At 41.7% G+C, this 461,373-nt stretch carries 347 protein-coding genes, 3 tRNA genes and 1 pseudogene (2 of these 351 cut by a window edge); 159 read left to right on the top strand and 192 right to left on the bottom strand.

Annotated features, from left to right (window positions below; all coding sequences use genetic code 11):
• A protein-coding gene (gene bioA, locus D7Z94_RS04610) for an adenosylmethionine--8-amino-7-oxononanoate transaminase (protein ID WP_120710333.1) crosses the window boundary here: on the bottom strand, positions 1–521 show its 5' end (the start). Its footprint begins 754 nt before the window's first position; only the first 521 of its 1,275 coding nucleotides appear in the window; it begins with the start codon at positions 519–521; its stop codon lies off the left edge, out of view.
• Between the two features lie 59 nt (positions 522–580).
• Here bioA and D7Z94_RS04605 point away from each other — a divergent pair, with 59 nt between their 5' ends.
• Positions 581–2,068, top strand: coding sequence for an ArnT family glycosyltransferase (locus D7Z94_RS04605; protein WP_120710866.1), 1,488 nt, complete (start codon positions 581–583; stop codon positions 2,066–2,068).
• On the opposite strand, the gene bioD is transcribed toward D7Z94_RS04605, so the two are convergent.
• The 3 genes from bioD to D7Z94_RS04590 are packed head-to-tail and all read right to left on the bottom strand — an operon-like array spanning position 2,060 to position 4,222.
• Positions 2,060–2,677 (bottom strand): dethiobiotin synthase, encoded by a 618-nt coding sequence (bioD, locus tag D7Z94_RS04600; protein WP_120710332.1) that lies wholly within the window; start codon positions 2,675–2,677, stop codon positions 2,060–2,062. The genes D7Z94_RS04605 and bioD overlap by 9 nt on opposite strands.
• A 2-nt stretch (positions 2,678–2,679) precedes the next feature.
• Entirely contained in the window at positions 2,680–3,060 is a 381-nt protein-coding gene (locus D7Z94_RS04595) for a putative signal transducing protein (RefSeq protein ID WP_120710331.1), read from the bottom strand.
• A complete protein-coding gene (locus D7Z94_RS04590) occupies positions 3,053–4,222 on the bottom strand; it encodes an aminotransferase class I/II-fold pyridoxal phosphate-dependent enzyme (protein ID WP_120710330.1) in 1,170 nt (389 codons plus the stop codon). Before D7Z94_RS04590 ends, D7Z94_RS04595 begins: the two co-directional genes overlap by 8 nt.
• Before the next feature lie 35 nt (positions 4,223–4,257).
• Between D7Z94_RS04590 and D7Z94_RS04585 the strand changes: the two genes are divergently transcribed.
• Positions 4,258–4,788: a GNAT family N-acetyltransferase gene (locus D7Z94_RS04585; protein ID WP_120710329.1), complete on the top strand. Its 531-nt coding sequence runs from the start codon at positions 4,258–4,260 to the stop codon at positions 4,786–4,788.
• A 64-nt stretch (positions 4,789–4,852) separates the two neighbouring features.
• Here D7Z94_RS04585 and D7Z94_RS04580 read toward each other — a convergent pair whose 3' ends face one another.
• The 6 genes from D7Z94_RS04580 to D7Z94_RS04555 form a co-directional block, all read right to left on the bottom strand.
• The gene (locus tag D7Z94_RS04580; RefSeq protein WP_120710328.1) at positions 4,853–5,131 is read right to left on the bottom strand and encodes a F0F1 ATP synthase subunit epsilon; all 279 of its coding nucleotides are present in this window, start codon (positions 5,129–5,131) and stop codon (positions 4,853–4,855) included.
• A gap of 73 nt (positions 5,132–5,204) precedes the next feature.
• Positions 5,205–6,713: a F0F1 ATP synthase subunit beta gene (atpD, locus tag D7Z94_RS04575; RefSeq protein WP_120710327.1), complete on the bottom strand. Its 1,509-nt coding sequence runs from the start codon at positions 6,711–6,713 to the stop codon at positions 5,205–5,207.
• 168 nt (positions 6,714–6,881) lie between these two features.
• The gene (locus D7Z94_RS04570) at positions 6,882–9,641 is read right to left on the bottom strand and encodes a TonB-dependent receptor (protein WP_120710326.1); all 2,760 of its coding nucleotides are present in this window, start codon (positions 9,639–9,641) and stop codon (positions 6,882–6,884) included.
• A 198-nt stretch (positions 9,642–9,839) separates the two neighbouring features.
• Complete coding sequence (glmS, locus tag D7Z94_RS04565) at positions 9,840–11,687, bottom strand: glutamine--fructose-6-phosphate transaminase (isomerizing) (RefSeq protein ID WP_120710325.1); 1,848 nt, start codon at positions 11,685–11,687, stop codon at positions 9,840–9,842.
• Positions 11,688–11,862: 175 nt separating this feature from the next.
• Positions 11,863–13,758 (bottom strand): DUF4270 domain-containing protein, encoded by a 1,896-nt coding sequence (locus D7Z94_RS04560; RefSeq protein WP_120710324.1) that lies wholly within the window; start codon positions 13,756–13,758, stop codon positions 11,863–11,865.
• 6 nt (positions 13,759–13,764) lie between these two features.
• A complete protein-coding gene (locus D7Z94_RS04555; protein WP_120710323.1) occupies positions 13,765–14,574 on the bottom strand; it encodes a glycogen/starch synthase in 810 nt (269 codons plus the stop codon).
• 104 nt (positions 14,575–14,678) lie between these two features.
• Here D7Z94_RS04555 and panC point away from each other — a divergent pair, with 104 nt between their 5' ends.
• From panC to radA, 5 genes are all read left to right on the top strand, one after another.
• Positions 14,679–15,524: a pantoate--beta-alanine ligase gene (panC, locus tag D7Z94_RS04550; RefSeq protein WP_120710322.1), complete on the top strand. Its 846-nt coding sequence runs from the start codon at positions 14,679–14,681 to the stop codon at positions 15,522–15,524.
• 13 nt (positions 15,525–15,537) lie between these two features.
• Positions 15,538–15,888 (top strand): aspartate 1-decarboxylase, encoded by a 351-nt coding sequence (gene panD, locus D7Z94_RS04545; protein WP_120710321.1) that lies wholly within the window; start codon positions 15,538–15,540, stop codon positions 15,886–15,888.
• Between the two features lie 2 nt (positions 15,889–15,890).
• Positions 15,891–16,856 (top strand): lysylphosphatidylglycerol synthase transmembrane domain-containing protein, encoded by a 966-nt coding sequence (locus tag D7Z94_RS04540; RefSeq protein ID WP_120710320.1) that lies wholly within the window; start codon positions 15,891–15,893, stop codon positions 16,854–16,856.
• Positions 16,857–16,883: 27 nt separating this feature from the next.
• Positions 16,884–18,017, top strand: a complete 1,134-nt coding sequence (locus D7Z94_RS04535; RefSeq protein ID WP_120710319.1) for an alpha/beta hydrolase — start codon at positions 16,884–16,886, stop codon at positions 18,015–18,017.
• Positions 18,018–18,179: 162 nt separating this feature from the next.
• Positions 18,180–19,541: a DNA repair protein RadA gene (gene radA / locus D7Z94_RS04530; protein WP_120710318.1), complete on the top strand. Its 1,362-nt coding sequence runs from the start codon at positions 18,180–18,182 to the stop codon at positions 19,539–19,541.
• A 3-nt stretch (positions 19,542–19,544) separates the two neighbouring features.
• Here radA and D7Z94_RS04525 read toward each other — a convergent pair whose 3' ends face one another.
• Together D7Z94_RS04525 and D7Z94_RS04520 are read right to left on the bottom strand one after the other, a co-directional pair.
• Positions 19,545–20,585 carry an NADP(H)-dependent aldo-keto reductase gene (locus D7Z94_RS04525; RefSeq protein WP_120710317.1) on the bottom strand — a complete coding sequence of 347 codons (1,041 nt, stop codon included), beginning with the start codon at positions 20,583–20,585 and terminating at the stop codon, positions 19,545–19,547.
• Between the two features lie 69 nt (positions 20,586–20,654).
• Complete coding sequence (locus tag D7Z94_RS04520) at positions 20,655–21,419, bottom strand: exodeoxyribonuclease III (RefSeq protein ID WP_120710316.1); 765 nt, start codon at positions 21,417–21,419, stop codon at positions 20,655–20,657.
• 130 nt (positions 21,420–21,549) lie between these two features.
• Here D7Z94_RS04520 and D7Z94_RS04515 point away from each other — a divergent pair, with 130 nt between their 5' ends.
• Both D7Z94_RS04515 and D7Z94_RS04510 read left to right on the top strand, forming a co-directional pair.
• Positions 21,550–22,068 (top strand): DUF3575 domain-containing protein, encoded by a 519-nt coding sequence (locus D7Z94_RS04515; protein WP_120710315.1) that lies wholly within the window; start codon positions 21,550–21,552, stop codon positions 22,066–22,068.
• A gap of 30 nt (positions 22,069–22,098) precedes the next feature.
• Complete coding sequence (locus tag D7Z94_RS04510; RefSeq protein ID WP_120710314.1) at positions 22,099–24,177, top strand: TonB-dependent receptor family protein; 2,079 nt, start codon at positions 22,099–22,101, stop codon at positions 24,175–24,177.
• A 182-nt stretch (positions 24,178–24,359) separates the two neighbouring features.
• On the opposite strand, the gene katG is transcribed toward D7Z94_RS04510, so the two are convergent.
• Complete coding sequence (gene katG / locus D7Z94_RS04505) at positions 24,360–26,582, bottom strand: catalase/peroxidase HPI (protein WP_120710313.1); 2,223 nt, start codon at positions 26,580–26,582, stop codon at positions 24,360–24,362.
• A gap of 257 nt (positions 26,583–26,839) precedes the next feature.
• Here katG and D7Z94_RS04495 point away from each other — a divergent pair, with 257 nt between their 5' ends.
• From D7Z94_RS04495 to D7Z94_RS04485, 3 genes are all read left to right on the top strand, one after another.
• Complete coding sequence (locus D7Z94_RS04495; RefSeq protein WP_120710311.1) at positions 26,840–27,613, top strand: abortive infection family protein; 774 nt, start codon at positions 26,840–26,842, stop codon at positions 27,611–27,613.
• 131 nt (positions 27,614–27,744) lie between these two features.
• Entirely contained in the window at positions 27,745–28,647 is a 903-nt protein-coding gene (locus D7Z94_RS04490; RefSeq protein ID WP_120710310.1) for a sugar phosphate isomerase/epimerase family protein, read from the top strand.
• 378 nt (positions 28,648–29,025) lie between these two features.
• Positions 29,026–29,784 (top strand): DUF6090 family protein, encoded by a 759-nt coding sequence (locus D7Z94_RS04485; protein ID WP_120710309.1) that lies wholly within the window; start codon positions 29,026–29,028, stop codon positions 29,782–29,784.
• Positions 29,785–29,873: 89 nt separating this feature from the next.
• Here D7Z94_RS04485 and D7Z94_RS04480 read toward each other — a convergent pair whose 3' ends face one another.
• On the bottom strand, positions 29,874–31,415 hold the full coding sequence (locus D7Z94_RS04480; protein ID WP_120710308.1) for a glycine--tRNA ligase: 1,542 nt from the start codon (positions 31,413–31,415) through the stop codon (positions 29,874–29,876).
• Between the two features lie 37 nt (positions 31,416–31,452).
• Positions 31,453–32,349, bottom strand: coding sequence for a hypothetical protein (locus D7Z94_RS04475; RefSeq protein WP_120710307.1), 897 nt, complete (start codon positions 32,347–32,349; stop codon positions 31,453–31,455).
• A 39-nt stretch (positions 32,350–32,388) separates the two neighbouring features.
• Here D7Z94_RS04475 and D7Z94_RS04470 point away from each other — a divergent pair, with 39 nt between their 5' ends.
• Together D7Z94_RS04470 and D7Z94_RS04465 are read left to right on the top strand one after the other, a co-directional pair.
• Positions 32,389–33,093: a ComF family protein gene (locus D7Z94_RS04470; RefSeq protein ID WP_245967134.1), complete on the top strand. Its 705-nt coding sequence runs from the start codon at positions 32,389–32,391 to the stop codon at positions 33,091–33,093.
• A gap of 39 nt (positions 33,094–33,132) precedes the next feature.
• Positions 33,133–34,749: an Ig-like domain-containing protein gene (locus tag D7Z94_RS04465; protein WP_120710306.1), complete on the top strand. Its 1,617-nt coding sequence runs from the start codon at positions 33,133–33,135 to the stop codon at positions 34,747–34,749.
• Here D7Z94_RS04465 and D7Z94_RS04460 read toward each other — a convergent pair.
• Genes D7Z94_RS04460 through D7Z94_RS04450 form a run of 3 tightly spaced genes read right to left on the bottom strand, consistent with a single transcriptional unit; the run spans position 34,736 to position 36,617 of the window.
• Positions 34,736–35,509, bottom strand: coding sequence for an amidohydrolase (locus D7Z94_RS04460; protein ID WP_120710305.1), 774 nt, complete (start codon positions 35,507–35,509; stop codon positions 34,736–34,738). The genes D7Z94_RS04465 and D7Z94_RS04460 overlap by 14 nt on opposite strands.
• A 5-nt stretch (positions 35,510–35,514) precedes the next feature.
• Positions 35,515–36,138: an NUDIX hydrolase gene (locus tag D7Z94_RS04455; protein ID WP_120710304.1), complete on the bottom strand. Its 624-nt coding sequence runs from the start codon at positions 36,136–36,138 to the stop codon at positions 35,515–35,517.
• Positions 36,135–36,617: an ankyrin repeat domain-containing protein gene (locus D7Z94_RS04450; RefSeq protein ID WP_120710303.1), complete on the bottom strand. Its 483-nt coding sequence runs from the start codon at positions 36,615–36,617 to the stop codon at positions 36,135–36,137. Before D7Z94_RS04450 ends, D7Z94_RS04455 begins: the two co-directional genes overlap by 4 nt.
• Before the next feature lie 218 nt (positions 36,618–36,835).
• Here D7Z94_RS04450 and D7Z94_RS04445 point away from each other — a divergent pair, with 218 nt between their 5' ends.
• From D7Z94_RS04445 to D7Z94_RS04435, 3 genes are all read left to right on the top strand, one after another.
• On the top strand, positions 36,836–39,031 hold the full coding sequence (locus D7Z94_RS04445) for a PAS domain-containing sensor histidine kinase (RefSeq protein ID WP_120710302.1): 2,196 nt from the start codon (positions 36,836–36,838) through the stop codon (positions 39,029–39,031).
• A gap of 11 nt (positions 39,032–39,042) precedes the next feature.
• Complete coding sequence (locus D7Z94_RS04440; RefSeq protein ID WP_245967133.1) at positions 39,043–39,453, top strand: response regulator; 411 nt, start codon at positions 39,043–39,045, stop codon at positions 39,451–39,453.
• A 174-nt stretch (positions 39,454–39,627) separates the two neighbouring features.
• Positions 39,628–40,233: a DinB family protein gene (locus D7Z94_RS04435; protein WP_120710301.1), complete on the top strand. Its 606-nt coding sequence runs from the start codon at positions 39,628–39,630 to the stop codon at positions 40,231–40,233.
• A gap of 103 nt (positions 40,234–40,336) precedes the next feature.
• On the opposite strand, the gene D7Z94_RS04430 is transcribed toward D7Z94_RS04435, so the two are convergent.
• The gene (locus D7Z94_RS04430; RefSeq protein ID WP_120710300.1) at positions 40,337–41,689 is read right to left on the bottom strand and encodes a DUF5689 domain-containing protein; all 1,353 of its coding nucleotides are present in this window, start codon (positions 41,687–41,689) and stop codon (positions 40,337–40,339) included.
• 45 nt (positions 41,690–41,734) lie between these two features.
• Entirely contained in the window at positions 41,735–44,425 is a 2,691-nt protein-coding gene (locus D7Z94_RS04425) for a carboxypeptidase-like regulatory domain-containing protein (protein ID WP_245967132.1), read from the bottom strand.
• A 144-nt stretch (positions 44,426–44,569) separates the two neighbouring features.
• On the opposite strand from D7Z94_RS04425, the gene D7Z94_RS04420 reads away from it, so the two are divergent.
• Positions 44,570–45,634 carry an endonuclease/exonuclease/phosphatase family protein gene (locus tag D7Z94_RS04420; RefSeq protein WP_120710298.1) on the top strand — a complete coding sequence of 355 codons (1,065 nt, stop codon included), beginning with the start codon at positions 44,570–44,572 and terminating at the stop codon, positions 45,632–45,634.
• A gap of 21 nt (positions 45,635–45,655) precedes the next feature.
• Here D7Z94_RS04420 and D7Z94_RS04415 read toward each other — a convergent pair whose 3' ends face one another.
• From D7Z94_RS04415 to uvrC, 10 genes are all read right to left on the bottom strand, one after another.
• The gene (locus tag D7Z94_RS04415) at positions 45,656–46,249 is read right to left on the bottom strand and encodes a 3-keto-disaccharide hydrolase (protein WP_120710297.1); all 594 of its coding nucleotides are present in this window, start codon (positions 46,247–46,249) and stop codon (positions 45,656–45,658) included.
• A gap of 145 nt (positions 46,250–46,394) precedes the next feature.
• Positions 46,395–46,835 carry a hypothetical protein gene (locus D7Z94_RS04410; protein WP_120710296.1) on the bottom strand — a complete coding sequence of 147 codons (441 nt, stop codon included), beginning with the start codon at positions 46,833–46,835 and terminating at the stop codon, positions 46,395–46,397.
• An 89-nt stretch (positions 46,836–46,924) separates the two neighbouring features.
• The gene (locus tag D7Z94_RS04405; RefSeq protein WP_120710295.1) at positions 46,925–49,510 is read right to left on the bottom strand and encodes a TonB-dependent receptor; all 2,586 of its coding nucleotides are present in this window, start codon (positions 49,508–49,510) and stop codon (positions 46,925–46,927) included.
• A 172-nt stretch (positions 49,511–49,682) separates the two neighbouring features.
• Positions 49,683–51,323 carry a glucose-6-phosphate isomerase gene (gene pgi, locus D7Z94_RS04400; protein WP_120710294.1) on the bottom strand — a complete coding sequence of 547 codons (1,641 nt, stop codon included), beginning with the start codon at positions 51,321–51,323 and terminating at the stop codon, positions 49,683–49,685.
• Between the two features lie 100 nt (positions 51,324–51,423).
• A complete protein-coding gene (locus D7Z94_RS04395; RefSeq protein ID WP_120710293.1) occupies positions 51,424–52,710 on the bottom strand; it encodes a M23 family metallopeptidase in 1,287 nt (428 codons plus the stop codon).
• A gap of 1 nt (position 52,711) precedes the next feature.
• Positions 52,712–53,680 carry a tryptophan 2,3-dioxygenase family protein gene (locus D7Z94_RS04390; protein WP_120710292.1) on the bottom strand — a complete coding sequence of 323 codons (969 nt, stop codon included), beginning with the start codon at positions 53,678–53,680 and terminating at the stop codon, positions 52,712–52,714.
• 8 nt (positions 53,681–53,688) lie between these two features.
• Positions 53,689–54,468, bottom strand: coding sequence for a DUF3108 domain-containing protein (locus D7Z94_RS04385; protein WP_120710291.1), 780 nt, complete (start codon positions 54,466–54,468; stop codon positions 53,689–53,691).
• A 319-nt stretch (positions 54,469–54,787) separates the two neighbouring features.
• Positions 54,788–55,930, bottom strand: coding sequence for a 4-hydroxyphenylpyruvate dioxygenase (gene hppD / locus D7Z94_RS04380; protein WP_120710863.1), 1,143 nt, complete (start codon positions 55,928–55,930; stop codon positions 54,788–54,790).
• 294 nt (positions 55,931–56,224) lie between these two features.
• On the bottom strand, positions 56,225–58,489 hold the full coding sequence (locus D7Z94_RS04375; protein ID WP_120710290.1) for a patatin-like phospholipase family protein: 2,265 nt from the start codon (positions 58,487–58,489) through the stop codon (positions 56,225–56,227).
• 21 nt (positions 58,490–58,510) lie between these two features.
• Positions 58,511–60,298: an excinuclease ABC subunit UvrC gene (uvrC, locus tag D7Z94_RS04370; protein WP_120710289.1), complete on the bottom strand. Its 1,788-nt coding sequence runs from the start codon at positions 60,296–60,298 to the stop codon at positions 58,511–58,513.
• Positions 60,299–60,830: 532 nt separating this feature from the next.
• On the opposite strand from uvrC, the gene D7Z94_RS04365 reads away from it, so the two are divergent.
• Positions 60,831–61,400: a 5-formyltetrahydrofolate cyclo-ligase gene (locus D7Z94_RS04365; protein WP_120710288.1), complete on the top strand. Its 570-nt coding sequence runs from the start codon at positions 60,831–60,833 to the stop codon at positions 61,398–61,400.
• On the opposite strand, the gene D7Z94_RS04360 is transcribed toward D7Z94_RS04365, so the two are convergent.
• The 3 genes from D7Z94_RS04360 to ileS form a co-directional block, all read right to left on the bottom strand.
• Positions 61,397–62,041: a lipoprotein signal peptidase gene (locus tag D7Z94_RS04360; RefSeq protein ID WP_120710287.1), complete on the bottom strand. Its 645-nt coding sequence runs from the start codon at positions 62,039–62,041 to the stop codon at positions 61,397–61,399. The two genes, D7Z94_RS04365 and D7Z94_RS04360, sit on opposite strands and share 4 nt — an antisense overlap.
• Before the next feature lie 297 nt (positions 62,042–62,338).
• Positions 62,339–62,722 carry a TraR/DksA family transcriptional regulator gene (locus tag D7Z94_RS04355; protein WP_120710286.1) on the bottom strand — a complete coding sequence of 128 codons (384 nt, stop codon included), beginning with the start codon at positions 62,720–62,722 and terminating at the stop codon, positions 62,339–62,341.
• Positions 62,723–62,727: 5 nt separating this feature from the next.
• Positions 62,728–66,180: an isoleucine--tRNA ligase gene (gene ileS / locus D7Z94_RS04350; RefSeq protein WP_120710285.1), complete on the bottom strand. Its 3,453-nt coding sequence runs from the start codon at positions 66,178–66,180 to the stop codon at positions 62,728–62,730.
• Positions 66,181–66,368: 188 nt separating this feature from the next.
• On the opposite strand from ileS, the gene D7Z94_RS04345 reads away from it, so the two are divergent.
• Positions 66,369–66,710 (top strand): YtxH domain-containing protein, encoded by a 342-nt coding sequence (locus D7Z94_RS04345; RefSeq protein WP_120710284.1) that lies wholly within the window; start codon positions 66,369–66,371, stop codon positions 66,708–66,710.
• A gap of 53 nt (positions 66,711–66,763) precedes the next feature.
• On the opposite strand, the gene D7Z94_RS04340 is transcribed toward D7Z94_RS04345, so the two are convergent.
• The 4 genes from D7Z94_RS04340 to D7Z94_RS04320 all read right to left on the bottom strand — a co-directional run bounded on the left by D7Z94_RS04340 (position 66,764) and on the right by D7Z94_RS04320 (position 72,747).
• On the bottom strand, positions 66,764–69,193 hold the full coding sequence (locus tag D7Z94_RS04340; RefSeq protein ID WP_120710283.1) for a TonB-dependent receptor: 2,430 nt from the start codon (positions 69,191–69,193) through the stop codon (positions 66,764–66,766).
• On the bottom strand, positions 69,177–69,896 hold the full coding sequence (recO, locus tag D7Z94_RS04335) for a DNA repair protein RecO (protein WP_120710282.1): 720 nt from the start codon (positions 69,894–69,896) through the stop codon (positions 69,177–69,179). Before recO ends, D7Z94_RS04340 begins: the two co-directional genes overlap by 17 nt.
• Positions 69,897–70,022: 126 nt before the next feature.
• On the bottom strand, positions 70,023–71,366 hold the full coding sequence (gdhA, locus tag D7Z94_RS04330; protein WP_120710281.1) for an NADP-specific glutamate dehydrogenase: 1,344 nt from the start codon (positions 71,364–71,366) through the stop codon (positions 70,023–70,025).
• A 226-nt stretch (positions 71,367–71,592) separates the two neighbouring features.
• Positions 71,593–72,747 carry a cystathionine gamma-synthase gene (locus D7Z94_RS04320; RefSeq protein WP_120710279.1) on the bottom strand — a complete coding sequence of 385 codons (1,155 nt, stop codon included), beginning with the start codon at positions 72,745–72,747 and terminating at the stop codon, positions 71,593–71,595.
• Positions 72,748–72,828: 81 nt separating this feature from the next.
• On the opposite strand from D7Z94_RS04320, the gene D7Z94_RS04315 reads away from it, so the two are divergent.
• Positions 72,829–73,572, top strand: coding sequence for a DUF3298 and DUF4163 domain-containing protein (locus D7Z94_RS04315; RefSeq protein WP_120710278.1), 744 nt, complete (start codon positions 72,829–72,831; stop codon positions 73,570–73,572).
• A gap of 1 nt (position 73,573) precedes the next feature.
• On the opposite strand, the gene D7Z94_RS04310 is transcribed toward D7Z94_RS04315, so the two are convergent.
• Complete coding sequence (locus D7Z94_RS04310) at positions 73,574–74,035, bottom strand: DinB family protein (RefSeq protein WP_120710277.1); 462 nt, start codon at positions 74,033–74,035, stop codon at positions 73,574–73,576.
• A 60-nt stretch (positions 74,036–74,095) separates the two neighbouring features.
• Here D7Z94_RS04310 and D7Z94_RS04305 point away from each other — a divergent pair, with 60 nt between their 5' ends.
• From D7Z94_RS04305 to D7Z94_RS04290, 4 genes are all read left to right on the top strand, one after another.
• On the top strand, positions 74,096–74,416 hold the full coding sequence (locus D7Z94_RS04305; RefSeq protein WP_317125761.1) for an ArsR/SmtB family transcription factor: 321 nt from the start codon (positions 74,096–74,098) through the stop codon (positions 74,414–74,416).
• A gap of 211 nt (positions 74,417–74,627) precedes the next feature.
• On the top strand, positions 74,628–75,326 hold the full coding sequence (locus tag D7Z94_RS04300) for an aspartate/glutamate racemase family protein (protein ID WP_120710275.1): 699 nt from the start codon (positions 74,628–74,630) through the stop codon (positions 75,324–75,326).
• Between the two features lie 149 nt (positions 75,327–75,475).
• The gene (locus D7Z94_RS04295) at positions 75,476–75,829 is read left to right on the top strand and encodes an arsenate reductase family protein (protein WP_120710862.1); all 354 of its coding nucleotides are present in this window, start codon (positions 75,476–75,478) and stop codon (positions 75,827–75,829) included.
• On the top strand, positions 75,826–76,722 hold the full coding sequence (locus tag D7Z94_RS04290; protein ID WP_120710274.1) for a DMT family transporter: 897 nt from the start codon (positions 75,826–75,828) through the stop codon (positions 76,720–76,722). Before D7Z94_RS04295 ends, D7Z94_RS04290 begins: the two co-directional genes overlap by 4 nt.
• Before the next feature lie 43 nt (positions 76,723–76,765).
• Here the strand turns inward: D7Z94_RS04290 and D7Z94_RS04285 are convergent, their stop codons facing one another.
• The 8 genes from D7Z94_RS04285 to D7Z94_RS04250 form a co-directional block, all read right to left on the bottom strand.
• Entirely contained in the window at positions 76,766–77,725 is a 960-nt protein-coding gene (locus tag D7Z94_RS04285) for a sugar phosphate isomerase/epimerase family protein (RefSeq protein WP_120710273.1), read from the bottom strand.
• A 77-nt stretch (positions 77,726–77,802) separates the two neighbouring features.
• Positions 77,803–78,345 carry a cupin domain-containing protein gene (locus D7Z94_RS04280; RefSeq protein ID WP_147415825.1) on the bottom strand — a complete coding sequence of 181 codons (543 nt, stop codon included), beginning with the start codon at positions 78,343–78,345 and terminating at the stop codon, positions 77,803–77,805.
• 13 nt (positions 78,346–78,358) lie between these two features.
• Entirely contained in the window at positions 78,359–78,775 is a 417-nt protein-coding gene (locus D7Z94_RS04275; RefSeq protein WP_120710271.1) for a VOC family protein, read from the bottom strand.
• Between the two features lie 57 nt (positions 78,776–78,832).
• A complete protein-coding gene (locus D7Z94_RS04270; RefSeq protein WP_120710270.1) occupies positions 78,833–80,116 on the bottom strand; it encodes an MFS transporter in 1,284 nt (427 codons plus the stop codon).
• Complete coding sequence (locus D7Z94_RS04265) at positions 80,106–80,744, bottom strand: GntR family transcriptional regulator (RefSeq protein WP_120710269.1); 639 nt, start codon at positions 80,742–80,744, stop codon at positions 80,106–80,108. The genes D7Z94_RS04270 and D7Z94_RS04265 overlap by 11 nt, the downstream gene beginning before the upstream one ends.
• A gap of 106 nt (positions 80,745–80,850) precedes the next feature.
• Positions 80,851–82,068 carry a DUF763 domain-containing protein gene (locus D7Z94_RS04260; RefSeq protein WP_245967131.1) on the bottom strand — a complete coding sequence of 406 codons (1,218 nt, stop codon included), beginning with the start codon at positions 82,066–82,068 and terminating at the stop codon, positions 80,851–80,853.
• A gap of 62 nt (positions 82,069–82,130) precedes the next feature.
• Complete coding sequence (locus D7Z94_RS04255; RefSeq protein ID WP_120710267.1) at positions 82,131–82,604, bottom strand: acyl-CoA thioesterase; 474 nt, start codon at positions 82,602–82,604, stop codon at positions 82,131–82,133.
• A 71-nt stretch (positions 82,605–82,675) separates the two neighbouring features.
• Entirely contained in the window at positions 82,676–83,764 is a 1,089-nt protein-coding gene (locus D7Z94_RS04250; protein ID WP_120710266.1) for a Gfo/Idh/MocA family protein, read from the bottom strand.
• A 149-nt stretch (positions 83,765–83,913) separates the two neighbouring features.
• Between D7Z94_RS04250 and D7Z94_RS04245 the strand changes: the two genes are divergently transcribed.
• The gene (locus tag D7Z94_RS04245) at positions 83,914–84,888 is read left to right on the top strand and encodes an NAD(P)H-dependent flavin oxidoreductase (protein WP_120710265.1); all 975 of its coding nucleotides are present in this window, start codon (positions 83,914–83,916) and stop codon (positions 84,886–84,888) included.
• Between the two features lie 3 nt (positions 84,889–84,891).
• On the opposite strand, the gene D7Z94_RS04240 is transcribed toward D7Z94_RS04245, so the two are convergent.
• Together D7Z94_RS04240 and D7Z94_RS04235 are read right to left on the bottom strand one after the other, a co-directional pair.
• Positions 84,892–86,550: an FAD-dependent oxidoreductase gene (locus D7Z94_RS04240; protein ID WP_120710264.1), complete on the bottom strand. Its 1,659-nt coding sequence runs from the start codon at positions 86,548–86,550 to the stop codon at positions 84,892–84,894.
• Between the two features lie 6 nt (positions 86,551–86,556).
• Positions 86,557–86,832 carry a UBP-type zinc finger domain-containing protein gene (locus tag D7Z94_RS04235; RefSeq protein ID WP_120710263.1) on the bottom strand — a complete coding sequence of 92 codons (276 nt, stop codon included), beginning with the start codon at positions 86,830–86,832 and terminating at the stop codon, positions 86,557–86,559.
• A gap of 134 nt (positions 86,833–86,966) precedes the next feature.
• Here D7Z94_RS04235 and D7Z94_RS04230 point away from each other — a divergent pair, with 134 nt between their 5' ends.
• From D7Z94_RS04230 to D7Z94_RS25590, 4 genes are all read left to right on the top strand, one after another.
• Complete coding sequence (locus D7Z94_RS04230; RefSeq protein WP_120710262.1) at positions 86,967–87,971, top strand: bestrophin family protein; 1,005 nt, start codon at positions 86,967–86,969, stop codon at positions 87,969–87,971.
• Positions 87,971–88,933, top strand: a complete 963-nt coding sequence (locus D7Z94_RS04225) for a YheT family hydrolase (RefSeq protein WP_120710261.1) — start codon at positions 87,971–87,973, stop codon at positions 88,931–88,933. The genes D7Z94_RS04230 and D7Z94_RS04225 overlap by 1 nt, the downstream gene beginning before the upstream one ends.
• A 75-nt stretch (positions 88,934–89,008) precedes the next feature.
• On the top strand, positions 89,009–89,491 hold the full coding sequence (locus tag D7Z94_RS04220) for a c-type cytochrome (RefSeq protein WP_120710260.1): 483 nt from the start codon (positions 89,009–89,011) through the stop codon (positions 89,489–89,491).
• Positions 89,492–89,757: 266 nt separating this feature from the next.
• Positions 89,758–89,895 (top strand): hypothetical protein, encoded by a 138-nt coding sequence (locus tag D7Z94_RS25590; RefSeq protein ID WP_158594582.1) that lies wholly within the window; start codon positions 89,758–89,760, stop codon positions 89,893–89,895.
• Between the two features lie 116 nt (positions 89,896–90,011).
• Here D7Z94_RS25590 and D7Z94_RS04215 read toward each other — a convergent pair whose 3' ends face one another.
• Positions 90,012–91,235, bottom strand: coding sequence for an endonuclease/exonuclease/phosphatase family protein (locus D7Z94_RS04215; RefSeq protein WP_120710259.1), 1,224 nt, complete (start codon positions 91,233–91,235; stop codon positions 90,012–90,014).
• 264 nt (positions 91,236–91,499) lie between these two features.
• On the opposite strand from D7Z94_RS04215, the gene D7Z94_RS04210 reads away from it, so the two are divergent.
• The 5 genes from D7Z94_RS04210 (at position 91,500) to D7Z94_RS04190 (ending at position 96,546) form a co-directional block, all read left to right on the top strand.
• A complete protein-coding gene (locus tag D7Z94_RS04210) occupies positions 91,500–92,237 on the top strand; it encodes a Dph6-related ATP pyrophosphatase (RefSeq protein WP_120710258.1) in 738 nt (245 codons plus the stop codon).
• A gap of 18 nt (positions 92,238–92,255) precedes the next feature.
• Entirely contained in the window at positions 92,256–93,050 is a 795-nt protein-coding gene (locus D7Z94_RS04205; RefSeq protein ID WP_120710257.1) for an alpha/beta hydrolase family protein, read from the top strand.
• A 91-nt stretch (positions 93,051–93,141) separates the two neighbouring features.
• On the top strand, positions 93,142–94,491 hold the full coding sequence (locus D7Z94_RS04200; protein WP_120710256.1) for an amidohydrolase family protein: 1,350 nt from the start codon (positions 93,142–93,144) through the stop codon (positions 94,489–94,491).
• A 49-nt stretch (positions 94,492–94,540) separates the two neighbouring features.
• Positions 94,541–94,966, top strand: a complete 426-nt coding sequence (locus D7Z94_RS04195; protein ID WP_120710255.1) for a VOC family protein — start codon at positions 94,541–94,543, stop codon at positions 94,964–94,966.
• A 38-nt stretch (positions 94,967–95,004) separates the two neighbouring features.
• Positions 95,005–96,546, top strand: coding sequence for a family 20 glycosylhydrolase (locus D7Z94_RS04190; protein WP_120710254.1), 1,542 nt, complete (start codon positions 95,005–95,007; stop codon positions 96,544–96,546).
• Between the two features lie 365 nt (positions 96,547–96,911).
• Here D7Z94_RS04190 and D7Z94_RS04185 read toward each other — a convergent pair whose 3' ends face one another.
• Positions 96,912–98,444 (bottom strand): SulP family inorganic anion transporter, encoded by a 1,533-nt coding sequence (locus D7Z94_RS04185; protein ID WP_120710253.1) that lies wholly within the window; start codon positions 98,442–98,444, stop codon positions 96,912–96,914.
• Between the two features lie 158 nt (positions 98,445–98,602).
• Between D7Z94_RS04185 and D7Z94_RS04180 the strand changes: the two genes are divergently transcribed.
• On the top strand, positions 98,603–98,959 hold the full coding sequence (locus D7Z94_RS04180; protein ID WP_120710252.1) for a YciI family protein: 357 nt from the start codon (positions 98,603–98,605) through the stop codon (positions 98,957–98,959).
• Between the two features lie 13 nt (positions 98,960–98,972).
• Here the strand turns inward: D7Z94_RS04180 and D7Z94_RS04175 are convergent, their stop codons facing one another.
• Entirely contained in the window at positions 98,973–99,947 is a 975-nt protein-coding gene (locus D7Z94_RS04175; protein WP_120710251.1) for a phytanoyl-CoA dioxygenase family protein, read from the bottom strand.
• Between the two features lie 129 nt (positions 99,948–100,076).
• On the opposite strand from D7Z94_RS04175, the gene D7Z94_RS04170 reads away from it, so the two are divergent.
• Positions 100,077–100,955: an AraC family transcriptional regulator gene (locus tag D7Z94_RS04170; protein WP_245967130.1), complete on the top strand. Its 879-nt coding sequence runs from the start codon at positions 100,077–100,079 to the stop codon at positions 100,953–100,955.
• Positions 100,956–101,022: 67 nt separating this feature from the next.
• Here D7Z94_RS04170 and D7Z94_RS04165 read toward each other — a convergent pair whose 3' ends face one another.
• Positions 101,023–101,934 (bottom strand): nicotinic acid mononucleotide adenyltransferase, encoded by a 912-nt coding sequence (locus D7Z94_RS04165; protein ID WP_120710249.1) that lies wholly within the window; start codon positions 101,932–101,934, stop codon positions 101,023–101,025.
• 147 nt (positions 101,935–102,081) lie between these two features.
• Between D7Z94_RS04165 and D7Z94_RS04160 the strand changes: the two genes are divergently transcribed.
• Entirely contained in the window at positions 102,082–103,083 is a 1,002-nt protein-coding gene (locus tag D7Z94_RS04160) for an NAD(P)H-dependent glycerol-3-phosphate dehydrogenase (protein WP_120710248.1), read from the top strand.
• A 14-nt stretch (positions 103,084–103,097) separates the two neighbouring features.
• On the opposite strand, the gene D7Z94_RS04155 is transcribed toward D7Z94_RS04160, so the two are convergent.
• Positions 103,098–103,850 carry a LytR/AlgR family response regulator transcription factor gene (locus D7Z94_RS04155; protein ID WP_120710247.1) on the bottom strand — a complete coding sequence of 251 codons (753 nt, stop codon included), beginning with the start codon at positions 103,848–103,850 and terminating at the stop codon, positions 103,098–103,100.
• 125 nt (positions 103,851–103,975) lie between these two features.
• On the opposite strand from D7Z94_RS04155, the gene D7Z94_RS04150 reads away from it, so the two are divergent.
• Entirely contained in the window at positions 103,976–105,301 is a 1,326-nt protein-coding gene (locus D7Z94_RS04150) for an alpha/beta fold hydrolase (protein ID WP_120710246.1), read from the top strand.
• Here the strand turns inward: D7Z94_RS04150 and D7Z94_RS04145 are convergent.
• From D7Z94_RS04145 to D7Z94_RS04130, 4 genes are all read right to left on the bottom strand, one after another.
• On the bottom strand, positions 105,298–106,962 hold the full coding sequence (locus D7Z94_RS04145; RefSeq protein ID WP_120710245.1) for a glycerol-3-phosphate dehydrogenase/oxidase: 1,665 nt from the start codon (positions 106,960–106,962) through the stop codon (positions 105,298–105,300). The two genes, D7Z94_RS04150 and D7Z94_RS04145, sit on opposite strands and share 4 nt — an antisense overlap.
• Positions 106,963–107,074: 112 nt before the next feature.
• The gene (gene glpK / locus D7Z94_RS04140) at positions 107,075–108,553 is read right to left on the bottom strand and encodes a glycerol kinase GlpK (RefSeq protein WP_120710861.1); all 1,479 of its coding nucleotides are present in this window, start codon (positions 108,551–108,553) and stop codon (positions 107,075–107,077) included.
• A gap of 189 nt (positions 108,554–108,742) precedes the next feature.
• The gene (locus D7Z94_RS04135) at positions 108,743–109,066 is read right to left on the bottom strand and encodes an antibiotic biosynthesis monooxygenase family protein (protein ID WP_120710244.1); all 324 of its coding nucleotides are present in this window, start codon (positions 109,064–109,066) and stop codon (positions 108,743–108,745) included.
• A gap of 68 nt (positions 109,067–109,134) precedes the next feature.
• Complete coding sequence (locus D7Z94_RS04130) at positions 109,135–109,491, bottom strand: hypothetical protein (protein WP_120710243.1); 357 nt, start codon at positions 109,489–109,491, stop codon at positions 109,135–109,137.
• Between the two features lie 82 nt (positions 109,492–109,573).
• Here D7Z94_RS04130 and D7Z94_RS04125 point away from each other — a divergent pair, with 82 nt between their 5' ends.
• The 5 genes from D7Z94_RS04125 (at position 109,574) to amaB (ending at position 113,525) form a co-directional block, all read left to right on the top strand.
• Positions 109,574–110,152, top strand: coding sequence for a CvpA family protein (locus tag D7Z94_RS04125; RefSeq protein WP_120710242.1), 579 nt, complete (start codon positions 109,574–109,576; stop codon positions 110,150–110,152).
• Between the two features lie 195 nt (positions 110,153–110,347).
• Positions 110,348–110,854 (top strand): CAP domain-containing protein, encoded by a 507-nt coding sequence (locus tag D7Z94_RS04120; protein ID WP_120710860.1) that lies wholly within the window; start codon positions 110,348–110,350, stop codon positions 110,852–110,854.
• A gap of 111 nt (positions 110,855–110,965) precedes the next feature.
• Positions 110,966–111,505 (top strand): 3-hydroxyanthranilate 3,4-dioxygenase, encoded by a 540-nt coding sequence (locus D7Z94_RS04115; RefSeq protein ID WP_120710241.1) that lies wholly within the window; start codon positions 110,966–110,968, stop codon positions 111,503–111,505.
• A 3-nt stretch (positions 111,506–111,508) separates the two neighbouring features.
• The gene (locus tag D7Z94_RS04110) at positions 111,509–111,871 is read left to right on the top strand and encodes a DUF1304 domain-containing protein (protein ID WP_120710240.1); all 363 of its coding nucleotides are present in this window, start codon (positions 111,509–111,511) and stop codon (positions 111,869–111,871) included.
• A gap of 100 nt (positions 111,872–111,971) precedes the next feature.
• Positions 111,972–113,525, top strand: coding sequence for an L-piperidine-6-carboxylate dehydrogenase (amaB, locus tag D7Z94_RS04105; RefSeq protein WP_120710239.1), 1,554 nt, complete (start codon positions 111,972–111,974; stop codon positions 113,523–113,525).
• Positions 113,526–113,726: 201 nt separating this feature from the next.
• Here amaB and D7Z94_RS26070 read toward each other — a convergent pair whose 3' ends face one another.
• Positions 113,727–113,861, bottom strand: a complete 135-nt coding sequence (locus tag D7Z94_RS26070; protein WP_262696922.1) for a hypothetical protein — start codon at positions 113,859–113,861, stop codon at positions 113,727–113,729.
• A 752-nt stretch (positions 113,862–114,613) separates the two neighbouring features.
• On the opposite strand from D7Z94_RS26070, the gene D7Z94_RS04100 reads away from it, so the two are divergent.
• Positions 114,614–115,117, top strand: a complete 504-nt coding sequence (locus D7Z94_RS04100) for a hypothetical protein (protein ID WP_120710238.1) — start codon at positions 114,614–114,616, stop codon at positions 115,115–115,117.
• 51 nt (positions 115,118–115,168) lie between these two features.
• On the opposite strand, the gene D7Z94_RS04095 is transcribed toward D7Z94_RS04100, so the two are convergent.
• The 4 genes from D7Z94_RS04095 to D7Z94_RS04080 form a co-directional block, all read right to left on the bottom strand.
• Positions 115,169–116,164, bottom strand: a complete 996-nt coding sequence (locus D7Z94_RS04095) for an acyl-ACP desaturase (RefSeq protein ID WP_120710237.1) — start codon at positions 116,162–116,164, stop codon at positions 115,169–115,171.
• A 61-nt stretch (positions 116,165–116,225) separates the two neighbouring features.
• The gene (locus tag D7Z94_RS04090; RefSeq protein WP_120710236.1) at positions 116,226–116,960 is read right to left on the bottom strand and encodes a metallophosphoesterase; all 735 of its coding nucleotides are present in this window, start codon (positions 116,958–116,960) and stop codon (positions 116,226–116,228) included.
• Entirely contained in the window at positions 116,957–118,039 is a 1,083-nt protein-coding gene (locus D7Z94_RS04085; protein ID WP_120710235.1) for a DNA helicase PriA, read from the bottom strand. The genes D7Z94_RS04090 and D7Z94_RS04085 overlap by 4 nt, the downstream gene beginning before the upstream one ends.
• A 30-nt stretch (positions 118,040–118,069) precedes the next feature.
• A complete protein-coding gene (locus D7Z94_RS04080; RefSeq protein WP_120710234.1) occupies positions 118,070–119,209 on the bottom strand; it encodes an SPFH domain-containing protein in 1,140 nt (379 codons plus the stop codon).
• Positions 119,210–119,570: 361 nt separating this feature from the next.
• Here D7Z94_RS04080 and D7Z94_RS04075 point away from each other — a divergent pair, with 361 nt between their 5' ends.
• The 5 genes from D7Z94_RS04075 to D7Z94_RS04055 all read left to right on the top strand — a co-directional run bounded on the left by D7Z94_RS04075 (position 119,571) and on the right by D7Z94_RS04055 (position 126,211).
• Positions 119,571–122,120, top strand: coding sequence for an adenosylcobalamin-dependent ribonucleoside-diphosphate reductase (locus tag D7Z94_RS04075; RefSeq protein ID WP_120710233.1), 2,550 nt, complete (start codon positions 119,571–119,573; stop codon positions 122,118–122,120).
• 172 nt (positions 122,121–122,292) lie between these two features.
• Complete coding sequence (locus D7Z94_RS04070; RefSeq protein ID WP_120710232.1) at positions 122,293–123,237, top strand: carbohydrate kinase family protein; 945 nt, start codon at positions 122,293–122,295, stop codon at positions 123,235–123,237.
• Positions 123,238–123,343: 106 nt separating this feature from the next.
• Entirely contained in the window at positions 123,344–123,847 is a 504-nt protein-coding gene (locus D7Z94_RS04065; RefSeq protein ID WP_120710231.1) for an RNA polymerase sigma factor, read from the top strand.
• Positions 123,847–124,440: a hypothetical protein gene (locus tag D7Z94_RS04060; RefSeq protein WP_120710230.1), complete on the top strand. Its 594-nt coding sequence runs from the start codon at positions 123,847–123,849 to the stop codon at positions 124,438–124,440. Before D7Z94_RS04065 ends, D7Z94_RS04060 begins: the two co-directional genes overlap by 1 nt.
• 46 nt (positions 124,441–124,486) lie before the next feature.
• Positions 124,487–126,211, top strand: coding sequence for a serine hydrolase (locus D7Z94_RS04055; protein WP_120710229.1), 1,725 nt, complete (start codon positions 124,487–124,489; stop codon positions 126,209–126,211).
• Between the two features lie 13 nt (positions 126,212–126,224).
• Here the strand turns inward: D7Z94_RS04055 and D7Z94_RS04050 are convergent, their stop codons facing one another.
• The 4 genes from D7Z94_RS04050 to D7Z94_RS04030 form a co-directional block, all read right to left on the bottom strand.
• The gene (locus D7Z94_RS04050) at positions 126,225–127,361 is read right to left on the bottom strand and encodes an ATP-binding protein (protein ID WP_120710228.1); all 1,137 of its coding nucleotides are present in this window, start codon (positions 127,359–127,361) and stop codon (positions 126,225–126,227) included.
• A 142-nt stretch (positions 127,362–127,503) separates the two neighbouring features.
• Positions 127,504–127,893 (bottom strand): four helix bundle protein, encoded by a 390-nt coding sequence (locus tag D7Z94_RS04040; RefSeq protein ID WP_120710859.1) that lies wholly within the window; start codon positions 127,891–127,893, stop codon positions 127,504–127,506.
• Positions 127,894–127,931: 38 nt separating this feature from the next.
• Positions 127,932–128,684, bottom strand: a complete 753-nt coding sequence (locus D7Z94_RS04035) for an SDR family NAD(P)-dependent oxidoreductase (protein ID WP_120710226.1) — start codon at positions 128,682–128,684, stop codon at positions 127,932–127,934.
• Positions 128,685–128,695: 11 nt separating this feature from the next.
• On the bottom strand, positions 128,696–129,571 hold the full coding sequence (locus D7Z94_RS04030) for an aldo/keto reductase (protein ID WP_120710225.1): 876 nt from the start codon (positions 129,569–129,571) through the stop codon (positions 128,696–128,698).
• A gap of 157 nt (positions 129,572–129,728) precedes the next feature.
• Here D7Z94_RS04030 and D7Z94_RS04025 point away from each other — a divergent pair, with 157 nt between their 5' ends.
• The 14 genes from D7Z94_RS04025 to pheS all read left to right on the top strand — a co-directional run bounded on the left by D7Z94_RS04025 (position 129,729) and on the right by pheS (position 145,549).
• Positions 129,729–130,730 (top strand): AAA family ATPase, encoded by a 1,002-nt coding sequence (locus tag D7Z94_RS04025; protein ID WP_120710224.1) that lies wholly within the window; start codon positions 129,729–129,731, stop codon positions 130,728–130,730.
• A 95-nt stretch (positions 130,731–130,825) separates the two neighbouring features.
• Positions 130,826–131,692 (top strand): DUF58 domain-containing protein, encoded by an 867-nt coding sequence (locus tag D7Z94_RS04020; RefSeq protein WP_120710223.1) that lies wholly within the window; start codon positions 130,826–130,828, stop codon positions 131,690–131,692.
• Between the two features lie 4 nt (positions 131,693–131,696).
• A complete protein-coding gene (locus D7Z94_RS04015) occupies positions 131,697–133,355 on the top strand; it encodes a BatD family protein (protein ID WP_245967129.1) in 1,659 nt (552 codons plus the stop codon).
• Entirely contained in the window at positions 133,356–134,354 is a 999-nt protein-coding gene (locus tag D7Z94_RS04010) for a vWA domain-containing protein (protein ID WP_120710222.1), read from the top strand.
• Between the two features lie 57 nt (positions 134,355–134,411).
• Positions 134,412–135,464 (top strand): vWA domain-containing protein, encoded by a 1,053-nt coding sequence (locus D7Z94_RS04005; RefSeq protein ID WP_120710221.1) that lies wholly within the window; start codon positions 134,412–134,414, stop codon positions 135,462–135,464.
• Positions 135,465–135,562: 98 nt separating this feature from the next.
• Positions 135,563–136,393, top strand: coding sequence for a tetratricopeptide repeat protein (locus tag D7Z94_RS04000; RefSeq protein ID WP_120710220.1), 831 nt, complete (start codon positions 135,563–135,565; stop codon positions 136,391–136,393).
• Positions 136,393–138,174, top strand: coding sequence for a BatD family protein (locus D7Z94_RS03995; RefSeq protein ID WP_120710219.1), 1,782 nt, complete (start codon positions 136,393–136,395; stop codon positions 138,172–138,174). Before D7Z94_RS04000 ends, D7Z94_RS03995 begins: the two co-directional genes overlap by 1 nt.
• A gap of 5 nt (positions 138,175–138,179) precedes the next feature.
• Positions 138,180–138,938, top strand: a complete 759-nt coding sequence (locus D7Z94_RS03990; RefSeq protein WP_120710857.1) for a tetratricopeptide repeat protein — start codon at positions 138,180–138,182, stop codon at positions 138,936–138,938.
• Positions 138,939–138,997: 59 nt separating this feature from the next.
• The gene (locus D7Z94_RS03985; RefSeq protein WP_120710218.1) at positions 138,998–139,294 is read left to right on the top strand and encodes a hypothetical protein; all 297 of its coding nucleotides are present in this window, start codon (positions 138,998–139,000) and stop codon (positions 139,292–139,294) included.
• Positions 139,295–139,374: 80 nt separating this feature from the next.
• Positions 139,375–140,967 carry a SulP family inorganic anion transporter gene (locus tag D7Z94_RS03980; protein WP_120710217.1) on the top strand — a complete coding sequence of 531 codons (1,593 nt, stop codon included), beginning with the start codon at positions 139,375–139,377 and terminating at the stop codon, positions 140,965–140,967.
• A gap of 5 nt (positions 140,968–140,972) precedes the next feature.
• Positions 140,973–141,782: a universal stress protein gene (locus tag D7Z94_RS03975; RefSeq protein ID WP_120710216.1), complete on the top strand. Its 810-nt coding sequence runs from the start codon at positions 140,973–140,975 to the stop codon at positions 141,780–141,782.
• A 63-nt stretch (positions 141,783–141,845) separates the two neighbouring features.
• The gene (locus D7Z94_RS03970) at positions 141,846–142,475 is read left to right on the top strand and encodes a carbonic anhydrase family protein (protein WP_120710215.1); all 630 of its coding nucleotides are present in this window, start codon (positions 141,846–141,848) and stop codon (positions 142,473–142,475) included.
• Positions 142,476–142,569: 94 nt separating this feature from the next.
• Positions 142,570–144,435, top strand: a complete 1,866-nt coding sequence (locus D7Z94_RS03965; RefSeq protein ID WP_120710214.1) for a SulP family inorganic anion transporter — start codon at positions 142,570–142,572, stop codon at positions 144,433–144,435.
• A 94-nt stretch (positions 144,436–144,529) separates the two neighbouring features.
• Positions 144,530–145,549, top strand: coding sequence for a phenylalanine--tRNA ligase subunit alpha (gene pheS, locus D7Z94_RS03960; RefSeq protein ID WP_120710213.1), 1,020 nt, complete (start codon positions 144,530–144,532; stop codon positions 145,547–145,549).
• Positions 145,550–145,608: 59 nt separating this feature from the next.
• Here the strand turns inward: pheS and D7Z94_RS03955 are convergent, their stop codons facing one another.
• From D7Z94_RS03955 to D7Z94_RS03925, 7 genes are all read right to left on the bottom strand, one after another.
• The gene (locus D7Z94_RS03955; RefSeq protein WP_120710212.1) at positions 145,609–146,106 is read right to left on the bottom strand and encodes a YciI family protein; all 498 of its coding nucleotides are present in this window, start codon (positions 146,104–146,106) and stop codon (positions 145,609–145,611) included.
• Complete coding sequence (locus D7Z94_RS03950) at positions 146,103–146,579, bottom strand: CYTH domain-containing protein (protein ID WP_120710211.1); 477 nt, start codon at positions 146,577–146,579, stop codon at positions 146,103–146,105. Before D7Z94_RS03950 ends, D7Z94_RS03955 begins: the two co-directional genes overlap by 4 nt.
• Positions 146,580–146,681: 102 nt before the next feature.
• A complete protein-coding gene (locus D7Z94_RS03945; protein WP_120710210.1) occupies positions 146,682–147,617 on the bottom strand; it encodes an ROK family protein in 936 nt (311 codons plus the stop codon).
• A 50-nt stretch (positions 147,618–147,667) separates the two neighbouring features.
• A complete protein-coding gene (locus tag D7Z94_RS03940) occupies positions 147,668–148,405 on the bottom strand; it encodes a GntR family transcriptional regulator (RefSeq protein ID WP_120710209.1) in 738 nt (245 codons plus the stop codon).
• Between the two features lie 47 nt (positions 148,406–148,452).
• Positions 148,453–149,745 carry a glucosidase family protein gene (locus tag D7Z94_RS03935; protein ID WP_120710856.1) on the bottom strand — a complete coding sequence of 431 codons (1,293 nt, stop codon included), beginning with the start codon at positions 149,743–149,745 and terminating at the stop codon, positions 148,453–148,455.
• A 4-nt stretch (positions 149,746–149,749) separates the two neighbouring features.
• Positions 149,750–152,980, bottom strand: coding sequence for a GH92 family glycosyl hydrolase (locus tag D7Z94_RS03930; protein ID WP_120710208.1), 3,231 nt, complete (start codon positions 152,978–152,980; stop codon positions 149,750–149,752).
• A gap of 12 nt (positions 152,981–152,992) precedes the next feature.
• Positions 152,993–154,762 (bottom strand): class I mannose-6-phosphate isomerase, encoded by a 1,770-nt coding sequence (locus D7Z94_RS03925; protein WP_120710207.1) that lies wholly within the window; start codon positions 154,760–154,762, stop codon positions 152,993–152,995.
• 131 nt (positions 154,763–154,893) lie between these two features.
• Here D7Z94_RS03925 and dinB point away from each other — a divergent pair, with 131 nt between their 5' ends.
• The 3 genes from dinB (at position 154,894) to D7Z94_RS03910 (ending at position 157,445) form a co-directional block, all read left to right on the top strand.
• Positions 154,894–155,994 (top strand): DNA polymerase IV, encoded by a 1,101-nt coding sequence (dinB, locus tag D7Z94_RS03920; RefSeq protein WP_120710206.1) that lies wholly within the window; start codon positions 154,894–154,896, stop codon positions 155,992–155,994.
• Positions 155,995–156,071: 77 nt separating this feature from the next.
• Positions 156,072–156,635, top strand: a complete 564-nt coding sequence (locus tag D7Z94_RS03915; RefSeq protein WP_120710205.1) for a TetR/AcrR family transcriptional regulator — start codon at positions 156,072–156,074, stop codon at positions 156,633–156,635.
• A 63-nt stretch (positions 156,636–156,698) separates the two neighbouring features.
• Positions 156,699–157,445 carry an SDR family NAD(P)-dependent oxidoreductase gene (locus tag D7Z94_RS03910; protein WP_120710204.1) on the top strand — a complete coding sequence of 249 codons (747 nt, stop codon included), beginning with the start codon at positions 156,699–156,701 and terminating at the stop codon, positions 157,443–157,445.
• A gap of 67 nt (positions 157,446–157,512) precedes the next feature.
• Here D7Z94_RS03910 and D7Z94_RS03905 read toward each other — a convergent pair whose 3' ends face one another.
• The 3 genes from D7Z94_RS03905 to D7Z94_RS03895 all read right to left on the bottom strand — a co-directional run bounded on the left by D7Z94_RS03905 (position 157,513) and on the right by D7Z94_RS03895 (position 159,688).
• Complete coding sequence (locus D7Z94_RS03905) at positions 157,513–157,902, bottom strand: cupredoxin domain-containing protein (RefSeq protein WP_120710203.1); 390 nt, start codon at positions 157,900–157,902, stop codon at positions 157,513–157,515.
• Between the two features lie 83 nt (positions 157,903–157,985).
• Positions 157,986–158,534, bottom strand: coding sequence for a carboxymuconolactone decarboxylase family protein (locus D7Z94_RS03900; RefSeq protein ID WP_120710202.1), 549 nt, complete (start codon positions 158,532–158,534; stop codon positions 157,986–157,988).
• A gap of 305 nt (positions 158,535–158,839) precedes the next feature.
• Positions 158,840–159,688, bottom strand: coding sequence for a helix-turn-helix domain-containing protein (locus D7Z94_RS03895; RefSeq protein WP_120710201.1), 849 nt, complete (start codon positions 159,686–159,688; stop codon positions 158,840–158,842).
• A 203-nt stretch (positions 159,689–159,891) separates the two neighbouring features.
• Here D7Z94_RS03895 and D7Z94_RS03890 point away from each other — a divergent pair, with 203 nt between their 5' ends.
• A complete protein-coding gene (locus D7Z94_RS03890) occupies positions 159,892–160,413 on the top strand; it encodes a PAS domain-containing protein (RefSeq protein ID WP_120710200.1) in 522 nt (173 codons plus the stop codon).
• A 74-nt stretch (positions 160,414–160,487) separates the two neighbouring features.
• On the opposite strand, the gene pyk is transcribed toward D7Z94_RS03890, so the two are convergent.
• From pyk to D7Z94_RS03865, 5 genes are all read right to left on the bottom strand, one after another.
• Positions 160,488–161,930, bottom strand: a complete 1,443-nt coding sequence (gene pyk / locus D7Z94_RS03885) for a pyruvate kinase (protein ID WP_120710199.1) — start codon at positions 161,928–161,930, stop codon at positions 160,488–160,490.
• Between the two features lie 4 nt (positions 161,931–161,934).
• Positions 161,935–162,399 (bottom strand): IPExxxVDY family protein, encoded by a 465-nt coding sequence (locus D7Z94_RS03880; protein WP_120710198.1) that lies wholly within the window; start codon positions 162,397–162,399, stop codon positions 161,935–161,937.
• Between the two features lie 93 nt (positions 162,400–162,492).
• Positions 162,493–163,233, bottom strand: coding sequence for a ribonuclease III (gene rnc / locus D7Z94_RS03875; RefSeq protein ID WP_120710197.1), 741 nt, complete (start codon positions 163,231–163,233; stop codon positions 162,493–162,495).
• Between the two features lie 8 nt (positions 163,234–163,241).
• Positions 163,242–164,492 carry a beta-ketoacyl-ACP synthase II gene (gene fabF, locus D7Z94_RS03870; RefSeq protein WP_120710196.1) on the bottom strand — a complete coding sequence of 417 codons (1,251 nt, stop codon included), beginning with the start codon at positions 164,490–164,492 and terminating at the stop codon, positions 163,242–163,244.
• 133 nt (positions 164,493–164,625) lie between these two features.
• On the bottom strand, positions 164,626–164,859 hold the full coding sequence (locus tag D7Z94_RS03865; protein ID WP_047247024.1) for an acyl carrier protein: 234 nt from the start codon (positions 164,857–164,859) through the stop codon (positions 164,626–164,628).
• Positions 164,860–165,022: 163 nt separating this feature from the next.
• On the opposite strand from D7Z94_RS03865, the gene purN reads away from it, so the two are divergent.
• From purN to D7Z94_RS03845, 4 genes are all read left to right on the top strand, one after another.
• Positions 165,023–165,592: a phosphoribosylglycinamide formyltransferase gene (gene purN, locus D7Z94_RS03860; protein WP_120710195.1), complete on the top strand. Its 570-nt coding sequence runs from the start codon at positions 165,023–165,025 to the stop codon at positions 165,590–165,592.
• Positions 165,592–166,227 (top strand): ribonuclease H1 domain-containing protein, encoded by a 636-nt coding sequence (locus D7Z94_RS03855; RefSeq protein WP_120710194.1) that lies wholly within the window; start codon positions 165,592–165,594, stop codon positions 166,225–166,227. Before purN ends, D7Z94_RS03855 begins: the two co-directional genes overlap by 1 nt.
• A gap of 122 nt (positions 166,228–166,349) precedes the next feature.
• Positions 166,350–167,276, top strand: coding sequence for a PfkB family carbohydrate kinase (locus tag D7Z94_RS03850; protein WP_120710193.1), 927 nt, complete (start codon positions 166,350–166,352; stop codon positions 167,274–167,276).
• 44 nt (positions 167,277–167,320) lie between these two features.
• Positions 167,321–169,219 carry an amidophosphoribosyltransferase gene (locus D7Z94_RS03845; protein ID WP_120710192.1) on the top strand — a complete coding sequence of 633 codons (1,899 nt, stop codon included), beginning with the start codon at positions 167,321–167,323 and terminating at the stop codon, positions 169,217–169,219.
• Between the two features lie 894 nt (positions 169,220–170,113).
• Here D7Z94_RS03845 and D7Z94_RS03840 read toward each other — a convergent pair.
• Positions 170,114–170,722, bottom strand: coding sequence for a superoxide dismutase (locus D7Z94_RS03840; RefSeq protein ID WP_120710191.1), 609 nt, complete (start codon positions 170,720–170,722; stop codon positions 170,114–170,116).
• 115 nt (positions 170,723–170,837) lie between these two features.
• Between D7Z94_RS03840 and D7Z94_RS03835 the strand changes: the two genes are divergently transcribed.
• From D7Z94_RS03835 to D7Z94_RS03820, 4 genes are all read left to right on the top strand, one after another.
• Positions 170,838–173,930 carry a UvrD-helicase domain-containing protein gene (locus D7Z94_RS03835; protein ID WP_120710190.1) on the top strand — a complete coding sequence of 1,031 codons (3,093 nt, stop codon included), beginning with the start codon at positions 170,838–170,840 and terminating at the stop codon, positions 173,928–173,930.
• A 12-nt stretch (positions 173,931–173,942) separates the two neighbouring features.
• Positions 173,943–175,136 (top strand): glycine C-acetyltransferase, encoded by a 1,194-nt coding sequence (gene kbl / locus D7Z94_RS03830; RefSeq protein ID WP_120710189.1) that lies wholly within the window; start codon positions 173,943–173,945, stop codon positions 175,134–175,136.
• 113 nt (positions 175,137–175,249) lie between these two features.
• A complete protein-coding gene (locus D7Z94_RS03825) occupies positions 175,250–176,590 on the top strand; it encodes an OmpA family protein (protein WP_120710188.1) in 1,341 nt (446 codons plus the stop codon).
• Between the two features lie 73 nt (positions 176,591–176,663).
• A complete protein-coding gene (locus D7Z94_RS03820) occupies positions 176,664–179,414 on the top strand; it encodes a PD-(D/E)XK nuclease family protein (RefSeq protein WP_120710187.1) in 2,751 nt (916 codons plus the stop codon).
• 2 nt (positions 179,415–179,416) lie between these two features.
• Here D7Z94_RS03820 and D7Z94_RS03815 read toward each other — a convergent pair whose 3' ends face one another.
• The 4 genes from D7Z94_RS03815 to D7Z94_RS03800 form a co-directional block, all read right to left on the bottom strand.
• The gene (locus D7Z94_RS03815; protein WP_120710186.1) at positions 179,417–180,127 is read right to left on the bottom strand and encodes an SDR family oxidoreductase; all 711 of its coding nucleotides are present in this window, start codon (positions 180,125–180,127) and stop codon (positions 179,417–179,419) included.
• A gap of 103 nt (positions 180,128–180,230) precedes the next feature.
• Positions 180,231–180,307 (bottom strand) — tRNA-Ala (locus D7Z94_RS03810).
• Positions 180,298–180,537: a GIY-YIG nuclease family protein gene (locus D7Z94_RS03805; protein ID WP_245967128.1), complete on the bottom strand. Its 240-nt coding sequence runs from the start codon at positions 180,535–180,537 to the stop codon at positions 180,298–180,300. Before D7Z94_RS03805 ends, D7Z94_RS03810 begins: the two co-directional genes overlap by 10 nt.
• 142 nt (positions 180,538–180,679) lie before the next feature.
• Positions 180,680–181,477, bottom strand: a complete 798-nt coding sequence (locus D7Z94_RS03800; protein WP_120710184.1) for a universal stress protein — start codon at positions 181,475–181,477, stop codon at positions 180,680–180,682.
• Between the two features lie 50 nt (positions 181,478–181,527).
• Here D7Z94_RS03800 and D7Z94_RS03795 point away from each other — a divergent pair, with 50 nt between their 5' ends.
• The 7 genes from D7Z94_RS03795 (at position 181,528) to D7Z94_RS03765 (ending at position 187,581) form a co-directional block, all read left to right on the top strand.
• Positions 181,528–182,028, top strand: a complete 501-nt coding sequence (locus D7Z94_RS03795) for a GNAT family N-acetyltransferase (RefSeq protein ID WP_120710183.1) — start codon at positions 181,528–181,530, stop codon at positions 182,026–182,028.
• Positions 182,029–182,043: 15 nt separating this feature from the next.
• On the top strand, positions 182,044–183,378 hold the full coding sequence (locus D7Z94_RS03790; protein WP_120710182.1) for an MATE family efflux transporter: 1,335 nt from the start codon (positions 182,044–182,046) through the stop codon (positions 183,376–183,378).
• Positions 183,379–183,399: 21 nt separating this feature from the next.
• Entirely contained in the window at positions 183,400–184,167 is a 768-nt protein-coding gene (locus tag D7Z94_RS03785; RefSeq protein WP_120710181.1) for an enoyl-CoA hydratase/isomerase family protein, read from the top strand.
• Positions 184,168–184,267: 100 nt separating this feature from the next.
• Positions 184,268–185,488, top strand: a complete 1,221-nt coding sequence (locus D7Z94_RS03780; RefSeq protein WP_120710855.1) for a PHP domain-containing protein — start codon at positions 184,268–184,270, stop codon at positions 185,486–185,488.
• Between the two features lie 331 nt (positions 185,489–185,819).
• The gene (locus D7Z94_RS03775) at positions 185,820–186,245 is read left to right on the top strand and encodes a hypothetical protein (RefSeq protein ID WP_147415824.1); all 426 of its coding nucleotides are present in this window, start codon (positions 185,820–185,822) and stop codon (positions 186,243–186,245) included.
• Positions 186,246–186,306: 61 nt separating this feature from the next.
• Positions 186,307–186,768, top strand: a complete 462-nt coding sequence (locus tag D7Z94_RS03770) for a 6-pyruvoyl trahydropterin synthase family protein (protein ID WP_120710179.1) — start codon at positions 186,307–186,309, stop codon at positions 186,766–186,768.
• Between the two features lie 39 nt (positions 186,769–186,807).
• A complete protein-coding gene (locus tag D7Z94_RS03765) occupies positions 186,808–187,581 on the top strand; it encodes a UDP-2,3-diacylglucosamine diphosphatase (protein ID WP_211341740.1) in 774 nt (257 codons plus the stop codon).
• A gap of 1 nt (position 187,582) precedes the next feature.
• On the opposite strand, the gene recJ is transcribed toward D7Z94_RS03765, so the two are convergent.
• Together recJ and D7Z94_RS03755 are read right to left on the bottom strand one after the other, a co-directional pair.
• Complete coding sequence (recJ, locus tag D7Z94_RS03760; protein ID WP_120710178.1) at positions 187,583–189,274, bottom strand: single-stranded-DNA-specific exonuclease RecJ; 1,692 nt, start codon at positions 189,272–189,274, stop codon at positions 187,583–187,585.
• Between the two features lie 195 nt (positions 189,275–189,469).
• Positions 189,470–189,898, bottom strand: coding sequence for an OsmC family protein (locus tag D7Z94_RS03755; protein ID WP_120710177.1), 429 nt, complete (start codon positions 189,896–189,898; stop codon positions 189,470–189,472).
• 113 nt (positions 189,899–190,011) lie between these two features.
• On the opposite strand from D7Z94_RS03755, the gene D7Z94_RS03750 reads away from it, so the two are divergent.
• Genes D7Z94_RS03750 through D7Z94_RS03740 form a run of 3 tightly spaced genes read left to right on the top strand, consistent with a single transcriptional unit; the run spans position 190,012 to position 191,700 of the window.
• Entirely contained in the window at positions 190,012–190,614 is a 603-nt protein-coding gene (locus D7Z94_RS03750; RefSeq protein ID WP_120710176.1) for a carboxymuconolactone decarboxylase family protein, read from the top strand.
• A 21-nt stretch (positions 190,615–190,635) separates the two neighbouring features.
• Positions 190,636–191,202 (top strand): Crp/Fnr family transcriptional regulator, encoded by a 567-nt coding sequence (locus D7Z94_RS03745; protein WP_120710175.1) that lies wholly within the window; start codon positions 190,636–190,638, stop codon positions 191,200–191,202.
• A gap of 45 nt (positions 191,203–191,247) precedes the next feature.
• Positions 191,248–191,700 carry a DoxX family protein gene (locus D7Z94_RS03740; RefSeq protein WP_120710174.1) on the top strand — a complete coding sequence of 151 codons (453 nt, stop codon included), beginning with the start codon at positions 191,248–191,250 and terminating at the stop codon, positions 191,698–191,700.
• Here the strand turns inward: D7Z94_RS03740 and D7Z94_RS03735 are convergent, their stop codons facing one another.
• Entirely contained in the window at positions 191,701–192,273 is a 573-nt protein-coding gene (locus tag D7Z94_RS03735; protein WP_120710173.1) for a uracil-DNA glycosylase family protein, read from the bottom strand.
• Between the two features lie 138 nt (positions 192,274–192,411).
• Here D7Z94_RS03735 and D7Z94_RS03730 point away from each other — a divergent pair, with 138 nt between their 5' ends.
• Together D7Z94_RS03730 and D7Z94_RS03725 are read left to right on the top strand one after the other, a co-directional pair.
• Positions 192,412–192,987 carry a DinB family protein gene (locus D7Z94_RS03730; protein WP_120710172.1) on the top strand — a complete coding sequence of 192 codons (576 nt, stop codon included), beginning with the start codon at positions 192,412–192,414 and terminating at the stop codon, positions 192,985–192,987.
• A gap of 55 nt (positions 192,988–193,042) precedes the next feature.
• A complete protein-coding gene (locus D7Z94_RS03725; protein WP_120710171.1) occupies positions 193,043–193,627 on the top strand; it encodes a Crp/Fnr family transcriptional regulator in 585 nt (194 codons plus the stop codon).
• 3 nt (positions 193,628–193,630) lie between these two features.
• Here the strand turns inward: D7Z94_RS03725 and rsmI are convergent, their stop codons facing one another.
• Positions 193,631–194,302 carry a 16S rRNA (cytidine(1402)-2'-O)-methyltransferase gene (gene rsmI, locus D7Z94_RS03720; RefSeq protein WP_120710170.1) on the bottom strand — a complete coding sequence of 224 codons (672 nt, stop codon included), beginning with the start codon at positions 194,300–194,302 and terminating at the stop codon, positions 193,631–193,633.
• A 74-nt stretch (positions 194,303–194,376) separates the two neighbouring features.
• Positions 194,377–195,066 carry a hypothetical protein gene (locus tag D7Z94_RS03715; protein ID WP_120710169.1) on the bottom strand — a complete coding sequence of 230 codons (690 nt, stop codon included), beginning with the start codon at positions 195,064–195,066 and terminating at the stop codon, positions 194,377–194,379.
• A 105-nt stretch (positions 195,067–195,171) separates the two neighbouring features.
• On the opposite strand from D7Z94_RS03715, the gene D7Z94_RS03710 reads away from it, so the two are divergent.
• The 7 genes from D7Z94_RS03710 (at position 195,172) to arfB (ending at position 202,406) form a co-directional block, all read left to right on the top strand.
• Positions 195,172–195,816, top strand: a complete 645-nt coding sequence (locus tag D7Z94_RS03710; protein ID WP_120710168.1) for a thymidine kinase — start codon at positions 195,172–195,174, stop codon at positions 195,814–195,816.
• Positions 195,809–196,918, top strand: a complete 1,110-nt coding sequence (gene alr, locus D7Z94_RS03705; RefSeq protein WP_120710167.1) for an alanine racemase — start codon at positions 195,809–195,811, stop codon at positions 196,916–196,918. The genes D7Z94_RS03710 and alr overlap by 8 nt, the downstream gene beginning before the upstream one ends.
• Before the next feature lie 85 nt (positions 196,919–197,003).
• Positions 197,004–197,408, top strand: a complete 405-nt coding sequence (gene mscL / locus D7Z94_RS03700) for a large conductance mechanosensitive channel protein MscL (RefSeq protein ID WP_120710166.1) — start codon at positions 197,004–197,006, stop codon at positions 197,406–197,408.
• Positions 197,409–197,609: 201 nt separating this feature from the next.
• Positions 197,610–198,599, top strand: coding sequence for an aspartate-semialdehyde dehydrogenase (locus tag D7Z94_RS03695; protein WP_120710165.1), 990 nt, complete (start codon positions 197,610–197,612; stop codon positions 198,597–198,599).
• 260 nt (positions 198,600–198,859) lie between these two features.
• Positions 198,860–200,935: a prolyl oligopeptidase family serine peptidase gene (locus D7Z94_RS03690; protein ID WP_245967127.1), complete on the top strand. Its 2,076-nt coding sequence runs from the start codon at positions 198,860–198,862 to the stop codon at positions 200,933–200,935.
• 86 nt (positions 200,936–201,021) lie between these two features.
• Complete coding sequence (locus D7Z94_RS03685) at positions 201,022–201,996, top strand: ABC transporter ATP-binding protein (RefSeq protein ID WP_120710164.1); 975 nt, start codon at positions 201,022–201,024, stop codon at positions 201,994–201,996.
• 5 nt (positions 201,997–202,001) lie between these two features.
• Complete coding sequence (arfB, locus tag D7Z94_RS03680; RefSeq protein WP_120710163.1) at positions 202,002–202,406, top strand: alternative ribosome rescue aminoacyl-tRNA hydrolase ArfB; 405 nt, start codon at positions 202,002–202,004, stop codon at positions 202,404–202,406.
• Positions 202,407–202,410: 4 nt separating this feature from the next.
• Here the strand turns inward: arfB and D7Z94_RS03675 are convergent, their stop codons facing one another.
• From D7Z94_RS03675 to pdxA, 10 genes are all read right to left on the bottom strand, one after another.
• Positions 202,411–202,782 (bottom strand): SnoaL-like domain-containing protein, encoded by a 372-nt coding sequence (locus D7Z94_RS03675; RefSeq protein ID WP_120710162.1) that lies wholly within the window; start codon positions 202,780–202,782, stop codon positions 202,411–202,413.
• Positions 202,783–203,021: 239 nt separating this feature from the next.
• Positions 203,022–203,477, bottom strand: coding sequence for a GreA/GreB family elongation factor (locus D7Z94_RS03670; RefSeq protein WP_120710161.1), 456 nt, complete (start codon positions 203,475–203,477; stop codon positions 203,022–203,024).
• Between the two features lie 71 nt (positions 203,478–203,548).
• Positions 203,549–204,196, bottom strand: a complete 648-nt coding sequence (locus tag D7Z94_RS03665; RefSeq protein WP_147415823.1) for a hypothetical protein — start codon at positions 204,194–204,196, stop codon at positions 203,549–203,551.
• 279 nt (positions 204,197–204,475) lie between these two features.
• Entirely contained in the window at positions 204,476–205,588 is a 1,113-nt protein-coding gene (locus D7Z94_RS03660; RefSeq protein WP_120710159.1) for an NAD(P)/FAD-dependent oxidoreductase, read from the bottom strand.
• 37 nt (positions 205,589–205,625) lie between these two features.
• Positions 205,626–206,978, bottom strand: a complete 1,353-nt coding sequence (gene accC, locus D7Z94_RS03655) for an acetyl-CoA carboxylase biotin carboxylase subunit (RefSeq protein WP_120710158.1) — start codon at positions 206,976–206,978, stop codon at positions 205,626–205,628.
• Between the two features lie 79 nt (positions 206,979–207,057).
• Positions 207,058–207,549 carry an acetyl-CoA carboxylase biotin carboxyl carrier protein gene (accB, locus tag D7Z94_RS03650; protein WP_120710157.1) on the bottom strand — a complete coding sequence of 164 codons (492 nt, stop codon included), beginning with the start codon at positions 207,547–207,549 and terminating at the stop codon, positions 207,058–207,060.
• 19 nt (positions 207,550–207,568) lie between these two features.
• Positions 207,569–208,564 carry a beta-ketoacyl-ACP synthase III gene (locus tag D7Z94_RS03645; RefSeq protein WP_120710156.1) on the bottom strand — a complete coding sequence of 332 codons (996 nt, stop codon included), beginning with the start codon at positions 208,562–208,564 and terminating at the stop codon, positions 207,569–207,571.
• A gap of 284 nt (positions 208,565–208,848) precedes the next feature.
• On the bottom strand, positions 208,849–209,046 hold the full coding sequence (gene rpmF / locus D7Z94_RS03640; protein WP_120710155.1) for a 50S ribosomal protein L32: 198 nt from the start codon (positions 209,044–209,046) through the stop codon (positions 208,849–208,851).
• Positions 209,047–209,054: 8 nt separating this feature from the next.
• Complete coding sequence (locus D7Z94_RS03635; RefSeq protein ID WP_120710154.1) at positions 209,055–209,585, bottom strand: YceD family protein; 531 nt, start codon at positions 209,583–209,585, stop codon at positions 209,055–209,057.
• Between the two features lie 162 nt (positions 209,586–209,747).
• Positions 209,748–210,794 (bottom strand): 4-hydroxythreonine-4-phosphate dehydrogenase PdxA, encoded by a 1,047-nt coding sequence (gene pdxA, locus D7Z94_RS03630; RefSeq protein WP_120710153.1) that lies wholly within the window; start codon positions 210,792–210,794, stop codon positions 209,748–209,750.
• Positions 210,795–210,852: 58 nt separating this feature from the next.
• On the opposite strand from pdxA, the gene D7Z94_RS03625 reads away from it, so the two are divergent.
• The gene (locus D7Z94_RS03625; protein WP_120710152.1) at positions 210,853–211,449 is read left to right on the top strand and encodes a riboflavin synthase; all 597 of its coding nucleotides are present in this window, start codon (positions 210,853–210,855) and stop codon (positions 211,447–211,449) included.
• On the opposite strand, the gene D7Z94_RS03620 is transcribed toward D7Z94_RS03625, so the two are convergent.
• Together D7Z94_RS03620 and D7Z94_RS03615 are read right to left on the bottom strand one after the other, a co-directional pair.
• Positions 211,439–212,527, bottom strand: coding sequence for an acyltransferase family protein (locus D7Z94_RS03620; RefSeq protein ID WP_120710151.1), 1,089 nt, complete (start codon positions 212,525–212,527; stop codon positions 211,439–211,441). The two genes, D7Z94_RS03625 and D7Z94_RS03620, sit on opposite strands and share 11 nt — an antisense overlap.
• A gap of 8 nt (positions 212,528–212,535) precedes the next feature.
• A complete protein-coding gene (locus D7Z94_RS03615) occupies positions 212,536–214,347 on the bottom strand; it encodes a sodium:solute symporter family protein (RefSeq protein WP_120710150.1) in 1,812 nt (603 codons plus the stop codon).
• A gap of 75 nt (positions 214,348–214,422) precedes the next feature.
• Here D7Z94_RS03615 and D7Z94_RS03610 point away from each other — a divergent pair, with 75 nt between their 5' ends.
• Positions 214,423–215,178, top strand: a complete 756-nt coding sequence (locus D7Z94_RS03610; protein ID WP_120710149.1) for a sulfite exporter TauE/SafE family protein — start codon at positions 214,423–214,425, stop codon at positions 215,176–215,178.
• 55 nt (positions 215,179–215,233) lie between these two features.
• On the top strand, positions 215,234–216,634 hold the full coding sequence (locus tag D7Z94_RS03605) for an AGE family epimerase/isomerase (RefSeq protein WP_120710148.1): 1,401 nt from the start codon (positions 215,234–215,236) through the stop codon (positions 216,632–216,634).
• 27 nt (positions 216,635–216,661) lie between these two features.
• Here D7Z94_RS03605 and D7Z94_RS03600 read toward each other — a convergent pair whose 3' ends face one another.
• The 52 genes from D7Z94_RS03600 to D7Z94_RS03345 all read right to left on the bottom strand — a co-directional run bounded on the left by D7Z94_RS03600 (position 216,662) and on the right by D7Z94_RS03345 (position 329,249).
• The gene (locus D7Z94_RS03600) at positions 216,662–217,669 is read right to left on the bottom strand and encodes a Kelch repeat-containing protein (RefSeq protein ID WP_120710147.1); all 1,008 of its coding nucleotides are present in this window, start codon (positions 217,667–217,669) and stop codon (positions 216,662–216,664) included.
• A gap of 486 nt (positions 217,670–218,155) precedes the next feature.
• The gene (locus tag D7Z94_RS03595) at positions 218,156–218,821 is read right to left on the bottom strand and encodes an ABC transporter ATP-binding protein (protein ID WP_120710146.1); all 666 of its coding nucleotides are present in this window, start codon (positions 218,819–218,821) and stop codon (positions 218,156–218,158) included.
• A 26-nt stretch (positions 218,822–218,847) separates the two neighbouring features.
• The gene (locus D7Z94_RS03590) at positions 218,848–221,253 is read right to left on the bottom strand and encodes an ABC transporter permease (protein ID WP_120710145.1); all 2,406 of its coding nucleotides are present in this window, start codon (positions 221,251–221,253) and stop codon (positions 218,848–218,850) included.
• Positions 221,254–221,266: 13 nt separating this feature from the next.
• Positions 221,267–223,729 (bottom strand): ABC transporter permease, encoded by a 2,463-nt coding sequence (locus tag D7Z94_RS03585; protein ID WP_120710144.1) that lies wholly within the window; start codon positions 223,727–223,729, stop codon positions 221,267–221,269.
• Between the two features lie 16 nt (positions 223,730–223,745).
• The gene (locus D7Z94_RS03580; RefSeq protein ID WP_120710143.1) at positions 223,746–226,160 is read right to left on the bottom strand and encodes an ABC transporter permease; all 2,415 of its coding nucleotides are present in this window, start codon (positions 226,158–226,160) and stop codon (positions 223,746–223,748) included.
• Between the two features lie 11 nt (positions 226,161–226,171).
• Positions 226,172–227,284 (bottom strand): LamG domain-containing protein, encoded by a 1,113-nt coding sequence (locus D7Z94_RS03575; protein WP_147415822.1) that lies wholly within the window; start codon positions 227,282–227,284, stop codon positions 226,172–226,174.
• A 22-nt stretch (positions 227,285–227,306) separates the two neighbouring features.
• Positions 227,307–229,664: an ABC transporter permease gene (locus D7Z94_RS03570; protein WP_120710141.1), complete on the bottom strand. Its 2,358-nt coding sequence runs from the start codon at positions 229,662–229,664 to the stop codon at positions 227,307–227,309.
• Between the two features lie 52 nt (positions 229,665–229,716).
• Positions 229,717–232,068, bottom strand: coding sequence for an ABC transporter permease (locus tag D7Z94_RS03565; protein ID WP_120710140.1), 2,352 nt, complete (start codon positions 232,066–232,068; stop codon positions 229,717–229,719).
• 39 nt (positions 232,069–232,107) lie between these two features.
• The gene (locus D7Z94_RS03560) at positions 232,108–234,483 is read right to left on the bottom strand and encodes an ABC transporter permease (protein ID WP_120710139.1); all 2,376 of its coding nucleotides are present in this window, start codon (positions 234,481–234,483) and stop codon (positions 232,108–232,110) included.
• A 40-nt stretch (positions 234,484–234,523) separates the two neighbouring features.
• The gene (locus D7Z94_RS03555; RefSeq protein WP_120710138.1) at positions 234,524–236,944 is read right to left on the bottom strand and encodes an ABC transporter permease; all 2,421 of its coding nucleotides are present in this window, start codon (positions 236,942–236,944) and stop codon (positions 234,524–234,526) included.
• Positions 236,945–237,121: 177 nt separating this feature from the next.
• Positions 237,122–237,844: a head GIN domain-containing protein gene (locus D7Z94_RS03550; RefSeq protein WP_120710137.1), complete on the bottom strand. Its 723-nt coding sequence runs from the start codon at positions 237,842–237,844 to the stop codon at positions 237,122–237,124.
• A gap of 50 nt (positions 237,845–237,894) precedes the next feature.
• A complete protein-coding gene (locus D7Z94_RS03545) occupies positions 237,895–240,261 on the bottom strand; it encodes an ABC transporter permease (RefSeq protein WP_120710136.1) in 2,367 nt (788 codons plus the stop codon).
• Between the two features lie 282 nt (positions 240,262–240,543).
• Positions 240,544–242,961, bottom strand: a complete 2,418-nt coding sequence (locus D7Z94_RS03540) for an ABC transporter permease (RefSeq protein WP_120710135.1) — start codon at positions 242,959–242,961, stop codon at positions 240,544–240,546.
• Between the two features lie 11 nt (positions 242,962–242,972).
• Positions 242,973–245,354: an ABC transporter permease gene (locus D7Z94_RS03535; RefSeq protein WP_120710134.1), complete on the bottom strand. Its 2,382-nt coding sequence runs from the start codon at positions 245,352–245,354 to the stop codon at positions 242,973–242,975.
• 17 nt (positions 245,355–245,371) lie between these two features.
• Positions 245,372–247,786 (bottom strand): ABC transporter permease, encoded by a 2,415-nt coding sequence (locus D7Z94_RS03530; protein ID WP_120710133.1) that lies wholly within the window; start codon positions 247,784–247,786, stop codon positions 245,372–245,374.
• A 14-nt stretch (positions 247,787–247,800) separates the two neighbouring features.
• A complete protein-coding gene (locus D7Z94_RS03525; protein ID WP_120710132.1) occupies positions 247,801–250,167 on the bottom strand; it encodes an ABC transporter permease in 2,367 nt (788 codons plus the stop codon).
• 44 nt (positions 250,168–250,211) lie between these two features.
• On the bottom strand, positions 250,212–252,626 hold the full coding sequence (locus D7Z94_RS03520) for an FtsX-like permease family protein (protein ID WP_120710131.1): 2,415 nt from the start codon (positions 252,624–252,626) through the stop codon (positions 250,212–250,214).
• Positions 252,627–252,640: 14 nt separating this feature from the next.
• Positions 252,641–255,043 carry an ABC transporter permease gene (locus D7Z94_RS03515; RefSeq protein ID WP_120710130.1) on the bottom strand — a complete coding sequence of 801 codons (2,403 nt, stop codon included), beginning with the start codon at positions 255,041–255,043 and terminating at the stop codon, positions 252,641–252,643.
• Between the two features lie 40 nt (positions 255,044–255,083).
• Entirely contained in the window at positions 255,084–255,605 is a 522-nt protein-coding gene (locus tag D7Z94_RS03510; protein WP_147415821.1) for an ABC transporter permease, read from the bottom strand.
• Between the two features lie 111 nt (positions 255,606–255,716).
• Positions 255,717–257,465 carry an ABC transporter permease gene (locus D7Z94_RS03505; RefSeq protein WP_120710128.1) on the bottom strand — a complete coding sequence of 583 codons (1,749 nt, stop codon included), beginning with the start codon at positions 257,463–257,465 and terminating at the stop codon, positions 255,717–255,719.
• Positions 257,466–257,501: 36 nt separating this feature from the next.
• Entirely contained in the window at positions 257,502–259,919 is a 2,418-nt protein-coding gene (locus D7Z94_RS03500; protein ID WP_120710127.1) for an ABC transporter permease, read from the bottom strand.
• 36 nt (positions 259,920–259,955) lie between these two features.
• Entirely contained in the window at positions 259,956–262,325 is a 2,370-nt protein-coding gene (locus tag D7Z94_RS03495; protein WP_120710126.1) for an FtsX-like permease family protein, read from the bottom strand.
• Between the two features lie 11 nt (positions 262,326–262,336).
• Positions 262,337–264,721 carry an ABC transporter permease gene (locus D7Z94_RS03490; RefSeq protein WP_120710125.1) on the bottom strand — a complete coding sequence of 795 codons (2,385 nt, stop codon included), beginning with the start codon at positions 264,719–264,721 and terminating at the stop codon, positions 262,337–262,339.
• A gap of 504 nt (positions 264,722–265,225) precedes the next feature.
• Positions 265,226–266,419, bottom strand: coding sequence for a PKD domain-containing protein (locus D7Z94_RS03485; RefSeq protein WP_120710124.1), 1,194 nt, complete (start codon positions 266,417–266,419; stop codon positions 265,226–265,228).
• Positions 266,420–266,823: 404 nt separating this feature from the next.
• Entirely contained in the window at positions 266,824–269,265 is a 2,442-nt protein-coding gene (locus D7Z94_RS03480) for an ABC transporter permease (RefSeq protein WP_120710123.1), read from the bottom strand.
• Between the two features lie 102 nt (positions 269,266–269,367).
• The gene (locus tag D7Z94_RS03475; protein ID WP_120710122.1) at positions 269,368–271,815 is read right to left on the bottom strand and encodes an FtsX-like permease family protein; all 2,448 of its coding nucleotides are present in this window, start codon (positions 271,813–271,815) and stop codon (positions 269,368–269,370) included.
• A 112-nt stretch (positions 271,816–271,927) separates the two neighbouring features.
• The gene (locus D7Z94_RS03470; RefSeq protein WP_120710121.1) at positions 271,928–274,312 is read right to left on the bottom strand and encodes an ABC transporter permease; all 2,385 of its coding nucleotides are present in this window, start codon (positions 274,310–274,312) and stop codon (positions 271,928–271,930) included.
• A gap of 238 nt (positions 274,313–274,550) precedes the next feature.
• Positions 274,551–276,908: an ABC transporter permease gene (locus D7Z94_RS03465; RefSeq protein WP_120710120.1), complete on the bottom strand. Its 2,358-nt coding sequence runs from the start codon at positions 276,906–276,908 to the stop codon at positions 274,551–274,553.
• Between the two features lie 40 nt (positions 276,909–276,948).
• Positions 276,949–279,348 (bottom strand): ABC transporter permease, encoded by a 2,400-nt coding sequence (locus tag D7Z94_RS03460; protein ID WP_120710119.1) that lies wholly within the window; start codon positions 279,346–279,348, stop codon positions 276,949–276,951.
• A 12-nt stretch (positions 279,349–279,360) separates the two neighbouring features.
• A complete protein-coding gene (locus D7Z94_RS03455) occupies positions 279,361–280,467 on the bottom strand; it encodes a DUF2911 domain-containing protein (protein WP_120710118.1) in 1,107 nt (368 codons plus the stop codon).
• A 50-nt stretch (positions 280,468–280,517) separates the two neighbouring features.
• Positions 280,518–282,896, bottom strand: a complete 2,379-nt coding sequence (locus D7Z94_RS03450) for an ABC transporter permease (protein ID WP_158594581.1) — start codon at positions 282,894–282,896, stop codon at positions 280,518–280,520.
• A gap of 2 nt (positions 282,897–282,898) precedes the next feature.
• Positions 282,899–283,729 (bottom strand): alpha/beta fold hydrolase, encoded by an 831-nt coding sequence (locus D7Z94_RS03445; RefSeq protein WP_120710116.1) that lies wholly within the window; start codon positions 283,727–283,729, stop codon positions 282,899–282,901.
• Positions 283,730–283,739: 10 nt separating this feature from the next.
• Positions 283,740–286,169: an ABC transporter permease gene (locus D7Z94_RS03440; protein WP_120710115.1), complete on the bottom strand. Its 2,430-nt coding sequence runs from the start codon at positions 286,167–286,169 to the stop codon at positions 283,740–283,742.
• Positions 286,170–286,224: 55 nt separating this feature from the next.
• The gene (locus D7Z94_RS03435; RefSeq protein ID WP_120710114.1) at positions 286,225–288,654 is read right to left on the bottom strand and encodes an ABC transporter permease; all 2,430 of its coding nucleotides are present in this window, start codon (positions 288,652–288,654) and stop codon (positions 286,225–286,227) included.
• Positions 288,655–288,674: 20 nt separating this feature from the next.
• On the bottom strand, positions 288,675–291,104 hold the full coding sequence (locus D7Z94_RS03430) for an ABC transporter permease (RefSeq protein ID WP_120710113.1): 2,430 nt from the start codon (positions 291,102–291,104) through the stop codon (positions 288,675–288,677).
• A 45-nt stretch (positions 291,105–291,149) separates the two neighbouring features.
• Positions 291,150–293,570: an ABC transporter permease gene (locus D7Z94_RS03425; RefSeq protein ID WP_120710112.1), complete on the bottom strand. Its 2,421-nt coding sequence runs from the start codon at positions 293,568–293,570 to the stop codon at positions 291,150–291,152.
• 64 nt (positions 293,571–293,634) lie between these two features.
• Entirely contained in the window at positions 293,635–296,034 is a 2,400-nt protein-coding gene (locus D7Z94_RS03420) for an ABC transporter permease (RefSeq protein ID WP_120710111.1), read from the bottom strand.
• Between the two features lie 45 nt (positions 296,035–296,079).
• Positions 296,080–298,506, bottom strand: coding sequence for an ABC transporter permease (locus tag D7Z94_RS03415; RefSeq protein ID WP_120710110.1), 2,427 nt, complete (start codon positions 298,504–298,506; stop codon positions 296,080–296,082).
• A 115-nt stretch (positions 298,507–298,621) separates the two neighbouring features.
• Positions 298,622–301,054: an ABC transporter permease gene (locus D7Z94_RS03410; protein WP_120710109.1), complete on the bottom strand. Its 2,433-nt coding sequence runs from the start codon at positions 301,052–301,054 to the stop codon at positions 298,622–298,624.
• A 12-nt stretch (positions 301,055–301,066) separates the two neighbouring features.
• Positions 301,067–303,490: an ABC transporter permease gene (locus D7Z94_RS03405; RefSeq protein WP_120710108.1), complete on the bottom strand. Its 2,424-nt coding sequence runs from the start codon at positions 303,488–303,490 to the stop codon at positions 301,067–301,069.
• Positions 303,491–303,576: 86 nt separating this feature from the next.
• Entirely contained in the window at positions 303,577–305,943 is a 2,367-nt protein-coding gene (locus tag D7Z94_RS03400) for an ABC transporter permease (protein ID WP_120710107.1), read from the bottom strand.
• 65 nt (positions 305,944–306,008) lie between these two features.
• Positions 306,009–308,444, bottom strand: a complete 2,436-nt coding sequence (locus D7Z94_RS03395; protein ID WP_120710106.1) for an ABC transporter permease — start codon at positions 308,442–308,444, stop codon at positions 306,009–306,011.
• Positions 308,445–308,487: 43 nt separating this feature from the next.
• Positions 308,488–310,854: an ABC transporter permease gene (locus tag D7Z94_RS03390; protein WP_120710105.1), complete on the bottom strand. Its 2,367-nt coding sequence runs from the start codon at positions 310,852–310,854 to the stop codon at positions 308,488–308,490.
• A gap of 163 nt (positions 310,855–311,017) precedes the next feature.
• On the bottom strand, positions 311,018–313,507 hold the full coding sequence (locus D7Z94_RS03385; RefSeq protein ID WP_120710104.1) for an ABC transporter permease: 2,490 nt from the start codon (positions 313,505–313,507) through the stop codon (positions 311,018–311,020).
• A 30-nt stretch (positions 313,508–313,537) separates the two neighbouring features.
• Complete coding sequence (locus D7Z94_RS03380) at positions 313,538–315,955, bottom strand: ABC transporter permease (RefSeq protein ID WP_120710103.1); 2,418 nt, start codon at positions 315,953–315,955, stop codon at positions 313,538–313,540.
• Positions 315,956–315,993: 38 nt separating this feature from the next.
• Entirely contained in the window at positions 315,994–318,390 is a 2,397-nt protein-coding gene (locus tag D7Z94_RS03375; RefSeq protein WP_120710102.1) for an ABC transporter permease, read from the bottom strand.
• A 27-nt stretch (positions 318,391–318,417) separates the two neighbouring features.
• A complete protein-coding gene (locus tag D7Z94_RS03370) occupies positions 318,418–320,799 on the bottom strand; it encodes an ABC transporter permease (protein ID WP_120710101.1) in 2,382 nt (793 codons plus the stop codon).
• A 17-nt stretch (positions 320,800–320,816) separates the two neighbouring features.
• A complete protein-coding gene (locus tag D7Z94_RS03365) occupies positions 320,817–323,252 on the bottom strand; it encodes an ABC transporter permease (RefSeq protein ID WP_120710100.1) in 2,436 nt (811 codons plus the stop codon).
• A 32-nt stretch (positions 323,253–323,284) separates the two neighbouring features.
• The gene (locus D7Z94_RS03360) at positions 323,285–325,669 is read right to left on the bottom strand and encodes an ABC transporter permease (protein ID WP_120710099.1); all 2,385 of its coding nucleotides are present in this window, start codon (positions 325,667–325,669) and stop codon (positions 323,285–323,287) included.
• Between the two features lie 100 nt (positions 325,670–325,769).
• On the bottom strand, positions 325,770–326,465 hold the full coding sequence (locus D7Z94_RS03355; protein WP_120710096.1) for an ABC transporter ATP-binding protein: 696 nt from the start codon (positions 326,463–326,465) through the stop codon (positions 325,770–325,772).
• A gap of 169 nt (positions 326,466–326,634) precedes the next feature.
• Positions 326,635–327,885, bottom strand: a complete 1,251-nt coding sequence (locus D7Z94_RS03350) for an efflux RND transporter periplasmic adaptor subunit (RefSeq protein ID WP_120710094.1) — start codon at positions 327,883–327,885, stop codon at positions 326,635–326,637.
• A gap of 14 nt (positions 327,886–327,899) precedes the next feature.
• Positions 327,900–329,249 carry a TolC family protein gene (locus D7Z94_RS03345; protein ID WP_120710093.1) on the bottom strand — a complete coding sequence of 450 codons (1,350 nt, stop codon included), beginning with the start codon at positions 329,247–329,249 and terminating at the stop codon, positions 327,900–327,902.
• 313 nt (positions 329,250–329,562) lie between these two features.
• Between D7Z94_RS03345 and D7Z94_RS03335 the strand changes: the two genes are divergently transcribed.
• Together D7Z94_RS03335 and D7Z94_RS03330 are read left to right on the top strand one after the other, a co-directional pair.
• Positions 329,563–330,927 carry a sigma-54-dependent transcriptional regulator gene (locus D7Z94_RS03335; protein WP_120710090.1) on the top strand — a complete coding sequence of 455 codons (1,365 nt, stop codon included), beginning with the start codon at positions 329,563–329,565 and terminating at the stop codon, positions 330,925–330,927.
• Complete coding sequence (locus tag D7Z94_RS03330) at positions 330,927–332,276, top strand: sensor histidine kinase (RefSeq protein WP_120710088.1); 1,350 nt, start codon at positions 330,927–330,929, stop codon at positions 332,274–332,276. Before D7Z94_RS03335 ends, D7Z94_RS03330 begins: the two co-directional genes overlap by 1 nt.
• Positions 332,277–332,831: 555 nt before the next feature.
• Here D7Z94_RS03330 and D7Z94_RS03320 read toward each other — a convergent pair.
• The 4 genes from D7Z94_RS03320 to D7Z94_RS03300 all read right to left on the bottom strand — a co-directional run bounded on the left by D7Z94_RS03320 (position 332,832) and on the right by D7Z94_RS03300 (position 338,509).
• Positions 332,832–333,140, bottom strand: coding sequence for a hypothetical protein (locus D7Z94_RS03320; RefSeq protein WP_120710085.1), 309 nt, complete (start codon positions 333,138–333,140; stop codon positions 332,832–332,834).
• 268 nt (positions 333,141–333,408) lie between these two features.
• Positions 333,409–335,352 carry a serine hydrolase domain-containing protein gene (locus tag D7Z94_RS03310; RefSeq protein ID WP_120710082.1) on the bottom strand — a complete coding sequence of 648 codons (1,944 nt, stop codon included), beginning with the start codon at positions 335,350–335,352 and terminating at the stop codon, positions 333,409–333,411.
• 12 nt (positions 335,353–335,364) lie between these two features.
• Positions 335,365–337,728, bottom strand: coding sequence for an ABC transporter permease (locus tag D7Z94_RS03305; RefSeq protein WP_158594580.1), 2,364 nt, complete (start codon positions 337,726–337,728; stop codon positions 335,365–335,367).
• 25 nt (positions 337,729–337,753) lie between these two features.
• Positions 337,754–338,509 (bottom strand): ABC transporter ATP-binding protein, encoded by a 756-nt coding sequence (locus D7Z94_RS03300; protein WP_120710080.1) that lies wholly within the window; start codon positions 338,507–338,509, stop codon positions 337,754–337,756.
• A 158-nt stretch (positions 338,510–338,667) separates the two neighbouring features.
• On the opposite strand from D7Z94_RS03300, the gene D7Z94_RS03295 reads away from it, so the two are divergent.
• Positions 338,668–339,792: a helix-turn-helix domain-containing protein gene (locus D7Z94_RS03295; protein WP_120710079.1), complete on the top strand. Its 1,125-nt coding sequence runs from the start codon at positions 338,668–338,670 to the stop codon at positions 339,790–339,792.
• A gap of 31 nt (positions 339,793–339,823) precedes the next feature.
• Here D7Z94_RS03295 and D7Z94_RS03290 read toward each other — a convergent pair whose 3' ends face one another.
• The 5 genes from D7Z94_RS03290 to nirB are packed head-to-tail and all read right to left on the bottom strand — an operon-like array spanning position 339,824 to position 345,612.
• Positions 339,824–340,189, bottom strand: coding sequence for a DUF7009 family protein (locus D7Z94_RS03290; RefSeq protein WP_120710078.1), 366 nt, complete (start codon positions 340,187–340,189; stop codon positions 339,824–339,826).
• 12 nt (positions 340,190–340,201) lie between these two features.
• A complete protein-coding gene (locus tag D7Z94_RS03285) occupies positions 340,202–342,049 on the bottom strand; it encodes a sensor histidine kinase (protein WP_120710077.1) in 1,848 nt (615 codons plus the stop codon).
• Between the two features lie 28 nt (positions 342,050–342,077).
• Positions 342,078–342,668, bottom strand: coding sequence for a DUF4202 domain-containing protein (locus D7Z94_RS03280; RefSeq protein WP_120710075.1), 591 nt, complete (start codon positions 342,666–342,668; stop codon positions 342,078–342,080).
• A gap of 16 nt (positions 342,669–342,684) precedes the next feature.
• Complete coding sequence (nirD, locus tag D7Z94_RS03275; RefSeq protein ID WP_120710073.1) at positions 342,685–343,062, bottom strand: nitrite reductase small subunit NirD; 378 nt, start codon at positions 343,060–343,062, stop codon at positions 342,685–342,687.
• Positions 343,063–343,110: 48 nt separating this feature from the next.
• Positions 343,111–345,612, bottom strand: a complete 2,502-nt coding sequence (gene nirB / locus D7Z94_RS03270; RefSeq protein ID WP_120710072.1) for a nitrite reductase large subunit NirB — start codon at positions 345,610–345,612, stop codon at positions 343,111–343,113.
• 124 nt (positions 345,613–345,736) lie between these two features.
• Between nirB and cobA the strand changes: the two genes are divergently transcribed.
• From cobA to D7Z94_RS03220, 10 genes are all read left to right on the top strand, one after another.
• On the top strand, positions 345,737–346,513 hold the full coding sequence (cobA, locus tag D7Z94_RS03265) for a uroporphyrinogen-III C-methyltransferase (RefSeq protein ID WP_120710071.1): 777 nt from the start codon (positions 345,737–345,739) through the stop codon (positions 346,511–346,513).
• 260 nt (positions 346,514–346,773) lie between these two features.
• Positions 346,774–348,159, top strand: coding sequence for a CmpA/NrtA family ABC transporter substrate-binding protein (locus D7Z94_RS03260; RefSeq protein WP_120710070.1), 1,386 nt, complete (start codon positions 346,774–346,776; stop codon positions 348,157–348,159).
• Positions 348,160–348,181: 22 nt separating this feature from the next.
• Positions 348,182–349,288, top strand: a complete 1,107-nt coding sequence (locus D7Z94_RS03255) for an ABC transporter permease (RefSeq protein WP_120710069.1) — start codon at positions 348,182–348,184, stop codon at positions 349,286–349,288.
• An 11-nt stretch (positions 349,289–349,299) separates the two neighbouring features.
• Positions 349,300–350,139 carry an ABC transporter ATP-binding protein gene (locus tag D7Z94_RS03250; protein WP_120710068.1) on the top strand — a complete coding sequence of 280 codons (840 nt, stop codon included), beginning with the start codon at positions 349,300–349,302 and terminating at the stop codon, positions 350,137–350,139.
• A gap of 11 nt (positions 350,140–350,150) precedes the next feature.
• Entirely contained in the window at positions 350,151–350,978 is an 828-nt protein-coding gene (locus tag D7Z94_RS03245) for an ABC transporter ATP-binding protein (RefSeq protein ID WP_120710066.1), read from the top strand.
• A 29-nt stretch (positions 350,979–351,007) separates the two neighbouring features.
• Positions 351,008–352,324 carry an alginate export family protein gene (locus D7Z94_RS03240; protein WP_120710064.1) on the top strand — a complete coding sequence of 439 codons (1,317 nt, stop codon included), beginning with the start codon at positions 351,008–351,010 and terminating at the stop codon, positions 352,322–352,324.
• Between the two features lie 99 nt (positions 352,325–352,423).
• Complete coding sequence (locus D7Z94_RS03235; protein ID WP_120710062.1) at positions 352,424–353,113, top strand: response regulator transcription factor; 690 nt, start codon at positions 352,424–352,426, stop codon at positions 353,111–353,113.
• Positions 353,114–353,247: 134 nt separating this feature from the next.
• Entirely contained in the window at positions 353,248–356,778 is a 3,531-nt protein-coding gene (locus tag D7Z94_RS03230; RefSeq protein WP_120710060.1) for a nitrate reductase, read from the top strand.
• 10 nt (positions 356,779–356,788) lie between these two features.
• Positions 356,789–358,228 (top strand): rubredoxin, encoded by a 1,440-nt coding sequence (locus D7Z94_RS03225; RefSeq protein WP_120710059.1) that lies wholly within the window; start codon positions 356,789–356,791, stop codon positions 358,226–358,228.
• Positions 358,229–358,559: 331 nt separating this feature from the next.
• Positions 358,560–359,309, top strand: coding sequence for a phosphatase PAP2 family protein (locus tag D7Z94_RS03220; protein ID WP_120710057.1), 750 nt, complete (start codon positions 358,560–358,562; stop codon positions 359,307–359,309).
• A 190-nt stretch (positions 359,310–359,499) separates the two neighbouring features.
• Here the strand turns inward: D7Z94_RS03220 and D7Z94_RS03215 are convergent, their stop codons facing one another.
• Positions 359,500–359,763, bottom strand: coding sequence for a hypothetical protein (locus D7Z94_RS03215; RefSeq protein ID WP_147415820.1), 264 nt, complete (start codon positions 359,761–359,763; stop codon positions 359,500–359,502).
• A 187-nt stretch (positions 359,764–359,950) separates the two neighbouring features.
• Here D7Z94_RS03215 and D7Z94_RS03210 point away from each other — a divergent pair, with 187 nt between their 5' ends.
• The 11 genes and pseudogenes from D7Z94_RS03210 to darG all read left to right on the top strand — a co-directional run bounded on the left by D7Z94_RS03210 (position 359,951) and on the right by darG (position 371,652).
• Positions 359,951–361,201, top strand: coding sequence for a site-specific integrase (locus D7Z94_RS03210; RefSeq protein WP_120710054.1), 1,251 nt, complete (start codon positions 359,951–359,953; stop codon positions 361,199–361,201).
• A gap of 7 nt (positions 361,202–361,208) precedes the next feature.
• Positions 361,209–362,381, top strand: coding sequence for a hypothetical protein (locus tag D7Z94_RS03205; protein ID WP_120710053.1), 1,173 nt, complete (start codon positions 361,209–361,211; stop codon positions 362,379–362,381).
• Positions 362,382–362,519: 138 nt separating this feature from the next.
• Complete coding sequence (locus D7Z94_RS03200; protein ID WP_120710052.1) at positions 362,520–362,822, top strand: helix-turn-helix domain-containing protein; 303 nt, start codon at positions 362,520–362,522, stop codon at positions 362,820–362,822.
• Between the two features lie 8 nt (positions 362,823–362,830).
• Positions 362,831–364,036: a primase-helicase family protein gene (locus D7Z94_RS03195; RefSeq protein ID WP_120710050.1), complete on the top strand. Its 1,206-nt coding sequence runs from the start codon at positions 362,831–362,833 to the stop codon at positions 364,034–364,036.
• 208 nt (positions 364,037–364,244) lie between these two features.
• Positions 364,245–365,021: pseudogene (locus D7Z94_RS03190) on the top strand (toprim domain-containing protein); the annotation flags it as partial.
• Between the two features lie 67 nt (positions 365,022–365,088).
• On the top strand, positions 365,089–365,484 hold the full coding sequence (gene mbpA, locus D7Z94_RS26130; RefSeq protein ID WP_317125769.1) for a mobilization protein MbpA: 396 nt from the start codon (positions 365,089–365,091) through the stop codon (positions 365,482–365,484).
• Entirely contained in the window at positions 365,481–366,350 is an 870-nt protein-coding gene (locus D7Z94_RS03180; protein ID WP_120710048.1) for a relaxase/mobilization nuclease domain-containing protein, read from the top strand. Before mbpA ends, D7Z94_RS03180 begins: the two co-directional genes overlap by 4 nt.
• Before the next feature lie 11 nt (positions 366,351–366,361).
• Positions 366,362–366,844: a DUF6730 family protein gene (locus D7Z94_RS03175; RefSeq protein ID WP_120710047.1), complete on the top strand. Its 483-nt coding sequence runs from the start codon at positions 366,362–366,364 to the stop codon at positions 366,842–366,844.
• 439 nt (positions 366,845–367,283) lie between these two features.
• Positions 367,284–369,653 (top strand): ABC transporter permease, encoded by a 2,370-nt coding sequence (locus tag D7Z94_RS03170; RefSeq protein WP_120710046.1) that lies wholly within the window; start codon positions 367,284–367,286, stop codon positions 369,651–369,653.
• A gap of 293 nt (positions 369,654–369,946) precedes the next feature.
• Positions 369,947–370,609, top strand: coding sequence for a type II toxin-antitoxin system toxin DNA ADP-ribosyl transferase DarT (darT, locus tag D7Z94_RS03165; protein WP_120710045.1), 663 nt, complete (start codon positions 369,947–369,949; stop codon positions 370,607–370,609).
• 5 nt (positions 370,610–370,614) lie between these two features.
• Entirely contained in the window at positions 370,615–371,652 is a 1,038-nt protein-coding gene (gene darG / locus D7Z94_RS03160) for a type II toxin-antitoxin system antitoxin DNA ADP-ribosyl glycohydrolase DarG (RefSeq protein ID WP_120710044.1), read from the top strand.
• 13 nt (positions 371,653–371,665) lie between these two features.
• Here the strand turns inward: darG and D7Z94_RS03155 are convergent, their stop codons facing one another.
• The 3 genes from D7Z94_RS03155 to D7Z94_RS03145 are packed head-to-tail and all read right to left on the bottom strand — an operon-like array spanning position 371,666 to position 374,332.
• The gene (locus D7Z94_RS03155; protein ID WP_120710043.1) at positions 371,666–372,001 is read right to left on the bottom strand and encodes a DUF6527 family protein; all 336 of its coding nucleotides are present in this window, start codon (positions 371,999–372,001) and stop codon (positions 371,666–371,668) included.
• Positions 371,979–373,364 (bottom strand): HesA/MoeB/ThiF family protein, encoded by a 1,386-nt coding sequence (locus D7Z94_RS03150; protein ID WP_147415819.1) that lies wholly within the window; start codon positions 373,362–373,364, stop codon positions 371,979–371,981. The genes D7Z94_RS03155 and D7Z94_RS03150 overlap by 23 nt, the downstream gene beginning before the upstream one ends.
• Before the next feature lie 5 nt (positions 373,365–373,369).
• On the bottom strand, positions 373,370–374,332 hold the full coding sequence (locus D7Z94_RS03145; RefSeq protein WP_120710041.1) for a multiubiquitin domain-containing protein: 963 nt from the start codon (positions 374,330–374,332) through the stop codon (positions 373,370–373,372).
• 585 nt (positions 374,333–374,917) lie between these two features.
• Between D7Z94_RS03145 and D7Z94_RS03140 the strand changes: the two genes are divergently transcribed.
• A complete protein-coding gene (locus D7Z94_RS03140) occupies positions 374,918–376,048 on the top strand; it encodes an ImmA/IrrE family metallo-endopeptidase (protein WP_120710040.1) in 1,131 nt (376 codons plus the stop codon).
• Positions 376,049–376,136: 88 nt separating this feature from the next.
• Here the strand turns inward: D7Z94_RS03140 and D7Z94_RS03135 are convergent.
• Positions 376,137–376,210: transfer RNA gene (locus D7Z94_RS03135), tRNA-Ile, on the bottom strand.
• 60 nt (positions 376,211–376,270) lie between these two features.
• Positions 376,271–376,675: a methylmalonyl-CoA epimerase gene (mce, locus tag D7Z94_RS03130; RefSeq protein ID WP_120710853.1), complete on the bottom strand. Its 405-nt coding sequence runs from the start codon at positions 376,673–376,675 to the stop codon at positions 376,271–376,273.
• Between the two features lie 113 nt (positions 376,676–376,788).
• On the opposite strand from mce, the gene rbfA reads away from it, so the two are divergent.
• Together rbfA and D7Z94_RS03120 are read left to right on the top strand one after the other, a co-directional pair.
• Entirely contained in the window at positions 376,789–377,181 is a 393-nt protein-coding gene (gene rbfA, locus D7Z94_RS03125) for a 30S ribosome-binding factor RbfA (protein ID WP_120710039.1), read from the top strand.
• A gap of 2 nt (positions 377,182–377,183) precedes the next feature.
• Positions 377,184–378,389 (top strand): ABC transporter permease, encoded by a 1,206-nt coding sequence (locus tag D7Z94_RS03120; RefSeq protein ID WP_120710038.1) that lies wholly within the window; start codon positions 377,184–377,186, stop codon positions 378,387–378,389.
• Here the strand turns inward: D7Z94_RS03120 and dusB are convergent.
• On the bottom strand, positions 378,386–379,381 hold the full coding sequence (gene dusB / locus D7Z94_RS03115) for a tRNA dihydrouridine synthase DusB (protein WP_120710037.1): 996 nt from the start codon (positions 379,379–379,381) through the stop codon (positions 378,386–378,388). The two genes, D7Z94_RS03120 and dusB, sit on opposite strands and share 4 nt — an antisense overlap.
• Before the next feature lie 57 nt (positions 379,382–379,438).
• Positions 379,439–381,850: an outer membrane beta-barrel protein gene (locus D7Z94_RS03110; RefSeq protein WP_120710036.1), complete on the bottom strand. Its 2,412-nt coding sequence runs from the start codon at positions 381,848–381,850 to the stop codon at positions 379,439–379,441.
• Positions 381,851–382,083: 233 nt separating this feature from the next.
• Here D7Z94_RS03110 and lepA point away from each other — a divergent pair, with 233 nt between their 5' ends.
• From lepA to D7Z94_RS03095, 3 genes are all read left to right on the top strand, one after another.
• Positions 382,084–383,880: a translation elongation factor 4 gene (lepA, locus tag D7Z94_RS03105; RefSeq protein ID WP_120710035.1), complete on the top strand. Its 1,797-nt coding sequence runs from the start codon at positions 382,084–382,086 to the stop codon at positions 383,878–383,880.
• A gap of 137 nt (positions 383,881–384,017) precedes the next feature.
• Positions 384,018–384,251: a GTP-binding protein LepA gene (locus tag D7Z94_RS03100; protein WP_120710034.1), complete on the top strand. Its 234-nt coding sequence runs from the start codon at positions 384,018–384,020 to the stop codon at positions 384,249–384,251.
• A gap of 45 nt (positions 384,252–384,296) precedes the next feature.
• Positions 384,297–385,940 carry an apiosidase-like domain-containing protein gene (locus D7Z94_RS03095; protein ID WP_120710033.1) on the top strand — a complete coding sequence of 548 codons (1,644 nt, stop codon included), beginning with the start codon at positions 384,297–384,299 and terminating at the stop codon, positions 385,938–385,940.
• Here D7Z94_RS03095 and D7Z94_RS03090 read toward each other — a convergent pair.
• Both D7Z94_RS03090 and D7Z94_RS03085 read right to left on the bottom strand, forming a co-directional pair.
• Positions 385,927–387,783 carry a cation:proton antiporter gene (locus D7Z94_RS03090; protein ID WP_120710032.1) on the bottom strand — a complete coding sequence of 619 codons (1,857 nt, stop codon included), beginning with the start codon at positions 387,781–387,783 and terminating at the stop codon, positions 385,927–385,929. The genes D7Z94_RS03095 and D7Z94_RS03090 overlap by 14 nt on opposite strands.
• Before the next feature lie 28 nt (positions 387,784–387,811).
• Positions 387,812–388,018, bottom strand: coding sequence for a hypothetical protein (locus D7Z94_RS03085; RefSeq protein ID WP_120710031.1), 207 nt, complete (start codon positions 388,016–388,018; stop codon positions 387,812–387,814).
• A 78-nt stretch (positions 388,019–388,096) separates the two neighbouring features.
• Between D7Z94_RS03085 and D7Z94_RS03080 the strand changes: the two genes are divergently transcribed.
• From D7Z94_RS03080 to D7Z94_RS03070, 3 genes are all read left to right on the top strand, one after another.
• Positions 388,097–388,957 carry an MBL fold metallo-hydrolase gene (locus tag D7Z94_RS03080; RefSeq protein WP_120710030.1) on the top strand — a complete coding sequence of 287 codons (861 nt, stop codon included), beginning with the start codon at positions 388,097–388,099 and terminating at the stop codon, positions 388,955–388,957.
• 128 nt (positions 388,958–389,085) lie between these two features.
• Complete coding sequence (locus D7Z94_RS03075) at positions 389,086–390,717, top strand: S8 family peptidase (RefSeq protein ID WP_120710029.1); 1,632 nt, start codon at positions 389,086–389,088, stop codon at positions 390,715–390,717.
• Positions 390,714–392,597: a M1 family metallopeptidase gene (locus D7Z94_RS03070; protein ID WP_120710028.1), complete on the top strand. Its 1,884-nt coding sequence runs from the start codon at positions 390,714–390,716 to the stop codon at positions 392,595–392,597. The genes D7Z94_RS03075 and D7Z94_RS03070 overlap by 4 nt, the downstream gene beginning before the upstream one ends.
• 50 nt (positions 392,598–392,647) lie before the next feature.
• Here D7Z94_RS03070 and D7Z94_RS03065 read toward each other — a convergent pair whose 3' ends face one another.
• Positions 392,648–393,856 (bottom strand): succinylglutamate desuccinylase/aspartoacylase family protein, encoded by a 1,209-nt coding sequence (locus D7Z94_RS03065; RefSeq protein WP_120710027.1) that lies wholly within the window; start codon positions 393,854–393,856, stop codon positions 392,648–392,650.
• A 3-nt stretch (positions 393,857–393,859) separates the two neighbouring features.
• On the bottom strand, positions 393,860–395,710 hold the full coding sequence (locus D7Z94_RS03060) for a CBS domain-containing protein (RefSeq protein ID WP_120710026.1): 1,851 nt from the start codon (positions 395,708–395,710) through the stop codon (positions 393,860–393,862).
• Positions 395,711–395,846: 136 nt separating this feature from the next.
• Here D7Z94_RS03060 and rnpA point away from each other — a divergent pair, with 136 nt between their 5' ends.
• From rnpA to D7Z94_RS03010, 10 genes are all read left to right on the top strand, one after another.
• A complete protein-coding gene (gene rnpA, locus D7Z94_RS03055; RefSeq protein ID WP_120710025.1) occupies positions 395,847–396,224 on the top strand; it encodes a ribonuclease P protein component in 378 nt (125 codons plus the stop codon).
• The gene (locus D7Z94_RS03050; protein ID WP_120710024.1) at positions 396,217–397,845 is read left to right on the top strand and encodes a S41 family peptidase; all 1,629 of its coding nucleotides are present in this window, start codon (positions 396,217–396,219) and stop codon (positions 397,843–397,845) included. Before rnpA ends, D7Z94_RS03050 begins: the two co-directional genes overlap by 8 nt.
• Before the next feature lie 129 nt (positions 397,846–397,974).
• Positions 397,975–398,688 carry a 3-keto-disaccharide hydrolase gene (locus D7Z94_RS03045; RefSeq protein ID WP_120710023.1) on the top strand — a complete coding sequence of 238 codons (714 nt, stop codon included), beginning with the start codon at positions 397,975–397,977 and terminating at the stop codon, positions 398,686–398,688.
• Between the two features lie 184 nt (positions 398,689–398,872).
• Positions 398,873–399,910 (top strand): sugar phosphate isomerase/epimerase family protein, encoded by a 1,038-nt coding sequence (locus tag D7Z94_RS03040; protein WP_317125759.1) that lies wholly within the window; start codon positions 398,873–398,875, stop codon positions 399,908–399,910.
• Positions 399,910–401,031 carry a Gfo/Idh/MocA family protein gene (locus D7Z94_RS03035; protein WP_120710021.1) on the top strand — a complete coding sequence of 374 codons (1,122 nt, stop codon included), beginning with the start codon at positions 399,910–399,912 and terminating at the stop codon, positions 401,029–401,031. The genes D7Z94_RS03040 and D7Z94_RS03035 overlap by 1 nt, the downstream gene beginning before the upstream one ends.
• 34 nt (positions 401,032–401,065) lie before the next feature.
• Positions 401,066–401,884 carry a transketolase gene (locus D7Z94_RS03030; RefSeq protein ID WP_120710020.1) on the top strand — a complete coding sequence of 273 codons (819 nt, stop codon included), beginning with the start codon at positions 401,066–401,068 and terminating at the stop codon, positions 401,882–401,884.
• Between the two features lie 76 nt (positions 401,885–401,960).
• Positions 401,961–402,890 (top strand): transketolase family protein, encoded by a 930-nt coding sequence (locus tag D7Z94_RS03025; protein ID WP_120710019.1) that lies wholly within the window; start codon positions 401,961–401,963, stop codon positions 402,888–402,890.
• A complete protein-coding gene (locus D7Z94_RS03020; RefSeq protein ID WP_120710018.1) occupies positions 402,890–403,921 on the top strand; it encodes a zinc-dependent alcohol dehydrogenase in 1,032 nt (343 codons plus the stop codon). Before D7Z94_RS03025 ends, D7Z94_RS03020 begins: the two co-directional genes overlap by 1 nt.
• A gap of 14 nt (positions 403,922–403,935) precedes the next feature.
• Positions 403,936–404,823, top strand: coding sequence for an SMP-30/gluconolactonase/LRE family protein (locus D7Z94_RS03015; protein ID WP_120710017.1), 888 nt, complete (start codon positions 403,936–403,938; stop codon positions 404,821–404,823).
• On the top strand, positions 404,820–405,602 hold the full coding sequence (locus D7Z94_RS03010; protein WP_120710016.1) for an SDR family NAD(P)-dependent oxidoreductase: 783 nt from the start codon (positions 404,820–404,822) through the stop codon (positions 405,600–405,602). The genes D7Z94_RS03015 and D7Z94_RS03010 overlap by 4 nt, the downstream gene beginning before the upstream one ends.
• A gap of 7 nt (positions 405,603–405,609) precedes the next feature.
• On the opposite strand, the gene D7Z94_RS03005 is transcribed toward D7Z94_RS03010, so the two are convergent.
• Positions 405,610–406,482, bottom strand: coding sequence for a 3-keto-disaccharide hydrolase (locus D7Z94_RS03005; RefSeq protein ID WP_120710015.1), 873 nt, complete (start codon positions 406,480–406,482; stop codon positions 405,610–405,612).
• Between the two features lie 51 nt (positions 406,483–406,533).
• The gene (locus tag D7Z94_RS03000; RefSeq protein ID WP_120710014.1) at positions 406,534–407,640 is read right to left on the bottom strand and encodes an acyltransferase family protein; all 1,107 of its coding nucleotides are present in this window, start codon (positions 407,638–407,640) and stop codon (positions 406,534–406,536) included.
• Between the two features lie 129 nt (positions 407,641–407,769).
• Between D7Z94_RS03000 and D7Z94_RS02995 the strand changes: the two genes are divergently transcribed.
• The 4 genes from D7Z94_RS02995 to D7Z94_RS02980 all read left to right on the top strand — a co-directional run bounded on the left by D7Z94_RS02995 (position 407,770) and on the right by D7Z94_RS02980 (position 414,017).
• Positions 407,770–408,870, top strand: a complete 1,101-nt coding sequence (locus D7Z94_RS02995) for an SGNH/GDSL hydrolase family protein (RefSeq protein WP_120710013.1) — start codon at positions 407,770–407,772, stop codon at positions 408,868–408,870.
• A 1-nt stretch (position 408,871) separates the two neighbouring features.
• A complete protein-coding gene (locus tag D7Z94_RS02990) occupies positions 408,872–410,896 on the top strand; it encodes a six-hairpin glycosidase-like protein (RefSeq protein ID WP_120710012.1) in 2,025 nt (674 codons plus the stop codon).
• A 10-nt stretch (positions 410,897–410,906) separates the two neighbouring features.
• Positions 410,907–411,770 (top strand): fructosamine kinase family protein, encoded by an 864-nt coding sequence (locus D7Z94_RS02985; protein WP_120710011.1) that lies wholly within the window; start codon positions 410,907–410,909, stop codon positions 411,768–411,770.
• Between the two features lie 114 nt (positions 411,771–411,884).
• Positions 411,885–414,017: a pyrroloquinoline quinone-dependent dehydrogenase gene (locus tag D7Z94_RS02980; RefSeq protein WP_120710010.1), complete on the top strand. Its 2,133-nt coding sequence runs from the start codon at positions 411,885–411,887 to the stop codon at positions 414,015–414,017.
• Positions 414,018–414,023: 6 nt separating this feature from the next.
• Here D7Z94_RS02980 and D7Z94_RS02975 read toward each other — a convergent pair whose 3' ends face one another.
• A complete protein-coding gene (locus D7Z94_RS02975; protein ID WP_211341739.1) occupies positions 414,024–415,580 on the bottom strand; it encodes a sulfatase family protein in 1,557 nt (518 codons plus the stop codon).
• Between the two features lie 46 nt (positions 415,581–415,626).
• Here D7Z94_RS02975 and D7Z94_RS02970 point away from each other — a divergent pair, with 46 nt between their 5' ends.
• The 3 genes from D7Z94_RS02970 to D7Z94_RS02960 all read left to right on the top strand — a co-directional run bounded on the left by D7Z94_RS02970 (position 415,627) and on the right by D7Z94_RS02960 (position 419,937).
• Positions 415,627–416,688: a Gfo/Idh/MocA family protein gene (locus D7Z94_RS02970; protein WP_120710009.1), complete on the top strand. Its 1,062-nt coding sequence runs from the start codon at positions 415,627–415,629 to the stop codon at positions 416,686–416,688.
• 61 nt (positions 416,689–416,749) lie between these two features.
• A complete protein-coding gene (locus D7Z94_RS02965; protein WP_120710008.1) occupies positions 416,750–418,228 on the top strand; it encodes an acyl-CoA synthetase in 1,479 nt (492 codons plus the stop codon).
• A gap of 182 nt (positions 418,229–418,410) precedes the next feature.
• Positions 418,411–419,937 (top strand): sodium:solute symporter family protein, encoded by a 1,527-nt coding sequence (locus D7Z94_RS02960; RefSeq protein WP_120710007.1) that lies wholly within the window; start codon positions 418,411–418,413, stop codon positions 419,935–419,937.
• 62 nt (positions 419,938–419,999) lie between these two features.
• Here the strand turns inward: D7Z94_RS02960 and D7Z94_RS02955 are convergent, their stop codons facing one another.
• Positions 420,000–421,184, bottom strand: coding sequence for a C40 family peptidase (locus D7Z94_RS02955; RefSeq protein WP_120710006.1), 1,185 nt, complete (start codon positions 421,182–421,184; stop codon positions 420,000–420,002).
• Positions 421,185–421,292: 108 nt separating this feature from the next.
• Here D7Z94_RS02955 and dcm point away from each other — a divergent pair, with 108 nt between their 5' ends.
• The 3 genes from dcm (at position 421,293) to D7Z94_RS02940 (ending at position 423,380) form a co-directional block, all read left to right on the top strand.
• Positions 421,293–422,525, top strand: a complete 1,233-nt coding sequence (gene dcm, locus D7Z94_RS02950; protein WP_120710005.1) for a DNA (cytosine-5-)-methyltransferase — start codon at positions 421,293–421,295, stop codon at positions 422,523–422,525.
• 42 nt (positions 422,526–422,567) lie between these two features.
• Positions 422,568–422,864, top strand: coding sequence for a putative quinol monooxygenase (locus D7Z94_RS02945; RefSeq protein WP_120710004.1), 297 nt, complete (start codon positions 422,568–422,570; stop codon positions 422,862–422,864).
• A 141-nt stretch (positions 422,865–423,005) separates the two neighbouring features.
• The gene (locus D7Z94_RS02940; protein ID WP_120710003.1) at positions 423,006–423,380 is read left to right on the top strand and encodes a hypothetical protein; all 375 of its coding nucleotides are present in this window, start codon (positions 423,006–423,008) and stop codon (positions 423,378–423,380) included.
• 55 nt (positions 423,381–423,435) lie between these two features.
• Here D7Z94_RS02940 and D7Z94_RS02935 read toward each other — a convergent pair whose 3' ends face one another.
• From D7Z94_RS02935 to D7Z94_RS02925, 3 genes are read right to left on the bottom strand one after another with little or no spacing between them, the layout of a single operon-like run.
• Positions 423,436–423,879 (bottom strand): GNAT family N-acetyltransferase, encoded by a 444-nt coding sequence (locus D7Z94_RS02935; RefSeq protein WP_120710002.1) that lies wholly within the window; start codon positions 423,877–423,879, stop codon positions 423,436–423,438.
• A complete protein-coding gene (locus tag D7Z94_RS02930; RefSeq protein ID WP_120710001.1) occupies positions 423,879–424,793 on the bottom strand; it encodes a cation diffusion facilitator family transporter in 915 nt (304 codons plus the stop codon). The genes D7Z94_RS02935 and D7Z94_RS02930 overlap by 1 nt, the downstream gene beginning before the upstream one ends.
• A gap of 42 nt (positions 424,794–424,835) precedes the next feature.
• Positions 424,836–425,267 (bottom strand): RpiB/LacA/LacB family sugar-phosphate isomerase, encoded by a 432-nt coding sequence (locus tag D7Z94_RS02925; protein ID WP_120710000.1) that lies wholly within the window; start codon positions 425,265–425,267, stop codon positions 424,836–424,838.
• Between the two features lie 576 nt (positions 425,268–425,843).
• On the opposite strand from D7Z94_RS02925, the gene rnr reads away from it, so the two are divergent.
• From rnr to D7Z94_RS02910, 3 genes are read left to right on the top strand one after another with little or no spacing between them, the layout of a single operon-like run.
• A complete protein-coding gene (rnr, locus tag D7Z94_RS02920; protein WP_120709999.1) occupies positions 425,844–428,042 on the top strand; it encodes a ribonuclease R in 2,199 nt (732 codons plus the stop codon).
• Positions 428,043–428,099: 57 nt separating this feature from the next.
• On the top strand, positions 428,100–428,780 hold the full coding sequence (locus D7Z94_RS02915; RefSeq protein WP_120710851.1) for a head GIN domain-containing protein: 681 nt from the start codon (positions 428,100–428,102) through the stop codon (positions 428,778–428,780).
• 9 nt (positions 428,781–428,789) lie between these two features.
• A complete protein-coding gene (locus D7Z94_RS02910; RefSeq protein WP_120709998.1) occupies positions 428,790–429,461 on the top strand; it encodes a LysE family translocator in 672 nt (223 codons plus the stop codon).
• A 44-nt stretch (positions 429,462–429,505) separates the two neighbouring features.
• On the opposite strand, the gene D7Z94_RS02905 is transcribed toward D7Z94_RS02910, so the two are convergent.
• The 7 genes from D7Z94_RS02905 to D7Z94_RS02875 all read right to left on the bottom strand — a co-directional run bounded on the left by D7Z94_RS02905 (position 429,506) and on the right by D7Z94_RS02875 (position 450,559).
• A tRNA-Cys gene (locus D7Z94_RS02905) sits at positions 429,506–429,576 on the bottom strand.
• A gap of 43 nt (positions 429,577–429,619) precedes the next feature.
• Positions 429,620–429,982: a dihydroneopterin aldolase gene (gene folB / locus D7Z94_RS02900; RefSeq protein WP_120709997.1), complete on the bottom strand. Its 363-nt coding sequence runs from the start codon at positions 429,980–429,982 to the stop codon at positions 429,620–429,622.
• 101 nt (positions 429,983–430,083) lie between these two features.
• A complete protein-coding gene (locus D7Z94_RS02895) occupies positions 430,084–431,028 on the bottom strand; it encodes a PorP/SprF family type IX secretion system membrane protein (RefSeq protein ID WP_120709996.1) in 945 nt (314 codons plus the stop codon).
• A 17-nt stretch (positions 431,029–431,045) separates the two neighbouring features.
• On the bottom strand, positions 431,046–445,541 hold the full coding sequence (locus tag D7Z94_RS02890) for a T9SS type B sorting domain-containing protein (protein WP_120709995.1): 14,496 nt from the start codon (positions 445,539–445,541) through the stop codon (positions 431,046–431,048).
• A 44-nt stretch (positions 445,542–445,585) separates the two neighbouring features.
• A complete protein-coding gene (locus tag D7Z94_RS02885; RefSeq protein WP_147415818.1) occupies positions 445,586–446,071 on the bottom strand; it encodes a hypothetical protein in 486 nt (161 codons plus the stop codon).
• Between the two features lie 114 nt (positions 446,072–446,185).
• Complete coding sequence (locus D7Z94_RS02880; RefSeq protein WP_120709993.1) at positions 446,186–448,297, bottom strand: PorP/SprF family type IX secretion system membrane protein; 2,112 nt, start codon at positions 448,295–448,297, stop codon at positions 446,186–446,188.
• 6 nt (positions 448,298–448,303) lie between these two features.
• Positions 448,304–450,559: a T9SS type B sorting domain-containing protein gene (locus D7Z94_RS02875; protein WP_120709992.1), complete on the bottom strand. Its 2,256-nt coding sequence runs from the start codon at positions 450,557–450,559 to the stop codon at positions 448,304–448,306.
• A 285-nt stretch (positions 450,560–450,844) separates the two neighbouring features.
• On the opposite strand from D7Z94_RS02875, the gene D7Z94_RS02870 reads away from it, so the two are divergent.
• Positions 450,845–452,530: a glutamine--tRNA ligase/YqeY domain fusion protein gene (locus tag D7Z94_RS02870; RefSeq protein WP_120709991.1), complete on the top strand. Its 1,686-nt coding sequence runs from the start codon at positions 450,845–450,847 to the stop codon at positions 452,528–452,530.
• Between the two features lie 255 nt (positions 452,531–452,785).
• On the top strand, positions 452,786–454,063 hold the full coding sequence (locus tag D7Z94_RS02865) for a POTRA domain-containing protein (RefSeq protein ID WP_120710850.1): 1,278 nt from the start codon (positions 452,786–452,788) through the stop codon (positions 454,061–454,063).
• A 65-nt stretch (positions 454,064–454,128) separates the two neighbouring features.
• Here the strand turns inward: D7Z94_RS02865 and D7Z94_RS02860 are convergent, their stop codons facing one another.
• Positions 454,129–455,055, bottom strand: a complete 927-nt coding sequence (locus D7Z94_RS02860; protein ID WP_120709990.1) for an SPFH domain-containing protein — start codon at positions 455,053–455,055, stop codon at positions 454,129–454,131.
• A 156-nt stretch (positions 455,056–455,211) separates the two neighbouring features.
• The gene (gene gltX / locus D7Z94_RS02855; protein WP_120709989.1) at positions 455,212–456,717 is read right to left on the bottom strand and encodes a glutamate--tRNA ligase; all 1,506 of its coding nucleotides are present in this window, start codon (positions 456,715–456,717) and stop codon (positions 455,212–455,214) included.
• Positions 456,718–457,078: 361 nt separating this feature from the next.
• Between gltX and D7Z94_RS02850 the strand changes: the two genes are divergently transcribed.
• The 3 genes in view from D7Z94_RS02850 to mnmG are tightly spaced (at most 3 nt apart) and all read left to right on the top strand, a layout consistent with a single transcriptional unit that may run on beyond the window.
• Entirely contained in the window at positions 457,079–460,528 is a 3,450-nt protein-coding gene (locus tag D7Z94_RS02850) for a DUF4175 family protein (protein ID WP_120709988.1), read from the top strand.
• Positions 460,521–460,943, top strand: a complete 423-nt coding sequence (gene ybeY, locus D7Z94_RS02845) for an rRNA maturation RNase YbeY (protein WP_120709987.1) — start codon at positions 460,521–460,523, stop codon at positions 460,941–460,943. The genes D7Z94_RS02850 and ybeY overlap by 8 nt, the downstream gene beginning before the upstream one ends.
• Positions 460,944–460,946: 3 nt before the next feature.
• On the top strand, positions 460,947–461,373 hold the 5' end (the start) of the coding sequence (mnmG, locus tag D7Z94_RS02840) for a tRNA uridine-5-carboxymethylaminomethyl(34) synthesis enzyme MnmG (protein ID WP_120709986.1). 1,442 nt of this gene lie beyond the right edge of the window; 427 of the gene's 1,869 nt are visible here — the first part of the coding sequence; the start codon lies at positions 460,947–460,949; its stop codon lies beyond the right edge, outside the window.

Raw genomic sequence — 461,373 nt, 5'->3', positions numbered from 1 at the left:
CGTTCCACATCAATAAAAAAATCCTCAAAAGGACCATTGTAAACGGATAGCCCGGAAACGGACATTGCACCAAAGGTATCCCCATGGAACCCTTCTTCAAAAGCCAAAAGCACCTTCCTTTTGTCCCCTTTGTTGAAATGGTATTGCAGTGCCATTTTTATCCCAATTTCAACAGCTGTGGACCCGTTATCGGAAAAGAATAATTTTTCCTGATTCCGCGGTAAAATCTTAATCAGTTCCTCGGATAATCCTATGGCCGGCTCATGTGTAAAACCACTAAATACCACTTGGTCCAACCGAGACATCTGTTTTTGTACCTTTTCCAGGATAAAGTCATTGCAATGCCCATACATACAGGTATACCAAGAGGCAATACCATCAATATATTCCTTGCCATTTTCATCGTACAAAATTGCTCCCTTGGCCCTTACAATTCCTAAAGTATTAGGATGGGTCTTGTGCTGGGTCAGTGGATGCCAAATGTGTTTCTGGTCTCTTTTGGAGAGATTTTTAGCTGTCATTGAATTTGATAAATCGCCTTTTTATCTATCTTGCGGTGATGGGAATCAACCCCAAACGGATGCTGCGCAAAGTTATAACATCTCTTACTCCTAAATACCATAAACTCAAAGACAAATCTGTTTTTATTTTGCTGTTCGCAGCTTCGTTTTTTATACGGTTCCCATTTTTCTTTAGGGACTATATAGATCGTGACGAAAGTACCTTTATTCTTATGGGACAATCTTGGGTAGATGGTTATTTACCTTATATGGAACTTTGGGATTTAAAACCGCCCATCACCTACCTTTTTTTTGCCAGTAGTATCTATGCTTTTGGAAAGAGTTTTTTGGCCATCCGTTTCTTAGGCACCCTATTGGTGGTTATTACGGCCTTTTTTACCTACAAAATAGGGAAAGAGGTAAGTTCCAAAAAATTGGGTTTTTGGGCAGCAATGTTGTGTGTTGCCCTACAAAGTCTTTTTGGAAGTTTGCAAGGAGTAATGTCGGAGCACATTTGTATGGCCTTTTTTATGCCGGGACTCTACCTACTTATAAAACAGAAAAAACTATTTTGGGCAGGGCTATCCGGAATCCTTATGGGGCTAACGATCATGACCAAATTGAACATGGCCTATGTTGTGCTCCTCTTAGGGATATACTTTCTTTATAGTTATATAAAAAGAAGGGAGTATCCCAGGGGAATACAATTCTCTTTTTTATTTGCCGGTGGAATTTTTATGGTGGTGTTCCTCACCATATTGCCCTATATTATTACAGGCAACCCGGAAGCTTGGTGGAAATCGGTTATCCTTGCGCCATTGGAATACACGGATGCGCGGCGGTATTCCATTCTTAAGATGGCACCTACATTCCTTCTTATCAGCATCTTTTTCTACTATTCCTGGAAAAAGAAGCTGTTGGACTTTAGAGCCGTAACAATCCAAATTTTGGTTATTGCCATTTTAGGCATACTACTTTCTTTTATCAAAGGTGGAAGAATCAATAGTCACTATTTAATACAGCTACATCCAGTACTGATAGTTCTGGTAAGTATGGTTGTGGGCAAGATCCTCGTATTTCAAAAATTCGATTATAGACCCTATTTGTTCTTTTTTTCATTGATGTTGCCTTTAGAAAGCTATTTGGAGTACTATTCCGTTGCAAGGAACAAAATGGAACGCGGCACTTTCTTTAATGGTGAGGGGTTCACCGTACCTCAATACATTGTCAATAATCAAATGGATACTCAAAATATTCTTTTTCTGGGCTATCACATAGGCTATTGGGTACTGGATGTAAAACCGCCCACAAAAGCCGCTACGCATCCCAGCAATATCTGCAGGGACGAATTATTTCCTTTTTACGACAATCCAAGAAGCTCATCTTTGCAAGAACTACAGTATATACTTGAGGAATTACAACCTAAGACTATTGTTGTACGGAAAAATAGATTGGTGTTCGACAAAAAGGAAGTTGAAGAAAACGAATATATTGATGCCTACCTAAAGAAGCATTATGAGATTTTCGCTACGGTTGACAAAGCGGAAGTACTTAAACGTCTACAGTGATTCCAAGATATGTTGGAATTTATCGGCATACTTTTTAATAGTTTCTTTATCAAAATCGGTTTCTTCTTCAATTCTGCCGATTAAGGATACCCCCGTCTTATGAAGTATTATGTTTTCTGTATGTGGATTGGCATCCCCGCTAAAAATTACCGAAACCTCGTATCCCTTTTGTTGCAACCAACGAATAGTCAACAGGGAATGGTTGATACTTCCCAAATAATGTCGGGAAACCACCACCACCTTATAATTGGGCATTATGATATCTAAAACTGTATCTTCCTCGTTTAAGGGAACCAGTAAGCCTCCTGCACCTTCAATAATTAAATGATTATCTGTTTCCGGCTCAACGATATGTTGCCTATCAATTCGGATATCATCTATTTCGGCTGCAGCATGGGGGCTCATAGGAGACGTTAAATCATAACTGCTTTGATGAATTACACTTTTGGTATTTGAAATAAGTCGATGAATTTTGTGGCTATCTGTATTATCCAATTCCCCTGCCTGAACCGGTTTCCAATAATCTGCCTCTAAGGCCTCCACAATTATGGCCGAAGCGATAGTCTTTCCTACATCGGTAGATATTCCAGTAACAAATATTCTCTGCATTCTTAAGGTTTTGTAATCATACCACAATTTAGGCATTTGTACTTTCTTTTTTCAAAAAAAGGAAAGAGTTTGTGGAAAAGACCTTTGCTTTCATAGTAGGTCTCCGATTTTTGGGCCTTACAATTGGGACAAATAACAGGATTTCCATATTTATCCAAAGCATAGGAACGAATTTCATCATAAATGGCCTTGGCCCTTTCTTTGTCCCTACTGTATACTTGAACCCTAACCCCACCAATGGCACTGCTTATCAATGGATCGGAATTCAAGGTGTTTTCATCTTTTAGAAAAACAGGGACACCCTCCGATTCCAATTTACCTTTCAATACTTGAACATCAGCAGGGAATTCAAAGGAAGCCAACGTGTAAAATTTCTCAGCCATTACCTCGTAAATTATGGGATAGTATTTCCAAACACTTCTTAATTTCCTTCCTGGTGTTGAAACTATGTAAACAGAAACGAAGCCTTTCCTTTCCTTTCGGAACGGTTGGGGAAAAAATGGGTCTCACGTCAAAACCAGTATCTTGTATTTTTTTGGCAACTGACTTCACTTGATGATTTCCCGGTAGTATACAACACTGAATTGCCGAATGGCTCGGTATAAATAGAGAATTAAGCCCTTTCATATGTACCATATCCTTAAAATAAGCAATATTCTTGGTGAGTCTTTGCCTGGCATCAGCTCCTTTAGAAGATTCCAAATGATTGTATGCCTCCATAATCGTTGCCACCGAATGTGGTGACAAGGCGGTTGTATAGATAAAGCTTCGGGCAAAATTTACCAAATAGTCCTTTAGTTCACTACTCCCTAAGACTGCTGCACCGTGACAACCTAAAGCCTTACCGAAAGTAATGATGCGGGCAAATATTTCTTTTTGAAGTCCCAACTCATCAACTTTGCCTTTGCCCATTTCTCCAAAAACACCTATTGCATGTGCCTCATCAATAACAAGATTAAATCCGTTTTGGATACAAAATTCTGAAAACCTCTTCAAATCCGGGGAGTCTCCGTCCATAGAGAAGACCGATTCAGTAACGACATAAATCTGCGGCTCATTAATACTTTGTGGACGCTTGAAATTACATTTACTTTTTAAATCCTCCAGATTATTATGCTTGAACTTATAGCTTTTGGCATTACCCATTTTAATGCCGTCCCGGATACTGGCATGAATAAGTTCGTCATAAAAAACAAAATCGCCACGTTGGGGAATCGAGCTAAAAAATCCTACATTGGCGTCATAGCCAGAACTAAAGACCAGTGCGGAGGACACCTCATGAAATTTTACCAGGGTTTCCTCTAATTCCGCATACAATTTGTGATTACCGGAAAGTAAACGAGATCCCGTAGCACCATTTGATGCCGCTCCCATTTTTTTAAGGAGCTGAAAAGACTTTGAAAAAATCGTCCTGTCCCCGGCAAAACCCAAATAGTCATTGGAGGTAAAATCCACCAAGTCCAAAGGTGCCGTTAAGTTTCTAATGAAGCTTTCTTCCTTTCTTTCTAAAAGTTTCGCCTTTAATTTCAGAGGAAGTTTGACCATATTCAAATTTACTACCTTTATTAAAACTTCTTGACATGGTCATCTACAAAAGGACTTCGAAAGAAGGTGAATTGATTCAGATTTTAGAGCTACAAAGGCAAAACTTACCTGTATCCCTGTCAATGGAAGAAAAGCATAGGGAGGGCTTTGTAACGGTATCCCATTCCCTTGACCAATTAAAGGAGATGCATCAGGTCTGCCCCCACATCATCGCAAAGGACAAGAATAGAGTAATTGGCTATGCCCTATGTATGCATCCGATGTTTGCCGAAACCGTACCTGTTTTGAGACCGATGTTCCACGAAATCGAGACCATGGTTTCTAAAGGTGATAAGTATATGGTGATGGGGCAAATATGCATTCACAAGAAGTATCGTAAAAAGGGTGTTTTCCGAAAATTGTATCAAACTATGAAAAGTGAATTGTCCCCCGAGTATCCAACGATCATTACAGAAGTAGATACAAAGAACGAACGTTCCTTAAAAGCACATTATGCGGTTGGTTTTAAAGATTTAAAAAGGTATCATTCTGTCAATCAGGAATGGCAACTGATTTCACTTGACTAAAAACTTTCTTCGTTTTGGAAAGCTAATTTAGTAAAGTCCATAAACAAGGAAACGAAATAATCTCTTAATCCGCCAAAACGATAATCTTGTTGTCCTTCATTTCTACAGTACCACTGGTAATGGAAAGAACAGTTTTTCCGGTGGCATCTTTGGTAAACTTATCTTGATAGGACTCATCGATGCTTATATTGCCATCAACCTTTACATGTCCTTGTTGCAACAATGAAACGATAGGCGCGTGATCCGTCAACATTTGGAATTCCCCGTTGATGCCTGGGACGGTTACCGAAACAACTTCCCCGGCGAACAATGTAGCTTCAGGTGATACGATTTCTAAATACATCTTTTGTCTGTTAGCAGTTGACAGCGGCAGTTGGCAGTATCTAAACACTGCATACAGCTACTGCTTACTTATTCTAAGCCTCGGCCAGCATCTTTTCACCTGCTTCAATAGCTTCTTCTATAGTTCCTTTAAGGTTAAAGGCAGACTCCGGTAGGTGATCCAATTCACCGTCCATAATCATATTAAAACCTTTTATGGTATCTTTTATATCTACCAAAACCCCAGGTGTGCCAGTAAACTGTTCTGCTACATGGAACGGTTGTGACAAGAAACGTTGTACACGTCTTGCCCTACCCACGGCCAGTTTATCTTCTTCGGAAAGTTCTTCCATTCCCAGGATAGCAATGATATCCTGAAGCTCCTTATAACGCTGTAATAACTCTTTTACCCTTTGGGCACAAGCATAGTGCTCTTTTCCCAAAATTTCAGCAGTCAAAATCCTGGAGGTAGAGTCCAAAGGATCCACAGCCGGATAAATTCCCAATTCCGCTATCTTACGGGACAATACCGTTGTGGCGTCCAAGTGGGCAAATGTCGTAGCCGGAGCAGGATCTGTTAAGTCATCCGCAGGCACATAAACAGCTTGTACGGATGTAATGGAACCTCTTTTTGTAGAGGTGATCCTTTCCTGCATGGCCCCCATCTCCGTGGCCAAAGTTGGCTGGTAACCTACTGCCGAGGGCATACGTCCCAATAGAGCGGATACCTCAGAACCTGCTTGGGTAAATCGGAAAATATTGTCAACAAAGAAAAGCACATCCTTTCCTTGGCCTTCCCCTGCACCATCACGGAAATACTCTGCAATGGTCAATCCGGAAAGAGCTACACGGGCTCGGGCACCTGGAGGTTCGTTCATTTGACCAAAAACAAAGGTAGCCTTGGACTCCTTCATTGCTTTTTTATCTACCTTGGACAAGTCCCATCCTCCTTCTTCCATGGAATGTAGAAAGTCATCCCCATATTTTATAATGCCAGATTCCAACATTTCACGAAGCAAATCATTTCCTTCCCTAGTTCGTTCCCCGACCCCTGCAAAAACAGAAAGTCCGCCATGCCCTTTGGCTATATTGTTAATCAATTCCTGAATCAATACCGTTTTTCCTACCCCTGCACCACCGAACAGTCCAATTTTACCTCCCTTGGCGTAGGGTTCGATCAAATCGATTACCTTGATTCCAGTAAAAAGAACTTCAGTGGAAGTGGAAAGATCTTCAAACTTGGGTGCTTCACGGTGAATGGGCAGACCGTTCTTTCCTTCCTTGGGCAAATCTCCCATACCATCTATAGCATCTCCTATTACATTGAACAAGCGTCCATAAATGTCCTCGCCTATGGGCATTTGAATGGCATTTCCCGTAGCAAGGACCTCAGTGCCCCTACTTAATCCATCCGTAGAATCCATGGAAATGGATCTAACCGTATTTTCCCCAATGTGTGATTGCACCTCCAAAACTAGTTTGGATCCGTCCTTGTTATCGATTTCCAAGGAATCATAAATTTTGGGAAGGTCTGATCCTGATTCAAATTCAACGTCCACTACCGGACCTATGATCTGGGAAACTTTACCTGTAATTTTTGACATTACTTCTATGTTTATGCATTAGGGTTAAAGATGGCTGTACAGGGCCTATGTTTTTCAGGCTGCAAAGATATGGTATTCCGTTTTAATTGAAAACTTCTTCTTATTCTTTTTTGGTCAAAAAAAGGGCGTCCGAAGACACCCTTTTATCCCATATATTTCAGAACAAAATTATGGGTTTATTGTCCAAGACAGATAATAGATGGATCCAACGAGTCCTGTGCCCACAGCAGTGAAATATTCGTTGGCCAGGAGGTTGGATCCCCCAATTTTGAAAACCGATTTTATTTTTGGTATTGAATAATTGATTTGGGCATCCAAAACGGTATATGCCGGCACATCCCCATCCGCAAAGGAGGCCTGCCAGAAAAAGGCATCGCTCCATCTATAATTTACATTGAATCCAAAATTTTTGAACAACTCTTCGTTTCCAAAAGATGCTTTCACTTTATGCTTGGGCGTATTAAAGCCAGGTCGGAAGTCCGGGTCGGAAGCTTCGTCAAAATCAAAATCTGCAAAAGTGTAATTCACTCCCAAATCAAAATTGCCGAGAATCCTTGTATTTACTCCTAAGGTAGCACCATACGAGTTTACATTCGCAGTGGAATTGGTATAGGCCTGAAATTCTTGGCTATCCCCATTTCTTATTTCCGTAGCAGATGCTTGTAGATTGGTCTCATCCTTGGAGAACGTCACAATTACCCTTTCGGTGGCTATGAAATCCTGGAATGTATTGTAATACCCACTTAAATCAATGGTGAATTTTCCGATCTGCCCGCGATACCCCAATTCGAAGGCGGAAATTTGTTCTGGCGTTATGGGATCAGGATTACCTGCTTCCAATAACGAGGTGTCGGCAAAGTTAGAGGCCCTAAAGGCATTTACCGAGCTTTTTGAAAAAGAGTTTTCGTACGTATCCCTAGGTACAAAAACCCCGGTGTTTCCCGTATTGTTATTGGTTACCGAAAATGTACGTTTTTCGAGATTGTCCGGTGCCGAACCTACTAAGATTACGTTCCCCAAATCCAACCCGATAAAAAGATCCTGAGTAGTGGGGTTCCGAAAGCCGGTTTGGAAGGAGGCACGGAAGTTATGGTTTCTTTTGGATCCGGCGGTATAGGCCAATGAAGCCCTTGGGGACAGGAAGCCATCAAAAAATTCATTCTTGTCATATCGTATAGAGCCGGTGAACTTTAATCTTTCATCTAGAAATTGTTTTTGAATCTGCGTATACAGTCCAAATTCCTTATATGGAATGGATCCATCCAAATCCGTAAAGATCGTTCCTTGCGAATTGAGTACATACTCCCTAAAAGAGCCGCCTACCTGAATATCCGCAAAATTCTTGGTCAAATGGCTAAAGTTATAGTTTGCATCAATATGACTCAGTTTTGTATTATCGATGAAGCGTGAACCGGTAGCCAGATCCCCATCTGAAATTACAGCGTTGAACGCGTTTTGAAATTGGGGAGTTCCAGGAACCAATCTTCCGGTATCCGCCGCCTGCCTTGCGGCTGCATGGGCCGCTTCGTCATCTAAAAGCACCCCGGTTCCTACGCCTAATTTAGCCCCGGCAAATGTGGCCACATAGTCCCCAAACCACTGGGTATTGGACTTCCACCTGTTATTGATATTTATTCCCGTGAAACGCATATCGTAGGAGTTACCGGCGTTTTCCGATGTGATATAACCTCTTAGAAAAAAGTTGTTGTTCTTGAACTCCAACTTATGCTGTTGCAGTATAAAATCATCTATATAATATCTACTGGCTCCATGAAAGATAGTGGAACCGCGACCTATCCTACCATTATATATAATCTCGAAATCATCTCCGAATGGCCTGTAGTGCAACGCACCATCAAACTTTACACTTTGGGCACCATAATCGGTCAAATCCTGTTCCGCATAACCCGTCCTGGAAACCACGGCCGAACCTAAGGTTCCGGATGGAAATCCTGTAGCGGCATCAAAGTCTATGGGTATGGCAACCTCATCGCCAAAAACATTTAATCCGTTGTAGGCCGGATTACTTCTGTCGGCTCCAGGAATACTTAAATCTTCTTCATTTACGGCAAACCAGTCCGTACCTTCTAAAATGGAGAAATTGGCCTTTACGGCAAATTTATCGTTAAATGCATGGGCCACCCTTATGCCAATATCATAGTATGAATTGTCTCCAGCGGCCTCCTGGGAAGTAAACCCGGTTTTCCCATAAACGCTTATCCCTTGAAAATCAAAGGGACTTTTACTTCTCATGAATAGGATACCATTAAAGGCATTCGCTCCGTATAATGCCGAAGAAGCTCCTGGTAATATCTCCACACTTTGCACATCCAACTCGTTCATTCCCACCAAATTTCCCAAAGCAAAATTCAAAGCCGGGGAAGAATTATCCATCCCATCTACCAATTGTACAAATCTTGAATTATCCACTGCGGCAAAACCTCTGGTATTCAGGGACTGGAAAGTTAAGCTACTGGTGTTGATATCCACACCTTTTAAATTTTCAAGTCCGCCATAAAATGAGGCGGATGAGGCATTTTTAATATCCTTTATTCCAAAACGCTCCACGGATACCGGGGATTCGAAAATACGTTCTGGTGTTCTGGAGGCAGAGATGACCACTTCATCCAAAAAAGTTTGAGCCTCCGAAAGTACAATAGTCAACGTTTCATTATTTTCTGCAACATTTGCAGAGCCATCCGAATACCCTAAACTCGTAATTCTTAACTGAAAAGGGGGGACTTCCGATGTTTCCAAGGTAAAAAACCCATCAAAATCCGTAACGGTGCCTATTGTCTTATTGACAATAACTACATTGGCCCCCGGTATGGGTTGATCGTTCTGATCTACCACTTTTCCATTTACCGTTGTTTGTGAGAAACCAACCGTCACAAGCATCAGCATGGATAACAATAGTGTTGTTCTCATGTTAACTTTGAGTTAAATTAGTTTGTAGGGCAAGATACAGATTTTTACAAAGGAACAGTCATAAAATGAAAAAAATTATGCATGCATAATATAATTATTGTAAAAAAGTCTTGAGTAAAATAGGAAATCAATAATTTGAAAAGAAAAAAGCCACGGAAATTGTCCGTGGCCTTTTTTAGATATTCTTTCTTAAATCAATCATTCAACAGTAACGGATTTCGCTAAATTACGGGGCTGATCCACATTACAATTTCGCATGACCGCTATATGATAGGATAAAAGTTGTAAGGGTATTGTGGTCAACAAGGGCGTAAGACTTTCTATTGTTTCCGGAATCTCCACTACATGATCCGCCAATTCCTTAACCTGCTCATCGCCTTCGGTTACGATAGCGATGATCTTCCCCTTTCTTGATTTTATTTCTTGAATATTACTTACCACTTTTTCATAATGCCCCTTATTCGTGGCAATTACAATTACAGGCATTTGCTCATCGATCAAGGCGATAGGACCGTGTTTCATTTCCGCAGCAGGATAGCCTTCCGCATGTATATAACTTATTTCCTTTAGCTTTAAAGCTCCTTCAAGAGCTACCGGGAAGTTATAACCTCTGCCCAAGTAAAGACAGTTACTGGAATCCTTGTAGACATCCGCTATAATTTCAATCAATGGATTGGATTCCAAAGCTATTTGTACTTTGGCAGGAATATTTTCCAATTCCGCCAAATACTCATGAAATTTTGATTCTGAAAATTCTCCTTTTTCCTTACCCAATTTAAGGGCCATTAAAGTTAGGATGGTAATTTGAGTGGTGAAAGCCTTGGTCGAAGCTACCCCTATTTCAGGTCCGGCATGGGTATAGGCCCCTGCATGGGTTTCCCTAGCAATGGACGATCCCACAACATTGCATACTCCAAAGACAAAAGCACCCTTTTCCTTGGCCAGTTTAATCGCGGCCAGAGTATCTGCCGTTTCACCGGACTGTGATATGGCAATGAGTACGTCCTTATCCGTAATTATGGGATTGCGATATCGAAACTCCGATGCGTATTCCACCTCAACCGGTACTCTGGCGAGATCCTCAAAAATATACTCTGCTACCAACCCGGCATGCCAAGAAGTTCCACAAGCAACAATTATTATTCTATTGGCATTGACAAATTTTTCCAGATGTTGATCTATTCCTGCCATACGGATAATGCCCTGATCTGCGAGAAGTCTTCCTCTATAGGTATCCAAAATGGCGTGAGGTTGCTCATAAATCTCCTTTAACATGAAATGGTCATAGCCTCCTTTTTCAATTTGCTCTAAGTTTAATTGTAGCTCCAAAATCTTAGGATAGGCAATGGCATCATCCTTTATCTTACGTAATTTGATTTCCTTGCCCAGTCGTACAATAGCCATCTCTTGATCTTCCAGATATACCGCGTTATTGGTAAATTCTATGAAGGGAGAGGCATCCGAAGCAATAAAAAACTCATTTTCGCCAATTCCGATAGCCAAAGGACTACCCAACTTGGCCACTACAATTTCATCCGGCTTTTGTTTATCAAAAACCGCAATAGCATAAGCTCCTACTACCTGATTCAATGCAATTTGCACTGCTTGCCCCAGTTTAACCGCTTCGGTCTTCTTTACCTCCTCAATAAGATTAACTAAAACTTCGGTGTCCGTATCCGATTTAAAGATGTAGCCCCTTTTGGTCAATTCCTTTTTAATGGATTCGTAATTCTCGATTATCCCGTTGTGGATGATTACCAAATCCCCTGAGTTGGAATAATGGGGATGGGAATTTACATCGTTGGGCACCCCATGAGTAGCCCACCGGGTATGCCCTACCCCTAGGTGACCAGCCAAGGAAATAGTATTCTTTGCCTTATTTTTAAGGTCTTCGACCTTACCCTTGGTTTTAGAAAGATTTATGGAAGTACCGTCATACAATGCAATGCCCGCACTATCATATCCTCTATATTCCAAACGTTGCAAACCCTTTACAATAATGGGATATGCATCACGGTGTCCTATATAACCAACTATTCCACACATAGTTAAAAGAGGTTTTTAAATAAGATTGCTTTGAGTATGACACAAATCTAATACGATGTCTCTAAAGTTTATCACTTTTTGGATATAAAACGTATAATCTCTTTATGTGGTATGAAGCGGGAGAAAATATTGCTTGCTTAAAACAGAATTATGGTATTATGGTAAGCCATTGATATTAATTGGTTTCCGTATAGAAAATCTCAAGCTTTAATTTCTTGTCTTCATCCTCAGGAGCAACTTCACTGCCAAAAAGGACTGTACCCAATGGGCTTAATGTAGATGCAAATGGTAGATCTCTTTCTTCATTGGTCAACATTGCGTTTCGCGTTGCACTAGATCTAATATCCGAGGTTATAGTAAGTGCCAAGGTTGCATTAGTAGAATCCCGGAGTACCAAATCATTGATGTAGTCGGTAATCTTTAATTTATATTTGGATCCTTTATTGTTCGATTCCACAACCAACCTTCCATCATAACTCTCGTTTACAGCCGCTACCAATATCTGTCCCGTTCTGGAATCTATAAGTCTCTGTGCACCCGACAAATATACGGGAACATTGGTCTCGGCATTATATAAGTATAACCGTGGAGGCTCTGTTGCTTCTCCTGCCGCATCCAAAGTTTGTCGATCCACATAAAAAATAAGGCTAGCTTCGTTTATTATCCAATTATTAGCTTTTATTTGGTTTAAGATTTCTTCCCCATTTCCCTCCTCAAAAAGATTTATTTCAGTAAAAGATCCCGAGCCTCCCTTTAAATAAATCCTAGAAGCATTTTCCTGAACATCCAAAGCATCTGTTATTTGAGGTGGAAAGGCTTCGTTAATAAATGTATTGACCGCATTGCCACCTATTCCTCCCGTTGCCAAGCGCGTAACCAAATCAATGGAGAAAGTACTTTCCCTTATTTCCCGAACATCGTCCGAAACATCATCTGTAGTTCCATTGATATCTATTGCTTCATATTCATATACGATGTCTAAGGAAACATTGGGATCCGTAAGATCCAACAAAACCATGACATCATCCGAAACCGGAGTTATTGAAAAATGAAGGCCCCTTAAAAATTCATTGAAGTTAGGCTGACTCAACAATTCAGAACCTCCTTCCTTATCCAAAATATTCTCCTGAAAGAAATCAGGATCTAAAGAAATTCTTATTCCCGGGTCTAAACGCTCAAATTGTTCGGATTCATCCACATCTTCCGTAGTTTCGTCGTCTTCCATAGGAATCAATATATGTTCATTACTGACGGTTATCTCTCCATCGAAAATAACATCGGACACAAAAGAGGGTGAAAATCGCTGGGTAGAAAAGTATTCTTGAGATTCCTGAAAATTAGTGTTGGGATCTAAATCCCTCAAGAAAAAAGTAGACCGTTCTATCTTTAAATTAAAAGATACCGGAGTTTCATTATCATATAGTTGACCATTGACATAAATGCTGTCCAGCTCGAATCTTTTTGGAAACTGGTTGGCCAAGGTAGAAGTATCTTCTCCATCATTGATACTATCCCCATCTGTATCAACATTCAAAGGGTCCGTGCCATTGGCCCTTTCCTGATTGTCGTTAACGCCGTCTCCATCCGAGTCACTATTGGGGTCATCCGGATCAACATCAAACTCGTCGTCCACTCCATCCAAATCCCGATCACGCTGTTCATCCCCTGCCCTTAAATAAGGAATATACAGAATGACTTCCTTCACAGTTTCATTTTCAGGTATCTGTGTGGCGGATGAGCTATCTGGGTTATCCTCTGTCTCTTGGGTAAATATCCCAAAAGTAGGGTTCGTAGAAGGTAGTGTTAGTTGAGAGGTTATACGCGCTTCAGTCTTTCCATAAACTGGGTCATTAAAAATGCCCAACTGGTATAGGGGAAGTTTATTGGTCCGTGTTGCCACTATCTTTTTGTTAAAAGCGAAGACATCATAAACGGCCTTATCCGTCGTAAAGGGCTCACCCCCAATAACGTCCGCACCTATTGTGGTCAAGTCTTCTTCACAAGCAATGGAAACTAACACAAGTAAAGCCCCTGCAACGGCAGAAAATTTAAATCTTTTCAAAAAAGTCATTTAGGATTACTTTAAAACTTGTGTGTTATAAAAATTATCATATGCTTCTTCAAATTCTTGCAAGGAAACATAAGGTAACACGGGTTTTTGAAGGTTGGAAATGTGGTTCAACAAATCTTCCGGAATTTCTTCCGCGGCTAAAATAACGGCATCCGAATAATCTACCGCCACTTTTAACAAATTATTATAGTTGGGAGTTTCCAAAGCATTGATATTCTCTTCTGGCACCCCATCGAAGGTAATTTTATTAATCATACTCTCGTCCAATTTACCCTCAAAACTTCTACCATATACCGAAGTTACTATTTTACTGTCTGCAAATAGGGGCTCATCCGCATAGTATTCCCTGAGATAAAGGGGCAATAAAGAAGCCATCCAACCATGAACATGGATAATGTCCGGAGACCAATTTAGTTTCTTAACGGTCTCCACCACCCCTTTGGCAAAGAATATAGCGCGTTGGTCATTGTCGGGAAAAAGATTGCCGTCCTCATCCGAAAAGGTGGATTTTCGCTTAAAATATTCGTCATTGTCAATAAAGTACACCTGGATCCTCTCCCTTGGAATGGAAGCCACCTTAATAATCAAAGGCATATCCATATCATTGATTACCAGGTTCATACCGGACAAACGTATCACCTCATGCAACTGATGTCTACGCTCATTGATATTACCGTACCTTGGCATGAAAATCCGTATTTGGCCACCTTTACTGTTGACCATCCTTGGCGCTTCGTAAGACATTAGGGAAACTTCGTTCTCTGGTAGGTAGGGGACTAATTCTGAAGATACGAACAATATCTTTTTACCATTCATAAAAGTTGTATTTTATTTATCGGACAAGCGTGGCCGCAAAATTACAAAAATTATGCAGATTAGCCGTAATTATAGTAAGTTTGCTGGCTTTTAGCACAAAGACGATGCTAGTAATCAAAACTGAAAAAGAGCTCAAATCGCATCTTTCGTCATTTGGCAATGGGGAGTCCCTTGGGCTCGTCCCAACGATGGGAGCTTTGCACCATGGCCATGTTTCGTTGGTTCGTAGAGCGATTTCCGAAAACGACAACACCGTTGTTAGTATTTTTATTAATCCCACCCAATTCAATAACCGGGAGGACTTGGAAAAGTATCCTCAAAGTTTAATTGCAGACATCGATATTTTGGAAAAACTTTCTAATAAAATTGCTGTCTTTGCACCCTCCGTAGAAGAGATGTATCCAAATGGGGTTGGCTCTACATCCTATATGTTCGATGGTTTGGACCAAGTAATGGAAGGCGCTTTTAGGGAAGGCCATTTTAATGGAGTAGGTACCGTGGTGGAAACCTTATTGAAACTTATAAAGCCGAATAAAGCCTACTTTGGAGAAAAAGACTTTCAACAATTACAAATTATAAGAAAACTGGTAGAAATCAAGGATATCCCGGTGGACATCATAGGCTGTCCTATTGTCAGGGAACCCAATGGACTTGCCATGAGCTCGCGGAATAAAAGGCTCTCAACGACCCTAAGAAAAGAAGCTGGTCTTATCTATAAAACACTGGAGACTGCCAAAAAGAAATTTGGCACGGAAAGTGCTAAATCCATAATGGATTGGGTCAAAGATCAATTTAAAGGACATCCATTTTTAAAGTTGGAATATGTTGAAATAGTGGATGTGGGAACCTTAATGCCCATCAAAAGAAAACAGGATAATATAAAATATAGGGCCTTTATGGCCGTTTATGCCAACGACGTTCGGCTCATAGATAACATAGCCCTGAATTAACTAACTTTGTCAAATGCAAATAGAAGTTGTAAAATCCAAGATTCATCGTGTAAAGGTCACTGGTGCCGACCTTAATTACATAGGGAGTATTACCATTGATGAAGACCTTATGGATGCTGCAAATATCATCCGTGGTGAAAAGGTGCAGATTGTTAACAACAACAATGGGGAACGTTTGGAAACCTATGCTATTCCAGGACCGCGAGGTAGTGGTGAACTTACTTTAAATGGTGCTGCGGCACGAAAGGTCGCTGTTGGGGATGTATTGATATTGATCACCTATGCCTGGATGGGCTTAGAAGAGGCAAAAAACTTTAATCCGGCATTGATCTTCCCCAATGAGGCGAACAATCTGTTAAACTAATCTTGAACAATAAGCTAAAAAAAATACTAAAAACCATACTCCCGATATCCTTGGGAGTTTTTTTGGTCTGGTATTCTTATAGCAGCACTTCACCAGAAGATAGACAACAGATTATCCTACATATAAAGGAAGCCAATATGTTCTGGGTAGGCCTATCCATATTTATAGGTATTGTGAGCCATGTTTCCAGGGCAATACGTTGGAACTATTTGCTAGAACCCTTGGGGTATCGACCAAAGATCATCAATAATGTTTTTATCATACTAATCTCCTACTTTGCCAATTTGTTGATCATACGTTCTGGCGAGATTTTACGGGCTACCGCCCTGAACACCTATGAGGACGTTCCCTTTGAAAAGGGTTTTGGCACTATAGTTACCGAACGGGTTATCGACGTGATTATGTTGCTTTTGGTGATACTTACCGCATTTTTGTTCCAGGCCGAGATAATATTGGGTATTCTTGAAGAAAATGGAATAGGGTTGGTGGGCTCAATTGGGTTGATCGGAGCCGGTATACTAGGACTTGTTATCTCCATCAGGATTATTAGAAAATCCACTTCCGCCTATGCTATGAGAATCAAGGCTTTTTTGAAAGGCCTTTTGGACGGGATTTTGAGTATTTTTAAAATGAAGCAGAAGGGGCGCTTTATATTTCATACCATCCTTATCTGGGCTTGTTATATCGGCATGTTCTGGGTTATAAAATTTACGGTCCCTGAAACTGAAAATCTTTCTTTAGGAGCACTTTTGGTAGCCTTTGTTGCAGGGGCCTTTGCAATGGCTACCACCAATGGCGGTTTGGGTCTTTTCCCTATTGTAGTGACCGCAGCCTTGTCTTTTTTCGGAATAAGCAAAACCTCCGGGGATGCCTATGGGTGGATCATGTGGACGGCACAAAACCTTATGATCGTTATTTTTGGTGCAATATCTTTTCTGGTATTACCGTTATGGAACAGAAACCGGTAATCTGTCCTACGGACCAAAAAGCACCCTATGCAACGTTTAATCCTTACGCTTACCCTACTTTTATGCCTTAGCGTCAATGCCCAGGTGACAAAAGAGATTTTTGAATCCTTTAAACTCCAGGAAAGAAGGGATGTTTCCTACTATTTTCCAGAAAACCTTTCGGAAGAAAAAAAATATCCGCTCATTGTGGTATTGGATGGGGATTATCTATTTGATCAAGTAGTCGCCACCGCTAAGTTCTACAGTACTTTCCAAGGTATGCCGGAATCTATAGTTGTAGGCATCCACCAAAGTAAGGACGACTTACGTTGGGAAGATTGTGCTTTTGAGGAAAATACCGGACTTCCAACGGAAAAGGGGAAAAAGTTCTTTGAATTCTTGGGTATGGAAATCATTCCCTATTTGGATTTGAACTATAATACTGCTCCTTTCAAAATGATCGTGGGTTATGATATTACAGCGAATTTTCAAAACTATTGGCTTTTCAAGGAAAATTCACTGTTCAATGCCTATATAAGCATCTCGCCTTCATTGGCCCCTGAAATGGAAACCAGGGTTCCGGAACGGTTGAATGCCCTAAAGCAGAAGATATTCTATCATCTTATCGTTGAAGGAAAGGCGGATGAAACGATACTCCAAATGGACAGGGCACTTAAGGTCATAGATAAGGAGTCCTTCCACTATTTCTTTGACCAATATCAAGAAGCCAATGAAGTTTCCATAGCCACGTATGGCCTTGGAAAGGCATGGGACCGGACTTTTAACATATTTAAACCGATAAGCCCACAGGAATACAAACAAAAGATATTGACATCGGATGAACCGGTCTACCAATACCTGGAGGACAAATACAATATGATAGAAGATCTTTTTGGGTTCCGTAAATCGGTGGAACTCAATGACGTTATGGCCATTTATGCCGGAACCCGAAAGAAGGAAGACCTGGAGTCCTTAAAATCCCTGTCAGATCTTTGTAAAAAAGAATTTCCGGATACCATGTTGGGTTTTTATTTTGAAGGCGAATATTATGAGCAACTAGGTGAGCCTAAAAAGGCCCTACGCACCTTTGAAAAGGCCTTCGGCATGGACGAAATAGACTTCCTTACCAAGGAAATGGCCTTGGAGAAAATTGATGCGCTCAAGGCAGATTTCGGATATTAACAGAGTTTACGGTTTATCGCTAAACACCGAGCTTGGGTTGAATGATTCACAGTATAGGGTTCGTTCAATCTTGAAATTTCTATTGCGAATCCGAATCGCATCTATAAAAATAATCGTTTTCAAACTTCTTGTTACCTTTAGGGCCAATCTAAACTCCCTTGGATGGCCAAGACAAAAACCGCCTATTTCTGTCAAAATTGTGGTACCCAATTCGCCAAATGGGTAGGACAATGTACCGCCTGTAAGCAATGGAATACCGTTGTGGAGGAAGTCATTCAAAAGGAGGAGAAAAGTGGTTGGAAGACAAGCAGGGGTCCTAGGGAAAAAATCCCCAAACCTTTACGGGTCAGTGAAATAAATACAGAGCGTGAGCTTCGCCTGGATGTATATGACCAAGAATTCAATAGGGTATTGGGTGGCGGACTAGTCCCTGGTTCCATGGTACTTTTAGGTGGAGAGCCCGGTGTGGGCAAGAGTACTTTGTTGCTTCAAATAGCCCTAAAACTTCCTTATAAAACGCTCTATGTTTCTGGGGAGGAAAGCCAAAAACAGATTAAAATGCGAGCAGATCGTATCCATCCGGATACTGAGAACTGTTTTATTCTAACCGAGACCAAAACCCAACATATTTTTCAGCAAATCGAGGCCCTAGGGCCAGATATTGTGGTCATCGATTCAATACAGACCTTGCATTCGGATTATATCGAATCCGCCGCTGGCAGCATTTCACAGATTCGTGAATGTACTGCGGAACTCATCAAATTTGCCAAGGAAACAAATACCCCTGTTGTCCTTATCGGTCATATCACCAAAGACGGTTCCATTGCAGGTCCCAAGATTCTGGAACATATGGTAGACACGGTACTTCAATTTGAAGGTGACCGAAATTATGTATATCGCATCCTAAGAGCTTTAAAGAATAGGTTTGGTTCCACCGCAGAACTGGGTATCTATGAAATGCAGGGAAATGGCCTTCGGGAAGTGAATAACCCATCGGAAATCCTGATTTCAAAAAACGACGAGGGGCTTAGTGGTACGGCCATTGCCTCTACCGTAGAGGGAATGCGGCCTTTGCTCATTGAAATTCAGGCCCTTGTAAGTACCGCAGTCTATGGTACGCCCCAACGTTCCAATACGGGTTACAATGCAAAACGTCTAAATATGCTTTTGGCGGTCTTGGAAAAACGTGCCGGTTTTAAATTGGGGGCCAAAGATGTCTTTTTAAACATTACCGGAGGTATTTCCGTAGATGATCCGGCCATAGATTTGGCCGTAATTGCGGCCATTCTTTCCAGTAATATTGATATTCCTATAGAAAAAGGGATTTGTTTCGCCGCAGAAATTGGTTTGGCTGGAGAAATACGACCGGTGCAACGGGTAGAGCAGCGTATTTTGGAAGCTGAAAAATTGGGCTTTTCTACGATTTATGTTTCCAAACGTAACAAAATTGGCTTGAAAAATACCCAAATTGAAATTGAACTGGTTTCTAAAATCGAAGATGTAATAAGCCGATTATTTGGATAATTCCTACGGTGCCGGATTCGGGATGGCATTATGGATTTCCTCAATACCCTCAAGAACCGAATCGCTCAATTTCACATCAATACTGGCTACATTCTCTTTCAATTGCCGCATAGAAGTGGCCCCGATAATATTACTGGTCAAAAAAGGTCTTGTGTTTACAAAAGCCAAGGCCATCTGCGCCATGGACAAGTCGTTGTCCTGAGCCAATTTATGATATTTTTCCGTGGCCCTCACCGCAGTTTCTGCGCTGTATCGCGTATAGTTAGGAAAAAGGGTAATCCTTGAAGTAGCCGGTTGCATCCCACCCAAATACTTTCCGCTCAAAGTGCCAAAGCCTAAAGGGGAATAGGCCAATAACCCTATTTTCTCCCGATGGGAGACTTCTGCATTACCTATTTCAAACAAACGGTTCAACAGACTATACGGGTTTTGTATGGTAATCATTCTGGGCAGGCTCGGGTGCACCTTACTTTCTTCCAGGTAACGCATAACGCCCCATGGCGTTTCGTTGGAAAGTCCCACATGGCGAATTTTTCCTTCACGTATCAGGTCGCGTAAAGTTTCCAATATCTGGTGGATATTATCCTTCCAATGATCGGTTACATCATAGGCGTATCCCCTTTTGCCAAAATAGTTCGTATTTCGGTCCGGCCAATGCAATTGGTAGAGATCTATATAATCCGTTTGCAAGCGTTTTAAACTCCCTTCCACGGCCTCTGTAATGGATTTTCTGGTAAATCCAGTAGTCCGAATAAACTTGGTGAATTCCGCTTTTCCAGCAATCTTACTGGCCAAAACAATTTTATCCCGGTTCCCGGACTTTTTAAACCAAGTACCAATGATTTTCTCGGTATCCGCATACCGGTCCGCATGTGGAGGTATTGGATATAATTCGGCGGTATCAAAAAAGTTGATGCCTTGATCAAAGGCATAATCCATTTGTTCATGTCCCTCGGCTTCCGTATTCTGCTTGCCCCAGGTCATGGTACCCAAACAAATTTTACTGACTTCAATATCGGAGTGCGGTAAGTTGGTATATTTCATCCTAAGTTCGGCGGTTTTTTTAAAAGCCCAAATTTACAAATTAAAATGCCTTCGAAGTTTAACTAACTATCAATTTTCCAACTCCACAAGAATCGGGCAGTGGTCACTATGTTTTGCTTCGGATAGAATAACGGAACGTTTAAGCCGATTCCCCAACGGTTCACTTACCATACCATAATCCAACCGCCACCCTTTATTGTTGTTTCGGGCATTGGCCCGGTAACTCCACCAGGTATAGTTATGAGGCTCTTTGTTAAAATGACGGAAGCTATCAATAAATCCACTATCCATGAAATTGCCGATCCATTCCCTTTCTACAGGTAAAAAACCGGATACATTTTTATTTCGTACAGGGTCATGAATATCAATGGCCTGATGACAGATGTTATAATCCCCAAGAATGATCAAATTCGGATATTCCTTTTTTAATCCATTGATATAGTCCTGAAAATCGGCCATGTATTGAAGCTTATGCTCCAAACGGGCCAAATTGGTTCCGGAAGGAAGATATAGGCTCATAATCGAAGTTCCGTTGTAATCCGCCCTTAGGTTTCTTCCTTCAAAATCCATATAGTCTATTCCGGTACCAAATTCCACATGATCCGGTTTTTGTTTGGATAAAATAGCGACTCCGCTATAGCCTTTCTTTTGGGCACTGAACCAATAATTATGGGAATAGCCCGCTTTTTCAAAGAGCTCCAGGTCCAGTTGATCTTCCTGAGCTTTTATTTCCTGAAGACAGACCACATCGGGGTCTACAGTATTCAACCATTCCAAAAAACCCTTGTTCAACGCGGCCCGAATACCATTTACGTTATACGAAACTATTTTCATGTATGTAATATTTGGGTCGAAATTAAGGAATGTTATAGGAAATCCATAGTGCCATTGCCAGCTAATATGCCTTTGACTACATTTTTGGAACGCGATTTGATTTACTTCCAATATCCTTTAGCTTTGACACATGAAAAATTTAATTCTTCCCATTCTTTTTCTAAGCTTTCATTTCATGAATGCCCAGGCCTATCCCCGATTAGGTAATGACCATGAAATAAAGTTCAATATTGGACTTTTTTTGGCCACGACCACGGCCGAAGGTTCCTATGAATATTTCCTAAATGAGGACGTTAGTATAGGTGGCACTATATATTTTGATGGCGATGCCGAGGATTACAATGGCAATTTTGGAATTGGACCCAATTTTAGGGCGTATTTTGGTTTTGCCCCAAGAAGTGGCTTTTTTGCAGAGGCCTTTGGATTGTATTACACCGGTGAGGATGAAGTGAATTCGGACAACTTGGGCATTCGCAATAACGATTATAGTACCTTGGCCCTTGGTTTTGGCATTGGTAATAAGTGGGTTACCCGCAGCCAACGTTTTAGTTTGGAGGTAAGCGGAGGGCTTGGAAGGAACGTGAATCCGGAGGACTTTCAGGATTCCTTCATGTATAGGGTGGGACTATCCGTTGGATTTCGATTTTAATCCCTAATTTTAAAGCTTGATCCATAATGAATGAAGGCACCCTTTTTATTTCCCATACTTTTATTGTTTCCTTTCCTTATCAGGGCACAGGAACCGGCCCAAAAAGATAGTATAACCCGCTTGGATGAAGTAGTCCTTACGGATAGTGTCCGAGTTAAAAATGCTGTCGGAATTGTGCCCTCTCGTGTCATAGGTCCTGAAGTCTTTCAAAACTACAGTCCTATCGATGCCGTGTCGGCCATTAACCAAATCCCCGGGGTCTACATCCTTTCCGGAGCATTGAATACCAATAGGATAACCATCCGTGGTGTGGGGGCACGGACTCCTTTCGGCACGGACAAACTACGATTGTATTATAACGATATCCCTGTTACCAACGGTACGGGCTTTTCCACCATTGAGGCATTTGATTTGGAAAACCTTGCCGCCATTGAGGTCATAAAGGGCCCAAAGGGGGTAGCTTTTGGAACCAATTTAGGCGGGGCCATAATACTCGATTCCAGGGAACGAAAGGAAGAATCCACCGAATTCAGGAACAACTCTACCGTAGGTTCCTATGCGCTCCTTAAAAACAACCTGTCTTTTCTACATAAGGAAGGAAAACTGTCCCTGGGCTTTCATTACGGCCATATGGAAACAGATGGTTACCGGGATAACAATCGGTTTGAGCGGGACGGCTTTCTCTTGAATACTTCCTTGAAAATCAGTAAAAAAAATACCATTTCACTATTGGTGAACCATATTGATTATACAGCACAGATTCCGAGTTCCTTGAGTCAAACGGCTTTTGATGAGGACCCGACCCAAGCTGCCTTTACCTGGGCCGCCTCCCAAGGCTTTGAAACCAACAACTATACGTTGTTGGGCCTGTCCTTGAATCATAAATTTTCGGACAAGCTAGAAAACAATACAAGTATCTTCTATACCTATTTAGATCACTTTGAGCCCAGGCCTTTCAATATTTTGGATGAGTTTACCAATGGCTATGGTTTCCGAACACGATTTTCGGGAAGTTTCAGTCTTGGAGGGCAAAATGCCCAGTACACTTTCGGCGGGGAATTGTACAAGGATGAATATCATTGGGGTACATTTGAGAATCTATATCAAGAGAATAATGGCAATGGAAGTCTACAAGGAAATAGACTGAGTAACAATAACGAATTCCGAAGGCAATTTAATGGTTTCGGTTCATTGACCATTCCATTGACCAGTAGGTTGATAGCCCAAGCAGGCCTAAATATCAATAAGACCAAGTATGACTTTCGGGACTTTTTCAATTCAGGTGCCCAAAATACAAGTGCAGAACGTAATTTTAAGGTCATCGTGATGCCAAGCCTTAATCTGGACTATTCCTTTGCATTGGATCAAAAGGTATATGCCAATGTAAGTCGCGGGTTCTCCAACCCAAGTTTGGAAGAAACGCTGACTCCGGACGGGGTCATTAATCCGGATATTGCCCAAGAGACGGGAACAAATTATGAGGTAGGGACATTACTCTCCTTGGCAAACAAAAAGTTAACCATCGATGCCGCCCTATATCGAATGGACATTAAAAATCTTTTGGTGGCACAAAGGGTAGGTGACGATCAATTTGTTGGTAAGAATGCTGGCCAAACCAAACATCAGGGATTGGATCTGGAAATGAACTATGATTGGGAGGTTTCCCAAAAACTTCGGATTTCGCCCTTCGTAAATTATACTTTTAGCGACCATAGCTTTGTGGATTTTGTGGATGGGGAAAACGATTTCTCAGGAAATCCATTGACCGGGGTACCCAAGCACCGTATCAATTCCGGGTTAAGGCTGCAATGGGGCGGATTCTATTGGAATACTACCCACCAGTTTGTGGACGAAATTTCGCTCAGGGATGAAAACACCTTATATAGTGATAGTTTCAATGTTTTTAATTCAAGACTGGGATATCGTACAACATTCCTCCAAAAATTGACCCTTGGACTGGATTTTGGTATGAATAATATCGCAAACACAAGATATGCCCAATCCGTTTTGATCAATGCCGGTAGTTTTGGGGGCAATGAACCACGCTATTTTTATCCGGGAAATGATAGGAATATTTACGGCGGTATTAGACTTAGCTATTTCTTGTGATAATACAAATTCCCTAGGAATTACATGAAGATCCCTCTAAAAACCTGGAGTAAAAAAGTCGGATTCAAGCTTATGAAAATTCTGGTAACCTAGGGTTTTAAGGCCAGACCATTTGTGTCATGATATCAAAAAAACATCCCGCAGTATGGCGGGATGTTTTTTAGGTATATGATTCAATTCTGCTAATTCAAATCAAATCTGTCCAAGTTCATCACCTTGTCCCAAGCTGTCACAAAATCCTTAACAAATTTTTTCTGGGCATCTTCACAACCATAGACCTCGGCAATGGCCCTAAGTTCCGTGTTGGACCCAAAAATAAGGTCTACGCGGGTTGCGGTCCATTTCAATTCGCCACTTTTGCGGTTACGTCCTTCAAATACTTCTTCATCCTCTGAAACCGCTTTCCAAACAGTATTCAAATCCAGTAGATTTACAAAGAAATCATTTGTCAGCGTTTCCGGCTTATGGGTAAATACACCGTTATGAGACTTATCAAAATTGGTGTCCAATACGCGCATTCCACCAACTAAAACACTCATTTCGGGTACGGTCAGCGTCATCAATTGGGCCTTGTCCACCAGCAATTCCTCCGTAGCAACAGAAAACTTGGTCCTTGCATAGTTTCGGAATCCGTCCGCTTGCGGCTCAAGTACTTCAAAAGATTCGGCGTCGGTCTGCTCGGCACTGGCATCGGTTCGTCCGGGAGCAAAAGGTACGGAGATAGCTTCACCAGCATTCTCAGCAGCTTTCTCAACACCGGCACACCCACCTAGAACGATTAAATCCGCCAAGGAAACTTTTTTGCCTCCGGATTGTGAACTATTAAATGTAGCTTGAATGCCTTCCAATACTTCCAACACTTTGGCCAATTGGGCAGGATTATTCACTTTCCAATCCTTTTGGGGTGCCAAACGTATACGGGCACCATTGGCCCCACCTCGGAAGTCGGAACCACGGAAAGTTGATGCCGAGGCCCATGCTGTAGAAACCAATTGTGAAATAGACAAACCAGAATTCAAAATTTTCGCTTTGAGGTCCGAAATGTCATTTGCATCGATCAATTCATGATCAACGGCAGGTACTGGATCTTGCCATATCAATTCTTCTTGCGGCACTTCCGGGCCTAAATAACGGGAAACCGGTCCCATGTCCCTGTGGGTCAACTTAAACCAGGCCTTTGCATAGGCATCGGCGAATTCCTCAGGATTTTCATAGAAGTGCTTCGAAATCTTTTCGTAGTCCGGATCCATACGCAAGGCCAAATCCGTGGTCAGCATAAAGGGAGCGTGCTTTTTCTCGGGATCATGCGCATCCGGTACCGTGCCCGCACCGGCACCATCCTTAGGTTTCCATTGATGTGCGCCAGCTGGGCTCTTTGTCAATTCCCATTCGTAGCCAAAAAGATTCTCAAAAAACTTATGACTCCATTTTGTAGGGGTATTGGTCCATGCGCCTTCCAAACCACTGGTTATGGTATCCGAGCCCACTCCAGTCCCAAAATTGTTCTTCCAGCCCATACTCTGCATTTCTATGGAAGCCCCGGCAGGTTCCGCCTCTACATATTCCGCATCACTAGCAGCGCCATGCGTCTTTCCAAAAGTGTGGCCTCCTGCGATCAAGGCAACGGTCTCATAATCGTTCATAGCCATCCGGCCAAAAGTTTCACGAATATCGTGAGCGGCGGCAACAGGGTCTGGATTGGCATTGGGGCCTTCGGGGTTTACATAGATCAATCCCATATGTGCCGCTCCCAAGGGGTTTTCCAATTCGCCTTCCTCAGAGTAACGCGCCTTATTACCCAACCATTCGGCCTCCGAGCCCCAGTAGATATCTTCTTCGGGTTGCCAGATATCCTCACGACCTCCAGCAAAACCATACATGGGTAAGCCCATGGACTCGTGGGCCACATTACCTGTAAGGATCAACAAATCCGCCCAGGAGATTTTCTTTCCGTATTTCTGTTTAATGGGCCAAAGCAATAGACGCGCCTTGTCCAAATTGGCGTTGTCCGGCCAGCTGTTCAAAGGGGCAAAACGCTGGGCACCGGTACCACCTCCACCGCGACCATCAGCGATACGATAGGTGCCGGCGGCATGCCAGGCCATACGGATAAAAAACGGTCCGTAGTGCCCATAATCCGCTGGCCACCAGTCCTGGCTATTGGTCATTAAATCCGTAAGGTCTTTTTTTACAGCCGCCAAATCCAACGATTTGAATTCCTCGGCATAGTCGAAATCTTCATCCATAGGATCGGCTAAATTGGAATGTTGCCGTAGGATGTTTAGGTTTAAGGAGTTGGGCCACCAGTCCCTGTTGGTGGTACCCCCGCCAGCAGCTTGGTTTAACTCCCCATTTAAAAATGGGCATTTGCTTATGTCGCCCTGACCGTTGTGTGTAGAATCCATCTCTAATTTTATTTTTAAGTGGTTATGTTCCTATTTCTTTCTAAAAGTAGGATTCTTATCCTTATAATTCGGAATGCCATTATTTTTTTGCGTTATGCGGATATTAAGAATTGTTATGGCTTGATGCAAAGCACACAGAATACGGTTTGGTTTTTGATTATCTTAGTTTCATATTTAAAAATTTTTAGGTTAAAAATCCATATTCCCATGTTGCCTAAAAGCCAAACAAAACTCTGAAAAAGACTATTTGAATATCTATGGACGAAATTGTTTCACCAAAATACCAGATGAAACTTGTGAGATCAGTTCACGAAGCTATTTGGGCAGAATACAAAACTTATAGGGAAGTAGGCTTATATATTAACAAATGGCACAATGTAGATGACGATTGGAACAATTATTGGGAAAATTTCCAAATTGTTCAAAAAGAAAGCGGAGATATAGATTTATTGAGGACTTTGCATTCAATGAGCGGAAGTGATTTATTGAAAGTCGCAATAGATATGGGAGTTGACACACCTGGTTTTATACCCTCAATACCAACCTTCAAAAACGAATTAAAATCCGATTATAAAACTGCTTATGACACTTTTACAAAAGCCTTCAAACAAATCGAGTCTGACCCGAGCCTTGCAGTCGGATTAGCCAATTCGGCGTTAGAAAGCATTGTAAAGGAAATTTTAAAAGATGACCGAATAAAAAACAAATTAAAAGGAACTGAAACTCTCTATAAACTGACTTCAAAGATTCTAAAAGAGTTTAATTTTTTGGACAGCAATCACCCTGTCGAAATAAAGACCATAGGGAGTTCACTTCTATCAATAAGTCAGTCAATAGAAAAATTGAGAAGTGAAAAAACTGACTTTCACGGAAAGACAGCGGAGGATTATTTAATTACGGATTCATTGTATACATATTTCGTAGTTAACGCTGTTACAACAGTTGGCCTTTTTTTACAGTCGTATTTTAAAACGAAATTCCCGAAACCACCCGAAGAAATTATTGAAGAACACGATGATTTACCATTTTAGGTTTGACAGAAATAAAAGCCAGCACTTAACTATATACTACCACAATAAATTAACTTTAAATCAGTAACCGACAGTTATGCCAGACCATTAGGGGCAATGATTTGTATAACACTTAAAAATTGATTGCAACTATGGATAAGAAAAGAAGGGATTTTTTACGCAGCCTGACTCTTACACCAATTTTATTAGGGTCTTACAGCCTCTTTGCAAGCCCATTAGGTAAACCAATAGCCGCCTCCAGATTACAATATAGCGTCAATGCATTTTCTTTCAACACCTTGCTTAATAGTGGTGAAATGACATTTTTTGACATGATGGAGTTTGCCTCTACCCTTGGTCTAAATGCAGTTGACTTAACGGGTTATTATTTTTCTGGCTATCCTAATATACCGGATGATAAAACATTGTTTCAGTTAAAGAAGAAAGCATTGCAATTAGGCTTAAATATTTCATGGACAGGGATACGGAATAACTTTGTAAATCTGGATAAGGCATCAAGACAAGCTGATATTGAGATGATAAAAAATTGGTTGCAAGTATCATCAAAACTTGGAGCTTCCATTATGCGAATTTTTCCGGGAAAGGGAGAACACGAAGGTTATTCCAGAACGGAGGTTAAAAACTGGATGGTGTCAGACTTTCAAGAGTGTGCTAAATATGCTGAAGAGACAGGAGTTATTGCTGCCATGCAACATCATAACGATTTTTTATACGAAGCCGATGAGGTCATCGATATTTTTAAAAGAGTTGATTCGGAATGGTTTGGATTAATATTAGATATCGGTAGTTTAAGAAGAGGTGATCCGTATAAAGAAATTGAAAAATTGGCCCCCTATGCAAATTACTGGTTTATAAAAGAACTGGTTTATATAGATGGAATTGCGGAACCTGTTAATATGAAAAAGATTGCCACAATATTAAAAGACATAAACTATACCGGTTACATTTCTTTCGAAAGCTTGAGCGACGGCGACCCAAAACAAATTGTAACTTCTATGTTCAATGATTTTAGAAAAGAGTATGAAAAACTCTAAACGTAGGAATATCATCTTAAAATCAGGAGATTCGAGAAATACCGCTAACAAAAAATAAACGCCATTAAAACGGGTGTTTATTTAGACCAAATCGCACCTAGGGCATCAATCAACTCACAGTTTTGGGCGGACTTCGAGTCCAAACCGTGTTACAATAAGAACTAAAAGCAATTTGGTACGGCAATTTTTATTCCCAATACCACAAAATCCAAAAGATGCGACCGCAAATACGGCCTTCTTATTGAACTATCGTTTGAAATCAATCAACAATTCACAAGTCAGATTTTCAAACGATAGTTGCAGGATTTTGCTATATTTCCTTAAAAATCAACGAACTGCGTTTAGCTGGGCGTTGGGCTTAATTAAAACAAAAAAAGCATGATCAAATTTTTTAGACGTATTCGGCAGCAATTACTCTCTGAAAATAATTTCAAAAAATATCTTCTGTATGCCATCGGAGAAATAGTACTTGTAGTGATTGGAATTCTATTGGCCCTACAGATCAACAATTGGAACGAAGCCCGAAAACGAAGTATTGAAGAAGAAAAGTTGCTTACCGCACTCATCGAAGATTTTAATGAAAATAAAATCAGACTGGAAGAAGCTATTAACAAGGAAATGGATATGGTAAGAATGAGCAAGTCTCTGATCAAAGCCATGCAATCCAACCAAAAAGCAATACCTGCGGACTCTATTCGATTTTGGGTTACCTCAGGAGCCAAATCCTGGTGGAAAACCGAATTTGTAACCGGTACGTACGATGCCATGGTAAGTTCCGGTAGTATCAATATTCTGGAAAACGATAATCTAAAAAGGGTTCTTTCCCAATTTTCAGCTGATATTGATTCCGGATTTGAAGATCATTATGAATCAATGCATTATCTGATCGAAATGAATAAAATATCGGCAGAAATGGCACCTGCATTAATTCATGGTATCCAGCGGGAAGAGCTTGGGGTAATGATGGGCAGCAAAGACATAGACCTATATGTTAAGCAGCTTTTGAACAATGAGGCCTATCTTGGGTTATTGATCTCAAAAACGTGGCTGGAAACACTCAGAATCCTTTATCAGCAGAAGCTGCAAGGTTATATTGATGAAATACTTTCGATCTGTAAATCGGAACTTACTGAATGAGGAAAGCACAACAATTATACGCATAATTTAAGAGGACGGCTATATGAGACCACCATATGCGGTAAGGAAAGAATTTCGCAGTGGGATTGCTAAATCTTCTGCAACCACTCCCTCATATCCACTTCTTGGGCTATAATTGATTTTACCTCGGCCAATTTAATACGTTGCTGTTCCATAGTATCACGATGACGTAGGGTCACCGTGTCATCTTCCAAGGTTTGGTGGTCCACGGTAATACAGAATGGGGTTCCGGCGGCATCCTGTCTTCGATATCTGCGTCCTACGGCATCCTTTTCGTCATAGGCCACATTGAAATCCCATTTTAAATCTGCAATGATCTTGCGGGCAATTTCCGGTAGCCCATCTTTTTTAACCAATGGGAGTACCGCAGCCTTGGTGGGGGCCAGTACCGCCGGAAGTCTTAATACCGTTCGGGTGGTACCATTCTCCAGTTCCTCCTCTTGCAAAGAATTACTAAACACGGATAGGAACATACGGTCCAAGCCTATGGAGGTTTCTATCACATAGGGAACATAGCTCTCTCGGGTATCGTTATCGAAATATTGTAATTTTTTATTTGAATATTTCTCATGACTGCTCAAATCAAAATCCGTTCGGGAATGGATACCTTCCAATTCCTTGAATCCGAAAGGAAAACGAAACTCAATATCTGCAGCGGCATCCGCGTAATGGGCCAATTTTTCATGGTTATGAAAGCGATAGTTCTCCTCTCCCATTCCCAGGGACAAATGCCATTTTAAGCGATTTTCCTTCCACTTTTCATACCATTCCTTTTGGGTGCCCGGTTTAATGAAAAACTGCATTTCCATTTGTTCAAATTCACGCATACGGAAAATGAACTGCCGCGCCACGATCTCATTACGAAAGGCCTTTCCGGTTTGTGCGATTCCAAACGGGATTTTCATACGCCCTGTCTTCTGTACGTTCAAAAAGTTGACAAAGATACCTTGGGCGGTTTCCGGTCGAAGATACAAATCGGTAGCCGTATCCGCGGAAGCACCCAACTTGGTTCCGAACATAAGATTGAACTGTTTTACATCCGTCCAATTTCTTGAGCCGGACATCGGGCAGGCAATTTCCAATTCTTCAATGAGCTTTTTTACATCTGCCAGATCTTCCTTCTCCAAAGATTTCCCCAAACGTTTTAATATGGTCGTAGCCTGCTCCTGATAATCCACCACACGTTGGTTGGTGGCCAAAAATTGTTCCTTATCAAATTTATCTCCAAAACGTTTGGCAGCCTTGGCGACCTCCTTTTCAATTTTGGTCTCAATTTTGGCTACATATTCCTCTACCAAAACATCGGCGCGATACCTTTTTTTTGAATCCTTGTTGTCTATTAAGGGGTCATTAAAAGCATCTACGTGACCAGAAGCCTTCCAAGTGGTAGGGTGCATAAAAATGGCGGCATCCAGACCGACGATGTTTTCATTGAGCTGCACCATGGCCTTCCACCAATACTCCCGTATATTCTTTTTGAGTTCCACGCCATTCTGGGCGTAGTCATAAACCGCGCTTAGGCCATCATATATTTCGCTGGACTGAAATACATAGCCGTATTCCTTAGCATGGGAGATTACCCTTCTTAAATCGTCATCTTGTTTTGCCATTCGGCAAAAATAGAATATTACCCTAAAAAAGTGCTAATTATTTCAATTGAAATTCGGAAGATGCTAGAAGACGCTCATCTTCGAAGACATTTAAGGTATATGTGCCTCCTTCCAAGGATCCTTGAGGCAGCGTTATAAAGTCGCAGATATTTTTCTGTTCCCCTGTAAAAACAACTTCTACACGCTTGCTATAAATATTCCCGTTTACGGAAATGGTATTGGCATTATCCTCAATGACGCCCATGTTGGGACCTAAAAACTGGAAGTAGATTACCTTTTCGGTATTTATAATATTGGGATCTGCCATAATGGTAACACAACCCCGGAGTTTTTCTATAGTAGAAGCCTTATTTGTACGTATGGGCTTCCCGCTCCTTAATCGAAAACCAATTCCCTCTGAACCTCTTAATGTTAAATACCTTTTGCTCTTGAGCTCCTTATTCAATTCTTGGATCTTCCTTCGCTGTAAGGCTTCCGCTTCCGCCAAAGAATTGCTTTTAGTCCTTAATTCCTCTATTTGTTTTCGTGTTTCCTCGTACTTGTCGGATAGCAACATATTGTTGTATCTCAGGAAGTTGTTCTTAAGCTTTAGGCTATCGTTCTTGGCCTCCAATCTGCGAAGTTCCGTCTTGTATTCCCTTAATTTATCAACGGTGAAATTCAACCTCCCCACCGAGTCCAATAATTGTTGTACGCGATATCTGGAATCCTGTAATTCAATTTCATTGACTTCATTGAGCGCGGAAAGTCTATCCACATCCGCCTTCATTAGGGTAAGGTCCTTTACCAAAAGTTCCTTTTCTTGCTCCAAAAAGTCAATTTGGCTTTGGGATTGGGCATAGCTATAATAAAAGGCAATAAGGATGCCTATAATTACCGCCGCAAGTGCAGTAAGGATTATTTTATAGTTGAATTTATTATCTTGACCATCCATCAGAGCAAGTAAGCTTTAGTAGGTTAAAGTAATTAAGATTTGTTACGCGCCAAGCTATCAAATATAATAAATGATATAAACACCCTCCTATTGCCCAAGGTCTGTTTTGGATGTAATGCACATTTATCAGGCGGAGAACAACATCTGTGTACAGTTTGTCGAAACCAAATACCACTCACCGAATACACCTTTAACGCCGAAAATGCCGTTGACCGTATCTTTTATGGCAGAATTAACATAAAAAAGGCCAGTTCTTTTTTGTTTTTTTCGGAAACGGGGATCGTAAAAAATCTGATTCACTATCTGAAATATCGCAACCAGGAACAAATAGGGGATTTCCTGGGCGACTGGTATGGCCAAGCCTTAAAGGAAGACCTACTTAATAAGACCATCCATGCCGTTGTCCCGGTTCCGCTTCATAAAAATAAACTACGCCAACGTGGGTACAACCAGGTGGCCGTTTTCGCAAGAAAAATTGCCCATCACCTCAATGCGGAATACATAGATCATGTGCTCGTTAAAACATCCAATACCAAGACTCAGACCCAAAAAGGAAGAATAGCAAGATGGCAGGCAAACAAAGCACTTTATACCGTTACCCATACTTCCGAACTCGAAAATAAAAATGTGCTTTTGGTGGATGACGTTATTACCACTGGGGCTACAATGGAACTCTGTGCCAAGGCCCTTAAGGAGGCTAAAGGTATTAACATATATCTAACCAGTATCGCCGTTGTACCCTAATGAAATAAATTGTTTCTTTGTTGCGCTATATTATCCCCAATGTTACGACGCATATTGGCTTGTGTTTTTTTGTTCTTTGGCATTGCCGCTTTATGGCAGTGCGCAAGAAGGGGCAATCCCACTGGAGGCCCTAAGGATGAAGACCCTCCCGTATTGTTACGGGCCGAGCCCGAGAATATGACCATCAACTTCGATGCACAGGAAATACGGCTTTATTTTGATGAATATGTGAAGTTGGAGGATGTTCAAGAACAACTCATTGTTTCCCCTCCCCTAAAGTATCTTCCGGAAATATCCCCGCAGGGCGGGGCGGACAGGGTGGTGGAAATAAAATTCAAGGATACCCTAAAGGAAAACACGACCTACACCCTAAATTTTGGGCAAAGTATTACGGATAACAACGAAGGAAATCCGAACAGTTTTCTGACCTATGTATTCTCTACGGGCGATTATATTGATTCTTTGACGGTATTAGGTGTTGTAAAGGACGCTTTTAATAGAAAAGCGGATGAATTCATAAGTGTAATGCTCTACGAATTGGACACCGCCTATACTGATTCAACGGTATATCAAAAACCTCCGAATTATATCACCAATACGTTGGATAGTGCTGTAATCTTTACTTTAAAAAATTTAAAGGAGGGCAAATATGCCTTGTTCGGCCTAAAGGATGAGGGGAAAAACAATCTTTTTGATCAAAACGTGGATAAAATCGCTTTTATCCAGGATACCGTTACCCTACCTACGGATTCTACATACTTGCTTAATATGTTCAAGGAAATACCAAATTATAGCAGTTCCGTACCAAGCTACGCAGCACAGAATAAAATACTTTTTGGATATTATGGTGATGGGAAGGATGTTCATATTGACCTACTAAGCGACCTGCCGGATACCGTTAGAACCAAGATTTTAAAGGATGGGGACAAAGACACCCTCAATTTTTGGTTTACACCGTTTGAAATGGATTCCCTTATCTTCACCGTAACCAACGAAACCCTAAAGGTTGTTGATACGTTCACCGTGAAAAGCCGAAAGGTAGGGATTGATTCCCTGACCCTAAATCCCAATCAAAGGGGATCTCTAGGATTCAATGAGCCTTTTTACATAGATGCCAATACACCGCTTGTAGCCATCGATACTGTACAAATGAGTATGATGAAAAAGGATTCAACCGCGTTATTGTTTACCGCCAAATTGGATAGCGTTGAAAATAAGGTTGATTTTGATTTTGAGGTGGAACCCAATGAAAGTTATGCTTTGACGATGTTACCAGGGGCAATCACCGATTTCTTTGGGCAAGCGAACGATACCTTAAGCTATAACCTTTCTACCAAAAGTTTGGCCGATTATGGAAACCTTAGGTTTACGATTACCGCAGATAGCTTGGCATACCCCTTAATTGTAGAACTAACAGACGAAAAGGGCAAGGCAAAACGTGAGATCTATGCGCCGAAACCGCAGATTTTCGAATTTAATGCCCTGGAACCATCCAAATACCTTGTCCGTATCATTTTTGACGCAAATGGTAACCAAAAATGGGATACAGGAAATTATCTTCAAAGAATACAACCGGAAAAAGTAACCTACTACCCGGATGTAATTGAAGTCAGGGCCAATTGGGAATTGGAGCAGACTTTTATCATTCCAGAATGAAATGATCCCTATCGTCCAAAAATTTTAGCTTGTCCCTTGTAGATTTAATATGTTCCTTGCTTAAAGTAACTTGAAGTACCGCTTCCTTTTCTGAAAACACCAATTGTTCCCCTAAACAATCGTACACGGCGGAATGGCCTATATATTCATGGCCGGTTTTATCTTGCCCAATCCTGTTCACCCCAATACAATAAGCCATATTTTCTATGGCACGTGCCTTTAACAGGGTATCCCAAGCCGTACTTCGAGGTTTGGGCCAATTGGCAACATAGAGAAGTGCATCATAATTTTCTGTATTCCGGCTCCACACCGGGAACCGAAGGTCATAACAGATCAAAGGATACAAGCGGAATCCCTTGTACTCCACCAGAACTTTCTTTTCTCCGGCATTATATACCATATCTTCACCAGCAAGGGTAAAGGTGTGCCTTTTATTATAAATATTGAATCCACTATCGGGTTCCACAAAATGCAAGCGATTATAATACCTCCCATTCTCTTGGAACACCATACTCCCCACTATGGCCGCGTTTTTCTTGGCGGCTTGCCGTTGCATCCATTTCACCGTTTGTATTCCTTCTTTAGCATCAATGTTTTCAGGATGCATGGTAAATCCTGTAGTGAACATTTCGGGGAGAATAATGAGATCCACCTGGTCCGAAATAGTTTCGATTTTTTTCGAGAACATTTTTCTGTTTCGTTCGGGATCTTCCCAAAACAAAGGGGATTGCACTAAGGCGATTATCAGTTCTTTTGCCATTTTATTCAGTCAAAATATACTACATGATCATCATCCATAACCATCTTGTGCAGCTGTTCCAATTGACTTTCGAGAATCCTATCTTCTGATAATTCTGGAAGCTTATCCATAGGAAAGAATCCGACGTCCTTAATATCGAAACTAGGTTTTAACGCTCCACCACAAATGGTACAAAGAAAATTCAACTTATAAATATAAAAGGGCTGAGGAGGATGTGGATGGCATTTTTTATCATAAATCGCCAACAACCGGACTACATTGGTCTTATACCCTGTCTCTTCCTCGATTTCTTTTACCACAACTTCTGAAGGTGAATAGCCCACATCTGCCCACCCCCCGGGAATGGTCCATTTATCATCCTCACTTTCTTTGACCATAAGAATTTCCTTTGCATCATTTAATACAAAACCCCGCACATCCACTTTTGGTGTCGGATAGTCCTTTACGGGCATATAGAAGTTTTGTAATACGGGAAGCGGACAATCGGCCATAGTCGCCAACAGTTTTAGACTTATCTCCTTTAGTTCCTCGTATCTTTCCCTGTCGTACTCGTTTTCCGCATAGACCAGACCAGTATCGGACAATGCCTGTATGCGTTTTACAAGGTTAAGCTGATCGGAACGTTTCATTGCGGTGTATTTTCCAACAAATCTACCAATTCGTTCATTCCCTGCATCTTGGCATGATCCAAAGCTGTATGGCCCCTGTTGTCCTTCACGGAGGGGTCCGCCCCTTGGGCCAACAGCATCTTGGCAATCTCCTTTCGATCAAAGGTGGCGGCATAAATAAGACAAGTGCCCCCCATGGCATTTTGTCGATTTATATCCGCACCTCTTTCTATCAATTTTTTGGCCACAGCTGTAAATCCTTTGAAACACACCCCCATTAAGGCAGTATTTCCCGAGGCATCCTCCGAGTTAATCTTTGCGCCTTGATCCAATAACAAATCAATAATCTCATTTTGATCATAGTAGGTGGCCAAAATCAAAGGAGTGGAACCCCTTTGATCTTTACTATTGACCAAGTCCGGATGTGAAGCTATCATTTTGGTAACTACATCCAGATTACCATTTCGTATTTGGTTAAAAAAAATATCCGTGTTTTCCATGGGTATTAAATGTATAAAAAACTATAAGATCTATGAAAAGATCTGAAGCCGGAAATTAAGCAAAATCATATTCTAATTTATACACCAGCGTAAAATTTAAGCCTTTATTCCGGTGCTTTCCTTCTCATAAAATAACTATTAATAATTCTGACAATTTTTATGTAATTTCTTACGTTATTGAAATAAATTGTATTTTTAACCAACTAAACATCGTTAATTTGGAAACATTACCCTTAAACTTCCTTATTAAAGATTCCCCTGCCTCCATAGCCATAGTAGACCCCAATATGCACTTCATAAGCCATTCCAAAACATGGTTGAATGAATTCGCCAATGGCCACTCCTCTATTATTGGCCAGTCCTATTATGATGTAATTCCCGATACTCCGAAAGAACTAAAAAGAATACACAAAGAGTGCCTTGAAGGAAAGCCAAACGTGAATACGGGCTATAAATTAATACATTCCAATGGGGCCGTACAATGGCTCAAATGGAAAATAAACGCCTGGAGGGAAGAAGATGAAACAGTCGGTGGACTGATTATAGTTCAGGAGGATATCACCGAAGAAAAAAGAAGCCAAGAGTTATTGATGAAGGCCAAGAGTGTGGCACGCATTGGAGGCTGGGAGATGGATATGGTTGCGAATAAGCTTTACTGGACCCAAGTCACTCGGGAAATCCATGAAGTACCTACAGATTATGTTCCAAATCTGGAGGAGGGCATCAATTTTTACAAGCAAGGAAAATCCCGCGATACGATAACCCTTCTGGTCAGTAGGGCTATGAAGGATGGTACACCATGGGATACCGAACTTCAAATTGTCACAGCAAAAGGTAGGGAGCTTTGGGTAAGGGCCAAAGGGGAGGCAGAAGTCATTAATGGTAAATGTATCCGCATTTATGGAACATTCCAGGATATTGACGAAAGTAAACGAACAGCATTGGAATACCAAAAAGTATCTGATAGATTGGCCATTGCCACCAGTGCTGCCAAAATAGGTATTTGGGACTATAATGTTGTAGACAACATACTGGTTTGGGACGACAATATGTATGACTTGTATGGCGTAGCCCAAAAGGATTTTATCGGTGCCTTTGAAGCCTGGGAAGCTTGTGTACATCCTGATGATAAGGAAAAAAGTCTAAAGGAATTGGACATGGCCCTAGCGGGAACAAAGGAATTCAATACTGAATTTCGTGTTGTCCTATCGGATGGGGAGATTAAGCATATCAAGGCGAAATCTACAGTAAAAAGGGATGAAGAAGGCAATCCGTTGCGAATGATAGGTGCCAATTGGGATATTACCAAATTAAAGAACACCCAGTTGGAACTACTTCGTAGCCAAGAGTCTTTTGAAGGTGCTTTTGAAAATTCTGCGGTAGGTATGGCCATTGTGGGACTAGACGGAAAATGGATACAGGTAAACAAAAGCCTGTGCAAAAGCCTAGGGTATCGCAAATCTGAACTTTTGAAACTTACTTTTCAGGATATCACCCACCCAGATGACTTGGACATCGATTTAAAACTGCTACGCAAACTTATTGATGGCAAACGAAAAAGCTATCAAATTGAAAAACGTTATTTTCATAAGAATGGTAGCATCGTTTCCGCAGTGCTTACCGTAACTGCCGTAAAAAACATTAAAGGCGCGTTGTCCCATTTTATTTCCCAGGTTGTGGATATTTCTTCACGGATAGAAGTTCAGGACAAATTGACAAAATTGTTGGACATAACCAGTGAACAGAATGATAGCCTACTGAATTTTGCCCATATCGTATCCCATAACCTTAGGTCACATTCCAGTAATCTTTCCATGTTGGCCGGTTTCTTGAATAAAGAAGAAAACGAGGAGGAGCAAAGAAATCTGATAGGCATGTTATTAGATGCCTCCGAAAGTCTCAATGAAACAGTCCTTCATTTAAATGATGTGGTTCAGGTAAAGGCAGGAACATTGGAAGAAATGATTCCGGTAAATCTTTTCAAGACCATAAAGGACGTAAAGAAGAACTTGGGCGTGTTGCTTCGGGAAAAAAAAGCACGTTGTTCCATTGACGTACCGACCACTCTGGACATTATAGGGATACCGGCCTATTTGGATAGTATTTTTCTCAACTTGTTTACAAATAGTATTAAATACAGTTCCCCCGAAAGGACCCTCATCCTTAAAATTTCGGCATCGAAAATAGATGATACCATACAGGTTTCCTTTTCGGACAACGGTCTGGGTATAGATTTGGATAAACATGGAGACAAGCTTTTTGGCATGTACAAAACTTTTCACAAGCATAAGGATGCCAAAGGGATAGGACTATTTATCACCAAGAACCAAATAGAGGCCATGAACGGGAGAATAGAGGTTGAAAGTAAGGTTGGCATTGGGACAACTTTCAAAATATTTTTTCAAATAAACTAAAAAAGAACGCTATGATGGAGTTAAAAAAAATTCAAAGTACCTGTATTATCGATGATGACCCGATTTTTATTTATGGAACTAGAAGAATTATGAAAGAGGTCGATTTTTGTGATAACATTTTGGTGTTTAATAACGGCCAGGATGCCATAGAAGGCCTAAAGGAACTGATTGACAAAGGAGAAGACCTTCCTGAAGTACTATTTTTGGATTTGAACATGCCCATCATGAACGGTTGGGAGTTTTTGGAGGATTTCGTAAAAATCCCGAACCCCGATGGCAAAAAGGTTATCATTTACATTATTAGCTCGTCCGTTGATCCCAGGGACCTGGAGCGGATACGCAATTACAAGATGGTAAACAATTACATTCTTAAACCGCTATCGCCACAGGATTTGGAAAATGTGCTACAAGATGTAGCCTAATCCCTTTCGAAGCAAAACCGATACTTTTCAATCATTTTATCCGTTATGTCCTCCATTTTTTAGTTAATGGAAGGACTTCTTGTCTTTATTTTATCAAAATTGTCCAAAAAAGACCCCCCTCATTCGTCCTTTGGGCAATAAGTAAGATAATAACAATCTAAAAAGACGTGTAAAATGAAAAAAGTAATCTTATCCATAGTGGTATTGGTTTTGATGGGTTTTGGTCTAACATCCCCAGGACTTACGGATACCGATCAGGAAATGGCAATCAAGGAACTGACCAAGACCCAAAAGCATTTGAAACATGCGATCAAAGGGCTGAGCAATCAACAAATGAATTTTAAACCCTCTTCGGAATCATGGTCCATTGCTGAATGCGTAGAACATTTGGCCATTTCAGAAAACGCTTTCAACGGGATGCTGCAGGGCGCCTTGAAAGCCCCTGCGGACCCTTCCAAACGTGATTCGGTGAAATTGACAGATCAACAATTGTTGGGCATTATTACCGATAGAAGCAAAAAAGTGAAAACCCGGGAGGAATTTGAGCCCAAAGGAAAAATCGGTTCACTTCAGGAAGCTTTGAAGGCCTTTAACACCAAGCGAAAAGAGCATATTACGTATGTTAAGAATACCGAAGATGATCTACGCAATCATTACGGGCAATTGCCTTTTGGCACCATAGATGGCTTACAGATCATCATTTTTATGAGTGGCCATACCGAGCGACATGTTAAACAAATGGAAGAGGTGATGGCCCATACGGATTTTCCAAAAGAATGATTAGGGCCAAATGGCTCTTGCCAATATGAAGTGAAGCAATCCATTTATTCTAAATTGTCATGACTGCAACCCGGATTGCTTCACTTTACCCAAAATGGAACTATCAATCCCGTATCCCAGGACTAAAATCTTCGGGAGCATTTTGAGGTTGGTCAATGGTTCCCGCCTCGCCAGAATCATTGTAAATCGTCCATTCGCCGAAGGTAAACATAGGGTTTCCTTCTGTAACACTTAAGTTACGGACTCCACGTCCGTCCTCAAATTCATGATTGGTCCCGGTACCATCTTCACCTACCTTCCCAAAAATATCTATAATGGTTCCAAAAGGGTCTACCAATTCCAAATTATCATCTCCATTGGAATCGGCAGGACTGTTCGTCCTTACTCCCAAATCGGGCATAAAGCCATATACCCTTTCAAATTCCTCCGCATTTGGGGAAATTACCGAGGTGCTCAACGCTTCAATGGCAAGTTCGGATAAATCCAAGGATGAGCTAACCTCTGTATTGGCATTGGTATAGCGGCGTAATGTCCACCCTTTTAAACTTAAAGCTTCAGTGTCGGAATTGTACAATTCCACAAAACGTGCCCCTATGTTATTATCAGGATCCGCCAGTTCTGAAATAAAAATTTGGGTGGATGTAAACTCATCTATCAAATCTTCACAGCGTTGCTGATTAAAATCAATATCGTTCAAATCACGGATAATCAATTTGAACCCATCCTTATCCTGGACCAGAACTCCTGTAATCCTTCCGTTCCCTTCGGGAAGTATTTCGGACTGAAAATCGGAAAAACCGCTATTCAATACCACAAGTTCTTGATTACTGCAAGTAATTAAGGTGCGTTCGGTTTCCTCTCGTTCAATGGCAAAGGGTTGACCAAGTTCTTCTTCCAAAAATCCTACATCTTCAATAGTAACCAATGTGTTTGCCAGGGCATTATCCAAAGCATCCACAGTGCCTAAAGTAGGCAGTAGTTCAATAATTTCATCACAGGAAACAAAAACGTGGTTTCCTATAGCCGTAGCTGGCAATCGACCAACGGATATATTTCCAAAAGCGATAAAGGTTCCACCCAATTTGAATACTTCCTTACTCTTTCCCAGATAAAGTCCTTTGAGTTTGATAAAGATTTTACTGCCAACCGGATAGAATACATGTGAGTCCCTGAGGTCAATCTCTATCTGCAGTCCTTCGGTAGGATTTGCTGGATTATCCTGAAAATGAAGTACGTTAAAGAAATTACCCGCTTTATCCGATGATATGACATAGCCCTCAATGATCCAATCTTCCAAAATCTGAATGGTCTTATCTACATATAAACTCTTTACTTGGGCATAGGTTACGTTGGCCGTTAAATCCGAGGAGCATATACTTTTTGGTGTATCAAAGTTTTGATCTTTTACACATGAGAACACCAAAATCAAGATCATTGACAGTATATTTTTTTTCATATCTTTTGGGTCCCTTCCTATCCAGGAGAAGGTTTTTTTGAATTCTTAAAAGCTAAAGGCCAGGTTTAAAAAATAGGTGCGTCCATAGCCATACCAATATTTTGGGGCAAACGAGGGCGTACCACTTAGATTATCCTGTTGCAATTGTCCGAAATTACCGTTCCTACTCTGTTCATATCCCCCAGTCCTAAAAACAGTATCGAATAGATTGTTTATGCTCAGAAAAACACTGATATATTTTCCTTTTTTCAGCCAGGATTTTCCTCCCACCATATTCAATAGGTAAAAACTATCCAAAGGGCTTTGTGCCAATAGTTTGTTCACATTCTCTTCCGTTGCTTCCGGAAAGGGTTGCCCAGTTTCAGGGTCAAAGAAGAAGCTTTGTGTTCGGGTTATCTTTGAAATATTTGCGTAATTATTGGTAAGATAATTGGTGGTCGCGGCAATCCACCAATATTTTGGGGCCCTGTATTCTATGCCAAGAGCATAGGCCTGTTGCGGCCCTTGGGCCAATTTATGATCCTTGATATCCGCCGGGCCAAGGTTTACACTTCCTTCAGGATTTATCAAATCTTCCTCGGCACCGGCAGTATCGAAATTAATGGATACTAATGGATTGTTGGCATATAGGTGTTTTCCTATGGAGGCTACTGCCGTAAGTTTTACATCAGAAGATATTTGGTATTCCAGACCCAATTCGACCCCCATATGCAATTGATCTAATTCCGTTGTAACTTCCTGTACAAAATCCGAACCCACTCCTGCATCTACAAAAAAGAAATTAATATCCGTTATATTCTGGAATCGGGTGTAAAACCCGGTAAGCCTTCCAGTTAGTTTCGGGAGTCTTAAAAAGTAATTCAAATCAATTGTAGATATCGTCTCGTTTAAAATATCCGGCACCGTTTCATTGTTTTCCCTTGGATTGATGAACACATTCTGCAAAACTGGTGGACGTGTCAAATATCCGCTATGTACGGTTACCCAATGCCTTCCGGTAATTTTATAATCAAATCCCCCCTTGATGCCGTAATTTGCAAACTTAACTTCATCGCTTTTGCCCAATGAGTTTTCTGGGAAACGTTCATTTAGAAACAAACCCTCTCGTTGGTAACCTATACTGTTGTAGCTTCCTGCCAAAAAAGCATTCCATTTTTTGTGATTGAATTTGAATTGTGCAAACGCCTCGAATAGATTCGCATCCATTCGATAGTGATAATTGAACACATCCCCTTCTCCTTTGTTCAAAGTGCCATTTACGTCATTTTCGGTATCTGAAAAAGGGTCGATATCCGTATGGAAATCAGCGCTCAGGAGATCTTGGATTTGAGCATAGTTATCTGAGGTTAGAATTCTGTATGTGGCCCCAAAATCCATCTTAAACTTATCGTTGATTTTTAAATTCCCAATGGAATTGAAGACGAGTTGCTTGTCGTCCGTGGTATCATTGTAGAGGACATAAGTTGCCATTTCGGTAGTGTTTCCCGTATAAAGTTTAGGCCAATTGATTTGAGGGTTTTCCAAAAATCCTTCCTTGGCGAGATTGGCACTTATAAAATTGGCCCCTATAGGACTGTTCACATAAAAACTGGGTAAATAACGATAATAGGTCGGATCTGGATTAGGGCCATTGTAGTATCCCAATCTTCCTCTGGCATTGGTCCCGAATTGATAAGAAATTCCAGTATTTAACCGAAATTTGTTGGACTCATAATAGTGGTTCAATAGTACGAAAGGTTCTGCGATTTTCCGTTCCCGAGAGTTTCTGATTTCTCCATTTTGATTTCCCCAATACGGATTGTATCGCTTCCCCGCCAATTCAAAAATCTCCTCTGTTATGGCAGAGGATCGCCCTCGACGATTGGAAGCCAAAATCCCGGTTAGACTAATAGCGTTCCTTGTGTCCAAATGATATTCCAAAGCCCCGAAAAGAGAATAGGCATCGTACGATGTACCTTTAATATATCCCTCTGTGGCCCATCTTCTGGAGGACGAAATTGTATAGGCCAGTCCATTTTCTTTTAGACCGGAATTGTAGGTCGCCATTAACCTACCCGCATAGGTCCTATTAGAGAATGAGGAAGACAATCGTGTTCCGGCTCGCAATCCGGAGGGCCTGGTGTCAATATTGGTGTTTCCTAGAATACCTCCAAAAGTATACTCGGAAGCTGACAAACCATTGGTGAATTCCTGATTTCTGGTTACATCGTTTAAGCCGCCCCAATTATTCCACTGAGGACGGCCGTCAAAAAATTTATTCATGGGAATTCCGTTGATGAGTACTTGGCCATTCTGTGAATCGTAACCACGTACGCGAAAGAATGCCTGGCCAAAATCGAAGGCGGCCCGGTTAAGAAATACATCTCGAGTAGCCTGTAAAAATCCAATAGAAACTGCACTTATCCCATCATCCACCAATTCAGAATCGGTTAGGGTAATCAAGTTGTCCGTTTGTTCTAAAGTGATATCACTTTCCAGATATATAATACCCAAATCCAATTGGTCATCAGCAGGGGTGATGGGGATTCTTTGAGTTATAAAATCCACTGCGGAAATATTTAGGATTGCATCGCTCTTTAAAGGGATTTCCAACTGGAACCTTCCCAGTTCATCTGTTTTAGACTTAAAGGCCGTTCCTTCTATGTGTACTATAGCGTCAATTATAGGGGTTTTAATACGTTCATTGAGTACACTTCCACTTATACTATTGGTTTCTTGTCCCAAAAGGGTAGTCATAAATAGAAGCATATAGAGAAACAAGACGCACCGGAACATTTTACTGATTATTTACTATGTTCAATTATAAGTTGATTTTATTTTTTATAAATTGAGTGAATTTTCTTATAAATATAGTATATTTTCTACTTATAAAATCTACTTATGAAGTTTTCAGTCTTGTTTCCATGTTTGATCATAGCCATTTTTGGGTTTTCCCAGCAGTCAAAGAAGTATATGGTAAGAACCATTGCTTTTTACAATGTGGAAAATCTGTTCGATACTAAAAACGATTCCTTAATTTTTGATGATGACCGTACACCGAACGGAAAAGATCGTTGGACAACGGAACGCTATCGTAAAAAATTAAGGAATATCTCTAAAGTGATGGCTAAAATAGGAGCTGATGTCACTAAAACATCTCCCGATCTTATTGGCCTCTGCGAGGTGGAGAACAAACAGGTATTACAAGATTTAATCCATCAACCTGCCCTTTTGGAAAAGGGTTATGGTATCGTTCATTTTGATTCCCCAGATGAGCGCGGTATTGATGTGGCCCTACTTTACAAGAAATCCGTATTTATCCCAAGTTCTTTTGAAAGTCATCGTTTATTACTGTTTAATACTGACGACGAAAGAAATTACACCCGGGACCAATTGGTGGTAGGCGGCCTTCTGGACAATGAAAAAATTCATTTTATCATAAATCACTGGCCATCTAGAAGTGGAGGCGAAAGCCGCAGTAAACCCAATCGTATTGCGGCGGCCCAACTGAATAAGCATATTATGGATTCCCTTATCCGCCTGGATGCCAATTCTAAGATTATCAGTATGGGAGACCTTAACGACGACCCCATAGACGAAAGCCTTAAGAAAATTTTAAAAACCAAGGGAGTCCTAAAAAAGTTGGAAACCGGGGAGCTTTTTAATCCCATGGAAAAAATGTATAAGAAGGGAATAGGCTCTTTGGCCTATAGGGATAAATGGAACTTGTTCGATCAGATTTTTTTTACCTCAAACTTGGTAAATTCCAATGAGGCCACCTATCAGTTTTGGAGGGCAGGGGTTTTTAGCCCTTCTTATCTAATTACACAAAAAGGGCCTTATAAAGGCTATCCCTTCCGAACCTATGCTGGTGGTAATTATACTGGAGGGTATAGTGACCACTTTCCAGTGTATTTGTATTTGATAAAGGCCACTTCCGATACTTTCAATGGGGAAGAGCCATAGTACTAACTAAGGGGCTTTGGGTTAATCCAATTCTGTAATCTGGATGTTCCGCCAGTTTACTTTAATGCCGCCGCCATCATGAATCTGTAGGGCAATGGATCCCTCTCCCTTTCCTATTTTTTCATCGGTAAAGCTTACCATTTCAGTACCATTAAGCCAAGATGTAAGTTTATCCCCTTCCAATCGTATTTTCATCGTGTTCCATTCTCCCATTTTAAGGGCTTTATCCTTCTCCGGATCGGGCTTAACCAACCATCCACGACCATAGGATTCATAAACACCACCTGTATCATGGCCAGGAGGGGCCACTTCTACTTGCCAACCACTGATTTTAGTCCCATCAATAGTTGAACGGATAAAAACACCACTATTACCGTTGGCCTCCTGCTTAAACTCCAGGGTCAATTCAAAATCCTTATAATGCTCATCAGTGGCCAAATATCCATATCCTTTATCAGGACCACTTTCACAAATTAAAAGGCCGTCCGCCACATACCATTTTTCAGTGCCATAAATGGTCCAGCCATCCAGATTTTCTCCATTGAAAAGCGATTTTTGTTGGGCAAGACCAAAGGTGGATACCAGAATTACTAATAGAAATGCTACTCTTGTCATTGTATGATTGTATTTCTTTATTAATTATTTACGCGAATCTTCTTTGAATTTACTTTTTTTGAACCTCTCCGTCTACTCAGCTGTTCAATAATTATACCTCACTTTGCCTTTCGACTACGCTCAGAAAGGTGGCCGAAGCCAGAAATTAATTGAACCATTGTCCCCAAGGGATACGACTTAGAATCAAAATCAATCCCAGCCCATAGAAAATAGCGATGCTTTTGAACTTCTTTTTTCCTTCCATAAATTTTTTGTGCCGGGACCATCCTATGGTAATCAATACGATAGCCACAATATTTATAAAAGGGTGCTCCACGGCCAACAAACGTGCTGCTGAATTCAGTCCGCCCATGCCCAAGGCCTGTATTGCCTTTAGTCCGCTTGGGGAAACAAAAAACAACAAGAGACCGACCAATAATTGGATATGGGATAAAATTAATGCGAAAAGGCTTAGCCGAAGGTCTTTTTGTGGATAGAACATTTTGTTTCCCAACCAACCCATTAGGGCGTTGGCCACCGCCAAAAAAAGAACGGCCAGTACCACATAGGCCAAATAGGAATGTAGAATTTGTATGGTTTCGTACATCATGTTGATTTTAGCTTTCTAAAATACGAATTCTTTGGCATTAAAAAACCCCAACAGTATTGTTGGGGTTTAAACGCAATTTTTTTTCTTTAGAAATTATACCGCAAACTTAAGTTCCAGGTTCTTCCTATTCCCAGATAATATCCGAAGGAATCTCTCTGGTTTATGTAGTCCGCATCAAAAACATTGAAAACATTTCCTCTAAGGACCATTTCATTTGAGCCTCCCAAACTGAAGCTATATGTAGCCCCAGCATCTACCAATGTATAAGCAGGCAACCTCTCCGATTGGAATACCTGGTCGCTAAGGGATGCATCTATAACGTCCTCTACATCCACAAAACCATAGAATTCTGTAAAAATGTTTATGTCCGTATCAAATGAAAATCCTTCACAGATATCTACGTCTATTCCCGCACCAGTAGAAACTTGTGGGGCCTGTCCAATTTTTGTTCCTGTTAAATCTACATTCCCACGAGCGATAAGTTCTGCTGTTTCATTATTTTCCGTTATAAATGGGGTAGTGCCATCATACTCCCAGTTCCCTATAGATCCACGCCATTTCAGCAAAAATGTTGCTGAAGGCCTATATCGAACATCCAATTCCGCTCCCTTATGAACTTGTGCTATATCGGTATAACGCGTCCGAATTTCCACGTCTTCCCCATTAATTTCCCGCTGTCCAAAATCCTGAAGGAATCTGTTTCCCCAAGTTGTATAGTATAGGTTAAAATTTATGACAAAATCGCTTGTAGTTAAACGATATCCCCCTTCTATACCCGTAATTTCCTCATTATCCACCTCCGGTTCCACGATTTCGTTAGAATATCGAATATTAGTAAAAATGTTGTCCAAAAAGGCCTGTCTGGAATATTGTCCAATATTCGCAAAAATCACATGTTTGGAATCAAAAGTATACGATAAACCTCCTTTCATGGTATAACCGAATCGGTTTAACTTTTCGGATTCTCCCAGCCCATCGCCAAAACCGGATAACCGCCCATCTCTTTGATAATTTTGATTGGACATGGCTCCTTGGACGAAAGCAGAGAAAGTATCATTGGAATACTCCGCTTGCCCGAATACGCCTTGGTAATTTACATTCTCAGAGTAATCAAATTCATAACGCTGATCCGGGTCTGCAAAATTGAAAAGGGCCGCCCAGGGATCTGCCTCAAAGGTCTCGGAAATAATATAATCATCTGGTCTATCCGACCTGCGATTATCATTATAACCTTCCAAGCCCAGTTTATCTACCAATTGCCTCCAGTGATCTCCCCGATAGAATCTAAAATCAGCCCCAACGTTCAACGCCCAATTTTCATTGGGGTTGAATTCAAGATTGGTCAACGCACCGTACCAGTTATGGTTGTTGACCGAAGCCCTAAGAACACCCGCACTACCAAAAGAGCCTATCCCATCTGGATTTTCAGCAATATTGTTGTCAACTATAGCATCAAAGTCAACTTGGCCGTCTTCCCGAAAAAAGTTGGTCCCCCTACCCAATGGGCCGGTACCTCCTCCACGTCCCCAGGAAGCATATAGCACTGTTGACAGCGCAGTTTCTTCGTTAAGGGTCCAGTCCCAGTTTAAATTGGCCACAGGTTTATGATAATAATTTCTTCTAAAAGTGAACTGTTCCCCTCTAAGGAACCCGGCATTGTCATTGTACTTTTCGCCAAACTCCTCATACTCCTCCAAATCCTTGGAAAAATTGTTCCCGTGAAATTGTGGGGCACCGGTAATCAAGAAATTAAAATTGTGAGAATCATTGGGTTGAAAGCCTACTCCTATAAAATAGGTCTGTCCCTGACCAAAAGTACCCCCGGCCCATTTTCTATGACCTTGCCAGTGATCCAGTAATATGGAATAGGCCCATTTCCCCTTTAATCCAGAATCGTAGCTTGCCGTTGTCTTACCATAACTGTCGTTTCCGGTCATAACGCGGACAAAACCGCCCTCTTTCCGTCCGGTGGCCCTGGACACAATGTTAATCGTGCCTCCCACCGAGGAAATGGCTAATTTGGAAGAGCCCAAACCTCTTTGTACCTGCACTGCATTAGCCACGTCCGCCATTCCGGACCAATTGGACCAGAATACCCGTCCATCCTCTACACTGTTGATGGGTTGCCCGTTCAAAAGAACCGCTGTGTTGGTCTGATCAAATCCCCTGACGAATATCTGGGAATCTCCGAAACCGCCAGCTTGACTGGATACATATACGTTGGGTGTGTTTTTCATAGTTTCTGGAAACTCCACATTACCCACTCCTTTAGTTTGGATTTCAGCGGCCGGAATACTGGAAACGGCAATTGGCGTTTGTCTATCCCTGGCAAGGTCAATTATTCCCGAGCCCACCACAACAACTCCTTCCAACTCTTCCGCATCAGGAGATAAAACAATCTGACCCAAATTACCTGGGCCATTAAAGGTTGCCCTTGTGGTGATAAATCCCAAATACGATATGACCAATGTCCCCGAATTCTTGGTACTTTCAATCGTGAAATTTCCATCAAAATCCGTAGTGGTACCATTACTAGTGCCCTGTATCACAATATTTGCGCCTGGAAGCGGACTTCCCAAATCCGCATCCAGTACCGTTCCGGTAAGTGTAGTCTGTGAAAATGCAATTGACGCCATTAAAAATGTCATCATCGCTAGATACATTTTTCTCATTTTTTGTAGTGTTTAGTAGTTCTCGTATTTGCCGCAAAAATGCTTTGTTTTTAGGTTTTTTGTATTAAGGCACCGTTAAATTAGTCAAGGCAAATTTAACATAAATTTAGCAAATGAAGTGCTGAAAAACAAGAAGTTACACCCTGTTTGAGAGAAATGAGAAAATGTCTTTTTAACTCTTAAAAACTTGTAAAAGATGTAAGGTTGAGGCATCATGATCCCCAATATCGGAATCATTGATATCATTTAGTATGGTACCTGCCAATTGCTTGCCCAACTCCACGCCCCATTGGTCATAACTGAAGATATTCCAGATAATGCCCTGAACAAAAATTTTGTGCTCATATAACGCTATAAGCGCTCCAAGGCTTTTTGGTGTTAAGCTGTCTATGAGTATGGTATTTGTTGGTTTATTGCCCTCAAACACCTTGTAGGGAACCAATTTTTCCATAGTAGCGCTGGAAAGTCCTTTGGACTCCAATTCCAATCTAACTTCTTTTTCTGTCTTACCATTCATAAGGGCCTCGGTCTGGGCAAAAAAATTGGCCATTAGTTTATGATGATGGTCGGTATCCCCGTAAAGTGATTTCTTAAATCCGATGAAATCCGTAGGAATTAATTTAGTGCCCTGATGTATTAACTGAAAGAAGGCGTGTTGGGAATTTGTACCGGGCTCTCCCCAAATAATCGTACCGGTTTGATAACTTGTTCTGCCTCCTTTTCTATCTACACTTTTGCCATTACTCTCCATAATACCTTGCTGTAGGTAAGCAGAAAATCTAGAAAGGTATTGGGTATAAGGGATGATAGCCTCGGTCTCGGCATCATAAAAATTATTATACCAGATACTTAATAAAGCCAATATTACGGGAATATTCTCTTCGAATTCAGCCGTTTTAAAATGTTGGTCCATACTATTTGCACCCTCTAAAAGAGCGTCAAAGTTTTTAAAGCCAATGGCCAGTGCAATGGAAAGCCCCACCGCACTCCACAAGGAAAATCTCCCTCCGACCCAATCCCACATGGGGAATACATTTTCATCGGCAATACCAAATTCGCTTATGGCTGCGGTATTTGTAGAAACTGCAGCAAAATGTAGGGCAATATCTTTTTGGGTGGCATGTTGCAGGAACCACTTTTTTATGGTCATGGCATTGCTCAGGGTCTCTTGCGTGGTAAATGTCTTGGAGACAACAACAAAAAGTGTCGTTTCGGGATTCACCTCCTTTAAAATCTCACGAACATGGTCCCCGTCCACATTGCTGACAAAATGTGTCCTTAGCTGATTCTTATAAAACCTTAGTGCCTCGGTGACCATGGCAGGACCTAAATCCGATCCGCCGATACCAATGTTCACTACATCGGTAAAGGGCTTTCCGGTAAAGCCTTTTTTGTCACCGGAAATTATAGCATCGGTAAATACCTTAATCTGTTCCTTAACCTTATAAACTTCCGGAATCACATTTTTCCCTTCTACCAATATACTGTCATCTTCCTTGGCGCGAAGAGCGGTATGCAAAACGGCACGGCCTTCCGTTTGGTTGATTAAATCTCCCCTAAAATATTTGTCTATGGCGTCCTTTAGGCCTACTTCCTCCGCTAGTTGTAGCAAAAGCCGTAATGTTTCCCCTGTAATCCTATTCTTGGAAAAATCAATCAGAAAATCTTCCCACTTAAGCGTAAAACTGTCTACTCTATCCTTGCCGTCCTTAGCAAAAAATTCTTTTAAATGAATCCCTTTGGTCTCGCCGAAATGTTGTTCTAGTTTTTTCCAAGCGGCTGTTGCGGTAGGGTCAATATTTTGTAATGGCATTAGGAGGTTATTTCAAGGTTTATGGATTATTCCTGTAAATTTTCAAAAATAAAACATAATCCCGAAACTTTGGGAATAAAGCTTGCTTGTAAAAAAAATCCTATTGGTTTAAGGTAATCAAATCTTCATCCGAAGCGGGAGCTTCGGGAAATTGGATGCAATCCAGTTGATCTTTTTTAGGGTTGATATAGGCATAGTAGGCAGGCCTTAACGGTTCAGGCAATGGTTCTGCTTTGGGTAGTTCTTCACGCAAAGGATCCACTTGTCTTCCGTTCTTCCAAAAACGATAACATACATGTGGGCCACTGGTATTGCCCGTCATTCCTACCCATCCTATGACATCGCCTTGGCGAACAAATTCGCCTCTTTTAACCTTCTGCTTTTTCATATGAAGGTATTGGGTAGAGTAGGTACCGTTGTGCCGTATTTTTACATATCTCCCATTACCTCCCCTTCTTGTAGATTCGGTTACGGTACCATCTGCTGTGGCCATGATGGGTGTTCCAACGGGTGCGGCATAATCTGTTCCTCTATGGGGTCTTATCCTATTGCCATAATATCGGATTCTTCTCTTCAGGTTATACCTGGACGATATCCTACTGAATTTTACTGGTGCCCTCAAAAAAGTCCTTCTTAAGTTATTAGCTTCTTCATCAAAATAGTCGATTATGCTTTTCAGGGAGTCGTTCTCATAGGCAAAGGCATAAATGGGTTTCCCATTATGCTCAAAGTAGGCTGCTTCTATAGGTTCGCAACCAGCATAAATAGAATCATTGATGTACTTTTCCTTGTAAAGTACCTTAAATTTATCTCCTTTTTGAAGTCTAAAGAAATCTATGGTCCAAGCGTATATTTCAGACAAATTATTGGTAACATTGTAGTCTATTCCCTGATCTAAAATGGCCTCGGACAAGGAGGTTTCGATTACACCGGAAGCTTCCCGTTCCACGTACTTTACCTCTTTTTTGTCCTTATAGGCGACCACGCTGTCCCTTAAATCGACTACGGTGTAATTTATACGGTCATTTTCATAAATAAAAAATTGGGCCGCTTCCGCAGTGTCTTTGGACTTTAATATGAGGTAAGGTTTGCCAACACGTATCTTGCGCACATCAAAGGTATCCCTGAAGTCTTGGGATATCTTGGCGATCTTTGGGTAGTCCACCTTATGCTGTAACATGAGCTCTCCAAAACTATCCCCCCTTTTTACGGTATCTTGCTGTACCTTGAAATTGGAAAGATCAAAACCGAATCGTTTAATGGCTACTGGGGTTTCTACGATAGCTACCTCAACGTTATCCATATCCGTTTTAAGCTCTATCGGTTTATCGTCTTTACAAGATGTCAATATGGTAACCAACAATACCAAGCCCCAAAGTATTCGCATTCTATTTTTTTATTTTCTCCGGGTTAAAGATATGGTCAACCCATTGCTTTCCCCAATTTTTTAACTCTTGATTTGTGTACAATTTCGGAAAAAATACAACTTTTTGAAAACTTGGTGGTAAATACTCTTTCCAGTTGGTACCGCCAGTAGCTTCTACCTGCCCCTTTTCACTTCCAAGATACCGATAGGCGGAACCCATATGCATCAAAGGCCAGTTAATATTTGCATTCATGTCCAATGTCTTTAACGCTTTAACCAGCTCTTTATTATGCCGCTTCTCTTCCGGCATTTGTAGGTACTTATGGTAGATGGTAGTATTCTGTAATTGCTTGGCAGTCCGTATTAATCTTGGGGTATATCTATATTCAAACTGCTTTAGGGTGAGTGTCTTTTCGCCAGTGGTAAAATCTGTGGCACCTTTTTTCCAATAGATATGCTCATATAGTTCTTCTATGGTATTTTTTGAGGAAAAACGGTCCCTTTCGGTATGATGTACTAGATTTTCCATGGGGGTGGAATAAAGCTCGATCATCCTATATTGTGCAGATTGAAACCCACTGGAAGGTAATAAGGCCATTCTATATTGAAGGAACTGCTCTTTTTCCATTCCTTTGATCATTATGCTAAAAGAAGATATAAGAGCCTTATAGTAGCTATTTATCCTTTTGGCCTTTTCAATAAAAAAATCTAAATTTTGTGCTTTATCATCTACCAGTTGCTTCTGTTCATGAAGTATCAATTTAAAATACAGCTCGGAAATCTGGTGATACATGATGAAAATCTCCTCATCCGGAAAATAGGTGCGGGGTACTTGTAGACTAAGTAAAGTATCCAAATGAATGTAGTCCCAATACGTTAGGTAGCGTTGATAAAGAAGGCCATCCAAATAGGAGCTTAAGTCTTGTCCGGAATCTTTATATTTTTCTTCTAATTTGGAGATTTGGGATGCAATCTTCTCCTTTTTCTTCATTGATTTGGCTAATCCATTATTATTTTGAACTGGTGTTTAAGCCCATTGTATCCATCCAAATCCGCCTTTATGGAACCTACGGCCAAATCCGCCTTTATGCGTACCGGTATCCGATTCTTATCGGTAGACACCCAAAGCGAAAGACTTTCTTGCTCTTTGAACACGCGACCGGATTGCACGTATGGTCTAAATTTATGACATTCGACTTTTCCGTATTTTGTCTTTAAGACTTCCTTTCCCAAGTATTTGAGCCTGAAATTAAAAATCCCATCATCATCATACAGCATTTTTAAAGTTATCGCCTCACCTTCTACCAAGTCCTTTGCATTATAATTGTTCCTCAGGTAGTAAAACGCGGAAATAAGATCCTGGATACTGTCTTGAAGCGTAAAATTAAGTTTTTTCTTGTTCTTTTTATCGTTGAGGATGGCTTTGTCGTTATCATGATCAAAAATTATCTCCACATCTTTTTTGTATCCTCCCTCATTAATCTTACGGATAAATCTGTACGGCCTGCCATCTTCCTTCCCAAAATAGCTTTCGTAGGTATCATCGACCTTAAAAAAAATACTAGCGAATCCTGTAGTACGTCCTTTCCCAACTACATGATATACCGGCACCCCATCTATCATATCCGAATTGACCTGAAGGGTGGCGTAACTGGCATTTAACCATCCATAGTGCATTCGGAACTTTAACCATTCCCCCGGCTTAAAAGCGGAAGCGTTATCCTGGGCACCAACACCAAGGCTTAAGGAAAGAAAAAGGAGTATGTAAAATTTTCTCATAGCTATTTAATATGGTAAAATTACTAAAAGCCAAGTTAACCCTTGAACCACATAACCATTACTTAAACAAAATTTATTCCAAAGTATTGTGCAGAAAAAAAGCCCTGACGTTCGCGTCAGGGCTTTCCTAAATAACCAACCAAACTTTAAATTATGAAAAACCAATACTTAAAGTTGCAAGGGAACCACCCCTTACACCAACAAATTTAATACATCATATTTATGTAGTAAACGGTTTTAACGTACTTTAACTATTCCCTTAACAATTATTAATATGGTCCTCAGCAAATTGGGAAATCATTAAGAGTAAATCAAGGGTTTAAAGGGTTCCTCTTGATTTTTGCTCTCTTTCAATAGCCTCAAAAAGCGCCTTAAAATTTCCTTTTCCAAATGACTTTGCCCCTTTGCGCTGTATAATCTCTATAAACATGGTTGGCCTATCCAATATGGGCTTGGTGAATATTTGCAGTAGATAGCCTTCATCATCCCTATCCACCAATATACCCAAGTCCCGTAAAGGAGCAAGATCTTCGTCTATTTCCCCGACCCTATCCAAAACATCTTCGTAATAACTTGCCGGGACTGTCAAAAATTCTACTCCTCTATTGTGTAACGAGGTAACCGTCTGAATAATGTTATTGGTCGCCAAGGCCATATGCTGAACTCCGGCACCATTGTAAAACTCAATGTATTCTTCGATTTGTGATTTTTTTCGACCATCAGCAGGCTCGTTGATAGGAAATTTTATCCTTCCATTTCCATTGCTCATCACCTTGCTCATTAAAGCGGTATATTCCGTGGAAATATCGTTATCATCAAAAGAGACCAGTTGGGCAAAGCCCATAACTTCTGCATAAAACTTGCACCATTTGCTCATTTCATTCCAGCCCACATTGCCCACCATATGATCAACATATCTTAACCCTGTGTCTTTTGATGAATAATGGGGTTTCCAAGGCCTGTAACCTGGCATAAATGTCCCATCGTAACCTTTTCGTTCAACAAAGATGTGAACGGTTTCACCGTAGGTGTGGATACCGGAGAGCACAACCTGTCCATGTTCATCCTTAAGTATCTTGGGCTCAAGATAAGCCTTGGCGCCTCTTTTTACAGTTTCCCTATAACTCTTGGTGGCATCATCTACCCATAAGGCGATGACTTTTACACCATCTCCATGAGCGTCCAAATGACGGTTTATTTCACCCCCTGACTTTAAAGGTGATGTTAGGACCAACCTAATCTTGTCCTGTTGGAGCACATAGGAAACCTTATTTTTCAATCCGGTTTCAAGACCGGCGTAGGCCAAAGGTTGAAACCCCCAGGCAGACATGTAGTAATGGGCAGCTTGTTTGGCATTACCCACATAGAGTTCTACATAATCGGTACCCAACAAGGGCAAGAAATCTTCCGCTTCCGGATTTTCCTTCGGCAGTTGTAATGAAGTGTTATCTAAAGTTGACATGATTTTTTTATTGGATTGATTGGAAATACTTGATATGGTGATAAAAAACACTGCTCGGAATAACAAGCAATGTGTCTTGTTTCACTGAAGCAAAATATAAGTTACCTGCTTACCACATGGCCCTAAGATGGGACGTAATATCAATCCTCGACTTTCTCACTATCTCAATAAAAAATTATGGCAAATATCGGAAAAAAGAAGCAAATACTGTGTTAAGGTATTGCCTGTATTTTATTCAAACAAGCGTTCCGGCAAGACCCCTTCGTGCATTTTCCCCATGTGCCATTTGGTCGACTAGAACCAATGACCTACACTAAAAAAGACATTACTAGTGCCTCCTTCGGGAGACCATGAATACATTACTTGTACCGGACCTAAAAAGGATTCCCAACCATAACTGATTCCATATCCTGAAAAACTCGGTGCCGTAAACCACTCTCCCAATCTAAAAATATCATCTTGTACATTGGCAAAATTTGCCGTAAACATCAGATGGTTTTTCCGGGCAAATTCCCAATCGACCCTAGCATAGGATTTTACAAAACTATTGCCTGGTAAACTCAAAAAATCATAGCCGATGAAGGGTATAAAATTGTTGATCAAATCAGTGCCAAAACCTCCCAAAACAAAATCAAATGAAGTTACATTGGACGTTCCCAATTTAAATCCTCCCTCGGACTCAACGTTCAACGATAGATTTTTTAATATGGAGAAGGCCCCGCCCAATTTTGCCTTGGCTATGGAGAACTCCTTAAAGTTGTCATTGAAGTCCGAAGAAAAAACATAAAAATGAAAATCCCCATCAAAGAATAGACCTTTTGACGGAAAATACTTGTCATCATAAGTGTCCAATGTAAGTTGGCCAAAGGCACTATAAAAATTACTCTTTTCAAAAAAGGTCCGTTCCCCGGAGGATCTTACGGCAATTAATGCTTCCGCTGTAGGAACATTGCCCAAGGTCCTTGTGCTATATTTCAAGAATTTATGTTCTATGCCCGTCGTAAAGGCAAATTCTTCCCTTAACACAGTCTGTACATAAACTTGATTGGTAACGTCAGTGATGTCCAGATTAATACTGTTTATATTTGGGTCATTTGGTACATCAAAGTTACCACTGATTAGGTCATAATCTATTTCTTTCTCAAATGCATTGAACCTAGAGTTGATTCCAAAACTCCAATAGGTACCCTTATCAATATAGTATTCAAAATTGTATCGTACATTGTCTCCAAGAATAAGATCAAACGAGGCAAGGTCGTCCTTGGCCAAAAGCCTTTTTTTGGTCAAATTGATTATAGCGGCACTTTTATACAAATCGTCATAATGAGCCCCAAGACGTAATAATGTCCTGTTCGGATCTTCATCCAAATTTAAAATAAGATCCTCACCAATACCATTGGAGGTAAGCCTGTAACGTATTGTCTTGAAATTCCCGGTGGCCGATAAATTACTAATGCCCTGTTGAAACTTTTCAAACTTAAGTTCTTCCCCAAGATCAAATCTTAACTTCCCCTTTACGTAACCTCTCGAATAATTATCATTGTTACCTGAAATGACCAGTCTGTTCACAATGAGCTTATCATTAAGCCCTAAGGAATTTACGGTCTTTTTGGAACTATTTTGATTTATGGAAAGTTCCTTTAATTCCACATATTTTTCACGGGCGGCTATTTCACCTTCATCTATGATATTCTCCCGTTCATCAAAATCGATTACGGAGAAGTCTTCCATTTCGGGTTTTATGTAGATATCGGTCATCCCGGATTTTTCCCCCATATCCTTTACGGTTCTAAAATTGTTTATCTGCAAAAGAATTTCTGTTGCGGAAAGTAATTCTTCCCTATCCGATAGGCCATGCTGAACATCTACCCCGATCATGATATCGGCACCCATTTTCCTAACTTCATCTATCGGGTAATTGTTTACCACACCTCCATCTATCAATATCCTGTCATCAACCGATGCAGGTTCAAAAAGTGAGGGTAGTGCACCACTTGCCATAACGGCCTCCGGCAAATAACCCTCGTTGAGCAGCACTTCTTCTCCTGTCTCGGCATTGGTAGCTATGCATAGAAAGGGAATGGGCAATTTAGAAAAATCCTTAACGTCCCTTACGTGGTACAATAACCTTACCAATTCATTATAGATGTTCTGCCCACCGGAATATGCGGGAGGAACGGAAACCTTAAAATTGTTAAAAGGTAGGGTAATGGCATATCTTTCCGAATCTTCCTTTTCATAAAAAGTCTTGGCATCCCTGGGAAGGTTGTCCCGAATCAAATTAGCAAAATCAATTGCCCTAAATAAGGAATCGAGTTCCATGGCCGAATAACCTGCCGCATATAGCCCCCCAACAATGGCCCCCATACTTGTACCACCGATATAATCTACTTTTACTCCTGCCTCCTCAATTACCTTTAATGCCCCAATATGCGCCATCCCCTTGGCACCTCCACCACTTAATACTACACCCACCTTTACTTTGTCCTCAACTGAATTTTGGGCCGTTAGTAGTAGGGAAAATAAGAAGGTGAATACTATTAGTACAGGTCTTGGCATTATTTTAAGTTAGTTGCCGTATCAGTGAAATGCTTCATAAATTTTCTTGGCTTTGGCCATTCCCACGCTTTTGGCCAAATTATCGATTGAGGCTTCCTTTATACGTTTTACGGATTTAAAATTCCTCAACAGTTCTTGGGCGGTTTTATCCCCAATGCCCTCTATACCCACAAGTTCGGAGTCAATCGCCGATTTGCTCCGTTTATTTCTGTGAAAGGTAATTCCAAAACGGTGAGCCTCGTTCCTAAGTTGCTGAATAATCCTCAAGCTTTCCGATTTTTTATCCAGATACATCGGAACGGGATCTTCGGGAAAATAGATTTCCTCCAACCGCTTAGCTATACCGATAATGGCGATCTTTCCCCTAATACCCAAAACATCCAAACTTTTGAGCGCTGAAGATAATTGTCCCTTACCCCCATCTATAATAATTAGTTGGGGTAACTCAACTTCTTCTGCCAACAGCCTTTTGTATCTTCTATATACCACTTCTTCCATAGAAGCAAAGTCATCAGGACCTTTTACTGTCTTAATATTGTAATGTCTGTATTCTTTTTTGGATGGCTTGCCATTTCTAAAAACCACACAAGCCGCAACTGGATTGCTTCCCTGAATATTACTATTATCAAAACATTCAATATATCTAGGTTCCTTACCCAGCCTAAGGTCTTTCTGCATTTGCGACATAATCCGATTCGTATGCCTATCCGGATCTAATATCTTGATTTGCTTAAACCTTTCCTGTCTGAAAAATTTGGCATTGCGTTCCGAAAGTTCCAGGATTTTTCTTTTATCACCGAGTTTGGGAATCGTGACTTTTAAGTGGGGTTCCACAATTACCTCGAATGGAAGATAAAGCTCCCTCGATTCAGATTTGAATCTTTGGCGTATCTCGACTATGGCCAATTGCAAAAGATCTACATCCTTTTCATTGAGCTTCTTTTTTAGCTCCATGGTATGGGACCTTACTATAGATCCATGGGAAAGCTGCAAAAAATTCACATAGCCAAACGCCTCGTCCGAAATAATGGAAAATACATCCACATTGTTAATCTTAGGGTTTACTATGGTGGATTTTACCTGATAATTTTCCAATACCTGAACTTTATCCTTAATGCGCTGGGCCTCCTCAAACTTCATTTCATCCGCCAAGACCTTCATCTGTCTTTTGAAATACTGAATGGAGGATTTAAAATTGCCTTTTATAATCTCTCGAATATCATCAATTTGTCTGTGGTATTCCTCTGCACTTTGTAATCCCACACAAGGCCCTTTACAATTGCCCAAATGATATTCCAGGCACAACTTATACTTCCCGGCAGCTATCTTTTCCTGGGAGAGGTCATAGTTACAGGTACGCAATGGATAGACACTTTTAACTAGGTCCAACAACGTCCTTACAGTGCCCATACTTGTATATGGGCCGTAGTATTCCGACCCATCTTTGATGAGTTTCCTTGTGGGGAATATTCTTGGAAAACGTTCTTTTTTGATACATATCCAGGGATAGGACTTGTCGTCCTTCAGCATTACGTTGTATCGCGGTCTGTATTTCTTAATTAGGTTATTCTCCAACAATAGCGCATCAGATTCCGTGGGAACGACAATATGTTTTATCCGGTTTATTTTCTTTACTAGCACCCGGGTCTTTCCATATTCATGATTCTTGGTAAAATAAGAGGTCACCCGCTTTTTTAAGTTTTTAGCCTTGCCCACATAAAGCATTTTCTCATCGGAATCGAAAAACTGATAAACCCCCGGATTATTGGGAAGGGTACTTAGTTGTATTTGGATGGGTACCTGGGGCATATTTTGACGTAGAATCGCATTTCTTTGACAAAGTTAAATTACTTTGTTTTATTGAAAGGAGAGGGAGTTTTTATTTTTTTTAACTCCGCCAGAAGAATTGACTCTTTATGTGCAAACTATTTACTACAATAGATCCTGCTTTTCGAAGGAAGCTTTTCAAAACGGAAATAATCTATGGACGACACGGTACTGAATATTTTTATATCCTCCATAACCTAAATCTTTTATAAGTATCTTTAAATCAGTATTTTAGTTTTATTTCCTGTTTAAATTTAAATTATGAGGTCTTTATTAAAATGTTAAAAATTGCCTAAAAATGTGCATTTCATCGGTAAAAAAGTGCATTTTATGGGTTCAATACGTTTTTTTTTAATTACATTTAAAGCACAAAATCAGTGAATGCATGGACAGTTATCTCATTACCCTAGGCACCTACTTAATATTGATGCTTTTCTTTAAAGTTTATTTTGCAGTAGCCACAAAGGACTAATCCTCCTTCTTTCCACACTCGTAGATGTCTTAATCAACCCCAATGTTGAAAAAAGATTTACGAAAACAATATTCTAAATTAAGGGAAGAAATTCCCATTCCATCGCTAGTTAACTCCAGTTTACGTATTTCCAATAGGCTTTTACAACTTCCTATATGGTCGTTTGATTATTACCACATGTTTTTGTCCATTCGAGAGAAAAGGGAAATCGACACCTCTTTTACGCTTTCTATTCTCCAAGGAAGGAATAAAAATGTTGTGGTTCCTAAAGTGGGTTCCAATGGTAAGCTTCTTAACTGCTTATTGTCCAATGAAACAAAATTCAAAAAAAGTGTTTGGCAGATTCCAGAACCTGTACAATGCAATGAAATTGCGTCGAAATTGATAGACGTAGTTTTTATCCCACTTTTGGCCTTTGATACCAAAGGAAATCGTGTAGGGTACGGAAAAGGGTTTTATGATGGGTTTTTAAAAGAGTGCCGTCCAGACGTTATAAAAGTGGGGGTTTCTTTATTTGAGGCAGAAAATAGCATTACCGATGTTAGTATGGAAGACGTCCCCTTGAACTATTGTGTTACCCCGGAAAAAGTCTACACATTTCCTCTTTCCTAATCCTCCTCCGAAGGTCTTGTCATCTCTTCTTTTTTTCCAAAAGCCTTTTTATTGAAGACCAATAGTATTCCCACACCAGTGCTTATTGCGGTGTCCGCAATGTTGAATACAGGCTCAAAGAAGCGGAAGCTGTTTCCTCCAAGATAGGGTACCCATTCCGGCCACGTGGTGTTGATCATGGGAAAATATAGCATGTCCACCACTTTACCGTAGAAAAGACTTCCATAAGGTTCGTTAGAAAACAAAGTAGCTACTTGACCTGTACTATCGTTGAATAAAATACCATAGAATACAGAATCGATAATATTTCCCAAGGCTCCGGCAAAAATCAAGGAAACCGCCAGAATCAAAGTTCTCGAAGAATTCTTCTGAATGGTATCATAGAGCCAGTACCCGATTCCTGCTACGGCGAACAATCTAAAAACGGTCAAGATCAATTTCCCTATGGATTCGGAAATCGGCAAAAAATCACTCAGTTTTGCACCCCAAGCCGCTCCAGAATTTTCAATGAACAATATCTTAAACCAACTAAGAACATCGACCGACTCACCAAGTACAAAATGGGTCTTGATATAAACCTTGCTAAGCTGATCTATTATTAAAATTATCGATATAAGTAAGAGGGATTTTTTTAAGCTCATCGGTTACTTTGCCGTTCGAGTGGGTAAAAATAGTTATATTATTTGATTTTCTTGGGATAGATATTGCCCATGCCCATGCTCATTTGGTTTTTGTCATTTTTAAGATACTTTTCTAAAACCGCTGACATCAGCTTAAAGAGAAAGCATCTTAAGATTAACTATCCAAAAGACCAAAAGGTGGGGCATGCACATTGAAAAATGCAGCAGTCCACATGTGCTTTGTTCATATGCCGAAAAGCCAAAAACCTATGGCATCCAATGAACTCCACAGGTTTATTCTCCCTTGCCCTAGGCCAATTATTTCTGCATATTCTTTGCCTCTATGCTCAACGTGGCATGGGGTACAAGCTTTAATCTTTCCTTATTGATAAGCTTACCGGTTACCCTACAAATACCATACGTTTTGTTCTCAATACGCAAAAGGGCATTCTTAAGGTCTCTGATAAACTTCTCCTGTCTGATGGCCAATTGGGTATTGGCCTCTTTGCTCATTGTTTGCGAGCCTTCTTCAAAAGCTTTAAAGGTAGGTGAAGTATCATCCGTACCATTGTCACCATCGTTCATATAGGAACTCTTTAAGAGATCCAAATGGCTTTGGGCCTTTTCTATTTTTTCTTCTATAAGTGCCTTGAATTCTCCCAAATCCTTGTCAGAATATCTAATTTTTAAATCCTGTGCCATATCCTTTAGTGTTTTTCGATCAATAATTTTGTATTTATTTCGTCAAAGGTCACTTCAGTGCCCTTTTCAAGTTTTTCCTCAAAATCCAGTTCTGCGGTCAAAGTCTCTGTCTTTATATATTTTAAATTGCTTTCCACAGCTTTTTCGACCAATCCATCCTTTAGGATTTTTATATCGATTTTATCGGTAACCTCAAAACCGGACTCTTTGCGCAAGTTTTGTATGCGGTTCACCAATTCCCTAGCGATACCCTCTTTTTTGAGTTCATCGTCTATGGTTACGTCCAAGGCCACCGTTAATGCGCCGGAACTGGCCACAAGCCAGCCTTCTATATCTTGAGAGGAAATCTCTACATCCTCTAACTGTAATTTAATGATTTTATTTTCAATATCAAGGGATATTTCGCCTTCCTGTTCAATTTTTTGGATATCCTCTTGTCCCAAATTGGCAACGGATTGGGCAATGCGCTTCATATCTTTTCCAAATCTGGGGCCCAAGATTTTGAAATTCGGTTTAATTTGCTTTACGAGGATGCCGGAAGCATCATCCAGCAGTTCTATTTCCTTTACATTTACTTCCGATTTTATCAGATCGGACACCGCCTCTATTTCCTGTTTTTGTTTCTCATCCAAAATCGGAATCATAATTCTTTGAAGCGGTTGACGCACCTTAATCCTTTGTTTTTGACGAATAGAAAGCACTAAGGAAGATATATTCTGGGCCTTTTCCATTTTGCTTTCCAACACTTCATCGATCATTGCAGCATCAGATACTGGAAAATTGGCCAAATGAACACTTTCAAAAGCCTCTGTACTTGTGGCAGCTGTTAAATCCTTGTACAAACGATCCATAAAAAATGGGGCTACAGGAGCCGATAATTTAGCTATCGTTTCCAAACAGGTGTACAAGGTTTGATAGGCCGAAATCTTATCTTTCTGATAATCTCCCTTCCAAAAGCGTCTTCTACAGAGACGAACATACCAGTTGCTCAAATTCTCCTGTACATATTCTGATATGGCCCGGGTGGCCCGGGTGGGTTCATAGGCGGCATACGCCTCATCCACTAGTTTGATCAAGGAGTTCAATTCCGAAAGGATCCATCGGTCTATCTCGGGGCGTTCATGTAAAGGTGTTTCCTTTTCCGAATAATCGAACTGGTCTATATTGGCGTAAAGTGCAAAAAAAGAATAGGTATTGTAAAGCGTACCAAAAAACTTGAATTTCACCTCCTCAACGCCCTTTATGTCAAATTTAAGGTTGTCCCAAGGATTGGCATTGGAAATCATGTACCAGCGTGTAGCATCGGGACCATGTTCTTCCATCGTCTCAAAAGGGTCGACCGCGTTTCCGAAGCGCTTGGACATCTTTTTCCCGTCTTTGTCCAATACCAGTCCATTGGACACTACATTCTTGTAAGCTACCGAATCAAAAACCATAGTAGCTATTGCATGTAACGTATAAAACCACCCTCTGGTTTGATCTACGCCTTCTGCAATGAAGTCTGCCGGGAAAGGTATGGCCCCCTTCGGTTCCCGCTCGATATGATGTCCCGGTGTGGTTTCTCCCCCTGTGGGGGAGTTAGAGGGGGCCTTCTCAAAGGGATAATGCCATTGTGCATAGGGCATTGAACCACTATCGAACCAAACATCGATTAAATCGCTTTCCCGCTTCATGGCCTTGCCCGAAAGAGAAATTAGGACGATTTGATCTACGATGTTTTTATGGAGATCTATTTTCTCATAATTTTCCTCGGACATATCTCCGACGATAAAATCATTGAAAAGATCTTTCTCCATCAATCCGGCTTCAACGGATTTGTTCATTTCCAACTTCAGCTGTTCTACTGAACCAATGATAATCTCTTCGCTACCATCCTCCGTTCGCCAAATAGGAAGTGGAATTCCCCAATAACGCGACCTTGATAGGTTCCAGTCATTGGCATTGGCCAGCCAGTTGCCGAACCTGCCCTCTCCCGTGGCCTTGGGCTTCCAATTGATTTGCTGGTTCAACTCATACATTCTGTCCTTTATCTCGGTCACCTTAATGAACCAAGAATCCAAGGGATAATAAAGTATAGGTTTGTCCGTCCGCCAACAATTGGGATAGCTATGTACATATTTCTCTACCTTAAAGGCCTTGTTTTCCTCTTTAAGCTTAATGGCAATCTCCACGTCCACAGATTTTTCGGGAGCTGCACCTTCCTCATAGTATTCGTTCTTTACATATTTGCCCGCCAGTTCTCCCATCTCAGGTCGGAATCTGCCCTGTAAATCTACCAAGGGAACCGGATTGTTGTTTTTGTCCAGAACCAGCATTGGAGGAACGAGAGGTTCCGCTTTTTGGGCCACTTGCATATCATCCGCACCAAAAGTAGGGGCCGTATGTACAATCCCGGTACCGTCTTCTGTGGTTACGAAATCCCCAGCAATGACTCGAAAGGCATTCTCCGGATTTTGATAGGGAAGGGCATAATTCAGCAATTGCTCGTAACCAATGCCTATTAAATCTTTCCCTTTGCTTTCAGCTAATATTGTATACGGAATCTTCTTATCCCCTTTTGTGAAATTGACAAAGTCGCTTTCATCCTTAGCTTCAAAAAACTTCCCTCCAAACTGTTTTCCCACCAGTCCTTTGGCCAAAACCACATGAACGGGTTCAAAAGTGTACTGATTAAATGTCCTAACCAATACGTAATCGATTTTAGATCCTACAGTAAGGGCAGTATTGGAAGGCAACGTCCAAGGTGTGGTCGTCCATGCCAAAAAATAAACGTCTTCCTCAATATTCTTAAAAAAGTCCGGAAGGGTTTCTTTTTTTGTTTTAAACTGTGCAACTACAGTAGTATCCGTAATATCCTGGTACGTACCGGGTTGGTTGAGCTCATGTGAGCTCAATCCGGTCCCTGCCTTTGGAGAATAGGGTTGAATGGTATACCCTTTGTAGATAAGTCCCTTATCATAAATCTGCTTCAACAACCACCATACAGACTCCATGTATTTGGATTTATAGGTGATATAGGGATTGTCCATATCCACCCAATAACCTATTCTTTCGGTCATCTCGTTCCATACATCCGTGTAACGCAAGACAGCCTTTTTACACGCAGCGTTATATTCCTCGATCGTGATTTTTTTACCAATATCCTCCTTAGTAATACCCAATTCCTTTTCAACACCTAATTCAACAGGCAGACCATGGGTATCCCAACCGGCTTTTCGTTTTACCTGAAATCCTTTCATTGTTTGGTAGCGTGGAAAGATATCCTTTATGGTACGTGCCATTACATGGTGAATTCCGGGCATACCATTGGCAGACGGAGGTCCTTCGTAAAACACATAACTTGGCTTCCCTTCCCTGGAAGAAACACTCTTTTCGAAGATATGGTTCTCTTTCCAGTAGTCCAGAACTTCCTTGGCCACTTGTGGCAAATCCAACCCTTTATATTCCGCAAACTTCATAATGGTCCTTACCTATACTACAAATTGAGGCTGCAAAATTAAGAATTTTGATTGGATTAAGTGACTGGTAACCTTATGAAAAACAGGCTCGGACACTGCCTAAATCCCATTTGTTAAAACTTTGGCGTCCATGTAACCTATTTTACCGTATATCAATACATCATTAACTAATAAACAAACATATAAACATGAAAAAGCTAATTGTAAATTCAATTTTGATGCTGGCCCTAAGTTTTTCCTTTGTGTCCTGCAGAGAAACTGCAGATAAGGCCAAGGACGCAGCCGAACAAGCCGGAGAGGCTATGGAAGAAACCGGCGAAGATCTTAAGGAAATGGGCGAAGACATGATGGAAAAGACCAAAGAGGTTGGGGAGGACGTTAAAGAAAGTGCAGAGGACGCCGCGGATAGTGTAAAAGAGGCCGGTGAAAATGCTTTGGACAAAGCTAAGGAAGCTGGAGAAGATGTAAAGGATGCGGCCAAAGATGCAGCTAATAAGGTAAAGGACGCCGTAGACGGTGATTCCAAATAAATCCTTAGTAAAAAGATTGCCGAAACCCTGACCCATGGTCGGGGTTTTTTTATTTAAAAGCGATACCCAAGGCCTAGAACAAAGTTTATACCGGGAGCACTTATTCCCGAAGAATAGGAGCGGTATCGTTGGTCGGTCAGGTTTTCCAAGTTTAGGGAAGCCTTTAAGGCATCGGATACGGAAAACTGAGAACGAAAATTTAAAGTATACCAAGAAGGTGAAAACGGATTTCCGTCGGAATCCGTTGCATAGATATAGGCTTTATTACGTTCAGATGGAGCGAGGTCTTCAAAGGCAATTTCTCCATTGTAGTTTAAAAAAAGATCTGTACGCAATCTTTGGTTTTTCCAAATAACATGAAAATCGCCGAATGTTGGTGCCACATGCCGGGCGGGTGAATCCGTGCCATCCTCTTCTTCTTCTATCCCTTCTGTTATTGTGAGATTTGATATGATGGACCAATGGTCCGACAAAAATGCCTCGAGACCCAATTCAAATCCATAAACATAGGCCTTGGCCGCGTTCTGTATTGCCTGTACATTGCTTAGTTCCCCGTTATAGGTTATCTGGGATTGTCCATTAAATTGATAATCCCTTCGCACCAAGGCATCTACTAGATAAGTATAAAAAGCGGCTCCTTTTAGAACTACCTTATCATCAAAATTCTTTTGTATACCAAGTTCGGTATTGTATGCATACTCCGGTTCCAGATCAGGATTAGGAACTACCACAGATCCAGGTTCGGAATCAAATACTTTTCCAACGTCATCAATATTGGGGGCCCTAAAACCTGTTGATCCGTTCCAGGTTATCTGTAGATTGGCCCTCGGAAACCAACTAAAGCCCAGACTTCCAGTAAGGGCGCCGGTACTTAAATCCGCCGTATCAAAAGGAAATGGGTAAAAGGTCTTGTCAAAAACCGCATCTACCCATACATGGCTATATCGTAGTCCAGAGAGCAAGGTGAAATTTGGTTTGGCCTTGTACTCCCCGTTGATATATGCCGCAGCGGTCTGCCAAGTAGATCCATCCGGATAGCGGGAGGCCGCATTGGATAGTGTATTCGTCTCAATATTCCTTTGGCTGCCATTGGAATTCACTTTATTAAAGATATATCCTGCACCATAATAAAGCCTGAGGTCTCCAATTTTCTTGTTCTCAAAATCGATATTAGCCGATATTGCGTCTACCCTTTCCTTTGTTGTGAATCGAATGGGTTCTCCAAAGTCCCTATTATTTCTACTTTCCTCAAAACGCTGGTATGCAGCGGTTATTTTTAGTCCATCATAGAACTTATTTTGTCCTTTTTTGTCGATTTGCAAATTCCCCATAAACCACTTCTGTGGGCCATAGAACCATTCTGCCGATTGAAATTCGTTTCCATCGTTTCCTGGACGTATCAAACGATCATATCTGGCGTAATCCGAGGTTTCCGAATAATGAAGCCCTAAGTTGTAGTCCCATATTTTGTTGGGCCTGAAGGCAATTTTCTGCATCAGGTTAATCTGATTATACCCGGTCGGTATCTGTTCCCTGGGATTTTGATTGGCGACTACCCCATCCTCACCATTACGCGTAGTTACGTAACTCCGCCTTAAATAAGAATCTGGGCCGTGGGACCCCATTTGTAAATTTCCAAAATCATTAAAGGAAGTACTTGTTAAGAAGGCCCACTTCTGTTTTCCAAAAGTTATGTCCGCATGCAAGGTATTTTCCAAATTGGCGGAAGAAAATCGGTAGTAGGCATTCCCCGAAAGAGAAGTACTGTCCGATTCCCCAAAAACCGGTTTCTTGGTATAAAAGTTCATGACCCCCCCTATGGCATCGCTACCATAAATCACCGATCCAGGACCAAATAGCACCTCCGTATTTTTTATGTTGAACGGATCAATTGAAATTATGTTCTGAATATTGCCCCCCCTAAAAATGGCGTTGTTCATTCGTACCCCATCAACGGAGAGCAATAATCTATTGGTTGCAAAGCCCCGTATCATTGGACTACCCCCGCCCAACTGACTTTTCTGCACAAAAACTTTTCCACTGTTCTGTAAGAGATCCGCTGAAGTTTGTGGATTTACTTGCGCAACTTGTCTAGAATTTATGGAGACTATTTTTTGGGGAACGTCCTTTCTCTGCTGTTCCCATTTGGAAATGGACATCACCACTTCGTCCAATTGCTCCGCCCTAATGGTTAGGTAAACTTTCCCTCCTCGTCTTAAAATTTGTGCCTTGGTAACCTTCCTAACCTCATAGCTTAAATGTTTAAAGGTGATACGCTCGTGCCGATCAAAAATAGTAAGGTCGCACTTCCCGTTATTGTCGGACAGCGCGGTCTTTGACTTGTCCAAGTTATAAACAGCGACATTCAGAACAGGTTCCCTAGTATCCATATCCAAAATGCTAATTTCTTGAGCGGATATAAAATAGGACAGCAAAAAACCACATATGAAGGTTATTCTTTGCATACTAGCGGAATACTTCATTTAGAACGGCAAGCGATTTGGGCCTTCGAAACCCCTGCAAATGTAATTCATAATACAGGACAAGGGATTTTAGGAGTTCTTGTCGGTCGATCTTGTTCATTTTAATCGTATGTATCCCATCAAAATTTATGCCCAAAAACTGTTTGAAGTACTCCAAATTTTTGTCCGTCAAATTAGGGTGAAGCGATGGCATTTTTGTAAACTCCCCTTCCAGAAGATCAAAATAAGCCTCATGCGCATAAGATGTGTCAGGATAGAAGCCTAAATATTTCGTCAAATCCAATAAAAAAAATAGATGAAAGTTGAAGATTTCTTGATGCGTATCCAACCATTGCATAGAAGCTTCCAAAAAATGAAAAAGTCCTTTATTAGGTTCTTCCTCATAAATACTGTTTCCCAGCATTTCCGCTAAAAAAAGGGTCATGGAATTCTTGGAAATATCCGTATGTAATGTTTGGTATGGGTAATAAACCTTGGCTTCTCGAATGCTTTCCAAGGTTCCTTTGTTCTTATGGTTGGCCACCAATTCCAATTGGGTCAAAGGCTGAAAATAGGCCGATTTCAATTTCCCTTTTCTGGAGGCAAGCACTCCTTTTAGCAAATAGGATTTTAACCCATCTGACAAGGTATATGCTCTGACAATCAAGCTAGTATCTCCATACTTAATGGAAGATAAAACTATGGCTTTGGTGGTTACTTGCATCGGTTTTGGTTAGCTAACGGTAAAGATAATCGGAAAAAAAATGAAGTTCGATAAATATATAAGACCTGTCAGGTTTTTGGAAACCTGACAGGTCTTATTTCGATTTCGAACATCTAGCCGGGTACCTTAAATCACACCCTGGGCCAACATGGCATCGGCAACTTTTACAAAACCGGCAATATTTGCTCCTTTTACATAGTTACAATAACCGTCCGCTTCTATGCCATGCTCAATACAGGAATCATGGATGTCCTTCATTATCCCTTTTAATCTTTCGTCCACCTCTTCCCTTGTCCAACTGATACGTAGGGAGTTTTGGGACATTTCCAATCCTGAAGTTGCCACGCCACCAGCGTTGGAGGCCTTACCAGGTGCAAATAGGATTTTGGCATCCTGAAAGGTATGTACAGCATCCAATGTGGAAGGCATATTAGCCCCTTCTGCTACACAAATACACCCATTTTTAATCAAAGTTGTGGCATCTTCCCCGTTAAGCTCATTTTGCGTGGCACAGGGCAATGCAATATCGCAGGGCACTTCCCAAGGTGTTTTCCCTTTGTGATATTCAGCAGATGGATATTGGTCCACATATTCGGAAATTCTTCCCCGTTTGTTATTCTTCAAGTCCATTACAAAGGCTAACTTCTCCTCATCTATGCCTTTCTTGTCATAGATGTATCCTCCAGAATCCGAAAGCGTAACCACTTTGCCTCCAAGCTGTAATGTTTTTTCCGCAGCATATTGGGCCACGTTTCCAGAGCCGGAAATGACCACCGTCTTCCCATCAATATCATCATTTTTAGTCAGCAACATATCCTGCGCAAAATACACGGTTCCGTAACCTGTTGCCTCAGGACGTATTTTTGATCCTCCCCAAGAGAGCCCCTTTCCGGTCAACACTCCGGTAAACTCGTTTTGAATTCTTTTGTACATCCCAAAAAGAAATCCAATTTCCCGGGCACCCACACCAATGTCCCCGGCAGGGATATCCGTGAACGGGCCAATATGCCTAAAGAGCTCCGCCATAAAGGCATGGCAAAACCGCATAACCTCATCATCCGATTTGCCTTTGGGGTCAAAATCAGAGCCTCCTTTTCCACCTCCCATGGGCAAGGTGGTAAGACTATTTTTAAAGACTTGTTCAAAAGCCAAAAACTTTAGAATACTGGCATTTACCGTAGGATGAAAACGAAGTCCACCTTTATATGGCCCGATGGCCGAATTCATTTGTATGCGGTATCCTCGGTTAACATGTATTTCCCCATCATCGTCCACCCAAGCAACCCGAAAAGAAATCAAACGCTCAGGTTCTACCATACGCAACAAAATATTCTTTCCGTTATATATCTCGTTATCCGCAATATATGGAATAACCGTATCGGCAACTTCCTGTACTGCTTGTAAGAATTCCGGCTCATGACCATTCCGGGATCTTACCTCGTCCATAAAGGCTTTTATTTTTTCTTGCATATATTTATTTGTTCACAGATTATTGATGAAAATAAAATTACGGGGCGAAATTATGATATTTCAATAATTTATACCCTCTTTTTTCTAAAATTTGATAATTTTTTTACCTCATATTGCTTTCTTGTTAACTTTCCCACTCTCCATGGAGTGCACAAAATATGGGTATGCTATATCCTTTTAAAGGAGAAATTAGTCACCTTCCTATTTACGAGAAAAAAGGGCGGTACTAGACTATAGCTTGTTGCAAATCCGTAATCAAATCGTCTACATCCTCAATACCTACACTTAACCTGATCAAAGCATCCACAACTCCGCTTTTCTCCCGTTCTTCCTTGGGAATACTGGCATGGGTCATACTTGCAGGGTGACCGGCCAAACTTTCCACCCCTCCCAACGATTCGGCCAATGTAAAGACTTGAAGTCTTTCCACTATCTTAATGGCATCGGCATAATTGCTTCCTTTGGTCACAAAGGAGACCATTCCGCCAAAATCCTTCATCTGATTCTTGGCAATTTCGTGGTTGGGATGATCCACAAAACCAGGCCAATACACTTTTTCAATTTTGGGATGATCCTTTAAAAATTCTGCAATCGCCCTACCATTCTCACAATGGCGTTGCATACGTACATGTAAGGTCTTTATCCCCCTAAGTACCAAAAAGCTATCCATGGGCCCACAAACGGCACCACTGGCATTTTGAAGAAAATAGAGCTTATCCGCCAATTCCTTTTCCTTGACCACTAATGCGCCTACCACAACATCACTATGACCTCCCAAGTATTTAGTTGCCGAGTGCATAACGATATCTGCACCGAGATCTAGGGGTTGTTGTAAATAAGGTGTAGCGAAAGTATTGTCTACGGCTAGCAAAAGATCATGTTTTTTGGCCAAAAGGGAAACCGCTTTGATATCAATAACATTCATCATTGGGTTGGTCGGGGTCTCCACCCAGATAAGCTTCGTCTTATCGTTGATGTATTGTTCGATTGCGTTGGCATCTTGCATCCCTATAAAATGAAACGTAATACCGTATTTTTCAAAAACTTGCTTGAACAAACGGTAACTTCCCCCATAGAGGTCATTTGTGGAAACTACCTCATCCCCCGGGCTCAATAATTTAATGACGGCATCCATAGCCGATAGGCCACTTGCAAAGGCCAATCCATATTTTCCATTTTCTATACTGGCCAAGGAATTCTCCAATGCGGTCCGGGTAGGGTTGGCGCTACGGGAATATTCATAGCCTTGATGTCCTCCCGGAGTGGTCTGCGCATAGGTTGAGGTTTGATATATAGGAGGCATTACGGCGCCATAGGCCTTGTCGGGTTCCTGCCCTCCATGAATGGTCTTACTATTGAACTTTAATTTTTTTTCGCTCATATTATATAATTATCGGTGCAAATGTATCGTTATCTTTGGAAGCATACAATTACACCCCAAACATTGAAACGATAACATTACATGAGACCTATATTTAGCTTTATCTGCCTATTTGTATTGCTTGTAAGTTGTAAAAATCAGGATAAACTAACATTTGAACCCTTTATTTTACATGGCGATGCATGTGCGGACTGCCCCGAAGTATCCGTTTCTTACCCAAAGGCATTGGAAAATACCAAATTGGCATCAACCATCAATACGGCATTGGAAGAGGAAACCATTTCCATTCTAAATTTTGATGAGGACATAGCGGCATCTACTCCGGAAGAGGCCATCAAATCCTTTAAAAATGGCTACCTGGAGCTTAAAAGACTCTATTCCGATGAAACCATAGGTTGGGAAGCCAAAATCGAGGGGAAGGTGATTTATGAAGATAATGCCCTTTTAACCGTGGAACTTGATTCTTACATATTCACGGGAGGTGCCCACGGTTATAGCTCAAAACAGTTCTTAAATTTTGATAAAACTAAAGGGAAAGAGCTTGAAAACCGGCAGCTTTTTATAAATCAAGATGAATTTGAACGTTTCGCGGAAATCAAATTTAGGGAGCAGGAAAAAATTCCTATGGACAAACCCATTAACCATACTGGTTTCATGTTCGAGAAGGATTCCTTCTACCTTCCGGAAAACATTGGCTTCACAGAGAAAGGCATACAACTACGTTACAATCCATATGAAGTTGCCTCATATGCAGATGGCCCGTTGGAATTGACCCTTCCCTATGAGGAGGTAAAAAAATTCTTGGCTAGAAGAGGCAAGTCCTAAATTAATTTACCAGAACTTTTCGCAATGAAAGGATAGCACCCAGGTGCAGTCCTTCATGAAAGACATTAAAGGCAACAGCATCGGCCACTTCCCTTAAGGTTACTTTTGCGCTAGTGGTATATTCGTTAAACTCTTTAAAGGTTCCTTTGTTAAAGTCCTCTTCGGTCCGCTCTATTGTGGAGACCAAAAAGGAGGCTATCGCTTTAATTTCTTCGTCCGTCGCGGTACCGTCAGGTATGGTTCCTTTTCTGAATTTATCCACGAGTCCCTGTGGAACAAGCATGGGCATTTTGCTTAAGTTATATACCAATAATTGTTGGGTGACGGTTACGTGGGCAATGTTCCACCAAATGTTGTTTCGATAACCCTTTGGAATCTTTAACAAGATGTCCTTTGGTGTATTTTCCAAAATGTTGAGGAGGTTTTTTCGGTTTTGCAAGGTAATATTGAATAGTTTCTCCAAAATATGAGCTTTTAAATTAATTTAAAAAATTAACATATCTATTATTCTAGATATGTAAATATGTTATATATTTGCCCTATGGACATCGTCGAAATTAGTAAAGTATTATCAAACGAGACCCGGGTGAACATCTTAAAATGGTTAAAAGATCCAGAATCGAATTTTCCACCGCACCAGGATATCGATCATTTTGACGATGGTGTTTGCGTTGGTTTCATTCAGGACAAAACAGGATTATCACAATCCACCATCTCAACGTATCTCACCGCGATGCAAAATGCGGATTTAATTATCCCTACGAGACATGGGAAATGGACCTATTACAGAAGAAATGAAAAAGTGATCGAAGCCTATATCAACACTTTAAGTAAAGAACTTTAATATTTTTTTAGAACTTCAAATCGATAATTAGCGAAATATAAATATGTTAACCCTTGGCAAACAACGACATGAGAAATAAACTGGAATGTACACTCTCCGATTACGACTATTATTCGGAGAAAAAAAGTGATAAAACAATTCGCCTTATTAAAAACTGGCTATCATCAATAACCATTGACGGAGCCTTAGAAATGTCCAAAACAAAATAACTATGAAAACAATAGGATTAATCGGGGGTATGAGTTGGGAATCCTCCAAGATATATTATGAGTATACCAATTCGATTGTCAAGGAACGTCTAGGAGGTTCCCATTCGGCAAAGAGCATTATGACCTCTGTTGATTTTTCGGAAATCGAAGAGCTTACCTTTCAGGGAAACTGGAACAAAATCGGTGATCTTATGGCCAATCATGCCGTTAAGTTGGAGAAGGCCGGTGCGGACATGACCTTACTTTGTACCAATACCATCCATTTGGTGAGCGACCGTATAACCCAGTCTACGGCTATCCCTTTTTTACATATTGCCGATGCTGCCGGAGAGGCCATCCAGGCCGCGGGCCTAAAAAAGGTGGCCTTGTTAGGCACAAAGTTTACCATGGAAAAGGATTTCTATACCAAGATTTTACAAGATAAATACCATTTAGAGGTAATCATCCCATCTGAAGAGGAAAGGCAAACTGTCCATAGCATTATTTACGATGAGCTGGTCAAGGGGAAATTTGCCGAGGCCTCAAAGCAGGTTTGTATCCAAATCATTGAAAACCTTATCACAAAGGGAGCAGAAGGTGTTATCCTAGGCTGTACAGAATTACCTTTGTTGATTTCGGAATCGGACGTGGCTATCCCAACATTCAATACAACCCTAATCCATGCACAAAAAGCAGTGGATTTTGCGTTGGCGAATTCCTAGATTACTATTGGAAGGTATAGACTATCTTATTAGAAATTGGTTTCTTTGCAATCTATTGGACTTATAAGGTCAATTTGGATTTCTTTCAGCTTGATCTATCCATCGGACAGAGGTTCAAATCTATCATTTGTAAATCAAAAATGTATTCCATGCGGAAAATATACCACCTAAGCACATGCACTACCTGCCAACGTATTCTCAAAGAGTTGGAACCCTTGGACGGAGTAGGGTTACAGGACATAAAAACGGAGTCCATAACTCCTGCACAATTGGAAGAAATGCATAAGCTATCCAGTAGCTATGAGGCTTTGTTTAGCCGTAGGGCCATGCTTTTTCGCCAGCGCAATCTTGGGGAGAAAAACCTGACCGAAAACGACTATAGGGATTTAATTTTGGATCATTACACTTTTTTGAAGCGTCCAGTGATTTTGATTGATGACCAAATCTTTATTGGAAACAGCAAAAAGGTGGTCGAGGCTGCCAAAGGAGCTTTACACTCTTGACCAAGCGAACTCTCGCCATATTAGCCGCCGTAGGCGCCACAACTATCTATGGCCTTAACCATACCATTGCCAAGGGAGCAATGCCCCACTATATACAACCTTTTGCCTTCATTATGTTCCGTGTTGTAGGGGCGGCCATCTTGTTTTGGGTAATTTCAGTTTTTGGCCCTAAGGAAAAAATAGAAAAAAAAGATTATCTACGAATGTTGGTCTGCGCTATTCTGGGAATGGGCGTAAATATGTTGGTCTTTTTTAAGGGGCTCGCCCTATCAACACCAATCAACAGTGCTGTTTTAATCACGATTACACCCATAATTGTTTTAATATTATCGGCTTTGCTCATCAAGGAAAAAATCCTCCCTCAAAAAGTTTTGGGTATTGCCATTGGTCTTCTTGGTGCTCTGGGACTCATCGTATTTGGCTCCGAGATTCGGCAGGATGCGCCCAATATTCCTTTGGGCAACTTTTTAATTTTTATGAACTCGGTTTTCTATGGCTCCTATCTCATTGTGGCAAAAATATTGATCGCCAAATACCATCCATTTACATTTATGAAATGGCTCTTTACGCTTGGAATCCTTATTTGTCTGCCTTTCGGGTATACCGAAGTCACCGAAATCGATTGGGCCAACTTGCCTTTTGATGCAATCTGGCGCATGGCCTTTGTAGTGGTAGGAACCACTTTCTGCACCTATCTTTTTAATATTTTTGCGCTGACACAATTAAAGGCCTCTACCTTGAGTGCCTTTGTATATGTACAACCGCTTATTGGAATTCTATATGCTGTGGCTACAGGAAAAGACAGTTTAACGACCTTGAAAATAGCCGCGGCCTGTTTGGTTCTTTTAGGTGTCTATTTGGCCAGTAGAAAACCCAAGCCCCGTTTGAATTAACGGTTTTGCTTTCCTATCCTAATTTCGCCCAACCACAAAATTTTTACAGTCTGTAAATTTCCTTTCGTACCAATTGCATCAAATCCATATGCCTTTCTTCGTGCATCAGCTTTCGATATTTTTTGCGGTCGAGTTTATCAACCAGATTCCAAATGGCCAAGTTCATTTCAGCATGTTCAGTAAAAAACCCGATCATATCAAAAATACGTGGGGAGGCATCCGCGGTAAAATATTTATCATACCCATACTCCTTAGCGTAGAATAGGAATTCTACAGTATGAAGAAAATTTCGGGAACCTGAAATCAGATCCCAATCAAAGTTAAAATCGTTGTCATTCGTATGGAGGTAGTAATCCGTTCCCGTTTCCTCGCAGAGTGCGATTACTTGGGCCGGATTTTCCTTGGCCAATAAGGCATGGCCAAAATCAACGGTTACTCCTGTGGCTTTGTTGCCTACATCCTTTAAGAATAGGATGGTCTTGGCACAATTATCCAATTGGGCATGCACCCTAGTCTCATTGATTTTATATTCAATAAACAAAGGGATTTCCGGAAGGTAGTCGGCGGCTTCTACAACAGCGTCTACCATATTTCGCCAAGCCTTGGGATAGTCTACCTGAAATAGATTGTCATATCCATCGGACAAGGGACAACAAGTTACCAAAGGCGCGCCAACCGCCTTGGCATAGTTCTTTGCTTCCTTTATAATTTCTATGGCACCTTTTCGTAAATCGGAATCGGGTCTTGAAAGGGCCCCAGGCACCCATTGGGTCTCCTTTTTAATATTGGCATTCACCGCGGCGAAACTCAAGCCCCTATCGCTGAACATTTTCTTTGTAGATTCTGCTTCTTCCGTTTCGTAGGGATACACGATTTCAACTCCGTCCACCCCCGGGATTTTAACCACAAGGTCCAAACGTTCTTCTAAAGAGGTAGGTTCTTGATATTCTGAAAATCGGTCTTGGGTACGGCCCAAAAAAGCTGTTATGATACTTTGCTTCATTTGTGTTGTTTTATAAATGCTTCCCCGTTTGAGCAATTATGATATTCAGGGAGAGCGCAGTTTAAATATATAGTTTACTATTCCTCTATTTTCGTTTCTCTAATAATATTAGGGTCGGTAAACTGATCTAGAAGGTCAGTTACCTTTGTTGAAAACGAGTACATAACCGCCCCTCGTTTTCCTGCCTGAAACCAATGTTTGGTCCCGGGGGGCAATATTAATTGATCCCCTGGGCCAATGGCTATCTCATGGCGCATGGTGTAGCATTTTTCCTTTCCCTCCACAATGAAACCTTCCTTCATATTGTCTTCCCCGGGAATGTAAAAGGTAAGGTCTCCCCAAATACCACGAATAACCTCTTCTTTACCAGGGTCATTGCCTACGGGTGGATGCCAATGTTCGGGTTCTGTCTGGTAAGGAAGCAACACTAGAATCTTTGCTGCCATTCGATCCGTATCAAAAAGGGTAAGGATTTGTACGCCTTCTGTCTTAATTTGGTTTAGGCCAAAATCTGCAGCAGTGATATTCATTTTATCCGTTTCCGTTAAGTATATCCCGGCTGCCTGAATCATCTCCAGGGACTTTTGGCACACATCCTCAAAATCTTTTCTTGTAATCATTGATATTCAGCTTTTACTTGGATAGCAACCCTTTATTAATTTTACTCGGCCCCAATAAATCCCATTGGTTTCCATACAAATCTTCAAATACGGCCACTGTACCATACTCTTCCTCCTTAGGTGGTCTAAGGAATTTTATATTCCGGTCCACCATTTTGTTATAGTCTCTCCAAAAGTCATCCGTAAACAGAAAAAGAAAAACCCTGCCTCCAGCTTGGTTCCCGATACTTTTCCTTTGTTCCTCATTTGCCGCTTTGGCCAATAAAAGGCAGCTCTCCTTTGCACCGGGCGGAGCGACCAAAACCCATCTTTTCTCTTCACTTAGGATAGTATCCTCGAGAAGGATGAAATCCAGTTTTTTGGTGTAAAACGCTATGGCTTCATCATAGTCCTTGACGACCAAGGCAATATGTGCGATTTTTTGTTTCACTTTAGTTTATTAGACCTCCTTATATTTTCTTGGCACGCAATTAATATCCAAATTTTATTAAGAATTTGAAGTGGCAGTTATTTGTAATGGCCGTTGTGGTTTTACCTTCATCCACAAAACTATCGCCAACAGGTTGAGCCCGGCAGCTAGATAGAAAAAAGGGACTTCGGAACCTGTTAGTTCCAATAGATAGGGGAATGCCAAAGCGGTTAAAAACGACCCGATATTTCCCGCCATATTCATAGTACCGCTTACCGCTCCCGAGAATTGTTTTCCAACGTCTACACAAGCTGACCAGGAGGGACTTAAGGTCATATCCGCACCAAAAACTGCAATAGAAATGAGTATTATGGCCGGTGTAACCTCATCCATATACACACTGGCAACTATACCTATGGATGCCAATAAGAACCCAATGATAGCCGGAACCTTTCGAGATAGGGCCCAGCGTTTTTTTTTGTAGATAAAGTCTACCAAAAATCCGGAAAACCAATTTCCAAGGGCTCCAAAAATCAGGGGTGCTGAGGCGTAGAATCCCGCTTCCAGCGCATCCAATCCATATTTTGCCTTTATGTGTGGAAACAACCATGTTAGACAGAAAAAGAAAGTAAAATTACTTGCAAAATACTGTCCCATTAACTGCCACATGGTTTTGGAGCGGAACAGCTTTCCAAAATCAATTGTAACCTTCTCCTCTTCTGCAGTATTCCTATTTGTATGCGCACGAATATAGCTTACTTCGGAAGCGGACATCCCCTTGTGATCTTCCGGGTTATCCCTAAACCAAAGGTACCATACGATGCCCCACAAAATACCAATGGCACCCAACAATACAAAGGTTAAGCGCCATCCGACCAAATCCATCAACCAGGCCACCATAGGCAAGGCAAAAGCGGCCCCAATACGTCCTCCTGAAAAATTAATGCCATTTACGATTCCACGCTCCGATAGGGGAATCCAACTATAAATGGCACGGGCCATACCGGGAAAGGCCCCAGCTTCACCTGCTCCAAAAAGGAAACGAACGATCAATAAGGTAAGGTAGTTCCAGACAGCCCCGGTCAAGGCCGTAAAAATCGACCATAAGGCCACTACTGCGGTCAATATTTTTCTAGGACCATACTTATCCGCGAACAATCCTGCCGGGGTCTGAAACAAGGCATACCCCAGCGCAAAAATACTCATGGCCCACCCCATTTGTTTGTCGCTCAATTGAAGGGATTCGGCTACCGGGTCCTTGGCCACGGAGAGCAATATACGGTCGAACAACACAATCATGGCCAACAGAAAAGTACCGAAAACCATTTTATACCGGGTAGGAAACAGCGTTCTATTTCCCATTTTCCAGTTTTTTAAGAATAAGTTGCTTTGATTTTTCCAGGTGGTCTTTTATCAGATTTTCGGCCAGGTCGGCATCGCGGTAGCGGATGGCCGAAACAATATCCAAATGCTCTTCCAAGGTCTCCTGAGGCGGGCGCACCAAGCCGATCATGTCAATACAAACCAAGAGATTCCCCTTCTGGAACAGGTTGTATAAAAAATCATTTCCAGAGTTTTTTATTAGGGAATTATGGAATTCACTATCTGCCTTTTGATAGGCTTGGGCATTGATTTCCCCTTTCTCGAAGGGTAACAACAAACTTCGTAACCGGTCTATTTCAGGTTGGGCGGCCCTATGCGTAAACAGTCTGGTTGCCGTGCTTTCCAAGGCTATGCGACAATCATAGATTTCAATAATTTCAGCATTGCTAAATTCTCTGACGATGACCCCTCTTCGCGGAATGGATTTGATCAATGATTCGGCTTCAAGCATCTGTAAGGCAGAACGCAAAGGAGTTCTACTGATGCCCAATTTATCCGCCAACTGCTCCTGGACTATTTTTTGACCCGGCAACAGTTTTTTGGAGACAATCATCTTTTTGACCTTCTTGTAGGCCTGTTTGCTCAATTCATCCGCAGTAATACGCATGTTTCAAAAATACTAAATTTTGTATACGGTATACAAAATTTCAATTACTATTTCTATAAAATCACATTTTACATGGAAGCACAAATAGGCCAAAAGCAGTTTATTTTTAGATGTCACCGTGGAATAAATCCAACTGTCCGTTGTTTTTTGGTTTGGCAAACCCATAGATGCTTCTTCCCCCATATTTATAGGATTCCTCTTTTTCCTTTCTGACCAAAGCATCAAAATTTGCATTCGGATGAAAACCCTTTTCTGCCTTTTGTGCCAAATCCGTGAGTTTATGAATGGCCTTGATTTTATCCGTATTGCCAATTTTTGCCTGTTGGACGGCATCCTTCAAACCGGCGATAGTTTCATCGTATACTTTGGTGGGAACGGGAAACGGTGTGGCATCCTTGCCTCCATGCGCAAAAGCAAAACGTGCAGGGTCTGAAAATCGCCATGGCGTTCCGTGTATAACCTCGCTTACCAAGGTTAATGATTGCAAGGTGCGGGGGCCGAGCCCTTTGAGCAACAAAAGCTCCTCAAACGTTTTTGTTTCGTTCTCTTGGGCCAGCCATAGGATGCTGCCTAAACGTTTTAGGTCTACATCCTTTGCTTTCATTTCATGATAAACCGGCACCAAAAGATGTGGCAATTCCTTCAATATCCTATCTGGGTGCTCTTTGGAAATATTCATAATGGAACCTCGGGTAGCCTTGGCCTCCTTATGCACCAAGTTTAGAATAGAACCCTGATTTTCACCACATACCGCCGTATGCGGTTCCTCCACAAAAGAGTTCAGATTTCCGGAATGCCAATGATACCTGCGCGCCATGTCGTTTGAGTTGTGCATCCCTTGCTGGATTACAGACCATTTACCAGTATCGTTCACCACAAAATTATGCAGGTAAAGATTGAACCCATCCTGTAAGGCCGTATTGTCTACCTTGGCACTTAATTTACTACATTGAGCCAAATGGTCACTGTCAAGTCCGGTCTTATAACCTACTTCAAGAAGTTCTGTTGGGGTTTGGAGGGACTTCTTCCCCTTTCCACCGCATATATAGATTCCCAATTCCTTTGAAACGGGATTAATTGCCTGTTTCAATGCGCGCATTACGGCCGTGGTGACCCCGGAGGAGTTCCAATCCATTCCAATGACCGTTCCAAAACTCTGAAACCAAAAAGGGTTCGCCAACCGCTCTAGAAAATCATCTTTCCCGTTTTGGATAATAATGGCCTCGACAAGCGGCAAGGTTAGCTGTTTCATTCTGCTAAAGAGCCAAGGAGGTATGGCTCCTCCATGCAATGCCAAATCTGCCGTACCCGAGCGCTGCATCATGGTTTTGGAATATAGCCAAATATATGGAATTTTTCCAATATTTAATCAGCGCTGAAGAATAATTAAATATCTTTGGGCACCTTGGCAAATTTTCGAGTATCCTCTTTTGTTAGCATTTGAAAGCTCTTTGGTTTTTCTGCTGAATTAAACACTTGAAGCAAATCCCTGGGAAGACCGATCAGTTTCCGGGTCTCCAAGCTCATCCATGCTCCCATCATCTCGCAATGGGCCACATTTCTTCCTTTGGCATCATAAAAATTATGATGGAATTCAAAGAATTTTCCATCCTCGCTTATACCCATTACCTCTAATGAAACCCGTATAGGTTTTCCGGGAAACACTTCCTTAAAATAATACATGTGCTCATAAAAAACGACCGGACCGATTTGATGTTTCGCCATCATCCTTTGGTCAAAACCCAGTTCCAAGAGATAACTCATACGGGTATGGCTCATAAAATTGATATAGGCACTGTTGGCCAAGTGCCTATTGGCATCAACATCGCTCCAACGAACTTCAAATTCCTTTACGTACATTTTTTCAACCTTTTGTTATGCATGCATAAAAGTTTCAAAAATACGCTCTTTTAGAAAAAGAAAAACACCGATTAAGATAACTTTACCGTTCTGCCTGTTTTGGCTGATTCGTTGATGGCCTCCACAATAATGATATCTTTCATACCATCCTCTCCGGGCACCAGTACGTTGGTGTTGTTTAAGATAGCCAGAGCATCGTCGTCCATCTGTTTTGCTTGCTGGTTTTCAATATAGGTATCCAAAAGCGTCCCGTTACTGGCCTTACCTTTTACTCCCCTATAGGATTGAAAAGGTTGCAGTTCATACCATCCCTTTTCACAATCGATCCGAAGAATATTAATACTTTGGGCAGCCGTGGTCTTCCCTTTGGCCTTGATTCCTGACGGAAAATCGATTTCAAAAATACTCGTCTCCGGAACTTCCTTATAAACCTCCGGGCGGGTATTCTCGTGATGTCCATTTACGGAAATAGGTTCTAGTCCCGTGGTATAGCGCATGGCATTTATCACATAGACACCAACATCATAGAGTAGGCCCCCTCCCAACTCGGCATCCATACGCCAATTATTTGGGGGATTAACAATATTGAATCCTACTTCAGCCTTTACTTTTTCAATATTTCCGAATGGTTTGGTTTTGGCCCATTGTATGAGTTGTTGTGTATTGGGTTCGTGCTGCATGCGATACCCAATTGATAGCTTTACCTTATTCTTGGCACAGGCATCCATAATCGATTGACATTCCGATGCCGTCTTGGCCATAGGTTTTTCGCACCAGACGTGCTTTCCCGTGTTAGCAGCTTTTATCGCATATTCGGCATGTAGCCCAGTAGGTAGAACAATATAGATAACGTCAATATCCGGATTATCAGCAATGCCGTCCATGTTTTGATAATTGTACACATTCTTATCGGGGATATCATAGCGCTCCTGCCAGACCGGAACTTTTTCGGGACTCCCTGTAACAATCCCCGTGAGTTGGCAATGCTCGGTAAGTTGTAAGGCCGGGGCCAGTATCGTTGTACTATAATTTCCAAGGCCTACTAGACATACCCCCAGTTTTTCCTTTGTGCGATTTAGCGTAAAGGCGTATTGCGGTAATATCCCGACTCCTCCGAGAAATAACCCTGATTTTTTTAGAAATTCCCTTCTCTTTTGCATTTTCTGAAATTCTTGGGTGCCCTCTAAATTTAATCACATACATGGGAACACCTTCTGCTTTTTACACAACTTTATGAGTTTCTTAGGCCTCCTTTGCATATGAGCGGAATTGAGCGTAGCTTTAAGGGCATAGCTAAAACTCTTGCCTCATGTCGTTAAAACCTGATTTTGTCCATAGCCTTTCCCTTCCTGCCATAGCAGCCCCAATGTTCTTAATCTCAGGACCTAAACTGGTCATTGAGTGCTGCAAAAATGGTATTGTTGGCACTTTTCCTGCGCTCAACCAACGTACCAGCGAAGGCTTCGAGGAATGGCTATTGGAAATAAAATCGGAACTCCAAAAGTTCGAAAAAGAAACAGGCAAGAAACCTGCCCCTTTTGGAGTGAATCTTATTGTACACCCTACCAATCCCAGATTGGAGGCCGATCTAAAACTCTGTGTGAAGCATAAGGTCCCTTTGATCATTACGTCATTGGGGGCCGTTAGTCAAGTTGTGGATGCCGTGCATAGTTACGGCGGGCTGGTGTTCCATGATATCATTAAAAAAAGACATGGGGAAAAGGCCGCACAAGCTGGTGTTGACGGGCTCATATTGGTAGCGGCGGGTGCCGGAGGGCATGCGGGCACTATAAACCCCATGACGCTAGTGGCCGAAATAAAGGCATTTTATCACGGGACTATTATTCTCTCTGGCTGCATTAGTAGCGGAAGGGATATTGCTTCTGCCCTACAAATGGGAGCGGACTTGGCCTATATGGGTACCCGGTTTATTAATACCCAAGAAAGTGAGGCCCCGGAAGCGTATCGAAAAATGATCATTGAAGCGGGGGCCAGTGATGTGGTCTATACCGCAGCCATTTCCGGAGTACACGCTAATTTTTTGGGAGCTAGTTTAAAGGCCGCCGGTTTAAGCGATGCCGATCTAAAAAAGGATACTAAAATAGATTTCGGAAAGGAATTGGATACAGAGGCAAAGGCCTGGAAAACCATATGGTCCGCTGGACAAGGTGCTGCCACCGTAAACAACTCGCCACCAGTATCGGAATTGGTAGACGCCTTAAAATTGGAATTTAAATCGGCAATCGAGGAACAAATTAAGGTTTTGGAAACCTATCCGAAATAAATTCTACGCCTCAACGGACTCCCTAGCATTATTCGATTCTACCAAAAACTGATGAACCTGGCTTACGGCCATGGAGCCTTCTCCCACTGCTGAAGCTACCCGTTTTACAGAACCTTTGCGCACATCACCCACAGCAAAGAAACCTGGAATACTCGTTTCCAGGGACTGTGGTTTTCGTTTTCTGAAAATATCACATCGATATAAATCCTTTTCCGCAATTCCGGGACCGGTGCAGATAAATCCTCTTTCATCGGTTGCCACAAGTCCTTTTAGCCAATCCGTACAAGGCCTGGCACCAATAAAGGTAAAGAGATTAGTAATATTCTTTTTGATTCTTTCGCCATCTTTCGTTTCTAAAACCAGCGATTCCAAATAGTGCTCCCCATGGAGTTCCTTGACCTGGGTATTCAATTGCACATGAATATTAGGGGCCGCTTCGATTCGCTGAACCAGATAGTCGCTCATTTTTGCTCCCAAATCGCCTCCCCTTAAGATTACATGTACTTCCTTGGCATGCTCGGCCAAAAAAAGTGCCGCCTGGCCCGCGGAATTACCGCCCCCTACAACGCCTACCAATTCATCCTTACAAGCGGAAATATTCATTCCTGTTGCAGAATAATAAACACCACTGCCTTCATACTTTTCAATGTTTTCAATAGGCAGTTGCGTATAATTGGCTCCAGTAGCAGCCATAATGGCCTTTGTCTTTATGGCTTTACCATTGGTAGCGTAAAGGATAAAATGTTCCCCGGTATGCTCAATCCTTTCCGCCTTATGTGGAATAGAAATATTACAGCCAAATTTCTGTGCCTGAACATAGGCCTTATTGGCCAGGTCATTTCCTGAAATACCCGTTGGAAAACCGAGATAGTTTTCTATTTTGGAGCTTTTCCCCGCTTGTCCACCGGGAGCATTACTGTCTATGGTAACAACACTAAGCCCTTCTGAGGCAGCATATACGCTTGCCGCCAACCCGGCAGGTCCTGCCCCGATTACCAGCAAGTCAAAAACCTTATCCTCAAAATCCATGAGAACTCCGGCATAACGAGCCAGTTGATCCAAGGATGTTTTCTGACAAATGGCACCATCACTCGCAATAAACAAAGGAAGGTCTTTTTCAGAAAGATTAAAGTTTTGCAGCAATTCCCTTGCTTCCTCGGATACGTCAACGTCCAAGAAATTATGCCAGATATGGTTTTTTTCCATAAAATCCCGTAAGGCATAGGTATGTTTGGAATTACCGGAACCTATGAGTTTCATACCGCCTGTAAATTCATTGAGTACCGTATTCTGCCTTTCCAGGAAAGCATTAAGCAGTACATCGCTAATATCACTATGCTTGGCAATGGCCTCCCTAAGGTGTTGAGGTCTAATACGCAATAAGGTTGTCCCGGATTTTGCGACGGCGTGAAACTGTGCCGCCCTGTTGGAGAGCATTCCGCTATCGCCCGAAAACTCATTTTTACCATGGGCAACGATAACGTAATTATCATTATAGGGATCTTCAATGGAAACCGTTCCATCCAAAACTGCAAAAAAGTCATATTGCAAATCGCCCAAGGAGAACACACGTGTGTCCTTGTCATAGGATTCAATAGTACCGTATTCTTTTAAAATATTAATCTGACGTTGGGTCAATTCGGGAAAACGAGGGTCGTTCATAGGTCTTTAATATCTAGCAATTTGTTCGTGGACATAACACCACATCCATTTTTCGTTCGGCTCCGCAGAAATGATAACCGCATGTTCATGCGAGGCTGCATGCTTACTTGCATGTTTATTGGGCGAACTATCGCAGCACAAGGTAATCCCACAGCTTTGACACGTGCGCAAATGTACCCAGGAATCACCTGTCTTAATACATTCCTCGCACTCATAATCGAGGGGTTTCCTTACCGATTCAATTGCCTGTATGTGTTCACATTTTTTTAATCGCAAAGCCATAACTTAAAATTACAATAAACTTTACAATCCATTTTTATGGGAACATCAATTATGAAAGTTTTAAGTATTTTTAGCCAATATGTTATCCTGGACCTGTGCAGGAAGTTCACTTTCATCCCTTAATCTAGACCAAAATGTATATCAAAAGAAATATTAGCTGGGGCATAATTCTAAGGTATGCCTGGAAAAATCTGATCTTCTTCACCTTATGGGCGGCTATCATTTTTTCTGCCTATTATTATTTAGGATGGAAGCATTTGGATATCCCCTTTCAACCTTTAACCGTAATCGGTGTCGCTGTAGCCTTCTATATAGGTTTTAAAAATAGCCAAAGCTATGATCGTTTTTGGGAAGCTCGGAAAATATGGGGCGGAATTGTCAACTATTCGCGTACATGGGCCAATAATGTATTGAGTTTTGTTGAGGACGATCATGAGACCAAACGTATTCTTATCTATAGACATATCGCCTGGATCAATGCCTTACGAATCCAATTACGCCAACCTACAAGTTTTTCCATTAAAGAGAATAAGTCGGTCGAAAAACTGTTTAAAAGACATGGGGAGCGGAATCCCGTATGTTCGGTTTTGGATAATTTTTTAAGTCCGGAAGAGGATGAGAAATTAGAAAATCGGAAAAATGTAGCTACACACCTTATAAAGAATCAAGGACTACATTTAAAACAATTATTAAACGAAGGGAAAATTACGGAGTTCGATAAACTGGTCTTCCATAACACTTTGGAGGAGCTGTATAACCTGCAGGGAAGGTGCGAACGTATAAAAAATACCCCTTTTCCTAGGCAATATGCCTATTTCAGCACTCTATTTACCTGGATTTTTGTTCTATTGCTTCCTTTTGGCCTGCTTTCCATTTTTGAAGGTGAAATCAAGGAAATACGCACAGATCTGCAACAACAGCTTTTTCTTGGGTTTATGATTCCGTTCTCTGTTTTGATCTCTTGGATATTTACCACTATGGAAAAGATAGGCAGTAATAGTGAAGACCCTTTTGAGGGGCGCATCAATGATGTGCCCATGACAGCACTTTGCCGGACCATTGAAATTGATCTACGCGACATGTTGGATGAAAAGGATTTGCCTAAAAAAGTACAGCCTAAGGATAACATTCTCTATTAATGCCTTTTGTATCGTCCAACTATAATCCGCCCCTTATATTTAGAAACGGGCATTTCTCCACCATTTATTCGGGATTGGTCCGCAGGGTAAACGGATTGGTCCAAGAACGTGAACGATTAGAATTGCCGGATGGTGATTTCTTGGATTTGGATTGGAGCTACGCCCTCAAACCCTCCAGTGGAGTTGTCATTCTTTTACATGGTTTGGAAGGTCATGGCCAACGGCCTTATATAACAGGAAGTGCCAAGCATTTTAACCAGAACGGCTATGATGCCTGTGCAGTGAATTTTCGAGGTTGTGGCGGAGAGACCAATAGGATGTATCGTACCTACCACTCCGGGTCTACCGAAGATTTAGATGCCGTAATACGGCATATTCTGCGTACAAGAAAACATTCTAAAATTTACATCAAAGGTATAAGTCTAGGTGGTAATTTGGCCTTGAAATATGTGGGCGAGAGAAATGAAATTCCGGAAGAAATCAAAGGAGTAATCGGTATTTCCGTCCCCTGCGACCTGTATAGTTCCCTTAAAGAGTTATTGAAGCTTAAGAACTACCTCTATGCCGAACGTTTTAGAAGACATTTAACGGATAAGTTGAGACTAAAACTTCCCCTTTTTCCCGACAAGATTTCTGATGAGGATATCAAAAAAATAAAAACACTGAAGGATTTTGATGACATCTACACCAGTAGAGCGCATGGATTTGCCGATGCCTTGGATTACTATGAAAAATGTAGTTCCCTTCAATTCCTCCCAAATATCAAAATTCCGGCATTGGTCATCAATGCCCAAAACGACTCCTTTTTAGGACCGGAGTGTTTCCCTTATAAAGAAGCCAAAGATAATCCCAAACTCTATTTGGAGGTTCCAAAATATGGTGGCCATGTTGGTTTTTACAAAAGCACCAATATTTATCATAATGAAACAAGAGCAATAAAATTTGTTGAAGAGGTCATTTAAGCCTTGCTATTTTATATATTAGTAGCCCTAAAGTAACAGATGCCGTTAAGGATTCGGCAATAAAATTTGGTATAAATGAAAAAAGTACTCATGTTTTTGGCCTTAGGAGGCCTTATTGTCGGTTGTGGAGGAAAGGAAAAAAAAGAAGAAAGTGGAGGTTTTGAAATGAAACGCTCCAAAACGGAGGAAAAAGCCGCAGATACATCCGAGGGTGTTCCTGTGGATATGAACAATGATGGTGTAGGTCCCTTTAAGGATATTTCTTTCTCCAATGAGGTAGATGCAGAATTGGCAAGTGCCGGAGAGGCCAAGTTCAGTTCCATTTGTGTGGCCTGCCATATGGCCGAACAACGCATGATCGGCCCTGCACTTAAAGGGGTGTATGAAAGGCGAAGTCCTGCATGGGTCATGAATATGATCATTAATCCGGATGTGATGCTCAAAGAAGATCCCATTGCCAAGGCACTTCTTAAGGAATACAACAATGCCATAATGTTAAACCAAAATCTGACCGAAGACGAGACCCGCGCCGTCGCCGAGTATTTAAGGACGTTATAGAGCGTTTCCGAAAATTTAATCTTGCCGTTATCTCTAAATAATCTTGGGATAGCGGCATTTTTTGTGTATTCGTATGGACAGGATAAAGCAGGGAAATCGCAAGGTGAAAATCGTAAAGGCCATAATGTACATGGCTCAGGCGTAGAGAACCAATACTTTTCATAAAACAGTTTTAAGAAACCAAAATCTTTTTTTAACAAAATTTTATCATCTTATCCAGACTGCGGACGTCTTTATAATTGACAGACCGATTAAAGCAGTTCATTATGAAAGAGGATGCATCAGTTTTTGAAAAGAAAAAACCCGCCGAGAAAAAAAGTCATGGTATACGAAAGGATATTTCGCTAAAATATTGGTTGGGATGGTCTGGCGGCTATGGCAATCCCAAAACCGAAAAAACTTGAACTACTTAACAGTATTGCGAAATAATTCCTTTCGTGGAAATAGATATATACTAAAAAAAGCCTGATACAATTTGTTATCAGGCTTTTAAATTTTTAGGCCGTGGTAAGGTTATAGATTAAAGTTCCAAATCCACCCAAACCAATTTATGATCGGAAGCGGCATTCAACTCATTCTGCTCATCTGCCTCGGTGGGCCAAAACACGCCGGAATCTACAACTTTCAAGTTTGCGGATGGGAGAACATAATCTACGCGCAAGTTCCCAGGATTAGTGTCGCCAAAATCCCCGGTATCATAGGCAGGGTCCCCAATATGGGTGTCATTTATCTCTCCTTGAACAATACTGGCCTCGGTACCTCCTTCGCTAGAAGGGACCCTATTTCCTGTAAGTACACTCTGGTTTATTTTGAGGTTACTCTCAAATATGCCAATGGGATGGTTAGTGGAATCGCCATCAAAGGTATCCGCATTCATATCTCCCATCACAACAAAATGTGCACCATAGGCCAACCCTCCGGTAAATCCATTATCATCATAAATGTAGCTCTCGTCATTGATGTAATCACTGATGAAACGTATTTCGTCATGGTTCCTTGTACCGTTCCGATCCTCGGGCCCATCGAATACCGGTGGGGTGGGGTGAGCAATCAAGGCGTGAACAACTTTACTTTCGGAAACTTGAATAGGGATGTCCACATGATTTTTAGAAGATAACCGAAATACTGCCAAAGCTTCTTCGGAATAGTATTGACTATTGTTCTCATTTACGGGCAATAGTGCTTCTGGCATATCTTTCCATAGGAATTGTTGAAATGTACGAATATTCTCTTTCTGGATTTTGTATTTGGATAGTATCGCAAACGCAAACTGGCCAGGAAAGAATCCAAATCCATAGGTGTCCCCGGGAATGGAAACCTCACCATTACCATCCAAATCTACTTCGGCCAAAACCCCTGTATTGGATGATACGGAATAGGCGTATTCGTAAGTAACCGCATCCGCACCGTTTTGGCTTATCCCCAAGTAGTTTTTTTGAAAGAGATCAAGTGCTTCGCCATTTGAATCGTAATCAAACTCCAAAAGGGCAACAACATCCGGGTACTGTCTCTGTATAACCTCCGCTACCAATTTGGCTTGTGGGTTATCCTGTGTGGATAAATCCGAAATCAGTTCTCCTTCGTTGGATCGATTCAAGGAGGCATTGTAACTGGCAAATCGTACTTTAACATCATCGTCTCCTCCTGGGTGACCTATGAAGTCGTCCTTAATACAGGAAGTAACAAGAATTAAGGAAAAAAGGAAAAGAAACTTTGTTCTAGATAATAACTTTTGGGTTTTCATGTTGGAAGTAATTTTGATTAGGATTAAATCTTTAACAGTCTTTTACCTCCTAAATGTAGTTGCTGCGTCTTAAGTACAAATGAACCTAGCGTAAAGATATTGTCCTATTTTTTTGGCGAATGTTAACTTTAGGTTCTTAGATATATTGCGTAGGGATGCATCATAAAAAAACAGAATGATGGAATGGTTTCGTTGCAAAATATCTGTTTTTTTATATGACAGGTTCCCCGTAATTTTAGACAACCTATTTTTACGAGTTACATTGTGCAAAAAAACCCAAAAACCTATTTCAACTGGAGCTCTGGAAAGGATGCCGCGTTGGCATTGTGTTATCTTCAACGGAGTGGAAAATATCATATCGATAGATTGCTTACCACAGTAAACACTCATCACAACCGGGTTTCCATGCATGGCCTAAGAAGGGAACTCTTGGAGAGGCAAGTACAAGAAATTGGTCTACCCCTTACTACTATAGAGCTGCCGGAGGAGCCTACCATGGAAGTTTACAATACCGCAATGGAACGTGTAATTGGAAAACTAAATTCCGAAGGATATACACATTGTGGTTTTGGCGATATTTTTTTAGAAGACCTAAGGATTTATAGGGAAACAAAATTAAGTCCCTATGATATAGAATGTTGCTTTCCGCTTTGGAAAAGAGATTCTAAAGAGCTCATCACTGAATTTTTGGATTTAGGCTTCAGGGCTATAATCATTGCCCTAAATTCCGAAGTATTGGATGTTTCATTTGCCGGACGGGAAATTGATGAAAATTTCCTTAAGGACCTGCCATCCAATGTGGACCCATGTGGTGAAAATGGTGAATTTCATACCTTTTGTTTCGACGGACCCATCTTTACAAATCCAGTGGAGTTTACTTTAGGCGAAAAAGTCTATCGGGAATATAAAAGGCCAAAAGATCAAGATACTAGTACCGTTGGCCATTCTATGGGTTTCTGGTTTTCCGATCTTTTACCGATCGAAAAAAGACAAAACAACTAATCTATTGCGCTACCGAAAATGAAACTACCGTTGTTGCCCTGTATTATACTCATACTCAGCTTAAGCTCGTGTAGAGAGGATAAGGTATTTGCCGAATATGGAATTAAAGAGTTTTCATTTAAGGGACATAAGGCAAAAATCGTATTCCCCCATACAAAAAACGAGAATGGTTTCTGGATCTGGAGGGCCAGGTTTTGGGGTGTTGAACCGCAGGTGGACAAGGCACTCCTGGAAAAAGGGTTTCATGTTGTCTACATTGATGTCGCCGACCTGTTCGGAAATGAGGAAGCTGTTAATCTATGGAACGCTTATTATACCTTCATTTCCAAAAAATACGATCTAAATCAAAAAGTAGTTTTGGAAGGATTAAGTAGGGGCGGATTAATCATTTACAATTGGGCATCCCAAAACACCGAAAAAGTAGCGTGTATTTATGCTGATGCGCCTGTTTGTGATATCAAAAGTTGGCCCGGAGGTCTATTTACAGGAATTGGAAGTCCTAAAGATTGGGAAGCTTGTTTGCAGGCCCATGGTTTGGATGAAAATTCAGTTATGGATTTTGAGGGGAGTCCAATACATACCTGTGTGGATCTTGCTAAGGCCCAAGTCCCGGTCCTACATGTTTTTGGGGATGCCGATAAGGTAGTTCCCCATTTCGAAAATACGGAAGTATTGGCCAAGAATTTTGAGGAAGCAGGTGGAAAAATTAAATTGATCCGCAAGGAAGGTGTGGGTCACCATCCCCATAGCCTGGAAGACCCTGAACCCATAGTGGACTTCATTTTAAGCCATACGGTTAGTAAACCCCGGTAAATACCCAAGAGGATAGGGAACTCTATGGCAGAAAAATCTATTGTATATTTAGGGTACTAGGAATTAGGTTTTGCTACTCATTGCCGCCAATATGAAAAATATATATATCGTAATCCTGCTTTTCCTTTCAACGTGCGCGCCAGAAGAGAATTCTGCATTTGATCTGGTTATTTCCAATGTGAATCTCATTGATGGTACAGGGTCTGGTCTCCAAAAAAATGTAAACATAGGCATCAAAGGAAATAGAATCGTGGCCATTGATGCAAAAGAACTTGTTCAAAAAGCCAAAGTAATTGATGGTAGTGGAAAATTCCTGATTCCCGGACTGTTTGATTGTCATGTACATACCGGGTCCTATAAAAAGGATTTTCCCAAGTTCATCCATTTTGGGGTGACCTCCATATTCATTACCGGGGGTGGTATATGCACCAATAGTTATTACAAGGAAATGCGAGATATGGGAAATCAGGATACCTTGCCTGCTCCCAAGGTGTTTCATACCAGTCAACATTTTACCATGGAGGGGAGACATCCCGTAAAAACCTATGGGTCCAGTCGGTGGCGAGAAGGGAAGACGGTTTTCTTTCTTCGAGACACATTACAAATCGAAGAATTGGTGAAAGAAGTCGCACAGCACCCCATTCAGGGCATAAAACTCACCATAGAAGACGGCCCTCACCCTCCCCTAGTAGAACGGATGCCACAGGAGTTCATTAATAAAGTACAAAAGGAAGCGAACAAAAATGGGTTGGAGGTATTTGTACATGTTAGCGACAATGTTGAACTGCAAATGGCTATCGATGCCAATATCCGAAATATTGTCCATTTTACGGGCGTAGATCTCGATTTTCAAAGAGATGATGCACTTGTAAACAAAATATACCGCGATAGTATTTCTTGGGTGACTACTTTAATGCTGGATAAAAGTTTTTTGTATCCCTTACACCCTGAATGGATCGAGGAACAAAAAGTACAGGAGGTCTATGATAAGAGTTATTTAATGGGCATGGAAGATCCTGGCTTTATATTTCGTGCTAAGGATTATGTTGACTTTATGAGCGATTATCTAAAAACTGAAAATATTGAACTCATTGATGTCATTACGTTTCAAGTTGAAGATATCCAAGAACTTTTTAAGAATGGTGTGAACATGGTACTGGGTACGGACACTGGAAATACCTTTGTTCTACCGGGATATAGTTTACATGAAGAAATGCAGCTTCTTGAAATGGGTGGCATGGAGCCATTGGATATTATTAAAATGGGCACCTTGAACGCTGCAACTATGATGAAGGCTGCCGATAGCCTTGGATCTATTGAAACGGGTAAAATTGCAAATATGGTGCTGTTGGATAAAAACCCCTTGGAGACTATAAAAAATACCTTGGAAATAAATGCGGTAATAAAAAATGGTGTGGTTCAACAGAGAATTGTAGATTAAGCATATAATCCCAAATAGTCTAATTGACAAAACTAGTTTATCCCTAAAAATGGATTTTAAGATTGATTTTTTAGATCACGTGGCCATTCGGGTCAAGGATATTAATGCCTCTGTGGATTGGTATGAAAAAGTACTTGGGTTAAAACGGTACAAGCTTCCAGAGTGGGGGTCTTTCCCAATCTTTATGCTAGCAGGCAAATCCGGTATCGCTTTGTTCCCCGCCAACGAAAAACATAGTGTACTTGATGCGAATTCAAAAAATGTTAAAATAGATCATTTCGCCTTTAATGTAACTCGGGACAACTTTGAAAAGGCAAAAAAGAAATATGACGCATTGAATCTAAAGTACGAATTTCAAGACCATCATTATTTTTACTCCATCTATACCAAAGACCCCGATGGACACACTGTAGAGCTCACTACACTGGTGGTTGACGAGGATGCTTTTTATAGCGACCTATCGAATGCGAAATAACGATTACCGCACCAATACTATGCAACAACCTAAATATTATGAAAAATTACCTATTCGTTTTCTTCGCATTTCTACTTTGTATCTCCTGTCGTCAAGAAAACAATCTTAAAGACCAGCAACTTGATGTAGCCGTAATTCCCGTTCCAAAAGAACTGATTTTGGGAGACAAGGCGTTAATACTCTCAGCAGAAAGTAAGATGTACACTTCCAATGAAAGACTTAAACCTTTGTTATCGCTTTTTGCCGATGAACTCAAAACCTTGACGAATATCGATTTGACGACTAGCACTTCCGAGTTGGCCGATATTCGTTTTGAAATCGATACTGCCTTGGTGAACGATGGTTACCGGATTCATATTGAAAATCGAATCGATGTAACTGCTGGAAGCTATCAGGCTGTGGCTATGGCCCGAACCACCTTGTTGCAAATGGCCCATGTGGAAGGCAAGGAATTGCTATTCCCACAGGTGCAACTGTATGACCATCCAGATACCCAATACCGTGGACTTATGATCGATCTTGCGCGTAATTGGCATAGTATGGAAACGGTAAAAAAGCTAATAGACTTGGCCTCTTATTATAAGACCAATTATGTACAACTCCATTTTACGGACGACCAAAGCTATACATTGCCTTCCAAAAAATATCCTCAGCTTCCAACACCCAATCGACATTATTCCTTTGCCAATTTGGAGGAATTGGAAAGCTACTCACAGAAACGTGGGGTTACCATCATTCCTGAAATAGATATCCCCGGCCACGCCAAATCCTTGGTTACTGCATATCCCAACCTCTTTGGGATCAAAGACCATGAGGAAAATCCTTATATCATTAATATGGGCAAGGAAGAAGTATACATTGCTTTGGATGCTTTGATCGGTGAAATTGCCCTAATTTTTGAGACAACACCCTATTTCCATATTGGTGGTGATGAGGCACGCTTTTCCAAAGTTATGGAAGATCCCCATGTACAAAGCTATATGAAATCCCATAATTTAGGCAATGAGGATGTACACGAACTCTATCGGCATTTTCTAGTAAGGGTAAACGAAATTGTCAAAAAATACGGGAAGCGGACCTGTGTTTGGGAAGGGTTCACCCGTAAAGGCCAAGTGGAGATTCCAAAAGATATGATTGTATTCGAATTTGAGACCAATCGCTATTTGCCAAATGAACTGATAGAAGATGGCTATACTGTGGTGAATACTTCATGGAAACCCATTTATGTGGTCAATGAAAAGAAATGGGAACCCAAGACAATCTACGAATGGAACATGTGGCGATGGGAAAATTGGTGGAGTAGGGCCCCGTCCATCGTCCCTATTCAAGTGGAAGAATCACCATTGGTCATAGGAGCTCAGATGTGTACCTGGGAGCAACCGCAGGAGCTTGAGTTTGTTAGTCTTCGAAAAAGACTTCCCGTAATGAATGAACGTATCTGGAATACCAAGAAAAATATACCCTACCAGGAGTTTATGCAACATTTGGACAGCACAGATACCAAGCTGTCGCTTTTGGTAAACGATTATCAACAGGATAGTCTTTTGGTTGGGCATAATCACAAGGAACCTGAAGATTAAGTAAATGTGATGCGCTTACTGGTCACTTTAAGTCAAAAGTGGATATAGTTAAGCCTGGATTCTTATTGGGGGCAAGTTGAAATCTGAAAAAATTTGAGTTTTTTAAAAAATTTTGTCCTGTTTCATCAGACTGAATCGTCATATAACAAATGAACCGCTTCAAATAGATGCGCTATGAAAGACCTGACGATTAGTTTAAAAAATGGGACCGACCTAGAGTTCAAGTCCTTCCAAAAACAAATTTCATTAAAAAACTGGGTAGGATGGGCAGGTGGTTATAGCATATCGCGCAAGGCAATAAATATTACTAAAAAAGAAAGGTGATTGTTCCCAGATTTTTTCCAACACTCCTTCCTTCAATTCTTTTATTGAATTTTATCCACCACCACTTTATAGGTTGGGTCTTCCAAAACATTCACTTCTATAATATCATCCGCATTTTGCAACAAGCGGATACAGTCCTTGCTTAAATGCCGCAAGTGAACTTTTTTACCTACTTTTTGATACCGTTCCGTAATCTTGTTCAAAGCTTCAATAGCGGACATGTCCACTACGCGGCTTTCTCTAAAATCAATTACTACTTCGTTGGGATCATTGAGTACCTCGAATTTTTCAGCAAATAATGTGGTAGAACCAAAGAATAGCGGGCCATATATTTCGTAATGTTTTACACCCTCATCATCAATATATTTTCGCGCACGAATACGTTTGGCATTGTCCCATGCAAAGACCAAGGCCGAAATAATGACTCCTACCAACACCGCTAAGGCCAGGTTATGAAGGAAAACAGTGACCAGGGTAACCAGTACCATCACCAAGACATCCGATTTTGGCATCCGTCGGAAAGTGCGTAGGCTGGCCCATTCAAAAGTGCCCAAGGCAACCATAATCATAAGTCCTGTTAAAGCGGCCATGGGAACACGTTCAATGAGTCCGGCACCGAACATAATGAACACCAAAAGCATTACTGCGGCCACAATCCCCGAAAGTCTTGCCCTGGCCCCATTAGAGGTGTTGATCAAACTTTGTCCGATCATAGCACACCCGCCCATTCCAGAAAAGAAGCCGGAAAGAATATTGGCGGTACCCTGTGCCACTGCCTCTTTATTACCACGGCCTCTAGTTTCCGTAATCTCGTCAACGATATTTAAGGTTAACAGGCTTTCTATCAATCCTACTCCGGCCACTACGGCAGCGTAGGGGAAAATAATTTGTAGCGTCTCAAAGGAAAATGGAATCTCCGGTATATGAAAAGGTGGAAACCCACCTTTTATGGAAGCAATATCTCCAATGGTCCTAGTATCAATATCAAAGAAGACCACGATACCAAAAATGGTGAGGATAGCGACCAAGGAGGATGGCACCACCTTGCTTAGCCTTGGAAGCCCCCAAATAATAAACATCGTTAGCAATACCAATCCCAACAAAATATATAGTGGGGTGCCCGTAAGCCAATGGCCCTCCGTATCCTGGAACTGTACCAACTGGGACATAAAGATGATGATGGCCAAACCGTTTACAAAACCAAAAATAACGGGATGTGGTACCAAACGCATCAGTTTACCCAATCGAAGGAATCCTGCGGCCATTTGAAGAAGACCGGCCAATATGACTGTGGCAAAAACGTATTCTACCCCAAAATCCTTGGCCAAGGAAACGATAACAACAGCTACGGCCCCAGTAGCTCCGGAAATCATTCCAGGACGACCTCCCAGAATTGATGTGACCAAACCCATGACAAATGCAGCATACAATCCCGTTAATGGGGACAAGCCAGCGATCAGGGCAAAGGCAATGGCTTCTGGCACCAAAGCCAAGGCTACGGTAAGACCCGAAAGGATTTCCGTTTTGTAATTTACCTCCTGTGAAAAATCAAAAAGATTTAGATATTTCTTCAAACCTTATGAATTTAAGGCCGCAAAAATAAGGTTAATTATACTTCCTCCGCAGGTTTTACATTTTTATATTGAAGTTTTGATTTATTTTTAAAGAACTATTTTAAGATTACTCCCAATATTGGGAATACAATAATCCGTTTGGTAAAATATACACGATAATGAAAAAGGCTCTTATCTTTCTATCCTTATTGGTTTTTCCATTTTTAAACTATTCACAGGAGAAGGAAGACAATTACTTTGTTGCACTGTATACTCTAGGGGATAGTTGGGATTCCAGTAAATCTCCCGGGGAACAGACCTATTTTAAGGAACACTCTTCACATCTCTCCAAATTAAGGTCGGACAGTATTATCGTTATTGGGGCGAGGTATAGTGATACCGGAATGCTTATCCTAAAAAGCAAAAATTTGGCCGAAGCCAAAAGTTTGCTCTTGGAGGATATTGCCGTGAAGAATAATCTGTTCCGTGTTGAAATCCATCCCTTTCAACCTTTTTACAAAGGTACTTTGGAGTAATCCAAAATAAGGATTACCAATTTTTAAGCCCTAACAATCGCTCCCCGAGTGACGATAACTTAGCGGTGTCATATTTGGTCTGTTCCCAATTTCTGGGGTCGCCGGGAAATGCATATCCTTCGGGGGCCACCCTATTTTTCCAAGAATTGATGCGCCATTCCTTTAGTTCCGGGTTGTCTTCTTCTGCCGGCATCATGGAAATGTATTGGGCAACACGTACTTTGTCCTTGGATTTATTGGGCCGTATGCCATGGGGTTCCGTACTATTGAAAATCAATAGGTCGCCGGCCTCCATCTTAACCTTTACAATTTTATCCTCCAAATCCGAAATATCGGGTTGGAATCTATCCCGGTCCTCCGGTTGTGTGAGTTTCCAACTATCGTAGTTTCTATAAAGCCAGGGAATGCACTGGAAACCGCCCATGTTTTCGTCCGTTTGATCCGCCAATGCCAATACGCCCTGTACGTTCTGGGGTCTGGTCTCCGGGTCGTAATCCCAATGGATAAAACCCTTTTTATCTACTCCGGGCGATAAAGGAAAATTGAGATTGGCCCGATCTATGGTCACCCAAAGTTTTTCCGTACCCCAAACATCTACAAAGGCATCATAGACGCGTTGGGCCTGACGGTTGTTCCATAAATGTTGATTATTATAGACCTCTACCATTCCTGTACCGGTCAATTCCTTCATCTGCATTTCGGCCCTAGCAGGGGCATACCAAGTTTCCGCATCGTTTGGATCCTTTTCATCAAACTCCCATATAAAGTCTGCCGTAGCTTTGGCCTGCTCCTTGGGAATCGCATTTTTTATAACGATATAACCATTATGTATCCAAAATTGCCAATCCTCTTCACTTAAAACGCGCAAAGGTTTCCCATTGGATCTATCACTTAATTTGATTTTACTACTAGTGGCCGTGGATGGATTTCCCGGAATTTCTTCATGGGCCTTATTGGCCATTTCCATCTTTGTTTTTGTCTGTTGCATGATATATATGTTTAGTTATGTAACTTAATTGATAGGGGTAAAACTACTTCTGTTCATTTCAAAAATCCACCTTCATATTGACCATTATTTGAACTATATTGATTTTTTAACTGCCAAATCCACCTAAATATGGCAATTTTGTTATATTTAAGGATGAAAATCCAGCTGGAAGACATTCGTTCAGATTCCAAAAGTCCGTTTCGACTGTTGCACGATCCCAAGTTGAACCATCTTTTCTACTGGCATTTTCATCCGGAGTTTGAGTTGGTCTACATAGAAGGGGCCAGTGCTACCCGACATGTAGGTGACCACATTTCACAGTTTACGGATAACGATTTGGTATTGATAGGGTCCAATATTCCCCATCTTAATTTTGATCATGGGGTTACTACTTCCTACAGAAAAGAAGTGTTGCACATAAAACCTTCGTTCAAACAGTCCATAACAGCCCAAATGCCCGAGCTGCAATCCTTGGACCGTCTTATGGAGCTTTCAAAGTATGGGCTGGCCTTTACCGGTGCCACTAAAGCGGAAGCTGGTAAACGGATGAAGAGACTTCATTTGTTGGATTCTTTCGAGTTTTTTATGGAAATCCTTTCCATTCTTAGGTTCCTCGCTGGAAGTAAGGAGTTTGAACTGCTCCATAGCAAACCCTTTGTTAATAGGTATAGCCATAAGGAACAGGCACGAATTCGTGAAATCTACGCCTTGATAGATGACCGCTATCAAAATAAAATACCGTTGGAGGAGGTTGCCTCTCTCTGCAATTTAAGCAAACCGGCCTTTTGTCGTTATTTTAAGAAAACCACCGGAACCACTTTTACCAATTTTTTAAACCAGTACCGCATCAGTCAGGCAAAGCGGTTACTGCTCCTCGGTAAAAACATTAGTGAGACCTGCTATGAATGTGGATTTGAAAGCCTTTCCTATTTTAATCGCATTTTCAAAAAGGTAACCCAAGAAAATCCCTCGGAATTTAAACAAAGGCACATAACGCGGTCTTCATAAAAAAACCGCCCCAAATCCACGTAATGGGACTGGAGCGATTCCTAACTAAATAACCAACCAAAAATCTTTATTTATTTCTTTTTCGTTTTACCTTCATAATCGGATTGGAAGTTTTCGTTCTCTTTTTAGCTTCTGAGCCTTTACCAGATTTTAAGTATTGCTGGTACCCTCTTCCACGGAACTCATATATTGTTCCGCTGTCCGGGTGATACAATTCAATTGTACTATCATTGATAACGTACAACTCAAAGTAATCATTGTCCATGAAGTCGTAAGCGAGTGTTAAAGTTTTGAGCGTTTCATCGTTTTCTACGTCATACACCTGATAATCTCCTTCAAAATCCCATTGAAGATTCGAAATCGGTGTTCCTACAGCATCAATTGAGGACCTAAAGAAACCTGGGAGAAACTGTAAAAAGTTTTCATTGTCAAAATCATTGATGGCCCCTTCCTCGCTGGTAAAGACTTTTTCCCAAGCATCATACTCTTGTATAAAGTAATTGATATTGTCATAGAATACCAGGTCATAGTCAAAATTGTTTCGCTTATACCCTCTTAGAAAATACGAGGTATTGGAACGACCATCGTACAATTCAATAGCGTTTCCATTTACGGCAAAAACTTCCAAAAGCCACGGTCCGTCCACATCATGATCTATCTCCACCGCACCCTTCAAGGTAGAATAATACCCAATATCTATTCCCAAACCATTTCCCGTTTTACCTATCCCTACAATATTGTTGTTGGCATATACTACACCATTGTCAAAGGAAATGGTAAAGGCTCGTTGGAGGAAAGGAACTTCACCATTGCCGCGGGTGTGGTTGATATCTACATACCAGAGGTCGTATGACTGTAACACCAAATCGGTATTAAAAGCGGAATCCTCGATAAATTCGTCCTCTACGATTACTTCCGTATAACAGGAACTCATTAAAGTTCCTATTAGCACTATTCCAAAAAGTAGTTTTGCTTTCATAATCTATGGTATTACAATTTGATTAATACAAAACAACCACTATGCCAAATTTTTTAAACATTTGATAATCAATACTTAAGGTGAGGGTTTTTATTTTAAGTATTTTTGACCTGTAAATGAAAAACCTACCTGGTCCAAAAAAGATACATGGATAAAGACTTGAAATTCGCTGTTCTCGGTGGCGGAAGTTGGGCCACGGCCCTAATAAAAATGCTGACGGAAAACTTGGACAACGTTATTTGGTATATGCGAAACCCTGATGCAATCGGGTATATCAAAATCCAAGGGCACAACCCCAATTATCTATCCTCGGTAGCATTGGACCTGGACAAGCTACAATTGACCAATACCATCGATACGGCCGTATCCGAAGCGGACATCCTAATATTTGCCATTCCTTCCGCCTTTCTGGAAAGTGAGTTGCTAAAATTGACAGTTCCCATAACGGATAAAATTATTTTTTCCGCGATAAAGGGTATCGTTCCGGAGACCGGATTAATCGTTGGAGAACATTTTCATGAAAAATATCATATCCCATTTGAGAATATAGGGGTCATCACCGGGCCCTGCCATGCCGAAGAAGTAGCCCTAGAGCGACTTTCTTACTTGACCATAGCTTGTGCGGATGGGAAGAAGGCGAAACTGATAGCGAAAAATCTCAATAGCCATTATATCAAAACCAAGATTACCAAGGACATTATCGGTACGGAATATGCGGCCATGCTCAAGAACATTTACGCTGTTGCGGCCGGAATTGCACATGGACTCGGTTATGGCGATAATTTTCAGAGTGTCCTTATGAGCAATGCCATCCGTGAAATGAAACGCTTTACAAAACGTATTCACAATATTGATCGTAACATTAATGAATCGGCCTATTTAGGGGATCTCTTGGTTACGGGCTATTCTATCTTTAGTCGTAATCGAATGTTCGGCAATATGATCGGTAAAGGTTATACCGTAAAAAGCGCTATGATGGAGATGAATATGGTAGCGGAGGGATATTACGCGACCAAGAGTACCTACGAAATTAAATCAAAGCTTAAAAAGAAGGTAAAGACACCGATTATAGATGCTGTTTATGAAGTGCTGTACGAAGGAAAAAATGCCAAAAAATCCTTTAAGGCCTTGACCAACAAATTGAACTAATTTCGTTGTAGTCCTTAACCCAAAAGCAAATCATCATTTGTACTACTTCCCCTAGGAATAAACTGATTTTGCACCTCTACCGAATTTAAGTCATAGGATTTTATATGGTCCTTGTTTACAATATAAGATCTATGTATTCTTCTAAAGTTCTTGGGAAGGGCGGATAGCGCATTTTTTATACTTCCATAGACCGTTATTTTGGAATTGTCCAAAAGGTGATAGGTCACATAATTGCCCAGACCCTCTATGTATACAATGTGGCCCGTGGAGACTCGATGAATTCTTCGGTTGGCTTTTAGCTCAAGAATCTTTTCGTTGTTCTGCTCATTCTTTTCCCGTTCTATTACCCATAATTGAAACAGCTTCACCCCCATTACGAACAAAACCGTAGTATTGATCAGGACCATGGCCCGTATGAACATCCGAAAACTAAATAGGCCCGTACTAAAATCATTGAGCAGTAGCTCTTCATAGAAAAGATGAATAAATACCCTTTGGAGCATCCCAGCAGATAATAAAATAATCGCATATCCCACTAAAAATCGGGTATACCTTCGCTTTAAAAGGAATTTAGGCACCAAAAAATAAATGGTCGCATATACCGCCAAAATACGAATGGGCAGTAAAACAAACTCCAAATAAAAGGATGCCATATATCCTTCCTGACCTGCCCAAAGTAATCCGAACAGAATGTAGTATGCGACCCAAAAAAGGATATGCGTAGCTATTCTGGAGTTAAACAGGTAGAAATCATGTGCGCTTTTCATCTTCCTAAAAAATTAAAATCATACGTAGGCCTCTTTTCACATAAAAAGAACAGGGAACCGTATAATTCATAGGAATTTTAAAGTTAGGCAATCTAATTTTAAAGAAACCTTAAAATCGTATTGCCATGAAAATTGAAGCTAAAAAACCTGAGTTACTCCTAATTCTTTTTCTATTGATCGGCGGCTTGTTGAGCGCACAAAATTTGGGGAGAAGGGCACTATGGCAGGCAAAGATAACTCTATCGGAAGGAGGACCAGGAGCAACGATACAATCCTTTCAAAAAAATAGCCCTCTGGAAAGGGAAGGGTTTTTACCGGGAGATAGGCTAATCCGAGTAAATGGGATTTCCATTTTGGACGAAGAAATCTGGAGCGATATCTTTTATGGACTTCGAGGAGATACGCCTATACAAATAGAGGCGGTAAGAAATGGTTCACTAATTAAGAAAGAGGTGCGTTTTGATCCTCTTGAAATGGAGTCACATAAGAATCTGGAGACTTTTTACGAGGAGGTCACCAGTACCTATGGCATTACCCAGAGGACCATAATTACCAAACCGCAGAAAAAAGGGAAGCAGCCTGCCATAGTATTAATCGGTGGCCTTAGTTGTTCCAGTATTGAAACCTATCCCGGAAGAAAAGGAAACTGGGTACAAACCATTACCGATTTGGTGGAAAAATCAGGAATGGTGGTCATGCGCATAGAAAAACCTGGCGTTGGAGATAGTGATGGAGATTGTGGCCAATCTGACTTTCTTATGGATCTTGCCGGGTACCGGGCGGCCATACGGAGCTTAAAATCTAAACCCTACGTGGACCCTAATAAAATTGTAGTCTATGGCTCCAGTATGGGAAGTGCACTCGCCCCGTTGCTGGCCAATGAATTCAGTTTGGCCGGTGTAATTTCGGATGGGACTTTTTTTAAGACTTGGTACGAGCACATGCTTGAAATTGAACGTAGGATTTTACAATTTCAAGGGAATACGGAAGCAGAGATTGTAGAAAAAATGAACGACTATTTCATCCCTTTATATTATGGGATGCTCATTGAAAAGAAGACCTATCAGGAAGTGGTCGACGCATATCCGGCCCTGGCTAAATTCAACTACCACGGTCCTGCACATATGTATGGGAGACCGGTACGCTACTATCAACAACTACAGGATTTTAATCTTGCCGGTCAATGGGAAAAACTTAAGGTTCCCGTACGAATATTGAGAGGAACAAATGATTGGATCATGTCTTCCTTTGATAATCAAATGATACTGGAGGTCTTAAAAAGAAATGGGCATTCTGATCATAAATTGTTGGAGTATCCCGGATTGGATCATTGGAACACCATACATGAAACGGCCAAGAATTCCTTTGAAGGCAAGGAAGGAAAATGGGATGAAGGGACTATTCTCGCTATTATAGAATGGGCACAGGAAATGGTAAGCTTACAACCTTAAACCCGCTCTAGGCTAAAATTTGAATGCTCTTCAATCTCATCCAAAAGCTCCTCTTTCCATGCCAGGATTTGAGCATCGTCCACCTTAAAAATCAGTTTAAATTCCTCTAGAACAAGCTCCATGAGATTACGTACACTATCAATATCAAAATATAACCTGCCAGTCCTCCGGATGAAAAAATCCATAGGGTTTTGCACCATTTCATATTGAATACCAAAACGAAGCTCGGCCTTGGCCATTTTTACCTGATTATCCTTATCCTTTAATTCGGCATAAGTATCTAAAATAGTCTCTGTTTGTTTCCCATAATTGGTCACCAAAAACCACGCATCGTGAGCCGTGAACCCATCTTCTTTTATACGGTTATGTATTTCAGAAATATACTTTTTCACATGCTTGAACTTTTTAAAGCCCACATTGCCACATAAAGGAATAGTATCCGTGGTGCACTCCTCCACTTCGGTATTGTGGTCCTCTTCCAGTTTTTTAGCGATTCGGTTTACGACACGTTCGGCCATTTTTCGGTATCCCGTCAACTTTCCACCGGCGATACTAATAAGTCCGGTATCCGAGGTAAATATCTCATCTTTTCTTGAAAGTTCTGAGGCCGATTTACCTTCCTCGTGGATCAGAGGACGCAAGCCTGCCCAAGAGGAGATAATATCGTCCATTTCCAAATTAATGCTCGGGAACATATTATTGACCGCCGATATCAAATAGATAGCATCGGCCAAGTCCGTCCGAACGTTATCCTTGTCCTTGTTGAAGTTGGTATCCGTAGTTCCTATATATGTTATTTTTCCGCGGGGGATGGCAAACATCATGCGCCCGTCCGGAATATCAAAATAAACGGATTGTTTTACAGGAAGTTTTTCATGTGGAAATACCAGATGAACACCCTTGGTCAAGTGTAACTGTTTTCCTTTCTTGGAATTGTTCATCCCACGAAGTTCATCTACCCAAGGGCCTGCGGCATTGATTACATATTTCGATTTAATATCGAATTCTTTTCCAGAAATACCATCCTTGATTTTTACCCCGGCAACTTGACCATCAGTATATAGGAAGTCGGCAACCTCGGCGTAATTCAATGCCAGTGCCCCAAATTGAAGACTTGTCTTTATATTTTCAATGGTAAGGCGCGCATCATCTGTTCTGTATTCGGCATAATAGCCTGCCCCGTTTAGTATCTTTTTGGGTAACAGGGGTTCCAGTTTTAAGGCTTCTTTTTTCTCAAGCATCTTCCGTTTATCATCACCTGACACCTGTGCCAATATATCATAGACCTTTAATCCAATGGAAGTCAACCATTTCCCATAAGAGCCATTCTCGATCAAGGGCAGCAACATCTTTTCCGGAAGTACCAAATGCGGGGCCAATTTATGTACAATGGCCCGTTCCGAACCCACTTCCTTCACCAGCCAAAAATCGAATTGTTTCAAATAGCGCAATCCCCCATGTATCAATTTTGTGGATTTGCTACTGGTGCCCGAGGCAAAATCCCCCTTTTCGACCAAGGCAACTTTCAACCCTCGTGAAGCTGCATCCAAAGCAATACCACCTCCTGTAATGCCTCCTCCAATTACAACCAAGTCAAATTGGCCTTTGGATAGGTTTCCAACGGTCTTTGTTCTATCCAGATTTGAGAATTTTATATTCATGTTGAATCTGTTTCAATGTTTTTTATGATCTAAACTCTTAATAAAGTGAAGTATTTAAGTGCTTTTTATCCTAGGATTCCGTCTTCGAAAGGACGAATTCAGTTGATGGCAGTTACCCTTCCCAACCCTTGGTGCGATCTACGGCCTTTTGCCAATTTTTATACAATCGCTTTCGTTTTACACGATCAAAAGTGGGCTGAAAAACACGGTCTATAGGCCGGCTTTGATCAATATCTTCCTGTGTCCAAAACCCTACTTGAATGCCTGCTAAAAATGCAGCACCCATAGCGGTGGATTCAATAACTTCCGGACGATGCACCTCGGTGTCCAAAATATCGGCCTGGAATTGCATTAGATAATTATTGGCACAGGCCCCACCATCTACTCTAAGGTTTTCCAATTGAATTCCCGAATCATCTTCCATGGCCTTAAGGATATCCTTGGTCTGATAGGCCAAAGACTCCAAGGTCGCTTTTGCCAAGTGCGCCTTTCCCGTATCACGGGTCAATCCAAATATGGCGCCACGGGCATACATATCCCAATAGGGTGCACCGAGACCGGCAAAGGCAGGCACCACATATACTGAACTTTCTCCTTCAATGGAATTCGCCAATGCTTCGGTTTCCTTGGCATCCTTGATTAACTCCAATCCGTCACGGAGCCATTGTATCGCTGCACCTGCTATGAAGATACTTCCTTCCAAAGCGTAATTTACTTTACCATCCAACCCATATGCGATGGTAGTCAAGAGTCCATTTTTGGAAAATTGAGGGTTTTCTCCAGTGTTCATCAACATAAAACAACCTGTACCATACGTATTTTTTGCTGTTCCCTTTTTAAAACAGCCTTGGCCAAAAAGTGCGGCCTGTTGATCTCCCGCAATTCCAGCGATTGGAATCTGTACCCCATCAATTTCATAATCCCCAAAGTGATGTGCCGAGGGTTGTACCGTAGGCAACATATTTTTTGGGATTCCCAAAGCGTTCAATAACTTATCGTCCCATTTTAAATTCACAATGTCATAAATCATGGTCCTGGAGGCATTGGTATAATCCGTAACATGATTTTTCTTGTTCGTCATGTTCCATATCAACCAGGTATCTACCGTACCCATGAGCAAATCACCGTTATCGGCCTTCGCTTTGGCACCGGCAACATTGTCCAAAATCCATTTGACCTTGGTTCCGGAAAAATAGGAATCGATGACAAGGCCGGTAGTCTTTCGGACATGCTCGGTGTAACCGTCATTTTTCAAATCCTCACAGATATCCGCCGTACGCTTGTCTTGCCAAACAATGGCATTGTACACCGGTTCCCCTGTATTCCTGTCCCAGACCATGGTCGTCTCACGCTGATTGGTAATACCAATGGCCCTAATGTCCGATGCCGCTACATTTTCCTTTTGTATCAATTCATTGAGCACACTCATCTGGGATTCTAAAATTTCCTTGGGGTCATGTTCTACCCATCCCGATTTTGGAAAAATCTGTTTGAACTCCTTTTGTACCATCCCCTTTATTTTACCTTCTTTATCAACGAGTAGGGCCCGTGAACTGGTAGTTCCTTGATCTAGCGAAATGATGTAGTCCATAATTGTAGTTGTTTTATTGCTCAATGCTTTCCAAAGTAGCATAAAGTAGCACAGCAAATATATATAAATATACTCGTTTAAAAAGGAATGGCAAAGTGATAAAAATACTCCATCGTTATAGTAAGAGGTAACTTCAAATTTGGGCATAACAACCTAAATCATTTGGCCATCACCCAATTTAAAATTTGACTATAATAAAGAAGCCTCCCTTGAGAAATCATACGCCCGCTCCACCTTGCAAATACGTACTTTGTACCATTTGTACCAATCTTGGATTCCCTTTTCCTGCGCAAACTGATGATCGGTCTGGGCCTTCCAATCAGCTATTGATTTTAAGGTTTTCCAATAACTTACAGTGATACCGACTTCACTTCTTGCACTTTCAAATCCTAAAAAGCCAGGCTGTTTTTTGGCAAGGTTTTCCATGCGTTCAGCCATTTCTGTATAGCCGCTATCATTTTCGGTAAGGGTTGAAGTAAAGATTACGGCATAATAGGGAACGTCTTTTGACATTTGATATAATACTTTTAGGTTTCCCTTTTTTAAATTGGGCGGTTAATCCATTTTGGGCACTGGATATGTCAATTTATATAGGCTTTCTCCATAAAATAATTGACTATGGCCTCTTTCATCAATACAGATTGCTCGCCAGCCCTTAGCGGTGGCAATTCTTCCTTTATTGTATAATGGGGCCAACCGTCCTCATCAAAAAAATCGAATTCATAATACCCATAAGGTTCCAATAGCCGACAGATGGCGATGTGCATCAAATTAAGCTTTTCGTCCTTTTTGTAGGTCTTGTGGTATTGTCCCAACTCCTGCACACCAATCAAGTAAATAATGGCATCCAGTTCCAAAAGATCGCCATCGGCAAATTGGGCGGAAAGCTTCTCCACAAGTACGTCCCAGCGTTCCTTGAGTTGTAAATCCCTTGACATTCGTATTCGCGTTCGCTTCTTTGAAATTAGAGAAGATAAAGGTACAAATCAAAAATGTTACTTTTGTCAAAACATTTCCGGTATGAATTTCTTGGATATTGTTCTGGGATTATTATTACTTTGGGGACTTTGGAAAGGCCTTAAAAATGGTCTTTTTCTGGAAATAGCCTCTATCATTGCCGTAGTCGCCGGAATTTTTGGAGCCATCCACTTTTCTTACTACGCAGGCGATTATCTCTCTCAAAACATGGAATGGGATGAACGGTATATCAACATTGCCGCTTTTATAATTACCTTTTTCGCTATTGTGCTTATTGTACATATAGCAGGAAAGTTCCTGACCAAAATTGCGGATTTTGCCATGTTGGGTCTACTGAATAAAATTGCAGGTGCCATTTTTGGGGCTCTGAAAGTTGCGGTAATACTTGGAGCACTACTTGTTTTTTTTGAACGGGTAAATTCTTCCGCGGGTTTCGTTAAGAACGAAACTCTTGAAAGTTCCATCCTTTACGAACCTATTAAAGAAATAGGGGCTTTGGTTTTTTCAAAGGTCTTAAAGGGGGATTCAAGGAGTGATTCCGAGCGACAACCTCAGATAGTATTAGATAATCTTTCATTTGATTTCCCGATTTTCGTTATCCAAAATAACAACACGCCCTAAAATTACAGATGTGGATTAAAAAGGGCCTTTCATCGAAAAAAGAGCTTTTTCAAAGTTGATTTGGATAATTTTCTCTATCATTATCCCGTTGAATCTTCCCCTTTCAACTTTCATTTCCGCTTTTTATCGGGAATGGCAATCCCAACTTATCCAGACCTACTTGCAGGAACACCTACTTACAATTTAGAACATTGTATGAAATTGAAGTTGAACTCCGTCCACAAAGGGGTAGGTTATACCTTTTTGGTATGCTTTGTATGGGTGCTTACGGCCTGTACCAAGGAAGCTTACGACCCAGCTGAAATACCTGATATCCCTCAGGCAGAAAATGCTGTTGAGGTAGAGCAGGAGCTTATGGGCGTAGTTAACGCCCATAGAATATCCTTGGGCTATTCTTCGCTACAATATAGTCCTATAGCCCATGACTATGCCAATAAGCATAATGATTATATGATAGCTCAAGGCGATTTGAGCCACGATAATTTTAGTGCACGAGCATCCGGTATTGCCTCTGAGGTTAACGCGGAATACGTGGCTGAAAATGTGGCCAAAGACTATGACACTGCTGAGGAAGCTTTCCAGGGATGGTTAAATAGTAGTAGCCATAAAAAGACCATGGAAGATGAGTTTACCCATACTGCAGTAAGTGTAAAAAAAGATGCCAACGGCGACTTTTACTTCACCCAGCTCTTCTACCGTTAGCTTTCCGATAAAGCCAATTTCTTTTCTTAAATTTGATGCAGTTAGTGGATGGTCGTCCGTTCTCGACGCACGGATTACTTATAGGCAACCCTAAACTATCAATAAAGAATTATGGCAATCCTACCTCCTTTTAACCTCAACAAATGGATTGAGGAAAATAGAGATACCCTAAAACCTCCTGTAGGCAATAAGAATTTATACAAGGATGCCGGAGATTATATTGTAATGATAGTTGCTGGTCCCAATGCCCGGAAGGATTATCACTATAATGAGACCGAAGAGCTTTTTTACCAGTTAGAGGGAAATATTGAAGTCCATATTCAAGAAAATGGGGCGAAGAAAACATTGAAGTTGGGACCGGGGGATATGTACCTACACCCGGCCAAAATACCTCATTCCCCAGTGCGGCACAAAGAATCCATTGGTCTGGTGGTGGAACGCAAACGAGCAGATATGAATGTGGATGACGGACTCCTGTGGTTTTGTGATAATTGCAATCACAAGCTCTATGAAGCCTATTTTACCCTAAAGGATATTGAAAAAGACTTTTTGGCCCATTTCAAACACTTTTATGGCTCCGAAGAATTACGGACTTGTTCCAATTGTGGTACCGTGATGCCTGTAGATGAACGGTTTATCGCCAAGGATTAGATTATGGAAATAGCGATTAAGATATTAATTGGTTTGGTTGCCCTTTTTCATCTTTATTTTTTATGGTTCGAGATGTTCGCCTGGACCACCCGGGGTAGAAAGATATTCCGCAATTTTCCCCCTGAACTTTTTGAACCCACCAAACCCCTAGCTGCAAATCAAGGCCTATATAATGGTTTTTTGGCCGCCGGACTGTTTTGGACATTCTTTATTGAGAATAAGGTTTGGGCAGATAACATATCCCTCTTCTTTTTGGGATGTGTTTCCATAGCCGGAATTTATGGTGCATTGACCGCAGATAAAAAAATATTCTTTGTGCAGGCTTTACCAGCTCTAGTGGCAATCCTCCTAATCTTTGTGAAATAATTTAAGGGCTAATAACATTAACCCTTTCCAAGACAGGAAAACGGTTAATATTCGTAGCTTTGTCAAAATTCTAACAATTCACGCTTAAAAAGTTATAAAAATGTCTATAGTTGCAACTGATTTTGGGATACAGACCGCCTTGAATGAATTGGGTATCCAGGACGTAAATATGGGAACCTCAACCGGTTCCAAGAATTTTGGTTCGGGAGAACGTATAGCTTCTCATTCCCCTGTTGATGGTGTATTAATTGGAAGTGTAAAAAGTACTACCAAAGAGGATTATGAGAAAGTTATAAATACTGCTGAAGTAGCTTTTAAATCTTGGCGCAAAACCCCCGCCCCACAACGTGGGGAAATTGTTCGGCAATTCGGTGAAAAGCTTCGCCAATTAAAAGAGCCATTAGGAAAATTGGTCTCCTATGAAATGGGGAAAAGTTATCAGGAAGGTTTGGGCGAGGTACAGGAAATGATAGATATCTGCGATTTTGCGGTGGGACTTTCCAGACAATTGCATGGCCTTACTATGCATTCGGAGCGTCCAGGGCACCGTATGTACGAGCAATACCATCCATTGGGTGTAGTGGGCATTATCTCCGCTTTTAATTTCCCGGTCGCCGTTTGGGCATGGAATACAGCTTTGGCCTGGGTTTGTGGAGATGTATGTGTTTGGAAGCCTTCGGAAAAAACACCTCTGTGCGGTGTTGCCTGTCAAAAAATTATCGCTGAAGTACTCAAAGAAAATGATTTGCCTGAAGGAATTTCCTGCTTGATCAATGGAGATTACAAAGTAGGGGAGTTCATTACAACTGATAAAAGAGTTCCTTTAATTTCCGCCACAGGATCTATTCGAATGGGGAAAATTGTGGCCCAAGCGGTCGCTGCAAGACTGGGAAAATCGCTCTTGGAACTAGGAGGAAACAACGCAATTATCGTTACTCCCGATGCGGACATAAAAATGACCGTCATCGGAGCGGTATTTGGAGCCGTGGGAACCTGTGGACAACGGTGTACTTCTACCCGAAGATTAATCATTCACGAATCCATTTATGATCAAGTAAAAAATGCGGTAGTCGATGCCTACAAGCAATTGCGTATCGGAAATCCTTTGGATCAAAATAATCACGTAGGACCATTGATAGATACCGATGCCGTGGAAATGTACAAAAAGGCCTTGGAACAGGTCATTGTAGAAGGTGGAAAGTTAATGGTGAGCGGTGGTGTTCTCGAAGGCGAAGGATATGAGAGTGGTTGCTATGTAAAACCGGCCATTGCGGAAGCCAAGAACGATTTTGAAATCGTTCAACATGAAACCTTTGCGCCAATTTTGTATCTGCTAAAATATTCCGGAGACGTAGAAAATGCCATTGCCATTCAGAATGGTGTAGTCCAAGGGCTTTCATCCGCAATCATGACGACCAACCTTAGGGAAGCCGAGAGGTTTCTTTCAGCATCAGGAAGCGATTGTGGTATTGCCAATGTAAATATTGGCACCTCTGGTGCAGAAATCGGGGGCGCTTTTGGAGGAGAGAAAGAGACTGGTGGTGGTCGGGAAAGTGGTTCGGATGCCTGGAAGGTTTATATGCGAAGGCAGACAAATACCATTAATTTCTCCGATCAACTACCTTTGGCCCAAGGAATAACATTCGAACTATAAAAACTCTATGGTTCTTTCGTCTGTTGCCGGCGATTAAGGTATACAATTTGATTTGCAAAAGGAAAATCCCGCTGACCCTTCAGCTCCTTCATTCGTTATAGGCGAACTGGCTCAAAGGGTCAGCGGGATTAAAGACACGTACTAAACTAATTCAAATATTTACTTTTGGCTAAACAGTTGTGCCAAATTAGTCGACCAGGCTCACATAACTGATTTATTTTCAGCTTCTACCGGTTTAGGCTCTTTTATAGTCCAACTTCCATGCAATAAGGATTGTAGGCCTAGAATAACGAACATACACAGAAAGGTGGCTACTTTTACGATTTCAGTTTTCATATCCATAAGATTATTCGCCTTTTGCATATAAAATTACTTTACGAACACTTAAATTCCCTACAACATTGTACATGCTACCCAATTTTCTGTATAATACTATCATTATCATTTAAAGTTGGTAGATTTTTGATACTGGGAATAAAGGAGTATTCCCTTCTAAATAATAAACCCGCTAAATCCAAGTCTGGAACTGTAGCGGGTTTAAAAACCAAACTAACTAACTCAACGTATTCTTAAAACCCTACCCCAATGCCAGAACCTTGTTGGGAGAGGTAGGGTTGCATTGCTTTACTTTTAGCAAATCTCACAAATATTTTCACCACTATAACCTTACTTTATATAAGTGGTCGAAAAAAACGTATGGTTTGGTCCGAAATGAACATATCTTGTAATCCTTGTCGTACTAATCCCTAGGATTTACTTAAAGCATTTTAACATTTTTTAGTATTTTTTTAATACATTGTAGTCCAAACACTTAAATACACATTGACTATGACAAGGAGAACAACAAACCTCTTAGGAATCATTGTTACCATTCTGGCAGGTATTTGGTATTTTATGATGCTCTGCAGCGAATGTAGCCCCATTCTTTGAACCAAAGTCCAAAAGGGTGGAGGTCATATACATATAGACACCACTTCCAAAATATAGCATACTCCCCCGATAACTGCTCACCATCCATTAAGGAGCAGCAAAGACCATGGAACGGTAATTATCGTAAATTAAGTCATTAACCATAAATTATTAAGAATATGGATTTTTCAACTATGAACATCTGGTGCCTGTTAATCCCCTTACTTGTAGGAATATTATGTGCCTTTTTTGGTTATCTCATTGGAAAGGGAAAGGACAATTCCAAGGAAATCCAAGCTTTGCAGGCAAGCAATGCAAAACTAAAGTCTGATCTGAACGATTGTAACAACAAATTAAAGGAAGCCCATACGCCCGCTCCAATTCCCTTTGATGCAGCCAAGGCAAAGGCAGTTTTTGGAAAAACCATCAAGCAGGATGATCTTAAACTAGTAGAAGGCATTGGCCCCAAAATAATGCAAATGTTCCAGGATGCCGGCATAAAGACCTGGAAGGATTTATCCGAAACACCGGTGGCCCGCTGCAAGGAAATTCTCGAAACGGGTGGCGAACGCTATAAAGTCCATGACCCGGCTTCTTGGCCCATGCAAGCGAAAATGGCATACGAAGGCAAGTGGAAGGAGCTATTTAAGTGGCAGGAGGAACACGACCACGGAAAGCTATAATCACTTCAAAAAAAAAGTACAAAATAAAAATCCCGCCAATACGGGATTTTTTTAAAGTGTTCCATTTGCCTCTACCCATTTAAATCGGTATTGGTCTTCAGGAAATTTCATACGTTCCTGAATACGCTGTAATCTTTCGGGTAACTTCATGAGATAGTCCCTGGCCCGTTGTGCATCATCTGAAAGTCCGCGTACAGAATCAATTTGCCAATACGAATTCAGTTTCTTAAGAATCTCTATATAATCCATTGCAGTGTAGACTCCCAAACGTTGGGCACAGTTCGAAAAATTTTCAAAGGCTTCACCTATCATCCCTCCAGATTCCCTTAAAAAATGGGCCGGCATTACTATTTTCTTCTTCATCATGTCTGTAAAGGCCAACATCATTCCGCTAGGGTCTTCCCCAAAAATGGTCTTTACAAATTCGCGATAAGCCAAATGGTGGCGCATCTCATCCCCGGCAATAATTGTACACATCTTTCCCAATAAAGCATTACCCTTTTTCTTGGCCATTTGACCCACTCTTTTATGGGAAATATTGGTCGCCAATTCCTGAAAGGTAGTATACACAAAATTCTTATAAGGATCTCGATCCGTCCCAATATCAAAACCATCATTGATCAAATGCTGGGTGGTTATCTCTACCTCGCGCATATTGACCCTACCGGATAGATATAGGTATTTGTTCAAAACGTCACCATGACGGTTTTCTTCTGCGGTCCAGGCCCTCACCCATTTGGACCATCCATTTCCGCCTTCTTCATGTTGATTTATGCCTTCTACATCCATTAACCAGGATTCATAGGTGGGCAAGGCTTCTTCGGTAATGGTATCCGCTACCATGGTTACCCAAAAATCATACCCTAATTCCTTGGATTCTTCACGTAATTGTTCAATGTCATCCTGAAAATTTTCGTTTTGGGAATCCGGCAAAAAGTCCGAAGGTTGCCATATCTCTTCTATGGGAATTAAAAAAGAGTCCATAAATCCCTCTACCTGTGGCTCAATGGCTTGCATTACCTCCAATCTAATATTCTTTTCGGGCATATTCTACTTTTTTGTAAAGATCGTTATAAAATACGGAACTGGGTCGTTTGATGTGGGATTTTCAATTACGTCCATTCTCATTCGGATATAATTCATGTACGGGATCGCTCTGCCAGATTCTTTTGGTATCCACGTCCAAGGCTGTGAGTGGGCCCTTAAATGCTGCGCCTGTATCAATGTTCCAGACATTGGCGGCTTTTTGTGGCTCAACAGCCTTAACTTTTGATATTGGGGTATGGCCAATGTAAATTTCACGATAATGTGTTAATCTTTTGGGATAGTCCAGGTCATCTTTGGACAGGTCAGGGTTTAGGGATCTGGCCAATTCCCATAAGGTACGGTCCCAATAATAGGTCTGTTTAAAATATTCGTATTCAATACCCCTCAAATTCGTAAAGCCTGCGTGTAAAAAAAGTCTGTTTCTCGCATCCAAATGGAAGTTTTTCAGGTTTTGATAGAACTTTATGTGGGTATTCCTGGTTTCGGTATCCGTTTTTTGATAAGACGCCATGGTGGCCCTTCCCCCATGTTGCAACCAGAGCGGGTTATCGCCCCCATCTACAAGCCAATCATAACAGAGCTCATCATGATTACCTCTTAAAAAGATGCAATCGTGGGTCTTTGAAAGCTGTATCAAAAAATTCACAGTTTCAACGGCCGTGCTCCATCCGTCTACATAGTCTCCCAAAAAAATTAATCTATCCTTAGAAGTCACCTCGGCCCTTTCCAAAACCTGTTCCAAAGCCTTCAACGCGGAATGTATATCCCCAATGACCAGTGTTCTCCTTGTACTCATTGTGCAAAAATCGCAATAATGGCGATGATGACAAGGATAAAAAGCACCAAAAAGAATATTTTCCAAAACGAATATGGTCTTGTACCACTCAAAACTCCACTCTGCCCATTTACATAGAAGTGATATTCCTTACCGTTATACCTGTAAGAACTGATATAGATCGGGAGCAAAATATGTTTAAAGGTTTCTTCGGAGAGTTTTATATCCGCGTGATGGATACGTTGGGTATCTCCACCAATATCCCTCCGAATCCAGTTGTAGGCAATGTCCTTGGCCTTTTGAAAAGATTGATGGTGTCCTTGCTTTAGGGAGACCGTATACTTTTCCGTAACAAAACCCGATAAATATTTTGAATTGAAGGTAGTGAGCTCCTTAAGGTTCCAAAAGGCAATTTTGGATGGAATGTCCCTTCTTTTTTTCTGGGAAGCGTTAATCAATATATCATCTACAAAGCCTTTTACATCGCCCGATGCATGAGACCATCGTGTCTTTCTTACCTTTTGGGTACGTGTCCCGTTTTTTGTACGTATCCTTCTGGTCTCATAATAATAATCGCCACGTTGACCCTGATACGAGGCAAAGAGATCGGCATCAAAAGTCCAATAGGGTACGTAAAGTCCATGGAGTCCTTCCGGATTTAAAGCAGCTCTCTTCAATTTGTTGGGAGCGAACCAGAGCGAACCTACCCATTTTTTAAAGATATTTTGCGCTTTAATAGCATCCAATTGAAACGGCACCAGTGCCCCTGGCAAAATCCAGCCTTCCTTTTCAATATCCTCCCGTATTAGGGGCTCGCCGCAATATACACAATCCAGAGATTTATAGTTTTCCTCAACATGCTGGTTGGCCCCACAATTTTTACAATGTAGCAGTTCTATGGTTTCCGTATACGCGTTTTCTCCAACGACTTTGAGATAGTGTTGAAGTTCCAGCTCCTCAAAACTGCTTTTGGCCTGTTCTATGAATTCTTCATAACCACAATACTCACATTTCAATTGATGCGATCCAGGCTTGAACTTGAGCTCCGCACCGCAATTAGCACAGGCCTTTTTAAATTCCGATTTTTGGGTTTCTTCCATGAAGGGGATTTGTCATTCCCAACAAAAGGTCTATTCTGCTGGTAAAGGTGGAGGAGTGGTACCTCCCAAGAATCCTTTAAGTTCCTCAACCTCCTTCAAAGCGGTCCATTGTTGCATTCCGGGTTTCCATATCAAGGAATCCCTATTAATGGCTCTAGCGGCGAAGAGTTCCTTTAGCCTATCAAAAGAAACAGGGCCCATCTGTTGGCCATTTACCGCATAGTGATAAAGTATTTGCACAGGCATAGGCGGAGGTATGGCGGCACCCTGAACAGCTTGGTTCCCAAAAGGTTGTTGTACGGCCTGTGGATTCATCATATTTCCCATTTGCTGCGCAAGGACAAAACCCATACCCATACCCATACCGGCACCGGCGGTACCGCCTTCATTCTTGGCAGCGGCCTCCATGGCTTTTGCCGCCTTAAATTGGGAAAGTTTGACCATGTCCAATTTGTCCAAACGACTGTATTCAAAAATCTCCTTTTTGAGCTCCTCGGGCATGGATACATTTTCAATATAAAACTTCTCCAACTCAATCCCCACACGCTGAAATTCCGGCTGCATTACCTCTTGGCAAGTTTCGGAAAGTTCACTGGTGTTCGCCGCATATAACTCTACGGGGAGATTGGCTTCCCCAACTGTATCCGTAAAACGGGTTACAATCAAACTTTTTAAATGTTCATTTACCTCATAATTGGTGAAATTGCCATCGGTTCCAACAACATCGATTACAAATTTCCCTGGGTCGTTTATTCGAAAACTATAGGTTCCAAAAGCGCGAATCTCAACAAGACCGAATCTTTCATCACTCAGCATAAACGGATTTTTTGTACCCCATTTCTCATCTGTAAACAAACGGGTATTGACAAAATATACTTCGGCCTTGAATGGACTATCAAATCCATACTTCCAACCCTTAAGTGTAGTAAGTATGGGCAAGTTTTGGGTGCTTAGGGTATAGGTACCCGGAGTAAACACATCCGCTAATTGTCCTTCATTCACGAAGACCGCCGTCTGTCCCTCTCGTACAATCAATTTTGCATTGTTCTTTATCTCGTTTTGGTAGCGCTCAAAACGATGTACAATGGTATCATTGGTATTGTCCAACCACTCTATAATGTCTATAAATTCGTGGCTAAGTTTTTTCTTTATTTCGTTGAAAAGATCCATATTTTAAAAGTTTCAAATTTTTTAAGAAGGTACAGATTTCCTGCAAACGTACAAAGTGTAAAATAAAACAAACTCCGCTTTTGGAACAAACTCAAAACAACAGCTTTGATAGGCGGGGCAATGCGCTAAATATCCATACTACTCTGTATAAAATCAACTAGTAAATAATATCTCCCTAAACTTGGGAATTTAATTTTTTTGTCAACTTTTTACTGTTGATAAATTTTTATTATTCTGACATTCAATTTATTAACTGCTCGTTTTTGTACACTTTATGACTTTTATCAGTTTTCGGTTATTTCTCTTTTGAGTAATTTTACACACAATTGTTCAACTATTCCTAACCTTTATTATATCACAAATGCAACTAAAAACTGTGGAAACCCCTCAGAAAAACTACACCCAGCAGGAAGCTTTTGAGGCTTCCCTAAGCTATTTCAAGAATGATGACCTTGCCGCACGAGTATGGGTAAACAAATATGCCCTTAAAGATTCCCAAGGCAATATTTACGAACGGACCCCTGACGATATGCACCGAAGGATTGCCAAGGAAATTGCACGCATAGAAGTAAAATATCCGAACCCATTAAACGAAGAAGAAATTTATGGGCTTATCCGAGGTTTTAAATACATTGTGCCTCAGGGAAGCCCTATGGCCGGTATTGGCAATCCGTTTCAGATAGCCTCTCTTTCCAACTGTTTTGTAGTGGGAAACGATGGTGATTCCGATTCCTATGGCGGAGTACTAAAAATAGATCAGGAACAAGTGCAATTAATGAAACGTCGTGGAGGAGTTGGCCACGACCTTTCCCATATTAGGCCCAAAGGCTCACCGGTAAAGAATTCAGCATTAACTTCTACGGGCCTGGTCCCTTTTATGGAACGTTATTCCAATTCCACACGGGAAGTGGCACAAGATGGAAGGCGGGGGGCATTAATGCTATCGGTATCCATAAACCATCCTGATGCAGAGGATTTCATTGATGCCAAAATGGAGCAGGGCAAAGTAACCGGAGCCAATGTATCGGTACGCATGGACGATGCCTTTATGCAGGCTGTGGAAAGGGATTCTGAATATGTTCAAAAGTTTCCTGTACACTCAGCTGAACCAAAAGCGTTCAAAAAAATAGATGCCAAGCAAGTATGGAATAAGATTGTTCACAATGCATGGCAGTCCGCTGAACCGGGAATACTATTTTGGGACACGATTATACGGGAATCCGTACCAGATTGTTATGCGGATTTGGGCTATAGAACGGTTTCCACCAATCCTTGCGGTGAAATTCCACTTTGTCCTTATGATTCCTGTCGCCTTTTGGCCATAAACCTTTTCTCATATGTAGAGGAGCCGTTTACGGAAAAGGCCCGATTCAATTCTGAACTGTTTAAAAAGCATGTAGCTGCCGCCCAACGGATTATGGACGACATTATTGATCTGGAGTTGGAGAAGGTCGATCGCATTCTAACTAAAATAGATGCCGATCCGGAATTGGAAGAAACCAAGGCCGTTGAACGCAATCTTTGGATGAAAATTCGTGAAAAGGCAAAAGAAGGTCGTCGTACCGGAATAGGCATCACTGCGGAAGGCGACATGCTTGCCGCCCTAGGGCTACGGTATGGTAGCGAAGAGGCCAATGCATTTTCTATCTCTGTACATAAATCCCTTGCTTTGGAGGCTTACCGCTCATCCGTTCATTTGGCCAAGGATCGCGGGGCCTTTGGAATTTTTGATGCCGATCGGGAAAAGCAAAACCCATTTATCCTGCGGTTAAAGGAGGCCGATGAAAAACTGTATTACGAAATGCTGGAACACGGACGAAGAAATATCGCCCTATTGACCATTGCACCTACGGGCACTACCAGTTTAATGACCCAGACCACCTCAGGAATAGAACCGGTATTTCTCCCGGTCTACAAACGGCGTAGAAAAGTGAATCCCAACGATAATGGCGCCCGGGTGGATTTTGTGGACGAGGTTGGGGATTCTTGGGAAGAATATCTTGTTTTCCATCATCGTTTCAAACAATGGATGGAAGTCAATGGTATTGATACCGAAAAGAACTATGATCAGGAGCAAATCGATGCCTTAGTCAAAAAATCACCCTATTACAAAGCCACTTCCAATGATGTGGACTGGTTGAGCAAAGTAAGATTACAAGGTTCCGTACAGAAATGGGTGGACCATTCCATAAGTGTAACCATTAATCTACCCAATGATGTATCAGAAGAGTTGGTAGGCCAACTTTATTTGGAAGCATGGCGCGTGGGCTGCAAAGGTGTTACGGTATACCGGGATGGTTCGCGCTCCGGGGTCCTCATTTCCAACAGCGAGAAAAAGGATGAGGAAGAGACCTTAAGCCCTTTCCCGACCAAACGTCCCCAAACACTGGAAGCAGATGTTGTCCGATTTCAAAACAACAAGGAAAAATGGATTGCCTTTATAGGCCTAATAGAAGATAGGCCCTATGAAATCTTTACAGGTCTTGTCGATGATGAAGATGGCATCTTGATTCCTCGTTGGGTAGAGGATGGTCTTATTATCAAAAACAGAAATGAGGACGGTACCTCACGTTATGATTTTCAATACAAAAACAAACGAGGTTACAAAACCACCATTGAAGGCCTTTCCCATAAATTCAACCCTGAATATTGGAATTACGCCAAATTAATTTCCGGCACATTACGCCACGGCATGGTGATAGAAAAAGTTGTGGACTTGATCAACAGTCTACAATTGGATAGTGAACAGATAAATACTTGGAAAAATGGTGTGGCCAGAGCTTTAAAGCGTTATGTGGCCGATGGGACCCTGGCTAAAGGACAAAAATGCAATAGTTGTAAATCTACAAACCTTGTCTATCAGGAAGGTTGTCTTACCTGCAAGGATTGTGGATCTTCCAAATGTGGTTGACCAATATTCACATATAAAAACAAACAGCGCATCTTCAAGTAAAATGCGCTTTTTGTTTGAGAATAATTCCAGGTCAGGATACTAACAGTTTATATTTTAACTTGAAAATCCCATTAAAATTTTGGGTCAAGCAACCGTTTGTCATTACCTTAGGTCTTCCAAGTAATCCAGAATGAAATCCATCTACTGTATCGGGGAACTGTTAATCGATTTTGTGGCGGAAGGTCAAGGGAATGACCTTTCCAAGGCAAATACCTTTATCAAAAAACCTGGAGGTGCCCCCGCAAATGTGGCTTGCGCCATCTCCAAATTAGGTGGAAACAGCAGGTTTATTGGCAGTGTTGGTCGAGATCCTTTTGGAACATTTTTATTGCATGTGCTTAAGGAAAATAATGTAGATATTTCTTTGGCACAACGCTGTAAGACTTTCACCACCTTGGCTTTTGTATCCTTGGCAGAGGATGGGGAACGCGATTTTGTATTTAGCCGTGGGGCCGATAAAAAGCTGAAATACGACTCTTCGGTCAAAAAAGGATTCAAAGGACATATGGTTCATCTCGGAGCTGCCACCGCCCTACTTGGTGGTGGACTGGAAGAGGCCTATAGTCGTTATTTTTTTGATGCGCTTACCCAAGATTCCTTCATCAGTTTTGACCCAAACTTCCGGGGAGATCTATGGCGTGATGACGAATCAACCTTCGTTAAAAAATGTATGCCTTTCATAGAAAAATCGCACCTATGCAAATTTAGCCTGGAAGAAGCACGGCTACTGTCAGGCCAAACGGATTTGGAGGCCTGTTGCGATTTTCTGCACGATGTCGGTGCTAAGGTTATTACCATAACCTTGGGAGGTAAGGGCACGCTTTTAAGTACCCAAGGTTTAAAGAAAACCATCCCCAGTATTTCCGTAACCCCGTTGGACACCACAGGAGCCGGTGATGCCTTTATCGGTTGCCTTTTATACCAGATTTCTACTTTAGATAAGGCTTTGGCGGTTTTGGACGATTTTGAATTATTGACAAAAATGGTCGAAAAGGCCAATGTGGCCGGGGCAATTACTACCACAGGCTTTGGGGCCATCCCCTCACTGCCCACTTACAGTCAGGTTTTTGACTAGACCCTGACCTTTACATGATTTCTATCTCCAATTTAAAAAAAAATGGCGCTGATTTGTCATATTTTTAAAAAGCCGGTAACTAATTTATTGGAGACTGGCCACACCTATGGACAAAGACCTTGAGGACATGTTTTTAAATGCGTTGGAAGAACACCAACAGAAGCTATTGCGCATCTGTTCCGTATATGCCAGCGATTCCGATGATACCCAGGATCTGTTTCAAGAGGTGTTGATAAACATTTGGAGGGCTATGCCTTCTTTTAAAGGAAATGCTTCAATAGGGACGTGGATGTACAGGATTACCCTTAACGTTTGTCTTCGCATTCGAACCAAAGAAATCAAAAAGCAAAAGAAGATGCTCCGACTGGACAGTATTCGGGTAATCAGCCTCCAAAACGAAAGTTGGGACAATGATGTAGATGAAAAGTTGACGACGCTCAGGAGCTGTATTAAAACGCTGAACGATGCCGACAAGGCGTTGATTACCCTGTATTTGGAAGAGCTTCCTTATAAGGAGATCTCGAACATAACCGGTCTCAAGGAGAATACCGTGGCCGTTAAGATAAAACGGGTAAAGACCAAATTGTTGAACCGTATAAACGGGGTGTAATGATGGAAGATGAACTTATAAAAATCTGGCAGTCCTCCCCAAAAGTGGAACAGGTAAAATTTGAAAAATCAAGGTTGATGCTGGATTTGCAGTCGAGTTTGCGAGGTCTTAGTCGCCTTGCCAAGTACGGCATCTTGATAGAGCAGTTAGCGGTTGTCACCATCGTACCGGTGTTTTTGTACTATATTCATTGGGTGCCTCACCTCCTTTCAAAAATTGCCTCCCTTTGGATTGTTGCCTGGAGTATCTGGTATATGTTCCTTTTGAGAAGGATAAAACGAGATAAACCTAAGGAGCAAGACCAAAACTATCTGGATTATCTGAATCAATGGAAAACCTATTTGGAGCAAAACAAAAAATTAACGGGTTCCGCATTTTATTGGTACATATTACCGCCCATAACTGGATGTATCCTTTTTGCCTTAGGGTTCTACTTGGGGGATGCTATAGGATTTAGAAGATTCGCAGTAAACATTGGTATATTCCTGATTACAGGCATTTTTACTCATTTTTATTTCAAATGGATTATTAGAACCATATACAACCCAAGGCTTAAAAAAATTAACAAACTTATCAAAGTGATGAAGGAGTGACAGTCTACTTCTATTGAAACCCAAAAAGTAATCCTAAATAAATATTATGCTAAAAAACGTTCTGGCCGTATTTTACCTCGCAGGCTTACTCAGTGCCTGCCAAGCACAGTCAACCATATCCCAAGAAGTTAAGGCCAATATCAAATTACGGGTCGATAATGGTATGAACAAGGGTATCGTAGTAGGGTTGATAGATACCAAGGGCACAAACTATTTTAGCTATGGAGTAAAGTCTTTGGATACCAAGGAAGTTGTGGATGAAAATTCCATTTTTGAAATCGGGTCCATTACAAAAACATTTACAGGGATTTTATTGGCGAATGAGGTATTGAAAAATGAAATGAAATTGGATGACCCTTTACAACTTTATCTCCCCCAAGGAGTCCTTGCACCTACCCGAAACGGAGAATCTATTAAGTTGGTGCACATAGCCAATCACACCTCTTCATTACCTAGAATGCCTTCCAATTTCAATCCTTCAAATCCAGCAAACCCTTTTGCGGATTATTCCGAAAAACAATTGTATGATTTTTTAGAGAATTATGAGCTTCCCCGCGACATCGGTTCGCAATATGAATATTCCAATTACGCCATGGGCCTTTTGGGGCATATTTTGGCGGCTAAAAACAAAATGACCTATGAGGAGTTATTGATAGCGACTATAACTAAGCCATTAGGCCTAAAACATACAGGTATTGCACTTACATCTTCAATGATGAAAAATCTAGCTATGGGGCACAGTGGCGAAGTGGAAGTTGAAAATTGGGATATCCCCACTTTGGCCGGGGCAGGAGCAATCCGTTCCAGTGCGGTCGATATGCTCAACTATTTGGCAGCAAACATGGGAATTGAAAAGAGTAGTCTTTATGCAGCAATGCAATTGGCCCATCAAAATTCAAGAATTGAGGGGGCAAGTCCAATTGTAGGTTTAGGCTGGCATACTATGGTCTTTGATGATTTGGAAATTATCTGGCATAATGGAGGTACGGGTGGTTATCGCACTTTTGCTGGATTTATAAAGGGTGGGGATAAAGGTGTAGTGGTACTCTCCAATTCCAATACAAGTGTCGATGATATTGGAATTCACATCTTACATCCTGATTCTCCCCTAAACGAAATGAAGCCTTCCATTGGAGTTAAGTTGCAAAACATAATGGATACACAGGGAATTGAAACGGCGATAGGCATTTATTGGGATTTAAAGAAAAACAAAGCCGAGGAATTTGATTTCACAGAAGGCCAACTAAATAGATTGGGGTATCTATATTTGAACGAAAAAGAAACTGAAAAGGCTTTTGCAGTATTTAAACTTAATATTGACGCCTATCCAAATTCTTCCAATGTATATGCCAGCTATGGTGATGCGCAATTGAAACATGGCGATAAAAATGCGTCCATTGAGAATTATAAGAAATCCATAGCGCTTAATCCAGGAAATCTGGAGGCTATCAAAAATTTAAAAGAGTTAGGTGTAGATCCTGATACTATCATAGAAGAAATAATTGTTGATGAAAAAATCCTGGCCAATTATATCGGCAAATACGAATTGGCCCCAAATTTCATACTTACGGTTTCGAAGGAAGGCAACCAATTAAAGACACAGGCAACCGGGCAACCGGAATTTCCAATTTTTCCAAAGTCAGAAAATACATTTTATCTAAAGGTAGTGGAAGCCCAACTCACTTTTAATAAAAATGAGGATGGAAATGTGGAAAGTGTGACCTTAAATCAGGCAGGCCAGGAATTTGTTGGGAAAAAATTGGAGAAATAATCTTTAGGCAAAATCAGCTATATTTTACCTTCCTTAAAATACGCAACGATTCCTTTAGAGAGCGGTAGATTTTTTCATTTTTCTTTTTTAGCAAGGGCCGGGCAGCTTCCATTTTTTCCTTGGCTTCTTCAAAACCATTGAGATAACAGATCAAATAGGTGTCCGGCAAGTGTTTCAAATCCATTTCCTCAGATGGTTTTAAGACACTGTTACGTTCCATTTTTTGCAGCAGCACATTATTTGTGTTATAAATATGGAAAAGTGTTTTTTTATCGTATCGGGGCGGTTCAAAAATAAGGTCGCTTTGAATTTGGTACGTACCATTGTCCTCAAAAGTAATGACCACTTTTTCCAATGGATAGTAGGTCTGTTTTTTGCCCAGCCCTAAATGTACATACTCCATCGTGGTAAATGAACTTTCATCATAGGCAAGGGTTACCTCATCGAAAATGGAGTAAAATAACTTCACTTGTTCATTAATCAATTCAATGTCCACCCTGGAATAGTATGTTTTACTATTTACCTTTTTTTTGTTTCCCGCCCAGCAGACCACAAATTGTTCCTTAAAAACCTTATAATCACTCTCCAAATCTTTATGCCGGTAATTGATGAAATCAATAACCCCGTCCAAAGTAAGCTCAATATTATTGCGGGCGTGCTGTTCTATTGTGGCGACGGCTTGCGAATTAATGTTCTTTAGCTCAATGTCGAAGGCTTTGGGAAGGCTTATACTGCCCTCACGGAAAAAAACCGCTCCCCCATAATATTTCCAAATATTCCGCCGAAGTGCGCACACCTTGCCGTTGGATTTGATCGTTACCAGCCCTACTACTTTGTCTTCGGGCAAATGCGGAAAGGGAATATTTTCATAGGAAATTAGGGGTGGATTATCCAAATACGCATTGACCAGGTTTTGGATCTTGCTATCGTCAAAAAAATCGACCCCAACAATTTTGTTGTCCTCGTCCTCTACCCCAATAACAATGAAGGAATTGTTTTTGGGATTACTGTTGGCCAAGGCGCAGACATGTTTTAGAAACTTGGCCTTGCCTTCTCTTTGGCCTATATCGATAACACGCTTTTTGTCGTAAAAACTGTTCTCGTCATTATGGGCGAGAAGGTTTTTTACCAGAAGACGTTTGTTAATCATTTTATCGGGTCAGGGTTACGGGTTACGGGTTACGGGTTGCGGGTTACGGGTTACGGGTTACGGGTTACGGGTTACGGGTTACGGGTTACGGGTTACGGGTTACGGGTTACGGGTTACGGGTTACGGGATAAAATCAAAAAAACTAATCATATTTAGATCCTTTTCTATTCGATTTTTTTAAATACCCAATAAAAGCTCCTATTTTTTTACTTTCGACCTGTGTTTCTTCTTGAAGTCTTTTAAAGGTCTCTTCATTTATATGTTTTCTATCCATGCAACGATATAATTGTGAACGGAGTTCTCCACAAGAAGCCTTTGAAATACTAAGAAACTGAATAAACTCACGATTACCATTGCGTTCAAAACCCTCGGCAATGTTATCCATAATCGACCCTGATGACCCGTTCATTTGATCTCTCAATTTAAAGTCCTTACCCAAAGAAGTATTTTCAATAATGTACCAAACATCCTGACATATTCTTCTAGCGGATTGCCAAATTTCCAGGTCTTCAAATGTTTCTACTTTCCCCATGACATTGTCGTCTTTGACCCGCAACCCATAACTCGAAATCATTTTTTATTCCAAACAGTTGCAGAAGCTTGTGCTGTTGGGGTAACAACGAGATCCCAAATATTCACATGGGCTGGTCTGGTGACTACAAAAAGTATTGTTTCGGCGATATCCATGGGGGTCAGGGGATCAAACCCCTTATATACATTATCGGCCCTTTCATCGTCTCCCTTAAAACGTACATTGCTAAACTCCGTTTCCGCCGCTCCCGGATTTACCGCACCTACACGTATTCCATGTGGATTCAAATCAATTCGCATACTCTGATTTAGTGCATCCACAGCATATTTACTGGCACAATACACATTGCCTTTGGGGTATACCTCCTTTCCGGCTATGGATCCGATGTTTATGATATGCCCTGATTTTCTTTCAACCATTTGTGGTATTACCGCTTTGGACACATAGAGCAGTCCCTTCACATTAATATCCAGCATAGCATCCCAATCGTCAATACTACCTTGGTCAATAGTATCCAAACCATGGGCATTCCCGGCATTATTAATCAGGATATCTATTTTTGCAAAATCTTCGGGTAATGAACCTATAGCATCAAAAACCGCCTTTCTATCCCTAACATCAAAACTCAGAATATGCACTTTCGTTTTGTGGCTTAATTCTTTCTTTAGATTCTCCAAACGCTCTCTGCGTCTCCCACATAGTATAAGACGAAATCCCTTTTCCGCAAAAAGTTCTGCCGTAGCTTTTCCGATACCGCTTGTGGCACCTGTTATCAGTACTGTTTTATCCATAAATTTAAATTTTAAGGCACCTTATGTCCTTGACTTGCTTCCAAAAGTATAAACCAATCCTCTAAATCCAATTGTATTTCGCTGGCCTTATTGGCATCTTCCAATCTCTTCTTTGTTGTGGTACCGACCACGGGATGTACATTAGCAGGATGGGCCATAATCCACGCCAATAACAATTGGTCTTCAGTGGCACTATATTTTTCCAGCATGGACATCACTGCACTTTTTATGCGTTCCGTTTGGTCGTTTATCTCTTTAAAATAACTTCCAAGCGGACTCCATGACATCGCCATTCTTTGGTTGGCCAAACAATCATCCAAAGTACCATCATACATTACTCCTTCGGCCGTAAGCGAAAATTCAACTTGATTTGCCGAAACCGGAATACCGGTTTCCAGCATTGCAATTTGTGCGGGCGTGAAATTAGACACACCAAATTCCTTAATCTTACCTTCTTTTTTAAGTTTGCCTATGGCGTCTGCTATCTCATCCGGATGCATTAATGGACTTGGCCTGTGTAGTAAAAAAAGATCCACATAGTCTGTACGCAGGTTTTTTAGCGATTGCTCTGCGGACCAAACAATGTAGTCCGATGAATAGTCATAGTGCTTTATCCGGTTCTTTCTTGCATCGCAAACATATTGGATACCGCATTTGGTAATAAGCTGTATTTTATTCCGGGTAATTCCACTTTGAGCGAAGCCCTGTCCAAAATCGGTTTCATTGGTATATCCACCATAAATATCCGCGTGGTCAAAGGTAGTTATTCCAACTTCTAGACAATGGTGTATTAAATCGGCTATTTCATTCTTTGAAAGTTGCTTCCCCCATTGGCCCCAGGTCATGGCCCCCGCTATAATACGGGAATTCTTGGTCGTATTTTCCATAAGCGATGAAATTAAAAAGAAATCCCTAAATACTTCATAAAACTTGGGGGTTTACGTAATTTTTAACCAATCGTTAACAGGCAATGAATAAATAAATTTTCAATTTGCGCCATGCTTTAAAACCAACCTATTGATAAACAATTACTAATAAAGCTTTATGGAAGAAAATGCTACCGTAGATATCGGCGCTGTGAACGAGAAGATTGCCCAGGAAAGTGCCTTTATAGACCTACTGTTGTTAGAAATGAACAAGGTAATCGTTGGCCAAAAACATATGGTAGAACGATTACTTATCGGACTTTTGGGACAGGGCCATATTCTTTTGGAAGGTGTTCCCGGACTGGCCAAGACCTTGGCCATAAATACTTTGGCCAAAGCAGTAAAAGGAAGTTTTAGCCGCGTACAGTTTACTCCCGATCTTTTACCGGCGGATGTCGTAGGAACCCTAATCTACAACATGAAAGAGAATGACTTCTCCATTAAAAAAGGTCCAATTTTTGCAAATTTTGTACTGGCGGATGAAATAAACCGCGCTCCGGCCAAAGTACAATCCGCGCTTTTGGAAGCCATGCAGGAAAAACAGGTTACCATAGGCGATGAGACCTTTGTACTGGACAAGCCTTTTTTGGTAATGGCAACACAAAACCCAGTGGAACAAGAGGGTACTTATCCGTTGCCCGAAGCGCAAGTAGACCGTTTTATGTTAAAAACGGTAATCGATTATCCGAAAATGAACGAGGAACAATTGATTATGCGCCAAAATCTGGCGGGTGCTTACGATGCCGTTAATCCTGTAGTTACCTTAAAACAAATACTTAGTGCTCAAAAAGCAGTACGCGAGGTCTACATGGATGAAAAAATCGAAAGATACATTCTTGACCTTGTGTTTGCCACTCGGTACCCCGAAAAATATGGTTTAGAAAATCTTAAACCATTGATCAGTTTTGGCGCTTCACCAAGAGGAAGTATCAATCTGGGCAATGCTGCCAAATGCTTTGCCTTTATTAAGCGCCGGGGTTATGTGGTGCCCGAAGATGTACGGGCCGTAGTGCATGATGTTTTACGTCATCGTATTGGTATTACATATGAGGCCGAGGCCGAGAATATCACTTCCGAAGAAATCATCAACAAGATCGTAAACGAGGTCGAAGTACCCTAACTAGCTTACAACTTGCAGTTGCAGTTGGTGGTATTTCTGAAAACTTCCCTGATAGCGACTGCTTTCTGCCAACTTATTTATGGCTAACTGGAGAAATGGATACCAAGGAATTACTTAAAAAGGTTCGCAAAATAGAAATAAAGACGCGTCGTCTTTCCGACCATATCTTTGGTGGAGAGTACCACTCTACCTTTAAAGGCCGCGGTATGACCTTTAGCGAAGTACGGCAGTATCAATTCGGGGACGATGTTAGGAGCATTGACTGGAACGTGACCGCGCGATATAATGAGCCTTTTGTAAAGGTATTTGAGGAGGAACGTGAATTGACCATGATGCTTATGGTAGATGTGAGTGGTTCGGAACTGTTCGGAACCACCAATCAATTCAAAAAAGGAATTATTACTGAGATTTCTGCCACTTTAGCCTTTTCGGCCCTTCAGAACAATGATAAGGTGGGCTTAATACTTTTCTCCGATGAGATAGAACTTTTTATTCCTCCTAAAAAAGGAAAGAGCCATGTACTAAGGATTATACGGGAATTGTTGGAATTTAAACCGCGAAGCAATCGGACCAATATTGCAGAAGCCCTGAAATATTTGTCCAATGTGTTAAAGAAAAGGGCAATTGTATTTGTACTATCGGATTTCATGGCGGACGATTATGAAAGAACCCTAAAGATTACGGGCAACAAACATGATGTAACCGGTATTCGAGTCTACGACGAGCGCGAAGAGCATATTCCCAATCTTGGGATGGTTCAAATGGAGGACGCCGAAACGGGTGCCGTATCTTTGATCAATACGCAGTCCAAAAAAGTACGGGCGGCCTATGGTGCATATCACAAGGAGCGTGTGGAGTATTTTAAGGAAACCTTTACCAAATCCGGTTGTGGTATTTTAAGCTGTCGGGTGGATGAAAGCTATGTAAAGAAATTATTAGGCTACTTCAAAAGAAGAGGGTAAGGAAATGAAAAATGAAAAATTACATATTAAGAATTATACATCGCACTTGTTGCGATGCTTTTTTCTTTGGTTCGTTTTTGTTTTCTCCCTTAGCGGCTTTTCTCAAACTGATCCAAAGGTCGGTTCTGAAATAGATACGACTTCAATTAAAATCGGGGAACAAATTCGGTTTACTGTTACCGTTGAAGCAGATACAATGGCTCAAGTCATTTTTCCTGAAGGGCAGACCTTCTCGCCCTTGGAGACCGTTGAGGCTTTTGAAACGGATACTACCAAAAAAAATAATCGATTTACCCTCCAAAAGACGTATGCGCTCACCCAATTCGATTCAGGTTCCTACAAACTTCCGGCCCAGCGTATAGAAATTAATGGCAAGGGTTATTTTACAGATTCCCTACGTATTGAAGTGGCCACAGTTCCGGTAGATACCGTAGCACAAAAAATGTACGACATCAAAGAATTGATGGTCGTAGAAAAAAGCAATGCCCGCTTCTGGAAAATACTTATAATCGTACTCTTGATATTGGTAGTACTTGGTGGGCTTGTCTATTGGTTCATATTTCGCAAGAAGCCTTTGACCGAAGCTGAAAAAGAAGCTTTGTTGCCTCCGTATGATAGAGCACTTTTGGAATTAAAACGCTTGGAGAATTCCAAATACCTCATTCAGGACGAATACAAACAGTATTACTCGGAATTGACCAATATTGTTCGGTCATATTTGGAAGAAGATGTCCATGTCACCGCTTTGGAAAGTACAACGGATGAGCTTATTACAAAGTTGGAAATGTTGAGGGATGCCGGGGAGTTGAAAATAGACAATGATACCTTAGGGCATTTCAAAAAAATACTACAGACTGCCGATCTGGTCAAATTTGCCCGTTCAAAACCTCCCACCTCCGTAGCCGAGCAGGATAGAAAATCCATTGAGCAAATTGTCATAAAAACCCATGATGCACTCCCTGAACCTACCGAGGAAGAGCTTATGGAGCAAGCGGAATACCAAGAAGAACTTGCCCGTAGGGCCTATCGCAAAAAGTGGATTTTAGCTGGTGGTATGGCTTTAGGGGCACTATTGATTTTCATGGCTTCCCTATCCGCTTTTTATGGCCCGAAATACGTTTGGGACACCGTTACAAGGCATCCTTCAAAAAGACTTTTGGAAGGTGAATGGATATCCAGTTCGTATGGATATCCCCCCATAAATTTAGAAGCTCCAAAGGTATTGGTCCGTCAAAAAACCAAGATTCCACCCGAAGCCAAGGACAAGGTTAAAGAGCTACAGACCTTTGCCTATAGAGACGAGGATGCGCTTTTTACCATAGCTGCCACTTCCACGAGCTTTACACAACCTGCGGAACCAGAATTTGAAAAGACCATTGAACAGCTGATCAAAAACTTTGAGCGTAATGGCGCAAAAAATATAATCACCAAACAGGAAGAATTTACAACTATTAGCGGCGTTAAAGGAATCAAGACCTATGGAAGCGGAAAATTCAAGGTTCCGGAATCCAAGGATTTGGTGAAGGGCGAATATGTAATTCTAAGTTTTGGGGGGAAAGGCTTTCAACAGCAGATTCTCCTGACTTGGTTGGATGATGATACCTATGCTCAAGAAATTGTGGATAGGGTATTAAAAACACTGGAAGTAAAAACAGAGGTATAGATGTTAGACAATGTGTCCTTTGCGAATCCCGAGTTTTTTTGGTTGCTCTCACTGCTTCCTTTGGCCCTGTTATGGTACTTTTTTAGACGAAAGCAACAGGTTGCCTCCCTAAAAATTTCAAGTATTAAGGGCTTCACGGCAAATAGTATATTGCCTAAATTAAGGCCTGTGCTCTTCGCCCTTCGTCTACTTGCGTTGGCTGCCATCATAGTTGCTATGGCACGCCCCCAAACCGAGGATATTTCCACAAGAACCAAAACAACAAAAGGTATAGACATTGTCATGGCCATAGATGTTTCCTCAAGCATGTTGGCAAGGGACTTAAAACCAAATCGGCTTTCCGCCCTAAAAGAAGTGGCGGCGGATTTTATCAGGGAACGGCCCAATGATCGAATAGGCTTGGTAGCTTATGCCGGCGAGGGATATACCAAGACCCCCATAACCAGTGATAAATCCATAGTATTGGGTGCATTGCGTGAAATTACCTATGGACAATTAAATGATGGAACGGCCATTGGAATGGGACTGGCTACGGCGGTCAATCGCTTAAAAGAGAGTAAGGCCATAAGCAAAGTGATTATATTGCTAACGGACGGGGTGAACAATTCTGGGTTTATCGAGCCACAGACAGCTGCCGAGCTTGCCATAGAGTTTGGCATAAAAGTGTATACGATAGGTTTGGGAACGAATGGCAATGCCTTGTCTCCAATTGCGTATAATTCGGATGGTTCATATCGATATGGTATGCGTCAGGTAGAAATTGATGAAGACTTGCTCAATAATATTGCCAAGACCACGGGAGGAAAGTATTTTAGGGCCACTGACAATGAAAAGTTAGAGGCCATTTATGACGAAATCAACAAGTTGGAAAAAACAGAAATAGAAGAGTTCAAATATTATAGGTACGAAGAAAAATTTAGGCCATGGGTCCTTTTGGCAGGGGCATTACTTGTAATGGAATGGATTTTGCGAAATACCCTTTTTAGAAGCTTTATTTAGTAGTTGCAAGACCTGTCAGGTTTTTGAAACCTTTCGGTCTAAGCCGAATAATAAAAAATGATTCAGTTAGACGAAAAAATATATTTTTATCTCTTGTTCATCATTCCGGTGATGATCGTTTTATTTCTTATGCTGCAATTCTGGAAAAAAAGAACCCAGAAAAAATTTGCGGATCTGTCCTTGTTAAAACGATTGACCCCGGAAAAGTCAGACTTCAAGTCATACTTAAAATTACTGCTGTTCACTTTTGGCATCTCCTTTTTGGCTTTAGGGCTAGTGAACCCTAAAGTTGGTTCAAAATTAGAGACCGTAAAGCGGGAAGGTGTGGATATCGTTTTTGCCGTCGATGTATCCAAGAGTATGTTGGCAGAGGACATTGCCCCAAACCGTTTAGAGAAATCCAAGCGGTTGGTATCCGAAATCATCAACCAATTGGCAAGTGACCGGATAGGCATCATAGCCTATGCAGGACAGGCTTTCCCCCAATTGCCTATCACCACGGATTACGGTGCTGCAAAAATGTTCCTGCAAAATATGAACACGGATATGCTTACTTCCCAGGGAACGGCCATCAATGAAGCCATAGAGTTAGCCACTACCTATTATGATGATGACGAACAGACCAATAGAGTTTTGTTCATTATTTCCGACGGCGAGGACCATTCCGAGAATTCTACCCTAGAAGCAGTTGAGGAAGCCGTTGAAGAGGGGATACGCATTTTTACCATTGGGGTTGGTAAAGATAAAGGTGCCCCGATCCCCCTTAAGCGAAAAGGGGTTGTAGAAAGTTTAAAAAAAGACGCTCAAGGAGAGGTAGTCATCACCAAATTAAACGAAGAGATTTTGGAGGAGATTGCCGATGAGGGCGATGGTGAATATATTAACGGTTCCAATACGGAAGAAGCCGTAGAATTTATTAGGGAACAATTGAATCAAATGGACAAGACCGAATTCGAGGCCAAACAATTCGCGGAGTTCAAGGATCAATTTCAATGGTTTTTAGGGGCCGGATTGTTATTTTTATTTTTGGACATCTTTGTACTGGACAGAAAAACGAGATGGCTTAAAAAGTTGAATTTGTTCAATGAATATGAAGAAGAAGCAAGGTAACATGGTTCCAAAGCACTATTAAAGTTTTCTAAATCATAGGTTCTATGTTCTTTTTTCTGCTTTTTTTTATTTAATAAAAGTGAATATATAAGGATATTATGAAGTATTTTTTGTCACATGTGTTTTTAGTTTTGGGAGCATTTTCCTTTGCCCAAGAGGAAAAGCAAATTGATGAAAATGCCCTAAATGAATCTAAAAACCTTACTTGGGAAGCCAACAAAGAGCTTTCCGAAAATAATTTCATTACCGCAGAGGTAGATTATAGAAAGGCCATCTCCAAGAGCGATAAAAATGTAGCAGCACCCTATAATTTAGGCAATGCTTACTATAACAAAGAAACGTATAGCGAAGCTTTTGGGCGTTTTAAACAGGCTGGGGAAGTTGCGGAAGACAAACCGGACAAACATAGGGCCTACCACAATATGGGCAATGTGTTCATGAAACGTAAAGAGTACCAAAAAGCAGTGGAAGCTTATAAGGAAGCCTTACGGAACGACCCAACCGATGAGGAAACCCGTTACAATTTAGCCCTGGCCAAAGAACTTTTGAAAAAGGAGCAGGAGCAAAACGACCAGAATCAGGACAACAAAGATCAACAAGATCAGAATCAGGATAATAAGGACGAAGGGGACGATAAAGAGAAGAATAAAGATCAAGAACAGAAAGATCAAGATGATAAGGGAGACGAGGGCGACGAAAAAAAGGAAGATAATAAAGAAGGTGACGGGGAGAATAAGGAGGAACAAAAAAAACAGCCTGACCAAGGAGATAAGCCCGAAGAACAGAAACAACCACGTCCCAGCCAATTGAGCAAACAACAAGTACAAAACCTGTTGGAAGCCATGCAGAACGAGGAGAAAAAAGTACAGGAAAAAATTGACGCCAAAAAAGTAAAAGGTGCCAAAGTGAAAAATGAAAAGGATTGGTAATGCCCAAAAACTTTAAACATATTTCATTTTTATTTTTTTTAAGTGTAGTCTTTGTTACGCAAGGGCAGGATAAGGATGCGGTAACCTTCGCAATGAATCTCAGCAAGGAAAAATTGGGAATCAACGAACGGTTGCGTGTGGACTTTACCATGAATAAGGATGGGGACAACTTCAATCCACCGGATTTTGAAGATTTTAGGGTGCTCATGGGACCGTCCCAATCCATAAGCTCTTCTTGGATCAATGGTAAAAGGAGTTATTCCAAGACCTATTCCTATACCTTGGCGCCTACGGCAAGAGGGAAATTTACGATAAAACAAGCCGCCATTACCATTGATGGCAAAATCTATAAATCGCTTCCAAAACAAGTTGAGGTAACGGCCGCCGTTGACAAACCTAGCGATCAGATGACTGTAGACGATATTGCAGATGAAAGTTTGTTTTTGGTGGCTGAGGTTTCCAAGACCAGTCCATATCTAAATGAACCCCTAAGCGTTGTCTACAAATTATATTTTAGCTCCACGATCGGTATTACCAACTACAGACCGTTGGATAATCCAAAATATAACAACTTCTGGAGTCAGGATATTCCGGTTTCCAGGCCAGTACCGCAAAATGGGACCTATAAAGGAAAAGCCTTTAGATATGTAGTACTGAAAAGAGTGGTGCTCTATCCCCAAAAGGTAGGCAAATTGGAGATTGAACCCCTATCCTTGGAAGTTTCCTTGGAAGTGCCTACCAATAAACGTGGTTTCTTTGGAGACCGTATTTACTCACAGGCGAATAAGACCGTTTCGGCAGGGAGACGCACCATAAATGCGAAAGAGCTGCCTGTTGAAGGGAAGCCTGCAGATTTTAGCGGTGCCGTCGGAAGCTTTGATTTTTCAGTATCTACAAGTAAGACCAAACTGAATGCCTCGGAATCCTTACAAGCCAAAGTAGAGGTCAGTGGAAAGGGAAATCTAAAACTGTTCCAATTACCCGAACCTGATCTCCCTAGCTCATTGGAAGTATATGAACCAGAATTTGACGAAAAGGTCCGTACCACGCTGTCCGGAATGCAGGGGAAGGTCAGTAACAACTACACTATAGTCCCCTCGTTTAAAGGCAAGTATCCCATTCCTAGTATTTCCTTTAGTTATTTTGATCCCAAGACCGAAAAATACAGAAGACTGGATTCGGATGAAATACTTATTGATGTCATTCAAGGCCCGACCAGTGTAGCTGCCGGAAATATTGGGGTCGTTGGAACAAATAAGCAAAACGTTATCGCTACAGGAAGTCAGTTTAACTTTATAAAACTAAAACCCGATCTAAAGGCTATTGGCACCGATTATTTTTTTGGGTCCACACGCTTTTACCTCTGGTTGTTATTACCCCTTTTATTGATTCCTTCCGCAGTAATTTTTGGAAAAAAACGTGAGGCCATAGCAAGCGATGTTATTGGAAATAGAATAAAAAGTAGAAATAAATTGGCAAAAAAATATCTTTCCAAAGCCAAAAAGGAATTAGGAAACAAAGATGATTTTTATATTGCCCTTGAAAAAGCTTTGCATCATTATTTAAAAGCCAAGCTTAAAATAGAGACCTCGGAATTCAGTAAGGATAAAATAGAGGCTTTGTTAGCTCAAAAAAATGTGGACGAAACCACTAAGGACGGCTTTATTGGACTACTCACAAACTGTGAAATGGCTCGTTACAGCCCTTTTTCGGATGTACAGATGCACCAGGATTATAATAAGGCCAGCGAAGTAATCTCATATTTGGACAAACAATTATAATGCGGATGAAAAGATTGGCAAGTTTCATACTACTATGGATTGGTCTTTGGTCATATGCCCAAAATGAGACCATCTTCGAGCAAGCCACATCAGCCTATAATGATGGAGATTACGAGAAGGCCATAACCCATTATTTGGAAATTTTGGATAATGGGGAACACTCGGCGCCGCTTTATTTTAACCTGGGCAATTCGTATTATAAAATCAATCAAATTGCACCCAGCATATATTACTATGAAAAAGCGCTGCTTTTAAAGCCCAATGACCCGGAAATACGGAATAATCTCGCCTATGCCCAAAACATGACGCTGGATGCAATTGAGAAAATGCCAGAAACGGGATTTTCAAAAATTTATCGTAAGATAACCGGATTTTTGTCCTTTGATCAATGGGCTATCACTGCGGTTGTATTTACGATTCTCTTTGTTGCCCTGTACATAGCATTTTTTTATTTTAGATACGCGTCCCGTAAGCGCATCGCCTTTATTTCTGGTATAATTTCTCTTATCGTTGCCCTAATTTCCATGGTCTTTGCCTTTGTTCAATACAATGATTTCAGGAGGGATAGGCCTGCTATCGTATTTTCGGAGGAAGTGACCATAAAATCAGAACCGAACAACAGAAGCCAAGAAGTATTTACTTTACATGAAGGGACAAAAATCCATGTCCTGGATTCCCTAAACGAATGGAAAAAGATACGTATTGAGGACGGAAAAACGGGATGGCTCATGGATACGGACATTAAGATGCTCAAGGATTTTTAAACTTTCCTTAACAATCTAGCAATAGCAATACTATTATATTTGTCTTAACGACCACCAAGATGAAGATTTTTGCCCGTACACTAATGCTTTCCATATGGCTATTTGGCATACTCATGCCTAGTGTGGTTACCTTATCCGGAGATGACTCGGTAATCGTTATCAACCTAAATGAGGAAGAGCAACAGGAAGGCACTAAAAAAATACAGGCCGAAGAGGATATTATCAACGATAAGCCCTATAATTTTTCTTCGCTAATGGCACAATCAAAAACATGGACAACCGGAATTCACAATTCCTTAGGCCCTAATGATTTTAACTTGGAAATTCTCCTCCCTCCTCCTGAACGCGAGAGCTAATACTTCTTCTTTCAGCGTATTACATTTAATGCCCAATAACCGGTCTTCGATATGTATTGAGGACACAACACCTAAAAAACATGTTCAATCATCTAAAAAATGACTTGCCCGCAAGTATTGTAGTATTTTTTGTGGCCATCCCCCTTTGTCTTGGTATTGCGTTGGCAAGTGGAGCGCCTTTGTTCTCTGGCCTTATTTCCGGAATTATAGGTGGTATAGTAGTTGGGGCCTTGAGCGGCTCCCATATTGGTGTAAGTGGTCCTGCAGCCGGTTTGGCAGCTATTGTTCTTACGGCTATAGGTGCTTTGGGCGGTTTTGAGAATTTCTTGCTTGCCGTAGTACTCGGTGGAGTAATTCAATTGGTCTTCGGGTTTTTGAAGGCAGGTATCATAGGTTATTATTTTCCGTCTTCGGTTATTAAAGGTATGCTTACGGGTATCGGAATTATCATAGTACTGAAGCAAATTCCTCACTTTTTTGGATATGATCCCGATCCGGAGGGTGATTTTGCATTTTTCCAAGTGGATGGTAAAAATACTTTTTCCGAAATTATCGATACTTTCAACAATATTAGCCCAGGAGCTACATTAATTGCCATTATAGGGCTTTCTATCTTAATACTTTGGGACAATGTCCTTTCCAAAAAAGGTAAATTTTTCAAGTTAGTACAGGGGCCTCTGGTGGCCGTTGTAACAGGAATAGTTTTTTACATGCTGACCAAGGACAGTGAAATCTGGGGAATAGCTTCGGATCATTTGGTAAGTGTTCCCGTACCCGAGGATGCCTCGTCCTTTCTCGCGCAGTTCAGTTTTCCTAATTTTGGTGAAATCGGAAATCCAGAGATATGGATAACCGCATTCACCATAGCATTGGTTGCCAGTCTGGAAACCTTACTTTGCGTAGAAGCCACGGACAGGTTGGATCCCGAAAAAAGGGTTACGCCTACCAATAGGGAATTGTTGGCCCAAGGTACAGGTAATATCCTTTCGGGAATGATCGGCGGTTTGCCTATTACACAAGTTATCGTAAGAAGTTCCGCCAATATACAGTCCGGTGGAAAAACGAAAATGTCCGCGATAATACATGGTCTATTGCTATTGATTTCAGTACTACTCATCCCCAGATTACTTAATATGATTCCACTTTCGGTATTGGCCGCGATTCTTTTCATTGTAGGTTACAAGCTGGCAAAACCTGCGCTGTTTAAAAAGATGTACAATTTGGGTTGGAAACAATCGATTCCATTCTTTGTAACCGTATTGGGTATCATATTTACCGACTTGCTTGTAGGAATTGGTCTTGGGCTAGGCGTGGGTATCGTGGTTATTTTATTAAAAAGCTACCAAAATTCACATTTTCTACATATTGAGGATAAGAGTAACGGAAAACACAAGATTAAAATGACCCTTGCCGAGGAAGTTACATTCTTTAACAAAGGGGCTATCCTAAAAGAATTGGACAGCCTACCAAGGGATACCTATTTAGAAATAAATCTTCTTAACACCAGATACCTGGACAATGACATTATTGAAATTTTGGAAGATTTTGCATTCAAGGCCAAGGAGAGGAATATTGACATAAAGCTGGTCTCAAAACGAGGCACTGTGGAAAACCCTTCCAGTTTTATCGAATTCTTTGAAAGAAGACCAAAGTCAAACTTAAGTTTGAGCTGAACGTCATGAAAAAAAAACAATATAAAATCGTCGTCCTCTCGGATTTGACAAAATCTTCGGCTACAATACTAAAGAGTGCTGTCAGCATCGCCAAAATGATCAATGGCCGGATAGAAGTGTTTTCCGTAAAAAAACCTACCGATATTGTAAAGATGGACAATCAATTATCGGCCATGCGAACCATTAATAGCGAACACAAGACCATCAATAGGAAAATGCGAAATCTTTCGGATTCTCTTTCCGAAGCGTACGATATACGCATTACATATTCGTTTGAGTTTGGGAATGTGAAAAACGAAATCGAAGAGTATCTTACAGATCAAAAGCCGGATTTGGTTATATTGGGCAAAAGAAAATCGAAAACGTTTGGCCTTATGGGTGATGGTGTTACGGATTTCATCTTAAATCGCCACAGTGGGGCAATAATGATTGTACCTCATACTAAGCCGTTAGAGCCCAATAAGGAAGTTACCTTGGGGATGTTAAACAACCCGGACCCTTCTAATAATCTAGAGTTTGCGGAAGATTTAATACATTACGCCCATAAACCCTTAAAATCGTTTAAAATTGTAAAGAATACCTCATCACCCCCTAAGCAACCTTTGTCAAAGGACCAGAAAACAATTGAATACGTTTTTGAGTATAGCGATAATATTATTAAAAACTTTTCCACTTATCTGTCCAAAAACAATATTAATCTATTATGTATGGATAGATTAACAAAGCATTCCAGTACAAAAAGTCATTTAACGACTTCCGATGTTAAAGAAGTAATGGGAAATTTGAATGTTTCACTTTTGATATCGGGTAAGTAAAAACTTTAGCATAACAATTGAGCTTAATAAACAAATAAAGCGCAATTTTTAAAACCACATATTATGAAAGCGCATACGAAGGAAACACAATCGGCCATTTCACCAGATTCGGCCATATCCTTGTTAAGAGAAGGCAATAAGAGATTTTTAGAAAACAAGAAGGCGAATCGCGATTTGTTGGAGCAGGTTCGGGATACAGCATCCGGGCAATATCCATTTGCCACAATCCTAAGCTGTATTGATTCAAGGGTGTCGGCGGAATTGATCTTTGATCAAGGCGTTGGGGATATATTCAGTGCCCGCGTAGCGGGAAATATAGTTAATGAAGATGTTCTGGGCAGTATAGAATTTGCCTGTAAACTGGCAGGTACAAAGGTAGTCGTCATCTTGGGCCATACTGCTTGCGGTGCGGTGAAGGGGGCCTGTGATGATGCCAAAATGGGGAACCTTACAATTCTTTTGAACAAAATAAAGCCTGCTGTTAAAGCGGTAACAGAACCTGCTGAGGCCGACCTTCGCAGTTCAAGGAACTTGGACTTCGTAAACGAAGTAGCTGAAAAAAATGTACAATTAACCATTGAAAATACCCGTAGGATGAGCCCTATTTTGAGGGAAATGGAGGAAAATGGCGAGATAAAAATAGTGGGGGCAATGTACGATGTGCTCAATGGAAAGGTAACGTTTATCGCTTAAAAATAATGTTGTAAAGGGCGAGCCAGCACTTGGGTGTTGGCTTTTTATTTATAAAAAAATTCTACCTTGGCCGTTCCAAAAGCTAGGTGTATTTATGAAAAAACTATTCGTTAATCTTAAAGGCGACCTTTTTGGTGGAATCACTGCTGGAATTGTTGCCTTGCCCTTGGCCTTGGCTTTTGGTGTAAGCTCGGGCCTTGGTCCAAGCGCCGGACTTTACGGCGCAATTTTCATTAGTTTTTTTGCCGCTCTTTTTGGAGGTACAAACACACAAATATCGGGGCCTACAGCCCCAATGACCGCTGTAAGCATGGTCATAATCGCAAGTATTATCGCGGTCTATGACGGTAGCGTAGAAAAAGCACTACCTGCTATTTTAACGGTATTCCTCCTAGCGGGACTTATGCAGATCGGGCTTGGATTATTAGGGATAGGCCGTTATATTAGGTACATTCCTTACCCGGTGGTATCCGGATTCATGACCGCTATAGGGGTAATCATTATCATAACTCAGATACTTCCGGCCTTGGGGTATTACCCCAGGGAGGATATGGCATGGGTAACTCCTTTTAAACCGGAGGCAGAGGAGCTCATCTTGGAAAATATCTTAAGGGAGGAAGCTGGTGAGGGTATTTTAGTGTTGGAGGATTTCAAGGAAACCATTGCAAGATCGGGCGAAGTTACCGAAGAAACTATCTTGGAAGAGGCTAAAACATTGGCCGCAAAGGAAGCTTCGGGGGTTATTGGTGCCATCAAAGTAACACCAAAAGCCATAAAAAGTATTAATTGGTTAGAGTTGTCTTTGACATTGATAACCATTGTAATTATTTATAGCTTTAAACGCATCACTACTGCTGTTCCAAGTACCCTAGTTGCCTTATTACTGGTTTCTGGTGTAGCTTATATACTTGGTTTGGATTATAGACCTATTGAAAGAATCCCGGAAGGGTTTCCCATGCCAAATTGGGAGGTTTTCACAGGGTTTAAATTTGGGGCCATTAGTCCGTACATTTTTACCGCGCTCACTTTGGCCTTATTGGGAGCAATTGATTCCTTATTGACCTCGGTAGTCGCGGACAATATGACCAAAACCAAACATAAACCCAACAAGGAACTGGTTGGACAAGGCATAGGAAATTCCATAGCTGCTATTTTTGGAGGACTTCCAGGAGCGGGTGCCACAATTCGCACAGTTGTAAATATCAACTCCGGTGGGCAAACCAGACTTTCCGGGATGGTTGCCGCAGTGTTATTATTGATCGTTCTGTTGGCTATGGGGCCCATTGCCTCTCAGATTCCAGCGGCAGTTTTGGCTGGAATTTTAATTACCGTAGGTATTGCCGTAATGGACTATAAGGGTTTAAGAGCTATTCCTAATTTGCCCAAGGATATTAAGATAGGTCCTTTAAAATTAAGTTCAGAAGTGGTCATAATGCTTGTAGTATTGGTTTTGTCCACTTTTTGGAATTTAGTCTATGCCGTAGGAATTGGTTTAGTTATCGCATCACTTACGTTCATGAAAAAGATAGGTGATCTTACCGCCGAACGCTCTGACATAAAATCCTTGGAAAAAGAGAAAGCTTGGGCCGATGAAAGTAGTTTTCCCAGAAACCTTCAAGAGGAGGTATTCATAAAGCATATCAAAGGACCTTTATTTTTTGGTTCAACAAATGATTTTCAGTTATTGGCCGATCAGATTCCAGAAACGGCATCCTATGTAATCATCCGGTTGGACAGAATGCAATATATGGATCAGTCCGGTCTCTATGCTATGGAAGATGTATTGCAGGAACTTAACAAGAACAAGGTCACCGTTCTTTTTGTCGATTTACAGCAACAACCAAGGTACATGATGGAGCGTATCGATATCATTCCTGATTTTATCCCCGAAGAACAAATATTCGACAACTTCAGGGAATGCAATGCTTGGATAAAACAGCATGTACAGGACATCTATTGATTCATAGTGCATTTTAAAGCACGGTTTTTTATTCGCCTCGTACCCCATTTGCTATCCATAAAATCTTAATTTTGCATTTCTAGTCCAAAAAAAAATGATCGATAAAATCAAGGAACAGATTGAAGAAGTCGAAAAGTTTACGACAGATTCAAAAGAAGCCATTGAAGCTTTTAGAATAAAATACTTGGGCAAAAAAGGATTGTTGAACGATTTCTTTGCCGAATTCAGGAATGTCCCCAATGCACAAAAAAAGGAATTTGGACAAACTGTTAATGCGCTAAAACAGGTCGCCACGGAAAAAGTAAATGCCCTAAAGGAAGCGTTGGAAAACAAGCATGAGGAAAAAGGTGTTTACGGGGATCTTACACGGCCAGGGGAGCCTATTCCACTTGGCGCGCGCCACCCCATATCCATTGTTAAAAATCAAATCATAGAGATTTTTTCAAGAATAGGTTTCAATGTTTCCGAAGGTCCGGAAATTGAGGATGATTGGCACAATTTCACCGCTCTGAACCTTCCAGAATACCATCCGGCAAGGGATATGCAGGATACATTTTTCATCCAGACCGATCCAGACATTCTTTTACGGACCCACACCTCGTCCGTACAGGTACGTTACATGGAAAACAACAAACCTCCCATTCGGACTATTTCCCCGGGAAGAGTATATCGGAACGAGGCTATCTCGGCTCGATCTCATTGTTTTTTCCACCAAGTGGAAGGATTATATATTGATAAGGATGTGTCCTTTGCGGATTTGAAGCAAACATTACAATTCTTTACCACGGAACTGTTCGGAAAGTCCAAAATACGGCTACGTCCCTCCTATTTCCCATTTACCGAACCCAGTGCAGAGGTAGATGTATATTGGGGCCTGGAAACGGAAACCGATTATCGAATGACCAAGGGAACGGGTTGGTTGGAGATTATGGGTTGTGGTATGGTAGATCCGAATGTATTGGATAATTGTGGTATTGATTCCAAGGAATACTCAGGTTTTGCCTTTGGAATGGGAATTGATAGAATTGCCCTTTTACTCTATCAAATTTCCGATATTCGTTTATTAAGCGAGAATGACATACGATTTTTGGAGCAGTTTAAAAGTGCACTATAAATCGTTCTACCTTCACACCAACAACTGTCTTTCTAAATACATTATTTTTTATAATATCCCTATCGTAAAGGAAAGCCCTTGGCCGCCCACCACGGATGCATTTCAATGACCAATCGTCCAGATTTTACCATAGGGTCCATATTGGCTAAGCTATCGGCAATCTCCAAGGTAGGAGTGTTATAAATGGTAATCCCCCGGATTTCTCCATCATCTCCAAAAGGACCCGAGATATCCGCATGTCCCTCTTCATACATCTTTCCTAAATGGGCCAAATGTAACGTTTGCAAGCTGTCCATCTCCTCCTTATTGGATGAACGATTGGGTCCCCGTTTTAAAAAAGCGATGAAATATTGTTGCATGATGACCGTGTCCTTGGTTTCTTCATCTACATAATCAAAGATTTTATATCCCTTGTCGGTCAGCTCCTCCTTGATTTCCCTTGTAGACCTTTTTACCTTTTCCTCTACAGGTTCGGTAGTTTCGTTAGGAGCTTCGACCTCCCCCTTACAAGCACCAAATATTATGAGAACAAAGAGCACTACAGTGTATTTTTTCATTTCTCCCAGGTATTAAAAGGTTGTTTACTCAATTGTGAATTATAGTATCTTATCTCTCCGCTAACCTCTTTTCCGAGCCATTCCGGTATTTCAAAGACGTCTTTTTCGTTCTGTAATTCAATCTCGGCCATTACCAATCCGGCATTCTCTCCATGAAACTCATCCACCTCAAAAAAATGGCTTCCGGAAGGAATCTTGTATCGGGTTTTTTCCAATATCCTTGGTTCACATAAAAGTATAAGCTCCTCAGCTTCCTTAAGTGTAATTTCCTTTTCCCATTCAAATCGGGAAGTTCCGGTTTCATTGGAAAGTCCTTTTACGGTCAAGTATCCAAAATCACCATCGATTCGAACACGTACCGTACGTTCTGGATGGGTATTTAAAAAACCCTGGACTAATCTTGTTGAGGTAGTAGCCTCTTTCTTAAAAGCATCCGATTTAACCAGGAATTTTCGTTCTATCTCTAGTGCCATGGAACATCCGCGATTTCCTAAAAATAATCAAATCCAATGGGCTATGGAAAAGTTGGCCTACATTCTTGTCCTAGGTCACTTAAAAATGATACCATTTTAGTGCTAAATATTGGGCAGGTCATTTTTTACTTGATTCCAGAAATGAATATTGAACAACTGGGCACTACCTAGTATAGCAGCATCTTCCATGAGCAAGGATATTTCAAAGTTAATGTTGTGCCCTGCACTTTGTATTCTGGATTTTAGCGTAGGCAGGAAAAATCTACTGGCATTGGAAATATTGCCTCCCAGGACCAATAATTCCGGACGGAACTTTTGAATAAAAGGTATCATAAACTCGGCCATATTGGCCCCGAATTCCTCAAAAACAATTTGTGTATGAATATTGTTGGCCTCTGCGATTTCCTTTACCCCTTTCACCTTTTCCGAGGAAAGTTCTTGATATCGTTTTATGCACCATCGGGTAGAGAAATAATCATCCCCAATACCTTGCTTAAAGGGTTTATCCCATAAACATCCATTTTTGGGGACCTCGGCATGGTTCACCTGGGGAATTCCATCCTTGACAAATGCAGAGCCAAAACCGGTTCCCAGGGTCACCACGATAATTTTGGGATATTGTTTTGCATCTCCCTGAGTGGCGACCCCTACTCCAAAGGAAGTGGCATCGTTGAGAAATCTGAAATTCACGTTTTCGCTATCCAGATATCGTATCAACTCTTTGGGGACGGATACCCCGTACATATTGGTGTATTTATCATTTTCCCCTTCATAAAGGGCAATACCCCTACAGTAATCAAAAGGTCCAGGAATGGCAAAACCTATATTTATATTTTCTTTATCGGGAATACGGGCCATGGTCTCGTTAATAGCGGTACTCCAAGTTTCCAATACCATTTCCTTTGCAGCCTTATTGTCCACTTTAACACTAAAGGTCGTTCCTGGCAAAATCCGTAGTTCTTTTAAACTTACGGCAGCACTTACAATATGGCTTCCCCCAACATCTACTCCAATGGCAATTTGATCATGCATTTCCATTTTCCGATTCCTTGTTTTGTTGTACTACAACTTTTGGATGCCGTTGTACTTCACAACGACCGCTTTATCTCAATATCATACGTGAAATAGGAGGTGTGATAGTACACCACATTATACTCCACAGGTCTATCCCCGGGATCGCATACCACCCGTTCCCTTTTTAAAATAGGGATATCGGGTCCTACATCAAGCAAAGATCCTATATCTCCAGCTGCTTTGATTGCACTAATCTTCTCCTTGGAGGTCATCACAATGGTATCATGCTCTTTTTCCAACAGCTCATATAGGGGTATTGTAAAATCCTCCTTTCCCGTAATCCCTACCCTAGGGTGAAAATACGATACGGAATACAAATACTTGGCTTTTTTTGACCCCCTAATTTTCTCCAATTTCCAGACTTTCTTCGAAAGAGAAATTCCCAATGCCTGGGACACTTCTTCAGAGGCTTCTGCATTTGAGATTTGAACGCTGTAATTGACCACCTCTATCCCCTGATTTTCCATTTCCTTGGTGAAGCTGATCCAGTTGTCCAATCGTGTGGTAATCTTTTTGGTAACTACCTTGGTGCCCACTCCTTTTTTACGTTCTACAAGTCCGTCATTGACCAAGGTATTTACCGCCTGCCGAACCGTATTTCTTGAAACGCCCAACCTTTTGGACAGGGTAACCTCTTTGGGTAGGAAGCTGGCACCGTTCCTATAATCTTTCCTAAGGATAAGCTCCCTTAAGTATCCTTCTATTTGGACATGAAAGGGAATTGAGCTGTTTTGATCTAATTTAAAATCCACCGATACCGGATTTAGTGTCTTTCTTCAAATAGGTAATCAACATACTACTATTTTTTGGATTCCGCCCATTCTTCCAACAAAAGAATAACTTTATACAATACCCCGGCGGATCCCCTAAAGGTACCCGAACCTTCCGGTCGGTTGTCCACGGTATACCATTCATAGAATCCATCGTTCTTGACAACTCTTTGGGTCATGGGCAACAGTTGCTCATAAGCTTCCTCGACAAAACCGTTTTTAACAAGTTGTTGGATCATTCGTCCCCCGAACCAGGTCCAGTCTCCCCCATTTTGATATCCATAGGAATACATTCCTTTATTCTCAAATGCCCAATCCGGATAGGGAGGATACAGTGTTAATCCTATGGATCCCGCTCCCGAGGCCTTTACATTGGCCACCATTTTATTGAGAGAAACTTCAATCTGTTCCTTGTTGAGCAGCCCCGCTTCAATAGCGACTGCTGTCCCCCCGTGATAATAAATTTCATTTTCATTAAAATCATCAGGGTATGGGGATTCTTCCAAATATACATGGGGAATAAACTTTTGGTTCTCGGCGTTCCACAGTGTAGCCATGGTATTCTCCGCTGTAGTATTCCGGATTTCTTGCCATTTATCCTTGGTTTCCGGGAGCAATTTCATCATATTATCCAATGCAATCAACAACATGGCATTGTCGTAGATATCCACACAATAGTGGGTATCCTCCGTAATGTAGACGCCCCAGGGATGTGTATGCTGAACATCTCCCCAATCGGCCGTAGTGGCCCCATAAATCAATCCATGTTCCTTGGACCAGCGGTAGTCCAACAGAAATTGTATGGCTTGTTCCATGCGCTGGGCCACAGTGCTTTGGCCCACTTTTTTCTGTAAGAATTCCGTATTTCCCGTTGCTTGGATATACTTATACACGGCCTGGACAAGAGATGTTTCGTGGTCGGTCTCCACCGTGTTCTTATGTCCACAATAGTCTGGTTCCAAGTCGGAGTAGATATAGATATATCCTCCCTCCACGTTTTCCGCCTTTTTCTTGGGAATAAATCCATCTACAATATTCCCGTCCTCCCCTTGGAGCCTAAAAAATACAAGTAGGTTCTTTTCCAGTTCCTTGGCATCAAACACTTCGGCAGAAAGTTCTATGAACGTATTGTAATCCCGTATCCAGACTTCGCCATATCCGTCCCCGGCATTGAATCCGGTTTTAACAACCTCCAGGGCCTGTTTCTTTACTTCCCGAAAGTCTTGATTCTCCAAAATTCTATGGGCCAATTCCTGATTTTCTTTTTGATGGGTGCATCCCAACAAGAATAACCCTAAAAGAAAGCTTGTGCATTTTTTCATGACATCAGTTGTTTTCATTGGACATGGATGGTGGCACTTGCCCGACACCCCAATCCATATTTGGTTCCGGGCCCATGATAAGTTCCAAAGTTCCTCCCTTCAAAAGTTCGTCTGACGGAAACCAAAAGTTTTTCAGCTCCTTTCCGTTCAGGACGGCTTTTTGCACATATTTGTTGTTGATGGAAGTATTTTTGGCCAGTATGGTAAATGTTTCTCCTCGGTTATAGCGTTGTCCTAAATCAATTTCAACCTTGGGGTACAAAGGGCTTCCTATTTCATAAATAGGGGCCGTCCTTGTACCCCCATCCATTTGAAAAAGCCCTAAAGCCGACATCACGAACCAAGCGCTCATCTGCCCTTGGTCCTCATCTCCCAGATAGGCATTGGAAATTCCGTGACCATAATAACGTTCCATAATATCCCTGTTCCATTTCTGGGTAAGCCATGGTTTTTTGACCCAATTAAACAAAAATGAAAAATGCAACGATTGTTGATTACCCTGGGTTACCGGAAAATCCCAGTATAACTCGTTAGGGGCATTATAACGCCATGGACTACTTACCCTAAAACCATCGTCCAAACGCCTGGAAAAAACTTCTTCGCCAATAATCGCGGCCAAAGCGGGAACGTCCTGGGGCACAAAAAAGGAGAGTTGCCATGCATTGCCCTCTACATATTGATGGTTCCCCGCCGTTTTTATAGGGTCGAAATCAGGATACCAAGTGCCGTCCGAGTGCCGTATTCGGGCATACCCTATTTCTGGATCAATGGCATTTTTCCACCAATAGGCACGATCCAGGAATTCCTGATATGCTTCCTTTTTACCCATTGCCTTGGCCATTTGTGAGACGGCAAAGTCGTCAAATGAATACTCCAAAGTATTGGAAAAACGTCCTTTGTTATAGGGTACGTATTTGTACTTGAGGTAGGCCTCCAGATCCCGGTTTCCGGCATACCCATTACCTACTTGTTCTCCCAAGGTAGTCTGCATCTTATAGATAGCTTCAAAGGCCTTTTCCGCATCAAAATCACGTATTCCCATTTGATAGGCCCCAACAATCAGGGGAATCTCATGTTCGGCTACCATTACCGGGATATATTCCATGCCAGCCGGGCCCTTGGCCAACCAACCATTGGCATCATACATAGCCAATTGCGATTTTACCCATTTTGAGGACCATTCCGGAACCACCAAGTTCCAAAACTGGTTTAAATTCCAGAAGGTATTCCAAAAGGCATCGCAACCCAGTGCCACTTCGTCGGGATTTTCAAATTTCCGAATCCGCTCGGTAGCATCCACCCAACTTCCGTCAACATCGCTAAAAATATTTCTACTGACCAAGGCCCTATACATATTGGTATAGAACCTGATCTTTTCCATCCGGTCCGTGGTACTTATCCGTATCCTCCCGAGCAAATCGTTCCAGACTTCCTCCTGATGATCTCTTACCTTTTCGAAATCCCACCCAAAAGGTTCCGCAATTTCCTTTTTAAGGTTTAAGGCAGCCTGGTCCATACTTACATAGGACAATCCCGTCCTGGTTTGGACTACATGTGATTTAGAAGTATCAAATTCAACAAAGGCTACCACGTCCTTGGGGTTGGATATGGTATAGGTGTCCGAATCTCCTTTAGGAAGAACATTCCCTTTGTCCGTACGGATTCCAAATCGGGTTATGGGATGATCAAATTCCATAGCAAAATGAACGATATACTCTTGCGCTATTTGATCCCATTCCCTTGGCCTATCCCCATCTTCTACCATCTGTTTTCGATAATAGGCCTCCCCCCAGACCGATGATGAAATCTGCTTGCTATAGCCTACTATTTTGGTGTCGCTTACTTTTTTAAAAAAAGCTTCTTCTATGGAGTAATCATATTCCGCGGGAATCTTTAAGTCTACCAGTATTCTTGACTCTGGTCGATTTTCGGGATAGGTATACCTTTGAAAACTACACCTAGTGGTAGCGGTAAGCTCTGCCTTTATATCATAATCGGTCAATAGTACCGAATAGTACCCCAAAGGGGCTTGTTCGGTAGCCTTGTCCATATGCGAACGATATCCACTATCCGGAGCTTCAGGACTGCCCATGGTAGTAATCAACGGCCCGTTTGTAGGGAAAGTACCCAAACCGGCCATGGTCCATTCATGGATATGGCTAAAGGCACCTACATTTTCAAAAGTAGGCTGATATCCTGCTTGCCATCCCATATCCTGATTGTCCGGACTTATTTTTACCATCCCAAAAGGCATCCAAGGTCCGGGGGCTATCATCCATCGGGAATGGCCGGTGCCCATTTTGGTATCGACATAATCCACAGGTCGATTCCTTATTTTTGGACTTCTCTCTACCCTACCCTCCTGAACCACCTCACCATCCAATATTAGCTGATACCTACTGTGTTTTTTTGTTGTTACCGCAGGCATCGGAACCTCATAGATTTTTCTACCGTTCTCCAAGATTTCATGAAAAATAATTTCACCATCCAGCTCCGCCTCTAATTTAGGATTCCCCTCTATGTGCTGTACCTCTACCAAAAGTGGCTGAACGCTCTGCAAGTCTTGGGTCAATTCATAATCCGCGGGGTAGACCTTCGTGATCATTGCCTTTTTTGGAATACGTAATTGTGCTCCCATTGGACATTCCAGTCGTATCTGGTCAAAAACTAGCCAACTACCTTCCAATGTAGTCAACTGGATTTCATTACCTCCATCGTTTATCGACCCTTGTGGCAAGGGTAATTCTATTACTTGTTCCTTGCCCGAACCCGTTTCCCCATCCAAGACACCTACCCCCTTTCCCTTTTTCATCTGGAATTTCCAGGATTTCCCGTTTATTGAAATCTTGAAAAGGGGAGGTGCTTTGGGGCTACAGTCCAAAATATCAACCACTAATTTCCATATTCCGTTATTCTTCTTTTTTTTGACGTTGAACAAAAGGTTCAATTGATGTGGGCGTATGCCCGCAAGGCCGGATGTGCCTCCCCAGTAGTCGGTGGCTCCAGGCAATACGTAGGGAAAATCTTCCTCCGTTTTTGAATGCCCGATAACAAAAACACGGTCTTCCCATCCAAAATCTTCCTTGAGAAACTCCTCATAGTCCTTGGGGGCCAATGCAAATTCCAAACAACTATTGTCCGATTCACCTACTTGCCATATCGTTTTCTGTTGGGCAGCACAAAAAGCAGTGGCAAAAAAACAAATCCCTATGTAAATCCATTTTCCGTCCTTCATATAATTTCGGTTTTAACAGGCCTCGTCCTTTACAAAGGATACGATTACCTTGGCTTTTTTTCTTCCTCTATTAATTAGGGTATAGCTCTCCGTGGCAGCGGGAACTGCAAAAGTCTCCGCGAAATGAAATTTTTGTGGAGGGATATCGCCCCTCTTTAATTCCAAAGCCTCGCCCTCTACCAGCATCAAAACATGACATTGGCCGTTAGTGATAAGGTCTACAGTAGTTTCAAAATCAAACCTATATACATCATAAAAATGAAGGGGATGCGTGGGCAAGTGTATTTTTTCCCAATCCGATCCTGTTTCGACAATAGCAGGTTTGGATATGAGATTTTCGGACACATACCCTCCCTTCTTCTCAAAATCCAGGTTTTGTATGGCCCGTTCAATATTCAAGGGCCTGGGATTGCCATCCATGTCCATACGTTGCCAATCGTACATCTTAAAAGTGAAAATGTAGGGAGTGGCACTGATTTCCAAAACTAGGTTATTGGTTCCGGAACAGTGTACCGTTCCATGTGGAATGAGGAAAAGGTCATGTTTTTTGGACGGAAATTTTTGTACAAAACGATTCACTTCCAAGGTTTCCTTGGTGTTGTAACTATTTTCCAAGGCCTGCTTGAATTCATGTTGATCCACTCCTTCCCGAAATCCCAAATATACTTGGGCCCCTTCTTCGGCATCCAATATATAATAGGTCTCGTCTTGGGTAAAGTTCTCCCCGAATTCCCGCTTGATGTATTCGGGGCTTGGGTGACACTGAACGGAAAGATTTCCCCCTTTGAAAGTATCCAAGAAATCAAACCGGATAGGAAATTCATCCCCAAATCTTTTGACTGCCCTTCCCAATATGTTTTCTTTTTCCTGGTACATCAACATATCAAAGGACACCTCGAGCAAAGTCTCATCGCTTTCAAAAAGAAGGCCGTTTTCGGGAACGATCATTTCAAAGGACCAAGCATAATTAGGTACGTTTTGGTTTAAATTCCGAAATTGATCCTTCATCCATTGGCCGCCCCAGACACCAGGTTCAAACCAGGGTCTTACACGAAAATAGCTTTTGGACATCCTATTCAAGCCCTTGCGCAACTTTTCGCCGCTTATCCATGTGGGTTCTTTGGGACGTTGTTGATCGACCAGAATATCCATTTGGGGCAACAATCTCTTCTTTTCCTGATTCAGTACCACCCAATCCACAAAATAGAAATGCTTGTACATGGGTTTAGCATCTTTGGGGAATGAGAGCCCCAAATTGGTGATGGCCCGGGCCCGCATCCGATATTGCAGCTCGTTCTTAGGTACGTCAAAATACACCAAGAACCCATCCATAAGGGTCAGGGCGGCTCCTGTTCCATAAATAATGTTCAAGTCTGCGTTTTGGTCCCATTCTAAATTGTACAGTTCTTCCTTTTTGTAATAATCTAGAAGTTCAAGATCTGTCCTGTATCCAAAAATAGGGTCGTCCCCTCCCAGAAAAGGACCTACCAGAGATAGTATTTCAGCTTCAGGCTTTAAAAAATCCGCAATGTTGAAAGTAGCGACATTACATCCCTTTTTCTCCAACAGGCTTATTAAGCTCCCGATGACCTCTTCCCAATCCACTCCAATATAACCGTCCAAAATCACTTTCTTCTTAAGGATAAGTTCTTCCGCCAAGGTCTCGTACCCGTTTTGGATGCTTCCGTCCAACAGATGAAAAGAAGGGTATAAGTCGTAAGCCGTATCATCTCTTTTTTCCTTTCTTAGGGGCAATAAGGGTTGAGAGGTATCTCTTTTCATTTGATGGGTCGTGTTTCAAAGGTCAGAACAAAGATATTTATGTCCATATGTTTAAACATATTTATTCTGTTAAATATTCGATATCCCTCCTTAAATGTTGACTTTAGCAAGGAGACCCTTAATTTTGTAATATGTCCGATGAAATTGCTTTGCGAAAAATAATCCATGTGGATATGGATGCTTTTTATGCTTCCGTGGAGCAATTGGATAATCCAGAGCTTAAGGGAAAACCTATTGCCGTTGGCGGAAGTTCCCGAAGAGGCGTTGTGGCAGCAGCCAGTTATGAGGCTCGTAAATTTGGCGTTCGCAGCGCAATGAGCAGTGTATTGGCCAAACGGAATTGTCCAGAACTCATTTTTGTAAAGGCCCGATTCGACCGATACAAGGAAATCTCAAATAGTATCCGTACCATCTTTTTTGAATATACTGACCTGGTAGAGCCGCTTTCCCTAGATGAGGCCTATTTGGATGTTACCCATAATAAAAAGGGGAATCCGTCCGCCACCTTGATCGCCCAAGAAATCCGCCAACGGATTCTTGAGGAAACAGGTTTAACGGCATCAGCTGGAATATCCATAAACAAATTCATCGCCAAGGTAGCCAGTGATATGAACAAGCCCAACGGGCAAAAGACCATAAATCCGGAGGAGGTCATTCAATTTTTGGAGGATTTGGAGATCCGAAAGTTTTACGGGGTAGGCAAGGTTACCGCGGAGAAAATGTACAAGTTGGGAATTTTTACGGGCAAGGACCTCAAACAGAAAACATTGGAGTTCTTGGATTCAAACTTTGGAAAAAGTGGAAGTCACTACTATCATGTGGTACGCGGTATCCATACTAGTGAGGTTAAGCCACACCGTATTCCAAAATCCGTTGGGGCGGAACGCACTTTTAACGAAAACCTGAGTAGCGAAATCTTTATGTTGGAAAAACTGCAGCATATCGCCAATGAATTGGATCGTCGCCTAAAAAAATCCAACCTTGCCGGAAAGACCATCACCCTAAAAATAAAATATAGCGATTTTACCCTTCAGACCCGAAGCAAAACACTTCCTTATTTCATTGCGGATAAGGTATTGATTCTTGAAATGGCAAAGGAACTGTTGTATCAGGAACAGTTACAGAATTCCGTACGTCTGTTGGGCATCTCCCTGGCAAACCTAAATACGGAAAACAAAGAGGCCGAAACCAAAGAAGATGCGGTTTATGTTCAGTTGAAGTTTGATTTTTAGTTGATACAAAACCCTTACCAAATTTTAACTTAGAATCAAAAACAGACAGACTTGTTCATTTTTTATTATATTTGCCTGTGAAGCATTCGGAAATAAAACAACATATCATTAATACGGCGTCCGACCTGTTCTACGCCAATGGCTACAACGCTACGGGTATAAATGAAATTATAGCTAAGGCAGGCATAGCCAAAGCGACCCTATATAACCATTTTAGAACCAAGGACGACATCTGCATCGCCTATCTAAAATACAAACACACCTATTTCATGGTGGCTTTGCGTAATTACATTGAAGGGAAACCTAAAGGGAAATTCCAACTATTGGGAATTTTCGACTTCTTAAAGGAGTTTTATAAGGACCCTTCTTTTAATGGTTGTTGGTGTATTAGAACGATTGCAGAAATCCCAGCAGAAAATGTGGAAATCCGGAATGAAATCCAAAATCAGAAACAAGAGTTATTGTCCTTTTTAAGGGAAGTTGTTACCAAAAACATCCAAAATCTTTCAAATGCAGAGGCCGAAAAAATAACCAATGGATTATATCTATTATATGAAAGTGCCGTTAGTGAAAGCCACTTACACCAAAGTGATTGGCCGATTTTTTCGGCAAGGGACGTGGGAGCTCAATTGATAGCTTAAAAAAATTTAATTTTAAAAAGACAGACCTGTCTGTCTATTATTGATTCTATCTAAATATATATGATGTCAAATTTTCAAAACAAAACAGCAATTGTAGTCGGTGGTACCAGCGGTATAGGCCAAGCAACCACCAAAATCCTAGTCAATGCAGGGGCCATTGTGCATGTAATTGGCCGTAGCGCCAATATACTCTCAGGCACCAAAGGTATTGTTCCCCACAAAGTAGATATAACTAATGGGGAAGAAGTAGATACACTAGTTGCCAAAATAGGCGAAATGCCCGGCCTGGACTATTTGGTAAATGCATCTGGAGTGTTCGGCCCTAAACCTTTTTTGGAACACGACAAAGCGGATTACAATTCCTATCTTGATCTAAACAAAGGGTTTTTCTTTATTACCCAAGCTGCTGCCAAGAAGATGAAAGCCACTGGCGGGGGCTCCATTGTTAATGTGGGTTCCATGTGGGCGAAACAATCCGTTAAGGCAACACCTTCATCGGCCTATTCCATGCAAAAAGCAGGCCTTCATAGTCTTACCCAACATTTAGCCATGGAACTGGCGGATAATCAGATACGGGTTAACGCTGTTTCCCCAGCAGTAGTGCAAACGCCAGTATATGACTCGGTTTTTGGAAGTCGCGAAAAAGCGGAAAAGGCTTTGGAAGGATTTAATGGTTTCCACCCTATAGGAAGAAATGGCAAAGCCGAAGATGTAGCCAAAGTGATTACCTTTTTGCTCTCGGACGATGCGGCCTGGGTAACTGGAGCCATTTGGGACACTGATGGCGGGGTAATGGCAGGCAGGAATTAATACAGTAAAAAGGCCCGATAGGTTTTTAAAAACCTATCGGGCCTACACCACTTAAACCAAACCTAAATTATTGCACGATCAATGTATTGTCCGTTGCCGTTGGGTTCATCGGACAGAAATATACATACTCCCCTTTTTCCAGTACCGTAGGATTAGATTGTTGTTTTTCACCTGTTTTTACCACCTCGGTCACATAGGCAGTCTTGATATGGTTTTCGGGTTTACTGACGTCCATCCCCTTTTTCACCAAAACAAAACCTACATCATGCCCTACTCCTTTATTGGATATTTCAAAGACATAGGTACCTGCAGGAACGGATAATTGTTTTTGGGTGAACTCCCCTGGAGTTTGTTCCAAAGCAATTGTTTTTGTCGACTCTTTCATCATTTTGTCCTGGGCGGTCATTGAAAATACCAAGCCTATTGCAAATACTACTGTTGTGATTATTTTTTTCATGATTTTTTGTTTTTGTCATTCCCAAAAAGGGAATCTTTTGATTATACTTCGTTTTTTTATTCAATATTATTTATGGTCTAAACTTATGCTCCTACTGCTTCAAGTGGTCTTGCAACTGGAAAATCTACAGGTACTTGAGTGGTTTTATGCAAATAATTACTGATTGTTTTATCACCTACCAAAACTATGGTATCGATTAAGTTTTCTTTAGTCCAACCTGCATTGAAGAAATTTTCAATAACCTCCTGGTCCGCACCACCTCTATTCTCGGTGATATTTTTGGCCAAACGGGCCAAGGCGTCCAATTTATTGTCAAATGAAGCGTATCCAGCCCTTAGCTCAAGAATCTGCTCATCTGTAAATCCGTTCATTTTTCCAATGGCCGTATGGGCGGATAAACAATAGATACAGTTATTTACTTCGCTAACCGCTAGATTAACCACCTCTTTTTCTTTAGACTTTAAAGAAGTCTTTGCATTCTGTAATGCCAAATAGTTGCCCAGTGCATTTTCTGAATATGCATAGGTAGCATAAAGGTTGGGCACAAAGCCTACTGCTTTTTCCAAGTTGTCAAAAATAGCCTGATTATTGGCACTTACTTCTTCTCTTTTTGGTACATTAAATTTGCTCATGATTTTAAATTTTTAGGTCACTCTACAAGAATGACAGTTATTACTTATTTATCAATTATTGAATTTTATATGTGGTTTCTCTGCATCACAATAGAAATCGTGATGCTGCTTTTGCTCACAGTGCGTTTTCGCATTTATCATATTCAGCACTGGTTTTTTAGGTCGACGAAATATTTCGATAAGATTGAAAATGGAGGTACGTTTGCTATTCATCTTTTACTATTTTTTAATTATGATACAAAGATGAGACGGAAAAAGGGCCTTCTGTTAGGAAGGATTGCCCGACTACTTGTAGAAATTTCCCTTTATGTGGAAATTGTGTTTATTTCCCTATACTTCGTGGGGGATTGGCCTATCATTTTTTTGAAGAAACGGCTAAAATGGGCCGGGTCGTTGAACCCTAGTTCATAGGCAATCTCTTGATTCTGCTTATCCGTAAAATTGATAAGTCGTTTAGCTTCCAAGGCCAAACGATCCAGAATAATCTGCTGGGGTGATTTTTGATTGTAGATGGCAAATAGGTTGGATAATGTCTTCGGAGACTTATACAGCATGTCTGCATAATCGCTTACCTTTCTTTTGGTTTTGTAATGGGTATCTACCAATACATTGAATTTGCGGATAACATCAACCTGTTCGTTGTCCAATTTTTTGACGATATGTTGTTCCTTGGCCAAACGGGTACAAATAATGATCAAACGTTTCAGCAACATCTGAAGCATATCGCCCTGAATGTTATCCGGTGTGGAAAATTCCTCAACAAATACTTGGTACAACAAATTGAATTTAGGCTTCTGATTCTCTGGGATGGAAACTATGGGGATGTCCTGTGTGCCGAAGAACAAAATTCCATTACAAGAAACCTCTTCATCATGGTCCCGAATGCAATAGAACTCCCGATTAAAAAGAAAAGCGGTAATTGGAATTTCGGCATTTTCATAGGAAACATGTTGAAGGTATGTAATGGTCATCAATTGATCGGGAAGAAGTTCAAAGGGAATTCCATCTACCTCAACTGTAACGGGCTTCTCGTTTTTGTTCCATAGAATACTGATATTCCCCGCACGGGTCGAAAACTGATCTTTTGCATTTTTTATATCATTTGTCAATCCAAAAAGGGAACCTATTTTGGGGTCATGAAACTCAAACTTCATCCTTTGATTTTGTGCTATAATGCACAGTTAGTCCCTTTTTTTTGTTCATCCTTACGAGAGCCAAAGTGCTTTAAAAGAAGTATTTATTAAACAAAAATGTTAATGGCAGTCATAAATTTTTAACCCTTAAAGGGTTTTTGTAGTATTGATTTGAAATTGTTCTTTATCGGTTTTAGGATAAGGTATTTAAGCGTTACTTAAACATGGACGAAATCAAAAATTACGATACGGCGGCGCATAAGTTCTATAACTCTCAAATTATATCCAGTCTACCGCTAATTTCATGGGACTTCCACGCTACACATTTCCAAAAAGTCTGTAAGGACCATGCGGATGTGTTCCAACTTAAAAAGCTGGCCCAAACCAACAAGTGGTCAACCCTTTTGGAATTGGATGACAAATTGATACGACAGGATTATGTTATCGTTGTGACCGATAGCCATTTAAAAATTGTGCACGCCACCCAAAATATCCTGGAAATGAACGGATATATGCCTAAAGAAATTATAGGCAAAAAGCCTAAAATGTTCCAAGGTAAGGATACGTGTACACAGACCTCTGAGGAAATAGGAAGGGCGGTAAGACAACGAAAACCATTTGAGGCCGTAGTGCTGAATTATAGAAAAAATGGTTCCTCTTATAAATGCTGGATAAAAGGGGAACCCATATACGATATATACGGTGAAGTAGTGAACTTCATTGCCTATGAAAAAGAAGTTGCCTAAGTGTAGTTCTGTTCAAATAAAAACCCCAGGAAACCTGTCCTGGGGTTTTTTCTTTTTTACAACCATGGTTTCACTTAAAAACTACACGTTTCAATTTCGGTAACCCGTAATGTATTTACCATTCCCTTGTCCTTAATGGGCATGGCCGCCAAACTAATGAGCATATCTCCGGTATCCAAAAATCCTTTTTGGCAGGCAATTTTGTTTACATCTTCTATGGTCTCGTCAGTAGACACATACTTGTCATAATAGAATGCCTTTACCCCCCATAGTAAATTCAACTGAGTCAAGATTCGCTCGTTGGAGGTAAAGACCAGTATATGGGCACTAGGACGCCAAGCAGAAATCTGAAAAGCGGTATATCCACTGTTTGTCAAGGTAGAAATAGCCTTGGCCTTAATCTCATTGGCCATAATCGCCGCATGGTAGCAGACAGATTTTGTAATATATCGCTTTGTACGTATATGGGGTGGCTCCTGGGGTACTTGTATAAGTTCCGATCCTTCCACACTCTGCAATATGCTGGACATCTTTTGAATTACCTGAACAGGATAGTTGCCCACAGAGGTTTCACCGGAAAGCATTACCGCATCCGCCCCGTCCATAACGGAATTGGCCACATCATTTACTTCTGCCCGGGTCGGGGTAAGGCTGGTTATCATGGTCTCCATCATCTGCGTGGCAATAATCACAGGAATCCGCGCACGCTTGGCCCGTAAAACCAATTGTTTCTGTATTAAGGGAACTTCCTGGGCCGGCACTTCCACCCCAAGATCACCCCTAGCCACCATTAGGCCGTCGCAATAGGAAACAATTTTATCAATATTCTCTACCGCTTCCGGTTTTTCGATTTTGGCAATAATCGGGATTTTATATTCGGAATGTTCCTTAATCAAATTTTGCAGGTCAATTAAATCCTGGCTGAAACGAACGAAAGAAAGTGCTATCCAATCTACCTCTTGGGATACGGCAAAAATGGCGTCTTTAATGTCTTTCTCGGTAAGCGCGGGAAGAGAGATGTTCGTATTCGGCAAATTCACTCCTTTTTTGGATTTTAACGGACCCCCTTGAACCACTTTCGCCTTTACCTCATCCTTTCTGTTCGATGATAGAACCTCAAAAATCAATTTCCCGTCGTCCAACAAAATCCGCTCCCCGGGATTCACATCTTTTGGAAAAGTCTCATAGTTCATGTACACTCTTTCCATGGTGCCTTCAAATGGTTTTCCGGTAACAAAAGTAATTTCGTCTCCAGGGGCCACTACTACTTCACCGGCCATAACACCTACCCTAAGTTTAGGGCCTTGCAAATCCCCAAGTATGGATATGTTGGTGTGAAGCTCTTTGTTCAGTTCCCTTATCATTTGAATACGTTCCTTAACGTCCTCATAATCGGCGTGGGAAAAGTTTATCCTGAAGACATCCACGCCGGCTTCGATCATTTTTTGAAGTACTTCCTTTTTGCTCGTTGCCGGACCTAGAGTGGCTACTATCTTTGTCTTTTTCTTTCCTGGCATTCCCTTAAAAGATTAAGTTCTTTTTAGATTTTAATTTATCGGCCTCTATAGTGTAAGCTGCCATAATCTGTGGTATTGTATTCAAAATCCGAACGATGTTAGCCCCTAAATCAATATCTTCTTGTTCAATTTTGAGAAAGTAATCCACTTCTTTATATTCTGGTAAAAAGTGGTAGGTAACAACGGAGGTTTCATCTTCAAAAAGATTATCCCTTGTCATACTCTCTTCTATTAAGCTACTGTTATTGATCAAATTCCAATATCCATCGTTGACCCGGTCCTTCCACTCAAAAAACGGGAAAGATATATGCTCCATGGTTTCGAGGTCCTTGGAGGTTCTTCTAAAATTGGACTTCAAATGAAAATTTAATTTATATACAAGGGCATAGTCTTCCAAACTGCTATGAACCGCTATTAGTTCGAAGGAATCCTCACATAAATCTTCTGTAATTCTATGTACTGCTACCATGGGTGTACAAAACGTAAATATAGGATTAATAACGAATACAGCCTAAGTTGGGGAGGGCAAAGAATTTTTTAAAAAGAGATTTTGATTTTTCAATTAGTTGCGGTTTTCCATTTTATCCTGTAAGGCGTAATACGCTCTTTTTGAAGCTCTTTCTTCAGCCTTTTTTTTTGATGTGGCCCTAGCTTTTGCCATTACCCTTCCATCAATGGACAGTTTAACCGCAAAATGCTTTAGCGCATCGTTGCCAGTATCTTCATAGACATTATAATTAAAGGTCTTTTTTTGCTTTTGGCACCACTCAATAACAAGGCTTTTATAACTTATTACCTTTCCTTCCAATTGTTCAATATCAACGTAAGGCTCAATAACTCTATCGTTTATAAATTTTTCACAATATTTGTAGCCCCTGTCCAAATAAATGGCTCCTACCAAAGCTTCAAAAACATTCCCGTGAATATTGTCTCCAAAATGGGACTTTGGAATCCTGCTTTCAACAAATTTTATAAGATTCAAATCCTTTCCCAATTCGTTGAGATGTTTTCTACTTACTATTTTTGAACGCATTTTTGTGAGATATCCTTCATCACCTCCCGGAACCTCATTATACAAATACTTTGAAATTATGGTCCCCAACATGGCATCGCCCAGAAACTCCAAACGTTCATAATTGAGTGGGTTCCCATTTTCATCCTTCTTGTTAATGGATCTATGTAAAAAGGCCTTTTTATATACTCCCAGCATCTTGGGCTTAAATCCTAAAATTTTCGTTATCCCCAAAAAAAAATCCCCATCCTCTTTGGAATGGGAATTGAATATATTGGAACGAAAATTCATGTTAGAACTTAACTGATTTTTTTAAAGACCACACAGGCATTATGACCTCCAAATCCGAAGGTATTGCTCATAGCTACATTTACCTCTCGCTTTTGGGCTTTGTTCAATGTTAAATTTAGTTTTGGGTCTATATTTTCATCTACTACACTATGATTTATAGTCGGGGGAACCATACTATTCTCCATGGCCAAGATGGACGCAATAGCTTCTATGGCCCCGGCCGCACCCAACAAATGCCCCGTCATGGACTTTGTTGAATTGATATTTATGTTTGGCGCATGTTCCCCAAATATCTCTGAAATGGCTTTAAGTTCGGCCACATCTCCCAGGGGCGTGGATGTCCCGTGAGTATTTATAGCGTCTATTTCATCGATTTTGAGACCGGCATCATTAAGACAATTTTGCATAACCTTTACCACCCCTATTCCATCGGGATGTGGGGCGGTCATATGATAGGCATCACTGGATAGCCCTCCTCCAACGAGTTCAGCATATATTTTTGCTCCTCGGGCCTTCGCATGTTCGTATTCCTCAAGAACAAGCGCTCCAGCTCCCTCGCCCAATACAAAACCATCCCTGGTTGCATCAAAAGGTCTAGAGGCAGTTTCCGGGCTATCGTTTCTAGTAGATAGGGCATGCATAGCACCAAATCCACCCATACCGGCAATGGTTACGGCAGCTTCGCTTCCCCCAGTAACTATTACATCACAATACCCTAATCGAATGTAATTAAGGGCATCTATCATAGCATTGGCCGAAGAAGCACATGCAGATACCGTCGTATAATTAGGCCCCATAAATCCATGCTTTATGGAGATGTTCCCAGGGGCTATATCCGCAATCATTTTTGGGATGAAAAAGGGATTGAATCTTGGTGTACCGTCACCGGCAGCAAAGTTCATAACCTCATTTTGAAAGGTCTCCAAACCTCCTATTCCCGCTCCCCAAACTACTCCGACACGAAATTTATCTACCACGTCCAAGTCCAATTTTGAGTCGCTTATAGCTTCATCCGAAGAAACAATGGCATACTGTGAAAAACGATCTAGTTTACGTGCCTCTTTCCTATCGAAAAAGTCTTCTGGCTTATATCCTTTAAGTTCACAGGCGAATTTAGTCTTGAACTTTTCGGTATCGTAATAGGTAACCGGTGCCGAACCGCTCTTGCCATTCACCAAGCCCTCCCAATACTCCTTTATATTGTTGCCGATAGGTGTCAACGCACCCAATCCGGTAACCACAACTCGCTTTAATTGCATTGAACCAAATTTTTGTTTTTAGGAAATGGTCTGGATTTCCCCAATCCGTAAGCCAATCGTAAATTAAAAAAATTATCCATGCGATAGGTTTACCACATGGATAATTTCAAATCTTGTTCAAAAAATCATACGATTACTTCGCTTCTTCTATATAGCTTATGGCCTGACCGACCGTTGCAATATTTTCAGCCTGATCGTCAGGGATTTGAATGTCAAATTCTTTTTCGAATTCCATAATTAACTCAACAGTATCCAATGAATCCGCCCCTAAGTCGTTGGTAAAGCTAGCCTCGGATACCACTTCATTTTCATCAACTCCCAATTTATCGACGATGATAGCTTTTACTCTTGATGCAATGTCTGACATAATAATATCGGTTTTAAAAATTTAAATTGTTGGCAAAAATAAAAAACTTTGGTGTAATAATGCCATTTGTGCCCAAAATGTCTCGTAATTTAAGAAATTTAGATGCAAGAATGGTATTTTAGCCGGTAAATAAGCACATCACTTTCTAACGCTAACTTACCCCATGAAAAATATAGTCCTGTTTGCCTCGGGTTCCGGTTCAAATGTGGAAAACATTGTACAATATTTTAAATTCAATCCGAAAGTTACGATAACGGCGGTACTTTCCAATAATAAGGATGCCAAGGTTCTGGAAAGATGTAATAAACTAAATATTGGCGCCTTGTATTTTAATAGGAGTTCTTTTTATGAAAAAGGTCTAGTTCGTAAAATTCTAAGGACATTAAGTCCAGATCTTATTGTATTGGCCGGATTTTTATGGAGGATGCCGCAGGAATTGATTCAAGATTTTCCAGATAAAATTATTAACATTCACCCTGCATTATTGCCCAAATATGGGGGAAAAGGTATGTACGGGAATCATGTGCACCAGGCGGTCAAGGACAATATGGAGACCGAAACCGGGATAACGATACATTTTGTGAACGAAAATTATGATGAAGGGGCCATTATATATCAGGCTAAGACCCGTATATCCCCAGAAGATACTGTCCAGGCCATAGCTAACAAAGTACAAGCACTGGAGTATGAGTACTTTCCAAAAATTATCGAGAAACTTCTTAATGAAGGGTAATGGCCAAAAAAAAGAAATTTTATACGGTCTGGAAAGGGAAAAGACCAGGTATCTACACCACTTGGGAAGAGTGTAAAGAGGCCATATCAGGTTATAAGGGGGCACAATATAAATCCTTCCCCAGCTTAAAGGCTGCCCAAGATGCCTATAATGATTCTTATGAGATACACAAAGGCACAAAGAAGGATAGTAAAGGGCTTACCCCACAACAACTTCTTAAAATTGGAAGTCCCAATTACCACTCTATTTCTGTTGATGCGGCATCCAGCGGTAACCCAGGGGTTATGGAATACCAAGGCGTGGATACCAAAACGGGTAAAAAACTATTTAGACAAGGTCCTTTTGTGGAAGGAACCAACAACATTGGGGAATTTTTGGCCATTGTACATGGGTTGGCATTTTTAAAGGAGCGTAGAAGTAATCGCCTCATTTACTCGGACTCCAGAACCGCAATCAGTTGGGTTCGGAGGAAAAGCTGTAATACCCAATTGAAAGAGACCGAAAAGAACAAACCACTTTTTGACCTTATCCGCCGTGCGGTCTCCTGGTTGAAAAGCAATTCCTACAGTACTCCTATCGTAAAATGGGAAACCAAGGCTTGGGGCGAAATCCCAGCCGATTTTGGCAGAAAGTAAGGCTCTTCCCACATTCCAAAAGACCAGTGCCATCCATTTGAAGAGTTTTAATAACTTGATTTGTCACACACTCGCTATTAGCATTTCAAAACCGTATATTTGCAGCAAATTTTAAATGTTAAATGGGTAAACTCCTGATTGTTGGAACGGTCGCCTTTGATGCCATTGAAACACCATTCGGAAAAACAGATAAAATCTTAGGCGGAGCTGCGACTTTCATTGGCCTAGCGGCATCACAGTTTAATGTAAACTCGGCCATTGTTTCCGTAGTAGGCGATGATATGCCCCAAGAATATCTGGATATCCTTTCCGGAAAAGGTATCGACCTTTCAGGACTGGAAATTGTTAAGGGCGGAAAGACATTTTATTGGAAAGGCAAATATCATAATGACCTTAATGCAAGGGACACCCTCATAACGGAGTTGAATACGTTAGCCGATTTTAATCCCATTGTCCCCAATGATTACAGGAATTCTGAGGTTGTCATGTTGGGCAATCTGCACCCTAATATCCAAATCAGCGTAATAAACCAAATGACAAAACGACCAAACCTAATCGTTTTGGATACGATGAATTTTTGGATGGACAATGCATTGCAAGAATTATTGGAAGCAATTAAAATGATCGATGTCCTCACCATTAACGATGAGGAGGCCAGACAACTTACAAACGAACACTCTTTGGTAAAGGCAGCCGAGGAAATACAGAAAATGGGACCAAAGTATGTAGTCATAAAAAAGGGAGAACATGGTGCTCTCTTATTCTGTAAGGACAATGTGTTTTATGCCCCCGCCCTTCCACTAGAGGAGGTTTTTGATCCTACAGGGGCCGGTGACACCTTTGCAGGAGGATTTTCGGGCTACTTAGCTGCAACGGGGAATACTTCCTTCAATAGTATTAAAAATGCTGTTATCCATGGTTCCAATCTAGCTTCGTTCTGTGTTGAGCGTTTTGGAACGGAACGGATGCAGGACTTGGAAAAGGCAGAGGTGAGCAAAAGGTTACATCAATTTAAAGCCCTGACACAATTTGAAATCGAATTACAATGAGTACATGCCCTGATAAATCAGGGCTTTTTTAATTTAAAAGTAAAATGAGCGACGCTATCAAACATGAGTGTGGGATTTCCGTAATACGCCTGTTGAAGCCCTTGGAATACTATCATAAAAAATACGGTACAGCCTTTTATGGGGTAAATAAAATGTACCTAATGATGGAGAAGCAACATAACCGAGGGCAGGATGGGGCAGGTTTTGCCAGTATTAAATTGGATATGGCGGCCGGGGAAAGGTATATGAGCAGGGTGCGATCCATAGAACAGCAACCCATACAGGATATCTTTGCACAAATTACAAATCGTATTAATTCGGCTTTCAAAGCACATCCCGAGGAGGTTGATAATGTTGCCTGGCAAAAAAAGAACATCCCCTATGTAGGGGAACTTTTATTGGGCCATGTACGTTATGGAACTTTTGGCAAAAACAGTATAGAAAGCGTACATCCTTTTTTGAGGCAGAATAACTGGATGCACCGTAATCTAATAGTGGCAGGGAATTTTAACATGACCAATGTACATGAGCTATTTGATAATTTGGTGCAATTGGGACAGCATCCCAAGGAAATGGCGGATACGATAACCGTTATGGAAAAAATAGGTCACTTTTTGGATGATGCCGTCGCCAAGCTTTATAAACAAATTAAAAAAGAGGGATATACAAAACAGGAGGCCTCTCCGTTGATCGCTGAACGATTACGAGTTTCCAAGATTTTAAAACGTGCCGCAAAAAATTGGGATGGTGGTTACGCCATGGCGGGGTTGTTAGGCCATGGGGATGCATTTGTACTGCGAGATCCCGCAGGAATTCGTCCTACCTATTATTATAAAGATGATGAAGTTGTTGTGGTAGCATCGGAACGGCCCGCCATACAGACCGTCTTCAATGTAAGTTATGAAGATGTGAAGGAGCTTGAACCAGGGCATGCCATTATTATAAAAAAGAACGGGGTTTCCGATATAAAGGAAATACTTGAACCAACAGAAAGAAAAGCCTGTTCTTTTGAACGCATTTATTTTTCCAGGGGAAGTGACAAGGAAATATACCAAGAACGCAAAGAATTAGGGGAAAAAATCTTCCCACAAATTTTGACCGCCATTGACGGTAATATCAAAAAAACGGTATTCTCCTATATACCAAATACTGCCGAAACCTCATTTCTGGGGATGGTTAAAGAAGCCCAAAATTATCTTAACAAAAAAAAGGAAGAACAAATTTTGTCCATAGGCAGCAAAATAACAAGTGAGCAGCTGCATGAAATTTTGGAAGTAAGGCCAAGGATCGAGAAAGTAGCAATCAAAGACGCAAAGTTAAGAACCTTTATTACCCAAGACAGTAGCAGAGACGATCTTGTGACCCACGTCTACGACATCACCTATGGTTCGGTTAAAAAAGGGGACAACCTTGTTATTATAGATGATAGCATTGTGAGGGGCACAACTTTAAAAAAGAGTATCCTAAGAATTTTAGATCGTTTATCTCCCAAAAAAATAATTGTAGTTTCCTCGGCCCCTCAAATCAGGTATCCCGATTGTTATGGAATCGATATGGCAAAATTAGAGGATTTCATTGCATTTCGTGCGGCCCTGGCACTACATAATGAAAATGGAAGCTACTCTGTTGTAGAAGATATATATAGGAAATGTGTTGATCAATTACAAACCAAGGATAAGGACGTCATCAATTATGTGAAAGAATTCTATGCGCCATTTACGGCTGAAGAGATATCCTATAAAATTGGGCAACTATTAAGCCCCAAAGATATTAGGTCTGAAGTACAGATTATATACCAGACTATTGAAAGCCTCCACGAAGCTTGTCCCAAAAATTTAGGCGATTGGTATTTCACCGGTAACTATCCCACCCCTGGAGGGAATAGGGTAGTAAATAAGGCATTTATTAACTTTTTTGAAGGTAAGAACCAAAGAGCTTACTAAGTGCTTTTATCGATGAAACGCACAAATTTGTGCATTTCATCGATCATTGTTGCCTTTCGTCGGGTTTATGGTCTATAAGGAGTACAGCCAACCTATTTTAGGTCTGCCATAGCATAAGTAGGTTAAGTTCATGGTAAGATTTGGGGCAAAAAAGGTGGAGGCTTCTCCACCTTTTTTATTTGGGGCAAATGTATTTTGTATTCCTTTTCTTCTAATTTAATAGGACAATAACCTCTACGAAGTATTTCAACCAAGGATAAGGGCGTTCATCCAAAACCTTTTTCAAAATAGAATCCTTGCACTATGTTTGGAGGACCATAGCATAAGTAGGTTAAGTTCATGGTAAGATTTGGGGAAAAAGGCGGAGCTGAGCTCCGCCTTTTTATTTACACCCAAATTTTTAGTTGTATTTCCTTTCTCCCATTATTTAATCGGATAATGTGCTTAAGGAAGCATTTCATCCAAGGATAAGGACGTTCATCCAAAACCTTTTTCAAAATAGAATCCTTGCACTATGTTTGGAGGACCATAGCATAAGTAGGTTAAGTTCATGGTAAGATTTGGGGAAAAATGGCGGAGCTGAGCTCCGCCATTTTTATTGCTGACAGTCAAGTATTTAACAAGGTTTAACCCACTTTTATCTGTATTAATCCATGTTCTTTCGGTTTAAATCCCTTAAAATTTCTTAAAATTTCTTTTTTATTTCCCACAATACCAGTAATTTAGTATTGCCATAGCATAAGTAGGTTAAGTTTATGGTAAGATTTGGGACGAAAAGGGTGGAGGCTTCTCCACCCTTTTCTATTTTAAAAAGACCATAAAAAAATCCCGCGAAAACGCGGGATTCCATAACTTAGGATTAACTCCAACCCCCAATCTATCTAATGTCATCCGCTAACTATTGGACGCATACAGCTCGCTTACTTTTTCCCAATTGATTACATTAAAAAATGCGTTGATATAATCAGGTCTCCTGTTCTGATAATTCAAATAATAGGCATGCTCCCAAACATCCAATCCTAAAATAGGATAACCATCACAGCCCGCTTCCGGCATCAACGGATTATCTTGGTTAGGGGTGGAGCAAACCTTCAACTCTCCTCCCGGATGTACACATAGCCAAGCCCAGCCCGATCCGAACCTTGATCCCGCAGCACCGCTAAATTCGTCCTTGAAGCCATCGAAAGAACCAAAGGCACTTTCTATCGCGTTTGCCAATTCCCCGGATGGGGCTCCCCCTCCATTGGGCGACATAATTTCCCAAAACAACGCATGGTTATAATATCCTCCGCCATTATTTCGAACAGCAGAATTGGACATGTCCAATTCTTTAAGAATGTCCTCAATGCTCTTATTTTCAAGATTACTCCCCTCTATCGCCCCGTTCAATTTTGTAGTATAGCCATTATGGTGTTTTGTATGGTGGATTTCCATGGTCCTGGCATCAATATGTGGTTCCAATGCGTCGTAGGCATAAGGTAATTTAGGTAGTTCAAAAGCCATTTTTTATAGTGTTTTTAGTTAATAAATATTGCAACTCAAATTTACATTTTTTAACAAACATATTCCCATAATTATTTGTTAAGAACCATTTCAGATTCCGTATTTTGCAATTGGAATGTCGAATACTTCTTTCAAAATATATAACGCTTCCGCAGGGTCAGGCAAAACGTATGCTCTTACAAGGGAGTATTTAAAAATTGCCCTTTCCTCACCCAAAAGTTTCAAGAAGATTTTAGCCATTACATTTACCAATAAAGCGGTTAACGAAATGAAAAACCGTATTTTGGATAACCTATTTGATTTTAGTCGCACAACGGATTTAAAAAAGGCAGCCCCATTGTTTTTGGATGTTATGGGCGGTCTGAAATTAAGTCAGGAGACCTTACGAAATCGTTCAAGGCTCACACTTAAGGACATACTTCATAATTATGCCTTTTTTAATGTTTCCACTATAGATAAATTCACGCACCGTCTGATTCGGACTTTTGCCCGGGATTTAAAATTGCCCCAGAATTTTGAAGTGATTTTGGACAACGACATTGTCCTAAGTGAGGCGGTAGATCGTCTTATTGATAAAGCAGGGAACGAGAAACAATTGACCCAGGTACTCATTGAATTTGCACTTGAAAAAATAGACGATAATAAGAGTTGGGATATAGTCTTTGACCTTAACAAAATAGGAACACTTCTGTTTAACGAGACCCATGCCCATTACATAAAAAATCTGGAAAACAGAACCTTGGACGATTTTACGGCGTTAAAAAAGCATATTCGTTCTGAAATCAAATCACTGGAAAAGAAGGCGGTGTTATTGGCATACGATGCTTTGGAAATAATCAATGCTTCAGGATTGGAAGCCCGTGACTTCCCAAGGGAAACGCTGCCCAATCATTTTAAAAAAATCAGCGAATCGGAATTTAATCTTTACAAGCTCTACAACAATAAATTGGAAGACTCCCTTTTGGAGGGAAAAATATTGAAGTCTGGTATTGAGCTTCCCTCACTGGAATTTGCTACAAATCTTCTTACTGTATACCTTGGAATAAAAGAAATCCTGTACCATAGGGCGTTTCTAAGAAATGTTTATGCAAACATAGTTCCCCTAACCTTGCTAAATGCCATTCATCGGGAAGTGCAAAACATCCAAACGGAACATGATCAATTGTCCATTTCTGAGTTTAATTCCATAATATCCAAGGAAATTAAAAATCAACCTGCCCCTTTTATCTATGAACGCTTGGGGGAAAAGTATCGTCATTACTTTATTGATGAATTCCAGGATACATCAGAAATGCAATGGAACAACCTCACTCCTCTTATAGACAATGCCCTGGCCAGTGAAAGTGGATCCCTCTTCTTGGTAGGGGATGCCAAACAGGCCATATACCGTTGGCGGGGAGGTAAAGCGGAACAGTTTCTGAACCTTATGAATTTAACCGTCAATCCATTTGTCATTTCTCCAACTATAGAGACCCTCCCTAAAAATTACCGCAGTTTTGAGGAAATTGTAAAGTTCAATAATTCCTTTTTTAAAAGTACAAGCCCTTTTCTTAACAACAAAATGTATAACATCCTATTTGAAAAGGGCAACGAACAGGAGTTCAATACACAAAATGAAGGCTTGGTCAAAATCACTTTTTTGGAAAATGGAGTAGACCAGAACCTTGACGAGTTATATTGTCATAAAGTTTTTGAACACATTGGGGAATTATTGGAAAAGGAATATCGATTTGAGGATATCTGTATTCTTACCCGTAAAAGAAAGCACGGGATTCTTTTGTCGGACTTTTTGATGCGCCAAAATATTCCTATCGTCTCATCAGAAACCTTATTACTCAAAAAAAGTCCTAAAGTAGATTTTCTTATAAACCTTCTTACCTACGCCAATCAACCAGGGGATTTGGAAACGAGTTATCAAATCCTAAATTTTCTAGTCGGCGATATACATGGGAAACATTCCTTTATAGTAACTCATTTAGAAAATCCCACATCCTTATTACAAGAGGAATACGATTTTAATCCGGAGGAGCTGAATAGATTATCGGTTTACGATAGCTTGGAATACGCGATAAGGCAGTTTCGCCTAGCAGAAAAATCGGATGCCTATTTGGTGAATCTGTTGGATTTTGCCTTGGAAACAGAGCATAAGGAAGAAGGTGGTATATCGGCTTTTTTATCACATTGGGAAAAGAAGAAGGAAAAGTTAAGCATAACACCTCCCACGGCTTACAATGCCGTACAGATAATGACCATACATAAGGCCAAAGGACTGGAATTCCCCATTGTAATTTTTCCATATGCCAATTCCTATATATATGAAGAGATAGACCCCAAACTATGGTTGTCTGTGAAAAAGGATCGCTTTTGCGATTTTTCAGAGGTTTTGATCAGTAAGAAAAAAGAAATGGGCGGATACGGTAAAATGGGCGCTGAATTATTCGATGAAGAACAATACAAATTGGAATTGGATGCCTTTAACATATTATATGTAGCCCTTACCCGTGCCATTAAAGGTTTATATATTATCTCGGAAAAGGATTTAACTTCAAAAGGCGGCCATAAAACAGATAGGTATTCCGGGCTATTTATCCATTTTTTAAAAGAAAAAGGAATATGGCAGGAAAACAATTCGCAATACCTATTTGGTACCCTGCCATCGCCATCGCCCAAAAGTAGCTCACAACATTTGGAAGAGAATATCCCTTACACCTATTCATTCAAAGATAGGACAGGTTTTCAAATCTTATCCAAATCTGGTATGCTATGGGATACAGAAAGAGAAGCAGCCATTTTAAAAGGGAACCTTATACATTATATATTAGGCAAAATTGAAACACCGGAAGATTTGGAAGTTACTTTTGATCATTTGATCCAAAATGGGGACATTGAAGGGAACGAAACCAATTTACTAAAGGCCATAATCCATAAGATTATCTACCACCCAAAATTGCTAGACTATTATAGCAAGGGAAACATCATAAAGAACGAGAAGGATATCATTTCAAAAGATGGCATAATCTTGAGGCCAGATAGAGTGGTGCTTAAGGATAACAAAGCCACCATAATAGATTATAAAACCGGGAAGAAGAATACTAAGCATCATGAACAACTATATATGTATGCGGATACCTTGGAGCTTATGGGATATGATGTTGAAAATAAAATCATTGTATACATTGAAAAAGAAGTAAACCCAGAATTCATTTAGAAACCAATACCTATGTACGGAAAGATAAAAGAATACTTAAGCGAAGAATTGAATGCTATAAAGGAGGCAGGGCTCTTTAAGGAAGAACGTATCATTACCACACCTCAAGATGCAATAGTCAAAATTTCCACCGGGGAGGAAGTCATTAATTTTTGCGCCAACAACTATCTTGGGCTATCGTCGCATCCAGAGGTGGTGAAAGCCGCCAAAGAAACTTTGGATTCGCATGGTTTTGGAATGTCATCGGTACGTTTTATTTGTGGCACCCAAGATATTCACAAAGAGCTGGAACGTAAAATAGCGCAATTTTATGGTACCGAGGATACCATATTATACGCGGCGGCCTTTGATGCCAACGGCGGAGTCTTTGAACCCCTGCTCACCTCGGAAGACGCCATTATCTCCGATTCCCTTAACCATGCCTCAATAATAGATGGTGTTCGTCTTTGTAAGGCAATGCGATATAGGTACGCCAATAGTGATATGAGCGACTTGGAGAACCAGTTGAAACAGGCCAATACGGATGGAGCTCGATTTAAAATTATCGTAACAGATGGTGTGTTTTCTATGGATGGCCTCTTGGCTCCTTTGGATAAGATATGCGATTTGGCGGATAAATATGATGCCCTAGTAATGATAGATGAATGCCACGCAGCAGGTTTTATAGGTGAAAAAGGCAAGGGGACCTTAGAGGAAAAAGGGGTGATGAATCGTATCGATATCATTACCGGCACCTTGGGGAAAGCCCTTGGTGGAGCTATGGGCGGCTACACAACAGGAAAAAAGGAAATAATTGAAATGCTGAGGCAACGGTCCCGGCCCTATCTTTTTTCAAATTCCCTGGCACCCGCTATTGTGGGTGCCTCCATAAAAGTCTTTGACATGTTGGAAAAGGATACCTCATTACGAGATAAACTTCAGAGGAATACGGAATATTTCAAAAAAGGGATGAAAAAGGCAGGTTTTGATATTATAGATGGGGATTCCGCTATAGTACCGGTAATGCTCTATGACGCCAAACTATCACAACAAATGGCAAACATGTTATTGGAGAAAGGAATCTACGTCATCGGCTTCTTTTTCCCTGTGGTACCCAAGGGGCGCGCAAGAATTAGGGTGCAATTATCTGCAGCCCACGAGATGGAACATTTAGATCGGGCACTTGCCGCGTTTAAGGAGGTTGGAGAGGTATTAAAAATCGTTTAACGGTGTTATTTTTTCTATAAACTGCGTTAAAAAAAATAGAAAATTGATTTTGTTAATAATATTTAACAACTTACATTTGCAGCTAATAAACACTTAAACTTAAAATTTTGAACATGAAACATCTTAGCAAATTATTGGTTGTTGCCCTACTTGTTGTAGGATTCAACAGCATACAAGCGCAAGACGAGAATAACCCTTGGCAGGTTCAGTTTGGGGTAAATGCCGTAGACGTATTCCCAACAGGTGATGTAAGTTCTTTTGGCAACCAGTTCTTCAATGCGAACGATCACTGGAATATCCTTCCATCTATCTCCTATGTAGGTGTATCCAAGTCGGTAGGTAGCGGGTTTTCCGTTGGAGCTAGAGGTTCCTTGAACAAAATTAGCAAGTTTGGAGATACTAGGGTAGATGACCTTTCTCACTATGCGATTGATGGTACCATAAAATATGCCTTTTCTCCAAACACTTTCATAGATCCATTCGTTGAAGTTGGCGGTGGTTATACTTGGGTTGACGAAATAGGTGCCGGTACTGCAAATGGTGGTGTAGGTATCAATTTCTGGTTCACGGAAAATTTGGGCCTTACTGTTCAGACACAGTATAAGCACGCATTTGAGGATTATGGAGTTACTCACTGGCAGCATTTGGCCGGTATTTCCGTTAAATTCGGAGGAACCGATACAGATGGTGATGGTATATACGATAAAGATGATGCTTGTCCAGAAGTTGCAGGTCTTGAGGCTTTTAACGGTTGTCCAGATGCTGACGGAGATGGAATAGAAGATAGCAAGGATAGCTGTCCTAACGAAGCTGGATCTAAAGAAATGAACGGTTGTCCCGATGCTGACGGAGATGGAATTGCCGATAAAGATGATGCTTGTCCTAACGAAGCAGGTCTTGCGGCCTTAGCCGGTTGTCCAGATGCTGATGGTGACGGTGTTGCCGACAAGGATGATGAGTGTCCTAATGAGGCTGGTCCTGCTGAAAACAAAGGATGCCCATGGCCAGATAAAGATGGTGACGGCGTATTGGACAAAGATGATCAATGTCCTGATGTTGCCGGAACTGTAGCTAACCAAGGTTGTCCTGAAGTAACCGAGGAAGTTCAAAAGCAATTAAACGATTACGCTAGAACTATCTTGTTCGATACAGGTAAAGCCAGTATAAAAGCTGAATCTACTTCCGTAATGGTGGATATTATTCAAATTTTGAACGAGTATCCTAATGCCAAGTTTACTGTTGAAGGACATACTGATAGTGTAGGTAGTGCTAAATTGAACCAAGGTCTATCTGAAAAAAGAGCACTTTCCGTAAAAGAGTTCTTGGTAGAAAAAGGTATTGATGAGTTCAGATTGTCAGCCATTGGTTATGGAGAAGACAAGCCAATAGCTACTAACAACACTAGAGCTGGTAGAAAGCAGAACAGAAGGGTAGAGATTAACTTAGTAAAATAAGCTCTCCAAAATACTGAGATAAATTAAGTTAAAAGCCCTGACAATTATGTCAGGGCTTTTTTTATTTTTAGCTATGCGGAGTTTTTTGGAAGAAGTCATTAATGAGATATGGCAGAAGCACGGTACCTTTGAAAACATTGTTTTCATACTTCCCAGCAAACGGGCCGGAACCTTTCTAAAACATAGTATAGCAACAACAAGTAATAAACCGCTTTTCGTTCCCGAAATATATAGCATTGAGGACTTTATCCAAAAGATTTCCGGCCTCACCTCCATTAAGTCCACACAACAGCTCTTTGAACTTTATAGTGCCTACAAAAAAAGTTCGTATCCGAATAAAGACGACTTTTTTGCCTTTTCTAAATGGGGAAGGACCTTGCTCCAAGATATTAATGAAATAGACCGCTATATAATTAACACTGAAGAACTGTTTTCCAGTTTATCCGAAATTCAGAGACTAAACCATTGGTCATTGGGTACGGAAAAAACCAAAATCATGAAGGAATATCTCAAGTTTTGGCATGGCTTGCAGGAACTTTATGATGTATTTAACTCAACATTATTGGAAAAAGGGCTCGGCCATCAAGGATTAATATATAGAAGGGCTTGTGAACGGTTGGATGACTATGTTGCCGCCATTGGACACCAAACACATATTTTCATAGGATTCAATGCCCTAAATACAGCAGAGAGCCAGATTATCCAAAAAATTCTTTCGACCACTAAATCCGATATTTATTGGGATTTAGATACTTACTTTTTAAATGACCCTATACATGATGCTAGTCACTTTATTAGGTATCATCTTCGAAAGTGGTCCTATTTCCAGAACAACGCTCCAAAAGGCATCGGAACGAACTACAACTCCAAAAAGAAAATTCAAATCATAGGTGTTCCTAAAAATGTAGCCCAAGCCAAATACGTAGGACAGCTTTTAAACGAATTGAATGAACCAGTCTCAAACGGATTAAAGAATACGGCAGTTGTGCTTTCGGACGAGACACTCCTCAACCCTTTGTTAAACTCTATTCCCCAAGAAATTGAGCGCGTAAATATAACCATGGGCTATCCTTTGCAAAAAACGTCCGTCGCAACTTTGTTCTCGCAACTTTTGAATCTTAATATCCACAAGACCAATAAAGGATGGTACCATCAGGATGTTCTGGATTTGCTCTCCCATCCCTATATTCAGAAGGCATTGGGTCAGGATATAAATGGCAATGCGGTTTCCTTACCCGAAGAAATCAAGAAAAAAAACTGGGCCTATCTGGATACAAATAAAATCACATCAGTATTAGGCACAAAAAAAACTGTGATTTCCCATCTATTTTTACATGACACACCTACCCCGGAAGAATTTATAAAACACTGTCTGGCCATTATTAAACTTTTAAAGGACAGCTTGTATAACTTCAATGAAAAGCTCCTCCTAGAATACCTCTATAGGTTATACAACCTTTTCAACCAAATATTAGGGATGCTTGCGAAATATGACTTCATAAAGGATTTGGAGTCGCTTAAAGGCCTCTATCAGGATTTGTTATCAGTGGAAACTCTGGATTTTAAGGGCGAACCCTTGGAAGGACTTCAGGTAATGGGAATGTTGGAAAGCCGAAATTTGGACTTTGAGAATGTAATCATTACTTCGGTCAACGAGGGTATTCTCCCTTCGGGTAAATCCAATAATTCCTTCATCCCCTTCGATCTTAAAGTATATCACGGTTTACCGACGTATAAGGAGAAAGATGCTGTTTATACCTATCATTTTTACAGATTGCTACAACGGGCAAAGCAAATTTTTATTCTATACAATACGGAACCGGATGTCCTTGAAGGTGGGGAAAGGAGTAGATTGATTATGCAACTTTTAACGGATGAACATAAAAAAGATGATATTCTTGAAAAAACAGCTGCCCCATTGGTAATGGCTCCTCCCAAAAACATGAATTCTATCATAAAGGATGACAACTTGCTAAATCTTATAAAAAGTCATGCTAGCAGAGGATTCTCACCTACCTCTTTAAGTAATTACATCAGAAATCCCATGGACTTTTACAAGAGAAACTTGCTCGGAATCAATGATGTAATGGAAGTTGAGGAAACTGTTGCCGCCAATACTTTTGGAACTATTATTCATGATACCTTAGAACATATCTACACTCCTTTTATTGGCAAATACTTATCTGCTCTACATCTCAAGGCGGTTATACCGGATATAGAAAGGTTAGTGAAGCTCAACTTTGCGAAGAGCTATCCCGGCAGTGATATTACCAAAGGGAAGAATCTCATTGCCTTTAAGGTAATGGTAAGATACATTAACAACTTCATCAACCTTGAAATTGAACAACTAAATCATCATCAAATTAAAATTATTGCTTTAGAAACCAAGCTGAAAGCCCAGCTTGACATTCCAGGAATCAGCTTTCCTATAGTCTTGAAAGGAAAGCTAGATCGTGTAGATGAAATTGATGGTACTATCCGGATTATCGATTATAAGACCGGGACGGTTATATCGTCACAAGTAGAAATAACAAATTGGCAGGACGTAACAGAAGATTATAAATATAGCAAAGCCTTTCAGTTACTGTGCTATTCCCTGCTTTATCATCAAAAAAATCCCTTGGATATACTACAAGCCGGTATCGTTTCTTTTAAAAACCTAGGTGCCGGACTTCTTCAATTTGCCACCAAAGAAACCAAGAACAGCAGAAATAAGGATAGGAAAATCACCCAAAAAACCTTGGAGGCCTTTAGAATACAATTGGAAAAATTAGTATTTGAAATATGCAATCCTGATGTGCCTTTTATAGAAAAAGAGATTTAAAATTACTTTTTATCGGGTCTACTGGGCCTAACTTCAATTTTACTGGGTAATGTCCTTGGATGCATTTTGAGCAGGTCTAGAACCAATTCCCCAATATCCTCGGGTTGTATTTTCCATGAATCCTTTTCATCTGGCTCGTTGTTGTTAAAATGGGTAGCCACAGATCCTGGCATAATAGTGGATACCTTGATATCATATTTGCGTAAATCCAACATAGCGGCCTGGGTAAACCCGACCACCCCAAATTTAGTTGCGTTGTATCCGGCACCTGACGGGAAAAAATTGGTTCCCGCTAAACTGGCCAAGGTCATATAGTAACCCTTTGACTTCTTTAATGCCTCTACCGATGCCTTCAATGTATGGAAGACACCATTGAGATTGGTATTTATCATCTGATGCCAGTGCTCTTCGGACATTTCGTCCACAGGTGCAAAATGACCTACTCCGGCATTGGCCAGCACAACATCTAGCTGTCCCCAATGATTCAAAATCTTCTGTATAGCCGCTTCTTCGTCGCCATGCTTGGTTACATCGGATTGTAGGGCCAAAACGGTTTCTTCATTACCTAACCTTCGAGCCGCTTTTTGAACGGTTTCCAAGGTTCTTCCGCTAATGGCAACCTTTAAGCCTGCCGCAGCCAACTTTTCGGCCACTCCATATCCTATTCCTTTTGAGCCTCCCGTAATATAGGCTACTCTATTTTTTAAGTTCATCATCGAATTAATTTTCTAAAAAAATACCATTCCAACGATTAAAATGGCAATGGAAAGCGTTATTGCTTTCTTAAAAAACAAACCACCGCAAAAGCGGTGGTTTTGGTGGAGAATACCGGAGTCGAACCGGTGACCTCTTGCCTGCCAGGCAAGCGCTCTAGCCAGCTGAGCTAATCCCCCAAATCAATGTTATCCTTTCTCCATCTTCTCCCAGCAGCCGTCTTCAAATATTTTTCTCTTGTCCTTGCTTCCATTCTTGTTTTGAACTTTTTGGAATGCACTACGCGCCATGGGATATAAGCCCTTGTACTCTTACTCCAACCTTCATTATGCTCTTTGAGCCTCTTGTCAATGTTTTGGGATAAGCCTACATAAAACTTATTGAACTCAGTACTGTGCAAAATGTACACAAAAAACACCTTTTCTTCTAATAAACTTCAATTTGACCTTTGCCAGCTGAGCCCACCTGAACGGCTTCAGTAGGGCAGGCTAATCCCCCGTAATTTTACGGCCCCAAAGGAACTACTTTTTGGGAAAGTATCAAAATGCAAATCAATCTTTCTTTACGCTCAATACCAATACCGGGATAGGAACGGAAAATTCCGATTTCAAGATGGTATTCTTCTCCCATAATTTTTTGAAGAAGCCTCTCTTCCTCCTAAACACACAGAGCAAATCTGGGTCTAAGGATTGAAAATGCTCCAAAACACCATGATAGGTCGTGGCATTCTCCGTAACGGTCAAGTTGGAGCAAATATCCATCAAAGCCGTATTTACTTGCAAATCCTCATCCGAATATCCCGGAGTCTTTACCAACAGCAAATTCACTTTAGACCTGTGCTTCTTTTTTATCGCAATAAGCGGGTCCAAAATCCGGTTTCTTTTCAAAATTCCCGACTTAAAGGCAGTCATTATCCTTTTAAAGGGTTTGTATTGGGTTCCCTTGGGAATAATCAAGGTAGGAATGTCAGTTCTTTTAATGATACGTCCCGAAACATTGCCCAAATACAATTCTTCCTGAATATCAGAACTTCGCGGAGCGATAATAATAAAGTCAATCCCCAATTCCGAATCAATTTCCTTTATACCGTCAATAATATCCCCATTGTAAGTAACTATCTGTATGGAAATTCCCTTGGCATCTACCTTTGCCACTACTTCTTTTAGTCGTTCCTTACCACTTTCCGCAACCTTTTCCTTAACATTTCCAAGACTACCTGCTTTGGTCTTTACATTGAAAGCCTCCATAACACAAATGTCGAAAGAAAACTTTACGGCGAAATCCACTGCGTATTGCAGTGTTTCATGAGAATCAGGAGAGGTGCCTATTGGCACCAGAATTTTGTCCATGTTCCTACTATTATGATTATTACTCTAAATTTACAACAAATAAAGCAACTGTGATAAGACGTGCAAAAATAGGGGAAATCCCTGAAATACTCACTATAACCAAAGCCTGTGCCGCTCTTATGATAAGAAAGGGGATTTTTCAGTGGAATGAACACTACCCTTCCCAAAACGCATTTGAAAAGGATATTGAAAGGGAGGAGCTCTTTGTACTGGAATTGGATGGCTCCATAATAGGCACCATTGTAATCTCCACCTTGATGGACGAAGAGTATGTGCCCATAACATGGTTGACTCCCAATGGGAACAATCTCTATATCCATAGGTTATCCGTACATCCGAAATGCCAGGGATTGGGACACGCACAGCAACTAATGGATTTTGCCGAAAAATATGCCAAGGCAAATAACTTCACTTCCGTACGTCTTGACACTTTTAGCCAAAATAAGCACAATCAAAAATTCTATGAAACAAGGGGCTATCAAAAATTAGGGGATATTTACTTTCCGAAACAAAGTGAACATCCTTTCCATTGTTATGAACTACTTCTCTAATTCCCAAACCTATCTTTGAAAACCGCTATTAGTTTTAAGACCATAAATAGGCTTGCAGTTCCAGCAACCATTGCCGGAATTGCCGAACCTATTTTATCAATAACCGACACCGCCATTGTGGGAAACATTCCTGTGGACGGACTGGAATCGTTGGCTGCGGCCGGTATTGTAGGTTCTTTTTTATCTATGCTAATTTGGGTTTTGGGACAGACGCGCAGTGCAATTTCGGCCCTTATAGCACAATATTTGGGTGCCGGGCGTTTGGAAGCTATAAAAACCTTGCCTGCTCAGGCTATCTATTTGAACATTACCCTCAGCATCCTTATTTTACTTTCAACAATTTTTTTGGTAGATGATATTTTTCGTTTATTAAACGCTTCAGGCAAGATATTAGAGTACTGTGTCTCCTATTATTCAATTCGGGTCTGGGGATTTCCATTAACACTCTTCGTCTTCGCGGTAATAGGCATTTTTACAGGACTTCAAAACACCTTTTGGCCCATGTTAGTTGCCATAACCGGAGCAATACTTAATATTGTATTAGACTTCATCCTAGTTTTTGGCATAGACGGTATTTTGGATCCACTTTATTTGGAAGGAGCGGCCTGGGCCAGTCTTATTGCCCAAGGTATAATGGCCCTAATGGCATTCATACTTTTGATTACAAAAACGGATATTCGTTTAAAGTTTCAATTGCCGATACACCCAGAACTGGGAAGGTTAATCGGTATGAGCCTAAATCTCTTTGTGCGTGCAATAGCTTTAAACGTTGCCTTAATTTTAGCCGTACGTGAGGCGACCAATTTAGGGGATAGATATATAGGGGCCCATACTATAGCCATCAATCTTTGGTTATTTTCTGCCTTCTTTATTGATGGATATGCAGCGGCCGGCAATATTATGGGAGGACGGCTTTTAGGGGCCAGGGATTATCATGGGTTATGGAGATTGACCAAAAAAATCACCCAATATGGCCTTGCCGTCAGTTTCGTTCTGGTCCTTATCAGTTTTCTTTTTTATAAGCCCGTGGGGGATATTTTTTCCAATGATACTATTGTTCTTGAAACTTTTTACAGCGTCTTCTTCATATTAATCATAGGGTTGCCCATAAATTCTATGGCATTTGTATTGGATGGTCTCTTTAAAGGGTTGGGAGAAATGAAATACTTGAGAAATATTTTACTCTTTGCCACTTTTTTGGGCTTTGTCCCCGTACTCTATTTAAGCAAATATTTGGGCTGGGGGTTACATGGCATTTGGATCGCCCTTACCTTTTGGATGGTTATCCGCAGCGGGGCATTGGTCATCAAATTTTGGCAAAAGTTTCGGCCACTGGCACAAAACAACTAATTTTAGGTAAAACAAAGCCATATGGGCACGAATAGGGAAAACGGGAGTCTATATACGAGGATAGATGGTAAAGTGGCCACAGTGGAATTTGGGCACCCTGCCGGAAATTCCTTTGTGGCCGAACTTTTAAATCGGCTGACCAATGAGTTGCATACCCTTTCCGAAAATCAAAATATTTCCGTTATTGTCCTAAAGTCGGAAGGTAATCGGGTTTTCTGTGGAGGGGCTTCCTTTAACGAACTGACCGCTATCACAAATATAGAAGAGGGAAAACTATTTTTTAGCGGATTTGCCCATGTAATCAATGCCATGCGCACCTGTAAAAAGCCGATTATCGGTCGCGTTCAAGGCAAGACCGTAGGCGGGGGGGTAGGCCTCGCGGCGGCATGCGATTATGTTTTTGCCTCCGTCAATGCTTCCATTCGACTTTCTGAAATCTCTATTGGAATTGCCCCTCTGGTAATTGGACCAGTTGTGGAGCGCAAAATAGGAAAGGCTGCCATTGCAGAACTATCCTTCTCTCCCACTGAATGGAAAAATGCCTACTGGGCCAACGAAAAGGGACTCTTCTCCAAAGTCTTTGATACCCTTGAGGAAATGGACAAAGAACTGGATTTTTCCGTAAGTCAGCTTTCAGGGTATAATCCTGAAGCCCTTCAAGAATGGAAAAAAACGCTTTGGGAAGGCACCTCACATTGGGATAAATTATTACTGGAACGGGCAGCGATAACCGGGAAATTAGTGCTGTCAGAGTTTACAAAAAAAGCCTTGGCAAAATTTGAAAAATAACTCCAGGATATCCGTTTGGTCTTTGCGGAGGCAATATCTGGTATTAAATTGATTAGGACTTAAAAAATTTAAACAACAACGGTAACCTTCCATGAAAAGAATGCAAAAACAAAGAATTATCCCGATATTATTGCTGTTCCTTTTTATAACAAATGGGTGTAAAAAAGATAAAGCTATATCAAAAGACAAGTCAACCCCAAAATGGTACAAGGGAAACCTACATACCCATTCCTATTGGAGTGATGGAGATGAATTTCCGGAAGTGATTTTGGATTGGTACAAAGCCAGGGATTATCAATTCATTGCCTTATCCGATCATAATATTTTGGCCCAAGGCGAAAAATGGATCGAGATTTCCGAGGATTCAGTTTATCAAAGAGCGTTTCAAAACTATTTGGAAAAATATGGATCCCATTGGGTGGAACATAAGATAGATTCAGGGCGAACTTTGGTCCGGTTAAAAACATATGAAGAATATAAAGGACACGCCGAGGAAGAAGGTGAATTCTTGATTATCCCATCCGAAGAAATTACCGATAGTTTTGAAAACAAACCCCTGCATATGAATGCGACCAACATTCAAAACAAAATTGAACCCCAAGGCGGGAGCAGTGTATTGCAAGTGCTACAGAATAACATTGACCAGGTAATCAAACAAAGGCAAGAAACAGGAGTACCTATTATGCCGCACATAAACCATCCAAATTTTCATTATGCCATTGACCTCAACGATATGATAGCATTGAACGGGGAACGGTTTTTTGAAGTATACAATGGGCATCCTATGGTTCATAACATGGGTGATTCGGTCCATATTTCAACAGAGGAAATGTGGGACCTCATTAATATTTCATACTTGGAAAAGAAAAAACCGCTACTTTACGGTTTGGCCACGGACGATTCCCATCATTATCATAAGAAAGGCAGTGAATGGAGCAATGCGGGACGCGGTTGGGTAATGGTGCAGACCGACTCTCTCACCGCCATTTCCTTGATTGACGCCATGGAATCGGGGGACTTTTATGCCAGTACGGGGGTGTCACTTAAAAAAGTGGAATATGCGAAAAACAAGCTGTCTATTGAAGTATTGGAAGAAGAGGGAATAAACTATACCCTAACATTTATAGGTTGTAGAAAAGGAAAGTCGCACCCGGAAGAGTTTATTTCCACTAAGGGAACCAAGGCAGATTTTGAACTTACTGATGATATATTGTTTGCACGCTGCAAAATAACTTCATCCAAATTGCAGGACAACACTATTGAGGATATCTTATATGAAATGGCGTGGACCCAACCGGTGCTTAAAATGGAAAATCCCTAAAAAATATAAGGCATAGGAAGACCCCCCAAATCTAGTTGCTCTGCAAAATTGGTGGATGGAAATTCCAATAATACTTAAAATAGTACGTTCTATTTCTCAAAAATAATTTCTATGGATATTCTAAATTTTCTGAATGGTGATTTGGTCTTTCCGTTGCTGGCCCTTTTTGTAGTAATCGTTTATTTTGTAAACCGGGTCAGGACAAGAAGGAAGTTTAAGAGATAAAAGGGTAAATCCCTATTTCCCATATCATCAAAAAACATTTTCTTCCCTACAAATACGCAACTTTTTATAAAATACATATCTATATTATAAAAATGTTATGTATAAAATGCGATTATTTTTTGTGTTGTTCTCCTTTTTGGTGCTTTTGGTGAATTGTTCGGACGATGATGATAATACCGTAATAGATTGCGAAAGGATAGGCTGTACGGAAATTTTTGTAACTCTAATGGTCAATATTAAGGATGCTTCCGGTGTGGTTATACCCTTAGACGCTTTTGAGGTTGTTATTACCGCAACCGGCGAAGATATTACCCGTGAAGTATCCGGTCAGGAATTTGAAAACTTCCGGCAAAATGGAACCTATCCCCTCTTTGGGGATGAATTTGCGGAAAGATATAGAAATAAGACCGAAGTAATCAATTTTAAGGGGTTCATAGAGGGCGAGGAAGTGGTAAATAACAGTTACAAAGTAGGGGCCGATTGTTGCCATGTACTATTGATTGATGGTAATCTTAACATTACGGTAGATTAACCTATTTCCTAAGACTGTTCTCTTTTTTAGAATCCCTACCTTTGTCCAATTATTTCAGAAGATGGGCAAAATACGTATTACGAAGCAATTTACGTTTGAAACTGGCCATGCTCTTTATGGTTATGACGGAAAGTGCCGAAATATTCATGGACACAGTTATAAATTATCGGTTACCGTAATTGGTGAACCCATTGTAGACACTTCCCATGTAAAATTGGGAATGGTCATTGATTTTGGGGATTTAAAAAAAATCGTAAAGGAAGAAATCGTAGATCCCTTTGACCATGCTACGGTTTTCAATAAAAATACACCTCATATAGAACTGGCCAAAGAACTGGAAAATAGGGGACATAAGGTGATAATGGCCGATTATCAACCGACCAGTGAAAACATGGTCATTGATTTTGCAGAAAAAATAAAGTCGAGACTTTCAAAAGATATAAACCTTCATTCCTTAAAGCTTAGGGAAACCGAAACTGCCTTTGCGGAATGGTATGCCGAAGATAATGGCCCTCTCCCTTAGCAAAGGCCGATTGGGGCTTTTTCCTATCTTTACAACCAAATGACTACCATAAACATTCCGCAAGGCAAAAAAGTCTATTTTGCCAGTGATAACCATTTAGGCGCACCTACACGGGAACAAAGTCTGCCCCGCGAAAAAAAATTTGTAGCATGGTTGGACGAAGCAAAAAAGGATGCTGCCGCTATTTTTCTTCTGGGCGATCTGTTCGACTTTTGGATGGAATATAAGACCGTTGTTCCCAAAGGTTTTACCCGAACCTTGGGGAAATTGGCCGAAATATCGGACTCTGGAATCCCTATCTACTATTTTGTGGGTAATCACGACCTGTGGATGAACGGTTATTTTGAGGAAGAGCTCAATATTCCCGTTTTTCATAGGCCGCAACAATTTAAGCTGAACGATACGTTGTTTTTTATTGGCCATGGAGACGGACTGGGCCCAGGGGATAAGGGCTTTAAGCGCATGAAAAAAGTGTTTACCAACCCTTTGGCCCAATGGTTTTTCCGGTGGTTGCATCCGGATTGGGGAGTTCGGTTGGCCCAATACTTTTCGGTAAAGAACAAGTTGATTTCCGGTGACGAGGACACCAAATTCTTAGGTGAGGACAAGGAATGGTTGGTGCAATATGCCAAACGAAAACTGGAGCAAAGGCATTATGACTACTTCGTTTTTGGTCATCGTCATCTCCCTTTGGAAATCGATTTAAATGGAAAATCGACCTATACCAATTTGGGAGATTGGATCTCATACTTTACCTATGGGATTTTTGATGGTGAAAAACTTACATTGGAGAAGTTTGAACAAGTGACATAAATTACCCCCTCAAATCCTTCAATTTCAATTGCAAGCTCACCCTACCCTGCCATTCGTTTTCATCCAATGAAAAAACGGCATCGAAGGATTTCTTATTGGCCGTCACGGACAGTTTTTCACCGAGGTTAAACCCTATGGCCCCAATGGATCCCATACCATTTTGGACAAGAGATAATTTTAAATGCTTTTCATTTTCCCCTACCCCTTTTCCATAGCCCGTGTCATGAAGGTTTTCCGCCATAAAAATCGGGGTCATATTGCCCGGTCCGAAGGGGGCGAATTGCTTAATGATTCGTAGCAGTTTGGGGGTGATATCAGTAAGCTCTATTCGGGCATCCACTTTAATTTCCGGAGTAAGTAGGTTAGGATCTATAGTTTCCGAAACCACTTTCTCAAATTGTTGTTTAAAAGCTTCGTATTGCCCCTCCAAAAGTGTGAGTCCAGCTGCATATTTATGACCTCCAAACTGTTCGATACAATCGGAACATCCTTCCAGGGCGTTATAGACATCAAACCCTTTAACGGAACGTGCCGATGCCGACAATCGATCACCACTTTTGGTAAAGACCAAGGTGGGGCGGTAGTAGGTTTCGGTTAGTCGGGAGGCAACAATCCCGATTACCCCTTTATGCCAGGTGTCCTTAAAAACTACCGATGTAAACCTTTCTTCCTCCTTATTTTCTTGAATCTGTATAAGGGCTTCTTGGGTAATTTCTTGGTCCAAATTTCTGCGGTCCAGGTTAAATTGCTCTATTTCTTTAGCAAACTTCCTGGCTTGCTCCAAATCGATTTCGGTCAATAGATTTACCGCATGCTGACCATGCTTCATACGACCGGCAGCATTGATCCGGGGTGCAATGATAAAGACCACATCGGTAATGGTCAGTTCTTCCTTTTTGATTTGATCGATAATCGCCCTAAAACCAATCCGTGGATTTGAATTGATGACCTGCAATCCGTAGTACGCCAACGTCCGATTTTCACCGGTAATGGGTACAATGTCCGCACCAATAGCCGTAGCTACCAAATCAAGATATGGTACCAAATCTTCTGTTGTTCGTCCATTTTTGGATGCCAAGGCCTGAATCAATTTAAAGCCTACCCCACAACCACAAAGTTCATCATAGGGATAATTGCAATCTTCCCGTTTGGGGTCTAGGATGGCAATGGCCTCCGGTAATTCATTCCCGGGCCTATGATGGTCACAAATAATAAAATCGATTTCCTTTTCCTTGGCATAGGCTACCTTATCAATGGCTTTTACCCCACAGTCCAAGGCAATAATTAACGAAAAACCGTTGTCCTCGGCAAAGTCGATACCCTGAAAAGAGACACCATAGCCTTCGGTATATCTATCCGGAATATACGTGGCTACGTTAGGATAGTATTCCTGTAAATACGAAGATACCAATGCCACCGCTGTAGTGCCATCCACGTCATAATCTCCGAACACCAAAATGTTTTCGTTATGGGCTATAGCCCTTTCGATTCGGTCTACGGCCAAATCCATATCCTTCATCAGAAAGGGATTGTGTATATGGGAAAGTTGGGGCCTAAAAAACCGCTTAGCTTCGGCATAGTTGGTAATCCCACGTTGTAACAAAAGTTGGGCGATAAGACCATCCACCTGCAAGGCATCCGAAAGCCTTTGAATATCTTCTTCCTCGGGTTTGGGTTTTAACGTCCAGCGCATGTACTAAAATTCAAAAATAAAACTCAAATATAACTGTAAAATAGGGACTTGGTTAAAAAGGAAGATAAGGCAATTATTTTGGAGTATAGATTATATTCTCTATTATTATATAATCCCCACAGAAATATTATATCCAACATCCCTACAAGTCAAACTTATACCATTAAACTTGAATTTGACACTTGCGCTTGAACTTCATTTATTGTGAAATACCGTTTTTACTTCCAACTTTGCGAACTTTCTGAACATCTCCATAACACCGCAATATTTTTCAACGGAGAGCTCTACGGCTCGGTCCAGTTTTTTCTCGTTGAGATTATTCCCGTAAAAATGATATTCTATGGTGACCTCATCGTAGTATTTCGGATGCTCGTCCGTAAGGTTCGCAATGGTCTCAATTTGAAAATCATCTACTTCCAATTTCATCTTTTTAAAGAGTCCCGCCACATCCAATCCGGAGCATCCTGCCAAGGCGGAAAGCATCAAAGCCTTGGGGCGCAGTCCATCCCCTTCCCCACCATCATCGGGACTTGCATCGATTTTTATGCTATGCCCGGAAAGGTTATTACTTTCAAAGGCCATATTGCCCAGCCATTTGGTTGTGATATGATTTGTTGTGCCCATAAATTTTTGTTTCTTGTAGGCTATAAAAGTACGATAAATAGATGCCTTTTAAAACATTCCATTTTTGGGATTTTCTCATTTCGTGCCTGTATTTTGTAACTTAAATTTAGCATATGCCCTTAGTAACCCCTCTTGATCCCAATCATGATATAGAAACCAAAAAACTGGCCGAATTCTTTAATGAAACGCTTGGTTTTTGTCCCAATTCCGTGTTGACCATGCAACATAGGCCGGCCATTTCCAAAGCCTTTATCAACCTGAACAAGGCCGTAATGGCCAATGAGGGTAGGGTTACTTCGGCGCTAAAACGAATGATCGCTTGGGTCAGCAGCAATGCCACGGGATGCCGTTACTGCCAGGCCCATGCCATACGTGCGGCCGAACGCTATGGCGGGGAACAGGAACAATTGGATAATATTTGGGATTACCGTACCCATTCTGCCTTTTCGGAAGCGGAGCGGGCCGCCCTCGATTTTTCCTTGGCCGCATCCCAAGTGCCCAATATGGTAAATCCGGAAATCAAGGCGCGTTTGTACGAGCACTGGAACGAAGGGGAAATTGTGGAGATGTTGGGTGTTATTTCCCTATTCGGGTATCTTAACCGATGGAACGATTCCATGGGAACTTCCATTGAGGACGGTGCCGTGGAAAGTGCCACACAATATTTGGGAAAACACGGTTGGGAGAAAGGGAAACATGGAGGTGAGGTGTATTAAAGATTTCTAGGAAATTTAAAAATGCAACACATTAGAGAACATCTGGAATCCTTTGCTCCCCTTTCTGATGATGATTGGTTTATCTTTAAATCAAAACTGGTCTTTGAGAATTATCCCAAAAACAGTATAATCCTCAAAGAAGGAACCACGGAGAACTACTTGTCTTTTATAGAATCCGGAGTGGCCCGCTTGTACATTCCAAAAATTGACAACGATCTCACTTTTGGTTTTGCCTTCGCCCATAGTTTTGTGAGCGCCTATGATTCCTTTTTGACACAATCCCCCTGTACTTACCAAATCCAATCCATAACCCCTACCAAACTTTGGAGGATAAATTATGACGATTTACAAGCGATATATGAAGAAACGGCCATCGGCAATGAGATTGGGCGAAAAAATGCCGAAAACCTTTTTCTTATCAAATCCAAACGGGAACTGGCACTTTTGAACAAATCGGCCAAAGAACGCTATTTGGAATTGTTTTCGGAACGGCCCGAACTGATTCGGGAAATTCCCTTGAAGTATATCGCCTCATATATTGGTATTACCCCACAGGCCCTGAGCCGAATTCGCCGGCAGATTTCTTAACCTAGGTTCATTGCACGGCATCTTTTTAATGGGAATCTTTGCCCTATGAAAACATTAATCGTCTTACTGGTAACTTTTCTTCTTTCCCTAATCTTGATCAAGTTTATAAAAGGGCAGTTGTCCCCAGCCCTGGCAGCACAAATTGCGATGGCCGCAATGTTGGTATTTGCGGCAATCGGTCATTTTGCCTTTACCCATGGGATGGCACAAATGCTCCCCAATTTCATCCCTGCAAAAAAAGAACTGGTCTACCTAACTGGTGTCATGGAAATAGGTTTCGCCATAGGTTTGCTTATTCCTAGATATCGGATTACCGTAGCTTGGCTCCTAATCGTTTTCTTTATCTTGATTCTTCCGGCGAACATTAAAGCAGCTCTGGAGAACATCAATTACCAGACCGGGGAACTCAATGGAAAAGGAACATCCTACTTGTGGTTTAGAGTTCCACTGCAGTTATTCTTTATATTTTGGGTTTATTTTTCTACGCTAAAGAAATAGTTATCTAAGTGCATCTTTTATTCGCCACTGCAATTCGGTGATAACTTCCTCCACAAACCATGGATTTTTGCTTAACCAAAACCGGTTTCGAGGCGAAGGGTGGGGCAATACAAAATAATGGGGTAAATAGTTTTTATAAGCCCTCACCGTTTCGGTCAGATTCTTTTCCATTTTTTCGCCCAAATAATAGCGCTGTGCATACTGCCCAATCAGGATAACCAGTTGTAGGTTGGGCATTCCTTCAAAAATCGGCGAATGCCATAGAGGAGCACACTCCGGCCGTGGCGGTAGATCACCACTTTTCCCCTTTCCTGGATAACAAAAACCCATAGGAATCAACGCGATTTTCCTTTCGTCATAGAAGATGCCGTCCGTAACGCCCAACCAGTTTCGCAATTGCTTGCCACTGGGATCGTCCCAGGGCACACCTGTCTTATGAACTTTGGTTCCGGGAGCCTGTCCGACTATCGCGATTCTGGATTCCGGATTTGCGGCAACAATGGGTCTTGGACCCAGGGCCAAATGCTCCTTGCATACCTCGCAGTTTCGTATTTCCGTAAGTAAATCTTCCATGGATACTTTGTAAATTGTCGAAAATGAAAAGGTAAACTAACAAAAAGAACCCTGGAACCTCTATTCCATTTCTTGATACAGATCAATTTTTCTGATCGGCAAAAGCCTCACTTTTGTATTAGACAAAATCCATTATACATGCCTACCTTATTAATTACACCGGAAAATCAAATTCAGCGCCTAAACCTTTTGATGAAGAAAATAGATCAACTTCAGCAATTGGAAACCTCAAGACTAACAACACTGCCAAAACCAAAGGCTTGGAGCATATTGGAAATTATTGAGCATATGAACATTGCATACATGTTTTATGTTGAAAAAATTGATGCCGCCCTGGCAAAGTCAACTGACCATAACTCCATAAATGAACCGTTTAAGGTCAGGGCTTGGCAAAAAATCATAATCATGGGGCAACGTCCCAAGGACTGTAAGCGAAAATGGAAAATGAAGACGTTACGGAAATTTGAACCTATCTTTCCCAATGACCTGAGCCAAGAACAAATCAACGAAGTATTTGAAAAATTTAATAGTCTATACGGCCATTTAAAACAAGCTATGCTTAGCAGTCGGCAAAAAGAGGTTTCCAAAACCAAAATTACCTCGGCCATAGGTCCTATAGTCACTTTTTATTTACCTGAATGCTTTGAGTTCTTGTTGAGTCATGCAGAGCGCCACCTTGTTCAAATTGAAGAAACCTTGGATTCGCTATCCTAATTATTAATATAGCGCATAAACCTTATTTTTATGGTCCATACGTTATGCACCTTCTATGGACGACACGACATATCAAAAACTGAAACACTTTTTCCCACAGGTTCATTTAGGCTCGGAGAGCGAATCAAAATTCCGCTCGCTATGGGTCCCAAAATCTTTTGATCGGTCCGAGCTCATTACCGAGGCGGGTAATACCGAGCGCTACTTCTATTTTGTATTGGAAGGGGTACAGGCTCTTTACATCCTAAATGAGAAGGGGGAGAAGGTTGTTTTGGGATTTTCCTATTCCGGGAGCCCCTCAGGTGTTTTCGATTCCTTTATTTATAAGACTTCCTCATTTACTTTTTTGGAGGCCCTAAAGCCTTCCAAAATGTTGGCCATCAACTACGAAAATTATCAAAGTCTCTTTGAACTTGATCCGGATTTTCAGACTTGGGGGCATCATTTTTTTAGGGATATCCTTATGGGTAGATTGTATCGGGAAGCGGAATTGCTTACCCTATCCGCAGAAGAACGCTATATACAATTCATGCAGCGTTGTCCCAAGGAACTACAAGTTATTCCACAAAAGTATTTGGCCTCTTACTTAAATATGAAACCGGAAACGTTTAGCCGACTTCGAAAATCTACCCGTTATTAGGCACTACTTTTTGCCAGCAACCGCAATAACAATTTCACCCTTGGGGGGCTTATTGGAATAATGTGCCAATACTTCAGCAGCAGTTCCCCTAATTGTTTCCTCATATATTTTGGTCAGTTCCCTGGAAACGGAAACAGGGCGGTCTTCTCCAAAATAGTCCACGAACTGGCCCAAGGTCTTGACCAATTTATGCGGCGATTCATAAAATACCATGGTTCGGGCTTCCTCGGCCAGAAGCTTTAGTCGGGTCTGACGGCCCTTTTTTACCGGAAGAAAACCCTCAAAAACAAATTTATCATTAGGGAGTCCACTATTTACCAAAGCCGGTATCAAGGCGGTAGCTCCCGGAAGACATTCTACGGCAATATCATTTTCAATGCAGGCCCGAGTCAATAAAAACCCTGGATCTGAAATTGCTGGCGTACCAGCATCGGAAATTAGGGCAATGGTTTCGCCAGACACTATTCTCTTGATAATGGCATCCACCGTTCTGTGCTCGTTGTGCATGTGATGGGACTGCATTGGAGTAGTAATTTCATAATGCTGCAAAAGCTTCCCACTTGTCCGGGTATCCTCGGCCAATATGGTATCTGCCTTCTTTAGGATATTTATGGCCCTTAAAGTAATATCCTCCAGATTACCGATCGGTGTAGGTACAATATAAAGCTTTCCCATTTTAGAAGAAATCAAAAACCGGAAATTGGTTTCACAACTTCCGGCATTTTATTTTGATGATTTTATAAGGGATTTTAGGAAAACCTGCGTTGAATCAGTGCTATAAATCGCTCTTCATACTCCTCTTTTCCCGCCCAATTATTGTAATCGGGTTTTACCATGTTGGTGATAAAGGAAACAGATCGCTCCTCAGAATCTATGGTATTCAACTGGGAGATAACCCTATTGAAATCCTCCGTGCTTTCATTAAAAAGATGTTTCACAAAGGCCAATCGGTTATTAAGGTCTACCTTAATGTCCGTATTCCCAAATTTGTCGTTTAGGGATTTTGGTCTAGTCTCTCGCTTTGCCCCGTTCTCTTTAGGAGGCATAAAAAGCTCCTTATCGTTCTTCACATATTCCGGTTTTGCCATAAATTCGGCCAAAACCTCATCTACCGGGGCCTCACTGGGCATTTCCGAGACCATATCCTTTATGGTGTCTATTCCCGGTGTCATAATATCCTCACTGTGTGGATTACTCTCTGGCACCGATGAATTGGCGTTCAACACGGCATTTGCCATTTTTTCGAACTTGGTCGCCATTGCGTTTTTAGAAACATCTACTTCTACATCGTTCAGCTCATTTTCTATAAACTTTAATACGGCAAGTTTCTCATAAAGATTTTTGGCCGCTTCATAGAGATCGGTGATTTCCCTTAAATCCCTGGAGGTAATGATGTCCGTGGACAGTTTCCGCAATTCCTCCTTCAGTTTTCGCTTCATTGCTTTTATTTTATCCTTTCGGAAAAGGTGTCCCTTTTTTAGTAATTTTAATGCTCCCTGTAAACAGGAACGAAGAAACCCCTTATTTTCGTCTAAAATTACAAAATGTTTCTCGAAAATACCGTTAATAACAAAGAACAATTCGGCTGGATAGAGGTCATCTGCGGCTCGATGTTTTCTGGTAAGACAGAGGAACTTATCCGCAGATTGAAGCGTGCAAAGTTTGCCAAGCTCAAGGTGGAAATATTTAAACCTATTGTAGACAATCGGTATCATGAGGATAAAGTAATTTCCCATGATGCCAATGAAATCCGCTCCACCCCAGTACCTGCGGCGGCAAACATTCGTATTTTGGCGGATACCTGTGATGTTGTTGGAATTGACGAGGCCCAGTTCTTTGATGATGAAATAGTAACGGTTTGCAACGATTTGGCCAACAAGGGCATTCGGGTGGTGGTAGCCGGGCTGGATATGGATTTTAAAGGAAACCCTTTTGGGCCAATGCCCGCCTTAATGGCCACTGCGGAATATGTTACCAAAGTACATGCAATCTGTACCCGTACGGGAAACCTGGCCAACTATAGCTTTCGAAAATCCAATAATGATAACTTGGTCATGCTTGGAGAGGTAGAGGAATATGAACCTCTTAGTAGGGCTGCTTTTTTTAAGGCGATGTTACGGGAAAAGGTAAAAAAGATGGATGTGGAGGTCGAAGAGCTCCCATCAAACTCCAAAAGCTCCAATGCCTGAAACCAAAGAAACCATTCTTGAAATCGATTTGGGTGCGCTTGAGCACAATTATCGTTATTTGAAATCCAGATTAGTACCTGCAACAAAATTCCTAGCAGTGGTAAAAGCATTTGCCTATGGTAGTGATGCTGTAAAAATTGCCCAAAAGCTGGAAGGCCTAGGTGTGGACTATTTTGCGGTTGCCTATATAAACGAAGGTACAGCCTTACGGGACGCAGGTATACAGATTCCTATTCTTGTACTGCATCCCCAACCCTCAAATTTTGATGTACTAATACAAAAAGCGTTAGAACCTAGTTTGTATTCGCCAAAAGTTCTCAGGGAATTTCTTAAAGTCGCCAAAAAACATGATCAAGAGGATTATCCAGTACATATCAAATTCAATACAGGTCTAAATCGCTTGGGGTTTTGGGAGAACGACGTGGATTATATTGTTGAGCAATTGGCTGGACGGAACGAAATCAAGATAGTTTCTATTTTCTCCCATTTAGCGGCATCTGAGGACTTGGAGGAAGCCCCTTTTACCCATGGCCAAATCAATACGTTTCAAAAAATTGCCGCCGAGGTAGATGAAAAATTGGATTATTCACCTTTTAAACATCTACTGAATACTTCGGGTATCATCAATTACCAGGAATCTCAATGGGATATGGTCCGAAGTGGAATAGGCCTGTACGGTTATGGAAACGAAAGGAATATTGATGAACAATTGAGGCCCGTGGCTTGTCTTAAGACCATTATTTCGCAAATCCATAAAATAGAACCCAATGAAACTGTAGGATACAACAGGGCTTTTACATCCGATGGATATCGGGTTACGGCCACACTTCCTTTGGGGCACGCTGATGGAATTGGTAGACAGTACGGTAAAGGAAGTACATACGTAACGGTACATGGAAAAAAAGCGCCCATAATTGGAAATGTCTGTATGGACATGATCATGATAGACATTACCGGAATTGATTGTCGAGAAGGGGATGAGGTCATCATTTTTGGGAAAAATCCGACCGCCGAGGAATTTGCTTCTACAGCAAATACTATTTCCTACGAACTTTTAACGAGCATTTCCCATAGGGTAAAGCGTGTTTTCGTTGGCGATTGATTCGATAATTAACGTTTCGTTAACATTGTTTTTTTGGTTATATTGCGGACAAGCACAAACAAATAGTAACTAAAACACTAAAACCATGTGGAAAGAATTTAAGAATTTTATCATGACGGGGAACGTCATAGATTTGGCCGTAGCCGTTATATTGGCAGGAGCCGTTGGGCTTGTCGTAAGCGGATTTGTCAATGACATTATGATGCCCATTGTGGGTCATTTTGCCGGCGGAATGGATTTTGCGGATATGAAAGTAATACTTTCCGAAGCTGTAATGGCAGCCGACGGAACTGTGGAAAAACCAGAAAGTGCCATCCGCTATGGAGCTTGGATAAACACGATCATCAATTTGATCATTGTAGGTTTTGTCCTGTTCATGATCGTAAAATCATATAACAAGGTACGGGCTCCAAAACCAGAACCCGCCCCATCAGGACCTTCCCAAGAAGAGCTCTTGGCCGAAATTAGGGATTTGTTAAAAAAGCAATAAATTATATCAGGCCTTGCAAAGGCCATCCGCTACATCACAATTAAAAACCATAAGCCCCCACTAATGTGGGGGTTTTCTTTTCTGGAGATCAAACAATCGTTAGTTATTTTTGTAACAATTTGTTATATTTTAATATTTTTCGTGTTCCATTTGTACAGTCCCGGTTCTTGAAGTACATTTGCCTTTCCAAATTCACAGGGAATGAAAGTAGCTGTAGTAGGCGCCACGGGAATGGTTGGCGAGGTGATGTTAAAGGTGTTGGCGGAACGTAATTTCCCCATATCCGAATTGTTATTGGTAGCTTCGGAACGCTCCGTAGGTAAAAAATTGACCTTCAAAGGAGAGGAACATACGGTTATAGGCCTAAATGATGCCGTAATCGCAAAACCAGACATTGCTATTTTCTCAGCAGGTGGAGACACTTCTTTGGAATGGGCTCCAAAATTCGCGGAGGTCGGTACTACGGTTGTGGACAATTCTTCCGCTTGGCGTATGGATCCAACCAAAAAGTTGGTAGTTCCTGAAATCAATGCCCATGAATTGAGGGCAACGGACAAAATCATTGCCAACCCTAATTGTTCCACCATCCAAATGGTTATGGCACTCGCACCCTTGCACAAGAGATATCGGATGAAGCGGGTAGTGGTCTCTACCTATCAATCGGTATCGGGAACAGGTGTAAAAGCCGTGAAGCAGTTGGAAAACGAAATGGCCGGGGTTCAGGGCGAAATGGCCTATCCCTACCCCATTAATAGAAATGCACTGCCACATTGTGATGTTTTCATGGAAAACGGGTATACCAAAGAAGAAATGAAACTGGCCCGCGAGCCACAAAAAATATTGGATGACCGTACTTTCTCGGTAAGTGCTACTGCTGTACGTATACCCACTGCAGGAGGACATTCGGAATCTGTAAATGTAGAATTCGAGAACGATTTTGAACTTAATGAGGTTCGAAAGTTATTGAACGATACTCCAGGAGTCACGGTACAGGACAACCCGGATACCAATACCTATCCTATGCCCATTTACGCACATGATAAGGACGAGGTTTTTGTAGGTCGTATCCGTAGGGACGAAACCCAGCGCAATACATTGAACATGTGGATCGTATCCGACAACCTTAGAAAAGGAGCGGCGACCAATGCCGTTCAAATTGCGGAATATTTAGTGGAGAATACGTTGGTATAGCCATCAAAGACCATCGCTATTTTACTTCTATTCAGCCTAACTTGTAGGATGGTAAGTAGGTTTGTAGTGATTACTTATTTCATTTTTTTGCACACCCTCGCTCTTTAAAAAAGTTAAATCTTCCTTGATCTGCTAATTTCATGTCCTTTTGAGATATTTTTATCAGATTTAATTCTTATTGGCATGAGAAAAATCGGCATCTTTTTGGTAGTGCTTATCTTTGCCGCTTGTAAAACCAAAAAAGAAGAAATCCTAGTATTGTGAATTATCCTATCACCAAAAAAGTCGATATTGTAGATAGTTACTTTGGAACCGACGTAAGGGATTCTTACCGTTGGTTGGAAGACGACCGTAGTACGGAAACCGAGACCTGGGTAAGGACCCAGAACAAAACCACCTTTGGTTATTTGGATAGTATCTCTTTTCGGGATGACCTTAAAAATCGTCTTGAAAAGCTTTGGAATTATGAAAAGTTGGGTTCCCCATTTAAAGAAGGTGATTATATCTACTTCTACAAGAACGATGGACTACAGAATCAATATGTGGTCTATCGTAAAAAGGAAGGGGGCGAGGAAGAGGTTTTTTTGGACCCAAATACCTTTTCCGAAGATGGAACCACTTCTTTGATGAGCCTGAGCTTTACCAAAGATGGTTCAAAGGCGGCGTACCTTATTTCCGAAGGAGGGAGCGACTGGCGTAAAGGGATAGTAATCAATACGGAAACCAAGGAAATTGCGGAGGATACCTTGGTAGATATTAAATTCAGCGGTATTTCCTGGAAAGGCAATGACGGCTTTTTCTATTCTAGCTATGACAAGCCCAAAGGCAGTGAGCTTTCTGCCAAAACCGATCAACACAAATTATACTATCACAAATTGGGCACCCCGCAAGCTGAGGATAATATTGTTTTCGGTGGAACATCGGAACAAAAACATCGTTATGTTGGGGGTTATGTTTCCGAAGATGAACGCTATCTTTTTATTTCCGCATCGACCTCTACTTCAGGCAACAAATTGTATTTGAAAGATTTGACGGATCACACTTCCAAATTGGTCACCGTGCTGGATGATACGGAATCGGATACCCATATTATTGAAAATGTGGGCACTAAATTGTATTTGGTCACCAACCGGAATGCCCCGAATAAAAAAATTGTGGTGACGGATGCGGCCGACCCAGTTCCAAACAACTGGAAAGATTTTATTCCAGAAACAGAAAATGTATTGACTGCCGGTACCGGAGGCGGATATTTCTTTACCGAATATATGGTGGATGCCATCTCAAAGGTTTTACAATACGACTATGAAGGAAATCTAATACGGGAAGTGGAACTCCCAGGTGTTGGTAGTGCCAGTGGATTTGGAGGCAAAAAAGAAGACAGGGAATTTTATTTCTCATTTACCAACTACAATACCCCAAGTTCTTCCTATAAATATAATGTGGATACCGGAAAATATGATCAATACTGGAAACCGGAAATTGATTTTAACCCCTCTGACTACGAGTCCAAACAAGTATTTTATACTTCAAAGGACGGTACCAAGGTTCCCATGATCATTACCCATAAAAAGGGTATTGAACCGGATGGAAAAAATCCAACCATCCTATATGGTTATGGAGGATTCAACATCAGCCTTACGCCTTCGTTTAGCATTGTCAATGCGATTTGGATGGAACAGGGAGGCATCTATGCGGTGCCTAACCTTCGTGGAGGAGGAGAGTATGGCAAAAAATGGCACATTGCCGGTACAAAAATGAAGAAGCAAAATGTGTTTGATGACTTCATAACAGCTGCGGAATATCTTATTGACAACAATTACACTTCCAAAGAATATTTGGCCATTAGGGGTGGTTCCAATGGAGGGCTTTTGGTCGGGGCCACCATGACCCAACGTCCAGATTTGATGCAGGTAGCACTCCCTGCCGTAGGGGTCTTGGACATGCTGCGCTATCATACATTTACAGCGGGTGCCGGATGGGCCTATGATTATGGCACTGCCGAGGAGAGTAAGGAAATGTTCGCTTATTTAAAAGGATATTCACCTTTACACAATGTAAAGGAAGGCACGGAATATCCGGCCACTTTGATTACTACTGGAGACCATGATGACCGAGTAGTACCTGCCCATAGCTTTAAATTCGCGGCTGAGTTACAGGGAAAACACACCGGGGAGAATCCTACCTTGATCCGGATTGAGACCAACGCGGGGCACGGGGCGGGTACCCCGATCAGTAAGACCATTGAGCAGTATGCCGATATTTTTGGATTTACCCTTTACAATATGGGCTTTGAGGAACTGCCCAACCAAAACGTGCTTAAAGAATTTAAGGATTAATACCGGCCATTATCAATATTTTATTGGAAAATCCGTTTCTTAATTTAGGGACGGATTTTTGATTTTCCCTTAGAACAACACTTTATATGCTTCAAGTAGATCACGTTTCATTTGCCTATGACGAAACATCGGTGTTGGAGGACATAAACCTGAAGGTCTCCAAAGGCGAACATGTTTCCATTATTGGGGAAAGTGGTTGTGGAAAAAGCACCTTGCTCAAAATTATTTATGGCCTTCTGCACATTAAGGTCGGCGAGGTCTATTGGGATGAAAACCAGATAATGGGACCATTGTATAATCTGGTCCCTGGCGAACCGTATATGAAGTATCTGGCCCAGGATTTTGACCTGATGCCCTATACGACCGTTTTTGAAAATGTAAGTCAATACCTTTCCGTTTTTGAGCCTGAAGAACTCAAAGCCCGTACCGAAGAACTTTTGGAGATGATAGAAATGACCCACTTGGCCCAAACCAAAGTACGTTATTTAAGTGGAGGACAACAGCAACGGGTAGCCTTGGCGAGAGTGCTAGCGCAACAGCCCCAAATTCTTTTACTGGATGAACCGTTTGGCCATATCGATAATTTTAGGAAAAACACCTTGAGAAGGAATTTGTTCTCCTTTCTAAAAAAAGAAGACATTACTGTTTTGACGGCAACCCATGATCATAATGATATGCTGCCCTTCGCAGATCGGGTAATTGTATTAAAAGACCGAAAGATTATCGCCAAGGATACACCAAAAAACTTGTACGAACACCCAAAAAACCTGTACATTGCTTCATTGTTCGGTGAGGCCAATAGAATCCCGATCAATGTCATTAAATCATATGCGGATACCAAACGCCGTATTATCGTCTATGCCCATGAGTTCAAGGTTTCGGAAAAATCAGGTTTGGAAGTCATCGTAAAAGAATCATATTATATGGGAGGTCATTATATGATCGTAGGAACTTATGAAGAACAAAACATTTACTTCAACCACCATTCTGCTTTGGAAGATGGAAAGAACGTTTTTCTGAATATCTCCATAGAGACCATAAATCAGCGGTTAAATATCTAGTCTTCATGGATAAGGGGCAACTTATAGGGGAACTTCAATTTAAGGCCGTTCGCAGTGGTGGTGCCGGTGGACAGCATGTGAACAAGGTCTCCACAAAAATTGAATTGACTTTTGATCTGGTAAACTCCTTCGCCTTTTTGGATACGGAAAAGGAACGTCTCCTACATAAACTAAAGCCCAGATTAACCAACAATGGCCTATTGCTTTTGCAATGTGATGAAACACGTAGTCAGCACAGGAACAAGGAACTTATCGTCCTTCGTTTTTTGGAAGTTATCGAGTCCGCACTAAAAACCCCGAAAAAAAGGAAAAGAACAAAACCCTCCAAAGCTTCAGTGGAAAAAAGGCTGAAAACCAAAAAATTGGCCGCACAAAAAAAGTCGGGTCGTAAAAAGCCCAATTTCGAATAATCTTCTAACCCATATCGGGTACGTCATAAAAGAATTGAGCTTTTTTAATTTTACCATTTTCAACTTGGTACAAACACAGTTCCTCCATTTTCCATCTGCCTTGTCCTTTGAAAGTGGCATCACTTGTCATAGGAAGCATAAAGTGATTCCCGGCAACCACGGGTTCTCCCACTGTACCTCCATGCACCTCTTCAATACTATTTGCCCATTCATAGTATCCGTCAATAATTTTTTCCTTGCCATGGGTCACTTCATCTCCTGGCATGCCAGGCATTTCAATACTTATCGCATCATCTGCATAAAGCTCATAGGCTTCATCGTATTTTCCATCCTTGCAAAGGCTTACTAACTTGTCGGCAACTTCTTGTGTAGACATTTCTAAAATTTTATACGGTTAATACCTTTAAATTTAAAAAGAATAGCGGCACCTTGTTTTATATTATGGTTAAATATGAATTCTAATATTGGTTACTGGCTATGATAGGTCAATGAAATATGTATGTCGGTCGACCCATCATGTCGAAAAGCTATTCTTAAACTTTATGACCCTACTTGTTGCATAAAGTAACGTGTGAAGATGCCAATAAAACTAAAAAATTCATGCTCTATATGGGACTATTCTATTTTTAAAATTTCGATTTTCTCTCCATTAAAAATAATAACCTCACCAATAGACTTCCCCAATAATAGTTTTCCAATAGGTGTCCCAACGGAGATACAAAAAACGGATACATCTTTGTTTGTAAAAACCCCTGCAGAGATGGCCAAAAAATAATTGCCTTTTGAGGTAATCGTGCAACTACCGAGACCTATAATTTCCGTATTTTCTTGTAAACGCACTCTAGCCAAGACCTGCTTCATTTCCTCGGCCTGCGCCAATTGATTGCCCAGTTTTTCTCTTTCTAGTTGCAACATGGCTCTACCTGTTTCATGCTTGTCGCCTGCACTACTTTTGGTTTCCGAGGTCAATGCCTCTTGTATATCCACCATATTCTTCCGAATGCGTGCAATTCTATCTGTAACAAAAGTCTCGCAAAATTCGAACAAATCCTTTTTGGATATACCTGGCATTGAAGAAATAATTAGAAAATCGGAATGCCCAAATTTTATTCAATTTGGAGGAGTTTAATAAATCTTAAGGCTTAATCCTCAAAATGATAGAGATCCGCCAATTTGTAGATCAAAAGGTTAACGATTGCACTATCGTCTTTGCCCGTATTGAACATTTGTTGAACCTCATTTCTGTTTTCATTTTTAAAGAATCGAAGATCGTCCGATCTGTATTCGCTTAAAATATTCCATGATTTGAGTCCCTTAAGCATCTTCTGGTGTGCAGCGTAACGCCGATTTACCAAATTGAGCTGCCTCTTGAAGGTCTTGTCTCCTTTATTCTCCGCTTCAGATTTTTTGGTGTTCCAATCCTCATATTCTTTCCTTAGACGATAATCCGCCTTTTCAGCTTCGGCGATAATTTTAAAATACGCCCTGGAAACAAGGGCACTGTACTTTTCCTCGAACGCCACTTCCTTTTCCATCAATGGGTTGTAGCTATCTCTATTATCTATTCCCACATCTAGAATGCTTGTATAAAAATCCATTTCTTCCTCAGGTTTTGCAGTCCTATCCGCCAATAAGGAATTCTTCCAAGCTTCGGATTTTACCATTTCCTTCCATACCTTGTTATATTCCCTTTTAAAGTTCATTTTGGATGAGGAACACCCCATGCAAAAGGACACTAGGAGCACAACCATATAACTTAAACCAAATTTCCCCGCAATATCATTTTTCATAAAATCATAGTTTTAGCATACCATTTAATCCTTGCCGTCGATTGTTAAAAATCGAACGATATGGGTGGCTACCAAAGCAAATAGTGTGAATGCCCCAGATTAGGGGATATGGGTGTTCAGTTCATAAAAATTTTGGAATAAGCTCTGGGGAAGCTCATAAAAAAGTAAGCTTACCAATATAGGAAGAAAATATCACTTGCAAAGAAAAAACCAACAGCTTTATTGAGGTATCGTCAGAGCAAGAATAGTTAAATTTGCCCTCTCAATTACGATGGGTCTCTAGACTAGATCAGCCAACTCCTTCCCAATTAAACTGCCGATTGCCACCCCCATGCCCCCTAAACGAATGCCACAAGTTACGTTTTCCGAAACCTGTTTTACAATAGGCTTTTTTTCTTTGCCCACTCCCATGATACCACTCCATCTTTGGTCAATTTCGAAGATGGTGGTTGGGAGAATAACCTGTTCCAGAAGTTCTTGCAATCGATTTTGAATTAATTCGGTCTGACCGAAAACAACCGTTTTTTCTCCTTCCAAATCAAGGTTTCTGCCCCCTCCCAGCATTATACGATTATCAATGTTCCGAAAATAATAATACCCTTCATCCAAGTGAAATGTCCCCTTTATTCCCAGGTTTTGTATAGGTTTGGTAATCAACACTTGAGAGCGGGCAGGTTTTACATTTTCATTCAATAATTGGGACGCAAATCCATTAGTAGCTATAAACAATTTCCTTGCCTGGCATTCAAAAGCATCCGTTTGAAGTGATACTTTTCCCTGATTTTCCATAATATCATTGACGGCTATCGAATTTAAGACAATAATGCCTTTTTGTTGTGCTAGTTGAAGGAGGCCCATCATCATCTTGCCGGTATCCAATTGTCCTTCAAAAGCATGTTTGATATAGTGCTCCTTTATCTGTTTGAAATGAAAAGAATTTGGACAGGAGCTAAAAGGTTCGGCCCCAAAAATAGGTTTTAGAAAATGATTGATTTCCGCTATGCGATCTAGGCAATTTTCATAAAGCGCCGTCTGTTGTTTCAAAAAAAGTTCATACCCTCCATTCCGTTGAAAATCAATATGTTTATCGCCTAAAGTGCTTCGAAGCAATCGTATTCCTTTCCATCTTTGCGATACAAGATGAAATACCTCATCTTTGGAATGGGACCTTAGATCCGCCAGAATTTCCGAAATACTACCAAAGCAAGCAAAACCGGCATTTTTAGTACTGGCACCTTGGGGCAAAACGCCTCTTTCAAATATTACGATCTTGGCTTTTGGGTGCTTTTCCCGTAATCGGATTGCGCAATTGAGTCCAACGATCCCGCTTCCTACAATAGCAAAATCGATGTGGGACAGCCACGTTTTATATTCCCAGTAACTGAGATTCATTATCCGGAATTTGTAAGATCTGTCAGATCTTGTCCGTTCATTCTTCGGACGGTGGTTCCATCTCAAAATCTTCCATAAACTTGGTGGTATAGTTTCCCGCTAAATAATCGGGATGCTCCATGAGCTGTCTATGGAATGGGATGGTAGTCTTGATGCCTTCTATCACAAATTCGTCCAGGGCACGTTTCATTTTGTTTATAGCTTCTTCACGCGTCTGTGCCGTGGTAATCAATTTAGCGATCATGGAGTCGTAGTTTGGAGGAATTACGTAACCGCTATACACATGGGTGTCCATTCTAACTCCATGACCTCCTGGTGTGTGTAATGTGGTTATTCTCCCTGGAGAAGGTCTGAAATTGTTATAAGGGTCTTCAGCATTGATGCGACATTCTATGGAATGTAGCTTTGGGATATAGTTTTTACCCGAAATAGGTACGCCCCCGGCTACCAGAATCTGCTCCCGTATCAAATCATAATCCACAACCTGCTCCGTTATGGGATGCTCTACCTGTATACGGGTATTCATTTCCATAAAATAGAAGTTGCGATGTTTGTCAACCAAAAATTCTACAGTACCGGCACCTTCATATTTAATGAATTCTGCCGCCTTGATGGCGGCTTTGCCCATTTCATCTCGTAGCTTATCCGTCATAAAGGGTGAAGGGGTCTCCTCGGTCAACTTTTGATGACGGCGTTGAACGGAGCAATCCCTTTCGGAAAGGTGACAAGCCTTTCCATATTGGTCCCCTACTACTTGTATTTCGATATGGCGTGGTTCCTCTATCAGTTTTTCCATGTACATACCCCCATTTCCAAAGGCAGCGGTAGCCTCCTTAACAGCACTTTCGAAGTTACTTTCCATTTGATCTTCGGACCAGATAGCGCGCATTCCCTTACCTCCACCACCGGCAGTAGCCTTGATCATAACCGGGTAACCCATCTTTTTGGCTATCTTTTTGGCATCGGCAACATCCTTTAAAAGGCCTTCAGAGCCAGGAATGGTCGGTACCCCAGCCTTTTTCATTGTAGCCTTGGCGGTTGCCTTGTCTCCCATTTGATCAATTTGTTCTCCCGAAGCACCAATAAATTTTATCTCATGTTCAGCGCAAATCTTTGAAAACTTTGAATTTTCGGACAAGAATCCATACCCAGGATGAATGGCATCCGCATTGGTAATCTCAGCGGCAGCAATGATATTGGGGATTTTTAAATAAGATTCGCTACTAGGGGCCGGGCCAATGCAGACCGCCTCATCCGCAAATCTAACGTGTAGACTTTCCTCATCCGCTTTGGAATAGACCGCAACGGTCTTGATACCCATTTCTTTACATGTCCGGATAATCCTAAGGGCGATTTCCCCCCTGTTTGCAATCAATACTTTTTTGAACATAATGCTTCCAAATTTCAAATCTCAAACTCCAAATTCCAAAAAGATTTTGGTATTTGGAGTTTGGGCATTGTGATTTAACCTAGGATGGATCTACCAAAAACAAGGGTTGATCAAATTCTACCGGTGAGGAATCCTCTACCAAAACCTTCACAATTTTACCGGACACTTCAGATTCTATATCGTTAAAAAGCTTCATTGCTTCTATAACACAGAGAACATCCCCTTTTGAGATGCTGGAACCTACCTCCACAAATGCCGGTTTGTCCGGTGAGGGTTTTCTGTAAAAAGTTCCAATAATAGGCGATTTTATGGTAATGTATTTGGCATCGTCTTCCTGGGACTCTTTAGTGCTTGCTTCTGGGGATAGAGCGGGAGTTTCCGCAGGAGCTTGCGGAATTGGCGCCAACGGGGTTTGTGGGACGGGAATTTGTTGTACATAGGTGGTGTCCGATCCAGATCCGACCGCTCCGGTACGAATGGTGATTTTTATATCATCTGTCTCAAGTTTTACTTCGCTAGCACCGGATTTTGCCACGAATTTGATTAGGCTTTGAATTTCCTTGATATCCATTACATTTTAGTTTTTAGTTTTAGTTATAGGCCCATTTTAAATAGATAGATCCCCAGGTGAAGCCTCCTCCAAAAGCGGCGAAAACTAAATTATCGCCTTTTTTTAGTTGGTCCTCATAGTCTCTCAACAAAAGTGGAAGTGTCGCGGCGGTTGTATTGCCATAGCGCTGTATGTTCATCATCACCTTGGAACCGTCCAGACCCATTCTTTTGGCCGTTGCATCAATAATTCGTTTGTTGGCTTGATGTGGAACCAACCACGATATGTCAGTATGGCTCAAATTATTCCGTTCCATGATTTTTACAGCCACATCGGCCATGTTCGACACGGCAAATTTAAAAACCGATTTTCCATCTTGATAAATGAAGTGCTTCCGATTCCTGACCGTTTCCTCAGAGGCGGGCAATAATGACCCTCCCGCATCCATTCCTAAAAATTTTCTTCCTGAACCGTCCGCTCTAAGATACTCGTCCTGTAGTCCAAGGTTTTCCGTGTTAGGTTCAAAAAGAACAGCTCCCGCACCATCTCCAAAAATAATACAGGTAGTTCTATCCGTATAGTCTATTATTGAGGACATTTTATCTGCTCCAATCAATAGAACTCTTTTGTACCTGCCGGATTGGATATAGCTTGCTGCGGTGGACATTCCGAACAAAAAACTGGAACAGGCCGCCAACAAATCATAAGAAAAGGCATTAGTGGCCCCAATTTCCGAGGCGACAAAGGCCGCGGTAGATGCAACCAGACTATCCGGCGTAGCTGTGGCTATCATAACCAAATCGATTTCCTTGGGGTCCAAATTCCTCTTTTCCAAAAGGTTTTTTGCTGCCTTAATGGCCAGATAGGACGTTCCTTCTCCTTCCTCCGGTTTTAATATTCTCCTTTCCTTGATGCCGGTTCTAGTAACGATCCATTCATCATTGGTATCTACCATGCCTTCCAGCATTTTATTGGTCAATACAAAATTTGGAACGTAAGCTCCTACAGCTGTAATAGCTGCCGTCAATTTCCCCATCCTAAAGTTGATTTTGCATCAAAAAACCTTTTAAAATGCCTCAAAATTCGTGAAAAATACTGATTTTCTGCGACTTTTTTCAAATTAAAAGGGTTTAGAGAGTCTGAAAATTATATGATTCGATCTTAATTGCATCCGGCATCATATTACCAAGGCCATTGAAGTAATCTTTGGTACTGTCTTTCGTCTTTAGACAAATGTTATTTTCATTTTTTAAAAACAAGCGCCTACAAAAAAACCTGTCCTTATAGGGACAGGAATTTAAAAAATATCATGTTGCTTTATTAAGCCTCCGCTTCCTCGGTCTTGTCTATCAGAACCTGACCTTTGTAATACAATTTGCCCTCATGCCAATGAGCCCTATGGTACAAATGCATCTCTCCTGTTGTAGGGTCCGTAGCCAAAGTAGGGGCAACAGCCTTATAATGGGTTCTTCTCTTATCCCTTCTGGTTTTGGATATTTTTCTTTTAGGATGTGCCATTTTATATCTTATTTATCCGTTAAAAACTTTTTTAATGCGTCCCAACGCGGGTCATTTTTCTCTGAATTCTCGTCAGTTTCTTTGGGTTGTAGTTCCTTAAGCCTATCTAGGGCATCAGATTTTAGAGTGCCGTCCAAGACTCCGGGATGTATCCGTTTTTGGGGAACGGCCAGCACCAGCATTTCATAGATGTATTGCGCTATATTGATTTGATGTTCCCCATGGGGAATAATCAATATTTCATCATCCTCATCATTGAAATCCTCTCCGAACTTGACCACTAATTCCAATTGACCGGAAATAGGTTGATCGTAGGGCTCGCTTGTTAAGTCGCAATCCACATTTACCACACCTTCGCCCTTTAAATGCAATTCCAGCATAGTACTCATTTTGTTCAGTTCTGCCAAGAAATCTATTTGGGCCTCATTGAACTCTTCGTACCCAAAAGAATCAAAGAACGTATTATCAATTGAATAGGTGAACTTGTGTTTTCCTTGCTTCAATCCAGAGAAAGGAATATTATATTCCTTATGCTTCATCGTACCAACACTTATTTTTGACCTATACCCTTGATATGGGAATACCAAAACGTTTCCATTCTGGCGGGTGCAAAGATACTATTATTTTGATAAAAGCCAATATTTGAAAGCCAAATGTTCAGGACACCAACACCTTATAAAACTTGTTGGAAAATCGCCGATCTATCGTCTTACTTTTTGCTTTTGTAATGGATTCTCATTCAGTTCCCTGAATTCCGTTCTGTTCTTAAAAATTTGCAAGGCGGTAAATACTGCCTCCTTAAAGGAGCTATGGTCAGCTTTGCCCTTTCCTGCAATCTCGTAGGCCGTGCCATGATCGGGGGAGGTGCGGATTTTTGAAAGACCTGCGGTATAATTGACCCCTTTGCCGAAGGAAAGCGTCTTGAAGGGAATTAATCCTTGATCGTGATAGGCCGCCAAAACCGCATCAAAGTTCTTATAGGAGTCCGAGCCAAAAAAACTATCTGCTGAATAGGGGCCAAAAATTAAGTGGCCCGAGTCTGACATTTCCTTGATGACGGGTTTCAAAACTTCGTCATCTTCCTTGCCAATAACGCCGTTGTCCCCACTGTGCGGGTTAATCCCTAGGAGGGCAATTTTTGGTTTCCGAATCCCAAAATCCATCTGAAGGGATTTTTCAATCGTACGTACCTTGGTCCTGACCAAGATAGGATTTATGGCCATGGGTGCATCCTTTACGGCGACATGATCCGTAAGCAGTCCCACTTTTAATGTATCCGTAACCATAAACATAAGGCTTTCGCCCTCCAATTCCTGGGCCAGATAATCTGTGTGCCCAGGAAACTTAAAGTCTTCCGACTGAATGTTATTTTTGTTGATTGGAGCGGTCACCAAGGTGTCAATATTTTCTTCTTTTAGGGCTTTTACCGCTGCCCGTAATGATTTTAAGGCATATTTTCCGGCTTCTTCGGTTTCTTTTCCAAACTCGATTTTCGGTATTTCCTTCCAAATATTCACCACATTGATCTTGCCATCAATAATCTTGGAAGCTTCATGGATACCATGGTATTTAATGGTAATGCCCAAAGCATTTTTCTGAAAGGAAATGGTTTTATTGGAAGCAAAAATTACAGGTGTACAGAAATCCAGCATGCGGGAATCTTCAAAAGTCTTAAGAACAACCTCACATCCAATTCCGTTTAGGTCCCCTATGGAAATTCCTAGCCGTATTTTTCGATTTTCCTGCATATTTTCTTTGGCTTTATCCCTAAATTTATCGCACAAAATTACTCAATTTAAGCGGAACATGTTTACGGGAATAATTGAAACCTTAGGAGAGATATCACAATTGGAAAAGGATGGGGGCAACCTTCATATTACAATAGCTTCCCAGGTAGCCAAGGAGTTGCAAATAGATCAAAGTATGGCTCATAATGGTGTTTGCCTAACCGTAGTTTCCTTAGGAGAGGACAAATATACGGTTACGGCTATTGACGAAACCCTTCAAAAAACCAATCTGGGTGATTTGAAAATCGGTGATTCCGTGAATCTGGAACGTGCTATGATCCTAGGTTCCCGATTGGACGGCCATATTGTTCAGGGGCATGTAGATCAAACAGGGACCTGTACTTCGATCGAGGAAAAGGATGGCAGCTGGCTATTTTCATTCGAATATGATGTTTCTCTCAATAATCCTACCATAGAAAAGGGATCGATAACCATTGATGGTGTAAGTTTAACGGTGGTTGATTCCGGAACTAATACGTTTAGTGTGGCTATCATACCTTACACCTACGAGCACACACGATTTCATGCTTATGAGGTTGGGTCCAAGGTGAACCTGGAATTTGATGTTATCGGTAAATACGTTGCCAAGTTGTTACACCCACTTTCTAAACCTTGATAAAAATCTTCCTTTGGTATAGGACATAGGCCAGAAGACAGTAAAACGCAACAACAGAAAGACCATAAAGTAAGGAAGAAAATTGCATGGACATAAAATCATGTACATAGATGGTGTCAAATAGCCAACCGTGAAGTGAGGTGTCTTCAGCTACTTTAATTGAATAAAAAAGCTTGGTAATAAAACTGGATAAAAAGTATACGATAATGGCATTGGCACCGGCATAACGAAAAATACTTCCAAATTCCATACCCCTCACATCCGTCAAGTAATATATCAATGCCAAGAACATATTGGCCCAGCCTGCCGTTACCAAAACAAAACTACTGGTCCAGAGTGCTTTGTTAATGGGGAAAATGAAGTCCCATAAGTGTCCAAGAAGTAGCAACGAACCTCCTATCCCTATCATAAGGGTTGTTTTTTTGGGTTGTTTGGATGTTAATACCAATCCGGTAAAAATACCCAACAATGAGCTGCAAATTGCGGGTATTGTGCTCAATAGACCCTCCGGGTCATAATCTTCCTTCCACATATGGCTCCCTAAAACGTTTAAATCCACGTAATTCGCCAAGTTATTGGGGGCCCTTTCAAAAGTGGATTCCATCCCACCTACGGGTACAAAACCCATGAGTAGCCAATAGCCGATCAAAAGAAAGACACATATGCCTATAAGGGTTTTCCAGTTAACGTTCAGAAATAAAATCGCCGCAAAAAAGAATACAACACCTATACGCTGTAAAACTCCAGGAAACCGGATTTCGGCAAAATCCTTTATGAAGGGAAAGGTGATGGTAAACGCTCCAAGAAAAAGGCCGAGGCCGATCAACTTTAAGGCACGAATCGTAATCTTTTTGTAACTCTTAGCATTAACGGGCTTGTCTTTATAGGCAAATACAATGGAAGTCCCAACGATAAAAAGGAAAAAGGGAAATACCAGATCAGTAGGCGTATAACCATGCCAATCAGCATGTAGAAAAGGCGCATATACGGCAGACCAGGTTCCCGGGGTATTTACCAAAATCATTAGGACTATGGTAAGTCCCCTAAAAATATCCACTGAAATAATCCTATCCTTCATGGTAAAAACTATAGTATATTATCTTTCATACGGTTCCATGCCCTTATCAGCAGAAGACCGGAAAGTACCGCTACACCAGTTAAAATCAATGCTAAAGTGGTCTTCCCATAAATCCAATAGCCTGTAGCGAACATGGTGGAGTAGACCAGTACAACGCCCAAAAGCATGGCCGTTATGCCCGAGGGCACACTCCATTTCTCATTTTCCAAGACGACCTCATCGTTATCCTCACGAGCTTCTCTGACGACTTTTGACCATCCAGGGCCTCCTGGTTGTATTTTCTTATAAAAATCCCGTAACACTTGTTTCGATTCTGGCTGGGTCATAAAAGTGGCCGACAACCAAATTACCGAGGTTACCAACATTATAAAAGGTAGTTCCCCCCAATCCGGCAATAGTCCAGTTTCAGAATCAAACAAAATAGGTCTCAATTCAGTTGTCTCCAACAAAATAGCGAGAATCCCGGAAGAGAACATGGCGGAAATTTCACTCCATGAATTAATCCGCCACCAAAACCATCTGAGAATAAAAATTAGCCCGGTACCGGCGCCAAATGATAGTAAAAGATTGAAAATACCCATCGCATTCTGCATAGCCAAGGCCAAAAAGGCACTTAAAATCATCAAAACCACGGTTGACAAACGTCCTACGGCCACCATTTGTTTTTCGGTGGCATTTGGATTTATCTGCTGCTTATAAAAATCAAAGACCATATAGGATGACCCCCAGTTCAATTGGGTAGAGATGGTACTCATATATGCTGCTATCAGGGAAGCCAATACAACGCCCAGCAATCCGCTAGGCAATTTGGTCAACATGGCCGAATAGGCCAAATCGTGTCCCAATTTATCCGCAGGCACGTTTGGAAAAGCCTCCGAAATACTTGCAACGTCCGGATAAACGACCAATGAGGCCAGAGCTACCAAAATCCAAGGCCATGGACGCAGGGCATAGTGCATAATATTGAAGAAGAAAGTTGCACCAATGGCATGGTTTTCATTTTTTGCGGCCAACATACGCTGTGCAATGTAGCCTCCACCACCGGGCTCACCCCCCGGATACCAGGAGCTCCACCACTGTACGGCCAAAGGAATTACCAAAATGGTCACCACTGCTTTAGTATCACTTAAATCCGGTAGAATGTTGAGCTTGTCCTTAACGTTTTCGCTTTCAATAATCGCCTGTATACCCCCTACCTCTGGAATGTTTACCAAATAATAGGCAGCTCCTATGGCTCCGGCCATTGCTACAAAAAATAGTAAAAAGTCGGTATAGACTACGCCTTTAAATCCTCCCAAGGCACTGAAAATTACCGTTATCAAACCAGCCCCGATTACAGTTTGCCAAGGTTCAAGTCCCAACATAATTCCCCCAATCTTAATGGCGGCCAATGTTACGGCGGACATCGTAATAACATTGAACAAAATACCCAAATACACGGCACGGAATTTTCTCAAAAAACGTGCCGGTGCACCCCCGTAACGCAACTCGTAAAACTCAAGATCGGTCTTAACATTTGATTTTCTCCATAATTTGGCATAAACGAAAACTGTGAGCATCCCTGTAAGCAAAAAACACCACCAGCCCCAGTTGCCCGATACTCCACTGGTGCGCACCAAATCGGTTACCAGGTTGGGCGTGTCCGTGGAAAAGGTAGTAGCCACCATGGAAAGACCTAACAGCCACCAGGGCATTGTTCTTCCCGACAAAAAGAACTCCGAGGAATTTTTTCCTGATTTTTTGGAAACATAAATCCCAATCCCTAAAACGATTGAGAAGAAAACGACAATAAAACTATAATCCAGGGTGCTGAGTTCCATGGTTTGGTTATTGGTTAATGGCTAAAGATATTATTTTTTAGGATACTTTTGTGGTTTCACTGTTAAACTACCTTAGTGCTACCAACCCTAGTATCAGAAATTCCGATTACATCTTGGACCTTGGCATATATTGCGGCATTTGTTATAGGTGTCTCCAAAAGTGGCATAAAGGGAATCGCCATTATCATTGTAACATTCATGGCTTTGGCTTTTGGCGCGAAGAACTCTACAGGTCTAATAGTCCCACTCCTAATCGTTGGCGATATTTTTGCAGTAATCTATTATAATAGACATACCCAGTGGAAATACATTGTACGTTTTCTACCTTGGATGATGGCTGGTGTTCTTATAGGTGTCCTAATAGGAAAGGATTTGGATGAAGACACTTTTAAAATTGGGATGGCCTTCATTATTTTAGGAAGCGTCATAATGATGTACTGGTGGGATCGTAGAAAATCCAAAACGGTTCCTGACCATTGGGCATTTGCTGGATTTATGGGTGTTATGGCCGGAATTACCACCATGATAGGAAATTTGGCGGGGGCCTTTGCCAATATCTTTTTCTTGGCCATGCGTTTGCCTAAAAACGAGTTTATAGGGACTGCTGCCTGGCTTTTCCTTATTATCAACGTGTTTAAGCTTCCTTTTCATATTTGGTCTTGGGGAACCATTACCTGGGAATCCGTACTTATAGATTTAAGATTGGTCCCAGGGATTTTTGTAGGCTTATATGTCGGGGTACGTTTGGTAAAAATTATAAAGGAAAGTTTTTACAGAAAAATGATATTGATCCTGACCGCCCTTGGGGCCGTATTGATTCTATTACGTTAATCCATATCCATTTTTCAGAAAATATAAGTAGCTTTATATCAAATGGATAAAGTCTATGCCCAACCTGATTTCCAAAAGTTCCGTATATGTAACATTAGCATGGTTCTTGTATGTACTAGTGTTCTTTTCCTGCAAAACGGAGAGGACAGAACCCCTAAAAGATGAGGGACTACTTTCTGAAATCGAAGCCTCCTTGGATACTCTTGTTCGGGTCTGGTACCCAAAAACCATGGACACCATTAATGGTGGTTTTTGGTCCGATTTCAATTACAAATGGCAAAAGGAAGGCAAGCAAAACAAAATGTTGGTAAGTCAGGCGCGTCATGTCTGGACAGCTTCCACCCTTGCCCTTTTTTATAAGGATAAGAAGTACGAACAAATCGCGGCGCATGGATATCGCTTCCTTAGGGATGTCATGTGGGACGAAACCAATGGTGGATTCCATACCTTATTACATATAAAAAATGATTCACTGGCAGTACTTTCCAATACCAAGAGCACCTATGGCAACTCTTTTGCCATCTACGGACTCGCCACGTATTACAAAGCTTCCAAGGACTCAGCTGCACTAAATCTGGCAAAGAAGACCTTTTTATGGTTAGAGGAACATGCCCATGACCCCGTACACAAAGGCTATTTTGATGTCCTTCAACACAATGGCTCCTGGTTCTTGGATGTCCATACAAATGATGCCGGTTATGACAATTTCATTCGAAAGGATTGGAAAGATCAAAACTCCTCCATTCACCTTTTGGAAAGTTTTACCGCCCTTTACGAGGTATGGCAAAATCCTTTATTGAAAAAACGCCTGGAGGAAATGTTAGGACTGATTAGGGATACCATTACTACCCCAAAGGGCCACCTCAACCTGTACCTGGAACGCGATTGGAAACCAATATCGTTGCGGGATTCAACGAATAGCTATAGAACGCAAAATTTATGGATGGATCATGTTTCCTTTGGTCATGATGTGGAAACCGCCTTTCTTATGTTAGAGGCCTCCCACATACTTGGCCGAAAAAAGGATTCCGTTACCTTAAGAAAAGCTAAAAAAATGGTAGACCATGCCCTGGAATGGGGTTGGGACACACAGACCGGAGGATTCTATTACGAGGGTGTTTATTGGGATGAAAAAGGTCGGCATACCATTGAAAACGAGGCAAAAGTATGGTGGACGCAAGCGGAAGGGCTTAATTCCCTTTTGCTGTTTTCCAAGTTGTTTCCGGATGAGTCGCGTTATCTGGATTTATTTGAAAAACAATGGGACCACATAGTTACCCACATGATTGACCACGAATACGGTGGTTGGTTTCATGAAGGATTGGATACGGATCCGGAAGCCAAATACGATGCAAAGGCCCATAATTGGAAAGTCAACTATCACAATATTCGGGCTTTAGTGAATACCATACACATGCTAAGGGGTGAATTCCCTTTAATCGACCCGAAGCATTGATAAAGAACGTTGGTGGGTTCTCTACTGCTAATATTTCTCCATTGTGAATAACTCGGGTTCTCCTCCTCGATTTCCACAACCGGAGGCAACGTACAAGTTCCCGTTATGTTCCAGCACCCCTGTACCATGTCTTCCTTCTAGCATTGAGGGTAGAGAACGCCAGCTGTTATTGCCAATATCAAGTGCCTCCACATGGGCATGCGCCTTTTCTTGGGTACTGGACTCTCCTCCCAATACCAAAATCTCGTTCCTGTGCAAAATTGCCATGTTACCGGCGCGTTGGGTAGGTATGTCGTTAGGCAGGGACACCCAGCTATTGCTGACAATATCATATACATCAACCTTTCCTATAGTACTCCCAAAGGGCTCATCGGACGCTCCGGTATTTCTGCCTGCCAGCGCATAAATTTTTCCGTTTGCCTCAACAGCTTGAAAGTGATCCCGTGGTCTAGGGGCGTCGGTCAAAATTTGCCATTCCCCCGTATTTAGGTCATAGCTGTCCATCCAGTTCTTATGATCCCCAATATGGCCGTTCTTTATGCCGCATGAAACATATAGCTTTCCATTGAAAATTACATTCCCTGTAGAACCTCTTAACCGTTCTGAGGGAATTTCATCTTCCTTGGACCATTTATCATTCAAGGGGTCATAAACATAAATATGTGTAATCGGCGTTTCATTAGGCCATCCCCCAGTTAATGCGCCCACAATAAAGATCCTATTTTTATGGACAACGGGTTGAAAATGGTGCATTTCTATTGGAGGTTCCGTGCCTTGAGACCATGTTTTGGTTTGCGTATCGTAAATACTAACGGGCCGTATGCCACGCCCCCCAAACAGATAAAATTTATCCTCAACCCTAACAAAAGCGGCCTCATGGCGTTGTACCGGTTTGCTGCCATCTTCTGAAACAACCGATTCCCATTTAGGTTCTATGGCTTGTTCCTGTGGAGCCTTTTCATCAGTGTTTTTTGGTGCTTCCTTACATGTGGTAATAACTAGGAGAAAGCAGAGGAGCACAAATACATTTTTCATTTGACGTTGAATTAGATTCTTGATATCGCCAAATTTACGAAATCCTAAAAATCATCTTCAGAGAATTCCTTTTGTTGAATTTCGACTCATTTTAAGAATAAGTTTAGAATTTCATAGATAGTCGGGAAGCATTTCTTAATCCCAAAAATTTACCATTTGTAAACTAATCCCTGATTTTTGAAACTTAGTAGAAAAGATAGTCGCGTTTTTTTGGAGCGTTCGCCTTTTTTGAGGTGTGGTATTTTCATGTCTGGAAGGGAGTGGAAGCCCTATTTGAATCATAGAAAATTAAGAAATGGATTTTTATGATGTTTCCTTCATGTTATATTAACCCTCAATATAAGTTGAACCACGAGTTTTGCAATGTGATTATTTGAGTTAGTCTAGTTTGAGTTAGTTTGTTGAAACCGGTGTGTCTCGCGCACCGGTTTTTTTAGAGCCTAAAAGAAATTTAAATCACATATTTCAAAACAGGTCCTTAGATAACTACTTGATCATCCTTCCATCCAACAGGTTAATGACCCTTGATCCATAGGCCGCATTCTTTTCAGAATGCGTTACTTGGATAATGGTTACACCTTCAGAGTTTAGTTGCTTAAAAAGCGCCATGATTTCCTCACTTTGTGCTGAATTCAGATTGCCCGTGGGCTCATCGGCCAAAATCAATTTAGGATTGGCGATCAATGCCCGGGCCACCCCTACAAGTTGTTGTTGGCCTCCGCTCAATTGCGTAGGGAAAAGATCTTTTTTTCCAACGATATTAAATCGATCTAACATATCCGCAACCATGGCTTTACGTTCCGTGCCTTTGAATTTTTTATACAACAAGGGCATTTCCAGATTTTCCTTAACCGTAAGCTCATCCAGCAAATGATAGGATTGAAATACAAAACCAATGTACTCCTTGTACAGATTGGCCCTATGTTTTTCCTTTAAGGCATGTACCGATTCGTGTAAAAATTCGTATTCCCCCTCATCAAAATTATCCAACATCCCAATAACATTGAGCAGGGTAGATTTTCCAGAACCCGATGGGCCCATGACCGAGATAAATTCCCCTTCCTCTACATTAAGATTAATATCCTTTAGCAAGAAGAGACGTTGGCCTCCTGAATTTACCCATTTAAAAATGTTTCTTAGTTGTAACAGCATATTTTTCGTTTTTATTAATGATTTATTTATTCTTCCTTTAAGGCATATATCGGATTGGCCAGTGCAGCTTTTATGGATTGAAAACTACAGGTTAATATAGCGATTATTAGGGTTACAAATCCCCCACTTAAAAACATCCAAAAAGATAGTTCAATGCGATAGGTAAAACCTTCCAGCCATTGGTTCATAAAATAGTACACAAGAGGTGCGGCAACTAGAAAGGCCAAAGCAACCAGTCCTATGTATTCTTTTGTAAAAAGGGAAAGGTTTTCGAATAGGGTTGCACCCAGGACTTTTCGTATACCAATTTCCTTCGCCTTTTTCGATATCATAAAGGACATTAATCCAAAAAGTCCCAAACATCCTATACTGATGGCTAAAATCGAAAAAATACCAAAACCGGTAAACACCAAATTTTCCACAGCATACTCCTTTTCAATGGAATCCTCCAAAAACTGATAGTCATATATTGAATTATTAAAAGTCTGTTCCCAGATATTTTTAATCACCCCCAATGAAAGATGATTGGCATCCGAGATTTTTATAAAAGCATTGCTTTGATAGTACGTCCAATTTAATAGGATACAAGGTGAAATTTCGTTTTGTAGCGAATTATTGTTGAAGTCCTTCACTACGCCTACAATCGTTGCTTGTCCTTCATTTATTTGGATTTTTTTTCCGATAGCTTCCTCTGCATTCCAGCCATAGGACTTTAAGAGCGTTTCATTTACAATAAATTCGTCGAACGCCTCTTTGTTGCCCAGAAAATTTCGCCCTGCTACCAATTCCATATCATAAAAATCCAAATAGTGGATATCGGCAATCTTCATCTCGGCCATCATCACTTCTTCCTCAGGTTGTTCAGGAAGTCGATAATTGGTGCCCAATTGAATGCCGTTCACTGCCATTGGGGGGCCAGAACCAAAAGCGACCTTGTTAATGCCGGAATTCCCCAGAAGCCTTTCCCTATAAACTTCCAGTTTTTCAAATTCCGGGGTTTCCGTAATGACGACGGCATCGGATGAAAAACCGAGGTCCGTCTCCCTAAAATGATTCATTTGCATCGCCAAAACGATAGCGGCGATTACAAAAAGCTGTACTACGGCAAATTGAAAGGTAACCAACGATTTCCTAAGATTAAATCGATTTGTACCGGAAAACCGTATACTATTCCTCAAAGCTTGTATCGGTTTAAAGGCGGAGACCACTAGCGCAGGGTAAACTGCTGCCAATGCCAAGGTGAGGCCACCGATGAAAAGAAGTATACCTACATGACTCCAACCCAGCTCAAGTTGCAAGTCGATAACCGATAAATTTGTATTGAGGAAATTCAACAAAATCCGTACTATGAAGACCGAGAGTGCCAAAATGCCGATTATAATGAGACTATTTTCAAAGATGAATTGAACAATCAGGTTAAAACGCCCACCTCCCATTACTTTCCGTATCCCTACCTCCTTTGATCGCGAATTGGATTGTGCCGTTAACAAGTTTACAAAGTTGATGATAGCGATAAGAAGAATAAATAGCGCCACTATTAGCGCTGTGTTAAGGATGTTTGCCGGCATAATGTAGCCCCCCGGACTGTTGCCATATAAAGTTTCATTATGTATTTCCTTTAGGGGTTGAAGCGCATACGCGATTCGTTTATCGTCCTCTGGATTCAAGTATTTTTTCTTCCATCCGGCAATCTTCTTCTCCAGGGCCTCCTTGATTTTGGCACTCCTTAAAACCACAAATGTTGTCCCCTGGTAATTGCCTGACCAATTCGAAGAAAAATATTCATTGTTAATTTTAAAGAACTCATAGGGAATAAGCATAGTATACTGATGGTCGGAATTTCCAGGAGGGCTTGCCACCACGCCTGTAACCGTAAAAGGGTCCTTACTTTGTAAAAAAATGGTCCTACCAAGAATTGAATTGTAATTCTCCTTTTCCAATCCGAAAAACTTTTTGGCAAGTTCCGCCGTCAACACCACGGAGTTTATCCCTGAAAGCGCAGAATTTAAATCTCCTGCCAACCAATGTACATCAAAGGTCTTGGGATATTGGGCATCCACAAATAACACCTGTGATTCTTCAAATCGTTTAACGTTCCCAAAATTATCCTCTACTTGAAACACACGGCTAACAGGTCCGGAAATTTGGGTCACCACATCAATTTCAGGAAAATCATTACGTAGTGCTTCTGCCAAGGGATAGGCCGTCGTATTCCAATACAAGGTTTCTTCGGGCAAGCTGTAGCGTTGCACGATACGATAGGTTTTTTCCGCATTGGAGTGATGGGCGTCAAAGGTAGATTCATATCTCACGAATATCAGAATCACCATACAGGTACTGATTCCTATGGTAAGACCCATAATATTGATAAAAGAGCTCGATTTATTTTTCAACAAATTTCTCCACGCGATTTTAAAGTAATTTCGTAACATAATACCTTTCTTTTTATTCCTCTCTTAGACCTTTTATGGGATTGTTCATGGCCGCCTTGACCGTTTGTGATAAGACGCTACTTGATCCAAGAACAAACATAATCGCAATTCCGGCAGCTATGATCCAAATACTAAAATTGACACGATACGAAAACTCTTCCAGCCATATCGTATTCATAAAATAGGCAATGGGAATTGTAATCAAAATTGCCAGTGCGAACAACCATAGATAGCTATTGGATAGCCAAAGGGCTACTTGTTTAACGCCGGCACCATGTACTTTCCGGATTCCGATCTCCTTTTTCTTTGATTCAACGGTAAAAGCCGACATTCCCAAAAGGCCTAGTGATGCAATGGTAATGGCCAAAAAAGAAATAAACCCCAAAACGTACATCATATCGGCAAATATGGAATTTGTCGCTTTCAGTTCCTCCTCATAGATTTCATACTTAAAAGAATGCACCCTATCCAACTTCTTCCATTTCTCCTCCATGGACAAAAGCATTGAACCAATATCCGAGGTGGGGTGGTAACGCACGTTCATATAGGTAAATTTGTCGGGAAGGTAGCGCATTAAAAGGGGCTCATCTTGATCTGCCTCCGTCAGCAAATCAAATATGTAGTTCTCGGTCAGGCCGATAACTTGCACCGCACTTTGGTCCTCACCGATTAAAATGGTTTCTCCCACAATGCTCTTAGGTTCCTTATATCCCAATAATTGGGCAAGCGCTTCATTGACGACAACCATAGTTTCATCTTTTTTTGGGATGGAAGCGGAAAAGTTATTGCCGGCAATCAATGATAGTTTTAGATTGGGAATAAAATTCTGGTCTATACCAATGTAACTGGATGATAGATCGGCATCCGGCATTTGTAGGGTTTTGACCTTAGTACTTCCACTATAGCCTCCCGTACCGGGAACGAACGAACTGGCGGATATGGTCTCAACGGCCGGGTTTTGACCCAACTCATGGGCCAAGGTCCCGTACTCGATACCTTGAAGCTTTATGTTGACCACATTACCCTGATCAAAACCATATTCCTTTTCCAATAGATAATTCAACTGTGCGAAAATCAAGAGGGTGGTGATGATAAAAAATAAGGAGGCACAAAATTGTGCTAGAACCAACCCTTTTCTTAACATAAAACGTTTGCCATTGCCAAGTGATATTCCCGAAAAACTCCGTAATGCCTTGATGGGGGAGAAGGAAGAAAGAAAAGAGGCGGGTAGCAATCCGGCCAGACCACCGACCAAAACACTAAATCCAATAAACAGAACGAAGAGCATTAGGTCCGGAGTAAGATCCAAGATCAGAAACTGATTGATCCAAAGATCCAAAAAGACAATACTAAGCACTTGAAGTAATCCAATGGCTACCACAAGGGACAATAGCGCAATGATAACAGATTCAATGATGAACTGCACAAATACCTGGTAGCGTGCAGCTCCCATGGTCTTTCGTACACCAACTTCCTTGGAACGGGTCAAAAATCTTGCAAATGAAAGGTTTACATAATTAAAGCATGCGGAAAACAGTACTACCAATCCCAAAAACGAAAGGAAATAGATAACCTCGATCGGCATGCGCAGACTGATCGGGTTTTGGCGAAATGCTCCTGGGGTAATCTGTGAAAGTCGTTCCAATCCAAAAGAGATGTTCACATCGTCTAGGGCCGCATACTTTTCTTTGGAGATGTCCGCCAAAATAGGGGCCAAATCTTGAGCGGTCTTACCTTCCTGCAACAGGACATATAGATAACTGTCAGAATAATTTTCCCAGTCATCAAAAGTTGCCTGACTCTTGCCTTGTTTCATTAGGGAGGGAATGGTAGACATGGAGATTAAAAACTCAAATTGGATATGGGAGGACAAGGTATTGTCCACAACACCGGTCACCACTAAATCGTCAATCAAGGTTTCGGTATTCTCCGTAGGAATCAAAGCAATGTCCATGGTATTAAGGCCAATATCATTGAGCTTAACCGATTTTCCGAGAGGGTCTTCCTTCCCAAAGATTTTTTCGGAAGATTCTTTTGTCAATACTATGGAGAATGGTGCTTCCAATACCGTAGCAGGGTCTCCCTTTATTAGCTCAAAACTGAATATTTTGAAAAAACTGTCATCCGCATAGCGACCCGCCAAGGGGATTCGCCTGTTATCGTAAATTACATCACCTCCAACAAAACTGGATTTAATGCGTACGGCATCTTCTAGTATATGGGGATACCCCTGCAATAAAGTTGAGGCAAGAGGTAAGGGGGTTGAAGCAAAGGAGCCATTGTCCGTCTCACTCAGCACACGAACGATTCGATCTCCTTTTTCATGAAAATTGTCTACCCTTTTTTGCCCATACACCAATAGGATAATGAGCAGACAGGTGGTGATGCTCACGGAGAGACCAAAAATATTGATCAAGGAAAACATTTTGTGTTTCAAAATGTTCCGTAACGCAACTTTTAAATAGTTTCTTAGCATAGTACTCCTATCTTAATTATTCCGTTCGCAAACTCTTTACCGGGTTTTGTAATGCTGCCTTTACCGTTCTCGTGCCTACGGTCAAAAAAGCAATGACCATGGCCAACATTCCCGCACCTATAAAAAACCATACGTTCAATTCTATTCGAAATGCATACCCTTTGAGCCATTCGTTCATAGACCACCATGCTATGGGGGAAGCTATTAAAAAGGCTATGATTACCAGTTTTAGAAAATCCTTGGTTAACATAAAAGTTATGGATGAAACACTGGCACCTATCACTTTTCGGATACCGATTTCTTTGGTGCGTTGATTGACTACCAACAACGAAATAGCAAAAAGACCGATACAGCTCAACACTATGGCAATGACAGAGCCACTGGTAATTAAGGTGGCCATAACTTTTTCCCTACGGAATGTCCTATCCACATTCTCATCCAAAAAAGAGCCCAGGAATTCAGCATTGGGTTCAATACGCGCCCAAGCTTGCTGTATAGCATCCATAGTTTTTACCATATCCCTGGGAGCGACCTTTACATAGGCATAATAGAGATCCCAATTGCTATTTATAAACATGGTCAGGGGCTCAATCGCTTTATCCAATCGTTCAAAGTTGTAGTCCTTGACCACCCCTATTACGGGATATTGAATACTATCGTTCATCATCACGTAGGCGGTAAGTGGATCGTCTTCGCCCAGTTCCCTCGCCATTGCCTCATTAATGACTACACTCAAACTGTCATTTGCAAAACCTCTCTGAAAATTTCTTCCGGCTACCATTTGAAGGCCTAAAGTCTCTACATAATCGTAATCCACGGTCAAAAAATTGGTCCCTACCGTACGGCCTTTATATTCATACCCATACAAACTTTTAGATGAGCTCCCGTCGAGACCATATCCCAAATTATTGTCGGCTGCCGTCACATTCAAGACATCGGGATTACCCCTCAATTCATTACGAAGTAATTGAACGGCTTCGTAACTGTTCTTTTTTCCATCCAAAGGAAAGGAAATAACCTGTTCTTTGTTGAAGCCCAAGTTCTTGTTGCGCATGAAATCCAATTGACTCCACAATATCAAGGTTCCGCTTATTAACAAGATAGCGATGCTAAACTGAACTACCATCAAAACATCTCGGACCCTATTTTTTCCGGAAGCATCCAACTTGCCCTTTAAGGATTGTATCGTGCCCAATTTGCTCATGAGCAAGGCGGGATATCCCCCCACGATCAACGTAATTAGGAGTACAACACCCAAAAAACCCGATATGGCCCATGGCGAGGCTACCATGTCCAATGAAACATCCGTACGGAAAATAGTCTTAAAATCATTGAGCAATAAAATACTCAAAACGATGCCTATACCTGCAGAAGCCATAAATACAAAGAAACTCTCACTACAAAATTGAAAGAAAAGTTGTGGTTTCTGTGCACCTAGGGTCTTGCGCATTCCAATTTCACGTAACCGCTGTGTGCTCTTGGCTATACTCATGTTGATAAAATTCACACAGGCGATAAAGAGAATGAGAAAGGCGATACCTAAAATAAGATAGGGCTCCATTCTGCTTATTTTTAAAAATCCGTTGGGAAAACTCGCAAAATGGACATCGGTCATAGGAAGCAGTCCTATTTGCCAATACAATCCATCTGCATTGGCACGTGCACCGTCGCGTTTTGCATTCTCAATCTGTTCTTGGTAGCGAAGTGCAATTAACGGACGACTACTTTTCTCGAATTGCGCCGGTGAAACGCCATTTTGTAATTGTACATATATGTCGTGATATCTGTTATCCCATGACTCTCGGTTTCCGCTATATTCGTGGTGTTTTTCAAAACGAATGGCCAGGTCAAATTCCAAAGTACTTTGGGATGGATTATCTGCTACTACACTTGATACTGTAAAAGGTTGTTCCTCGCCACTGATTAGGATGTTTACGGTCTGCCCAATCCCTTCCCCTTCCCCGAACAACTTGTCAGCCGTACTTTCTGTAATTACGATCGAAGATTGATTTTCCAATGGATTGTCCATATTGCCCTTCAAGGCAGGGAAAGAGAACATTGCAAAAAAGTCCTTATCGACCCAAACGGCGTCCAAATTCAATTCGGTATCGCCATAAGTGGTCAGTGCGTTATCTTGAACGTGGCGGGAAATCCTTTCCACACCTGGTACTTCGGCTTTTAGGGCTTCTGCGAATGGAGCAGGGTGACTTACGCTTGCTTCCTGTCCTTTGGCAGTTTGTTCCGAAGAATATATTCTGTAAATACTGTCCGCATTCGCGTGGAATTTATCATAGGACAAATCAAAAAAGGCGGCCATAGACAACAGAATGGCCACGCCAAAGGCTACTGAAAGACCCAGTACATTTAAGAAAGTGAAGGTCTTGTCCTTCATTAAATTCCTCCAACCGATTGTTAGATAGTTCTTTAGCATTTCTTATATATTTAATTTTCAATTTTTAAATCAACTAGTTTATCAAGACGGGCGACTATTCCCCAACCATAAAAGCTGTTGGCCACTCCGACCAGCAATTCGTTATCTCCTTCGTTCAAAGGGGTCTTGATCATTGCATTTTCAATGGAACATCGCCCATCCGGTGACTTGATCAACGGAGTGCCATAGTAATTTTTATCCATATATAGGGGTCGCTTGTTTATGAAAACCCAAACTTCATCGCTAAAACCCAAATGAAGCATTCTTTCCTGGGCCTTTGCAGAATTGATCGTTGTCCTTAACCAGACGATTCTGCGATCCTCAGCCTTTCCGAACTTGCGAGTGAGGTTAATCAATCCCCTACGTTCCGAGACAATTTCCTCCCATTTGGTTTCCTCATTCGGAAAGTAACCGTAATCAAAATCTATATTTTTAGGAGGAACGATTACTTCACTAACCCCCCAATTTCGGAGGTAGCGTGCATCATTGCCCGTAGGGTCTGGCCCAGGTTCTGGAGAAAGTCCTTCCACAACATCGGCCTTTACTTCAAGATTGGAAATGATTCCTTGTCCATCAAAGGCCAACTGTCCTTCAGAAACGTTCCCCTCCAATTTTGGTACTACCAATGCGGGATGCCCCATATCGTTTACAAAGACTTTCATTTGTTGGCCCGAAATCACCAATTTTACGTGATTCCAGTCTCCGGTCTTAAAGTCGGCATTGGATTGAAAGTGAAAGAGCATATCCCAAAGGTTTATCCCATCGATATGCGGTGCATATTGAATAGCATCTACGGCAAATGGATTCCCCGCCGCCCCGGTACGGAAATAAAAGCATTCATTCTCCAAAGCATCCTTCCACCTAAAATATAAAGAAGCAAATCTGGGATCCAATGGCTCAAAATCATATTCTATGGTTCCATTCGTAAAATTCAAATCCTTTAATATAACCCTATCGCTACTTGTTAGAATTTTGAGCGCCGGTCTGGATTTATATTCCATAAATTCTGCTGCTTCTGCCTTAAATTCCCATTTTTCGGCCTTCATTGGTATATATTTTCCTTTCTTTTGGGCTAATAGAGAAATCCCAAAAAGTACAAAGAAAAGTAATGGCAGTTTTTTCATGACATTCATTTTTTAATTCGTTCTACTGATCCCTAAGGGCATTTACCGGATTTCTATTCGCTGCCTGAATGGCCTGTGAACCTACGGTAAGTATGGCCACAGCCAGAGCCACTAGCCCCGCTCCCAAGAAGTACCATATCTGCAAAGGAATGCGATATGCGAATCCTGATAACCAGTTATTGACCAAAATGTAAGCTATAGGCAATGCAACCAATATGGAGACCAAAACTAGTTTTGCAAATTGGCTGGAGAGCATAATGGTTACCTGTGCGGCACTTTGTCCAAGTACTTTTCGAATACTGATTTCCTTGCGCCGCCGCTCTGCGGTAAAAATGGCCAATCCAAATAATCCCAAACAGGAAATCAAAATCGCCATCCCCGCAAAATACTTTGACAACGTAGCCACACGTTGTTCGGATTCATAAAGGGCCTGGTAATTTTCATCCAAGAATTCATACTCAAAAGGGAACCCCGGATTAAATGATTGATAAAAATCCTGAATCTTGGCGAGTGCTTCTTTTTCTTTTCCAGCTTCCATTCGGACCATAACTTTTTTTACAGCGTCCGGCATCATAATCATCAAAAGGGGTTCCACGGGTTCATGAAGGGATTTAAAGTGAAAATCCTTAACAGTTCCTATAATCTTTTTTTCACCCATAAAACGTACAGTCTTGCCAATAGGGTCCTTAAGTCCCATAGCTTTTATGGCTTTTTCATTAAATATGATTCCAGTACTATCGCTCCCAAAATCACGACTAAAACTATGTCCGCTGGTCATCTCCATTCCTAATGTTTCGATCAGGTCGTAGTCTACGCCGGCAACTTGAAAGGAGACCGGATTGTCTTGATCTCTTCCTTCCCAATCAATGCCAACAGACCAATTATGGCCAACCATATCATGGGTAGTGCTGGATACATTGTCTACTTCTGGTATCTTTTTTACTTGGGATACAAAAGCCTCCAATTGCTTCTTGACCTTCCCTTCCACCTTAAAATGGACAATGTTTTCTTTGTTATATCCTAAATTTCTGTTTTGTACAAATTCCACTTGACCATATACCACCAAAACGGATACGATCAATATAATGGAGAGCGAAAACTGAACAACAACCAATCCCTTTCGTGTCCACAATTCCCCAAGCGAACTATCCAGCTTTCCCTTGAGAACGGTTACCGCATTAAACCCAGACAGATAAAGTGCCGGGTAGCTTCCTGCTATTAGGCCTGTAAACAAGGTAATTCCCAATATTAAAAGAACAAGATTCCCATCAAAATCCAACACCAATTGTTTTCCTATGATTATGTTGAACTGCGGAAGAAAGAGCACTACTAGCACAAGCGCCACGGCCAGGGCCATTAAAGTCATTACAACTGATTCGCCTAGAAATTGATAAATAAAGGCCTTGCGTTTTGCGCCCACAGCTTTTTTTACGCCTATCTCTTTTAACCTTCTGGAAGCTCTTGCGGTGGAAAGGTTCATGAAATTGATACAGGCAATAAGTAGAATAATCAAAGCGATGACAGAGAACAATCTTACATACTCGATTCTGCCTCCGACCTGTTTGCCATTTTCATACGTTCCATAGAGGTAATCCTGTGAATAAGGAACGAGCATTGGGGAACGTGTAGAATCTTCATATCTGTTCTTTACGATCATGGCCACTTTCTTATTCAACTCTTCGATATTGGTCCCTTCCTTCAATACTACGTATACTTGGGGGCCTAAACTGCCCCAACTATCTACCCCAAGAGGTTTGTCCTCGAGTAATTCAAAAGGAAGGGCAAAATCAAATTGAACTGTTGAATTGGAAGGCGTTCCTTCGAAAACCCCCGAGACCAGAAATTGTTGCTCCTGCTCAAACTCGACCACTTTGCCTATGATGTTTTCAGTCGTTTGGAATAGTTTTATGGCTAAATCCTTGGATAACACAATGGAATTTCTGTTCGAGAGTACTTGATCCTTATCCCCAATGACCAGTCCATAAGAGAAAATATTGAAATAATCCTTCCCAACGTAATTTCCTTCCGCTTTTAAATTGTTCTCTCCTGCAGAAAGAGAAATCTTTCCAAACCAAGAACCTGGAACAACGGGAGTGGCATATTCCACTTCGGGCATTTCATCTACCAATACCTCCGCAATTGGCCCTGACGTCTCTTTCCAAGTTGTAATGCTGTTGCCGTCGAATTGTACATGCTCAATAACGCGATAAAGTAGCCCTTCATTCCCATGAAATCCATCTACTTTTAACTCGTTGTTTACCCATAGACAAATTAATAGCACACAGGCCAATCCCGTAGAGAGCCCAATAACATTGATCAAAAAGGTGCTTTTGTTCTTTTTGATGTTCCTGAAAAAAAGTAAGATATTATGTTTTAACATGACACTATCGTTTTTTAATAAATCCTCTTAATAATTCCCCTCCTACAAGGGTTTATTCTTCCCGTAACCCCTCAACAGGATTATGGTTCGCGGCACGAATCGCCTGACCTCCCACGGTCAACATGGCTATCCCCAAGGCCGCCAATCCGGCCGCCAGGAAATACCAAAGGTGCAAGGGAATGCGATAGGCAAAACCGGATAACCAGTTGTTGACCAGAATATAAGCAATGGGCAATGCGATAAGCATCGCGATCAAGACCAGCCTGGCAAACTCGCTGGACAACATAACCGTGACCTCTGTTGCACTTTGACCTAATACCTTCCGGATACTAATTTCCTTTCGCCTTCTTTCTGCATTAAAAGTTGCCAACCCGAAAAGGCCCAAACAGGAAATCAGTATGGCGAGCCCCGCAAAATATTTGGCCAATGTTGAGACCCGTTGTTCCGCGGCATATTGCGCGGCATAAGTCTCGTCCAAAAATTTGTAATCGAAATCCAAACCAGGGTTATATCGTTCGTAAAAATCCTGAAGTTGGCCCAACGCCAATTTTTCCTGGCCCGCTTTAATCTTGGCCATAACCGTACGCGTCCATTCGGGTCGCAAAACAAAAAACAGGGGTTTGATCTCCTCATGGAGCGAGGCGAAATGGAAATCCTCCGTAATTCCTACAATCTCAAAATTGGTGTTCTCCAGAGAAACTTCCTTCCCAATGGGGTCGTCCAGCCCCATCAAGTCGACCGCTGTCCGATTAAAGATAATCTTGGATCCTTCCGCTCCGTACTCCTTGGAAAAGGACCTCCCCTCAATGATATCGATATCAAAAGTCTCTATCATGTTATAGTTTACGGGACGTATCTGAAATACTGCCTTTTCATCAGGCATTTTCCCAGGCCATTGCAAACGGGTCGTGGTATTGTTGCCTCCCACGATATTCGTAGAAATGCTACTGGCCAATGCCACGCCCTCCAACTGCTCCACCGCAGCTAAAAAGGTATCCAGGTTTTGTCTAGCCTTTCCTTCGATATCAAAGTACACTACATTGTCCTTGTCATAACCCAAATTTTTATTCTGGGCGAATTCCAACTGCCGATACACGATCAGCACGGAAACGATCAATATCGTGGAAAGCGCAAATTGAAAAATGACCAGGCCCCTACGGGCAAACACCTCTCCCTTTGAAGTATGGAGCTTCCCCTTTAATGTTGTAATGGCGTTCAATCCCGATAGGTAAAAAGCAGGGTAGCTGCCGGCCAAAAAACCGGTAATCACCAAAATGATTCCCAAGGCCAGGATATAGTGCCCCTTGAAGTCCAGCGTTATCTGTTTGGCCGCAATGGCATTGAACTGGGGTAGCAACAAAGTAACAATCAAAAGGGCGATCAAAAGGGACAAAAAGGTCATGGATAGGGATTCTACCAGATATTGGGATACCAAAACGTTCCGTTTGGACCCCAAGGCCTTCTTTATACCAATTTCCTTTAGTCTACGTGACGCGTTCGCCGTAGAAAGGTTCATGAAATTGATACAGGCAATGACCAAAATTAAAAAAGCAATCAGGGAAAAAAGTCGCACATAGGCAATCCTACCAGCCTTCTCCACCCTATCCTGATATTTGTCGTAGAGATAGTTATCGGAAAACAAACGTGTGGACAAGGGTCGGCCTTGATCGCTGGTCTTCGTTCCCATAAAACCCTTGATTTTAGTATTGAAATCGGTAATGTTCGCCCCTTCTTTCAAGACCAGATAAACCTGTACGATGTTGTAGCCCCAATCCAAGGCATTAGGACTGATCTCCTTGAAAAACTCAAAAGGAAGCACAAAATCGAACTGGATAGAGGAATTGGCAGGTACATTTTCCAAAATCCCCGAAACCGTAAAAGGTGCTTTTCCATCCAACTCCAATGTTTTGCCGATTACGTTATTCGTTTGACCAAAAAACCGTTTGGCCAAATCCTCGGATATTACAATGGTGTTTTTATCCCCAAAAATCGTAGCGCTATTCCCATGAAGAAGGGGAAAGGAAAATACGTTAAAAAACTCCGCATTGGCGTACAGACCTTGGGTCTTAAAACTAGTCTCCCCTTTGGACAACAATAACTCCCTTGTTTCCCGTACACTTGTGCTATACTCAATTTCTGGAAATTCTTGGGCCAAGGTCTCTGCCAATAGGCTCGCCGTACTGGGGTTTTGTACGGTACGCCCATCGATTTGAGGGGTTTCTACAACTTGGTACAAGCGGGTATCGTTTGAATGGAACTTGTCCACGCCCAGTTCGTCAAAGACCCAAAGCGCAATGAGCAAGGTACAAGCCAAGCCTGTGGAAAGACCTATAATATTGATTAGAAATGTACCCCTATTTTTTTTGATGTTCCTGAAAAATAGTTTTAGATGATGTGTTAACATGATTTCAATTTTTGATTGATGTCCTCGTAGTTATCGGGGTTACTCCTCCCGCAACGAATTCACTGGATTTCGATTTGCCGCCCCTATAGCTTGGCTCCCGACTGTAAATAGGGCCACCAATAACGCCAAGACACCTGCGCCCAAGAAATGCCATACGTGTAGCGGAATACGATAGGCAAAGCCGGACAGCCAATTTTGGGCCAATAAATAGGCAATGGGCAAAGCGATCAAAATTGCAATGATTACAAGCTTGGCAAATTCACTGGACAGCATTACCATGACCTGCGCCGCGGTTTGGCCTAATACTTTTCGGATGCCAATTTCCTTTCGCCGACGTTCGGCGGTAAACGTTGCCAATCCAAAAAGGCCCAAACAAGAGATTAGAATGGCCAGACCGGCAAAGTATTTCGATAGCGTGGCCACCCGTTGTTCCGAGACATACAGGGCCTGATATTGGTTGTCTAAAAACCGAAAATCAAAGGCCAGGCCTGGACTGAATTCTGTAAATAACTTGTTTAGCCCATCAATGGCGATTTGTTCTTCCCCTGCTTTTATTTTTACCACAAGGTTGCTCACCCATTCCGTTCTGCACAGCAGTGCCATAGGCTTGATTTCGTCATACAGCGATTGGATGTTGAAATCCTTTACTACGCCAATGATTTCCCTGTTGGGCCCACGCATATCTATTACCTTTCCCACAGGATCCTCTAAACCCATTAATTTAACTGCAGTCTCATTGAGTATAATCTTTGATTCATTATTGGGTTTTTCATTGACATATGATCTTCCCTCCTTCATTTCAATGCCCATGGTTTCAATGAAATCGGGACCTACATGGGAATGCCAAAATGTGAGCCCTTTTGATTCCTCGGTCTGTCCAGGCCATGAGTGCCCTCTGGAGGAATTGTCAAAATTGGTCATACTGCCCATCATAAAAGAGGCATTTACTACCCCCGGCAATTGTTTGGCTTCCTCAAGAAAGACCTCCATGTTATTTAGCAGGCCGTCCTGACGCTCAAAGACAAGTACATTGTCCTTATCGTAACCCAAATTTTTGGATTGGATAAACTCCAGCTGCCTATAGATAATACTAACGGCCACAATCAACAAAATGGAGATACCAAACTGGAAGATGACCAAACCTTTACGCAATAAGAGTTCACCAAAAGAGGTGTTTATCTTACCTTTCAATACTTTAACCGGATTAAACTTGGATAGATATAGCGCGGGGTAACTTCCGGAAATCAATCCGGTAAGCAAAGTTATCCCTATAATACCCATAAGAATGTGCGGTTCCAAAACGAAGCTGAGATCCTTGTTCGTAATTGTGTTGAACCAAGGGAGTAGGTAGATTGCCAGTACCACCGCACATATCAATGAAAAAAACGAAAGTAATAGGGACTCTATCATAAATTGAAGAATCAATGACTTTCTACTGGCCCCCACTGCCTTCTTTATCCCTACTTCCTTTAACCGTCTTGATGCCCTTGCCGTGGACAAATTCATAAAGTTGATACAGGCAATCATTAATACAAAAAGAGCTATCAGAGAAAACAAGAACACATAGCTGATCCTGCCCCCAGCCTGTTTTCCGTTTTCAAAACGCCCCTTTAAATAATTGTCGGAATAACGGCTCAAGAATACCGTCGCTCTGTTGTTTTTATCTTTGGTTTTTATAAAACCAGCAATTTTTTTATTGAAATTGATAATATCCACCCCTGGTTTGAGCAGTGCATACATGCTGGAACCGTTACTGCCCCAATGGATGTATTTGGGGTCCCTGAGTTGTAGAAACTTGTCATAGGGAAGGAGGAAATCAAAACGTTCCGAGGCCTGTTTAGGGATTTCAAAAACTCCGGAAACTGTGAAAATCGCATCTATTTCCTCTTCTCCATGGGTAAGTCGTATCACTTTGCCCATAGGGTCCTTTCCTTCCCCAAAAAAGCTGTGGGCGAGATTTGATGAAATCGCTATGGAGTTCGCATCCTTTAAAATGTTATCCTTGTTCCCCTGAATCAATGGATACGAGAACATGTTGAAATAATCTGCACTGGCGATATGGCCCATGACCCTGATTTTCTTTTCCCCACTTTCGAGCATGGCATTAGTTTCCATTTCAAAGACTGCCGCGGCCCTTTCTACCTCAGGAAATTCCTGTTGTAAGGCCGTGAGCATTAGGCTTGAGTTGGAGGTATGGGTAGCAACCTCTCCTTGGCCGTTGGGGACATTGCGCATTACTTGAAACAAACGGGCTTCATTCTCATGAAACTTATCCATGGCCATTTCGTCAGAGACCCATAGATATACCAAAAAGGCGCAGGCCAAACCGGTAGATAGTCCTGTCAGATTAATCAAAAAACTGCCTCTGTGTTTTTTGATGTTCCGCAAGTAGAGTAAGATGTTGTGTTTTAGCATGATTCTAGTTTTTTGTCCATGTCCCTGATGGTTGACGGAATTATTCGTCCCTTAATCCATCCACCGGATTATTATTTGCGGCCCGTATTGCCTGCGAGCCTACAGTAAGCATGGCTATGGCAAGTGCAGCAATCCCAGCACCCAAGAAATACCATAGCTGCAACGGAATGTGGTAGGCAAAACCTGAAAGCCAATTTTTGGCCAGTAGATAGGCTATCGGAAGACCAATGAGAACGGATATCAACACCAATTTTGCAAATTCACTGGAAAGCATAACCGTTACCTGTGCGGCACTTTGTCCTAGCACCTTACGGATACTGATTTCCTTTTTTCTTCGTTCCGAGGTAAAAATGGCCAGACCGAAGAGACCCAAACAAGAGATTAATATGGCCAGACCTGCAAAATATTTGGATAGGGCCGCCACCCGCCTTTCCGATTCATAAAGTGACTGATAATTTTCATCCAAAAAATTGAACTCAAAAGGCATCTCCGAAAGAAAATAATCCTGATACACTTTCTTTATGCGCCCTAAGGTTGCCGTTGTTGTTCCAGGTTCCATTCGTACCATAATGTTGGAAGCAAATCCGGTATCGCTTAGAGTCATAAAAACGGGCAAGACTTTTTTATACAATCTATCGATATGAAAATCCTTTACTACTCCGATTACCTCTCGATCCTCTCCCCAAAGATTAATGACTTTTCCTATCGGGTCTTTCATGCCCATTTGGGCAATGGCCGCCTCATTAAAAATGATTTTTTCCTTTTCTGTTTTAAATTTCTTAGAGTATGTTCTTCCCTCCTTCAATTCCATTTGTAATGTCTCTATAAAATCGTAGCCCCCGGCAATTTGAGCAAAAAGCGCATCTTGCTCCGTATCCTTTCCTGACCAATCGAGTCCTGTAGTGGTTCCGAAATCGGCCATCATCGTATGCCTAAAATTGGAGGCGTTAACGACACCGGGTGTATTTCTCAGCAGTTGTACAAAGTTCTCGATATCGGTCGTGCCCATCTCCTTAACATCTTCGGCCTTGCCCGTGTCCGCTCCCATTACACCAGATGAGAACCAAATAACATTATTACGATTAAATCCCAAATTTTTGTCTTGGATAAAATCCATCTGTTTGTAAACGATTACGACGGATACAATGAGGATTACCGATGTCACAAACTGGAATATGACCAGGCCTTTTCGGGCAAAATTGCCGCCAAAACTTTTGAGCAGCTGTCCTTTAAGTCCATTCAGTACCGAAAGGCCAGATAGATATAGTGCAGGATAGGCCCCAGCCGCGATACCTGTTATCAGGGTAATAAACACTATGCCCAATATCAGGTTGGGATCAAAAGACAGGGTCAGTTCTTTTCCAGAAATACCATTAAACTGAGGCAGCAGTAATTTAACGACAAACAATGCTATTACAATGGCGACCGTTACCATCATAATCGATTCCATTACAAATTGAAGCATTAAACTTTTTCGTTTGGCTCCTACCGATTTTTTTACACCGATTTCCTTGATACGGGTCGAAGCCTTGGCCGTTGCCATATTGATAAAGTTGACACAGGCAATGATCAATATTAAAAGGGCGATCAAGGAAAACAAACGAACATATTGGATTCTTCCGCCTGCAACCACACCATTTTCGTAATTGCCATGCAGATACCTTTCGTAATAGCGTTGTGCCAAATAAGTCTCAGGAAAATTTTCGTTCCTGGTCTTTAGAAAATTCTTGATTTTGGTATTGAATGCCGTTAGGTCTGTGTTTGGCTTGAGCAGAACATACGTTTTCGCATCGCTATCGCGCCAATCCCTTAAATCTTCATTCTGTGCAATAAAGACCTCCATATTGAACACGGCATCAAATTGCGCTGAGGAGTTTTTGGGCAATTTCTTAAAAACTCCGGAAACCGTATAGGAGCCGCCGTATTCATCATGCAACCATTCCAATGTTTTACCTACCGCATCTGTAGTTTTAAATAACTTTTGGGCCATTTCTTCCGAAATGACCACCGAGTTGGTATGCGCAAGTACTTCCGATGGATTTCCATAGAGCAGGGGAAATGTAAACATGTTAAAATAGTCTTTCCCGGCAAACTGATTCACGGATTTGAAAAATCGATTACCTCCATCGGACAACAAAAACTTTTCGCCCTCGAACCACGAATTATCCAGAACAGTAGCCGATTGTACCACTTCGGGAAACTCATCGAGAAGCGCACTGGCCAAAGGCCCTTGCGTCGCCTCATCGGTTTCTATACCATTAGGGGTAGGCAAGTTTTGTAATATTTGGACCAATCGATCACCTTTTTCATGAAAACGGTCCACGCTTAGTTCATCCAATACCCAAAGGGTGATGAACAAAGCACAAACAAGTCCCGTGGACATGCCCACAACATTGATCAAAAAAGTGCTTTTATGCTTTCCTATGTTCCTGAAAAATAGTTTTAGATTGTGTTTTAGCATAATTCGTTATTTTCTTGTGAAGCCCAAATAACCACCGGGGTAGTTTCATCATGTACTCAACATTTGGTTTGCTCCTTCCTACCCCAATGGTCATTGGATCCTTCTTCCCTTCCGTTCAATTTGGACATGTTATGGAACTCGCCCGATGCGCCGTTTGGAAGGAAAGCAAATACTCCTTTAATTCTTGGATACCGATCCCGATCCGGAAATCTGATTAAACACTTTATCGGGATTGCCACGATATTGGATATTCCCGGACCCGGAAACTCTAGACGTCAATGATTCGTTTACCGTCACCTCAACATCGGAGGAACCGGAGAGTTCCAATGTTGCTTCATCTACATCCAATCCATAGGCCTTTACGTTGGAAGAGCCCGAAGATCGTATCGTAAGTTCTTCGCTGTTCCCTTTTAAATCAATATTGCTGGAACCTGATGTTGCGATAGTAATATCGGTGGCATCGATAGTTAAATCGATATGCTTTGCACCGGATACTTGAATATCCATATCACGGGTTCTGAGTGTTTTCCTTCCGACAAAATCCCCAGATCCCGATAGGCGGATCTTATCGATCTCATCAACGGAAACCGTTATAAAAACGCCTTCTCCGCGAGAAGGGATCAAGTGCTTATTATCTTTTGATCTGATAACCAAAGTACCTCTCTTGACCTCGGTTTCAATATTATCCAGGATATTCTCCTCGCCCTTGAGCGTTAGTTGCCCTTCTTCACCATCGATTAGCTCAATATCATAAAATCCACTTGCAGAAATACCGTCATAGGTATCTGTGGTTCTTTCAACTGTTACAACATGGCCATTCCCCTTAACTTTTTTGCCACGTTGGGCATGGGTTATAGCAATACAAACGATTAATGTGATAAGTGTGGTTACGTTTTTCATTTTCTATGTTTTTCGTTCTTTAATTGATTTTTATTTTACTGGTATCGGGATTATTCTTCCCGTAATGCTTCTACTGGGTTTGCTGTCGCTGCCCTAAAGCTCTGCCAACTTACGGTGAGCAATGCAATGCTCAATGTGATGAGGCCTGCCAAAGCGAATATCCACCAACTCATGGTTGTTTTATAAGCAAACCCTTCCAACCATTTCTCCAGACCATACCATGCCAAAGGAACAGCGATCAGAAACGCAAGTACCACCCATTTTAAAAAGTCCTTGTTCAAGAGAGAAAGAATTTGTGTTATTGTTGCACCGTTTACCTTTCGAATACCAATTTCCTTAGTCCTGCGGGCCATGGCATAGGATGCCAGAGCAAAAAGACCTATGCAGGAAAGGATAATGGCCAAGGCAGAGAAACATGTAATAAGCGTATTCACCCGCTTATATTCCGTATAGTATGCATTTAGTTTGTTGTCGGCAAAAAAATGGGTCAGGGAACCCTCGGGCAGTAAGTCTTTCCATTTTTCTTGAAGCAACCGTACTGCTGCCGAACTTGCGCCTTTTTCAGCTCGTACCACTAGATAGTCCCAATCCATAAAGTTCTCACGTTCCGAATAAAAGTGGGCCAAAGGCTGTGTCTCATGTTGCGATCCTTGATAACTAAAATCATCAATGACTCCTATAATACGGTAGGGTTGTCCACTTTCAGAGCTTTCACGGATAATTTGCCCTTCCGCTTTTTCGAAACCGAGCTTGTTCATCGCAGTTCTGTTTAGGACCACAGTATTCTTTAAGGACGTCGGGGGCTGATCAAAACCGTGTCCGCTCAACACAGAGATGCCCATAGTCTTAAAATAATTTTTTCCCACATAAGACTTTCTAAGACCTATGTTGGGTAGACTGCTTTTGGCCTCTGGGTAGAACGTATTGTAGTTTTCATCATAATCCCCGGGTATGCTTCCTGTAAAGCTTGTTGTGGCCACGTAAGGGGTGGCTTCCAGCTCCTTGGAAATAATCTCTAGGTTTTGTGAAGCCGCCTCAAGATTTTTATATTGCCAATAGTCCGTTTGGGCCACAATACTATTTTGGCTATCAAACTTGGGGTCCTTATCAATCATGTAATTGATTTGCTTACGTATCAAAAAAGTTCCGGAAATAAGGACAATGGCGATTACAAATTGTACAACTATCGAAGAATATTTGGAAAACCCTGGTTTATTCTGATTCGATAGTTTACCCTGTAGACTATCTACCAATTTTCCACGGGCCCATACTAACGATGGTACTATCCCAGAAAATATGCCAACAATCAACCAAATCCCCAAAAGGACGTAGATGAGGAAAGGGTTTTCCCAAGGGTTGAAGCTTAAGTTCGTTTCAAATAGTCCGTTAAAGGTGGGTAATAATGCCAAGGTCAAGATTATTCCCAAGCACAGGGCACCCAGTCCCATTAACATACTTTCTGTCATAATCTGGCGGAACAAGAAATTCCCCGTGGCCCCAAAAACTTTTTTAATGCCTATTTCCTTCGTACGGGTCAAGGAATTGGTAATCGTAAGATTGATAAAATTCACAATGGCTATACCTAGGATGCCCAAAGCAACTAGGGCCAGAATCACGATAAGGGTGCGGTTGGATTCCACCGTGCTGTGATAGTCGGCAAAAGGGAACAAGTCCAAATCGGTCTCGTTTTTACCAACGGGGAGGAAATTCTCCTTTACAATAGTTTGTAGCTTGGGCTTTACATCTTTCAAGTCCGTACCCTGTGCCAGAAGCACATAACTCTCGGAAAAGGTGTTATACCAATCATGTGCCTCCTTGATCCACGGGGAAATGGTTTCTCCCGTTTCGTAGGAGGCCACAATATCGAATTGGATGGAAGAATTTCTGGGAATATCCACCACACCATTTACCGTAAGGAATACATCCTCGAACTTTACTTGAAACTGTTTGCCCAAGGCCGGGGTATCGCCAAAATATTTTTTGGCAAAATCAGTACTTATGACGACCCCGAATTTATCTTGAATCGCATTTTTGGCAGAACCCTCAACAAATGGAAAGGTAAATATGGAAAAAAAGCCATTGTCCACATACTTCAAATTTTCCTCAAAGGCCACTTCCCCATAACTCAATCGATATCCGTCCCAATCAAAAACCCGTGTCCCGTTTTCCACTTCTGGGATATCTTCCAATATTTTAGGCAATAAAGGTCCTTTGGTCTGAAAACTTTCCCCTTCGCGAATACGATAGATGTTAGAAAGGTTTGTATTAAAATGATTATAAGTAAGATCATTGTATACATAGACGGCCAATACCAAAAAAGAGGCGATTCCTATGCCAAGGCCCACGGTATTAATCAAAAAAATGCTTTTGTTCTTCTTAATATTTCGAAAGAATAGAAATAGATGGTGCTTCAACATGTGACGTTATTTTAAAGGTCTAAATAGTTCCTTTTACCTCGCTCTTGCATGACTATATTGCTTATGTCAAAACCCTAGGCTGCAACTACGTTGCAAACCAAATCGATTTCTGTGCCAAAAACACAACTAATTAACAATCAAAACTTTAGATTGGAAAAGGGGAGTTTTTGATTTCTTTTATGTAAAATATTTGGACAAGGGCTGTCCAAATATTTTACAGTCTGAGTGTGGCCGTTCTCTTTGTAAATTTATACTTCAAACTTCCTTTCTCGGGAAGTACATCTATTCGTCCTTCAAGGCATCCACAGGATTGGCCATAGCAGCCTGAAAACTTTGCCAACTTACGGTAATCAAGGCAATGGTAAGTGCCGTTAATCCAGCTAAGGCGAAAATCCACCAGCTAAGACTTGTTTTATAGGCAAAACCCTCTAACCATTGGTTCATGGCATACCAAGAAATAGGTACGGCCATGACAAAGGCCAAGCCTACCCATTTCACAAAATCCTTATTTAAAAGAGAGAGAATTTGTCCTATTGTTGCACCATTTACCTTTCGGATACCAATTTCTTTTTTTCTTTGGACACAAGTGTATGATGTTAATCCAAAAAGACCCATGGACGCAATGAGCATTGCCAAAATGGTAAAGATTTGAAAAGCGGCCCCGAAAGCCCTGTCCTCATTATATTGCGCCTCGAACTTTTGATCTAAAAAAGTATAATCAAACGTACTTTGTGGAAATAGTGCCGCCCATTTATCCTTAATCTGACCAATGGCTTCCGTCATGCTTGATGTGGACGAAACATTATTGTTAAATCTTACGAGAAGATTATCCCTATTGGACTCGTACATCAGCATCATGGGTTCAATCCCGGTTTTTAACCCGAAATGATGGTAGTCCTTGATGACTCCGGAAATCATCCAATCCTGTCCCCCAAATTTTACAATCTTACCAACGGCGTCCTCCATTCTGGAAATCCCCATATGCCTTACGAATCTTTCGTTCATAACGATATCGTGACTCCGCCCATTGGTCGTTTCCTTAAAAGGTTCCCCCGCTACAAATTCCAGTTGCATCAATTCAAAATAAGCTGGATCCACACTATAGTTATAGGTTATCCTTGTGTTGTCCCTGGTTCCATCAGGGAATGTAATTCCGGCACTTGAGTTTAGATTATCATATCCGCCTCCCGGATAGGTTCGCGCGCCAGCGGTACCCTCAACAAAAGAAAAGTTGTCCAATTCATTTTTAAAGGTTATCAGTTTATTCACAAAGAGGGAGTCGGGCATTGTATTTAAGACCTGCCCGTTAAAAGCAACGACTTGGTCCAGATCTGCACCAATAGGTTGGTCTTGCAAAAACTTGATTTGTTTAGTTACCACTATGGTACCCATAAGCAAAACAATAGTTGCTAAAAACTGACCGGTAATCAAGGCCTTTCTAATGGTCAAACCATTTTTAGGAGTCCGGATTTTTCCCTTCAAGGCTCTGGCCGGGGTATAGTTACTTAGCATAAAGGCCGGATATATGCCCGATACCACGGTTCCCATAAGAATAAAGCCGATTATCGGGAGAAATGCCATGATAGTTGAAAAATCCAGGGTTAATTCCTTTCCGATGTAACTATTGAACAGTGGCAATACAATCAATATAATGACTGCCGCTATTGTTATGGCAATAAAGTTCAGCAACAACGATTCCAAAAGAGACTGTAGAACAATCTGTGGTTTCTGTGCCCCGGCTACCTTGCGGATTCCCGTTTCCTTGGCCCGCTCCAAGGATTTGGCCGTTGAAAGGTTGACATAATTCAACCAAGAAAGAACAATGATGATCAAGGCAATGGCCATTAGGAAATGTACCCTACTCGCACTACCGTTCGCCTCTGCTTCGTAGGGTTTATCGGAATGGAGGTGAATAGCTTCCAATGGTTCTATATTATGCCTTTCGTTGGGCAGGCCTTCTACTTTAAAACCCATAATCTTTTCCTTTAACCGATTTGCATCGGCCATGGGATCCAACTTCAGATAGGTAAAGTACATGTTCTGGTTCCAGGTAAAATCCCAATCGCCCTTGAACGACTCCCAACTATAAAAAGAAGCAAAAGAGACCAAAAAGTCGTTCTTCATATGTGTGTTTCTTGGATTGTCCTTTAAAACTCCTGTAACCTTAAAGCTTGGACTTCTTCCGTCAAATATCTTTAAGGTTTTACCCATAGGATCATTATCACCGAATACTTTTTTGGCCAATGGTTTGGTCAACACTATGGAATAGGGTTCGCTCAAAGCTTTACTTATATCTCCCTTGCTTAAGTCTCGGTTGAAAATTTCAAAGTATGAAGGGTCTGCCAGGGATCCCGTATTTTGATCAAAAATGGTATTGCCTTGGATGAGCACAATTTCGCTTAAACGTCTGAGCCTCACAAAATCCAATATTTCGGGAAATTCCTCTTTCAATGTAGGGCCACTTACAATATAGGTATTTGCGTCTCCCGGAACGTACTTCCCTCCCTCTAGATAGTCCATATATACGCGATGTACATCTTTAGAGCCTTCAAATTTGTCATAGCTACGCTCATAATTCACATAGAGCATAATCAAAACGAAGGAGGCAATCCCCAGGGCCAACCCAAAAATGTTGATAAAGGAATAGAGCTTGTTCTTTAACAGGTAACGTGTGGCAATTTTTAGGAATAGTTTATACATATTTTATTTTTTTATTCGGTTCGTAAACTTTTTGCCGGATTGGTCAATGCAGCTCTCACAGACTGAAAGCTCACAGTAAATAATGCAATGGCCAAAGCCGCTAATCCGGCAATCCCGAAAACGGTCCAATCAATACTTATGCGGTATGCAAAGTCCTGTAGCCAGTTATCCATTATCCAAAAAGCAATTGGAAAAGCGAAGACCAGTGCTACTAGCACCAATTTTACAAAGTCTCCGGACAACAATTGGGTTATTCCTAAAATACTTGCGCCCAATACTTTGCGAATGCCAATTTCTTTTTTACGTTGCTCTGCCATAAAGGCGGCCAGACCAAAAAGACCCAAACAGGCCACAAAAATGGCAAGAGCACAAAAAATGATTCCTATATGGGCAGCTCGTTGCTCCCTTTCATAAAGCCGTTCTAGGTTTTTATTCAAAAAGGAATAATCAAAAGCGGCCTCAGGTGCTATTTTCCGAAAGGCACTTTCAAACTTTTGGATAATGGTGGAAACACCGACCGAATTGAAACGAACCAACAAATATGATTTGGGTTCTCCCGTATTGTTATGGAAGGCATAAGCCCCAATCGGCACATGTAGGGATTCGTGATTAAAATCGTCCACAATACCCACAATGATATTCTTAGCACCAATTTGTACTTCCTTACCGATGGCTTCTTCCGGGGAATATCCCAAATAATCGATTGCCTTTTTATTGAGAATTACCTGCACCAAAGTATCGCCCTCCTGCTTTACTTCAGGTAAGGTACGTCCTGCCAAAAGTTTTAATTGAAGCACATCAATAATTCCTGCATCCGTTACATTGGTTTGTATATACAACCCATTCCGATCTTCTTGGTTTTTTTTCAAAGTCCTTCCACTAACACCCATGCCTGGGAAGCCCTGAACCATGGATACATAGGATACATCACTTATCCCTTTAAATTCCTGTATCAAGGCATCCGTATGCTCATTGCCCCGAATACCGGATGTAGAAATGGCCATTACATTTTCCGGATCAAAGCCCAATTTTTGGTTTCGCATAAATTCAAGTTGCTGATAGATGACCAGTATCCCTATTATTAAAATAACAGACGCCGCAAATTGAAGCACCACCAGCCCTTTTCTTATCTGGGCATTATCCTTTCCCTGGGTATGCGATGGTTTTAAAACAGTTCTGGGAGAAAAACGAGAAAGATATAACGCGGGATAAAAACCTGAAATTAAGGTAGTCACCAACCAAACCACCATCAGGGCAACTCCAAATTCCATGGTCAAAAGCAAGCTGATATCCAAACTTTGCCCCATAATCCTATTGAACAAGGGGATGGCCAAAATTGCCAGCATAACTCCTATACCAATTGAGATTAGGGTGAGTAGTCCCGTTTCAATATAGAATCTGCTTACCAAGTTCTTTTTAGACGCACCCAGCGTTTTATTGATGCCGACCTCTTTTGCCCTTTTTTGGGAGCGGGCGGTAGTCAGGTTCATATAATTGATACAGGCGATCAATAGAATCAAAATTGCCAAAAACGATAAATTTCGAACTTCCGAAATATCACCGATATGGGTTGCATAGGAACTTGAAAAGTTGGAAGAGTAGAGATGTACCTGTTCCAAAGGTTGTAAGGAAAGGGTGTACCACTGATGTTGTTTCTCCACGTTTTTATCCAACATCTGCATCATTTTGGATTCCACATTAGGCAAATTGGCATTCGTATTCAGTAAGCAATAGGTCTCAAAGCTAATATTGTTCCAACTGGGGTTCTTGAAAAACCAAAGGGTACTAAATGTGGCCATTACATGGCAATCTACCGTACTGTTGCCGGGAAAGTCTTGATAAACCCCAGTGACTTCAAGCTCATAACGATTATCCACCTTTATGATTTCTCCTAAAGGGTCCTTGTCTCCAAAGTATTTCTTAGCCGTACTTTCTGACAGGACTACAGTATTGGGGCGATTCAAAACAGATTGTGGTTCTCCTTTTATAAAAGGCACCTTAAAAACATTCAACAGTTCCTTGTCTACCCAAAAGAAGCTTTTCTCCATAAAGTTTTCCTCATTCGCCCGTACGGAAGCCGTTCCCCCAAAGTCGTTCTTTAACATCCTTGCGGCATATTTAATTTCCGGAATATCCGCCATTGCAGTAGGGGCCAAGGCAGGTGATGCAGTAGCGTAGGTCTCCTGTCCATTATCCCTTTCTGTATGTACCAACACCCGATGGATATTTGCTTTTTCCGTATATATGGAATCAAAACTTAATTCATGCCGGATAAACAAAAAAAGGACAATGGTAATGGCCAAGCCCAAGGAAAGTCCCAAAATATTAATGCCCGAAAACATACGGTTGGTATTCAGGTTTCTCCAAGCAATCTTCAAATGGTTTTTTATCATGATTTCTTTTTGAGGTTTTATTCAGTTCTTAGGCTTTCTATCGGATTTGCATTTGCTGATTTTATACCTTGATAGCTTAGGGTGGCTATTGCAATGAACAGTACAAGTGCCCCGGCCAAACCGAACATCCACCATTGTATTTCAATATGATAGGCGAAATCCTGAAGCCATCTTTTCATGGTGAAATAGGTAAAGGGAGCTGCAATAAGTATGGCAGTACTTACAAGTTTTAAAAAATCCCTGGACAGAATTTTTATAATATCCATTTTACCCGAACCAAGAACCTTACGTATTCCTATTTCCTTTATCCTAATTCGGGCCGCATACGCCGAAAGGCCATAAAGCCCAAGACACGCAATCAATAAGGATAGTAGTGCAAAGACATTAAAAACCTTGCTCATTCTATTTTCTGTATCGTAAAGTCCGTCTAACCTATCATCTACAAATGAATAGGAAAACGTACTGGATGGAGCTATAGATTCCACACTTTTCTCCATATATGCAATAGTTTCTGCCAATTGATTTTCCTGAACCTTTACAAGCAAGTGGCCCCCCGCATAGGGATTATACTGTATTACCAAAGGTTCAATTGGCGAATGAAGGGAGGCAAAATTGAAGTCCTTTACCACACCCACAATGTTTGCCGTATCCCTTCCAATGGTCAGTCTTTTGCCTACAGCCTTTCCGGGTCCAAATAGTTTTCCCGCAGCCTCATTGATGATAAATTCGGTATTTCCCGTATTGGCTTCTTCACGGAAAAAGTTCCGCCCCTCTTTTATAGGAATGTCCAATGTAGATAGAAACTTGTCGTCGGACAACATCAGCCGGGCATCAAACCCTTCGGTAACCTGCTGTGCATTGCCAAGAGGTGTAAAAAAGTAAGAGCCAAACCGATCGCCTGGAATATTCGTTGTAGTTGAAAAACTTTCTATCGCAGGATTTTCCGACATCTTGGCTTTCAGTGCCCCATAATTCTCCCACATATCCCTATGCATGGTAACAGCCAATACCTGCTCCTTATCAAAACCTAAATTCTTATGATGGAACAAGTTCATCTGATTGTAAATGATTATGGTTCCGACTATCATAAACACGGATATCACAAATTGGAAAACAATAAGTGAGTTCCTGACTATTTGTATCCGGGGGCCAGAATTCTTTTTACTCTTAAGCGATGAAACAAGGCTATATCTGGAAACGAACAAAGCCGGATAAAGACCGGCCAGTACTCCAACGCTTATAAACATCAATAACAAAATGCCAAAATTGGATAGGGTAAATATGTTCTCTTGGTAAAATGGTTTTGAGGTAAGGTCATCATAGTGGGGAATGGCCGACGCGAAAATTACTAACGCAATTATCATAGAGAGAAATGTGACTAGCAGGGAGTCCATTAAAAACTGATGGATAAGTTGTTTCCGTTTGGCTCCCACAACTTTTCGAACACCAATTTCCTTAACTCTGCCGAAAGATTGTGTAGTAGAAATATTGATGAAATTGACCGCTGCCAAAAGCAAAATAAACAGAGCCACAAGGCCAAAAATATATACATAGGTGATATCGCTGTTGGGATACATTTCCTTTTCCAATTTGGAATGTAGGTGAATATCAGTAATGGGTTGAAGGCGGAGTTTTCGTGCGGCCAAGGTTTCCGATGGGGTCTCCCCATGAGGTTCATAAAATTGAATCATGAACTCTTCCATTTTAGATGTCATCGAAGCCAATGATATATCTTCCTTCAATAGAACATAAGTATAGAACCCAGACCATCCCCGACTTGACAAGGCTCCTTGGTCTTGATAATTGTTTATGGTGGGCATGGAAAGTAAATAGTCAAATCTAAGATGTGTCTGAAATGGAAATTTTGCAATAACTCCCGAGACTTTCAAGGGAATACGGGCAATGTTGTCCATAATTATTTTCCCCAAGGGGTTTTCATTGCCGAAATACTTTTGGGCCATATCCTCGGTCAAAATAATACTGTTTATTTCAGAGAGAGCTGTGTTAGCATCACCTTGGATAAATTCAAGGTCAAACATTTCTACGGCCCCAGAATCAACAATGAAACCCCCTCTTTCTTCAAACTTTCTTGTATTTCCACTTTTGGATGTATGACTCAGAAGTTGATATGCCGAGGGGCGATGAAATCGTACGGTTAATTCTACTTCAGGCAATAGCTGTTGCATCTGGGGGCCCATAGGCGGTGGGGTCGCAGCCCAGTGGCGGGCCCCTTCGCCCAAATTTTCATTCGTTACCCTAAAAATTCGATCGGACTTCAAAAACCCCTGGTCAAAACTCAGCTCGTCCTTTACATGAAAAAGAATGAGCATAACACTAGCAATCCCGATAGATAGCCCAAAAATTTTAATGAAAGTCTGAAAAGGACTTCTAAACAAACTTCGCCAAGCGATTTTTAGGTAGCTTTTTAGCATGATTATCCTAATTTTTATTCATTCCTTAGGGAATCTACAGGGTTCCGATTGGCAGCTACCAGGGTCTGCGCACTTACCATGACAATAGTAAAAAGGGCCACAAACGCTCCGGCCAAGAGAAAATACCAAAGGTTGGTCCCGGTCCTATAGGCAAATCCCGAAAGCCAGTTATGGGTAAGTAAATGACTTATGGGCAGACCTACTCCAATAGCTACCAATACCAGTTTTACAAATTCGCTGGACAACAAAAAAGAAATACGGGCACTGCTCCCTCCCAGTACTTTGCGAATTCCGATTTCCTTTTTTCTCCGCTCAGCAGTAAAGGAGACCAATCCAAAAAGTCCCAAACATGAAATGATGATGGCCAAAGCCGCAAAATATCCGGATAAAACGGATACACGCTGTTCCGCTTTATAAAGTTCCTGGTAATTATCATCCAAAAACCTATAATCAAACAAAAAACCAGGATTAAACTCTTGATATAAATCCTCCAACATAGCCAAAGTCTCCCTTTCCCTGCCTGCTGCAATTTTCACCATAAACTTGCTAATCCTATCTGGCCACAAATTGATGATCATGGGTTTAATGTTCTCGTGTAGCGATTCAAAGTGGAAGTTTTTGACAACAGCGATGATTTCCCGGTCCATTCCCCGAAAATTGATGGTCTTTCCCACAGGGTCTTCCAATTGCATATGGGCGATGGCGGCTTCATTAAGAATGACCTTGGTATCCTCCGAAGCAAAATTTTTGGAGAACGTCCTGCCTTCCACAAGCTCCATATCCAGCATTTCCAGTAATCCATAATAGGAGATCATGTTTTGAAACTGGGTATGGTCATTCGGGTCTTTTCCTTCCCAGTCAAAGCCACCTACCCCCCAACCTTGATTGGTCATCTTGTTTCTGCCACTTGAGGCACTGATGACCCCGGGTACCTTTTCCAATTCGGCCAAAAAAGTATCCATACGATCTTGGTCCATAGTTTTTCTTTCCCGATCAAAATGAATAATCTGTTCTTTACTGTAGCCCAGGTTTTTGTTCTGTATAAACTCAATTTGCTGGTATACTACCAGAACGGATACAATAAGTATTACCGATACCGTATACTGGATGATAACAAGTCCCTTGCGGGTCCACACCTCACCGATGGATGTATTCAATTTTCCTTTTAAAATGGATACGGGATTGAAACCGGAAAGGTATAGGGCCGGATAGCTGCCGGAAAGCAGCCCCGTAAAGAGGGTTATGGCCAATAGGGAAAGTACAACTCCGATACTAAAATCCATGGTCAACTGTTTTCCCGTAATCTGGTTAAATTCCGGTAGTAGCAGAGCTACATAAATTAGGGAAAGCAACAATGCCATACAGGTTAAGGCTATCGCTTCCGTTAGATATTGGACGATCAAAGCCTTTCTATTGGCCCCCACTACTTTCTTGACCCCTATTTCCTTGAGTCTGCGTGATGCTCTTGCCGTTGATAGATTCATAAAATTGATACAGGCGATGATCAGAATAAACAGTGCGATGATGGAGAACAGCTTTACATAGGCAATCCTACCTCCCGTTTGTATACCATTCTCATATTTTCCATACAAATATTCATCGGAGTATTTTTTTATAAAAGGGGTACGATGCATTTGTCTATTGCCCGTCTTTTCCCGAATAAAATCATGGATTTTTTCATTAAAGGCCAGAACATCGACGCCAGGTTCCATTTGAAGATATAGATAGGTAGATTGACTTCCCCAATCCATGAGGTTGGGTTGGGAGGGCACGAGTTCCTCGTACGACAACACAAAATCGAATTTTTCGGAAGATTGCCTCGGAATATCCTTAAAAATACCGGATACCGTGAATTGTTTTTCATTTTGAAGGGCCAGCGTCTTTCCCATAGCTTCTTGAGAAGAACCGAATAAGGAATTTGCTATGGTTTCGGACAGCACTACAGTGCCCTTATCCACCCAAATATTGTTTTTGTCGCCCTCTATGAGGGGAAAAGAGAATACCTTAAAATAGTCTTGGCTCACATAATGGCCAACTGCCTTTATCGTCTTATCCTCAATGGACAATGTGGCGTTGTGCAAGTATTTTGCTACCTGTACCGCATGGACCACTTCCGGTATTTCCTCGAGCAAGAGATGGGCCATGTTTCCGGAGGTCACTTCATTCGCGATGGTCTGTTGCGGAAATTCATAAAACTCCATTAAATGAAAAATCCGATCATCTTTTTCATGGAATTTGTCGGTAAGCAACTCATCATTTACCCATAAGTAAATCAGGGTAGCACAGGCGAGGGCCGTGGATAATCCTACCATATTTATAAAAAAGGAAAACTTATACTTTAAAATGTTTCGCTTAAAAAGGTTTAAATAATGTCTTAACATGGGTTTTTGGTTAAATATGTTAAACAGCCCACAACTAATACCGCTTATTCGGTTCGTAGACTTTCCACGGGATTAGCTATGGCCGCCTTGATGGCCTGATAACTAACGGTGGACAAAGCGATCAGCAATGCTCCCAACCCGCCCAAAACAAAGACAGCCCAAGTAATATCAATGTGGTAGGTGTATTCCTCCAACCATTGCCCCATAAAATGCCAGGCCAATGGCGCGGCTATCAGAAAAGCTATTGCAATTAATACGATAAATTCCTTGGAAAATAGGTATACGATATGGCTTACCGTTGCCCCCAGAACTTTTCGGATGCCCGCTTCCTTTGTACGTTGGTTTACCATAAAGGAGGCCAATCCATAAAGCCCAAGGCAACTCAATAAAATTGCGATAACCGCAAACACCTTATACATTTGGGACAACTTTTTTTCCTCCGCATAAAAATTGGCGATTTTATCATCCAAGAATTGGTACTCGAATGCATAATTGGGAAAGGTATCGTCCCATATTTCTTCTATGGCAGATATGGAATTCGAAATATTGTTCGTCGCCACTTTAATTCCTGTCAAACCAAACCAACTTTTTCTATTGACCATTATTATGGAAGACATTCCATCTTTGAAGGTACTGCTATGATAATCCTTTACTACGCCGACTATTTCTCCTTCTATTCGGCCCCCTGCGAGGCTTGCCTTTTTGTTCAGGATTTCATTTGGGTCGGTAACACCAAGGCGTTTCATCAAATCTTCGTTTACCAGAACTTCTATCGCTTCTGAAGATTTTTTTACATTCCTGCCGGCCACCAAAGAAAGCCCATAGGTTTCCAAATAGTTATGGTCTATTCCTTTTCGTATACTATAAAAGTCCGTTTCTTTAGATGCATTGCCGTACACGAACCTCGACCAATTATTTGTTCTATACTCCGTTGGGGTATTTGAACTAAAGCTAACATTTTGGATACCATTTGTAGCCAATAATGTATTGCTCAGATAATCAATTTTACCCATGCTAACACTATCCCTAGGTATCAATACATTTACAATGGCCTCTTTATCATAACCCATGGATTGGTTGGTGAAATAGTCCATCTGTTTTACCATAATCACTGTTCCAAAAATAAGTGCCTGTGCAATGGCAAATTGAAAAACAACAAGACTGCGTCTTAAGGTAATGCCTTCGTTTTTTCCCACTTTTCCTTGATTTTTAAGTGCGGATATAGGATTGAATCTAGAAAGTACCAACGAAGGGTAAAACCCTGCCAAAAGAGTTACGCTAACAGCCAATACACTCATTAAAACCAAGGTTTTAAAATCCAGGACCGAGGTAACATTTAACGGTAAATCAAGAAGCTTCCCGACCGAAGGTAAAAACGCAACGACGATTACGGATGCAATACAAACGGCAGCTATAACGATTAGGAAGGTTTCGGCCAGAAATTGTATTTTCAATTGAGTTCTTGTACCGCCAATAACCTTTCTTACCCCTATTTCTTTGGAACGGTTTACCGCCTGTGCCGTAGATAGGTTGATGAAATTAATACAGGCGATCAAAAGAATGAAAGCCCCGATAAGCCAAAGGACGTTTATGAGTCGCCGGCTTATTGTTTTGCCACTATAATTTCCAGCCCTCGCATCATAATGAATCCTGTCCAATGATTGCAATACATGAATATCCTTATTATCACCAGTCTTTTTTTCCTTCGACAGTACTTTTAACCGGGCGTTGATATCTCCTTCGGAGACATTAGGAGGTAATAGTACAAAACAACCAAACCTCCCGTTGGTACCATTCCAATTGTCCGAGTTTTGATAATTGGTCGTATAGCCAGTACCATATGATATCACTGCCTTAAACCGCAGATCCGTATTTGTAGGTATTGTGCCAAGAATACCGGTTACGGTCAGAACTTCATTGTTATTCCATTTAATGGTCCTCCCTACCGCTTTCTCCCAACTGTCAAAATAACGCTCAGCAGTTTCTTTTGTAAGGACAACGTTATTTAGGTCTTTTAATGAAGCAGGTGTGCCCGCCAACCATTCGTAATCCAAAATATCGAACAAAGCAGGCTCGGCCAAGAACACCCCCTCTTTCTCCTTGAACTTTTTAACCGGGTTTCCGTTATCATCCAGCACTAGTATTTGATCATCACCATCGGAATATATTGCTGATACTTTTTCCAATTCCGGAAAAGAACTTTTTAGTTCTTCGGGCAATGGATAGGGAACCCCACTACCATAGAAGATTTCAGGTTCTGCATGATGGTACTCGGTCAAAACACGGAAGACGTGATCCTTATTTTTATGGTAATCATCAAAACTCGATTCAAACTGCGTGATGATAAAGATTACAAAACAAACGGCAATGCCCAAGGCCAAACCTCCAATATTGATCAGGGTATGGTTTTTTCGACGGATAAGATTCCTAACGGCTACTTTTAAATGATTTTTTAACATAATGATTGATTTTTCTATTCGGTCTTTAAACTTTTTACCGGGTTGGCCATAGCCACTCTTATGGCATGAAAACTAACCGTAAGTACAGCGATCAAAGCGACCAGAAAACCTACCCAAACAAATGTCAACGGATCAATTGCTATTCGGTTCTCGTAACCTTCTATCCAATTTTGCATCGCATACCAGGCCAAAGGCACTGCAATGACAAGGCTTATCAATACCAGCTTTAAAAAGTGAACGGAAATCATTCGTACGATGCCTTTAACCGAGGCCCCCATCACTTTTCGGATACCTATTTCCTTGGTACGCAACTCTATGACCAATAGGGAAATGGCAAAAAGCCCCAAGCACGAGAGCAAAATGGCTATGCCCGAAGCAATCCCAAAAATCTGGGTCATCGTACGCTCTACTTCGTACCACGCCTGAAGGTTTTCATCCAAAAAGGAGGCATTAAATATCGCCCTTGGGGCGACTTTTTCCCAAACTGAAGCAAGCCGCTCCATAACGAGCTGTGGATTGTCCGTACTCACTTTCAGAAATATGTAATTGATGGCTTCATCGGCAGAAAGATCAATGAGAATCGGCAGTGTTCTTTCAGATGGGGAATAGGCATTGAAATCCGGAACTACGCCAATTATTTGATTACCCTCTTCCCGACCAAGATACTTTCCAACGGGATCGGACTCTCCCATTGCCTTTACAAAACTTTCTGTAACAATCACCGCATTTGTGGTATCCGTACTGAAAGCAGGGTCAAAATCCCTTCCCTTTAGGATAGGAATCTGCAACGTTTTTAGATAATCGAAATCGCCTAAAAGTCTGTAGGCTGAAATCTGTTTTTGATCGTAATCCCACCCGATAATCGAAGTTGAAGTTGTACGATCACGTCCCCTGCCCAAATTCCCCCCTGCTCCGGCAATGGAGATAATATTGGAATCATTGGCAAGTTCATTTCGCATTCGAGCCAGTACCTTTCGGCCATCTTCCTGATAACCCACAGGAATGCTTACCACTTGATCCCTTTCAAAACCTATGGGTATTTCCCGCAAAAAATCAAGTTGTTGGCCGGCTATCCAACTCATACATATCAATAAACTGGAAATTGCAAACTGACCTACCAAAAGCGTATTCCGTAACGCCCCGGGTTTCTTTGTGGATACATTGCCCTTCAAAATTTCAACCAGTCGGAAATTGGCCATTTTAAGCGCAGGATATCCCCCGGCTATCAAAGTCACGCCTATGAAAACACCTACTAGTATTGCCAGAAAGGTAGGATGAAACAAGACTGCAATGTCCAGCCCACCCCCAAACTGCGCACTGAAGGACGGTAATAGTTGATACGCGACCACCATGCCGATAATAAAACCGAAAAAGTAAAGCAGAAACGCTTCTCCCCAAAGTTGTAGAAAAAGTTGTCCCTTAAAGGCACCCAGCGTCTTTCTCACACCCAATTCACGGCTTCTTTTAAAGGAGCGTGCCATATTGAGGTTCACAAAATTGAAGCAGGCGATCAATAGAATAAAAATGCCCAACGCCATAATAGCGAATACCAACGCTTTCGGCGCGCTTCGCTCCCCGGAAAAATGGATGTCTTCAATATTGGTCAGACCTATATTGAGTAATTCATGGGTTTCCATCGTTTCGGGATGTTCGGATTTCAATTGCGCCAATTGTTCGGGATAGTATTTCTCCACGAATGGGACCAATTTATCTTCAATCATCCGAAGATTGGTATTCTCGGCAATCTTAATGAAGACATTGGATGCATTGGATGCCCAGTTATTTTTGTTTTCGGCATAGCCATTGATCGATTCGATCCGGGCAACGGCATCAAAACGGATACTGCTATTTTTTGGAGCGTCCTTTACTACGGCGGATACCGAATAAATTTGTTCTTCCCCCAATTTGCCTATTTTCAATTCCTTTCCGATAGGGTCTGTATCTCCAAAAATGGCATGGGCCGTACTTTCGCTCAAAGCAATATTATGTATACCGGAAAGCATCGTCTCTCTATTACCCTTTATGATATGAAAAGTGAATAGGTCCAAGAAATCGGGTTCAGTTCTGGTAATTGGCCGTTCAATATTTTTATTCCCATAGGCAATGTTTTCCGGCATTCCCCTGTTGACGGTTACCGCAATTTCGATTTCGGGAATTTCGGCCTCAAAAGCTGCCGCCGCCGGCAATGGCATTTGGGAGCTCATTTCAGGGCCTTGTACACTGTTCGTAAAACGTGACGTCCTGAACAGCTGGCTTTTCTCCTCATGAAAGGAATCAAAGCTCAAATGGAAATAGGCTACCAGAAACAATAAGATACAGACTGAAAATGCTACGGCCAACCCTGCGACATTGATAAAGGAATGGAGCTTGTTCCTTTTAATATTCCGCCAGGCGATTTTTAGATAGTTTTTGAACATGATCCTTGTTTTTTGATAGACCAGCCAGGTCTGTATTTGTTTATTCCGTTCGTAAGCTTTTTATAGGGTTAGCCCCCGCAGCTCTGATAGATTGATAGCTTACGGTTATCAAGGTTATTAGTAATAGCCCTCCAATGGCCAAACCAAATACCCACCATGAAATCTCGGTACGAAACGTAAATCCTTGAAGCCAATCATTGGCAAAATACCACGCCAAGGGCGAGGCAACTAGTCCGGCCAAAAGTATGAGTCTTAAAAAATCCCCGGTTATTAGCACCAGTATACTGCCGATACTACCTCCCAATACTTTCCGAATACCGATTTCCTTTGTTTTCTGTACCACGAAAAAGGAAATTAGACCGTAAATGCCCAAACAGCTGATAAAGATGGCCAAGATGCTGAAGAAGTTTGTAAGTGCCAAAAACTGCTTTTCCTTTATATAGGTTTCGGCCACCCGTTCATCCAAAAAAGTATATTCAAAAATATGGTCGGGAAATACGGAAGTCCACAATGCATCAATACCTTCCATTGTGTTCTTTACATTCGCAGTGTTAATCTTCAAATTCAATTCGTAAAAACCGTTGGGGTCCGGTGCGATAAAAATGGGGCTGATATTTTCATGGAAGGTCCTATCATGAAAGTCGGCGACAACACCTACGATATTGGCCTGAAATCATCCGCCATTGAACTTTTTTCCAATCAGTTCGTTCGGGGAGGCCATTCCCAGTTTTTTTGATAGGGTCTCGTTGACCAAAACCTCTTGTACAGAATCTTTAAGAATGAAGTTTCTTCCGGCCACTAATTTTAGGCCAAAAACATCGAGATAGTCTTCATCGGCGAGCTTGGCCTCAACGTTAAAGGGTTCTACCTCAGGACGGTTTCCAAATTTTACACTTGTACCCCAACTCCACCAAGATGTCCCAGGATATGAAGCGCATGCGGTAATTTTTTCCACCCCGGCCAGAGTGCCTATCCTTTCTTTTAGACCTTGCAACTGTTCAGGTGCAAAACCTCTAGGTAGACCGACTGTTACCAAGGCATCTTTATCATAACCCAAATCAGAATTTACCGCATATTGAATTTGTTTACCAATAACAATAGTGCCGATTATCAGTACGATAGATATGCCGAATTGAAACACTACCAAAGCCTTTCGAATGTTGACCCCCCTTGTTTTAGCATGCGATAATTTTTGTTTTAAGGCCAGGATGGGCAAGATCCGGGCAAGTAGTATGCCGGGGTAGCTTCCGGATAGAAAAGAAACGGCAATTAACAATGCCAAAGAAAAGATTAAGAAACTACTACTGAAAAGGTCTTCATAGGATAAATCCAAATCAAAAATGGAATTGAAATAAGGCAAAGTCAATAGACTTAAAATGATTCCAAAAAACAGTGCGGCAAAAGATATGACGAATGTTTCGGCCAAAAATTGCCAAAACAGCTGATTCTTGTTGCCTCCTAGCACTTTTCTAATACCTATTTCCTTAGAGCGATAAACGGATTGGGCAGTAGCGATGTTGATGAAATTGATACTGGCCATGAGCAGTAAAAAGAACCCTATCAAAGAAAAAGTCCATAGCGTTTTAGCATCGGTACCGCCCCCATACAGTGGATTGAAATGAACATCAGCCAACGGCTGTAGCTTATAGTGATGTACATTTTTATCGTTAGGGCGATGTGTATTGACCAAATCCGCAAACACTGTTTCTATTTGTGACACATTTTGGTTCGGTCGTAATAGTACAAAAGATTGTAGTTGAGGGTTGATTCCACTCCAGGTTTCACTTGCTAGAAGTGGATTATAATCAGCAAGCGTTTTAAAGGATACAAAAATATCTCCCTTGATAAGTGTAGTACGGGGCAAGTTCTTTAAAATTCCCGTAATACGGATGGCCTCCTTGTTGTCCATACGAAACGTTTTCCCGATCGCATTTTCCTCACCGAACATCTTATGTGCCGTTTCTTCGGTAACAATTGCCGTATTGGGTTCCCCAAGGACGATATTGTCCGACCCATCCAATAGAGGAAAGTTGAAGATCTGGAAAACATCTTGTTCAGCGAAGACTACATTCTGTTTTAGTTTCTGGGTATTGTCATCCGTTTCAACTTCAATGACCTTATTATAATTCCTAGTCATTTTTACCACTTTCTCGGAGTAGTCATAATCGTTTCGAAATGCGTTGGCAAAACCTGGAGGGACTCCGGAAATATATTCGATATCCTCGGTATGCATTTCTGTTACCACTCTATAAATTCTATCTGAATTTTTATGGAAGTCGTCATAGCTTAGATGGTGACAGACAAAAAGAAAAATCAGGATGCTGCAACCAAAACCAAGTGCAAGACCAAGGATATTGACAAGAGCAAACCCTTTTCTGTTTTGAAGATTCCGCCAGGCGATTTTTAGATAGTTTTTGAACATATTTTCTTTTTTTATTTAGATCTGACGGGGCTTTCGTTATTCCGAGCGCAAACTTTTTAATGGCTGCGTCAATGAGGCACTAATAGATTGGTAACTAATTGTAAACAACGCAATGACAAGGGCAATGGCCCCAGCGCTCAGGAATACCTGCCAACCCAAATCGATTCTATAGGCAAAATCCTCAAGCCAACGATGCATCATATACCACCCAATGGGCACCGCAATAAGAATCGATAGCAAAATCAACTTTAAGAAATCCCAGGTCAATAGTGCATAGATCGCCTGGAAAGGGGCACCCAAGACAATGCGTATGCTTATTTCTTTTTTTCGTTGTTCTACCATAAATGTGGATAGGGCAAAAAGACCAAGACATGCAACGAAAATGGCAAAAAAGGCAAAGCTGTTGAAAATCTGGCCCATCCTTAGTACGTCATTGTGCATTTGGGCAAATCTTTGATCCAAGAACGTATAGCTCAAAGCTTGGTTGGGCACATTGCGGTTCCAAATGGCTGTAATCGCAGCTAGGGATTCCGCAATGTTCCCTGGATTAACCTTTATTGCGATGGTTCCAAGATCGCTACCAACGCACAGGGCCAGAGGAGTAATATCTTCTTTCATGGACTTAAAATGAAAATCATCCACGATCCCTACAATGGTCCAATGTCGGTAATTGTTATCGATCTGTTTCCCCAAGGGATGCTCAAGCCCCAGGTCATGTGCCATTTTTTTGTTGATAATAATCGAGTTGACCGAATCGGAGGCAAATTCCCTTGAAAAATCGCGCCCTTCCACTATTTGCATGCCCATAGTTTTAATATAGTCATAGTCTATACGCCAGGTCTGGCTCAAAATACCGGCGTTTTCGCTTCCTTCACCTACCATGGTAAAGGTGGTCTGATTTCGTTTAGAACCTTCAACGGGCAAATAATCGCTTGCGGAAACCTTTTGTACCTGGGTCAATTGCAAGAGCTGTTGCTTAAAGCTATCTGTCTTGCTGCCCAATATGTTGGCGCCTTCCAAAATCACGACCTGTTCCTTATCGTACCCCAAGTCCTTTTCTAGGATAAAATTCATTTGCTTGTAGATAATCAGCGTTCCTATAATCAAAACAACCGATGTTGCAAACTGGAAAACAACCAGTCCACTGCGTAATCTGGCACTCTTCCCGCCAGTATTTAAACTTCCTTTTAAAACACTCACCGGTCTAAAAGCAGAGAGGTAAAACGCCGGATACAATCCTGAGATAATACCGATAATCAATGCCGAGATAAGTAGAGCGGGTAAAAACGGCCCTGCCGTCCACGGCATTTCTATGGTCTTTTCCGCAATGGCATTGAAAAGGGGAAGTAACATCCATGCCGTTAATACGCCCAGTATAAAAGAGATAAGGCTAAATAAAACGGATTCCGTAAGAAACTGGGCCACAAGGTTACTCTTGAACGCACCAACGGTCTTGCGCAAACCAACCTCTTTTGCCCTTTTCGCCGATCTCGCCGTTGACAAGTTGACAAAATTGATACAGGCCAAAAGCAATATGAACCCTGCAATAGCTGCAAAGAGCCATACAAAGCGAAGGTTCCCATGTTGTAATCCATCTGCCATTGCGATATCCGATTTTAGATGAATGTCGCCAATTGGCTGTAATTTGTATTCTATATTTTTTAGAACTTCTATAAAAGAGGCATCCCTGCCCCTTTTAATCTGGGCGGGAATCACGTACTTCTTTAATATAGATCGCATTTTGTCCTGTAGCGTAGTTACATTGCTCTTTTCATCCAAAAGGACATAGGTAAAATAGTTTTGTGAAGTCCAACTTGCATTGGAGTCATCAATAGGCAACAGAAAATCGAAATCGAGATGCGAATTACCCGGAAAATCGGGCATCACACCTGTTATGGTATATGGTCTTGAAGTATTATCGTCCAAAATCAAGGTCTGTCCCAAGGCTTTTCCATTGGGGAAGTATTTTACTGCCTTTGATTCGGAGATAACCAAGCTTCGCGGCCCTATCAATGCTTCTTCAGGGTTGCCTTGTAGGAGTGGGATTTCCAATATTTCGAATATATTCTGGTCTCCGTACAAAAAACCCTGCTCAAAAACATTCTGGGTTTCCGCATCCGGGCGGAAGGCCCTTTTTCCTCCAGAAGAAAGGGCAGAGCCATATACTTTGCCGGCCTTTTCAATTTCGGGGAAATCAGCTTCCAATGTTTGTGCCATGGGCAATGGAAAATGGGTGCTCTTTTTCATTTCCCCATCAATTTCGGCCTGCATGACCACCCTGTATATTTGATCTGATCGGGAGTAGTGCGTATCATAGCCTAATTCGTCCCTTATGAATAGCGCAATTAGTAAGCAGGCAGCAATCCCCAGGGCAAAGCCACCAATTTTTATACCGGTAAAGAATTTCTCTTTTTGAATACTTCGTAAGGCGATTTTTAAATAGTTTTTGAACATGTTTTCTTTTTTTATTTAGACCTGCCAGGTCTTTCATCATTCCGTTCGTAAACTTTTTACCGGATCTGCATTGGCCGATTTTATGGACTGCCAACCTACGGTCAGTAAGGTGATGAGTATGGCAAACCCTCCGGTTACTACAAATACGCTCCAGTGGATTTGGATTTTATAGGCAAAACCTTGTAGCCAAGTATTCATAAAGTAATAGGCAATAGGTGATGCTATCAATACCGCCAGTACTATTAATTTCATCAAATCCTTGGAGATAAGTGCAATAATGCTTCCTACGCTTGCTCCAAGCACTTTGCGAATACCTATTTCCTTGGTTCGCTGCTTGGCCATAAAGGTGGCCAGGCCAAAAAGACCCAGACATGAAATGAGTATGGAAATAATGGCAAAATAATAGGCCAAAGTGCCGGTCAGGTTTTCGCTCTTATATGCAGCGGCATATTGCTCATCCACAAAATTATAGTGCAGGGGCAGATCCGGCAGAGTTTTGGTGAATACGGTCTGTAAAGAAGCTAATGCTTCCTTGGTCTTTCCGGCCTCCAATTTTACGAACATCATCCCAGCATTATTGGGATCCAGGAGAAAGACTGCCGGCTGTATGGGCTCATACAAAGATCGGTTATGAAAATCCTTCAATACCCCGATTATCTGTCTGGGTTTGCGCCATAGTTGAATGCTTTTTCCTATGGGATCTTTAATCCCCATAATCTCTACGGCCTTTTCATTGAGAACAATATTCAAAGTATCGGTGCTACCTTCACGATAATAACTGCCTTCTTTTAATGGAACATCGAACACATCTATAAAATTATGAGCTGTCCAAAGCAGGGAAAACTCGATATTTCCCTGTTCCAAGGTCTTGCCCGGCCAACTGACACCGCTGGACGACGCCACCATGTTAAGCGGGGAGGGACCGGCCAAGGTCACATCCTCTATGGCATTGGAAGCAAGCAATTCGTTTCGCAGTACTTCATACTTATCGGTCAATACTTTGTCCTGATGAATCGATACCAGTTGTTCTTTTGCAATCCCAAGATCTTTTTGATTGATATATTCGATCTGTAATCTTACGGTCAAGGCAGCTACAATGAGCAAACAAGTCAATCCGAACTGAAGTACCACAAGGGACTTTCTAAGGGATATGGTGTTTTTTTGCTCTTGACCTTGACCCTTTAAAGCGGCAATGGGTCTAAAAGATGAAATAACCAGGGCCGGATAAACGCCGGATAGCAAGGTTGTACATACAAAAACCACGAAAATACCCAGCCAAATGAGCGGTTCGGTAAAATTCAATGCAAGTTGTTTTTCCGCCAGACTATTGACACTGGGCAAAAGCAACTGGGTAAATATATAGGCTATTAAAAACGATATCCCCGTAATCAGGGTCGTCTCGGTTAAAAATTGCCCCATAAGATTGTCCCTTTTTGCACCGATTACCTTGCGTACCCCTATTTCACCTGCTCTTTTGGTGGCATGGGCCGTTGACAGGTTCACAAAATTGATACATGAAATAATCAATAGAAAAATAGCGGCTATAGTAAATATCCGAACGTACCTTATACGACCGCCACTTACCTGGGCTTTTTCATCAAACTGATTGTACAGATAGTCGTCCGAAAATTTTTGGATGAAGCAGCCTTCTTTAAGTTCCCCTTTTATATTGTCTTGAAACAGCTTGTTCAATTTTGAGGAAACTTCTTGAGGGTCGGCATCAGGTCGCAACAAAAAGGCCCCTTGAATTCCGTTGTTGCTCCATTCCAGCATCCACTCATTGTCTTTTAGGTACTTTTCAAAACTGTAATAAAAGTCGTTTTGAATCGATGAACTTTTGGGGAAATCCTTATACACCGCTTCAACGGTAAAATCCCCGTTGTCCAAAATAGTTACGTTGCTTCCTATGGCCTTCTTCGACCATTCCGAACCCCAAAACCGTTTTGCCAAACTTTCCGAAATGGCCAAGGCTTCCAGTTTTTCATCAAGTTGGGTAATATCCCCAAGCAATATCGGATACGAAAAGCTGGAAAAAAAGTCCGCATTGGCGAATGTTCCGGAAGCCCTAAAATCAATATTCTCCAGCCTTAGATTGTCCTCAAAACTACGGGCCAGGGTGATGAATTTTTCGATTTCCGGCACTTGTTCCTTAGCAGCCCTTAGAAATGGATAGGATATCCCGGCATAAACATCCAAAACCCCTTCCTCCAATGGAATAGTACGTTTCACACGATACAATTGATCGTCCTTTGCATGAAACTTATCCTTACTGTACTCATCCTGTACCCAAAGCAACATGAGAAAGGATACGGTAAGGGCAATGGCTAGTCCCAACACGTTAATGGAGAAGTAGCCTTTATTCCTTATTAGGTTACGCCAAGCGATTTTTAGATAATTCTTAAACATTTTACGTGCTTTTATTCTTCTTTTAAATTATTTACCGGATTGGTCAAGACCAACTTCAAGGTCTGTGTGCCTACGGAAAACCATACCAATACTAAGAGAAGTGCCAAGGGCAAGGCGAAGAAATACCAGTTTAACTCAAAACGATAGGCAAATTCCTGTAACCATTGCCCTCCCAAATAGTATGTAATAGGAATGGCAATCCCAAAACCGATCAATACCGGAATGCTAAAGCTTTTAAGGAGTTTCCACACAAGCCATATGGCATTGGCTCCCAAAACCTTGCGTATGGACATTTCCTTTTTGCGTCTCTCGCACCAGAACCTGGCATAGGCTATCAATCCTAAAATACCGATACAGATAGAGATGATCGTAAACACATTGATAATAGTAGCAAATTGCCGGTCTTTATCATATTGGGCCTTGAAGTTGTCATCTACAAAATAGTGGTTGAAGGGAATACTGGGATACAACGAAGCCCATTTACTTTCCAATTTTTCCAAGGTTCCTTTTACGTTATTAGGAGTAACGCTGAGCGTAATTTTCATAAACTGTTCCGGCCACACCTTTAAGGACAATAAACCTACGTCCTCATGAAGGGATAAATAATTAAAGTCGTTGACTACCCCGATTACCGTGCCATTGCCACCCCATTGTTCAAAGGAGGCCCCTAAGATATCCTCAGGGTTCTCATATCCAAAGGCCTTTACGGCGGCCTCGTTCAAGATAAGCGCCGAGGTTTCGTCCGCCGGACCCCTTCTAAAATCCCTTCCTGCTACAAGTTGTAGTCCATAGTCCTCCACAAAGTTGTAGTCCACTAGATTTAGATTTATTTCCCCGTTACTACTTCGTCCGTTAACATCCAATAATTGTGTTGCTACCCCATTCGGTGTCTGGCCGGGAACATGGGAGCTAAAGGTTATGCTCTCCACTCCTGGAATACCCTCTAATTCTTGTTTTAGGGACTCATATGCTGTTCCTATTGTAGAGTTTGGACCATAATCCAATACAATTTTGTGGGCTGTATCCATCCCTAAATCCTGATTTTGGATGTAGTTCAATTGATAATAAATGATACATGATCCTATGACCAGGGCACTTGTGATGGCAAACTGAAAAATTAATAAAGATGTCCTTGTATTCAGGACATTGTTATACTTGCCATCGGGTTTGGGTTTATGAATGGTCGAAATCCTGGCGAACTTGACTGCTGGATAAATGCCCCCCAACAAAGTAAGTACTATAGGAATCAAAGGGAGAAGTAAAATGAAAAGGGGGTTTGAAAGGAAATCAGTATCAAAGTTACCTCCCAAAAGGTCTTCAAAAAATGGGAAGGTCAACAGGATTAGCAATATGGATACTATCGTCGCAAACGAGGTGAGCAATAACGATTCAACCGAAAATTGTTTAAAAATATCTCGTTTAGAGGCCCCAACGGTCTTTTTTATGGAAACGTCCTTTGCTTCTACAGAAAGTTGGGCTGTAGTTAGGTTTATAAAATTGGAGACCGCCAATAAGAGTATCATGATACCTATGGTAAAGAGGATATAGAGGTTGGATCGCTTTCCTTTTGTCCCCAATTCGCCCAATTTTGGAGAACTGAAATGCAACCCGTTAAGAGGTTCAATGGATAATTTATATTGGTCATTAGTGCTACTTTTCTCGAGGTACTGTGGAACCGTCCGTAGCACTTCGTCCAAACTGGCCGTACTATGTCCATCTTTCAACAAGAAATATGTGTTCATGGGGAACCATTCCCAGTTTTGATCTACATTGGGTCTGTCCTTAAAAAAAGTCGCCATCGAAATCAAAAAATCGAACTGCAAATGCGAATTAGAGGGGATATTGCGCATAACACCCGAAACCGTAAATGGCACGTCGTCATAAAGCAATACTTTGTTCAGGGCATTTACATTTCCAAAGTACTTTATGGCCGTATTTTCAGTAATAATTATCTTATCCGGGCCGTCCAAGGCAGTTGACGGATTTCCTGCGACCAGATCAAAGTCGAAGACCTTAAAAAAGGCAGAATCCGCATAATAGATATTCTCGCTCTCGGAAAAGAGTTTGTCCCCGTGTTTAATGGCATGACTCCCATATTCCTTGTTGATTCGAACAAATTCCTCTACCGCAGGGGATTGTGACTTCACATAAGGGCCTACAGGAACGGCGCTAAGACCCAACGAAAGGTTCCCGGTAGGGGACTCAACGGCCGTATTAATCTTGGCGATTTTTGTATAATTCGAATGAAAAGTGTCGTAATTTAATTCCTGATACAGATAGATGGCAATATAAAACAGACTCACTATCCCAATGGCCAGGCTAAATAGCTTGGTAGAAGTGCTTCCTTTCTTGTTCCATAATTTTCGACGTGCGATTTTGATGAAGTTGAACAACATGATTTTCGTTTTTTGATGATTTTCCTTTTAGGACATTTGTATGTGTGATACAGCCAATTTGTTTTGTAATTGTGGTTATTTCCAATGCGGTTGAAGGCTCATCTTAGACCACTGTCTCAAGACGTACTATAAAGCAATGAGATCGAAGCCTTTAACTTTTCCTTCGATCTTCATGCCATAACTGTAAAGCTCTAAAAATCAGATATTCACAAATTAAATTAAAGAAAAAAAGCGGTTGGGTGTCAAATATTTGGACAGGAGGTGTACAATATATTTACAGGACTTTGAACGAAGCCTGATCAAAGTGATCGGAATGGTTCAGGTTGATGACCCTAGAGGTGATAATCCCACGATATGGGAAGGTGTTCGTCATAGGATTTGGAGAAGGTGGAGGAAACAGATTCGAGCTCTTAACGAAAAATCGGACTGGGAGGCAGTCCGATTACCAAGAACGGTCTGTACCATGTGTAAGTGTTGAAACATTCCAAAATTACGCGGCTATCCTTAGCGTAGGCCAACGGGTTTTTGTGAGGAAAGGGCCAAAGAAGGAGACTGTACAATGAGATTGAAAGCAACTTCCTTATAACAACCTGGGTCTTTGGGGTTCGCTACCCGGGCAGTGATGGTTTTCTTTCCTATATCAAGATTGCTCATGCGGTCAGGGAGTGGATTGCCTTCCCGATCAAAATAAGAGACCGCCAGACCGCTCTGTCCGCCAAGGATGGCAGATTCAACCAAGGAGGTATCAAAAGCATAGGAAGTTCCCGTATCGGATGTGGTCTCAAATGCAAACAGGTCATCCACGGGGTATACCGTTATATTGTCCGCTACGTTTAGGGTTGTAGTGACACGCAATTCACGCCATGCTTTTGTTGTGATTTTAGCTGTTATGGTATAGGTGCCCTCTGCTGAAAATTCATGGTTAGGGTAAAAATCAGTGGAGTTATTGTTTGCCTCAGCGGCAGGATCGCCAAAATCCCAAGCCACGGTAGCGATCTGATGACTATCGGTAAGATCAAAACTTGCCGATAGATCGGAGCAGGCGGAAATATAATTGATGCGGTAGTCAGAAATTCTATTGAGCGTACCGAAAGCCTTTAAATAATAGTTGGGTGAAATCTCATGATAGGATGTTGCTGTATTATATTCCAAGGTATTACAATCCTTGAAGTAGGCCGGGTCTGTTTCCCCCTCGGTAAAAGCGGCATAAAGAAAATGTCCTTCCGGGGCAAGGGAAGTAACTTCAATAAATACTTTTTCAATTATAGAAGGAATAACGATAGGGGCATCAAAACTAATCCGTAGCGTTTGTATGGGTGTTGGCTTTGTAAAAGGTGTGGACATCTCGGTCAGGGCAACATCCTGACTCGATCCTATCAATTTGGTCGGATCAAAGGAGTTTGGAAAATCCCCGTCGATTTCATAAACATTAACACGGAGCATACCAAATGTGTCTTGTCCATACCATTGTCTAAATGCTATTTCGACCGAATCAAGTATAAGTTGATCGTTTTCGGTAACACCGAAGTCTTGGAGAACAAAGGCCCTGCCGTATGAAATGCCATTTTCACAGGAGGATAAGGATGCTCCCGTTGTTTTCCCAGTATTTTGGGTTAACGTGATTTGTGCCTGAATTGAAGAAAAAGTAAGCACTAAGGTCAGTGCGAATACGAAGCGAGTGTAGTTGTGGGGTTTCATATCGAAGTGTTTTTGGATAGTTAGTTCAAGTGTACTCTTGCCGGGTTTCACTTGTAGCTTATGCTATTTCGATATCTAAATTAGGGTTGAAATCTCCGTTCTCCATGTATTGTCACGTTAACGGTGTATTTCGTCCTTTAACCGGTAAAGCCACTTTCCTTGGAGTAGGGCTTCAAAATAAATATTTGGCACAGGGGTAGTAAAAAAGAAATCGGTAAGTTCTATCCGATACGCGTTCCTTTCAGGTTCCGAATTATTTTCTTAGATCGATATTTTTCCTGTCAATGGTTTTATGGGCATCCCTTGCCTAATCGTCGTTTTAGACCTTTACGGTTTTCCGCCAATGCCTTGACCAAGCTCAGCAATTGGGCGGACAAGTTTAACCTTAAAGGTTTACGATTTCTTTATTCTGTCCGTAAACTTTTTACAGGATCGGTATTCGCCGCCGCAATCGTCCGAATACTGATAATTGCCATGGCGATAAAGAGCATGGTAATGCCCCCAAGGAAAAAGACCCACCAACTTAAGACCGTCTTATACGCAAAGCCTTGTAACCAATAGTCCAAGCCCCACCAGGCTATTGGCGCTGCTATGACGAAGGCAATGCCGATCAATACCAGAAACTCCTTACAGAGCAATAGGTTTAACTGTGCTAGTGTGGCGCCCAATACTTTCCGAATTCCAATTTCCTTTGTTCGGCGTTCGGTTGTGTGGATCACCAGACCTAAGAGTCCCAAACAGCTGATTAGAATGGCCAGACCGGCAGACCACTTCAATAACATGGACGCCCTCCGCTCCTGTTCATAAAACTTTTTTATGGTGTCATCCATAAAACGGAATTCGAAATCCATTTCGGGATAGACGGTTTTCCATTTTTCTTCAACTTCGGCTATAATGGTGGGCCAATTTTCCGAAGATCCCAGCAGGGAAAAATGAACGATTTCAAATAGGGAAAAATCATTTCTGTACATATCACCTACCAAGGCCATTGGTCGAATTCCGAACCGAAGAGAGCCTTGATTGAAATCTTCCATGACCCCAACAATAGGATTCAATTCGTTATCCATTCTTAAGGATTCCCCAATAGCCTCCCAAGGATGTTCAAAGCCCAACATTTTGGAGTAGGTTTCATTGATGACATACTCTTTGATGGTATCATTAAGGCGCTCACGCCCTGCCAATAGTTTAATGTCGAAAAGTTCCCTATAATTTAGATCTCCGAAAAGCAGTTGTACACTGGTAAGGATATCTCTCCCTTTGTTCGTGTACGATATATCCGCAGTGCGCATATTACTAGATGCCGGAGGATTCCAGCCCAGGCTTACCTGGGATATTAACTGAAAGGATTTTAGCTCCTCCGCAAAGTTTAGACGTTTGTTTAAATCCGGATCATTCCAAGTTCCCATATAGGCAATGGCCTCCGTTTTAAAACCCATATCCTTGTTCATTAAAAAATTCAACTGTTTTCCCACCAAAATAGTGGCTACGACAAAAATCTGGGCAATAACAAACTGAAAAACAGTTAAGTATTTTCGCAAAGTTGACTTGCCAGTTCCCGGCAATCCCTGGTTTTTTAATACGGACACGGGTTTAAAATGGGACAAGACCAGGGCGGGATAAAAACCGGACAACAAGGTTATGACCCCTAACAACAAAATAATACAACCCACAATTATCGGACTTGAGAATAGCCCGAGGTTTAGTCCTGGAGGTATAAATTCGTTAAACAACAGCAGTAACCTTGAAGAAAGAAACAAAGAAACGATGGCCGCCGCACCGGTCAACAGAAATGTTTCGCCCAAAAACTGAAAGACCAAACGTTTCCTTGAACTCCCCAGTGTTTTTCGAATGCCGATTTCCTTGGAGCGCTTTGTAGCCTGTGCTGTATTCAAATTGATAAAATTAATACACCCCAATAGCAGAAGAAACAAGGCCACGAACGTCAAATTTTTCAATACGGTCTTACTGCCTCTATACTCGCTTTGATCAAAAACCATATAGTCGGAATTCAGATGAATATCGGACAAGGGCTGTAGATGGAAGTTCCTTGTCTCACCCCTATCGTGCATTCCATCATCTTCATTTTCCTTGGATAACCTATCCAAATGTCGTTGTACGTTGCCCAAAGCATTGTTATCCACAAGTCTTACAAATACCTGGGAACCGGAATTGGTACTATTCCATTCATCATTATCGATCAGGTTTTTCTGGCCAAAGCTATGGGCCGTTTTCAAGGACAGGAATTCTTGAAAAATGAAATCACTCTGATCTTTAAAATTCGATACCACGCCAACGACCCTAACAGGAACGGAATCATTATATAATACTGTTTTCCCCATGATCTCCTGAGGGTGCATTCCTGGAAAGTACCTTCCGGCCCTCCTATCGGTCAGTACCACTTCATTTGGGTTGGAGAGGGCAACTTCAGGAGCCCCTGCAAGCCATTCATAAGAAAAGATTTGAAAGTATTCCTTATCCGTGTAAATCTGGTTCCTTGGGTTTCTAAAAACTTTATCCGCATCTTTTGAGCGTGCCTTTTGAGCATATGCACTAAAAAAAGTGCTGGTCAACTCAATTCCCGTTACCCCTTCCTTTAAAGCCTTTCCTAATGGAACGGCGACCCCCCTATTATGAAATTCCGCTTCAGGGGTCTTAAAATCGGTGGTCACCCTATAAATACGTTTGCCATCGGGATGGAACTTATCAAAAGTAAGATCATAATAAATGATGGCCCCAATGACAAACGAAGCACTAAGTCCAATGGAGAGACCAATAATGTTGATGATAGAAAATGCCTTATTGTTCCATAGGTTTCTAAAGGCTATTTTTAAATAGTTTCTAAACATACTCCTTGTTTCTATTTCCTAGATTTCCCCATTTTACTTTGCTCTATGCCCAAATAACAAACCTCTGGTCTTATGTCTAACGTCTCTAATCTTACGTCTTACTTATTCCGTCCTCAAACTTTTTACGGGATTGGCATTTGCGGCGGCAATCGTCCGAATACTGATAATTGCAATGGCGATAAAGAGCATGGTAATGCCCCCAAGGAAAAAGACCCACCAACTTAAGACCGTCTTATACGCAAAGCCTTGTAACCAATAGTCCAAGCCCCACCAGGCTATTGGCGCGGCTATGACAAAGGCAATGCCGATCAATACCAGAAACTCCTTACAAAGCAATAGGTTCAACTGCCCTAGGGAGGCACCCAATACTTTCCGAATTCCGATTTCCTTTGTTCGGCGTTCGGTTGTGTGGATCACCAGACCTAAGAGTCCCAAACAGCTGATAAGGATAGTAAGGCCAGTGGCCCATTTTAACAGGGCCGAAGTTTTGTGTTCTTGTTCATAGAACCTGGAAATGGTATCATCGATAAACTGAGGATCAAAATCGTAATCGGGATAAATAGATTTCCAAGCGTTTTCGACCAAGGCAATGTCACTGGTTAAATCTGATGTTTTATTTCCTCCTATGGAAAAATGAATCGTATTGAACTGCGAATATTCGTTACGGTACCAATCGCCGACCAAGGCCATGGGTTTAATAGTGGTTCTTAAAGAACGTTGGTAAAAATCTTTCATCACTCCCACTATAGGATATGCCTCCCCTTCCAATATCAAAGATTTGCCAATCGCCTCAATGGGTTCCTGGAAGCCCAAAAGTTTCATATAGGTTTCATTAATTACATACTCCTTGATGGTATCGTTCAATATATCCCTCCCTGCCAATAAAGGTATTCCATAAAGGCGTCTGTAGTCGATGCCCCCATAAAGCCATTGTAGGCTAGCCTGCACTTCATTTTCTTCATTTCGATAAACAACCGCTGAGGAAAAGGTGCTTCGAGAGGCCGGTGGATTTCCTCCTAAAATAACATCCTGTATGTGAGGATCCGTTTTTAGCTTTTCTAAAAGGCGGATTCTTTTATCGATTGAAGGCTCGTTATAAGGCGTCCTCAAATATGCAATGGCTTCGGTCTTAAAGCCCATGTCCTTGGTCATCAAATAGTGAATCTGTTTACCGACCAGTACGGTAGCAATGATAAAGACTTGTGCAATCGCGAATTGAAAGACCGTCAAATATTTTCGGAGGGAAGTTTTGTCATTGCCCGGTAAAATTTGATTTTTAAGTACAGATACCGGCTTAAAACGGGAAAGGACAAGGGCAGGATAAAATCCTGATAACAAAGTTAATACCAATACTAAAAGAATCGCCGAACCGATCAATACCGGACTATTAAAAAGTCCAAAACTTACCCCTTGAGGAATAAAGTCGGAAAATAACCGAATCAACCAAGACGAAAAAAACAAGGATACTACAGCTGCTGTAACGGTCAATAAAAAAGTCTCTCCCAAAAACTGGAAAACCAATTGTTTTCTAGAACCGCCAAGGGTCTTACGAATCCCGATTTCCTTGGCGCGTTGTGTGGCCTGGGCCGTATTCAAATTAATGAAATTGATACAGCCCAAAAGGAGTAGGAACAGGGCAACAAATGATAAACTGATTAAAACGGGTTTACTGGCCTGACTTCTTGTGTAGTCATACGTTCCGTAATTAGGATTAAAATGGATATCGGCCAAAGGTTGTAAATGAAATCTCCTTTTCTGGCCGAATGCCACCATTTCTTTGTCCAGATGCTCCGCGGCCAAAAGGTCCAGCTGTTTTTGAACGGATACCACATCGGCTTTTTCGCTTAGTTTTACAAATAATTGGGACGTGCTATTTGTGCTATACCAATTTGTGCTCCCCAAGCTGTTCTTTAGTCCTATATCCCCTATGGTTTCATATGAAATAAATTCCTCAAAAATGAGGTCGCTCCGGTCTTTAAAATTTTCGACAACCCCGGTGACATTCAAAGATATGGTGTCATTGTATGTCAATACCTTACCAACAATCTCATTTGGTGATAGGTCGGGAAAATACCTTTTGGCCCTGTTTTCCGTCAACACTACCTCATTTGGATTTGATAGGATTCCATTTGCATCTCCGGCCAACCATTTGTATTGAAACAATTGAAAGTAATTACCATCCGTATGAATTATATTTTCGGGGCTTTTGAATATTTTTTCGGTTTCGGTATTCTCCACTTGATGCATGGAAATTGTATATAGGGGGCTTACGATTTCTATTCCGGCAAATTCTTCCTTTAAGGCCTGCCCCAATGGTACCGATACGCCCGGATTATAAAAATTACCATCTGGTGATGTGAATTCAGTAGTCACACGATAAATCCGCTCACCATCCAAATGGAATTTATCAAAGGTTAAATCGAAATAGATGATTGTCCCGATAACAAAAGCGGCACTTAACCCAATAGAAAGGCCTATGATGTTGATCAAGGAAAACACCTTATTCTTCCATAGGTTCCGAAAAGCGATTTTTAGATAGTTTTTGAACATGGCTCTTGTTCTCTTAATTCATTCAATCTTTAGTTTTTATCATAATCCCCTTTTTCCTTCGACTGCCTGCTCGACAGCGTCATTCAGGCGGGTGCTCAGGGTGACAAGAGGTTTATTCCGTCCTCAAACTTTTTACTGGATTGGCCATGGCCGATTTTATAGCCTGAATGCCCAATGTAAAACTGGTAATCAAAAAAGCGATTAATCCGCCTAAGGCGAACATCCACCACTGAATGGTAATGCTATAGGCAAAACTGGACAGCCATGCGTTCATGACATACCAAGCCATGGGAAAGGCGATAAGGGCAGCCACCCCCACAAGCAGTATATAGTCCTTGGACAGCAACACCACTATTTTAAGCACGCCCGCACCCAATACTTTTCGTATACCTATTTCCTTTATCCGCCTTTTTGCCATGAAGGAAATTAACCCAAACATGCCCAGACAGGAGATAAAGATGGTTAATAAAGCCACTACATTTACTGTTTTTAACATGCCCTCGATCAGGTTGTACTGACTGCTGACTTTTTCGCTTAAAAGCCCTTGTTCATAGGTTCTTCGTGAAGCTATGCCCCCAAAGGATTGCTTTAGAAATTCCTGTACAGCCGCGCCATGGCCGGGCATCACCTTTACCGAAAGGTAACGGTGTGCACCTAGATCTTCTTTGGCCCTATAATAGTGTACCAAGGGTTCAACGCCACTTTGAAGGTCTTTGTAGTGAAAATTCTCCATAACCCCTACCACATGATACCCTTCAAAGTCGCTATTTTTAAACTTCAGCCGCTTTCCTTCAATAGACTCCCATCCAAAGGCCTCCAAAGCACTGCGATTTATAATGGCAATATTATCTTCGGCAGTATCCATAGTCTCATCAAAGTCCCTTCCCATTACTATTGGCACTTGCAGCGTTTTCAGATAATCCTTATCCGTATAGGCGTATCGGGTACGGACATCCCTTTTTGTCTCCGGGTCATGAAAGGGGTTGAAGCTATTGTTATAGTCAGAAGGAACTACTTGACTTGTGGAAAAGCTTTTTACATATGGGTTTGCGTCCAGTTGATCCAACAAGGCCCTAAATTCCGAGTTTGCCTGTTCCGGGTTTCTATAGTCGAGAGCAATGTTGCCCACAATAACGTCCTCCCGGTCAAAACCAACATCCGCACTTTTCATGAACCCAATTTGATCGTTCAAAATAATCGCACCGCATATAAAAAGAATGGCTATGGCAAATTGTAGGATGATAAAGGAATTACGAAAAAAGAAATTGCTTTTAACAGCGGCTATCTTTCCTTTGATTCCCATGGAGATAGGCACCGATATAAAGCGAAGGGTAGGAAGGATCCCCACCACCAAAGTGACCAATATCCCTAGGGCAATGGTATACAGGATAACAGGATAGTCATTTTTTATACTAAAGTTGATCTCCCCAAAATCCGCCCCGAAAATAGTGTTCATAGCCGGGAGCAGCACTCCAAGAAAAAGCCCACCTGAAATGAGGATGGAAACAAACACCAAAATACCATTTTCCAAACAGAACTGAAGCACAACACTTCTTTTCCCACCTCCCAAAATCTTCCGTACCGCAATGTCCTTAGTGCGCCTAAACATGGTAGAGGTATTCAGGTTAAGCAGATTCACCAATACAATGAGCAACACAAAAAAAGATGCGGCAATACAGCCGTTAATGATAATTTTCACCACTGGGATGGCATCCATGCGACTTTGGGAATAGGGTGCGGCCTTTAACTCGGTAAAAACGCTTGGATCCGTATAATTGTCCCGTGCCAATTGATTTACATGTTTTGTCAACTCTGCTATATCGGTATCTGGGCGTACCCTGAAATAGCTTGGTGAGAAACTGTCCGACCAGGTTAATCTGGAAAGAAAGTTAGGATTGTCCTTCAACACATCATTGGGCAGAACTACACCCAACCTAAAAGAAGAATAGGGGCTTATGGGTTCAAAAACCCCTGTAACTATAAGATTTAAAGAGTCGGCCCCCGTAATTGTTTCACCAACAGGATTGGTATTACCAAAAATCTTTTTACTGACCCTATCGGTCAGGATAATGGAATATTTCTTTTCCAAAGCGGTCTTGGCATCACCATATTTTAATGGCAGGGAGAATACCTCAAAAAACTCAGGGTCCACATAATCCGTCCGTTCCTGTAGTTCTTTATCACCATTTTCCAACCACATATTGCCCCAACCGTGCAGGTGTGTACCCGCAATTACCTGAGGAGAGGTCTCTACAATTTTATCCAACAAAGGGTATGGGGTTTCCCTATAACTTGCACCACTCGGGGTAATGGTATTAAAGTAGTAGATGTTTTCTTGGTCTCTTATATTGGTGTCGGCAGTATAATAGGCATAGACCGAAAATAGCAATGTTAACACACTGCCAACCCCAATGCTTAGACCCAACAGGTTTAAGGAAGAAAGCAACTTATTTTTCCAAAGGTTACGTAGCGATAGTGTCAAGTGGTTTCTGAACATGGCGGTTATTTTTAGTATAAGTTACGCGCCGAATATCGATATATTGGTGCTATTTAATAAAGTCGTTAATCCATTTATATGCCATAATCATATCATTCTATAAATCAATGTCTTATGCCTTTACAAAAAAGGAAATTGAGGATGAAATGTAAAATAATTGGACAAGAACTGTATACTATTTGGACACTTTAGGTTTCGCACCGGAAGACGGACACGTTTTAACATTTTAGGTTTGGAATTATTCCGCCCGCAAACTTTTTACCGGGTTTGCGTTTGCCGCCTTTATGGCCTGAAAACTTACGGTCAATAGGGCAATGCAAATGGCGATACAACCCGCGATTAGAAATACCCAGCCATTAATCTCAATACGATAGGCAAACCCTTCCAGCCACTTTTCCATCATCCACCAAGCAAATGGGCCGGAAATCAGTAGGGCTATAAGCACAAGCCCCATAAAATCCATGGATAACAATTTGACGATTCCAGAAACGCTACTTCCCAAGACCTTGCGTACCCCGATTTCCTTTCGTCGTTGCTCTGCCGTATAGGATAATAATCCAAAAAGGCCCAAACAGGAAATGATGATGGCGAGAAGGGCGAACGATCTTGAAAGATTTCCTACCAGTTGTTCACTAGTAAACATGGCATTGAAGGTGTCTTCCACAAATTCATATTCAAAGGGAAAGGCGGGGTTGTGTCTTTTCATGACTTCTTCGATTTCTATAAGGGCCTTGGCCATAGGAGCATCAGACTTGATTCTCACGTACATATTCCCGGTATATTCGGGATTGTTATAGAACATGACCGGATCGCTTGTCCCATACATATCCCCATACAAATAATCCTTTACTATCCCAATCACTGTATATTCGGTATCGTTCCTACGTATTCGCTTGCCAACGGTACTTCCCTGGCCCATTAATTTTGAAAAGGATTCGGTTATCAGGACATTTTTACTATCCGTTCCAACATCGTTCGCAAAACCACGGCCTTCCAAAATTTCCATTCCCGCTGTATCGAAAAAGTCAGCACTTATATATCTGTGGGAAATAAGCACATCCTCGGTATCCTTGCCGCCCTCCCATTGAAGCCCGGAACTGTTATTCCCACCAAAAAGTACGTTACTGTTCGTAAGGGCTGCGTTTTCAACAGCACCAGTGGAGATCATTTCCTGCCTAATAGATCTAAAATTCTTTAGCACATCCCCATTTACCGGAAGTTGAACAAGGTTCTCCTGCTTATAACCCATGTCCCTACTTTTTACATGCCGTACTTGTTGGTAGACCACAATGGTACCCATGATAAATACTATGGAAACTGTAAATTGGGCAATGACCAGTCCCTTACGTATTAAGTGGGCACTTCCTTCCTTGGCTTTCACTCCTTTCATTATTTCAACAGGCTTGAAAGAGGACAGGTAAAGGGCCGGATACCAGCCCGAAATGAGACCGCAAATCAAGGTAATTCCAAAAAGCGGAAGCAGATGGACGGCATCAAACAGACGAAGTTGAAGTTGTTTTCCGATGAGTAGGTTGAACTCCGGCAGCAACATCCAAATGAACAGGATACTGGCCAGAGCCGCCAATGATGTGGTAATCAGTGCCTCGGTCATAAATTGGGCCATTAGCTTTCTTTTACCCGAACCCAAGACCTTGCGTACACCCACTTCCTTGGCTCTTTTTTCACTCCTCGCCGTGGAAAGGTTAATAAAATTGATACAGGCAATCAACAGAATAATCAGGGCGATAAAAGAAAACAATCGGACATAAACAATTTGACCATCTACTTGTTGCCCATTCTCAAAATTAGATCTTAATCGCCAATCCTTCATAGAATGGAGAAAGGCATATCGGTCTTCTTCCTCTATTTTTGAGGGAATTAGTTCGCGTACTTTGGCATCTACCGTTTCAAAATCGGCCTTTGGTGAAAGCTCTACAAAAGTATCGGCAAAACCGTTCCGATATTCCTTCATCCACTCCTTGCCCAGCGCATACCTTTCAAAAGGGGCTGCCCATTGAAACCCAAAGGACACATTATCGGGTAGATTTTCGTAAACCCCGGTAACATGGTAATTTGTATCGTTGTTTACTCGAATCACCCTGCCCAGGGCAGTAGTATTCCGTCCATAAAGTTGAGTGGCCGTTTCCTTGGAAATCACAATGGCATCAAAATCATCAAAGGCAGTAGCAGCATCCCCCTCAATGAAGGAAAGACTGAACATGTCCAAAAAATCAGGATCCACAAATCTCCCGAATCTATTGATGCCCTTTTCACCAACGGTGAACAAAAGATTTTCCCCAGTTGTCCTAGCACTACCGACTATCCCGGGAATCTCGTCTTTCATTGCCTTTGCCAAAGGTCCGGGGGTAGATTGATAAAACGTACGCCACTGACCTTCAAACTGATTATTTGTGGGCACATAGTATACTAGGTCCTGTTTTGGAAAAACACTATCAAAATTTACTTCGTCCTCCACCCAAAGCAATATTAAGCTGGCACAGGTAATTCCAATGGCCAGCCCAAAGATATTCAACGCACTGTACCCCTTATTTTTCCAAAGGTTGCGCCAAGCGATTTTTAGAAGGTTCTTAAGCATAATTTTTATTTTTGACGAGACCTGACAAGTCCGAATTCTTTTATTCCGTCCGCAAACTTTTTACCGGGTTTGCGTTTGCCGCCCTTATGGCCTGAAAACTTACGGTCAATAGGGTAACGAGCAAAGCCCCGAAAATGGCAAGACCAAATACCTCCCATGAAATATCCACCCGGTACTCATAGCCCTGAAGCCATCGCCCCATAAAATGATAAGCTATAGGGATGGCAATGAGACAGGAAATCAGTACCAATGCCACAAAATCCTTGGACAACATTTGCCATAGATTATATACAGAGGCCCCGAGAACTTTACGTACCCCTATTTCCTTAGTGCGCTGTTCCGCCGTAAAGGACGCCAGACCAAAAAGACCCAAACAACTGATAAAAATGGCCAAAAGGGTAAACACACCGGCCAAATTTCCCAACCGCTGTTCGGATTCAAATTTGCGACCGTATTCCTGATCCACAAATTTGTAATCAAAGTTTGCCGAAGGCACTACCTCAGCAAAGACCGATGCAATCCGGGCAATGGCCGACTGGGCACCTACATCGGGTTTTATCTTAATATGGATAAAATTAGTGTTTGTATAATCCATGAAAAACACGGCCTGTTTTACGGGGTTATAGGGAGAATCCGTAATCATATTCTTGGTAACACCTATGATTTTTAAAGGTTGGCCCTGTCGGGAAATAAAGGTCCCGACCGGATTTTCCAGGCCCATATACTCCACGGCACGCTCATTGATAACAATGGCGGTTGAATCAGAGGCGAATTCCCGGGAAAAATCCCGGCCCTCCAGAAACTCCCATCCTATGGTTTCTCCATAATCATGGGTCACCTGAAAAACATTGAAACTTGTATCCCTTTCCGGATCCTTACCTTGCCAATCAAACCCGCCCCAACTCGTATACGATGCGGAAAGTGGTGAGGAACATTGCGCCATTTCCTCCACTACCCCTGTATTCTTCAATTCGGTACGGAGTAAATTGTATTTTCCGCTATAATTCGGATTGTTCATGTCCACGGTGAGCAAATTGCTATGGTTATACCCTATTGGTCTATCCTGTGTAAACTGAATTTGACCAAAGACAATTATAGTACCGATGGCAAGCACAAGGGATACCGAGAGTTGAAATACCACCAAAACCTTACGCGGTGCGAAGGTATACGACCCCGCTTTAAATGTTCCCCTAAATGCTTTTAAGGGTGTAAATGAAGATAAATACAACGCGGGATAACTTCCGGCCAATAGGCCTGTTATTAGCGTGAAGACCAGAATCATGGACCAAAACCAGGGATTACCCCATAGAATACCCATGTTCTTATCCGCAATTTCATTGAACCAGGGAAGAGAAATGAAGACCAATAGTAAGGCACATAAAAGGGCCATTCCGGAGACCAAAAGGGATTCTCCCAAAAATTGATGAATCAACTGCTTTCTCCCAGATCCTACCGCTTTCCTAACACCTATTTCCTTTGCGCGCTTTTCGGATCGTGCCGTACTGAGGTTCATGAAATTGATACATGCTAAAAAAAGTACAAATACGGCTATCCCGATAAAAAGCCAAACAAAGGTAATGCGACCCCGTGTGGCCTTTCCCTGTTCAAACTCAGAGTAAAGGTGCCATTTGTTCATGGTATGCATGAACAATTTGGGATGATACTTTTCCAATCGGGCAAACTCCTTGGGAGCATAGTCGATAAAGAAGTTATTGAGGGCTTCATCCACCGATTCAAAATCGGATTCAGGTTTCAGTTCCACATACAGATTATAGGAATAGTTGTCCCAGGTGTCCCTTGAGCTTGCTATGCCTTGATCCTGGGCCTCGAATAAATCCCAGTTCGCAAAGAACTGTACGTTTTCAAAACTGGTGTTTTTAGGCAAGTCCTTATAGATGCCGGTTACAACGGCATCCATGCTATTGTTTATTTTTATGGGCTTCCCCATGGGGTCTTCCTCCCCAAAAAGGACCAAAGCCGCGGATTGGGACAATACTAATGCATTAGTTTTCTCCAAACTGGCGTAGGTGCCTTCGACCATAGAAAGGGAAAGCATTTCCAAGGCACCATCTTCTATAAATTCTCCAGTTTGGGTAAATGTCTTTCCATTGGTACCCAATGTATAATCAAGGATCCAAAAAGCTCGTAAAATATGTTTGAAGTGGTCCTGGTAATTTTCTTTCAGAACGGTTCCTGTCACATGCATCATGGCATTGCTTACTTGAATCTCACCTGTATCCTGATTTTCAGCACGTTCATAAATCTGAGCAATCCGATTGTTGTTTTTATGGTAGCTGTTAAAGGTAAATTCGTCCATCACCCATAGCCCTATCATCATGACCACAGCCATGCCCATCGCCAGGCCACCAATGTTAATGGCCGAATAGCCCTTGTTTCGTAAAAGGTTTCGCCAGGCAATCTTTATATGATGTTTTAGCATGGTTCTTCTTATTTATTTGAAAATTTCATTGCCTTCGTTTATGTCCTTGATAAGACCTTCTATATAGGACAGGAACATTTGATTCGTAGTTTTTTCTTTCGCTGATTCGCAAAATTTCAGGGCCTTCTTTTTATCGCCTATATGATAGTGCCCACTCACCATCCCCAAATGGGCATAAACATCCTCCGGGTTTTGGTCATAGTTGCTTTTGGAAATTTTTAGGGCTTCTTCATGCTGCTCCATTTTATTTAAGCCAATGCCATATGAAAACAAATCCTGGGCCGTACCCATAGGGAGGGCCTTTTGCATAATGGAATCGGCTTCCTTTTGCCGATCGAGTTTTCCGAGTAACCCAGCATAGGTAGATAGTGTCTTAAAGTTGGATTCCCCAAAGTAGGAATTGATGGAGCGATCGGCCCAACTAAGAGCTTCCTCTAAATTGATGTTGTTTACCAAACAATAATTGGCCGCCATGTGCAGGTTCTGCCAATACCGGTAAAAAATACCAGAGTCTACCTCCCTTCGAAAGGTTTCTACTTGAATCTTGTGAAGATCTACGGAAACCGTAAAGGGAACCTTTACTTTTTCCCATTGTAAGGAGACCTCGGCACTGTTCTTGGTCTGGTCGTTGAATTCATATTTTAACCATTCCACGCTTTCATCCAACTTTTCCACTGGAACCTCAACCCGTAGGGCATCGTCCTTTTCCTTGTAATAAAAGCTGCCCCAGGCCGTATTGAATTTTGAAAAGACCAAAGTGGCTTTTTCAGGACCCATAGCAATGAAGAACCCATATTTGCCCTTCTCCAAAGGTTGATCCTCTATGAGTACATCCGTAGAAAACTCAATGGTGGTATTTTCATTGGCTCCTGCACGCCAAGGTGCAGCTTTACTGGTACCATAGCCCAAATCTGCAAACCCATAATGCACCAGTTTGCCCCAGATTTTGCCCTCCCTACCTTTTACCCCAGGCCGGGAATACTTGATTTTTACTTCGGTAATTCCAATAAATTCCGATACGGATGCTTTTTTGTTCCCGTCCGCAGGAAAGCTTATTTGAGCCTTTAGTCCTAAAGTGCAAAGGATCAATAAAAAGGTGATTAGTTGTTTTGTTTTCATCTTCTGTTATTTTGTGTTTTCATGTCATTTGGTTTCAGTGTATGCACTATCTATTCGGTACGCAAACTTTTGACAGGGTTTGCATTTGCAGCTTTAATCGCTTGAAAGCTTATGGTAATCATCGCTATAGTTATGGCCAAAATGCCGGACACGGCAAAGGCCCACCAGCTGATTGTAATCCTATATGCAAATTGTAACAGCCAATCGCTCATTGCATACCAAGCTATGGGTATTGCCAAGGCAATGGACAATACAATCAATTTTATAAAATCCGATGATAGCAATCTTAATATTCCCAGCGATGATGATCCCAATACTTTACGAATGCCGATTTCTTTTATTCTTAGCTCCGTATTGAAGGCCGCTAGACCAAATAATCCGAGACAAGAAATAAAAATAGCCAAAAAAGCAAAATACTTGGAGAGGCTTAAAATACGCTGCTCCGTCAGATACTGTGCATTTACGGATTGATCTTGAAAGCCAAAGCTAAAATTGAAGCCGGGGTTAAAGCTAGTGTAGATTTGCTCAAGGCTTTCAATGGTCTTTGCAGCAGTTCCCGGTCGTATTCTAACCATGGCCAAATCAAGATTGGGGGCGTACCTAAATACCACTGGGGAAATAGGTTGCATTACCGAAGCTGTATGGAAGTTTTTCATGACTCCCAAAATAGTCTTGTCCTCGCCCCATAGCTGTATTTTTTTGCCAACGGGATCTTTTAGGCCCATTAATCCTACGGCTTCCTCGTTTAGTACAAGATAGGATTCCGGAGATCCCAATTCCGGAGTAAATACATCCCCTGCTACCATCTCAATATTCATGGTCTGTATCAAATTTTCATCCACACGGCGAAGTACAAAATCAATCTCCAAATTTTCAGCTTTCCCAGGCCAATCTATACCATAGGTAGAAGAGCCGCCATCCTCTCGGATAAGGGACTCACTTATACCGCCTACACTTTCAACCCCGTCAATTTTTTCAATCTCATCAAATAATACCGGTGCATTTTCGTACGCTTTTCCTTCAAGATCAAAATGGACCAAATTTTCTTTTTGATACCCCATGGGCTTGGTAAGGGCAAAATTTATCTGGTCACTAATAATCAATACCGATATAATCAATACCAAGGACGCCATAAATTGAAAGACCACCAATCCCTTACGCGCAAATAATTCCGTTCCCTTGCCTTGAAATTTCCCTTTTAACGTTGCCAACGGACTAAAACCGGATAGATAGAACGCTGGGTAGCTCCCGGATATAAATCCTGTTACCAGCGTGCCCAAAAGAAGTATGGACATATGCTGAAAGATCAAATCCATACCAAGCTCTTTTCCCGTAATAAAATTAAAGACCGGTATAAGCAAAATAACCAGTACTAAGGACAAGGCCAATGAGAGAAAGGTAATGAAGATGGATTCCGCCAAAAACTGAACCACCAAAATTCTTTTGGTACTGCCCAATGTCTTTTTGATCCCTATCTCCTTAAACCTACGGGAGACCCTTGCCGTGGACAAGTTCATAAAATTGATGCAAGCAATAAGCAAAACCAACAAGGCAACAAAAGAAAATAGTTTTACGTAGGTAATCCGTCCCCCGCTTTGAACACCATTCTCATAGTTCCCCTTTAGATAGGCATCCGAGAATTTTCGTGTAAAAAGACTGAACGTATTATATTCATCATATTTGTCTATAAATCTTTCGATTTTTAAATTAAAGGTGGCAATATCAACATTTGGCTTCAACAAGACATAGGTGTCCGGTCCGGTATTGGTCCAAACCTGGCCATTGGTCCAAATGTCCTCCAACAGTTTTTTCCTAGTAGCTACAAAATTGAATTGCAAGGTCGAATTGTTGGGAACATTTTTAAATACTCCGGTTACTTTGGCGGAATGTTCGTTGCCAAACATATTATATTCCATTTGACGGTTCATGGCGTTTTCGACCGAACCAAATAGTTTTATGGCAAAATTTTCCGAAATGACAACCGCGTCCTTGTCGGATAGTACCTGAGAGGCGGTGCCATGAATCAACGGAAAAGTAAAAGCGTCAAAAAAAGTTTTACTGGCAAAAAGTCCGGCAGTTTTAAACATATTTTCTTCATTCTTAAAGCTAATACTCATACCCAACTTTCCACCATCCATAACGGTTAGGGCATGCTCCACTTCTGGTAGATCTTTTTCCAAGGCCTCCGCAAGAGGTCCCTGTGTTCCGTCAAGTATTCTTATTATACCGTTTTCCTCACTCTTCATTAGAACTTGATAAAGATTTGGCTCGTTTACATGAAACTTGTCTACCATGATTTCGTCCGTAACCCAAAAATAAATTAGGAAGGCACTGGCCATTCCCGTAGAAAGTCCCAGAATATTGATCAATGAGAACAAGGGGTTTCTTTTCAGGTTCCGCCATGCGATTTTAAGGTGGTTTTTGAACATGATCATTTTTTTAAAAAGGGTTCGACAACGGCCCAAACGGCGTTCCAATTGCAATAGAAAACTACATGGCCACAACCAGGGATGATGGATAAATTCGATTCCTTTATGGATTCATGTGCTTTTAAAAGGGCTTCTGGATTTGAGTATTGATCTTTATCTCCCGCCAAAAGTAATACGGGACAATCAATCTTTTTGAAGACCTTTTCACTCACCACTTCATTTTCATAAAGTGCATTGAGCCATTGCAAGCTTTCATTCCATCGCTTTGGTTCCGGCATGGCGGCCAGGCGTTTTTTAAAATATCCTCCTGCCTCTTTCATTAATTTCTCTTCGGAATAGCCATAATTTACCCCTGACCCTACCGGGCGGTCACCTGATCCTATTACGACCATCTTTTCAACCACTTCAGGATAGTCGGCAGCTAACCGGTAGGCCGCATAGCCCCCGTCCGAAAATCCAATGATCCCCGCCTTTTCGATATTTAAATGCTCCAAGAGCTTCTTGGCATCCCCGGCCCGCTGTTCATAGGTAAAAGGCTCATGTCCAATATCGGATTTTACATGTCCTCTGGTCGCGAGACAGATAACTTGATAGTTTTTTGAAAGTGAATCGATAAAAAATTCAAACTCGTCGATATAGCCATAAACTCCTCCATGGAGCATGAGGATCGGTTCGCCTTCGCCATAAATTTCATAATACAGTTTTGTATCCGTAGTGACTTCAAAATATTTGCCGACACTTTCATTATAACCGTAGGGCACTTTGGTCCCATCCTGTGCAATTGCTCCTAAAATACAGATACCAAATAAGGCTGTGAATAGTATACGCTTCATTGGATAGTATTTATTCGATTCTTAATGATGTAATTGGATTGCGATTGGAAACACGGAGTGTCTGTGGCGCGATGGTCAAAAAGCCTAAAAGCAGAATAAGGAGCGACCCCAATAGGATTGTTCCAAACCCGAAGGATACCTTGATCACCAAGAAATCCAACCAAAAATTGTTGACATAATAACTCAAGGGAGCCGCAATGATCACCGCAATACCCAATAGAATCAGGAACTCCTTGGAAAGCAGATAAACCAGCATGAATCCGTCGGCACCCAAAACCTTGCGGATGCCGATTTCCTTGGTACGTCGTTCCGTAGTATAAATGGCCATTCCCAATAACCCCAAACATGCAATGGTTATGGTCAAAAAGGCAAAGAATCCAATAACCGCCACCAAATCAAAAACCGCCTGATTATAGCCTTCCAACTTATGTTCATAAAACTCATACTTCAAAGGGTGTATGGGATCTACCGTCTTCCATGCCTCCTCTAATTGCGCGATAAGTTGATCTTGATCGGCCGAAGCCGTTTTTAGGCTGACAAAGTTGAACCGTTCTGGCTCGTTCCGCAATACGATGGGGCCCGTCTTCTTTGAAGAAAAGAGAAGAAAGAATGTAAAATCTTCCACCACACCTATCACTTCAACGGTCTTGTCCCCGTTTCTTTCATAGAACATTTCCCCGACGATGTCACCAGGATTTTCATACCCAAAAGTTTGGGCGGTGGTCTTATTGACCACTACAAACGAATTGGATTCCGAAGCCGGTAGATTTCGTCCGGCAATTAGTCCAATATCCAATAATTCGATAAAATTTTCATCTGCCCTCAAATCAATGGCTTCGATCGGTTCCTCGGTACCCGGCTTGGTCAAAGTGGTGTTGTCATTTCTTCCCGTACCTGGATAGTAGGCCGTTCCTGCTATTCCCGAAACGCCTGGAACCGAATGGAATGCTTCCTTTACCAGTTTGTAATCATTGCTCTGAAGGTTTATATTTATGATGTTCTCAGCATTAAAACCATATTCATAATCCATATAGTGCCTAAACTGATTGTACACAACAATCGCCGTGACGATAAAGAATAGGGAAAAGACAAACTGGGTAACGGTCAACGTTTTCCGCATGCCCAACCGCCCTCGTTTAGTTTCATCCGCACCTTTCAAAATTCTCACCGGCCGATATCCGGAGAGCCGGAGCGCAGGGAAAATACCCGCAATGAGCCCGGTAAAGAAAGTGAAACTTATAAAGGCAATGTAGACCGTGGTATTGGGAACAAGTTCAAATCCCAAAAATTGGTTCATCCATAGATTTAGAAGTGCCCAACGCATAAAAATCAGGAAAAAGCCCGCTACTATCAGCGCAAGAAATACCAAAACCATAGACTCACTTAGAAATTGCACGATCAAATCTTTTCTAAAGGCACCATTCACTTTTCGTATCCCGATTTCCTTTGATCGGGTCACCGCCCTGGCAATAGACAATTGCGTATAATTGAGAATGGCCAGTATCATGACCAACAAGGCAAAACCAGCGAGGATATAGTAGGCAAACATGGGCAAGTTCGATGAAGGGTCGTTTCCCAAAACGGGCCCTGGAGTGAGCTTGGTCAATGCTTGAACCATAAATTTCGACCCCTCCAAATTCGCATCTCCCTTATATTTTTCATCGGCTAGATTGGCCAATGCTGAATTTAGCTCTTTTTCGTCTACGTTGTCTTCCGCCAAAACATAGGTATAACATCTAGAATAATCGCCCCAATTTTCAGAAGCGTCGTACATTTTCCCTTCTTGATACAACTGTTTTAATGAAGCCGTGGAAACCAATACATCAAATTCCAGATGGGTCTTATAATCCTTATCGGCCAGCACGCCCGTAACCGTATAGGTACCCCAATCCGTTGGTGCCTTGGCCTCATCCGTAAACATGTCTATGCCCCGGTCGGCGAAGTCCACTATTTTCCCTAATGGGTCTTCATCCCCAAAAAGTCGTTGGGTCACTTCATGTGATAGGACCATGGTATTGGGTTTTGTTAAGGCGTTAGCCCTATCGCCTTTTTCGAGCTCAAAACTGAATATTTCAAAAAAGGCATTATCGGTAAAATACCCACGCATTTCGGAAAAACTGTTGTTATGGACCGCATCCCCGCCAAATCCTTTAAGTAAATGGGTGGCTTCCTTTATAATGGGATAATCCGTTCGTAGGGTCTCCGCCAAGGGTGCAGGACCCGAGGCATATGGACGCTTGTGATTGGCAGGGTCTATGTTTACCCTATAAATACTGTCTTTCTTTTCATGAAACTGATCATAACTCTTTTGATTTATCAACATGAGTATGATGAGCATACTCACGGACATGGCTACGGCCAATCCAAAAACATTGATAAATGAAAAGGCCTTGTACTTCAGTATATTTCGAATCCCTATTTTCAAGTAATTTTTAATCATGATTTTCTTTTTTTAGACCCGCCAGGTTTAAAAACCTGGCGGGTCTAGGTTCCTTTTATTCTGCCCTTAGACTCTTTACAGGGTTGGCATTTGCCGCTTGTATGCTTCTATAGCTTATGGTGAAAAATGCTATGAATAGGGTCATAAGTCCTGCCAAGGCAAATACCCACCATTCCATTTCTATGCGATAGGTAAAATCCTGAAGCCATTTGCCCATCAGGTAGTATCCCAATGGAAACGCGATGACCATGGAAATTAGGATCAGTTTTAAAAAATCCTTGGCCAGTAAACCTATGATCTGAGGTACCGAGGAACCCAATACTTTTCGTATCCCTATTTCCTTAAATCGTTGTTCCGCGGTAAAGGTTACCAATCCAAAGAGCCCCAAGCAAGCCACGAATATCGTGAGCAATGCAAAAATCCGTAGAATCGAATTCATGTTTTGTTCCTTGAAATAGGTCTCATTATATAATTCGTCCAAAAAGGCATAGTCAAAAATTTCCCCAGATCCAAATGACTCCCACTCTTTCCTCATGTTGCCGATGAGGCTGGAGATATCTGCCGTTTTGCTTTTAACAATGAGCCCGGTAACCTCATTGTTACTTAGCATCATCATCAAAGGCTCAATCGGTTCGTGCAAGGATCTTGCGTGAAAATCCTTTACAACACCTATAATATTCAACCTTTCCCTACCTCCTTCCAAATCCGTTGAACGCAGTACCGTTTGCCCAATGGGGTTTCCTTCCAATCCAAAGGTCTTGATGGCTGTTTCATTAATAATAACATTGGTGCTATCCGTGCCGAATTCTTTGGAAAAGTTCCTCCCAGCTATTATTTCCATTCCCATGGTTGGGATGTACTCCTGATCTACAAAGTAAAAATTGGTCCGCCTTTTCAATTCGGTATTGTGGACCGGGGATATCATCTGCATATTGTTATCGGTAGGGCCGGCGGGTATAAAGGAAGAGTTGGAAACATTTAAAACATTAGGGTTATTTAGGAGTTCATCTTTATATGCTGGCACATTGTTCCCCAATAAAAAGGCATCCCGAACTACGATCAATTGCTCCCGATTATATCCGATGTCCTTATTCTGAATATAGTCCATCTGCTGGCCCACGACCAACGTACCAATTATAAGACCTACGGATATCACAAACTGGAACACTACAAGACCGCTTCTAATACCCTTACCTCCATGGGTAGTAAACCTGTTTTTTAAGGTTTGAATAGGTTTAAAGGATGACATAAAAAAGGCGGGGTACCCTCCGGCCAAAAAGCTAGTCAGCACCGTTAGGCCAATAAGGGCCAATACGACCTGAGGGCTAAAAAGGTAATCGATTTCCAAGGATTTGCCGGAGAGATTATTAAAATATGGTAAAGCCAAGGCGAGTATAATGAACCCTATTACCATCGCAATCAATGCGGCAATCAAGGACTCCGTCAAAAACTGACCTACCAATTGTCCTTTTCTAGAACCCAAAACTTTCCGCATACCTATTTCCTTTACCCTTTTTGAAGCACCGGCAGTGGAAAGGTTCATAAAATTGATGCAGGCTATCAAAAGCATAAACAAGGCGATGGCCGAAAACATATAAACCGTATTGATATCCCCACCTGCTTCAAAATCTCCGGTTCCCGTAAAATTCGAATAGAGGTGTATATCCTTCAAAGGTTGAAGATATAAACCTACCTCATTCCCTGTTTCCAAGAACTTTTCATAGGTCATTCCCAACCCTTCCTCCAACTGTGATCCCATATACTTCTTTACAATGGCAGGTAGCTTATTCTCAAATTGATTCAGGTTTGTTCCCTCTGCAAGTAGGAGGTACGAGGTATAACTTCCCTGCATCCATCTTTGATTTTTGGCGTCCGGATTCCCTTCCATTGAGGCAAAAAGGTCGAAATGAAAATGGGAATTCGCCGGAACTTCCTCAATGACACCGGTTACCGTATATAATCCCCGATCTTCAATGGTAATGACCTTATTGAGTGGATCTTCTTTGCCAAAGTATGTCTCTGCTTGATTTCTGGTCAGTACCACAGTATTAGGTTCGTCTAAAGCGGTATTTGCATCTCCTTTTATCAAGGGTAGGGTAAATAGTTTGAAAAAATTAGGGTCCACAAACACCATTTTTCCCTTTCTGATGGTGTTCTCCTTATAGGTTACCTTTTGCAGGCCATACGTATTACTGATGCGGGTAGCATCCAAAACTTCAGGGAATTCTTCCACTAAAGTTGCTGCCACGGGTGCCGGAACCGATGATTCCCTTATGATTTCATCCCCCAGTTTGGCCTTTAATATTACTCGCGCCATCTGGTCGGCCTTTTCATTAAAACGATCGTAGCTCAATTCATCCACTACAAAAAGTGTAATGGCCAAACAGGTAGCGATTCCCAAAGAAAGTCCTATGATATTGATCGAAAACAATGCCTTGTTCTTTAGGATGGTCCTCCAAGCTGTTTTAAAATAATTCCTTAGCATCACTATTCGTTTTTAATGGTTTATTCCGTGCGTAAACTTTTTACCGGATTGGCAATGGCGGATTTTATCGATTGGAAACCAACGGTTAACAAAGTGACGACCAAGGCAAAACCTCCGGCCAGAACAAATACCCAGAACTCAATTTCGATTTTATAGGTAAAACCCTCCAGCCAGCGTTGCATAAAATAATAGGCTATAGGGGAACCTATCAAAAAGGCAATCCCGACCAGTTTTAGAAAATCCTTGGTCAGGAGCTGTACCACGGAGTTGATACTGGCCCCCAGAACTTTTCGGATTCCAATCTCCTTCTTCTTCTGTTCGGCAACGTAGGAAACCAGGCCAAAAAGGCCAAGACAACTGATCAATATGGCCAATAAGGTAAACACCAAGGAAATTTGACCCAGACGTTTTTCTTCGGCAAATAATTTCTCCACTTCTTTATCAATGAAGGTATAGACGAAAGGGGTACTTGGATTAATAGATTTCCATGTATCCTCCAGATTTGCGAGCAAGGTTCTAAAGTCCTTGGTTTCCGTTTTTAGGACGACCCAATCCGGACTGGTATCATTATATAGTAGAATAGGATCTATGGCCGATTTTAAGGTTGCAAAATGATAATTTTCGGCAACACCGACAATTTCATAAGTGGAGCTCTCCCCCTCATAGGTCTGTACCAGTGTCGATGCCAAGGCATCCTCCAGTTTAATGTTGAACTCGTCCAAAGTGGCTTGATTCACTATCACTTGGCTGCTATCGTTTGCCCTTAATGCCCTACCAGCTAATAATTTTGTGCCTGTTGTGTTGAAATAGTTTTCTGTTATGCCATTATAAAAGACCCCGGTCTGATTGGTATCATCCATTCCTGGCAAATGCATACCCATATCCCTCATGATCAGGCCGGAAGGATAGGTATTGGTGCCTGCCACCTGAGAGACCCCGGAAATGGATGTCATCTGGGACTGGATGGCATCATACTTGTCCCGTGCATCCTGGGTGCCCAGACGTACGGCCAGCAGGTTTTCCTTATCAAAGCCCATATCCTTGGTCTGGGCGTATTTTAATTGCTGGGTAACGATGATTACGGCAGTAACCAGGGTTATGGAAACTATAAACTGAAATACGACCAAGGCCTTTCTAAAATTCCCATTCCCGGATTTAACATCGATTATTCCCTTGAGTACCTTTACCGGTTTTATAGCAGACAGGATAAGGGCCGGATAAAATCCTGCTAAAAGCCCGGTAACCATCCCAACAACGAATAGAAGCATTAGTATCCTAAAATTCAAGACATCTGAAAAAACTAAATTGCCTTCCGTCAAAGCGTTCATAAATGGCAATAATGCAATGGTAATAGGGATGCATATTACTACCGCGATCAAGGACAACAGTACGGATTCTCCCAAAAACTGTTTGATCAGGGACCCTTTTTCGGCACCCACGGTTTTACGTACACCTATTTCCTTGGCACGCTTGCCTGCCCTTGCCGTACTGAGATTCACAAAGTTGATGCAAGCGACCAATTGAATGATCGCCGCCAATAACAGAAGGGCGTATAGATATTCAATATTGGAAACGACATCGATCTGCATTTCAATCCCTTTGGAATACAGATGGATATCCTTTACGGGTTGCAGTAACAGTGTTTTATCAAACCCGGCCGCGGCCAAATCGCTTGATCCCCTTGCCTGTAAAAAGTCCGGGAGTTTTTTCTCCATAGCCATGGCATCAGCCCCGGGAACGAGTTTTAAATAACTATGTACAAAATTCTGTGTTGCAAAATTCTGTACACTTCTTACGTAAGCCCCTATTCCAGGTGAGGTCATACTTAGAATATAATTCGGATTAAGATGGGTTTTATGCACGCCTTCTTGGAAAACTCCGGTAACCGTAATGTTCATTTGCTGCTCTCCTGCTCCCAAGACCAAGGTTTTGTTCAACGCCCTTTCGGTCCCGAAGAGTTTTTGGGCCAAGACGGAAGAAAGCACCATACTGTTCGGGGCTTTTAAGGCCTCGTTGCCATTACCTTCCAAAAGGGGATATTTAAATAGTCTAAAAAAGGTAGAATCAGCTACATAGCCTCTAGGTTCGTAGTACCCCTCATTACTGTCCGAGACCCGCAATAATTGTTCATTGCCCTCCCCAAAATACACGATACGACATACTTCGGACACTTCTGGAAAATCCTCCTTTAGGGCAAACGCTATAGGGGGGCTGGCCGTACCAAAATCAGAATCTATACTGTTGTTCTTTATGCTCTTGTTTTTTGTTCTGACCCGATATAGGTCAGAAGCATTCTCATGATGGGTATCGTACCCAAATTGTGCATTCACATAAGCCAAAATACTGAGGCAACAAACCGTACCCACGGTTAGGCCCAGAAGATTTATAGTGGTTTGAAGCTTATTTTTAATAAGGCTTCTCCAAGCTGTCTTTAGATAATTTCGAAACATGGTCTTATCGTTTTTTGATCCGCCCAGGGCGGACAGGTTGATGATCTATTCCGTACGCAAACTTTTCACCGGATTGGCAACAGCGGATTTTATGGATTGAAAGCCTACTGTTAGCAAAGTAATGACCAGCGCGAAACTTCCGGCCAGGACAAACACCCATACATTAATTTCGATTTTATAGGTAAAATCTTCAAGCCAGCGCTGCATAAAATAATAGGCTATAGGCGAGGCAATCAGAAAGGCAATCCCGACCAGTTTTAGAAAGTCCTTGGTCAACAGTTGTACTACGGAATTAATACTGGCACCCAATACTTTTCGAATACCGATTTCCTTTTTCTTTTGTTCCGCTATATAAGACACCAGCCCAAAGAGACCCAGGCAGCTAATGATTATGGCCAAGATGGTAAACAAAGCAGCGATTTGGCCCACACGCTTCTCTTCCTCGTATAGTTTTTCTACCTCTTTATCGATAAATGCCGGGACAAACGGTGAATCCTTGACATTTGCTTTCCAGATCCCCTCTAAATTGGCCATCAATTCCCCATAATTGGAGGTCTCGAAACGGAGCAACAACCGATGCGGGTCACCATCCCTAAAAAGTACCAAGGGCTGAATGGCCTCTTTGAGGGAGGAAAAATGAAAATCGCCCATAACCCCTACAATTTCAAATTCGTTCTCTCCTCCTGTCAACAGTCTGGAGGTCAACGCATCTTCTGGTTCAATATTAAAGGCTTTAAGTGTAGCTTCATTGACAATAATTTGGGTGCTATCCGATTCCCTAAAATCCCTACCTTTTGAAAGAACGATTCCCATAGTATTTATATAGTTCTTCCCTACAAGATTCACCTGTGCCTGGGTTCGATCTTCAGGATTTCTCCCCGGCAGATAAAAGCTAGCGCCGTTAATAATATCCTCCGAAGGAGAAACCCTACTCCCGGAAATTTCGGTAACCCCGGGAACTTTTAAAAATTCTGATTTTAGTCCTTCAAATTTATCCCTGGCATTGCGTGTGTTCAATTGGATGCCTATCAAATTGTTCTTTTCATACCCAAGATTCTTTTGTTGGGTATAGTTAAATTGTTGAATAACGATGATTACCATACTGATCAAGGTGATGGATATCACAAATTGAAAAACGACCAAACCCTTTCGTAGTCCACTATTTCCGGACTGTAGGCTTATGGTGCTTTTTATGGCCGAAACAGGCTTTATGGAGGATAATACCAAGGCCGGATAAATACCGGCTATGAGCCCAGTGAGAAACCCCATGCCCAGAAGGGAATATACTATTTCTAGACGAAGTAGGTCTATGTAGGTAAGGTTACTTTGTGCCAATTCGTTGATAAAGGGCAACAATACCAACGTAATGGGGATACTCACCAAAATCGAGAAAAAAGATAGTAAAAGGGATTCCCCCAAAAATTGTGAGACCAAGGATTTCCTGTCCGCACCGACGACCTTTCGGACCCCTATTTCCTTAGCCCTCTTATTGGCCCTGGCCGTGCTCAGATTAATGAAGTTGATACAGGCCACAAGCTGAATAAAAAAGGCCAAGGTCAATAACAAATAAAGGTATTGGATATCGGAAACCCTATCGATCTGTCCAGTGATTCCCTGGGAATGCAAGTGGATGTCCGTCACATTTTGAAGAAGCAGCTCTTTCTTCATGTTTATATCCTCAAGATCACTGCCTCCCCGTTCCTGCAAGAAATTCGGGAATTTTCGTACCAAATCCTTGGTGCTGGTACCTGGTTTTAACTTTAAATAGGTATAGGCAAAATTGTTCTGTGCATAGTTGTCATTACCCTTTACCCACTCGCCCAGACCTGGGGTGTTCATACTGATGATGTAATTGGGTTTTAAGTGTGATTTCCCAAAGGTCTCGTCAAAAACCCCTTTTACCGTAAGCTTCAGAGGGTCACCGTCATAGCCGGAAATTTCAACTGTTTTGTCCAGGGCCTTTTGACCTCCAAACAACTTTTTCGCCAAAGTTGAGGAAAGGATCAAGGTACTCGGTTCATTCAAGGCTGTGGGATCGCCCTCCAACAACTTATAGTTAAACACCTTAAAAAGGGTGGAATCGGCCAAGTAGGCCTTGGATTCGTAAAATCCGCTCTCTTCACCGGCCGCCCTTATGATATCCACATTGAAGAGGTCTACCAAAACCACTCTGGTCACCTCCTCGATTTCTGGGAAGTCCTCTTTGGCCGCAAAGGCAATCGGAGGCGATGATCCCGCAACACGTGCGCCATCCGTACCCGATCCTGTTCCTTCTATATTGGTCTGTATCCTATAAATGGATTCGGCGTTTTCATGATGTTCATCATAACCCGTTTGGGCAAAGACATACAATAGAATGGTAAGGCAGCTGACCGTACCAATGGTAAGACCCAATAGATTAATTATGGTCTGTTGTTTATTCTTGGCCAGGTTTCGCCAAGCAATTTTTAGATAATTCTTTAACATGATTCTCGTTTTTTGAATTTAGACCCTTCCGGTTCTGTTCAAGACCTGCGAGGTCCGACTTATGTTATTCCGTACGTAAACTGTTTACTGGATTTGCATTGGCTGCTCTGATCGCTATAAAGCTTACCGTAAGAATTGTAATGGCCAATGCCCCGATAACGGCCAGAGCAAAAATCCACCACTCCAAGATTACCCGATACGGATATTCCTGTAACCATCCATTCATTACATAGTAGGAGATGGGAATGGCAATAAAGCTGGAGATGGAAACCAGTTTCAAAAAATCTTTTGAAAGCATATTCCAAACATTGAATACCGATGCTCCCAGTACTTTTCTTACCCCGATTTCCTTGGTACGCTGTTCTGCGACAAAGGAGGTAAGCCCAAACAATCCAAGGCAACTTATGAGTATGGCCAAAGCGGTAAAAATGGCCGATAGGCTTCCGATTCGCTCTTCCGCGGCAAATTTTTCACCATATTCGTCATCCACAAAATCGTAGTGAAAGGGGATGTTTGGAAAATGTGTCCGAAATACCCTTTCAATTGTCGCTATACTTTGGTTTGCACTTTGCTTGGGATTTAACCTAAGATTATAAAAACTGCTATTGCCATTTTTATCGAAAACATAAACCCCCTGCTTTACAGGTTCATAGGGCGATTGTGCAATCATGTCCTCTACCACACCGATAATTCTTAAAGGTGGGTCCGGGTCATCCTCATCGTTGTCTTTCAGGAATTTCCCAATGGGGTCGGTTATTCCCATGTACTTTACTGCAGTCTGGTTGAGCAATACGGCATTGGAATCCGAAGCAAATTCCCTGGAAAAATCCCGGCCCTGTACAATTTTCAAATCCAGGGATTTGGCATACTCCCAGGACACCTCCGTCCAAGCCAGATCCTCTTGAAATCCTTCCGGTTTGCCTTCCCAATCAAAGCCATTGCGATTGGACCATATTCGGGTAGTAGGACTGCTGGATGAGGACATTTCCACAACTGCACCTGTCGCAAGGAATTCATTTCGCATCAAATCGTATTTCCCTTCGAAGTCTTGACTAAAGGTCGGTATTTGGACCAGTCCCTCCTTGTCATAGCCGATAGGGCGATTCTTGGCATGGTTTATTTGCTGCATTACAATAACCGTCCCGATAATAAAGGCCACGGAAACCGTAAATTGTAGCACCACCAAAATCTTCCGTGGCAGTCCTGCATACCTTCCAGCCTTGAACGTTCCTTTCAATACATCCACCGGTCTAAAGGAGGAGAGGTAAAGCGCTGGATAACTTCCGGCCAGAAGCGCGGTAAATGCAATGAAAACTATGGATACAATCCAAAAACTACTATTGGCCCAAGGAAACTCGATTTCTTTTCTGGCCAATTCATTGAAGCCGTTCAACGATAATAGTACAAGTGCAATAGATAGCAAAAATGCAAACAAAACCACTAGGAAAGATTCGCTCAAAAATTGATAAATCAACTGATTTCGTTGCGAGCCTATTGATTTTCGTATCCCTACTTCCTTGCTTCTTTTTTCGGAACGGGCCGTACTTAGGTTCATGAAGTTGATACAGGCCAAAAGCAACACAAAGGCCCCGATGATGCCAAAGAGCCAAACGTACTTTATTCTCCCACCAACTTGTTTTCCATTTTCAAAATTGCCCCGTAAATACCACTCCGTCATAGGAAAAAGAAAGAGTTGTGGGTTAAACTCTGCGTTATCCTCATCGGCATTCTTTTTTACATCCCTAATATTGGCGGTCACTTGCTCCATAGAGGTATTATCCGCAATTTGGACGAACATCTGAAAGGAGTTGTTGCCCCAAAATTCAATAGCATTTTTGACCCATTCCTGAGTGGTTATATACTTTTCCCAGGGCATCACAAACTGGGTATCATGAAACGAATTGTTAGCCGGGATATCCTCGTAAACACTGGTAACCATCATATCATACTGGCTATTGACCTCAATAATTTTTCCTATGGGGTCCTCTTTGCCAAAAAGGGCCTCGGCCGCGGACTCGGACAACATAATGGAGTTAATCTCCCGCAAGCCATCCTTTTCTCCCTTTAGAATGGTAAGATCAAGCATTTCCGGGGCTTCAGCCTGCATGAAGTTTCCGGTACGGGAAAGGCTGATTTCCTTGTATTTCAAATATTGGCTGGTGGTCCAGGACGACATGACCAAATGCTCAAAGTTATCCGCATACCCATCCCTAAAAGCCGTTTCCAAGGGCCTAGGTATAGCAGGTCCGGTACCAATTTGTCCGTTAAAGGTTTGCGACTGGAATACTTGGGCTATTCTGTCCTTATTTTTAAAGTAGCTGTTATGGGTAAGCTCGTCCTGAATCCATAACCCAATGATAAGGGTGACGGCCATGCCCAGGGCAAGACCCCCAATGTTGATGGCCGAATACCCCTTATTCTTTTTTAAGTTTCGCCATGCGATTTTTAAATAGTTTTTAAACATGATGTTGGTTTTTATACTGAAACAGGTTCAGTGTTGATTGATGAATTATTCTGTACGTAAGCTCTTTACCGGATTGGCCAAAGAGGCTTTGATCGATTGAAAACTTACCGTTACCAAAGCAATGACCACAATGGCCACAAAGGGCCATACAAAGAATGTCCAATGAATGGAAATATGGAATGCATATCCCTGCAACCAGTTGCTAGCCATATACCAGGCCAAGGGAATGGAAATTAAAAAGGCTACGGCCAATAAAAGCGCATATTCCCTATACAATAGCTTCAAAATTCCCTGTACAGATGCACCTAAAACCTTTCGTATCCCTATTTCCTTGGTACGTTGCATGGTGGTGAACGAGGCAAGGCCGAAAAGGCCCAAACAGGCCACGAAAATGGCCAATAACGTAAACAGTCCAAACACTTGGCCAAATCTGTGATCGGCCTTATACTGTTTGTCAAATTGTTCGTCCAGGAAAAAGTATTCAAAGGTATTGCCCGGGAAAAAAGTATCCCATTCCGCCTGAACCTGTGCAATAGTCTCCCCTATTTGTCCCATATCGGTTTTTATGGAGAAATATCCGTATACTCCCGGATTAAGGGTAAGGATAAGCGGTTCATAGGCATCACGCAGCGATTGCTGGTGAAAGTTCTCCACAACCCCAACAATAGTACACTGGTCGCCCCAGAATTCTATTTGCTTCCCTATGGCTTCCTGGGGATCGTTAAAACCTAATTGTTCAATTCCTTTTCGGTTAAATACAACATTGACCGCATCTGCCCCAAAATCTTCAGAAAACTTTCGGCCGGCAATCAACTTGGTATCATACAGGTCCAAAAAATCATAGTCCACCCGAATAAACCGGTATTGTTTTTGCTCCGAATCGTCCTGGGTCACCAACCGTATACCCCCAGCATTTCCGCCTGTACCTTCGCCGGGAACCACAGAGGAAACCGCCACATTTTTTATAGCCGAGTACTGTAACAAGGTTTCCTTTATGGCCTGCTTTTGAGCCACAAAGGTGGAGTCCGTGGCAATAGGTGGCCGTAATACCAAGGTTTGGTCAATGTCTATGCCCAAGGACTGATTGCGCATAAACTGTATTTGTTGATATACGACCAGGGAACCTATCAACAAGAAAAGGGAAGCTGTAAATTGAAGTACAACGAGCCCTTTTCGTAACAATGTTCCTTGTTGGGTGCCTCCCATGTTTCCTTTAAGTACTTCCACCGGTCTAAATTTGGAAAGTACAATAGCTGGATATAACCCGGACAATATCACTCCGGTAAGGAACAGGGCGGCAAGGCCCAACCAAAAGTTGGTCTTCGTAAGCAGTTCATAGGATACCGGCTGACCCGAGATTTGATTAAAGGCCGGGAGGGTAATAAGCATAATAACCAATGCCAATAGTAAAGCCAAGCCATTGAATAATCCAGATTCAAAAAAGAACTGGGTAATCAATTGTTTACGATTGGACCCTACGGTCTTACGGACCCCCACTTCCTTGGCCCGCCCCACAGCTCGTGCCGTAGCCAGGTTTATATAATTGACCCATGCAATAACGATAATGAAGAAAGCGATACCCAATAAAAGAAGTACGGTCTTGGCATCCCCGTTCGGGGCAGGCTCGTCTATATAATTTGCCTCCAAATGGATATCTGTCAACGGTTGGAGCTTGTAGGTCACCGATGCGTTAAAACGCCGCATGAACTCGCCTACGCCTGTTTCGACCACAGGAGCAAATTTTGCCTCAACTTGACTTGGGTTCACCCCTTTTTGAAGTAGTACATACGTTAAGCAACCATCCGACAACCACCATTCCTCAGGATTTTGCTCGCCATTGGAATTTGTCTTTACCTGTTCCACAAAACTGGCATAGGAAGCCAAAAAATTGGGTTGAAGCTGCGTATTCGCTGGCATATCCTTAAAAACTCCTGTAATTCTATAGTTTTTGTTCCCACTGATGGGTAATACCTTGTCCACCACATTAGTGGTCCCAAATATCTTAAGAGCCGTACTTTCGGAAATAGCAGCCGTGTAGGGTTCGGTTAAGAGGCCTTCCTTTTTGCCATATAGCAGTGGATAGGAAAAAACGGTAAAAAAGGAATTGGTGGTAAAGAATACTTCCTCAATCTTTAAGGGTCGGTTATCTACCTCAACAATAATATCCCTGGTCTCATTAACCTTTACGTACTCCTCTATTTCCGGTATGGCCTCTTTAAAGGAGTTTCCAACGGCAAAAGCCCCAGCCGCCCATTGGGTGGCAAGTTTGCCATTGTCATACCGATCCTGTTGCACCCGATAAATACGGTCTTTATTCTCATGAAAATTCTCATAGCTGTGTTCAAAGGCCACATATTGTAGAATAAGCAAACAGGCCACTATTCCAATGGCCAATCCCCCGATATTGATCCATGAATACACTTTGTTCTTGATTAAATTCCTCCAAGCGATTTTTAGATAGTTCTTAAACATGACTCTTGTATTTATGCTGCCCCGACGGCCGTCGGGGTGGATTCAGCGTTTGTTCAACTTTTTATTTTTACACCTTCTCTTCAACTGTGTTTTGTATAATGCATTAGAGAAAGAATCACTCTGTACGCAAACTCTTTATGGGGTTGACGATGGCCGCCTTAATGCTTTGATAACTCACCGTCACTATCGCTATTGCCACAGCCAAAAAAGCGGCCAAAGCAAATACCCACCAACTAATTTCTATTCGATAGGAAAAGTCTTCCAACCATTTATTCATGGCAAACCAGCCGATTGGTAGGGAAACCAATATTGAAATGCCCACCAACCTCAGAAAATCAATGGAAAGTCGATAAGCTATTTGGCCAACGCTGGCACCCAATACTTTCCGAATCCCTATTTCCTTTGTGCGTTTCGTGGCGTTGAAGGCGGCCAGCCCAAAAAGGCCCAAACATGCTATAATTATTGAGAGGAGGGTAAATATCATAAAAATGCGGCCCAATCGTTGTTCGGCTTCGTAGGTGGCATTAAAGGCATCGTCCATGAAACGGAAATTAAAAATTTGACCGGGGGCCATTTTCTTCCACAAGGTCTCGATTCCCGCCATGGTATTCGAAAAATCCCCTGCACTTAATTTTATTGCCATCGATCCAGGGGAATTTCCCAATAGCAAACACAACCCGCCTATGTCTTCCCGCAACGATTCGTAATGGAAGTCTTTAACCACTCCTATTACCGTAAAGTAAGATGGGTTCTCCGCATCCAACTCATTGGAGATCCGCATACCTAAGGCTTCTTGGGGGCTAACCCCTAAAATCCCTACAGCCGATTCATTCAAGACCATAGCTGTTGAATCCGATGCAAACTGCCTATCAAAGTTTCGGCCCACTACTATTTCCATATTCAAAGTGGGTACATAATCATGGTCTATCCGCCATGACTGTATATTAATGGCATTTTCCTGTTCCTTGGATCCTTCAACAAAAAAGGAGGTGTTGCTCCGATTGGAAGGGGTAGGCAAAAATCCACTTACCGAAGCACTTTGGACTTGTGCCAATTGTTCTACTTCTTCCTTTAAGGATGTAATTTGGTCTCCCACAGCAAATAAATCCTCAATGATCAATACCTGATCTTTGGAAAAGCCGAGATCCTTGCTTTGAATAAACTTTAATTGTTGGTACACCACCAAGGTACTTATGATCAAAAAAACCGAAATGGCAAATTGAAGGACTACCAAGGTATTTCTGGTCTTTCCTCCGCCTATATTACCTGATCCACTTCCCTTTAACACTTTTACGGGAATAAATTTTGACATAAAAAAGGCGGGGTAGCTGCCTGAAAACAGGCTTAAAAGAACCGTAGCCAAAAAAAGGATTATCCAGAATATAGGCATGCCAAAAGGTATGGCTATTGTCTTGTTGGAAAGTTCGTTGAAATAAGGAGTCACGGCCCAAGCAATGACCAGGGCCAAAACTAGCGAGATGAATGAAATGAGGCCCGATTCAGTGAGGAATTGCCTGACCAACTCCCGTTTATTGGATCCCAATGTTTTTCGTATTCCCACCTCCTTTGCTCTTTGGAGGGAGTGGGCGGTAGAAAGGTTCATGAAATTGACACTTGCCAAAATAATAAGGAACAACCCGATAAAGGAAAGTATATATACATTTTGGATACTGCTTACCGGAGCTAGCTCACTATCGGTATCAGAATATAGATGAATGTCGGTCAGGGCAATGGTATGATATCGCAAATAATTGCCCGATGCTTCAAAGGATTCTTTGGTAATACCCGGAAAAACGTTCTGAACAAAAGGAATCAAATACGTTTCGAACATGGATTGTAGCGGTTCCTGAAAATCCTTGATATCGGCTCCCTTTATCAGTTTAACGAAAGTAAAGTAGTTGTGGCTACCCCAATCGCCGATCTGCCCGTCATTGAATCCGGCCATAGCCATAAAAACACTATGGTTCCTTAAAAAAGAATTCTTGGGCAGGTCATCGATAACGCCAGTCACGGTATAGGTATCGGTATTGTTTAGCAAAAGGCTCTGGCCCAGGGCGTCCTCGATACCAAAATGTTTCTCGGCCGCCGTTTTGGTCAGCACCAAAGTATTCGGTTCGGTCAATACAGTCTTTGGGTCGCCGACGATCAACTCTATCCCGAACATTTTAAAAAAGGTAGAATCTACAAATGTACCTCCCAACTCCTTGGTATTGCCTTCCGTACCAGTTCTTCGGATAAGTTGGCTTCCGCGATTTCGAAACCTCACGGTACGCTCCACTTGGGCAAAATCTCGTTGCATGGCCGCAGCCATAGGTTCTGACATTTCAGCGGATTTCTGTGCGGATCCACCAAATTTGATATCGGCATTTATACGATATATGCGCTCTGCATCGGCAAACATGGTATCATGACTCAGCTCGTCATAGATATATAGGGTTATCAGCAAACCCCCGGCCATACCGACTGCCAATCCAAAAGTGTTTAGAAATGTGAAAAAGGGTTGCTTTCTGAGGTTCCTCCAAGCGATTTTTAGATAGTTCTTAAACATGATTCTTGTTCTTTATTCTGATCTTAGACTTTTTGCTGGGTTTATAGTCGCGGCCTTAGTCGATTGAAAACTTACGGTCAATAGGGTCAGCACCAAGCTAACTAACCCAGCTAAGGCTATCATCCACCATTTAAAATCAATATGGTATGCAAAATCCGAAAGCCATCTTTTGAGTAGGTACCACGTTATGGGTGTGGCTATAATTAATCCGATAAGGGTCAATTTCATAAAGTCCTTTGATAGAAGATATAGCAATTGTGCTACACTTGAACCCAATACTTTTCGAATTCCGATCTCCTTGTTCCTGCTTTTGGCCACAAAACCGCTCATGGCAAAAAGTCCCATACAGGCCAAGAAAACAACGATTACGGAAAAGAAATTCAAGAGTTTAAAATGTTCCCTATCCTGTTCAAAAAAACGGGCGAATTTATCATTCAAAATGTTGAGCTCAATAGGCGTTTGTGGGTCAAAGGAGTCATTGACCCCTTTTAGGGCCAATGCTGTTTTTGACCAGTCCGATGTTTCTATTCGCAGCGTGTAATAATCAATGGAATGCAAGGGGTTGTTCCAATTTCCGATTATTAAAGGCTTGATGCTTGTCCTGAAATCCTCCATTTGAAAGTCTTTGACAACCCCTGCTATCTGCACTTGAAATGGCTTTTCAAGATTCTGGCTACTGCCTCCATAATTAACAAAAGGGACCTCTATAAATTGACCTACTGGATTCTCAAGCCCCAAAGTCAATGCCGCGGCATCGTTTATGAGTACTTTGGAACTGTCCGAAGGGGTTCCCAAAAAATTTGATCCTGCTACTAGGTTTATGTTGTAGGTCTTTAAAAAATCCTCATCCGCACCCAGGAAAAGCATATCCTTGGCATCCACCGTTGATTGTCCATTCCGCTTGGCCTTTACCACAGGTATATTCTTCCATTCACCGGGTACTCTTGAGCTTACACTGACCGCATTGACTTCAGGAATTCTTAAAAACTCGTTTTTAATGGCTTCGAACTGTCCTCGCAAAATACCACTGTTGATGTCCACGGTGACCAAACCTTCTTTTTTAAAGCCCAATTCCTTATTTTCCAGAAAATCCATCTGCCTATTAAAGACATAGGAAGCCGTAACAAAGGTGATGACCGCAATAAATTGAAACGTAAGCATAAACCTTCTGAAAGGCAATTTAGACCCTACCGATATCGTGTTCTTTAGCGAGGAAGACACCCCAGATTTGATAACCATCCAAAATGGATAGGCTACCGATATTATACTTAGAAAAAGGCCTGAAGCCAACATCAACAAAATACCATTTATAGGAACTACGGTGAGATCCAAAGTGGTACTGAACCAATTTTGGACCAACGGTTGTAATACCCACAAAAAAGAATAGGCCAAAATCATTGAAACGGAAATCAAGAGAAGGCTTTCCGATAAAAATTGCCAAAGCAAATGTAGCTTCCCGGCCCCTACGATTTGGCGAAGCCCTATTTCTTTAGCTCTATCGATAAAGGCAATATTTAAGAGGCCTGCATAATTAAAACACGCCACAAGGAGAATAAGAATGCTGACCCAGAAAAACAAGCTTACATATAATCCGTTTCCTTTACCCTTATTGATTTCGCCTTCTACCTCATTTTCATACAAATGGATATCCTGTACAGGCTGTACCGTAAAGGCATTGTTGAATGTTTTACCAACCGGGTAATTTTCCTTGGCCAGTGCCGTAATCTTTTTTCCGAGTGTGTTCACATCCGCACCGGGCAAAACCTTAAAATAGGTTATCAATTGATTGTTGGACCAATTGGAGGTCATGAATTCATCAAACCATTCATAAATCTCGGAAGCCATTTGATGACTTATAAAAACCACGTTCTCCAAATGTGAATTCTCGGGGAAATCTTCCAAAACCCCAACAACAGGGTATTCAACGTCACCCATTTTCAATATTTTACCAAGTGCCGCTGACTGTCCAAAATAAAGCTCCTTGGTCGACTCGGTCAAAATAATTCCGTTTGGCCTTTGCGACAATTCCTCAACCGTTCCCTCAAGAACAGGGAAATCAAAAACCTGTAAAAAGTTATCGTCCAAAACCGCAAATGACTGGTGAGTTACGGACGCTGGATCGTTTCCTATATTGGCTCGCCCCAAATACAAAATCTGGGTCTGATTTTCTACTTCCTCAAAAAGTCGTTTTGACTCCGCCCCGACCTTTGGGGGAGACTGGGCCATCTCACGAATAGTACCATTTTCATCTACCGTTTTCTGAAGTAGGCGAAAAACCTGTTCTTGCCCCAAATCAAATGAGGTTTCCTTTAGCACGTAAGCATTCAGTAGAAAGAAGCAGAAGAACCCCAAAGTAAGACCGAGTATGTTTACAGCGGTAAAGGATTTGTGGTTCTTTAAATACCGGAAGGCTATTTTAATATGGTTTGTAAACATGGTTCTTATTTTTTTGTTTAGACGCGTTGGGTTTTGAAAACCCGATTGTTTTTACTTTAGGGTTAATTTCTATTTTCATTCTTTCATTATTCCGTCCGCAGACTCTTTACGGGATCGGCATTAGCGGCCTTTAAGCTTTGAAAGCTTACGGTGGACAAGGCAATGAACAGAACCGAAAAACCGGCCAGGCCGAACATCCACCACTGGATATCAATGCGAAAGGCGAATTCCTGCAACCATTTATTCATAGCATACCATGATATGGGTATGGCTAGAAAAAAAGCTATAATGACCAATTTTATAAAATCCTGGGAAAGCATATTGACCAGGCGAAGGGCGCTAGCCCCCAAAACCTTTCGAATACCAATTTCCTTGAAACGTTGCTCGGTCATAAATGAGGACAGACCGTATAATCCCAAACAGGAAATAAAAATGGCCAATAGGGCAAAAACATTGAATATGGTTCCCATCTGTTGTTCCCCTTTATATTGTGCGTCCAAACTGGTATCCACAAAATTGTAAGACAAGGGGTAGGCAGGATTTAAGGCCCCATAAATCCCTTCCAATACAGCTATGGTATTCTCGGTACTTTTCGGAGCGGTCCTTATAACGGCCAGAGACCCCTCTTTTCTGTGTTGAAGAACCAAAGGCTCTATGGCATATTGAAGGGGCTTGTAGTTAAAGTCCTTTACCACGCCGATAATTGTCCCTTTGTTTTCCCTAAAGGTCAGGCTCTTGCCCACTGCATTTTCCACATCCATTCCCATTATTTTAACGGCGGTCTCGTTAATCAAGTAGTCATGGTTATCCGATGAGGTCTTTGAAAACCCTCTTCCCTCCAAGAGTGTCATTTGAAAGACATCCAAGAAGTTTTCATCTGCATTTATATGCGGAAAAAGTACTTGGGAATTGGGATCCTTGCCCTCCCAATGGATATCAAAATCTCCGGTCACCAGATTGGCAGGTAAGTCGGAAATTATGGAAAAATCACGGGTCAATACGTTTTGTTCCAAAGCCGTTTTCAATGCCTCCTGTTTGCCCCATAGCTCACCTTCCATGGGAATGTAGATCAAGTTGGATTTGTCATATCCCAAATTCTTGTTTTGGATAAAATTTAATTGGGTATAGATTACGGTTGTACCGATGAGCAATAAAATGGAAACCACAAATTGGGTAATTACCAATCCGTTTCTAAAGAAAAGATTGGAACCGGAGAGCTTCATTCTCCCCTTTAAAACTTTTATGGGCCTAAAACCCGAAAGGAACAAGGCAGGATAACTCCCTGAAATGAGGCCGGTAATCAATGCTATTGCCATTAACCCGATCCAGATGTTGGCGTCCCCTAATTGTAATTCCAATTGTTTTTTTGCCAAATCATTAAAGGCGGGCAAAGCCAAATACACCATCCCTATAGCTAGAATCAAGGAAAAGAAGGCTATCATCAACGATTCCCCAAAAAATTGGAATATCAGTTGGTTTCTGCCCGCCCCTATCACTTTTCGCAATCCCACTTCCTTAGCTCTACGAGAGGAGCGGGCCGTAGCCAAGTTCATATAATTGATGCAGGCCACGATTAAAATGATAAAGGCCACCACAAAGAAGATGTTTACATACTGAATGTTCCCATGGCCAGGGACATCAATTTGTAGATTTGAATGTAAATGGATGTCCTTTAAGGGTTGCAGATTAAAGGTAATTTCAAACTCCGTCATCCTTGCGGCGTAAATCTGGTTGATTTTTTCAATAGCCGCTGAAAGATCCTCTTCGGAGGTAATTGTCCCTTTTCTAAATTGGAAGTACCCATAAAAATTGAAAGAATCCCATACCTTGTTGATCAAGTCCGAATTGGTCTTGGCATGATAGGTCATGGGTAGAATGGCGTTGAACTGTAGGTGCGAATTTGAGGGAACATCGGCCATTACGCCGCTAACTGTAAACGTATCGGTATTGTTGATCTTAATGGTACGGCCCAATGCTCTTTCGGAGCCGAAGAACTTCCGGGCCGTAATCTCGGCAAGCAAAATTCCGTCCGGTCTGGAAAGTGCGGTCTTGGGATTCCCTTCGATCAAGGGAAAAGTAAATACCTCCAAAAAGTTGGTGTCCGCATAAAAGATAGAGCTTTCCTTGAACTTTTGGCCATCCACTTCGAACAGTTCCTCAAAGGGATACCCTAGCCTAAGGCTAGATTCTATTTCAGGCATTAGTTGTGGAAGTTCCTCAACCATTCCAGCTGGGCTCACAGCTGCCTTGAAGTCTTCATTGGCAATAGCCGTAAGCCTATAAATTTGGTCCGCATTGGCATGGAAGGTATCATAACTTGATTCGTGCCGTACCCAAAGAAGTATAAGGATGCTACAGGCCATCCCGATGGCAAGCCCGCTCATGTTTAAAAAGGAATACCATTTCTGTTGTATGAAATTCCGCCACGCAATCTTTAGATAGTTTTTAAACATGATTCCTTTTTTTAGTGCCGCCCTTGATAGCTGCCAAGTTTATTCCGGCATTTGATGTTATTATTTCATTCGTTACGTAAACTTTTTACGGGGGGTGCCAAAGCAGCTCCAACGGATTGGTAACTAATGGTGACCACCGCAATAATCAATGCAATGACCGTAGCTACTAGAAACACTTCCCAACCCATATTGATCTTATACGTAAAATCCTCCAACCAACGGCCCATCATATACCACCCAATAGGCAAAGCCACCAGGATGGAAATTCCTACCAACTTTAAATAATTGATGCTTAATAGTTTATAAATATTCTGAAAAGAGGCCCCGAGCACCATGCGGATACTGATTTCTTTCTTTCGTTGTTCCACCATAAATGCGGAGAGCGCAAAGAGACCCAAACAAGCCACAAAAATGGCCAAAATTGCAAAGGCCAGGAAAATAGTTCGGATACGACTTACATTGTTGTACATTTTGGCAAAGGAGTCGTTCATAAAGGCGTAGCGAAAGGCCATATTGGGCATGAACTCCTGCCATTTGGCCTCAATGGAAGATAAAAGCGAGGGCATATCCCCGGTATCCGCCTTTACCGATACTATTGACGGACTAATTCCCCTGAAGAAACATAACGGTTGTATCTCTTGCTTCATAGTGTTGAAATTGAAGTTTTCCACTACTCCGATGACCTCGTACAGGGTACCGTATCTTGATATTCTTTTACCTATGGGATTGTCCAGGTTCAATTTCTCCACCATGGCCTGATTGATGATCGTTGCCTCATCGTCCGAGCTACGCTCTTCAGAAAAATTACGTCCTTCCACTAGTTTCATGCCCAAGGTCTCCAAATAATCCTCATCAATGACCCAAGCCTGTCCGCCAACGGTTTCATCAATATTTTCCCTACCTTCATTAAGAAAGCTGTTTCCGTTTCTCTTGGTACCCTCAATGGGCAAGTAGTCACTGATGCTAACACTGCTAACACCATTTAGGTTTTCCAGCTCGTCTTTAAAGGTCTCTACCTTATCGTTCAAAATATTGGTACCATAGAGCTGTATTACCTGATCTTTTTCAAAACCAATCTTGGAGTTTAGGATAAAATCCATTTGCTGGTTTACAATCAGTGTACCTACTATCAGGATGATGGAGATGGTGAACTGGAACACCACCAATCCGCTCCGAAGTCCACTGGTCTTTTTACTTTGGCCCATCATCCCCTTAAGCACCTTGGCCGGATTGAACCTGGACAAATAGAAGGAAGGGTAGAGGCCCGCCAAAGAGCCTACTAAAAGGGCCGCCGCCAAAACCATTGGGATAAAGAGCGGACTATCCCAGGGAAAAGTCAAGGCCTTGCCGGACATTTCCCTAAAAAGGGGCATCAACAACCCCGACAATACAATCCCAATAATAAAAGCAATTACGGTAATGAGAACGGATTCTGTCAAAAATTGCGCGACCAGATACATACGAGACGATCCCACTGCTTTCCGCACCCCTACTTCTTTAGCCCGGCTAACGGATTTGGCCGTTGATAGATTCACAAAATTGATACTGGCGATAATCAGGATAAAAAGGGCGATGATACCAAAAATCCAGATAATCTTGATATCGTTGCGATAACTTGATTCAAAATCGATTTGTGCCGAATATAAGTTGATGTCCGTCAACCTTTGTAAGGACATACTCAATTGATCCTCCAAGGTTTCGCCCTGTACGAATCCAGCACCGAGATAAGCGGGTTTCATATAGGTATGGATAAGTGTGTTGGACATTTTTTCTTCAAAGGCCGCCACATCTGTATCCGGCCTTAAAACCAAATAGGTAAAGTAATTGTTTTGAAACCATCTCGTCTGCTCTCCCTCGCCAAATTCTACCCCTTCCAAGGTGATAAAGAAATCATAATCCAGATGGGAATTGCTTGGGAAGTCTTTCATGACTCCGTTGATCCTAAAAGGGTCTTCATTGTTTCCATTCAAGAAAATAACCTTGCCCACAGGGTTTCCCGTATTGAAATGCTTATAGGCCATAGCTTCGGAAATCACAATGGTCTTGGGTTCCGAAAGCGCCGTGGATGCATCGCCATGCACCATGGGAATACCCATTATGTCCAATATGGACTGATCGGCATAGGCAAAGCCTTCTTCATGATGCTGCATGGATTTGCCCTCAATACGGATTTCATTGCTTCCGGCCCCATAGAATAAGCCATTGGCCATCAGTCTTCCCGAATTCTCCACCTCCGCAAAATCCTCCAAAACAGTAGGTGCCGTATTGGCGGAAAAATGGATGCCCTTTTGTACCCGGCCATCTATCAAATAATTTCCAATCATACGATATACATTTCCAGAATTGGGCACTTGCTTATCATAACTTACCTCGTGAAGAATATAGATGGAAATCAGGATGCATGCTGCCACGCCTATACTAAGCCCTACGATATTGATAAAGGTGAACCCCTTATTTTTTAAGAGGTTTCGCCAAGCGATTTTTAAATAATTCTTTATCATGATTCTTGTTTTTTTGATTTAGACCTGACAGGTCTTCGTTCCATTATTCCGTCCGTAAACTTTCAACAGGGTCTTTCATCGCGGCCCTGATCGATTTAAAACCTACCGTAAACAAGGCTATGGCAATTACTATACTGCCTGCAGCCCCAAAGGCCCACCAGGGCATTTCCGTTCTGTACTCATAATTGGTCAACCACTTGTTCATAAAATACCAGGCAATGGGGCAACCTATGAAAATGGCTAAAACCACTAGTTTTAGAAAGTCCTTCACCAATGAACTTGTAATCTTTCCTACCGAAGCCCCCAGTACTTTACGAATCCCGATTTCCTTCACCTTTTGTTGGGCCGTGAACATGGCCAAGCCGAACAGACCAAGACAGGAAATGAAAATGGCCATCAATGAGAAGTATTGTGAGAGCTTAAAAAAAGTAATCTCGCTTTTATACATATTGTTGTACCAGGTATCGGAAAACACATAATCGAAGGGGACTTCAGGAAACATTTCCGTATATATATTTTCCAAAGCTTCTACAGTTTCTACAACATTTATAGAACTGATCCGTGCCAAAACGGCAACCCTGTTCGCGTACTCTCCATTACGAATAATCAATGGGGGGATAGCTGTTTTTACCGTATTTATGGGAAAGTCTTTCATTACACCAATGATATTACCTGTGTTGCCCCACATGGTAATCGGTTTACCTATTGGATCTTCAAGCCCCATAATTTTTAAGGCCGTCTCATTAATGATGTAGCCCGAATCGTCGGCAATACTTTCGGTGGAAAAATCGGTGCCCAGAAGCATTTCCGTACCCCAGGTATCGGCAAAATTCGATCCCACATCCATACTCATAAATATTGTAGGGTCATCGCTGGATTTGCCTTCCCATTGCACATCATCAAACCCATTTATAAAATCCATTGGGCCCTGAGTGGTGGTCGACATGGATTCAACCCCGGGTAATTGTAAAGCTCTTTCTTTTAGACCTGCAACTGTACGTGTGGAATCCCCTTCAAAAACAAACATAAAAACGTTGTGAGGGTCAAAACCGAGGTTTTCATCTTGGATATAGTTAATCTGGCGGGAAGTAATGATCATTCCCGAAATCAAGATGATAGATAAAGCAAACTGAAAGACAACCAGGCCCTGACGTATCCATTGCGAGCTGGCATTGGCGTCCCTATTATTTTTGAAAATATCTATCGCCTTAAAAGAGGATAGTACGAATGCTGGATAGCTACCAGAAACAAAGCCCGTCAATAGGGAAATACCTAAAATACCCAACCAGGAAGGTAACGAGAGGCTAAGAAGGTTTAGGTTCTTGTTCACCAGCTCGTTAAAGACCGGAAGTACCAGAGCCACCACTATTAGGGACAAGACGGTGCTTATACATGAAAGCAACAAAGCTTCCCCTAAAAATTGGGATATTAAACTTCCTTTGTTTGCGCCTAGGGATTTCCGTACTCCTACTTCCTTTGCTCGTTTTAGGGAGCTTGCGGATGCCAGATTCATAAAGTTGATACAGGCGATCAAAAGCACAAAAAAAGCAATAAACCCAAAGATGCGAATGTTCTCCATCCGACCGCCGGATATTACACCGTTCTCGAAACGGTTGTATAGATAACGCTCTCCATAAGGCTGTAAGCCCAATTCTACCGTAAAATTTTCGTTTTCGTTAGCTCTATAGGCAACAAGAAAATCCTTGATTTTTCCTTCGACCACTTCGGAATCAGCATTTTCGGCAAGCATAACAAAAGTCGGCGGCCCGCTGTTCAAGATATTGGGCGCCCAACTGTTTTCTTCCAGAAAAATATCCCAATGCATGAAAAAATCGCCCTTACGCGAATCGGCCGAACCGGTATCCTTAAATATGCCGGATACTTTCAATTGATCCTTATTCCCATAGAGCAGTGACTTCCCGATGGCTTTTTTGGAAGTGCCAAAAAATGCTTTCGCCATCGTTTCCGAAATAACGATAGCATCAGGGGAATCCATTGCCGAAGCTTTCGTCCCTTCCAAAAAATCCACAGAAAACATATCAAAGTAGTCCGTACCAACAAAACTTCCTTCTTTCTTAAAAATTTTGTCTTGATGTGCAAAGGTTTTAGTAGTAAAACTTCTCGGGGCCGCTTTCTCTATTTCAGGGATCTTTCCCTTTAGCTCTCTATACAGTACCGCTGGAGTAAAATAACCGGCATCTATCCTTCCTTCGAATATTTGCTTTTGGTATACGGAATATAATCGGTCAATGTTTTCATGATGATTGTCGACGGCCAATTCATCGGAAATCCAAAGATAGATGAGCAAACTACAGAGTAGGCCCATGGCAAGGCCAACGATATTTAGAATCGAAAACACCTTGTTCTTGAGGATATTCCGCCAAGCTATTTTTAGATAGTTTTTAAACATGGTTTACGTTCTTTTAGTTCATTCAATCTTTCTCTTTCCAACTTCTCCAATCTATTCTTCCTTTCTACTGCCTGCCCGACAATGTCATTCAGGTTGGCAATCAGTCAACAGTCCGCGACACCTTACCGGTCCTCTCAGGGTTTTGCCATCCGATATCTCTATTTTATTCGTTTCTCAAAGATTCCGCTGGGTTTACCAAAGCGGTCTTTAATGACTGTGCCAGTATGGATAAAGCCGCCACGACCATAACGATAAATAATGGTGCCAAAAACATCCAAAGCCCCACCTCTATCTTAAAGGCATAATTTTCCAACCATTTTTTCGTAATGAAATAAATAATAGGAAATGCAATTACGCTGGAGAGCATTACCAAGCCCAATAGTTTTTTTGGTATGATTGCCAATGCTTGCCCTACCGAAGCACCCAATACCTTACGAACACTGATTTCCTTGGTTTTTTGCATCGCCATATGGGAGCCTAATCCAAATAGGCCCAAGGCAGCAATAAAAATGGCCAGTATAGAAAATAACAGACAAATAGTGCCAAACTTAATATCTGCTTGGTACTGTCTGTTGAAATATTGATCCAAGAAGAAATAGTCAAATGGATCTTTGGGAAACAGGGCATTGAACTGCCTTTCTACATCGGCCACAGTAGCTGTCACATGTTTACCGCTCATGTTTACCGTTAAATATTCTCCGTAATAGAAAGTGGGATAAATGAATAATATTTTGTCATAATCGCTTTCCAACGATCTTTGATGATAATTTTCCACAACTCCCATTATTTCCGCCGTTCTCTCAATAGGGCCATATTTAAAGACTATTTTTTGATGGATGGCGGCCTCCGGTGTTGTAAATCCCAATGCTTTTGAAGAGGCTCTATTAATAAGCACACGATACAAGTTTGGATCTATATTGCTATTGTCCCTAACGTAATAATCGCCCTTGTCCTCTTTTACCAAATTGCGGCCCGCAACCAAGTCTACGTCATAAGCTGTTAGAAAATCCTCATCGATCTCCATTACACTACCGGTGCTCCCATCTATGGCCTCATCTCCACTTTTTCGAACGGTTGTGGTCATTATAAAAGGTTTTCCGGGCACTTCGTTGGTCAGAGTAACAGAATTAACTTTTGGATTACGTTCCATTTCGCCTTTGAACACCCTGATTTTTTGCAAGGCGATAGAATCGGCTACATCCATGGGCGCATTGACCACAAGGTTCTGATCTGCCTTAAATCCCAGTTCCTGATTCTGCATAAATGAAAATTGGTTGTACACTATGAAGGTTCCGGAAATCAAGGCGATGGATAAAGTAAATTGGGTAACGACCAACGCTTTTCTTAAGGATGTGCCTTTGCCAGATCTATGAAACTTTCCGGTGAGTACTTGTATAGGATTAAAACTGGACAACACAAATGCGGGATAAAGGCCGGCCAATAGACCTCCGACCACTAATATTGCGAAAATAACAAGCCATACGCCAGGCTTCCACCAAGTTGCCAGGGACAGCACATCTAACCCTACCAACTTGTTAAAAGGTTCCATGAGCAGACTTGTTAAAAAGATGGCCAAGAGTACCGCAACCAAATTGATCAACAAGGACTCCCACAAAAACTGTGAAATTAATATCCCTTGTTTGGCCCCTACCACTTTTTTTAAGCCTACTTCCCGGGCTCGCTCCATGGATTTTGCGGTGGATAGATTGATGAAGTTGATGAGTGCTATTACAATAACAAAGGCCGCAACAATCATCAAAAAGGTCAAAGTCCCCTCGCTGGAGTTGGCCGACATTTCTTTTGAAAGTTTGGATTTTAAATGGATGTCCGAAGCGGATTGGAGATCAAATTTTGCCTGAAAACCATACTGATCCATTATATCGCTAAGGTACTTTTGAACAAAAGCAGGAAACTTTTCTGTAATAATTTTGGAATCGGTTCCCGATTTTAGCTTTACATAATTATAGAATTCAGGCCATACCCAAGTGGTATTATAATATTCTTGATCCAATGAGGTGAAGGAGGCCAACATATCGAATTTTAGATGGGTGTTCTGGGGTAAATCCTTAAAAACCCCGGTTACTCTTACTTTGCTGCCATCACTGTTTATCGACAGTTCCTTTCCCAAAGGTTCTTCGACTCCAAAAAATCGGTGTGCGGTACTTTCGGACAATATTATGGTCTGGGGTTCTTCCAAGGCCGTATCCCGACTACCAGATACCAACGGAATATCAAAAAGTTTCAAAAGTGCTCCTTCAGCAAAATAAAGATCAAAGTCGTTGATATTGGATTTTATCAATTCGCCAGAGTCAGTCTTATAGGATAAAATAGCACTTCCTCCCAATACTTTTCTATCTACCATTCTGGCATAACTTTCCACTTCCGGAAAATCGGTTTTCATTGCGGGCCCAAGGGCAGGATGATTGGTGGCAGAGGTACTAAAAGCGTCAGAATCAAAATTTGTGGACAGGGTTACCCGATACACATTCTCTATACCATGTTGAAACTTGTCGTAGTTTTTTTCAAAAGAAACATACTGGGTTATGAGTAAAAATGCTGTGATACCAATAGTTAGCCCCAATACATTTATGGTTGTAAAAAGCTTGTTCTTTTTAAAAAACCGAAGTGCTATTTTAATATGGTTCTTAAACATGGTCTCCCTTTTTTTGATTGATCTCCATTTTTATTCCGAGCGTAATGAATTTGCAGGATTGGCCCTTGCCACTCTCAACGATTGCGAACTGATGGTCAAAAACGCTACGCCAAATGCTATAAGGCCCGTTAAGGCAAAAATCCACCAAGAAAGGTTTATTTTGTAGGCGAAGCCCTCCAACCAACCGTCCATTACAAGCCATCCTATAGGTGCGGCAATTAAAAAAGAAAAGCCTACGAGCCTTAAAATATCCTTGGAAAACAAATTGATAATGGTAGTAGTCGAAGCACCCAATACTTTCCGTACGGCTATCTCCCTAACACGTTGTTGTGCGGAGAACATGGCAAGCCCCAATAGCCCCAGGCATGAAATAACAATGGCGAAAACCGAAAAGATATTGGACAACTTGGCAACCACTTGCTCATTGTTGTATAGTGCTTGATATTCGCTATCGGCAAACTGATAATCAAAAGGACGCAAAGGATTTATTTTTGCATACAACGTCTTTAATTGGGCCAAAGCCTCTTTGGTCTTACCCGGCTTGGTCCGAATTAGAACAAATCCGAAATTGAGATTTTCCTTTACATCCACAATAACCGGCTTTATCCTCTGATGAAGCGAGGCGGTATGATAATCCTCTAAAATGCCTATAATACGTCCTCTCTTGTCCCAGGCCGAAACCCATTTTCCCAAAGGATCCGTGATTCCCATTTGCCGGACGGCTTCCCGATTTACCATAAAGGCGTCCGTGGAATCCGAAGCTATTTTTTTTGAAAATCCCCTGCCTTCCGCAATTTTTAAGTCCATAATTCTTAAAAAATCAAACCCTACTGATTTGGGCATAAACCCTACGGAAACCCCCTCACCCTTACCTTCCCAATTGATTGGGTCCGCCACTTCAAATTCCATGGCATGTGGGGCTTCACTGCTGCGATCTACCAAGGCCACCCCGGGCAATCTAGAGGCCTCATCTTTGAACACAGCATATTTTTCGGCATTGGCAAGCGTTCCTTCAATACGGACGTATATCAAGTTCTCTCTATCGTATCCCAAATTGGAATGCTGAACAAAATCTGTTTGACGTGAAACGACCATGGCAGCTATCAATAGCAAAATGGAGAGCCCGAATTGGAAAATGGTCAGTCCCTTTCTTAGCCATTCCGAGGAACCCGTAAACCTAAATGTTCCTTTCAACACTTGTACGGGTTTCAATGAAGATAGAAAAAGTGCGGGATAGCTCCCAGCAAAAAAACCAGTAAAGACGATTAAGCCTAGTACGATTATCCAATAGTAAATATTATGGAACGGCAAGGCAATTTCCTTCCCTGTAAAGGAATTTACCAAAGGGAGCAGTAATCCCGCTAAGACCACCGAAACAACAACAGCAAAGAACGAAAGTAAAATCGATTCCAATATAAACTGACGGATCAAATGCCCTTTTAAAGATCCCACTGCTTTCCTTACCCCTACTTCCTTGGCACGCTTTACCGATCTGGCCGTAGCAAGGTTCATATAGTTAATACAGGCAATAACCAAAATGAAAATAGCCACCCCGGCAAAAAGTTTGATATATTCCATACGCCCATCAACCGGCTTGCCATTTTCAAAACGCCCTTTTAGGTATTTGTCCTTAAAGGGCTGTAAATGGGCTTCCATCCGAATGGGGTTATTGGGATCCAACCGAGTTTGTAGGTAGGTATTGATGTTTTGCGCAACCTGATAAGGGTCTGCCGTATTTGAAATTTGGATCGTTGAAAGTACATTATGGGAGGCAACAAGGATTCCCATTTTGGCATAAGATTCCCAATCGATTAAAAAGTCGAAGGAAAGGGAGCTTTTTGTTGTTAAGTTCTCAAAAACGGCCGTAACCATGAGGTCTAGGTTGTTCTCATATCGAATTGTTTTGCCCACGGCATTTTGTGGGCCATCAAAAAATAGTTCCGCCATTTTTCTAGAAATGGCAATGGTGTTTATTTCACCTAAAGGCATAGAAGTATCGCCTGCAATAATGGGATAATCGAACATTTCAAAAAAGTCCTTTCCGGCCCTTGCCCCTTCCATTTTATACATTCTATCCCCAACCTCAAATGTTTCGGGATATCCCCAGGGAAGCTCATAGCCCGTTACATAAAAATTGGAACGTTCTATGCCGTCTATGCCATGCTGCATCCCCTCCAAGAGCGGGAAATATCGTTGTTGTTCTGCATCGTAATTCGTAGGTGTTGCATAGGTTCCATCGGTTTTGCCCTCTGAAACTACCGTATAGTATACATTATAGAGCGTATCGGAGTTTCCGTGAAAACTATCTACTGCCTTTTCGTCCTGTATCCATAAAAAAATCAGGAGAAAGCTTACCATTCCTAATACAAGGCCCAAGAGATTGATGATTGAAAACGCCTTGTTCCTTATAATATTCCTAAACCCAACTATCAAATAATTCCTCAACATAAATATTCATTTTCGATGATGTATTGTATCGCTTAACGTCACTCCATCCGTAAACTTTTTACAGGGTTGGTATTGGCAGCTTTTATGGCCTGAAAACTTACCGTTATTACCGTGATAAATAGCGCTCCGAAAATGGCAGCTGCAAATAGCATCCACGAAAGGTCGATCCTGTACGTATAATTTTGCAACCATCCCCCCATTATATAAAAGGCTATGGGCACAGCTACCGTACATGCAATAAGGACCAGGGCCAAAAAGTCCCTGGAAAGCATTTTCCATAATCCGAATACCGTAGCACCCAATACTTTGCGCACCCCTATTTCCTTAGTTCGCTGTTCCGCCACAAAGGCAGTAAGGCCAAAGAGTCCCAAACAGCTAATAAAAATGGCCAAAACCGTAAAAATCCCGGCCAAACTGGCCACACGCTCCTCCGATTGGAACTTGATGGCATATTGGTTGTCCACAAACTGGTAGTCGAAAGGAGTTTTGGGAAAGTGCTTCTTAAATACACCCTCTACCAGAGAAAGGCTTTCACCAGTACTTTTTTGTGGGTTTAAACGAAGGTTATAAAAGTTGGTCGCGCCATACTTGTCGAATGCATAGACCCCTTGTCTTACCGGCTCAAAAGGAGATTGTACAATCATATCTTCAACCACCCCGATGATTTTCAAGGGAGGATCGGGGCTCTCGGTATCCGAATTCCTTAGGTATTTACCAATAGGATTGGAGAAGCCCATATATTTCATGGCAGTTTTATTAATTAGGACGGTGTTTGAATCCGTAGGAAATTCCCTGGAGAAATCCCTTCCCATGATAACCTCCAAACCGAGAGACTTGACATATTCCGGCGATACCAGTGTCCAAGCCAAGCTCACCTGAAAATCGTCCGGTTTTCCGTCCCAGGTATAATTCCCCGTATTGGACCATACTTCAGTGGTAGGTGCACTGGAGGTAGACATTTCGGTTATGGCACCAGAAGCCAGCAATTCACTTCGCATTAGTGTTTGCTTCCAGAAAAAATCAGACCCTGCTAACGGAATTTGTACGAGCCCTTCCTTATCATAGCCAACAGGCCGGTCCTTTACAAACCGTATCTGTTGTAGTACCACAAGGGTACCGATGATAAAGGCCACCGAAGCTGCAAATTGTGTTACCACCAAAATTTTTCTGGGTAGCACCGAAAGTCGACCAGCTTTAAATTTGCCCTTAAAGGCCTCCACAGGTTTAAAGGAAGACAGATATAAAGCCGGATAGCTCCCGGATACTAATGCTGTAAGACAGATAAAGAGCAAAGAAGCCATCCAGAATATTGGGCTTCCCCATGGAAAATGCACCTCTTTTCCGGACAATTGGTTAAAGCCGTCCAAGAAGACCAACACCAGGATAACTGCCAAAAAGAAGGCCAAAAGGGTGACCATAAAAGATTCCCCAAGAAATTGATGTATCAAATGGCGTCTATTTGAGCCTATCGTTTTGCGAAGCCCAACCTCTTTGGCTCTTTTTTCAGAACGTGCCGTACTCAGGTTCATGAAATTGATGCAGGCCAACAACAATACGAGTATCCCAATGAATCCGAATAGCTTAACATAGGTAATCCGGCCGCCTAATTGGCGACCTTCTTCAAAATTGTTACGTAAATACCAATCCTTCATGGGCAGAAGGAAAAGTTGGGGATTGCTTTGGGCCTCGGGAAGTTGATCTTTTTTGGCATCTTTGATCGTAGCGGTTACCTCATCCATGTTCATATTGTCCGCAATTTGTACGAACATCTGAAACGAGTTGTTGTTCCAATTATCCCTAGCCTCGGAAACCCATTCGCGCCATGCCAAATACCTTTCCCAAGGCATCAAAAATTGAAGGCCATGGAACGAATTATTAAAAGGGATATCTTCATAAACGCCGGTTACGGTTGCATCAATTTCATTATTTATCCGGACAACCTTTCCTATGGGGTCCTCCGATCCAAAAAGGGCTTGGGAAGTGGATTCGTCCAACATAACACCATCAATATCCTGAAGGCCATTTCTCTGGCCATTCACAATTTTAAGGTCCAACATATCGGTGATCCCGGCTTGCACGCAATTCCCCATACGGGAAACAACATTGTTGTTATATTCCAGGCTTTGCTTCCATTCCCATGATGCCATTACAATATGTTTAAAATGGTCTCCATATTGTTCTCGGAGCACAAACTCTAGAGGCCTGGGAATAGCATTCCCAGTATCGATACTTCCATTTCTTGTGCGATTCTGATACACTTGGGCAATCTGGTCCCTATTCCCAAAGTAATGGTCCCTCGTCAATTCGTCCGCCACCCAAAGCCCGATCATTAGCGCCACGGCCATTCCAATAGCCAGCCCGCCTACATTGATTACCGAATATGTCTTATTTTTCTTTAGGTTCCGCCAAGCAATTTTTAGATAGTTTTTAAACATGATTTATTTTGATGATATCCTATTCTTTTATTCTGTGCGCAAACTTTTTACCGGATCGGCCAATGCCGCCTTTATGACCTGATAACCAATTGTCGTCAATGTAATCAATACGACTCCGCCAATGGCCGCCGCAAAAACCCACCAGCTTAATGCCGTTCTATACAAATACCCTTCTAACCAATTGTTCATAAAATACCAGGTCAGGGGAGACGCTATCAGGCCGGCAATTAAGATAAGTTTGAAAAAATCGATTGTGAACAGGCCGAGAATATGCCCAATTGTTCCTCCCAACACTCTGCGTATTCCTATTTCCCTTGTTCGCTGTGCTACGAAAAATGATATAATACCATATAGGCCCATACAGCATATGAAAATGGCCAAAACAGAAAACACTTTGGATAAGGCCAACAAACGTTGTTCAGATTCATACTGTTCTGCAACGCGGTCGTCCATAAAACGATAGTCATAAATATATTTGGGAAATACCGCCTGCCAACGTTCCATAATGGCTTCCAAGGTGCTTTTTACATCTCGACCATTTATTTTAATCGCCAATTCGCTGTAAGCATCTTTGTTGGGTGCAATAAATATGGGACTAATGGCTTCATGGAAGTTTTGGTCATGAAAATCGGCCACTACCCCGACTATGGAAGCAGGTGTGCCGGATACGGTCAACTTTTTTCCCAAAAGTTCTTCAACGGAAGCCAATCCCAATTTTTTGGCCAAGGTTTGGTTCACCACTACTTCCTGAATGGAATCAGAGGCATAAAAATTACGCCCCGCTATAAGTTTTAGGCCAAATGCATTTACATAATCCTCATCGGCCAATTTAGCCTGAATGGAAAATTCTTCATTTTCGGGCCTGTTGTGATAGCGCACAGCCGTGCCCCAGTCATTTTTGGCTGCACCTGGGCTGGATAAACAAGCCGTTGCCTTGGTAACTCCTGAAATTCCTAAGATTCTTTCTTTTAGTCCATTGAGCCGTTCCGTTTCCAATTCTTCCGGAATATCGACCATAAGTATAGCTTCTTTGTCAAACCCTAAATCGGCATTCACGGCATAGTCTATTTGCTTGGCAATGACCAATGTGCCCACAATGAGCATAATGGAAATTGCAAACTGTACCGTAACCAGTACTTTTCTGGTTACCTGACCACCGGCATCCTTTTGGTCAAATTTTCCTTTGAGGGCCAATACGGGTACTATCCGAGCTAATAAAACTGCCGGATAGCTACCGGAAACAAATGAAACGGCGAACAATAGGAACAATAGGAACACCACTGTCTTAAAATCAAGCAGGCTATATAAAGAAAGTTGTAATTCGAAAAGACTATTTAGATGGGGCAAGGCCATTATCGCAATAACTACCCCCACCAGTATAGCAAAAAACCCGATAAGGAACGTTTCTGAAATAAATTGCCAAAAAAGATGACCCTTATGACTTCCTAAAACTCTTCGAATCCCAATTTCCTTAGATCGTATAAATGACTGCGCCGAAGAGATATTGATAAAATTAATACAGGCTATCCCTATCAAAAAGAGTCCGATCAGCGCAAAAATCCATAACAGATCCGAATCAATACTTCCTGGATACTTGGCATTAAAGTGAATATCCGCCAAAGGCTGTAGTTTGTAATGGTGTACATTTTTTCTACCAGATCTATGCTTTTCGACCAATTCTGGCAACACTGCCTCGATATCAGCTTGATTTTGATTCGGGTTCAATAATGCATAGCACTGCAAACTGGACATTATTCCGCCCCAAGTGCCACTTGCCAAAAAATCATTATAGCTGGCCACGGTCTTATAAGAGAGAAATATATCGACATTGATTACCGTATTGTCGGGAAGGTCTTCCAATACTCCAATTATTTCAATGGTTTCCAAATTGTCAAGAACAAAGGTTCTTCCCAACGGATTTTCTCCTTTATACAACCTTTGGGCAGTACTTTCTGTAATAAATGCAGTATTGGGCTCCACCAGGCTCCTTTCCGTGAGTCTTTCACGTAAGGGAAAATTTAAAATGTCAAAAAATTGAGGTTCGGTAAAGGCAATATCTTCCTTAAAACGTTCTTCCCCGGCTTGAGCGATATCGCTTATAAGCTGATCTTCCCAACTTACAATATTCGCCACTTTCTCCGCATAGTCATAGTCTGTTCTAAAGGCTTCTGCAAACCCAGGAGGAACACTGGCCCTGTAACCGATGTCATCTCTATGAAGTTCTGTAACAACTCGATAAATACGGTCCGGATTCTTATGGAAATTATCGTATTGAAGATGGTGGGATACAAAAAGGAAAATCAAAATGCTACAGCTAAAACCAATTGCCAGTCCAATGATATTGATCAACGTGGAGCTTTTCCTTTTTCTTAGGTTTCTCCAAGCAATTTTTAAGTGGTTCTTAAACATGACCGTTCATTTTTTGATTATTCCGTACGCAAACTTTTTATAGGGTTTACTACCGCTGCCTTGATACTTTGATAGCTAACCGTTACTATGGCAATCCCAACGGCCAATGAGGCTGCAAAGGCCAATATCCACCAACTGACTTCAATGCGATAGGAAAAATCTTGAAGCCATTGTTCCATGGCATACCACCCTATGGGCAATGAAATGAGTATACCCACCCCGACCAACTTTATAAAGTCCATGGTGAGCCGATATGAAATTTGGCCCACACTGGCCCCCAATACCTTTCTTACCCCGATTTCCTTGGTTCTTTTTTCAGCATTAAAGGCAGCCAATCCAAATAATCCGAGGCAAGCAATTAAAATGGACAGGGTTGTAAATATGATAAAAATGCGGCCCAGACGTTGTTCGGATTTATAGGTGTCATTAAATGAATCTTCCATGAAGTAATAATCAAAGGGTTGGCCGGGCGCAACTTTGTTCCAAACCCCCTCTATACTTGCTATTGCATTTGAAAAATTACCGGTTTCCAACTTTACGGCCATTGAACTCGCCCAACCGCTCAAATGAAGACTCAAGGCTTCTATTTCTTCCCTAAACGGGGAAAAGTGAAAGTTCTTTACCACTCCAATAATTGTGAAATACTTAGGGTTTTCTGAGCCCAGATCCTTTGTAAAACGCTTACCTATGGCATCTTGCGGGGAACCCCCGATGGTAGCGACTGCGGATTCATTAATGATTATACTTGTTGAATCATTTTTGAAAGCCCGGTCAAAATCCCTCCCTGCGATAATCTCAAAATCCATGGTCGATACATAATCATGGTCAACTTCCCATGTTTGCATGCTTACGGCATTTTCTTGATTTGTGGCCCCTTCTTCAGGAGCAAAAACACTATCCGACCTGCCGGAAGGTGTCGGAAAAAAACTGCTCAGGGTAGCATTATTGACGAAACCTAGTTTTTTCACCTCTTCCTTAAAAGAAGCAACCTGATTTCCGGCAGTAAAAACATCGTTAACGATCAGCACTTGGTCTTTGGAAAAACCAAGGTCCTTATTCTGGATATACTGCAATTGCTGATAAACGACCAAGGTGCCGATTATCAAAAAAACGGAAATCGCAAATTGAAAGATAACCAGCCCGTTTCGTATGCCCCCTCCTCCTAAACTATTGCCTGCTGTGCCCTTTAGCACTTTCACCGGAACAAATTTTGAAATGAAAAATGCCGGATAGCTTCCGGAAAACAGTGCCAGGACAAATCCCGAAACCAACAAAATCAACCAAAAGAAAGGATTGGCATAAGGCATGGAAATATCCTTATCCGCCAGAATATTAAAATAGGGCAAAACCAGGATGGCCAGAACAAAAGCTACCAAAAGTGAACCGAAAGAAACCAGACCGGACTCGATCAAAAACTGACGGATCAGCGCACTCCGATTAGACCCGAGTGTTTTTCGTATGCCAACTTCCTTGGCCCTCCTTAAAGAATGGGCCGTACTTAAATTCATGAAATTTACGCTGGCCAGAACAATTAGAAATATCGCGATAAAAGAAAGTATGTATATGCTTTTAATATTGTTGTTGCCGCTTATTTCGGCCACCCTATCGGATTTCAAGTGTATATCGGTCAACGGAATGGTACTATAGATCAAGTGGTTTCCCGCAGCCTTGAACTGTTCCTCGGTAATGCCTGGCATAAATTGTTGCACCCCGGGAATTACATATTTGCCCAAAAAGCCGCGTAACGGCACTTGCAAATTCTTGATGTCTGCAGATGGGATTAGCTTGATGTACGTCTGATAGTTATTACTGCCCCAGTTTACCACACGGGAGTCATCGTAACCGGCCATGGCCATAAAAATTGTATGATCCCTGAGGAATGAATTTTTAGGGAAATCGTCTATTACTCCGGTAACCGTATACGTTTCCGTGTTGTTCAAAAGTAGGTTTTGACCTAAAGCATCTTGAAGACCAAAGTGCTTTTCGGCGGCCGATTTGGTCAGTATCAGGGTATTAGGAGACCTTAGGGCAGTTTTTACATCTCCTACCAAAAGAGCTACATCAAACATTTCAAAAAAGGTGGAGTCCACAAAAGTGGATTGTAATTCCTTAACATTGACTTCGGTACCCGACTTTCTGATCAGCATACTGCCTCTTGTACGAAATCGTGTGGCAAGCTCTACTTCGGAAAAATCATTGTCCATGGCCTCCGCCATCGGGGCCGGGGTAACGGCAAATTTGCGATCTTCCCCTCCAAACTTGATATCCGCATTAACACGATGTATGCGATCCGCATCGGGGAACATGGTATCGTAACTCAATTCATCATGGATATAGAGGGCGATAAGGAGTCCGCCTGCCATTCCAATGGCTAGTCCAAAAGTGTTTAGAAAAGTGAAAAAAGGTTGTTTCCTAAGACTTCGCCAAGCAATTTTTAAATAGTTTTTAAGCATGATCCATTCGTTTTTTGATGATACTCATTCCTTTATTCTGTACGTAAACTTTTTACCGGATTGGCCCTGGCCGCCTTTAGGGCTTGGTAGCTTACCGTAAACAAGGTTATCAGCAGTAGGCTCCCATTGGCCATACCGTACACCCACCATGAAATCTCCGTACGGTAGGCAAAGTTCTCCAGCCAATTGCCCATGAAATACCAGGCCAAGGGAGAGGCAATGATTCCCGCAATCAGGATGAGCTTTAAAAAATCCTGTGTAATTAACCACAAGATGCCCAGAACACTGCTTCCCAATACCTTTCGAATACCTATTTCCTTGGTTTTCTGTACTACAAAAAACAGAATCAATCCATAGATGCCCAGCGAACCGATAAAAATGGCCATTCCCGAAAAAACCTTGATCAATGAAAGAAAGCGTTGCTCCGTTTCATAGAGTTCCGCAACACGGTCGTCCAGAAAATCGTAATCAAAAATGTGATTTGGAAAAAGCGTTGTCCATTCGTTTTCAATATGCTGCAAGCTTTCCTTAGCGTGAGGCATGTTAATCTTTATCGCCAATTCGCTATAGTTACCGGGTTCCGGAGCAATAAATATCGGGTTGATATTCTCATGAAAGTCCCCATCGTGAAAATCAGCGATGACCCCTACAATATTGGCCTTGATGTATCCTCCGGCCAAGGTCAAGGGTTTCCCCAACAGCTCATCCAATGAACTTGCACCTATCCTTTTGGCAAAGGTTTCATTGACCAAAACCTCATCTACCGAGTCCTTTTCATAAAAGTTACGACCGGCTAAAAGTTGTAGGTCAAAGGTGCTGAGATAATCTTTGTCCGCAATTTTTGCCTGTATGGAGAACTCTTCATCCTCTGGATTGATATTGTACCTTAGATTCGTGCCCCATCGGTTCACCGCTGCACCAGGAGATGCAAAACAGGCCGTAATCTTTTCCACTCCCGAAAAGCTGGCTATGCGTTCCTTGATACTTTTGAGCTTAATGGACTCCAGCTTTTCCGGCATCCTAACCATGACTACTGCCGATTTGTCAAATCCCAAATCGGAATTTATGGCAAACTTTATCTGTTTGCTGATTACAATTGCCCCGATAATGAGCAAAATGGATATGGCAAATTGTGTGGTGACCAATACTTTCCGGGTAAGGTACCCTCCCGAATCCTTCTGGTTAAGCTTTCTTTTTAAAGCTAAGATCGGGGTAATCCGTGCCAACAAAATCCCTGGATAGCTTCCAGCGAGTAATGTGATTCCCCCGAGAATCAAAAGCCCAAATGCGAGAAAAGGCCATTGTAAAAGATCCGAGCTGGAAAGCTGTAGGTCAAAAAGTGTATTGAAATAGGGCAAGGAAGCTATACTTAATAAGATTCCCAATACCAGTGCAAAACAGGTAATCATAAAGGTCTCGGTCATAAATTGCCCGAACAACTGCCACTTAAAGCCTCCCAAGACCTTCCGGACCCCCACTTCCTTAGATCGGGTAACGGATTGGGCCGTAGAAATATTTATAAAATTGATGCTGGCCACGATAAGGATAAAGAACCCTATTAGGGAAAAAATCCATAATACCTTAACATCGACGCCACCTCCGTATTTTGAATTGAAGTGAATATCGGCCAATGATTGTAATTTGTAATGATGGACATTTTTGGCCTCTGGTAGAAATTTGGTAACATAGCCTGAAAGCACCTCTTCTATCTGTGCAATGTCCTGATCGGGACGTAAAAGGCCAAAGCATTGAAAACCGGAACTGATACCTCCCCAACTTTCGCTTCCTAAAAAATCATGGTATTTTTTAAATGTTTCAAACGATATGAAAATGTCTCTTTGTATAAGTGACGTCCTTGGAAGATCCTTGAGAATTCCGGTTACGGTTATGGTCTCCTTATTACCTAAAACAAACGTTTTATTGATCGGGTTTTGCGACCCAAATAGTTTCCGGGCCATGCTCTCTGTAACGACGGCGGTATTCGGGTTGGAAATGTCAATATCGTTGGAGCCGTCAACAAGCGGAAAATTAAATATCTCGAAAAAATCAGGTTCTGCAAACGCAATGCCTTCGTCCACCTTTATTTTGAGATTGGTTTCTTCTATGGAAATGATATCGTTCCAATCCGCTATTTTCGCCAATTTTTCGGCATAATCATAATCCTCTTTAAAGGCATTGGCAAAACCTGGGGGTACACTAGCAGAATAGTAAACTGTTCCATGGTGCTCTTCGGTAACGAACCTATAAATCCTATCCGAATTATGATGAAAAGTATCGAATTGAAGGTGATGGTTTACAAAGAGAAAGACCAAAACCGCAGTTCCAAAACCTAGGGCAAGTCCAAGGGTATTCATGGCAGCAAAGCCCTTTCTTTTTCTTAGGCTTCGCCAAGCGATTTTTAGATAGTTTTTAAACATGGCCCTCTCGCCTTATGATACTGACCCTCAGGGTTCTTTTCAGTATCTGATGATTGATGAATAAACTCCTTAATCCCAGGCTATTAGGCCCCGGACAAGTCTAGACCGTGGCGCCAATAGCCCTATTCTGGCTTTCCGTAACAATCTGTCCGTCAAAAAGATTTACAATGCGATGTGCAAAATGCGAATCGTGATCAGAGTGTGTTACCATAACTATGGTAGTACCCTCTTGGTTGAGTTCCGTTAGCAGGTTCATAACCTCCAATCCATTTTTGGAATCGAGATTACCTGTAGGCTCATCCGCCAATATCAATTTAGGGGTGGTCACTACTGCACGCGCAATGGCCACACGCTGTTGTTGCCCTCCGGATAATTGATGTGGGAAGTGTTTCTCCCGGTGTGCGATTTTCATCCGCTCCAAAACCTTCATCACTTTTTCCCGGCGTTCACTTTTGCCCATTTTAAGGTAAATCAAAGGAAGCTCCACATTTTCAAAGACGGTAAGTTCATCGATAAGGTTAAAGCTCTGGAATACAAAACCCAGATTCCCTTTTCGCAATTGGGTCCGTTGGCTTTCCCGGAGTCCGGCCACTTCATGGCCAGCAAACTGGTAACTGCCTTCGGTAGGATTATCCAGCATACCGATAATGTTCAATAAGGTGGACTTCCCACAACCGGACGGCCCCATTACGGCTACAAATTCGCCTTCCTCCACTTTTAGGTTTACTTGGTTCAAAGCCAAGGTTTCCACTTCCTCGGTTCTAAAACTCTTCTTTAATTCTTTAATCTGTATCATCATTTCCTGATTGGGTTTTACGCGTTATAATTAAGGACTTCCAAATTTCGTTTTGGTGACAGTTTTATTTCTTTTTTTAGTATCTCGCTTGTGTGCTTTTTATTCTTCCCCTTTAGTTCCGCTCATGTCTCGCTTCGTTTTCGGGTAGCTGATACGACAGTTCTAGAAGCTATTTCAACACGATCCGCTCCGCTTCCCCAAAGCTGTCGTAATTGCTCGTTATTACATTTTCACCATCCTGTAATCCTTCAAGCACCTCATAGAATCTAGAATTTTGTTTCCCGATTCTGATATTACGTCTTATAGCTTCATCGCCACCGTTACCGACGACAAAAATCCACTGACCTCCGGTGCTTTGGAAAAAACTTCCCTTGGGCAGTAATAAGGCATCCGATGATTCGCCTAACTGCAATTTGATATTATAGCTTTGCCCGGTCCGTATGGTTTCCGGTTTTTCTTCGGTAAAGACCAAATCCACTTTAAATTTTCCATTCCGAACTTCGGGATAGACCTTACGCAAGCGCAACGGATATTCCTTGCCTGTTCGTTCCAAAATAGCGGTCAAATCACGTTGCACCCGATCTATATAGTGTTCATCTATGTCGGCCTCTATCTTAAAATCGGTAAGCACATTGATCTGCCCGATACGCTGGCCCTGGGAAATGTTCTGGCCGATCTCCGCATCCAAAAAACCCAATTGGCCGTCTGCCGGTGCTCTTACATTTAAATGATCCAGGCGCTGATAGACCATGCCTAATGTTTTCTGCATGCGGTTTAAATCGGCTTCCAAAACCGGCAAGGAATTATTTCTCAATTCATCATCGTTCTCCGTTTGCACTTTTACTATCTCATACTGTTTTTGTGACAGTTCATAGTTCTCCTTAGAGACTAGATAGTCTTCTTGCGATATGAGTTCCTCTTCATAAAGGGACTTATTCTGTTCATAGTTCCGTTTTGTCCGAGTCAGGTCGTTTTGGGCGGTGGCTAAATTTCTTCGCCCTTCTACTTGGCGTGAATCAAAAGTCAACTTCGTAGAACGCAAATCGTTCTGTTTCAATGCCAAACTACTCTCGCTCTGTAATATCTGCTCATAGAGAAAAATATTATCCAGTTTCAGAATGATATCGTCTTTTTTGACCATGGTCCCTTCCTCAATCAATTTTTCAGCCACCCTGCCTCCTTCATAAGCATCCATATAAATGGTGGTAATAGGGGCCACAAAGCCATTAATGGTAATGTAGTCATCAAATTTCCCTTGGGTGACCTCCGCTATGGAAAGTTTGTCCTTTTCGGTCCGAAAGGTGGAAACGGAACTGGCGAACAGTAGTTGATATGCCGTAAAAAGTAACAATACCCCTAGGGCAATATAGCCGTAGTGTTTTGGTCGTAGTCCTTTTTTCTTTTCAAGTTGAATATCCATAAATCGTATTTCCTTTAGTTAATGTCAAATACCGGTAGGCCCCTATAAAAATCCAATGTGCTTTTGTTGACTTCCAAACGGAGCCTTACCTGTAAGTTTGTGTTTTGGGCGCTGGCAAACAAGTTTTTAGCCGTAAAAAGTTCCAGCGCATTGATCAATCCTTTTTCGTATCGCTTTTGGGCAATGGTAAAGGCCAGGTTCTGTGCCTCTACGTTTTGACCACTTTGCTCATATTCTACCTGAAGGGCCTTATATTCCTGAACCAATTGTTGAATGGTCTGAAAGAGGACCTGTTTTTGTACATCCAAATTGTTCTCTGCCCTAAGACGTTCAATTTTATTCTGCTTTACCCTAGACCGATTGGCCCATCTATTGCTAATGGGTATGTTAAGACCAACCCCGACAAATTGAAAGGTATTGTCCCGGAATTGTTGGCGAAAGGGAATGGTATTTCCTTCCAAAGTGTCCCGGGTCGTTTCAAAATATCCAGTACCTACGCCCCAAAATAGGGACAATGAAGGATATAATACTCCTCTGGACGCGGCAACCTGTTTTTTTGCGGCCTTCGCCCGAAGTTCCTGTGCCTTGATCAAGGGTAAAAAGCTTTGGGCCTCGGCAAAGATGGAATCAGATTGGATTTGTACCGATTCATCAGGGGTTTCTTTTTTTGCCATCACAGGTTGTATAGTAATATCATCAGTGTTTTCAAGGTTCATTTCCTGAATCAGTTGCAGCTTTGCCGTTACCAGCTGATTTTCACTTTGGGTAAGGTTCAATTTATCGGCCAATAAAAGGGATTCCGCCTCATAAAGATCGGCACCCGCCATAAGGCCCAATTCAATTTGTTTTTTTACCAAATCGAAATTGGATTGGGACACCGCCACTTGTTCCTTTGAAATAGCGACCAATCCCTCAAAAAACTGAATATCGTAAAAGGCCTGCATCACTCGGAATGCCAACAGGTATTTTTGCTGAAGGGCTTCCTCTTTGGTGGCCTTGTATAAAAATTTGGAGGCTTTGATGGAGTTCAGCTTTTGAAAGCCTTGGAACAAATCTATGGATGCGTTCAAATTATAACTATTGGAAAAAAATTCAGTAGTTACTACGTCATTGGTAAAAGGGTCAGTACTACGCCCAAAGTTGATGACGTAATCTGTTCGTCCACTTATGTCAGGTAGCAGATTCCGGATGGATTGCCTATAGGTCTCCTTATTGGACTGGGCCGTATATTCAAAATCGTTAAGCGGTAAGTTGTGCTCCATGGCATAGGATACACATTCATCCAGCGACCACTTTTGTTGGGCCGACAGATGTACGGAAATAAAACCTATGAGGAACATGATGATTTTTACTTTTAAATTCATTTTGTAATCCTTGTGCCAAAATGTACGCTATTGTTGTGCCAAATATTTATAGTGTTGGAATACAGTGTTTTACAATTTATTTTTATGTTGGTTAGTATTCCGACTGTAAAAAAGTTATACAGATAGTGTCCAAAAAATTGACACTGGTTTAAAAAACTCAATTTCAAATTGTAGCTTTATTAGGTCTTTGCGATGCATGAAGTAATCCGTTCCTTTTTGCAAATGGTTTTGCCGGATTTGTTCCCACATATTCGCAGGGATTTGAATCCATATTATAATTTCTGCCCTACGAAAAGGGCGCATACCTTTTTTCATGCTAGACGCCAATATCTTAGTGATCGATGACAACAAAAGTGTGCTGAGCGCCCTGGAGATATTGCTTCAATTTGAATACAAGAATGTTGCGACTATCTCCAATCCCAACCAGATATCTTCCTTCCCTGGATTTCAGAATTTGGATATTGTTCTATTGGATATGAATTTCTCCGCTGGAGTAAACACGGGTAACGAAGGACTGTTTTGGTTAAAGGAAATTAAAAAGAAAGCACCCCACATTTCCGTAATCATGATGACCGCCTACGGGGCTGTAGATTTGGCCGTAAAGGCTATAAAGGAAGGAGCTTCCGATTTTATTTTAAAGCCCTGGAACAATGAAAGGTTGTTGACCACCGTAAAATCGGCCTACGCGCTACGGAAGTCACAAAAACAGGTTAAGGAGCTAAAGCAGAAACAAGACAACCTAAAACAGGTCATCAATCAAAAGAAACAGTACATCATTGGAAATTCCAAGGCGTTACATTCCGTTCTTAACTTAACCCGCAAAGTTTCCAAAACAGATGTAAACGTTTTGATTACTGGTGAAAATGGTACCGGGAAGGAATTAATTGCCCGTGAACTCCACCGGACGTCCCATCGTAGCCAAGAAGTATTCATTTCCGTAGATATGGGTTCCATCTCCGAATCCCTTTTTGAAAGCGAGCTTTTTGGGCATCTCAAAGGGGCATTTACGGATGCAAAGGAAGACCGAGCCGGAAAGTTCGAGGCCGCTAACGGAGGCACCCTTTTTCTTGATGAAATTGGAAATTTATCATTGCAGACACAGGCCAAATTGTTGTCCGCTATTCAGCATAAGACGATAGTACGTGTGGGATCCAACAAATCCATTCCGGTCGATATCCGGCTTATATGCGCTACCAATAGCGATCTGGAGAAAATGGTCTCCGATGGCCTCTTCAGGGAAGATCTACTTTATCGTATCAATACCATTCAAATCAATGTCCCTCCTTTACGGGAAAGGGAAGGAGACATTCTGATATTGGCCGATTTTTATCTCAACAGGTTCATGTCCAAATATGGGAAACAGGGTCTACGTATAAATCAGGCCGCCCAAGAAAAATTAACGGCCTATAGTTGGCCGGGGAATGTTCGTGAATTACAGCACACTTTGGAACGTGCGGTTATTCTCTCCGAGAGCGCTGTATTAAAACCTGAGGATTTTTTATTGACCGCCTCCGTGGCCATTTCCATGGAAACCGGGCCCAACACCCTTGAGGAAATGGAACTTCTTATGATCAACAATGCCTTAAAACAAAATAATGGGAATTATAGTGCCGCGGCCGAGCAATTGGGAATTTCCCGGCAGACCCTTTACAATAAATTGAAAAAATTGGGCAACTGATGGCAAGTCGCAATTTTTATTTTCAACTTATCCTAAGGGTGCTGCTCATCACCTCCACTTCCATTGCATTGGCCATTTCATATGTGAATCAATGGTTCCTTGCCACAGGTATCCTAGCTATACTTTTGGTGTCCCAGACCTATTTTTTGATTACGTTCATTAATTCCACCAATCGAAAAATCGCTTATTTTTTTGATGCCATAAAAAATGAGGACTTCACCTTACGATTCCCTGAAAGGGTCTCCATTGAATCCTTCAAAGAACTTAACCGAAGTCTAAACCGGGTAAACGGACTTATTCAAGAAGTTCATCTTCAACTACAGATTCGGGAACAGTACTACCAACAAATTTTAAAACAGGCCAATATTGGTATCATGACCTTCAACAAAAAGGGCCACATTCTGTTTTCCAACCCAACTTTGGAGAAGCTGTTGAACTACAAACCGTTGAACCATATTAAACAATTGGCCCAAGTGGATCAAAGCCTTTATGAAATTTTCGCAAAGTTGGAACCTTTTGATCGCGAGCTTGTGCAATTGACCAACGAGCGTGAAAAAACCCATCTGGCCGTAAAGGCAACTTCCATGTCCTTAGATAGGCAATCCCTTTTGCTAGTGACCGTTCAGGATATCCACAAAGAATTGGACGAAAAGGAAACCGATTCATGGATACGCCTTATTCGGGTATTGAACCATGAGATTATGAATACCATTACCCCTATTACCTCTATTTCAGAGTCCATTTTGAAATACTATCAGCCCAAAGATGGTTTGGCGCCTTCCGAATACATCACCGAGGATTTGGTAAAAAATACCGCCAAGGGTTTAGGGGTAATACAGGAGCAAGGAAGAAATCTCATGGATTTTGTACAATCCTATCGTAGTTTTTTGAGTTTACCGCCTCCGGACAAAACCTTGGTTCCCGCACAAAAGTTGTTGGACAATGTAAAAACCCTTATGGATCAGCAGAGCCAAAACAATGCCATTTACTTTGAAGCAAAGGCAGATCCCGTAAATCTAGAGCTTTTTATTGATGAAAAACAAATTTCCCAGATACTGATCAATCTTTGCAAGAATGCCTCGCAGTCTTTGGAAGGCAAGGAAAAAGGAACTATTAAAATTCTGTCTGGCACCAACGAAATAGGTAAAAAGTTTATCGAGGTATGGGATAACGGCCCTGGAATTCCAGAAGATCTTATTGACGAAATCTTTGTGCCCTTTTTTACTACCAAAAATGCAGGAACCGGTATTGGCCTCAGTTTGTCCAAACAGATTATGCATCTGCATGGAGGAAACATCAAGGTGCGTTCCGTACCAAATAGGGAAACGTCTTTCCTACTTACTTTTTAGTACTATTGGATTTTCGGACAAAAGAGAATGGAAAACCAACGAAGAAGCTTTTAGAGAAGTAACCTATTATAATGGCAAATTAGTCAATGTTATTGCATGGACAAATTCGAAAGCACTCTTTTAGGTCAACCTTTTCCTTGATATAAAAAAGGAGGCGAATTTCGCCTCCTTTTTGGTTCCATGATACCATGCTTGAATGTACAAGCCGCCTTTTTTACTTTTGTCCCAGCCAAACAACCTATAATGCCCTTCTGGCGAGAGGGGGGTGAGATTCCCTATAGCTTTGATGCTTAATTTGTTTGATTTTCCCCTTTTGTGAAGGTTGAACCAAGCTTTCACGGATTTTGCCTACAAAAACAATGGTTAGAATAAAACTACAGGCTAGGAGCTTATCTAGGAAAATAGCTCCGTTCATAAAGGAAAACAAGTTCAAAAGTATTAGAAAAACCATGCCCAAAATTGGTAAAAAAATTTTCTTTTTCAGCTGCATTTTAAATTCTTTAAAGTTTATTGTTATTCGTGTAAGGTGCTCGAATTGGTGTGCTTAAAACAGTATTAAGAATTGATGGTAATTTCAAGGGTACCATTTATTTTGAAGGTGTGCCCCAAATTGGACGCCTCTTTGATAAAAGCCTTTGCAATTCTTTTTTCTTCCTCAAGCTCTGCAATACGACCATCAAGTTGGTTGGTCTCCCGTCCGTGATCTCCTTCCCAGATTTGAAGCCTTTGAATTTTGTGAAAGTTGATTTTTTCATCTAATAGGGCATTCACAACAAAAGAGGCTTCGGATCGGGTGAACTCTCCTTTGACCAATTGAATTTTTTGTTCTGTTTTTTGCGCCTTGCTCAATTCTTTTGTTTCCATTTTAATTTTTTTGACAGGTTTCTATAAACTTTGGCACAAAGGTTATTATTTTTTTGCATTAATTTATATTTATATTTATTATGTGTTGTATTAATTTTTTTAATGAATGGTAGTTTGCCATAAATCCAACAGGGCTTAAAATCACAATGAAACCAGCGAAGTACATAAACATTTTGATAGTCCTTTTGCAAAGTGCCTAAACGCTTCAGAGGAGGTTTTGGTGGGTAAAATAATGATTGAAATAGCCACTATCTTGTTGAACCTTTGGTCAATGGCTCCCAACTTTCAGGGAGTTCAATAAGGGCATTATTACCTGCTGTAGGACTAAAGTGTGATCCTCCCTTTTCGTTGAAACCTTGAAATAAACAGGGACATCTTGCATTTTACTAATAAAGATGGTGCACACTTCCATTTGTCCGTTTTTTGAGCTTATAGTACTTTGATGCTTCCAAACAAACTGTCCTTTTCTTATACTAAACCATGGACTTCGATTAGATGTAGGTCCCGAAATAGAATCAGACCGAGCATCCAAATCCTTGTTTCTACTTAAGCCCCTTGTGTACCCCCATAATCGAGAACTTGGGTTTTTCGGATCCCTAACGACAAAGCCATTGGGAGTTTCTTGAAGTTCCCAGTTATTAGGTATTGGGAAATGTAAAGAGCCCTCTATACTTGCCGTCCTGTAATTTTGAATACGTTGTTCATTGACTTCTTTATATTCCGTGCCAGAACAGAAAAGGCCTTTAACCTGGCCGTCCGGGGTCAACTTAAATTGCAACTTCTGCGGAATTCCCATACTACGCCCGATAGCCAATGAAGGTGAAGCAAAATCCAATTCAAAATGGTTTATGGTGTCTTGTCCACGAGTCACTATGGCTTCTAGACCCTCCGCACTTTGGTGTTTTATATGCAATGAAAGCCCAAAATTCACCCAAAAGTCCCCTCCTCCTACCTGGACAAAATTACCAAGATATTTCTCGGCCTCTACTGCCTCAAGTTCAAAATCATTGCATGAGGAATCAGGTATGTTGGGCTTACCAAAAGAGGTAACCGAGTCTCCAGCGGTAATATGTAGTATGTTATTCGCTATATTATAGATGGTGGGATATTGATATTGATCAATAAAGGTCAGGTCCAGATTGGCCAATACCGTTACGGCCAAATTATTGGTCAAATCGATCATGGTCATAGAGGACATTTTGCCGGTGCTTCCCCCATGATGAACAATTTTTCTGCCCTCAATTTCAGATAGCATCCACCCAAGACCATAGTGTATGGGTTTGTCATCCCCTCCTTCCTCCCGCGTTAATCCAGGAAACGAAATGTTGGGGGACCACATTTCCGTTATACTCTTCTTTGAGAGCATCCGAGCATTTCCATGTTTTCCTCCATTGAGCAAGGCCATCAGATACTTTCCAATATCCTCGGCGGTCGAGCGAGTAAACGATCCGGCAGGAATATATTCCCCGGACTCAAACTGCTTTTCCCTGGACGCCGGGTATGCCGACTTAATTCCATGATAATGCCCTTCCAATGCTCCCATAGCATTAAACCTCGCCGGATCCGTTGAGGTATGCTTCATTTCAAGGGGACCAAATATTCGCTTATCCAGATATTCCTTATACGGTAGCCCTGATACCTCACTAATCAAATAACCGGCAATACTAAAACCTAGATTGCTGTATTCATATGCAAATCCGGGTTCTTTTGTGATAAAGGTGCCTTTTAGGTTCCGTGTCAATTTCTCCAAGGCCTTGTCCGAAAGGTCATATGTAGGTTCTGGGCTGGCCTGAAGTCCGCTTGTATTACTAAGTAGCATCCGAACCGTGATTTTATCGCTCATATCCTTATTGGCAGTTCCAAACCAAGGAAGATATTTGACTAAGGGTTCGTCCAATTCCAAATTTCCTTGTTCAACCAATTGCATGATGCCCATTGCGGTCAATGATTTTGTAAGCGACCCTATGGCGTTCACCGATTTCTTGGTAAAAGGAGCGGACAGGTTTAATTGCTCCTTTCCAAAGCCTTTTGCATATAAGTATCCGGCATTGTTAACAACAACTACTGAAAACCCAGGGATTACATGGTTTTCATATACCTCCGTCAAATAGCGATCCAACTTCCCAAGTTCTTGGGCACCACCGATGTTGATTACCCCTAAAAAAGATATTACAAGAAAAAAGAGCTTTATCATCCGCGAGATTATTGCCATGGTTCAAGGAGTTTAAAGGTTGGAGATTATTCTAAAATTTATTTTTCGCACGGCAGCCGCGGCAAACCATGTGGATATTGCCCCTAATACAAAAAGGACAACCATTGACACTACCATTCCCATTGAGGATGGGATAAAAGGGAAACGGACCAAGCCAATATCGGCAGTAAGGAAATTCATTATTTTAGGCCCTAACCAAAGGGATAAAGGAATCCCTATGAACATCCCCAAAGCCAAACTCATAATTGTCTTCCAGAGTAAAATCATTCTCAAATCCTTGGTTGTAAATCCAAGGGACTTGAGTTTTACAAAGGATATTTTATGCTGTTGGATATAGATGTTCTGATCATTATAAATAATCAAAACCAAGACCAGAACGAAGAACAAGGAAATGGTAAAAACCGCTATTCGTATATTCATAACCATGGATACCATGGCTTTTCTTTCTTCCACACTCAGTTCGGTCCGGATGGTTTCACCAAATTGGTTTTCCAGCCGTAATCTAAATTCGTCCCGCTCTACGTTGGGGTACAATTCCAAGCCATAAAATTGGGGTTCAAATAATGGGTTTAATTCCAATAAAGCTTTCTCTTGCAAACGAAAGCCCTTTCCAAAATTCCCAACATCCTGATATATGCCCGTTATTGAGAATACTTTTTTTTGCCCCTCGATAAAAACAGCGATACTATCACCGACTTGTTTTTCAAATTCCTCCGCTGTTCCCACACAGAGTGCTATCTCGTCTGCCCCATTAGGATGATTTCCCATAATGTTTTCCAATCCCGTTTTGGAAATTGCACGGGAATAGACTTTTCCCTGTAGTTCCTTGATCGTTTTATTGTTCTGGGAGAGTATAAAAAGATTGGTGTAATTATACGGGGATATCGTTCGTATTTCGTCATCGTATCCCTCCAGCATTTCCATAAATTGGCTGTGCTTGAGAGCAAGAACAACGGAGCTACTGCGGTTGACCACAACATCGGCATTATCAAAACCCCACGAAGTACGGTCCGTATGGATTTTGTCAAAGGAATTGGCGATGTTCACACAAAAAATGACCACAAATACAATTCCTGCCGTATTGATTCCCATGAGAATCAGATTCCTTTTTTGGCTACTTAAAAAACGTTCCCCCAATAACAGCGATAATGGAAGCCATGAAGAAGAAAATGCTTTAGATGCTTTTTTGGAAGGGCGTCCATTGGTTTGAAAAGAGTTCCGAATGGCCTCTACGGGTTTTACAAGACCCGCCTTTCTAGCAGAAAAAAACGAAACCGCAAAAATCAAAAACAACGTTATCCCAAAAGACACCAATACTGGCGTACTAAGGTCATACGTAAAATTCGGGATCCCCATGGGTTCAATGATCCAATTGACCACACCTCTAACCACGAACCATGAGACAAACAACCCTAATGGAAGTGCCACCAAGGCAAGAAAGCCCATTTGCATTAGATATAGCGTTACCATATTCCCTGGGGTAAATCCCAACCCCTTTAGAACCCCAATTTGTTTATAATCAGAAAAGACGTGACTTGAAATGGTGTGATTGATTATGAGGAGCGATATCAAAAGTCCCATAACCGAAAAAATCAATAAAACAGAGCTCAACAGTGTGTAGAGGCTTGTGAAAGCCCTTTTAAAAAGTGGATATTGAAGGCTCTTTCCGGAATAGTCAAAATTTTCGTTGAAACGTTTCCAAAACGTATCCAACTGCGCCCTGTCCCTAAGCCTAATTCCGATCATATTGTTGTTCAATTCGGAAAGGGGTGCCAAAAAAGGTAGTTCGCCCGGAGCCACCCAGGCACGGGTAGGGTTGAAAATAGCGCTCAAGTAATGAGGGTCTACCACAAATGCCGAGATTCTGAGCTCCCGTAACGACCCATTTATACTCAATCCGAGGGTGTCACCCAATTGTAGGTCAAAACTTCTTTCAAAGTGACTGGGGAGCCATATTTCACCATGATTGGGATGTTCATTGGATTCTCCTTTTAGAATCCGAATCTGATCCTGGGTAAAGTGGTCAGTGTTGTGTTCCGTTAACTGAACACTGAGGTCTATTTCTCTTTCCCCATGAATAAGCGGTGCATTCACCATCATATAGGGGCTTGATGCCGACACGTCCAAGACCTCATCTTGCTTGGAAAACCATTGGGTAATTTTATCCTTATCATCGTCTCTAGTATCGAACAGCAAAAGAATTTCAGAGGCCTTAAGGTTGTTAAAAGTGATATCAAAAGGTTGTCCGATGATGCGCAGCAAGCTAAGGGCTATGCTCAGCAGAAGAATGGTCAAAACCAAACTTAACCCTACCAACAGGAACTCTCTTTTGCGTTTGATAAGGTATTTTAGATGTATAAGTAGAAGACTTCTCATATCCATTTCTTTTTATAGACTATACTTACCAGCCCAAAGACCGTAACCAGCCTAACAATGCTTCATTACGTTTTTCCAAATCATTGTTTTTTTCAAATTTGAAAGAGTCTACCAACTGCCCATCCTGTATAAAGAGAACCCTATCCCCATAACAGGCGGATTTCGGGTCGTGGGTAACCATCAGTATGGTCTGTCCCTCGTTATGAACCTTTTTAAAGCAGGAAAGCACCTTTTTAGAGGCCGAGGAATTTAAGCTGCCCGTAGGTTCGTCGGCCATGAGAATCTTCGGGTTATTCACTAGGGCCCGGGCAATGGCACATCGCTGGCGTTCCCCTCCCGAAACCTGTGAGGGCAATCTATCCGCTAGGCCTTCCAATTCCAATTCCTTCATTAGCAGAGATGTCCTTGCTTGAACCACTTTCCTGTCCCGCTTGGACAAGTAGCCTACAATGAGTATGTTTTCCTTGAGACTTAGCTCGGAGATGAGATTATGGTCCTGAAAAACAAAACCGATATGGTTTCTTCTAAAAAGGGCCATGGCCTTTTCGCCAAGCTTATGAATTGGAGTATTGTTCAGGAAGATCTGTCCTTGGGAGGGATGGTCCAATCCACTTAGCAAATACAGCAGTGTCGATTTCCCCGATCCGGAATTCCCCATGATAACGCTAAACTCTCCTTTATTTATTTCAATAGTTACATTGGCAATACCGGTATGATTCTTCGAGCCTCCATTAAATGATTTGCTTAACGCTTTTGTCTTTACAATTGGAGCAATATCCATGTTATGTGATTTTTGAATTTCACTGACAAAACACGAATAATTGAAGATGATAAGCGCTGCAACATGAAGGTTGGTACCATTTCCGTGAGATATGAGACCAAATCCTGTAAAGTGATCCTCGGTTCTTTTTACAAATCTCTACCTTTAATGAAAAAACAATGCAGTACCTGTTTGTTGCCAGCGGGAGCTTGACCCTTTTTATCATTGCATTGATTTTGGGAAAGCGGAACAAATCCTTGCCAAACCGAATTCTTGTGGTTTGGCTGATTGTGTTCGTTGCAAATCTGATTTCCCTTTTCGTGCTTTATGAGGCCACCTTGCCATTTTCATTGGGGCAACATTTAATTCTTGAGTTCAGCGAAGTTTCCATTTTTGCTCATGGGCCGTTACTTTGGCTGTACACCAAATCACTGACCGAAGAAGGCTTTTGCCTAAAGTGGAAATATGTTTATCATTTCATTCCGTTTGGCATTGGGTACTTTCTTTTTTTAATTCAGATTTTTTCCAACACGGAAATGGCCTCGATTACGAGAAACACGATTACCATCCTAAAGATGAGTAGCCTCTTGGCGTATCTTATCCTTGTGCTTGTAAAGCTGAAAGAGCATAGGACACATGTAGCACATATTTTCTCCAATGTGGAGCATAAGAATTTAGATTGGATCAGTTTTCTAAGCTGGGGTATCCTCATCATATGGTTTATTGCCGGTTCCGGTTTATTGCTGGATAGGTTTACGGCAATAGTGATTCCACAATATGGAGGGGGGATTGCCCATTTTGCCATCTGCCTGTTCATTTTCCTGATGGGGTATTTTGGTCTTAACCAACCTTCCGTGTTCATTGCTTCGCAATATCCGGATTCTTATTCCAATACTAGGCCGGAAGGAGAAATGGCAAAGGTCGACTCCTTGAAGTATAAGAATTCCGGCTTGGATGCAAAAGGATCCAAACAGATACAGGCAGCCTTGTTGGAATTGATGAAAACCGCAAAACCTTATTTGGAGAAGGAGCTCACTTTGTACAATCTGGCCGAGAAGTTAAAAGTGCAACCCAATCATTTGTCCCAAGTCATCAATAGTCTTGAGGGGAAAAACTTTTTTGATTTCATAAATATGTACCGTGTGGAGGCATCAAAAGAAAAAATACGGCTGGGGGACTATCAAAACCTCACTCTTTTAGGAATAGCATTTGAAAGTGGATTTAATTCCAAAGCATCGTTCAATAGAGCCTTTAAAAAGTTTACCGGTCAAACCCCGACCGAATATAAAAAGGATACTAATTAGCTTAGGGAATCATTTCTCACAAATGATTCCACTATAACAATTTTGGATTTGGATAGTTATCAGATTGATCCTCTATGGTATTGTCCAAACACGTAAAGTCCTTTTCCACCAAAAGGGAAAGAGCACCGCGATTGTTCCAATCTACCGAGTTGACATAGCCTACGCGATTGTTGTTGGCCCAGGTTAAAAGTTCCTCTTGGGGAAGGTAAAGGGTGATGGTGTCTCCCACAAAATCAGCTTCCAATTCTTTGATTCCCGCTTTGCCCTCAAGGGCATAAATTAGGGTTTTTGTCCCAAAGTTCGTCGTTTCCTCATATCGGCCTTTTTGGCAAAAAGCCGCTACCTCCGGTTTGGTCAGCCGGATCCGTACTGAATTGCCTTTGATTCTTATCTTCATATTCTTCCTTATTTATGAATTGTCCAACATAGCTTCGCCAACTTTATAGTTGATAGTTACCCTCGTGCCTTCCCCGGGTATAGAATTGATGAATAAGCGTCCGTTAATATAATTTACGCGTTCTTTCATGAAAAAGACTCCCATACCTCCCTCGCTATTCTTTTTGGCCACCTTATCCAAAACTGAAGGATCAAAGCCTTTACCATCATCATCAATTACCACGCTCAAAAGCCCGTCAACATGGTTGATAGTGACCAGAATATAGTTGGCCTCTGAATACTTTATGGCATTGTTGACCGCCTCCTGCGTTACCCTGTATATGTTTGTTTCGGCCAACGAATCAAAACGGATATTTTCCTCGGTCTTGTTCTCAAACAAAATGTTTTCCCCCGTAAGCTTACTCAGTTCAGTGGTCATTTTTTGTAGTGCCGGGAAAATGCCATGGTCTTCCAATTCTGGTGGGGTAAGGTTAAAGGTTGCCGTGCGCACCCCTTTTATCAAGTCTGAAGCAAGAGTTTTCAAGTAAGCGATTTTTTCTTTGGTCTTTTCCTTCTGGTCTAAGTTTATGGATTCGATATTGAACTTTAGGGCTGTGAGCATCTGCCCTATACCATCATGGATGTCCTTAGCGATACGCTTTCGTTCTTCTTCCTGTCCCTCCACGATCTGGCTTGCCTGCAACTGTTTTTGTTGCATGCGCTCCTCATAATTCTGTTTGGTCAGTTCCTCTATTTTTAACTGGTTCTTTTTGCGTTCCGTAATGTTAGAGCATAATATTAGCACGCTTTGTTCCAAGCTGGATTGGTGCATGGGGATAATGGACATGTCCAACCAGAGATGCGTTCCGGTTTTGGTCGTTATCTCAATTTCCTCGTTGCGAATGTTCTTTCGCTTGCTTGTGACTATTTCGCGAAGGTATTGTTGTTGCCCTTCATCTTCAGTAAGGATTTCAGAAAGAGGTGAGTTCAACTGTACATTGGGAACACCCAATAAATTCATAAATTTTTTGCTTATGAATACCACCGTTCCATTTTTTCGAATACTTGCGAAAAGGGCGGCGTTGTCAATTACAAAATTGAGCTCCTGAAGCTGCTGTAATGAGCGTTCCTTTTCTTCAAAGAGACGTTTGACCTTAGAGGCGGTATTGTCCGATTCTATTTGACTTTGGATCAATTTAGAAATAGTCTCCCGAATCTGTATGGAAAGGGGCCTAAAAATAAAGGCCACTTCCAATAACAGAATCAACAGGGACAAAGCCAACAAGAGGTACTCCTTTAGCTTTAGTCTTTGAAGTTTTTCTTTGCTTAAGGCATCGTATTCATTAACTATAGCATCCATTTTTATCAGAAAATCACCTTCATTGTCCAAGAGCACTTGAAGCTGACTTTCATATGCATCGGCGGGAATATTTGGTTTAGAGCCTTCGCTTAGCATAGTTTCTGCTGCATTGACCATGGCTTGATGATGCGGATTCAAATCTTTAAACAAACTTAAAATAGTTTTGTTCTCCTCCTTGGGAAGGCCAATGCTATCGTTGCCATTTTGAAGCCCCGCATGGGATGTCTTCCACACAAATAGTGTTTGTTTTAAGTCTTCTCGAATCCTTTCTTGTGCTTTAGTATCCGATTCAGCGGTTTGAAGTAGTAAAGCTTCTTTAACCAATTTTTGACTAAAAGCTCTTTGCCGCCCTGCCACATTGATGACCCTTGAGTCGTTCAACTGTAAATTCAGATGCTGTTGAATCAGTATTTGGGCAACGATAATTGTTAAGGCAATAGTAGCAATAGCTAACAGGTACCACTTCCTAACCCTTAAAAAAGTAGCAGTATCCAGTGCCTGTTGTTGCTTTTGGTTTTCCATAGCGGATAACGTAAATCAAAGTTTGAGGTTAGCCTGATACAGCTTTCGTTACCATAGCTAATGCCCTATCAGAAAATGGGATTTGCAACGCCGCTTGCCGACCCTTATCCGACATTTTGCGCCAGGTCTTCTGAAGAATGTCGATCACCTTCATCTCATCATGCTTTTTGGCAAAAGGCTCGAAGTAATGTTTTAAAAAAACCAAACAAATCACATCTTCAAGGATTTGGGTTTCCTCGTTTTTTTTTAGTTGTTTCTTTAAAAGCAAAAATTCAACTTGTCCGATAGTCTCTTGATCATAGCCGACCTCTTTCAAGATCGCCTTTGCCTTGGATGCATGGAATTTCTTTAATTCTTGACGCCATTTCAGATATCCCACACGGTTCATTTCGTAACGATTCCTAGGGATTTCCCACCGGCAAATATGTTGGCATCTCGTGGTAAGTTTCAGTGCTTCCGAAGCGTTAGGGGCAAAGACGTTAAGGGTCTCTGTCATTCTTAGTGCATAAAGCACTTCCTTAGGGTAGCTTTTCCCGTTAAAAGTTTCAGTGTTTGGGTCATTACCATTGGCTATATCAAAAAGATGAAAGGCTTTTGCCAATTTGTCCGTATCGCCCATAAGTGCCTATTAAGAGTCATTCTGAGAAGCCAATATACACAAAGTTATTCTCAATTCTTACGGGATAGGTAGCAATGGCGTCCAAATTTCCATTGAGGTTTTCCCCGGTCTTTAAAGAGAAGGTATTTTTATGCAGTGGACAGGCCACTTTGGGCTGGTCGCCATCCACGCCAACCATTCCTCTTGATAATACCATTTCCATTTTATGAGGACATAGGTTTTGACAGGCGTACCACTCTCCTTTTCGAGTAAAATTGAAAACGGCAATTTGCTTGTCCTTATATTTCACACAGGCTCCTCCATTCTTTGGGAACTTGGAGACCTCAGCGGCCTTGAACCAAATGGTCACTTCTTCAAGCCTTGTGGCTTGGAATGTATTCAATGCTGATATCATAATTCAAATTTTTGCGGTAGTATTAATAGAAGTTGGAGTCCTTAAAAATCAGGTCCAGGCTTTGGGCATCTTCTGTCCACGCATAGGCACAAACTCGATATTGCTATCCTTTTCTTCAGAATTGACAAAGTGGGTATACCTTGCCCGGATCTCCGGTGTTTCCACAGCTTCTTTCCACTCACATTTGTAGGTGTCCGTATACTGTTGCATTTCAGCATCCAGTTCTTCTCCCATACCCAAGGAATCATGAATCACTACATTTTTTAAGTAGGTGATTCCGCCTTCCAATTTTTCGAGCCAAGCAGCAGTTCGGGTCAAAGGTGGAGCGGTTTTAATGTAGAACATCAAAAAGCGGTCTACATATTTGACAGCGGTCTCTTTGTCCACTTTTTCCGCCAACAGTTCGGCATGCTTCGGATTCGCTCCTCCGTTACCGCATACGTATACATTCCAACCTCCTTCAACCGCTATAAAACCAAAATCCTTGCAACGCGCTTCGGCACATTCACGGATACACCCTGAGACTCCTCCTTTCATCTTATGAGGAGAACGGATGCCTTTATACCGATTTTCAATTTCAATAGCGAAGCTTACACTCTCATCCATTCCATACCGACACCATGTGGACCCCACACAACTTTTTACGGTTCGCAAAGCTTTTCCGTAGGCATGCCCGCTTTCAAACCCTTCCTTTATAAGTTCTTCCCAAATCAAAGGAAGTTCATGTAATTCAGCCCCGAACATATCAATACGTTGTCCACCAGTGATTTTGGTATATAGGTCATACTTCATACCAATGCGCCCCAAAGCCATCAATTGTTTAGGAGTGATTTCGCCCCCTGCTACCCTGGGAACTACAGAATAGGTCCCATTGCGTTGAATATTGGCCAAATACCGGTCGTTCGAATCTTGAATAGTTTCCTGCCGATTTGCCGTCTCATTGTACACACTGGCAAAAATAGCAGCGACGGCAGGCTTGCAAACCTCGCAGCCGTCCCCTTGACCCACGGTATCGAGCAGCTCGTCATAATCTTGAATATTGCGGAGTTTTACAATATCGTATAATTCCTGACGTGAATAATCAAAGTGTTCACAGATGCGTATTTTGACGGTCTTCCCAAGAGATTTTAAACTTTCCATGACCAAATCCGAGATCATAGGCTTGCAACCTCCACAACCTGTAGTGGCTTTGGTAGATTTAGCTATGCTTTTTACACTTTCATGCCCTCCTTCGATAACAGCACAGCAAATAGCTCCTTTGGTCACGGACTCACAGGAACAGATTACAGCTTCATCGGGAAGCTCCATTACATTGCCCATGGCAGCTCCGTCGCCCCCACGAGCACCCAAAATCAAATCCTCAGGATTTTCTGGTAATGGCATCTCATTCTGTTGAAGTTGCAATAACATATTGTAATCCGAAGCATCTCCCACCAAAATACCGCCCAACAGTTTTTTTCCATCTTTGGAAACATTGATGCGTTTGTACAACCCCTGTAATTTGTTTTCAAAGACAATGGCGTGTGCTTCTTCTTCTGAAGTGAAAGGATTTCCGAAACTTGCCACATCGACACCAATAAGTTTCAGTTTGGTGGACATATCAATACTCTTGGCCATTAGGGTTTCCCCTCCTAAAATCTGATCCACGGCCACCTGTGCCATTTCATAGCCCGGAGCGACCAAACCATATATCATTTGATTGTACAGGGCTACTTCGCCTATGGCGAAAATATTAGGGTCTGAAGTACGCATGGTGTTGTCCACCACAATCCCTCCACGAATACCAACTTCAAGGTCACATGTCTTGGCCAATTCATCCCGCGGACGAATGCCCGCCGAAATAATAAGCATCTCCACAGACAACGCATCTCCTTCGGAAAATTCCATTCCTTGTATGCTTCCATTCCCTAAAATTTGTTGGGTAACTTTATTCAAATGAACGCTTATTCCTAATTCATTCATTTTAGTTGCCAAGGCTGCGCTACCATCATCATCCAATTGGCGTGGCATCAATCTTGGGGCAAATTCCACTACATGGGGTTCCAGACCCATATCTTTCACGGCCTTAGCCGCTTCAAGACCCAACAGGCCACCACCCAGCACCGCAGCTCTACTTCCTTTGATGTTCGAGGCATAACTTAGGGTCTCCTCCAAATCCTCTATGGTGCGATATACAAAAACCCCCTTTTTGTCAACCCCCTTTATAGGTGGTACAAAAGGGACCGAGCCTGTGGCCAAAACCAGATAATCGTATGAAAAAGATTTTTTGCTTAACGTTATTATGGTCCTTGTTTCTTTCTGAATGTCCACCACACGTTCATTGGTATATAGTTCAATACCATTTTTCGCGTACCACGACCGTGGAGCAAGGGTCAATTTTTCAGCATCGCCATTTTCAAAGAATTCACTAAGGTGTACTCTATCGTAAGCCACCCTAGGTTCCTCTCCAAAAACAATGAGTCTAAAATTTTTGCCGGCTTCTTGTGCTACAAACTTTTCACAGAATTTATAGCCTACCATTCCATTTCCGATTACCAATACAGTTTTCATATTTACTTGGATTTAAAACTGAATCACAATTTTACGTATAATTACGTATTTTTTGTATAATTTTATCGAAAAAATTACGTATTCTTGTTGAGGAATTGATAAAACCAGCCTGTAAATAATTGCAATGATACAATCGAAAAACCCACCTAGAGTTAGCTTAGTAGGTGCTGGGCCTGGCAGCAAAGACCTTATTACCATTAGAGGTTTAAAGGTTTTGCAAAATTCAGATGCAGTTTTATATGATGCTTTGGCAGCTAAGGACCTATTGGATGAAATTGCGAAAGATGTTCCGAAAATATACGTAGGTAAGCGCTGTGGAAAACACTTTGCCAAACAAGAAGAAATCAACCAATTATTAGTAGAATGCGCGTTTAATTACGGGCATGCCATACGCTTAAAAGGAGGCGATCCCTTTGTTTTTGGAAGAGCCTTGGAGGAGGTTTCCTATGTAGAATCTTTTGGAATCCCTGTTGAAGTCATCCCCGGTGTTTCGAGCGCTATTGCGGTACCTTCCGGCCAGGGCATTCCATTGACCCAAAGAGGAGTCGCGAGTAGCTTCTGGGTGATGACAGGGACCAAAAGGGATGGGGATTTTTCCGAAGATTTGAAATTAGCGGCCCAATCATCCGCAACCATGGTGATTCTAATGGGTGTCCGAAAATTTGTAGATATTGCCCAGGAAATCAAAAAATATAGGGGTGAGCTTACGCCCATAGCACTTGTTCAAAATGGAACTCTAAAAAACGAAGCCTGCATCATCGGTACTTTGAGCAGTGCCGAGATTCTATTTGAATCTGTAGATGTTTCAATGCCCGGTATCATTGTAGTAGGTAATGTGGTCTCTGAACACCCTTCCTTTTTTGAGGACGAAATACAACGTGTTTTACATTCTGCAATTTAAATCACAACTATCATACTGTAATAGGTATACCTGCGCAACTTTAACTCTTCCCTTAGCATCCTGAAAGGTCCACCCTTTTTCATATTCAATAATATTGACGTCTTTTTTTTGACATCTCTCAAATTTTGGATTCCAGGAATTTCCATCTACATAAAAATACGTAGAATTATGTTTTTTCTTAAGTAAACTACGTATTAATACTTAAATAATATAGTATGTTTGTTGTATAGATAAGTAACCTATTATAAAACATACGTATTATGAAATCAATCGTGAAAAAAACCTTCGCCACCTTGCTTTTGCTAGCCATGGTCGCTTGTGGCGGAAAAGCCGAAAAACAGTCGAAAGAAATGGCACAGGCCGACAGCCCTGCAAGTTCATTGGAAATAGAGAAACCACAATTGACTTTTGGTTTTATTAAGTTGACCGATATGGCTCCTTTGGCCATTGCCAAAGAAAAAGGCTTTTTTGAAGATGAAGGCTTATTTGTTTCCGTTGAGGCACAATCCAATTGGAAGAATGTATTGGACCGTGTCATTGATGGCCAATTGGATGGTTCACATATGCTATCTGGCCAACCCATTGCCGCAGGAGCTGGATTTGGAAGACAGGCTGAACTGGTAACGCCTTTTTCTATGGACCTTAATGGAAATGGAATCACGGTATCCAATGATGTATGGTCCAAAATGAAGCCCAATGTGCCCAAGGGAGCTAACGGGAAACCTGCACATCCGATCAAAGCCGATGCCTTAAAGCCTGTAATCTCAGAATACAAAAACAGTGGCAAGCCCTTTAAGATGGGTATGGTATTCCCGGTATCCACTCATAACTATGAAATCCGTTATTGGTTGGCTGCTGCGGGCATTCATCCGGGCATGTACACCGCTGATAACGTGCAGGGGCAGATTGATGCCGAAGTTCTACTATCCGTAACACCTCCTCCACAAATGCCAGCAACTTTGGAAGCAGGAACCATTTACGGTTACTGTGTGGGAGAGCCTTGGAACCAACAAGCCGTTTTTAAGGGTATCGGCGTACCCGTAACTACCAATTACGATATCTGGAAAAACAATCCGGAGAAGGTATTTGTGATGACCAAAAAGTTTGTTGATGAAAATCCAAATACGGCTATTGCAGTGACCAAAGCATTGATTCGTGCAGGGAAATGGTTGGACGAGCCTGAGAATCGTCCCGAAGCTGTGAAGATTCTTTCCATGCCACAATATGTTGGTGCTGATGAAGTGGTATTGGCCAACTCTATGACCGGAACCTTTGAGTTTGAAAAAGGTGATAAGCGTTCCATGCCAGATTTTAATGTGTTCTACAAGTACAATGCCACCTATCCTTTCTATTCCGATGGTGTTTGGTTCTTGACCCAAATGCGTAGATGGGGACAGATTCCAGAAGCGAAGCCTGCCGATTGGTATGACCAAACCATAAAGGACATTTACCGTCCCGATATCTGGAAAAAAGCTGCTGAGCTACTGGTTGCAGAAGGGCATATCCCGGCTTCTGACATTCCGGTCACGGATGGATATAAACCCGCCACTTCAGATTTTATTGATGGCAATACCTATGATGCCAAAGATCCCATAGGCTATATCAACAGTTTTGAAATTGGAAATAAAGACAATTCCTCTTTATAAAATACGGTAAAAAAATATAATCATGAAGCAAAGTGTAACCGTAAACAAAACGCAAGACCTAAAATTGGCGAATGCTGCGAAGGCAGGGCTGTCCAAATTAAAGATAAAGACCCCAAAATTCGACCTGAAAACCTTGGCAAAAAAATTTGCTGTGCCCTTTATTTCCATCTTACTCTTCATTGGGTTATGGCATATGGGCGCTAGGGCACTCTACAATGTTGAAGCGGATTATAAGATTCAAAAAGCGCTAGCGGATCAAGGACAAGTAGCTGCTGACGCCATGGCCGCCTGCATCGCTTCAGGTGATATCAGTTGTCAACCCAACACCCTGCCTTCACCTGTACAGGTATGGGAATCCTTTAATACCCTAATAGCCGATCACAAAGTAATAAGTGCGGACAAATTGGCCTTTAAGGAAAAGACGGCGGCATTAAATGAAAAGCGCGTTGCCGAAGGAAAGGCCCCAATAACTTACACAGGGAGGCCCTCTTTTGTAGATCAAATATTTACCAGTCTCAAAACGGTCTTTGCAGGATTCGTATTGGCGTTTCTGATTGCGGTACCCATAGGAATTCTAATTGGCTTGAGCGAAACATTGCGCAATTCCTTCAATTGGTTGATTCAGATATTTAAACCCGTTTCCCCTGTGGTTTGGTTGCTTCTGGTGTTTATGATCGTAAAGACCATGACAAAGGACTCCAATTCGGACAGTGCCTTTATCATATCCTTTATTAGTGTAGGGTTATGTGCAATGTGGGCCACTTTGGTAAATACGGCAATGGGTGTTTCATCAGTGGACAAAGATTACATTAATGTAGCCAAGGTATTGAAATTAGGCCCTTTGCAAAAAGTTTTTAAAGTGATTCTACCATCATCCCTGCCTTTGATTTTTACCGGTCTTCGCATTACACTTTCGGTCGCATGGATGGTATTGATAGCCATTGAACTATTGGCCCAAAGCCCAGGTCTGGGATCCTTTGTTTGGGAAGAGTTCCAGAACGGTGCCAATGATTCAAACTCTAAAATAATTGTGGCCATGTTCATCATTGGAATTATTGGTTTCCTACTTGACCGGATTATGTTGACCATTCAGAATATGGTATCCTTCAATAAAAATGCAACCACTTAAGATTAGAAGTCATGGCATATTTGGAACTGAAAAATGTGAACAAGACCTACGGCGAAGGAAAAAATGCCACTGAGGTATTGACCGACATCAACCTAACAATGAAGGAGGGAGAATTTGTTGCTATCGTAGGTTTTACCGGAAGTGGAAAGACCACATTGGTCAACCTCATCAATGGATTGCTGAAACCCACAAGCGGCGAGGTGCTTTTTAAAGGAGAACCTGTAGTGGACACAAGTCATGAGCGTGGAGTGATTTTTCAAAACTACTCCTTGTTGCCCTGGTTGAGTGTTGGGCAAAATGTGGCCATGGCGGTAAAGGAAGCTTTTCCCAATGAGAAAAGGAAATTCGTAAAAGAGCGTGTTGAACAATATGTAGAGATGGTGAATTTGTCCCCTGCCATCAGTAAAAGACCCAAGGAACTATCTGGGGGAATGCGACAACGTGTGGCAGTCGCGCGGGCTTTAGCAATGAATCCGGAGATGATTATTATGGATGAGCCTTTGGGTGCTTTGGATGCTTTGACCAGAGGTAACCTTCAAGATGAAATATTGAAGATATGGAGCAAGGACAAACGAACTGCATTGCTTATCACCAATGATGTAGATGAAGGCCTCTATATGGCTGACCGCATCATCCCTTTACGACCTGGACCCAAGGCAACTTTGGGGCCAGAATTCAAAATTGACATCGAAAGACCAAGGGACAAAACCGAATTAAACGACAATCTCGTCTATAAAAGAACGCGGAACGCCATCATTGAATATTTAATGGGTATTGGGGAAGAGCGTAAAGCTACATCCAAAGAGGTTTACGAGTTACCTGAATTGGCTCCGAAAAGTTTCGTCGCCTAAAGCAAATTATCATGGTAGTAGAAGACATCAAAGTAAAAGAAACACACGAAAATGGAATTTCATTTCCTTCTGACAAGATTATGTTGGACCTAAGGGATTTGAAGAAAGTATATCCAACCCCAAAAGGCGACTATGTGGTATTGGAGCATTTGAATCTTCAGATCCTAAAAGAAGAATTCGTTACCATAATAGGCCATTCTGGATGTGGAAAAACAACCATGCTTTCCATGATTGCAGGGCTAAATCCGATTTCTGGTGGAAATATTGCGGTACTTGGAAATCCTATTAAAGGACCAGGGCCAGACCGAGGCGTCATCTTTCAATCGCCCAGCTTAATGCCTTGGATGAGCGCATTGCAAAATGTAATGTTAGGTGTAAACCGAGTATTCCCCCATGCAAGCAAGGCCCAGCGCAGAGATATTGCCAAGTACTATTTGCACAAAGTAGGTCTCGATGGGGCTTTTGATAAGAAAGCGAATGAGCTTTCGCAAGGAATGCAACAACGTGTTGGTATTGCCCGTGCCTTTGCCATAAAACCCAAGGTCCTGCTGCTCGATGAACCATTTGGGATGCTGGATTCACTCACAAGAGGAGAACTTCAGGATATTCTTATTGAAATCTGGAACAAAGAAAAAATTACTGCGGTCATGATCACCCATGATGTAGATGAAGCCATTTTCTTAGCGGACCGTGTAATAATGATGACCAGCGGCCCACGTGCTAAAATTGGTGATGCCCTTGAAATAAACTTTAACCGTCCCCGAACGCGAAAAGAGGTCTTGGAGCATGACGATTATTACAAATACCGCAAACACTTAATTGACTTTTTGGAACATTAATAAAGAATAACCAACTAAAACCTAGTATTATGAAAAGAAGCTATAGTTTAATTATCCTAGTTATCCTATCGGTTCAATCTATATCTGCACAGTTTACGCTAGATGCACAATTTAGGCCACGAACCGAGTATAGAAATGGTTTTCAGTTCCTGCAACGGGAAGGGTTCGACGCGGGTTTTGTGACGAACACAAGGGCTAGAATCGGGGCTGGTTTTAAAACCGAAACGTATCAAATTTATATTAATGTTCAAGACGTTCAAATTTGGGGCGAGAACCCGCAGCTTGTTCCTATAGACGCGAATAACTCCTTTTCCCTTTTTGAGGCTTGGGCAGAGTTGCAATTTGGTGGCGGATGGTCAACAAAATTGGGGCGCCAAGTGCTGTCCTATGATGATCAGCGTTATTTTGGCGGATTGGATTGGGCGCAACAAGGGCGCTACCATGATCTGGCCATGATCAAGTTTCGTAAAGAGGATTTTATGTTAGATGTAGGTTTGGCGTTCAATCAAGATTTGGACAACCAAGGCGGGCCATTGTTCGGTTTCAAAAATTCGGGTACTGAGTTCAATTCCGCCAACCCTTTTCAATACAAAACGATGCAACATCTTTATGCCAAGAAAAAATTCAAAGCATTTAGTGCTAGTTTAGTATTGGCCAATTTAGGTTTCCAACAGATTGATACAGAAACAGGCGATGCTAGCGACATTAGAAATACGTTCACTGCCGGCACACACTTAACGTACAAAAAGGGAAAGTTTGGTTTAGAGGGAAACGCGTTCCTGCAGACCGGAGAGTTTGTAACCGGGATCGACATCGATGGGGCCTATTTATTGGGGCTGGAAGCATCTTATAACGTTAGTCCAAAAACCAAATTAGGTGTTGGTATTGAAGCCATCAGCGGAGATGATCCGTCTACCGAAAGTACAGAAGCATTTTTACTTCACTTTGGCACCAACCACAAATTCAACGGGTTTATGGATCATTTTTACGTTGGCAACTGGATCAACAATGTTGGCCTCCTGGATATCCATGCCAGTGCAACCTTTAAGTTGGGCGAAAAAACAACGCTTTTTTCAAAGTTGTTGAGTTTTCAAGGAATGGAAGATACCCCCAGCGGAGAAAGCAGCCTGGGTACGGAATTGGATTTAGTATTGACCCAAAATTTCAAAGGTTTTGCACTTAAAATTGGGTATTCCCAGTTGTTTGCTGCTGACGGGTTGGAAGAATTGGAAACAGCCCGTTTGGGTGCTACAGAACCTCTAGATTTCAAAAGCTCACAAAATTGGGCTTGGGCCATGATCATCATAAAACCCACGCTCTTCACAACGGCAAAATCGGATAAATAATACTAAAAAGCTTTGCTTCGCAGGGGTCATGTCGACTAAATCGTCGGGGTGGCCCCTTGTGTTTTGCAAAGCCTAAATAAAATCCGTTATTTTTGCAATATGTCCGAACCTGTCACAGGCCATACTATTAAAATCATCCTTGCAGACGATCATGCCCTAGTCCGAGATGGAATTAGGGCGTTATTGGAAGAAGAGTCCGATCTAGAAGTCGTGGGCGAGGTTTCAAATGGCCTTGAAGCCTTGGAGATAGTTCGAGAAAAAGACCCGAACATTCTTATTGTTGATATACGCATGCCGGAACTCGGCGGCATTGAAACCGTTGAGCACTTGAATAAATCCGCTAGTGTGGGAACGAAATGTATTATCCTTTCCATGCATGATTCTGAAGAATACATACTGAAGTCGGTTCGGGCTGGCGCAGCGGGTTACCTATTGAAGGACACTGATAAAAGTGAATTTATAAAGGCCATCCATACCGTTCAAGAAGGCGGTAAATATTTTAGCGGTGATATTTCAAATGTGCTTGTCAATAATCTTCTCCATCAAAATACACCGGAAAGGCCAAAGGCAAAAAAAGGTAAGGACAATCCCTTCGATCTTACCAACAAGGAGCTTCAGGTACTAGAATTGATCTTACAAGGTTTCACCAATAAGGAGATTTCAGAAAAATTGCGGAACAGCAAACGTACCATTGAAACACATCGTTTTAACCTTATGAAAAAAATGCAAGTAAAAAACTTGATCGATCTTTCCAAAAAAGCCCAAGAACATCAGTTGGTACCAGTTTGAACTTATTAAAATTTGGGACTAATTATTGCGAATCCTTCGGTTTAAGCTGCCACTTTTACCAAATTTATACTACGTATTACTACGTAAATTTCTAATTTTCTCATTCAAAAAAGAATGCCCTATTGCAATTTTGAATGCAGAAAAAAGAAACCCATAATACCATATGCTCCTACTGCGGAGTTGGATGCGGCATAACCGTAACCAAAGACACAAAAGGAACACTTTCCGTTGAAGGTAATGAAGCGTATCCGGTTAATAAGGGTATGCTTTGCTCAAAAGGAAAGAACCTTAACTACGTTGCCCAAGATATCAGTGATCGCATCCTTCATCCCCAAATGCGCTGGAGCAGAAACCATCCCTTGCAACAGGTCTCCTGGGATATTTCCCTAAAAAGAGCCGCCGCAGTTTTCAAAAGTATTATTGAAAAGCATGGCCCAGACAGCGTAGGGTTTTATGTATCCGGCCAATGCTTAACCGAAGAATACTATCTGGCGAATAAACTCACCAAAGGTTTTATCGGCACGAACAATATAGACACAAATTCTCGCCTTTGTATGAGTTCCGCAGTAGTCGGCTATAAAAAAACCTTAGGTGAAGATGCGGTTCCAATTGCATACGAAGACATTGAGTTGGCCGATTGTTTTTTAATTGCCGGAGCTAATCCAGCCTGGTGCCACCCCATCCTATTCAGAAGATTGGAAAAGCACAAAGAGGAAAATCCCAATGTAAAGATCATTGTGGTCGATCCAAGAAAAACACAGACCTGTGCACTGGCCGACATCCACCTTCAAATACTTCCTGGCACCGATGTTATTCTCTTCAATGCCATTGCACGTTGGCTCATTGAAAAAAAGAAAATAAATACTGCTTTCATAAAGAAATACACTTCAAATTTCGAGGCGTGCAAACAGTCGGCATTTGAGCTGAGTTTAAATGCAGCTGCAAAAAAATGTGGTATTCCCGTAGATGACATCAAAGAGACGGCAAAACAAATTGGCAGTGCCAAGGGTTTCATCAGCATGTGGACCATGGGTCTTAATCAAAGTGTCATTGGGGTGGATAAAAATGTATCCCTACTCAACCTTTCACTTTTAACAGGGCATATTGGCAAACCCGGTTCGGGACCTTTCTCCCTCACAGGCCAGCCCAATGCCATGGGTGGCCGAGAGGTGGGCGGAATGGCGAGTTTATTGGCAGCTCATCGCGATTTGGGCAATGAAAAACACCGGAAAGAAGTTGAGGAATTTTGGGGTGGAAAACCTATAAAAAAAGAGCCGGGCCTTACAGCCACAGAAATGTTCGACGCCCTTGAAAAGGGTACCCTAAAGGCCATTTGGATCATATGTACCAATCCCGTCGTGAGCATGCCCAATGCCCGTAAGGCGGAAGAGGCCCTTAAAAAGGCAAATTTTGTGGTGGTTCAGGATATTTCCCATAATTCCGAAACCACCAAATATGCAGATTTGTTATTGCCGGCCGCGGGCTGGTTGGAGAAAGAGGGCACCATGACCAATTCGGAACGTAGGATTAGTTATTTACCTAAGGTCATAGACCCTCCTGGAGAGGCTTTGCCTGATGCAGAAATTTTATGGCGATTCGGTCAGGAGATGGGTTACCTTGGGTTTGATTATAATAATACAAGCGAAGTTTACGATGAGTACTGTTTGATGACCAAGGGAACCAATATTGACATTTCCGGGTTGTCTTACGAGAGACTTAAAACGGAAGGGAGCTTTCAATGGCCCGTACCTCATAAAACCCATAAAGGAACACCTAGATTGTTCGGTGACCAAATATACCACACGGCAAATGAAAAGGCCCATTTTAATGCACCAAAGAGGCTGTACAATCAATCGGAACAGACCAATAGCGAATATCCATTGATATTGAATACGGGTCGGGTCCGTGATCAATGGCATACCCGAACCAAAACAGGAAAGGTTAAACGATTACTTACCCATATCCCCACCCCCTATCTTGAGATGAACAAAGTGGATGCCTATATCCTGGGCCTAAAAGAAGATGATATCGCATTGGTAAAAAGTCGCAGGGGAAGTGTCCAGGTTAAAGTAAAAATCAATTTTGATATTCGCGAAAAGGTGGTCTTTTTGCCAATGCACTGGGGGAAAATTTTAAACAGCGACTTCAGCAGGGCCAATAACCTTACCAACAATCTCGTTGACCCGATTTCCAAAGAACCCGATTTCAAATACTGCGCGGTTCGGGTGGAAAAATATGAAAAGCAAAAGCAAAAAATTGTAGTAATTGGTGCGGGAGCAGCAGCATATCGTTTCATACAATCCTACCGTGAGAAGAATATAACTGATGAGCTTCATGTTTTCTCAAAAGAGGCATATCCTTTTTACAATAGGGTCTTGCTACCTGAATACGTCAATGAAGAACTGCCATGGGAAGCTTTGCAGAAGCTAAAACAGGGCGAACTGGAAAAATTACGCGTGCAACTATCCCCAAGTAACGGAATCTCAGAAATAAACACTGAAAAGAAATACGTTATTGACGACCAGGGTACCAAACATGGATACGATTTGTTAGTTATGGCAACCGGAAGCAGGGCCTTTGTGCCCCATGAGGTTAGAATGGACCTTCCCGGAAGATTTACCATGCGCGAGCGAAACGATGCGGATAAGCTTAAGCAATATTTGAGCGAAACCGAACTCCCTCCTTCAGAACAACATGTGGTTATTGTAGGAGGAGGACTTCTAGGCCTGGAATTGGCAGCATCATTAAAAAAGATAGACATCAACATCAGTATTATTCAACGTGCCCCAAGATTAATGGAACGTCAATTGGATGCCGTTGCCAGTCGACTACTGGCCGAAGATGTAAGTGAGCGTGGCATCAACCTATATTTTGATAATGAGGTAAGTACTGTTTTTGAAGATGACTCAGCTAAACATTCGCTTTTGGTAAATCTCAAGACCGGCCGAACCATTAGTTGCCATGCCATTGTATACGCCATCGGTACGCGTCCCAATATAGAATTGGCCAAACAAGCGAATTTGGAAACACGAAGGGGTGTGCTTGTAGATTCCTATTTAAAAACAAGTCATCCGGATATTTTTGCCCTGGGTGAGATAGCCGAGTTTGAAAACTCCCTATTCGGGATTACCTCAGCGGCCGAGGAACAGGCTGATACTGCAGCCAATTACATCTTGGGGGATTTGGGAAGTATTTATACCGGTTCAGTATTGATGAATATCCTAAAATTTGAAAATCTGGACCTCTGCAGCATTGGTATGGTAAATGCCCCAGCCAATGACCTAAGCTATGAAGAAATAATTCTGATGGATGTACGAAAGCGTTTCTATAAAAAATGCATCGTAAAAAATGACACGCTCAAAGGAGCCATCTTAATGGGCGATAAGAACGAGTTTGCAGAATTCAAAAGGCTTATTGAAGAGGAAATCGAGCTGTCGGAAAAACGCAATGAGCTTTTGCGCGGTGCGCCCAATAGTCAACCCTTAAAGGGCAAATTGGTCTGTTCGTGCAGTCAAGTAGGCGAAGGAAATATCCAGGAAGCCATGAAGAACGGATGTTCGGATTTTGCCAAGCTATGCTCGGAAACCGGTGCAGGATTGGGTTGTGGTAGCTGTAAACCAGAAGTAAAGGCCATTATGGATACCGAATTGGCCGTAACTTCATAAACAAAGAAGAATGAACGATGATTTGCACCGAATATTACTAAAAGGCGGGGTCACTTCTCCCGGAGAACTAAAGGACATCATCACCATGCTGGAAGCAGCCGGACTCCGTGAGGTGTATTTTGGCTCTCGTCAAGATTTGTTGTTTCCGTTGGTAAAGAAGGATGAGGCTTCCCTGGAGAGCATCTCAAAATATAATACGGATATTATCGGTGAGCGAAATTACCAGAACATTGTTTCTTCCTATGTTTCGGCAGATATTTTTGAGATGACCTATTGGCTCAAAGGATCCACTTATCTATACATTCTGGAGGAGTTTGATTATTTGCCAAAGCTTAAAATCAATATTACCGACCCTAAACAACGATTGGTGCCCTTGTTCAGTGGAAACCTAAATTTCATTGCTTCAGAACAAGATGATTATTGGTATTTGCACCTAAATATTCCAGGTTGGAAAGAACCTGATTTCTATCCGGTATTGATTTACAGTTGGGATATTGTGCGTATCTCCAAAAACATTGAAAAGGTTCATAAAGAGGCCCATGATGTGACATCTCTTTTTGATATCCTGAACAAAACCATCGATACCAATAACAAAAACATTCAAAAAAAGTTAGAAACTCCCTATCTCACTTTTCCTTATTATGAAGGCATGAACCGTATGGAGCTGGATCAATATTGGTTGGGGCTCTATTGGCGAAACAACCGCTATGACCTACAATTTTTAAAAGATTTTTGTGGTTTTTGCCTCGACAACAGTATTGGAAAGATATGCATTACTCCATGGAAATCCTTTATTGTGAAAGGTATTAAGCAAAAAAGTCGACCTGAATTGGAACGGTTTATAGGACAACGTGGAATTAACGTACGACATTCGCAATTGGAAATGAATTGGCATTTGCCTGTGGACGACCATGAGGCCTTTGAATTAAAAAAGTTTTTGGTCCGCAATTTTGATGAAAACGATATTAGTACCTATGGCCTTACCTTTGGAATAAGCCACGACGTAGGTAAGCGGTCGCACTTCGCTTCAGTGATTATTGAAAAAAATCAATCCCCTTCCATTGTACAAAACTTCCAAATACGACCTACATATAATGTCCTGCATTTTAAAGCTTTTGATCCCAATACACTAACATACGTATCGTATGCGCAGGATGTTGATAAAGTAGAACTTCCCGGTCTTTTAATGGAGCTTAGCAAGAAATATTTCAAGCAACTAGGAATCACACAGGAGTCCCCCAAAGAAAAATTGATTCCACAAGAAGAGGAAATAACTGTATTTCAGTGCAATTCCTGTATGACTGTCTATGATGAATCCTTAGGAGACGAAAGAAATGGAATATTGGCAGGCACTCTTTTCGAAAACCTTCCTGAATCCTATGTTTGCCCGGTTTGCGAATCTGCCAAGTCAAGTTTCCAGAAAACGGCAATGACCTTAAAAAAGGTATAAATTGAACCGGAAATCTTAATAAATTAGTTTAAACTTTAAATTAGGCTTGTAAGATGAGTACAGGAGAAAAAATCATCAGACTAAAGTTGGATTTTCCCAAAAAGGCAACTTCAATACCCGCGTGCTTATTCCCCTTTCACTTGCTCTTGCAAAGCTTGTTGAATCCCTTCCTAGTGCTTATTAAACTCTGATAACTGCCCCAGTAATTGGAGCATTGCAGCTTGATTTCCCAGTCCTTTCATTTTCTTTTTTACCACGCCCAATGTTCCCAACGTAAAATTTATTCCTGGTTTATTGCGTTATAGAGGTATCTTCCAAGAAAAAGATACGAATGTTCGCAAAGAAATGTTTATTTAGCATTTATTTCATACTCCTTATCTCTCCAATCCTTTGCCTCGGCCAATATGAAGTAATTCTCGATTCCACCTCCTTTGATAAGCGTATCGAAAGGCAGCCCCTTACCTTAAAAAAAATGGCAATTCCAGCTGGCCTCACAGTTACCGCATTGCTTATGACAAAAAGTGATTTTGAGCAAGAATTGCAACCTAAGGTCAATCGTAACCTAAGAACGAATATCGATGATTACACCAGGTTTGCACCTCTGGCCGTGATGTATATTTCTGACGGTTTGGGCGCAAAAGCTGAGAACCATTGGTTTGACCAAACAAAGAATGCAGGACTATCCTTACTGCTTACCCAGGCAATTACCACTGGCCTAAAGATAACTATCGATAAGGAAAGGCCTAATGGCGCAAATGAGGAAGCGTTCCCCTCCGGGCATACCTCTCTGGCTTTTGCAAGTGCAACCGTGCTCTATGAGGAATTCAAAAATACCGAACCCATTTTAGCCTATTCCGGTTATGCCTTTGCTATAAGTACGGCATACCTGCGTATGGCTAAGAATAAACATTGGCTCTCCGATGTAATCCTGGGCTCCGCCCTGGGCATTGCAGTGACCAAGCTAGTCTACCACTTCGACTATCTTTTCTCCTGGAATCCTTTCAAGAAATCAGATAGGCTGCTGATCGCCCCAACTGTGAACCAGGAGGGGGCCGGAGCATACCTTTCTTTTAGATTTTGACTCTCCCAGAAAACAGACCTCAATCCCACGCTTGGCCCTTGTTTTTTTCTTGGATTGAAAATCAGGATTCCCCGATTTCCAATAGAAGAAGGAAAATACGTTTGCTGCTTGTCTTCTAATGCCCAGAAAATTAATTCAATCTGAACTTGCCCAGTTAGATGAAGAATTGGAATACGAATCCAAATTGTATTCATTCGGGATGAACTTCTCCCTCTGGTTTGCTCCACAAAAAAGCCCCAGCTTCCATTGAGGCCTTTGGTACCACATGGATGGGGTGCTTCCTCCAAAGTCGGAAGCGACCAGAGAAGGCCCTCTCCTGAAAATGCAGTCCACACGGCTTACAGCCGTTATCTTTTCTTTTGGTTTTGCTACAAATACCTTCCGTATTTTTCTCATTCCAAAAGAAAACCCGCACTCCTGCAGGAGCGCGGGTCTGCGCTTTAAGTGGTCCCACCTGAACCCTTTTTTTCTATTAGCTGTATTTAGTGTTGTATAATTGCTTAACTTAGAGCATATAAGGGTTTACGCGAACATAGGTTAACAGCGTTTATCATTTTTTTTGATACAATTTGCCCCCCATTTTGCCCCCCTTTTCGCATAGTTTTATCGAAATGAATACAAATAGAACTAAACAGCATTAAATGCAATTAACCTTTGTTATACGACAGGACAAGAAAAACAAAGACGGTAGTTCACCCATTCGTGCAATTATCACCTTCAATGGCAATCGTGTGCGGAAAAATATGAACGGTATCAAAGTACTGCCCAAGCACTGGAAGAAAGAAAGAATAAAGCCAAATACCAAAGTTGAACCTTACAATAATCATATTGAATACAATCAGCAACTTGATGAGTTTGCCGATAAAGTCCATACTATTTTCAGATATTTCCATTTAAACCGAATTACTCCCTCAAAAGCCCTATTCGAGCAAAAAATAGCGGACAAGACATTCGGAGAAAATTCACTGGCTCCACAATTCTTCGAAAGTTTTTCTGAGTTCATTGAAACAAGCCGAACAACAAAAGCGCTTGGAACCGTTAAGAAATACAAGACGGTCAAAGGCTTCTTGCGACAATTTCAAACCTTCTCTTCCTACTCACTCCATTTTGATACCATCAATATGGAATTCTATGAGAAATTCCGGGACTATTGTTTCGAGGAAAGAGATACACTCAACAACTACTTTGGCAAACTCATTGCCATTCTTAAAACATTTATGAATTGGTCCTTTGAGCGAGGATATCACCAAAACTTGGAATACAAAAAGTTCAAACGCACTGAAGACAAAATAGAAGTCATATGTCTCACGATGGAGGAGCTCATGCGCCTTTATAAGTTCAAGTTCCATTCAAAAAAACTTAGCAGAGTAAGAGATTTCTACTGCTTTGGATGCTTTACAGGACTCAGATACAGCGATATTAAACAATTGCAACCTTCCAATATTTTCGAAGACCATCTTAAAATTAATATCGTAAAGACCCGTAAAATGGACCAGACCATTCCTTTGAATAAATACAGCCAAGAAATTCTACAGCGATATAAGGACACCATTTATGAGCCGTTACCCTTGTTCTCGAATCAAAAATTAAACGAACACATCAAGACTTGCTGCAGTAGAGCTAAAATTAACTCGCCAATCACGATTACCCGATATATTGGCCATAGGAGAATTGACAAAACTTATCCAAAGTATAAACTCATTACAAGTCATACCGCCAGAAAAACCTTCATTACAGTAAGTCTTATGCTTGGTATGAAAGAAGCTGTAATAAAAGAAATATCCAATCATAGTGATGAACGGTCATTCAAACGCTATGTTGATGTTTCGGAAAGTTTTAAGCAAAGAGAAATGGACAATACCTGGAACAAAATGGATGCTGTATTAAAATGATTGGATTATGAAACTCTATTACAACTATTTCATCTTTAAATCGGTATTCCACAACAGGCATACACTATTGCTTTTCTTCCCGGCCATAGGAACGGCCATTTTCCTACACATGATAATTACCAACTTTGATAAAGTGCTTTCAAATGAAATGAATATTGAAAAGGGGCTCACAATCTTTTTTATAATGGCCTTCGTTTTAATTTGCAAATTTTACATCCGAGGTCTGAATAAACTATCCCAAACGTTCAATGCTGTCAAATACTCCAATTTTTATACTGCTACCTTCAAACTATTTAGAGAAAAGGAAAAGAGGTTGTTTCACCAATATGTTTTGGAATCAATAATTACCAAAGACTTAAATCTAGAGAAGTTTGTCAAACAATTTGAAAACAGCCCCAAATGGCAACGTATCCTTTTAAATGAACTCAACTCGGATTCCTTTAAGAATTCTCTTATCTCTGAACTCGACTTTCCTAGATTTAAAAGTGAAGTTTCCCAAAGGTTTAAAAAGTCTGGATGGATTCGTGATTACCTCAATTACAGAACCCCATTTGAACGAGCTTTTTTTATTACCTCCAAGTATGCTACCGAATCATCCATTCTTAACAATATCGCTGGTATGAAGGAAGCAATAATCAAGAACATAAACATTGCGAACAATGGTGTGCAACTCGATGCCAAGGGTTTAAAGGAAGACATTCTTAATGTGAACAATACCGTTAAAGAGGTTAATCTTAAGTATCGAATGATCTTAAACCCAATGATTACCCAAAAGCAATTTGCCCTAATATTAGATGGGTATGGGAAAGAAAGCCTAAACAATTTTAAGGCTGCACGTTTTTCAGCATATTTCGGGGGATTCATTAAATATGATACTCCAAAATACAACTGCCAAAATATTTTCTTGCCCTATACAATGGACTTGAGCAAAGACGAAATCAAAGAGTTTATTGCTTTGCTTCGCTTTTTGATGGAACGCAATGTTATCATAAATGATAAAAAGGTCAATTCGGATTTGAAGATGGCAGACATAGTTGAAATTTTCATTGAAAATTGTCTCTTATCATCAGAAACTATTCGTAGAAATTTCTCTGAGGTTTTTGCCTATAAAAAAGCACTTCATCAAGATACCATGAGAAAAGTGAACTCCATAATCGATAGATACTTACCAGCTTCATAAAAATTTTTCTGGCATAGCCTATTAGTCAAGGATAAGCCTAGCTTTTCTACTACCAATGGTAATTGGTAAGCGAATTTGGAATGACTGTGAATCTAGTTTAGCAGTGAAAAACATTGTTTCACCTAAAAAAGCTAAACTATGTCAAACCCAATATTATATGGCTTCACAAAGAAAGACTTAGAGAATACCATTGAGCTGGTCATCAAGCGGCTTCAGAAGACCTCATTAGTTCACGAATCGCCGCTACTTTCTGAGGAAGATCGGCTAACGCAGAAAGAAGCAGCGCAATTTCTGGGCAAATCAGAACAGTGCTTGATCAAATGGAAAAAGCAAAACAAAATTCCTTATTACCAAATCGGGGATTCGCCTTTTTATTCTAAAAGAGAACTGTTGGAATACGCCAAAAGAAATCCCTATCTAAGGAGGCCAACTTCAAAATAGCCCGTAATATGTCAACAGTTTCATACATCCGGGTTGGTACAACCTACTACAAGTTGGTCAAAAGCCCTTCCATATCGGGACATTTCAATGAGCAATTGGTCTCATGGAATGAGCATACCATCAAGCAAGATCATGGAAAGAATTTCTTGAGCAATGTGCCAAAGTTTGATGGGTTTACCTGCATTCCCAACCATCTCGATTTCAAAAAGGAGCATCACGGATTCTACAACATTTATTCCCCTTTGGAACATTCACCTGCAGCAGGGGGAATAGCCACTACCATGAAATTTCTTGTGCACATATTCGGCAAGCAATTGGAACTGGGGCTGGACTATCTCCAACTGCTCTATTCAAGGCCCACACAGATATTGCCCATCCTATGCCTAGTTTCCAAAGAAAGGAGCACCGGTAAGATCTCGTTTCTGAAATGGCTGAAAGAAGTGTTCGGCAACAACCTGACCTACCTGACCAACGATAGTTTTGGCAGCCAGTTCAACTCCGATTGGGCCAATAGATTGCTCATCTGCATCGATGAAGTCCTTTTCAACAAAGAAGAGCTTACCGAGCGAATCAAATATTTGAGCACCACCAACCGCAACAAATTGGAGGCCAAGGGTAAGGACAAGCGAGAGGTGGAATTCTTCGGAAAGTTCATCCTTTGCAGTAACAATGAGGACAACTTTATCAAGATAGATGGGAACGAGACCCGTTTTTGGGTTCGTAAGATACTTCCATTGAAAAAGGAAGAGACAGACTTTCTGGAGCAGTTGACAATGGAAATACCCACTTTTTTGCACCTGCTCTCCAACAGGAAATTCAGCACGGAACGGACCACGCGAATGTGGTTCACCCCAAAACAGTTGCATACTCCAGCATTGCAACGATTGGTTCGCCACAACCGAAATAGGGTAGAAAAGGAACTTGCAAGTATCCTGCTGAGCACCATGGACAAGTTTGAATTGCAGTCCGTTGACCTATGCCCTATGGACGCATTGCTTCTATTGAATCGGACCAGGGTAAAAACCGACCTCACCCAGTTACGCCGTTTGCTGAAAAAGGACTGGAAACTGGTGAACCAAAAGAACTCCAACAGCTACCAACGGATCACTATCTGGAACAATGGGGAAATCAACATGCAGGATGCCAAAGGAAGGTACTTTACAATCGAAAGGAAATTCCTGGACCAAAATTTTGATGAAACGATGACGGAATGAGCCAAGGCCAATGATGATAGGCATTGTGGCCGTCATCACTTTGTCATCATTCTTTCATCAAAATAAGAAATGATGACAGAAAAAAGGAACAAAAAAACAAAAATGATGAATCGATGAAAAAATGATGACCCCTTCAAGCCCAATGAAAATAATGGCTGGCAAGGATTTGTCATCAAATCATCAAAATTCTTTATAAATATAATCGCTCATGAAAAAAGAAAGAATGGACTGTAAAAGAGCCCGTACCTTTTGCCTAGTGGAGACACTGGCCAGGGCAGGGCACTTTCCAGTCCGGGAATCGGAAAAAGAAGCTTGGTATCTGAGTCCGTTCCGGTCAGAGACACAAGCCTCTTTTAAGGTCAACAAAAAAATCAACCGCTGGTACGACCATGGGGAGGGTATTGGTGGGAACACTATTGACCTGGTCTGCCAAATGAACAACTGCAAAGTCAGTGAGGCACTTAGGATACTATCTGCCCAGAATCTCTCCTTTTCTTTTCAGCAGCAAGCGTTTTCCCCATCCCAAAAGGAAAATCAAATCAAGATTATCAGGACGACCAAAATTAAACATGCGGCATTGAAGAAATACCTCAAATCAAGACACATCTCATTGGCAACGGCCCAAAAGCTCTGTAGGGAGGTGCACTATAGAACCAAGGGCAAGACCTATTTTGCCGCTGGTCTGGAAAATGTTGCCGGAGGATGGGAACTTAGGAACAAGTACTGGAAAAACTCAACATCCCCTAAGTCCATATCCATTTTCAAAAATGGCCACAAGAAGCTAATCGTTGTCGAAGGAATGTTCGATATACTTTCCCTTTTGGAACTACAACCGAACATTCAAAATACTCATGACTTTTTGATTTTGAACTCCACCGCTTTTATAGAAAGAGCTTTGGCTTACTTCAAGAGTTATGACCAGATCGACCTCTTTCTGGACAATGATGGAACTGGAAAAGAGAAGACAAGATTTTTAATGAATCAGCCGCAAAACATTAATGACAAATCCCATTTATATGACGGTTCTAAGGATTTGAACGAATGGCTCATGGATGGCGCAAAGGATTGTCTTGGGCAGGGAATTCAAGATGTGTTTTTGTTGCCACAAAAACAATCTTGCTTTGCTCCCGATGGTTGCAAAGAAAAAAGAGATGAAAAGGGACTATATCAAATTCCGGTGCTCCATCTACCAGAAGAAACTGCTCAAAAAAAGGGCAAAGAGGGTGGGTATCTCCCTTTCGGAATATTGCCGCAGTTCCGCCTTTGGCAACAACGTCATCGAGCGGCTGACCGAGGAGCAATTGGAATGCTACAGGACACTGGTGCAGTACAAGAACAACTTTACCCGTATCTCTAATATGTTCAAGAAGCGAAATCCCCTATTGGCCAAAGAGGTGGAAAACCTGGCCGAGGAGATACGAAAACATCTTTACAACTTCAAGAAATGATCGGCAAGGGAAAATCCATAGCCCATACAGGCCAGTCCATGGGATATGGCTGGAACCAGGAAAAGGGGGCCGAGGTCGTCCACAGCCAGAACTTGGCTGGGGAGAATGCCAAGCAGGTCACGGAAGAGTTCAGATTGGTGCAGGACATGAACCAACGCTGCCAAAAGAACACCCTTAGCTTTGTGCTCAGTCCCACCAAGGAGGATGGCCAACGCCTCTCCAACGAAAAACTGGGGGAACTCACCAAAAGCTTTATCGACAAGATGCAGCTCCAGAACAGGCAGGCCATTGCCTTCGTCCATAGGGACAAGGCCCATACCCATGTCCATCTTTATGTAAACCGTATCGGTTTTGACGGCAAAGCCTACAACGATAGCTTTATTGGAAAGCGGAGCCAGCAGATGGCCGAACAGGTGGCCCTGGAAAAGGGGCTTACGACCGTTAGGATGGTACAGGCGGAAAAAGAGCTGGAGACCCTGAACATACGCCAGGGAATCAAGCGCATCCACAACCAGGTCATGGAAAGGGAACAGCCAAAAACGCTGTTCGACTATATGCGGGCCATGGGCGAAAGAAAGGTCGAGGTCATCCCAAGCATCAACAAGGCGGGAAAACTACAGGGGTTCCGTTTCCAGCATAGGGGGCACAATTTCAAGGGAAGCGACGTGCACCGCTCGATGTCGGGCGGCAACCTGACCAAACAGCTTTCCCACGGGATGGAGCTGAACAAGCAGTTGGGCTCGGCCAAGTCATTGGCGATGGCAGGGAAGGCAGCAGAGCTGGCCTCTAGTGCCGCTCTCAAAATGGCGAGAAAGGCCTTGGAACAGGCTGTGAAACGGGCAATTGATACAGGAATAGGATATTAATTGGGATAACAATGGGATATAAAAAACTGGACGAGGTCATGGAACTGCTCACCGATGAGCTGGACGGGTTTAACAGATCAATCGATAGATTGAAACAGCTTACGGAAAATGTGGATAATATCCAGATTGAGGCAACCTCTTATGAGATTCAGAAAATCATCCGCGAGCATCTTGAAAAGGAAAAAAGGGACATGGAATCAATTGACTGGAATACTGACACCATCAGAAAGGCGGTCATTAACGCCAAGGTGATCCCAAGGGCATTGTTCTGGCTGATGACAGCAATATGGACCGTCTCCATTGTCTCTATCTGCTATTTGGGGTTCAGGGTCTCCCGTTTGGATTCCATCAGGGAAAAGTCCTTCGAAGCTGGACGGAAAGAAGTCCTTACAAGCCTTAAGGGGTATTTTGACCTGAATCCCGGACTATATGAAGCTTATGAGGCCTGGCGGTTGAAAGGAACAAAAGTGGATTCCACCAAGACCAAAAAGTAGGCTGCGCCCTATGGAATTTTTTGCTTCACGCTTATCTGCCGGAACGCTACAAAAATTCCACAGGATCCACGCGCAGAAGTCTGGGGTAAGATTGGGGACGATTTATTGAGACCTAAAAAAGGTTGGTTTTGCGGCACCAAATTCAAAATTTTACCTTTTGATGTAACATTTTAAATGTTTGTAGCTCTTTATCAAAAAGTATTACCGACGATTCCTTTTTATGAAGTTGCATTGTAACGGTGTACAGTAACTGGACAATTCGTGTCAAAAAATTGGACGGTTCACAAAAGCGTTGATATTCAAAAATATTGCAACCATTTGATTTATAGTTGGTTGATATTACGGCATAGTATTAGTTATAGAAATTAGGAGCCTTCACATAAATTTTTCTTTTACAAGTGCCCTTGTCCAAAGTAAAGTCAATAAAAATCGAAAGATTATGTTAAGGAATTATCTAAAGATTGCCTGGAGGAACATTGTTAAGAACAGGGTCTTTTCCCTTCTGAACATTGTCGGCCTGGCCACGGGTCTCCTTTGCAGCCTGCTTATCTTCCTTTGGGTTTCCGATGAATTGGCCGTGGACAGGTACCATGAAAACTCGGAAAAGCTCTACACGGTCTACGAAAGGGTCTTTTATGATGGCAAGATAAACGGGGCATATTATACCCCCGCCCATCTGTACCGTGAGCTAAAGCTGAAGTTGCCTGAGGTGGAAAAGGCGAGTCCGACCGTATTCCCCAAGGAGAAAACCTTTGCCAATGGCCCCAAGGTATTCAAACGGACGGGAAACTATGTAAGCACGGACTATTTCCATATGTTCAGCTATAGTTTTCTTGAGGGAAGTGCGGAAACGGCCATGACCGGCCCGAACGACATCGCCATTTCCAGGGAGATGGCGGAACTGTTCTTTGGCAGTGCCCAAAATGCCATGGGAAAAGGAATCACTTACGAAAACTCCGAAAAGTTCCAAGTGTCGGCCGTATTCGAGGAAGTCGGTCCGAGCACCATGGAAATAAATGATTTTTATCTGCATTGGGACGTATATTTGAAAGAGCATCCATATGCCGAGGATTGGACCAACAATGACCCCAATACCTTCATCCAGCTTGTCTCCAATGCCGATGCCGGTTCGGTAGGACCGAAGATCAAGAATTTTTTAAGGGACTACAATAGGGATATCGGGGAAAACTTCGATATTGAGCTCTACTTACAGCCCTACGGCGATAAATATCTGTATTCCAACTTTGAAAATGGCCGAATTTCCGGAGGAAAGATCGAGAACGTCAGGGTCTTCGGATACATAGCGTTCTTTATTCTTCTGATAGCATGCATCAATTTTATGAACCTTGCCTCGGCGGGCTCTTTAAAGCGGGCCAAGGAAATAGGGATACGAAAAGTGCTGGGTGCCAAAAAGGGCGGTCTGGTATATCAGTTTTTGGGAGAGGCCGTTTTGCTCTCCTTGATAAGTACAGTTGTCGCGATCCTCTTATTGGCCTTGGTGCTCCCGGCATTCAACCAACTGGCGGAAAAGGACTTGGGCCTGTTGGATCTAAGCGGGTCCGTATGGGCAGGTATATTGGTCATAGCGTTGCTCACCGGTCTTATTTCCGGGAGCTATCCCGCGTTTATGCTTTCTTCCTTCAATATTGTGGGGATATTCAGAAAGAAAACACAAACGGATTCCAAATCACATTGGATACGCCAAGGTCTGGTAGTGTTCCAATTTTCCCTTTCGATCATTCTGATCTGCGGAATGATCATCACTTCAAGGCAAATCGATTACATCCAAGACAAGAACCTAGGTTTTGATCGGCAAAATCTTTTGACATTTCCCTTGGAGGGAGAACTGGTGGATAATTTTGAGACCTTTAAAGGCCGTGCCCTGCAATTTCCGGGGGTAAGGTCGATGTCGGCGGTTTTCGAACCACCATTGGAAATGGGTGGCATAACCTTCGAGGTGGTATGGCAGGGAAAGGAAAAAGATGACATGACGGCATTTACCACTTTTCCCGCATCCGCGGATTTCCTAAGGACATGGGGGTGCGAGATTGTCGCTGGCCGGGATTTCAGGGACAGGGACTCCAAGGGTTTTGAATATATCCTCAATGAGACCGCTATCAAGGCCATGGGGCTGGAAGATCCCATAGGCAAGCCATTGAGCCAATGGGGAATGGACGGGACCATAGTAGGTGTGGTAAAGGACTTTCATTTTGATACGATGAAAAAATCCATTGGGCCGCTGGTAATCCGGCATGCGCCAAATTATGTCTGGCTCGGGACGGCCCTGGTCAAGATAGACCCGAACAATGTCAGGCAGATCGTTGCCTCCTTGGAGTCCCTTCATGGGGAACTGAACCCGGCCTTTCCGTTCCAATACAGTTTTACCGATCAGCAATATGACTTACTGTATAAGAGTGAAAACATGTTTTTTAGGTTGTCCCAATATTTCTCCGTCCTGGCCATCTTTATTTCCTGTTTGGGCCTGTTCGGGCTGGTGATGTTCACCGCACAGCAAAAGGTCAAGGAAATCGGTATTCGCAAGGTGCTGGGTGCCTCGGTGATGGGCATTACCTCCTTGTTGGCAAAGGACTTCCTAAAACTGGTGCTATTGGCCATCGCTATCGGTAGCCCCGTTGTCTGGTACCTCATGGATCGATGGCTGGCAAATTATGAATATCGGATCGATATGCCCTGGTGGGCATTCGGGATAGCTGGAATATTGGCCGTAGGCATTGCTGTGTTCACCTTGAGTTTTGAGTCCATAAAGGCCGCGAACGCAGATCCGGTTAAAAGTTTGAGGGCCGAGTAGTCCCATGAAACGGCGGTTTTACGAACCTGTTTTCCTAAATCAAGGACTCTTAGACAAATGTGTCTCATTCTTGGTCTCTTTTAGCAGTTTCAATAATTGACCTTTAAAGGGACTATTTGAGTTAATAAAAATGACCGCTTATCTTCCCGAACTCGGAAGAAATTCAAGATGGTTCGTAGGCAGAAGTTCGGGTTTTGAATTGGAGTTTCAAGAAGAATCTAACACTGTTATTCGACGGAGGCAATAGTCTGCAATATTTTGTAATTTTCTGCTCAGTATAAAATTAAATAGGGTTGTCATTAAAAAAAGTTTATATCTATCGCATGACACATATGGAGAACATTCCCCATATACTGAAACATGGAATTACTCATAAGGGCTCTCCAAATGCTAATCCAAGATTCAAAGCAATTGGAGACTCGAGTTTAATAGATTTTAGGAAAACCAAAACAGTCAAGATTTCGGAAAGCCGTGTTGGTCTTGGTATTAGGGAAAAAATTATTTTAGGAGATTTCATCCCTTTTTATTTAGGCCTAAGAACACCTATGCTTTATGTTATTCAAAAAGGTGGTAACTTCGTGCCAAATCCGACTTCTGCTGAAAATATCGTATATTGTGTTTCAAGTGTTCAAAAGATTATTGATGAAAATTTGACCTTTTTTTTCAGTGATGGACATGCCACAAACGGACTTTCCAAGTTTTATTCAAAGACTAAGGTTTTTGACATTGAAGACCTTGTTGACTTCAAAGCTGCTAATGCGAAATATTGGAAAGATGAGAATGACCTAGATTTAAAGCGAAGGAAAGAAGCGGAATTTCTTGTAAAAGAAGATATACCGGCATCCTGTATTTTGGGGTTTGCTTGTTATAATGAAGATGCCAAAGATAAATTATTAAAAATGGGCATTTTGAAAAAAAGAGTTATAGTCAAACCAAACTTTTATTTCGACATTTGAATAGAATGATTCAGTTTAAAAAAGGAGATATTTTTGAAAGCGATGCTACTGCGTTAGTGAATACCGTTAATACTGTTGGAATAATGGGTAAAGGAATTGCCTTGCAGTTTAAAAAACGATTTCCAAATAATTATAAAGTATATCGGGAAGCTTGGAAAAATAAGGAATTAGCGATTGGCAAGTTGTTAGTAGTTGAAGACGAATCATTACTTAAAGGTAAACAATACATCATTAACTTTCCCACAAAGACTACCTGGAAAAAACCCTCCGAATATGAATATATTGAAAAGGGGTTGAATGAGTTAGTTAAAATTCTTCCCAATTACCCAATTCAATCCATTGCGATACCACCTTTGGGAAGTGGTAATGGAGGTTTAAATTGGAATAATGTTAAAGAAATAATTATATCGAAACTAAATGGACTAGATATTGAGGTAACTGTTTACGAACCCAGTACTAAAATAAAAGAAGAACTCAAAAAAGAGCGAGTAAAACTTACTGAAGCGAGAGCCATGTTACTTTTCATGCTTTATCAGTTGGTAAAGAACGGGGAGTTTGTTTCTGAATTTTCCAGCGAAAAAATCTGTTATTTTTTACAAAAGTTTGGTGCTGAAAAGTACTTTAGGCTTAAATATCAGCCAAATTTTTATGGTCCATATTCAGGAAAAGCAAGATATCTATTAAATGTATTAAATGGCAGTTATCTTATGGGGTATAACGGCATGGATAAAAAACCTTTTGAAGAGTTAATCTTAGTGCCAGATGGGGAAAAAGACGTTAAAGAATTTTTAAATCGAAATCCTGAAATCAAAGAAATTGCGTATCGAGCCAATAAGTTTCTAAGTGGGTTCTATTCTGATTTTGGATTGGAATTATTGTCTACGATAGACTTTATTAGCCAAGAGAAAAATTCTTTTGATAGAGAAGTTGTTAAGGCTGAATTAGAGAAGTGGAGTGATAGAAAAAGGACTTTATTTTCCAATGATGATTATCTCGATATTGCACTGGGACATTTACAGCAGGCTCAATTTGTTCGAAATTAATTCGGGAAAAATTTTATGCCCAAACCACTTTCCCTTTACTCAACCAAAAATGACTTTTATAGTTTTTGGTTCTCCAAATAGAAGGAAAGACTGATGGCCTTCTTTTATCAATATTAACCTTCCAGCACGGCTTAGCATCATTCATCAGGTTCAGCATTATTTTGTCCCCGCAACCGCAGGGACATCTTAATAATGCATACCAATAGTCCTTCTCTCTTATATTTCCTTCCAGATAAAGGATTTTTTCAAGAGGTTCTTCCGGCAATTCAAAAACTATTTGCCATTTAAACCCATGCTCTTTTTTTCTAAAAAAGCCGAGTATCCTTCTAAACAGTTTCTTCACTAACATACAATTCCATTTGGGGTTCTAGATTACCAACCCCTATATCTCTTAATGCAGATTTCGACTTACTTTCCCTTACAACTTGTGTATTAATATCCCAGTCCGATAAGTTAATACATGTATTTGCAAACCTTGAATTATCCCTATATCTAAAGGGATGAAATCTAGCAAGCATTTCGTTCACGGCAAAAGCGGCAAAAGTCATATTGACACTTACTACAGCAGGGCTTTCCACGTCCAAGTTATCGAAATACGCCTTTCTTTTTTCGTATTCCTGCGGCGACATCCTTCTTAAAGATTCGGCAGTCAGTTGCTCCTGCGTAAAAACGCCTCTTTCCAAAAGAGTTTTTGAACCCGGATTTACATAGTGTATGTTTCCATTTATAGAATCAATCCCCCCTTCTCCATCCGCAACCAATTTCACGCCAACATCAATTAATGGCACTAAATAATATGTCGAAATAAGGTTTAAATAAAACCTTCCCTCAACGGAATCAACGCAACCAAAAATAATGTCGCAGCTTGCAAGAGTATCTATTGCTTCCCTGCTTTCTTGAATTAAGGTTGGAAAAATAATCACCTTTGTTCCCAATCCCATTCTTTCAATATGTTTTTTAATTGCTTCAATTTTAAGCCTTTTGGCTTCGGCATCAGCAGAAGTTGAACCTACAATTCTATTCAAGTTCTTGTGCTCAATCAAATCGGCATCTACTAGTACAATTGTGCCGACACCTAGCCTAACCAATTGTTCTATAACTGGGCTTCCTGTTCCTGAACATCCGACTACGCCTACCTTTAACCCTCTAAGAATTTTAGTTGTTTTTTCACCAAACGCCTGTTGGTTTCTGATAAACTCCTTGCCCACAGACTCAATCTGAAAACAGTTTGTAAAACTTCTAATACTATCACCTACCACTGTGATTTTTGGAATAGCTGCAAAGCTCATATCACTTTGAATTGTTCTACCCATCATAGAGCCGTCAGGGTACATCAAAATACTTGCATGCGGTAATTCCGAATCAGACCAACCATATACCGCCTCAAAAAAGGAGCTATCCGAAACATCATCCAACTCCGAAAAATCAGAATTAGTAATGAAATGGGAATGTACTTTTACGATTGCAAATCCCTTGTCTTTCGCTTTTTCCAACAAATGCTCAATATGCTCTGTTTTCCAACTTACATAGTCTACATTCCTTGAGCACTTTTCATATGGCATAAGAAAAACTTCATGGGCTAGTAACCAGTTATCACCTTCATGATTTAGTCGCCCGCATACTACAAATGCGAGAGCTTCCAAACCATCCCCGTTATGGAGATGGTTCTTCAACTCCTGGCACATCTTATCTGTAATTTTAAAATGCACCATGGCTATCAACGTTTATCAAATTCTGCTGTTAAACATCTTACCATTAAATCTACATGAGATTCAACATTATGTATGTCCGGGTTCCATTTGTTGGCTGGCATTCTATGCCTAGACCAACGCTGGTAACTCTTCCCTTCTATCGGTTGATAGGACAAAGCTCTTATTGTAGCTCCGTCCTTTCTTGATAGGGTAGGGTTAAAATACATCATGTCCAATCCTGCCGTCGGATAATGTGGAGGTATCAGTATTGCTAAATCTGCTACCTCTACATTATAGCCGTCAGGAATCTTGTAGTTTCTGAAGATTAACCATCTTAGGTTATGTTCTTGAATCAGGTCTACCTTATTTTCAACCGAATTCAAAAAAAGTACATCTTCATCGGGTAGCGCAAATTGGTTGTTAACAACAAAGCCCTCGGTACAATCCAAGGGTTCCGCAACAAACCTTTCTACTCCACATTCCGTAAGGTCAATTGTTTGGTCAGCTTCAACGATGACTTTACCTTTCTTGGTAAACATCCTTAATCTATGCGATTTTGAATCTTTACCAGCTAAAGCCAAAATTTCGGCACCAGTCAATTTTTCCTTTTCAACTTTGTATTTCTCCCTGTTTATTTTCAGGAGATATTGAAAAGTGATTATGGGCGTCGCGCCCTCGCAGTAGCAAATTTCTAAGTCTATCGTTTCTTGCTCATATGGCAGGATAATAAACTTTTCTATACCACATTCGGTAAGGTCTACTTTAATCAGCGGGCCAACTTCTATTTTACCCTTTTTGGTAACCATACGGATAAAATGGGTATCGGAACTTGTACCTGCTAACTCGTGCAAATCATTACCTGTTATTACTTGCTCTCTTGTTGAGTGTTCTTCCTTATTGATTTTAAAGGAATACTCATATGCTATTTCTGGCTTAACGCCACTACAATAACATTCATGTAAATCGACTTTTTGAACTTTATTTGTCATTTTACAACTGTTTTATTATTTAATCTTCTTTTTGCTACTAAATCGGTACCCCGTAATGCAAACCATACATTCCGCAAGTCAATTAAGAGGAGGGATAATCTGGTAGCAGTAGACTATCTTTTGTCCTAAAAAAAGCTAATGCAAAGCGACGTAAACAGTTTAAAGATTAATTAACAATCAGGCAGAAAAAGTAACAATTTGGTATTTTAAAGAAGAATTTATACCTTTGCAGTAACGAAATATCAAAGGTTTACTTGGGTTCGCAGCCCTTGTAAATTCAAATTTAAATCCAAAATCAGGTAGTTTTCTGCCTGATTTTTTTTGTTTTCAGACAACCTGAATTTGATTCAAAGATAATAAAAAATATTACATGCTAAAAAGAAGCATTACCTATTTGGTAAATTTGAAATTTTCAATTTACCAAATAAGTTAAAAATGCAAAATAATTTGCAAGTTTTACTTAAAAGGTTATATTTACATAATAACTCTTAACGGCCTAAAACACATATTTTTGATCTTTAAATACAATAGATTTTAATCTATTGTAAAGACGTGATTACATCGAAATACTCCAAGACAAGCTCTATGACTAATAAGACAATCTCTGATTTTCAAACCCCAGGTCAAGCTTTAAAATATTTATTAACTTCTTATGGGTGGACACAGGACGACCTTGCTCACATTTTAACTATCTCATTAAAACATACTAATGAAATAATTAAGGACAAGAAGCCCATATCAATAGATATAGCAAGGCTTTTGGAGAAGGTATCTGGATGGAAGGCATATGAATGGATAATGTTAGACACAGATTTTCAACTTTCTAAAAAAATTGAAGAAACTAAAGAGAAATTAGTTGAACGCCAAGTTGAAGTATACAAATATCTACCTATAAACGAGTTGTTGAAAAAAGGCTGGCTAAAGCCCTATGATGATATTAATGGCCTAAATAAACAATTGCATTCCTTTTGGAATATTCCGAAAAACAAACAATTAGATTTTTCGATTTTAGAATCTAATAATATAAATATAGAATACAGAAAATCTAATGCTTATAAAAACTCTACTAATGAAATAAATGCAAAGGCTTGGTATCAAATGGCCCTTAATCATTCAAAAAAGTTAAAAGTAGAATCATATAATGAGAAAGGTCTAAGAGAACTGATGTCTGAACTTCATACTTTTACTGTAATGAAAAAGGGGGTCAGCAAATTCTTGAATGAGTTAGGAAAGGTTGGGGTCAAATTTGTTTTTCTTTCCCACCTATCCAAAACTTATTTGGATGGAGCGGCTTTTTCTTCAGAAACCGGACCTGTGATTACCTTAACAGGAAGGTACGACAGAGTAGATAATTTCTGGTTCAATTTGGCTCACGAAGCTTTTCATGTACTACTACACTTGCCAAAAAAGGAAAATAGCAATATGGTCTTTATGGATGATTCAACAAGCGATATCGTTTCTAAAAAGGAGAAAGAAGCTAATGAAATGGCAGAAAAAGCCTTGTTACAAGACCAAATTCTTGAATTCTTTGAGGAGTATCTTGGGTATATAACGGAAGAAAAAGTTAGAGAATTTTCATTTTTACATAAAATTCACCCTTCAATTGTTGTTGGAATATTGGCGTTCAATGAAAAAGTATCATACTCAACCCTACACAGGTTTAAGGAATCTATAAGAGACAAAATCCCATCCAAATACAAGGCGGATAATAAGTAGCTCTCTGTAGTATGAACTTATCGCCCCCTAATTTGCCCCCTGTTCAAATAAAAACCCCTCTAAATCAGACACTTAGAAGGGTTTTCTGTGGTCCCACCTGGGCTCGAACCAGGGACCCCCTGATTATGAGTCAGGTGCTCTAACCAACTGAGCTATAGGACCCGCAAATTGCGGATGCAATATTACTACTTATTTTTAAGGGTTGCAAGGTATTTTTATCGGCTAACCCGGGATATCCTGGCATAATTCCACCAAAACTCCATTGGAGGTCTTGGGATGCAAAAATGCCACCAGTTTATTGTCCGCTCCCTTTTTTGGAGTTTCGTTCAAGACAATAAACCCCTCTTCCTTTAATCGCTTTATTTCAGAAACGATATCTTTTACCGCAAAGGCAATATGATGTATGCCCTCCCCCTTTTTCTCGATGAACCTGCTAATGGGACTGTTTTCGTTGGTTCCCTCCAGCAGTTCAATCTTATTGGGGCCCGATTCAAAAAAAGAGGTGCGAACTCCCTCCGAGGCCACTTCTTCCAGCTTATAGGCCGGTTTGCCAAAAAGTTTCTCGAAAAGTTGGTTGGAGTTGTCCAAATCCTTTACTGCTATACCAATATGCTCTATTTTGTCCATCATACTACAAATGCTTTTGTTAAATGATTGCTTTTCTCGTTCTAGAGGCCAAAATTATGGGTTCTAAAGGTACCAAATGATGAGGAAAGTCATAAAAGGCCTACTTTTGCATCATGGAATCACAGCGTCAGAAAAAAATTGCAGGAATCATTCAAAAGGACATTGCCGATATCCTACAACGTGCGGCCAAGGATGGTGGGTTGAGCGGCATCCTGATTTCGGTAACCAAGGTATCCGTCACCGCGGACCTTTCCATTGCCAAGGTATACTTGAGCATTTTTCCGAACGCGGATTCCGAGGAATTGCTAGAAGGAATCACATCCAATGAACCTTTGATCAAACATGAATTGGCCCAACGTACCCGACATCAATTACGGCGAATTCCGGAGTTGCAATTTTTCATTGACGACTCCCTGGATTACATCGAAAACATTGATAAATCCCTTAAGAGTGGCGAAAACCCCATAGAAAATAGGGACTTATTGGATAAGCGCAAAAAACTATAAGCTTGAACTTTCCGCTCTATATCGCTAAACGATACATACGTTCCAAAAGCAGCCAAAATGCGGTGAACATTATCAATTTCATTACTTTTTTTGTTATTGTAATCGGTTCGGCGGCCTTGTTTATAGTGCTTTCCGGTTTTGCCGGCTTAAAGACCTTTAGCCTTTCCTTTAGTGATACTTTTGATCCCGATCTAAAGGCGGTTCCCGCCTATGGAAAATTCTTTTCAATCTTACCCGAACAAGAAAGGGCCCTGGGAGAAATCAATGGGATTGTGGCTTTCTCAAAAGAGTTGGAAGAGCAGGTATTGTTGACCCATAAGGAAAAATTTACTACGGCCGCCGTTAAGGGAGTGGATTCCAATTACACCAAAGTAACGGACGTGGACAGTACAGTCTATTGGGGAGATTGGGCCCTTGACCAACAGCGGGGCGTGGCTGGAATGGGAATCGTAAATCTTTTGGGTGTCACCCCAAATCAGTTCAGGAACCCAATGGAAATCATTGCCTTTAAACCTGGAAAAGGGGGTATATCACAATCGAGACCTGAAAATTTGTACAATGCTCTACCTTTCTTCATTAGTGGCACTTATAGTATTGAGGAAAACTTGGACAATACATATGTATTTGCAGACCTATCTTTGGCCCAGGCACTTTTCGAAAAGGACAGCACACAAATTTCGGGTGTCAATTTTAAATTGGACCCAAATGCCGACGTTGCTGTTCTACGTAAGAAAATCACAGAGGTTTTGGGCAATGAGATCGTTGTAAAGAATCGTCAGGAACTCCATACCACTCTACACCGAATGCTAAATACGGAGAATTTGGCTACCTATCTCATCTTTACCTTGGTACTGATTATTGCACTTTTTAATGTAGTGGGGGCAATTATCATGATGATTTTGGACAAGCAACAAAATTCGAAGACCCTATTCAGTTTGGGGACCACCCTTAAGGAGCTCCGTAGCATCTATTTTGTACAAGGTGCCATCGTAACCGCGGCAGGTGGGTTTATCGGTGTGCTTTTTGGATCTTTATTGATCTGGTCCCAGCTCCTCTTTGGATGGCTGAAGATTACGCCATCGCTGGCATACCCCGTAGAATATAATATGATGAACGTATTGGTGGTTTTGGCCACCATAGTGGTCTTGGGAATAATTGCCTCCAAAATTGCAAGTAGCCGAATTACCAAAAAGCTTATCGCACCTTAGTGGGCAAACTCAAAATCGGAAAATTTTTCCAGTACTTCGTCAAATGCAGCAAAGACGTCAGCGGAATCATCACTGGTGACCATCTTCATGCGATATTCCTTAAAGTGAGGAATTCCCCTGAAATAATTGGTATAATGACGGCGGGTTTCAAAAACACCCAATTTCTCCCCTTTCCAGTCTATGGCCATCTGCAAATGGCGGCGGGCAGCGTCCACGCGCTCTTCCATAGTAGGTGGTAAGAGGTGTTTCCCCGTTTTAAAGTAGTGTTTTACTTCCTTGAAAAACCATGGATAGCCTATACTGGCACGCCCGATCATGGCTCCGTCCAAGCCAAATTCATCCCGCATACGTACCGCGGCCTCAGGAGAATCCACATCCCCGTTGCCAAATACAGGAATGTGCATTCGGGGATTGTTCTTCACTTCGGCTATAGGTCGCCAATCCGCCGCACCTTTATACATTTGTGCCCTGGTGCGCCCATGAATGGCAATGGCTTGGCAGCCCACATCCTGCAAGCGTTCCGCGACTTCTACTATTTTAATGGAATCATGGTCCCAGCCCAGACGGGTCTTTACGGTAACGGGAAGTTTAGTGTGCTGTACCATAGCCTTGGTAAGGGAGACCATTTTGTCAATATCCTTAAGAATGCCTGCTCCAGCACCTTTGCAAACCACTTTCTTTACCGGGCATCCAAAATTGATGTCGATAATATCCGGATTTGACTTTTCTACAATCTCAACGGATCTTAGCATGGAATCCATATTGGCACCAAAAATCTGGATGCCTACGGGGCGTTCCTTCTCGTAAATATCCAACTTCATGACACTTTTGGCGGCATCACGGATCAAGCCCTCGGAGGAAATGAATTCGGTATACACCACATCGGCCCCCTGCTCCTTGCACAGCGCACGAAAGGGCGGGTCACTTACATCCTCCATGGGAGCAAGCAACAAGGGAAAGTCCGGCAATTGTATGTCTCCTATTTTAGGCAAATCCTTTTAGTATTAGACGTGCAAAAATACGAAATACCAAGAATACTACATCCCTACCTACTTTGGAGTCAATCGATCTCGTTCCATTTTATCAATTTCACGTTGGTTGTCTTCCAACCTAAAATTCCCGAAATTAATCGTAAGTCCTAAACGGACGTACTGCGTCTCGGGCCTAGCAAAATAACTGTTGTCCTGATTAAGGTACCTTGAGGTAATTCTACTGTTGAACTTGTTTAAAATATCATTGAACTGTAGACTCAACAACATTCTTTTTTCCCAAAACGATTTTCTAAGCCCCAAGGTAAGGTTGGTACTTTCGTCCTGTACATAGGACCCTTGTAGAAATCCGGATAAATAAGTAAACCCCAACTCTCCTTTAAACGTTCCATCCCTGGAAAGGGTAAGATAGTTGGTAAGGTCTATATAAACCCCATCAACTTCATTCACGGCTATTTGATTGTCGCTTTCCAGGGCTACAAAGGTTTCATCCTCATGAAAAATGGAAATATAGCTGTACAAATACCACCAATCCAATATGGATTTGCCATAGTTAAAATCAAATCCGTAGGAAGTACTTTCCAATACATTTTGGGTGATATCCCTTAGAATCAGGTTTTCATTATCCTGAAAGGCCAAGGTAGAGATGTAGCGTCCATTATCCCTATAATAGACATCAAAGAAAAATTCGCCCTTAAGCGTGTAGTTTATATTGAAGTTATTGCTGAAACTGGGTACCAGTTCCGGGTTTCCTTCAATAAAATTGTTTTCGTTGATAAAGTATCTAAAAGGATTCAAATCCTCATATCTTGGTCGGTTTACCTTTCGCGAGTAATCAAAGGCAAAACTGTGATTTTCATTCGCCGTGTACAGGACATACAGTGAAGGGAAAAGCTCAAAGTACTCCAAATTGTTGATTTCGGAGAGGGTACGGGAAAAACCGGAACTCTGGGTATGTTCTGCACGCAATCCGGATTTTACACTCCATTTTTCCCAATCCTTGGACAAGTCCAAGTAGGCGGCATATACGTTTTCATCATAGAGGTAATCATCGGATAGTCCGGGGTTAGGTATAGGAACGTCGTTGTCTATATCAAAGTATTCCTGCCCGCTTTGGGAGTCGATAAACGATCCTTTTATGCCCGTCTCCAGATTAACGGTACCCAAAGTAGAGGTAAGATCCGCTTGGGCGGTATAAATCTTTACAGTCTGTTCCGCATCGGTAAAGAAAGAAAACCTTCGCATAAACTGCCCTTGGGGATCAAAATAGTCCGACTGCGCATCTTGGGTCCTGTCCAAACTAAACCGGGTATAATGACCATTCAGTTTAAAATTTCCATAGTTTTTAAAGTTATGGGTGTAGGTCAAATCCCCCGAAAAATTGTCCTGGTTCTCCAACAAATCACTTTGGGTCGTGAAAGTCGAATCCAAAACCTGAGCAGCGCTCCGAATTTCAGTACGTTGAAAATTATCAAAGCTCTTATCCGGGGATTTTAGAAAAGACCCGGCAAAGCTTATCTCGTTCCGGGAATCAAAGTTATAGTCCACATTTAGAAGTGCGTTGTGTGTGGTAACCTCAGAGATCCGGTCAAAATTCGTGTCCCATCTGGAAAAAATACCATCAGAATCAATAAAATTAATCTGATTTTCCAACCCTTTGAAGTCTTTTCTGGGGCCTAGGGAATATGAGGTAAAAACGTTCAGTTTTTCCGTCTTATAAAAATGGGATGTGCCCAAAGTATATTTAGGGAAAACTGCTTGTGTATAACTGCCATTGACATTCCCCTTATAGCCCAAGGATATGTTTTTACTGGTCACAATATTAATGACCGGCCCACCCTCCGCATCATATCTTGCAGGAGGGTTATTGATGATTTCAACAGATTTTATATACTGTCCCGGATAATTCTCCAACAAATCCTTAAGTTCATCGGTAGCCAAACGAGACCTTCGGTCATTGATATACACTACGGCCTGCTGATTGCGGACCTGGAGCTCCTCTTGTACCGTAATAACGCCTGGAGTCCGTTGTAGGACTTCCCAGGAGCTCCCCTGGGATACCACAGTGTTCTCAACATTAAAAACCAAACGATCCGCCTTGCGTTCGATTACCGGTTGTTTGGAAGTAACGACTACTTCCTGCAAAACTTCAACATTTTGATCAATAATCAGCGCCCCAATTTTAACGTCCTTCAGAACATCGATTCCTATGGCCCTGGAGGCGTTTCCGATATAACTTGCCTTTAGAAGATACGTCCCGGGAGATACCTTGTTTAAGACAAATTGGCCTTTCTCATCTGCGGAAGTTCCTTTCAAAAGGGTAGAATCCGAAGGCTGTAAAAGAAAAACATTGGCGTAGGAAACCATTTGGCCATTCCCGTCCCTGACCGTTCCGGAAACGGAATATACCTGTGCTATTAACGCAATAGGGCACAACAGAAACAATATCAGAAGAAGGGATACACGTCTCACTTAAAGTTTGGGTTGAATATCAAATCTACTAAAATATTGTACTCTACTTCACAAAAAACACAATCTTTTGTACCCTTTGTAACTGGTATACAGCCTCTTTAATTAATACATAGGGCATGGATTAAGCTGTATAAATTAAGCTATATTTGCATCTGCTTTGGGCTTGTTTTACCCATGGATGAAAAAAGAAAAAGTATCTCTAAAATTCCCCGATTGCTTAGGGGCCCTCTTAAATGAAGCACATTAGAAACTTCTGTATCATTGCGCATATAGACCATGGCAAAAGCACTTTGGCGGATAGGTTATTGGATTTTACAGGGTCCGTAACCGAGCGCGAAAAAAAGGAGCAATTGCTGGATAATATGGATTTGGAGCGCGAACGTGGCATTACCATTAAAAGCCATGCCATTCAGATGGAATATACGTACGAAGGCGAAAACTACATTCTAAATTTGATAGACACCCCTGGCCATGTTGATTTTTCCTATGAAGTTTCTCGATCTATTGCGGCCTGTGAAGGTGCATTGTTGGTCGTGGATGCTGCTCAAAGTATCCAAGCCCAGACCATTAGCAATTTGTATTTGGCATTGGAGAACGACCTCGAAATTATTCCGGTTTTGAACAAGGTGGATCTTCCGAGCGCCAATCCGGAGGAAGTAACCGATGATATCGTAGACTTATTGGGTTGCAAGCCCGAAGAAGTGATTCCGGCAAGTGCCAAGACCGGAATTGGAATACGTGACATACTGGATGCGGTAATTGAACGTGTTCCGGCTCCGGAAGGTAATCCAAACGAACCCTTGCAAGCTTTGGTCTTTGATTCGGTCTACAATCCTTTCCGAGGGGTAGAGACCTATTTTAGGATTATAAATGGTGAAATAAAAAAGGGACAAAAAATAAAGTTTGTTGCCACGGATAAGGATTATTTTGCCGACGAGATAGGAACTTTAAAGTTGACCCAACACCCGAAAACAATCATAAAAACAGGCGATGTGGGCTATTTGATTACAGGTATTAAGGATGCCCGTGAGGTAAAAGTAGGCGATACCATTACGGATGCCGTTAACCCGACCCAAAATGCAATTGCAGGCTTTGAAGACGTAAAACCTATGGTCTTTGCGGGAATCTATCCCGTGGACACCGAGGACTTTGAGGAATTGCGCTCTTCCATGGAGAAATTGCAATTGAACGATGCCTCCCTGGTCTTTGCCCCTGAGAGCAGTGCTGCCTTGGGATTTGGTTTTCGTTGCGGATTCTTGGGCATGCTCCATATGGAAATCATCCAAGAACGTTTGGAACGTGAGTTTGATATGACGGTCATTACCACTGTGCCGAACGTAAGCTACCACGCTTTTACGACAAAGGACAGGGAAACCCCCATTATCGTGAACAACCCTTCAGATTTGCCAGATCCCTCCACGGTAGATCGAGTAGAGGAACCTTACATTAAGGCGACCATAATAACAAAGTCCGATTTTGTGGGCAACGTTATGAGCCTCTGTATAGAAAAACGGGGGCAAATTACCAATCAGACCTATTTGACCACCGAACGTGTTGAGTTAACCTTTGATATGCCTTTGGCCGAAATTGTGTTCGATTTTTACGATCGCCTAAAAACTGTTTCCAAAGGATATGCTTCATTCGACTACGCGCCTATAGGCATGCGGGTCTCCAAATTGGTACGTGTGGATATTCTATTGAACGCCCAACCCGTTGATGCCCTATCTGCATTGATTCATTTTGACAATGCACAGCACATTGGAAAAAAAATGTGCGAAAAACTAAAGGAACTTATCCCAAGACAACAATTCGATATTCCTATACAGGCAGCCATAGGATCCAAAATTATCTCACGTGAAACCGTAAAGGCGCTGCGAAAGGATGTTACCGCCAAATGTTATGGCGGTGATATTTCACGTAAGCGAAAACTGTTGGAAAAACAGAAAAAAGGGAAAAAGCGCATGCGGCAGGTGGGCAATGTGGAAATTCCCCAGCAAGCGTTTATGGCCGTGCTAAAACTGAACGATTAACCAATTATGTTTAACTTCAGGTTTCTTAATCATACAACAACTTAAGTGTTTTTGTCAACATTTAACATTGTGCTTCGCAATTTTTGCTTTGAATCCCTGTTTTTAATAAACAAAATTTAAATTCATGTTCCCCAATCATGACTACCTATATCGCACAGTTTACAGCAAAGCATCGCCTTATTCAAATAGAGCAGAATTCTATATTTACCTGGCGTCAGGAAGGTGGTGAAATAGACGAATCCTTATTGGAGGACAAGATAAAACGGGAATCCTCTATACATTTCTATAGGATGGTATCCGGGGGTAGTTACGAAATAGCTGCTGAGGATATCTCGATTACCACTTGGAAAGTTCAGCCTTTCTCCGGATAAAAGTGACTCTCTTTTTTCATAACTTCATATCGAAAAATCATTGGTATGAAACTCCCGATAGTACTTGTTTTCCAAATGCTCCTCGCTATTACCTTAAATGCCCAGGAGGCGCAAAAACCAGTCCAGCAGTGGACTACACATGAAATCACCTTAACTTCGGAGGCGAGCTATACAAACCCGTATACGGAAGTAGAAGTATGGGGTGTTTTTACCAACCAAAATAATGACTCCCTTAAAAGGCCAGCTTTTTGGAATGGGGGCAACACTTGGAAAATACGGTTCTCCCCACCCGATACAGATGTCGTTTGGCAGTGGAAATCATATACCTCCGACCAAATGGACAAGGGCCTGCATGGTAAAACGGGAAGCTTCGTTTCGGTTCCCTATACCGGTGAGAACGGACTTTTGGAAAATGGGCTTCTCAAAATGTCCAAGGGTTATCGTAATGTTGTTCACCAATCCGGAAAATCATTTTTAGTAGTGGCCGATACACCTTGGGGCATTCCTTTTAGGGCTACCAAAGAGCAGGTAGAGATCTTTGCCAAGGATAGACAGAAAAAGGGCTTCAATACAGCCCTTATGATGACGCTTCAACCCGACATGAAGGCCGAAGGACCGGACGAGCGCAACACAGATCAAGGTTTTAAACGTGCGTTCCAGGATTTGTCGGAAGGCCATATCAATCAAATGAATCCGGATTATTTTCAATATTATGATAGTCTTATAGAAGTGCTTCTAGACCATGAAATAGTTCCCGTCCATCAGCCTGTTTTTCATGGCTTCGGCTGGAAGGGAAAACAGGTTTTAGGCACAAAAATAAATCCAGAGGAGTATGTACGCTATGTAAAATATTTATTGGCCCGCTATGGAAGTTATCCGGCCTTTTGGCTGATTGCCGGAGATCATGATGCCAACGATCCCGGAGTAAAGGAAAGTGGGGAAATGCTTCAGCTTTGGGATTGCTACCAACAACCTACCGGTCTGCATTACAACCCATGTGATGATTACGTTGCCACATGGGCCAAAAATGACCCGGATAAGCATTGCATGCATTACAACAAGAGCCATCAAGCGGAAGAGTGGCTTGATTTTCAATGGGCCCAAACCGGACACAACGATAAACATCTTTACCACAAAGTGGAACGCATGTACCAAAACCTACCCACCAAGGCAGTGGCCAATGGGGAACCTACCTATGAGGGTATGAATGCAGGGCAAAACGGGCTCGGCTGGTGGCAAGGCGAAGAGGCCTGGATGCAGCTTATGCATGGGGGTACCATGGGCGTGGTTTATGGGGCGGCCAGTCTTTGGCAGTGGAAAGTTACCCCTAACGAGAAAGGCTGGGAAGCTTGGACGGACCAACCTTTATCCTGGGAAGGGGCACTGAAACTAAAAGGTTCGGAATATGTCGGCTTGGTTGGAAAAATACTTCATGGGCTTGATATGACCGATATCCAAAAAAGATGGGATTTGGCAAACGGTAAACCTTTATTGGCCAAGGAGGGTCGGTTGTATATTTCTTATTTGAACGAGGGAGGGGAAATTCAAATTTCGAATATTCCCAATACCTTGAATTATAGATGGGTAAATCCTAAAACGGGAACTACAAAACTATTTGGCAAGGCTGCTAAGGCAACGTTCAAAGCACCTAGCAAAAACCCTTGGGTGCTTATCATTACTGAGAACTGACCGCAACAACACTTGGTTCAGCATCAAACTTTTTACCCAGATAAGCCAATTTATATCCCTTTTTTACGTCGTTGAATTCTTCCTTGCTATAGGATGATATAATTCGAAGATTGCCATCCGGTGTCTTTAAAAAAATAGGAACAATATGCTTATCCGCCTTTGTAATCTCTATAAGACCTTCATAATGCCCCTGGTCTTTGAGATCTATTTCTTGGATCGCCGGATATTCCCTAGCTGTTTCCATGAGTTTAATGAAATCATCCGTGTGCGAAAAAAGTCCTTCCTTGGGACTGCTTTCGGGGTCGTTCATCTCGTCGGTATTTACCAGACGAAATGATCCATTTTCACCAAACTGTTTTTTAAACTTCTCAATGGCATATTTATTAATATCGGAATTTCCAGTCAAAGCCATTAAATAACCCACATCGTTCAACTCAATGTTATCCGTAAGCGTATCCGAAAAAATATCGGCAACCATAGCTTCGAGACCCGATTTTTTAGCCTTTTCTATATTAGTCTGGTTATTATCTATAAGCACCACATGCCTATTGTTCTTTTGTAGGTAGTTGGCAATGAGTCTGGAGAACTTAGATGATCCGATGATAAGGATGCCCTCTGATTTCAGAAGAAAAACACCGGCCAGTTTGGCAAAAAGTCGCGCAGTGGTAGCATTGAGCAATACCGTTCCCAAAACAATCATAAACACTAAAGGTGTAATATATTCCGCTCCGGGTTCTCCACGAAAAATTAGTTTAGATCCAAAAAGGGAAGCGATACCGGCCGCTACGATACCGCGTGGTCCTACCCAACCGATAAACATCTTCTCATTTAACCGCAAATTGGATCCCAAAGTGCTCAAATAAACACCTAAAGGTCTTATGACAAAAACGATAATCAAGAAAAGGGCTGCCGTTTTCCAGTTGTAGATCAGCTCCATGTCGGAGATATTAATGTTCGCGGCCAAAAGAATAAAGAGAATGGATATTAAAAGAACGCTCAAAGACTCCTTAAAATAAAGCAGTTCCTTTAAATTGGGAAGATCCATGTTTCCCATGACCATTCCCATGACCACTACGGCCAAAAGTCCGGATTCATGTGCAAAAATGTCCGATTCAACAAAAACCAATAGCACCACGGACAAAGAGACCACGTTGAGTAAATAATGGGGTATGAAATTCTTTTTAATGGCAAAGGCAAGGCCATGGGCAAAAGTAAATCCAAAGGTAAACCCGAAAAGAAGAATCTTACCAAACTCCACCAACGCGGTTTTGGTAAATGCCTGTCCTTCGCCTACACTTATAAACTCGAACACCAAAACGGCTACCAAGGCCCCAATTGGGTCTATTAGAATACCTTCCCACTTTAGAATGGCAGATAAATCCTTTTTTAATGGAATATTCCTTAAAATTGGTGTAATAACCGTTGGTCCCGTAACAATGATCAATGAAGAGAACAAAAATGAAATTTGCCAACTTAGGTCAAAAATGTAATGCGCTGCCAGTCCCGCACCAAAAAAGGTAACCGTAGAACCTAACGTAATCAATTTTGTGATTACCGGACCTACATTCCTAATCTCGGAACGTTTCAAGGTCAGCCCCCCTTCAAAAAGGATAATGCTTATGGCCAATGAAACAAAATAATACAACCCCTCACCTGGGAAAAGTCCATTTTTCCCATTCCAAATCGGTTCTATGAGCTTACTGCCGTCTTCCGTAAACAAGGTAGCGATGGGCCCCACTAAAAGACCTATAAGAATCAAGGGAAGAATAGCTGGCAATTTTAAACGCCAAGCTACCCATTGGGCAATGATTCCTAGTATAATAATCCCTGCAAGTTCTAGCATTCAAACGGTTTTGGGCTAAAATACTAATTTATACGGCAGGAAATCCATAAACTTTAGGGTCCAAAGTAGAATCCCTTGTCCCCTCATTGGCCTTTCCAAAAGATGGAAATAAAGTATTCTCCTTAAACATCTGGTCCGGTAAAAGTCTGTTATCCCGGGATGCCAAATCCTTAATGGGTATTTGTAGCATCCTATTATGCCGAAGTTTTCTATTTTTGGCATCACAAAACCTCATACAGGTACATTTAAATACAAAACGTGGATTCCATCCTAAAAAGAAGGTTAGGCAAAATGGTCTGGAAAATTTAGTTTAATGAGAATTTACCCCATAGAAACGGGAAACTTTAAATTGGATGGTGGCGCCATGTTCGGGGTTGTACCAAAATCACTTTGGAACAGGACCAACCCTGCTGACGGCAATAACATGATCGATATTGCAGCGCGAAGTCTCTTGATCGAAGATCATAATCAATTGACTTTGATAGACACTGGTATGGGCAATAAGCAATCCGATAAATTTTTTAGCTACTATTATCGTTGGGGCGACCATAGCCTTGACAAATCCCTAAAAAAGCTAGGGTTTCATAGAGATGACATTACCGATGTTTTTTTGACCCATCTTCATTTTGACCATTGTGGCGGGTGTATTCAATGGAACAAGGACCGTACAGGCTATGAGCCATCCTTTAAAAATGCAGTCTATTGGACCAATAAAAGGCATTGGGAATGGGCTATAAAACCTAACGATAGGGAAAAGGCCTCTTTTCTAAAAGAAAACCTTTTGCCTATGGAAGAAAGTGGTCAGTTGCAATTTGTCCGGCATGATAAAAGTAAATTCACGTCTCGATCAGAGTTTGGTTTCGGCATCCTTTTTGTGGATGGGCATACGGAAAAACAGATGATTCCACATATTAAGTACAAGGATAAAATTTTGATTTTTACAGCGGACCTTATTCCCACGGTAGGCCATATCCCCTTACCCTATGTCATGGGTTATGACACTAGGCCTTTGTTGACATTAAAGGAAAAGAAAAGCGTGTTGGAAACGGCCGCGGAAATGGGCTATTATTTGTTCTTTGAACATGATGCACATAATGAAATTTGTACCTTGCGCTCCACGGAAAAGGGAATTCGGTTGGATAAGATATATAGGTTTGATGAAGTTTTTGATTAAGCTTGTTTTTTGATTTTACGCTTTATCAATTTCAAAGGGGCTATTTTTTTATGTGGTAACATCAAGTTAAAAACAAAGATTTTATAAAGTAAATTAAAAGATAAAGTACACTAACTTAAATTAAATATATGACTATTAATCTTTCAAAATCCATTTTAGGGTTTTCACTGGCAACCTTAATTATGGGCTGTGGCGCCACCAATATGGTATCCACTCCGATCGAAAACATAGATACCATACCTCTAAAGATTTCGGAGATTTCGGAACAAGAAAAAAAGACTTGGGGCCATGCGGATCTTATCACGGATACCATTCCAGGTATGAGCGTGGATAAGGCTTATGAAGAAATCATCAGGAATAAGAAAGGGAAGACGGTAATTGTGGCCGTGGTGGACTCGGGTATGGATTTAAAACATGAGGATCTGGATGATGTTCTTTGGGTGAACACGGATGAAAGGCCAGGAAATGGCAAAGATGATGATAACAACGGCTATGTAGACGATATTCACGGGTATAACTTTTTAGGTGAATCCTATAATGAACAATTGGAATTTGCCCGTATCCTTAGACTTAAAATTGGCAGCCCCGACCTACAGACCAAAGCTAAAGCCAAATTGGATGGGGAATACCAGGAGGCCGTGGGAAACAAACAGCGCTATGAACAGATTTTTCAAGCAGTGAAAAACTCCGATGAGGCCGTAAAAAAACATTTGAACAAAAGTACCTATACAAAGAAGGATGTTGTAGCCATAAAAGCTGAAGACGAGACCCTAAAACAGAGTGTAGGTATCCTTATGCAAATGTATAATTACGGGGATAGTATCCCAGATGTAATGGAAGAGTTACAGGATGGCATAAAACACTTTACAGAACAAGTAAATTATAACCTAAACAAGGATTTTAACGGAAGAGAAGCAGTAGGGGACAATCCATATGACATTAATGATCGTGGTTATGGAAATGGAAATCCACAAAATCGGGTCGAAGACGAAAGCCATGGGACCCATGTGGCCGGAATCATTGCTGCGGAACGCGACAATGGAAAAGGGGTAAACGGGGTAGCCAACAATGTGCAGATTATGAGTGTTAGGGCCGTCCCCAATGGTGATGAGTACGACAAGGACATTGCTTTGGCCATTCGGTATGCAGTGGATAACGGGGCCAAAATTATTAACGCAAGTTTTGGAAAGTCCTTTTCGCCTAATGCCGACTGGGTCTACGAGGCCATAAAATATGCCGCACAAAACGATGTGCTGATTGTACACGCAGCAGGTAACGACGGTGCCGATTTAGATGACCCCAGCAATCCCAATTTTCCCAATGATCAAATCGGGAATGGTCCCGAAATGGCGGATAATATGATTACAGTGGGTGCACTCAATCCCGAATACGGTTCAGAAATGGTAGCTTCTTTTTCCAACTATGGCAAAAGCAATGTGGACATTTTTGCCCCTGGAGGTAAAATATACTCTACCATGCCAAACAGCGAGTACGATTTTAACGGGGGTACTTCAATGGCGGCTCCCGCGGTGGCAGGTATTGCCGCATTGATCCGCTCCAGATATCCAAAACTAAGGGCCAATCAAGTAAAAAATATTATCCTGGAGTCCGGCCTTCCGGTAAAAACAGCTGTAATTCTTGGGGGAGATACTGAGAAATCGGCCAAACTGGAGGAAATTTCAACCTCAGGAAAAATAGCGAACGCTTACAATGCTTTAATTATGGCCGAAGGGGTTTCCAAGGGAAAAATTAATCTATGAGACAATTAGTGAATAAAAAGGAGCGGTTAATCGGTCTTCTTTTCTTCTTGATTCTTTCGGGAAGTTTTGTGGTAGCCCAGAATTCCTCCTGTTATTGGCAGCAACATGTAGATTATACTATGGATGTTGCCATAGACGTGGAAAACTACCAATATTCCGGTACCCAAAAACTGGTTTACACCAATAATTCACGGGATACCCTAAATAGGGTTTACTACCATTTATATTTCAATGCTTTTCAGCCAGGAAGTGAAATGGATATACGGCTTCAAAACATCAAAGATCCGGATGGTAGAATGACCACAACAGATAAAAAAAGTCGTATTGCGGCCCTTACGGAAAGTGAAATGGGTTATTTGCATGCGGTATCCTTAAAGCAGGACGGAACCGTGGCAAGGTATAATGAAGAAGGGACTATTTTGGTGGTAGATTTGGCCAAACCCGTCCTACCTGGAAAGAAAACTACTTTTGAAATGGAATTTGAGGGCCAGGTTCCCCTTTTAATTCGGCGCGGAGGAAGAAATAGCAATGAAGGTGTAGCACTTTCCATGAGCCAGTGGTATCCCAAAATAGCGGAATATGATTTTGAAGGCTGGCATGCCGATCCTTACATTTCACGCGAATTTCATGGGGTATGGGGCGACTTTGATGTTAAGCTTACTATCGATAAAAGCTTTGTAGTCGGCGGAACCGGATATTTACAGAACCCTCAGGAAATAGGTCACGGTTATGAAGCACCCGGCAAAAAGGTAGGTAGGGTAAAAGGCAAAACACTCACTTGGCATTTTAAGGCACCCATGGTACATGATTTTATGTGGGCGGCCGATCCAGATTATATTCACGATACACTTCCCATGGAAAATGGGCCAACACTCCATTTCTATTACAAAAATGATCCAGAAATTATAGAGAATTGGAAAAATCTACAGCCGAAGACCGCAGAGGCCATGAAGTTTTTCAATACAAACATCGGCTCATATCCCTATAACCAATATTCCGTGGTACAGGGCGGTGATGGCGGTATGGAATATGCCATGAGTACGTTGATAACGGGGAAACGTACTTTTGGTAGCCTAGTAGGGGTAATGGTACATGAAATGGCACATTCCTGGTTTCAACATGCTTTGGCAACGAACGAGTCCAAGCACGCATGGATGGATGAAGGCTTTACCTCCTTCATTTCTACCCTATGCATGAATGAAATTATGGAGCCCAAAAAAGAAAATCCGTTTCAAGACTCCTATAATGGATATTACAACTTGGCCCTTTCCGGTAAGGAACAACCGCAAACTACGCATGCGGACCGCTATGACCTCAACTATGCCTATGGCATTTCGGCCTATAGCAAAGGATCCGTCTTCTTGTCGCAATTGGGCTACATTATTGGACAGGAGAAATTGATGGAAACACTACGGAAATATTATGCAGATTTTAAATTTAAGCATCCACTTCCCAATGATATCAAAAGAACGGCGGAAAAAGTTTCGGGTATGGAACTGGATTGGTACTTGACCGATTGGACGCAAACAACAAATACTATTGACTACACTATTAAAGAGGTAACGGAACAGGACGGAAAAACTAAAATAGTTCTAGGGCGAATTGGTAATATGCCAATGCCGTTGGATATTCTGGTGGTATATAATGACGGACTGCAGGAAACGTTCTATGTCCCCCTACGCATGATGCGGGGCGAGAAAGAAAATCCCTATGGTCAATTGGAACGGACAGTTCTCCCAGATTGGCCTTGGGCCTTTCCTACCTATGAGTTTGTTATTGATAAGCCGATTGCATCGATCAAAGGAATTATGATAGACCCCTCACAATTGATGGCGGATATAAACGGCGAAAACAATGTTTGGATGGCCAAGACCCCTTAGAGAAGAGGATGGTTTTGGATTAAAGCACATTTTATCAGTAAGTTAAAGTACTATCCTTTGGTTTTGTACCACCACTCGTTGCGATAGATTCCATTCTTGGCCGTGCGCTCCCTGTTCTGCATAAGAATACGGTTTTTGTCCAATGTCCTATTGCGATATCCGAGAAGGTGAAAAAAGGGTTTGGTCAAAAATTTGGCTACTTTAAGGTTCACCAGAAGAACTTGTTTTTGTTCATCTTCCCAAGAAATGCCGGGTAAGTAGGACAAAAATGCCTGCATCTGTATTCTTCGTAAAAAGGCGGACCAAGCTAAGGCCCATTTTGGAATCTTGCGAATAAGAAAAAACCCTTCCTCCCCCTGTTCCTGATAAAGGGGCATAAAAACAATAGTATCCTTAGTGGCCTTTAATTCCCGTTCTCCTTCTTTGGCCAAAAGTGTTCCTTTAGGTACTTTTTCAAAACTTCGAAAGCCCTTTTTCATGTGAAATCCGTTTACCTTTTGTATGGCATGACGGTGTACCACTTCATAAAAATCAGTATTGTTCCGGGCACTTTTCTGCAATTGTTTAAAATGCCCTTCAAAATCCGGAACTGCCTCCTTATTCAGCGCTCCACTGAAAACCAAGGAAAGCCAGAGAAAGGAGATGCTATTCTTTATCGCATTCAACTCATTGTGTTGCCCAGATTCAAAACCTAGGGAAACATACCCCTTCTCATTGATATAGCTAAGAAGGGGGCCTTCCAAATATTCCTCTATGCCCAGGATAATCGGAACTGGAAAAAGTCTAGAAAACTTTCTGTTGATCATGGCATCATTGATCGTGATGAAGGGAAGGGTCTTGCTAGAAGTGGTATGGAGGTCCACAAAATAAAAAGGGGGCGCTTTGGTGATAAGAATTTTGGAAATTATTTTCAATATCTTCAACAGTTCCCTTTCCTCAATTGTTAGTTCCGGTTCCTGCTTCTGTTGTATCTCAAGGATTTTCGATTTGATCCACATTCGGTTCAAATCGCTATCTATATACCTTTTTTCTTCAAGTAATGCCGGGAGGTTGCCCCGGATACCGAACAAATTGCCCTTGATATGCAACGATTCCTTATCCAATTTTTGGAAAACATGCTCCAGCGCTAGAACTCCGGCATGTTCATTGCCATGAATACCACCAAAAAATAAAAGAGTGGGTCCTTTTTCCTCTCCTTCAATATGGCCAATAATCCTTTTCGTCTGAATCTTATGTTCCGGTTTAAGGACTTGAATCATTGATTATAGGTCGTTGGATGTTATAATACCGATTAATTTTTTACCCTTTACCACGGGCAGGCAATTAATTTGGTTGGATTTGATGGTTCTTTTTGCCTCCTTTAGCGGGGTATCCGCAGTGGTGGTAATCAAGTCCCGCTCCATTATACTTTCTATCCGTTCTTCCAGTTTCTCAGGTTCATCAAGAAAGTGCCCCACATCTGTCCAGGTCAACAACCCGCATAAATCCATATTCGGATTTAAAATTGGGACATGATGAATATTCTTCCATTGCATCATTCGGAGCACCAGTTCGGCACTATCGCTCTGTTGGGCGGTGATTATCTTGGTGCTCATAATATCCCCAACTGTCCTATTTTTCTTTCGGGTTCTATATTCATCTCCACGTGGAAGTTGCCACGCATCAATATCATATCCTTTCTCCTGCCTTTCATACATGGTAGCTGTTAGTATCTTTAGGGCATCGGGAGTCTTATAATCTTTCTTCAATTTTCGAAACCCCTCTACCATCCATCGGGAACCATTTTTAGAGCGTATCCTCCTTTCAATTACGGATAGGTAACGCTCCGCGTCCGCAGGTTCAACCTTCATACTGTAAAGTCCCCTAAAGGCCATGGGCAATAGATGGTCCAATAACAGGTCATGACTGGATATCCGCTCCCCGTCCCAATAAAACTGGGCGGCCATTCCATATCGGGCAGCATTGAAAAAATTGCCCTTTACATCCTTAAAGTCCATCTTGGTATGAATATCATCAAAGGTCTTGGGCCTTCCCATCATTAGTCCCGCCCAAAGCATCATATTGGCGATTTCATCCTCTGTGGTAGGTCCGGATGGTAAATATCTATTCTCTATGCGAATGTGCGGTAACCCTTCATTGGTACCATAACACAATCTGTTCCATTTATAAACCGTGCCATTATGCAACTTTAGCGCCTTAAGTCTCGGTACTTCCCCGGCCTCGATCTCGGCAAGACTGTCGGAATCAAAGGAGGTGGTAAGAAGACTTCTAAATCGGATAACGGAATCCTTAAAAAAGTCGGCAACGGAACCCTTGGCCCAGCCGTTTCCAAAGCCTACCCTAGCCTCCTTTTCGTTTAAGATAAATGTACTGGCCCTTGTATCCACGCTTTGGGCAAAAAGTGCAATCCGCGTCTCTTCCCAAAGCTCTCGGCCCATAAGCATTGGGGAATTGGTGCAAATGGACAGTACCGGACCTGCAATGGCCTGTGCCCAATTATACGTATTCGCAAAATCGTCGGGGTCTATCTGCAAATGGGCTTGAAAACTGGTGTTACACCCCTCATAAAGTATGGAATCGTGCTTAAGGTTCAGTTCGTCTACACCCTTAATATGAAGTTCTATATCGTCATTGCGAATGTCCTTTATGGCCTCATTAAGCACCTTATATCTTTTTAATGGGGTCATGTACTCTAGCTGAAGATGTTGGGTTTCAATGGTAGGTAAAATACCGGTCAGCATCACTTTGTTACCGTACTTTTCCGCAACCTCTTTAACCTTTTCCAAATTTGTCTTCAGATTTTGATGTAATTCGGAAAAACAGGCGCCCTTTAGTTCCAAAGGGTCTAAATTTATTTCCAGATTGTATAGGGCGAGTTCAGAGGTAAAATAGTTGTTGTCCAGTTCCTTCAGTATTTCCAGGGCCTTATCGGACGGCTCCCAATGTTTGTTGACCAAACAAAATTCCTGTTCGACCCCTATTCGGGTTACGTTTTTTTCAAAGGTGTCATTTTCCAAGAGCTTCTCCAAAGCGTGGATGTCCTTTATCAGTTGATTTATGTACTGGATTTTATCGGGGTTTCCCAACAATTTTTCTACCTGTAATTCTCCCATTAGTATGTATTTAAGTGTGCAACATAGTTGCACAAATGAGTAAAAGTAGTACAATATAAGACCCTTTCCTGCCCTTGGGTATGACAAATGTCATAAAATTATGGACTGTAAATTTTCTTTTTACATTTACAGGATTATGTCCTTCGCATTCCCAAAAAAAGAAAAGCTAAAAAGCAGGAAATTGTTCGATACCTTGTTTGCTCAAGGTAAGACTATTACCAAGTACCCGGTAAAATTAATTTATCTTAAAACTGAATTGCCCAATGGTGTCAAAATCCAAACGGGAGTGGCCGTCCCTAAAAGAAGCTTCAAAAGCGCTGTTAAGCGCAATCGTATAAAACGACTACTTCGAGAAGCCTATAGGTTGAACAAACCCATTGTTTTTAACAATAGTGAGGGAAACTTTGCGTTTCTATTTTTATACCTTGGGAAAGAAATGCCCAATTATAGGACCGTGGAAAAAAGTATGCGGACGATACTTCAAAAATTTAACAATACAATTATCGATGAATAAATTGATGAAAAAGAAAATCCTGATCCCGATATTGGCGGTGGTTATTTTAGTTTCGGCAAGCAGTTTTAAGAGCGACTTCTTCGAAATCGCGAAACAGATAGAAATCTTTACCACCCTGTTCAAGGAGTTGAACATGAACTACGTGGACGAAACCAATCCAGCAGAATTGATGGATACCGCCATCAAAAATATGTTGGATGAACTGGATCCTTATACCAAGTTCCTAAACGAACAAGACGTGGAGGCCTTTAAAATCAATAATGCGGGAGAGTATTCCGGCATTGGGGCTTTGGTACGTTCGTATAAGGACAAGTTATTGGTAGTTGAGCCTTACAAGGGTTATCCAGCGGATAAGGCTGGTCTTAAAGCCGGTGATGAAATCGTAAAAATTGGTGACATTACCGTTGCGGACTTTGATGACAACGCCAGTGAGCTTCTAAAGGGGGCAAATAACACTTCCGTTCAAGTAACCTACAAAAGACAGGGGGAAACCTTGACCGCTACCATAGAAAGAGGGGCCGTGGAAGTAGATGCCGTTCCCTTTCACAAAATGGTCGATGATAAAACAGGTTATATTGTTCTGGCCAAGTTCAACGCCAAGGCATCCGGCCAAACTAAAGAGGCCCTGATCGATTTAAAGGACAAGGGCGCGGAAAAGATTATTTTGGACCTTAGAGGTAATCCTGGTGGACTACTTTCCGAAGCCATCAATGTAACCAACCTTTTTGTGGACAAGGGCGAACTTATTGTAACCACAAAAAGTAAAGTGAAAAAATTCAACCGAGAATACAAAACGAAGAACCAGCCTGTGGATGCCGAAATTCCGTTAGTGGTCCTGGTAGATGGCAGCAGTGCCTCTGCAAGCGAAATTGTTTCCGGAGGGTTACAGGATTTGGATCGGGCAGTAATTATGGGTGCTCGAAGTTTTGGCAAAGGCTTGGTACAACGTCCATTGAAATTGACCTATGGCACGCAGTTAAAAGTGACCATAAGCCGCTATTACACCCCTTCCGGAAGGTGTATCCAATCCTTGGATTACTGGAACCGAGACGAAGACGGCAATGCAGTGAGGAATACCACCTTCAATGAATTTACTACACGCAATGGCCGTAAGGTAAAGGATGGTGGCGGTGTAATGCCCGATGTAGAAATTGCAGCCACCAAGGCCAATGAACTTACTTCTGCCCTCTTGGGCAACAATGTCATCTTTGACTTTGCCACCGATTATCATTACAAAAACAAAGTAGATAATGTGTATGCGTTTACCTTTTCCGGTTCCGATTATCAAACTTTTAAGAATTACGTAGAACAAAGTGACTTCACCTTTGAGACCAAAACGGAAAAAGTGTTGAAAGGAGCTATGACCAACCGTGAGGAGACGGTTTACAATACTACCATAGAGAACGACTTCAAAACACTTTTGGTAGATATTGAAAAAAGTAAAATTGCGGCCTTGGAGACCTTTCAAAATGAAATCCAGAAGAAATTGGAGGATGAGATTATAAAGCGCTACTTCTACCGAGAGGGGCTTTACGACTATTATCTAAGTCACGATGAAGCTATTTTGGCGGCAACGGAATTATTGGGAAACAAGGACAAATATCGCAGTATTTTAGAATAAGCAGTGAACAAATATTCGCCACGGTATTTCATGTTTGATATGCTAAAAGTGGCGTTTGGGTCCAAATAATTCAATATATTAAGGGCAGCTACTTTTAAGTGGTCAACATCGATTAGAATTTTGATCAAAATGAAAAAGACAATATGCTTTGCCCTTGTTACACTGCTGTTGGTTTCCTGTAACAATTCCAAAAAGTCAAAAAACACTACCGAAACTGAAACCGATTGGGTCGTACTTTTTGATGGCACCACCACGGATGCTTTTAGGGGTTACGGGATTAAAGAATTTCCCCAAGGCGTTTGGAATGTAGAAAATGGTGTATTGACAGCCAATCCTGATGTGCCCAACAGGGATTTGATTACAAGGAAACGATACAAGGATTTTGAATTGGAGTATGAATGGGCGGTGGATACAGCGGCCAACTCCGGTGTTTTCTTTCATATGCAGGAAGACCTATCCATGGAATCGAATAACGGCAATAGCCCCAATTGGTTAGATAATTTTGAGCTACAAGTCTTGGACGATCAACATTTTTACGATACGTTGGCGGTCCGCTCGGCGGGGGCAGTCTATGATCTGATAGCGCCGAAAAACAAGAAATTAAAGCCCATTGGACAGTTCAATCAGGCCAAATTATTGCATAAGGATGGTTATGTAGCGCATTGGCTCAATGGAAACAAAGTGGTCGAATTCGAAATGAACAGCCCGGAAATGAGAGCGCTGCTTTCGCAAAGTAAGTTTAAGGAAAACCCGGACTTTCACTCGGATAAAGAGGGACATATTATGCTTCAACACCATGGCCAAAGGGTCTATTATCGCAATATCCGTATAAAAGAACTTTAGATGTTTTCTTAAATACAGGTAATGGGAATTTCAAGACTTTTCCTTGCTGTCAAAATCATTTTAGGCCATTTCCCCCTTTGGCTCAAGATTCCAGCCTGTCACTTTCGTCACGCTCCTAATAATCCGATACATTTCCGACAAAATCGTATTTCCAAATTCCATAACTTCTCGGTAAATTGCCTATATGCAAGGACCTGGAATTTTTTTGGCCCAATTCGCGGATGACACCCCTCCCTTTAACACCATTGAAGGTATGGCGCAATGGGCATCGGATTTAGGATATACGGGCGTCCAAATTCCAACTTGGGACAAGCGTTTGTTCAATTTAGATCAGGCGGCCTCCTCCAAAACATATGCAGACGAATATGTCGGGAAACTAAAGGAAAAAGGACTGGAAGTCTGTGAGCTGGCCTCCTACCTTCAAGGGCAGGTGCTGGCCATGCACCCAGCCTATCAAAAATTATTTCAAGGCTTCTATCCCAAAGGGTTAAATGCCAAGGAATGTGTGACTTGGGCAACAGGGCAGTTAAAAAAAACCGTTCAGGCGTCCCTACATTTTGGAACCACCAATATTTCGGTAATGTCCGGTGGCCTGGCTTGGCCATACATCTATCCGTGGCCCCAACGCTCGGCGGGCCTTATAGACGATGCTTTTGAGGAATTGACCAAAAGGTGGTCGCCAATCCTCGATTTTGCCAACGAAAATGGCATTACTTTCGGGTATGAGCTACATCCAGGTTCCGATCTTTATGATGGTGCCACCTACCAACGCTTTCTTGAAGAGACTAAAGGACACCCCTCCGCCTGTCTTACTTATGATGCCAGTCATTTTGTGCTACAGCAATTAGATTATATTGATTTTATTAAAATCTTTAAGGATCGCATTAAGGCTTTTCACGTCAAGGATGCCGAGTTTTTGCCCGATGGTATGACGGGAGTTTATGGAGGGTATCAGGATTGGAAACAGCGTGCAGGCCGGTTTCGTTCATTGGGCGATGGCCAAGTGGATTTTAAAAATATCTTCACATTATTGACGCTCAACGGGTTTAATGGTTGGGCCGTTATGGAGTGGGAATGTTGTGTTAAAAGTTCACAGCAAGGGGCAAAGGAGGGAGCCCCCTTTATCAAAGAACATATGATTCAGGCTTCCAAACGTTCGTTTGACGATTTTGCAAAAAGTGAAACAGATAAAGACCTCAACAAAACAATTTTGGGTATTTAATGGCAAAGGAAATCAACATCGGTATCGTTGGAACCCAATTTATGGGAAAGGCCCATTCAAATGGATATTTACGGTTGCCCCATTTTTTTGATTTGCCAGGTACACCCGTTTTACATACCGCCTCCAGCATCAATGAAAAGCAGCTTGCTGAATTTTCCCGGAAGTATGGGTGGAAAAACCAGGAGCCCGACTGGAAGCGGCTGGTACAGAACGATGCATTGGATCTAGTGGATATCTGTGCCCCCAATAATCTGCATGCTCCCGTTGCCCTGGGAGCCATAAAATCTGGAAAACATGTGTTGTGCGAAAAGCCCATGGCCCTAAATGTAGATGAGGCCAAGAGAATGTATGAGGAGGCCGAAATGGCGGGAATCGTAAATATGATGATTTTCAATTACCGCTTTTTACCTGCTCTGTCCTTAGCAAAAGAGTTGATCAGCAATGGGAAATTGGGAAAGATACACCATTTCAATGCGGTTTACCTTCAAGACTGGCTGGTAGATCCAAAATTCCCGATGGTCTGGCGGCACGATGTAAAAACCACCGGTTCCGGTGCCCATGGGGATATGAACGCCCATATCATCGACTTGGCCCGGTTCCTCTTAGGAGAGTTCGAGGCCGTTACGGGACTCCAAAAGGTATTCATAAAGGAACGGCCCTTGGCCAACGGGAAGGGTACGGGTAGGGTAACGGCAGATGATGCCACTTTATTTATGGCCCGATTTCAAAATGGTGCGGTAGGCTCCTTCAATGCAACCCGTTTTGCCAACGGACGAAAGAACTATATGGGGCTCGAAATTTTCGGGAGTGAGGGCAGTCTCATTTTCAATCTGGAGCGATTGAACGAGCTTCAGTACTTTTCCTTGAACGATTCCAAGGAAGAGCAGGGCTTTAGAAACATTTTGGTCACGGAAAATAGTCATCCTTATATTGATGCTTGGTGGCCTCCCGGACATATCATTGGGTGGGAACATACTTTTGTACACCAATTTTCCAAGTTGATAAACGGCATCGCCCAGAATACCCCCGTTGTACCCAACTTTTATGACGGATTAAAATGTCAAGAAGTGCTGGACGCTGTGGTCAAATCGGCCCAGGACGAAAAGTGGATAACCCTATAACTTTCCGGAGGCTTTAAAACTAGAAATTACATCTATGCTAGATCTAAAAAAACATGAATTCCTCAAAAACAAGGCCCGTGAAGTCCGTAAGGAAATTGTATCCATGGTCCATCGGGCCAACAGTGGTCACGTAGGCGGTAGTCTTGGCGCAGCGGATATCCTCACCGCCCTGTATTACCATGTTATGAAACATGATCCAAAAAACCCCGAATGGGAGGGTCGCGATCGTTTCATCCTTTCCAAAGGGCATTGTACACCTGTAATTTATGCCGTATTAGCAGATTGTGGTTATTTTCCGAAGGAAGACCTTTTAGAGTTCCGCCGTCCGGGGAGCCATCTCCAAGGTCATCCTTATCAACCCAAGACACCCGGGATAGATGCCTGTACGGGAACATTGGGTATTGGTATTTCTACCGGAGTAGGTATGGCTTTGGGAGCCAAGCTTAAAAAGCAAGACCAATATTATTACATCCTCTGCGGAGATGGCGAAATCCAGGAAGGACAGGTCTGGGAGGCGGCTATGTTCGCCAATAAATATAAATTGGATAATGTTATCGGGTTTGTGGATCGCAATTATTTGCAAACTGACGGGTATTCCGAAAAAGTAATGCCCTTGAATCCTTTGGTACCCAAATGGGAAAGCTTTGGATGGAAAGTCTTCGAAATCGACGGGCATGATTTTGAGGTCATCATCGATACCATTGAAAAGGCAAAAAAAGAGGATAAGCCTGTAATGATAATTGCAAACACGACTAAGGGTAAAGGGGTGTCCTTTATGGAGGGAAAGGCCGAATGGCATGGAAAACCTCCTACGCAAGATGATTTTGAAAGGGCGATGCAGGAGTTGGTATAGATTGAAGAAATTCCAAATTCCAAATTCCAAATCTTAAAAAAAATCACAATAACCGAATTACTGAGTAAATTAAAACATGGAATACAAACAAACGAGACAAGGTTATGCCGATGCCCTCATAGAACTTGGCAAGAAGAACGAAAAGGTATTGGTGCTGGACGCAGATGTAGCCAAAGCCACTTTGACCGAACAATTTGAGGCTGTATTTCCCGATCGTTTTTTTAATTGTGGCGTTCAAGAGCAGAATATGCTATCCGCAGCTGCAGGCTTGGCATTGGAAGGTTTTATTCCCTTTGCTTCTACCTTTGGTGTATTCGCCACCTGCAGGGCCGGAGACCAAATGCGCAGCAGCATAGCGTACCCCAAGTTGAATGTCAAAATCGGGGTAACACATTGTGGAATTACTACCGGGGGGGATGGCGCTTCACATCAGTCCAATGAAGATATCGGAATGGCGAGGACATTACCTAATATGACCGTGATTGTACCAGGGGATTATGAAGAATCCCGTTTGGCCACCCATGCCGCAGCAACTATGCACGGTCCTGTATATCTTCGCTTCGGACGGGATAAATATCCCGTAGTCCCTGAGATTCATGGAGATTTTGAAATTGGAAAGGCAAAATTGTTAAGAGAGGGGTCGGATATCACTATAGTCACCACAGGAATTATGGTAAGCGAGGGATTAAAAGCTGCCGATTTACTTGAAAAGAAGGGGTATTCTACAAGAGTACTACACATGCATACCATTAAGCCTTTGGACGAGTCGGCCATTATTAGGGCGGCCCAAGAAACCAAGGGTATCGTAACCGCAGAAGAGCATTCCATATTGGCCGGCCTAGGCGAAGCGGTTGCTGGCATTGTTTCAGAAAACCATCCCTGCCCCGTGCATCGTGTGGGTGTAATGGATACATTTGGAGAATCGGGTCAAAGTCAGGAATTAATGGACTTGTATGGCCTAAGGGCGAAAGATATCGTAGAAAAGGCAATTAAAATTCTTGAGTAATGGAAGCACTTGTAAAATATGACAAAGGACAAGGTAATGTTCGCCTCCAGGATATGCCGGATCCTCAAGTAGAAGATGGCAAGGTAATTTTAGAGGTGAATTCCTGCGGCATATGCGGAACGGATTTGCATGTTTATCATGATATGTTCAAAAACTACCCTCCTGTAATCTTGGGTCACGAGTTTTCTGGACGGGTCGTAGAAAAAGGGCCTAATACCGAAGGTATCAATCTTGGGGAGCGTTTCAGTGTCCTTGGGGCACCTACTGTCATTTGCAACAATTGTGAGTATTGCCATAGCGGTGAATTTATGTTCTGTAAAGCCAAACGGGGCATGGGACATGGCGTCAACGGGGCTTTCACCAAATACGTTGCCGCACGACCAGATCAATTATATGCCACGGCAGCCCATGTGAGCGATGATATTTCGGCTTTAGTAGAACCTTTTGCCGTTGCCGTGCACGCCGTAGGTGAAATTGCCGATGTACAATTTGGGGATACCGTTTTGCTCTCCGGGCCCGGGCCTATCGGGATGCTTTTATTAAAATTGTTATTGGCACAGGGTATCAAAACCATTGTTGCGGGAACCAGTCAGGACAAGGACAAGCTCAAGACGGCCATGGAGTGGGGTGCACATACCACCGTAATGGTCGATGTTGATGACTTGCAAGCAGTTGTACAACAAGAAACCAAAGGAAAAGGTGTGGATATCGCCTTTGAAACTGCGGGAGCACAAGGTTCCGTTGCTAATTGCCTTACCGCCTTAAGGCCATTGGGCCAATATGTACAAGTAGGTCATTTTGGTAAGGATATTACCATTCCTTTTGATCTAACGGCATTTCGGCAATTGAACATCAAAGGCTCTGTAGGCTATACGAGGACCACTTGGGACAGGGCGATAGAAATCATCGATCAGGGAAATATTAATTTGGAAGATGTTATCTCCCACCGTATGCGTCTGACCGATTGGCAAAAAGGTTTTGACTTGATGGAACAAAAGAAATCGCTAAAAATATTGCTATATCCCTCCTAATATTAAAATGCACTATGAGAATTTCTAAAGCCGACTTATTGTTGGATACCAAATCCATTTTGGGCGAAGGCCCAGTCTGGGATTGGAGAAAACAGCATTTACTCTGGGTGGATATAGAGGGTAATGGGCTACATCTATTTAACCCAAGGAATCAGCAGCACAGACAATGGACTTTCGATGGAATGTTGGGAGCTGTCGTTCCAATTGAAAATGGGACTATGCTTCTGGCCTTAGAATCGGGATTGGCTACTTTTGATTTGACCAACGAACAGTTGATTAGACTTCCCGTACTTAAAAATTCGAATCCCGGAATGCGCTATAACGATGGCAAAGTTGATCCCAATGGCAATTTTTGGATTGGGAGCATGCATAAAAAAGCGGCTCCGGAAATGGGCAATCTTTATCGGGTGGACACTCAAATGAATGTAAGTACCCATATTGTAGACACCTCTATTTCCAATGGTATGGCATGGACATCCGATAAAAAAAAGTTTTACTATATAGACTCCACGGCATATGAAGTTTGGCGATATGATTATGACGTAGCAACAAGTGAAATTAGGACTAAGCATATTGCTTTTTCAATCCCCAAAGATTTTGGAGCACCAGATGGTATGAGCATTGACGAAGAAAACATGTTGTGGATCGCCCATTGGGGCGGGAATTGCATTCGTAGATGGAACCCAAATACCGGTGAGGTACTGGAAACGGTAGAAGTTGACGCCCCCCATGTAACTTCCTGTTGTTTTGGTGGAAATGATCTAAAAACTCTGTATATTACTACTGCAAGAAGCGGTCTTTCCCAAAGTCAATTGGAAACGTTTCCTTTAAGCGGCGGGCTTTTTGTATATGAATCCCAAGTTAAGGGTACCCCCATAAGCTATTTTAAGGACAGCACATGAAATATTCGGGTTTACGAAATAAAATAGCCATTGTGACCGGAGCGGGTGAAGGCATTGGCCGCGCCATTGTAGAGCTTTTGGCCGCCGCCGAAGCAAGGATTATCTTAAATGATATTGATGAAGATAAGGCCCAGGCCGCTTCGGACAAAATTAATGCCAAATATCCCTATAGCTGTCTTCCATTTCCCGGTGATGCCGGAGATATTGCCTTTATAAATGAAATAGTCGATTTTACCATAGAGCGATTCGGAAAAATCGATTTTATAGTACCAAATGCGGGCATTACGCTTTTCGGGGATTTTTTGGACTTTACACCAGAATCTTTTCAAAAGGTAACGCGTCTCAATATGCAGGGTGCCTTCTTCTTGGTTCAACGCGCGGCCAAGGAAATGATCAAACAAGGGACAGGTGGTAAAGTTGTTTTGATGTCGTCCCAAGTGGGGATAAGGGCCTATCGCCATTTGACTACCTATGCCATGACCAAAGCCGCCCTACGCATGATGGCCATTAATTTGGCCTATGAGCTTGCGGAACATCGCATTCTGATAAACGCCGTAGCTCCGGGGGCCACCTTAACTGAGCGGACCAAGGAAGAACAGCCCGACTATGAAGGAACTTGGTCCCAGCTGAATCCAAATGGTCGCGTAGGAACTCCGGAGGACATTGCAAAAACCTGCCTTTTTCTCCTTTCGGATGAAGCTTCCCATATCAATGGCCTAACAATTAATGTAGATGGCGGTTGGATGACGGCCGGCAAGTATCCCGAAGACCTGTGCTAAATCGGTTTCAATACACACATTTTTTATTGTCCGCCTTAATATAGTGTTTCCCAAAATTCTTGGCTTTTGGATCCATGCACCCTTTTAAATTCTTTATCTTGATGTTTTTAAAATCAATAGGTTGGCCCTCGCTTTGTAAGGCAATAAGGCCTTCCTTTAAAAGTTGTCCATCTTTCTTTATTTTTGGGTCGAATCCTTCGACCACACCACCCCCAACCCGGGGCTGGGTATATTCCAGAACCTTTTTACCATTAATCATATGGGTAACCAGGGAATCCCCAAGTACAATAAGTTCCGCCCTAACCCATTGATTGCCGTAATAGGTTTCTGAACTGGAATTGATACAATGTCCGGGGTAGCGTTCCCCTTTAAAAATCACTTCGGTACCGGGCGAGCACATATTACCCGTAGGTCTGGATTGCCCGGCTTCAATCCCGGCTAAAAATTGCATCTCAACGGAAATGGGCCAGTTTTGTTCCTTAAGCATTGTTCTGGGGTCTTGCGAATGGAACATTACACCACTGTTCTTCAAGGTGTAGCTTGGTGCTCCAGGGTGTAGCTCTCCTACAAAACGATAATCCAGCTGTAAATGAAAATAAGAGTAGGGCATATCATAATATAAGTGTCCGAAACGGTCCTTGAAATCTCCTTCATATTTGTCATAGCGCACTTTAATAATACTGTCCTCTACACGAAAGGTATCACCATGGTTGTCCCCTACCTCGTAGTGATGGATCTTGGTCGTCCAGTCCTCTAAATTTTTCCCATTGAATAAGGTCGTCCAACCCTCATCAGAAGTTGCCGTCTTCTGTGAGGCACAGGAAGCAAATAGAAAAAAACTAAAAAGCAAACAAGAGATACTTGAAATATGATGGGTCATTATATCTGTTTTGATATTCTTGGTTGTATAGAAAATTTAGCTGTAATATCATCATATCTTAAAGTACACCTTCTTTTTATCCAAAAAATAGGTGAGATACCAGAAGATAAAAAGTACAAATACCGAGTTGATGACCATAATCCAATTTTGGGATATTCCTAAAGGACTTAAGAGGCCTTCCGTCCATATTTTTCCAAAATCACGGAACCATTGATGGCCCACCGTTTCGGCAAAAAGATAAATGAAAATAGAATTGGTGCCTACCACTGAAAAAATCCTCAGCCATTTTTTGTGGTTATCCCTCACATCTATCGCCCAATAAAAAAGGGCCAAAGTCAAAATGGCAAACCCTCCAGAGGCCAAGCTAAAGGAAGACGTGGCGATGCGTTTTATTATTGGGGTAATGTTGAGCCAATCCAAGGCAAATCCCAAAATGAGAATAGCTGTTCCCCATATCAAAAAGGGTTTTATTTTTTCTCTTTCAGGGATTTTGGACAGCAGCACTTGCCCACATATTACGCCCCAAATGGTGTGTGCCGCCGTTGGGATAAAATTTACAAAAACCCAGTAGCCTCCATTTGTCTTGCCCATCACCAGCATATCCACAAAGGAACCGAAACTATCATGATCCTGGGCATACGGAGCCGACGGATTATAAACACGATACAATACTTCGGTCAGAATCAACAGCAAAATCGATATGCCGATTTGCAGCCTATGTGGAAGATGCATAATGGCATAGGCTATCAAAATGGTAAAGGCCAATTGTACCAAAACGTTCCAAAGCTCCCAAACAAGGGCATGTGCATAAACGCAATGCAATAGAGCACCAAAGGCAAAAAGTAAAAAGCAACGCCTAAAAATATGCCTGTTTACGGCACTACGGCTCCCGGAAGCCAATCGTTTCCGGAGGGAAAACGGCATGGCCACTCCCACAATAAACATGAAAAAAGGTTGAATTAAATCCCAAAACCGAAGACCGTTCCACGGATGATGCTCCAATTGATGGGCAAGGCCGGAAAAGGCGGTTCCTTCCGTAAGTTCAACAAAACTATGATGGAAGCCTGCAGCCTCGGCGATTAAGAGGAACATGGTAAGTCCCCTAAAAACATCCAATGAGAAGAGACGTTTAGATACATTTTCGGCGAATTGTGACATCGGTTGGTTTTTATGGACATACAATATAGTCAATAATTCCTTGAAGGATTAAACGAAAAGCACCTACAAATCATTTCCATGTAAGGCTTTTATCTCTATCTTAGAAATTGCTAACGTAAGAACCCTTAGATGAAAAATCGCTTGCTATGCACAACAATACTTGCATTCGTGGTAATCGCCGTTTCGGCTCAAAAACATGAGGATTATATCTGGTATGATCCCTTGGAATCAATAAACCGTTTTGAAGGTCAAGGTTGGGAAAATATGGGCTACAATCGTCTGCCCAACAAAGCGGAAAAATCAGTTCGCGATAAGGTTTGGCAGCTATCCAAAAATACTGCTGGATTGGGGGTGTGTTTTGAAACGGATGCCGATTCAATTTCTGTGCGCTACCAAGTGGAGGGCAACCTCTCCATGAACCATATGCCCACAACTGGGGTCAGTGGGGTGGACATGTATGTAAAGACCGAAGAAAATTGGTTATGGGTCAGGGGTAGAAGGAAATTTAATAATGTCATTCAGTATGATTTTGCGTTGGACGCACTTCCTCAAGGCGTGTATGAACATCAATTGCTTTTTCCGCTATACAATACCGTTAAGAATCTAAAGATCGGCATGCCAAAAGGGAGTTCCTTTAAAATTCTTCCAGCGAGGAAAGAAAAACCAGTAGTTGTCTATGGCACTTCCATAGCCCAGGGTGCATGCGCTTCTCGGCCCGGAATGGCCTGGACCAGCATTCTCGGAAGAAAGTTAGACTATCCCGTAGTAAACCTAGGCTTTTCCGGAAATGGGCGTTTGGAACCCGAGGTCATAGATTTAATCAATGAAATTAATGCTTCGGTTTATGTGCTGGACTGTCTACCCAATCTACGCCCAGGGGAACAAAATACCAAGGAGGAAATCCAGAAACGGATTCGTAACAGTGTCCTATCTCTCCAGAAAAAGCATCCCAAAACTCCAATTTTATTGGTACAGCATATGGGGTATTCCGATGGTATGTTGGAAAGTAAAAGAGCTTCCATCTATGAAACCCTAAATCTTTGGATGGCAGAAACTTATAAGAGCATGAAAAACAACGGGGTTCCGAATCTTCACATGCTAACAAAGGAAGAATTAAATCTCTCCAACGATGCCTTTGTTGATGGTACACATCCAACCGATTTGGGGATGGAACAATACGCCAAAGCCTATCACAATAAACTAACAGCCATTATCAAAACAGAATCTTGACATGAAAAAGTTACTTAAGCTCCTATTATTGGTCAACTTAACCGTCTTGGCGCAGGAAAATCAATGGCAAATTGTTTCTAAAACGGAGATTGCCCGTTCATTTGATGAAAATTCCAATCAGGCCTATGCGGATAATATTGAAATGGCAGGCAAACGAGTAGCCGCTATTATAAGTTATGAGATTGACTCCGTGGGAAACTTATCGGTTGAGCGGCAGGTGTTTTTCCCCCAGTTGCATCCCTTTATCAAAGAGAGTGACCCTGGCTGGCACATATACCGGTCTTATTTGAAGGACACTCATGCCGATGCCATTCTGCCACGATTTTTTATCGGTAATAAACAATTTGCTCCAGGCCCCCTAAAAAAAATGACCATTAACGGAACGTTACATTTTGAACATCGGCCATCAAAATCAGGAATACTACTGGAACGAAGGTTTTTGCCTTCCATGAACGAACGTTTGTTTTTAGAGGAGCTGAAGCTTACCAATAGCACCAATAACCCGATTATATTAAATACGAAAAATACCCGCTTTGAATATGGCGACCAAGGTGCCGAAGGTAATTTCAATACCATTGTGACAACGGATGCTCCTTCGACAATTCACTTAAAGGCTGGCGAATCGGTTTCGGTTTCCGTCAAAATTATGGCCACTTTAAATAACGAAAAGCTGCCTTCAGGGTCCTTACAGGAAACTATAAGCAATCGTAATTCCTTTTTAAAATCCATGAGCGGTGCATTACAATTGGAGACTCCAAATCCAGTCTTAAATACCCTATTTGAGTTTTCAAAAATCCGGGCTTCGGAAAGTATCTATGAATCGAAATTGGGATTAATTCATTCCCCGGGAGGCGGAAGATACTATGTAGGCATTTGGGCCAATGACCAAGCTGAATATGTGAGTCCGTTCTTTCCCTATTTGGGATATGGTATCGGTCACGAATCCGCTTTAAACATGTATCGGGCCTTTGCCAAAGAAATCAATCCGGAATACAGTAAACTACCCTATGCTTTTGAAGTAGAAGGACTACCGCCTCCTGGTCCGTTAGATCGTGGGGATGCCGCGATGATTGCTTATGGCGCAAGCCAATATGCATTGGCGACAGGGGATGCTACAATAGCTGAAGAACTATGGCCATTAATCTCTTGGTGTTTGGAATATAACAAAAGGCAGTTGAACAAAGAAGGAGTGGTGCGCTCGGAATCTGACGAAATGGAGGGCCGAATAGAAACCGGTACCGCTAACCTATCTACTTCTTCCTTATACTATGGAGCATTGCGGCATGCGCACGATTTGGCCACTTCATTGGGTAAACCGAAGTCGGTAATTACCCGTTACCGAAAACAGGCCAAGACTCTTAAAAAGGCTATTGAAAACTATTTTGGAGCCACCGTGGAGGGTCTGGATACCTATAGATATTATGATGGTCATAAATACCTTCGGCATTGGATATGCCTCCCGTTGGTCGTTGGCATCCATGATAGAAAGGACGACACGATTACCGCTCTTTTTGATCGCCTATGGACGGAAAACGGAGTACATGTGGAAAAAAACAGTGACAACCCTTCCATTAGCCAAATTTTTTGGGACAGGGGTACTTTATATGCCCTGCGAGGTACTTTTCTTGCCGGCGCTACGGATGTTTCTCTTGAGAAGCTGGAGCAATTCTCCAAAGAACGATTATTGGGCAAAAGGGTTCCTTATGTGGTAGAGGCTTATCCGGAAGGGAATATGGCGCATTTATCTGCTGAAAGTGGATTGTATTGCCGTGTTTTTATAGAAGGACTATTTGGCATCAATCCAACCGGTTTGCACAGTTTTAGTGTAATGCCCAACCTACCCAAAAAATGGGGAAAAATGGCCCTTCGGAAAATAAAAGCCTTTGGAGAGGGTTTTGACATCGAAGTGGTAAGGAAAGAGAGGCTCACTAAAATTAAGATTATCGATAACGCCAGCGGAAAGACGATACTGGAAAATGTTTCTGACTTAAAAGAGCCTATTAACATCAATCTTTCGAAAATATAAGATTTTTTTGATGCAAAAAGAGCTCAAAGCCCATATTGAATATCTGCTTTGTATAAATATTCAAAAGGTCCAATCCCTTTCGGGTGGTGATATCTCACAGGCCTATCTCTTGGAAACGGAAACAGAACATTTTTTCTGTAAAGTAAATCGTGATGGTAATGCCCATAAAATGTTCCTTGTAGAAAAGGCTGGTTTAGAAGCCATTTCCAACACCCAGGTCATAGCCACACCCAATGTCCTACTCTGCGAGCCTTTAGAAAAAGGTGCTTTTTTGATAATGGAATACATCAAACCTGGCAGGGCTTCCCAAGCAGAGATGGCACAACTAGGGCATCAATTGGCGGCATTACATCAGTTTTCCAAATCCGACTACTATGGATGGGAGACTGATAACTTTATTGGGAGCCTTCCCCAAGGCAATAGCCCAAACACGGATTGGGGCCCGTTTTATGTACAAGAACGTCTTCTTCCTCAAATTAAAACGGCCATTGATAACAAGCAGTTAGATGTATCGGATATTCCGTCCGAAACAAAACTTTCCGTTACTTGCAAAAACCTTTTCCCAAAAACTGAACCAGCTCTATTGCATGGTGATCTGTGGGGTGGAAACTATCTCGTCTCACAAGGTGGGAAACCCTATTTGATAGACCCGGCCATCTACTATGGCCATCATGAAGTGGACATTGCCATGACCCGATTATTTGGTGGATTTGATTCCTCTTTTTACCATGCCTATCAGGAACACTTTCCCAAAGAACCTTTTGAGGATGAACGAAGGGACATCTATCAGCTTTATTATTTGCTGGTACATCTAAATTTGTTCGGTAGGTCATACTATGGGTCGGTAAAAGCCATTTTAAAGCGGTATTTCTAGCACTTCAAGTACAGTCGTATGGAAATTTAAGCCCTAGGTACGACTATAGCATATATTAAGGATTAAAATCATTTCGTTTTTGCGTATTTTTAGGAAAACTAATCCAGCAAATCCATGCCGTCCAAACTTTTTTGTTCCCTTCTTCCTATTGTCACCATAGTATTATTACTTTTTACAAATTGCCAGCCTTCTGAAAAAGAAGATTCATCCAAAAATCAATATGTAACCTGGTCTTCTTATCTAGGAGATTCCGGACGGAGCCATTACTCCACTTTATCACAAATCACTCCTGAAAATGTAAAAAGCCTAAGAGTAGCTTGGTCCTATGAGGCAGCTGATTGGGGCCAGATGCAAATGAACCCCATTGTTGCGGATACGATTTTATATGGGGTTACTGCCGCCATGAGGGTAGTTGCCCTGCATGCCGCTACGGGCAAGGAAATATGGCAATTTGGAGATTCTGTAAAAGTATGGCATTCCACCAGCAGGGGTGTTTCCTATTGGGAGAAAGGAAAGGACAAACGTATTCTATATACCCGTGGTTCCGATTTATATGCTTTGAACGCCTTATCCGGAAAACCGATTCCAACTTTTGGGGATAATGGTAAGGTGGATATGCGTTCCGGTCTGCCCAAATCGGCCCAAAGTAAGTTCGTAATTTCCAATACCCCTGGGACCATTTATAAGGATATTATTGCAATGCCCCTTAGATTATCCGAAGGTCCCGGTGCACCTCCCGGGGATGTTATGGCATTTAACGTAATTACCGGAGCTGTGGAATGGGTATTCCATACCATTCCAGAAGCAGATGAGGAAGGTTATGATTCCTGGGGAGACGAAGATCCTAGGGAGAGTCCGCTCGTTGGTGCCGCCAATAACTGGTCCGGTATGGCCGTAGATGAAGAAGCGGGAATCATCTATGTCCCCACGGGCTCTGCGGCCCCTGATTTTTATGGAGGCGTTCGGAAAGGAAGTAATCTATATGCCAATAGTTTAGTGGCCTTGGATGGCGATACAGGTGAGCGTATTTGGCATTTTCAATTTACACATCATGACATTTGGGATCGCGACCCCCCTGCCCCACCCAATCTTCTGATGGTGCAACAGGACGGCAAAAAAATTCCGGCTGTTGCCCAGGTAACGAAGCAAGGTTACGTCTATGTTTTTAATCGGATGACGGGAGAACCCTTATTCGATATTGAAGAACGTCCCGTACCTCCTTCCATTTTGGAGGGTGAGGAAACTTGGCCCACACAGCCATTTCCGGTAAAACCAAAGCCCTTTGCACGCCAATCCACCGAACTGTCCGAGAACAGTGTGAGCCCCTACGCGGAAAACCAGGAGGAACTGCGGGAGCTTTTAAGAACGGCTGATAAACGAATCTACGCCCCTCCAAGTTTGGAGCCCACAATTCTATTGCCAGGTTATGATGGAGCTGCCGAATGGGGAGGAGCGGGCGCCGATCCCGAAGATGGGATTCTCTATGTGAATTCGAACGAAATGCCTCGTATGCTACAGATGGGCCTTGCTAAAAATGACTATGCTGGACTACCTTTAGGCCAAGGTGTATACAACAAATACTGTGTTACTTGTCATCAGGCCGACAGAAAAGGTGTGGTGGCCAGTGGTTTTCCTTCTTTGATCGACCTGCAATTGCGAAAGGAGAAAGATGAAGTTTCTACTATTGTTACACAAGGGAAAGGCATGATGACCGGTTTCCCTCAGATTCCAAAGGAAGAAATGGAGGCGCTTCTTCGATTTCTATTTGATGAGGAAGTACAACATAGCGTAGCCGAGGAATCTGACCAAAAAGATTCCATTGCTATTCCTTATAAACATGCAGGCTACAATAAATTCTTGGACAGTAATGGGTTGCCAGCGATAGCTCCTCCCTGGGGTACTATGCACGCCATTGACCTAAATACAGGGGATTATATTTGGTCCATTCCCTTTGGCAATACACCAGAATTAGGGGATGAAGGAATCGGTATCGGTACGGAAAACTACGGCGGCCCGATTGTAACCGAAAACGGACTTTTGTTTATTGGTGCCACCCGAGATGGTTATTTTAGGGTGTTCAACAAACATACTGGGGAGCTGCTTTGGGAATACAAACTGCCCGCAGCCGCTTTTGCAACGCCTGCCATGTACGAGGTAAACGGAAAGCAATATATCGCTATAGCCTGTGGGGGCGAAAAATTGGGAACAGAAAAAGGAAATAGGATTGTTGCATTTGCTTTGGAGTGACTTTGATTACTCAATACATGCGGCTTCCTTAAACGTACCCTTATCACGTACCAACATCTGATATTCGTTGATTTTTTCGTCTAAATCATAATTCTTCATTTGGTAATCTGGGGTGTACAATACCTTATCCCAATAGGTGGTCTGAGGTTCCTTGACCCTTAAATCGTCGGTTTGCTCCATCCATGTTTTTACTTCTTTACTCAATTCATCCCGCACCTTTTTGTATTTCGGGTTTTCGGATTCATTTTTTAAATTATAGGGGTCATCGGCCAATATATATAATTCTTCCATGGGCCGTTTGCCAAAGGCTAATTGAAAATAGTCTTTGTCCGAAGGCTTCCCTTCCATGGCCATAATCAGGAATTTAGAAATGGAATTATCCACATCCCCGTACTGTCCAACCGACTGGTGTACTTCCGGGTCGCCCGCCGGCCAACGATCGGGTTCAAAATTTTTGATATACAGAAAATCCTTAGTGCGCACGGCGCGGGATGGATAGCTCAAATCTCCCTTTCGAACATTGGCATGTCGTTCCCGTTCCAGAAAGACTTTACTACGGTCAGATTTTGTAGAGCTTCCCTTTTCAAAAAGTTCCAACAAACTATTTCCGCTAAACGCCTCAGGGATTTCCAATCCGGCCGCCTCCAAAAAAGTGGGGCCAAAATCGATGAAGTTCATAAAATCGCTAATGCGCTTTCCTCCTTGAATATGTCCCTTCCAATACATGGCCAAAGGCATCCGTGTACCATAATCGTATAAGGTTGCCTTGGCACGGGGAAAGGGCATGCCATTGTCACTGGTCATGATGATAATCGTATTGTCCAGCAAACCTTGTTTCTCCAGGGCATTGATAATGTTTCCCGATTCCCGGTCAAAGCGTTCCACTTCAAAATAATAATCGAGGATGTCATTACGGACACATGGTGTATTAGGCAAAAACCCAGGTACACTAACCCTTTCCTGATCCATTCCCGATTTTACTCCGGTATTCGTCTCATAAACCCTATGCGGATCACTACTGCCGAACCAATAGGCAAAGGGTTGATCTGTTTTTTTGTTTTTCAAAAAAGTTTTAAAATCGGGGTAATCCTTCCCCGCAGGGTTGTGTTCATATCCCCCTGCTTTAAAATCACCCGGTCCCCAACCTTTACGACTCTTTCCTGTATGATAACCGGATTCTGTTAAGAGCGACATCCAATTAGGGAATTTATCCGGAATTACGGACCACAAATTACCGGCACTTTCCAATTGGTGGGGATACCTGCCCAGCAAAATACTGGCCCGGGATGGTGAACAGGATGGTGCAGCACAATACGCATTTTCAAAAACGGCTCCTTCTGTTGCCAAAAAATCGAATGTTGGCGTACGGACAACGGAATCACCATAGGCCCCAGCATGTGGATAGGACCAGTCATCTGCAATCAAAAAAAGAATATTTGGTTTTGATATAGGTGTTTCTATTTTCTCTACGGTAGGAAAGGTTGCTCCGGAAAACAGTACTGCCATTCCAACAACCAAAACGATTCCCAAAAACTTACTTACGGCAGGGATTGTCAATTTCATAAGGTTTGTTAACTTTCCAATAAATATAGCACTCAAAAATCGAAAAATGGATAAAATAAAAGTTTTGGTCGTGGGCTGCGGCCATATGGGAACCAGCCATGCCCGAGCCTATCATCAACTAGAGGGTTTTGAAATCGTTGGTCTAGTGAGTAGAAAGCCTGAAAGTAGGGAGCGCTTGTCCCAAGAATTGGGAGGGTACCCTACCTATGGAGATTATGCCAAGGCCCTGGAAGAGGCAAAACCGGATGCCGTATCCATAAACACCTATCCGGATACACATGGCGAATATATTCGGATGGCCTTGAATGCCAACGCCCATGTATTTGTAGAAAAGCCATTGGCCTTAACGGTAGAGGAAGCCCAAAGTTTGGTGGATCTGGTCCAAAAAAAAGGGAAGAAAATGGTGGTTGGTTATATTCTTCGGGTACATCCGGCCTGGGCAAAATTCGTGGAAGTGGCCAAGTCCCTTGGAAAACCCTTGGTCATGCGTATGAACCTGAACCAGCAAAGTTCTGGCAGCAACTGGTACACCCATAAACAACTGATGAACAGCATGTCTCCAATTGTAGATTGTGGGGTTCACTATGTAGATGTTATGTGTTTAATGACGGAATCCGTTCCCGTAAGCGTTAGCGCAATCGGGGCTCGGCTTTCCGATGAAATCGATACAGAAATGTATAATTATGGGCAGCTACAGGTGCGATTCCAAGATGGTTCGGTAGGATGGTACGAGGCCGGTTGGGGACCTATGATGAGCGAGACCGCTTTTTTTGTAAAGGACGTGATCGGACCCAAAGGATGTGTCTCAATTGTGGACGAGGCCAAAGGGGATAGTGATAGTGTAGATGATCATTCCAAGACCGGGGCCTTGAAACTTCACCATGCGGCTACTGATGAAAACGGAAATTTTGCCAAAGCGGACGAATTAATAGACACCTCGGATGAACCTGATCACGATGGGCTCTGCCTTTTGGAACAGGAATACTTTCTAAAGGCCATAACCGAAGACATGGATTTGGACAATCATTTACGCGATGCCGTAAACAGTCTGCGTATCGTATTGGCCGCAGATGAATCGTTTCGAACGGGGAAAACGGTAGATTTGTAGACGTCAAGCCCCTCCAACACTTAAAACGTGACGGCTTTGCCCAATAGATTTTACTTGGTACATGATTCAGCTAATTGAAAGAGCCAAAGGCTTTACGGAACAAGAGGCTTTGGTCTCTAATGGTACCTCGTATACCTATGGTCAATTATTGGAATCAGCGCATTATGTTGCGGCCCATCTTTTGAGCGGAAAACCCAATTTGGAAGAAGCTCGTATTACCTTCCTTGTACACCCATCATTCGAATACACGGCAGTTCAGTGGGGCATTTGGATGGCCGGGGGCATTGCAGTTCCCCTCTGTGTACTGCATCCGCTACCGTCTATTCAATATGTTTTGGAGGATACTAAGGCGGAAATGGTAATCGCGCACACGGATTATATAGATTTCTTATCTCCACTGGAAAAACGGATTGGGGTTTCCATAGCTTCCTTGAAGTCCATTTTGCAAAATCGTTCTACGCAGCTTCCAAATATTGATCCCGAACAAAGGGCCATGATTCTTTATACGAGTGGTACCACAAGTAAACCTAAAGGAGTGGTTACTACACATGCCAATATCCAAGCTCAAATTACAACTCTCGTGAGTGCCTGGGAATGGCAACAGCACGATTATATCCTGAACATACTTCCCTTACACCATGTACATGGTATTATCAATGTGATGAGCTGTGCATTATGGAGCGGCGCCTGTTGCGAATTTTTACCCAAATTTGAAGCTGAAAGTGTCTGGAATATTATTAAATCAGGTCGATTGACTTTATTTATGGCCGTGCCGACCATTTACTACAAACTGATTGCTTTTTGGGATAGTGCTTCCGAAATGGCACAGGAAGAAATGTCCAAAGCCGCTTCAAAACTACGGTTGATGGTTTCCGGCTCGGCGGCTTTGCCGGTACCCGTACTGGAAAAATGGCGGAAAATAACGGGACAAACCTTATTGGAACGCTATGGAATGACGGAAATAGGAATGGGGCTATCAAACTCCTATCGGGGAGAAAGAAGACCCGGGCATGTGGGATTACCTTTACCCGGTGTTGAAATGCGTTTGGTAGATGGGGGTAACAAGGCCGTTAAGGAAAATGAGGCTGGCGAATTTCAAATCAAAGGTCCCAGTGTTTTTAAGGAATATTGGCAAAAACCGGAAGCGACAAAAAAGGCATTTACTGAAGATGGTTGGTTTATTACAGGTGATATCGGCATGTTGAACAATGGGTACTATAAAATTCTCGGTCGCGATAATGTGGACATCATCAAATCGGGTGGATATAAAATATCGGCACTGGAAATTGAGGATGTTTTACGAAAGTACAAAGGAGTTGACGATTGTGCTGTAGTAGGTCTGCCCGATGAGGAATGGGGCGAAGTAGTATCCGCCTGTTTGATTGCCAGGGATCAAGCCATCGACACCAAAAAAATTTCCGAATGGTTGAAGGAACAATTACCGGGATATAAGATCCCAAGAAACTATATAATCCGCAAAACATTGCCTCGAAACGTTTTGGGCAAGGTGACAAAGAATGAATTGAAAAAAATGTTTTAAGCTCCTTTGCTTTTTAAAAGTATTCCAAAACTTGAAACAGCAACTTAAAAGTCTTATTAAACTATGGATTTCCTGACCCTTCTCCCCTACATCGGTATCATTGTTTTAGTTGTCATCAATGCTTTACTAGTCTTAAGGCGGGACATCACCGTAGATGACAGTGACCATACCCCAGAGCATTGATGGCTTATTTTCAAGAACATTATGTAACCCTATTGCTCACCATCTTTTATGTCTTGGGCTGTTTGTACATTGGTTGGTATTTTAAGAAAAAAGCCAATCAGGGAGTCGAGGGATATTATGTGGCAAAACGGGAAATTCCAGGGTGGGTAATTTCCCTAGCTTTCTTTTCCACTTCGGCCAGTACCAACACCTATATCGGCCAAGCAGGGAAATCTTTTGAGTATGGACTTTCTTGGGCTTGGATGGGATTCATATGGACCTTTTTCTGTATTATCTCCTGGCAATTGTTGGGGCCTAGGATGCGTTTCCAGACAGCCCGTTTAAAATCGTTTACCATACCGGATTACTTTCACTTGCGCTACAAGAGTACGCTGGCTAAAAGCATTCGGGTGCTTTCAGCACTTATTATCCTATTTGCCACACTATGGTATATGGTGGGTATCGCCAAAGGCTGTGCCCATGTGCTCACTTCCGTTTTGGATATTCCCTATGAATATGGGGCTTTTGCCATCATCGCCATTACCTGTGCCTACACCATTTGGGGCGGAATGTACAGCGTACTTTGGACAGATGCCATTCAAGGCATTATCATGTTCGGAGTTGCCATTTTAATGTTGGCCATTCCGTTTTTCTATGCTGGAGGAGTAGACAACTTGATGGAATCCATTAGCCAAACAAACCATTTGACCAAGAAAGGGATACCCATGAAATCAGGGTTGGTAACTTTCGGGGAGTTAGTATCATTCTTATATATTTTGGGCATAGGGTTGGCCGTTGGGATGAAACAGATTTCAGAACCGAAAAATCTTATTCGCTTTTATTCCGTGAATAATGCAAAAAGTATGCGTTTTGCCATGATATGGACACCTGTTTTTCTTGGAATTTCCTTGGTCTGTGTAATGGGCCTAGGTGCTCTTGTACATGGAATGGCTTCGGCTGAAGAAGCCGCGTATCTGATTAAGGACACGGATGAGGTTGTTGGCTTTATGTTGGACAAGTTTGATAACAAGTTAGTCAGCGGTATTTGTGTAGCCGGTCTGTTCGCGGCGGGAATGTCTTCTTTGGCCTCGGTCATAATTATCATAGGAACCGCTTTTGTAAAAGATATTTGGCATGTGGTAAAACCCATGAAAGAAACTAAAATCATTCCCAGAACCAAATGGTTTATGGGTTTCTATTGTGTTCTGGTATATCTCCTAACCTTATTTCCGATGGCAGGTATCGTGGAATTAACGGCTTTTGCGGGAGCAGTGTTTGCAGCGAGTTTCTTTCCTGCTATTTTTGGCGGGCTATATCTAAAATGGGGAACGGACTTAGGGGCAATGACCTCGATGATTATGGGAATGGTAGTGAATGTTGTTTGGCGTTTTGCCTTTCGGTTTAATATTGAGGGTTGGGAAGATATCCATGAAATAATTCCCGCATTTGCAATTTCGATGCTTACCTATATTGTAGTAAGCCTGCTTAGTAAAAAAAGAAAGCCTGACGGAGAACATTTGAAGGTAGTCTTTGGTTCTTCATTATGAGTGCCTGAAATGGTATAGCGTGTACATGCAGTCAACTCCAATAAAAATTAAGTAGATGGCTTCTAGTCCTTGAACAAAGGGGTCTGGGTCAAGTTTATCAAACCCTCTTCCCTTAAAACCCGCTTGGTACGAAGGTACCGATTGCGGTTCCACTCATCAAAATTTGGAGCATCCTCGCTCATACTGCTAACACGAACCATTTCCGACGCATGTATGAATTCATTGTTGCCTATCCACATGCCAACGTGCACCACCTTTTCCGAAGTGGAGTCCGTAGCTTTTCTTCCAAAAAAGAGCAAATCCCCTTTTTGTAGATTATCAAAATTCTGGGTAGAATCTATCGGTTTTCCGGTGTGTACTTGTTGTGAGGCATCCCTAGGAATCACCATGCCATTTAAAAAATAGATGGTTTTTGTAAATCCACTACAATCCATTCCCTTTGTAGAGGTACCACCCCATAGATACGGCACTCCCATTAAGGTATGGGAGGTGTTTACCAAATCTTCCACGGTTGGATTCAAGTTTTCCAGCCATTCCTCATAATCTTGTGCCTCTTCCTTTAAAATATAGGCTTGTCTTCCATCTGGGTAACGTATATTGTAGAATACATCTGAATCTCCCAATACTTCCAAAACATTGCCTGCCACCAAATCGGATACCACTTGTTTCTTGTCAAGGTCTTTGTATGAATGTCCATAGATCTCCGTGTAGATGATTTTGTCGTTGGCCATCCATTGGTCGGCCCGTTCTGAATCCATCAATTCGATACCTCCATTATCTACCCAGGATAGATATTTGTCCGGCGTCTGGATATAATACCAGCTTCCTTCCTTTTTCAATACTTTTACCGGTGTGCCCAAAGTGGCCTGGGTCGACAATTCGGCAGAGTGTTTCGGATGACTCCGAAGATTGGCTACTGAAATATTGATTACGGACTGGGTTTCCTTTCCTAAATCCAAAGCAGGCAAAAGTTGTATACTATCTACAAACTCAATGTTTTCCTTGGTCAACTGTTCTTTAAACGCTTTGATAGCGTTGGGCAAGTCGCTCTCCCCTTTTAAAATATGGACATCGTTCTTCCTTAATACCTCAACATCAAATAAAGCAACACGTTTGTCCGGGGCAAATTCTGATTTAATAGCCAATATTTGTCCCTGAAGTGGTGCTTTCTCCTCTTTTTTTACTTCGCAAGCTGCTAAAAAACATAGTGCCACCGCGATTAAAAAGAAATTGCGCTTTAAGTTCATTAGATTAATTTTTGGTAAAAATAAGGATATTGTCCTATCCCCGCCTCCTTCTATTGGAAGGAGTCTTTTGCATTTTTAATTTATCCTTTTTGTCTAATTTTAACCTCGATGGAAAAACTTAAGGTCATAGAACTATTTGCCGGGGTTGGTGGATTTAGACTAAGTCTCGAGAAAACAGGTTTTTATGAGATAGTCTGGAGCAACCAATGGGAACCTGGCACTAAGACACAACATGCTTCTATGGTCTATGAAGCACGCTTTGGAAGCAAAAACCATAGCAACCAAGATATTGCCGAAGTACCTACTTCAGATATTCCGGATGCCGATATATTGGTGGGAGGGTTTCCCTGTCAAGATTATTCCGTAGCGACCACACTACAAAGCTCCAAAGGACTCATTGGAAAAAAAGGGGTTCTATGGTGGAGCATCCATCGCATACTCTCGGAAAAGAAGAACAAACCCAAATATTTGTTTTTTGAAAATGTGGATCGTTTATTAAAATCTCCTTCTTTGCAGCGGGGCAGAGATTTTGCTATTATGCTCAAAAGTCTGGAGAATATGGGTTACGCAGTAGAATGGCGTATCATCAATGCGGCGGATTACGGAATGCCTCAAAGAAGGAGAAGGGTTTTTTTCTTAGGTTATCACAAGTCATCTTCTATTTTTAAATCTTTGAAAAATGTGGATAAATCCGAATGGCTATACCAAACTGGAACGATGGCCCAAGCATTTCCTATCGAAAAACCTTCCCAACCAATTAATTCCTTTGTTTTGGACGGAGACCTTATTTCAATCTCCAATAACTTCAATAAAGGCGAGAAGTTATCCCCTTTTCAGAATACTGGGGTCTTCATAAATGGCAAAGTGTTTACGATTAAAACCATTCCAAACTATACAGGAAAACGAATATTCCTGGGTGACGTGCTTCAAAATGGCGATGTTACAGAAGATTTCTTTATTTCCCAACAAGACTTTCCAAAGTGGGAATATCTTAAAGGTGCCAAAAAAGAAGTAAGAACGGCCAAAAATGGATTTACGTATAATTATAGCGAGGGAGGGATGGTTTTTCCGGACTCCTTGGACAATGCATCACGTACCATTATTACCGGTGAAGGCGGCAAAAGTCCGTCTCGGTTTAAACACGTAATACACACCCAAAAAGGGTTAAGAAGATTGACCCCAGTAGAATTGGAACGTCTAAATATGTTCCCGGACAACCATACCAAGTTGGAAGGTATTTCTGATACCAAAAGAGCTTTTTTTATGGGTAATGCGCTAGTAATTGGGGTAGTAGGTAATATAGCGGAATCGCTTCGTAATAAAATAAATCACTCACATTAGTACTTCCGAAAGAAATTTGAAAATTAAAATATCTTAAAAACTATGAATAACAATCAATTAACAGTTATCGCAAGAATTTTGGTAAAACCTGAAAAGAAGGAATTCGTTAAAAATGAACTTCTCAAATTAATCGAAATTACCAGAAAGGAAGAGGGTTGTATCAATTATGACCTGCACCAGGATAATGAAAACAAAAATCTCTTTTTGTTCTATGAAAATTGGAGTTCTCGTGAATTGTGGCAAAAACACATTAACAATTCCCATATATCAGATTATAGAAAAGCTACAGAGGGTGCCATTGAAGAATTCACCTTGAATGAAATGACCCTTATTGGTTGATTTATGTAGACTTTTATGGCTAAATAATAGTGAAAAACAGAGAAGGAGAACTGTCTGTTTCGTGTTATTTTAAGTCATAAACTACTGTTAATCAGTGTTTAAAATTTGGAATTGTAGTTTTTTTCTTCTATTTTATCCATTATGATAAACTTAGAAAAGTTAGAGAACAGGGAGTTTTTAGAAAAATCCATCCATCATTTAGAGGCCACAGGTTTTGAGAATATCAAAGCTGATTTAGAGGGTTATGAATGCCCAAAATCCTATCTTAGAAAAGAGAGTGGGAACCGAATTACACCGGATATTGTTGCCGTGAAAAACGGCATGAAGTATTTCTTTGACATTAGTCTAAAATCCGAAAAATCTCGTCTGCTAAAGACAAAGTGGTTGTTTCTGGACGCTTTGAGCCGTATGAAATCCGACCGGTTCCGAATCATAACCACAAGAGGACACTACAAATTTACGGATAAGCTTTTGGAAGAAATTAATCTCACCAACAAGGAACCCATAAAGATTTAAGGGAAATAAAAAATACCCCAGCCAGTAGCAATGACTTAGATGTAATCGGTGGTGTTCATTGCTTTAACATTCCTATATGCGGAATTCCATCTTCCAGATATCCCTTCCCTATTTGTTCAAATCCGAGTTCATGATAAAAGCGCTCCAGATATAATTGAGCGGAAACATGTATTTTTTTCTCGCCAAAATGCTTCTCAACGGCGTTGATAGATGCCTTCATAATCTCCTTTCCATAACCGTATTTACGTTCTGATGCCCTGACCACTACCCTACCAATACTGGCAGTTTCCACATAATCCCCGGGGCCAAAAATACGCGTGTAGGCCAACACATTTCCTCCATTATGGCCAATTACGTGAAGTGCCTTTTGGTCTTTCCCATCCAAATCTTGATAAACACATTGCTGCTCAACAACAAAAACCTCGGAGCGCAATTGTAAAATTCCGTATAACTCTGTATTGGAAAGCTCCTGAAATCTTTTTACGGAGATATGTAGCATTAGTCCTGAACAATTACATTTTTACTATCGCACTTACCAAATTCCGGTTGAATGTTTACGTGATTGATACCATATTCATGGTACATCTCCTCTTCTATTTGTTCCAAAATAATATCAAACTCGGATAATTTTATATCCTCCTTGAAATCAATATGAGCCTCAAGATGTACCTCACTGTCGTTTAATTGCCAAATATGTACATGATGTACATTTCGGATGTGCCTTATCCGTTTAATAGCTTCCACAATTTTTTGAACCTGTATAGTATGAGGAGTAAACAACATCAATACTCTTGTTGAATTCTTTAAAAGATCGTATCCCATATAAATAAGATACAATGCTATAGCCAGAGTTAGGGCTGTATCCACCCAATACACCTGATAAAATTTCATAAGCAGCCCCCCAACAAGAACAGCAATTGAAGCCATCATATCCGTTAATAAGTGTAAATAGGCCGATTTCATATTCATATTGTTGCTTGTAGTACCTTTCAAAAGAAAAACACTAAAGCCATTTGCGGCAATTCCCAATAAGGACAGCCAAATCACTAAATCAGATTCTATTTCCTGGGGAGTTAAGAAACGTTCAACGGCTTCCTTTATCAAAATAATAGCGACAACGATAAGTGTAGCGGAGTTTACAAATGCCGCGATTATTTCCGCACGTTTATAACCAAAAGTCTTGTTTGTGGAAGCCTCCTTTTTAGAAAGCACATTGGCAATATAACTTATAACGAGGGACATTACATCGCTAAAGTTGTGAAGTGCATCTGAAAGTAGGGCCAGACTTCCGGAAACTAGCCCTCCGATAACCTGTGAAACCGTAATAAGTATATTTAGAAGTATGGAAATAATAAGGTTTCTACCTTTTACATCAGGATGGGAGTGGGAGTGATTATGATGTGTATGCCCCATTACTTATGTTCAAAAAAAAGATAAAATCTTTGGGTAGATTGATTACTTGCACGGAATCTTTTCGATTCTCCTTTCATGACGTCCACCGGCAAATTCCGTGCTAAAAAAAGTCTTTACCATTTGCAATGCCTGGGGCAGTGAAATAAACCGAGCGGGCAAACTAAGGATGTTGGCATCATTATGTTCCCTGGCCAACTCCACTATTTCTTTGTTCCAGCATAGGGCACAACGTATTTTTTGATGTTTATTGGCAGTCATAGATGCACCGTTGCCGCTACCACAAACAACAATACCGTAATCGGCTTTGCCGCTTTCAACATCCTCTGCCACTGGATGTACAAAATCTGGGTAATCCACACCATCAGCTCCATCCGTCCCATGATTTATCACTTCTTTCCCCATTGATTTTAGAAGCCCGATTACTGCCAACTTATACTCGGTTCCGGCGTGGTCGTTTCCTATGGATATCTTCATGGTATAGTGATTTGATTTGTAAACAAATGTACAAAATACGGAGCTAGCATAATAAATCTAAAATGTTTTGCTATTTGTTCATTATCTGTAATTACTAATTCATTACCTGTTGATAAGATTAGCAAAAAAGATGGATTTAAAATTTTGGAATTTGCTTTAGAATTCGCTTTACGAAACAATTCCTAAAATGAATAAATAATATGTAAAAAAATAACAGCATTCTATAAGTCCGTTTTGCAATCTAATTAACATTAAAATAACATTAACTTTTCAAAAAAAACATGTTAAGATGGTTTATCAACCTACTTTGATAACTCCGATAATCCATTGATTTTGAAAAGTAAGGCAATGGTAAAAATTGTAAATAAAAAATTAATTCGGTTCAAAACAAGTTCCATGCATTTTATTTTTACCCGCTATTAACATACCATTATCATCATCATTTTTATTTCAATATTTAAAAAATTAAGATTAATAGTATGTAATACTGTTAATAAGCTTCAAAATGTTTTTTGGACGCATATGAAAAGTTGGTAGTGGATTATAATTCGTAATTTTCGACGCAAATAAAAATGAATGTCAAAAAGAAAGAAGAAGGCGAGAAATCATAGAAGAAATGAAATTACCAAAGGTATTTTTACCGTACTTGAAAGAGAACCGAAGAAAAGCTTCAACTATAAACAAATAGCCTCCAAAATAGGACTTACCGATACCCAAGATAGAAATGTACTTATTAAAAGATTGGGGCAGCTAAAGGAAAAAAAGAGGATATTGGAAGTAGAGCGAGGCAATTACAAGGCCATTGAAGCTTCCAAATCACATCTTAATGGGATTGTGGATATCACAGGAAGAGGAAACGCTTATGTGATAATCGAAGGAATGGATGAGGATGTCTTTGTCCCATATAATAAATTGAATAGGGCTTTCAATAAGGATAAGGTAGAAGTATATGTTTTTCCAAGTAGAAAGGGAAAGAAGTTAGAGGGGGAAATTATCAGTGTATTGGAGCGGTTTAAAACCGAATTCGTAGGAATAGTGGATATCCAGCAGAATTTTGCCTTTGTCCGGCCTAAGGACATGGGTATGTATACGGATATCTTTGTACCAAAAGAAAGGTTAAAGAATTTACAGGTTGATGATGGCGATAAGGTAATTGTTGAAATTACCGATTGGCCAGAGGAAGCGGATTCGCCATACGGCAAAATTATTGATGTACTAGGAAGGCCTGGGGAACATAATACGGAAATCCATTCTATTTTGGCGGAATATGGTCTCCCTTATGAATTTCCCAAGGAAGTGGAACACTTTTCAAAAAAGTTGGATACCACTATAAAAACCGGGGAAATCGCAAAGCGAAGGGATATGAGGGATACCCTTACCTTTACGATTGATCCAAAGGACGCCAAAGATTTTGATGATGCCCTATCCTTTAGGATCTTGGATAATGAAAACTATGAAATTGGTGTACATATTGCCGACGTTTCCCACTATGTAAAGCCTGATACCATTTTGGATGATGAGGCGTATGAACGGGCTACATCAGTTTATTTGGTGGATAGGGTGGTGCCTATGTTACCAGAAATTTTATCCAACAATGCCTGTTCCCTACGTCCCAATGAAGAAAAATATACTTTCTCCGCTGTTTTTGAAATGACTAAAAAAGCTGAGCTTAAAAATCAATGGTTTGGTCGTACGGTAATAAACTCCAATGAACGTTTCGCCTATGAGGAAGCACAGCATATTATAGAAAACAAAGAAGCGAGTATTCCCAAGGAAATATCGATTCGGGAAAATGCATATTCAGTCTCTGATGAAATAGTAGAAGCAGTTTTGGTTTTGGATGATTTAGCCAAGATTATGCGACTAAGACGGATGGAAATGGGCGCTATTTCATTTGATAAGGTAGAAGTACGATTCAACCTTACTGAAAATAATGAACCCGAAAGCGTATACTTTAAAGAAGCAAAAGATGCCAATAAGCTTATTGAGGAATTTATGTTACTGGCCAATAAGAAAGTTGCAGAATATATAGGAAAACAGAAGCCAAAAAAGACTTTCGTGTATAGGGTACATGACAATCCGGATGAAGATAAATTGTTAGCGTTGAACGGCATCGTCTCTCGATTTGGACATAAGCTGAATTTCAAGGACAAAAAATCCATTAGTGCCTCATTAAACAAACTCTTGGAAGATGTTAAAGGTAAAAAAGAACAGAATTTAGTAGATACCTTGGCTATACGAAGCATGAGCAAAGCGATTTATACTACTGAAAATATCGGGCACTATGGTTTGGCCTTTGATTACTATACCCATTTCACTTCGCCCATCAGGAGATATCCGGATGTTATGGTACATCGACTTTTACAACATTATTTGGATGAAGGGAAATCCTTAAAAACCGAGCTTTATGAGGAACGTTGTAAACATTCGTCGGATATGGAAAACCTAGCCGCAAATGCGGAAAGGGACTCCATTAAATACATGCAGATTAAATTTATGCAAGATCATCAGGATCAAGAATTTATAGGTGTAATCAGCGGTGTTACGGAATGGGGCATCTATGTTGAGATTATCGAGAACAAATGTGAGGGAATGGTGCGTATACGTGATATAAAAGGTGATTATTATATCTTTGATGAAAAGCAGTATGCATTGGTGGGAGAGCGAACCAAAGAAATGTATCAACTTGGTGACGAAGTAATAGTAATGGTGAAAAAAACAGATTTGATAAAGAGGCACCTGGACTTCACACTTCTGGGTAAGCATGAACACTAGTTGTTTTTGGAATAGATTTTGTTCCAAGAAATACTATCGTACCTAAAAACGGATATCATGAAAAAGTCGATGTGGCTAACGGTACTATTGTGCAGTTTTCAATTGATAAGCGCTCAAAATGAGAAGCTTACACAGGAATTGGATAAATTTGTACGGATAAAGGCCTTTGATGGATTATCTGTAAATCTTATCAAATCAGATGTTAATAGAGCGGTCATTACAGGAGCCAATACTAAAAAAGTAGCTATTGTAAATAATGGAGGGACATTAAAGCTACGCATGGAAATAGATAAGATTTTTAGTGGTTATCGAACTTTTGTAGATTTATATTATACAGAGAATTTGGTTGTTATTGACGTAAACGAAGATGCGAGAATCACTTCACAGGAAACGATAAGACAAGATGTTTTGGAACTTAAGGCGCAAGAAGGAGGAGAATTGTCTATAAATGCCGAAGTAGAGCAGCTACTCGTAAAGGCGGTGACCGGTGGTGTTATTGAAGCTAACGGTTCATCGGATTTACAAGATGTGGCTATAAACACTGGAGGAATATATGAAGGGAAGGATTTAAAAACTGGATTTTCCACAGTTAATGTCAATGCTGGATCAAGAGCGGAAATATATGCATCAAACTATGTGAAAGCTACTGTAAAAGCAGGAGGAGAAGTACTGGTCCATGGAAATCCGGCAAAAATGGATGAAAAAACAGTATTTGGTGGGAAGATAACCAGAATGTAAGCAAATTTCATGTTTGAAGACGTACAGGCGGCAATCCCTTTGGGCTTTCTATTAAGCTTTACAATCGGCCCTGTTTTCTTTGTGCTTTTGGAGACAAGTGCTATAAAAGGTTTTAGGGCGGCCCTTTTCTTTGATATCGGGGTTATCGTAGCGGATATCCTGTTTCTTTTCATTGCCTATTTCAGTAGTTTTCAATTGTTGGAAAACTTAAGCAACCAACCTGGGCTTTACGTCTTTGGAGGCATGATTCTACTGGTTTATGGTATTATAGTGTTCGTAAAAAGAGAGAATAAAGAGGCCAAACCAAACTTCAGGGTAAGTAAAGGGGATTATTTGGGTCTTGCTGTAAAAGGGTTTTTGTTGAATTTTATCAACATTGGGGTTTTGATTTTTTGGCTTGGGGTGATTATTATTGTGGGTCCGACCTTGGACAATGACCCCAACCGAATCCTGATTTTCTTTGTCACCATGTTAACGGCTTATTTGATTACCGATATTTTCAAGATTTTATTGGCCAAACAACTAAAAAGAAAGCTTACACACAAACGGATTCATTTGATAAAAAAAGGTCTAGGCATTATATTGATTATCTGTGCGCTTGTATTGATTATAAAGGGTTTTTTGCCCAAGGACAAATTTGATATTGAAAAAGGAATAGAAAAGATAGAGCAAATTAGGTAGGTGTTTAAACAAAAACCCTCCTATTAAGAGGAGGGTTTTTGTTGAGGCATCGAGCGGATTCGAACCGCTGTACAAGCTTTTGCAGAGCTGTGCCTAGCCACTCGGCCACGATGCCAATAAAGATTGCAAAGGTAATACGTTTTTAACTATTGAAAAATTTAAGACCTTCTTTTTTCGGTCAAAACTACCGTAACCATTTCCACATCACCTCCAATGGGAGGATTGATTTTAGATACGGAAACAGTGACTTCCTGCACCATCTGCAACTCCTTCAAAGTCCGTTTTAATATGCGCATAGAAACATGTTCCAAAAGTTTGGATGGAACCTTCATTTCCTCGACTACAATTCGATGAATATGAACATAATCTACTGTCTCGGAAAGCCTATCGGACAACGAAGGCTTGGACAGGTCTGCCTCGATTGAAACATCTACACGATACTCGCTACCAATGGCTGTCTCTTCCTTTAAACAACCATGATGGCCGTAGACCCTTATGTTTTCTACTTTTACTTTTCCCAATGAGATAAATTTGAAATGAACGCAAATTTAAAGTAATCCATTGAGAAAAAGGATTGGAGAAATGCATACCCAAAAATATTGTGGTAAGACAACCTCAATTTTTAATACGTACACCTACAATTGCTAATGCCTTGGAAAAGATCAATTCCAAGAGTCACCACGTGCGTTCCGGTACTATAACCAAGGATTTCATTAAGAATAACCTGATAGGAATACCCAAAATAAAAATTGTTCTTTTTAAGCCCTACAATTGGAGCTATATACAACGGATCACCAATTTGATCGTTTAAAAACCTATAAGTAACACCAGCATAATAATAGTCCTCAAAGTCATACCACCTAAATTTAACGTTCAGGTCGGTAACGGATCTTCCATCGCTTTCAAAAAGTTGAAAAAATACGGACGGCTCAATTTCCAATCGGCTGTTCTTGTTTTTGGTGTATCTGTAACCCGTATACACATAATAGTTTCTTAACCTATTAGGTTCAAAAACAGGGTTAAAACTTTGCAAATCTTTATTCAATAAATTGGAGGCATTCGCGCTGAAATAAAATTTGTCATAACGATACATAACCCCAACATCAAAGTTGTGGTTGGTCGTGGCCCTGTCATCGGTAACATTGGGATCCAGCGCATCAAAATTTTCAATATCGATACGAAACTGGTTAAAATTATAGGAAACACCGAAAGATAGGAATTCGTCATCATAGCGATCCAACGTCAAATGGTGTGCAAAGGAAACCCTTGCACCTCTTTGCTTGGTTTCTCCATTGCTATCATTGTATAGCAGCATTCCAATACCGGATTTTTCACCTATTCGCATATCCGCGGCCAGAGATTGGGTATCCGGAGCATCCTTGATGCCCACCCATTGGGTAAGCCCATTGATCCTGATTTTAACATGATCCCCGATTCCTGCGTAAGTGGGAGACATCACAAAAGGATTGTCCGCCAGATATTGGGAAAGTTGAGGTATGGTAAGCTCCTGACCTCTTAAGGCAATAGCACCCAACAACAAGAACAAGGTCAAAAATCTATTACGCATGTGTTTGTAGGTTAAGATTATCGATATAGGGTAAAATGTCCAATAAACTCCCTGTCATCATTCTCCCCACGGAGTTTTAAAACATACCAGTAATCACCAGTCGGGAGCTCGCTTTGCTGATAAATTCCATCCCATGGGTCATCATTGAGGCCCATTCTGTAAACCTCTCTACCATAACGATCAAATATGATGGTTAGTATCTGAGGGAAGGCCTCTTGGTTCCTTGGGGTCCAGAAATCATTAAGACCGTCGCCATCCGGGGTAAAGAAGTTAGGTATTTCAATATCTATGAATTCCATAAAGATATCTGCAGCTACCTCACAACCATTTTCGTCTACAACGGTAACAGTATACGTATCCGTCCTATTTATATAGAAGGTATTGTCCGTTCCATTATCCACATCACCAAAATAGAAAGTGTAATTTTCAAGCCCTCCATTGGCAATCGCTGTGATTTCATTGATATTGTTTTGCTCCAGGATCAACGTTAAAGGCTCAAAACCTTCAATTTCAAAATCTATGGTACGTATACAACCATTCGCATGGGCTATGGCAATGTAATGGCTACCAGGAGCAATGTCCCTAAAATCAGGGTTCAATTGGATGTCAAGCGGATCTGTAGAATCTAAAGCATATAATATATCACCCAGTACGGAAGAGTCTTCCAAGGTAATATTCACGTAATTGTTAGGCGTGTCTCCCGTACATTCATAAACGGGTTCCACAGTGGCGTTGAGGTTGGCCCCAGCATCAACAGTTATGGAGACGTTGGCCTCACAACCATTGGCATCCTGTACAAAGATGATATAACCTCCGGCGGCCAGTCCCGTAATCGAAGTTTGATCCAAGGTAAAGTTGGTCTCACTACTTAATCTTGAACTATAAGGGGCTGTACCACCTTGAATAGTCAAATCTATGATTCCGTTCATATCGCCTTCACAAACTTCAGGGATGGCCATGGCCGTAACTTCCAATAAAGTAGGTTCGGATATTGTGTATTCCAATTGTTCAAAACAGCCATTTTGGTCTTGGGCGATTACGGTATAAGTGCCCGGTGCCAAATCGGTAAAGGTGTTTTCGGTATCAAATTGATTCAGATTAGGTGAAATAGCATATTGATATCCTCCCGCACCACCGGAAAGCGTTACCGTAATAGCACCATCGTCTTCTCCAAAACAGCTTACGTCCACCACATTTTCAGTATATGTAAGAGGTGTGGGTTCGGTTATATTCACCTGTTGTGGTTCCGCTGTACAATCGCTACTGGTTACATTTACCCAATAGCTGCCTACACCCAATCCGGTAAATTCACCATCGGGTCTAGGCCCATCAATGCGATCGGCAAGGTTTAGTGCCGTTCCATTATAATCACTATAAAGTTCATAGCTATAGTTGCCCAACCCGCCATCTGCATCTGCATAAATACTGGCGGTACTTTCTCCGTTACAGTTTATGTATGCTGCACTTTGGTCTAGCATCAATGTCAAAGGAATTATGGGATCTTCCTCTATTTCATTAGAAGCTACGGAAACACATCCATTTATAGCATCCCGCACATAGTACTGATATGTTCCGGCACCGAATACACCGCTTTGGGGTAGATTTATGCTGTTTCCTCCCATGGGAATAAAGGTGGTGTTATCCGTACTGTATTCATACGTACCACTACCGCCGGTTGCCGAAAGTTCAAATTCTACACCTGTAGCACAGGTTAAAGGATCGGTTCGGATTAAAAATGCCTCTACCTCCGTGGGGTTAGTAATTTCGACAATGGACGTTTCATCGCTACAGCTTACATCATCGGTTACCGTAATACTATAGAATCCTGCAGAAAGTCCGCCAAAAGTATCCGAAGCTTGGGCGGAAGAAGTCTGTAGAAGGTTGCTTCCAGCCAAATCGTCATATCGATTTAAACGATATTCATATACTGGGGTTACATTCCTCAAATTCACTGAAGCTGTTACGCTTGCCGTATTTGCATTATAACAGGTCAATGGCGTGCTGGCTATGGTGGCGTTAATGTCATCTGGCTGTATCAGGGTAATGGTATCGGTATACAAACAGCTCATGGTATCCGTAATCGATACGTTAAAAGTACCTGCTGATAACCCATCAAAAATAAAGGCCTCTACTCCAGATTGCATAAATGTTTGGGATGGAGAAGTTATGGTAATAGTATAAGGGCCTACACCACCTTCTGGGTCGACCAAGATACTTCCCTGGTCATTGGAACAGGATACGCTAGCCTCTTCTGTTACGGTTGCCGTAATCGGGGCATCTGGCGCGGTTATGGTGATCCTATTGGAATCTTCCACACAGAATGGGGCATCCGTTTCCGTGATACTTACATAATAGATGCCTCCTGGAAGATTGGGGATAATCAAAGGAGTAGCGGTATTGGTGCTGAATACGCCAGTTATCGCATTATCATTTTGGTCAAATACTTGATAATCATAATTACCGGTGTAGTTATTAATGGCAACAGCAAAGCTTCCATCATCCACCCCATTGTTCAAACATTCCTCATCGGTCAATTTGGTAGCAATGACCTCAATGATGTCCGGATCTTCAATGGTATGTACGGTTTCCAACACACATCCCGTATCCAAATTGGTTATGGAAACACTATAATTACCAACACCAAGACCTGTAAAGGTTTCAGGGTTGTTGGTAGAAGTGATGGTATGGTTGTAGACCACATTAATTCCGGTTACGGTATATTCAAAATTTGGAGTGGCCGTCACGGGATTCACTGTGACACCAACTTCAATCTGGGCATCATCCCCCGGATTACAAGTCACGTCAAGTGCGGTGTTGACTACAGGGTTACTTATACCTTCGAACGGCAGAATAGTAGCTGTAGTGCTTCCTACACAGCCATTCTCATCATAGACATTGATGTCGTAGTTTCCTCCCGCCAAGTCAGTCTCGGTATAGGTGGTATTAGTACCATCTTGAACAACACTTCCATCCCGTACAAACTCAAAGCGCACAAAATTGGTGGAACCGCCTGAAGCACCGGCAAATGTTAAGGTAGCATGGTCAGTATTATTTCCTGTGGAACAACCATAGGGCACGGGGACAATAGGATTTACCAAAATGGCATCCGGTTCGGTAATCGATTGATTTATAGTGGCTGGACAATCATTGGCGGCTGTGGTCGTGATGGTATAGTCATTGCCCGCGCTAATTCCGGGTAAGCCCGTAAAAATTGCAGTAAAGTTGGTATTTGTAGTTGGATTTATAGGGGTTCCCAATGGAGTTCCGTTCAATGCGGTTATTTGAAAAACATAGGGTCCCACACCATTATCAATAACACTTACTGAGATGGTTCCGTCATCCGCACCGTTACACGTAACATCTGTAAAGGCATCGATGGTAGGAATAGGTAAAACAGGATCTTCCAATCGTTGTGTTATTGTAGTGCTACAGGCATGACCTACAGTTTGATCGGTAATGGTAAATGTATAATCGCCGGTTTGATTCAATCCCGTGAAAACACCCGTTGTATTGTTGTCTGTAGTGAATCCGTCAGGATAGGTAACATCGTAGTCAAAATTACCCGAACCACCTGTCTGCGTAATTGTTATTTCACCTTCGGGAGATACGGAACAATCCCTGGTCTTTACAATGGTTGCCTGTGGAACGATAGGCGCAAATAAAACCACAGGTGTTGTTGTAAAGGTACACGTCCATTGATCGGTAACCTGTACCTGATAACTTCCGGCATCCAAACCGGAAAATACCCGGGTATTCTGTATGGCACCTGTAGGCGTTCCGTTTTTAATTAGTTGGTAGGTATAGTTGCTTCCTTGACCGTTTGCCACACTAACTACTTCAATTTCGCCTTGGAAGTCCGTGCAATTAGGCTGATTGATTTGCAAGGATGCGCTAATCGGTGTCGGATCGGCCAGTACAATGTTATTCTGTACCCTCTGAGGACAACCATTTGTATCGAGTACCCAGGCCTCATATGTGCCCGGAGCAAGATTTTCGAATCGTCGGGTAGCACCGTAATCACCAGCACCTGATGGAGCTGAGGTTCCCACATAGTAGCTATAACCGCCCCATCCGCCAAGTACATCGATAATTTCGATAACTCCATCGTTGCCTACACAGGTAATTGGGTTTACATCCGTGTTTGCCGTAATTATTGCACTTGGTCCGGCGATGGTAAAGAGCTCATTGCCAACACAGGCAGGATCTGCCGTTTGGGTGACTTCCACGCGGTATTCCCCGGCCCCAATGTTAAACGGAGTGGTGGGGCCTACATTGAGCGAGGTTCCATTTGCACCCATAATGATAGTGTCATCCGCTAATGTGGCCGTACCTTGGGAATCATAAAGTTGCCAATCAAACCCTCCTGAATACGGGTTCACGGAATCAGTAATCGTAAAGCTTACGGAACCGTCATCCCCAGAACAAACGACATCTACAGTAGTTGGAACAATTTCAAAATTATTGGGGTTTTCTATTTCAAAAGTGGTCTGTACAAAGCAGCCTGTATCCGTATTGGTAATAGTAGCTTCGTAATTCCCGATACCCAATGCCGTAAATACATTCGAGGGCTGATTAAGAACACTATAAGCGTTATCCGTTCCGACGACCGAATACGCCATGTTCGGGGTAGCTGCCAATGGATTTAGTGTAATGCCCAAAGTTACTTCGGCATCATTGCCAGGATTACAGGTGATATCTTGGGTAATACTAACGGTCGGATCGGAAATTTCAACGAAAGGCACAATCGCTGCAGTTGTACTTCCCACACAACCATTATCGTCATAAACATTAATGATATAGGAACCTCCAGCGGTGTCGGTTTCTATATAGGTGGTATTCGTTCCGTCCTGTACAACAATGTCATCGCCCGTACCTACCGTACCTTGGTCATTGATAAACTCATACCTTACATAGGTGGTGGATCCACCATTTACGGCATCAATCCTTATGCTGGCATTGTTCGGATTGTTGCCGGTGCCACAAACGAACTCTACCACAGGGTCTAGCGTAATATTAATCGGAGCGGGCTCAGCTATGATGATTCCGGTAATATCGAAGGTACAGTTATTGGTTCCGGTTCCAGTTACTGTGTACGTACCATCGGGCAGATTTTCAAAAGTTTGAGTGGCCGCATTAAAGGTTCCCGCAACCGGCGAAATGGTATATGTCAATGGATTGATACCATTAGGGGTCTCTGTAAGTGTTATAGTTCCATCGGAAGAACCATTACAGGAAACATCGGTATGCGTCTCCGTAAAAACGGGTATCACCGCAGGTTCAACGGTTATTGGGAACACTCTGCTACACTCCGGACCAGAAGTATTGTTATCATAAATCGTGATTATATAATCTTCGGGCACCGTAGTATTGAACACATATGGATTGCTCGGCAAGATAGCCCTGGATACAACAGTTCCTCCGCTATCTGTGATTTGGTAATCATAACTTCCGGATCCGGAAGTAACATCAATCGTAATTTGTGCGTCTGGCGTACCCGTGCAATCCAAAAGCTTGGTGAGGTCAACATCGGCCTCCAATACTGGATGTACGTCAATAGTATCTGTATCGGTACAACCATCACTATCTATAATGGCCACATTGTAGGTTCCAGGGGTTACATTAGTGAAAACACCACCGTTACTTACATAAGTCGTGCCTCCGTCTATGGAATAGAGGTATGGAGCCGTTCCACCACTTGCATTTATTGTGACCGAAAACGGAATAGTACAATTCGAAGTAGCTATGCTAGTTATACTTGGATTTTGTGATATGGTCATTGAAACTGTACCCAAGGCATTTGAACAACCGTATTGGTCGGCCACACTTACATCCACATTAAATGGAGTGGCCGTTGCATCCACCAAATTGGAGATAGGTACTTCCACGGGATTATCCGATGTTACGATATCCGATACAAAATTGGTACTTGTCAACGTATAGGTATAGGCACCACCACCTCCGAATACGGACTGGATTTCTACCAAACCGGGATTCGCACAAGTAATATGGGTCAGTACATTTGGGGTTCCTGTTATGGGATCTAATTCTTCTACAAGTACATTCTCGCTACCAATGACACAATTGTTGGGAGCGGGACCTGTAATTTCTACAAAATATTCACCAGGAGCCAAATTTGCCGTACTGGGTGCTGTAAATGAATCCCCAGTAGTAAAGGTGGGTTCGCTACCTGTAGCAACAGAAGTATGTGCCGGGGTTCCTACCCGGAACAATTCCCAATTAAAGCTGCCGCCAAGTTCTCCGGGATTGTTTTCTGTTACCGTAAAAGTTATTTGACCATTGGTCTGTCCATCACAAGTTGGCGTTACAGATGCATCTATTTGAACCGGAGGTGGTGCCTCGTTGTTTACATTTACACTACTTTGGCGGACACATGCTGGCGGGCCAGATGAATCACGCACATAGAATACATATGTCCTTCCGGGTACGAGCCCTGTCCAAGTATACCTTCCGTGTCCTGCGGGTACCGGATTGTTAGAAGTATCCAGTGTTCCACCAGGCTGCCATGTTGCTGTAGTTGGGTCAAAATTTGCCGGATCTTCGGAATAGGCGTATTCGTATCCTGGCAAACCGGCGGTACCTTGCACAGCTACTTCCAAAGTATTACAGTCTATGACTATAGGTATCACATTGATGTCCAGATCGTCCAATGGATATGGAATAACGAATGGAGGTAAATCCGTTTGGCATACAGTGTTTAAAGAACCATCAATAGTTCGCATAGATGGATATACCGTATCTCCGGGATTAAAACCTGTAATCTGATCGGATGTGCCGGGGACGCTATTGTCCGCTGGCCATGATGTTCCTCCATCGGCACTAAACTCAATAGTTCCCAAAGTGGTTGGGTAACTGCTAAATTCAATTCCAAAGTCATTGATATTTCCTGTACAATTGCCGGGAACAATACCTTGAACAGTCGCCGTCAGTTCATCAGGATTATTTATTGAGATTGGGGTATCGGTCACCAGACATCCATTGGCATCGGTCACATTGATTGTATAGTCTCCTGGAGCCAGATTGAAATAGGTCTGGTTTGTTGTAACTACGTTCGTATTGGTTTGATTGGAAGCGCCACCGTTGTCCAAATCGATGATTTCGATAGTATAAGGTCCCTCTCCGGAAGTTATGGAAACTGCTATTGAACCGTTTCCGTCATGACATTCTGGATCAGTTGGTGTTGCGGTAAAGGTTAGTGGAACAGCGGGATCAACGGTTACCGTTTCCATAAATTCACAATGTGGATTTGCGGCGTTGTTGTCCCAAACATAGACATCATACATACCATCGTTTCCTGTGGTAACCGTGTAGGAATTACCTGGTCCGAAATCGCCAGAGGTAACAGGAGTTCCATTAGACACAAAGGCATAAGCCAAATTACCATCACCTCCTGAGGCGTTTACCGTAATGCTTCCATTCGAACAGGAGCTAATGTCCACAACGTCAACCGTTGCGTTTATTACGGGATTTATGGTCAGATTTTGCGGAGTGCCGATACATCCGTAAGCATCCCTGACATTTATAGTATATGAACCGTTGGTTAAATTTTGAAATAGGTGTGTTGTGGCATTTACCGAAGGAGGTGCAATCCATGGTCCCCCATTGATGCTTAACTCATAATTGCCATTTCCAGCTGTAATATCTACCTGAATCGTGGCATTGTTATCCCCCAAATAACAAGGTGTTGGTGTAAGATTGAATGTCACTGGGGTAGTACCAACCACGGTTAGGGCTGTATTAATTGCATCTTCGCAATTGTTGGTATCCCTTGCCCGGACAATATAATTACCTGCGGCAAGACCCGAAAAGACGGTATTGGCCCCGTTTGTTGCAAAATCAAAGCTGCCGATTACCAATCCACCGTTGTCTTCCAACTGATATACATAGGTTGGCGTCCCGCCCGAGGCACCGGCGGTAATGGTAGCTCCGCCATTGGCACAGGTAAGGGGCTCCGTAATGCTTGCGGAAGCAACTATCGGTGCCGGTTCCGTCAAGGTCTGGTTCAAGTTGACCGTACAGCCTGCAATTGGGTTGTCCACATCTCGGACAACAATGGTATAAACCTGAGCGGTAAGTCCTGTAATTTGTTCATCTGCCGTGAAAGGGCCGACAAATGCTCCCCCGTTCAAGCTGTACTCGTATCCGCTGGCACCAAAATTATTCGCCGATAACGTAATCGTACCGGAACCGTCAAGATTACAACCCAGGTTATCAAATGCTATGATGGAAGCCTCAAAGGCGTTTCCGTCCGCAACGATCACAGCGGTATCGACCGAACAATTACTCCCGTAATCAACAGTAATGATATGGCTACCTACCGCTATATTGTTAAACACATTACTTCCTGCACCTGTTTGTCCCGGCAAAACACCATCAAGAATATAGGTGAACGAAGCATCGAACGGGGTAACGGTTATATTTCCGCTACCATCGCAATTATAGGTTACCGAAGTGCTCAGGACAGGCTCTGTGGGCAATGGATCAATAGTGACATCTGGAAGGGTAATTTCACAGGAGATAGCATTAGAATCCCGAACTCGTATACTGTACGTCCCATCGGTCAAATCGGTAAAAGTATGGCCTCCGGTTGTAGATGGGGTCCATGTCCCTCCATTAATACTGTATTGATAATCTCCGGAACCGCCGGAGGTGGCTGTAACGCTTCCCACGGTAATCTGACCCAATTGGGCACAGGTATAGACCTGTGTTATAGCTGCTTCCCCAGCAAGCTGCGCTGGTTCCGTTACCACTGTATTGTTTACGGGTGTTTCACATCCATTAGCGTCGCGAACACGTACAGGATAGGTGCCGGCGGCCAAATTTGGGAAACTATTTCCAGTTACATAATTGGTGCCGCCATCAATGCTATAGGTAAAAGGAGCACTCCCACCTGAATTGACTGCAATCGAAATAGCACCATCTGTTCCACCAAAACAGCTTACGGCCGTTGGGGTGGCAGTAATGTTTATGGCTGGATCTTGTACAATGGTCAAGGGATGCATGGCCAAACAATATCCTGGATTACCACTGTTGTCCCTAACGTATATGTCATAGGCACCAGCTGCTGTGACGGTAACTGTATTTGCCGGACCAAAATCACCATCAGTGACGACTGTTCCATTGGTAACCACGGCATAGACGTAATTGGTATCCCCGCCACTGGCGGAAACGGTGATATCGGTATCCGTACCGCAGGCCGTGATGTTTGGGGCCGATGCGGTAACTGTTAATTGTGGGTCTATGGTAATACTTTGTTGCACCCCTGCACAACCAAAACCATCTCGCACATCAATGGTGTAACTGCCATTGGCCAGATTCTGGAAGGTATAGGAAGCCGCTGTCGTGGGCGAAGGGGTTAACCAAGGCCCACTGTTGATACTAAACTGATAATCGCCATTTCCATCGGTAACATCTACTTGAATAGTGGCATCATTGCTTCCGGAATAACAGGCTGTTGGGGTAAGGTTAAACACTACATTGTTAGTGGCCGCAACGGTTAGTGCGGTATCAATGGCATCCTCACAGTTGTTGGTATCCCTCGCACGAACTATATAATCTCCTGCAGAAAGACCGGAAAAAACGGTATTGGTACCATTTGTGGCAAAATCAAAGGCCCCGATTACTGAACCACCGGTATCCTCCAATTGGTATATATAGGTAGGTGTTCCCCCGGATGCATTGGCTGTAATAGTAGCTCCGCCATTTGTACAGGTTAAAACTGTAGTAATACTTGCACTGGCAGCTATTGAATTGGGTTCTGTAATCGTCTCCTCCACGAAGGTGGTACAGGTAGGTTCATCCGCCTTTCTAATATCAATTCGATGTGTTCCAACTCCAAATATTGCGGATGTGGTTACGGGAGAGGAAGTAGAATTGATCCAATTTGTTCCTCCATCCACAGAATAATCGAATCCGGCCGTACCATCAAAATTTTCAACCTCAAAGGTTATAGTTCCATCGGACAGGCCATTACAACTTGCATTGACGGAAGCTGTAACGCTGGCGGCAAAAATATTTCCGGCCACAACAGTTACCGGGGTTTCTACAAATTGTGAACAGACTTCGGGCACTTGGAAAATCTCGATATCGTCCAATGCAAAATCGTTCCCTCCATTCCCTGAAATTTCAGAGCGGATTACGAATTCCAAGGAAGTATTAGCTCCGGGGTTCAAGTCAACTGTACGAAATCTCCAGTCCGTATTGCCCGTGTTTTTGGAAATCGTTCCTGTTCTTATAGATTGTACAATATTACCTGTTCCCACTTCTCGTATTTCAATAGTAAGATCGGGATCTAGTCCGGAGGTTCCCTGTCTCAAAAGATTCATGATGTACAGCGAAACGGTCAAGTCCCGATTTGGTACAATGTCATTGATCTGCTTTGAGTAGATAATCTGGGTCGGCGTTGGCGTGCCCACGTTCATAACCAAATACCGTCCTTGGCTGGCCCTGGTTCCGGTAGTATGGTCTATTGGACTTACCCAAGTCCCAAAGGGAGCGACAACATCACTGGTTACCGAATATTCAAAATCATTGATATTGCTATTGGCATCCCCAGGTGGATTATTGGTTTGATCCTCATAGTTGTAGCCATTTGTGTTGGGGCTTGGAATTGTTGCCCCTGCCCCAAAATCTTCACTTAATAGCAGACTAGGTGTTGGTGGGGTCTGAGAGGTATAAATAGTTCTTACGGTATATGTCCCAGGGCCTATATTCGGAAAAACATTACTTGTAGACGGGGTGTTGGGAACACCGTCCAATTCATAAATATAATCGTAGGTAGCAATATCCGGTGTGGCGGTAATGTTTCCGGTACCATTACAGTTATAGTCCACCGCAGGGGTCAAGGTAACCACTGGAGGCATTGGTTCGTTCTCAACAGTAACTGCCATGGGGAAGGTACAATTATTGGCGTCCCTTACAAGTACGGTATAACTTCCGGGAGGTAAAACAGCAATACTAGTGGCTCCGTAATTGGCACCACCGTCAAAACTAAATTCGTAAGGAGATGTGCCTCCGGTAACATTGGTTATACGTACCTCAGCGCCATTAGGGTCACAAGTGGCATCTCGGGAAACTCCTGCCGAGGCGGATAATGGAAAAGGTTCGTTGATGGTATGTGTAAAGGTTATTTCACAGCCTGAATCATCCTGGACAACTACATCGTAGTTTCCTACGGGGAGATTCACAAATGAGGCTGTGGTCGTAAAATTGGTTCCTCCATCGATACTGTATTGATATGGCGTTATCCCGTTGACGGCTACAATATTGATTTCACCATCACCGCCCCCTCCACAGGAAACATCCACAGGGGTGGGTACGGAAGCGGTCATTGTCCCTAGGTCGTTTATGGTGACCGGATTGGATATGGCTGAGCAGTTATTGGCATCAATGATTATAAATTCATAGGAGCCATCTTCATTGGGAATATACTCATCGGTGCCATCACCATCATCATCACGCCATCCGAAGTAAAAAGTAGCGCCAACCTGATAGGCATCCGCAGGAATGGAGGCTATATCCGGATACCGATCCACGCCGTCCTTGCTCCAAATGGCATATAGGAAGTCTGGATTTCCCTGTCCTCCGGTACGGGTCAATTCTATGGTTCCAGCTGTACACCCAATATCTGCGGTTGTCAGGGCCGAAAGTGTCGGGTCTGGAATTCTACCAACAGTGACGTTTTGAGTGTCGAAACAACCATCATCAGTTGAAGTTTCTATAATATAATCTCCTGGATTTACAGTAAAGGTATGTGTATTATCGGGCTGTGCAGTCTCGTCGTCGATAAGAGTTCCGTCCGACCTTCTAAGCACATAGCTATAATTTGGAAGGACATTAAGCACATCTATTTTTATGGTGCCCAGGTCGTTGCAATTTGCGGGTGTGGTCTCGATCTCCACAGTGAAATTACGGTCTAGGATTCCTATCGGTGGCGTACTGAAAATACAGGCCCCGGGAATCGGATCCCCTGCAATGTCCAATTGCACGACCTCTATTCTATAAGATCCGTTTTGGCCTGAAGAAAAATCAAAACTTCCGGTAGTGTTTGTGCCGAAAGGAACCAGGATTGTACTATTGGCATGATCTACCAATTGGTATCCGTAGTTGTTCCCCAAATTTGTAATAGTAATATTTCCGTCGGTGGCACAAACAATGTCGCTACTGTTGTATTGAATGTCTAGATTATTCTGGAATACATCAAAATAGAACCGGCTAAAACAACCATTTTGATAGTTGATAACCAATCTATATTTTCCTTCGGCGTTTGCGGTAAAGTTGTTACCTGTGGCCACTTGGGTCCAGTTACAAGTCAAGTTTTTATTGGCGCAATCATCTGGAGCGGCGGCGCAACTTCCTTCATCCAATTGTTCCCAAACCAAACTTTGGGCATCGGTTATGTTGATTTGTATGGATTGTGAATCATTGGAACCGCAGAGGAATATTTTGGGCAAAAAATCCCCGTCAATACTACATTGTACAATTTCTCCCTGTACATCATTGGTCGGGTCCGCATCATTATTGAGAGCATTAAAGTAATCTACTATGGGATTGGTCTGAGTGGTCCCAAAACGTTCTACGGTAATAATTTCTTTAAATCCCTTACAAGGGTCGGCAACCTGTTTGTCCACAATATAGGTGCCGATATCATCCACCAACAACGTACTAGGATCATTATCGGGGTCGCCATCGTTCATAACAGTATCGGTGGGGTCCAGCTGGCCATTTCCATTATCATCCCTAACCCAGATGTAGGCATCAAATCCGTCCCCAGCATCCAAAAGGACGTCAGCTCCACAAAGTTCCACGGTACGGTTAAAATTACAATCCGAAAGGTCATCCAACAAAAAGTTGGTGGCTCCTGGGGTTACAAAACCACAGTTATCAAAATCGGAAACACTGGGGTCGTCAGAAATAACAGCACTGTTAATATCCCCGCGATAGGTGGAATATCCAAGATTTTCAATAAGGTCCGTACAGGCATCCACAAAGTCGAAACAATTTTCTGCCACGGTTACACGTAAGCGAATTGTATACACAGGATCCCCAATTTCCACAAGATTATCCGGAATATTAAAGGTTACAGCGTTAGTTGCAACGTCATGGGAGTGTGTAACCCCCGGAGCCCCACTTAAATCAGCGCTTACAAAGGTGGTATTTACAGGGAGAACGTCCCGTATGGTATACCCAGTGGCATCATCGTTCCCTAGGTTTCTAAAGGAAAGCACATAATCCAAGGTTTGCCCTAGATTAACGCCCATGCCTGTGATGTCGTTCCCTCCTATATCTTCTACCCTTTTTTCCAGAACGATGTTGGGTTCAATAATCTCCACGGAAAAGGAGGCCAAAAATGCACCATAGCCATCTCCTGTAGATGTAAATCGCAAAGTAGCACCCGACTCATCGTTGGGAAGAACAGATTCATTGGGATTGTTCAGATTAAAGAGATCTAGGTCCGTTCCCAATGTATTTGTGCCGTAGGGCGTTCTAGTGGGAACCTCAAGTCCATTGGTGGTAATGGTTGAATTAAAAAAATTGTTTGCAGGATTGAGTCCGGTGGATAAATTTGTAAAAGCGCCGACAGAATTGGCCCGAATAAAAAATCTATCATTCCGTATACCCCTATCTCCTTCAAGACTTCCTACTCCAACACGGGCCCTTACAGGGAAGGGAGCGGGTAAGGTTCTAAAGCCATTTACGGCTACATCTACATTCCCTACAGATCCAGAAAGACCTGCATAACCATCAAAGGTGGAAATAAACTTACCGGATTCATTAGGGTTTTCGTAAATAATGACCATGACCCAACCAGCTGAACTGGATCCGTTTCTTCTTCCCTTTGTGGCACGCACGTTGGCTACGGTGTATTCACCATTGGGATTGGTGTTGGAGCGTACCAGGTCGGTTACGTTCTTGTAACAGATATAGGGCGAATCCTTAAAAGAATTGTTGATGTTGGTGTAGTCGTAGCCATCAAAGATAATATCGTCTTCCTGCCCTACCGGGTCGGCGGCGGTATCGGCAGTGAGGTCAACATAGGTGCCTCCGGGGATTTGAAATTTTATATTGAACCAATCTTCAATTCTAGGGGTTCCATTGAAGGGCTGGCTACTATCACTTCGTTCATTGGGATAGGTGGCGGCCCAATACAAACCTGCATACCTTACTTGGGAACATGAGGGGTCGGTGATATTCAATTCCGCACTACTGGAACTAAAGGTTGTGGGGTCACTATCAATATCAATATACTCCATCCAAAGGGAGTTGTTATTCGCTGTGCCATTATACGGAGTGTTGGCCTGGCCAGGATTGGTTTCCGTTGCCCGGTTAAGGATATTATTTCCCACAAAAATGATATCGCCGCGTATTTCAATGTTTCCACCATTTAATCTGGGAGTAAAAGGTACTGCCTCCTGGGCGTTCGCGTAAAAGAAAGCACCTAAAAAGAAGTAATAAAATGGTAGAAGTTTTTTCTTTATAAAAAACTTTTGATTCATTAGGTTGTTAAGTTTGGGTAACGCTCATAATCCACATTTTGTCATCATACGAATCGTTCAGTTTGGAATAAATAAGAAATTAGGGCGCTGTTCCAAGTCTTGAGTCCTTTTAGGCATATGTGCCTCCAGCTATTTTCAGGGTTGATGGAATAGCTGGCACTCAGTCCATAGGAATTTGGGGGCTCAACAAACCGATTGGTGTTTTTCGGATTGGCGAGTACATTGGCTATACGGTAATAGCCAGCGCCTATACCCTTGGTATTAAGGGTTTTGGGGGAAGTTTCGTTAGTGGTGAGGTTAACCCTGACCACTATATTCTTTTGAAGGATATCTGTCCCATATCGGGATGATGGCTCCTTGATTTTGTTTGTGTTTTCTGTGTGGGCTTTATTATACTCCATCCAAAGGGAGTTATTGTTTGCCGGACCATTATAAGGGGTGTTGACCTGGCTGGAATAGGTATCCACTTTTTGGTTGAGGATATTGCTCCCCAAAAAAATGATAGCCTGGCTTAGTAGGGTATTTCCCAAGTTTAACCTAAGGGCAAAGGGTACAGCCTCCTGGGCTTTCGTGCAAAGGAAAGCGCAAAAAAGGAGACAATAAAAAGGTAAGAGTTTTTTATAAAGAAAAAACTTTTGGTTCATTTAGGTTATTAAGTTTGGGGTTACACGCATAATCCACATTTTGTCATCATACGAATCATTCAGTTTGGAATAATAAGAGATTAAGGCGTTGTTCCAGGACTCGTGTCGTTTTAGGTATACATACCTCCAGTTGTTTTCGGGGTTGATGAAATAACTGGCACTCAATCCATAGGAATTTAAAAGCTTAACAAACCGATTGGCATTTTTCGGATTGGAAAACACATTGGCTATTAGGTAATAGCCAGCGCCTATACCCTTGGCATTAAGGGTTTTGGGGGAAGTTTCGTTAGCGGCCAAGTTATCCTTGACCACCACATTCTTTTGAAGGACATCTGTCCCATATTGGGATGATTTCTCCTTTATTTTGTTTACATTTTCTACGTAGGCTTCGTTAGAGTAGCGGTTGTCTACGTTCATTATCCACATTGCTTGATCGTATTCTCCGTTCAAATTGCTATTATAGGCAGAGACAGCTTCGTCCCATGTAGCATAACGTTTTAGAAATACGTATTTAAGTCCGTTATTTGGATTGTCTATATAGTCCGGTTCAAGACCTTGTTCAGAGAGCTTATCCATGAATTTCTCCATATAGGCAGTACCCTTGTAAACATTGGCAACTACATAGTACCCGTCCGAAACGCCATCCAGATTATTGAATTTTCGGCTTTTTACACTTTCCTTGCCCGTCACTGGGGAATTGGGTTTGGTTTGTGTTTTCCTAGACCCAACTACTTGGGCCTTATCTTGTTTGGTTGTGGTTGCCAAAACATCTTTTTTGGACGGGTTGTTTGGTGTGAGTGCAAGAGCACTGGTCGGTTGGGATTTTTGGTTATTTGTGCTATTCGGTATATTTTGGGTGGCCTCAGTATTGCCCGCGACACTAGTAGGTCTATCACGCCCTGTCAGAAATAGTTCTTCAGCTCGTTTTTCCAAGTCCGGACGCTCTCCCCTGGTCTCATTGCGTACCATGCGCATGACCATTTCAAAACGACGCTCCAAGTCTTTTTGTCGGCCCGCCTCCAAGGAGTCCTGACGGAACATTAATTCCTCAATGATGGCATCATTTTCGGCAAGCTTTCGCTTTAATTCATCAATTTCATCATTGGTAGCTACGTCTTCTATTTGAGGCTCTTCATTGTCTACGAGCTCATTTCCATCCTCCTCCAACATAACACGGTCTTCCGTTAGATTTGGGGTGATGGAGTAAGCGAAGGAGATCTCATGGGTAACTCCCAAATTATCAAAATCCGTGGAAAGTCCTTTTTCCATGGTATACCCTAGGGAAAGCCTACGGTTTAAATTAAAACCAATTCCTGCCGAGGCTCCATAAAAACTGTCGTAACCTCCTTGCAACCAACCGATTCTTGGCAAATCTAGGATTAGGCTACCTCCAAAAGTGAGGTCTTCCCCATCTACCAATCGAGTACGCGCCAAAGGCATAAGTCTTCCGTTCTCAAAGACCCCATCCCCATTTTCAAACTCATGGGTATATTGCAGGTGCCCTGAGAAGGTTTTTTCATTAAATTCCGTAATGGAAGAATTGGTCTTAAGATTGTAGTCAAAAAGGTTTTCCGCAAAGGCACCAAAATCAAATTGTCCATAGGAAATGTTGAATCCGGGTTGAAACGATAGCAGGCTTTCATCTTGGAAACCATTGAGAAATGGATCGTCTTCAACTGTGGATGTTCGGTTCCGATTTAAGCCACTACTGTAATAGGCCACGTTTGCCCCAAAGGTAAAGTTGCTTTTATCGCTCAATTTTATCCCATAGGCATAGTTGGCCAAGACCCCGATATTATCTATGGGGCCTACCCTTTGAGAATACAAACTTAGCCCTAAACCTGTACGATCGCTGATTCTACCGCTATAGCTCAAAAAGTAGTTTTGCAGGTTATCATCAAATTGTACCGATTGGTTTCTGTGTAATAGATTAATGTATGATTTATCCTCCCTAACCGTTGAGAAAGTAGGGTTAATCAAAAAGCGATTAAAGCGCAAGAGGTTTTGTGAAGGTACCTCGTACGTTAATATGGGATTCTCCTCCTGCGCACTGATTTTTGTTAACGTCAGTACGGCTATTAGAAATGAAACAAGTAATCTATTAATTCTCATTTTTGGTTAACGGATAACAGTTATGGTACCCTGTTTAAGGGTTTCGTTTGCGTTTTTTATGATATAGTAAAAAACCATGTTTTGTTTTGGAAAACTCATAGAGGATGATGGCCAATCATTTTGGTAACCAATCTCGTTTATGAGTTCTATCCCTTTATCATTGTATATGATAACACTTACGTCAGATTGATTTGAATAGGAATTGGGTAATATCCACTGATCATTAAATCCATCTGCGTTAGGGGTTATTACATTAGGTACTTTGAAAGTATCCAAGTAGGTTACATTGATTTCTCTAGTTACTTCACAATTGTCAATATTGGCTATAAGCATATAGTTCCCTTCAGTAGTAAATGTTGCTGAAGCGCTGTTGCTTATTTCTACATTATTGGCATCGTACCAGCGATATGCGGTACCACCACTTGCCGTAACCGTTCTCGAGGTTCCTTCAGGGAAAATAACGTCACCGGAAGGATCCAGGGCAATTAGGTCGGGATCCAAGGGCGAAATTGTGATTTCATTGGAGGTCAACGGACAACCGTTACGGTCGAGTACCAAACGGTATGTGCCTGGTTGATCAATATCCAATGAAGTATTTGAGGTATTGACCGTACCGCCGTCCCTTTGCCATTCAAAGTTTTCTTCGGCAAGGTTGGTTGTGGTATTCAGGGTAATTTGCTCAGAGCCACTGCAAAAAACGGTGTTTGTTGCACTTATTTCCAAGGTTTCCGAAGATAGCAGCTGCACCGGGAGCGCTTCGGTGAAGATTGTATTATCTTCCAAAGCCCCTTCCAAAGTATAACTTCCATTTTCAGAAGGGTCGGTAAGGCTGATGGTTCTAGAGGTTTGTCCGGAGAGTAACGCACCACCCCTACGCCAACGATAGATAAATTGGGATGCCAATTGTGAGGTGACATCTAGGGTACTACTGTCGGCCAGAACCGCATTAATGCTACTTACTTCCAACACAACACTGGTGTTTTCACAGGCGGTATAAGCATCGGCATAGTCGATCGTCGCTTCAAAGGAAACAGGAGAGACTAAGGTGGTAGAGGTACTGCTTATGGTCGTGGAGGTGCATGCACCACCCGTTTGGGTGACTTCGACAAAGTAGGTTCCGGTCTCATCGGCATCAAAAGAGCTGTTTGTGGCACCACCTACAGGATTGCTGTCCCTAAACCATTGAAAGGTAGGAGTGTTGGCATCTGTGGTTACACTCAATGTTTGAGTCTGGCCAGGTAGAATGACCATATTGGCAGGGTTATCCCTTGTAACGGTAAATGCCCCTACATTGGTCATCGCAATAGGGGAAGATAATTCCGTACAAATTCCCGGTCCTGAAACTTCAATTTGGTAATCTCCTTCGAATCCAGGAACCGAAGCATCTACGGTATAAGATGTAGATGTCGCCCCTGATAGTGCTGCACTATCCTTATACCATTGATAGGAGTAGGTTCCATCGGTAATGGTAGAAGTCAGGGTTTCGGTTTCCCCACTACACAAGGCCGTTTTTGATGGCGGATTTATGGCGATACCAGTACTTGTACCGGTGTTTATGTCAATAATATTGGATTCGGTACTCGCCGCACCTGAGCATTCTGGCCCATAATCGATTAAAGCGAAATATATTCCCGTGGTAGAAGTAGTTAAAGAAGCGCCTCTTTCACCAATGATGGGTGAGCCGCTACGATACCAAATATACTGGTAGGTATCACGAACGGCCAATGGAATGTTGTCCACGGTGAATGTCACAGAATCTCCATTACATACCTGTAGGGTGCCTGGGGTTGTACCATCGCCGTTAGGACTAATATGAAGATTTGTAGTAAAGTCCATATAGTACATGTTATAGGGATCGGATGGTGGACTGGTACTTTCCGGATTGGTACTCCTTACCCGTATTCTGTATCCTTGGCCTCGGGTATCCGTTGGAATTGAGAATTCAAATCCAGGATTTTGAACCGCAGCCTCATCTGCGCTACGGGCCAATTCTACTGGACTGTTGAAATCTCCACTGGCATCGGAAAGTTCCAAGATAAATTCATTACCTGCATTGGGATTTCCGGCCCAACTAACATTCGCGAAAAATTGGTTAAAACCGGCATTCGCACATATGATGTAACCTTTGGAGTCACCGGGTAAGTTTGGATTGTCGGCAGGTTCTGGAGCATTGATCGCAATTTGTGCCGAAACTTGCGAAACGCATAGCAAAAGAAATAGAGCCAATTGGCTTGACGGATGGGACAAAAATTTGGGTTTCATAAGTAGTTGTCGTTTTAAGGGACTTCGGAGCTTATCGTCTTATGTGATGCTCGATAAATTCACGGTATCCATGGTTATTAAAACAATGGTCTTGGCAATGCCCCGTATTTCTGACAATTCCATAGTATTCAACAACAAATATGTTATATAATTGAGTCGTGGGGAATTTAATGTTGTAGGGTGGATTAAAAATGTTGTGAAACTGGATATTCGCAAGGTGATCGCTTTTAGTGCCCCGTACTAAAGGCATTTTTCCTACTTTTGTGCTTCCAAAATGAGCATGGTATGGACGAGACGACCAAATCCCTGAATTTCATAGAGCATATCATCGAGGAAGACCTTGGCAAGGGCTTTCCCAATGAGGCTTTGCGCTTTCGGTTTCCACCGGAACCCAATGGATATCTTCATATTGGACATGCAAGCTCCATTTGTCTTAATTTTGGATTGGGACTACGCTACAATGCCCCCGTCAACTTAAGGTTTGACGACACTAACCCGACCAAAGAGGAGCAGGAATATGTGGATGCCATAAAACGGGATGTGGAATGGCTGGGCTATACTTGGGATACCGAACGGTATGCATCTGATTATTTTCAGCAATTATATGATTGGGCGGTTGCTTTAATAAAAGAGGGAAAGGCCTATGTAGATAGTCAATCTTCGGAGGAGATGGCTTTTCAAAAAGGCACTCCAACGGAACCGGGAACCAATAGTCCATATCGAAATCGATCAATTAAGGAAAATTTGGAGTTGTTCGAGGGAATGAAACGAGGTGATTTTGAAGAGGGGACTCATGTGCTTCGTGCAAAAATCGATATGAACTCTACCAATATGCTGATGCGGGACCCGATAATGTATCGAATACTCCATAAAGCGCACCATAGAACAAATACCGATTGGTGTATTTATCCCATGTATGATTGGACACATGGCGAAAGCGATTATGTGGAACAGGTATCGCATTCCTTGTGTACTTTGGAATTCCTACCACATCGTGAGCTTTATGATTGGTTTTTAGATCAAGTGGTGGACGCTAAAAGAATTCGCCCAAAACAACGTGAATTCGCACGTAGGAACTTGAGTCATACTGTGGTCAGCAAACGGAAACTGCTGCAATTGGTAGAGAAAGATGTAGTAGATGGTTGGGACGACCCTAGGATGCCCACGATTTCCGGATTGCGTAGGCGTGGTTATACCCCAGAGTCCATTCGCAGCTTTGTGGAAACCATTGGCATAGCAAAAAGGGATAACTTGATAGACGTGTCTTTATTGGAATTTCATGTAAGAGAGCACTTGAACAAAATTGCACCTAGAGTCATGGCCGTTTTGGACCCCTTAAAAGTGGTGATTACGAACTATTCGGATGATAATGAAGAATGGTTGGATGCCGAGAACAATCCTGAGGATGAGTCTGCGGGAAGTAGAAAGGTACCATTTTCAAGAGTGATTTATATAGAAAAAGCGGATTTTCGGGAAGAGGCCAACAGAAAATTCTTTAGACTAAAACTTGGAGGCGAAGTGCGCCTAAAAAACGCCTATATTATTAAGGCTGAAAGCTGTACCAAGGATGCTGAAGGTAATATTACCGAAGTTCAATGTACCTATGACCCTAAAAGCAAAAGTGGTAGTGGTACCGAGGAAAGTTTGCGAAAAGTGAAAGGTACGCTTCATTGGGTTTCAGTAAAACATGCGGTAGAGGCCGAAGTACGTTTATATGACCGCCTTTTTACACATGAAAGTCCGGATACCCAAAAGGATAAGGATTTTATGGAATTCATTAACCCCGATTCACTTCAAAAGGTTACCGGCTATTTGGAACCAAATTTAAAAAATGTTACAGCGGGGGATAGGTTTCAATTTCAGCGCCTAGGCTATTTTAATGTGGACACTGATTCAAACCCCGGAAAATTAGTGTTCAACAGAACGGTTCCTTTACGAGATACCTGGGCAAAAATTGATCAGAACAAGTAGTATAAGGATTTCTTATCCTACTAAATATATCAATCGGTATTTTCAATTGGAAACGGCTTGTTCTAAAAGATTTTAAGACCATTTTCCCACCCACCTTTAGTTTTCCTTAGCCTATCCGGGAACAACCCTCTTATGCAGCTTAAATTCGGTATTAAGCCAAAATCTTTCGAATTTTGTATGGAATGATGGTTTTACGCGTCTTAGGGATACATGACCATACATCGTTGTCAATTTATCGATGTACATATCTTTCAGATGAAGAAGTTTCTATTGTTGTTTTTTTTAGCGGGTACAACCTGTGGACATGCCCAGGACATAATGGTAACGGAACTTGAGTTTATGGGATTAAAACGCACCAAGGAATCCTTCTTGCGACGTTTGGTAAAAGTGAGGCCGAACACCCCCTATGATTCGCTTAAAGTCGTTGGCGATGTTGAGCGTTTAAAACGTCTTCCAGGGATTGCAAATGCTTCCCATGAAGTAAAAGCGGAAAATGACAATGTGATTGTAAAATATATCATTGAGGAAAATTTTACACTCATTCCCGGGCTTAGGATTGCCACTGCAAATGACGGTAGTTTTGCATACAGAGTCTCTGCTTTTGAGTTCAATCTGTTCGGAAACAATCAGCTTCTAGGAGGGTTTTATGAAAGGAACGTTTTTGATTCCTACGGTTTCTTCTGGGAGCATCCATTTTTATTCAGTGATAAAGTGGGTATCGGGTTTGGTTATCAAAATGTAACGACCCAAGAACCTATTTTTTTTGAGGAAGGCGATAAGGACTATCGGTTCAATTCGGAAATGTTTGAAGGAAAGCTCATATTCTCTTTTAGCTTTAACCATGAAGCGGAAATTGGCGCTAGTTTAGTTAAGGAATCATATTTATTTGAAGGGGAAGATCCCTTGCCCAATAGACCTCTGGAATTGGAAGCGGATAAAATAATGTATAGGCTAGCGTACCGATACGTGGATTTGGATATTGACTATCAATATTTTGATGGGGTGTTGAGCGAATTTACCGGGCAGTATATTCAGTTTTTAAATGGGGATGAGCCAGCGGAGAATTTTTTAAAATCATTTTTATCCCTGAGGAATGACTTTATCCACTACAAAAAACTAGGAAAAAAAGGAAATTGGGCCAGCAGATTTCGACTAGCGGCAGCCATTGGGAATGAGGATTCACCTTTTGCCCCTTTTACCTTGGATAATCAGCTCAATATTCGTGGGGTTGGAAATACGGTGGATAGGGGCACTGCGGCCATTGTATTGAATACTGAGTATAGGCATACTTTTTATGAAAAAGGTTGGTTCGTGGTACAAGGAAACGCCTTTGTGGATGCCGGTTCATGGAGAACTCCGGGAGAAGACTTTTCGCAGTTGTTCGATGGTTCTTCAACACGGTTATATCCTGGATTGGGCATTCGTTTTATTCACAAACGGATTTTTAACGCAGTATTTCGACTGGATTACGGCTTTGGCATCGGAAATGACACTACCAACGGAATTGTATTTGGCATCGGCCAATATTTTTGAAATCTGACCTGATAATATAAAAATGGTCATGACATCTCTTGGCCATTTTAAGAGAAGATTTATTACTAGCCGGGCTTCTTGGGATTCGTCTTTTTCATCTGTTCGCCGATCATATTGCTTGCCGTAAACGAAGCCACCATATTATTGAGCATATCACTACCTGCTTGGGGAGAATTCGGCAATAGAATCAAATTAGTATTGGTCTCCTCACCAATGGATTGCAAAGTGTCATAATGTTGCGTTACTACAATCAATGCGGAAGCTTCTTGGGAATTGATTCCCACCTTGTTCAGCACCTCCACGGATTCCTCAAGGCCGCGGGCAATCTCCCTGCGCTGATCGGCGATACCCTGACCTTGAAGTCTTTTGCTTTCGGCCTCCGCCTTTGCTTTTTCTACAATAAGGATACGAGCGGCATCACCTTCAAATTGTGCAGCGATTTTTTCCCGCTCTGAAGCATTGATACGGTTCATGGCCTCCTTTACCTGGGCATCCGGATCAATATCGGTTACCAATGTCTTAATGATGTCATAACCGTAATCCAACATAGCGTCCTGCAATTCTGATTTTACAGCTATGGCGATGTCGTCCTTTTTTACGAAAACATCGTCCAATTTCATTTTAGGCACTTCAGCTCTTACCACATCAAACACATAAGATGTAATCTGGTCGTGCGGATATTCCAATTTATAGAAGGCTTCATATACTTTTTCCTTGATGACAACATACTGCACGGAAACTTTAAGCTTTACGAATACGTCATCCAACGTTTTGGTTTCTACAATAACATCCAGCTGTTGAATCTTAAGTCCCAAACGCGCCGCAATACGGTCAACCAATGGAATTTTCATCTGTAAGCCGGAATTGCGTATACTGTGAAACCGTCCGAAGCGTTCAACAACTACCGCAGATTGCTGCTTTACGATGAAAAAAGAGGAAAAAAGGACGATAAGTCCAAAAAAAATAATTGGTATCAAAAGAAAGTTGCCCATGGCGTTGGATTTTAGTTAACGGATTGAATTTACGAAAAGGCTTTGTATATAAGTAGGTTTTTCGAGAAGATTGTTACAAACTATAATTTCGGTCTGAAGATTCAAATTCTAGATCGGACTTCTAACGGGAGACGATAAAAACTTGAGGCAGAAAAACTACAAATTTGAAATTGCACTATGGATTCTTCCTATACTTTCCTCGTTTCCGATCAATTCCATAATATCGAACAAATGAGGACCTTTTAAGTCCCCAACGATGGCTAGGCGCAAAGGCGCCATGACCTGTCCAAAGGAAAATCCCTCTTTGGTAATCCAAGTTTTTACAGAAGCTTCTATGTTTTCAGAAGTGAAATCATCAATGGTCTCAGTTACAGAAACCAATTGCCCCATGATTTTCGGCGTATTTTCCTTCCATTGTTTTTTTGCCGCTTTTTCATTGTATTCGGTAGGGGCTTCAAAAAAATAACTACCTAGTTCCCAAAAATCGGAAACAAAGGTCGCCCGCTCCTTGATTAAGGAAACCACTTTCTGGATATATAATTCTGATTTCCCAAAGTCCGTACCTTTTGTGCTTACAAGCAATTCACGGAATAAATCGGCCAATTCCGTATCGTTCTTTTTTTGGAGGTATTGCTGATTGTACCACTTGGTCTTTTCAGGGTCGAAACGTGCTCCGGATTTATTTACCCGCTCTAAACTAAAGGTATCCACCAATTCTTCTAGAGAAAAAAGCTCCTGTTCTGTACCGGGATTCCAGCCTAATAGAGCCAAGAAGTTAATAACCGCTTCCGGAAAATACCCCGCTTCCCTATAGCCAATAGATTCATTCCAAGACAATGGAAAAACGGGAAAACCCATTTTCTCTCCATCTCTCTTACTGAGCTTCCCTTTGCCCGTGGGCTTCATGATCAAGGGTAAATGGGCAAATTGAGGGGCTTCCCAATTAAAAGCATTATATAACTGTAAATGTAGTGCTAGGGAGGGTAGCCATTCCTCTCCGCGGATTACATGTGAAATTTCCATTAAATGATCATCAACTATATTGGCCAGGTGATAGGTGGGCATACCATCACTTTTGAATAGGACCTTATCGTCCAAAATGTTGGTATCTATCTCAATTTCTCCACGAATACTATCGTTCAATATCAGTTTTTCGTCAGGAGGTGATAAAAACCGAATCACATAATCTTTTCCGGAAATTAAACGTTTTTGAACTTCTTCTGGAGTGCGGGATAGAGAATTGTTTAGTTTAAGACGATTGTGCCAATTGTAGATAAATGTTTTTCCCTTGGCTTCATGGTCTTTCCGATGAAAATCCAACTCTTCTGATGAATCAAAGGCATAATACGCTTTTCCTTTTGCGATAAGTTCTTCAGCGTACTTTTTATAAATGGATTTTCGCTCACTTTGTCGGTATGGACCAAAACCTCCATCTTTTTCGGGACCTTCATCAAAAGGGATACCGCACCAGTTTAGGGCCTCTATAATATAGTCTTCGGTTCCTTCTACATATCGATTTTGATCGGTGTCCTCTATCCGAAGAATAAAATCGCCCTTATGTTTTTTGGCAAACAAATAATTGAACAAGGCTGTACGTACACCGCCAATATGAAGGGGTCCTGTTGGGCTTGGCGCAAAGCGAACTCGGATTTTCTTTTCCATCCGCCAAAGGTATAAAAAGCGGGTTAGTCGCCAAAGGCGTATCTAAGATGGGCGGGAATGTTTGGAATTATGATTTTTGATCGCGGCGACCTTAGTGTAAATAGTGTCTAAGGGTAAATGTCGCAGTTTCATTGGTGCTTGTTTTTTGGGCATTTCAATTGGTAGTTTTGGCAAACACCGATAGTTATGTTCTGTGTGGTTGTTTAGTGTTCAATAGCTCTAAAGTGATAGTGGATGATACTTTTAGTAGGAGAGCATATGCCGGGGAATGCATTTTAAACCGACGATGTTTTGCCTTTTAACAAATTTTTGATGACAAAATTTCCGATAACAAGTATCTTGGTAGTATATATACACTGTTTTGAATACATACCACAACATATTGGAAAAGCTGAACCAGTTCACAAAACGGTTCTATACCAAAATGCTGATACAGGGCAGCTTGTTGTTTTTGGCGATCGGCTTTCTATTTTTTTTAGTGATACTGGCGGTGGAATACTTCTTATGGCTTAGTTCTACTGGCCGACTTGTCTTATTTTTTGTCTTTATAGGAATAGAACTTTTTTTGTTCTATAGATTTATGTTGACACCGTTGCTCTATTTACTACGACTAAAAAGTGGTATAAGCAACAAAGATGCATCTTTATTGATTGGAAAACACTTTTCCGATGTTGATGACAAACTATATAATTTGCTGGATCTGGCCGAGGATCAGAACCAATCCGAACTCTTGTTGGCGAGTATAGAACAACGTTCGCAGCGGATGAGACCTATACCCTTTGTTGCGGCATTGAATTTTAAGGAGAGTTTTAAATATGCCAAGTATTTAACCTTACCAGCTTTTGTTTTTGGCCTGATATGGCTCTCAGGTAATCTTTCCAGTTTTTTTGGTTCCTATGAAAGAGTAGTTAACTATGATATGGCTTACGAACCTCCGGCTCCTTTTGTATTTAAGCTCCTTTCGAATGATTTGAACGTTCTGGAAAACGAGGCTTTTACTGCGCTGGTTAGTACGGAAGGAAAGTTGAGGCCGGAGAATGTTCATATAGTAGTGGATGGAAGAGAGATGCTATTACAGGATAATGATGGCATGTTCCGTTATGAATTCCGCCCTCCCTTAAGTCAAACAGATTTTTACTTTGTTGCAAATGATGTAAGGTCCAGAACGTATACACTCAATGTCTTGGAAGTCCCTTCAATACAGGATTTTAGAATGGTCTTGGACTATCCAAATTATACGGGCAAATCATCCGAAACCTTGAAAAGCACTGGAAATGCTACCTTTCCTGAGGGAACTAAAGTTACGTGGAGTATTGTCTCGGAAAACACGGAGGAGATTCAATTGCATATCTCGGATACCAGTTTGACGTTTTCAAAGACGGCCGATGACTTTGACCTATCCCAAAGGGTATATAAAAATATGCCCTACGAGCTCTCAACATCGAATGCTAATGTTCGTGATTTTGAGAAACTACAATATCGCTTTAAGGTTATAAAAGATGCCTATCCGGGAATCAAGGTCAACCAAGTTTTGGATTCACTAAACCCAAATATTTCGTATTATTTTGGGGAAGCATCGGATGACTATAGATTGAAGGATATTTCTTTGGTATATTATCCGGATGATGATAGTGAGAAACGAAACACCTTGGGACTTGTTAAATCAAAAAACAATTTTGAACAGTTCTATTACACATTTCCGTCCGGTCTTGAATTGGAACGGGGCAAGACCTATAGTTTTTATTTTGTGGCCACCGACAACGATGCTATTCACAAAGGGAAATCTACGAAAAGCCAAATTTTTTCTACGATGGTCTTAGACGAAGACCAGCTAAGGAATAAGGAGTTGGAATCTAGACAGGAAATAATACAGAACTTGGATAACTCATTGGAAAGCTTTAAAAAGCAGAAGGGAACCTTAAAGGAGATTAACAAAGAACAAAAGGAAAAGCAACAGCTAAACTTTAATGATCAGAGCCAAGTAAAGGATTTTCTAAGAAAGCAACAACAGCAAGAAGCGTTGATGCAAAAGTTTAGTAAACAGCTTAAGGAAAATTTGAATAAGGACACAGAGGATGATCAATTAAAAAAGCTGTTGAAGGAGCGACTGGAGCGGCAAGAATTGGAGGCCAAAAGAAACGAAAAACTGCTGGAAGAGCTTTCGAAGATTACGGACAAAATGAAAAAGGAGGAACTAACCAAACGTCTGGAAGAGTTAGGCAAAAAGCAACAGAACAGCGAACGAAACCTAGAACAGCTATTGGAACTTACAAAACGATATTACGTTGCTGAAAAGGTAAGGCAACTGGCTAAGGACCTGGAAAAGCTGGCGAAAGAACAAGACAAACTAAGTGAATTGAAAATTGGGGACGATTTTTCCGGAAAAGAGCAGCAGAATTTGAATATGGAATTTGAAGAGATAGCTGAGGAAATGGATAATCTGGATAAGGATAATAAGGACCTAAAGAAACCTTTGAAGCTAAATTTGAACAAGGAGAGCGAGAAGTCCATAAAGAAGGACCAACAGGAGGCTTTAGAGGAAATCAATAAACATCAGGAAGGAAATGAGCCAGTGGAATCGGAATCACAACAACAGAATGCTAAACAAAAACAAAAATCAGCGGCTCGTAAAATACAGGAAATGAGTGAGGCGTTGGAACAATCTGCTTCTGGGGCTAATGGTTCTACTATCACGGAAGATGCTGAAATGCTACGTCAAATTTTGGATAATCTGGTAACCTTTTCGTTTAAGCAGGAAAGCTTACATGACACTTTGGAGGATTCGGAAGCGGAAATTGCGCAATTTGGGGGTACTGTTAGGCAGCAGCAGCAACTACGAAATTTGTTTGAGCATGTAGATGATAGTCTTTTTGCACTTTCATTGAGACGTGCCGAACTTTCCGAGTTTGTTAATGAACAAATTACGGAAGTGTACTATAATATGGATAAGTCCTTGGAAAGCATTGCGGATAATCAGATTTATCAGGGGATTTCCTATCAAAAATATGTGTTAAATGCATCGAACAGTTTAGCCGACTTTTTGGCGAAGTTGTTGGATAATATGCAAGAAAGTATGATGTCTGGCTCAGGTTCAGGACAAGGCAATGACTTTCAATTACCTGATATTATCAAAGGGCAAGGCGAATTGAAGGAGAAAATGAAGGGAATGGGAAAATCTGGTGAAGGTCAACCTCAGCAGGGAGAAGGCCAAGGACAAAGTGGCGAGGGAGAAAAGCAAGGAGGGAAAGGACAAAGCGATGGAGAAGGGGAGCCTGGATCTGATGGTGAATCAAAAGATTTAGGCACGGAGTCGAAAGGTAAAGAGGGCAAAGGTGGAAATGGAAAGGGAGAAAAAGAGGGTAATGGGCAACAGGAAGGGGCATTGGGAGAAGAAGAACTTAAGGAGATTTATGAAATCTATAAGGAACAACAACTTTTACGAGAGCAGCTTGAAAAGCAATTGGAAGATATGATTAATAGTAATGATCGAAAGTTGGGACAGAAACTATTGAAACAAATGGAGGATTTTGAAAACGATCTTTTGAAGAATGGAATTACTGAGCGCACTATAGATAAGGCCAATAATTTGGAATATGAATTATTGAAATTGGAGAATGCCGCTATGAGGCAGGGAAAGAAAGAGGAAAGAGAGAGCAATGTGAATAGGGAGAAGTTTCAGAGCCCAATACTTACCAAACCGGTGTTGTTGGAGAATTATCGAAATGAAACAGAGATTTTAAATCGCCAAACCTTACCTTTGCGCCGCAATTTTCAGGACAAGGTCAGGGAGTATTTTAAAAGCGATGATTGAGTTTTGTTTCGAAACGGAATTTGAACTGCAGGATAAAAAGAGGTATGTAGAGTGGTTGGCACAAATTGTGGCATCAGAAGGTAGGGAAGTGGGAAATCTTTCCTTTGTGTTTTGTGATGACACTTATTTGTTGGAGATCAATCAGAAATTTTTAGGACATGATTCATTGACGGATGTTATAACTTTTGATTATTCCGATGATGATGTCTTATTTGGCGACGTGTTTATTTCCACTGAAAGATTGAAGGAAAATTCTTATAAATTTAACAGTAAATTTGTAGATGAGCTGCAACGAGTAATGGCTCATGGAGTATTGCATTTATTGGGCTACGATGACAAATCGGATGATGATTCAAAAGAAATGCGATCGAAAGAGGAGGAGAAAATGAAATTGTTCCACGTGGAACATCAATAGGCTATGTTTCAAGAAAGGTATGATGTTATAGTTGTAGGTGGGGGCCATGCTGGAGCAGAAGCGGCCGCCGCTTCTGCCAACATGGGCTCAAATACCTTATTGGTTACAATGAGCCTGCAGACTATTGGGCAAATGTCATGTAATCCGGCTATGGGAGGTATTGCCAAAGGGCAAATCGTTCGAGAGATCGATGCTATTGGTGGGTATAGCGGAATAATAACGGACAAATCCGCTATCCAGTTCAAGATGTTGAATAAATCTAAGGGTCCGGCGATGTGGAGCCCTAGAGCTCAGAATGACCGAATGCGATTTGCTGAGGAGTGGCGCCTGGCTTTGGAAGCCACTCCCAATCTAGATTTCTATCAGGAAATGGTCAAAGGTCTTTTGGTGGAAGGAAATAGAGTTGTGGGAGTACGGACCTCTCTTGGAA

It is taken from the genome of Ulvibacterium marinum, assembly GCF_003626755.1.
GTDB lineage: Bacteria > Bacteroidota > Bacteroidia > Flavobacteriales > Flavobacteriaceae > Ulvibacterium > Ulvibacterium marinum.
This window is presented reverse-complemented; position numbering and strand designations above follow the sequence as displayed.

Coding starts and splice junctions, on each gene's coding strand:
- D7Z94_RS04605 (WP_120710866.1), top strand. CDS start 581: ATGCTGCGCAAAGTTATAACATCTCTTACTCCTAAATACCATAAACTC.
- bioD (WP_120710332.1), bottom strand. CDS start 2,677: ATGCAGAGAATATTTGTTACTGGAATATCTACCGATGTAGGAAAGACT.
- D7Z94_RS04595 (WP_120710331.1), bottom strand. CDS start 3,060: ATGGCTGAGAAATTTTACACGTTGGCTTCCTTTGAATTCCCTGCTGAT.
- D7Z94_RS04590 (WP_120710330.1), bottom strand. CDS start 4,222: ATGGTCAAACTTCCTCTGAAATTAAAGGCGAAACTTTTAGAAAGAAAG.
- D7Z94_RS04585 (WP_120710329.1), top strand. CDS start 4,258: ATGGTCATCTACAAAAGGACTTCGAAAGAAGGTGAATTGATTCAGATT.
- D7Z94_RS04580 (WP_120710328.1), bottom strand. CDS start 5,131: ATGTATTTAGAAATCGTATCACCTGAAGCTACATTGTTCGCCGGGGAA.
- atpD (WP_120710327.1), bottom strand. CDS start 6,713: ATGTCAAAAATTACAGGTAAAGTTTCCCAGATCATAGGTCCGGTAGTG.
- D7Z94_RS04570 (WP_120710326.1), bottom strand. CDS start 9,641: ATGAGAACAACACTATTGTTATCCATGCTGATGCTTGTGACGGTTGGT.
- glmS (WP_120710325.1), bottom strand. CDS start 11,687: ATGTGTGGAATAGTTGGTTATATAGGACACCGTGATGCATATCCCATT.
- D7Z94_RS04560 (WP_120710324.1), bottom strand. CDS start 13,758: ATGACTTTTTTGAAAAGATTTAAATTTTCTGCCGTTGCAGGGGCTTTA.
- D7Z94_RS04555 (WP_120710323.1), bottom strand. CDS start 14,574: ATGAATGGTAAAAAGATATTGTTCGTATCTTCAGAATTAGTCCCCTAC.
- panC (WP_120710322.1), top strand. CDS start 14,679: ATGCTAGTAATCAAAACTGAAAAAGAGCTCAAATCGCATCTTTCGTCA.
- panD (WP_120710321.1), top strand. CDS start 15,538: ATGCAAATAGAAGTTGTAAAATCCAAGATTCATCGTGTAAAGGTCACT.
- D7Z94_RS04535 (WP_120710319.1), top strand. CDS start 16,884: ATGCAACGTTTAATCCTTACGCTTACCCTACTTTTATGCCTTAGCGTC.
- radA (WP_120710318.1), top strand. CDS start 18,180: ATGGCCAAGACAAAAACCGCCTATTTCTGTCAAAATTGTGGTACCCAA.
- D7Z94_RS04525 (WP_120710317.1), bottom strand. CDS start 20,585: ATGAAATATACCAACTTACCGCACTCCGATATTGAAGTCAGTAAAATT.
- D7Z94_RS04520 (WP_120710316.1), bottom strand. CDS start 21,419: ATGAAAATAGTTTCGTATAACGTAAATGGTATTCGGGCCGCGTTGAAC.
- D7Z94_RS04515 (WP_120710315.1), top strand. CDS start 21,550: ATGAAAAATTTAATTCTTCCCATTCTTTTTCTAAGCTTTCATTTCATG.
- D7Z94_RS04510 (WP_120710314.1), top strand. CDS start 22,099: ATGAAGGCACCCTTTTTATTTCCCATACTTTTATTGTTTCCTTTCCTT.
- katG (WP_120710313.1), bottom strand. CDS start 26,582: ATGGATTCTACACACAACGGTCAGGGCGACATAAGCAAATGCCCATTT.
- D7Z94_RS04495 (WP_120710311.1), top strand. CDS start 26,840: ATGGACGAAATTGTTTCACCAAAATACCAGATGAAACTTGTGAGATCA.
- D7Z94_RS04490 (WP_120710310.1), top strand. CDS start 27,745: ATGGATAAGAAAAGAAGGGATTTTTTACGCAGCCTGACTCTTACACCA.
- D7Z94_RS04485 (WP_120710309.1), top strand. CDS start 29,026: ATGATCAAATTTTTTAGACGTATTCGGCAGCAATTACTCTCTGAAAAT.
- D7Z94_RS04480 (WP_120710308.1), bottom strand. CDS start 31,415: ATGGCAAAACAAGATGACGATTTAAGAAGGGTAATCTCCCATGCTAAG.
- D7Z94_RS04475 (WP_120710307.1), bottom strand. CDS start 32,349: ATGGATGGTCAAGATAATAAATTCAACTATAAAATAATCCTTACTGCA.
- D7Z94_RS04465 (WP_120710306.1), top strand. CDS start 33,133: ATGTTACGACGCATATTGGCTTGTGTTTTTTTGTTCTTTGGCATTGCC.
- D7Z94_RS04460 (WP_120710305.1), bottom strand. CDS start 35,509: ATGGCAAAAGAACTGATAATCGCCTTAGTGCAATCCCCTTTGTTTTGG.
- D7Z94_RS04455 (WP_120710304.1), bottom strand. CDS start 36,138: ATGAAACGTTCCGATCAGCTTAACCTTGTAAAACGCATACAGGCATTG.
- D7Z94_RS04450 (WP_120710303.1), bottom strand. CDS start 36,617: ATGGAAAACACGGATATTTTTTTTAACCAAATACGAAATGGTAATCTG.
- D7Z94_RS04440 (WP_245967133.1), top strand. CDS start 39,043: ATGATGGAGTTAAAAAAAATTCAAAGTACCTGTATTATCGATGATGAC.
- D7Z94_RS04435 (WP_120710301.1), top strand. CDS start 39,628: ATGAAAAAAGTAATCTTATCCATAGTGGTATTGGTTTTGATGGGTTTT.
- D7Z94_RS04430 (WP_120710300.1), bottom strand. CDS start 41,689: ATGAAAAAAAATATACTGTCAATGATCTTGATTTTGGTGTTCTCATGT.
- D7Z94_RS04425 (WP_245967132.1), bottom strand. CDS start 44,425: ATGACTACCCTTTTGGGACAAGAAACCAATAGTATAAGTGGAAGTGTA.
- D7Z94_RS04420 (WP_120710298.1), top strand. CDS start 44,570: ATGAAGTTTTCAGTCTTGTTTCCATGTTTGATCATAGCCATTTTTGGG.
- D7Z94_RS04415 (WP_120710297.1), bottom strand. CDS start 46,249: ATGACAAGAGTAGCATTTCTATTAGTAATTCTGGTATCCACCTTTGGT.
- D7Z94_RS04410 (WP_120710296.1), bottom strand. CDS start 46,835: ATGTACGAAACCATACAAATTCTACATTCCTATTTGGCCTATGTGGTA.
- D7Z94_RS04405 (WP_120710295.1), bottom strand. CDS start 49,510: ATGAGAAAAATGTATCTAGCGATGATGACATTTTTAATGGCGTCAATT.
- pgi (WP_120710294.1), bottom strand. CDS start 51,323: ATGCCATTACAAAATATTGACCCTACCGCAACAGCCGCTTGGAAAAAA.
- D7Z94_RS04395 (WP_120710293.1), bottom strand. CDS start 52,710: ATGCGAATACTTTGGGGCTTGGTATTGTTGGTTACCATATTGACATCT.
- D7Z94_RS04390 (WP_120710292.1), bottom strand. CDS start 53,680: ATGAAGAAAAAGGAGAAGATTGCATCCCAAATCTCCAAATTAGAAGAA.
- D7Z94_RS04385 (WP_120710291.1), bottom strand. CDS start 54,468: ATGAGAAAATTTTACATACTCCTTTTTCTTTCCTTAAGCCTTGGTGTT.
- hppD (WP_120710863.1), bottom strand. CDS start 55,930: ATGTCAACTTTAGATAACACTTCATTACAACTGCCGAAGGAAAATCCG.
- D7Z94_RS04375 (WP_120710290.1), bottom strand. CDS start 58,489: ATGCCAAGACCTGTACTAATAGTATTCACCTTCTTATTTTCCCTACTA.
- uvrC (WP_120710289.1), bottom strand. CDS start 60,298: ATGCCCCAGGTACCCATCCAAATACAACTAAGTACCCTTCCCAATAAT.
- D7Z94_RS04365 (WP_120710288.1), top strand. CDS start 60,831: ATGTTGAAAAAAGATTTACGAAAACAATATTCTAAATTAAGGGAAGAA.
- D7Z94_RS04360 (WP_120710287.1), bottom strand. CDS start 62,041: ATGAGCTTAAAAAAATCCCTCTTACTTATATCGATAATTTTAATAATA.
- D7Z94_RS04355 (WP_120710286.1), bottom strand. CDS start 62,722: ATGGCACAGGATTTAAAAATTAGATATTCTGACAAGGATTTGGGAGAA.
- ileS (WP_120710285.1), bottom strand. CDS start 66,180: ATGAAGTTTGCGGAATATAAAGGGTTGGATTTGCCACAAGTGGCCAAG.
- D7Z94_RS04345 (WP_120710284.1), top strand. CDS start 66,369: ATGAAAAAGCTAATTGTAAATTCAATTTTGATGCTGGCCCTAAGTTTT.
- D7Z94_RS04340 (WP_120710283.1), bottom strand. CDS start 69,193: ATGAAGTATTCCGCTAGTATGCAAAGAATAACCTTCATATGTGGTTTT.
- recO (WP_120710282.1), bottom strand. CDS start 69,896: ATGCAAGTAACCACCAAAGCCATAGTTTTATCTTCCATTAAGTATGGA.
- gdhA (WP_120710281.1), bottom strand. CDS start 71,366: ATGCAAGAAAAAATAAAAGCCTTTATGGACGAGGTAAGATCCCGGAAT.
- D7Z94_RS04320 (WP_120710279.1), bottom strand. CDS start 72,747: ATGAGCGAAAAAAAATTAAAGTTCAATAGTAAGACCATTCATGGAGGG.
- D7Z94_RS04315 (WP_120710278.1), top strand. CDS start 72,829: ATGAGACCTATATTTAGCTTTATCTGCCTATTTGTATTGCTTGTAAGT.
- D7Z94_RS04305 (WP_317125761.1), top strand. CDS start 74,096: ATGTTATATATTTGCCCTATGGACATCGTCGAAATTAGTAAAGTATTA.
- D7Z94_RS04300 (WP_120710275.1), top strand. CDS start 74,628: ATGAAAACAATAGGATTAATCGGGGGTATGAGTTGGGAATCCTCCAAG.
- D7Z94_RS04295 (WP_120710862.1), top strand. CDS start 75,476: ATGCGGAAAATATACCACCTAAGCACATGCACTACCTGCCAACGTATT.
- D7Z94_RS04285 (WP_120710273.1), bottom strand. CDS start 77,725: ATGAAGCAAAGTATCATAACAGCTTTTTTGGGCCGTACCCAAGACCGA.
- D7Z94_RS04280 (WP_147415825.1), bottom strand. CDS start 78,345: ATGATTACAAGAAAAGATTTTGAGGATGTGTGCCAAAAGTCCCTGGAG.
- D7Z94_RS04270 (WP_120710270.1), bottom strand. CDS start 80,116: ATGGGAAATAGAACGCTGTTTCCTACCCGGTATAAAATGGTTTTCGGT.
- D7Z94_RS04265 (WP_120710269.1), bottom strand. CDS start 80,744: ATGCGTATTACTGCGGATGAATTGAGCAAACAGGCCTACAAGAAGGTC.
- D7Z94_RS04260 (WP_245967131.1), bottom strand. CDS start 82,068: ATGATGCAGCGCTCGGGTACGGCAGATTTGGCATTGCATGGAGGAGCC.
- D7Z94_RS04255 (WP_120710267.1), bottom strand. CDS start 82,604: ATGTACGTAAAGGAATTTGAAGTTCGTTGGAGCGATGTTGATGCCAAT.
- D7Z94_RS04250 (WP_120710266.1), bottom strand. CDS start 83,764: ATGCAAAAGAGAAGGGAATTTCTAAAAAAATCAGGGTTATTTCTCGGA.
- D7Z94_RS04245 (WP_120710265.1), top strand. CDS start 83,914: ATGTCGTTAAAACCTGATTTTGTCCATAGCCTTTCCCTTCCTGCCATA.
- D7Z94_RS04240 (WP_120710264.1), bottom strand. CDS start 86,550: ATGAACGACCCTCGTTTTCCCGAATTGACCCAACGTCAGATTAATATT.
- D7Z94_RS04235 (WP_120710263.1), bottom strand. CDS start 86,832: ATGGCTTTGCGATTAAAAAAATGTGAACACATACAGGCAATTGAATCG.
- D7Z94_RS04230 (WP_120710262.1), top strand. CDS start 86,967: ATGTATATCAAAAGAAATATTAGCTGGGGCATAATTCTAAGGTATGCC.
- D7Z94_RS04225 (WP_120710261.1), top strand. CDS start 87,971: ATGCCTTTTGTATCGTCCAACTATAATCCGCCCCTTATATTTAGAAAC.
- D7Z94_RS04220 (WP_120710260.1), top strand. CDS start 89,009: ATGAAAAAAGTACTCATGTTTTTGGCCTTAGGAGGCCTTATTGTCGGT.
- D7Z94_RS25590 (WP_158594582.1), top strand. CDS start 89,758: ATGAAAGAGGATGCATCAGTTTTTGAAAAGAAAAAACCCGCCGAGAAA.
- D7Z94_RS04215 (WP_120710259.1), bottom strand. CDS start 91,235: ATGAAAACCCAAAAGTTATTATCTAGAACAAAGTTTCTTTTCCTTTTT.
- D7Z94_RS04205 (WP_120710257.1), top strand. CDS start 92,256: ATGAAACTACCGTTGTTGCCCTGTATTATACTCATACTCAGCTTAAGC.
- D7Z94_RS04200 (WP_120710256.1), top strand. CDS start 93,142: ATGAAAAATATATATATCGTAATCCTGCTTTTCCTTTCAACGTGCGCG.
- D7Z94_RS04195 (WP_120710255.1), top strand. CDS start 94,541: ATGGATTTTAAGATTGATTTTTTAGATCACGTGGCCATTCGGGTCAAG.
- D7Z94_RS04190 (WP_120710254.1), top strand. CDS start 95,005: ATGAAAAATTACCTATTCGTTTTCTTCGCATTTCTACTTTGTATCTCC.
- D7Z94_RS04180 (WP_120710252.1), top strand. CDS start 98,603: ATGAAAAAGGCTCTTATCTTTCTATCCTTATTGGTTTTTCCATTTTTA.
- D7Z94_RS04175 (WP_120710251.1), bottom strand. CDS start 99,947: ATGCAACAGACAAAAACAAAGATGGAAATGGCCAATAAGGCCCATGAA.
- D7Z94_RS04170 (WP_245967130.1), top strand. CDS start 100,077: ATGGCAATTTTGTTATATTTAAGGATGAAAATCCAGCTGGAAGACATT.
- D7Z94_RS04165 (WP_120710249.1), bottom strand. CDS start 101,934: ATGAAAGCAAAACTACTTTTTGGAATAGTGCTAATAGGAACTTTAATG.
- D7Z94_RS04160 (WP_120710248.1), top strand. CDS start 102,082: ATGGATAAAGACTTGAAATTCGCTGTTCTCGGTGGCGGAAGTTGGGCC.
- D7Z94_RS04155 (WP_120710247.1), bottom strand. CDS start 103,850: ATGAAAAGCGCACATGATTTCTACCTGTTTAACTCCAGAATAGCTACG.
- D7Z94_RS04150 (WP_120710246.1), top strand. CDS start 103,976: ATGAAAATTGAAGCTAAAAAACCTGAGTTACTCCTAATTCTTTTTCTA.
- D7Z94_RS04145 (WP_120710245.1), bottom strand. CDS start 106,962: ATGAATATAAAATTCTCAAATCTGGATAGAACAAAGACCGTTGGAAAC.
- glpK (WP_120710861.1), bottom strand. CDS start 108,553: ATGGACTACATCATTTCGCTAGATCAAGGAACTACCAGTTCACGGGCC.
- D7Z94_RS04135 (WP_120710244.1), bottom strand. CDS start 109,066: ATGTCAAAAGACGTTCCCTATTATGCCGTAATCTTTACTTCAACCCTT.
- D7Z94_RS04130 (WP_120710243.1), bottom strand. CDS start 109,491: ATGTCAAGGGATTTACAACTCAAGGAACGCTGGGACGTACTTGTGGAG.
- D7Z94_RS04125 (WP_120710242.1), top strand. CDS start 109,574: ATGAATTTCTTGGATATTGTTCTGGGATTATTATTACTTTGGGGACTT.
- D7Z94_RS04120 (WP_120710860.1), top strand. CDS start 110,348: ATGAAATTGAAGTTGAACTCCGTCCACAAAGGGGTAGGTTATACCTTT.
- D7Z94_RS04115 (WP_120710241.1), top strand. CDS start 110,966: ATGGCAATCCTACCTCCTTTTAACCTCAACAAATGGATTGAGGAAAAT.
- D7Z94_RS04110 (WP_120710240.1), top strand. CDS start 111,509: ATGGAAATAGCGATTAAGATATTAATTGGTTTGGTTGCCCTTTTTCAT.
- amaB (WP_120710239.1), top strand. CDS start 111,972: ATGTCTATAGTTGCAACTGATTTTGGGATACAGACCGCCTTGAATGAA.
- D7Z94_RS26070 (WP_262696922.1), bottom strand. CDS start 113,861: ATGAAAACTGAAATCGTAAAAGTAGCCACCTTTCTGTGTATGTTCGTT.
- D7Z94_RS04100 (WP_120710238.1), top strand. CDS start 114,614: ATGGATTTTTCAACTATGAACATCTGGTGCCTGTTAATCCCCTTACTT.
- D7Z94_RS04095 (WP_120710237.1), bottom strand. CDS start 116,164: ATGCCCGAAAAGAATATTAGATTGGAGGTAATGCAAGCCATTGAGCCA.
- D7Z94_RS04090 (WP_120710236.1), bottom strand. CDS start 116,960: ATGAGTACAAGGAGAACACTGGTCATTGGGGATATACATTCCGCGTTG.
- D7Z94_RS04085 (WP_120710235.1), bottom strand. CDS start 118,039: ATGGAAGAAACCCAAAAATCGGAATTTAAAAAGGCCTGTGCTAATTGC.
- D7Z94_RS04080 (WP_120710234.1), bottom strand. CDS start 119,209: ATGGATCTTTTCAACGAAATAAAGAAAAAACTTAGCCACGAATTTATA.
- D7Z94_RS04075 (WP_120710233.1), top strand. CDS start 119,571: ATGCAACTAAAAACTGTGGAAACCCCTCAGAAAAACTACACCCAGCAG.
- D7Z94_RS04070 (WP_120710232.1), top strand. CDS start 122,293: ATGAAATCCATCTACTGTATCGGGGAACTGTTAATCGATTTTGTGGCG.
- D7Z94_RS04065 (WP_120710231.1), top strand. CDS start 123,344: ATGGACAAAGACCTTGAGGACATGTTTTTAAATGCGTTGGAAGAACAC.
- D7Z94_RS04060 (WP_120710230.1), top strand. CDS start 123,847: ATGATGGAAGATGAACTTATAAAAATCTGGCAGTCCTCCCCAAAAGTG.
- D7Z94_RS04055 (WP_120710229.1), top strand. CDS start 124,487: ATGCTAAAAAACGTTCTGGCCGTATTTTACCTCGCAGGCTTACTCAGT.
- D7Z94_RS04050 (WP_120710228.1), bottom strand. CDS start 127,361: ATGATTAACAAACGTCTTCTGGTAAAAAACCTTCTCGCCCATAATGAC.
- D7Z94_RS04040 (WP_120710859.1), bottom strand. CDS start 127,893: ATGGGGAAAGTAGAAACATTTGAAGACCTGGAAATTTGGCAATCCGCT.
- D7Z94_RS04035 (WP_120710226.1), bottom strand. CDS start 128,684: ATGGATAAAACAGTACTGATAACAGGTGCCACAAGCGGTATCGGAAAA.
- D7Z94_RS04030 (WP_120710225.1), bottom strand. CDS start 129,571: ATGGAAAATACGACCAAGAATTCCCGTATTATAGCGGGGGCCATGACC.
- D7Z94_RS04025 (WP_120710224.1), top strand. CDS start 129,729: ATGGAAGAAAATGCTACCGTAGATATCGGCGCTGTGAACGAGAAGATT.
- D7Z94_RS04020 (WP_120710223.1), top strand. CDS start 130,826: ATGGATACCAAGGAATTACTTAAAAAGGTTCGCAAAATAGAAATAAAG.
- D7Z94_RS04015 (WP_245967129.1), top strand. CDS start 131,697: ATGAAAAATGAAAAATTACATATTAAGAATTATACATCGCACTTGTTG.
- D7Z94_RS04010 (WP_120710222.1), top strand. CDS start 133,356: ATGTTAGACAATGTGTCCTTTGCGAATCCCGAGTTTTTTTGGTTGCTC.
- D7Z94_RS04005 (WP_120710221.1), top strand. CDS start 134,412: ATGATTCAGTTAGACGAAAAAATATATTTTTATCTCTTGTTCATCATT.
- D7Z94_RS04000 (WP_120710220.1), top strand. CDS start 135,563: ATGAAGTATTTTTTGTCACATGTGTTTTTAGTTTTGGGAGCATTTTCC.
- D7Z94_RS03995 (WP_120710219.1), top strand. CDS start 136,393: ATGCCCAAAAACTTTAAACATATTTCATTTTTATTTTTTTTAAGTGTA.
- D7Z94_RS03990 (WP_120710857.1), top strand. CDS start 138,180: ATGAAAAGATTGGCAAGTTTCATACTACTATGGATTGGTCTTTGGTCA.
- D7Z94_RS03985 (WP_120710218.1), top strand. CDS start 138,998: ATGAAGATTTTTGCCCGTACACTAATGCTTTCCATATGGCTATTTGGC.
- D7Z94_RS03980 (WP_120710217.1), top strand. CDS start 139,375: ATGTTCAATCATCTAAAAAATGACTTGCCCGCAAGTATTGTAGTATTT.
- D7Z94_RS03975 (WP_120710216.1), top strand. CDS start 140,973: ATGAAAAAAAAACAATATAAAATCGTCGTCCTCTCGGATTTGACAAAA.
- D7Z94_RS03970 (WP_120710215.1), top strand. CDS start 141,846: ATGAAAGCGCATACGAAGGAAACACAATCGGCCATTTCACCAGATTCG.
- D7Z94_RS03965 (WP_120710214.1), top strand. CDS start 142,570: ATGAAAAAACTATTCGTTAATCTTAAAGGCGACCTTTTTGGTGGAATC.
- pheS (WP_120710213.1), top strand. CDS start 144,530: ATGATCGATAAAATCAAGGAACAGATTGAAGAAGTCGAAAAGTTTACG.
- D7Z94_RS03955 (WP_120710212.1), bottom strand. CDS start 146,106: ATGAAAAAATACACTGTAGTGCTCTTTGTTCTCATAATATTTGGTGCT.
- D7Z94_RS03950 (WP_120710211.1), bottom strand. CDS start 146,579: ATGGCACTAGAGATAGAACGAAAATTCCTGGTTAAATCGGATGCTTTT.
- D7Z94_RS03945 (WP_120710210.1), bottom strand. CDS start 147,617: ATGGAAATGCATGATCAAATTGCCATTGGAGTAGATGTTGGGGGAAGC.
- D7Z94_RS03935 (WP_120710856.1), bottom strand. CDS start 149,745: ATGAAAAAATGCACAAGCTTTCTTTTAGGGTTATTCTTGTTGGGATGC.
- D7Z94_RS03930 (WP_120710208.1), bottom strand. CDS start 152,980: ATGAAGGACGGAAAATGGATTTACATAGGGATTTGTTTTTTTGCCACT.
- D7Z94_RS03925 (WP_120710207.1), bottom strand. CDS start 154,762: ATGAAAAGAGATACCTCTCAACCCTTATTGCCCCTAAGAAAGGAAAAA.
- dinB (WP_120710206.1), top strand. CDS start 154,894: ATGTCCGATGAAATTGCTTTGCGAAAAATAATCCATGTGGATATGGAT.
- D7Z94_RS03910 (WP_120710204.1), top strand. CDS start 156,699: ATGTCAAATTTTCAAAACAAAACAGCAATTGTAGTCGGTGGTACCAGC.
- D7Z94_RS03905 (WP_120710203.1), bottom strand. CDS start 157,902: ATGAAAAAAATAATCACAACAGTAGTATTTGCAATAGGCTTGGTATTT.
- D7Z94_RS03900 (WP_120710202.1), bottom strand. CDS start 158,534: ATGAGCAAATTTAATGTACCAAAAAGAGAAGAAGTAAGTGCCAATAAT.
- D7Z94_RS03895 (WP_120710201.1), bottom strand. CDS start 159,688: ATGAAGTTTGAGTTTCATGACCCCAAAATAGGTTCCCTTTTTGGATTG.
- D7Z94_RS03890 (WP_120710200.1), top strand. CDS start 159,892: ATGGACGAAATCAAAAATTACGATACGGCGGCGCATAAGTTCTATAAC.
- pyk (WP_120710199.1), bottom strand. CDS start 161,930: ATGCCAGGAAAGAAAAAGACAAAGATAGTAGCCACTCTAGGTCCGGCA.
- D7Z94_RS03880 (WP_120710198.1), bottom strand. CDS start 162,399: ATGGTAGCAGTACATAGAATTACAGAAGATTTATGTGAGGATTCCTTC.
- rnc (WP_120710197.1), bottom strand. CDS start 163,233: ATGAATTTTCGTTCCAATATATTCAATTCCCATTCCAAAGAGGATGGG.
- fabF (WP_120710196.1), bottom strand. CDS start 164,492: ATGCAATTAAAGCGAGTTGTGGTTACCGGATTGGGTGCGTTGACACCT.
- D7Z94_RS03865 (WP_047247024.1), bottom strand. CDS start 164,859: ATGTCAGACATTGCATCAAGAGTAAAAGCTATCATCGTCGATAAATTG.
- purN (WP_120710195.1), top strand. CDS start 165,023: ATGAAAAATATAGTCCTGTTTGCCTCGGGTTCCGGTTCAAATGTGGAA.
- D7Z94_RS03855 (WP_120710194.1), top strand. CDS start 165,592: ATGGCCAAAAAAAAGAAATTTTATACGGTCTGGAAAGGGAAAAGACCA.
- D7Z94_RS03850 (WP_120710193.1), top strand. CDS start 166,350: ATGGGTAAACTCCTGATTGTTGGAACGGTCGCCTTTGATGCCATTGAA.
- D7Z94_RS03845 (WP_120710192.1), top strand. CDS start 167,321: ATGAGCGACGCTATCAAACATGAGTGTGGGATTTCCGTAATACGCCTG.
- D7Z94_RS03840 (WP_120710191.1), bottom strand. CDS start 170,722: ATGGCTTTTGAACTACCTAAATTACCTTATGCCTACGACGCATTGGAA.
- D7Z94_RS03835 (WP_120710190.1), top strand. CDS start 170,838: ATGTCGAATACTTCTTTCAAAATATATAACGCTTCCGCAGGGTCAGGC.
- kbl (WP_120710189.1), top strand. CDS start 173,943: ATGTACGGAAAGATAAAAGAATACTTAAGCGAAGAATTGAATGCTATA.
- D7Z94_RS03825 (WP_120710188.1), top strand. CDS start 175,250: ATGAAACATCTTAGCAAATTATTGGTTGTTGCCCTACTTGTTGTAGGA.
- D7Z94_RS03820 (WP_120710187.1), top strand. CDS start 176,664: ATGCGGAGTTTTTTGGAAGAAGTCATTAATGAGATATGGCAGAAGCAC.
- D7Z94_RS03815 (WP_120710186.1), bottom strand. CDS start 180,127: ATGAACTTAAAAAATAGAGTAGCCTATATTACGGGAGGCTCAAAAGGA.
- D7Z94_RS03800 (WP_120710184.1), bottom strand. CDS start 181,477: ATGGACAAAATTCTGGTGCCAATAGGCACCTCTCCTGATTCTCATGAA.
- D7Z94_RS03785 (WP_120710181.1), top strand. CDS start 183,400: ATGGGCACGAATAGGGAAAACGGGAGTCTATATACGAGGATAGATGGT.
- D7Z94_RS03780 (WP_120710855.1), top strand. CDS start 184,268: ATGCAAAAACAAAGAATTATCCCGATATTATTGCTGTTCCTTTTTATA.
- D7Z94_RS03775 (WP_147415824.1), top strand. CDS start 185,820: ATGCGATTATTTTTTGTGTTGTTCTCCTTTTTGGTGCTTTTGGTGAAT.
- D7Z94_RS03770 (WP_120710179.1), top strand. CDS start 186,307: ATGGGCAAAATACGTATTACGAAGCAATTTACGTTTGAAACTGGCCAT.
- D7Z94_RS03765 (WP_211341740.1), top strand. CDS start 186,808: ATGACTACCATAAACATTCCGCAAGGCAAAAAAGTCTATTTTGCCAGT.
- recJ (WP_120710178.1), bottom strand. CDS start 189,274: ATGCGCTGGACGTTAAAACCCAAACCCGAGGAAGAAGATATTCAAAGG.
- D7Z94_RS03755 (WP_120710177.1), bottom strand. CDS start 189,898: ATGGGCACAACAAATCATATCACAACCAAATGGCTGGGCAATATGGCC.
- D7Z94_RS03750 (WP_120710176.1), top strand. CDS start 190,012: ATGCCCTTAGTAACCCCTCTTGATCCCAATCATGATATAGAAACCAAA.
- D7Z94_RS03745 (WP_120710175.1), top strand. CDS start 190,636: ATGCAACACATTAGAGAACATCTGGAATCCTTTGCTCCCCTTTCTGAT.
- D7Z94_RS03740 (WP_120710174.1), top strand. CDS start 191,248: ATGAAAACATTAATCGTCTTACTGGTAACTTTTCTTCTTTCCCTAATC.
- D7Z94_RS03735 (WP_120710173.1), bottom strand. CDS start 192,273: ATGGAAGATTTACTTACGGAAATACGAAACTGCGAGGTATGCAAGGAG.
- D7Z94_RS03730 (WP_120710172.1), top strand. CDS start 192,412: ATGCCTACCTTATTAATTACACCGGAAAATCAAATTCAGCGCCTAAAC.
- D7Z94_RS03725 (WP_120710171.1), top strand. CDS start 193,043: ATGGACGACACGACATATCAAAAACTGAAACACTTTTTCCCACAGGTT.
- rsmI (WP_120710170.1), bottom strand. CDS start 194,302: ATGGGAAAGCTTTATATTGTACCTACACCGATCGGTAATCTGGAGGAT.
- D7Z94_RS03715 (WP_120710169.1), bottom strand. CDS start 195,066: ATGAAGCGAAAACTGAAGGAGGAATTGCGGAAACTGTCCACGGACATC.
- D7Z94_RS03710 (WP_120710168.1), top strand. CDS start 195,172: ATGTTTCTCGAAAATACCGTTAATAACAAAGAACAATTCGGCTGGATA.
- alr (WP_120710167.1), top strand. CDS start 195,809: ATGCCTGAAACCAAAGAAACCATTCTTGAAATCGATTTGGGTGCGCTT.
- mscL (WP_120710166.1), top strand. CDS start 197,004: ATGTGGAAAGAATTTAAGAATTTTATCATGACGGGGAACGTCATAGAT.
- D7Z94_RS03695 (WP_120710165.1), top strand. CDS start 197,610: ATGAAAGTAGCTGTAGTAGGCGCCACGGGAATGGTTGGCGAGGTGATG.
- D7Z94_RS03685 (WP_120710164.1), top strand. CDS start 201,022: ATGCTTCAAGTAGATCACGTTTCATTTGCCTATGACGAAACATCGGTG.
- arfB (WP_120710163.1), top strand. CDS start 202,002: ATGGATAAGGGGCAACTTATAGGGGAACTTCAATTTAAGGCCGTTCGC.
- D7Z94_RS03675 (WP_120710162.1), bottom strand. CDS start 202,782: ATGTCTACACAAGAAGTTGCCGACAAGTTAGTAAGCCTTTGCAAGGAT.
- D7Z94_RS03670 (WP_120710161.1), bottom strand. CDS start 203,477: ATGCCAGGTATATCCAAAAAGGATTTGTTCGAATTTTGCGAGACTTTT.
- D7Z94_RS03665 (WP_147415823.1), bottom strand. CDS start 204,196: ATGAAAAATGATATTGCGGGGAAATTTGGTTTAAGTTATATGGTTGTG.
- D7Z94_RS03660 (WP_120710159.1), bottom strand. CDS start 205,588: ATGAATCTCAGTTACTGGGAATATAAAACGTGGCTGTCCCACATCGAT.
- accC (WP_120710158.1), bottom strand. CDS start 206,978: ATGTTCAAAAAAGTATTGATTGCAAACAGGGGGGAAATCGCCCTTAGG.
- accB (WP_120710157.1), bottom strand. CDS start 207,549: ATGGATATCAAGGAAATTCAAAGCCTAATCAAATTCGTGGCAAAATCC.
- D7Z94_RS03645 (WP_120710156.1), bottom strand. CDS start 208,564: ATGGGGAAATTGACGGCAGCTATTACAGCTGTAGGAGCTTACGTTCCA.
- rpmF (WP_120710155.1), bottom strand. CDS start 209,046: ATGGCACATCCTAAAAGAAAAATATCCAAAACCAGAAGGGATAAGAGA.
- D7Z94_RS03635 (WP_120710154.1), bottom strand. CDS start 209,585: ATGAAGCATAAGGAATATAATATTCCTTTCTCTGGATTGAAGCAAGGA.
- pdxA (WP_120710153.1), bottom strand. CDS start 210,794: ATGCAGGAAAATCGAAAAATACGGCTAGGAATTTCCATAGGGGACCTA.
- D7Z94_RS03625 (WP_120710152.1), top strand. CDS start 210,853: ATGTTTACGGGAATAATTGAAACCTTAGGAGAGATATCACAATTGGAA.
- D7Z94_RS03620 (WP_120710151.1), bottom strand. CDS start 212,527: ATGAAGGATAGGATTATTTCAGTGGATATTTTTAGGGGACTTACCATA.
- D7Z94_RS03615 (WP_120710150.1), bottom strand. CDS start 214,347: ATGGAACTCAGCACCCTGGATTATAGTTTTATTGTCGTTTTCTTCTCA.
- D7Z94_RS03605 (WP_120710148.1), top strand. CDS start 215,234: ATGCCCAACCTGATTTCCAAAAGTTCCGTATATGTAACATTAGCATGG.
- D7Z94_RS03600 (WP_120710147.1), bottom strand. CDS start 217,669: ATGAAAAATGTATTTGTGCTCCTCTGCTTTCTCCTAGTTATTACCACA.
- D7Z94_RS03595 (WP_120710146.1), bottom strand. CDS start 218,821: ATGCTGTTACAACTAAGAAACATTTTTAAATGGGTAAATTCAGGAGGC.
- D7Z94_RS03590 (WP_120710145.1), bottom strand. CDS start 221,253: ATGTTACGAAATTACTTTAAAATCGCGTGGAGAAATTTGTTGAAAAAT.
- D7Z94_RS03585 (WP_120710144.1), bottom strand. CDS start 223,729: ATGCTAAGAAACTATTTAAAAGTTGCGTTACGGAACATTTTGAAACAC.
- D7Z94_RS03580 (WP_120710143.1), bottom strand. CDS start 226,160: ATGCTAAAGAACTATCTAACAATCGGTTGGAGGAATTTAATGAAGGAC.
- D7Z94_RS03575 (WP_147415822.1), bottom strand. CDS start 227,284: ATGAAAAAACTGCCATTACTTTTCTTTGTACTTTTTGGGATTTCTCTA.
- D7Z94_RS03570 (WP_120710141.1), bottom strand. CDS start 229,664: ATGTTAAAACATAATATCTTACTTTTTTTCAGGAACATCAAAAAGAAC.
- D7Z94_RS03565 (WP_120710140.1), bottom strand. CDS start 232,068: ATGTTAACACATCATCTAAAACTATTTTTCAGGAACATCAAAAAAAAT.
- D7Z94_RS03560 (WP_120710139.1), bottom strand. CDS start 234,483: ATGCTAAAACACAACATCTTACTCTACTTGCGGAACATCAAAAAACAC.
- D7Z94_RS03555 (WP_120710138.1), bottom strand. CDS start 236,944: ATGCTAAAACACAATCTAAAACTATTTTTCAGGAACATAGGAAAGCAT.
- D7Z94_RS03550 (WP_120710137.1), bottom strand. CDS start 237,844: ATGAAAAACGTAACCACACTTATCACATTAATCGTTTGTATTGCTATA.
- D7Z94_RS03545 (WP_120710136.1), bottom strand. CDS start 240,261: ATGTTGAAGCACCATCTATTTCTATTCTTTCGAAATATTAAGAAGAAC.
- D7Z94_RS03540 (WP_120710135.1), bottom strand. CDS start 242,961: ATGTATAAACTATTCCTAAAAATTGCCACACGTTACCTGTTAAAGAAC.
- D7Z94_RS03535 (WP_120710134.1), bottom strand. CDS start 245,354: ATGATAAAAAACCATTTGAAGATTGCTTGGAGAAACCTGAATACCAAC.
- D7Z94_RS03530 (WP_120710133.1), bottom strand. CDS start 247,786: ATGCTAAAAAGCTACCTAAAAATCGCTTGGCGAAGTTTGTTTAGAAGT.
- D7Z94_RS03525 (WP_120710132.1), bottom strand. CDS start 250,167: ATGTTAAGACATTATTTAAACCTTTTTAAGCGAAACATTTTAAAGTAT.
- D7Z94_RS03520 (WP_120710131.1), bottom strand. CDS start 252,626: ATGTTAAAAAATCATTTAAAAGTAGCCGTTAGGAATCTTATCCGTCGA.
- D7Z94_RS03515 (WP_120710130.1), bottom strand. CDS start 255,043: ATGTTCAAAAACTATCTAAAAATCGCCTGGCGGAATATTAAAAGGAAC.
- D7Z94_RS03505 (WP_120710128.1), bottom strand. CDS start 257,465: ATGTTCAAAAACTATCTAAAAATCGCCTGGCGGAATCTTCAAAACAGA.
- D7Z94_RS03500 (WP_120710127.1), bottom strand. CDS start 259,919: ATGTTCAAAAACTATTTAAAAATCGCCTTACGAAGTATTCAAAAAGAG.
- D7Z94_RS03495 (WP_120710126.1), bottom strand. CDS start 262,325: ATGTTTAAGAATTATCTAAAAATCGCTTGGCGTAACCTAATAAGGAAT.
- D7Z94_RS03490 (WP_120710125.1), bottom strand. CDS start 264,721: ATGTTGTTCAACTTCATCAAAATCGCACGTCGAAAATTATGGAACAAG.
- D7Z94_RS03485 (WP_120710124.1), bottom strand. CDS start 266,419: ATGAAACCCCACAACTACACTCGCTTCGTATTCGCACTGACCTTAGTG.
- D7Z94_RS03480 (WP_120710123.1), bottom strand. CDS start 269,265: ATGTTTAGAAACTATTTAAAAATAGCCTTTAGAAACCTATGGAACAAT.
- D7Z94_RS03475 (WP_120710122.1), bottom strand. CDS start 271,815: ATGTTCAAAAACTATCTAAAAATCGCTTTTCGGAACCTATGGAAGAAT.
- D7Z94_RS03470 (WP_120710121.1), bottom strand. CDS start 274,312: ATGTTCAGAAACCACTTGACACTATCGCTACGTAACCTTTGGAAAAAT.
- D7Z94_RS03465 (WP_120710120.1), bottom strand. CDS start 276,908: ATGCTTAAGAACCTTCTAAAAATCGCTTGGCGCAACCTTTGGAAAAAT.
- D7Z94_RS03460 (WP_120710119.1), bottom strand. CDS start 279,348: ATGCTAAAACATCATATAAAGATTGCCTGGCGAAACCTTTTACGAAAC.
- D7Z94_RS03455 (WP_120710118.1), bottom strand. CDS start 280,467: ATGAAAACAAAACAACTAATCACCTTTTTATTGATCCTTTGCACTTTA.
- D7Z94_RS03450 (WP_158594581.1), bottom strand. CDS start 282,896: ATGTTCAAAAACCACCTTAAAATCGCATGGCGGAACCTGAAAAGAAAC.
- D7Z94_RS03445 (WP_120710116.1), bottom strand. CDS start 283,729: ATGAAGCGTATACTATTCACAGCCTTATTTGGTATCTGTATTTTAGGA.
- D7Z94_RS03440 (WP_120710115.1), bottom strand. CDS start 286,169: ATGATTAAAAATTACTTGAAAATAGGGATTCGAAATATACTGAAGTAC.
- D7Z94_RS03435 (WP_120710114.1), bottom strand. CDS start 288,654: ATGCTAAGGAATTATTTTAAAACAGCTTGGAGGACCATCCTAAAGAAC.
- D7Z94_RS03430 (WP_120710113.1), bottom strand. CDS start 291,104: ATGTTTCGAAATTATCTAAAGACAGCTTGGAGAAGCCTTATTAAAAAT.
- D7Z94_RS03425 (WP_120710112.1), bottom strand. CDS start 293,570: ATGTTAAAGAATTATCTAAAAATTGCTTGGCGAAACCTGGCCAAGAAT.
- D7Z94_RS03420 (WP_120710111.1), bottom strand. CDS start 296,034: ATGTTTAAAAACTATTTAAAAATCGCATGGCGAAACTTAAAAAAGAAT.
- D7Z94_RS03415 (WP_120710110.1), bottom strand. CDS start 298,506: ATGTTTAAGAACTATCTAAAAATCGCTTGGAGGAATTTAATCAAGAAC.
- D7Z94_RS03410 (WP_120710109.1), bottom strand. CDS start 301,054: ATGTTTAAGAACTATCTAAAAATCGCTTGGAGGAACCTCAGAAAGCAA.
- D7Z94_RS03405 (WP_120710108.1), bottom strand. CDS start 303,490: ATGTTTACAAACCATATTAAAATAGCCTTCCGGTATTTAAAGAACCAC.
- D7Z94_RS03400 (WP_120710107.1), bottom strand. CDS start 305,943: ATGTTTAAAAACTATCTAAAGATTGCGTGGCGGAATTTCATACAACAG.
- D7Z94_RS03395 (WP_120710106.1), bottom strand. CDS start 308,444: ATGATAAAGAATTATTTAAAAATCGCTTGGCGAAACCTCTTAAAAAAT.
- D7Z94_RS03390 (WP_120710105.1), bottom strand. CDS start 310,854: ATGTTTAAAAACTATCTAAAAATAGCTTGGCGGAATATCCTCAAGAAC.
- D7Z94_RS03385 (WP_120710104.1), bottom strand. CDS start 313,507: ATGTTTAAGAACCATATTAAAATAGCACTTCGGTTTTTTAAAAAGAAC.
- D7Z94_RS03380 (WP_120710103.1), bottom strand. CDS start 315,955: ATGTTGAGGAATTATTTGATAGTTGGGTTTAGGAATATTATAAGGAAC.
- D7Z94_RS03375 (WP_120710102.1), bottom strand. CDS start 318,390: ATGTTTAAAAACTATCTAAAAATTGCTTGGCGGAACCTAAAGAAAAAT.
- D7Z94_RS03370 (WP_120710101.1), bottom strand. CDS start 320,799: ATGTTTAAGAACCACTTAAAAATTGCTTGGAGAAACCTAAGAAAAAGG.
- D7Z94_RS03365 (WP_120710100.1), bottom strand. CDS start 323,252: ATGCTTAAAAACTATTTAAAAATTGCTTGGCGAAGTCTTAGGAAACAA.
- D7Z94_RS03360 (WP_120710099.1), bottom strand. CDS start 325,669: ATGTTTAAAAACTATCTAAAAATCGCTTGGCGAAGCCTAAGAAAAAGA.
- D7Z94_RS03355 (WP_120710096.1), bottom strand. CDS start 326,465: ATGATACAGATTAAAGAATTAAAGAAGAGTTTTAGAACCGAGGAAGTG.
- D7Z94_RS03350 (WP_120710094.1), bottom strand. CDS start 327,885: ATGGATATTCAACTTGAAAAGAAAAAAGGACTACGACCAAAACACTAC.
- D7Z94_RS03345 (WP_120710093.1), bottom strand. CDS start 329,249: ATGAATTTAAAAGTAAAAATCATCATGTTCCTCATAGGTTTTATTTCC.
- D7Z94_RS03335 (WP_120710090.1), top strand. CDS start 329,563: ATGCTAGACGCCAATATCTTAGTGATCGATGACAACAAAAGTGTGCTG.
- D7Z94_RS03330 (WP_120710088.1), top strand. CDS start 330,927: ATGGCAAGTCGCAATTTTTATTTTCAACTTATCCTAAGGGTGCTGCTC.
- D7Z94_RS03320 (WP_120710085.1), bottom strand. CDS start 333,140: ATGGAAACAAAAGAATTGAGCAAGGCGCAAAAAACAGAACAAAAAATT.
- D7Z94_RS03310 (WP_120710082.1), bottom strand. CDS start 335,352: ATGGCAATAATCTCGCGGATGATAAAGCTCTTTTTTCTTGTAATATCT.
- D7Z94_RS03305 (WP_158594580.1), bottom strand. CDS start 337,728: ATGAGAAGTCTTCTACTTATACATCTAAAATACCTTATCAAACGCAAA.
- D7Z94_RS03300 (WP_120710080.1), bottom strand. CDS start 338,509: ATGGATATTGCTCCAATTGTAAAGACAAAAGCGTTAAGCAAATCATTT.
- D7Z94_RS03295 (WP_120710079.1), top strand. CDS start 338,668: ATGCAGTACCTGTTTGTTGCCAGCGGGAGCTTGACCCTTTTTATCATT.
- D7Z94_RS03290 (WP_120710078.1), bottom strand. CDS start 340,189: ATGAAGATAAGAATCAAAGGCAATTCAGTACGGATCCGGCTGACCAAA.
- D7Z94_RS03285 (WP_120710077.1), bottom strand. CDS start 342,049: ATGGAAAACCAAAAGCAACAACAGGCACTGGATACTGCTACTTTTTTA.
- D7Z94_RS03280 (WP_120710075.1), bottom strand. CDS start 342,668: ATGGGCGATACGGACAAATTGGCAAAAGCCTTTCATCTTTTTGATATA.
- nirD (WP_120710073.1), bottom strand. CDS start 343,062: ATGATATCAGCATTGAATACATTCCAAGCCACAAGGCTTGAAGAAGTG.
- nirB (WP_120710072.1), bottom strand. CDS start 345,612: ATGAAAACTGTATTGGTAATCGGAAATGGAATGGTAGGCTATAAATTC.
- cobA (WP_120710071.1), top strand. CDS start 345,737: ATGATACAATCGAAAAACCCACCTAGAGTTAGCTTAGTAGGTGCTGGG.
- D7Z94_RS03260 (WP_120710070.1), top strand. CDS start 346,774: ATGAAATCAATCGTGAAAAAAACCTTCGCCACCTTGCTTTTGCTAGCC.
- D7Z94_RS03255 (WP_120710069.1), top strand. CDS start 348,182: ATGAAGCAAAGTGTAACCGTAAACAAAACGCAAGACCTAAAATTGGCG.
- D7Z94_RS03250 (WP_120710068.1), top strand. CDS start 349,300: ATGGCATATTTGGAACTGAAAAATGTGAACAAGACCTACGGCGAAGGA.
- D7Z94_RS03245 (WP_120710066.1), top strand. CDS start 350,151: ATGGTAGTAGAAGACATCAAAGTAAAAGAAACACACGAAAATGGAATT.
- D7Z94_RS03240 (WP_120710064.1), top strand. CDS start 351,008: ATGAAAAGAAGCTATAGTTTAATTATCCTAGTTATCCTATCGGTTCAA.
- D7Z94_RS03235 (WP_120710062.1), top strand. CDS start 352,424: ATGTCCGAACCTGTCACAGGCCATACTATTAAAATCATCCTTGCAGAC.
- D7Z94_RS03230 (WP_120710060.1), top strand. CDS start 353,248: ATGCAGAAAAAAGAAACCCATAATACCATATGCTCCTACTGCGGAGTT.
- D7Z94_RS03225 (WP_120710059.1), top strand. CDS start 356,789: ATGAACGATGATTTGCACCGAATATTACTAAAAGGCGGGGTCACTTCT.
- D7Z94_RS03220 (WP_120710057.1), top strand. CDS start 358,560: ATGTTCGCAAAGAAATGTTTATTTAGCATTTATTTCATACTCCTTATC.
- D7Z94_RS03210 (WP_120710054.1), top strand. CDS start 359,951: ATGCAATTAACCTTTGTTATACGACAGGACAAGAAAAACAAAGACGGT.
- D7Z94_RS03205 (WP_120710053.1), top strand. CDS start 361,209: ATGAAACTCTATTACAACTATTTCATCTTTAAATCGGTATTCCACAAC.
- D7Z94_RS03200 (WP_120710052.1), top strand. CDS start 362,520: ATGTCAAACCCAATATTATATGGCTTCACAAAGAAAGACTTAGAGAAT.
- D7Z94_RS03195 (WP_120710050.1), top strand. CDS start 362,831: ATGTCAACAGTTTCATACATCCGGGTTGGTACAACCTACTACAAGTTG.
- mbpA (WP_317125769.1), top strand. CDS start 365,089: ATGGCGCAAAGGATTGTCTTGGGCAGGGAATTCAAGATGTGTTTTTGT.
- D7Z94_RS03180 (WP_120710048.1), top strand. CDS start 365,481: ATGATCGGCAAGGGAAAATCCATAGCCCATACAGGCCAGTCCATGGGA.
- D7Z94_RS03175 (WP_120710047.1), top strand. CDS start 366,362: ATGGGATATAAAAAACTGGACGAGGTCATGGAACTGCTCACCGATGAG.
- D7Z94_RS03170 (WP_120710046.1), top strand. CDS start 367,284: ATGTTAAGGAATTATCTAAAGATTGCCTGGAGGAACATTGTTAAGAAC.
- darG (WP_120710044.1), top strand. CDS start 370,615: ATGATTCAGTTTAAAAAAGGAGATATTTTTGAAAGCGATGCTACTGCG.
- D7Z94_RS03155 (WP_120710043.1), bottom strand. CDS start 372,001: ATGTTAGTGAAGAAACTGTTTAGAAGGATACTCGGCTTTTTTAGAAAA.
- D7Z94_RS03150 (WP_147415819.1), bottom strand. CDS start 373,364: ATGGTGCATTTTAAAATTACAGATAAGATGTGCCAGGAGTTGAAGAAC.
- D7Z94_RS03145 (WP_120710041.1), bottom strand. CDS start 374,332: ATGACAAATAAAGTTCAAAAAGTCGATTTACATGAATGTTATTGTAGT.
- D7Z94_RS03140 (WP_120710040.1), top strand. CDS start 374,918: ATGACTAATAAGACAATCTCTGATTTTCAAACCCCAGGTCAAGCTTTA.
- mce (WP_120710853.1), bottom strand. CDS start 376,675: ATGGACAAAATAGAGCATATTGGTATAGCAGTAAAGGATTTGGACAAC.
- rbfA (WP_120710039.1), top strand. CDS start 376,789: ATGGAATCACAGCGTCAGAAAAAAATTGCAGGAATCATTCAAAAGGAC.
- lepA (WP_120710035.1), top strand. CDS start 382,084: ATGAAGCACATTAGAAACTTCTGTATCATTGCGCATATAGACCATGGC.
- D7Z94_RS03100 (WP_120710034.1), top strand. CDS start 384,018: ATGACTACCTATATCGCACAGTTTACAGCAAAGCATCGCCTTATTCAA.
- D7Z94_RS03095 (WP_120710033.1), top strand. CDS start 384,297: ATGAAACTCCCGATAGTACTTGTTTTCCAAATGCTCCTCGCTATTACC.
- D7Z94_RS03090 (WP_120710032.1), bottom strand. CDS start 387,783: ATGCTAGAACTTGCAGGGATTATTATACTAGGAATCATTGCCCAATGG.
- D7Z94_RS03085 (WP_120710031.1), bottom strand. CDS start 388,018: ATGAGGTTTTGTGATGCCAAAAATAGAAAACTTCGGCATAATAGGATG.
- D7Z94_RS03080 (WP_120710030.1), top strand. CDS start 388,097: ATGAGAATTTACCCCATAGAAACGGGAAACTTTAAATTGGATGGTGGC.
- D7Z94_RS03075 (WP_120710029.1), top strand. CDS start 389,086: ATGACTATTAATCTTTCAAAATCCATTTTAGGGTTTTCACTGGCAACC.
- D7Z94_RS03070 (WP_120710028.1), top strand. CDS start 390,714: ATGAGACAATTAGTGAATAAAAAGGAGCGGTTAATCGGTCTTCTTTTC.
- D7Z94_RS03065 (WP_120710027.1), bottom strand. CDS start 393,856: ATGATTCAAGTCCTTAAACCGGAACATAAGATTCAGACGAAAAGGATT.
- D7Z94_RS03060 (WP_120710026.1), bottom strand. CDS start 395,710: ATGGGAGAATTACAGGTAGAAAAATTGTTGGGAAACCCCGATAAAATC.
- rnpA (WP_120710025.1), top strand. CDS start 395,847: ATGTCCTTCGCATTCCCAAAAAAAGAAAAGCTAAAAAGCAGGAAATTG.
- D7Z94_RS03050 (WP_120710024.1), top strand. CDS start 396,217: ATGAATAAATTGATGAAAAAGAAAATCCTGATCCCGATATTGGCGGTG.
- D7Z94_RS03045 (WP_120710023.1), top strand. CDS start 397,975: ATGAAAAAGACAATATGCTTTGCCCTTGTTACACTGCTGTTGGTTTCC.
- D7Z94_RS03040 (WP_317125759.1), top strand. CDS start 398,873: ATGCAAGGACCTGGAATTTTTTTGGCCCAATTCGCGGATGACACCCCT.
- D7Z94_RS03035 (WP_120710021.1), top strand. CDS start 399,910: ATGGCAAAGGAAATCAACATCGGTATCGTTGGAACCCAATTTATGGGA.
- D7Z94_RS03030 (WP_120710020.1), top strand. CDS start 401,066: ATGCTAGATCTAAAAAAACATGAATTCCTCAAAAACAAGGCCCGTGAA.
- D7Z94_RS03025 (WP_120710019.1), top strand. CDS start 401,961: ATGGAATACAAACAAACGAGACAAGGTTATGCCGATGCCCTCATAGAA.
- D7Z94_RS03020 (WP_120710018.1), top strand. CDS start 402,890: ATGGAAGCACTTGTAAAATATGACAAAGGACAAGGTAATGTTCGCCTC.
- D7Z94_RS03015 (WP_120710017.1), top strand. CDS start 403,936: ATGAGAATTTCTAAAGCCGACTTATTGTTGGATACCAAATCCATTTTG.
- D7Z94_RS03010 (WP_120710016.1), top strand. CDS start 404,820: ATGAAATATTCGGGTTTACGAAATAAAATAGCCATTGTGACCGGAGCG.
- D7Z94_RS03005 (WP_120710015.1), bottom strand. CDS start 406,482: ATGACCCATCATATTTCAAGTATCTCTTGTTTGCTTTTTAGTTTTTTT.
- D7Z94_RS03000 (WP_120710014.1), bottom strand. CDS start 407,640: ATGTCACAATTCGCCGAAAATGTATCTAAACGTCTCTTCTCATTGGAT.
- D7Z94_RS02995 (WP_120710013.1), top strand. CDS start 407,770: ATGAAAAATCGCTTGCTATGCACAACAATACTTGCATTCGTGGTAATC.
- D7Z94_RS02990 (WP_120710012.1), top strand. CDS start 408,872: ATGAAAAAGTTACTTAAGCTCCTATTATTGGTCAACTTAACCGTCTTG.
- D7Z94_RS02985 (WP_120710011.1), top strand. CDS start 410,907: ATGCAAAAAGAGCTCAAAGCCCATATTGAATATCTGCTTTGTATAAAT.
- D7Z94_RS02980 (WP_120710010.1), top strand. CDS start 411,885: ATGCCGTCCAAACTTTTTTGTTCCCTTCTTCCTATTGTCACCATAGTA.
- D7Z94_RS02975 (WP_211341739.1), bottom strand. CDS start 415,580: ATGAAATTGACAATCCCTGCCGTAAGTAAGTTTTTGGGAATCGTTTTG.
- D7Z94_RS02970 (WP_120710009.1), top strand. CDS start 415,627: ATGGATAAAATAAAAGTTTTGGTCGTGGGCTGCGGCCATATGGGAACC.
- D7Z94_RS02965 (WP_120710008.1), top strand. CDS start 416,750: ATGATTCAGCTAATTGAAAGAGCCAAAGGCTTTACGGAACAAGAGGCT.
- D7Z94_RS02960 (WP_120710007.1), top strand. CDS start 418,411: ATGGCTTATTTTCAAGAACATTATGTAACCCTATTGCTCACCATCTTT.
- D7Z94_RS02955 (WP_120710006.1), bottom strand. CDS start 421,184: ATGAACTTAAAGCGCAATTTCTTTTTAATCGCGGTGGCACTATGTTTT.
- dcm (WP_120710005.1), top strand. CDS start 421,293: ATGGAAAAACTTAAGGTCATAGAACTATTTGCCGGGGTTGGTGGATTT.
- D7Z94_RS02945 (WP_120710004.1), top strand. CDS start 422,568: ATGAATAACAATCAATTAACAGTTATCGCAAGAATTTTGGTAAAACCT.
- D7Z94_RS02940 (WP_120710003.1), top strand. CDS start 423,006: ATGATAAACTTAGAAAAGTTAGAGAACAGGGAGTTTTTAGAAAAATCC.
- D7Z94_RS02935 (WP_120710002.1), bottom strand. CDS start 423,879: ATGCTACATATCTCCGTAAAAAGATTTCAGGAGCTTTCCAATACAGAG.
- D7Z94_RS02930 (WP_120710001.1), bottom strand. CDS start 424,793: ATGGGGCATACACATCATAATCACTCCCACTCCCATCCTGATGTAAAA.
- D7Z94_RS02925 (WP_120710000.1), bottom strand. CDS start 425,267: ATGAAGATATCCATAGGAAACGACCACGCCGGAACCGAGTATAAGTTG.
- rnr (WP_120709999.1), top strand. CDS start 425,844: ATGTCAAAAAGAAAGAAGAAGGCGAGAAATCATAGAAGAAATGAAATT.
- D7Z94_RS02915 (WP_120710851.1), top strand. CDS start 428,100: ATGAAAAAGTCGATGTGGCTAACGGTACTATTGTGCAGTTTTCAATTG.
- D7Z94_RS02910 (WP_120709998.1), top strand. CDS start 428,790: ATGTTTGAAGACGTACAGGCGGCAATCCCTTTGGGCTTTCTATTAAGC.
- D7Z94_RS02895 (WP_120709996.1), bottom strand. CDS start 431,028: ATGCGTAATAGATTTTTGACCTTGTTCTTGTTGTTGGGTGCTATTGCC.
- D7Z94_RS02890 (WP_120709995.1), bottom strand. CDS start 445,541: ATGAATCAAAAGTTTTTTATAAAGAAAAAACTTCTACCATTTTATTAC.
- D7Z94_RS02880 (WP_120709993.1), bottom strand. CDS start 448,297: ATGAGAATTAATAGATTACTTGTTTCATTTCTAATAGCCGTACTGACG.
- D7Z94_RS02875 (WP_120709992.1), bottom strand. CDS start 450,559: ATGAAACCCAAATTTTTGTCCCATCCGTCAAGCCAATTGGCTCTATTT.
- D7Z94_RS02870 (WP_120709991.1), top strand. CDS start 450,845: ATGGACGAGACGACCAAATCCCTGAATTTCATAGAGCATATCATCGAG.
- D7Z94_RS02865 (WP_120710850.1), top strand. CDS start 452,786: ATGAAGAAGTTTCTATTGTTGTTTTTTTTAGCGGGTACAACCTGTGGA.
- D7Z94_RS02860 (WP_120709990.1), bottom strand. CDS start 455,055: ATGGGCAACTTTCTTTTGATACCAATTATTTTTTTTGGACTTATCGTC.
- gltX (WP_120709989.1), bottom strand. CDS start 456,717: ATGGAAAAGAAAATCCGAGTTCGCTTTGCGCCAAGCCCAACAGGACCC.
- ybeY (WP_120709987.1), top strand. CDS start 460,521: ATGATTGAGTTTTGTTTCGAAACGGAATTTGAACTGCAGGATAAAAAG.